Source organism: Vibrio alfacsensis (genome assembly GCF_019670485.1).
GTDB lineage: Bacteria > Pseudomonadota > Gammaproteobacteria > Enterobacterales > Vibrionaceae > Vibrio > Vibrio alfacsensis.
The window spans coordinates 173014-634386 of the sequence record NZ_AP024165.1 but is presented as its reverse complement, the minus strand read 5'-3'; the positions used below and the strand labels follow the sequence as shown (position 1 = coordinate 634386).

Below are 461373 nucleotides of genomic sequence, written 5' to 3'. Positions count from 1 at the left end.
CCGCACCAGGCATCCCTAGTAAAGCCATAAAATGGTTAACCGAAGAACACGCCCCACTCAAAATCCAACCCTCACTCAATCCAGATCTGATTCGTTGGGCCACGCAAATGCTCGCTAATTGTACGCTGCCTCGGTATCAGAAAAACAAAGCACGTATGCTGTCGATCGCGAATCATAGCCGAGCTTGTTTAGAGCAACTGAGGAATGAACACGCGATCAATTATCAAGGGCGACAATTGGGCACGCTGCAAGTGTTTCGTACTCAGCAACAACTCGATGCAATCGAAAAAGATCTCAAATTACTTGAACAGAGCGGTACTCGATTTCAGTTGATGGGCGTAAAAGAGTGCATTGAGCAAGAGCCTGGACTGGCGTTAGTACAAGAAAAACTGGTCGGTGGCTTACACCTACCAGACGACGAAACTGGGGATTGTTTTCAGTTCTGTCAACAGTTAACAGAGCTTGCGAAAGCCCAAGGTGTCAGGTTTGAGTTCAATACAGAGGTCAGTAATTGGATCACGGTAGGCAAAAAGATCATGGGTGTCCAAACCAATTGCGGACTGTTTAAAGCAGACCAATTTGTACTTGCTTCTGGCAGTTATTCAACGGCATTACTCAAACAGCTTAAAATCAATATTCCAGTCTATCCTGTCAAAGGATACTCACTGACGGTTCCGATTGAATGTGAGCAATTTTCCCCACGCTCAACGGTGATGGATGAAACCTATAAAGTCGCCATGACTCGCTTTGATAACCGAATCCGTGTTGCTGGAACGGCAGAACTGGCTGGCTTTGACTCGTCCCTACCACAAAAGCGTAAAAACACCATCGAGATGGTCATCCGTGATCTTTTCCCTAAAAGTGGTGACTTTAACCAAGCGGAGTTTTGGACAGGCTTTCGGCCAATGACACCCGATGGAACCCCGATTATTGGAGCAACCCCATATGAGAATCTGTTTACAAATACGGGCCACGGCACCTTAGGTTGGACCATGGCATGCGGCTCAGCACACATTCTGGCCACAATCATGCAAGGCTTGGAATGTAGCATAAGCGATGAATCAGAGTTGGACCTAAGTCGTTATGCCTGATGATTGGCATTTCATTTACCTTTACGAGTCAGGTTCTGCTCACCCGTGCCGCTGCACCAATATCAATATCAATATCAGCCCCAGAGCAACAGCGCAACAGCGCAACAGATAGCTTATTAATCCATCTAGCTTATATCAAACCGAAGATAACACTAAAAAATGCATTGATATTCTGCATTACAAAACACTGCATATTCAATCAATTTAATGCCATTTAAAGCAATGTTCATCCACCCAACAAAACAACCATCTATTATTAACAATTTTTAACCATTTCGTGTCCACCATCACGTTACAAACGAGCAACAGAGAAAAAGATTAACAATTGCATTACAAAAAAGGGTAATGTGTTGTACGAAAAACAACCACAACCATAACAAACAGGGAAAATACTCATGCAGTCATTAGTTGATTTTCTGAATGGAATTATCTGGAGTCCGGTACTTATTTATTTGTGCCTAGGTGCGGGTTTGTTCTATTCCATCATGACGCGCTTTGTGCAGATTAGACACTTCTTTGAAATGTGGCGCTTGCTACTCTCTGGAAAAAGTTCTGCCAAAGGGATTTCGTCTTTTCAAGCACTTGCTGTTTCGTTATCTGGCCGTGTTGGTACAGGTAATATTGCAGGTGTCGCCGCGGCTATCGGTTTTGGTGGTCCTGGTGCGGTCTTCTGGATGTGGGTGGTTGCTTTCTTTGGTGCCGCGACGGCATACGCAGAATCAACGCTAGCACAGATTTATAAGGAAGAAGACGAGGGTGAATTCCGCGGCGGTCCTGCTTACTATATAGAGAAAGCAATGGGCCAAAAGTGGTACGCATGGATTTTCGCTATTGCCACCATCTTTGCTTGTGGTGTTCTACTTCCTGGCGTTCAATCAAACAGCATTGGTAATGCCGTAGAGGCGGCATTTGGCTCTGGTGACATGATTGAAACCGCTATCGGTACTTTCAGTTTCGCTAAAATTCTCACTGGTACGGTTGTCTGTGTCATTCTTGCTTTCATCATTTTTGGTGGCGTAAAACGTATTGCCAACTTTACGCAGATTGTGGTGCCTTTCATGGCGCTTGCTTACATCATCTCTGCGTTCGTTATTATCTTACTTAATATCAGTGAAGTACCACGAATCTTTGCCATGATCTTAGGGGATGCCTTTACGCCAATGGCAGGTATCGGTGCTGCGATTGGTTGGGGTGTAAAACGTGGCGTTTACTCTAATGAAGCAGGTCAAGGTACAGGGCCTCATGCGGCAGCCGCGGCAAGTGTCGATCACCCGGCTCAACAAGGTCTGGTTCAATCGTTCTCAATCTATATTGATACTTTGCTCGTGTGTTCAGCGACGGCATTTATGATTCTTATTACCGGTGCCTACAACGTACATGATGCTGTAGAGGGCGTATTCTTAGTGCAGAACCTCCCTGCAGGCATCGGTGCAAACGGCCCAGTATTCACTCAAATGGCGATTGAAAGTGCCCTACCTGGGGTTGGTAAGCCATTCATTGCGGTTGCGCTGTTCTTCTTCGCGTTCACCACGATTCTGGCGTACTACTACATCGCAGAAACGAACATCGCGTACATCCGTCGTACTTTCAAAGTAAACGGTTTAATGTTCATTCTTAAAGTCATTCTGATTACGGCGGTATTCTACGGCACAGTGAAGACAGCAAACCTTGCGTGGGCAATGGGTGATGTGGGTGTTGGCTTAATGGCTTGGTTAAACATTGTCGGCATTTTGATCATCTTCTTCATGTCGAAACCAGCATTAAAAGCACTGGCTGATTACGAAGATCAGCAAAAGCGAGGCGTAACAGAATACACGTTCAACCCAGTTGCACTTGGTATTAAAGGTGCGCATTACTGGGAAGAAAAATACAAGCGTAAAACGGGTAAAGTCCCAACGGCAGACAGTGATTCAACAGAAACGGTTGAACAGCCCTCTACCTAACGTTTGATTTGGCCCCCTCCCCTTACGGGTTGGCAGGTCTATAAGAAAAAGCAGTGACCCAAATAACGGGTATTAAAAAAGGGTTAGCCATTGGCTAACCCTTTCTTTTTTCGTTTAATCAATGGGTGATTAAGCGGCGATTTCTTGTGTAGCGACTTGAGGCTTTTGCTTTTCGCCGATTGGAAGAATCGTACGACCGTACTCGTTATTTAGTACTTGAGCCATTGCAAAGTAAATTGCACTTGCGCCACAGAAGATACCTTCAAAACCAGCAATCGTACCGATCAGTTCGCTACCAGTGAAATCACGCGCTGCTAGTAGGAAGAACAAGATAGTCAGAGAGCCAAATACCACTTGCTTCGCTACTGGGTAGCATAGAGAACCAATGAACATGAATCCTGTGAAAATACCCCATAGTAGCAAGTACCAACCCATGAAGCTTGCTGGGCTTGCTGGTAGACCCATGTAAGGCATAACGATTAGACCAACTAGTGTTAGCCAAAACAGACCGTAAGAAGTAAATGCCGTTGTACCGAAAGTATCACCACGCTTGAAGCACATCATGCCAACAAGAACTTGGCTAAGACCACCGTAGAAGATACCCATCGCTAGGATCATAGAGTCAATTGGGAAAAATCCTGCATTGTGAATGTTAAGCAGAATCGTGGTCATACCGAAACCCATTAGACCTAGAGGTGCTGGGTTAGCCAGTTTAGTCGACATGTAAGCGTACCTATTTCAAAAATGTTGATAAAAATTGCGCGCGAATTTTAATTGACGACCAAACAAAAGAGAAAAGACGTTATTGGAAACTTAGATTGCGCAAATAGGCAATTAAGTGAATAAAAAAAGACCCACCTAAAAAAGAAATTCTTTATGGTTTTTTAGACCAAGTTTTAGCCAATCACATCCCGAATATCCCAATTCACTGCACATTATGCCAACCTCCATTTTTCGACTTATTGTGCCGAATTATTGTGAAAATTGCTGAAAGCAAGACATGAATAGCGGTTAACTCATGGGACTAACGACGACACTTATCACACGGCGTTCATACACCTTAATCAGCGAATATGCCCAAATCATGAGAACCCAAATCATGAGAACCTAAGCAATGGGCGGCCCAGTCATGAGTGCCCAAGCCATCAATACTCAGCTCAAATAATGATTGAACTTGGCATGAGCAACACGCATCTGATACAAAAAAACCAGCCCGAAGGCTGGTTCATGATTTCAGTTATCTAGTCAGGAATTATTCCCACTCGATAGTCGCTGGTGGCTTACCAGAGATATCGTAAACCACGCGAGAAATGCCATCTACTTCGTTGATGATACGGTTAGAAACCTTACCTAGGAAGTCGTATGGTAGGTGTGCCCAATGCGCAGTCATAAAGTCGATGGTTTCTACCGCACGCAGTGATACAACCCAATCGTACTTACGACCATCACCCATAACGCCTACTGAACGTACAGGTAGGAATACCGTGAACGCTTGCGATACTTTGTTGTATAGGTCTGCTGCATGTAGCTCTTCAATGAAGATAGCGTCAGCACGGCGTAGCAAGTCACAGTACTCTTTCTTGATTTCACCAAGAACGCGAACACCTAGACCAGGACCTGGGAATGGGTGGCGGTAAAGCATGTTGTATGGAAGACCAAGCTCTAGACCGATCTTACGTACTTCATCTTTAAATAGCTCACGTAGTGGCTCAACAAGGCCCATTGCCATTTCTTCAGGTAGACCGCCCACGTTGTGGTGTGATTTAATCACGTGCGCTTTACCCGTTTTAGACGCTGCAGATTCGATTACGTCTGGGTAAATCGTACCCTGTGCTAGCCATTTCGCATTCTTAAGTTTCTTAGACTCTTCATCAAATACGTCTACGAATACGTGACCAATAGTCTTACGTTTTTCTTCTGGATCAGACTTGCCTTCAAGTGCTTTTAGGAAACGATCTTCAGCATCAACTTTAATGATGTTTAGGCCGAACTTATCGCCAAACATATCCATCACTTGCTGACCTTCGTTCAGACGAAGCAGACCGTTATCAACAAACACACATGTTAGCTTGTCGCCAATTGCACGGTGAACCAGCATTGCAACCACAGATGAATCAACACCACCAGATAGACCTAGGATAACTTCATCGTCACCTACTTGCTCTTTAATGCGAGCAACCGCGTCTTCGATGATAGATTCTGACGTCCATAGACGCTCACAACCACATACGCCAAGAACAAAGTTCTCTAGCATCTGTAAGCCACCTTTAGTGTGCGTTACTTCTGGGTGGAATTGCACACCGTAGTATTTCTTCTCTTCGTTCGCCATAGCAGCGTAAGGACAAGTCTCTGTCTCACCTACTTTTACGAAGTCAGCAGGAATTTCCACTACCTTGTCGCCGTGGCTCATCCACACGTCTTGAGTCAGCTCAAGATCTTTAAATAGTGCAGATTCACCAGAAACTTTCACTTGTGCGTAACCGAATTCACGTTCAGTAGAACCCGCTACTCGGCCACCTAGTTGCTCTGCCATCGTCTGCATGCCGTAACATACACCTAAAACAGGTACACCTGAATCGAATACATATTGCGGTGCGCGAGGAGAGTTTGCTTCTGTTACGCTTTCTGGACCACCGGATAGGATGATGCCGTCTGGGTTGAACTCACGAATGTCCGATTCTTCAACGTCCCAGCTCCATAGCTCACAGTAAACACCGATTTCACGTACACGGCGTGCTACTAGCTGAGTGTACTGAGAACCGAAGTCCAAGATCAGAATACGTTGGTCATGAATGTTTTTAGTCATTTTGGCAGTCTTATCGTAAACCCCGAAAAAATTCGAAGTTATAGGTTATTAAAACGGAGGCGAGTTTACCCGCCTCTTATTAATGCTTCAAGGAAAAAAGCAAACGTTTACGTCAGATTAATTCTTACTAAATCTGAACACCGTTTGGCATTAGCCTAGGCGGTAGTTTGGTGCTTCTTTCGTGATCTGAACGTCATGAACATGAGACTCTTTCATGCCTGCGCCAGAGATACGTACAAATTCAGCTTTCGTACGCATGTCTTCGATCGTTGCGCTACCAGTAAGACCCATGCTTGAACGTAGACCACCCATTTGTTGGTGTACGATTTCTTTTAGACGACCTTTGTATGCGATACGACCTTCAATACCCTCTGGTACCAGCTTGTCTGCCGCATTGTCTGATTGGAAGTAACGGTCTGAAGAACCTTGAGACATAGCACCTAGAGAGCCCATGCCACGGTAAGCTTTGTATGAACGACCGTTAAACAGAATCACTTCACCCGGTGCTTCTTCTGTACCTGCGAACATAGAACCAACCATCACACATGATGCGCCAGCTACGATTGCTTTACAGATGTCACCAGAGAAACGGATACCGCCGTCAGCAATCACTGGAATGCCGTATTCGTTTGCAACTTCTGCTGCATCAGCGATTGCCGTTACTTGAGGAACACCAACACCCGTTACGATGCGAGTTGTACAGATTGAACCAGGGCCGATACCAACTTTAACCGCGCTTACACCTGCTTCGATGAGTGCACGAGCACCAGAACCAGTCGCAACGTTACCACCAATGATGTCTAGATCTGGGTAAGCCGCGCGAGTTTCACGAATGCGGTTAAGTACGCCTTCAGAATGACCATGTGAAGAGTCGATAAGTAGAACGTCAACGCCCGCTTCAACAAGAGCAGCAACGCGTTCTTCGTTACCAGCACCAGCACCAACTGCTGCGCCAACACGTAAACGGCCACGCTCATCTTTACATGCGTTTGGTTTACGTTCTGCTTTATGGAAGTCTTTCGCAGTGATCATACCTGTTAGTTGGAACTCATCATTAACAACCAGTACTTTTTCAACGCGTGCTTCGTGCATCTTCTCTTGCACTTCTTCACGAGTTGCACCTTCTTTAACTGCTGCAAGGTTTTCTTTTGCTGTCATTACTGATGATACTTTCTTAGAAAGATCAGTAACAAAGCGAACATCACGACCAGTGATAATGCCTACAAGCTCATTGTTTTCAGTAACAACAGGGAAACCCGCAAAGCCGTGTTTGTCTGTTAGTGCAACCACATCAGCGATTGTCGCATCTGGATTAACGGTTACAGGATCGGTAACCACACCAGCTTCAAACTTCTTAACTTTACGAACTTCAGCAGCTTGCTGCTCAATAGACATGTTTTTGTGGATAAAGCCAATGCCACCTTCCTGCGCAAGTGCGATCGCAAGACGAGCTTCCGTCACTGTGTCCATAGACGCAGAAATCATAGGGATGTTCAGACTAATATTTTTCGTTAACTGAGTGCGAAGATCAGCTGTGTTAGGGAGAACGGTGGAGTGAGCTGGCACGAGTAGTACATCATCGAATGTCAGCGCTTCTTTGGCAATTCTTAGCATTTGCAATATCTCACAATTAGAGGAGTAAAAAGAACAATCCAGTCTCATCGTTTCGCATAATGAGGGTAACCCGTTTTAGGTAGTGGGCTACATTTGGATTAGATATTGCGGAGGGATTATACGGTTAACGTAATCGCTTGACCACAAATTTTTTAATTTTTTTCTTGCATTTACCCCCTTGATATGTATTATATTGCCGCTAACTTCCATACTCACGTCTACGGAATTAGCTGTGCTCTCCCAGACCAATCAAAATATCTTCACGGTTTCTCGTCTCAATGCTGAAGTGCGTCTGTTACTCGAAAACGAAATGGGGATTGTTTGGCTCGTCGGAGAGATCTCCAACTTCTCTGCGCCTGTCTCTGGCCATTGGTATCTCACGCTTAAAGATTCCCGCGCTCAAGTTAAATGTGCCATGTTCCGTGGTAACAATCGTCGCGTCACTTTCAAACCGGCTAACGGTAATCAAGTTCTCGTTAAAGCTCGTCTCTCTTTGTATGAGCCGCGTGGTGACTATCAGCTGATCATCGAAAGTATGCAACCCGAAGGTGATGGACGTCTGCAACAAGAGTTTGAAGCCCTTAAGATGAAGCTAGCTGCGGAGGGTTTGTTTGCTCAAACTAATAAGCAACCTTTACCAGAGCATCCCAAGCGTGTTGGTGTGATCACCTCAAAAACTGGTGCCGCGCTGTACGACATCTTAGACGTATTGAAACGCCGTGATCCATCGCTACCCGTGGTGATTTACCCAACCATGGTGCAAGGCGAAGACGCAGCGATTCAAATTGCTCAAGCAATCGGTCGTGCAAATAGCCGTGATGAGTGTGACGTATTGATTGTTGGTCGTGGCGGTGGTTCGTTAGAAGACTTGTGGTGCTTCAACAATGAAATACTTGCTCGTACGATTGCCGCAAGCCAAATTCCGATCATCAGTGCGGTTGGTCATGAGGTGGATGTGACAATTGCTGATTTTGTCGCTGATATGCGCGCACCGACACCATCTGCCGCAGCTGAATTGGTCAGCCGTGATAACAGCCATAAAGATCAAGCTCTGGTCACTCGTCAACATAAACTCGCGAGTGCGATGCGTTACTACTTTACGCAGCAAAAACAGCAAGTCGCTCAACTGACGCATCGTTTAGAACGCCAACACCCGAGCTACCAACTGCAACGCCAGTCGCAACAATTAGATGAATTAGATATGCGCTTGCAACGCGCTATGCAACGATTCATCTCGACTCATCAGCAAGCCGTAGAACGAAAACACCATCGTTTGCAACTCAACTCCCCTAACAAACGACTTGCTGAGCAAAAATCGAAGCTTGATCGGGTCGAACAGAAATTGATGGATGCGATGGATCGTAAATTACTGACCATGCGTCACCAACTTGCGCTCGCAGCGGAAAAACTCGATACCGTCAGCCCATTAGCAACGCTAAAACGTGGCTACTCGATTACACAAACCGAGCAAGGCAAAGTCATTACTCAAGCATCAGACGCAAAAACGGGCGACGTTTTAGTCACCCGATTGGCCGATGGTGAGCTTCGCTCTACCGTAAACTAGTTTGTACCAACCTATTAGTTCTTAAAAATCTGGTACTTATCATTCTATTTAGTACTTAACACTCTATTCGCCTGTCACCACTTTTTGGAACTCAAATCGAACTCGAGATTTTGATTTAAGCTCATTACAGCTATTACAAAAGTAATTGGCTGCCCCACACGCCTGTAGCTTTTCTAACTCTGCGTCACAATCGGGGCAAAACCCTACCTTTTGAAAATCAGAATGGCATTGATTACAGTGGTATTGACCTGTCCACTCTAGTTCTACGTCACAGCTTGGGCAGATGTTTTGTTGCATGCTTCTCTCCATAATTTATACCAGTACCACTAAATGATACCAATCACAGTAAATAACTGATCATTTTAGCTTGTTACAACGCTCAACACCGAGTTATACGATTTCGTATGATTTGATCAATGTCAGTATTGATGGTTTTAATCTTTACAAGTTTGATCCAGATCACAAAAAGTAAACCACTGATCGCTGATGTAGAAAAAGATCTTCATCTGATCTTCTGATATTTACCCTTTGATCAGCGATCACCCCTTAAAAGAATATTTATATACACACACGCCGAAAGCATAAGTTACATATTCTGTATCTCGATTTTAGATGGGATAAAAATCTAATTACCGTTGTTATATTGGTTTAAATTAGAGTTTAATAAAAGAATAGCAACCTAGTATCCATTGTTTACATTGCTGTGCATTTCGATAGTTTGGGAATCAATTTCTATTAACGTGACGGTAATAGAATTGAAGTCACTAAGGTGGCTTGCATGCGTTCCACCACAAGGGATCACAGCCATTTGGCTTTCACCTAGATCACATTGCCAATAGCGTGAATCTGTCAGATGTTCACCATCACAGTTGATCTTGATCTCTACGCCTCGCTGGATCCAATCAATGAGCTGGTTATTCACTTTTTGCTCTATTAATTTTAGATCAGACAGCATATCTGCGCTATTTAAGCCCCTTTTGCGTAGAGTTTTACCTAGACGATAGGTATCAAGACATTTATCTGGGGTAACAAAGCTGGTTTCTTGTGCATAGCTGTTGAAGTCGTAGTTTCCATGCGGGTCTTTACGATCTGCATCTTTACGCCAATACTTCTCTGCCAATACCTTATTCAGTGCCAAATACGCTAAATGCCCAGCACTATGACCTCGACTAAGAGCGAGTTGATATTCTTTATCAACGTCGATCGAGATGACATCACCAACATTGATCGCATCGGTATAAGATAAAACATGCACGACGACAAACACCCAGCCCTGCGTATCACGTTTTACAGGAATTGCACGGCCAACATACAGTTCTCCACTGACAAGTTCCACGGCGCCTACTTGGCAATCTATCACTTCAAATGCCTGACCATTAAATACTACCGAGCCTTTATCTGCCGGATGATCTGGCCAAATATGGCTGACGGGATGAAATGGGGTGATATCCGTAATAACGTAAGTGACGCTTTCCGTTGATTGAACGAGTTGAATTTGTGCTTCCAATTGCCAAGTTTGGTGGCAGAAACGAATCTTTGTTGCGGTGATAGTCATATTCAATTTTCTATACATAAAAAAATACCCAAGCCTAAACTTGGGTATTGAAAACAGTGTCGATTACTTGTTGCGGTTTTTAACCATAGACATCATACGTTTACGTTGACGTTCTTGTGAAATCGTCAGCTTATTCGTACGGTTCTCATACGGGTTATCGCTATTCTGGAAGTTAATACGGATAGGTGTACCCATAATTTCCAGAGACTTACGGAAATAGTTCATCAAGTAGCGTTTGTATGAATCAGGCAGATCACGAACCATGTTACCGTGTACAACAATGATTGGCGGGTTGTAACCACCAGCGTGTGCGTACTTCAGTTTGATACGACGACCACGCACCATTGGTGGTTGGTGATCATCTGTTGCCATCTTCATGATACGAGTCAGTACAGAAGTACCAACACGAGTCGTTGCTGATTTGTAAGCTTCTTGAATCGATTCAAATAAGTGACCAACACCTGTGCCGTGCAGTGCAGAAATAAAGTGAATACGAGCAAAATCAACGAAACCTAAACGGCGGTCGAGCTCTTTCTTCACTCTTTCTTTCACGTCATTGTCTAGACCATCCCACTTGTTTACCGCTAGTACGATAGAACGACCAGCGTTCAAGGCAAAACCGAGTAGACTCAGATCTTGATCAGAAATATTTTCACGTGCGTCGATCACCAATAGAACCACGTTTGCGTCTTCTACTGCTTTAAGCGTTTTAACCACGGAGAATTTCTCTACCGTTTCGTTAATACGACCACGACGACGTACACCCGCTGTATCGATCAACACATACTCACGACCATCACGTTCCATTGGAATGTAGATAGAATCACGAGTGGTTCCTGGCATGTCGTATACGACAACGCGCTCTTCACCAAGAATTCGGTTTGTCAGTGTTGATTTACCAACGTTAGGGCGACCAATGATTGCCAATTTGATTGGCTGGTCTTGTAAACGTTTGAATTCTGCTTCTGCATCTTCTTCGGTGTAATCTTCGATCGCTAGTTCTTCGTCTTCGAATTCAGTCAGATCTTCAATCTCACCTTGCTCAGATTCACTGGCAAGTAAATCATCGAAGAATGGCGCTAATGCGCGTTCTAGCAATGCCGTTACACCACGACCATGCGCCGCAGCGATTTGGTACATGTCGTCAACACCAAGCTGCCAAAAATCGGCACAAGCAGCGTCAGCATCAATACCATCAATTTTGTTTACAACCAGCATTGCTGGCTTTTCAATTTTACGCAGATGAGCCGCAATTGCTTCATCCGCAGACGTCAGACCTGCACGACCATCCACTAGGAATAGCACTACGTCAGCTTCATCAATTGCTGCTAACGATTGCTGTGCCATCTTCGTTTCCACGCCTTCTTCTGTACCATCAATACCGCCGGTATCAACAACAATGAATTCGTGTTCTTCGCCAAGTCTTGCTTGACCATATTTACGGTCTCGAGTTAGGCCTGGAAAGTCCGCAACCAATGCATCACGGGTGCGAGTCAATCGGTTAAATAGTGTCGACTTACCTACGTTCGGACGCCCTACAAGAGCAACAACAGGTACCATAACAACCTCTACAATAATCTATCTTCTGTAGTTATAGGTAACGACTTGCCCAATGCCAAATCAAACCAGCTTTTTACCTATAACCACATCCGGTTTTTAATAATTTCAAACAACAAAACGGCTCCTAACTGTTACCAGCCAGGAGCCGAATGTGAATTATATCACGATATTATTCGTTGATGGTCAGTTTCTTTACATCGCCATTGCGTGTTGTAATGACATAACCATCGGATAACAACGTTGGACCAACAGCAAAACCGCTGTCATCCACATATTGTTGTGAAACGAAATCACCCGTAGAGCGATCGAGCCAGTGCAAGTAACCCAACGTATCACCAACAACAAGGTAGTTATCAATGATCACCGGTGCGGTAAGCTGACGATGTTCTAACTTGCTGTTTTCCCAAAGTTCAGTACCACTACGAGCATCAACAGCTACGATGTGATCTTTCTCTGTAATGACAAAAACGCGGCTACCATCTGTGGCGAGATCATTCGCTGATGAATAATTACGTTTCCAAATTGGGTTTGCCGAACGTAAGTCAATCGCAATTAACTGACCATTATAGCCCACAGTGAAAAGAGTACCGCCTAAAACGATTGGAGAAGCATCAACGTCAACCAAGCGATCAATCTCTGTCGCGCCTTTTGGCGTTCCTACTGGCTGTTGCCAAATCAATTGACCACGGTCAACGATAGCTGCCGCGAGACGTCCATTCGCCGTACCCCAAAACACACCGCCACCGATTGCAGTTGGTGTACTGTCACCACGTAAGGTTAGGTTTGGTACTTCAGTGCTCAGCGCCCAGCGTTGTTCACCCGTGCTTTCATCCAGGGCAATTAAGGTGCCTCGGCTTGTGTTCACAATGATCAATCCACTATCTGCTACTGGTTTAGCAAGTACTTCACCACCAACAGCAACGCGCCAAAGAACCTCACCCGTTTCTTGGTCAAGCGCAATCACTTCACCATTTTCAGAACCAATGTATAAGTTCTCATAGGCTGCTGTAATACCACCAGAGAGACGTGCAATAACATCCTGTTCTAAGTCAACTTGCCAAAGTGCTTTGCCATTTTCAGGGTCTAGCGCTTTTACTAGACCATCGCGGCTTGCCACAAACAGCATATCATTTGCGACAACAGGAGAAAGCTTAGAAAAGTATTGACCAACACCACCGCCAATCGATGCGCTCCATTCACTGCTTGGCGTGAACTGGCTGTCTACTTGAGGCAATGGAGCCATTACAATGGTATCTTCCTCGCTAGCACAACCAGCTAGAATACCCACTGTTAACGCCCCGAGTAAGGCTTTCTTAAAGACTCTTTTCATCCAATGCGGTCCTTATTTGGCCAAGTCATCCAATTTCATTTGTAACGTTGGGCTAGCATCTGCTGCTTGTTGAGCTTCTGTGTACGCTGTGTATGCTGCTTCTTTGTTACCTTGACGAAGTGCAATGTCACCACGAAGCTCAGCAATACGACCAGTCCAAGCTGAATCGGTTACTTTGCTAAGTTCAGAATTTGCCGCATCAAGGTTACCCATTTCTGCTTCAATGCGCGCAATACGGTAGCTGATAAGTGGAGATAGCGCGGCATCTTTGGTGTTGCTTTGCGCCCACTTTAACTGCTCAAGCGCAGCAGCAAGGTCTTTCGCATCCACTTGCACTTTTGCTAGCTGAAGAGCAGCAAGTACTGAGTATTCTTTCACTTCATTTGAGTCAATGAACGCCTGAATATCAGCCTGAGCATCTGCGCCTTTAACTTGTAAAGCATTCATTACTGTTGTGTAGCTTTGAGAAGCTGCTTCACTCGCCTGAACTACAGAATCCTGGTAGTAACGCCAGCCAAATAGACCACCTAAACCAACAACAGCACCGATAATGACGGCTTTGCCGTTTTCTTTCCACCAGTCTTTAATGGCTTCAACTTGTTGTTCTTCAGTATCGTAAAGTTCCACTTCCTGTCCTCTTAAAACATGTAAATGGCAGCAAGGGCTGCCATTGTTCCTATTTCGTCGAAAGGCTCCTATCTTGGGAGCCTTACTATTACGAATTAAGATATAATCTTTAGCTTATTAAAAGACTTAGATCAGTGCTGCGATCTTCTCTGCAACTTCTGCTTGGTTGTAAGTTTCTTGCTCACCACCGGCTAAATCTTTCAGTACTACGGTGTTATCTGCGACTTCGTTTTCGCCCAGAACCAATGCTACTACAGCACCCACTTTATCTGCGCGTTTAAACTGTTTCTTGAAGTTACCACCACCGAAGTGATTCATCACGCGAACGCCTGGGATTGCTTCACGAAGCTGCTCTGCTAGCTTCATACCCGCCATCATCGTGCCCTCACCAGCGGTTACGACATAAACATCAACACTACGACGAACATCATTTAGCTCCAGCGTTTCTAGCATGAGAACTAGACGCTCTAGGCCCATCGCAAAGCCAACTGCAGGTGTTGCTTTACCACCTAGTTGCTCTACTAGCCCGTCGTAACGACCACCACCACATACTGTACCTTGTGAACCTAGGCTTTCAGTGATCCACTCAAATACCGTGCGATTGTAGTAATCAAGACCACGAACAAGACGCTCATTAACGGTGTATTCGATACCAGCAGCATCAAGAAGTTCACACAGACCCGCGAAATGTTGCTTAGAATCATCATCTAAGTAGTTAGAAAGGCGAGGTGCGTCACCTAAAATCGCTTGAACATCTGGGTTCTTAGTATCAAGAACGCGCAGAGGGTTAGTGTGCATACGACGCTTACAATCTTCATCCAGAACCTCCATGTGTTGCTCTAGGAATTCGATCAGCGCTGTGCGGTAGTTTGCGCGCGCTTCTAGAGAACCAATAGAGTTAAGCTCTAGACGTACGTGCTTGTCGATGCCTAGCTCACGCCACAGGCGAGCCGTCATCATGATAAGTTCTGCGTCTACATCTGGACCGTTTAGGCCAAATACTTCCACACCACATTGGTGGAATTGACGGTAGCGACCTTTTTGAGGGCGCTCATGACGGAACATTGGGCCCATGTACCATAGACGTTGTTCTTGGTTGTATAGCAGGCCATTTTCAATACCTGCACGCACACAGCCTGCTGTACCTTCAGGACGAAGCGTCAGGCTATCGCCATTACGGTCTTCGAACGTGTACATTTCTTTCTCAACCACGTCGGTCACTTCACCGATCGCGCGGCTAAATAGATGCGTTACCTCAACGATTGGCATGCGCACTTCGTTATAACCGTATGCGCTAACTACATTTTTCACTGTGTTTTCAAGTTTTTGCCACAGTGGAGATTGAGTTGGGAGGCAGTCATTCATGCCTCGGATTGCTTGGATTGGTTTTGCCACAATACTTACCGTAATTCTCGTTGAGATTAATCTTGTACGTTAACTTGGATGCGATTTTCTTCGTCCAATACCGACGCTTTCGCACGGATCTTAGCTTCCAGCTGATCCACAAGGTTATCATTATCGAAACGCTCTTTCTGACGCTTACCGTCTTCGTAGAATGCGCTCTTCTTGTTACTGCCTGCTAGACCTAAATGTGAAACCTCAGCTTCACCTGGGCCGTTCACAACACAACCGATAATCGATACATCCATAGGGGTGATGATATCTTCTAGGCGTTGTTCTAGCGCGTTTACCGTGCCAATCACGTCGAACTCTTGACGAGAGCAACTTGGGCAAGCAATAAAGTTGATACCACGTGAACGAATACGCAAAGACTTAAGAATATCAAAGCCGACTTTGATTTCTTCAACAGGATCTGCTGCCAGAGAAATGCGGAGTGTATCACCGATACCCTCGGCCAACAGCATGCCTAAACCAACGGATGATTTAACCGCACCGGCACGCGCACCACCCGCTTCAGTGATACCTAGGTGTAAAGGTTGATCGATCTGTTTTGCCAATAGACGGTATGAATCCACCGCAAGGAACACATCTGATGCCTTTACACTCACTTTGAACTGTTCAAAGTTAAGACGATCAAGATGATCCACATGACGCATCGCCGATTCAACCAAAGCTTCTGGCGTTGGTTCACCGTATTTCATTTGCAGATCTTTTTCTAAAGAACCGCCATTGACACCAATACGGATTGGGATGTTTTTGTCACGGGCACAATCAACAACCGAACGAATACGCTCTTCGTTGCCGATATTGCCTGGGTTGATACGTAAACAGTCTACCCCGTATTCTGCGACTTTCAACGCAATACGGTAGTCAAAGTGAATGTCCGCCACCAGCGGTACAGATACTTGCTGTTTAATAAGCTTGAAAGCTTCCGCTGCATCCATCGTTGGTACTGAAACACGTACGATGTCTGCGCCTACCTTTTCCAAAGCTCGGATTTGTGCGACTGTTGCTTCTACATCAGTCGTTCGGGTGTTCGTCATTGACTGTACAGCAATTGGTGCACCATCACCAATTGGCACATCACCCACGTAAATACGCGTTGATTTACGACGAATAATAGGAGATTCGTGTTGCATAATTCTTTATAACGGTAATGTGAATCGAGCTACTTTGCCTGAAGTATACCCAGAAAGGTCGACAGGTTCACTTGCAAATGTCATTGTTACTCCCTCTGGTGCGCCTAATATCACTTTAAAAGGGGCTTTTCCGGCAAGTTCTACGTCTTGACCCGGCTTACGAGTACCACTTACGAGTGTTCTGCCGTTAACATCTTTTACTTGAATCCAGCAGTCAGCCGCAAACTTCATAGTAAGCAACGTCATCCCCTCAGGAACAACCACCGACGGCTCTGAAGACTCTTCTGCTACTTCCACCATCGCAGGCTCATTTTCAGAGGCATCAGTGGCAACAGCGTCAACCACTTCTGCTGTCACTGCTTGTGCAGAATCATCAGCAGCAGACACTGGTGCTGGCTCACTTTCAACAACAGATTCAACCATCGTTGGTGCAATTTCTGCAGGCGTGCTAGCAATTAACTCATCCGCGCTGATGCTATCGATTTTTTCAATGTCCACCGCCATTTGTTCTGCGTCTAAACTTGATTCAGAGACAACTTGAGTAAGACTGTCCTCTTGCTGGTTTTGCCACCACCAAGCCGCAGAAATGCCTACAATAACAATGGCAATGACCCAAGTGAGCAACATGATACGGCTATTATGTTTCTCATGCTTTGTTTTGCGAGAAAAGCTCTGCATTTCTGTTTCTTGTTCTTGGACATGTACCTCAGAATGTTGTTCTAAAGCTGCCAAAACATTCTTTTCATCAAGGCCAACCAATTTTGCATATGAGCGAAGGTATCCGCGAGTAAACGTCGCAACCTGTTGCGATTCAAATCGATTGTTTTCAATGTCTTCGATAACAGAAACGCGAAGTCTTAGGCGATCAGCAACATGCTTCTGAGTCATACCTAGAGATTCGCGTTTATTTTTTAATAGTGTCCCAGCTTCCATAGAAAGCGGCACTTCATTCGTCTTTTCTTGTTCAGTCATAATGGTGATATTTAATCTGTTGGGTGGCTAACACGGTTATTTATTTTCGTTTTTGTTCTTAAGCCTCATTTAAAGATAGCTAGCCTAAACGCGTTAACCAAAATAATCTGTTAGAAATTCACAGTACTTATTGTATGAATGCACGACTTGCAAAGATTCAGCAAAGCGTATTGGAGAAAATACTGTGTATTGTCAGTGCTATAGATCACCATAATAAGCGAATGTATAACAAAGACAAAAACTCTTTCCGTCCAAATTAACAGATAGCTCAAGCTTTTGTCCAAAAATTGACACAGTGAACAACATTTCACACCAACCACACTGTAAGCGGCAGGTTACATTCCATATACAACATACAAAATAGCCAGAGCGTGATGCTCTGGCTATTTCATGATTCATTGCAATTTATACTGCTTTTACATCGATGGTATCTGCACCACGAGCCGCTTTTAGTGCCGCTGTACGTTTCGTACGGTCGATAACATCGCCTACCAACTGACCACATGCTGCATCAATGTCATCACCACGAGTCTTACGAATCGTAACCGTATGTTCATATTGCATCAGTGTCTTTTGGAAACGGTCAATTCGCGAATTACTCGGTTTCTTGTACGGAGAACCTGGATATGGGTTAAACGGAATCAAGTTGATCTTACAAGGCGTGCCTTTCATCAACTCCGCTAATTCACGCGCATGATCCATATCATCATTGATATGATCAAGTAACACATACTCAACCGTCACTTTGCCTCGGTTTGCATTTGATGAAGCAATGTAACGACGAACTGATGCCAAAAATTCTTGGATATCCCAGCGATCGTTAATTGGCATGATTTCACTACGCAACTTGTCATTTGGTGCGTGAAGAGAAATCGCTAATGCTACGTCGATTTTGCCTGTCATCTGATCAAGACCAGATACCACACCAGAAGTCGAAACGGTAACACGGCGTTTTGATAGGCCAAAACCAAGATCATCAAGCATGATTTCTAATGCTGGGATCAGGTTTTTCATATTCAGAAGTGGTTCGCCCATGCCCATCATTACTACGTTAGTAATTGGGCGACGACCTGTTTCTTTCTCTAAACCTACTTCGCGAGCAGCGCGCCATACCTGACCAATGATTTCTGATACTTTCAGGTTGCGGTTAAAACCTTGCTGCGCGGTTGAACAGAATTTACATTCCAATGCACAACCCACTTGAGAAGATACACAAAGTGTCGCACGGTCATCCTCTGGAATGTAAACCGTTTCTACGTCTTGATCGCCTACTTTCATCGCCCATTTAATGGTGCCATCAGATGAATGTTGAGCCTCAGAGACGATAGGTGCTTTCACTTCACATTTTTGATGTAGCTTTTCACGCAGCTTCTTGTTGATGTTCGTCATGTTGTCGAAGTCATCAACACCGAAATGGTATATCCACTTCATAACCTGATCCGCACGGAACGCTTTTTCGCCTAGCTCTTCCGCGAAAAATTGACGCATGCCTTTGCGATCAAAGTCGAGTAGATTGATTTTTTCAGTAGTCATGTTGCCTCTCAATGACTGAAACAAGAATAAGGGCGCGAATTGTACAGCCTTTATGCAGTCACAACAAGGGTTGTAAGACCCTGAGTTCGCTAAGGCATTAAAATCATGACGGTTAAATTTTCACCAACAATTATTCATCTTTCACGTTGATTGGCAGATAATAAAAAGCCTCGGATAAAACCGAGGCTCAACAATAAAACGAGTACAAGGCAAGATTAGCGTGGGCAAATCTCGGACGCAGGGAAGAAGAACTCAATTTCTCGTGCTGCAGACTCTGGGCTATCAGAACCATGAACGGAGTTATGGCGCATACTCAAAGCGTAATCCGCACGAATGGTGCCACATGCCGCTTCTTCTGGGTTTGTTTTACCCATTAACTCACGGTAACGAGCAATCGCGTCTTCCCCCTCAAGAACCTGAACCATAATAGGGCCAGATGTCATGAACTCTTTCAGAGCAGGGAAAAACTCTTTACCTTCATGTTCTGCATAAAAACCGCTCGCCTGTTCTTCTGTCAGATGAACCATCTTTGCTGCTACGATTCGTAAACCTGCTTTTTCGATACGGTGGTAAATCTCACCAATCAAATTGCGTTCTACAGCGTCAGGCTTAACAATTGAAAACGTTCTTTCTAGAGCCATAAAGTTTCCTTTTTGTACTTGTAATAATAGTTTTAGACCTAAGTGACTTTTCGTCCCTTTTGGTTATACCAGTACAGACATCAATCTGCACTGGCAAAAGTTTTATTTAGCCGCTTGTTCGTTCAAGAAACAAGCAAGAGTGCGAACACCCATACCCGTTGCGCCCGCCGCCCATTTATCTGATGCTGATTTACGGTACGTACCTGCGCAATCAAAGTGCAACCAACCTTTTTTGTAATCTTCAACGAAGTAAGACAAGAATGCTGCTGCGGTGCTGGCGCCAGGTGAGTAATCACCAGAACTGATGTTAGAAAGATCAGCAAAGTTTGATGGAAGCATACCTCGGTGGAACTCCGCAAGAGGCAGTGGCCATAGGCCTTCTTTCTCTTGGTTTGCCGCCGTTAGCGCTTGGTGGGAGAGTTCATCGTCAAAGCTCATCAATGCATGGTAATCATTACCTAGCGCATTCTTAGCAGCGCCTGTAAGTGTTGCACAGTCAATGATTAGCTCTGGTTTTTGCTCACTGGCGTAGATAAGACCATCAGCAAGAACCAAACGACCCTCAGCGTCCGTATTCATGATCTCAACGGTCTTACCGTTTTTGTAAGTGATGATGTCGCCCAGCTTAAGTGCACGACCAGATACCATGTTCTCTGCACAGCAAAGGATCAATTTCACACGCTTGTTCAGGCCACGAAGAATCGCAAGTGCAAGACCACCAGTGATGGTACCTGCACCTCCCATGTCCGCTTTCATTGCTGTCATGAAATTTGATGATTTGAGGCTGTAGCCACCTGAATCAAACGTAATGCCTTTACCGACTAAGCACGCAAATACTGGCGCGTTTTCGTCACCTGTTGGGTTGTAGTCCAGTTGTAGCATTGCAGACGTACGCTCAGAACCACGGCCAACAGCGTAAATGCCTTCCCAGCCATCTGAAAGTAGATCTTTATCTTTAACGATACGAGCCGTTACGGTGCCTTGAGGTGCGATAGATTTGATGAATTCTGCAGCCATGGTTGCCAATTGACGAGGTGCCACTTCTTCTGCTGTTTTGTTGATGATATCGCGAGTAAAGTCCGTTGCCGTAATTCGAGCATGAAGTTCGAGTTGGTCTTCCTCAGACAATGCTGTCCACTCTAAAGCGCCGTGTTTTTTCGGATTGCGGTATCCTTGATGAAAAGCCCAAATGCTCTCTAGGTCCCAGTGTTCACCAGACAGTAAAATAGAATGGATACCTTGGCCATCAAGTTGACGTGATGCACGTTGAATAGAATCGAGTTCATCCCCTGCTGTTACGTGGATAGTTACGCCATTTTCTACAAACGAAAGCAACGCATTTTCACCCCAGTGTGGAGCGGCAGGTTCATGACTTAAAAATACAGACATCTGTGTAGACATGGTTTCTCCTTGTCTTATAACGGCGTTACCTACGCCGCTTCTTTTTAATAACTCACGGATGTTAGCATTATGTAGGGTAAAAATGTCAATTTGATAAAAAAACGGACCATAGGGTCCGCTTTTTTTAGTAAGAATTGTTAACTCGGCTGTGTTTCTCACCGAACTGAGCGCTAATCCGCTTCATCCATCCAGCACAAGATAACGGCTTCTAGAATCTTTTCGTTACAATGGTTTGGCTCATCGTCAAACTCTTCTAACTCCATGATCCATTGATGAAGATCGGTAAAACGTACCGTTTTAGGATCCACATCTGGAAACTTGTCACAAAGCTCAATCGCGATGTCGCGAGAATCTATCCATTTCATTGCTCACTTTCCTTTTGCTTCCCCCGATTAAGGGGCAGAATTAATGATCTTCTGACGCGTGGTTTAGCGTGTATTTTGGAATCTCAACAACCAAGTCCTCATCGGCCACTTTTGCTTGGCAACCAAGGCGAGATTCTGGTTCCAGACCCCATGCTTTATCAAGCATGTCGTCTTCTAGCTCTTCGCTTTCTTCTAGTGAATCAAAACCTTCACGAATGATCACATGGCAAGTGGTACATGCACATGATTTCTCACACGCATGCTCAATACCAATGCCATTTTTTAGTGCTACATCTAGAACGGTTTCACCCGTTTTTGCTTCCAACACCGCACCTTCTGGGCACAAATCTTCGTGTGGCAATACAATAATCTTAGGCATAACTACTTATCTCTTATATATCATTAACTGACTGACCTGACAGTGCAGCTCGAATTGATTTATCCATACGGCGTGACGCAAAGTCTTGGCTCGCTTTATCGGTATCTTTAATGCCTTGCTCAATCGCATCCGCATCTTCACCGTTACGCAGTTCAATCAGTGCTTCAATCACTTTCAATAGCGCTTGTTTCTCTTGCTCTGATAGTAGTTCATCACCATCAGCTTGCATCGCAGCAATCAGCCCCTCAATCACTCGGTCAGCTTCGACACGCTGCTCGGCCAATGCGCGCGCCTGCATGTCTTCTTTCGCATAAGTCATCGAGTCACGAAGCATATTCGCGACTTCATTGTCACTTAAACCGTAAGATGGCTTAACTTGAATCTCTGATTGAACGCCCGTACTCTTCTCCATCGCAGTAACTGACAATAGACCGTCTGCATCTACTTGGTAAGTCACGCGAATGTGCGCTGCACCAGCCGCCATTGGTGGGATGCCTTTCAGCGAAAAACGAGCCAATGAACGGCAGTCATCAACCATCTCACGTTCACCTTGTACGGTATGCACCGTCATTGCCGTTTGACCATCTTTAAACGTGGTAAATTCTTGTGCGCGAGCCACAGGAATGGTGGTGTTACGTGGAATGATTTTCTCAACCAAGCCACCCATGGTTTCAATACCAAGAGATAGAGGAATAACGTCCAGAAGCAGCATTTCAGAGTCAGGCTTATTACCCGCTAGGATGTCTGCTTGAATACCCGCACCGATTGCAACGACTTCGTCAGGGTTAATGCTTGTCAGTGGTGTACGACCAAAAAACTCGCCTACCATTTCACGAACGAGCAATGTGCGTGTTGAACCACCCACCATGATGGCTTCAAGTACATCTTCCGCATCCACATCAGCATCTTTCAGTGCACGGCGGCAAGACATCAGGGTTTTCCTCACTAACGGACGAATCAGATCTTCGAACTGCTCGCGAGTCACTGAGCCTTTCCAACCAAACACGTCAACATCAACGCTGTCTTTTTCAGAGAAAGCAATCTTCGTCGCCGTTGCTATGTTCAGTAGTGCACGGTTTTTCTCAGCAGAAAGTGGCGCTTCTAGGCCTGCTTGCTCCATTAGGTAATCCGCTAATAGATGGTCAAAATCATCACCACCGAGTGCAGAGTCACCGCCTGTTGCTAACACTTCAAAGACGCCTTTCGACAAACGTAAGATAGAGATATCGAATGTACCGCCACCTAAATCATAAACGGCAATCACGCCTTCTTGACCAGAGTCTAGACCGTAAGCAATCGCAGCCGCTGTTGGTTCGTTAAGCAGACGTAGTACGTGAAGACCCGCCAATTTCGCAGCATCTTTTGTACCTGCACGTTGAGCGTCATCAAAGTAAGCAGGAACGGTAATAACTACGCCAGCCAACTCGCCACCTAGTGTCTCTTCAGCACGTTTGCCTAGTGCTTTAAGAATGTCTGCAGACACTTCAATCGGGTTTTTATTACCCTGAGCGGTTTGCAAAATTGGTAAGCCGTTATCGCTCTCTTTAAATTGGTAAGGCAAAGATGGGTAACGAGCTTGGATGTCTTTCAGAGAACGTCCCATCAAACGTTTAACCGATATAATGGTGTTTTCTGGTTCTTGCTCCGCTTTTTCTCTCGCATCATAACCAACGAGGGCGGTTTCTTGTGTGTAATTAACAACAGATGGCAGAATACTGCGTCCTTGATCATCCGTAAGGGTGGTTGCGTTACCACTGCGCACAGATGCAACTAACGAGTTTGTTGTACCGAGATCGATACCTGCTGCTAACTTATGCTCATGAGGTGCCGAGCTTTGGCCCGGTTCTGCGATTTGAAGTAGTGCCATGATGGGTCCTTGTCACGCTAACTAGCCGAGAAGTTTATCTTCAACCAGTTCAATTTCGTTCTTTAGCTTGGCAATGAATTTAAGTTTGCGAACTCGGTCCGCGGCTTCCGCCCAACGACCATCTTGAAGTTCTTGTTCTACACTCGCCAAATGCTGCTTGTACATTTTGCTGACTTTCGCGTCGAAATCAAAAAGCGCTGATTCCAGATCAGAGCTGCCAGCAATGTCTTCCAGTTCTTCACGCAGTTCCATTTGTTCCATAAGAAACATCGGATCTTGCATGGTTTGTTGCTCACCACGAATCTCTGTGCCATTTTCAGCCAAGATGTATTCAGCGCGAGAGATTGGGTGCTTAAGCACTTGATACGCATCGTTAATTTGCGCCGCTTTTTGCACCGCCATGAGACGATCACGCTCTGAGGCAGTAGCAAAGTTATCTGGGTGGAAGCGTTTTTGTAGTTCTCGGAACTGGGAAGAAAGAAGGCTACCATCCAGTGTAAACTGACTTGGTAGCCCAAATAATTCAAAGTGATTCATTAAGATCGGGTCCTAGTAAAGCCTTCTGGACTCGTTTGCCCAGAAGGACAATCAATTAGACGTTGAAGCTTTCACCACAACCACATTCACTTTTCGCGTTCGGGTTGTTGAACTCAAAACCTTCGTTCAATCCCTCTTTTACGTAATCCAGTTCTGTACCATCTAGGTACACTAAACTTTTCTTATCGATGATGATCTTCACGCCCGAATGATCGAACACTTCATCTTCTTCATTAAGATCGTCTACAAACTCAAGCACGTAAGCCATACCGGAACAGCCTGTCGTCTTCACTCCAAGACGCAAACCGATACCTTTGCCTCGGTTATCTAGGAATGCTTTTACGCGACTCGCCGCTGTTTCTGTCATTGTGATGGCCATACTGCACCTTACGTCTGTCTAAATTACGATTTGAATGGGGGCTTTAATTCAAGACCCCATTATATACGGAATACTTATTCCTGGTGTTTTTTCTTATAGTCAGCAACTGCTGCTTTGATTGCGTCTTCCGCTAGGATTGAGCAGTGAACTTTCACAGGAGGAAGTTCTAGCTCTTCTGCAATCTCAGAGTTTTTGATAGATGCCGCTTCGTCGATAGACTTGCCTTTCACCCACTCAGTTACCAGTGAGCTTGAAGCGATTGCACTACCACAACCGTAAGTTTTGAATTTCGCGTCTTCAATGATGCCCTCAGGCGTCACTTTGATTTGAAGTTTCATTACGTCACCACAAGCTGGAGCGCCAACCATGCCGCTACCTACTGATGGATCTTCTTTGTCAAATGAACCAACGTTACGTGGGTTCTCGTAGTGATCAATTACTTTTTCGCTGTATGCCATGATAAATTACCTCGAATCCTCTATTTCAATCCCTGAGATTAATGGTGAGCCCATTCAACCGTGCTCAAATCAATCCCTTCTTTATACATATCCCATAGAGGAGACATGTCGCGTAGCTTAGTCACTGCAACGCGGATTTGTTCAATTGCGTAATCAATTTCTTCTTCAGTCGTGAAACGACCAAATGAGAAACGTACAGAGCTGTGAGCCAACTCGTCATCTAGACCAAGAGCACGAAGTACGTAAGATGGCTCTAGGCTCGCTGATGTACAAGCACTACCAGAAGATACTGCTAGGTCTTTTAACGACATCAGTAAAGATTCGCCTTCTACGAATGCAAAGCTCACGTTTAGGTTATGTGGAACACGCTGTTCTAGGTCACCATTCACGGTTACTGCTTCTAGATCTTTCACGCCATCTAGCAGACGGTTACGAAGTGCTAGTGCGTGATCGTAATCTTTTTGCATGTCTTCTTTTGCTACACGGAACGCTTCACCCATACCCACGATTTGGTGAGTTGGAAGCGTGCCCGAGCGGAAACCACGTTCATGACCGCCACCGTGCATTTGCGCTTCAAGACGGATACGAGGCTTGCGACGTACGTAAAGTGCACCGATACCTTTCGGGCCGTAAGCTTTATGCGCAGACAGTGAAATTAGATCAACTTTCAATTCTTGAACGTCGATTGGCAGTTTGCCCGCAGACTGTGCAGCATCCACATGGAACACAATCTTACGTTCACGGCATAGCTCACCAATAGCCGCGATGTCTTGAATGACACCAATTTCGTTGTTTACGTGCATGATTGATACTAGAACCGTATCTTCACGCATTGCTTCTTGAAGCTTGTTTAGATCAATAAGACCATTTGATTCAGGCTGCAAATAAGTCACTTCAAAGCCTTCACGCTCTAGTTGACGACATGGGTCAAGAACGGCTTTGTGCTCGGTTTTGCATGTAATTACATGTTTACCCTTTTTAGAGTAAAAATGAGCAGCACCTTTGATTGCAAGGTTGTCAGACTCAGTTGCACCTGATGTGAATACGATTTCGCGTGGATCTGCATTTAATAGGTCAGCAATTTGCTCACGAGCAGTATCGACAGCTTCTTCTGCCTGCCAGCCATAACGGTGCGAGCGTGAAGCTGGATTGCCAAATGTACCATCCATCGTCATGTACTGAACCATTTTTTCAGCAACACGTGGATCAACTGGACATGTAGCGGAATAATCAAGGTAAATCGGCAGTTTCATTCTCTACTCCAATGTAAAATGCTGACCGCTATGAGCGGACGTTTACACCGATGGGCGCGGCGGTTGTATTTTTGTTTGATAGCCCATGAGTCACCGCCAGATCAATGTCCTGACGATCAGAAATTTCTAATACTTCATTGTCTGTCATTAGCTCACCGAGCGTAATGTTGTTCAAGAAGTCGCTAATACGAGAGCTTAGGTCGCGCCACAGAGTGTGGGTTAGGCAACGAGTCCCACCTTGGCAATCTCCTTTGCCTTGGCATTTAGTTGCATCGACCGACTCATCAACAGCAGCAATCACGGTACCGATAGCGATACTGTGTGCGCTGGCACCAAGTCGATAACCACCACCAGGACCACGAACGCTTGCAACAAGCCCTGCTTTACGTAGTTTTGAAAAAAGCTGCTCTAAATAAGAGAGCGAGATCCCTTGACGCTCTGAGATGTCTGCAAGAGGTACCGGGTTTTGTTGCGAGTGCAGTGCTACATCCAGCATGGCTGTCACCGCATATCTTCCTTTAGATGTAAGTTTCATTCCACACCGTATCCACATGGTTTGTAATGATTAGGATTTTTCCATACCTGACTAAAACGGTCAAGTATTTATTTGACTAATTTAGTCAGGTATTCATCCCCACACCTAAAGTGGTTATTATTTGCTCAGAATTTCTTTTCAATCGAAGTCAAAATACCGCGCAATATATTGAGCTCTTGCGCTTCTGGTCGAGCTCGTGAAAACAAACGTCGTAGTTTGTTCATTACCTGACCTGGTTGCTCCTGATTAATAAATTGGGTCTCCACAATGACCTTTTCAAGGTGCTCAAAGAACATTTCTAGTTCTTTATGTCGAGGGTATTCTTCTGGCTCAGTTGGCGTGTACTTACTTTGCTCTAAATTTAGATGGGCAACTCGAACTTCATAGCTTAGTGTTTGTACTGCCATGGCTAAGTTGAGTGAGCTGTATTCTGGGTTTGCAGGGATACAGACATGATAATGGCACTTTTGCAGTTCTTCATTGGTTAGGCCAGTTCTTTCACGGCCAAATACCAATGCGACAGGGTGCTTTTGCCCCTCTACTGCAAACTTTTCACCACACTCACGCGGCTCAAGCATTGGCCATTCTAATGTGCGCGAGCGAGCGCTAGAACCAACAACAAGGCCACAATCTTCAATCGCTTCTTCGAGCGTACTTACGATTGTTGCGTTTTGAGCAATATCACCTGCACCTGCTGCAAGGGCAAGGGTTTGTTCATCGACTTCACACTGTGGATCAACTAATACTAATTGGCTTAACCCCATGACTTTCATTGCTCGTGCAGCCGAGCCAATATTGCCTGAATGTGAAGTTCCGACGAGTACGATTTTTACTTGATCCAACATCTGTGTATGCCACCTAAATTAAAACCGATGGATGTTATCATAATTTTTTTACACACCCTATAGTGAAGCGGTTTTCTAGCCGTATTCTCGTCGTTTGGTGCTCTGCATCACGATAGGTTCTCGAACACATTTGCGTTGATGAACAAAAAATAACCACTTCCTTTTTGATTTATCTCTGGTATACTCGCCGCCGCTTTCATTTTGTTCTTTAACATCCGTTGGGAAATTCGTATGCATCCTATGCTAAATATTGCTATTCGCGCTGCGCGAAAGGCAGGCAATCACATTGCTAAATCATTAGAAAACACAGATAAGATTGAATCTTCACTAAAAGGCACTAATGACTTTGTTACTAACGTTGACAAAGAAGCAGAAGCTATCATCATCGATACTATCAAGCACTCTTACCCAGAGCACTGCATCGTAGCTGAAGAAGCTGGTCTTATCGAAGGTAAAGATAAAGACGTACAATGGATCATCGACCCGCTGGATGGCACTAATAACTTTGTAAAAGGTTACCCACACTTCGCAGTATCTATCGCAGTTCGCTTCAAAGGTAAAACTGAAGTGGCTTGTGTATACGATCCAATGCAAAATGATCTGTTCACGGCTCAACGTGGTGCAGGCGCACAGCTAAACAACGCTCGTATCCGTGTAGCTCAACTTAAAGACCTACAAGGTACTGTTCTAGCGACTGGTTTCCCATTCAAACAGAAACAACACGCTGAATCTTACATCAAGATCGTTGGTTCTCTATTTACTGAATGTTCAGACTTCCGTCGTAGTGGTTCTGCTGCTCTTGACCTATGTTACGTTGCTGCAGGTCGCGTTGATGGTTACTTCGAGCTAGGTCTAAAACCTTGGGACATGGCTGCAGGTGAACTTATCGCTCGTGAAGCTGGCGCTATCGTAACTGACTTCGCTGGCGGTACTGATTACATGAGTTCTGGTAACGTTGTTGCTTCAAGTGCTCGTGGCGTTAAATCAATGCTTAAGCACATCCGTGAAAACGGTAATAGCGCAATCCTTAAGTAAGATTTTAAATCATGCTTAACTCATCATGCTGATGAATTTTTAACAAGGCCCCACTCATTGAGTGGGGCTTTTTTATGTCTGTTTTTCGGGGTTTTGAACCCATGTCTTTGAAAGAATACGTGGGAAAGAAGGCTCTGTGGCAAAAGAGTTCTGTAGTTAGAAAACCGAAACATAAAAAAACCGCTGAATAGTCAGCGGTTTTTATTATAAACGTCTCAAGTTGCCTTATGGCATCTCATCAAACTCTGCACCTTCCTTTTCTACTTGTGGTGGCATCAAGTGCTCTTTCTGGATACCCAGTTTTAGAGACAGTGCTGACGCAACGTAAATAGAAGAGTAAGTACCAACGGTGATACCAAGCAATAGCGCCGTAGCAAAACCGTGGATCATCGCACCGCCTTGCGTAAACAGAGCGATAACTACGAACAGGGTCGTACCTGAGGTAATCAATGTACGACTCAGCGTTTGCGTGATCGCACTGTTAATCACTTCAATAGAGTCACCTTTACGCATCTTACGGAAGTTCTCACGGATACGGTCGAATACGACGATGGTATCGTTAAGTGAGTAACCGACAACCGTCAATAGTGCAGCAACGATGGTTAGGTCAACTTCAATTTGAAAGAACGAGAAGATACCGAGTGTGATGATGATATCGTGAGCCAATGCCATTACCGCACCAGCTGCAAGACGCCATTCGAATCGCATCGATACGTAGATCAAGATACAGATCAGTGACACAAGAATTGCCAAGCCACCCGCTTCTGTTAGTTCATCACCTACGTTTGGACCAACAAACTCGATACGACGCATTTCTACGCTTTCACCTGTCCCCTCTTTGATTGCACCAATGATCTGGTTACCCAGAGTTTCACCAGAGATGTCATCACGAGGACGAAGACGTACCATTACATCACGAGCACTACCGAAGTTTTGTACGGTTGCATCACCATAACCTTTCGCATCTAGCGCAGCACGGATCTCTTCAAGGTTTGCTGGTTGTTCAAAACCAACCTCGATAAGCGTGCCGCCCGTGAAGTCTAGCCCCCAATTCAACCATTTGGTTGAAAGCGTAAAGATAGATGCAGCGATCATGACCATCGAAAATGCGAATGCAACTTTCGACCAACGCATAAAGTCGATCGTGTTCTCTGCTTTTAGAATTTGAAACATAATAATTCCCAGCCTTAGATCGACAATTTCTTAACGCGCTTGCCACCGTACACCAAGTTCACGATACAACGTGTACCAATGATTGCGGTGAACATAGAGGTCAAGATACCGATAGATAGTGTTACCGCGAAACCTTTCACCGCGCCTGTACCCACAGCGAATAGAATAATTGCCGTGATCAGTGTGGTGATGTTCGCGTCGGCGATAGTGCTGAACGCGTTCGCGTAGCCTTGATGAATCGCCTGTTGAGGGCTACGACCCTCGCGAAGTTCTTCTCGAATACGTTCAAATATCAGTACGTTCGCATCAACTGCCATACCAACCGTTAATACGATACCGGCAATACCTGGCAAGGTCATCGTCGCACCTGGAATCATCGACATAATACCGATGATAAGCACTAAGTTTGCCATCAGTGCCACGTTCGCGATCAAGCCGAAACCACGGTAGTAAAGCAGGGTAAAGATCATTACCGCAACCATACCCCAGATACATGCTTGAATACCCATATCGATGTTTTGTTGACCCATTGATGGACCAATGGTGCGCTCTTCAACGATAGAGATAGGTGCAATAAGCGCACCAGCACGCAGTAGAAGTGCTAGGTTGTGAGCTTCTGCTGCAGAGTCAATACCGGTAATACGGAAGTTACGACCAAGAGCCGATTGAATCGTTGCTTGGTTAATAACTTCTTCGTATTTATCAAGAATAACTTTGCCTTCTGGCGTACGACGGCCACTGTCTTTGTACTCTGCAAATACGGTTGCCATTAGCTTACCGATGTTCTTTTTAGAGAACGCAGACATCTTATTACCACCTTCGCTGTCTAGCGAGATGTTAACTTGTGGACGGCCGTATTCATCAACACTTGAGCTTGCATCTGTGATACTTTGACCACCAAGAATAATGCGTTTCTTAAGTACGACTGGACGACCATCACGGTCCATTTTGATTTCACTGCCCGCAGGAGCTCGGCCACTTGCCGCCGCTGCTAGGTCAGCTTTATCATCGACTTCACGGAACTCAAGTGTCGCTGTCGCGCCAAGAATTTCTTTTGCACGAGCGGTATCCTGAACACCTGGAAGTTCAACAACAATTCGGCTTGCACCTTGACGTTGAACCAACGGCTCAGCAACACCCAATTCATTCACGCGGTTACGCAGAATCGTGATGTTTTGTTCAACCGCGTAGTTACGGATCTCTTGCAAACGTTGCTCAGTAAAAGTGGCGACAAGAGCGTAACGACCGTCAGAATCAGACTCAACAAAGTTCATGTCTGGGTGATTCTTTTCTAACGTTGCTTTTGCTTCGGCAAGTTGCTCTTCATTGCGCAACAAAATTTCCACGCCATCTTGACCCGATGGGCGAATCGCACGGTAACGAACTTTCGCTTCACGAAGTTCACTACGGAATGCTTCTTCTTGTTGGCCGACCAACTTCTCCATTGCGGCATCCATGTCCACTTCCATCAAGAAGTGAACACCACCACGTAGGTCAAGACCTAACTTAAGTGGCGATGCACCGATCGCTTCTAACCAATGTGGTGTCGATGGTGCTAGGTTGAGGGCAACGATTTTATCTTTGCCAAGCGCTTCGCTGATAATATCGCGTGCACTGATCTGTGTATCAGTGTCATTGAAGCGAACAAGGATTGATCCATTTTCGAGAGCAATGGATTTATGAGAAAGGTGCTCTTTATCAAGAGCTTTAGTGACAGCATCCAGCGTTGACATATCTACAGAGGCGCCACGCGCCCCTGTAACTTGAACAGCCGGATCTTCACCGTAGATATTTGGAAGCGCGTATAACGCGGCGGTGATGATGGCAAAAAATACCATCAAATACTTCCATAGAGGGTAACGGTTTAGCACAGCGAGGATCCTTTGGCTGTTTTATAGAGACTTAAGCGTACCTTTTGGTAGCACTGCAGTAATGAAATCTTTTTTGATCACAACTTCATTGTTTGCATTTAGCTCAATTGAGATGTAGTCGTTATCTTCTGCAATCTTAGTGATTTTACCCACTAGACCACCACTGGTAAGAACTTCATCACCTTTGCCCATAGAAGCCATTAGGCTCTTGTGCTCTTTTACACGCTTAGCTTGTGGACGGTAGATCATGAAGTAGAAGATCACCGCGAACATGCCTAGCATGATTAGCATTTCAAAACCGCCACCTGCTGGTGCGCCTTCAGCTGCTGCGTGAGCTTGAGAAATAAACATTAAAACATCCTCATTATATTTTATTGATAATCCAACAAGTTGGGCATTCGCAATTGAGATTCAAGTCTGAGAACAGCTAATAGAGATCGCTCTCTCAAAAAAACTGTGCGTTTGCCTACTTTATTAGCAAAAGCCTCTGGCGACATGCCAAAGGCTTTAATTTTTTTATGCTTCGCCTAGTGGCGGAACTTCGCGGTCACGACGAGCGTAAAACTCTTGTACGAACTCATCGAAACGATCTTCATCAATCGCCTTACGAATGCTCTCCATTAAACGCTGGTAGTAGCGTAAGTTATGGATAGTATTCAGACGAGCACCTAGGATTTCATTACAACGCTCTAGGTGGTGAAGGTATGACTTACTGTAGTTTTGACAAGTGTAACAGTCACAGTGCGGATCTAATGGTGTTGTATCCGTTTTATGTTTCGCATTACGGATCTTGATCACACCACCAGTCACAAATAGGTGACCATTACGTGCATTACGCGTTGGCATTACACAGTCAAACATGTCGATACCACGGCGAACACCCTCAACCAAGTCTTCTGGTTTACCCACGCCCATTAGGTAACGAGGCTTGTCTTCAGGTAGTTGAGGACAAGTGTGCTCTAGAATACGGTGCATGTCTTCTTTAGGCTCGCCTACTGCTAGGCCACCGACGGCATAACCATCAAAACCGATTTCAGTTAGGCCTTTAACCGATACGTCACGTAGGTCTTCGTAAACTCCACCTTGAACGATACCAAACAGATTGTTCGGGTTTTCTAGTTTATCGAAGTGGTCACGTGAACGTTGAGCCCAACGTAGAGACATTTCCATCGATTTTTTCGCTTCGTCGTGCGTCGCAGGGTATGGCGTACACTCGTCGAAGATCATTACGATGTCTGAACCTAGGTCTTTTTGGATTTCCATCGACTTTTCTGCGTCCATGAAAATTTTGTCACCGTTTACAGGGTTGCGGAAGTGAACACCTTGCTCGGTAATCGTACGCATTTTACCTAGGCTGAATACTTGGAAACCGCCTGAATCGGTAAGAATTGGGCCATGCCAGTTCATGAAATCATGCAGATCGCCATGCATTTTCATTACTTCTTGGCCAGGACGCAACCATAGGTGGAAAGTGTTACCAAGCAGAATCTCTGCGCCAGTACCTTTCACTTCTTCTGGTGTCATGCCTTTAACCGTACCGTAAGTACCAACTGGCATAAAAGCAGGTGTTTGAACAGTGCCGCGTTCGAAAGTCAGTTGACCACGACGCGCATTGCCGTTTTTCTTCTTAAGATCGAATTTTAATTTCACGATGCCTCCGGGTGTCAGAGAAACAGTCTGACTGTGTATCCGGGGATAAATCCCCACTTTAAGGAGCGGTCGCTTTTCCATGCGAGAGACAAAACAGACACTCTGTTTTATTTCCTAGCTTACTGCTAGCACTCGTAAACATTTAAAAAACTAACTAACACAATATTACCGCTGAAGAGCAAGAGCTGCGCTTACCAACGTAAGTAGGCACATTTAACTCGCTATTAACGCATAAAATACCGTTAGTTCGTTTTTTTCTTGATAAACATTGAATCACCATATGAGAAGAAACGGTAATGATTTTCTACCGCATGCTTATAAGCGTTCATGGTGTTCTCGTAACCTGCAAATGCACTCACCAACATAATCAAGGTTGATTCTGGTAAATGGAAGTTAGTGATCAAGCAGTCCACCAGCTGGTACTCGTAACCAGGGAAGATAAAGATCTCAGTATCACCAAAGAATGGGACAAGCTCAGTGCCTTTCTTTAGTGCATCTTGTGCTGCACTTTCTAAAGAACGCACCGATGTCGTGCCAACAGCGATCACTCGACCACCGCGAGCTTTGGTTGCAGTGACTGCGTCTACCACTTCTTGCGGCACTTCAACGTACTCCGCATGCATATGGTGATCATTAATATTATCCACTTTTACCGGCTGGAATGTGCCTGCGCCAACGTGCAAAGTAACATAAGCAAACTCCGCACCTTTCGCTTTAATTTTGTCTAGCAGTACATCATCAAAATGTAGGCCTGCTGTTGGTGCCGCTACCGCACCTGGTTTTTGGTTATAAACCGTTTGGTAACGCTCTTTATCTGCGTCTTCATCTGGGCGGTCAATATATGGCGGGAGTGGCATATGGCCAATTTCTTCCAATATTTCAAGAACCGTCTTATCAGAGTTAAACTTCAGCTCAAACAGTGCATCATGACGAGCCACCATTTCAGCCGAGTATTCATCGTTTTCACCGACAATCACTGTCGAGCCAGGTTTTGGTGATTTAGAGCAGCGTACATGCGCTAAAATGCTTTTTTCATCGAGCATTCGCTCAACCAGCACTTCAAGTTTACCGCCTGATTCTTTGCGACCAAACATACGAGCTGGGATAACGCGGGTATTGTTGAAAACCACGAGGTCACCGGCTTGAATATGGTCCAACACATCCGTAAATGTGCCATCCACTAGCTCGCCAGTATTGCCGTCCATTTGCAGCAATCGGCTAGCGGTACGCTCTGGTTGAGGGTAACGAGCGATGAGTTCATCTGGAAGGTCGAAATGGAAATCTGATACTTGCATGTTACTTGTCTTATCTATTGGTCAAATCACGTCAAAGACGACGATAAAATTGCGACGAGTTTTTCGCAGCAGACTAGTATATGTTTACATGCTGCAATAGCAAGCAAATCCCCTTTGATTAACGGTAAAAGCGCTGACTAAGAGTGTAATAAAACATGAAGAGCGTATTGTTCCACGACATGTCGATATAAATCGGCAGACCTTATTATTATCAAATCACTCAGTAAGTTTACTTTTAGACTATATTGACTAAGAGCAATTTGCTCTATGTTTGAATTTTTGAGGTAAGTATGAAGATGTTAATTACGCTATTCAGCGCCGCCGTTATTTCTTTTTCTGCCAATACGTTAGCAAGTTCTGAGCAAGAGACGTTAAAAGCGTTGCAAGATGCGTGTAAGCTAAAACAAGTTCCGCGCTTGTGTGCTGTAAACCTCCCTAACAAGAACTTTATTGGTCGATGTGTTGACGCAAAAGCCTATGGTCTTATCTGTGTTCATTTTAGACAGAGTTAAGAGTAACCAAAGCTAAGGTTTCAGCGCCTTAGCTTTGGTTATTTATGATAGCGCTTACATCGCGTTTACCTCTACAGTCCTTTCGTTTTTGTCCGCTTGTACTCACCTGTTTTATGTAAACAAACCGCTCATTGACCGCTCAAATTGATCTCCGTCTATTAACTTTTATTTATTGGCGAAAAACGAGTTAGGTCCCAGTTATAGGTCAAAATTTTCTCTATATTTAGGTAAAGGACAACGCCTCTGGAGGTCTCTATGATCAAGGTTGAAGACATGATGACACGCAACCCTCATACGCTATTGAGTACCAATACGTTGCGTGATGCTCAAAGCATGATGGAAGCACTCGATATTCGACATATTCCTGTCGTCGATACAAACAAGCACTTACAGGGCTTGGTAACACATCGTGATATTCTCGCGGCCAAAGAATCGAGTTTACATACCGACAAAGACGAATTCTCATTTACACTCGATGCTCCGCTCAAAGATGTTATGCATACTAACATCATGACCGCTGAACCAAGAGCGGGACTGAAAGAAAGCGCCATTTATATGCAAAAACACAAGGTGGGTTGCCTACCGGTCGTCAGCAAAGGCAACTTAGTCGGCATCATTACCGACACGGACTTTGTCACTATTGCGATTAACTTACTAGAACTACAAGAAGAAGTGGAGCCAGAAGAAATAGAGCCCAACGAGTAATTCAACGACTATTATCGATACTGACTAGGGCAAACAAAAAGAGCGGCTAACTTTATAAGTAAACCGCTCTGAATATACTGGTTAATGGCTCTAAATATAATAGCCGTTAGCATATACTCGCTAACGGCTATGAGTGAGAGGGTTTATCGCTCTAAATCGGGTAGCTTATCTCACCATCAACCCATTTAGAATTGATCTTCTTCAGTCGACCCCGTCAGTGCGGTTACTGATGAGTTACCACCCTGAATGGTATTCGTCATTCTATCGAAGTATCCCGTACCTACCTCTTGCTGGTGCGCTACAAATGTGTAGCCTTTCTCTGCCGCTTCAAACTCAGGACGCTGAACTTTCTCAACGTAATGACGCATACCCTCACCTTGTGCGTAAGCGTGTGCCAGTTCGAACATGTTGAACCACATATTGTGGATGCCTGCTAGCGTGATGAACTGGTACTTGTAGCCCATATCTGCAAGCTCTTGTTGGAACTTAGCAATGGTTTCTGCGTCTAGGTTTTTCTCCCAGTTGAATGAAGGCGAGCAGTTGTATGCCAACAGTTGGTCTGGGTACTCTGCATGAATCGCTTCTGCAAACTTACGCGCTTCTTCTAGACAAGGCGTCGCTGTCTCACACCAAATGAGATCGGCGTATGGCGCGTAAGCCAAACCACGAGAGATAGCTTGGTCGATACCTGCACGAACACGGTAGAAACCCTCTGGTGTACGCTCTCCTTGAATAAAATCTTTATCGTACGGGTCGCAATCAGACGTTAGCAAGTCTGCTGCGTTTGCATCGGTACGCGCAATAACCAGCGTTGTCGTGCCAGCAACGTCCGCTGCTAGGCGAGCCGCGACCAGTTTTTGCACTGCTTCTTGAGTTGGAACCAGTACTTTACCGCCCATGTGACCACACTTCTTCACGGATGCCAGTTGGTCTTCAAAGTGAACACCCGCCGCACCTGCATCGATCATCGATTTCATTAGCTCGTAAGCGTTAAGTACACCACCAAAACCGGCTTCTGCATCCGCTACAATAGGTAGGAAGTAATCAATACCGCCTTCGTCTTCTGGCGACTTACCCGCTGACCACTGGATTTGGTCTGCGCGGCGGAATGAGTTATTGATGCGCTTTACTACCGATGGTACAGAATCTACTGGGTATAGAGATTGGTCTGGGTACATCGTCGAAGCGGTGTTGTTGTCCGCTGCTACCTGCCAACCTGACAGGTAAATCGCTTCAATACCCGCTTTCGCTTGCTGTACGGCTTGACCACCCGTCAGTGCACCAAGACAGTTTACGTAGCCTTTCTTTGAGCTACCGTTGACCAGTGACCAAAGTTTGTCAGCACCACGTTGTGCGATTGTGTTCGCTGGCACCATAGAACCACGCAGTTCTACCACTTCTTCTGCTGTGTAAGTACGCTTTACGTTTTTCCAGCGTGGGTTGGTTGCCCAATCTTTTTCCAAAGCTTCAATTTGTTGGCGGCGAGTTAAGTTAGTCATTGGTCTATCCCTCTTATAATGTGCACTTGTGCATGTGCGTTGAGTTTTCCGTTCTCAGGCAGTACATCCTTATCTGCCTCGAATCTTTCACGTATTGGTTAAATAAACATGTATTAGTTAAATAAATTAGTGTTCTAAATCTTTGGGTTAATCCAAGTAGTCGTAACCTGGAATAGTTAAAAAGTTGGTCAATTCATCACTGGTGGTGAGCCTTGCCATCAAGTCTGCCGCTTCTTCAAATCGACCGGCTTGGTAGCGCTGCTCGCCAATTTCTTGCTTCACGATTTCAATCTCTTCTTTCAGGTACAACTCGAACAGCTCTTTCGTGACTTTCAATCCGTTGTCGAGCGACTTGCCGTGTTGAATCCATTGCCAGATCGAAGCGCGGGAGATTTCTGCCGTTGCAGCGTCTTCCATCAGTCCGTAAATCGGCACACAACCGTTGCCAGAGATCCAAGCTTCGATGTATTGCAGCGCAACGCGGATGTTATGGCGCATGCCCTCTTCTGAACGTTCTCCTTCGCACGGTTCAAGTAACTCTGCGGCGGTGATTGGTGCGTCTTCTGAGCGGCTCACGTCCAATTGGTTGGTGCGCAGCCCCAATGTGGCACTGAACACTTCCATTGCGGTGTCTGCCAAACCTGGGTGTGCAACCCAAGTGCCGTCATGACCGTTGTTAGCTTCTAGCGATTTATCGTTGTGGATCTTATCCAGTACTTTTTGGTTTTCTTGTGGGTCTTTAGCCGGAATAAAGGCTGCCATGCCGCCCATCGCAAATGCACCACGTTTATGACAAGTACGCACCAACAATCTTGAGTAAGCGTTGAGGAATGGCTTGTCCATAGTCACCACTTGGCGATCCGGTAGTACGCGATCTGGGTGGTTTTTCAGTGTTTTGATGTAGCTAAAGATGTAATCCCAACGACCACAGTTCAAACCAACGATGTGCTCTTTCAGAGAGAACAGAATCTCGTCCATTTCAAATACGGCTGGTAAAGTTTCAATCAGTACAGTGGCTTTGATGGTGCCTGTATCCAAACCGAAATACTCTTCGGTGAAATGGAACACTTCGCTCCACCACTTCGCTTCATGATGCGATTGCAGTTTTGGAATGTAGAAGTAAGGACCGCTTCCCTTTTTCAGTAGCGCCTTATAGTTGTTGTAGAAGTACAGAGCAAAGTCGAACAGCGCACCTGGAATGATCTGACCGTGCCACGTTACGTGTTTTTCTTTTAGATGCAGTCCGCGAACACGGCAGATCAACACCGCTGGGTCTTCTTCCAGCTGATAGTGTTTGCCATTGCCAGGATTGGTGTAGCTGATGGTGCCATTAACAGCATCGCGCAAGTTAATTTGACCATCCAGAACTTTACTCCACGCAGGGGACATCGAATCCTCGAAGTCTGCCATGAATACCTTTACATTCGCATTCAGAGCGTTAATCACCATCTTGCGATCGGTTGGCCCGGTAATCTCCACTCGGCGATCTTGCAGATCTTGCGGAATTCCAAGGATCTTCCAACTACCCTCACGAATGTCTTGTGTCTCTGCTAGAAAGTCTGGCAGTTCACCAGCGTCGATGCATGCTTGCTTTTCTTCTCGTGCTTCCAGCAACTGTTCAACACGTCCGGCAAATTTTTCACACAGTAGAGATAAAAAGGTTTGGGCTTCAACAGGGAAAATTGCTTGATGTTCAGGAGCAACGACTCCATTCACCTCAAGCATGCCTTGGGTTTGCTTTAGTTGTTGTGTTTTTTGTTCTGTCTGAGCAAGCATAATCATTCATCCTTAACGTGCTTTATCCATCTTGGGCAGTCAGCCTAAAGCTACATTTGTAAGTTATGAACAACAAATTACATCCTTTGATTTGGTGTTCACTTCGCTTCGTTATGTCTATACCTTGCGCAACCTAAGTTACTTTTTCAATCTAGACATAAGTCTTACAAGCCTTTAATTAAGCTATACCAACAGCGGTTTAAGCGAAACCCCCAAAGTAAACAAAACGTTAAATTTGAAGTTTTATCCGGAATCAAACAAGTGTTTGATTTTTGATGGTTATTTGTAATTAATTACGTAATTTAATTACAATAATTTTTCAGGCTTTTTTTGAATTCAAACAGGCGTATGAATAGTAAGACGAGGAGAAATTCCTTGTATTCACAAGGGCTAGCATAAGGAAGTTAAACGCAACTCAAACGCTTTCAAAGCTAAAATGTGTAAAATTAACATTGTGAAATTTCACTATTTTATGAAATCTTCATGAAAGTTTGTCTGTGAAATTTTACAAGTCAAAGTTCACGGGCAGAATAAAATGCTAAAAAGCACACTTTTTACAGTGTGCTTTTTAAGTTACATTGAGGTTATACAGGCTAATACTAATCGCTATAGCAATTCGGAAACGAGATCTGCCAATTGATTAAAAGTGTTGGAGCGTGACGAACTTGGACGCCACACTAAACCAATATTGCGATACGCTTGCTGACCAGGAGGGTCAATGACAACCAGATTCTGGTTATGCAACAAGCCGTGATCAATGGCCATTTGCGGGATAAACGTGGTACCTAAGCCATTCGCGACCATCTGAACCAACGTATGCAAACTGGTTGCGGTAAATGGATTGATCTTCTCTTTATCGGTTAATTTGCATGCCGATACCGCATGCTCTGTTAGACAATGTTCTTTCTCTAATAAGAAAACCGATTCATTAGGAAGATCAGCATAGCGAATAGGCACTGGGACAGAATCCGCTTGATTTGCACTGATTACCATGCGGAATGGATCTTGCCCCACCACACGACTTTCCATCCCATCGATTTCTACGGGCAGTGCCAAAATCAGCACATCTAACTCACCATGACGCAACGCCTGCAACAAATTCGTCGTGGTATCTTCGCGCAACAATAAATTCAGTTGAGGAAAGCGGTAATTCACCTCTTGAACTAGATCGCAAAGTAAAAAAGGCGCAATAGTAGGAATACACCCCACCTTTAGCTGACCTTCCATGTCATCACCTTGGCACAAACGGCCAAGCTCAACCAAATCTTGTCCTTTCGCGAGTAATTCGCGACCTTGCTGCACCACCAATTCACCAGCTTGGGTAAAAACCAGTGGACTCTTTTTATCTTTCTTTTCGTAAAGCGGGCAACCAATCAACTCTTCAAGATTTTGGATCCCTTTGCTCAACGTAGATTGACTAACAAAACAACGCTCAGCCGCATCGCTAAAATGTCGCGTTTCGTGCAAAGTGACCAAATAGTGTAACTGCTTCAAGCTAGGCCATTTATTCATAATTCTATTTGTATCTATTGCTGTTCTAGTGATCGAGATAATAGTTTTGGCTTTATCGCTTTTTTCGATTAACTCAATCTATTTATTTCGCTTTTTTCAATACTACAATCTGTACTATAGTTTGTCTCGCACAAACACGGACCAAACTGAAATAACTGAATTCGGTTTGGAGCAAACCATAATTTTTAGGAGCAAAAAAATGGTACTAGTAGGTCGTCAAGCCCCTGATTTTACTGCTGCAGCTGTTCTAGGTAACGGTGAAATCATTGAAAACTTCAACTTTGCTGAGTTCACTAAAGGTAAGAAAGCGGTTGTTTTCTTCTACCCACTAGATTTCACGTTCGTTTGCCCATCTGAACTAATCGCATTCGACAACCGTTTCGAAGATTTCCAAGCGAAAGGCGTTGAAGTAATCGGTGTTTCAATCGATTCTCAATTCTCTCACAACGCATGGCGCAACACGCCAGTTGAGAATGGCGGTATTGGTCAAGTTAAATACCCTCTAATCGCTGACGTTAAGCACGAAATTTGTAAAGCTTACGACGTAGAGCACCCAGAAGCGGGCGTTGCTTTCCGTGGTTCTTTCCTAATCGACGAAGACGGTCTTGTACGTCACCAAGTAGTTAACGACCTACCACTAGGCCGTAACATCGATGAAATGCTACGCATGGTTGACGCTCTAAACTTCCACCAAAAGCACGGCGAAGTATGTCCTGCACAATGGGAAGAAGGCAAAGCTGGTATGGACGCATCGCCAAAAGGTGTTGCAGCGTTCCTATCTGAGCACGCAGACGACCTAAGCAAGTAATAGACACTGCCGCCCAAGCTCAACGGGCGAGTTGGTTGGATGTATATATAAAGCAAAAGCTATCGCGGAAAAACCGCAAACGCCAATCAGTCTAAGTAAAGTCATAAAAAAGCCCAGAGTTCGCTCTGGGCTTTCTTTTTATCTGCGCTTTCGAATAGCAAAAGAGGCAAGCATCACGCAAAAAGTTTACCTCTATTTCCCTCGGTATTAGTACAGATTCTCCCCTTTCGTCCTGCTAGTATTTGTTGTAATTACAATAATTCAGGACAACCTCGTGAACACTCAACTTGAAGTCTGTATTGATAACATCGAATCCCTGCACAATGCCATTGCTGGTGGTGCAACCCGCATCGAACTCTGCTCTTCACTTGCTTTGGGTGGCTTAACTCCAAGCTATGGATTTATGCAGCAAGCCGCTAAGCTTTCTTCCGTTCCGGTCTACGCGATGATTCGCCCACGCCAAGGCGACTTTTTCTACAGCGAAGAAGAAATAGAAATGATGCGTTGGGATATTGAAGCCGCACACCACGCTGGTTTGAACGGTATCGTTTTGGGGGTATTGACTCAAGACGGCGACATTCACATGCCTTATGCAACAGCGCTGTGTGAATTTGCCCAAGCGCTCGGATTAGGGGTGACATTCCACCGAGCGTTTGATCAATGCCGTGACGCAGAAACAGCACTCGAAGAAATCATCAGCCTTGGCTGCGAACGTATTTTGACATCGGGGTTAGCGGCATCAGCACCACAAGGTATCGATGTGCTTACAGTATTAGTAGCGAAGGCGAAAGGTCGTATTGCGATCATGGCGGGAGCCGGAATAAACGCCGATAACGTAAACCACTTAGTTGAACAAACCCAGGTTACGGAAGTGCATCTGTCTGGAAAAACCACTCGTCCTAGTCACATGACATTCACCTCTGGTCAAAGCAAAATGGGCGCGGCGGATATCGATGATTTTGTTATCCCAATCACTAGCCAAGAAGCCATTGCAAACATGGTAACAGCTCTCAAATAAACATAACGATCCTCCCTCTTTGACTATCGAGTGCTAACATATTGATAACTAAGGATGGAGGTTCAATAATGGCAAAATTAAGAAAAAAGGAATACGAAGACGCGCTAGAACAACTACAAATTGAGTTGGTGAAGCTACAAGAGTGGGTGAAGCACAAAGGCTTAAAGGTAGTGGTTCTATTCGAGGGCAGAGACGCAGCTGGGAAAGGTGGTGTAATCAAGCGCATTACGGAAAAGCTCAATCCTCGCGTGTGCCGCATCGCTGCACTCCCTGCCCCCACCGAGAAAGAAAAAACCCAGTGGTACTTTCAACGCTATGTGGCCCACCTACCCGCCGCTGGAGAAATTGTTCTGTTTGACCGCAGTTGGTATAACCGAGCAGGCGTAGAGAAAGTCATGGGCTTTTGCACTCCAGACCAATATGAAGAGTTTCTCCGCTCTTGTCCTGAATTCGAACGTATGCTGCAGCGCTCTGGCATCATTCTCATTAAGTACTGGTTTTCAGTCTCGGATGAAGAACAAGAGAAGCGTTTTCTCGAACGCATCAATACTCCAATCAAACGCTGGAAGTTCAGCCCAATGGATCTAGAATCACGCAATCGCTGGGCAGAATACTCCGAAGCCAAAGATAAGATGTTTGCATACACAGATACGAAAAACTGTCCTTGGTGGGTAGTTCCCTCTGATGATAAAAAGAAAGCTCGACTCAATTGCATTAGCCACCTACTCAGTCACATTGAATATCAAGAAATTGAGTATCCGCAAATCGCGTTACCAGAGCTGAACAAAGACGGTTACATTCGAGCGCCTATCGAAGACCAAACATTTGTTCCCGATAAGTATTAGAGATTATTCATGGCAAAAGACCTGTTTTACACTCTCGATCTCAATTTAATCAAAACATTTATGGTTTTGATGCAAGAGAGAAATATGCGCAAAGCCTCGCTGCGCTTATTTGTTTCTCAGCCTGCGATCAGTCAGGCGCTACAAAAACTACGAAATCACTTCGATGATGAGTTGTTTGTTAAAGTCAAAACTGGTCTTGAGCCCACCCCCTTTGCAGAATTACTCGCAAACGACATCACTCCTCATATTGATGGCTTAGCTGGAGCAATCAACCGGTCACACCAGTTTGATCCTGCAGAAGTCAACAATAAGATTCGTATTGCGCTTGCACCAATTACCATGACATGCCTCCCAGGCTTTCTCTTCAAGCAACTGCAAACTTTAGCACCAAATGCACAACTTGAATTAGTCAGTTGGTCGAATAGTACTATAGAAGAAATTTTAAAAGGCGAAACTTTATTCGGCGTGAACTATGAGTTAATTCTTTCCAATAAAGAAATTTACACTCCTAAACTGCTCGACTTAAAAGGTAGAATTATTGTTCGTAGCGGCCATCCAATTACCAAGCCCCATGTTGAACCAGAAGATCTCGCTGGTTACCCAATTGCCTCTCTGATTTCTCCAGGATGGAACGATAAGTTTAGCTATGCATCAGAATTACTCACCAAGATGGGTATCGAACATACAATTGGGTTTCGCTCAGAAATGGTCACCGCCATACTTGACGTAGTCAAGCAAACTGATATGTATTTTCCCCACTCAGACCTTTTTCCCATCGAACAATTTCCAGGTTTACGGGCCATAGATGTCACTATAAACGGCCAATATCAACTGAAATCTGTGCACTCTCATATGCATGTCCGCAACCGAAATAATCCTCTAATTAACTGGCTAACCGATCTGATTCAACAAGGATTGAAGCAGCAAGGTGATAAGTGAAGCTTATAATTAAAATAACAATAACCACTTAGTGATAATTATTTATTCTCAATAAGATAGCCCTGCTTTTACGGGATATTAGAAAAGCGATTGCTGCAGTATGGATGCTGTCCCTCGTTTATTGATTGAGAATTCATACATGACACACAACATTGCGAAGTTAACCGCTGCCTGTACCCTACTTGCTTCATTTAGCTCATTTGCAGCGGTTATACCTGACCGTCCAGATCCAGGAACCCCAACAAACCCAATTCAAGGTGTGCCAGAACAACCAGTTCTACCTGAGATCGACAATGGCGTTCCTGGAGTACCTGATCGTCCACACCCAGACCAATCACCAACACCGCCAATTGAAGCCGCACCAGAGCAGCCAACCTTGCCGGAAAAAGACAACGGCATTCCAAATATTCCAGATCGTCCGACGCCTCAGTTGCCATCAAATCCAATTGAGAACAACCCTACTGATGATCGCTTAAATCATCTAGAAAACCTTGCGAGAGAATACGATTACCGTTTGAATGAACAAGCTGAGCAAATGGATGGGATTCGTGCCAGTTTGCATGCGGTGACCAACGCTCGCCCATATGCGACAAATGGGGAACTGGCTATTGGTGCAGGTGTTGGCTTTGCTGGTAGTAAAGAGGCTGTCGCTGTAGGTGGCGCTTATGGGTTAACGGATCAGGTGAGTTTATCAGGTACATTCCACTACGAATCGTCAGGTAAATATTCATCATCTGAAGTAGCTGGCGGTGTAGGTGTACAGTTCACGTTTAAATAAACGTTCATATAAGAAGTCCATTGCCAAGGATGGCATCTCTCTTCAAATATGATAAACCCACATCTTTACGGACACTACCGTGCCGTTTTTGTGGGTTTTATCTGTAATACAAAAATGTCGAACGCTGTATTTAGTACTACTTTAATGCGTCATCAATGCTTTGATCACCAAGATGGCGCACATCTTTGCCTTTCACAAAATAAATAATGTACTCACAAATATTCTGGCATCGATCGCCAACACGTTCGATTGCACGTGCAGACCACATAACTTGCAATATGTGAGGAATATTTTTAGGGTCTTCCATCATATAAGTCATCAATTGACGAACTACCGCTTCATATTCAGCATCCAGCTTATCATCCAATTTATGCACTTCCGCAGCCGCTTCCACATCCATGCGTGCAAACGCATCGAGCACTTGGTGCAGCATCTGGATAGCTTGACGGCATAATGGCTCTAGTGATACTTGAAATTGGCGTTCTTTCGAGGATGGGCTCTCAATCGCCACTCTGGCAATACGAGTCGCTACATCACCAATGCGCTCAAGGTCAGTAATGGTCTTAATGATCGCCATAATCAAACGTAGATCTTTTGCCGTAGGTTGGCGTTTGGCAATGATACGAGTACAAGCATCGTCAATAGAGACTTCCATCGCATTCACTTTGTGATCATCACGCACCACTTTTCGTGCCAGTTCAACGTCTTCTTTATTCAAAGCCTGAATAGCATAAGACAACTGCTGCTCGACTAATCCTCCCATGGTCAAAACATGGGTACGAATGGATTCTAGCTCAACGTTAAATTGCCCAGAGATATGGCGTCCAAAATGCATGATGTTCCTTTAAATAAAATTAGGGCTAACCGTAACGCCCCGTGATGTAATCTTCGGTTTTCTTTTTCATTGGTGAGGTAAAAATTGAGTCTGCATCCGAATATTCGATCAATTTTCCCATATGAATAAAGGCAGTATGGTCACTCACTCGCGCTGCCTGTTGCATGTTATGAGTGACGATCACTACAGTATATTGAGTCTTGAGCTCGTTGATAAGCTCTTCAATGGTTAAAGTTGATATTGGATCCAAAGCTGAGGTCGGCTCATCAAGCAGCAGCACTTCAGGTTCAATAGCAACAGCTCGGGCAATAACTAAACGTTGTTGTTGCCCGCCAGATAAACCAAAGGCATTTTCATGTAGGCGATCTTTGACTTCATCCCACAGTGCCGCAGAGCGCAACGAGCGTTCTACCGCATCATCTAAGCTGCGTCGATTTTTGACACCCTGTAAGCGTAACCCATAGACGACATTTTCATAGATCGATTTCGGGAATGGATTCGGTCGTTGGAACACCATACCGACTCGACGTCTCAAGGTTGCCACGTCAACACTTGGGTCATAAACATTTTTACCATGCAGTCGAACTTTCCCGGTCACTTTACAGCCCTCAACCAAATCGTTCATACGATTGATACAGCGTAAAAGCGTTGATTTTCCACAACCAGATGGGCCGATAAACGCGGTCACTCGACCACGAGGGATACGCATCGAAATATCATGCAACGCTTGAGCCTGGCCATAAAACAAATTCAGGTTTTCAATTGAAATAGCGGTTTGTTCATCCGTTAGGTTATGCACATCTAATGGCGGTTCATAACCTAATGTGTTATCAAAGTTAAACATGCTTAATCTTGTCCCAACGTTCTGTACTTCTCGCGTAGATTATTTCGAATGCTAATTGCCGTTAAGTTTAGCCCGACAATCACGGTCACGAGTAGGAATGAAGTTGCGTAAACCAAAGGTCTCGCCGCTTCGATGTTCGAGGTCTGAAAGCCGACATCATAGATATGAAAACCTAAATGCATGAATTTTCTTTCTAGATGCACATAAGGGAATTGCCCATCAACGGGTAAACTAGAGGCCAGCTTCACTACTCCCACCAGCATCAATGGTGCCACCTCGCCTGCCGCACGCGCAATCGCCAAGATTAAACCGGTAATAATGGCAGGGGTCGCCATAGGCAAAACCACACGCCATAAGGTTTCAAACTGTGTAGCGCCTAACGCAAGTGAACCATGTCGCACTGAGTTAGGAATACGGGTCAGACCTTCTTCTGTCGTGACGATAACAACAGGCAATGTCAATACAGCAAGCGTCAATGCAGACCAAAGCAAACCTGGCGTACCAAAAGTTGGGGCAGGTAATCGTTCTGCGTAAAATACGTTATCGATTGAGGCTCCGATCGTATAAACAAAGAAGCCGAGACCAAACACGCCATAAACAATCGATGGAACACCTGCAAGGTTTATAACCGCAATTCGAATAATTCGGGTCAACGCGTTATTTTTAGCGTATTCATGCAAATAAATGGCAGCCACAACACCAAGGGGCATGACGATTATCGACATGATGATCACCAAAAAAACAGTGCCAAATATCGCGGGAAATACCCCACCTTCAGAGTTAGATTCGCGAGGATCTTCTGATAAGAACTTCCAAACTTGTTTTCCCCAATGTGCCACTTTCTCTGGCAATGACATGCTATTTGGATACCAATAGTCCAAAATGTCTTTCAAGGGTATGCCGACTTGTTTCCCCATCATATCTTCAACGATTAGAGCGTAATCAGACATCCCTAACCGCAGACCATCAAGTTGGACATCAAGCTCAGCCAACTCTTGTTCGAGTGCATTTTTCTGTTTGCTATTATCAGCTAAAAATTCGTCAGTGATCGTGTTGTTTAGCTCATGCTTACGTTTAGCGAGACGCAATTGCTCCAGCTGCCAGCCCAGATCTTTCACTTGATCATCCACCAGCATATCAATCTCACGGCGCAATCTTTCCGCATCTTCCAGTTTGTTGTTCAACAAATCCTGGATGTTATTTTCGTAGCGTGTTTGTCCATCTTGAAACGCGACAATTTTGCCAAAGAAGTAGCCGCCACTGCTGCGCTCAATCACCACCCACTCGCTTGGCGTAGTAGGTTCATCCAACTGCATTTTTAGTACGGAAATAAAATCGGCAGGATACAGCTCTCGATTGGCAATTTTAATGTTGAGTCGCGTGGCAAACTCTTCATCATCGGCCAGTTTATTTCGAGCATCTTCTGGTAAATAGCTCTTAGGTACAAAACTACGCTCATAGATTTGACCAACGAGTATTGAGTTTTTATCCAGCACTTCGCCTTGCACAGGGGTGAGCGCTGCAACATTCCATTGATACAAGGGTGCAGGCCAAAAATAAGTCAGACCTTTCCAACCAATTAACAACAACAAACCTAAAACTGAGAGCAAGCTGATACTTACCGCCCCCCCCGTCAGCCAAATCCAAGGTGCGCCAGAACGAATCCAATTTAACACGTGCCCACTCACTCTCTCTTTAAATCATTACAACGCACGATATTTATCCCTAAGTCGTTGACGTACCCACTCAGCCAACGCATTCACCGCGAAAGTGAAGACAAACAAAATCAATGCAGAGAGGAACAATAATCGATAATGTGAGCTTCCCACTTCAGATTCAGGTAGCTCTACCGCTATCGTTGCCGACAAACTTCGCAACCCCTCTAATATATTCCAATCCATTAATGGTGTGTTGCCTGTCGCCATTAGTACAATCATGGTCTCTCCCACCGCGCGCCCCAATCCCATCATTATGGCGGAGAAAATACCAGGGCTCGCCGTTAACAAAACCACATAAATCAAGGTTTGCCAAGGTGTCGCTCCCAGCGCAAGGGAGCCATCTGACAAATGCTTAGGCACGGAGAAAATCGCATCTTCTGCAATAGTAAAAATCGTCGGTATGACGGCAAACCCCATCGCAAGGCCAACCACAAGCGCGTTACGCTGATCAAAACCAATGCCATGATCGGTAAGAAAGAGTCGGATATCACCGCCAAAAAAGTGCTGTTCAAGCGTCGGAGAAACCCATATTCCCAGAACGATAAGTAGCAATAGAACAGGCATTAATACCAACGCATGCCAACCATTAGGAAGCTGATTTCGCAGCCTCTGAGGAAGTAGCGCCCACAACGCACCAATAACCATGGTACTTAAAGGCAATACGAACAATAACACCACCACCGTAATTAGGTGATCTTCAACAATCGGGGCAAACCAGAGCCCAGCAAGAAAACCTATGATAACGGTAGGTAGCGCTTCCATCAGCTCAATGGATGGTTTAACGACTCTGCGCATCCGCGGCGACATAAAATACGCGGTGTATATTGCCCCCAATACGGCAAGTGGCACTGAAAACAGCATCGCGAACATCGCCGCTTTAATGGTGCCAAATGCGATGGGAACAAGACTGAATTTTGCTTCGAAGTTATCACTTGCCGACGTCGATTGCCACACGAACTCCGGTTCGGGATAGCCCTCGTACCACACTTTTTGCCACAAGGAAGACAATGAGATTTCTGGGTAAGGATTATCGACCTCAGTAACACTTAACTCGTTATTTTGCCACGTAATCAAATAGCGTTCGTTATTCGACATTGCCGCAATAGCTGGAGCCTGATGAAACGCTCGTTCAAACAGAACTAACTTTTCACTTGTCGTGTAGTGACTTTGTAATGTGCCGTTGGTGTAAAAACTATAAAAGCCTTTGCGATGGGAGTCAGGAAGCAGATACTTCACCTCCGACGCTAATTTGAAATCGCGAATATGGGTTAACTTTCGCTGATCACCTTGCAACGTATCAAACCACTGCGACACTTTACCGTCATTGTGAGTCACCAAAAGTGAATACGCACCGGCTAAAAGATCCATGGTTCTCACAGAGTGCTTTTGGTCCCCCTCAGTTAAATCAACCACTTCTCGAACAGCAAACTTATCCGACTGCTTAACCAAAACAATAAGCTCTGAGCCCGCACGTAAATACAAGGTTTGTCCATCAGGTGTAAGCAACATTTGTTCAGGTTTATCAAACGCCGATGAAAAAGCAAACTCCACAACAGTTGGAGACATCCCCAATCCCTGCATCTCTTGCCATCGCGCTTTAAGCAAACCACTCTGCGTTTGCCATACTAACGTCAAAGCGTCCATATTCGCACTAAAGGCAAATAAGGTCACAGGATCGTGCTTGTCGGTTAGCTGCATATTCATACTTGATTGCAGATCGATAATCTCTGGAGGGCGAGTATTTTCTCGTAAGGTTGCGTTAAATTCCGGCTTGAAGATGTGGGCTTGTCCATTCCCGTCCACCAAACCATACCACCCAAGCCCTGGCGCGGAGTGGGAAAAAGCAACAGGATTTTTTGCCACTTGCTGTTCATACAACGCGGGCTTATTAGGGTCATCTAAAGATAAAAAGCGGAGTTGGCCATCTGAGGTCAATTCAAAAGCAATTTGAGAGTAATCATCAACAGAAATTGCGAGGGGCTTCCCAAAATAAGTCGCGCGAGAAGCATAGTTGGTTTCGATCTCTGCATCAGAAAACAGAGGAATGATCACCATAGCAAGGTAAACAAAGATCAACACAAGTGCGGCGAGAACACCGATGCCACCTGAGGTCACTGCAAATCGGACTAAACGATCTTTGAACAATCGTTTCTTATCTTTTTCCTGCAATGAAAACTCGGCCTGTGCCATTGATCTCTCTACCCTTTTTGACTTAGTACTAGAATATGTCGTTAAGATGACAATTATATTACAGATCACATTAAACAACTGAAAAGAATACAACTCTTATGCAATATGTAGAATGAAATAAATCTGTAACGAAAATCTCATAATGTTCACATTTGTCTTTTTTCCATCGTGAGCATGGAATGCTTCACTTTTAGATTAGGTAGGATTATGAGCTCAGAGAAACTCTATATAGAAAAAGAACTTAGTTGGCTATCTTTTAATGAACGAGTTCTGCAAGAGGCCGCAGACAAAACAGTCCCCTTAATTGAGCGCATTCGATTTCTCGGCATCTTTTCTAATAATCTAGATGAGTTCTACAAGGTAAGATTTGCCGACGTAAAGCGTCGAATTTTGATCAACCAAGAGCGCGGGGTCACTGATAACTCCAAACACCTACTAAGTAAGATGCAAACCAAGGCTCTGAAACTTAATGAGCAGTTTGATGAACTCTACGGCGATCTAATTCGTGAAATGGCACGGCGCCGGATCTTTTTAGTCAATGAAGCACAACTCGATGATGCTCAAAAACGTTGGATAACAAAATATTTTCGTAATGATGTCATGCCGCACATCACGCCTTTACTCATGAAAGATGACATTGATGTCTTACAGTTTCTCAAAGATGAATACGCTTATATCGCCGTAGATCTAAAAAAAGGCGAGCAATCGCAATACGCTCTAATAGAAATCCCTACTGACCACTTACCTCGCTTTGTCATGGTGCCTGAGCAAAAGGGCAAGCGCCGAAAAACGATCATCTTGCTCGATAATATTATTCGATACTGCTTAGATGAGCTTTTTAAAGGCTTTTTCGATTACGATGAACTCAACGGCTACGCGATGAAAATGACTCGAGACGCCGATTACGATCTGCGACAAGAAATAGAATACAGCTTACTTGAACAAATGTCAGAAGGCGTAAGTCAACGTCTCACTGCAATGCCAGTTCGGTTTGTCTATGAGCGTGATATGCCACAAGAGATGCTCGACTTTTTATGCAACAAGCTCAAAATATCTCATTACGACAGCTTAATTCCTGGTAGTCGCTATCATAACTTTAAAGATTTCATTGGCTTTCCTAATGTTGGCCGAGATTACTTAGAAAACAAGCCCCTCCCTCCGATGAAATGCGCCGACTTTGAGGGTTACCCCAACAGCTTTGATGCAATTCGAGCCAAGGACATTCTACTGTATTACCCGTATCACACGTTTGATCACATATCAGAACTCGTACGCCAAGCCTCTTTTGATCCCAAAGTGCTGAGTATAAAGATCAACATCTATCGGGTAGCAAAAGATTCACGTTTGATGCACTCATTGATTGATGCTGTTCACAACGGAAAGAACGTTACCGTTGTGGTCGAGCTCCAAGCCCGCTTCGATGAAGAAGCCAATATTGAATGGTCCAAAGTTCTTACCGATGCTGGAGTCCACGTCGTCTTCGGCGCGCCTGGCCTTAAAATACACTCCAAACTATTGCTTATTAGTCGACGTGAGGATGGGGATATCATTCGATATGCGCATATTGGTACAGGTAACTTCCATGAGAAGACCGCGCGTATCTATACCGACTTCGCTCTTTTAACCGCCGATCAAGACATAACCAATGAAGTTCGCAATGTCTTTGGCTACATTGAAAACCCCTATAGGCCAGTTCGATTCGAACACCTCATTGTTTCTCCAAGAAATTCTCGGAAACGAATCTACCGATTAATTGATACTGAGATAGCCAACGCGAGGATAGGAAAAAAGGCTTCACTCACCATCAAAGTCAATAATTTAGTCGACAAGGGTATCGTTAATAAACTTTATGGTGCAAGTAATGCAGGTGTAAAAATCAACATGATTATACGGGGTATGTGCTCTTTAGTGCCTGGCATTGACGGAGTAAGTGAAAACATTCGCATCATCAGTATTGTTGATCGCTTTTTAGAGCACCCTCGCGTCGTAATCACTCATAATGATGGCGATCCTCAAGTTTATATATCATCAGCAGATTGGATGACTCGCAATATCGATCATCGTATTGAGGTCACGGCACCAGTTCGAGACCCTCGCTTGAAACAAAGAATTATCGATATCATCAACATCCACTTTACTGACACGGTAAAAGCTCGATTGATAGATAAAGAGATGAGTAACACTTACATTCCTCGCGGTAACCGTAAAAAAGTTCGCTCACAAATCGCTATCTACGACTATCTTAAAAATATAGAAAAACAAGTAAGAAAACAAAAACACGATGCCTCAGAGACTTGAACAAGATGTACGTCATATCGCAGCCATTGATTTAGGCTCAAACAGCTTTCATATGGTAGTTGCTAAAGTGGTGGGGAGTGATTTACAACTCGTCAGTCGCCACAAACAGCGCGTCCGTTTGGCTGCGGGCCTCGATGATGAATTGAATCTTAGCCATGCGGCGATGGAGCGAGGATTAGAATGCCTAGCGATGTTTGCAGAGCGTTTACAAGGGTTTGAAGCCGAGAATGTTAGAGTGGCTGCAACTCACACACTTCGTCGAGCTAACAACGCACACGTATTCATTCAGCGAGCGAAAGATGCGTTACCTTTTCCCATTGAAATCATTGCTGGTGAAGAAGAAGCTCGCCTTATCTATCTTGGTGTAGCCCATACTCAAGTCGAATCCAACTCAAAGTTAGTGGTAGATATTGGCGGTGGCAGTACGGAGATGATCATTGGCCACGAGTTTGAACCTGAGTTGCTCAACAGTAAGCAAATGGGATGCGTCAGCTTCAACGAACAGTTTTTCAGCAACGGAAAACTATCGCGTAAGAACTTCAACAAAGCGATGCTAGCGGCCGAGCAAAAACTCGAATCCATTGCAAACAAATACAAGAAAAAAGGCTGGGATATTGCCCTAGGTTCATCCGGCACAATAAAAGCCATTCGAGAAGTCCTGATTGGCCTTGGCTATGAAGATGGCTTAATCACGAATAAGCGATTAACAAAGTTAATCGAGCACCTTTGTGAATTTGACTCAATAGATGATATTGATTTAGCAGGTCTTACCGATGATCGTAAACCTGTGTTTGCTGCCGGTGTTGCGATTTTGTCAGCCATATTCCAATCATTAAAAATCAATCAAATGTTCTTTTCTGATGGTGCATTGAGAGAAGGTTTACTCTATGAGATGGAAGAGCGTTTTGCGCGTTCAGACATTCGCATGCGCACAACAGAAAATCTCGCTAAAAAGCACCTTGTTGATATTGAACACGCAGCACGAGTGAAAGGCCATGCACGCGAAATGCTATGTAACGTCCGTTCAGAACTTGGCATTAAGAAAAAAGTGAACTGTTCGATTTGCTAGAATGGGCCGCACTTTTGCATGAAGTTGGTTTAAGTATTAGTTTGCGCGGCTTCCATCGCCACTCGTTTTATATTCTACTGCACTCCAATTTACCTGGCTTCAATCGGGAGCAACAATTACTCCTAGCCACACTCGCTCGTTTTCAACGAAAATCGTTAAAGCTCAATGAATTGCCGGAATTCAACCTCTACAAGCAAACTGACATCATCAATTTAATTAAAGTTTTACGCCTTTCTATTGTCGTCAATGGTCAACGCAGTGAAGAACCGCTGCCAGAGTTAACCCTGAGTGTATTAGACGATGAGTGGCGACTTACTTGCTCTGAGGATAATTGGTTGGAACAAAATAAGTTACTAGGAGCAGACCTAGAAGAGGAACAGCTTCGTTGGAATAACGTAGGATGGCAATTAACATTCTAATTGAAGAAAGTCGGCTTATAAGCCGACTTTCTTCAACTCATATGCCGCTAAATCTGCAGTAATAGGTACGTAACCATCTTTTGCAACCAAAGCTTGCCCTTGTGATGAGAATATAAAACGAATGAACTCAGATTCTATCGGGCTTAATGGATAGTCTGGATGTTTATTAATATATACATAAAGATAACGTGATAGTGGGTACTTACCTGTCACGATATTTTTTCGCGTAGGGCTAATATAGTGCTCCCCTGATTTCGCGATTGGCACTAAACGAACACCAGCAACACGATAACCCACACCTGAGTAACCGACTCCACTGATCGTCGATGCCACTGATTGAACAACTGAGGCCGAGCCGGGTTGTTCATTTACACGTGTTTTAAAATCACCACCACACAATGCATTACTTTTAAAGTAACCATAAGTACCAGAAACAGAATTGCGCCCAAAGAGCTGCAAGTTACGTTTCGCCCACTCTGTTTTAATGCCCAATTGGCGCCAGTTTGTGATGAACTCACTCTCGCCACAACGTAGCGTTGCAGAAAACATCGCGTCCAACTGATTGAAATTGAGTCCCTCAATCGGGTTGTCTTGATGCACAAAAATACCAATGGCATCAATAGCAACTCTTAAAGCCGTTGGTTTATAGCCGTGAACTCGTTCAAATGCTTCAATTTCACGCAAACGCATTGAACGACTCATAGGACCAAATTGAGCGGTTTGTTCTGTCAGAGCAGGTGGGGCAGTCGATGAGCCTGATGCTTGAACTTGGGCGTTAATATTAGGATAAATGGATTTGAACTCCTCCACCCAAAGCGTCGTCATCCCAGCCAAAGTATCTGACCCAACAGACAATAAGTTACCGGCTATACCCGTTGTTTTTTGGTAGTTCGGTAATGGCTTCGTATCCTGTGCTAACGCTGCACTCGAGCATAGCAAAGTAGCCAACATTACAGATTTAAATCGCATGCTGACAGCACTCATTTTTTTACCACCAAACGGCTTGGTAGAACGAACGAAAACTTACTACCAACGCCAACTTCACTGTGGATATCTAAATGAGAGTCATGATGGCTTAGCGCATGTTTTACAATAGCGAGGCCAAGGCCACTCCCCCCTGTATCGCGAGAACGTGCTTTATCTACACGATAAAAACGTTCCGTCAATCGATGCAAGTGTTGCGGTTCAATCCCATCTCCGCTGTCTTCTACCTCAAGACAAGCGCCTTGAGCCGTTTGGTACCAACGTACATTAATATGAGCACCTGGCGGCGTGTATTTTACTGCGTTGTATACCAAGTTAGAGATCGCACTGCGTAATTGATCGTCATCACCAAGAACATGTAAGGTAGAATCAACATCAAATGTCAATTGATGCTGATCATCGCCACTCAAGCTGTTCGCTTCTTTCTCAAGTATTTCCAGCATACTTGGTACGTTAACTTCATCTTCCAATTCATGCATTGGTGCTGCTTCGATCTTCGACAACGTCAAAAGCTGATTAACCAAACTGTTCATGCGATTAAGCTGCTCTGTCATCACACCATGCGCTTTCGTCCACATTGGGCCAACAATCATGTCCGGATCTTCCGTCATCTCGAGATAACCTTGCAAAACCGTCATTGGTGTTCGTAGCTCGTGAGAAACGTTAGCAAAGAAGTTTCGACGCATTCCTTCCAGCTGCTTAAGCTGACTGACATCACGCACGACCATCAAGTGCTCACCCTCTGTGTAAGGTACGATACGCAGCTCTAACATTCGTTCTACGTTGAGCGGCGAGCGCATCTCTAGCGGTTCAGAAAAATCTTGTTTACTGATGTACTTGATGAAGTCTGGAGTACGAATAAGATTGGAAATAGGTTGTCCAGAGTCTTCCGGCCAATGAAAACCCAAAAGGTGTTGTGCCAGTTTGTTACACCATACGATGTTGCCTTCAGCGCGAAATACCACCACTGCATCGGGTAGTGATTCTGCACCATTGCGGAAACGACGGATTAAGTTAGTGAGCTCTTTGCGTTTGCGACGCTGACGCTGCTGCAAACGATATAAACCGTTAAACAGAGATTCCCAATTGCCGCTACCCGATGGTGGAGTCAGACGCTTCTCATCCCATAACCAAGCAGATAAACGAACTTGATTATGCAAGTGCCACACAAGCTGCAAAGCCGTGGCAGCTAAAAGCAACCACGGCATATAACCAAATATCCAACCTATAATCACCCAAGGGGTGTAAAAAAAAGCCAGCTCCCAGGCCAGCTTTTTCCACGTTAATCTTTCAACCACTCATTACTCCGGAAATGGTATTGATAAGCTGCTTACGACCTTATGCTTTCGTTGAAAAACGGTAACCCGCACCGCGCACCGTTTGAATCAATTTGTCATGATCAGCGGCTTCAAGCGCTTTGCGTAAGCGACGAATATGCACATCGACCGTTCGATCTTCAACGTACACATTAGTACCCCATACGTTATTTAATAGCTGCTCACGGCTGTAAACACGTTCTTGATGTGTCATGAAGAAGTGCAGCATTTTGAATTCTGTTGGCCCCATATCGACTGGCTCATCATTCGCTGTAACACGGTGAGAAACCGGGTCCAATTTCAAGCCTTGTACATCAATCACATCTTCGAGTGCTGTCGGAGTCACACGGCGAATAACCGCTTTAAGACGTGCGACCAATTCTTTTGGCGAAAAAGGTTTCGTGATGTAATCATCTGCGCCCACTTCTAAGCCACGCACTTTATCTTCTTCTTCACCACGTGCGGTTAACATTACAACTGGAATATTACGAGTTAACTCTTCACGTTTCATGTGTTTGATAAAATTGATACCACTACCACCTGGTAGCATCCAATCCAGCAAGACTAAATCAGGGAAGGGTTCAGCCAGTTTGGTTACCGCAGTATCATAATCTTCTGCTTCGACTGCTTGATAACCTTTCTGTTCAAGCACGAAGCACAGCATTTCGCGAATCGGAGCTTCGTCTTCAACAACTAGAATCCTTCTAGACATAATTGAATAACCTTATGTTAGTTTAGCTAATGAATTTAAGGACAAAGCGCCCCTCTATGCATAAACATTATTACCACCAATTATGACACTTTTGTGACCTTTGAAAACAAATTTTCATATAACTTTCTTTTGGGGTTCATTCTGATATTTTGCATTTCTATTAGGACATCGACACCAAAATTCCCTATTATTAGCACCTCCTCATCAAGCCTAGAGAAGATTTATGTGGTTTAAAAACTTGTTGGTATACCGTGTTAACCGAGAGGTTAATTTCAACGCTGAGCAACTGGAGACTCAACTAGCAGAGTTTCGATTCACCCCTTGTGGCAGCCAAGATAAACAAAAATTTGGTTGGGTTAGCGCAATGGGAAGACATGGCGACATGATGACTCACGTTTCCGAAAACCGCATTCTGATTTGTGCTAAGAAAGAAGAGAAAATGCTGCCAGCATCTGTGATTAAAGAGTCACTGAATGCCAAAGTTGATGCGATGGAAGCGCAAGAAGGTCGTCCTCTTAAGAAGAAAGAAAAAGACAACCTAAAAGATGACATCGTAATGGATCTTCTTCCACGAGCATTTAGCCGCAGCAGCCATACTTACGTTTTGATCATGCCAAAAGAAGGCTTCATCCTAGTAGATGCGAGCAGCTACAAAAAAGCAGAAGACGTATTGGCACTACTACGCAAGACAATGGGCAGCTTGCCAGTTGTTCCTGCCATCCCTGAAGTTGCGATCGAGACAACTCTGACTGAATGGGTGAAAACGGGCAACACGCCACAAGGCATTTCTATGATGGACGAAGCTGAGCTTAAGTCTGTGCTGGAAGAAGGCGGTGTGATTCGTTGTAAGAAACAGGAACTGACAACGGATGAAATTCGCAATCATATCGCTGCAGACAAAGTGGTGACTAAGCTAGCCCTGAACTGGCAAGACCGTATTGAGTTCATTATGGCTGAAGACTCTGGCATCAAACGCCTTAAATTCTCAGATGAACTAAAAGATCAAAACGATGATATTCCACGTGAAGATCAAGCCGCTCGTTTTGATGCTGATTTCTCTCTAATGTGCGGTGAGTTCAGTGCATTCCTGCCAAATCTATACGATGCGTTAGGCGGATTACCGAACCCTAACGCTTAGTTTAGAGTAAAATTTGTACACAACGCCCTCCCTAGATGGAGGGCGTTTTTTATACAATTCATAATTCTCCTAGTCACTCATCACATTTTGACGTAAAATTTGCGCCCCATTTCCATAAGGTGGAATTGGCCTGACTTGTGATCAGATACTAAGAGAATTGAGCAATGACAACAGAGAAAGCATTCGTACCAGAGCTACTGTCCCCTGCTGGTAGCCTTAAAAACATGCGTTACGCATTCGCCTATGGCGCTGATGCAGTTTACGCGGGTCAACCACGTTACAGCCTGCGAGTACGTAACAACGAGTTCAACCACGAGAACCTACAAATCGGTATCAACGAAGCGCATGCCCTAGGCAAAAAGCTTTACGTGGTATGCAACATTCAACCGCACAACTCTAAGCTTAAAACTTTCATTCGCGACCTTAAGCCTGTAGTAGAAATGGGCCCAGACGCACTTATCATGTCTGATCCAGGTCTTATCATGATGGTTCGCGAAGCGTTCCCAGAAATGCCAATTCACCTGTCTGTGCAGGCGAACGCAGTAAACTGGGCAACTGTGAAGTTCTGGGCTGCGAATGGTGTTGAGCGTGTGATCGTTTCTCGTGAACTTTCTCTAGAAGAAATCGAAGAAATTCGCGAGCACTGTCCTGAAACTGAACTAGAAGTTTTCGTTCACGGTGCTCTATGCATGGCTTACTCAGGTCGCTGCCTACTGTCTGGTTACATCAACAAACGTGACCCTAACCAAGGTACTTGCACTAACGCATGCCGTTGGGAATACAAAGTAGAAGAAGGCAAAGAAAACGACGCTGGTCAAATTGTTGAAGCATTCGATCCAAACGAAGCTCAAGCAATCGAAGTTGCTGACGAACGCCCTGAAACCACTATCGGTCGCGGTAAACCAACTGACGAAGTGGTATTGCTTTCTGAAAGTCACCGTCCAGAAGAAAAAATGGCGGCATTTGAAGATGAGCACGGCACTTACATCATGAACTCGAAAGACCTGCGTGCAATCCAGCACGTAGAACGACTAACTAAAATGGGTGTTCACTCTCTTAAAATTGAAGGTCGTACTAAGTCTTTCTACTACTGTGCTCGTACAGCTCAGGTTTACCGTAAGGCGATTGATGATGCCGTTGCTGGCAAGCCTTTCGATGAAAGCCTAATGGGTACGCTAGAAAGCCTAGCTCACCGTGGCTACACAGAAGGTTTCCTACGTCGTCACACTCACGACAGTTACCAAAACTATGATTACGGTTACTCAGTATCTGATGCTCAGCAATTTGTTGGTGAGTTCACTGGTAAACGTCGCGGTGATTTAGCTGAAGTTGAAGTTAAGAACAAGTTTGTAGTGGGTGACAGCCTTGAGCTAATGACACCAAAAGGCAACGTGATCTTCACACTAGAAGCGATGGAAAACCGAAAGTCAGAATCAATTGAAGACGCAAAAGGTAACGGCCACTTTGTATTTATTCCAGTTCCTCAAGATATGGATCTAGAGTACGGCCTACTAATGCGTAACCTAAACGCTGGTCAGGACACACGTAACCCAACGGGTAAGTAATCATGGCGTTACTTATTACAGATAAATGCATTAACTGCGACATGTGCGACCCGGAATGCCCAAATGGTGCAATCAGCATGGGCGACAGTATTTTCGAAATTGATCCTGCATTGTGTACTGAATGTAAAGGACACTACGAAAAACCAACCTGTCAGTCAGTCTGTCCAATAACAAAATGCATTATCACTGACCCAAATCATGTAGAAACAGAAGATCAATTGCTTGAGAAGTTTGTGATTATTCAAGGGTTAGCATAATTTAAAAAGGTTCAACTTTGACTCAAAGTTGAACCTTTTTTTAACCCGATTTTTCAATAGGATAGATATTGCAAAATAGCTCTTTTTCAAAGTGATACTCTAACCTTTCCCGCCAATTCTCTGCCTGAGAAACAGGAACAAGATAAAAATTTTCACGGCTTGTATCTGTAACGAAAGCCATCCCGTATTGCATTAGTTCGTAATGCACATCATTAACAAAGCCGGGATCAAGGCGCTGACGGCCAGTAAGATGATTGACATCTTCTCGAGTCAGTAGAACCCCTTTCGTATCACTGCTAAATCTGTGTCTTAACCACTCCGCAAACTCTTTTGCACAAATCATAGTCATGGTTTTGTCCTTGATTAAGTCTTCAATGGGCGAATTCACAAGCCCGTCTGCGTACATCTATCCATGTTGTTACGTATCCCTTATCATCAGACATATAGTTGAAAAAGGAAATTGTAATGAAAGCTCCCAAAGCAGAGTTATCGCAATTTCAGCTAAATACAAATTTAAGCTGGTACTATTCAATGTAGCCAAAAGTATGATGTTTCTCCAGTTTCATAAAAGAAACACATATGCGAGCTATCTTTCAGCATTAAACATTAAACATTAAACATTAAACATTAAACAAAATCATCGCATTGATATCAAAGGCTGACATTGTGCAGGTATGACCTTTCTCTTTTTCTGTTTTACTTTATTTGTCTTCCTCTTATTTGTACTAGGCTCTAAAACTGCTTTGGGCTTCCAACTCGCTAACTCAGCCCCACAGCCATCCCCTTGAGGTGGAAGAGCTTGATTCACACAATTTAAACTAGATTCAGGACACACTAATCGCACATGAAAGTGATAATGGTGCCCCCACCACGGACGGACCTTACGTAGCCAAGAACGGTCATTATTCGGAGCTTCTTTACACAATTGTTCTTTGATCACAGGATGAACAAAGATACGTGCGACATCAGTGCTTTGTGCCGCATAACGAATAATATCAAAGTGCCGATCTTCCCAGCGATGTTCCAAAATTTGATAATTTTTTAGGTCAACAACGCTCATTGGTGTCGGAAGCTGAAGCTCATTATAAGAAAGAGGCTTATCGGCCAAACGTAACCAAATATCAATATCTAATCCCGTTTGATGGCTAGAGTGCCCAGAGGAAAATCGCCCACCACGCGCAAGAGACAAGTCACCAATAAGCAATGTAGTGTCGAGCTCTTGTTGTACTTTTTGGGATAATTTTTCGATAAACAGGATGGAATGCGGATGCCCATAGTATCGTTTCGTTTTACTACGTAATACTTGATAACCAACGCCATCTAGAGGGAGAGGCTGAGCCCCATCTAAACAGCCATTTGCATAGCTACCTATCGATGAGGAGATATTATTTGTGGGACCAGGAACCTGCTCCCACGGAGTTGCATTTATTGAAACTGAGAATATTGCACTTAAACAAAAAAAGAGTCCCAGCTTCATATCACCTATTCCTTAGTAATGCTCACCATTATCATAGTAGCCATTAGGAGAAAGTGCAGTGAAAATTACCGCGACATTAATATCTTCACCAACCACAGATCGAACTTGGTTTGTAATGATTTTTGCTACTTTATCTTGAGTTTCTTGGCCACGGTCAAACCATAGCACCTCAACAAACGGATAAGCACCACTCACTTCACCCTCGCTAAAAAACGTACTGTAAATGTATTCGAACGTAAAGTCTTCACGTGGGGAGTTCATTAGAGGTTCTAATTCGTCAATAAGAGGCTTTGATAGCGCTTGAACCATTTGAGGCTCTACCGCACGAAATCGTAAATGTGGCATAAGATCACTTCCTAATTATTGGTTTTCGCTACGGATCATAACAGGAAGCGGAGTTCTAATCATCTTAAGTAATGATTGAGGCCATCTGAAAGATTTTTAGATATATACTAAAAAATACAAATGTTGAAATGCAAAAAAGCCTCAGCATTTCTGCTGAGGCTCAGATTGATGACGAACCCCGCTTTTTAAGCGGGGTTCTTTTTTGGAAGCGACCGTAGGTCGCGATCGCGATATTTTTTGTTATATCGTGCGCAGAAGTTTCCATTCATTACATAGGCATACAGAAGCAAGTATTTGCCTTATTTCTGCCATGTTTAAGCCCATTTTTCGTAGATAACTCATCACCAACGCTATCTTCTTGATGTTTTGAGCTGCTGCTGCCAACCAACATTGCATTTGCACATTGGCTAGACCTCGAAAGCGAGCATAACGATGACCATGATGTTGCTTGGCGTCTGCGAAGCTCCGTTCTACGGTTTCACTTCGACGTCGATAAGTCTTTTTTCCGTAGGAAGAGAGCCGCATTTGATTTGCTCTCTCTACTGCATCGCTATAGATATGCCGAGCAATCACTTTCTTCATGTTTTTGCTTTGAGTGCAGTCATTCCTCATTGGACAGAACGCACACTCTTTGGGGTCTGAATGGTATTCTCGGTAGGCATCACGTGATGTGGTTTTATAAAGCAACTCCTGACCATTCGGGCATTGGTAGCTGTCTCTTTGTGCGTCGTAAGTAAAGTGTTTCTTTTTGAATGTATTTTTCGTTCTCGATGGGCGTCGATAACCGAACACGCCAAGAATACCTCGACGTTCAAGTGACTCCGCCACTGGGGCGGTAAAGTAGCCTGCATCCAGTCCAACAGCTATCGGGTTCAATTGGAATGTGGCAAGCGTGTAATCTAAGCGTTGAACGTAAGGTTGTGAGTCATTGATGTTACCTGCAGTGGTATAGGTATCGAGGATAATTCCGTGTTGACCATCAACGGTTCTATGGTCGAGATAGAAGAAGCCTTGTGGCTTATTATCACGAGTCATGAAGCCACTCTCTGGGTCAGTAGTACTGGTTTTAGTATTCTTTGTTTTTGACTCTGATCCGCGAGCCTTAAGCGGCTTCTTGCCCGCTATTTCTCGGTCTAACGTGACGTCTTCATCCAGCATATCAAGATAGGCACTCGCGCGAACCGCCGTGACTTTATTGGTGTGTTTATTCTTGTTGGCGTTCGCTTTGAGATGAGTACTGTCCGTAAAGAGCTCTTGACCCGCGACCAAACCTTTCGATATGGCTTGCTCTACGATATTAATAAAAATACGTTCGAATACATCCGTGCCATTAAAGCGACGAATGCGGTTTTGGCTGAGAGTAGATGCGTGAATGACTTTCTCTGTTAATGACATCCGTAAGAACCAACGGTAAGCGACATTCACTTCAATTTCTTTAACGAGCTGACGCTCACTTTTTATGCCAAAGATGTAGCCAAGTAAGATGATTTTGAAGAGACGAACAGGGTCAACAGGTGGACGCCCATTATCTTTACAATAAAGATGAGCGACTTCATCACGAATGAATTCAAAGTCGATAGCATTATCGATTTTACGCACTAAATGGTCTTTAGGAACCAACTGTTCCATCGTTACCATTTCCAGTTCGTATTGTTGCGGAGTCGGTTCTTGAAGCATGTCGGAGTATCCATATTTCGATACCCCTATTAGATCAAAGGTCTAGCTTGAAAGCTAGACCTTTGTCAGCAGTCTGAGCCTCAGCATTTCTGCTGAGGCTTTGAAGATGGCAGGGGTGGAGAGATTCGAACTCCCAACACGCGGATTTGGAATCCATGGGTTACGCTCTATAAAGATATAACCGAATACCACCCTTGGTTATGTTGGCTTGTACCGTATGGAGATTTCGCAAGCTAATGCACTGCAATGCGCTCACCACGGCATTTCATCGACAAGTCGTATCGAGAATCACTAGCCAACTTGCACCACGTCTAGGCTTAGAGTTAAATTTCCGACTATGAATGTAGCAATGGTACATTGCGGCAATTCCACCAGCGATTAGCGAAACCATCCCACCGACAATCTTCCAACACATTCAGCAGACAATGACACTCAGGTAATCACTCATAGTCGTCGCGCTGCACTCCTATCATTATCAGGGTTTGAAATTGAACAAAATCCATCTACCAAAATAAAAAATTTAAGCAAGACCATTGACCATAGTAAACATCTCATTTCTGCTTTCCTCTACTTTGAGAGAAAGTATTTCATCAATACGATTCAATCTTGCTTCTTTTTTCAGACCAAACAAATCCATTTTATCAAGCAGGTACATTGTAAGTGTGGTTAATACAGCGGTTAGTACGGATGAAATGATAATCGACCATGGTTCACCGATATTGATAGAATTGAGCCAAGTTTCGATTCCAATGCTGGCAAAAATGGTGAGTGAACTGGCAGCGAGTTTGAGCAGTGCATCGCCTTTTTCTGCCATGGTTTTGTTGCTATCCATCAGCACTGGGCCGATTTGCATGAGGATTTTAACCCCTTCTTTGATCATCCGAACAATATTTTTGAATACGCCCACAAAGCAATTGACTATGCCTTCCAATAGCATGGAAATAAATTTTTTGATGAATGAGAACATGCCATCTTTCAGCGAAGTTCCAGCCTGAGCAAGAATGTGTTTTTTCATTCTGTTCATACGAATGGACAGTGCAGATTTAAATGACTTGGCATTGACACCTTTTTCGATACCCTGCACAAAACAATCTTTTAGCTCATAATACAAGGGTTTAATCATGAAGATAATGATGTCACCGAGTGATTGATTTGCCGCAGCACCTCTGGCGTCTTTTGCCATTCTATAACGAACTTCTTTTCTTTCTTGGAGCTTTTTTTCTACGTACTTTTGTTTGTTCTTATCGTTTATTTTTTTACCTTGGTTTGACTGAAGGAGTTCATACTCATCTTCGGCATTTTTTTTGATTGTTGAGTCTGCTGAAAATAAATTTTTTAGTACGGCATTGTTCGTTTTTGAATCTATTTCTTTCTGTGCTTCACTCATTTTGTTCGCCATGTTTTGTCTAATTACCAATTCCTCATCGGTAAGATCGCGAACCTTATTACCCTTTTTATTTACAATGTATCCTTTGTCAATTTCTTCTCTGAGATGAGCCTCAGTCTTGTCTGATTTACCAATTTCTTTGCCGCGATTGTTTTCGAAGCTAGTGGCGACCAGATTTTCTTCGGAGTTAATTATCTCTTTTATATCTGCGTCGGTAAGCGCTTTGTTTTTTTTCAGGTTATTACAGATCACTGCACACGGTACAGCGTGATCGATTTCCGTCCTTTGGCTAGACTTATCAACCCCTTTAGCATGAGCACCGCTTTCATAAATTTCTTTGCTACCATCATAGCCATCGGTGGCAATTTGCCCCCATTAAAATGATCTTGATGAGCTTTACTCATTTTAGAACTATCACGCATGTTCATTGCGATCGAATCATCGTGATAAACTAATTTCCCCTTGTTATATTGAGCTCTACTAGCATGCTCCTTGATATATTCTTGTTCATTCAAATACTCGGTATAGCTATCGAGCATCGGAGCATGAACATTGGGGTTGTCGTAACTGAATGATTTACACTCACTATACAATCGAGTCGCAGTGATCCCCTGTTTTGTCCCTACCTTAAAAGCTCGCATCGTTCCATCTAACAAGCTTAAAAAGACGGGTTCCAAAATATGATCGAGCGAATCTATGTTGTCATCAAAAGATTTGAATAACGCTTGCACCTCTTCACGTGAAACAGAAACGTCCACGTTCTGTATGCGCTGAGAATACTCTTGAGACATATCGGCAAAAGCCAGAGTGCTTTGGTCAATATCACCATCTAAATGTCGATTGGTATCGACATTGTTGGGTACAGGACGTATATGCGAACTTTTTCCAAGTTGACGTAGTTTTGCTCTTCTTGCTTTTAGTTTGTGTAAATCATCCATAACAATCTCAACCTTAAGCCGCTAAACTGTTCCAAGCTTCAATGAACTCTTCTTCATGAGTGTTTTGCTCGTCATCAGCCCATATCACCATATGTACGATCTTATCAAAGATGACGATATGTTCAGGATTGTTGAAGTTATTCTTTTCAATCATTTGCCACACGGTGTTGAGATTCGGCGGATTGTTAAACCAAGCATCCAATCGCTGTAGTGTTGCCTTCGATAAAACGTTTTCTTTGCCTAGACCTGCAACGAGTTCGACAAGTTCTGCACGCTCGTCACCACAAATTTCGTGGTCAGCATTTGCAGCACAAATGCCTACTGCGAACGCCGTGAGCAAGAAGCTTTCCCTCACTTCAATATCACGTAAAATCACAGCTAGTTCATCACGCAGCTTCTCAAGTGCAATAGCATTTTCTGCATCAGATTCTTGCTTGCCTTGTTGTCGAGCTTGTTGAAGATTTTTCTGCTGCTTATCTTTACTTCTCGAATCCAAAGCGGCACCTGCGGCTGCTCCAGCAACACCAGCTCCGGCAGCTACAGCTCCTGCACCAGCTAGCGAGCTAGCAAGTGTTGCTGCGCCTAAAATTGAACCACCACCAGTAAAAGGCGCTGCTGCAATCGCACCTACACCAATCACCGCACCACCAATTACCTTTTTCCAGAATCCCATCTAAATGCCCTCAAATTTTAGCTATTTTGAACCATGAATGTTATTGTATCTTGGTCATAACCGCGTCGTTTAAGCTCTCCGCTAGCTGCACCTGCTTTCAAGGGTGTTCTGCTTCGTTCACGCTTTATAACGGAAACAAGCTGATCATCTGACATATCTTCACATTGCTCTCGGTATTGCTTACTACGCTCAAGAGCATCGCCACCTTGTTTAACGACTTCTTTTCCAATAGTGCTAGCAGCTTTTCCAACCGTATCCCAAAATCCCATTACTAACCTCCAAAACACAAATATTTGATAGTTGAAATACCAGTTCAACTTGAAAGTGCGAAGTTCAATATCTGTAAGTTATTCATGATTCCTATAAGAATTGATACTGGTATTTTGTCGAGAACATATAAGAAAACAATTGCACTGAATGTGATGTAACTTCAAAATCAGACTCACTCAAGCTCAACCGCTCACAATTTAACCGTACACCTCCTGTTTCTGACTTCCAAAAGTGAATTAAACGTATACCTATGAATCTTACCCATCAATTGCAAGATCGCTGACAAGATAATACATACCAAGCCGCTAGATGAATTTCAGAACCAGTTATAGCAAGCAATAGGAACATTGCTGCAATTGTTCACCAGCATGAGTAGAACCATCACGGGGGCAATATCTCCACTACAACAGCAAGGAATGACAGCAATCGTTCCACTACATTGCTACTACCTATTATGAAATAGAAAGCCAGATCCCTTACGAAATCAGGCTTTCATTCGTTTACTGCATACTAAGCAACAAGTTTTTCAGTACATTTAAGATTGTACTCTTCAAGCATCAATACCGCTTCATCAACCTCGTCAGGGTGAAGCACCAAGGTCAAATCCACCATCGGATACTTACGAGCAAACCAAGACAATAGTGGTAGCATACGAGTCGTAATTGGTAACGCTGATTCAAGCAACTTACGTCCCTTGCTATTAGCTAAGTCTTGCTTGGTGATACCCTCGATACCATCAGCATCAAACATCGCTACCATCTTGTCATAGTGGCCACGGGGAGCACGTTGCGGAGCTTCTGGCAGCCCCCATTTCCCCTGAGTGATAGCACGTAACATCTGCACTTTAAAGATGCCCTCTGAGCCATCTTCTAGGTACTTAACACCTGTACCCTTGAAGTAGCGACGAACCTTGTAGAAGTCCATCCAGTTATCCCAATCATCCATTCCCTTTAAGCAGTTATTTACACGCCATTCGTCGAAGTAAGTACGAGCGTCTAAACCCTCATCAACGGTATTCCATGGAACAGTATCGAACGATAGATGCTCTACCACTTCACCGCTAACAGGGTGACGAACTTTCACTATACGTGGGTTTATAGGGCGACGTTTAAAGTCCCATTCTAGGTTCAGCGTTTGCTCGGTGTGGATGCTAACCAAGTCCATTTCCTTTAACCACATATCACGAGCCGAAGCCAAATGACTACGTTCAATCTTCTGTTTCGGATAGCGGTCTAAAAACAACTCGACCATCCAAGCATTTTCGTTAACACCTTTCGGTGGTTTAACCCCTGCTTTAGCGCATACAGGCTTAGTGTTACCTAGTTCAGTGGTTAATTGCCCACGAGTCTTCATCGAGATAATCTGCTTTGCATGGTGCTTGAGTTGCATCATATCTTCACCGCTGACCTCTTTACAGATACGTTGAAAGCGTTTTGCCAATGGACCATCTAGACAATTTCCCAATTGCTCAGGCGTAGCATTAGTAAGAAACCCATCCGTAGTTGCACTGACGATTTGCACGTCATTATCCATCGTAAGCTTACGGATAATTTCCATCATTGTGGCCGAACAAACCCCGTCGCATGAGCAGCATAATGAGCATTGGTCACGGGTGAGTATGGAATCTTACTGCTTAATCCTGGTGAGACATCGAAACCAGACTTTTCCCGAAGTCCCTGCCCGACCTTTCCGTAAAGGGTATTCCCAATCAACTTCCAAAGTTGGTCATACAGTTCATTGCCCTCTTTTTTATACTTAGAACGTTGCTTACGGATGATCCTAGTGAATGCCTTGAACTGAGATACAGAGCCTTGTTTCCAAGGGATCACCTGACCATGAAGAATCTCAATTTCCACACCAGCATCATGAGCCAATTGCAACTCTGGAGCTGTCACGTATGTTGCCCCTTCTAATGGGTAGTAGATACCACGCAAATCAGTACGACATGGCAATAGCCCCCACTTAGTGCCCTCTGGATGCTTGAAACGAACATAAGCAAAGCCCATGGTATGACCGAGATAGTCTTCAATGTTCTTCGACTCAAATGAGTTCGGGTAATCAGCTTCGAGAATATCGACTAAAGCGGTCGTGTAGGCACCCGATAAGTCGTAATCGTTATAGTCACCTTGCTCTGTTACCCCAAAGTACGCTCCGAAGTTCGCTCCACCATAGAAGCAGTTCACGGCTAGTGCGTCGGTATACTCACGGCTCACTGTCTTGGCTATCGTGACAGATTTGCGTATTCCATTACTCTTAGCATGGTAATACTCACCCTTGCGTTTCTCGTACCCCAAGAACTCGTGCATTTCATTCACACCACCACATGTATGCTTGAACAATGACACAGCAAAGTTACCAAGTGTCGAGGGCAACTGCTTCAGTTCTAGCCCCGTATCTTCACACATATCGACTAATGCAAACCTCTGCATTTGTAAGCCATATTTCAAGGCAATTTCCGCATCACGAACGGCGTAGCGATCAAACAAGCTCTGATCTTCACAATACAGATCATCCATACGAGAGATCATACCGTCAGCCAGTGTCATCTTAGGAATGCTCACTAGCTCACCGATGTCATCAAGCGAGGCTTTACTGCTTAACAGCAATGTGTCGATAAAGCGCACCTTGGTTTCAAAGGTATTGCTCGAACCTGTATAGAACTTGGTGTTTTCAGTCTTATACTTACTGCGACCAATAGATGCTAGATCAATGCCATAAGAGCCACGGCCCGAAGTGATCGAGCCTTGAACCGCAGTAAAAGAGTTCTTATGGTTTTTACTCTTCGCACCGATACTCCAAAATTCTTCAAATGAGGCAATATCAGCCCGTAAGAAGTGAGCATAAATAAAGGTATGCTCAGGCCACTCGTCGATAAATCCACGAGCTTTTTCCTTGATTAGCAATTCCTGAATGAACTTGTCGAAATTGACCTTGTAGCCCTTGGTGCTGTTAGCTAGTTGTTTGCGCTTTAGCATTTCCTCATCTTTCATTAACCCCTGATCGCGACACTGCTTAATCAGTTTCGCCATCTCAGTATGCTTCACGCCGTTAAAGAACTTGTCACCGACCTGAACGCAGTACGAGTAACATAGAATGTCATTTTTCCCAGTATCGGGGTTATACCAATCTAAGTAAAAATATGATCTAATTGATGCGATTACTTTTTCGTAAAAACGGATGCTATGGACAGCCTCGATAACATTGACTTTAAAAAGCTTGCTAGCCAACAAAAATCTATCCAAATGAAGATGCGATTACTTGCGTTGGCCCACTTTAAAGATGGTCACTCTCGCACCCAAATTGCCAAGTTCCTTAAAGTCAGTAGAACTAGTGTCAACAAATGGGTACAAACGTTCCTTGAGGATGGCCTTGATGGGTTGCAAGAAAAACCAAGAACGGATCGGCCTGCTTTCCTTAATCCTCAACAACGTGAGCAATTAAGCCTATACATAAAGAATCGAGCAGAGGATTTATCTGGGGGCAGGTTAACTGGCGCTGACATCCATACCTATATCGCCGAAGAGTTTGGTAAGTACTACCATCCAGATTCCATTTATTATTTGCTCAATCATATGGGCTTTTCTTGGATAACTTCCCGCTCCAAGCACCCTAAACAATCCCAACAAATCCAAGACGATTTTAAAAAAATTCAAAATCGAAACGATCCTTAAGATCCCAGGCCATATGGGACTTGAGAGCGTTGATGTCTGGTTTCAAGATGAAGCGAGATTTGGCCAGAAAAATACGACAACTCGACTTTGGGCTGAACGTGGTTCAAGGCCGAGAGCGGTAAAACAACAGCAATTTGAGTATGCTTATTTGTTTGGCTCAGTATGCCCCACTAGAGGGATCGGAGAAGCAATGGTTGTTCCTTGGGTTAACAAAGAGATTATGGTTGAGCACCTTAAGCAGATCTCCGCAGTCACCGAAAAAGGACGTCATGCCGTCGTCATTATGGATGGCGCAGGATGGCACACCGAAGATATTGCCGATGAATTTCAGAACATCAGTGTCATCAAACTCCCACCCTATTCTCCAGAGCTAAACCCCATAGAACAAGTATGGAGTTGGTTGAGACAACACTATCTTGCCAATCAGTCTTTTTCGGATTACGAAGATATCGTCTCTAAAGTGTGTAGTGCTTGGAATAGTTTTTTGGAGTGCTCCACCAGGGTCTCCAAGATGTGTTCGAGAAGATGGATAGACCTGACCAGTTAATTTTCCAGATTGGTATTAGATATATACTAAAAAATACAAATGTTGAAATGCAAAAAAGCCTCAGCATTTCTGCTGAGGCTTTGAAGATGGCAGGGGTGGAGAGATTCGAACTCCCAACACGCGGATTTGGAATCCGCTGCTCTGCCAATTGGAGCTACACCCCTGTTGTTCGTTTTTAATGAGACGACTCTCGAATAAATGGCGGAGCGGACGGGACTCGAACCCGCGACCCCCGGCGTGACAGGCCGGTATTCTAACCAACTGAACTACCGCTCCACACGGTGACAGAGATTTCTCTCTATCCGGTAATCGCCGTTCAACGCGTTTACCTTAAATTTAAAGCCTGGCGATGTCCTACTCTCACATGGGGAAACCCCACACTACCATCGGCGCTATTTCGTTTCACTTCTGAGTTCGGAATGGAAATCAGGTGGGTCCAAAATGCTATGGTCGCCAAGCAAATTCTTTAATCTGGAAAGCTGTTTCTGTGTTCTCTACACAATCAAGTCTGTTCTTGCTTTGAGTCCATCAAAACCCTTTGGGTGTTGTATGGTTAAGCCTCACGGGCAATTAGTATCAGTTAGCTCAATGCCTCACAGCACTTACACACCTGACCTATCAACGTCGTAGTCTCCGACAACCCTTTAGGATACTTAAAGTATCAGGGAGAACTCATCTCAAGGCTCGCTTCCCGCTTAGATGCTTTCAGCGGTTATCGATTCCGAACTTAGCTACCGGGCAATGCGTCTGGCGACACAACCCGAACACCAGAGGTTCGTCCACTCCGGTCCTCTCGTACTAGGAGCAGCCCCTTTCAATTCTCCAACGCCCACGGCAGATAGGGACCGAACTGTCTCACGACGTTCTAAACCCAGCTCGCGTACCACTTTAAATGGCGAACAGCCATACCCTTGGGACCGACTTCAGCCCCAGGATGTGATGAGCCGACATCGAGGTGCCAAACACCGCCGTCGATATGAACTCTTGGGCGGTATCAGCCTGTTATCCCCGGAGTACCTTTTATCCGTTGAGCGATGGCCCTTCCATTCAGAACCACCGGATCACTATGACCTGCTTTCGCACCTGCTCGAATTGTCATTCTCGCAGTCAAGCGGGCTTATGCCATTGCACTAACCTCACGATGTCCAACCGTGATTAGCCCACCTTCGTGCTCCTCCGTTACTCTTTGGGAGGAGACCGCCCCAGTCAAACTACCCACCAGGCACTGTCCGCAACCCCGATAAGGGGTCGACGTTAGAACATCAACACTACAAGGGTGGTATTTCAAGGACGGCTCCACAGATACTAGCGTACCTGCTTCAAAGCCTCCCACCTATCCTACACATGTAGGGTCAATGTTCAGTGCCAAGCTGTAGTAAAGGTTCACGGGGTCTTTCCGTCTAGCCGCGGGTACACTGCATCTTCACAGCGATTTCAATTTCACTGAGTCTCGGGTGGAGACAGCGTGGCCATCATTACGCCATTCGTGCAGGTCGGAACTTACCCGACAAGGAATTTCGCTACCTTAGGACCGTTATAGTTACGGCCGCCGTTTACCGGGGCTTCGATCAAGAGCTTCGACCGAAGTCTAACCCCATCAATTAACCTTCCGGCACCGGGCAGGCGTCACACCGTATACGTCATCTTACGATTTTGCACAGTGCTGTGTTTTTAATAAACAGTTGCAGCCACCTGGTATCTGCGACTCTCGTCAGCTCCATCCGCAAGGGACTTCACCATCAAGAGCGTACCTTCTCCCGAAGTTACGGTACCATTTTGCCTAGTTCCTTCACCCGAGTTCTCTCAAGCGCCTTGGTATTCTCTACCCGACCACCTGTGTCGGTTTGGGGTACGATTCCTTACAATCTGAAGCTTAGAGGCTTTTCCTGGAAGCATGGCATCAATGACTTCACTACCGTAGTAGCTCGACGTCGTGTCTCAGCCTTAGAAAGAGCCGGATTTACCTAACTCTTAAGCCTACGCACTTGAACCTGGACAACCGTCGCCAGGCCCACCTAGCCTTCTCCGTCCCCCCATCGCAATTGTAAGAAGTACGGGAATATTAACCCGTTTCCCATCGACTACGCCTTTCGGCCTCGCCTTAGGGGTCGACTTACCCTGCCCCGATTAACGTTGGACAGGAACCCTTGGTCTTCCGGCGAGGAGGTTTTTCACCCCCTTTATCGTTACTCATGTCAGCATTCGCACTTCTGATACCTCCAGCATGCTTTACAACACACCTTCAACGGCTTACAGAACGCTCCCCTACCCAATGAAGTAAACTTCATTGCCGCAGCTTCGGTTTATTACTTAGCCCCGTTACATCTTCCGCGCAGGCCGACTCGACCAGTGAGCTATTACGCTTTCTTTAAATGATGGCTGCTTCTAAGCCAACATCCTGGCTGTCTGAGCCTTCCCACATCGTTTCCCACTTAGTAATAATTTGGGACCTTAGCTGGCGGTCTGGGTTGTTTCCCTCTCCACGACGGACGTTAGCACCCGCCGTGTGTCTCCCGGATAGTACTTACTGGTATTCGGAGTTTGCAAAGGGTTGGTAAGTCGGGATGACCCCCTAGCCTTAACAGTGCTCTACCCCCAGTAGTATTCGTCCGAGGCGCTACCTAAATAGCTTTCGGGGAGAACCAGCTATCTCCAGGTTTGATTGGCCTTTCACCCCTAGCCACAAGTCATCCGCTAATTTTTCAACATTAGTCGGTTCGGTCCTCCAATTGATGTTACTCAATCTTCAACCTGCCCATGGCTAGATCACCTGGTTTCGGGTCTATATCCAGAGACTGAACGCCCAGTTAAGACTCGGTTTCCCTACGGCTCCCCTAGATGGTTAACCTTGCCACTGAATATAAGTCGCTGACCCATTATACAAAAGGTACGCAGTCACAGGACGTAATGCCTGCTCCTACTGCTTGTACGTACACGGTTTCAGGTTCTATTTCACTCCCCTCACAGGGGTTCTTTTCGCCTTTCCCTCACGGTACTGGTTCACTATCGGTCAGTCAGTAGTATTTAGCCTTGGAGGATGGTCCCCCCATATTCAGACAGGATATCACGTGTCCCGCCCTACTCGATTTCACTGAATGTGCGTTGTCGACTACGGGGCTATCACCCTGTATCGCCGGACTTTCCAGACCGTTCGTCTAACGCATATAAAGCTTAAGGGCTAGTCCAATTTCGCTCGCCGCTACTTTCGGAATCTCGGTTGATTTCTTTTCCTCGGGGTACTTAGATGTTTCAGTTCCCCCGGTTCGCCTCATTAACCTATGAATTCAGTTAATGATACTAGCTTATGCTAGTGGGTTTCCCCATTCAGAAATCCCAGACTCAAATGGTTGTTACTACCTAATCTGGGCTTATCGCAAGTTACTACGTCTTTCATCGCCTCTGACTGCCAAGGCATCCACCGTGTACGCTTAGTCACTTAACCATACAACCCCAAAGAGTTTCAGAAGAAATCTTGAGTTTGTTGTTTAAACAACCAAAGTTGCTATCTCATTATTTGAATGAGCGAGATAGCTATCGATTTTGCCGGACTCAAATATGTTTTGCTTTCGCAAAACCCAAGAACACTTGAATGTGTTTTTGTGTATTCATCGAAATGAATACTTTGAGAACTTTACAAACAAATGCTTATCTATTTAAGACAAGATTTGTTTTGTCAGCTTTCCAAATTGTTAAAGAGCTAATCACTTCTCATGAAGTAACCATTTTTAAAAACACTCTGCTTTCTATTAAAAGAAAGTGTGCTTAAAGATGGTATCCCGTAGGGGAGTCGAACCCCTGTTACCGCCGTGAAAGGGCGGTGTCCTAGGCCTCTAGACGAACGGGACACTGTGTTGCATCATAAAATAGATGCAATAAAGCTAGTGGTGGAGCTAATCGGGATCGAACCGATGACCTCTTCGCTGCCAGCGAAGCGCTCTCCCAGCTGAGCTATAGCCCCACATAAAATCGTTTCAGCATTTTATGCAGAACCAATCTTTTGCTCTGAAATCTAAACCATATCAATCTGTGTGGACACTCATCGAGACTCATTTGTCTTCACTTTTAAAAAGTGAAAGCAAACTATCCATTTCGTATAAGGAGGTGATCCAGCGCCAGGTTCCCCTAGCGCTACCTTGTTACGACTTCACCCCAGTCATGAACCACAAAGTGGTAAGCGTCCTCCCCGAAAGGTTAAACTACCTACTTCTTTTGCAGCCCACTCCCATGGTGTGACGGGCGGTGTGTACAAGGCCCGGGAACGTATTCACCGTGGCATTCTGATCCACGATTACTAGCGATTCCGACTTCATGGAGTCGAGTTGCAGACTCCAATCCGGACTACGACGCACTTTTTGGGATTCGCTCACTTTCGCAAGTTGGCTGCCCTCTGTATGCGCCATTGTAGCACGTGTGTAGCCCTACTCGTAAGGGCCATGATGACTTGACGTCGTCCCCACCTTCCTCCGGTTTATCACCGGCAGTCTCCCTGGAGTTCCCGACATTACTCGCTGGCAAACAAGGATAAGGGTTGCGCTCGTTGCGGGACTTAACCCAACATTTCACAACACGAGCTGACGACAGCCATGCAGCACCTGTCTCAGAGTTCCCGAAGGCACACCTGCATCTCTGCTGGCTTCTCTGGATGTCAAGAGTAGGTAAGGTTCTTCGCGTTGCATCGAATTAAACCACATGCTCCACCGCTTGTGCGGGCCCCCGTCAATTCATTTGAGTTTTAATCTTGCGACCGTACTCCCCAGGCGGTCTACTTAACGCGTTAGCTCCGAAAGCCACGGCTCAAGGCCACAACCTCCAAGTAGACATCGTTTACGGCGTGGACTACCAGGGTATCTAATCCTGTTTGCTCCCCACGCTTTCGCATCTGAGTGTCAGTATCTGTCCAGGGGGCCGCCTTCGCCACCGGTATTCCTTCAGATCTCTACGCATTTCACCGCTACACCTGAAATTCTACCCCCCTCTACAGTACTCTAGTCTGCCAGTTTCAAATGCAATTCCGAGGTTGAGCCCCGGGCTTTCACATCTGACTTAACAAACCACCTGCATGCGCTTTACGCCCAGTAATTCCGATTAACGCTCGCACCCTCCGTATTACCGCGGCTGCTGGCACGGAGTTAGCCGGTGCTTCTTCTGTAGGTAACGTCAAATCCATACGCTATTAACGCATGAACCTTCCTCCCTACTGAAAGTGCTTTACAACCCGAAGGCCTTCTTCACACACGCGGCATGGCTGCATCAGGCTTGCGCCCATTGTGCAATATTCCCCACTGCTGCCTCCCGTAGGAGTCTGGACCGTGTCTCAGTTCCAGTGTGGCTGATCATCCTCTCAGACCAGCTAGGGATCGTCGCCTTGGTGAGCCCTTACCTCACCAACTAGCTAATCCCACCTAGGCATATCCTGACGCGAGAGGCCCGAAGGTCCCCCTCTTTGGCCCGTAGGCATCATGCGGTATTAGCCATCGTTTCCAATGGTTATCCCCCACATCAGGGCAATTTCCTAGGCATTACTCACCCGTCCGCCGCTCGCCGCCCAACAAATCCTCCGAAGATTCAATGTTGTCGCTGCCGCTCGACTTGCATGTGTTAGGCCTGCCGCCAGCGTTCAATCTGAGCCATGATCAAACTCTTCAATTTAAGATTTTGTTCGGCTCAATGAATACTGACTTCAAAACTGCTCTTACTCGAAAGTAAGAAGTAATTTTAAAGCTATTATCGTTCCAACAGAACGATAATGAATTGACTGTGCCAAGTCTTTCGACTCGTTTGGTCACTCAGTTCATTGAAACCTAATTTGAAACCGAAGTTTCTAATTGGATTATCATCAACGAGTGCCCACACAGATTGATAGGTCTATATTTTTAAAGAGCACACTCTGAAGTTCTCTTCAAAGTGGACGGCCATTTTAGCGAGATAACTTATCGTGTCAAACACTTTTTTAAGTTATTTCTCTGTGAGTTACTTTCGAACTCACTGACCTTGTTATCTCGACGTCGCTTTGTTTGCTTTCCCGTGACAACGGAGGCGCATTATAGGGAGTTCGTTTAGGAACACAACCCTATTTTTCAAAAAAACTTATCTTTTTGGTTTGTTCGTATAGAAAACAATCAAAACCCGATAAAAGTGCATCAAAAAGGGGGCTACCGCCCCCTAAACCTTGAACTTCGTCTCACTTTTCACTGCATTAGTGAAATTACTGGTGAGCGATAATTTGGTCATTGTTCACAATCAGCTGTACTTTCTTATCTGGCAATATTTGGCCAGCTAAGATTGATTTCGCTAATGGATTCTCAACATTCTGTTGAATTGCACGTTTTAGAGGTCGCGCACCATACACAGGATCGAAACCAACTTGAGCAATCAGATCGAGCGCTTTGTCAGATACCTCTAACTGATAACCTTTTTCTTCTAGGCGTTTCGCTAGACGCGCTAGCTGAATAGAAGCAATCGACTTAATGTGCTCTTGGCCAAGAGGATGGAAGACCACGCTTTCATCAACACGGTTTAAAAACTCTGGGCGAAAGTGTTTACTGACCACATCCATCACTTCATTCTTAATACCTTGGTAATCTAAAGTAGCAAAGTTCTCTTGGATGCGAGCTGAACCTAAGTTCGATGTCATGATCACTACAGTATTACGGAAATCAACCGTTCTACCCTGACCATCAGTTAGTCGACCATCATCCAATACTTGCAGCAGAATATTGAACACATCAGGATGTGCCTTCTCTACTTCATCTAATAGGATGACAGAATAAGGTTTACGGCGAACCGCTTCTGTTAGATAACCACCCTCTTCATAACCAACGTAACCCGGAGGCGCACCAACTAGTCTTGCCACAGAGTGTTTCTCCATGAACTCTGACATATCAATGCGTACCATTGCGTCTTCGCTATCGAACATAAAACTCGCGAGTGTCTTACACAATTCCGTTTTACCCACACCTGTTGGACCTAAGAATAAGAAGGAACCAATCGGTTTGTTTGGATCGGACAATCCTGCTCGGCTTCGACGGATCGCATTTGATACCACTTCAACCGCCTCCGCCTGACCAATCACGCGTTTGTGCAATACCTCTTCCATGCGGAGCAGTTTTTCTTTTTCTGCTTCGAGCATTTTAGAAACGGGGATACCCGTTTGCTTAGAGAGTACTTCTGCAATCTCATTGTCCGTCACTTTGTTACGCAGCAACGTCATCTCTTGCATTTCAGCTTGAGTAGCAAGATCGAGCTGTTTTTCAAGTTCAGGAATACGGCCATATTGCAGTTCCGACATGCGGTTTAGATCACCGGCTCGGCGTGCAAAGTCCATATCCATTCGGGCTTGCTCTAACTCACTTTTAATATGTTGTGTGCCAGATAGTGCTGCTTTTTCTGCATTCCATACTTCTTCTAGCTCTGCGTATTCACGTTCTTTCTCATTCAACTCGTCGTTAAGCACGTCCAAGCGTTTTTCACTTGCTTCATCGTGCTCGTTACTTAGTGCTTGCTGCTCAATTTTCAGCTGAATAATTTTGCGTTCGAGTTTATCTAGCGATTCTGGCTTAGAGTCGATCTGTAGACGAATACTAGAAGCGGCTTCATCAATAAGGTCGATTGCTTTATCAGGCAATTGACGATCCGAAACATAGCGATGCGACAAACTTGCCGCTGCCACAATCGCTGGGTCGGTAATCTCTACATGATGATGAAGCTCATAACGTTCTTTCAAGCCACGTAGAATCGCAATCGTATCTTCGACACTTGGCTCATCCACCAGCACTTTTTGGAAACGACGCTCAAGTGCCGCATCTTTCTCTATATATTGGCGGTATTCATCCAATGTAGTGGCGCCTACACAGTGGAGCTCACCACGAGCCAATGCTGGTTTTAGCATGTTACCGGCATCCATAGAGCCTTCGCCCTTACCCGCGCCAACCATGGTATGAAGCTCGTCGATAAACAGAATGACGTTACCTTCTTCTTTAGCGAGTTCATTCAATACCGATTTCAAACGCTCTTCAAACTCACCACGATACTTAGCTCCGGCAACAAGTGCGCCCATATCTAATGACAACACACGGCGACCACGCAGCCCCTCGGGAACTTCATTGTTGATAATGCGCTGAGCCAACCCCTCGACGATAGCGGTTTTACCCACACCTGGTTCACCAATGATCACAGGGTTGTTTTTCGTGCGGCGTTGCAACACTTGGATAGTACGACGGATTTCATCATCACGACCGATTACCGGATCCAACTTACCCTGCTCTGCGCGTTCGGTAAGGTCTATGGTAAACTTTTCCAACGCTTGGCGAAGTTCTTCCGCATTAGGATCATTGACTTTTTGTCCACCCCTGATCTTTTCGATCGCTTGGCTAACTTTTTGCTCGCTCAAACCCATCTCTTTTAACAACTGACCAAGTGGACCGCGATCTTCTAATGCAGCAAGCAAAAAGACTTCAGACGAGATGTAGGAGTCCTGACGCTTTTGAGCTACTTTGTCACACAAATTGAAAAGTGTACCCATAGAGCTAGACAGCTGAACATCACCGCCGATGCCACTGACTTTAGGCAGTCGGTCTAACATTTCGCTCAATTTAGAGCGTAGATGAGTTACGTCGACATCTAACATGGTTAGTAGTGGACGAATTGGGCTACCGTTCTGATCAAGCAATGCCACCATTAGGTGCACTGGTTCGATATATTGATGATCGCGCCCTAACGCTAGTGACTGAGCATCAGAGATAGCGATTTGAAACTTACTTGTGAATCTATCAAGACGCATATCTTCTTTCCTAACCTCAACTGAAGAAAATTCTTTTAACACTTAGAAAGATGGATACACAACGGAGGAATTTCAAGGGGAGAATAAATAAAGATAGTTTTGCAAAAATAACGCTTTGCATCTCTACTATTTTGCGGTGTAGTTAATCTTCAATCCAAATAAAAGTGGCTTGTCGACCAGTCACACCATCACGGCGATAGGAATAAAAGTCTTCTCTGTTTTGGAAAGTACACAATCCGGAATCAAACACTTGAGTAACACCAGCTTTATTAAGACGTTGAGTAGCAAGCTTGGACATATCCGCCAGCCACTTCCCTTCAATATTACGAGGAGTAAAGGCTTGATGAGCTTGTGAATCAAAATCTACAAAAGCTTGCAGAACCTCTTCACCGACTTCAAATTCTTGAGGGCCAATCGCAGGGCCAAGCCACGCCATAACGTTACCTGAAAATAAATCTAACGCATTTTCTACAATACCATTTGCTAAACCTCGCCAACCTGCGTGCACTGCCGCCACTTGAGTACCTTGAACATTCGTCAGTAGCACTGGCAAGCAATCTGCTGTCATTGCAGAACACACCACATAACTTGACGAAGTGAACACCCCATCAGCATCAAGTACTCGTTGAGTTGGAGCGTTCACTTGAGCAACAACAGTAGAATGGGTTTGGTTTAACCAAATTGGCGCAGTAGGCATATTAGCCTGTTGCACCAACCCGTCTCGGTTCTTTTCAACGATAGACAGATCATCCCCAACATGCGCACCAAGGTTTAACCCTTTATAAGGGCTACTCGAAAAACCTCCTACTCTTGTAGAGGAGAAGGCTTTTACGTGTTTCGGTGCAGGCCAGTTAGGAACAATCGCTTTCATATTAGAACTCGTCAGGCAGACCGTACTCTTCTGTATCTTTACGCAATGCTTCTGTCATGATGACCATATCATCTGGAACTGGAGCGTGGAACTCCAGCTGCTCACCAGTAATAGGATGTTCAAAACGCAGCATTACCGCGTGTAAAGCTTGACGATCAAAACCACGAATCATCGCCGTCAACTCTTCAGAAGCACCGGTAGGGATACGAGCGCGACCACCATATGCCGTATCACCTAGCAGCGGATGCTGTAGGTAAGACATGTGCACACGGATTTGGTGCGTACGACCCGTTTCAAGACGTAGACGAATACGCGTATGCTCACGGAAATGCTCCGCAACACGGTAATGCGTCACGGCTTCTTTCCCCATAGGGCTTACTGCCATCAAAGTACGTTTAGTAGAGTGACGACCAATAGGTTGCGCCACCTTACCACCCGCCGTCATACGACCGATCGCAATCGCTTCGTACTCACGCGTAATGTTACGCTTTTGCAACGCACGTACTAAACGAGTTTGAGCGGGTACTGTTTTCGCAACCACCATTAGACCGGTGGTGTCCTTATCCAGACGGTGTACGATACCTGCACGAGGCACTTCTGCAATGTCTGGGTAATGGTGCAATAATGCGTTAAGTACCGTGCCGTCTGGCGTGCCTGCACCAGGGTGTACGACAAAATCACGAGGTTTATTGATGACGATGATGTCTTCATCTTCGTACACGATATCAAGAGGAATATCTTGCGCTTCCCAGCGCTGCTCATCTTCTAACTCGGCTTGCAAGGTAATTTCCTCGCCACCCATTACTTTGGTGCGAGGTTTAGTGACAATTTCACCATTCACTTGTACTTTCCCATCGAGCAACCATTCTTTCAGGCGCGAGCGAGAGAAGTCAGCGAATAATTCGGCGATAGCTTGGTCTAAACGTTGACCTAACTGGCTATCTTTTACTGTGTTGGTTAAAACAATCTGCTGAGCCATATCGAACTTTTTTAAAAACTGTGAGACTAATGCTCACGACTGTGGAAAAATAGACTATTACATCATTGTATCTGTTACTGGAAAGAAAGTAACGGCAGCTTAAGAAATATTTAGATTCAAGGAACAGACTCCTGATATGAAACGTCAGACTTTAATAGGCCTTTTAGCGGTATCCTTTCTGTTTGGTTGTGCAAGCAAAGAAGAAATCGTTCCTGATGTGCCACCATCTGAACTCTATGCAGATACGCAAACTTCTCTGCAAAGCGGTAACTGGCTATCTGCCATTGAACAGTTGGAAGCACTAGACTCTCGCTACCCATTTGGTGCCTACTCTGAACAGGTACAACTTGATCTTATTTACGCGTACTACAAAAACGATGATCTTGCGTTAGGTTTAGCCACCATCTCTCGTTTTATGCGTTTAAACCCAACGCATTCTAAAATGGACTGGGTATTGTATATGCGCGGTTTAACCCACATGGCACAAGATCGCAATTTCATGCACGATCTATTTAGTGTCGATCGTAGTGACCGAGACCCTGAACCGGTAAAAAAAGCATTTGATGACTTCAAAAAGCTACTTGAGCGCTACCCGAATAGTCCATATGCAGAAGATTCGCAAAAACGTATGGTGGCTTTGAAAAACCGTTTAGCAGAATACGACCTTGCAACCGCAGACTTTTACCTGCGTCGCGAAGCATGGATTGCTGCAATAAACCGCACGCAAGAGCTTCAAAAGGCATACCCTAATACTGAAGCCGCTCGCAAATCTCTAAAAATCCAACTTGAAGCTTATAAACAGCTTAAACTCGATGACGCTATTGCTCACACAGAAGAACTCATCAAGTTAAACCCTATCAAATAAGCCTTACCGCCGCAGCTCAAACTGCGGCGGTTTCATTTTGTCTCCGCATTCAATTCCCCCCGATAACTTGATGGTTTTTAAAGCACTACTTATGCTTAAAGTTCTCATTCACCGCCAACATGGACGTGAGCGTGACACTATCAAAATTATGGGTAAGTCTGTTACTTCTCCTCTCCGCAACGGCTTTTTCATTAGAGCTGTCTCCTTTGAGACAACCGCCATACACCGGCGATCTCGATGTCATTAAAGAAAAAAATGTATTGCGGGTGTTAGTCTCTGCCGATTTAGGTTTTTATTATATTGAGGGTGGTGAACCAAAAGGTATTGGTGCCGAACTCTTAGCTCATTTTGAAAAAGAATTACGCAAGATAAAGCCAAAACTCAACGTTCAAATTATCCCTGTATCAAGAGATGAATTACTTCCCTCATTGGAGCAAGGTTTAGGGGATCTTGTCGTCGCAAATCTAACCATCACAAATACACGTAAAGATAAAGTCGATTTTAGTGACCCAATTATGACGGGTATTGAAGAATGGATCGTCACGAATAAAGCAACTCCTGTCATGACTAATATAGACCAACTCAGTGGGAAAGAAATTTGGTTACGTGCCAGTTCCAGTTACTTCGAGAGTATTCAGGCTTTAAATAAGAAGCTCAACAAAAAGGGGTTAGCGCCCGTTGTTGTTCATTTCATCGAAGAAACACTCCAAGACTATGAGCTTGTCGGAATGCTCAATAATGGCTATGTAAAAGCCATCGTTCTCGACAGTCACAAAGCAAAGCTATGGATGAACGTCATGAATGACATACGTGCCCAAACAAAAATCCCGATCCGTACCGGAGGCAAAATTGCATGGGCAATGCGTCACGATAGCCCAGAGTTAATGAAAATAGTGAACAAATTCATTCGAACGTCTAAATCTGGCACGCTACTTGGCAACGTCATTTACGGTAAGTACATCAGCAATACAAACTGGCTCAATAAAGCGCTCAACCCTAAAAAAATCGCCCAGCTTGAAAAACTCTCTTCACTATTCTCTCGCTACGCCGACAAATATGATTTTGATTATTTAATGGTTGCAGCTGTTGCTTATCAAGAATCAGGGTTTGATAACAGTCTCGTTTCAAGTCGAGGTGCCGTGGGAGTCATGCAGATTCTACCGAGCACTGCCAGTGATCCTAACGTCAATATAAAAAATGTTCGTAACTTAGAAAATAACGTCCATGCGGGTGTAAAATACATGGCTTTTCTACGTCGATATTATTTTAGCGATGACGCCATCACTAAGCAGAACAAAATGTACTTTACGCTTGCGGCATATAACGCGGGGCCGGGTAATGTCGAAAGGATGCGTAAGCGCGCCGCGCAACGAGGGTATGATCCCAACATATGGTTTCACAATGTAGAAGTAGTCATGCGAAGTGGCTTAGGTGAAACAGTGAGGTACGTAACTAACGTGAATCGATATTACGTGATCTACAAACAACTTGAGAGCCTAGATTTAGCTAAAAGCTTGGATAACGTACTACTCGTACCTGACGATCCTGTTTTTATGACACCGTTGCGCAGGATTAGTCAAACGCCAAATACAAAAACGCCGCTCTCTAATTGAGCGGCATCAAAAATGCTAAGTTTCACAGAGACTTTGTTTCAAAGAGAATCTGTTTCAAAGAGAATGTGTTTCAAAGGGACTGAGCTTCAAAAAACTATGCTTTGATATTAGCAGCTTTGGTATTAGCAACTCCCGAACAGGTTGAGATGTGCATCACACTTTTATACTGGTCATTTTTTAACTAACGAAAATAACAGGTCGTATAAAGTCCCTAAAAACGGGGGGGTTTTCAGCTAAGTACTCTATCCAATGTAATGATTCTGCACTCGATCACAAGTACTTTTCACATTAATCACAATAGTTCTTGAGTGAGATCACATTCATTTTTTAACTCAAAAAATCAAACCAAAATAGTGATATAGATCACATTATTTTCCTCTCAGAGCGGTAATCTGAATTCAACCCATGAGGGATGAAACAGAGGAAAATATTTATGACAATGAACATTACTGGTAAAAACATCGAAATCACCTCTGCAATCCGCGCTCATATTGAGAGCAAATTTAAAAAGCTGGAGAAATGGCAAGTTGACATCATTGGATGCCAAGCAACATTCAGTGAGGAACCAAATAAACAGAAGAAATTCGAAGCGGTTATTAAGGTACCTAAAGGACAACTAATCGCCTCAGCGACTCATGAAGACCTTTACGCAGCGATCAACGAAGTGGAGCAAAAATTAGAACGACAGCTGAACAAGCTAACCCACAAACCTGAAGCTCGCCGCGCAAGCAAACCTGAGCTAGTGGAAGAAGAAGAGTAAACTGACCAGATTGAGGAAATAGCGCCGAAAGGCGCTATTTTTTTGCTTGACGCTCTTCATCGGCTTGCTTATTGTGTTTAAACACTCACAAACTAAGCACTATTTATGCTATCAACCAACCTGTTTATTTTTGACTTCTTTTTCCTCCCATAGTTGGAGGGGCGAACTCGTTTGTGAAAGAAAAGTCAAAAACAAACAGAAAGCCTCCCAAAATGGGGGGCTTTTTTATAAGGAAAGAATTGATGACTGACCAACCTATTTCCCTAGAAGAAATTCGTTTACGTTTGAATGAACTTGATGACCAACTTCTTAGCTTATTATCAGAGCGCCGCAAGCTCAGCATTGAAGTCGCCAAAAGCAAAGTTCAAACATCAAAACCGGTTCGTGATGCTGTCCGTGAACAGCAGCTTCTAGTAAAACTGATCACCAATGGCCGTGATAAATACGAACTCGACGCTCAGTACATCACCAAACTTTTCCATACAATCATTGAAGATTCCGTTCTTCTTCAACAAAGCTACTTACAAAACCTTGTTAATCCTCAGCAAAGTCGAAAACCATTAGCTCGTGTCGCTTTCCTAGGGGCAAAAGGCTCATATTCTCATCTCGCAAGCCGTGAATATTTCAGTCGTAAAAACACCGAACTGATTGAACTCAACTGTGACCACTTCAAGGAGGTCACCCAAACGGTGGAGTCGGGTCATGCCGACTACGGCGTTCTGCCAATTGAAAATACCAGCTCTGGCTCTATCAATGAAGTCTACGACCTACTGCAGCACACTACGCTATACATCGTTGGTGAGTTAACTCAACCAATCGAACACTGCCTCGTGGCAACCAAAGACATTCGGCTTGAGAACATCAACACACTATACTCACACCCTCAACCACACCAGCAATGCAGCGAGTTTTTAAGCCGTATGAAAGGAGTGAAGCTCGAGTCTTGCGCAAGTACTGCAGATGCGATGCAAAAAGTCCAAGAATTGAATCGAGATGATGTTGCAGCCATTGGAAATGCGTCTAGTGGTAAGCTTTATGGACTACAAGCCATACAAGGTAACATTGCAAACCAGACCGAAAACCATACGCGTTTTATCGTGGTTGCCCGTAAACCGGTAGAAGTGTCAACGCAAATTCCAGCCAAGACAACACTTATCATGTCGACTTCGCAAGAGGCAGGCTCGTTGGTTCAAACACTATTAGTGCTTCAGCGCTACGGCATCAACATGACCAAGCTAGAATCACGTCCAATCATGGGTAACCCATGGGAGGAAATGTTCTATGTGGATCTCGAATCACACCTCGGTTCTACTGAAATGCAGCACGTTTTAGATGAGTTAACCAAGATCACTAAGCACTTGAAAGTACTGGGTTGTTACCCTAGTGAAAACATCAAACCAACCCAAGTAAAACTGAGTTAATTTACGGTGGTCGGTAAAAAGGACAAGCTAAGCAAAAAGAACATAGTAGGTAAAAAGATCATGGCAACCCAAAAAGTCGCAATTGCTTCCTTAAACCCTGCAAAAATCAAAGCGGTAGAAAGTGCTTTTCAAAGCGCTTTTCCAGAGCAAAGCTTTGAGTTTGTTGGTGTCAGTGTACCTAGTGAAGTCGCCGATCAGCCGATGTCGAATGAGGAGACTCACCTTGGCGCATTGAATCGAGTTCGCAATGCCAAAGCTAAAACGCCAAATGCTGATTTCTATGTGGGGTTGGAAGCTGGGATTGAGGAAAACGTTACTTTTGCTTGGATGGTGATTGAGTCTGATACTCATCGCGGAGAATCTCGCTCTGCAAGCCTGATGTTGCCACCAGAAGTACTCCAGAAGCTTAAGCATGCCAATGAACTTGGGGATGTGATGGATGAGGTATTTGGCACCGACAACATCAAACAAAAAGGTGGGGCGATTAGCCTACTGACTCAAAACCAACTGACGCGCAGTTCGGTGTACCATCAAGCTTTGATTTTAGCGTTGATTCCATTTACGAACCCAGAGCACTTCCCTGCCAACCTGTAACGAAACTAAAAAGAAAGTATTAAAAAGGGCGGAAAACTCCGCCCTTTCTGCTATCTGTAACTCAGAGAGTTCGACTCAAAAATTATTGAGCGCCCTGCTCTAATAATGTCTTGAGTTTGTCTTTGTCTGCATCGGACTTCGACTTTAACTCATTCGAACCACGAGTGATGGTAGCAATTCCCACTCCAAGCATTTGACTGATTTGACGCTGAGAAAGCTCACCCTTTAGCAATTCACTAAGAATATTCACGCGTGCAATTAATGATTCTCTTTCATCCGGCGTCATTAGCATGGTCAACAGCATCTCATGCTGCTGATCGTTGGCACTAGAACGGATTAATTCGACAATCTGTTGCCAGTCTTTGTACTCTGGTTCGTGTGACATCAAGTTACCTCTTTCAATACTTGGTATTGACCTCTTGTTGGGTCAGAAACGAACCATCGACGCCCAAAAGATCACGGTAGTAGGTTTCAAACATCAAAATGTTTTGTACATAACCCCGCGTCTCTTTAAATGGAATGGCCTCAATAAAGGAATAAGCATCCACTTTTCCTTGCGTTCGCTCTCGCCATGTTTTTACTCTGTTTGGTCCTGCATTATAAGCGGCAAGCGCAAAAATACGATTATTATCGTAATCTTCCATCAAACCTTGCAGATAGTGACTTCCGATTTCTATGTTCTTACCCACATTGTAGAGCTCTTCGGTACCTTGATATTTCAGCTTGTATTTACGCGCAGTATATTTCGCCGTTGCAGGCATGATTTGCATAAGACCTCTCGCCCCTACGGGTGAACGCGCTTCTGAATCCAACGCACTTTCTTGTCTTGCCAACGACATCATCGTGATTGGATCAATATCATGTTTCTCCGCATAGAAGTTAAACCACCAACGGTGCGCTATTGGGAATCGCAGTGGAATATTGTCCCACATTTTGGCTTGAATACTCGCCGTTACCGTCAAGTTGTGCCAACGTTTTGAAGAAGCATAAGCGGCCAACATGGCTTTTTCTTCTTTTGACACGCGTCTTAATAAATGTGCCCATTCACTTTTAGCTGCGGCAATTTTGTCCGTCTCTATCAACTCCTCAATACGTACTAACGACCGTTGATAGGGTTGGATAACGTTCTTATCTAACTTAAGAGTACTGGATGGGTATTTTATGGATTGACCAATTGCATTTGCCGCAGCCACGCTGTAAAAATTCCGCTCACCAACCAATTTAGCGAGGCGTTGTTTACCCGTAACCTCATCCCCCAAAGCTATCTCGCTTCGTCCTTGCCAATATTGCCATTTCAATGATGCTTGATGTTTATCATCGAGCACTTCGATCCACTTCTGTACACCACGCCAATCCCCATTTTGAATCGACAGACGAATACGGCTTTCAACTAATGGTAAATGTTGGCTCGTTTTGATTTTGTCATCACGCCATTTCGCCAATGAATCAGACTCGGTACGAATCAAACGAATTGCGATGTAATCGGCCAGTGCTTGTGCTTTCTCAGGGGAAAACTTCTGACCTTTCACAACATCAGCGTAAGCTTCTTGCGCCCTTTTGGTATCCTTACGCGCTAATTTTTCTAACGCGTATTCACTCTGAGCACGGTTGAATTCATTCGCTGGTTGCTTCTTGGCAAATGCAGCGACCGTTTCTGGCTTATCGAACAGCGCTTTCATTGCCTTGGCCTGCTGTTTCGCTTTAGCCGATTCGGGTAATTTCTGCAGATAACTCATCAAACCGCCGTTACGCGCATCAAACGCCAGCAACATTCGTTGAAGAATCAATTCGTCAGTGCGTTCACCCGCTTTGTCCCACGCGGAAAACAACGGGTCACATTCGTCAGCAATGCTCTTGCCACGTAACCACATGTGCTCAGCCCCTTTAAAGGCCGCAACTTGTTTCCCTTGTTCTAGCTGAGCCACATAAAAGATACATTGATAACGCTCACCACTTGGTTCCACTTTCTGGAACTCTGTAATGGTTTCCCAGTCTTTTTGACGATAGAGATTATTTAAGTAAGGAGCGCGGATCCGGCGAGAGAATGGAAACGCGTCATGCTCACTGATAAATTCATCAACTTGTTGTGGTGATTTACTCGAGAGTTGCCTCAGAAATACCCGATAGTCCACATAAGGCGTCAGTGGGTAATTGGCGATTTGAGATCGAATGGATAAATAACCATCGATATCATTCTTATCTAATAGGCTTTGTGCTTGCTCATACACTTGGCGTTGTTTTTCCAAACTTGGCGAAGCATTCGTTGTCACGCTAACCGCACACAAAGCGGCTGCATAACATACTTTCTTAGCCAATTCAGGGACGTTGAATTTCATGTGCGTCATTTTCCTCAGACGTTATTTTATATCTCTATTACAGGCTTTACTAAAAAGGCGGTGTAAGCCAGATAGATAATTCCTTATATGCATCTATTTACATCGTATCTGCCTCTGATTGTAAAGCGACTTGATGTAATAAATGTTGTACTCGTAAAACTTTAGAGCCCTTAAACTCAAATAGATTCCCATCAATTCAATCATCAAAATGAACGATTGGCTTTGATTTAAAGGCGAACAAGAAAAGTGTATACCCTAACGTTGTGAGTTTCCGGTCAGCAATGAATAAGAAATCACACTCGGTAGGAATTTCTTGCAATGCGGTAACAAAACTCAGGGAGTTGGTATAAAATGGTGGCTTTGATTGACAGTTAATTTAGGAACGATCGGCAATGGCTGAATACGTATATACCATGTCGCGGGTGAGCAAAATCGTGCCACCTAAGCGTCAAATTCTTAAAGACATCTCTCTAAGCTTTTTCCCTGGAGCAAAAATCGGTGTTCTAGGTCTGAACGGCGCAGGTAAATCAACGCTGCTACGAATCATGGCGGGTATCGACACTGATATCGATGGTGAAGCACGCCCACAACCAGGTCTTAACGTCGGTTACCTTCCACAAGAACCGGTTCTCGATGAGTCTAAAACGGTTCGTGAAGTGGTTGAAGAAGCCGTTGCGGATGTTGCTGGCGCACTTAAGCGTTTAGATGCGGTATATGCGGCATACGCTGAGCCTGACGCTGACTTCGATGCTCTTGCAAAAGAGCAAGGCGAGCTAGAAGCGCTGATCCAAGTAAAAGATGGTCACAATCTAGACAACGCGCTAGAGCGCGCGGCTGATGCTCTTCGTCTTCCTGAATGGGATCAAAAAATCGCGAACCTTTCAGGTGGTGAACGTCGCCGTGTAGCAATCTGTCGTCTTCTTCTAGAAAAGCCAGATATGCTACTACTCGACGAACCAACCAACCACTTGGATGCGGAATCTGTTGCATGGCTAGAGCGCTTCTTGGTGGACTACACTGGTACTGTCGTTGCGATTACCCACGACCGTTACTTCCTAGATAACGCAGCAGGTTGGATCCTAGAACTTGACCGTGGTGAGGGTATTCCATGGGAAGGTAACTACACCTCATGGCTAGAGCAAAAAGATGCGCGTCTACAACAAGAAGCGTCTCAAGAAAAAGCTCGTCAGAAAACTATCGAGAAAGAACTTGAGTGGGTTCGTCAAAACCCTAAAGGTCGCCAAGCAAAATCTAAAGCTCGTATGGCACGCTTTGAAGAGCTGCAAAATACTGAGCACCAGAAACGTAACGAAACCAACGAGCTGTTCATCCCGCCAGGTGAGCGTTTAGGTGATAAAGTTATCGAAGTGAAGAACCTAACTAAGTCATTCGACGGCCGCGTTCTTATTGATGACCTATCATTCAACATGCCTAAAGGTGCGATCGTGGGTATCATCGGTGCCAACGGTGCGGGTAAGTCTACGCTATTCAAGATGCTAAGTGGCACTGAGCAACCAGATTCAGGTACGATTGAACTGGGTGAAACAGTGAAACTGGCGTCTGTTGAGCAGTTCCGTGACTCAATGAACGACAAAAACACCGTATTCCAAGAGATTTCTGAAGGCGCTGACATCATCAAGATCAACAACTTCGAAATCCCAGCTCGTGCTTACTGTTCACGCTTCAACTTTAAGGGCTCAGATCAACAGAAGATCATCGGTGAGCTATCTGGTGGTGAGCGTAACCGTGTGCACCTTGCTAAACTGCTTAAAGCTGGCGGTAACGTACTGCTACTCGATGAGCCAACCAACGACCTTGACGTTGAAACACTGCGTGCACTAGAAGAAGCACTACTAGAGTTCCCTGGCTGTGCAATGGTTATCTCGCATGACCGCTGGTTCCTAGACCGCATCGCTACGCACATCATCGACTACCGCGATGAAGGTCAAGTTAACTTTTACGAAGGTAACTACAACGAGTACATGGAATGGCTGAAGAAGACCCTTGGTCCTGAAGCCGCTGAACCACACCGCATCAAATACAAGCGCGTATCGAAGTAATATACTAGGTAGGAATTATCCTACCAGAATTACTCTTTTACTTGCTTGTAATTCGTACAAAGGTCGCTATCATAGCGACCTTTGTTGTATATGTTGCATAAATGACTCAGATTGATATTTTTTCAATATTAAATTTGACCTTTCGCGAACGTTACCTTGTGCTTCCTCGACATTTTCAGAACAATAATTGAACAATTTTTATTCTATTTGATATAGTCTTCAGCTTCTTTGATGACTTACGAGAAAGCTCTATGACAGAGAAACGACGCTTTTCACGCATTATCTATCAAGTTCCTGCTCTCATAGAGCAAAATGACTTAGCTCTAGAGGCGACGATTCAAGACCTTTCATTGCACGGCTTACTGCTAAAAGTGACAAAGGTAACTGAACTTGATACGTCTCATCCGGTAGGTATTCGTTTCTCATTTATTCAATCTGAACAAGTAATTCAACTGATTGCTAGTATCGTTTCAATAAATAGTCATGAAGTTCGATTAAAGATTATCAACATAGACATCAATAGTATTAGCCAATTAAAACGATTTATAGAATTGAATATAGGCAATAACGAGCTCCTGAATCGAGAGTTAGAGCATCTTTCAGATTTAGGGGAAACAATAAAAAATTGAATGCCTAGTAACAATAATCATGTCTAAACAAAATACCACGCAAACCCCAACCACCGACGGGCGTAAGCAATTTAAATTGGGTCGCCTTTCGACCCTTACAATTTGTGTCTCTTTCATTGCATTACCTGCCGTTATTGGTGGGGCTTGGCATATGAACCAACAGCAAGTTCAAAATGCAGAAACACTCAATCAAGCAATAGCAAAACTTGAAAGCGAAAAAGCACAAATCACTGCGCTGTATGAGGAGCAATTGGATACCAACCACACGCTTTCTCAATCTCTCACTGACAAGAACAATCAAATTCAATTACTTGGGAAGCGAGTTTTTGATGTGGAATCCGTTCTAGGTTTAGCTGATGAAGAATTAGCCAGTGAAGAACATAGCCTCGCATTGGAAGAACGCATTGATGCCGCAGCGATAGATTCAGCAGTTCGTGCGACCATGTTCCGATTAATTCCAAACGATAGCCCGATGACTTACCAACGAATTTCATCTTCGTATGGCAGTCGTGTCAATCCAATATCAGGGAAGCGCCATGTCCATACTGGTATTGACCTCACCTGTAAACGTGGTGAACAGATCCTTGCTCCTGCGGATGGCGTAATCGAGACCGTTCGTCCTAGCAACAAAGGTTATGGTAACTATTTAACTCTGCGTCATTCATTCGGATTTTCAAGCTCTTATGCACATCTGAGCAAGTTCAAGGTTAAGAGTGGGCAGTTTGTTAGTAAAGGGGATGTGATCGCACAATGTGGTAACTCTGGAAATTCAACGGGTCCACACCTTCACTATGAAGTACGTTTTTTAGGACGAGCTCTAAACCCTCAATATTTGATGGATTGGACACCAGAAAACTTTAACTACGTGTTCGAAAAAGAAAAGAAAGTGAAATGGGGTCCATTGGTGCAGTTGATTGATAATGTCGTTCGTCTGCAAATCAACCTAACCAATTCACCTTACCGTGATACCAGCATCAGCACAGTATCCAGCGAAGAGAAGACCGAAACCGCGACCAACTGAGTCCGCTCTTTGGTTCTTTTTACTTAACCTCACACATAAAAAAGAGCAGCGAATAAGCTGCTCTTTTTACATTCAAAATCTGTTCTTATCCACGATGGATATTGTCATTTGCCTGTTTGAGCAAGTTCTGACTTTCGTTCATGAATTGCTGCGAGTAATCACCAAACCAGTCACTCACTTGTTCGAAGCTTTCGACAAACTCAGCCTTGTCTTTACTGTCTAAAACAGACAAAGCTTCACCAAAGCGTTGGTGGAAACGCTTAATCATGTCGATGTTCTCTTGCGATGAAAGAATGATATCACCGTAAAGATTTGGATCCTGACCGAACAGACGCCCTACCATCGCTAACTCCAAGCGGTAAATTGGCGAGCTCAGTTTCAACAGCTGTTCAATGTTCGGATTCTCTTTGCTTAGGTGCATGCCGTAAGCAAAGGACGTAAAGTGACGCAGCGCCTGAATCAAAGTCATACCATGATCGTGCTCTTGCGCATCGATTTGGCACAAACTTGCGCCCCAAATTCCAAACTGTTGCAGTAGCCATTGGTATTGCTCGCTACCACGACCGTCACAGTAGACAATCACCTGCTTAGCTAGGCTCGGCACATCTGGGCCAAACATTGGGTGCAAACCAACAACCGGGCCTTGGTGTACATTCAACATTGCTTGCAAAGGCTTGGACTTGATAGACGTCAGGTCACAGAGAATGCAGTCTTTTGGCAGGTTACCTAGCTTTTCAATCACACCTTCTGTTAGGTGAATCGGCACTGTAACCACCACTAGCCCCGCATCTTTTAGGATGTCATCGGCATGATCCCAGTCTTTGCTGCCCAGCACTTTAACTTGGTAACCAGATAGTTTGAACATTCGACCAAACAGGCCACCTAATTGACCATTACCACCAATAATGACCACTGAGCGCAGTTCTGGGTTCAAACACTTAAAACCGGAATCTTTCTCACTGGCATAAGACTCACGCATAGTTCGACGAAGAATGTCTTCAATCAGCTGTGGAGGAATCCCCATTTTTTCAGCTTCAGCTCGTCGTGATGCTAGCATTGCCGCTTCACGATCTGGGGCATAAATTGGCAAACCGTGTTCGCTTTTTACTTCACCCACTTTCTCTACTAGTGCTAAACGCTGAGCTAATAGCTCTAACATTTGCTTGTCGACTGCATCAATCTGATCGCGTAATGCGTTAAGTTCAACTGCCATTGATGTTCCTTAAATCCCGTATTATTAGCCTTTTAGACGATTCTCTAAGAAAGGCACCAGCTCTTCGTGTGCATGACGTAATAGTGCCTCAGTTGAATCCCAATTGATACAGGCGTCAGTGATCGATACGCCGTATTTCATCTCTTCAAGAGCTAGGTCAGAAGATTGATTACCTTCATTGATATGGCTCTCAATCATCAAGCCAATAATCGACTTATTGCCTTCACGGATTTGGTGAATCACGTCTTCTGCGACCAATGGCTGACGACGGTAATCTTTACGTGAGTTTGCATGGCTACAATCCACCATCAGTGAAGCATCAAGACCAGACTTCGCCATCTCTTGCTCACACTCGTTGACCGATACTGAATCGTAGTTAGTTTGCTTGCCGCCACGCAGAATCACGTGACCATTCGGGTTACCTTGCGTAGTCAGAAGCGCGACTTGGCCTTCACGGTTAATACCCATGAAACGGTGGCTAGAAGAAGCCGCTTGCATCGCATTGACAGCGGTTGCCAAACTGCCGTCCGTACCATTCTTAAAGCCGATAGGCATAGAAAGACCACTTGCCATCTCACGGTGTGTTTGTGACTCAGTCGTACGAGCACCGATCGCAGCCCAGCTAAAGGTATCCGCAAGGTATTGCGGGCTGATTGGATCAAGCGCTTCTGTTGCCAGCGGGATTTCCATCTCTGCCAATTCAACCAGCAGTTCACGACCAACATGCAGGCCGTGTTCAATGTCGAAGCTGCCATCTAGGTGTGGGTCATTGATCAGGCCTTTCCAACCAACCGTGGTTCGAGGTTTCTCAAAGTAAACACGCATTACAATATACAGTTGATCGCTTAGTTGTTCTGAAAGCGCTTTTAGACGCTTAGCGTAATCCTTCGCTGCCTCGACGTCATGGATAGAACATGGTCCACATACAATGAGTAGACGATGATCTTTTTTGTGAATGATGTCAGCGATGGTTTGACGAGACTCTTGAATAAAACGACGCGCTTTTTCACTAAGAGGAAGCTTCACTTTTAGCTCCTCTGGTGTGATCAGAACTTGTTCTTCGCTGATGTTGATGTTGCTCAATTCACTTCTTTGCATAACTTTGACCTGTATATTTATGTTTACGACCAACCAATCCCTTGGTGAGACAACTAAGCTTTATCAACAAGATAACAGGCCATAAAAGAATTACAACCGTACACAATAAAAAACATTTACTGTAAATTTAAATTTACACACAAAGAAAAGCCGAAATGCAGAGCACTTCGGCTTTAAATGGATGTTTTAGAAAGTTTACGTCTCACCCTAAACAAACCATTATTCAGGGGTGAGATGGCTAGCCAATCAATCGCTTCATAGCTTCAGAGGCATCTTTCCACTCTTGCGAAAGTTTTAGCTCGCTTAGAGAAAAGCTCTGTTTCTTCAACAAGGCATCAGCTAGGGGAACAGAAGTGATTGGTAGATTATCAAGCACCTCAACTTGCGCATCGCGCTTATTACAAACCAACAGCATATCGCAGCCAGCGTTTAATGCTTGTGCGCCACGTTCGGCAGGGCCACCCATAATTGCAGCTCCCTCCATGGTCAAATCATCAGAGAAGATCAAACCTTTAAAACCCAGTTTCTGGCGCAGGATTTGTTTAAGCCAATATTCAGATCCACTCGCTGGTTGGTCATCATAGTTTGGAAAAATGACATGAGCAGGCATCATCGCATCCAAGATGCCAGCTTCAATTTGCGCTTTGAAGATAGCCATGTCTTGCTCAAAGATATCGCTACGCTCGTCGTATGGTGTCTCTAAGTGTGAATCAGCAATTACACCACCATGACCCGGGAAATGTTTGCCCGTAGTCGCCATACCGACACTCTTCATGCCCTGCATATACGCGGTGCTGTGACGTAAAATGGTATCCAGATCCTCACCAAAAGCTCGACTGCCGATCGCTTTACACTGATGACCTTTATCCAGCACAGGCGCGAAACTTAGGTCAATGTCATGAGCAATCAGCTCTGCTGCCATCAACCAACCACCCATACGTGCCAGTTCCTCACTATTTTGGTGCTTGGCATATTCGTCTGCCGCTGGAATGAGAGAGAAGCCTTCACGGAAACGCTGAACGCGCCCGCCCTCTTGGTCAACACCAATCAAAATCGGACGTTTCGCCGCTTTACGGATAGACTGGGTAAGAGCTTGAAGCTGCTTGCTGTCGTGGTAGTTACGTGTAAATAAAATCAAACCACCAACCGTTGGATGTTCCAAAATTTCTCTGTCTTCTGCAGTCAGTTCGTAGCCTGCAACATCAACCCATAACGGTCCCATTGTTTCTCCTCAAAATCGGCTGAATATCTCGTATTCGAAGAGGTTATTCGCTTCAGAATTGCTTTACAATAAGTGAATCGAAGAATTGACGGAATCGGCTGTGAATCTTAACAATCTGTACATTGGCGTGATGTCTGGAACCAGCATGGATGGCGTAGATACCGCACTGGTTGAAATTGAAAATAACCATGTTCGCTTGATCGCACACGATGATTACCCAATGCCCGCTCATATTAAGCAGACGCTATTATCGGTTTGTACTGGGCAAGACACGAATCTCAAAACCATTGGTGAACTCGACCACCAACTTGGACACCTGTTTGCTAATGCGGTCTTACAACTATTAGATAAATCTGGCTATTCCGCTGAGCAAATCCGAGCCATTGGCAATCATGGTCAAACCGTGTTCCACCAGCCAACTGGTGATCTTCCCTTCACCACCCAACTGGGCGATGCCAACATCATTGCGGTTAAGACTGGCATTGATACCGTGGCAGATTTTCGTCGTAAAGACATGGCATTGGGCGGTCAAGGCGCACCACTCGTCCCGGCTTTCCATAAAAGCATTTTTGCGATGCAAGACTCCACCATCGTGGTACTTAACATCGGTGGTATTGCCAATATCTCGGTACTTCATCCTGAACAAGCAGTGATTGGCTACGATACTGGTCCAGGTAATATGTTGATGGACGCATGGTGTGAACGACACACTGGACAAAGCTTCGACAAAGACGCGCTATTTGCTCTGCAAGGCAATATTGATGCAGCTTTACTGGCTCAATTCTTAGCAGAACCTTACCTTACCATGTCAGCACCAAAGAGCACTGGACGAGAGCTGTTCAATACCGATTGGTTGAATAAACAGATAGCACTTCACAATGCCTCTGCGCAAGATGTACAACGCACACTTTGTGAGTACTCGGCGGTGACTATTGCAAACGAGGTTGAAAAGTTCACTCATGGTCAAACGCCTCAGCTATTAGTGTGTGGTGGTGGTGCGAGAAACCCACTACTCATGCAACGTTTGATAGAACTCCTACCTCAGTGGCAAGTCGCAACAACGAACGACAAAGGTGTGGATAGCGACTATATGGAAGCCATGGCGTTTGCTTGGCTTGCTCAGCGACACATCAACGGATTGCCGAGCAATTTACCGGAAGTGACTGGGGCAAGCCGTCTTGCTTCTCTCGGTGTGCTTTATCCTAAAAACTAAATACGTTGTTCCAGATACAGCGACAAAAATAATCGAAATCAGTATTCAAAAGGCTTAAACCACTATGACAAATGACGCACTTATTGCTGCTCTTGCTCACCTTGTTTCAGAGGGGCGTAACCCAGATACAATGGACATCGACTTGCTGCCATCTTTAGACATTGTTCAACGTCTTAACCAACAAGATAAACTCGTTCCGCTCGCGGTGGAAAAAGTGCTGCCAGAAATTGCCCTCGCGGTGGACAACATTACCGACGCATTTAAAGCTGGAGGTCGTTTGGTGTATATGGGGGCTGGTACCAGTGGCCGCTTAGGCGTGCTCGATGCATCGGAATGCCCGCCAACGTTTGGCGTGTCTGACAAAATGGTGATTGGTCTAATCGCTGGCGGACCAGAGGCCATCCTCAAAGCGAAAGAGGGCGCGGAAGACTCTCCGACGTTAGGCGAGCAAGATTTGAAAGACATCGATTTCACCAATCGCGACGTCGTGGTCGGCATTGCCGCCAGTGGTCGCACACCTTATGTAATTGGCGGTTTGGAGTACGCCAATGAGATTGGCGCGACAACGGTAGCGCTATCTTGTAATCCAGACTCTCCAATTGCAGACATTGCTAACATCGCAATTTGCCCAGTAGTCGGGCCTGAAGCATTGACGGGCTCAACACGTTTGAAATCAGGCACTGCGCAAAAACTGGTTCTGAACATGCTGACCACAGCAAGTATGATCCGTTTAGGTAAGAGCTATCAAAACCTCATGGTGGATGTAAAAGCAACCAACAACAAGCTCGTTGCACGAGCAGCGCGTATTGTGATGCAAGCGACCGATTGCAGCAAAGAGCAAGCAACTGAAGTACTTAAACAGACTGATTACGAAGTGAAGTTAGCGATCTTAATGATCCTGACCGATCTTGATATCGATTCCGCTCGGACACATCTACATCATCAAGACGGTTTTCTACGTAAAGCGGTAGAAAGCCACCAGCCCAAATAACTGAGTCGAATTTATCTAACCTCAACTTGGGATAACCTAAGCCATTCAAAACTAAAAGGAGACAACAAGGTCTCCTTTTTCATTTAATATCAATAATTAATCTTCATACAACCACTCATCAAACTCTTGATTGAGCTTGTCATTCGCTTTGCGTTTGATGTGTTCGGGATTGGTCATGTTCTTAACATTGTCGACTTTATTGGTGTACTTACGCGTAGTTTGGTTCACTTCACGCTTCACCTGATTTTCCACATAAGTGCCATCGGTGATCTCCTTGATATTGCGCTTCGTGTGATTAATTGAATTGGTAATACGATGCTTGTTGTGGTCGTAATTCCGCTTCATTTTTATCGACTCTTTCAGCACATTCGTCGCACCAACGGTTAAAGGGAGCAATGCCAATCCGACCAATAAGACTTTCTTCATGTTTTCATTTCACTTGTGATTCAATCTCATGCCATTAGTACATCAAATCAATAAAATTCAAATGTCAGAAGATTAACAAAGCCTAACGTTGTCTTGATTATGAAACAGCACTAATTATTGTACTCGTTCCAACCACGCTGCCATTCCATACGGAACTTTTGCGCTTGGGGCGTACCTTCACATACTCCCTCGTAATACTGACCGGAGAGGCCCATTTGATAAGCAAAATCGGGATTACAATATTCCGCGACACCCTCAAGGTAACCTTGATCATAATCGCCTTGTTTAACATCCCCCAATGCACGTAGTTCTTTCACTGAACGTGACGTGTGGCCGGCAACGCCATCTTGGTAACCGACTTGATACCAATCACCAGACTGCGCTAATTCTTCCGTTGTTGCCGCACACCCAGCAAGTAAAACTAACGCCAACCCTAACGCTGCTTTTTTCATTGTTATTCCTTAACTGATTGTTTTAAAAACAAGCTTACCACTATTCTATTATCTTTACCGCTTATCTCATTGAAACAACCGTTGAGCATCAGCCACAACCACTAAATATCGAATACCGCCACTCATACAGGGCACCTCTCCACTCAAGCAAACGTTAAAACCACTTAATCACCATAGCGACCACTCGTTTCTCTATTCGACCACTCACCCACTAAGCAAATGCACAGAACAACAGAGGCGAATACCATGCACCTTGAGATTTTAAAATTACTCTTTCAAACCATAACCCAAGGACTATTGTTATGATGTGGTTTTTAACCTGTGTCGCTGCCCTCATCGGCGGATACTTCATCTACGGCGCTTTCGTTGAGAAAGTTTTTGGCATCAACGAGAATCGTAAGACACCTGCGCATACTAAAGCGGATGGTGTTGACTACGTTCGCATGCCAACTAAAAAAGTTTATCTTGTTCAACTACTTAACATTGCTGGTGTCGGCCCAATCTTCGGCCCAATCATGGGTGCGCTATACGGTCCTGCGGCAATGCTTTGGATTGTAGTTGGCTGTATCTTTGCAGGTGCCGTCCACGATTATTTCTCGGGCATGCTTTCTATTCGTAATGGTGGTGCTTCTGTACCAACAATTACGGGTCGCTACTTAGGTAATGGCGCAAAACACTTTATGAACATCTTTGCCATTGTCCTACTGCTTCTAGTTGGTGTGGTTTTTGTTTCTGCTCCTGCAGGCATGATCACGAACCTAATCAACGAACAAACCAGCCTAACCGTTAGTATGACGACGATGGTTGTACTGATTTTTGGTTACTACATTCTGGCGACTATCGTTCCTGTCGATAAAATCATTGGCCGTTTCTACCCTCTATTTGGTGCGCTACTGATCTTTATGTCTGTCGGCCTAATGACGGCAGTTGCTTTCTCTGGTGAGCATACGGTAATGAGTGATTTCCAAGTGAGTGACATGTTCACTAACTTGAACCCGAACGATATGCCTCTATGGCCTGCACTGTTTATCACTATTGCATGTGGTGCGATCTCTGGCTTCCACGCGACTCAATCTCCTTTGATGGCGCGTTGTATGGAAAACGAGAAAAATGGCCGTTTCGTTTTCTATGGAGCAATGATTGGTGAGGGTGTTATTGCCCTAATCTGGTGTGCTATCGCTCTGTCTTTCTTCGGTTCACTAGACGCGTTATCTGAAGCGGTGAAAAATGGTGGTCCTGGTAACGTGGTATACAGCGCATCATTTGGACTTCTTGGTACGTTTGGCGGCGTGTTGGCTTTCCTTGGTGTGGTTATCTTACCAATCACATCGGGTGATACCGCGTTCCGCTCTAGCCGTTTGATCCTAGCTGAATACTTCAACATGGAACAAAAAACACTGCGTAACCGTCTACTTATGGCAGTACCTCTGTTCGTTATTGGTGGCATTCTCACACAAGTTGATTTCGGAATTATCTGGCGTTACTTCGGTTTTGCCAACCAAACTACAGCCGTCATGATGCTTTGGACTGCTTCAGCTTACCTACTACGTCATAACAAACTACACTGGATTACAACAGTACCTGCGGTATTTATGACAACAGTATGTGTGACGTTTATCCTCAACAACAGTACGCTAGGTTTTGGTCTGCCAATTCAAGTTTCAACTATCGCTGGTATCTTGTTCTCACTTGCAGTAACAGGCTATGTAATCAAGACTTCTAAAGGCAAAGGGGAAACTGATCTTGCCGATGAAGACAAACCACAGGCAGCCTCAGAAACTGCATAACGCATATCGTTGCTCGCTAACCCATTCATTATTATGACTGGAAGAAACCAAGAGCCTGCACATCGCAGGCTCTTTTTGTTTTTCTTCTACGTTACAATAACCGCATCATTTTTAGGTTAGGTTCATTATGGAACTGGTCATCTCCCTATTACAGCAAATGTGTGTTTACTTAGTGCTGGCTTATATGCTGAGTAAAACGCCGATCATCTTGCCACTACTGAGCATCTCTTCTCGTCTTAGTCATCGGCTTATTTGCTACGTACTCTTTTCTGGATTTTGTATCTTAGGCACCTACTTTGGCTTACAAATCAACGATGCAATCGCTAATACACGAGCCATTGGCGCGGTGATGGGCGGGTTGTTTGGAGGACCGGTTGTCGGCTTTGCCGTTGGTTTAACTGGCGGGATTCATCGCTATACCTTGGGTGGATTTACGGACCTAGCCTGCGCGATCTCTACAACCGCAGAGGGGTTAATTGGCGGCTTATTACATGTCTACTTAATCAAGCGCAACAAAGGAGCGATGCTGTTTAACCCTAGCGTGGTATTCAGCATTACCTTTATCGCCGAAATCGTACAAATGGCATTATTGCTCGCAGTAGCAAAACCATTCAGCCAAGCTTATGAACTCGTTTCAGCCATTGCAGCACCAATGATCATCGCCAACTCGGTAGGTGCTGCTTTGTTTATGAGTATCCTACAAGATCGTAAAACCATCTTTGAAAAGTACTCCGCCACATTTTCTCGACGAGCTCTGAGTATTGCTGATCGCTCAGTTGGTATTTTAAGTACCGGATTTAATAGTGAAAACGCCGATAAAATCGCTCGTATTATTTATGAAGAAACCAAGGTTGGTGCTGTTGCGATCACCGATCAAAAAAAGATACTCGCATTCGTTGGTATTGGGGATGACCATCATAGGCCAAATACGCCGATCTCCTCGCAAAGTACGTTAGATTCAATGGAAAAAAATGACATCATTTATCTCGATGGCAGCGAACATCCATATCAATGCTCTCTCGCAAAAGACTGTAAATTGGGTTCAGCGTTGATCATCCCATTACGCGCAGGCAAAGAGGTGGTGGGCACGATTAAGCTTTACGAGCCAAAACGAAAACTTTTCTCAACCGCAAATATGTCCATGGCAGAGGGGATCGCTCAGTTATTATCGAGCCAAATCCTATATGGGGATTACCAGCAACAGCAAGCATTGTTAGCTCAAGCAGAAATCAAACTGCTGCACGCTCAGGTGAATCCGCACTTTCTGTTCAATGCGCTCAACACAATCAGTGCGATTACACGCCGCGATCCCGATAAAGCGAGAGAGTTGATTCAGAGCTTATCGCACTTCTTTCGCAGTAACTTGAAACAAAATATCAATACCGTCACGCTCAAAGAGGAACTTGCGCATGTCAACGCTTATTTGAGCATAGAAAAAGCCCGCTTTACCGACCGCTTAGATGTAGATATTAATATTGATCCAGAATTACTTGATATCAAGTTACCCAGCTTTACGTTGCAACCTCTGGTAGAGAACGCGATAAAACATGGTATCTCCAACATGCTCGAGGGGGGGAAAGTGCAAATCTATAGCCGCCCTCACCCAAAAGGTTACCTCATTACCGTAGAAGACAACGCAGGCAGTTATAAAGCACCGCAAGAGAATCATTCTGGTTTGGGGATGGAAATTGTCGATAAACGGTTAGCAAATCAATTTGGGCGTGATTCAGCGCTAAAAATTACGCATCAGCAGGACCAATTTACCAGAATGAGCTTTATCATTCCGTCTTTAAGCCGCGTACAATAAATTGAACCCTAAGGTAGCCCTGGATGTTAACCGCCCTCATCATTGATGATGAACAATTTGCTCGTGAAGAGCTGGCAGAATTATTAAATGAAACTGGTCAAATTGAGGTCATTGGCGATGCCGCTAACGCCATTGTCGGACTGAAGAAAATCAATGAACTAAAGCCGGACGTAGTATTTCTCGACATCCAAATGCCACAGGTTACTGGTATTGAACTTTTAGGTATGCTTGATCCTGACACCATGCCGTACGTGGTATTCGTCACTGCCTATGATCAATACGCCATTCAGGCTTTTGAAGACAATGCCTTTGATTACCTGCTTAAGCCTGTCGATCCATGTCGCCTCAATAAGACGGTGGCACGCCTCCACAAAGCTTTCAACCAATCGTCACTGGCTCAACAACTCTCCAGTATTGCGCCTAATAGCTTAGATCAAATCCCTTGCATTGGACATAACCGCATTGTGATCATGGCTACCGAAACGGTCGAGTGTGCCTACAGTGACATTAGTGGAGTACATGTACGCTCTTTAAGCCAAACGGCCAGTACACAACTCACACTCAAAACCATAGAAGAGAAAACTCCGCTAGTACGCTGTCATCGCCAGTACTTAGTGAGTATCAAGGCCATCAGTGAGATTAAGCTACTAGAAAATGGACTGGCAGAAATCATTACCAAAACAGGCTTTGAGATCCCAGTAAGCCGTCGTTACCTCAAAGTGCTTAAAGAAATGCTTGGTATTAGCCATTAATGCCGCACGATAATCATTACTATTCGCTCATGAATGCTGTGCGATCATCAATACTGTCGCTCTCATCAACACCAAGAGCCAACCGAACAAAAAAGGCGACACCATGGTCGCCTCTCTTCTATTTAATTAAGCTGTATTAGTCAACTTGTTTGATTTGTAGCTCTTTTGGTACTTCGAAGAACATGTTCTCTTCGCGGCCAAGAACTTCATCCACTGAGCGAGCACCGACCAACTCTTTGATGCGCTCAAGGATCTGATTTACCAGCTCTTCAGGTGCCGATGCGCCAGCGGTCACTCCCACCTTAGATTTGCTTTCAAACCATTCTGGCTTAATGTCTTCAGGGCAATCCGTTAGGTAGCCTGGCGTACCTAGCTTTTCAGCCAACTCTTTTAAGCGTGTTGAGTTTGAGGAATTCTTAGAGCCCACAACAATCATGACATCCACATCACTAGAAAGCTCACGCACGGCATCTTGACGATTTTGCGTTGCATAGCAGATGTCGTCTTTACGCGGGCCTTGAATGTCTGGGAATACACGGCGTAGCTCTTCAATCACATCCGCCGTTTCATCAACAGACAAGGTCGTTTGGCTTACATAGTGCAGATCCGATGGATCTTTCACGATCGATTTGAGCTTCTCGACATCGGCTGGCGTTTCCACAAGGTACATGCCCCCCGTCTCGCTGGAGTACTGGCCCATAGTGCCTTCCACTTCTGGGTGACCAGCATGACCAATCAGCACCACTTCCATATTACGACGGCTCGCCCGCGCGACTTCCATATGAACTTTGGTTACCAACGGACAGGTCGCATCAAACACCGTTAGATCACGAGACTTCGCTTCTTGCCGAACGGCTTGTGACACACCATGAGCAGAGAAAATCACAATGTTGTTGTCTGGCACTTCGCTTAACTCTTCAACAAAGATTGCCCCACGCTGTTTTAAGCCCTCGACGACAAAACGATTGTGCACGACTTCATGACGAACATAGATTGGTGGCTGATACATCTCTAGCGCACGTTCTACGATGCTAATCGCACGGTCAACACCAGCACAAAAACCACGTGGGTTAGCTAACAGGATTTTCATTTCATTGCTCATGGAAGTTATCTTTTATTTGGTTCGCTATTCTACTGACAAAATTTCGACTTCGAAAGTCACGTCTTGCCCCGCGAGTGGATGGTTAAAGTCCACCGTTACTGAATCTCCGGCAATTTCAGTAATGATCCCTGGAATTTCCATACCATCTGGGCCACTAAACGCCATGATCGTACCGACTTCCACTTCTGCATCACCAACAAATTTGGTGCGTTCCATATGATGAATATGATCAGGGTTAGGCATGCCAAATGCGTCTTCCGCTTTTAGCTCAATTGCCTTTTGCTCACCAGATTTCAAACCTAACAAACACTGCTCAAAGTTTTCACTTAGGCTGCCATCCCCCATCGCGAACTTCGCTGGTTTCCCCATATTATGCGTGCTGTCTGCAACCGACCCATCTTTCATCTTGATGGTGAAATGCAAAGTTACTGCCGAATCACTCTTTATTATTGTCACGTTACTGCTTCCTTGTTCTCGGGTTATCCAACGTTCTATTTAAAGTACACGCTGATTGGCTCCAACATAATAAAAAGCGCCGCCCGAATCAACGGACGGCGCCTAGGGTTATTCGCTATATCGCAAAAAGATTATGACTCAGCATCCTTTTTACGGAAACCATCAAGGATGATCATTGCCGCGCCGATAACAATTGCCATATCCGCTAAATTAAACGCAGGCCAGTGATAACTGCCCCAGAAAAAGTCTAGATAATCAACGACAAAACCATGTACAACACGGTCAAATACGTTACCGACAGCGCCACCAATGATCATGGCATACGCAATGTTATTCCACTTTTCTTTCGCAGGCAGTTTGCTCATCCAGTAAGTCAATAGCCCGGTCACGACGAAAGCAATACCTGTGAACAGCCAACGCTGCCAGCCCGCTTGATCGCTCAGAAAGCTAAATGCTGCACCATAATTATGAACATACAATAAGTTAAAGAATGGCAGAACCTCAATACGGTTTGCCCACCCATAACCCATGTTATCCATCACTACCAACTTGATACTAATATCAGCAATAAAGATCAGAATCGCAAGCCATAACCAGCGAACTCCAGATTGCTTTAACGTCAGTGCTTTTTCACTCATTACTTTACCTACAAACAGCCCCAGTAAATACTGGGGCTGTCAATTTTAATAAAAGTTCAATCGCTCTAGGCAATTATGCGAATTTACGTTGCTCGCCTTCACCATCAACGTTAGACACACAACGACCACAAACTTTCTCGTGACCTTCGATTGTGCCTACATCAGCGGTATGGTGCCAACAACGGTCACACTTCTCACCTTCTGCTGCTGCCACTTCAACGAACAAACCTTCGATATCCGTTGCTTGAGCCGCATCAGACTTCTCGCTTAGTGATTTCACTTTCGCACCAGAAGTTAGCAATACAAAGCGTAGTTCGTCTTCTAGTTTGTTGATTTTCGCAGCAAGTGCGTCATCAGCAAATAGCGTCACTTCCGCTTGAAGTGCACCACCAATGATTTTCTCTTTACGAGCATCTTCTAGAAGTTTGTTCACTGCACCACGAACTGCTTGGATTTCAGTCCAGAATTCGTTGTTTAGCTCTTCACCTTCAGCAAGACCAAATAGACCATCGAACCATTCACCCGTAAATACGAACTTGTCGCGGTTCTCTCCAGATGGAAGCAACGCTGGCATTTCGTTCCAAATTTCGTCTGCAGTAAACGACATAATTGGCGCCATCCAACGCACTAGTGCTTCTACAATGTAGTAAAGCGCAGTTTGACAGCTACGTTGAGCGTGGCCACCACGTTTTGCTGTGTACTGACGGTCTTTAATTACGTCTAGGTAGAAAGAACCCATTTCGATTGAACAGAATTGCATCAAACGTTGAGTTACCGCGTGAATGTTGTATTCACCGTATGCTTTTACAATTTCTTCTTGTGCAGCTAGCGCACGGCCTACCGCCCAGCGATCTAGTGCCACCATTTCCTCTGCAGGAACGATGTCTGTTGCAGGATTGAAGCCGCTTAGGTTCGCAAGGAAGAAACGTGCAGTGTTACGAATACGACGGTACGCATCTGCGCTGCGTTTTAGGATTTCATCAGAAACCGCAACTTCACCAGTGTAGTCTGTAGAAGCAACCCATAGACGAAGAATGTCAGCACCTAGCTTGTTAGTTACGTCTTTTGGCGCAACCACGTTACCGATAGATTTCGACATCTTACGACCGTGACCGTCTACAACGAAGCCGTGTGTCAGTACTTGCTTGTAAGGTGCTTCGTCTTTCATTGCAATAGATGAAATGAGAGAAGACTGGAACCAACCACGGTGTTGGTCAGAACCTTCTAAGTATAGATCCGCACTGTTACCGTTGTACTCTTCACGAGCATCTACAACAGAGAAGTGAGTCACACCTGAATCGAACCATACGTCCAGCGTATCTAGTACTTTTTCGTACTGTTCTGCTTCGTCACCTAGCAATTCGACAGAATCAATATCCCACCATGCTTGGATGCCTTTTTCTTCTACTACTTGAGCCACTTTCTCGATGAGCTCTAGTGTATTTGGATGAAGTTCTGCTGTTTCTTTATGAACAAACAGAGCAATTGGCACACCCCAAGTACGTTGACGAGAGATACACCACTCAGGGCGACCTTCGATCATACCCTCGATACGGCTTTGACCCCACTCAGGCATCCACTCTACGCTCTTGATTGACTCTAGTGCTTTAGCACGTAGGCCAGCTTGGTCCATAGATACGAACCATTGAGGTGTTGCACGGAAGATGATTGGAGTCTTATGACGCCAACAGTGTGGGTAACTGTGCTCGTATGCGTGATGGTGTAGCAGTGCACCTTTTTCTTTCAGTACTTCTACTACTGCATCGTTCGCTTTAAATACGTGCTGACCAGCAAATAGCTCTGTATCAGGTAGGTAAACGCCGTTTGAACCCACTGGGTTTGCTACTTCTAGGTTGTATTTGTTACCAACCGCGAAGTCTTCTTGACCGTGGCCAGGTGCAGTGTGAACAACACCAGTACCTGAATCAGTCGTAACGTGATCACCAAGGATCGCCGGTACAGTGAAATCGTAGAATGGGTGTTGGAACTGGCAAAGCTCTAGATCCGCACCTTTAGCAAAACCAAGGTTGTGGAAGTGCTCGATACCCGCACGGTCCATTACGTCTTTCGCTAGCTCAGCAGCAACGATGATACGCTCAGCGTTGTCGCCTTCTGTTTGGATAAGCACGTACTCTAGATCATCACGTAGACATACTGCGCGGTTTGCAGGCAGTGTCCAAGGTGTTGTTGTCCAGATAACGATAGATACGTCACCTTGACCTTCATGACCTTCAGTTAGCTCAAACTTAGATAGTAGTGCCGCTTCGTCAGCCGCTTTGAAGCGAACGTCGATAGATGGCGATACTTTATCTTTGTACTCAACTTCCGCTTCAGCAAGTGCTGAGCCACAGTCTGTACACCAGTGAACTGGTTTAAAACCTTTCAGTAGGTGACCTTTGCTTGCGATCTTACCAAGCGCACGAATGATGTTCGCTTCTGTTGCGAAGTCCATCGTGCGGTATGGTTTATCCCACTCACCCATGATACCAAGACGCTTAAAGCTCTCTTTTTGACCTTCAACCTGACCTGCCGCGTATTCACGACATTTTTCACGGAATTCAGCTGCCGTCACTTTTTGACCCGGCTTACCTACTTTCTTTTCTACCATCAATTCGATTGGTAGACCGTGACAGTCCCAGCCTGGAATGTATGGTGCGTCAAAACCTGAAAGTGTTTTGGATTTAATAATAATGTCTTTAAGAATCTTGTTTAGTGCGTGACCAATGTGAATGTCACCGTTCGCATAAGGAGGGCCATCGTGCAGTACGAATGACTTTTTGCCTTTCTTAGCTTTACGGATTTCACCGTAAAGATCTTCTTTGTACCAACGCTCAAGCATTTCTGGCTCACGATTGGCCAGGTTGCCGCGCATTGGAAACCCTGTTTCAGGTAAATTCAGGGTATCTTTATACTCACTCATCGATTCTTAATTCCGTTATATTGGGCGAAAATTAGACATTATGTTGCACGGTGGAATAAACCGCTCAACGCTTAAGCTGACGCAGCCACACCCTTGCTGCTTCAGCATCCAATTCAATCTGTTGTTTAAGTGCTTCAAACGACTCAAACTTTTGCTCATCTCTAAGTTTATGCAAAAGTTTTACTTCTAGCTGCTTGCCATACAAATTAGCATGAAAGTCGAATAAGTGTACTTCTAACTGCTGACGAACGCCATTTACTGTTGGCCTTTGACCAATGTTAGCGACGCCACCAATCGGCTTATCTCCTAAGCCAAGCGCTTGAACAACATAAACTCCGGAAACCGGAGATACACAGCGCTTCAACGGAATATTTGCTGTCGGGAACCCTATGGTTCGACCTAACTTTCTTCCGTGTGAAACGCGCCCGCTGATGCTGTAATCTCTTCCCAGCATCTCTTGGGCAGAATGCAAATCATCACAAGCCAAGGCTTTTCGAATAGCCGTGCTACTGACTCGTAATTGTTGCAAACAAAAACTTTGGGTACTGACGACTTTAAAACCGTACTTTTCCCCCGCTTCTTGCAGCATAGCGAAGTTTCCTGTGCGGCCCTTACCGAAACAGAAATCATCACCTACGACAAGAAACTTAACACCCAATCGAACCACCAACAAGTCGCGGATAAATTCCTCCGCGGTCAGATCGGCAAAATGACGATTAAAGTTAACGCAAAGCAAGCGATCTATGCCGAGCTTACTCAGCTGAACAAACTTGTCTCGCAAGCGTGTCAACCTTGCTGGTGCTTTTTCTCGAGCAAACAGCTCCATTGGCTGAGGTTCAAAGGTCATCACAACCGATGGTAACGCAAGTTTCTTCGCTTGGTCAGACACTTGCTGCAATACTTGTTGATGGCCTCTATGTACGCCATCGAAATTGCCAATAGTCAACACACAACCATGATGCTGTGTCTTGATATTGTGAATGCCTCTGATCAGTTCCATTGGATACTGCTTTATGCCTCTGTTTAACTTTGCACTGTGTGAAACTGACGGATTATATACCAATCAACCTTATTCTGTCCCAGCTTTTAGGTCTTTAAAACGTACACCGAGTAAAAACACGACCGCGAGATAGACCGCAGCGCCCAACGCAACCAGCATTCCTAATACGCCACTACGATGAGCAAAACTCCAGTTTAACCATACGGACATGTCTTCAAGCTGCCACAAGATCGCAGCAACCATTGCGCCGCCAGCAATCACAAGGCGAGCAATAAATAAGACCGTACGTTTAGAGACTTGATACACACCAGCAATATGCAGCCCACGATACAACAGGGCCATATTAACAAATGCCGATAACGCCGTTGCGATAGCCAATCCAACATAACCATAGAAATAGGCAAAAATAGCGTTGAAAACCATATTTGTTATCATCGCAACAATGCCGTACTTCACTGGTGTTTTGGTGTCTTGTCGTGAGTAGTAACCCGGCGCAAGCACTTTAATCAACATAAAGTTAAGCAAACCTGATGCATAGGCTAGTAACGAGAGAGACGCTTGATGAACATCTTGTGGTGAAAACTCACCACGCATAAACAGCACCATCAACATTGGTTTTGCGAGCACCATCAAACCAAGCATCGCTGGGATGCCTAGCAAAGTGACCATTCGTACCCCCCAATCCATCGTATCGGAGAAGCCCTCGCTGTGCGCATCCACATGTTTACGTGACAATGCTGGCAAAATAACCGTCGCAATAGCAATACCAAAAAGACCTAATGGGAATTCCAACAAGCGATCTGAATAATACAACCAACTGATCGAACCGGTTTGTAAAAAGCTGGCAATAAAGGTATCGAACAACAAGTTGATTTGGCTGACTGAAACACCAAATAAAGCAGGAATCATTAGGGTACGGATCTTAACTACGCCAGGATCGCGCCAACCCCATTTCGGTTTCACCATCACTCCCGCTTTAATAAGGAAAGGGATTTGGAATAGAAACTGAACCAAGCCCCCAAGGAATACCCCTATCGCAAGGCCGATCTCAGGTTGTGACATTTGCGGTGAAATAAACCAAGCCGCAAAGATGATCATCACGTTGAGGAAAACTGGCGTAAAAGAAGAGACTGCAAATTTACCTAAAGTATTAAGAATGGCTCCGGATAACGCGACAAACGTAATGAACCATAAATAAGGAAAGGTAATTTTTAGCATAACGCTGGCAAGCTCGAACTTCTCAGCCGATGGACCACCATTCATCCAATCAAGAAACCAGCCAAAACCAAATAACGCCGTTACCACTCCTGAGCCAAGAACACCAAACAAAGTAACAATAGAGACAATGACCCCAAGTGTACCTGCGGCGCGAGCAATCAGTTCACGGGTTTTATCCATGTCACCTTGAGCATGGCTTTCCGTTAATACGGGAACAAACGCTTGAGAAAATGCACCTTCTGCAAACAGTCGGCGTAGAAAGTTAGGGATCTTATTTGCAAAAAAGAAGACATCAGCACTCGCGCCTGCGCCCATTAAATTTGCAACCACTACATCACGAACTAAGCCTAGAACGCGAGATATTAATGTCATAGCACTGACGATCATGCCAGACTTGAGCAGTCGTTTACTCACTTTAACCTCGGTATATCACCATTAGATAACCAACCCTATTCCTCTAAGCCTTTGAAAGCTCCAAATCTGAGTTAAAAATATATCCGCTTATTGTTAGATCTAGCGGATAATTATTAGCATTGGTCTAAAAATACTGTTAGAATCCCCGCCATCTTAACCGCGATAACCTTTCTTACCAAAACTTGTTTTGGTTTCGATGGGTTTTTGCACAAATCATTTGACATTTAAGCGCAAATAGGGGATATTCCTCGCCCTTAAATTGTCATAGAAATAAGTTTTTGGGAGTTAGACCCTTGGCAAATAGTAAATCTGCTAAGAAGCGCGCTATCCAAGCTGAGAAACGTCGTCAGCACAATGCTAGCCGTCGCTCAATGATGCGTACTTACATGAAGAAAACTGTTGCTGCTATCGAAGCAGGCGACAAAGAAGCTGCAACTGCTGCATTCGCTGTAGTTACACCTATCCTAGACCGCATGGCGACTAAAGGCCTTGTTCACAAGAACAAAGCTGCACGTCATAAGTCTCGTTTCGCTGCACAAATCAAAGCTCTATAATAGAAATTTGATTTTACAGTGAAGAAAAAACCGGCTTTTGCCGGTTTTTTTATATCTAAATTTCACTCAACCTCAAACGTTAGGCACTAAAAAAGCCGGCAGTGCCAGCTTTTCACATTTTTCGAAGTCAAACATCTGTGTTGTGCTTCAGTTTTTTTCTATTAGCTTTCTGTGCAGTACAGGGCATGAAGCGTCTTAATGAGCGCTTTTACTTCATCACTTTTCAATGTGTAGTAGACCGTTTGTGCTTCTTTTCTTGTTGCAACTAACTCATCACGACGAAGCCATGCTAGATGCTGAGATAATGCAGACTGACTCAACGCTAACTTTGTACATAACTCCCCAACGGACAACTCTTGGTTATGCAACATACAAAGGATTTGTAAACGTCTTTCGTTCGCCATCGCTTTAAGTAATACGACAGCTTTCTCGGAGTTCTGCTCCATATCTTGTAAATTCATAGTTAGGCCTCTAGCGACAACGTACTTATCTTATTACTGGCTAGCTTGTTGTGTTGCAAGAATTTTATAATTTTTCGATAGTAATCTATTTAAACAAGCAACGGAACTTACTCATTCAAACATTTGACCAAAATCTGCATCACACACGTTCTTCACCGCAGGATGTTGGATCATTCGTTCGGCAAAGATAACGTAATACTCTTCTTTTAAATCTTCGACATGCCCAAGTAACTGCAAACTGCGATCATCTTCTATCTCTGACATGTAAACCGTTGGCGCTAAAAAGATAACGTCATCACGATAACGTGCGAACGCTTTCATTAACGCAACATCATCAAACTCTCCCAATACATCCGGTTGTAACCCCTGTCGATCAAACCATTGCAGAACCTTACGTCCCATAGCCGTTCGACTTCCCGGGATCAGAAGTTTCTTCTTCTCTAAAACTTCTGGGAACTTAACATCAGGAACATCTGAAGAGGCGAAAAAGCTCATACTACATTCACCTAACTTTTTGCTGTACAAGCCTGGGCTTTGTGTTGAATCGACAGGGCAATCAGAAAGGATCATATCCAACTTATGCTGAGAAAGTCGTTCTAAAAGTAATTCATGCGTCGACTCATAACAGCGCAAGTGAATGCTATTGTCTTCTGGCACCGTTGTCATGAGAACTTTACTGACCAAACGCTTTGAGAGTGCATCCGCGACACCTACTTCAAATAGGATATTAGAATGCTGACTATAATTGACGATATCGAGCATTTCATAGCTCAAACCAAACATACGATCTGCGTATTTAAAAACCAACTGCCCTAATTCTGTTGGCTCTACACTACGACCATTTCGCTTAGTCAACTTGCCTTTCATACGTTCTTCGAACGCTTTAATTTGTCCTGTCACCGTTTGCGGTGTCAAAAACAATGCTTCTGCAGCTTTAGTTACCGACCCTTGCTTGCAGACCATCCAGAAGTAATAGAGGTGATTATAATTTAAATGCGACATCGCCAATCCCTAAAAAGAAGATGACACTTTTTATATCAAATGTGACACCGACAAACAATAATTTCGGAAAAACCTCACACTCTTCAGCATAATGACAACTTTTACCGAAAAAACAATTTTCAAACTGTCATAAAACTTGAAGCAAAGCGCAGTTTTTTACTCTCAAACAAAAAAACAATAACATTCAAATCAATAATTAAACCCATTAAAAATCAACACCTTATGCTTAAGTTATTTTTCAACAACGAATAACTATTAAAAAGAATAATAAAAATCCTCTATAGAAACTGAACTGTAATATTACTGAAATATTTGTTCTCTAACATCGCCCGCAGTTTCAACAACAGACCAAATAAACGAACTGAAAGGTCCACGGAGAAAATTATGATGAACCAAGCTACTTCAACAGCAGCGCCGATTTCGAGCACGACTCGCTGGTTACGCTGGGCTAACTTGGCATTCATGTTATATCTGCTTCTTCTAGCAGTATCTATGGTTGGTAGCGGCTTTAAATGGGCGACTGGCGATCAAGCTAAAGTACTATTTGAATTTGCCTCTCACCCAATCGCAGGTCTAATGATCGGCTTGGTGGCGACGGCACTGATCCAATCGTCAAGTACCGTTACTTCTATTATTGTAGGTTTGGTTGCAGGTGGCTTACCTGTAGAAACCGCTATCCCAATGGTAATGGGCGCGAACATCGGTACAACAGTAACGAATACTCTTGTTTCGCTTGGCCACGTACGTTGTAAAGATGAATTCAAACGTGCATTTGCCAGCGCAACAATTCACGACTTCTTTAACCTACTTGCTGTTGCGATCTTCCTTCCTTTGGAAATGATGTTCGGCATTCTAGAAAAAGTATCTCATTGGCTGGTATCACCACTACTAAAAACAGGTGATATGAGCATGGGCGGTTTTGACTTCATCAAGCCAATCACTAAACCAGTAGTAAGCGCAATTAAAGAGCCACTATCTACGTTTGGTGACACTATGGGTGGTGTAGCACTAATCGCTCTAGGTATCGGTACTATCTTCGTAGCTATTACTGTTATGGGTAAGCTGATGAAGAGCCTAATGGTTGGTCGTGCACGTGACATCCTTAAGAACGCTATCGGTCGTGGTCCTATCCACGGTATCGTATCAGGCTCGGTGGTAACGGTACTTGTTCAGTCTTCTTCTACGACAACAAGTCTAATGGTTCCACTAGTTGGTTCAGGTGTTCTAAAAGTACGTGACATCTACCCGTTCACTCTAGGTGCAAACATCGGTACATGTATTACGGCTCTACTAGCAGCAACGGCGGTATCTGGCGAGTTCGCAGTATTCGCACTACAGATTGCTCTGGTACACCTAACGTTCAATATCCTAGCGACATTACTCATTTTTGGTATCCCGTTCCTACGTGAGATTCCAGTAAAATGCGCAGAGCTTATCTCTGAGATGGCAGTGAAGAACAAGGCCGTTGTAGCAGCATACCTGCTAACGATTTTCCTAGTGCTTCCTGGTGCTATCCTCGCGCTAACTGTATAACAGAAAGATTACCATCGCTTTACTCAAAAGCTCGCAACTCCGGTTGCGGGCTTTTTCTTTTTTGCTCCTTCCACACCGTACCTCGAATCAACCAATCACAGTAAGTGAGCACTGTGCTCATCATTCATTAAAAACAACCACACCAATTTGGATATAAAAAATGGGCTGCCCATTGAGGTCAGCCCATTTTTATTTTTGTGTTGGTTATATTAAAAACACTCTTTACACTGAAAACGGATACTGAATAGGATCATGATGTTCGTAACCCTCAACCCAAAAATCATCCAGTGTGACCCATGTTTCCAAATCTTCTAGCGATTTGATTTCTGGGTTGATGTGGAAAGTTGCCGCTTTCAAAGGTTCGCGCTTCAACTGGATGTCTCGCATCGGCGCTAGCTGGTCTTCGTAAATATGTGCATTAACAATCTTATGGTACGCCTGACCAGGTTTCTTACCTGTAATCTGTGCCATGATCGCCAAGAATACATACACTTGAACCATATTGAAGTTCAGGCCTAAAGGAACGTCACAAGAGCGCTGCGTGCTGTTTAAGTACAGCGTGTCACCTAACAATGAGAAGTGATGGCTGTACATACATGGACGCAAACAGCCCATGTGGAATTCACCCGGGTTATAGAAGTTTAGGATTTCACCACGGTCATCCACACCACGCGTTAAATCATCGACAATCTTGCGCAGTTGGTCGATGTGACCGCCATCTGGCTTCGCCCATGAACGACCTTGAACGCCGTATACACGCCCCATATCGTCTTCACCTTTACGGTATGGGTTGTTCAGCCATGCGTCATTTAAGTTTGCGTTCGCATCCCACGTTTTTGTGCCCAATTTACGGAAATCTTCCGCGTTATCGTAGCCTCGGATGTAACCGAGTAATTCAGCCACTGCCGCTTTCCAAAAACTCTTACGAGTGGTAACCAATGGGAATTGATTGTTGGCAACATCATAAGTCAAGTCCGCATTAACAACTGTAAGACAACGCTTACCTGTACGGTCGTTCTCAACCCAAATACCTTGGTCAACGATACGCTGACACAAATCTAAATACTGTTTCACACCAATTCCTTACTTCGTTTCTACTTTCGCTTTGTCTTGGTAAAGACCACGTTTGTATGCCCAAACCATCATCAAAATACCCAAAATGATCATTGGTGAAGATAGGATTTGTCCCATCGAAATATAACCACCAAATAAACCAAGTTGCGCATCAGGTTCACGGACAAACTCAATTAGGAAACGGAATGTACCATACCCAGCGAGGAATAACCCTGACACCGCCCCTAATGGGCGAGGCTTTTTGATAAACCAGTTCAAGATAAAGAATAGAACAATGCCCTCAAGGAACATCTCGTAAAGTTGTGATGGGTGACGAGGCAGTGGACCACCGTTCGGGAAGATGATCGCCCATGGCACATCCGTCACGCGTCCCCATAGTTCACTGTTCATAAAGTTACCCAAACGGCCCATACCCAGCCCGAATGGCACGAGCGGAGCAACAAAATCGGCCACACCAAAGAACGTACGAGCGTTTTTATGTGCATACCAGAACATAGCAGTAATAACACCAAGTAACCCACCATGGAAAGACATGCCACCGGTCCATACTTTAAACAGGTACAGCGGATCAGCTAAAAACAAATCAAAGTTATAGAAAATGACATAGCCAACGCGGCCACCAATCACAACCCCAAGAAACCCTGCAAACAACAAATCAGAGACTTGCTCACGAGTCCAACCACTACCAGGCTTATCAGCACGTCGGTTTGCTAACCATAATGCAAACATAAAACCAATAAGGTACATCAAACCATACCAACGGACAGAAACAGGACCAATAGAGACTAAAACCGGGTCAATATTGGGAAATTCAAAGTATCCCTGAGACATAAATCATTCTCTTCTAATTACTAGTAAAACCAATATATCTAAGTAAGCTCAAGGTGCTTAATTCAGCAACAAAACCCTGAACCCTGCATCTTGAAGTCACTTAGCTACAAACTTAAAGCAGCATACTCGCTGCAACAAACATCAAGAATAGTGCGAATATCTTTTTCAATACCGCAGTTGGAAGGGTCGTCGCCAACTTTGCCCCCACTTTCGTCGTGAGCATTGAGGTCATTGCGATCGCGACAAGAGCAGGAAGATAGACATACCCGATACTGTACTCAGGCAAATTTTCTACGTTATAGCCGTGTAAAATGAAACCAATCATACCGGATATCGCAATCACACACCCACAAACAGAAGAAGACCCCACGGCTTTACGCATTTCAATACCATGCTTGTTCAAAAAAGGGACCGATAATGATCCACCCCCAATTCCTGCAAGACTCGATACAATACCAATTCCCGTGCCATACATCATCGTAACAGGGCTGCTTGGCATTGGCTTCGTACTTTTGGAGCGAATAGAACGAAACATTTGTAGCGCCAAAAACAACACGATCACGCCAAACACTTTCGGTAAATAATGGGTAGGAATAAACTCAGCAACGTTTGCGCCAACAAACCCGCCAATAATAACGCCTGGCATGAGCCATTTCACAACAAACATATCAACATTGCCGAGTTTAAGGTGATTCATTGCTGAAGAGCCTGAAGTCACAATAATGCTCGCAAGTGACGTTGCAAGAGCGATATGCATGCTCATTTCGGTAGGGATACCAGCAAAAGGCAGAAGATAAAGCAATGCAGGTACAACAATGAGACCACCGCCAATACCTAATAGGCCAGCCATGACACCAACAAAAGCGCCTAGCGCCAGCAACAACAAAAATAAAGAGATGGTCACGATTATTTACTTCTTACCAGCACGGATAAAGCCAGCAAAGCCTTGTTGAACAAAGAAATCATGCATCATCTGATGAATTTCTTCCCCATAAGAACATGACAGTGCTTGCTCGACGAGTTTTTCTAATTCTTTTTGTTGGCTATGACGAATCAAGTATTTCACCTTAGCCACGTTAGAGGTATTCATACTCAAGCTGCGATAGCCCAAGCCTAATAGCAAGAGAGCGCCAAATGGATCGCCAGCTAACTCCCCACAAATACACACGGGTACTTGATATTGTTCGCACACATCATGAATTTGCTTTAACGCTAACAGCACGGCAGGATGCATAGATTCATAGACATCAGCAACGCGAGAGTTGTTCCGATCGACCGCTAATAAATATTGCGTTAAATCGTTGGTACCGACCGACACAAAGTCAACTCGATGTGCGATGGACGGCAGCAAATATACCATGGATGGGACTTCTATCATTACCCCAACCTTTGGCGCCTGAATACGGGCATCCAATAGCACGACTTCACTGTAAGCCTGATTGATTAGCGTGACGGCATCATCGAGCTCTTTGATCCCTGAAATCATAGGAAGCAAAATGCTCAAATTACCGCTGTCTGCGCTCGCTCTTAGCATAGCTCGCAATTGGATAAGAAAAATATCCGGATGATCCAAAGTAAAACGGATACCACGCCAGCCAAGAAATGGATTGTCTTCCTCTATTGGTAAGTAGGGTAATGGCTTATCACCACCAATATCCAGAGTGCGCATCACCACACGTTGATCTGGGTAGCTATTCAATATGGCTTGGTACTGATGATACTGCTCATCTTCGGATGGAAAGTGATGCTGAAGTAAAAAAGCAATTTCAGTTCGATATAGCCCTACCCCATCAACGCCCTGGTTGATGGCAATATTGCTATCGGCACTTAAACCTGCATTCAGTAATATTTCAATATGACGCCGATCTTGGGTTACTGCTGGTAACGCAAGGTCTTTATTGACCATCGCAAACAGCTCTGATTCTTCATTGACTAAGCTGCGGTATTCTCGCAAAAGTTGACGATTCGGTTCGAGAAACACCTCACCTGTATAGCCATCAACAATCCCTAGTTTACCCACGACGGCTTCAGTATTGAGAGGGGCTCCCATAATGGCAGGAACGCCTAACGCACGCGACAAAATAGCGGCGTGAGAATTTGCGGCCCCCTCTAACGAAACAACAGCAAGTAAATATTGCTTTGGAATAGAAGCCAATAGCGTTGCGGTGAGTTCATTCGCAACTAAAATCACAGGACGATCAATTGCGGAATGTTCTTGTTCACTATTGTGCAAAAAATACAACAGTCGCTGACCAAGTTCTTTGATGTCTTGTGCCCGTTCACGAAGATACACATCCGACATACGCGCAAAACGATTGGAGTACGTTTCAACGACTTGACGCAGCGCCCAGTCGGCTCGGTCACCTTTCTCTATCTGCTTTTTAAGATCGCCACGAAGCATTGGGTCATTGAGCAAGTGAGTAAACAGGTCAAAGATTGCCAACGCATCTTTATTAATTTCACTATCCAGCTTTTTTCTCATGCGTCGAAAATCATTCAACGCTCGTTCCACGGCAACAGCTAGGAGCTCATGTTCGCGTTCTTTATCCAACGTAGATGCAGGAAATACATCATGCAAACAAGGCTGAGTATTATCAAACCAAAACTCACCAATGGCGACACCTGTTGATGCAGGCAAACCTTTTATAACGCGAGGCTTAGATGCTAATTGCCAATGACCTAGGTTTTGAGCATGTGCAATCAAAACGGCAAGCTGAGCAGATAAAGTCACAAGGAAAGACTCTTCCATCTCACTAAACAAGCGCGGTGTTTTCTGTTGGATAACAAGAACACCTAACACTTTTTTACGGTAAATAATGGGCGTGCCAAGGAATGAGTGATAGGCCTGCTCACCAAGTTGAGGGAAGAACTTAAAATCAGGGTGGGTGAAAGCTTCTGCAAGATTTAGTGGTTCTGCACTGCGCTTAACCAACCCCACTAAACCTTCATTAAAATCAATATGAATGCTCTTGCCTTCAAAAATAAGGCCTTGAGTTGCCATTAACTCAAGGCGCTGCATTTCTTCATTCGCAAGATAAATAGTACAACACTCAGTACAAAGGGCCGAGCAGGTCTCCTTTACTAAGATATCAAGAGCCAAGTGTACATCATCGACTCGGGAAACTTTTTCAACTATATCCCTTAGCTGACTAAGCATGTTAATCCTCTATCTACGCAGCTTTTTTCTTTTACCTTTCGTTTTGCGTTCGCGAAAAGGCATAGCTAAAGATGCAAATTCTTTCATTGCACGGCGATAGACATCTCTTTTAAAAGAAACAACTTGCCTAACTGGATACCAATAACTCACCCAGCGCCAACCATCAAATTCAGGGGATTTCCCTCGCTGCATATTGATTTGAGATTCATCGCTCTCTAATCGCAGCAGAAACCATTTCTGTTTTTGGCCGATACAAACAGGCTTAGAGTCCCAACGAACGAGTCGCTTTGGTAGCTTATATCTTAACCAATGACGACTTGTTGCAATGATCTTGACGTCTTTTTTCGTCAAACCGACTTCTTCATATAACTCTCTGAACATGGCTTGTTCAGGAGTTTCACCTTCGTCAATCCCACCTTGTGGAAATTGCCATGAGTGTTGCCCGTATCGTTTAGCCCAGAAGACCTGACCATGGTTATTACAGATTACAATACCAACGTTCAGTCGGTAACCATCGCCATCTATCACCGGCTAACCTCTATGAATAATTTTATATTACCGTGATTTTTCCACATATCCCCATTACTAGCAAACTTACTGATGTGATATGAGCAAGATTTATTACCATTTCACCGATTCTGGATATCTTTTGACCAAACTGGACTTTATCAACACCAGTTTGAGACCTAGCCCACATTTATTCACCTTTTCTGTGAATAACTTTGTGAAGAAAAGCCTATCCATAAATATTTTTGGTCATAACAATTACTTCAACCATTACTATTAAATTTTAATTTCCAACTTAAACTATTGATATAAAATCAAAAAAACAAGAATTACGTAAATAATAAGAACAAATTATACTGATGATCTTTTCGCCAAATTCAGATCGGTCAAAGATCGCTCAATAGACTATTTATCCACATTTAACTGGTATGAGTTCATTAAAACAACGGAAAATCAAGTCTCAATCGGAGCAGTAACCCCTGTTAATTCATCCAGCTCAAGAAAGGATCTTTTATGACTTACACCAAACTGTGGATAAGTTATGGATGGATCGATATTTGTCCCGTTCGTTGAAATCTTAGGCAGTGCCAATACGCGTAATTTGTTAGAATCCAATTTTGTCTTACCACTACAAGAGTTATGAAACCAGAACCACAATCTGAAGCGGAACTAATGGAACGCGCGCATGACATCGCAGGCCTAAGCTTTGCAGAACTTGCAGAGGAAGCTGGTATGAAAGTACCTGATAACCTTAAACGCGATAAAGGCTGGGTGGGACAATTACTGGAATGGCACCTAGGGGCTGTGGCTGGCAGTAAACCACAGCAAGATTTTACCAAGCTAGGTATTGAGCTTAAAAGCATTCCGATCAGTTACACTGGAAAACCATTAGAGACCACCTTTGTTTGCGTCGCACCACTCACTGGTGTGCACGGCCTAACATGGGAAACCAGTCACGTACGTAACAAATTGTCTCGCGTACTTTGGGTTCCTGTTGAAGGTGAGCGTGAGATTCCCCTATCAGAGCGACGTGTCGGCAGCCCCTTAATCTGGTCTCCTAATCAAGAAGAAGAGCACATTTTAAGAAGTGATTGGGAGGAGCTCATGGAATTGATCGTGCTAGGAAAGTTTGATCAAATTTCTGCAAGACACGGAGAGGCGCTACACCTCCGTCCAAAAGCGGCAAACGCTAAAGCATTAACGGAAGCATACAGCGCCAATGGTAAACCGATCAAAACATTACCTCGTGGATTCTATCTCAGAACACAATTTACTGAGCAGATCCTGCTTAGACACTATATTAGTGTTCAGCAAACTTGAGTTGAATAACTTTCGTTAAACAGTCTTAAGCTAAACAAGCTTAAGTTAAACAAACTTATTTAATGAGTAACGAGAGATAACTCAATATCGCAATATGAAGCCGCCCCTTCATTGCCAAACTCTTCATAAGCGTTACGTAATCTCAGATAGGCTTTATCAATCCCTAACCTAAGCAGCTGTTCTTTCACCAACTCTAGCGATCCAAAATGCATCGGATCTTCGCCGTCCTTGATCGGCTCTAGTTGATGCTTATATTCCACTGCTAGTAGATAGTCAGAGACATCAGAACAACCGATCACAAAAACCTTAGGTGTCTTGTAGGAGTCTTTGTGGTGGCCATGCACCCACATGTCCAGTTGATGTATCTGCATAATGCACCTCCTTTAAGATTTAAGTGTAGCTCTACAATTCTGAGCTTTCGAGCCATCTCAATTCAGAACGGAAAGCATTTGCGGTGGCGTGTAGAAATCCCCTATATTGAAATGACTTATACCAATCACAGTAAGTGAGTGGCAGAGGTAGCGCAGGTAAAACGACGTTATCGAGCGTTATCACAAGCTAGAGTGACTCGTGATTTACGACGATTGGTTATTATTCAGTCAATGATTCTTCAAGGACGTGAAATGCAATACACAAAACTTCCGCACTCCTCACTCGAAATAAGCAAGATCTGCCTTGGTACAATGACGTTTGGTGAACAAAATACCGAGCATGAAGCATTTCAACAAATAGACTTCGCTCTCGATCATGGGGTGAACTTCATTGATACTGCCGAGATGTATCCCGTACCACCGAAAGCTGAGACACAAGGACTCACCGAGCAGTACATTGGCAATTGGTTAGCGAAAAGCGGTAAACGCGAGAAAGTCATCCTCGCCACTAAGATCGCAGGTCCGCGCAATGTGCCTTATATTCGAGAGAATATGAGCCTCAATCGTCGCCATATTCACACCGCAATCAATGACAGTTTAAAACGCTTACAAACTGACTATGTGGATCTATACCAATTGCATTGGCCTCAGCGTCAAACCAACTGCTTTGGTCAACTCAACTACCCTTATCCTGAATCTCAAGAAGACGTTACCTTAATCGAGACCTTAGAGGCTCTAACTGAATTAGTGAAAGCAGGAAAAGTAAGGTATATCGGCGTTTCTAATGACACGCCTTGGGGAGTGATGTCGTTGTTACGCCTTGCAGAAAAACACAATTTACCACGCATTATTTCCATTCAAAATCCATACAACTTGCTCAACCGGAGCTTTGAAATTGGTTTATCGGAAATAAGCCATTACGAAGGTGTTCAGTTATTAGCGTACTCTCCTCTCGCTTTCGGTTGTTTAAGTGGAAAGTACCTCCATGGAGCAAAACCTGTAGGCGCTCGCTGTACAAAATGGGAACGTTTCGCTCGCTACTTTACACCTCAAGGTATAAAAGCAACGGAAGCCTATGTGAACCTAGCAAAAGAATACGACTTAGACCCCGCCCAAATGGCTCTCGCGTTTGTCAATCAACGTCCGTTTGTCGCTTCCAACATCATTGGTGCGACCAACCTAAAACAGCTAAAAGCCAACATTGACAGCATCAACATCAATTTAAGCGATGAATTGCTGATAAAAATCCAATCAATCAGCACAATTTACTCCAATCCTTGCCCATAAAACAAAAAACGGCTGACCATCAAGGTCAGCCAGTTAACGGAGCCCATCATTGAGTCCAGCGAATGACGCCGGGTTTCAACTTGGGCTTTTGCTTACGTCAGTATTCGCGAAGTTAACACACGACGAAGATGGCGAACTCTGCGATCGACTTGAACTTCATCCGGTGTGCGAGTCAAAATAGCTCGCCCCTCAGAATCCAATCCCATATCTCTTAGCAAGTGAGCATTCAGCCAAGGAATATTTTTGCTACTACGACGAACGGCGCGCTGCCACTGCTTCTCTTCACGGATCAAATCCGCTTTTACTAATAAAGTGGCGAGCTTTAAATATATAGAATGACGCATAACTTTTCTCCAAATTGCGATAAACAAGCGACTGGGAAAAGTAGCGCGGATACAAGCAGATCGATTCTTTCGATACTAAGCTGCTACTTTCCCGCAGCCTAGTCAAAATAGGTAGGTTACGGACTAATTTTTGTCTTGAGTGCTAATAACGTCCAGATTGTTCGCCTTAAAGGTGGTTCGAACAATCGGCATACGATCAGCGCAAGCAATGTGGTTAACAACGTAATGTTTCATCTTGCGCCTCCTAGCTAAAAATTAATCCGTGATTGATAGGGTATAGCTCTTTGAGCTACGGTTAAATTGTAAGCAATAGAGATTAATAATCAATCATTTCACTCATAATTATTCAAAAACAAAGCAATGCGCTAAAACTTAGTTGCATATTGTTTTTGATATAACATATTCACCAAATGAATATATTAAATACGAAATTTTATAAATAGATTCGATAACGTTAAAACTAACACCTCAAAAGATATCCTGCTATTGATTAGCATTGGTATAGCTCTCTACGGTGTAACTATCTATTGGTATAGCTCTCTATTGGTGAAGCTATCTATTGGTGTAACTACCTATTGGAGTAACGGTGTACCACGATATGACAAATATCAGATACCACACCTTAGATTTATAGATGGTGAATTTATAGAGAGTAGATATAAACGGTAGATGTATAAACGTTAGACATACAAAAGGAGCGTAATGACGCTCCTTTTTAAACTTTAGATACCTCAATGCCAAAGCTTTATACGGTATGCTCTGAAATCAAATTGTGTTTATTTAACAATCGATACATAGTTGCACGAGACACACCCAATTCTTTCGCCGCATTTGATACTTGACCGGAGTGCGATTCCAACACCACCATCAGCGCATCACGCTCACTCTTTTCTCGTATTGATTTCAAACTGCGTTTTACTTCATTGCGCTGCGGTAAATCCAGATGATGCTCTTCAATCAAGACGCTATCCGACATTAATACTGCGCGCTTCACTTGATTCATTAACTCACGAACATTACCAGGCCAAAAATAACGCGTTAAAGACTTAATTGCATCCTCTGAAAAACTTTTTGCTTGGGAGTTATACTCTTTTGAAAACTCTTGCAGGTAATAGCAAGCCAACAACGCAATATCACTTGCTCTCTCTTTCAAACTAGGAACATTGATGCGTAAAACATTGATGTAATGATAAAGCTCTTCGTTAAAATCACCGTCTATGAGTGCTTTCTCCACATCCGATGAATTTGCCGCAAGAATGCGTACATCCACACTCTTAATACCATCAATTGTCTCTATCGTTCCCTCTTGAAGAAACCTTAAGAGGTTCATTTGCTGATCTTTTGAAATGGTGAGAATGTCATTGAGTAACACGGTCCCACCATCTGCTTGCTCTAGTAAGCAAGGACCAATACTTTCGTCCGCACCAATACCAAAGACCTCTGCCTGAAAGCGCTGCTCATTGAGAGCACGACAGTTAATCGATAAGAATGTCTTATGAGAACGGGAAGAGACTTTATGAATCGCTCGAGCAACGGCCTCTTTACCAGTACCGCTTTCGCCATAAATGAGAATGCTGACATCCGTTGGCCCAATTCGCTTTACTTGATCACGCAAGCGCTTCATTGGGATTGAATCACCAATCAAGCCCATATCTAAGCTATTACCAAAACTTGGCCATACTTTCTTTTCAAGTTTAAGCATACCCAGTTGGTGACCAATGGTACTTAGTAGTTGTGCATCGGGAATTGGGGCGGTAAAAAAATCAATGCAGAAGTTAACGATGAATTGGCAAATCGTATCCACACCAAGCTGGGATTCGCGAATAAACGCCAACCAACGCACATGTTTATGAGAACTCACTAAGTTTGCTAAACCATTAAGGCTGAACTCATCATGGCTGAGGTCAACTATACCGATACATGGTCCAATATCTTCCAACAGCGTGTTAGCTTTACGTAGATCACCGACTTGGTGACACTTCCATCCCACTTGTTCTAGAACCGATAACCAAGGTTCATAGTTACCACCCACTACAACCAGTGAGCCCGGAATGGAATCCATCTTAAACTGCCCAGCCATTCACTAACCCTTATTCTTTATTGAAAATTCGTATCCCCACAAAGCACCCTTGTGAGCGGGTTACATTATCGAGACAAAGGTCACGCTCGTCTGTCTCAATATTAAGACTATGCAATAGATTGAGAATTTGCGAAAAAGGAATCACATAAACTCTCACTATGTTAGATTAATTATTTGAAATTGCTCGAATTTTAAAAATAAAAAAACCACCCGAAGGTGGTTTTAAAATTCTATGCTGAAACAGAAATTACGCTTGTGGGCGCATTGCTGGGAACAGAATCACGTCACGGATAGTGTGCGTGTTAGTCAATAGCATAACTAAACGGTCGATACCGATACCTTGACCTGCTGTTGGCGGTAGGCCGTGCTCTAGTGCAGTGATGTAGTCTGCATCGTAGAACATTGCTTCGTCATCACCAGACTCTTTCGCTTCAACCTGTGCTTTAAAGCGCGCGTCTTGGTCTTCTGCATCGTTAAGCTCAGAGAAACCGTTCGCTACTTCACGGCCACCGATGAAGAACTCAAAGCGGTCTGTGAAGAATGGATTATCATCGCTACGACGAGCCAGTGGAGAGATATCCGCTGGGTAGCCAGTGATGAACGTTGGCTGCATTAGCTTAGGTTCAGCAGTTTCACCGAAGATTTCTTCAAGAAGCTGACCACATGTCCAGAAAGGTTCTACTTCAACGTGAACAGATTTCGCGATAGAAACCATTAGGTCACGGTTTTGAATGTCTTCTTCTGTTAGCGCTTGGATTTGCGCGTGGTCTGGGTTGTAGTGCTTGATGGCTTCGAACATGCTCATACGAGTGTAAGTGCCACCAAACTCAACCGTGTCTTCACCGTAAGGCATTGATGTAGAACCAAGCACTTCTAGAGCGACTGAACTTAGTAGTTCTTCAGTCAGATCCATCAGATCTTTGTAATCCGCGTACGCCATGTAGAATTCCATCATAGTGAATTCAGGGTTGTGACGTGGAGAAAGACCTTCGTTACGGAAGTTACGGTTAATTTCGAATACGCGGTCGAAACCACCAACAACTAGACGTTTTAGGTATAGCTCTGGCGCGATACGTAAGTACATTGGCATGTCTAGCGCATTGTGGTGCGTGATAAATGGACGCGCACTCGCACCGCCAGGGATAACGTGCATCATTGGCGTTTCAACTTCCATGAACTGTTTAGAGATCATAAAGTTACGGATTGCAGACATCACTTTAGAACGAACTACAAATGCATTACGAGAATCTTCGTTAACGATCAGATCTACGTAACGTTGACGGTAACGCATCTCTTGGTCTGTTAGGCCGTGGAACTTCTCTGGCAGTGGACGAAGAGCTTTGGTTAGCAACTCGTACTCTTCCATGTTTACGTATAAGTCACCCTTACCAGATTTGTGTAGCGCACCTTTAACACCGATGATGTCACCGATATCTAGACCTTGATATTGATCTTTCAGTACTTTCTGCACTTCTTTGTCAGCGTAAGCTTGGATGCGGCCAGACGTTTCTTGAATCACTAGGAATGGACCACGCTTAGCCATAATACGGCCAGCAATTGCTACTACGTGGTTAAGCTCTTCTAGCTCTTCCTTAGTCTTTTCACCGAACTCTTTTTGAAGGTCGCCCGCTAGTGCGTCACGACGGAAGTCGTTTGGGTGGCCGTTTGCTTTGCAGCTCTTTCGGATTGCATCCAGTTTAGCGCGGCGCTCAGCAATCAGCTTATTCTCTTCTTGTGTAGAGGCTTCTTGTACAGTTTCGTTTTGAACAGCATCAGTCATTTTCGATGTATCCTGTTTTTGTCGGTGAAAAGCTTTATAGGCCTGATTTCAGGCTAGCTTCAATAAATTTGTCCAGATCGCCGTCAAGAACCGCTTGAGTATTGCGGTTTTCAACGCCCGTACGGAGGTCTTTAATGCGAGAGTCATCCAGTACATAAGAACGGATCTGGCTACCCCAGCCAATGTCAGACTTAGCGTCTTCATTAGCTTGTTTTTCCGCGTTTTGCTTTTGCAATTCAAGCTCAAATAGCTTCGCTCGAAGCTGTTTCATTGCCTGATCTTTGTTCTTGTGTTGAGAACGGTCATTCTGACACTGCACCACCGTATTGGTAGGAACGTGTGTAATACGAACCGCAGATTCCGTGGTGTTAACGTGCTGACCACCTGCACCTGATGCACGATATACATCGATACGTAGGTCTGCAGGGTTAATGTCGATAGCAATGTTTTCATCAACCTCAGGGTAGATAAACGCAGATGCAAATGACGTATGACGACGGCCGCCTGAATCGAATGGCGATTTACGAACTAGGCGGTGAACGCCCGTTTCTGTGCGTAGCCAGCCATAAGCGTACTCACCAGAGATCTTCACTGTCGCACCTTTCAGACCAGCAACTTCACCTTCAGAGACTTCGATCACCTCAGACTTAAAGCCTTTTGCTTCAGCCCAACGAAGGTACATACGTAGCATCATGTTGGTCCAGTCTTGTGCCTCTGTACCACCAGAGCCTGCTTGCAAGTCAATGTAGCAATCAGAGCTGTCGTGATCACCAGAGAACATACGACGGAATTCAAGCTGACCTAGCTTTTCTTCAAGCTCAGCAAGTTCTGGTTCGATTTCGTCAAACGTTTCTTGATCTTCTTCTTCAACAGCCAGCTCAAGAAGACCTTCAACGTCCTCTACACCTTGCTCTAGTTGATCGATGGTTTCCACGACCGCTTCTAGAGATGCACGTTCTTTACCTAATGCTTGTGCACGCTCAGGTTCATTCCATACATCTGGTTGTTCAAGTTCTGCGTTTACTTCTTCTAGACGCTCTTTCTTCGCGTCATAGTCAAAGATACCCCCTCAGGACATTCGTGCGCTCAGACACGTCCTGTAGACGGTTTTTAATAGGATTGATTTCAAACATGTTGGCTCAACATTTTAGAATAGAATTTAACCGAGAAATTCTACTGAAAAATGTGACGGAGATACAGGAAAATTTAGAGTGGGAAATCAGATTGCAATTAGAGTGAGCGCGGTTAGGGTATTTTTACCCCACTTTACGATAACCGCGCCCATAATCTGTCACAAACCGGCGTTACTTAGCTTCAATGTAATCAATCATCAGCTGCAAAGATTGATTGCCACGAAACTCATTCACATCCAGCTTATAAGCTAAACGTACCGTTTTCACTGACGCATCCGGCCAACGGCGTAAATCGATATTAAACGCAATGCCATCAATCATCACATTGGTTGGATGACCTTTGTAAAGAGGCTCTAGCATCAGTTTAAGGTGTTTCTCCCCCACTAGCTTTTGGTGTAATACCTTAAATTCACCATCGAACACAGGCTCTGGAAACGCTTGCCCAAATGGCCCCCCGAACGCAACTGCTCCGCAATGTGCATCGAGAATTCTTCTGGCTTTAGTTCACCATCTGAGAGGATCACACCTTTCAGTGCGGCGTCATCGAGCTCTTTTTTCACCACATCATCAAACAAACGGCTAAAACGCTCAAAGTCTTGCTCTTTAATGGTTAAACCTGCCGCCATTGCATGACCACCAAACTTGATGATCAAACCTGGATTCTGAGTATCAATAAAATCTAACGCATCACGCATGTGCAAGCCGGGAATCGAACGGCAAGAACCTTTAATTGTCCCCTCGCCTCCATCTGCAAAAGCGATGACTGGGCGATGGAATTTCTCTTTAATACGTGATGCCAGAATCCCAATCACGCCTTGGTGCCAATCACGTTGAAACAAAGCCAAGCCATGCGGAAGCTGGGTATTTTCACCAAACTGAAGACGTTCACAAAAAGCCATTGCTTCTTGCTTCATGCCCTCTTCGATCTCTTTACGCGTCTGATTAAGACCGTCTAATTCACTGGCCATACGGCGTGCTGCGTGGATGTTGTTGCACATCAACAGCTCAACACCGAAAGACATATCATCCAAACGGCCCGCTGCATTGATTCGAGGTCCAAGAGCAAAACCAAAATCAGAAGCCACCAACCGACGAGCATCGCGTTTCGCGACTTCAATCAAAGCTTGAATTCCAGGACGAGCTTTACCTGCACGAATACGCTGCAAGCCTTGGTGCACGAGAATACGGTTGTTTTCATCAAGCGGCACAACATCGGCTACTGTGCCAAGTGCAACGAGATCAATCAGCTCCATCAGTTTTGGTTCTTGCATTCCTTGTTGCGCGAACCAGTTTTGTTTGCGCATGTACACACATAGCGCCATCATGAGATAGAACGCGACACCAACCCCCGCCAATGCTTTCGATGGAAAAGCACAACTGTCTAAGTTCGGGTTTACCATTGCATCCACTTCAGGAAGCACTTGGCCCGGCAAGTGATGATCGGTCACCAATACTGTAATACCATTCTCTTTGGCGTAGCGCACGCCATCAATCGACGACACGCCGTTATCGACAGTCATGATCATCTCAGCGCCCAATTCGAGCGCTTGGTCGACCACTTCTGGGCTCAAACCATAGCCATCTTCAAAACGGTTCGGAACAAGATAATCGACGTTATTGCTGCCTAGCATACGCAGTGCAAGGACCGATAGCGCAGAGCTCGTTGCACCATCGGCATCGAAATCTCCCACAACGATAATGCGCTTTTGCTTATTGATGGCTTGAAAGAGCAGTTCCACCGCTTGATCAATGCCACCTAACTGCTGGTATGAATGCAAGCCACGGGCTGAGGTCTCTAATTGTGCGACATCCGTAATACCACGATTGATGTAGATGCGCTTAAGAATTTGAGGAATAGAATCAGGAAGAAGAGAAAGATCTGGTTCGGGACGTCGTTGAATTTCTATCATATTTGAAAAGAGCCAGCGAACACTGCTGGCTCTACTCCTTAGAGGATTATTGTTGCTCTAAACGTTTTAGCAATTCTGCTGGCGGAACATATCCACCGACTAACTCACCGTTTGGCAAGAAGATAGCTGGCGTACCAGAAATACCAAGCTCACGACCTAGGTTATAGTGAGATTTGATCGTTTCTTTACACTGCTTAAGATCTTTTGCTGGATTATCAAAAGTACGGTCAACTTTTGCATTGTGCATTGCTGATTTAGGATCTTCTGCACACCAAATGGTCGCCATTTGATCGGCAACAGAACCCGTTGCGCCTTGGCGAGGGTATGCCATGTAACGAACTGTGATGCCTAGATCGTTGTAACCTTGCATTTGGCTGTGTAGACGCACACAGTAGCCACATGTGATATCGGTAAATACCGTTACGACATATTTCTCGTTATCGGCTTTGTATTCAATTGCGCTATCAGAAAGCTTAGCAATCTTTTCAGCATTGATTGGAGCTTGGCGCTCAGCAATCACATCTTTGTAACCACCATTATCATCGATCGCGTAAAGTGTACCAGCAATAAAGTAGTCACCATCATTCGATGCGAACAGCACACCACCATTGGTTTGGATTTCTAACAACCCAGGGATATCAGCCGGCTGAATGTTAAGAATCGACACACCCAATTTCGAGAACTTCGCGATTAGCGCCGCTTCATCAAAGTTGTGTTTTGCCGCTGGCGCGACTTGCTGTGCTGGAGTTTCCGTTTTTGCCTGACTTTCTTCAGCACCACAAGCGGTTACGAAAAACGGTAAAGTCAGCAGAGTTAGTTGGCGTAATACACGCATTAAGTTCACCTTAAAATAAAATCGTTTCATCCAATAAGATCATGAATAAATGAAACAAACCATCATTATGCTCTTGGGTGGTGTTGACTGTGAATTTGCTTCAATCGCTCAGTCGCCACGTGAGTATAAATTTGCGTAGTCGATAAGTCACTATGCCCTAAGAGCATCTGTACGACCCTGAGATCTGCACCATAGTTCAATAAATGCGTTGCGAACGCATGGCGCAATACGTGCGGCGACAACAGGTCTGTGTCAATCTCGGCAATCACCGCATAATATTTAATACGATGCCAAAAGGTTTGGCGAGTCATTTGTCTCGCTCGCTTACTTGGAAAAACAACATCCGACGTGGTATCACCCAATAGTGCAGACCGGCCTTGCTTAATAAATGTTTCAATCCAATCGACCGCGTTCTCCCCCATAGGCACAAGACGCTCTTTCCCACCTTTACCTGTTACACGCACTACGCCTTGACGTAAGCTAACATTTTCCATTGTCAGACTGACAAGCTCTGTAACACGGAGCCCCGTGGCGTAAAGCAGCTCTAACATAGCTTTATCGCGAAGCTCTATGGGATCATTCGGATCCGGCGCATCCAATAATGCGTCCACTTGCTCTTCACTGATGTCTTTTGGCAAGCGTTGTGGCAATTTCGGACTCACTAACAAGGCACTTGGATCGTCCGATCGCACTTTCTCTCTGTGAATATATTGAAACAAACGACGAATTGCCGATAGCATACGTGCGCGAGACGTCTGTTTATACTCCAAATCTACAAGATATGCCTGATATTCTTGAAGCCCTGAAAAGCTGATAAAATCGAGGCGGTAGTTATTTTTCGCCATCCATGTAAGCAATTTCATCAAATCATTTCGATAAGAAGCCAACGTATTTTCTGATAGACCACGCTCCATCCACATCGCATCTAAAAATTGCTCAACAAGCCCAAAATCTTGTTGATTGACAGTCTGTTGTGCTGTCATGAACGCACCTTTATCTGTTTATATTTACAGTACTGAGAGTAAGACACCTGCCCAACCAATACCATAAAAAAATCATCCCTTTAAGGATATTCGCTGCAATCTTCCCCAGTTTATGGTTAGAATCGACGATAACAGCAACATAAAAACGATGAATATCATGAAAATCGGACTGTTTTACGGCTCAACCACCTGCTACACCGAAATGGCAGCAGAAAAAATTCGCAACATCATTGGTGCTGACCTTGTCGACATTCATAACGTGAAAGAGACACCGCTATCACTGATGGCAGACTACGACTTGCTACTGATTGGCATCTCAACTTGGGACTTTGGTGAAATCCAAGAAGACTGGAGTGCGATTTGGCAAGACATTGCAAGCACGCCACTGAAAGGAAAAGTCATTGCTCTATTTGGTTTAGGTGACCAAGAGGGCTATGGCGAATGGTACCTTGACGCAATGGGTTTACTTCATGATGAGCTCAAAGCAACGGGCGCACATTTCATCGGTTACTGGCCAAATGAAGGTTACGAGTTCGAAGCATCAAAAGCGCTGACAGAAGATGGCAGTCAATTTGTTGGCCTCGCACTGGATGAAGACTCCCAATACGAACTCAGCGATGAGCGCATCGAGAAATGGTGTGAACAAGTGTTAGTGGAGTTTCACGACACACTATAGCCATCGCGACACACTATAATCATCACGACACACTACAGTCAGCACCAACGTTGACGAAACAGAAGACAAACAAAAAGCCCGGTGAATTTCTTCACCGGGCTTTTTTATTCAACGTGTTTTAGGACGAGATCACGTGTTAGCAATTATGCTGCTTCTTCCGTTAGTTCTTGTTGAGCAGATTTTGCCAAGAAAAAAGAACATACAATTGCAGCAGTAGTTGGTAACAACCAGCCCATACCGATACTAAATAGTGGCAGCATGTTAAATGCAGAAACATCCACACCCGCAACTTTCGCTGCATCAATCAATGCAAATAGAAGCGATACAAGTAGAACCATACGATAAGCCGTGCGTGGATTTGGTAGACGGTTACGAACAAACGTCAATGCAATTAGCGCTACAGCCACTGGGTACAATGCAAATAGAACAGGAACAGAAAGCGCGATCAACTGAGCAAGGCCAACGTTAGCAACAATCGCACAAGCCACACCGTTGATTACAACCCATTGCTTGTAAGACACAGAAGTCTTTGAGCTAAAGAAATCTGCACACGCAGAGATCAAGCCAATCGCCGTTGTTAGACACGCAAGAAGCACGATAATCGAAAGAACGATCTGACCGTAAGGACCAAACAATGCTTGAACGTACTGGCTTAAAACAATACCACCGTTATCAGCGCCCGCCGCTACAGTTGCACTCGTCGCGCCAAGGTAGAACAGTGAGATGTAAACAAATGCCAATCCAGCCGCCGCAATACAGCCAGCAAAGATTAGGTACTTCGTCGTTGCTGCATGTTCTGTAATACCTTTACTGCGCAATGCGTCAACAATCAGCATACCAAACATAAGTGCACCAAACGTATCCATCGTATTGTAGCCTTCAAGGAAACCTTTCGTTAAAGGCTGCGTTAGGTACTCACCTTGTGCTGCAATCATCTCGCCTTGCGGGTCAGCGAATACCGCAACCGCTAGAATGATAAGGCCAATAAACAATGCAGGCGTAAGCACTTTGCCGATCACATCGATAAGCTTACCTTGAGACCAAGCAAAGAACATTGCTACTGCAAAGAACAAGATAGAAAAAATGGTTAGATGCGCTTGAGCGGCATCAACAAAGAAAGGCTTAACAGCCATTTCGTAAGCAACAAGACCTGTACGAGGTGCAGCAAAAGCAGGGCCGATGATGATAAAGATCAACGCCGCCATTAGCACTGCCGCTTTCTTAGGAAGATCTTGAGTTAAATGATCCCAAGAGCCGCCTGCAACAGCAATAGCAACGATAGTAATAAGAGGTAGACCTACCGCTGTTAGCAAGAAACCGAACATTGCTGGCATCAAGTGATCGCCTGCTAGCTGACCCGCTAGAGGAGGAAAAATGATGTTACCAGCACCCAAAAAGAACGCAAAAAGCATAAATCCTAATGCGATAATATCTGTTAGTTTTAACGTCTGCTTCACAGATAACCCTTACTTTTTAATTAATCGAATGTTGTGTATGCATGGCCACTTTTGATTAATCCATGGCTAATAGATAATCGTGGCTTTGTCTCTATGTTTTGCCGCATAATGACGAAATGCTCAACATTTGGCAACCATAAAGAAAAAAACACCACATTAATTTAGTTTGATGAGTCAAAAGCAGTCATATTCACTACCTTGAATAATTAAAGCGGAACTTTAAACCAAACAAAACAACATACCAAAAAGCAACAAACGATACACAAGGCCATACAAACACGAAACAACAGTATTATTAACTTAAATGACGACGTCGTTCTTTCTAAATGTATAATATTTAACCTAAACACTGGTTCTAAAATAAAAGTGAATGACAAAAAAGTCCTTGGAAAACAAAAGCCATAGATGATGAACAACGGTAAACAGAATGAACACGGAACCATTTAAAACAAAAGGTTTTAACTTTAAGCAATTCTCGATTCGTGACGGCGAAAGCGGGATGCCTGTAAGCACCGATGGCGTCTTGCTTGGAGCATGGGCGAAATGCCCGCCTAGAAGCAACATTTTGGATATTGGAACAGGGACTGGTTTATTAGCGTTAATGTGTGCTCAGCGCTTTCCTGACGTAGTTATCACCGCTCTAGACATTGAATCCACGGCTGTCGAGGCAGCTCGAAATAACTTCGAGCTATCGCCTTGGTCAAACCGACTGAGAGTGATACACAGCGATATTAATCAATTTGAGCCCACGCATCTTTTCCATCGTATTATTTGTAACCCTCCCTACTTCAATAGTGGCGAACAATCTAAACAAAGCCAACGAGCTACAGCACGACACACCAACACCCTAAAGCACGATGAGCTGCTCAAACGCTGCTATACGCTGCTCGACAAAACCGGCAAAGCCAGTTTCGTTTTACCGATCACGGAGGGGGAGCAATTTATCGCCATGGCAAAAGCCGATGGCTGGTGCCTATCGCGGGTTTGTCGAGTGCAACCATCACAGAAAAAGCCTGTGCATCGATTACTATTTGAACTAAGTAAACAAGCTTGTGATACTCAAGAATCGGAGCTCGTTATTCATTCAAATGAGGGGTACAGCGATGACTTTACGCTGCTAACTCGTGAGTTTTATCTTAAGATGTGAAATAACATGTGATCCTTATCACCATTCACTTTATAATGTGCGACCTTTTTAAATTCTATGCTGCTTTGGCGAACCATTAACCAAGCTTTGCTTGCGGAGAACTCATTGTGATCAGAACCTTTGCTGAACTTGATCTAGACCCTAACCTACTTGATGCCATTGAAGAGATGGGTTACGAACGCCCAACCAAAATTCAGGCTGAAGCGATTCCACAAGCGTTAGATGGTCGTGACATTCTAGCGTCAGCACCAACAGGTACAGGTAAAACTGCGGCATTTGTTCTGCCAGCACTACAATACCTGCAAGACTTCCCGCGTCGCAAGCCTGGACCAGCGCGTATCTTGATCCTAACGCCAACTCGCGAACTTGCTATGCAGATAGCCGATCAAGCACGAGCACTCGCAAAAAATACCAAGCTAAACATCTTCACCATCACTGGTGGCGTACAATACCAAGAGCATGCTGACATCCTAGCAACCACACAAGATATCGTTGTGGCTACACCAGGTCGTCTTCGCGAGTACATTGATGCAGAACGTTTCGACTGCCGTGCGATCGAGTGGCTTGTTCTAGACGAAGCAGACCGCATGCTCGACATGGGTTTCGCCCCAGCCGTCGACCGTTTATCTGCTGAGTGTCGCTGGCGCAAGCAAACACTTTTGTTCTCTGCAACATTAGAGGGTAAAGGTGTTGAGGGTTTCACTGCCGATCTACTGAATGAACCTGCTGAAATTGACGCGAAGTCTTCACTGCGTGAACGCAAGAAGATCGCTCAGTGGTATCACCGCGCAGATAATGCCGAGCACAAACTTGAGCTACTCAAACACATCATCACGCAGCAAGCTGAACGCACGATTGTATTTTTGAAAACTCGTGAACGTTTGGGTGAGCTTCGCGCTCAACTGGAAAGTGCACAAATCCCATGCTCTTGGATCCAAGGTGAGATGCCGCAAGATCGCCGTAACAACGCGATTGCACGATTCCGTGACGGCACTGTGAATGTACTGCTAGCGACGGACGTTGCGGCACGTGGTATTGATTTACCCGATGTATCTCACGTAATTAACTACGACATGCCACGTACGGCAGATGTGTACCTTCACCGTATTGGTCGTACTGCACGCGCGGGTAAAAAAGGGAATGCAATCTCTATCGTGGAAGCGCACGATCAGCCTATGCTTGATCGCGTTGCTCGCTACGTAAAAGAAGACATCAAAGAGCGTTTCGTGAAAGAGATGCGCCCTAAACACAAAAAGCCTGTGTTTAAGAAGAAAAAGAAAAAAGACGACAAGAAGAAAGTAGCGAAAAAGAAAGTCGCTAAGAAGAAGTAGTCTTGTTAGATTTTATCTACGAGAAAAACAAAAGGGTTGGCACTGCCAACCCTTTTTCATTTCTACTAACTGGCGACTGTCTATTCGCTAAAAGCCGTACTCTTCGGCTCTGATTTAATTCTGCTCTTCACGCTTAAATACCAACTCAGTTGGTGTCGATTCTTCTTCAACGAAGTAGTAACCCGCAACATCAAACTTAGTGAGGTCAGCAACGCTTTCGATACGGTTTTCGATGATGTAGCGAGCCATCATGCCACGCGCTTTCTTCGCGTAAAAGCTGATTACCTTGTACTGTCCATTCTTACAATCTTTAAAGATTGGCGTAATCACTTGTGCATCCAGGTTCTTTGGTTTCACCGCTTTGAAGTATTCATTCGACGCAAGGTTGATCAATACATTATCGCCTTGAGCATCAATCGCTTCATTCAGCTTATCGGTGATGACATTACCCCAGAATTGGTACAAGTTACTGCCTTTCTCATTGGCAAGCTTTGTCCCCATCTCTAGGCGGTATGGCTGCATTAAATCTAACGGCTTCAACAAACCATATAAACCAGACAACATACGCAGATGATCTTGTGCGTAATCAAAATCCGCTTCTGACAAGGTTTCTGCATCTAAACCAGTGTATACATCACCCTTAAAAGCCAGAATAGCTTGGCGCGCATTATCTGTCGTAAAGGTCTCACTCCATTCTTGGAAACGACCCACGTTTAAATCAGCGATCTTATCACTGACTTTCATCAGAGACGCAACATCAGCAGGAGTTAGTTGGCGACAAACTTCAATCAACTCTTTTGAATAGCGAACCAACTCCGGTTGAGTGAACTTTTCGACCGCAAGCGGTGATTCATAATCAAGTGTCTTTGCTGGAGAAACGACGATAAGCATGGCTGTAAACTTCCCTAATTCTATTTTTCATTAGAGTACAAGAAAATACCCTTAACATAAAGTTAGATAAAAAAGTTAGGAATCCCTTTACGCACAAGGGCTACACACAAAATATCTAACTTTTCCCTCCTAAATCTAACTTCTTGCATTTTTCTTACTCACAAACGGAAAAAATTAGATCGGTTTATTTTGTAATTCTGTTTAATAGCTTATCTAAATTTTTTCCATTGGGAAGTCATTCCGTGGGTATCAAGTTCTGTTGCTAGATACGACAGAATCGCTTGGTGATCACAAGTCTAAGTAGGCCACCTGTCTAAGTAGGCCACCCGTAACACGCTTTTGGACAGAAATGAGTTATTCACAACTTATAGTTGACTTATGCGTATGAGATTCAGATAGCGCTTCCTTCATCCTAAGTCGAGCAGAAAATAACGCTCCATAAACACACTCATCTTTTCATACAAACTTAATATGACCCGCTGTTGATTTATATCTTTCGGGCTGTATTATTACGCTCCGTAAATTCAGTCTTATTACATAAATAGTCGAGTTATCATGAAAAAATCAATCTTACTTTCGAGCTGTTTGTTCATTTCTTTTTTATCGACCGCTTCAACATTGAACGACTCGCTCTATTCTATAGAACAACGCACCTTGGGACGCATAGGCGTATCAGTTTTAGATTCAACGGATCAACAATGGCACTATAAAGGGAATGAAAGGTTCCCTATGATGAGTACATTCAAGACATTAGCATGTGCAAAAATGCTACAGGACTCTGATAGAGACATTTTAGATATAAGTACAATGGCGCCAGTAAAATCCGATGAACTAATCGCTTGGTCACCAATAACAAAAAACATGGTTGGCAGTTCAATTACCATTGAAAATGCTTGTGAAGCTACGATGAAGACTAGTGATAATACTGCTGCAAACATAGTCTTAAAGCACATCGGAGGCCCACAGGGTGTCACTGCTTTTCTACGTTTGATCGGAGATAAAGTAACTCAATTAGATCGTTTTGAACCTGAACTAAACCAAGCCAAAGCTGATGACCTACGTGATACAACGACGCCAAATGCGATGAATAAGACCCTATATCATATTTTATTCGAAGATGTATTAGCTCAAAATTCAAAAAAACAACTTAAGGAATGGATGCAAGGGAACACTGTTTCCGATTCTTTACTCCGTTCTGTTTTACCAAAAGGGTGGTCTATTGCAGATCGTTCTGGTGCAGGAGCTAACGGTTCGCGCGGTATTACAGCAGCAATTTGGACTGACGAGCGCGAGCCATTAATCATTAGCATCTACCTGACACAAACCAACCTTTCTATGCCAGAACGTAATCAAGTTATTAATGAAATTGGTAAGGCTATTTTCGAAGAGTATGCTGTAAAATAACTAGATGAGATTGTCATACTGTTGACAATAGATATGCCGTAGAGAACAAAATGGGGTTGTACGGCATATTGACCACCTTCGTTGCTTGGCTATAACTCATTTTGGGGCAATTCCGTGTTACATGCCCCGCAAACACACCTACTAGTCGCTCTTCAATTTATGCTTTCAAGTTATGTACGTTTGTTGAGTCTTTGCGTGTTTTGGTTTTGTAGCGGTGCAACTCCCAAGTCATCTGAGCGACTTTATCTGCCATTACCTTCAGTTCACCTTTGAACTGCTCGTTCTCAGCTCGAAGTTTTTCGTTTTTATCCAAAACCTCTTGGTACTTATCCTTTGAAACCTTTGCCTTAGCTTTATTAGCTCTAGCCTTTACAACCCCTACATTGGTTGGGTCAGTGGCATACTTCTCTTTCTCTGCTAACACCTTCTCAAGCAGAACAATATGATTCTTCAACGACCCATTAGAAACTCCTGCTCGCCTTTCAACAGCATAAGGACTGATTTTCTTGCCCTCTTTCAAAAGAGCCTTAAACGCATTCTCTAGCTTTGTTGCCACCGTCGCCATTACAGAGCCTCTACTCGATATTTTTCAAATTGAATGTTATGGTCAGCCATCACTTTTTCCGCAGTCCTTATATCACTTAGTTGCGTAGCGAGTGAACTGCGGTTGAACATTCCCATTTCTTTCATTTTTTCAATTTTTTCAATACATCTCTCTCGCCTTATCACCCAGTTTTCAGCTTCAACCTTGTTTACATTTAAGTTCTCACAGTCTCTGCCTACGCATTTAGAAGGCTCAAACAAATGCCCCATGCTACATAGCTCACCAGAAAAACAAGTTCCAAACCCTGTCGATTTGTTTGCACCTTTCGTGTCTTCAACCAACTGATTAAACCTAGCGTCACCAACCACCATAGGCTCTCCACTCATGAACTTCATGAAGCCACCTGACTGCTCTTCTGGATGCTCAATCATGTCCTTAAGGTACTCAGCGTGAGACTCTATTTCTTGCTCTTGGATTTTCTCTTTAATTTTGGCTGGGTTTTGAATGCCTAGTAACGTCAGAACCTCAGAATGACTCGCATAAATGGCTGTCATCGCAAGGTGTATATGCTTAAATTGATGCTTCAACGAGGCTAATGACACTAGCCCATGACCGACCACAAAATGAGCAAACGTCCGTCTTAAAGAGTGAGTATTAAAGCGCCAATACAGCTCTCCACGCTCATTTTCCTTTATTGGGCTAAGCTTCTCGTGGACGATGGGGTTTAGCAGGTTAAAAATCTCATCCATTTCTTCTGGAAGGTAGCGAATATCGATATGAAGACTGTAATCGTAGAAAATTTGGCGTAAATTCTTAGTATGGAGTTGGGCATCTTTTAACTGACGATGAATAGTGTCGCCTGTCCATCCCTTTCCTTCACCTTTGAGCGAAAACCGTGGCGAGAGGTGAATATCACCTGAAACAGAACGATATTTATCATTGAGTACCGTTAGTATTAATAACGCTTTCTCACAAATTGGCGCACACGCCCATGCATCCTCACGACTTAGCTTATCCAACTTATCCGTCCACGAACGCATTGTGCAAAGCTTTACGCCATCAATATCAACCTCTTTGTATGAGTCACCCTCAATCTGGGTTAATTCACTTATCCTCATTCCCGTGAATGCCGAACAAGCGCCAAAACACGCTCCTTCAATCATTCTAAAAGCATCAATGGCTTGCTTTTCAGTCACCCCTTTTAATTGGGCATACGCTTTCACATCCAATAAAACATTATCTTTCTTATAGGCATCAATAACGCCTCTATGAGCTTTACTGCGATAGATAGACTCAACTTCGTCCTTAGCTTTATCTCGATAGTCATCAAGTACCTCTTGAGGGAAAATGCCGCTGTTTTTTGCTTTTTCCTCAACCTCAATATCGACAATGAGTTCCTGATACAGAGTTTCGATTTCTTGTTCGATATCATGCTCAGTCTGCAATGAGCGATACTCCGCCTCGACTTCCGATTCGAGGTCTCGACCGCCCAAAAAGTCTCGGTAAGCAGACTCTACATCTTGAATTAAACGAGAAAGGTATTGCTCATAAATAACGGGGATGACTGTCGGAAAATGCCCTTTACCATGAGCGGCATATTTCTTGGAAACTTTTCTTGCAGTCTCACCCTCTTGGTAGGGAATGTGAAATCTAGCCCTCTCTGGAAAATGTAAATTAACTTGAACGAGTACACTGAGAGCATTCAGTCTCGTAGCACAGGACTTTTCACTCCATCCACGTAACGACTCTTTGATTTGCGAAAATACGATGTCATTTGAAATATAAGAAAAAGCGTTATTGGCAGTATTCGCAAACACTCTCAGTAGTAAATCGACATGAACCTGTATATCTTTAACCTGCTCAATCTTCCTGAAGGTTTTCCCCTCCATACTCAGCAAAGTGTCTTTGCCGCCCCATATCAACCAATACATTCGCTGCTTAAACTCTAAAAGCAGTTTGGGGTTATGCTTTTGGGCTTGGAACGTTAAGGTGTAGTTCGATTTTTTCTCATTCTTGGTGTTGAACAGGTCGTTAAAATCCCAAGCATCATCTTCAAAGTAAGAAGCTGGACTGCCATCTCGCTTTACGCTGACTACAGTTCTTGCAGTCGGCATAGGGTAAGCTTCGTCAATAGGCAAAGCGTATTTTTTAAACAGTGCGTGGTCATGGCTAATACTGTACATGCTTACCCCTTAAAAATATCTTGAATAGAATCTTCGTCCCAAAGAGGATGGCAACCTTGCCGCTCTAGGTATTTTTCCGCTGCCTTGAGGTTTCTTTTCTTGAAGCGTTTCTTTATGTCTCGAATCGCTGATTTCACCTCACTGAAATTCTTAATGAAGTGGTCAAGGCTTTTATGGGCGGCTACCGCCTCATTGAGACGAAACTCAAACGACAGCAAACGCCAAATGTCATGAACCTCATCAACAACAGCAAAATTTCGGCACATAAAGCATTTGATGACATAGCCACAAGCAGTATTTTTCACATCGTCATCATCTAACAATCCCGTTTCTAGATTGCTTTTTTGAAACTCACGTTTTTGCGGCACATCTTCACCTTTACATACCCCTCCGTTAGCGATGGCGTCCACAGGCTCGCTAGAAGACGCTCTAAGGGCATCGACTTCTTCACTAGACAAAACCTCACAATGTTGTGCCTTCGTGGTTGCTATCGCGGCAGTAACCCCTCCAGTTGGGTTACTGCCCAACGCAAAGAGTGTGGCTGTTCCAAAAGCCAATTCACGATGTGCTAAGGCTTTTGAGTTCTTACTGTAGTCTGAATTATTCCATGTGCTTTCAGATGTATTACGATTGCTCTCCATCGCGCCTTGTCGCCCCAGCTTTTCTTCGGCGTACTGCTTAATGGATGACTTCAAGCGTTCGCAGGTTAAAGAAAAATCTGGATTTGCCGCTTTCATTGTTTGCAGTAAAACCGAGCGTGTCATTAGACTTGCAATATAGGTATTGAGATTCATAGGCGTTGGCTGATTACCATTTCGCCGTGTAAAAAGATAATGCTTATCTAACCCCAAATCGACAGCATTAAGCTTCGACAATTCGAAGTGTTCTTCAAAAAAAGTTTTAGATACCGCTCTTGGAGCAAAGGTACGAGATTCTTCTTTATAGCCACGAGTTTTCAAGCCTTTTACCGATATTCGGTTCCCTCCTGCCTTATCAATACTCCAACTGTCTTCCACCACAAAGGTGTTCAGCGCCTCTGCTTGTCCCACTGCGGTGTAATACACATAGAGGAACACCGCATTGCATATCAGACGATTAAATGCAATTTCACGCTTATATTCGCTGATGGTCTTATCTAAATACTCTTTGTAAAGTAATTTTCTATCCGATAACAGCGCACGAGCGATACGCTTTAACTCTTTCTTTGTGTAGTTATTGGAATCTAACGATGCACTCGCGGTATCTAGATTGCGAGTTGCTTTAGGTATATCTCCAAAACCAAACTTCTTTAAGATTGAATTGTAGTTTGAAGCCAACCATCCCAACGTTTTGGCTTTTATCGGCTTACCATGCAATCCGACACCTGTTGTTCGCTGAGATAGCCATACAGCCTGAATATAGTTCACACACGATTCTGGTGAGAACTCGACCTTAGACTTACGCTTTTGAGATTGACTAGTGAAGTTATGCTTTAAAATGTTATCAATATGCTGAAAGTTTCTGACTTTACTCGCCTCTGCCCAACCTGATTGTTCAAACTTGGAAATAAGCAAAGACACATGCTCTTTGGTGCTGTATTTAAGCCACCCTTTGAAGTCGCATGTGCGGTTTCCCCCATTCCCTGATACCCAAATATATTTCCATTGATGAATCTTGGACAGTGGGTTATCTGATTGCATTTCATCGGTCGGAATGGAGCGATAGGTACGAACGTTATCAGGCTTATCTGAGTCGAAGTTCTCCGTCATATGATGTGTTCCTCTTCCAATAACGCCATCATTAACTCAGGCACTTGGTTCTTGGTTGGGTTACCTTCCCAATGCGTTAAATAACGCATGGTCACAGATAAGTCCTTGTGTCCAAGTTCATCTTTCAGTAGTTTCAGCGCCTGTGTCGTGCTCAAGTCGGGTATATTGAGCAACAGGTCGAGCTTATTAGCCGCATAAGTCGCTCTCGTATCATGGAAATCGTGGTCGAAGTGAGGGTTGCTGTTTTCCTTAATCGCATTTCTTAACCGCCCCCATAGCGTATCAATGGAATTTGACCGTTGCCCCTCTTCTTTAAATCGATTCCCCTCCTTTGTAATAAATACAGGCGCATCTTCATCACCCGTATTGAAAAAGTAGAGCCGTTTACGCTCCTTGTACCGCTCACTTTCGCAGTATTGAGTGACTTGCTCCATTAACCAAACAGGCATCGAAATTGTGCGGTTCTTGCTGTATTTGGTGTAGCAGCCATGAGAAGGGCCAATCTTGATATCGGTGTAGGTTTTGCCCTTAAAACCTTTGGGTACTTTAAAATGGCGAGGCTTTATATCAGCGACCTCAATCGCTCTTAGACCTGAATTAATTACAGTCGCTACCAACAGTCGAAACTCACCAGAGATCCCCGCTCGATGCCAATTGTCTCGAATGTGCCTTATGTCCAAGTCATTCATTGGGGTGAGTTCGGTTTCTTGCTTCGGACTTTTGATGGTAATGTCCGTCAGCATTTGGCCGTACTTATTGTGACCATGCACCTCAAACGGCAACTTCTCCACATAACCATGACGGTAGCAAAACACATAGAATCTTCGGATCACAGATAAGGTCGATGCCCCGACACTTCGGCGCATGTTTCCTTTAGCAATCTGTTTGTCTAAATAATTTCTGAAGAGATAAATGGGGTAACGCTCAAGTTCTTCATTCTCATCATTCCAATTGAGATTGTTCTTTCCTAAATATCGAAAAAAGCGAAGCAGAGCATACGAAGTTGGCTCCGTATCTTTAACCCCTTCTACAATGCGACGGCTCATAATAAACGCATTGGCATAGAACTCTGGCTCACCGTTAGAGGTAAACAACAGATTAACGCCATCAAAGTGCATGGGTTTACTCACGGTGAAGTCTGATGAACCTGGTGGATCACCTAACTCAATGTCACCAATTTCTATTGATCGACTAGTTGCTACAAGATGGTAAAAGTGTTCCATACAATACCCAATTAACTTATCTAAATTAAAGTTAGACTATCAATCTAAACAAATCAAATAAAAACACAGATACTGTTATCTATGTCAAACAACTATTTAGATATGTTGGCTGTAAAAAAAGCCATGCATTGTCTGCATGGCTTTTTGAATCGTGTTGATAGTTTTCAACGATGGGTTGGCATCAACTTAATCTTCTTTTTTCGTGTTATGCCAAATGCCGTCTTCTAGTTGTGATTTTAACTCTGGAAAATCATTCACATCAAATGTTGGCACTTTACCCTCGCGCAGTTGGCGATTGTAATCTTTAGCAAGCTTAATCACGATACCTGACAACAATAGAATTGCCACCAAGTTCACTATCGCCATTAGACCCATTGATACATCAGCCAATGACCAAACCACTGGTAGAGATGCCAATGCACCAAACATCACCATACCAAGAACAACCACGCGGAAAAGACCTAAACCGGCTTTATGGTTATGCTCTAAGAAGATAAGGTTTGTTTCGGCGTACGAGTAGTTCGCGATAATCGAAGTAAATGCAAAGAAGAAAATCGCGACAGCAACGAAAATACTGCCCCACTCACCAACTTGAGAGCTTAATGCTCGCTGAGTCAGTTCAATACCCGTCACTTCTGTTGCTTGGCCTACGTACTCACCAGACATTAGGATGATAGCTACGGTAGCAGAACAGATAACGATGGTATCCATAAAGACACCAAGCATTTGAACATAACCTTGAGACGCAGGATGTGGCGGGTAAGGTGTCGCTGATGCTGCGGCGTTTGGCGCAGAACCCATACCAGCTTCGTTCGAGAATAGACCACGCTTAATGCCGTTAATCATCGCCTGTGCGATTGCGTATCCTAAACCACCAGCGGCTGCTTCTTGTAAGCCAAAAGCACTCTTAAAGATAAGCATCAGAACGGCAGGTAACTTATCTAGGTTTGCGAACATAACGAACAGTGCAAGCGCAAGGTACGCTAATGCCATAACAGGCACAACTAGCTCTGCAACTTTCGCGATACGCTTGATACCACCAAAAATAACCACCGCTGATAGTGCAACAACCGCAATACCTACGTATAAATCATCCCAACCAAATGCGTTGCTCATCGCATTTGCAATAGAGTTTGCTTGAACGGCGTTGAATACCAAACCAAAAGCGATGATAAGGAAAACAGAGAAAAGCACGCCCATCCAGCGCATGCCCAAACCTTTTTCCATGTAGTAAGCAGGACCACCACGGTAGTTGCCATCATCATCTTTGGTTTTGTATAGCTGCGCTAGCGTACTTTCCGCAAACGACGTCGCCATACCAAGCATCGCAATTAACCACATCCAGAAAATTGCACCTGGGCCACCAGCAGTCAAAGCAACAGCGACACCAGCCATGTTACCTGTACCTACACGAGCAGCAAGACTAGTACAAAGCGCTTGGAAAGAAGAAATACCAGCTTTGTCTGCTTTACGGCTGTTCTTAAGAACTGAGAACATATGGCCGAAGTGGCGGAATTGGATGAATCCCAATCGAACGGTGAAGTAGATTCCTACACCAACAAGAAGATAAACCAGAATCGAACCCCAAAGGAGATCGTTCATCAAATTGATTAAGTCTGTCATGTGTACCTCAAAGTGAGTTGCGCTAGCTTTTGCTTCCAAGCTCTCCACTAGATTGCCCGCTAAGTGTCAAAGTGTGCTTAGCTTTTTGAGTAATGTTTATTGCGCAATCTAGAATCGTAAACGTCGCTTCATGCATCCATGTTACGTACCAGCGTATTTTTTGACGGGCGGATAATGCAGGCTCGGCCAGCAAAAATCAATATGCAACAACTTACACTTAGGTGCAATTTTTCACTAGAAACTCACTAAAAATTAACAACAAAACAAATGGTCAATCAACAAAAAACCAACATAACAACGATGATTTAAAAATATAAACGGGCGAAAGACGAAAGTATATTTGCAACTTAACTGGTCAAAAAAGTCTGGTATCTTAAGGCTTTCAACTATTTCTTGTTCTAAGGACCATTTGCGTTTTTCCCCGCTTCTAACAAAGTAACACGGCTCCTACATGATCCTGTTATTCATGGGGACTACTACACTTTGCGTTAACATAAATAATTCGTCGATTTAAACGATTTCGTATATTCATATGTTTGTTTTTTATGCACTCTCTAGTCATAAAAATGTGATTCTAGAAGTACTTTTACACGAAACTGTCATGTTAGAGACACAAATGCGAAACCTATCGCAGTTATGCTCCTCCCTATTGTGGTACTAAAAAAGCTCCACACGAACTGACTACAAAGTTTGGATAAAGAAAAGGGAAAGGTGGCTTATGGAAGGCTTTCAACTCGATGATGTATTTGACCTAGATACTACCTCAGCAACTCGCTCTCGCAATAAACGAATGAAGCGCAAATGGCGCGAAATTGAAGAAATGAATGACCGACGTAACTTACTCAGAGAGCTTCGAGAGTTAGACGTTTGTAATGACATAACCTTAGAAGATATCAAACTATAATGAACACAAAAGGCACCTAAGGGTGCCTTTTGTACTTTTTCGATACATCAAACCATTGCTCTGTTTGTATCGAAAAAACATCAAATTACTATTTTCTTAACTGATGAGAATTAAACCTACTTTTGACTCTTTATTCTTCAAAATAAAATTCATATAAATTCTCACTAAATGAGAATTTGACGCATAAAAACACAAAAAAGCAAACGATTACCTTGCGTATTGCTACTACACAAACTCAACATTACTTTGGCGTACACGTTCTGCAAGCTGTTTATAGCGATCAGCAATCGTGTCACCAAACACTGGGTCATCCTCGCTTTCTTGCCACTGACTTTCAACATTCAGCCAGTCCTCGCTAGTAAACAATTCCTCAATCAATGGCAGAATTTGTCTTTCCTCCAAATCAAGATGTTGTTTTTGAGTCGTAATAAAATCTTCTAGTTGCTGAGTAAACATTTCTTGAGGAACAACCGCATCTTGTAAAATCATCTCTACGACCAATGCAAACTGCTTCGTTTTCTCCGCCAGCTCTTTATGTTCTAACTCAAGATTTTCAATGGTTTTTTGCTGCCCATAATGCTCTAGAAAATAGTGGTACAAGATATCTTCTTTAGGGTGATGGACTTTCTCCGAATGATTAGACAAATAATCTACAATCTCACTCACCAAAGAGTAGTTGATGGCATGTTCTTGTTTTATTTCATTCAGTTTATGACGAAGTATCGCCAAAAGACGAACCATATAACCGTGTTCACGTCTAATTCGTTCAATCATCATAGAGCTTCTCCATTACACCTACTTTTAATAAGTGTATATGAGAAAACATCCCCTCGTCTCGACATCGCTCAAAAAAACAGCGATCGTAATGTCACGTTCGCTGTACTCTTTCAAACAAGCGATTGAAAATTGCTCAGAAAACTATACCGCTACCGGTAAGTGCCAGTTAATCGGCTCTAGGCCTTGTTGCTCAAGAATTTGATTGGTTTGGGAAAAATGTTGGCAGCCAAAGAAGCCTCTATGTGCAGAAAGTGGCGATGGATGTGGAGCTTCAAGCACATGATGTTTTGAACGATCAATAAAACGTCCTTTCTTCTGTGCGTGCGCTCCCCAAAGTAAGAATACGACGCCATGCTGATGTTGATTGATCGCCTCAATGACTCGATCGGTAAACGTCTCCCAACCGGTTTTTGAGTGCGAATGTGCCTTGCCTTGTTCTACGGTCAATACCGTATTGAGCAGCAACACTCCTTGCTCTGCCCAACGTTGCAAAAAGCCATGCTGCGGAATTTGGAACCCATCAATATCCTGCGCGAGTTCTTTATACATATTCACCAAAGATGGGGGTGTTTTAATGCCAGGCAACACAGAGAAACACAATCCATGAGCTTGATTCGGACCGTGATAAGGATCTTGCCCTAATATTACAACTTTCACATCACCAAATTCAGTAAAACGAAAAGCATTAAACACGTCTTCCTCTGGAGGAAAAATTGCTTTGCCTGACGCGCGCTCTGCTTCAACAAATTTTAGCGTATCAATAAGGTAGCTCTGTTGCTTTTCTTCGCCGATCACATCGTGCCAAGTGGGTAACTGATTCATGGAAAGTTCCTGTCCTATCATTTCTCTCTATTCTAACGAGCGAAACTCAAACAGACAAAGCTTGCCTCTGACTAACAATGACTAAAAACGGCAAAAATAGGCTAATGACGCTGAGGCGTTCGAAAATGTCCCGGTCCTGTAATATGTCGGTTAGGCATGGGTAAACGAACGACACGTCGAGATTGTGTTGCAGAAACAAAAGATACAGGTCGAGACATAACGACATCCTCCTAGTTAGCACGACCAAAATGGTCATGCTACGTATTCAATTAAAACTCTACTCTTTACTTGAAAGAAAGATATTGAAAGAAAGATGCCAACTTTTTCAATCTATGACTCACCCACCATTTCATCTAGATGGTATTGACGCAGTGCGCTAATTTCTTGCTGCCAGATATCTGGGTCAATGGTTTCTAAAATCAATGGGATACCATCAAATCGCGGATCTTTCGCTATATATTCAAAACAACTCCAGCCGATTTCACCTTTACCGAGTGAATGATGGCGATCCACCTTGCTGGCAAACTCTACTTTTGAATCATTAAGATGCATTGCTCTTAAATAGTGCATACCAACGATACGATCAAACTCAGCAAATGTATGTTCACAATCTTCTTTCGTGCGTAAATCATAACCCGCAGTAAAAGTATGGCATGTATCTAAACAAACACCGACACGTTCTTTGTCTTCGACTTGATCAATGATTTCTGCAAGGTGTTCAAACTTCCAACCTAAGTTTGTGCCTTGCCCAGCCGTATTTTCTATTACCGCGATGACATTCGGTACAGCTCGATGGGCAAGATTGATCGACTCAGCAATGGTCGCTAGACACTCTTGTTCAGATATTTTCTTTAAATGGCTGCCTGGATGGAAGTTCAGTAATGTCAAACCAAGTTGGTTGCAGCGCTCCATCTCATCAATAAACGCGGCTCGTGATTTGTTAAGCTTTTCTTCTTCGGGCGCGCCCAAGTTAATCAGGTAAGAGTCGTGCGGAAGAATATGTTCGGCGCTAAACCCTAGCATCTTGCAATTGGCTTTAAATGCGCGAATGGTTTTCTCTTCCAGTGGTTTTGCTACCCACTGACGCTGATTTTTCGTAAATAGAGCAAACGCATTTGCACCAATTTCTCTTGCACGTAAAGGGGCTTGATCTACACCGCCAGCGGCAGACACATGAGCACCAATAAATTTATTTCCAAGTCTATTTTTAATGTTTGTCATTTAATCACTTTTGACTTTCAGTATGATTACCAAAATACAGAGGGTTGCATTCCACTGGTTGAAATTTGAACTAAATATGTAGTAAATTTACAACAAATTTAACTTTTAAATATTTTTTATATTATCAAATAAATTGTAAATAGTATGTTTTCAAACGTTTTATTGATTTAACTCAAGAAAATTACCTCCAAAAAATTAAGGTTTTTAGTTGTTTTTTGACCTAAATCAATATTAATATAATGGATATTGGCTATATAATACCTAGCTCAACAAAAATTCGAAAATTAACACCAATAATCACCACAGAAGTGGTCTAGGAGACAGTAATGATCCAAGGTATCCAAATTACTAAAGCAGCTAACGACGAACTACTAAACTCAATCTGGCTACTAGATAGCGAGAAAAACGAAGCACGTTGTGTTGCAGCAGCATCAACTTACGAAGCTGACCAAGTTATCGCAATCAGCGATCTAGGTGAATACGAAAGCCGCGAAGTAGCAATCGAAACAGCTCCACGCATCGAAGGTGGCCAACACCTTAACGTTAACGTTCTTAAGCGTGAAACTCTAGAAGATGCAGTTGCTCACCCAGAGAACTACCCACAGCTAACTATCCGTGTTTCTGGCTACGCAGTACGCTTCAACTCGCTAACTGCAGAACAACAACGTGACGTAATCGCTCGTACATTTACTGAGTCTCTATAATAAAGACATCTTTCAGTAAGATTTTAAAAACGGCGCTCTGAGAGCGCCGTTTTTCTTTGCATTCAAAAATAAAAAGGTGGAGACACTGCTCCACCGTTTTAAGTATTTCTCTCTTGTAATACTTACTGCACGCGACGTAGCACTTGTTTTAATGCATCAAAATCTGCGTTTAGATCTTCTGATAACAACTCCATCACAGCATGTTTCGCGAGTGGCGCAGGAAGATCGATGTCTGATTGTAGAATGTCATCTACGACTTCTTTGAACTTCGCAGGGTGTGCAGTACATAGAAACAGGCCTGTTTCTCCGTCTTGCAATTGCTCTTCAAGAACGCGATACGCAATCGCACCGTGAGGTTCACACAGGTAACCCAGTGCGTATAGGTCTTTCACCGACTGAGCGCTTTGCTCATCAGACACAGCACCTTTACCTAGCGTCTCCAAGCCCCACTCTTTCACGCGGCATAGCTCTTCGATACGAGGCCAGTTGTTTGGTTGGCTCACGTCCATTGCGTTCGATGTTGTTGCAACCGTTGGTTTCGGCGCCCACTGACCCGTTTCTAGGTAACGTGGCACGGTGTCATTAGCGTTAGTTGCCGCGATGAAACGTTTGATAGGCAGACCCAGTGCTTTTGCCAGTAAACCAGCAGTTAGGTTACCAAAGTTACCACTTGGTACAGACACTACTAGGTTTTCACGCTCTTGTTTGCTCATTTGCGCAGCGGCTTCAAAGTAGTAACAGATTTGCGCCATCAAACGGCTGATGTTGATTGAGTTTGCAGAGTTCAGACCAATCTCTTCACGCAGTGCAGAATCATCGAAAGCTTGCTTAACCAGAGCCTGACAGGCATCGAAGTCGCCATCAATCGCAACAGTGTGAATGTTCTTACCAAGCGTACAGAATAGCTTCTCTTGCAGCGGGCTGATCTTGCCTTTCGGGTAAAGGATCACAACGTTGATGTCTTCCATTCCGTAGAAAGCGTGCGCAACGGCTGCGCCAGTATCGCCAGAAGTTGCAGTCAGAATGGTGATCTTGCCACCGTCTGAAACGGCTGCCAGCGATTGCGCCATAAAGCGGCCACCAAAGTCTTTAAACGCGAGCGTTGGGCCGTGGAAAAGTTCCAGTGCGTAAACACCATCTTTTACTTGGTTAATTGGTGCTGGGAATTGGAATGCAGCATCAACCAATGCGTTAACCTGCTCTTCCGCTAGTTCATCACCGATCAACGCCGATAAAATCTTAGTACTACGGGACACAAAATCTTCTGCCAGTAGCACATCAATGTCTTCAAATTTTGGTAATTCCGATGGGAAAAATAGACCTTGGTTACGGCCTAATCCTTGGCGAACGGCTTGGCCAAAGGAAACTTGTTCATCATTTTCTTTTATATTGTAAAGCTTCATAGCTCACTTCCTGTTACTTTCGACCCCTGCTTATCTAGACGACAAACGTGGACGAATCCTTCTTCGTTTTGTACGTAGTTCTGTTCTAACCAGCGAGCAACTCGCTCAGCGACATCTTTCTCTTTGCAAATACTGAACAGTGTCGGCCCACTGCCAGAAATACCGGTAGCCAATGCTCCCGCAGACGCTGCGTATTGACGTGCATTCGCAAAACCTGGAAGCAGTTTCTCACGATACGGTTCTGCGATCACGTCTTTGATCATTTTTGCAGCAAGTTCTGGCTGACCAGAATGACACGCATGAATAAAGCCTGCAAGGTGGCGACCATGAGCAATGATATCTTGTCGTCGGTATTGAGATGGTAGGATCTCACGCGCTTCTGCTGTGGATACTTTGATACCCGGATACGCCATCACCCAGTACCAATCGTCAAAGCAAGGCACTTCTTGGCTGATGATGCCTAACTCTTCAAGCATCAATTGCACACCGCCAAGATAACATGGCGCGACGTTATCGTAGTGAATACCACCAGAGATCTTACCTTCCATCTCCCCCATCAGTGCTAGCAACTCTGTCTCATTAAGCGGCTGACCATGGAATCGGTTCAATGCATCTAATGCAGCAACGATAGAACATGCACTTGAGCCTAATCCTGAGCCAATTGGCATGTTCTTTTCTAACGTCATCTCAAGTGGTTTTAGCTCGACGCCTTTTTTGTCTAGCTCACGAGCAAACACCACCCAACAATCGTAAACGATGTTCTCTTTCGGCTCGGTTGGCAGCTTCTCAACAAAATCACCAGCAGTCTTCAGAGTGAACGACTCAACTCCGGACTTAACCAATACTCGGTCACCCAAAAGTGTGCCATCAACTGGGGACACTGCCGCCCCCAAAACATCGAAGCCAACGCTTACATTACCAATTGATGCTGGGGCATAAACCACTACATCCATATCACTTGAACTCATTGTTGTTATACCCCTAGCTTCCAACCCAAAGTGCGCATCACATCCGAGAATACGCCAGCAGCCGTGACCTCAGTACCCGCACCGTAACCACGTAGTACTAGTGGAATTGGTTGGTAGTAGCGGCTGTAGAAAGCCAGTGCGTTTTCACCATCTTTGATCTTAAACATCGGATCGTTTTCATCGACTGCAGCGATGCTTACTGTGCATTTACCCTCGACAATTTCACCGACGTAGCGCAGTACTTTGCCATCTTCTGCCGCTTTCGCCGACAGCTCTTTAAAGTACGCGTCCGCTTCTGGTAAACGTTCCATAAACTCTTCAACGCTGCCTGAGTCGTCAAAGCCTGGAGGAAGAGCCTGATCAACCACAACGTCTTCTAACTCTAGGGACATGCCAGCTTCACGAGCGAGGATCAGGAGCTTACGCGCAACGTCCATACCTGATAGATCGTCACGAGGATCCGGTTCCGTAAAACCGTTTCGCTTAGCGATGTTAGTGGCTTCACTTAGGCTCATGCCTTCATCTAGCTTGCCAAAGATGTATGACAGAGAGCCAGAAAGGATGCCACTGAAGCGCTCTAATTCATCACCCGCTGAAATTAAGTTTTGTAAGTTTTCGATTACCGGTAGACCCGCGCCTACGGTTGTTTCGTACATCAGCTTACGACGAGAGCTGCGCGCTACATCGCGAAGCTGATGGTAGTAGGCCATGCTTGCTGTGTTTGCTTTCTTGTTTGGTGTAACTACGTGGAAGCCTGCCGCTAGGAAGTCTGCGTATTGATTCGCGATATCTTCACTTGACGTACAGTCAACCAATACTGGGTTAATGATGTGGTTACGTTGAACCAAAGAAATCAAACGCGCTAGGCTGAATTCTTCTGTCGCTGCCGATATACGATCACGCCAATGCTCTAGTGGTAGACCTTCACTATCAAGTAGAAGACCTTTGCTGTTTGCCAAGCCACATACGCGAATTACGATACCTTTTTCCGCAAGCTTCGCTTGTTGACGCTCGATCTGATCCACCAGCTCACCACCAACGCCGCCAATACCAACCACGAATACGTCTAGGAAGTGCTTAGAGTTGAATAGGTTCTCGTGACACGCTTTGATTGCTTCAGAGATCTTATCTTCTGGAATCACGGCTGAGATAGCACGCTCAGATGAGCCCTGTGCAATTGCTACAATGTTTACGTTCACTTCTGCAAGAGATGAGAAGAAGCGAGATGCCACGCCACGAGAAGTTCGCATGCCATCACCAACTAGCGTCACGATAGAAACATTATCGATGAACTCAACTGGCTCCAATAATCCATCTTTAAGTTCTAATTCAAACGCATCTGCTAATACTTGCTGTGCTTTTGCTTTGTCGTCCGCTTCAATACAGAAGCTGATGCTGTATTCAGAAGAAGATTGAGTAATCAGAACAATAGACACACCTGCAGATGACATTGCGCCGAATACACGACTAGCCATGCCTACCATGCCTTTCATACCCGGGCCAGACACGTTAACCATAGTTAGGTCGTTTAGTGTCGTGATACCTTTGATGGCTAGGTTATCTTCGCCTGTGTCTTGACCAATTAACGTGCCGGCACCTTGAGGGTTAAAGCTGTTTTTGATCAGACAAGGAATATGGAATTGTGCGATTGGTGCGATGGTTTTTGGATGCAGAACGGATGCACCAAAGTAAGAAAGCTCCATCGCTTCTTGGTAGCTAAGAGATTTAAGTAAGCGAGCATCTTCAACCAAACGCGGGTCACAGTTGTAAACACCATCAACGTCAGTCCATATTTCACAACAATCTGCACGTAGACACGCCGCAAGAACCGCCGCAGAATAGTCAGAACCATTACGACCAAGTGTAACAAGTTCACCTTTTGCATTGCCGGCAGTGAAACCTGGCATGATATTCACATGACCTTGAGGAAGAGGGTTTTGGCGGAAATTCTGAGTAGATACCTCAACGTCGACCATCGCTTCAAGATGATCGCCTTTTGCATATAGGTATTCAACGGGATCGATTAGATGCGCTGGTTGGCCTTTCGCTTCCAATACCGCTTTCATCAGCTGAATCGAAACGCGTTCGCCTTTACTGATGATGCGTGCATTGACGTTATTTGGGCACATACCAAGAAGATTGATGCCATGAACGAACTGGCGAAGTTGAGAAAGTGACGTTTTAACTTGGTTGTCGAAAGCTGCACCATCGATATTTGGTAATACAGCTTGGATATCTGCAAACAGTGCCTTGAACGATGCTTCTAGCTCGTTGATTTGCAGCTCTGCTTCGCCATTGCGTAACGCTCCCTCAATCACAGCCACCAATTTATTTGTCGTTTTACCTGGCGCTGAAAGCACCACCGCGACTTCTTCTTGCTGTGCATTATTGGCGATGATATCCGCCGCTCTTAAAAAGCGATCTGCATCTGCTAATGATGAGCCGCCAAACTTCAATACTCGCATCCCTTCCTCCGATGTATTTTCTTAAATCTGTCTAAATTCTGTTTAAAAATGTATAAAAAAAGGCCTGTATCTTGTTGGATACAGGCCTTTTTTGTGAATTTCTTTCGCTCAGCAGCCTGCCCCAACATATGTCGTGTCGGTAATAATAATGGTTGTGGTCATTACTAGTTGGCTGAGAGATGTCATAAATAAATATTCAACGATAATTATGTGTTTGCTTAACTCTACGTTTACCGAGTTTCCTAAACAGAGTCAACTAAAAATTGTTTATTTTACCGTCACGCTGCAATACCCACCTCACCAATACAGATAAATTAACCAATGTTAACAATAACTTAAACGCAAAATTTTGATATTTCCTTTTTTCTCGTGTTCACTAAGCGTTCAAAAGAGTCCATTTTCAAATCACACGCGTTGACGATATTCAAAAGGGATTGCCGCTATTAAACTGATAGAATTTAACAGCACATTAACTGTGATCAAGATTCATAGGATCAAATTAAATCATAATTTAATGAGCCGGCTTTCATATTCTATGCTTTAATAGTGAGAAGCTTTTAGCACATACTAATAACAAAGTTAGACACAAGGAGTGGTTAACATGAAAAGATGGATTTTTCTGTTACTATTTGTTGTGCCTGCCATTTCTGTTGCGACCGAATTACCGCCGTTGCCAGGTAAAACGGCACCATCCCCTCATAAGCTCTTCATTTCTAGTGAAAACTACCAAACCGACAGTTTCGATGTGTGGAATATTGATGGTGGCTACGCGTATGAACTGTTTGATTCCGTTGATCTGTATGTTGGTGCTCGAGTTAACAACTCTCCAACTCAGAATCAGAGCGGCTTTTTAAGTGGGATCAGTTATCATTTTAATGATCGCGTTACTGTAAAAAGTACTGTGCGCTCTTATAAAGGAGAGGCACTTGAAGGCCTCCGTGAAGAAGATCGTAGCCTTGCAGCCGAAGTATCAAGCCGCGTAAAGATCACTGACAACTTAGATCTTCACGCCACTTTGGACTATCAAGATTGGCAACAAGGTTTTGAAGTTGGCTTAGGCTTTCGCTTTTAAAACGATAGCTCGTCTTTCGAAATCAACACCCCATTCCAATCCGCGTATACGTAATGCTTTGGTTGCACAATTTGATTGTGCATGGTCAATGTAACGTTGACTTCGCCCATACCGCGCTTCTCTGTTTTGAACGGACAAGTTCCTAATGCTTGAATACCAATGTCCATCTGCGACATCTGAGCCACATCTCGAACCGCACCATAGACAATGATCCCCTCCCAACCATTTTCGATAGCAAGAATGGCCAACTGATCACCTAATAGGGCTCGTTGGCAGGAACCATGCCCATCCACAATCAATACTTTGCCAGTGCCATCTTCACTCAATATTTCTCGCACCATAGAGTTGTCGTGATAACAACGCACGGTAACGATTTCTCCAAAAAATGCAGCGCGTTGACCGTAGTTTTGCAATGGTAAACTCAACTGCGTCACTTGCTCTTCATATTGGTCACAAATATCTGGTGTTATGTCTCTCATGGTTCCTCCGTGAATTGTCTCATCAAAGCGACACTTTGCTGAGTGGTATTCGTCTATAAAAGCCGTGGCCTAATATCTCCTAATTCATGCATAACCTTAGGGTCAGCACAGACAATCAAATAGAGTTCGTTATTCATGACATAGTAAATCGCATTTTGCTGAAAATGATTAGCCAATTGAACGGCCATCTCAACAGACACCGCTGTTGCGTAACTTTCTTCAGACCACTCAAAAAACTTATCACCAACTAAAACCGGCACATAATCAACGTGATACAGTTGTTCCTCTAGCTTATGATTATTTATGCAATTCTCTTCTTTGGACCGCAAATTGCTATAAGGGTTCCAAGCAGTTATCACCGCATAGTTAACCTCATTCCATTTCCGGTAAAAATGAAAGAATGGGTCTGAATAAGCATGCCATAACGATGCGTCTATCTTCATGTTACTTTTTTCTATCATAACTCTTAAACGATTAATAACTGTTACAATTCATCAATTGATGTAAATCAACAAAGTGAATGGAATTAACATTTGAGCATTGTTAGCATGCTGTTAACAATATAAAATCCGCTCCATATCTTAGGGGGTTTATGTTTCAGCTTATGTCAAAGCATGAAAATGAAAGATAAGCCAACCCTATAGAATAAACGTCGCCATTGGATACTGGTGAGTTGGCAAAATTCCAAGGAAGGCGGATAACTTAAAGAAGTGTTTTTTTGAACAAGTTGTTTTATTATCAAAATCACATTACCTGTATGTTATATTTTTGCCTAGAATTTATTCTATTAGCACAATTTTGTCACAAATTTAGGTACCGCCAATGCAAACCCCGCAGATTCTTATCGTTGAAGATGAGCAAGTAACTCGTAACACTCTTAAGAGTATTTTTGAAGCAGAGGGATACGCTGTTTTTGAAGCCAGTGACGGCGAAGAAATGCACCGAGTATTGTCTGAAAATACAATCAACTTGGTGATCATGGACATTAATCTTCCAGGCAAAAACGGTCTGCTGTTAGCTCGTGAACTTCGTGAGCAAGCGAACATCGCTCTAATGTTCCTAACGGGTCGTGACAACGAAGTGGACAAGATCCTAGGTCTTGAAATTGGTGCTGATGATTACATCACCAAACCATTTAACCCACGTGAACTGACTATCCGTGCGCGCAACTTGCTAAGCCGCTCAATGAGCACGAATGCAGTACAAGAAGAAAAACGCTCTGTAGAGAAATACGTATTCAACGGTTGGGTTCTAGACATCAACAGCCGCTCTCTTGTTAGCCCTGCTGGTGAAAGCTACAAACTGCCTCGCTCAGAGTTCCGTGCACTACTGCACTTCTGTGAGAACCCAGGTAAGATTCAAACTCGTGCAGATCTTCTTAAGAAGATGACTGGCCGTGAACTTAAACCTCACGACCGCACAGTAGACGTAACTATTCGTCGTATTCGTAAGCACTTCGAATCTGTATCAGGTACACCAGAAATCATCGCGACAATTCACGGTGAAGGTTACCGCTTCTGTGGCGATCTAGAAGACTAATCTGCCCAGTACAAACAACAAGGGCTTGCTCAATGAGCAAGCCCTTTTTCTATCTGCTGTTTGACGGTTCTAGTAAACCTTGTCGATCTTAATGCCTTTCTCGACTAACCAACCTTTGTTACCTGCATCATCGAGTAGCAGCGCTAGATCAACGCGCTTTTCCATATCGGCTTCAATCTGCCATACGAATGCAACTTCCCATTGATTTTCTGTGTGAGTGCGCAACTCGAGTAAGTCACCGTCGATCTCCCACTCGGAATCCCCTTGCTTAATGATCAAGGTATCAACAGTTAGGTTAGCTGGAAGTTCACTATTCGCTTGCAAGTACAATGCACCATGGACATTCTGCTCTTGTACTTCTCCGATAGTCGGCATCAAGTTTACCCAAAGGTTACTTTTTAGCTCTACATTCACTTTGTTTATCGTGGTTTGACTATCTTCATGCCACGCCACTTGAGGCGTGGTACTACAACCACCCAGCAATGCTATGGCTAATGCTACCGATGCAAATTTTTTCATGTTACTTCCTCTGTTCCAACCAACTTTTTAAGACTTGAATATCGTTTTGATACTCGTTTTTTATTTCCTCTACCCAATCAGAAATGTTTTCCCACCAAGCAGGCATATCGGGTGATTGCGCTTTCTGTGCAACGCTTTGAATGTGTTTAAGGCCGATCGATCCTGCCGCACCTTTTATTTTATGCGCTTCGGAAACAATACCCTCTTGATCTTTGGCCATCATATTGGAGTCCAAAACATCAATATAGTCAGGCATCATTTTTTCAAACATATTGATGCTATCGTAAACAGGTTTTACGCCGACGATGTCTACATAAGACTCTAACATATCCAGATCGAGCAAATGTGTATTAATCATAGGTGATGAGACAACAACACTCTCTTCAACCTCATCGGAGATCGAAGTAACCATCGGTTTGCTCTCATCATTTTGTAAAAGAAACTTATCAATGACGGTTTGAATTGCTTGAACGGCCAATGGTTTACTGATCACATCATCCATACCATTATCCAAGTACTCACGACGCTCTTTCACCACATTGGCCGTAAGTGCAACCAACGGCGGTAAAGTGTCGTAATGCTCTCGATAGTAGTTTGCAACATCAAAGCCAGTCATATCGGGCAGCTGAATATCCAGCAAAACTAAGTCATATTCTTCTGGAACAAAGTTCACCAGTGCCTCTTTACCTGTCATTGCGACAGTCACGGAATGACCTAAACTTTCAAGTAACGATTTAGCAACCGTAACATTCAGCTCAATATCTTCCACCATGAAGATATTCAGGTGCACGCTCTCGCGTTTAACATCAATGGCAGGTGCTTGTTGTTCAACAACAGGGATGTGGATAGACACCGTAAAGGTACTGCCAAACCCCTCTTCACTCGCGACGGTAATTTCACCATCCATCATATTGATCAACTGCTGAGACACCGCTAAGCCGATGCCTGTACCTACCGCATGTAAATTGTCTTTGCCTGACTTCACTTGATAGTACATGGCAAAAATCTTATCGAGTTCTTCTTCCGGGATGCCGATACCGGTATCTTCAACTTCCATAATGATGGTCGCGTAATCTTCATCGACTTCTGCGCTGACGGTCATGACCACACCGCCCTCTTTGGTAAATTTCATCGCGTTACTAACAAGATTCCAAATGACTTGACGCAAACGCGTCGCATCCACTTCGATAACCTGTGGTAGAGCGCTCAAGCGTTCTAAATCAAAGCGTAGCCCTTTTTGCTCCGCCATCAGTGCGGAAATACTTTCTATCTCCGCGACAAAATCTTCAAAGTTAAGTGGGGCTGGCAACAGTTCCAGCTTTCGACGATCAAACTTATCCATATCGATAATGTCATTGAAGATATTACCGAGCGTGATTGCGCTGACATTGATGGTTTGCATGTGTTTGCGTTGCTCTTCCGTAAGTTGACTATCGAGCAACATTCGACTCAAACCCACAATACCATTTAAAGGGGTACGCAGTTCATGACTAATGGTTGAGATAAAAGTGGTTTTGTCACGACTGGCTTTCTCTAATGACTCTTCATGGCGCTTGCGTTCCGTAATGTCGCGTCCAAAGCCGACCAAACCAAGGTGGCGGCCATCTTTGCTGTAAAAAGGCACTTTACGCAGCTCAAAGTAATGTTTACGGCCATCAGGGTAATCAAGCCACTGCTCATAAGTGATCGCTTGATTATCATCGAACACTTTCTGGTCTGTATCGACGATATGCTCTGCGACTTCTTTGCTATAGACATCCCATGGGCTTAACCCGACGAGTTGATGTTCTTTCTTACCGGTTAACTCTTCCATTGCTCGGTTACAGCCAGAAAAAACGCCATCCGCATTTCGGTAATAAATCAGATCGGGCGACGCATCAATAAAAGAGCGAAGCAGCGCAGTACGCTCAGCTAATTCAACCTGTGTACGCTCACGTTGAAAGACCTCATTCTCAAGATCTTGCATCGCTTCTTCACGGCCTTCTTCTGCCTTAATTCGTTCTTCGATCTCTTGGTTCAATTTTTCAATGTTTTGTTGCAACTGAAAGTTCAACTCTTGATCGCGTGAGCGCATGTCTTTCAGCTTCGATACCAATTTGGTCAAACGTTGACGGGATTCTTCCAGTTGATCAACCACAACGGAAAGAAAATACACCGCCCAAGGCGTGATCAATAGGCCAAAAAAGACCGAACGAACCAAGTCGATATCACCCACACTACCTTGCAGTGCTAGAGTAATACCCACCTGAACAACAACGGCCAAAGCCACCAGCGCTAATGCAAGTAAAATTGAGAAACGGACAATCCCCAGCTTAACAAGTAGATCAACATAATACTGGGCGAGATTTTTCATGGGCTTCATTCACTACTCCATGGAATAAGCATGACAAAGAGCCCTGAACCTTTGATTGAGATAGGCATCCATCTGTGTCTGAATTTGACACATTCTGTTTGATTCTCTGGATGATACGATGAAGAACTAACACGCTTCAGGGCCAGCGCAAGAGTTCACTCAAGTCCACGCAGTGTAACGTGTTTAATACTTGAGTTTAAACAGTCTGTGATCAACTTATAGCAAATGGTCACAAAGCAAGCGTCTAAATAACGGAAAGTATGAATTCGCTTTGTATATAAAAAGAGCGAGGCATACATCGACGCTCGCTCTCGTTGGATTATTCAGATTTTAGTTCAGGCTTGGTATAGAGAAACGCATCACCATTCAAACTGCCTTGGGCACCCTCTCGATCAAGCGCTCGTCCTATCTCCGTCATCGCCAACCAGCGGTTTTCACACCATAGAGGAGAGAGCAAAGTTGGACGACGGGCAGCAGAAGATACTCGATGGTAAACCACCTCTTTGGGTGTCATACGAATCAACTCACTGGCGATCGCAACGTATTCTTCAAGCTCTGGCGCTTCCAGTTTTCCTGCTCGCCACGCTTTCGCCATCGTACTACCCTCAACGATATGCAGCCCATGAAGCTTAATACCATCTGTACCCACTTCTAACACTTTACGCAGCGTGTCGACGTTGTCATCTCGAGTCTCTTTTGGTAGGCCGACAATCAGGTGAGTACACACTTTAATGCCTAGTGCCCGAGCACGTTTGGTAATTTCTGCGTAACACTCGAAGTCATGACCACGGTTGATGCGCTTGAGCGTATTGTTGTTCGCCGTTTGCAGCCCCAGTTCTAACCAAATTTCATAGCCTTGGTTTACATAGCCAGAGAGCAAATCTAATACTGCATCAGGAACACAATCGGGACGCGTCCCCACGCATAAACCCACAATATCAGCGGCTTTCAGTGCCTCTTCATACATGTTCTTAAGCACTTGAACTTCTGCATAGGTACTGGTGTAAGCCTGAAAATATGCAAGGTACTTTTTCGCACGGTGAATCTCACCAGCTCGATCCTTTAATTGATCATGAATACTTTGGATCTGCACCTCTTCGTCCGCAAACGAAGCAACATTACAAAATGTACAACCGCCTCGACCAATCGTGCCGTCGCGGTTTGGGCAGCTAAAGCCACCGTGTAAAGTCAACTTATGAACTTTCTCGCCATAACGACGCTGAAGATCTTGGCCAAGCGTATTGACCAATTCATGTAACTGCATAGATTCTCACCAATAGTAAACCGTAATAAATCTCACTACGATTAGTGTAACTAAATTACATCCCTGCAAGAAAAAACAGGCAATTCTAATCAATTCAAACAAACACGGAACGGTACGAAATCAATAAAACTGCATAAAACCAATTCAAAACCGGCATTGTTGCGCAAATGTTAAACAAAAAATGCATAATTAAACGAAAAATTTGGGTCACAAAAGCGACTTTTCATTGCAATCGGAAGTCACAAAATTGTAGGATACTTACACAAAGCAGTCGTTTTTTTAGATTTTATTACACTATCAACGACAAGATTTGTCGGCGTTATCCCGCCCCCACCTATATAAGTCACTAAATTGTGACAATAAACTAAGGGATATCACCAAGGATTGTTTTTCTCGCAATACTTTTCCTGCGAGATACGGAAAGGAATCAAAACCGGCCAACCTAGGTCGGTTTCGAATCATAAATATAAAGGACAAGACGTACAGAACGTACAAGACAGCCAAGATCTGTCTGGAATTCTTGCGTCGACATTGAACTGGAAGGATGTATCTATGGTAGATAGAGAGCAAAATTCACAGGGTCTGTACACTCCGGAGCTGGAGCATGACGCTTGTGGTATCGGTTTTGTTGCTCACCTTAAAAACCGTAAATCTCATGAAGTAGTGACTCAAGCACTAGATATGCTGGCTCGCATGGAACACCGTGGTGGTCAAGGCTGCGACCCATGCAGCGGTGATGGTGCGGGTATCTTGCTACAAAAACCTCATGAATTCCTATTAGAAGAAGCCGTTAAGCTAGGCATTAAACTGCCTTCATTTGAAAAGTATGGTGTTGGTGTCGTTCTTTTCCCGAAAGACGAATACAAACGCGAACAATGCCGAGATATTCTAGAACGCAACGCACAGCGTCTAGACCTTGAAGTTATCGGCTACCGCGTTTTGCCAACCGACAACTCAATGATCGGTGCTGACCCGCTAAGCACTGAGCCTCAGTTTGAGCATGTGTTTATCTCTGGTGGCCCTGGCATCACACCTGAAGAGCTAGAACGCAAACTGTACGTACTTCGTAACTACACAGTGCGAGTTTGCCTAGAAAGCGTTTCGAACATTGGTGACGACTTCTACATTAACTCCATGTCTTACAAGACATTGGTGTACAAAGGTCAGTTAACAACCGAGCAAGTACCTCAGTATTTCCTTGATCTGCAAAACCCAACCATGGTGACTGCACTGGCACTGGTACACTCTCGTTTCTCTACCAATACCTTCCCGAAATGGCGTCTTGCACAGCCTTTCCGTTACATTGCCCACAACGGTGAGATCAATACAGTTCGCGGTAACTTGAACTGGATGAAAGCCCGTGAAGCAATCTTAGAATCAGACCTATTTACTCAGGCTGAAATCGACATGCTTCTTCCAATCTGTCAGGAAGGCAGCTCGGATTCATCTAACTTTGACATGGCACTTGAGCTCCTCGTTCTTTCTGGTCGTAGCCTGCCACACGCATTGATGATGATGATCCCGGAAGCATGGCAAGAAAACAAAAACATGGACCCTAAACGTCGCGCGTTCTATCAGTACCACGCGAACATCATGGAACCATGGGATGGTCCTGCTTCAGTATGTTTTACTGATGGTGTTCAAGTTGGTGCGACACTAGACCGTAACGGTTTGCGCCCTTCTCGCTACACAGTGACCAAAGACAACTTCCTCGTAATGGCATCAGAATCTGGTGTTGTGGATATTGAGCCAGAGAACGTTGAGTTCCGTGGTCGTCTACAACCAGGTCGTATCTTCGTTGCAGACCTAGAGCAAGGTCGCATCATCTCTGATGAAGAAGTGAAAGACACCATCGCAACAGCGCAGCCTTATGAGAAGTGGGTAGAAGAAAACCTACTGAGCTTGAAGAAACTGCCAGATGCGAGCAACCAGTTCAGCCAACCTTCTCCAGAGCGTTTGCTACACCGTCAACAAGCTTTCGGTGTGAGCACTGAAGAAGTAAACGAAATCATCGTTCCAATGGCGAATGATGCGAAAGAGCCATTATCAGCAATGGGTGCCGACTGGCCTCTTGCGGTTCTATCTCATCAGTCACAGCATCTTTCAAACTACTTCAAGCAGCTGTTTGCACAGGTAACTAACCCACCGATCGACCCGATCCGTGAGCGTATGGTTATGTCGCTGAACACCTACTTGGGTAAAGACCAAAACCTTCTGACTGAAACACCACTTCACTGTCAGAAAGTCGAATTAGAATCGCCTGTTTTGGCGAACTCTGAGCTTGAAAAACTGCGTGCGATCGATAACGAGCACCTACAAGCGAAGACGTTGGATATCGTGTTCCAAGCCAATGAAGATGAAGGCAAGCTTGAGCGTGCACTAAAACGTATCTGCCAATACGCAGAAGACGCGGTTATCGATGGTTACTCAATCATCCTTCTAACTGACCGTGCAGTGAACTCAAACCACGCGGCGATCCCTGCAATGCTGGCAGTTGGTGCCGTGCACCACCACTTGATCCGCAAAGGTCTACGTGCGAAGTGTGACATCGTGGTTGAAACCGGTGACGCGCGTGAAACACACCACTTTGCAACGCTACTTGGTTACGGTGCGAATGCGGTTAACCCTTACCTAGTGATTGAAACCATCATTGAACTTCAACGTACGAAGAAGTTGGATCCAGAAGCGAACCCTCGCGATCTGTTCAACAACTACCGTAAAGCGATCAATGGCGGTCTTCTGAAGATCTTCTCGAAAATGGGTATTTCAACGCTTCAGTCGTACCACGGCGCGCAAATCTTCGAAGCTTTGGGTATCCACAAATCAGTGGTAGACAAGTACTTCACCGGTACCGTTTCGCGCATTCAAGGTCTAACACTAGACGACATTGCGAAAGAAGTGCTGATCCGTCACCGTATCGGTTACCCACAACGCGAAATCCCAATCCAAATGCTGGATGTTGGCGGTGTTTACCAATGGAAACAGCGTGGTGAAAAGCATCTGTTCAACCCAGAAACCATTTCTCTACTGCAGGAGTCTACGCGTAACAAGAACTACGAACAGTTCAAGCAATACGCAACAGCGGTCGATAAGCAAGGTGACAACGCGGTAACCCTGCGTAGCCAACTTGAGTTTATTAAGAACCCAGCAGGTTCCATCTCTATCGACGAAGTCGAGCCAATTGAAAGCATCGTGAAACGTTTCGCGACGGGTGCGATGTCATTCGGCTCTATCTCTTACGAAGCCCACTCAACACTGGCTGTTGCGATGAACCGCCTTGGCGCGAAATCGAACTCTGGTGAGGGCGGTGAAGACCCAATGCGTTTCGAGCGCAAAGAGAACGGCGATTGGGAACGCTCTGCAATCAAGCAGGTAGCTTCAGGTCGTTTCGGCGTAACCTCTTACTACCTAACTAATGCGGAAGAGCTGCAAATCAAAATGGCTCAAGGTGCGAAGCCAGGTGAAGGTGGTCAGCTACCAGGTGATAAAGTAGATGATTGGATCGGGGCAACACGTCACTCGACTCCAGGCGTTGGCCTTATCTCGCCACCGCCACACCACGATATCTATTCAATCGAAGATTTGGCTCAGCTGATCTACGACTTGAAGAACGCCAACCGCGCTGGTCGTGTGAACGTGAAGCTAGTATCAGAAGCTGGCGTAGGTACGATCGCTTCTGGTGTCGCGAAAGCGAAAGCGGACGTTGTGCTTATCGCAGGTTTCGACGGCGGTACGGGTGCATCTCCAATGTCTTCAATCCGCCATACTGGTCTGCCTTGGGAGCTTGGCTTGGCAGAAACGCACCAAACGCTACTGAAGAACGGTCTGCGTAACCGTATCGTGGTTCAAGCGGACGGCCAGATGAAGACACCTCGCGACCTTGCAGTGGCAACACTACTAGGTGCAGAAGAATGGGGCGTGGCAACCGCAGCCCTAGTGGTTGAGGGTTGTATCATGATGCGTAAGTGCCATAAGAACACTTGCCCAGTTGGTATCGCAACTCAGAACAAGACACTTCGCGAACGCTTTGATGGTCGCGTAGAAGATGTCGTAACTTTCTTCCAGTACATGGCACAAGGTCTCCGTGAAATCATGGCTGAACTTGGTTTCCGTACGATCGACGAAATGGTTGGTCAAGGACAGAAACTAAAAGTTCGCCAAGATGTATCTCATTGGAAATACAAGAATCTTGACCTATCACCAGTTCTTCACGTTGAACAAGCGCGCGAAGCGGATGGCGTGTTCAATCAAACACAGCAAAACCACAACTTAGAAGATGTCTTGGATCGCAAACTGATTCAAGCCGCCATTCCTGCACTAGAGAAAGGTGAAGCGGTAAATGCCGAGTTCCCAATCGTTAATACGGACCGCTCTGCGGGTACTATGCTGTCGAACGAAATCTCGAAAGTCTACAAAGACGCAGGCCTGCCTCAACCAATGAACGTTAAGTTCAAAGGCTCTGCGGGTCAGTCATTTGGCGCATTCCTAGCAAAAGGGGTGAAGTTCGAAGTGGAAGGTGATGCCAACGACTACTGGGGTAAAGGCTTGTCCGGCGGCACGCTAGTGCTATACCCAGATGCGAAGTCGAGCATTGTCGCGGAAGACAACATCGTGGTTGGTAACGTATGTTTCTACGGCGCAACTTCAGGTGAGTCTTTCATTCGCGGTATGGCTGGTGAACGTTTCTGTGTTCGTAACTCAGGTGCGAAAGTCGTCGTCGAAGGTGTTGGTGACCACGGTTGTGAATACATGACTGGCGGTGCTGCGATAATCCTTGGCTCAACAGGTCGTAACTTTGCAGCCGGCATGAGTGGCGGTGTCGCATACGTATGGGATAAATCAGGTGACTTTGAGTCAAAACTAAACTCAGAGTTGGTTGACCTAGACCCTATCGAGCAAGAAGACAGAGATCTATTACTCGACATGCTAACCAAGCATGTTCAATTCACAGGAAGTGAAGTCGCTCAGTCTTTCCTAGACAACTTTGAAGCAAGCTTAGCCTCTATGGTTAAGGTGATGCCGCGTGATTACAAAGCAGTACTTCAAAAGCGTAAAGCTGAAGCGCAGTCTCAAGGAAACGAAACTCAAGCGGAGGCAGTATAATGGGTAAGCCTACTGGATTTTTAGAACATGGTCGTGAACTGCCACAGAAGATCGACCCAGCTGAACGCATTAAGAACAACAAAGAATTTGTTCTGAACAAGGAGTTTGGTGACAAGATCAATACTCAGGCTTCTCGTTGTATGGATTGTGGTGTGCCGTTTTGTCATAACGGCTGCCCTATCGGTAACATCATCCCAGAGTTTAATGACGCGGTTTATCGTGATAGCTGGGAAGAGGCATGGAACATTCTAAGCTCGACTAATAACTTCCCTGAGTTTACTGGTCGTGTGTGTCCAGCTCCATGTGAGAGTGCTTGTGTACTAGGCATCAACCAAGATCCAATCACGATTTGTAACATCGAGAAGACCATCGTAGAAACGGCGTACCGTGAAGGGTACGCCAAACCAAAAACACCACGCTCTCGCACAGGCAAAACTGTTGCGATCATCGGTTCAGGTCCTGCAGGTCTTGCGGCTGCCGAGCAACTAAATAGCGCTGGTCATACTGTGACTGTATTCGAGCGAGACGAGAAAGTGGGTGGTCTACTGCGTTTTGGTATCCCAGACTTCAAACTGGGTATGGATGTGATTGACCGCAAAATCAACTTGATGGCAGAAGCGGGTATCGAATTCAAAGTTAACCAACATGTTGGTGTTGATGTGAATGCTCAGCAGCTGCGTCAAGAGTTCGATGTAGTTCTACTAACGGGTGGCTCAACCGTACCTCGTGATTTACCCGTTCCAGGTCGTGAACTAAAAGGGGTTCACTTCGCAATGGAATTCCTAGGTCAAAACAACCGCCGTGCCAACGACATGGATCTTAAAGGTGAAGAACTTCACGCCGCGGGTAAACACGTTGTCGTTATCGGTGGTGGTGATACGGGTTCTGACTGTGTAGGTACATCAAACCGCCATGGCGCAGCAAGCATCACTCAGGTTGAAATCATGCCGATTCCACCAGAGAAACGCCCTGCAAATATGCCATGGCCACAGTACCCGATGATCCTACGTACTTCGACGTCTCATGAAGAAGGTGTTGATCGTCACTGGAACATCCTAACCAAAGAGTTCATCGGCAATGACAAAGGTGAAGTCACTGGTCTTCGTTTAGCTGATATCGTTTGGCAAGATGCGAAACCTGGCGAGCGCCCAAGCTTCAAAGAAGTTGAAGGCAGCGAGCGTGTGATCCCATGTGATATGGCATTCCTAGCGATGGGCTTCCTGCACCCAGAACCAACAGGTGTGCTTGCTCAACTGGATGTCGCTTTAGATGATCGCGGCAACGTAGCAACTCAAGGCTTTGCGACGAATCAAGAAGGCGTATTTGCTGCTGGTGATATGCGAACAGGCCAATCTCTGGTTGTTCGTTGTATCAACGAAGGGCGTGAATGTGCTCGTGCTATCGATGACTATCTCATGGGTAGTACAAACCTAGAAGCAAAAGCAGATTCACTGATGCTTTCTGCGTAAAGGGAGTGTTCTCACTTCCTCTTTCTGAGTATTAAATCCAACCATCAACAGTATCGATGGTTGGTAGCGAAGAAAGAAAACAGTTCTTTCCAGTCTTTTTATTTTGACCAGCATTTGATGCTGGTCTTTTTTTATTCACGCAAAATCAAATGTTGCATTTTTGTAACGGTTAATTTTTTATCTTACTGATATAAAACAATAAATTTAGCCAAATAAACGGTAAATCGCATATTGGCGCGATGATTCACTAATAACTTGACCTTCTTTACCATAAGCTATAGCTTGTGAAGTTAGTGCAAATAAAACGCGCAGATTTTGTTAAAATAACTTACAGCTTTTATTGCATGTATACTCATTAAATCATAAAAATGACGCATAGTTAGTCATCGTTATCAACTCGCGTAGTGTTGATATATCTGTCGGGATGGCAGATAAGCAAAGGGAGAATTGCAATGGCTCTTTATGATCCAAGTCTTGAGAAAGACAACTGTGGATTTGGCTTAATCGCACACATGGAAGGTGAGCAAAGTCACAAGCTGGTTCGTACAGCAATTTCTGCACTTGACCGCATGACCCACCGCGGAGGTATCGCCGCCGATGGGAAAACAGGTGATGGCTGCGGACTTCTTCTACAAAAGCCCGATTCTTATTTGCGTCTTATTGCCGAAGAAAACGGCTACAATCTTGGTAAACAATACGCCATAGGGATGATCTTCTTTAGCCAAGACCCTGTAAAAGCACAGATTTCTAAAGACATTATTAATAAAGAGCTCGCCCAAGAGACCTTAACCGTCGCAGGCTGGCGCGAGGTCCCAACCAATTCTGAAGTCCTCGGTCCTATCGCCGCCGATTCACTTCCCAATATTCAGCAAGTCTTTATTTCTGCACCAGCAGGTTGGCGCGAGCGTGACATTGAACGTCGACTTTACATTGCTCGCCGTCGCATCGAGAAACAAATCACAGAAGATCCTGATTTCTACATTTGTAGCCTATCGACACAAGTACTGGTCTACAAAGGTCTGTGCATGCCTGCGGACTTACCGCGCTTCTATCTTGATCTTGCTGATCTACGCATGGAGTCTGCTATCTGCCTGTTCCATCAGCGCTTTTCAACCAACACTCAACCTCGTTGGCCTCTGGCTCAACCGTTCCGCTACCTCGCTCATAATGGTGAGATCAACACCATTGAAGGTAACCGCCAATGGGCGCGAGCTCGTGCTTACAAGTTTTCATCGCCACTGTTGCCAGATCTTCAAACTGCAGCACCATTTGTTAACGAGACGGGTTCAGACTCTTCGAGCCTAGATAACATGTTGGATCTGTTCCTCTCTGGCGGGATGGATATTTTCCGAGCCATGCGCATGCTTGTGCCACCAGCATGGCAAAATCATCCAGACATGGATCCGGATCTACGTGCGTTCTATGACTTCAACTCCAAGCACATGGAGCCATGGGATGGCCCGGCTGGCATCGTACTGTCCGATGGCCGTTACGCTGCCTGTAACTTAGATCGTAACGGGCTGCGCCCTGCACGCTATGTGATCACCAAAGATAAATTCATTACCTTAGCTTCTGAGGTTGGCATTTGGGATTATGCGCCCGATGAAGTAGCCGAAAAAGGCCGAGTGGGCCCAGGCGAACTGTTGGTTGTCGATACACGCAAAGGCAAACTTTGGCAATCAAGTGAGATCGATAACGATCTGAAGTCTCGCCACCCTTATCGCGAATGGATGGAAAACAACGTTCGTAAACTCACGCCTTTTTCTCAGCTACCTGAAGATCAAGTGGGCGAACGCAGCTTTGACGAAGACTTGCTTAAGACTTACCAAAAGCAATTTGCCATGAGCAATGAAGAAGTCGATCAAGTACTGCGTGTCCTTGGCGATATGGGACAGGAAGCGGTCGGTTCTATGGGTGATGACACACCAATGGCCGTTCTATCTTCTAAAGAGCGTTTAATTACCGACTATTTTCGTCAGAAGTTCGCTCAGGTAACCAACCCGCCAATCGATCCTCTGCGTGAAAAACACGTGATGTCATTGGCGACCAGCATCGGTCAGGAGATGAATGTCTTCTGCGAAACCGATGGTCACGCCTACCGAGTGACTTTCGATTCACCGGTATTGCTTTACTCAGACATGCAGCAGTTACTCGAACTTGGAGACGATCACTACCGTAATACCATTCTCGATATCAACTACGATCCACAGCAGAAAGATCTCAAACAAGCCATTGATGATTTGTGCGACCAAGCCGAACAAGTGGTGCGTGAGGGGACGGTTCTCGTGGTGTTATCGGATCGTGCTTTAGTCAAAGGCAAGCTACCAATCCCTGCTGCCATGGCAGTTGGCGCGGTTCAAACTCGTCTGATCGATGCAAACTTACGCTGTGATGCCAACATTGTTGTTGAGACCGCCACAGCACGTGACCCGCACCAATTTGCCGTCTTGCTTGGCTTTGGTGCCACTGCAGTTTATCCATACCTTGCTTATGAAGCATTAGGTAAGCTGATTGATGATAAAGCGCTAGAAAAAGACTATCGCGATGTGATGCAAAACTACCAACACGGCATCAACAAAGGTCTTTACAAGATCATGTCGAAAATGGGGATCTCGACCATCGCCTCTTACCGCTGTTCACAACTGTTTGAAGCGGTTGGCTTGAGCCAAAAACTGGTCGACTTGTGCTTTAAAGGCGTAACGACTCGAATTGAAGGGGCAAGCTTCGAAGACTTCCAACAAGATTTATACAACCTTTCTCGTAAAGCATGGGCAAAACGCAAAGCCATTGAGCATGGTGGCTTATTGAAATACGTCCACAATGGTGAATACCACGCCTACAACCCTGACGTAGTAAGCACACTGCAAACCGCGGTGAAATCAGGTAAAAGTAGCGATTACCACAGTTTTGCTAAGCAGGTAAATCAGCGACCTATTTCCATGCTGCGTGACCTAATGGCACTGAAAAAATCAGGCTCCCCGCTACCTTTAGAGCAAATTGAGCCTAACACTGAACTCTTTAAACGCTTTGATTCTGCGGCGATGTCCATTGGCGCACTCAGCCCAGAAGCGCACGAAGCATTAGCGATGGCGATGAACCGTCTTGGCGGTCACTCAAACTCAGGCGAGGGTGGTGAAGATCCACGCCGCTTCGGTACAGAACGTAACTCGCGCATCAAGCAAATTGCATCGGGACGATTTGGCGTAACGCCTCATTACCTAACTAATGCGGATGTACTGCAAATCAAGGTGGCCCAGGGGGCGAAACCAGGCGAAGGTGGTCAGTTACCAGGACACAAAGTTACGGCAGAAATCGCTAAACTGCGTTATTCGGTACAAGGGGTCACTCTGATCTCCCCTCCTCCGCACCACGATATTTATTCGATTGAGGATTTAGCTCAGTTGATCTTCGACCTTAAACAAGTCAATCCAAATGCCCTGGTTTCGGTGAAGCTAGTCTCTGAGCCAGGCGTCGGCACCATTGCAACGGGTGTAGCCAAAGCTTACGCTGATCTCATTACTATCTCTGGGTACGACGGCGGCACCGCAGCAAGTCCACTAACTTCAGTGAAATACGCCGGTAGCCCTTGGGAACTAGGACTGGCAGAGACACAACAAGCGCTGGTAGCGAATGGTTTGCGCCATAAGATCCGCCTGCAAGTAGATGGTGGTCTAAAAACCGGTCTAGACGTGGTGAAAGCGGCGATTCTCGGTGCGGAAAGCTTCGGGTTTGGTACGGCGCCAATGGTGGCAATGGGTTGTAAGTTCTTACGTATTTGTCACCTCAACAACTGTGCTACTGGGGTTGCGACTCAAGACGAGACGCTGCGTAAAGAGTACTTCAAAGGTCTGCCAGAAATGGTGATGAACTACTTCATTGGTCTGGCGGACGAAGTGCGCGGATTGCTTGCTGAACTTGGCGTTGAGAAACTGACGGACTTAATTGGTCGTACAGATTTGTTGGAAACCGTTGATGGTCTAACAGCGAAACAAACCAAGTTGGACCTGTCTAATATCCTTGAGGCTCCAGTCTCTCCAGAGGGGCTTCCTCTTTACTGGACGCAGCCAAACAAACCATTTGATAAAGCAGAACTAAACAACAAAATCATAGAAGATGCGTTGCAAGCGGTTGAGAAACGCCAATCTGCTAGCTTTTTCTACAACGTGATCAACACTGACCGTTCCGTAGGTGCCCGCCTATCGGGAGAAATTGCTCAGCGTTACGGTAACCAAGGCTTGGCGGCAACGCCAATCAAGTTGTACCTAGATGGAACCGCAGGGCAATCCTTTGGCGTTTGGAACGCGGGTGGCGTAGAACTTTACCTCACAGGTGATGCGAACGACTACGTCGGTAAAGGCATGGCTGGTGGTAAAGTGGTTATCAAGCCACACCAAGGCACGACATTTAAGTGTAATGAAGCGACCATCATTGGTAACACCTGTCTGTACGGGGCAACTGGCGGTAAGCTATTTGCGGCAGGTAAAGCAGGTGAGCGTTTCGGCGTGCGAAACTCGGGCACAATTGCCGTCATTGAAGGTGCAGGCGATAACGCTTGTGAGTATATGACGGGCGGTATTGTTGCCATTCTTGGCGCGACAGGCGTGAACTTCGGCGCGGGTATGACCGGCGGCTTTGCTTACGTATTGGATGAGAACCAAGACTTCCAAGGTCGCGTGAACCACGAATCAGTTGAAGCGATTTCTCTGTCGGATCTCTACATCCATCAAGAACATTTACGCGGTCTGATTGCCGAACATCTTGAAGAAACCGGCTCTAGCCACGCAGAAGATATCTTAGCGAACTTTGATGAATGGATTCCAAAGTTCTACTTAGTGAAACCACAAGCAGCGGACTTACGCACGCTACTTGGTCACCAGAGTCGCAGTGCCGCAGAACTGCGCGTTCAAGCCCAGTAATCATGGAGGATGTTTGAATCATGAGCCAGAACGTTTATCAATTTATCGATGTTCAACGCGTAGATCCTGCGAAGAAACCCATCAAAATTCGTAAGATCGAGTTCGTTGAAATCTATGAACCGTTTACCAGGCAGCAAGCAACCGCACAAGCCGATCGCTGCTTGGATTGTGGTAACCCATATTGTGAATGGAAGTGCCCAGTCCACAACTATATCCCTCAATGGCTGAAACTGGCTAATGAGGGCCGTATTCTTGAAGCCGCAGAACTTTCACACCAAACCAACAGCTTGCCTGAGGTTTGCGGCCGAGTCTGTCCACAAGATCGCTTGTGTGAGGGTTCCTGCACTTTAAATGACGACTTTGGTGCAGTCACCATAGGCAACATTGAAAAGTACATTACCGACAAAGCTTTCGAGATGGGTTGGAAGCCAGATATGTCCAAAGTGGAGTGGACCGACAAAAAGGTGGCCATTATTGGCGCTGGCCCAGCAGGACTTGCTGCGGCTGATGTATTAATACGTAATGGCGTAAAACCCGTAGTATTTGATCGCTATCCAGAAATTGGCGGCCTACTTACTTTCGGTATTCCATCATTCAAGTTGGAGAAAGGTGTGATGGAAAACCGTCGCCGTATTTTCTCTGAAATGGGCATTGAATTTCGCATGAACGTGGAAGTGGGCAAAGATGTACAAATGCAAGAATTACTTGATGAGTACGATGCGATCTTCTTAGGTGTTGGCACCTATAAATATATGCGGGCTGGATTAGAAAACGAAACCGCACCCGGTGTTTACGATGCTCTGCCATTCTTGATTTCAAATACCTACAAAGTAATGAATTTAGAGCACAACCAACCTTTTATCGACATGGCGAAACAACGCGTTGTGGTATTGGGTGGTGGTGATACCGCCATGGACTGTGTTCGTACCTCTATCCGCCAAGGGGCGTCAAACGTTGTATGTGCTTACCGCCGTGATGAAGCCAACATGCCTGGTTCTCGTCGTGAAGTAAAAAATGCCAAAGAAGAAGGCGTGAAGTTCATGTTCAACTTGCAACCGCTCGGGATTGAAGTGGATGCTCTAGGTCACGTATCAGGAGTGAAAGTCGTAAAGACCGCGCTCGGTGAACCTGATGACGCGGGTCGTCGCCGTCCGGAACCCGTCGAAGGCAGCGAGCACGTTCTACCGGCAGACGTCGTGATCATGGCGTTTGGTTTCCAACCACACAAAATGGAATGGTTAACACCGTTTGATGTCGATTTAGATCAATGGGGTCGTATCAAAGCCCCTGCGAAGCAAGAATTCCAATTCCAGACCAGCAACGAAAAGATCTTCGCTGGCGGTGATGCGGTACGAGGCTCTGATCTGGTCGTCACTGCCATTGATGAGGGCCGAAAAGCGGCAGATGGCATTCTCGATTATCTCGAAGTTTAATCACAGCTAACATCTCAAAAAGGATCTTATTGTTGGATCCTTTTTTCTTTTATTACATATAATTAAATTCCTAATATAAGGAATAGAATCATGAAAAAAGCCGCTCTCCTTTCTATCACTTTGCTCGGCTTAACTGCTTGCAGCCAAGGAATAACAACCATGACCGATCGCTCTCTATCACCTTGTGGTGACAAACCAAACTGCGTTTCAACCCAAGACTCCCGTGAAGAACACAACCTTACGCCGTTCACTCTAAATGATTCTGTTACCATCGAAGCGATTGAACAAGTCGCTCTAAAACTCCCTGGAGCCAAAACCGCTGTGAAAGATGATAACTATCTACGTATTGAATGCACATCCAAGATCATGCGTTTTGTGGACGACTTAGAGTTGAAAATTGAGGGCGATAAGTTGATTGTTCGTTCTGAATCACGAGTGGGTTACTCTGATTTTGGTGTGAACCGCAAGCGTGCCGATCAATTACGTTCACTGTTAACGAATGCTGAGTTAATCAAATAACGATCACATGTTGGTACAGAGTGGTATACTCTCGCCAACGTAAATTTTTATCGAAAGAGAGTGTTATGAAAGTTGGTATCATCGGTGCAATGGAACAAGAAGTCACCATCCTGAAAGAAGCTATGACAAACTGCCAAACCGTAAACAAAGCAGGTTGTACGTTTTTCTCTGGTCAAATCAACAACGTTGATGTGGTACTGCTTCAGTCTGGGATCGGTAAAGTAGCGGCAGCAGTCGGCACAACCATTCTGCTAGACGAATACCAACCAGATGTAGTGATCAACACCGGCTCAGCGGGTGGTTTTGACTCAAGCCTAAACCTAGGCGATGTCGTTATCTCGACTGAAGTTCGTCATCACGATGCAGACGTCACCGCATTTGGCTACGAAATCGGTCAAATGGCAGGTCAACCGGCTGCATTCAAAGCAGATGAAAAACTCATGGACCTTGCTGAAAAAGCACTGGCTCAAATGGAAAATACTCACGCAGTTCGCGGCCTTATTTGTACTGGTGATGCGTTTGTTTGCACTGCAGAGCGTCAAGAGTTCATTTGTAAACACTTCCCATCTGTTATCGCAGTAGAGATGGAAGCTTCAGCTATTGCGCAAACTTGTCACCAGTTCAACACGCCATTCGTGGTTGTTCGTGCTATTTCTGACGTAGCAGACAAAGAATCGCCAATGAGCTTCGAAGAATTCCTACCGCTAGCAGCGAAAAGCTCTTCAGAAATGGTGTTCAAAATGTTGGAACTGACTAAGTAAGTCTCTCAGATTTCATGGAAGAAACCTTTCAGCAATTTTATGCCAATGGTGCGCTCCTCGTCATGTGGGGCGCCTTGTTATTTCACCTGCTTATCCCCATTCCTCACTCTGCTCACCCAGTGACGCTTTGGCATAAATTCGCCGAACAACTGGCGAGCAAAGTTAATAACAACCACAGCTACTCACAAAGCATTCTCTCTGGCGGACTCGCACTTCTTCTCATGCTTGTGCCTTGCTTGATATTACTGCTCGCGATGAAGCCCTTAGTTTGGCAAGCGCCTTTATTTGAGCTGGCATTACTGCTTATTGCTCTTGACTGGCGAAACAACGAATCACTGGCGAAACAACTCGTCACCGCAATGTCGAAAGAGAACAAAGCACAGTGCCGAGCGCTACTCAAACCTTACCTTAACCGCGATACAGAGAGCTTGTCGCTATTAGGGATTGGCAAAGCAGGCGCTGAGACCATCATCATGGGCTACGGACGTAACGTTGTGTGCGTATTGTTCTGGTACGGATTGACTGGTGGAATTGGCGCTCTGATGTATCGCCTTACAGCTGAACTTGCTCGAGCGTGGTCGCCGAGTCGTCGTCAATATTCCCCATTTGGTAAGCCGGTAATTAAATTAACAGCTGCGCTAGAAATCATTCCATTACGATTATTCGCAATGTTCATTGGTGTGGGTAAAAACGTATCAAGTATTTTCACGTCCATGATTCAACAAGCGAAATCTTGGCCACTTCCAGGGCCAGCTTGGTTGTTGTGCTCAATTGGTAGCAAGCTTCAATTATCACTTGGCGGCCCTGCGTTATATCAAGGACTGCGAGCCGAACGTGCAAAACTTGGTGGTCGTATTGCACCATCAGCCATTCATCTCGCGCAAATCCAAACACTGATAGTTTGGCGTATCTTTGCTTGGATAATTATCCAAAGCCTAATTCTCGGATTCATTTATCAAGGACTATAATGAAAAATCTTTGCTTTGCCCTTCCTCTTATCTTCTCAGCTGTTTCTTTCGCCAATGAACCTGTTCAACGAGTCATCAGCCTAGCGCCACATGCAACAGAAATCGCCTATGCAGCTGGTCTTGGAGACAAGCTGATTGCGGTCAGTGAGATGAGTGACTACCCCGAGCAAGCCAAAGACCTAGAAAAAGTATCAAACTATCAAGGCATTAAACTCGAACGCATCATCGCCCTTCAACCCGATTTAGTTATCGCTTGGCCTGCAGGTAATCCAGCCAAAGAACTCGATAAACTCAAGCAGTTTGGCATTCCGATTTACTACTCAACCACGGGTTCGCTTGAAGACATCGCTAAAAATATCGAACAGTTAAGCCTGTACAGTGAGAAACCCGAAGTTGGTCAAAAAGCGGCAGCATCGTTTCGAGCACAATTAGAAGCACTAAAAGAAAAATACAATACCGAAGATAAAGTCAGTTATTTCTATCAACTCAGTGAAAAACCAATCATCACTGTGGCAGGAAAAAACTGGCCAAGTGAAGTTTTTACATTTTGTGGTGGCAACAACATCTTTGCCAAGGGCAATGCCCCCTACCCACAAGTGAGCATAGAGCAAGTCATCACTCGTCAACCTGAAGTCCTGTTTACATCACGGCATGCAATGAGCCATGATGGAATGTGGGTAACATGGAAAGATGAGATTCCTGCACTCAAAAATAGCCATACTTGGACGCTCAACTCCGACTGGATTAACCGTCCAACCCCCAGAACTTTAAACGCGATCACAGAGGTGTGTGAACACTTTGAAAGCGTAAGGCAAAAACGCTAACGTTTTCGTCGGAAATCCCGTAAAATTTCCGTCCAATTTTTGTTCCCCACAATTTGTTTATAAGGTACCAAGTAACATGGACTCCATGCTGCTTTATATGATCGATTTATTCGGTACTGCTGTCTTTGCGGTTTCTGGCGTTTTGCTCGCAGGCCGACTAAAGATGGATCCTTTCGGCGTTATCGTTCTCGGTTGTGTCACAGCCATCGGAGGTGGCACGATTCGCGATATGGCTCTCGGCGCAACCCCTGTATTCTGGATTACTGATACCACGTATCTTTGGGTCATTTTCATCACCTGTTTACTCACCATGATATTGGTACGCCGTCCCAAGCGCCTTTCTTGGTGGGTGTTGCCCGTTTGTGATGCGATAGGCCTAGCAGTATTCGTTGGGATTGGTGTTGAGAAAGCCCTCGCTTACAACGCGTCAGGTATGGTTGCAGTTATCATGGGCGTCATTACTGGCTGTGGTGGCGGTATCATTCGTGATGTTCTGGCTCGCGAAGTCCCGATGGTACTGAGAAGCGAGGTCTATGCGACGGCGTGTATCATTGGTGGTATTTTCCATACTACAGCGTTGACTATGGGATATGACCATTCTGCTGCACTCTTGGCCGGTGTCATTTCAACATTAGTGATCCGCCTCGGCGCTATTCGCTGGCACTTATCTTTACCGACCTTTGCCATTAATCGCTAATAACTCGCAAACCCATTCACTAAAAAGAGCCAATATGAAATGGCTCTTTTTTGTTTCTATAAACACCATTCGCTTCTGACTTAAAGCTTGTTTATATTGGGCTATCATTCCCAACATTCATGGATAAGCATGTTATTGGAAAGCATTGAAACACTCTTGGTTTTGAGTAAAGAAAAAACCATGAGTCATACAGGCAGCCAACTCTACATTAGTCAATCGGCCGTAAGTAAACGAATTGCTAATTTAGAAAAGAAACTGGGTAAAAAACTGATTGAACCACATGGCCGTCACATCAAACTGACTTCCGACGCCATTGCTCTTATCCGTACGATCGAACCCACATTCAATGAGTTAAGAGGACAAATCTACGACCAGCAAGAACTGGAAGACACCTCGTTGATAAAACTCGATTGCTCTGAAACATTAGTTGCAGGCTATCTTAGTTTGATCATGGAAACCCGTTTAGTACAAGATCCTTACATTCGCATCTCAACCAATCACACGCCACGCATCGTAGAAAATGTAAAATCAGGCAGAGCAACTCTGGGCTTTTGTGCTGGCTACTTACCACCACATCATGGGCTCATGAGTTTCCATTTGGCCGATGAACCCTTTTCTATCATCAGCAAACACGCCTTAGACTCTCTGCCAACCGCTATTTTAACCAATGATTTAAGTAACCCAGCCAATACCTATCAACAAGCCGTATTGTCCAAACACAATATTCAGCCCTTAATGGAAATGGATTCATATACAGCCGCAGCCCAGTTAGCATTAGGGGGCATGGCACCCGCCCTCATACCGAAATCCATTATAAAGACGCTAAAGATTGCCCCTCAATATTGCTACGAATTTGAAGAGCTATCCTCTCTCATTCGGCCAATAAGTATTTGTTTACGACATAACGCCTACCGTAATAATCGTATTAAAACCATGATAGAAGCCATTGCTGATGTTGTTGCCAAAGAAGTTTTGCCGCCATCAACATAGACATGGTAATCACAAGTGGTCGAATCCATTTTTGCCCCTTAGTCACGACCACTTTGGCACCAAGCTGAGCACCGATAAAACCACCTACCGCCATGGTCAAACCAATTTCCCATACCGGCAAGCCAGCCAAAATGAAGAAAAGTAGCGCCGCGATGTTTGAGGTAAAGTTCAGTATTTTAGTTCGAGCAGTTGCATCAACTAACGAGAATTGACCAAGCACAACAAAACAAAGTGCAAAAATAGACCCCGTTCCCGGGCCAAAAAAACCATCGTAAAAACCAACGCCACCACCAACACATAAAGCGAACATGGCTTCAGATATCTTTGGCTCATCGTTCGTCGCTTTCGAGCTTGGAGCAAGTAAAAAGTAAAGGGAAATCGCAATCAACAGCACAGGAATAAGGCTTGTTAATATACCGGCATCAATGAATTGCACCGCTTCTGCACCAATAGCTGAGCCAATAAATGTACAAGCAATGGCTAGTCGCATCTCTTTCAAGCTGACAATTCCGTTACGCACAAAGTACAAGCTAGCGGAAAAGCTTCCAAAAGAACTTTGCAGTTTATTCGTTGCTAAAGCCTGAGTTGGGCTGAGACCTGCTGCTAATAGTGCTGGAAGCGTCAGCAAACCACCTCCTCCAGCCATGGCATCAATAAAACCAGCCGCTGATGCGACAAAAAACAGAGCAATTAAAATCTCAAAAGTGATTTCCACTTATGCATCCTTGTCAAAATTTGTATCGGAAGAACCGCAACGGTAGCACTGATATCAATAAGGCCAAAAGGAAACTCGAGATATCAACCTATTCCAAATTTTCATCAATAAAATAGTGAGACAAAAAAGCCCGCTCGAATGAGCGGGCAATGAGGTTGTCATATAGGCTCTAATTAGTGAGCCTACTGATTTTTATTTGATTAAGCTTCTAAGCTCGCTTTCACTTTCGCGTGCAACTCTTGAACAGAGGTTACAGAGCTTTTCGCATCTGCGGTATGTGCCATACATGTTGCAAATGCAGCATTTAGTGTCGTGGTGTAGTTCACTTTCTCTGCTAGCGCACCGCGACGTAGAACTTTAGAATCTTCAATCGCTTGACGACCAGAAGCCGTATTTACGATGTAGGTATATTCGTTGTTCTTGATGCGGTCTAGAATGTGTGGACGGCCCTCATGTACCTTGTTTACTAAACGAGGGTTAATACCTGCTTCACCTAGAATAACCGCAGTACCGTGCGTTGCATCTAACTGGTAACCAAGTTTCGTTAGCTTAGACGCAAGGTCTACCACACGTTGCTTATCACCTTCGCGAACAGACAATAGTGCACGACCACCTTCAGGGTATACATTGCCACAGCCAAGTTCAGCTTTCGCATAAGCTTCTGCGAATGTGGTACCAACACCCATCACTTCGCCCGTTGAGCGCATTTCAGGGCCCAATAGTGGGTCAACGCCAGGGAACTTATTGAATGGCAGTACGACTTCTTTCACTGAGTAGTAAGGAGGGATAATTTCTTTCGTAAAGCCTTGAGCTTCAAGAGATTGACCCGCCATTACACGTGCAGCGATTTTCGCTAACGGTGCGCCTGTTGCTTTCGAGACAAACGGTACAGTACGAGCAGCACGAGGGTTTACTTCGATGAGGTACACTTCGTTATCTTTTACCGCAAACTGCGTGTTCATTAGACCACGTACACCCAATTCGAATGCAAGCTTCTCAACTTGCTCACGCATCTTGTCTTGGATTTCTTGGCTTAACGTGTATGCAGGAAGCGAACATGCTGAGTCACCTGAGTGAACACCCGCTTGTTCGATATGCTCCATGATACCACCGATGACTACGCGCTCACCGTCACAGATAGCATCGATATCCACTTCTGTTGCGTCATCTAAGAAGCGATCCAACAGTACTGGAGATTCGTTTGATACGCTTACCGCTTCGTTGAAGTAACGACGTAGGTCTTGCTCATCGTATACGATTTCCATTGCACGGCCACCAAGAACATATGATGGGCGAACAACAAGAGGGAAGCCGATTTCACGTGACTTCTCAACCGCTTGTTCCATCGTCGTTACTGTCGCATTTTGTGGTTGTAGAAGACCTAAACGGTCAACAGCAACTTGGAAACGCTCACGGTCTTCTGCACGGTCAATTGCATCTGGGCTAGTACCAATGATAGGTACACCAGCCGCTTCAAGTGCACGCGCTAATTTAAGTGGAGTCTGACCACCGTACTGAACGATAACGCCTTTTGGCTTCTCTACTCGAGCAATCGCTAGTACGTCTTCCAGAGTTACTGGTTCAAAGTACAGACGATCAGATGTGTCGTAGTCGGTTGAAACGGTCTCGGGGTTACAGTTAACCATGATCGTCTCGTAACCATCTTCACGTAGCGCTAGTGATGCGTGTACACAACAGTAGTCAAATTCAATACCTTGGCCGATACGGTTTGGACCGCCACCGAGGATCATAATCTTGTCTTTGTCTGAAGGATTAGCTTCACACTCCTCATCGTAAGATGAGTACATGTAAGCCGTATCAGATGAGAACTCAGCGGCACAAGTATCTACGCGCTTGTAGACTGGGTGGATGTCATATTGGTCACGTAAACGACGGATTTCACTTTCCGCAACACCGAGAATCTTAGATAGGCGCGCATCCGCAAAACCTTTGCGTTTAAGCTTGATTAACTCGTCTTTGTTTAGACCTGCAAAACCTTTCGCTTTCAGCTCTTGCTCAAGTTTAACGATGTCTTCGATTTGAACGAGGAACCAACGGTCGATTTGCGTTAGGTTGAATACGCCATCTACTGACATACCCGCACGGAATGCATCCGCGATGTACCAAATACGCTCTGCGCCTGCTTCTTTCAGCTCATGACGGATTTTCGTCAGTGCGTCTGGCGCATCTAGGTCAACCATCTCGTCAAAACCAGTAGCGCCTACTTCTAGACCGCGAAGTGCTTTTTGTAGTGACTCTTGTTGGTTACGACCAATTGCCATTACCTCACCAACTGACTTCATTTGCGTCGTTAGACGGTCGTTAGCACCAGCAAATTTCTCGAAATTAAAGCGAGGAATCTTTGTTACTACGTAGTCGATGGTTGGTTCGAATGATGCTGGCGTAGCGCCGCCAGTGATGTCGTTCATTAGCTCGTCTAGCGTAAAGCCAACTGCTAGTTTCGCTGCAATCTTAGCGATTGGGAAACCCGTTGCTTTTGAAGCTAGAGCAGAAGAGCGAGATACACGTGGGTTCATCTCGATGATAACCATACGGCCATCTTTCGGGTTGATACCAAACTGTACGTTAGAACCACCAGTTTCAACGCCAATCTCACGCAGTACTGCTAGAGATGCGTTACGCATTAGCTGGTATTCTTTGTCTGTTAGTGTTTGCGCTGGTGCAACCGTGATTGAGTCACCCGTGTGGATGCCCATTGGGTCAAAGTTTTCAATCGCACATACGATGATACAGTTGTCCGCTTTGTCACGAACCACTTCCATCTCGTACTCTTTCCAACCGATAAGAGATTCATCGATAAGAAGTTCGTTGGTTGGAGATAGGTCCAAACCACGACGACAGATTTCTTCGAACTCTTCTTTGTTGTAAGCGATACCACCGCCTGTACCACCCATCGTGAATGATGGACGGATGATACATGGGAAGCCAACCATATCTAGAACGCCGTAAGCTTCTTCCATGGTTTTAGCCGTATCCGCACGTGGACACTCAAGGCCGATAGACTTCATCGCTTTATCGAAACGAGAACGGTCTTCTGCTTTATCAATAGCGTCAGCCGTTGCACCAATCATCTCAACGCCGAATTCTTCAAGAACGCCATGCTTCTCTAGGTCTAGAGCACAGTTCAATGCTGTTTGACCGCCCATTGTAGGTAGAACTGCATCTGGCTTTTCTTTCGCGATGATGTTGCGAACCACTTCCCACTGGATTGGCTCGATATAAGTTGCATCCGCCATGTCTGGATCAGTCATGATGGTTGCAGGGTTAGAGTTCACAAGGATAACTCGGTAACCCTCTTCACGCAGTGCTTTACACGCTTGTGCGCCAGAGTAGTCAAACTCACATGCCTGACCGATAACAATCGGACCAGCACCAAGAATAAGAATACTTTGAATGTCAGTACGTTTTGGCATTATCTACTACTCCGAATTAAGCGCTGTGTTTTTTGATTAGTTCGATAAAGTGGTCAAATAGCGGTGCCGCGTCGTGTGGACCTGGGCTCGCTTCAGGGTGACCTTGGAAGCTAAATGCTGGCTTGTCTGTGCGGTGAATACCTTGTAGAGAGCCATCAAATAGCGATACGTGAGTAGCACGTAGATTTTCAGGTAGTGTTGCTTCGTCTGCTGCAAAACCGTGGTTCTGCGACGTAATCATCACAACATTACGCTCCAAATCTTTTACTGGGTGGTTTGCGCCGTGGTGACCAAACTTCATTTTCACTGTTTGTGCACCCGATGCTAGCGCAAGGATTTGGTGGCCTAGACAGATACCAAAGATTGGCAGGTCTTTTTCTAAGAATACTTTTGTCGCTTCAATCGCGTAAGTACATGGTTCTGGGTCACCAGGGCCGTTTGATAAGAAAACGCCATCTGGATTTAGAGCCAGAACTTCTTCTGCTGAAGTTTCAGCAGGAACAACCGTTAGGCGGCAGCCTCGGTCAACCAACATGCGCAGGATGTTGCGTTTTGCGCCGAAGTCGTAGGCAACAACGTGATATGGCAATTCGCTGTCGTCTTTCGCTTCTGGAAGTCCACCCTCAAGCGTCCACGAACCTTGTTTCCATTGATACGCTTCTTTTGTTGTAACCTCTTTCGCAAGATCCATTCCTTTCAAGCCTGGGAATTCTTTTGCTTTCGCTAGTGCCAAAGCTTCATCTAGGTTGTTACCTGCAACGATACAACCGTTTTGCGCACCTTTCTCACGTAGGATACGAGTTAGCTTACGAGTATCGATGTCTGCAATGCCGACGATATTTTGCGACTTAAGGTAATCAGAAAGGGATTGTTCATTACGGAAGTTAGAAGCGATAAGAGGGAGATCGCGAATCACAAGGCCTTGAGCGTGGATTGAAGAGGATTCTTCGTCTTCGGAATTGGTTCCGGTATTGCCAATGTGAGGATAAGTAAGAGTAACGATTTGTTGAGAATAGGAAGGATCAGTGAGAATTTCTTGGTACCCCGTCATCGAGGTATTAAAAACAACTTCACCAACGGAAATACCATCTGCTCCAATGGACACACCGCGGAACACTGTCCCATCTTCTAGGACTAACAGTGCTAATTTACCCAAGACAACCTCCAGAATAAAAATGCATAAAAAATAAATTAAGTTGCAAATATGCCTTCCTATACCTTGAATATCTACATAAACAGGTATTTTTGACAAATTGGCGGTATTCTAAGGATGGACTTAGAAACTGTCAATACCGCTCGAAAAATAAATTATGTTTTTCTGGAAAGTAAGGTCATTTCAACACAAAAAGACCCAAAAAAGTAAGTTTTACATAACCACTTCCCTATCAAGATGCCACTTTTATTAATTTTACAAAATTGAACATATCAGAGATCACATATTTCTATGATATTTTCACGCAAACGTTCGCCACAAGAAAACAACTGCAATTTTTAATCACTACAAAGTAAAAACACCAAAAAGCCAGCATAAATCAAACTAAAGTCAGTGGTAAAACGAAGAAAATCACACTCATTTTATTTACATGTATAGATGCAAACATAAAAAAACCGGCTTGCGCCGGCGAATAATTATGTATTTACAGCTCATTTAACCCTAGAACATCGGTCATGGTATAAAAGCCTGATGGTTTAGAATTCAACCAAACTGCAGCTTTCACCGCACCATTCGCGAACGTCATGCGATCTGTCGCTTTATGAGTAATTTCGACTCGTTCACCGATATCAGCAAACATCGCAGTATGCTCACCAACGATGTCACCAGCGCGAATTGTTGCAAAGCCAATTTCATCTTTAGTGCGCTCACCCGTAATGCCCTCACGTGCGTATACCGCAACATCATTGAGTTTATTGCCCATTGCGCCAGCAATCGCTTCACCCATACCAATAGCGGTTCCAGATGGCGCATCGACTTTGTGGCGGTGATGCGCTTCAATAATCTCGATATCGCAATACTCCCCCATCACCTTTGCAGCTTTCTCAAGTAACTTGAAGACAAGGTTGACACCTACTGAGTAATTTGGAGCCATTACGATAGGCACTTGCTTAGCGGCGTCATCAATCTGTTCGCGTTCTTCTTCACTAAAGCCTGTTGTACCAATGACGATACTCTTACCATGTTGCTTGCACAGCTCTAGATTCGCTAGCGTGCTCACTGGAGCAGTAAAGTCGATCACGACATCAAAGTTGTCGATTACTTTGGCCAAGTCATCTGTCAAAAAAACATCAAACTTGCCATCACCACACAATTCTCCAATATCCACACCAACTAACGATGATTCTGGACGTTCAGAGCCAGCGGTAACCGAGGCTTCTGAATGTAGATGTGAGGCTTTAACTAGATTGCGGCCCATTCGGCCTGCAGCTCCTGCGATTGCAATACGAACCATTGCGCTTTCTCTCCTTCTCTGGATAACGAGGCTTTCACTCGTTCTCTTCGTTTCGCTGAATGTTTTTAAACTAACAATATCCGATGTTAACCACAAGGCAGTTAGCCGTGAGCTAAGAAAACTCTTTAACTACGCGCTCCAGAATCGGTACGTTTGCCTCCGGAAAGACATAATCAAGTAATGCGCCAACATCGACCCAGCGTCCTTCTTGCCCCTCTCGGCCATAGGGCTGGCGATCAAATTGAGAGACAAGCATAAAATCAAACTTTAGAGACTTCTCTGGGTAGTCATACTCAAGATGCTCAAATAAAGTTTGCTCTGTGACTTGAATGCCAATCTCTTCTTCAAGCTCACGAATCATTGCTTGCTCAGCACTTTCACCATTTTCTACTTTTCCACCAGGAAACTCCCAGAAGCCGCCTTTATGTTTATCATCAGGTCGCTTGGTAATAAATATTTGCGACTTATCTTGATTAAAAATGATCGCCGCAACAATGTGAATTCGTTTCATCGTTTTTGTTCCTAGATCTGTTGATACAAAAAGAGCCGCCTAAGCGACTCTTTGTTTCTGTCTATTGACTGTATTAGTCAATTTTACCGTGACACTGTTTGTACTTTTTGCCGCTGCCACATGGACAAGGCTCATTACGACCCACTTTACGCTCATCACGAACCATTGGTTGGTGGTTTGCCTCTTCCGGTTCTTCGCCTTCCGTTAATGGGTTTTGTGCCGCAGCGTGCTGAGCTTGAGCACGACGTGCTGCTTCTTCAGCTTGAGCACGGCGCTGCTCTTCCATACGTTCAACTTCTTCTTGCTGCTGAACTCGTACACGTGATAGCACGGTAATCACATCAGTCTTAAGCGCTTCTAGAAGACCTTCAAACAGTTCAAACGATTCACGCTTGTACTCTTGTTTCGGGTTTTTCTGCGCGTAACCACGTAGATGGATACCTTGACGGAGGTGATCCATCGCCGCAAGGTGCTCTTTCCATAGCGTATCGAGAGTTTGAAGCATCACCGATTTCTCGAAATTACGCAGAACTTGAGCGCCGACAACTTCTTCTTTCGCTTTGTATACTTCAACCGCTAGGTTAATGATCTTTTCACGTAACGCTTCTTCATACAGCTTGTCATCTTCTTCAAGCCATTGCTTAACTGGCGCATCAAGATCAAAGTCAGCTTTCAAACGTTCTTGAAGCCCTTCAACATCCCACATGTCTTCTAAAGATTGTGGTGGAATGTACTCGTCAATGATCGCGGTAATAACGTCTTCACGGTTCTGCTCGATCATTTCGCTGATATCATCAACGTTCATTAATTCGTCGCGCAGTTCGTAAACGACTTTACGTTGATCGTTCGCCACATCATCGTATTCAAGAAGCTGTTTACGGATATCGAAGTTACGGCCTTCAACTTTACGCTGAGCTTTTTCGATTGAACGAGATAGCATCTTAGATTCAATCGCTTCACCCTCTTCCATACCGCTTTGGATAAGGCTAGCCATGCGATCAGAAGTAAAGATACGAAGTAGAGAATCTTCCATTGATAAGTAGAAACGTGATGAACCGGCATCACCCTGACGACCAGAACGACCACGTAGCTGGTTATCAATACGGCGAGATTCATGGCGCTCAGTACCGATGATGTGTAGACCACCAGCTTCTAGTACTTGATCGTGAACTTGTTTCCACTCAGCTTTGATTTCTTGAATCTGTTCTTTAGTTGGGTTTTCTAGTGTTTCCACTTTTGCTTGCCAGCTACCACCCAACACGATATCAGTACCACGACCCGCCATGTTTGTTGCGATAGTAACTGCACCAGGCTTACCGGCTTCTGCTACGATTTCTGCTTCTTTTTCATGGAACTTAGCGTTTAGTACATTGTGCTTAACTTTTGCTTTTTTCAGTGCGTTAGATAAAAGCTCTGATTTTTCGATCGAAACCGTACCAACAAGAGATGGTTGGCCTTTTTCAACACGCTCTTTAATATCTTCGATAATTGCAGCAAATTTCTCTGCTTCTGTGCGGTAAACCACATCTGGCATATCGTTACGGATCATAGGTTTGTTGGTTGGAATAACCACCGTCTCTAGACCATAAATAGATTGGAATTCGAATGCTTCTGTATCTGCGGTACCTGTCATGCCTGACAGCTTTTCGTATAGGCGGAAGTAGTTCTGGAAAGTAATCGATGCCAGCGTTTGGTTTTCGTTTTGAATCTTAACGCCTTCTTTTGCTTCAACCGCTTGGTGAAGACCTTCAGACCAACGACGACCAGGCATTGTACGACCAGTATGTTCGTCAACAATGACCACTTCACCGTCATCATTGACGATGTAGTCTACGTTACGTTCAAACAGGACATGCGCACGAAGAGCTGCGTTAACGTGATGCAGTAAGCTAATGTTTGTTGGAGAGTAAAGCGTGTCGCCCTCTTCCATCAAACCATTCTTCACCATCAATTCTTCTACAAACTCTTGACCCGTTTCAGTCAAGTACACTTGCTTAGACTTCTCATCGACAGTGTAGTGACCATCCCCACGGTATTCTTCTGAATCTTCTTTATCTTGCTTTTGAAGGTGCGGAATAAGTAAGTTGATACGAGTGTACAGTTCAGAACTATCTTCAGCAGGGCCTGAAATAATAAGAGGGGTACGAGCTTCATCGATAAGGATCGAGTCCACCTCATCGACTACTGCGAAGAAACGCTCACGTTGAACACGGTCTTCATTGCGGAAAGCCATGTTGTCACGTAGATAGTCAAATCCAAACTCATTGTTTGTGCCGTAAAGGATGTCAGCTTGGTACGCTTCTTTCTTCGCTTGAGGGGGCATGTTCGGTACGTTAATACCAACCGTCATACCAAGGAATTCAAATAGTGGGCGGTTTGTCTCCGCGTCACGAGTTGCTAGGTAATCGTTCACCGTAACAACATGGACACCTTTACCTGGCAATGCGTTTAGGTAAGCAGGAAGAGTTGCAGTTAAAGTTTTACCTTCACCAGTACGCATTTCCGCGATTTGGCCTGCGTTCAGAACCATACCGCCGATAAGCTGTACGTCAAAGTGGCGCATACCGTAAACACGCTTCGATGCTTCACGAACCGTAGCAAAAGCTTCTGGAAGTAGCTTATCAAGAGTTTCGCCTTGCTCTAGACGCTCACGGAACTCAACAGTTTTCGCTTTTAGCTCTTCATCCGAAAGCGCTTCGAATGTTGGTTCGTAGTTATTGATCTCTTTTACAATTTTTCTAAGGCGGCGCAGTGTTCGGTCGTTGCGACTGCCAATAACTTTTGTCAGTAGCTTAGTTATCATTTTTCGTGAATCTCTCTTTAATCAGACCGTTCCCGATCTACTCGTAATGCTTTCAGTCTCTACCAATTTGGAACTAAGAATACTGAGATAAATCATTTATCAAAGATATTGAGTTCAAACATCCATATTTCAAGGCTTAACTTTGAATCAATGTGGCTTAGTGTAAGGATTTTTCATCAATACAACCATAAATAGACGTATTTGTTTGAAGCACTCGGAAGTTTTTTAACAAAGTGATGACGGATTCGCCAGTATTTACCTGATACAGGGACGTAAACTTTGTCATTAAAAGCAATCCGATTCGGCTAACTGAATTCAAGATACCTAGTTGAGCTGAAAATAAAGGCCATAATGTAAACTATACCTAGGAAGAAAGCTGCTCTAGAATAACGGCAAGCCCACAAAATTAGATTTTACCTATGCGTGATCATCGCCCCACTTCAACAGACGATCTTATTGCCGAATCTCAGTTTAAGCAGATCCAAGAACACGCTGGAGATATCTTGCAACTCAATCAAGCACTGCAAGATATCCTACCTAAAGGCACGGCAGATCACTGCCGGGTAGCCAATATCCGTAACGGACATTTGCTCATTGACGTGGCTAGCGCTTCATTAAAGATGAAGATCGACTACGATCGCCTTATGATCCTGAATAAACTGAGAACACAAGGCTACGCGAAGCTGATGAGTGTTGAGGTAAGAATCAACCCATCTTTGTATCGGAATCGCTTTGAGCATGATGACCGACCAAAACGCCCTCCACTAACAGAAGCCGCAGCTAACTCATTAATGATCATTGCGGATATGGCGCCACCTAAAATTCAAGAGCGTTTAAAACGATTGGCGGACATGGCCGAGAAGAAAAGCGAACTCTAATCTCTCACAATCTAAATCCAGTCAAATCGTGATGAGTACCAACCGTAGTAAATAACTACCAGATACAAAAAAACCAGGCCGTAGCCTGGTTTTTTTAATTCATTTGCGTCTGTAAATTACGCAAGCACCATGTTAGGTTCTGCAAAAGCCACTGGTGAGCCAACTTCTTCTTCGAATGTTGTCCATTCCCATGCTTCTTGATCAGCAAGAACAGCACGTAAAAGTTGGTTGTTTAAACCGTGACCTGATTTGTAAGCACGGAATTCGCCAATAATCGCATGACCACACATGTAAAGGTCACCAATTGCATCAAGTACTTTATGAGTAACAAACTCATTCTCAAAGCGGAGACCTTCTTCGTTAAGAATGCGGTAATCATCCAAAACGATCGCGTTATCAAAACTACCACCTAGAACAAGGTTCTGGGATTGTAAGTATTCAATATCTCGCATGAAACCGAACGTACGAGCACGAGAAATCTCGCGAACGAAACCTTGAGATGAAAAATCAAACATAAGACGTTGCTCGTCTGATTCAATCGCAGGGTGGTTAAAATCAATTTCGAAGTCCATACGGAAGCCGTTAAATGGAACAAACTCTGCCCACTTATCGCCATCTTCAAAACGAACTGGTTTCTTAATACGAATAAAACGCTTAGGTGCATTTTGCGTTTCGATACCTGCTTGTTGAAGCAAGTACACGAATGGGCTTGCACTGCCATCCATAATAGGAATTTCAGGTGCATCAACTTCAACAACAATGTTGTCGATACCCATACCAGCAAGTGCCGCATTCAAATGCTCGACAGTAGAGATACGAATGCCTTGATCGTTAACTAATGCTGTACATAGCATTGTGTCACGAACAGATGCCGGATCAGCTGGAAAATCTACAGGTGGATTTACATCTGTACGACGGTAAATAATACCTGTATTTGCAGCAGCTGGGCGCAGAGTAAGTGTGACTTTACGACCAGAGTGGAGACCCACACCAGTTGTTTTCACTATTTCTTTCAGAGTACGTTGTCTGATCATCTGCTTGCCTCTCTAAAAAATGCTACAAAACACGGCCGTCTGTAACGTCGACCGTGAATGCTACCATAATTTTGAGCCATGTCAAATTTACGGGTTAAAGATTAATCAGCCTGACGACGCAAAAATGCCGGTATATCTAAATAGCCGCTTTCTTTCTCTTGCTTAGGTGCTGCTGACGTTTGACTAGCAGGAACCGAAGAAGAAACGGTATTTGTAGACTGAGGAGTTACCTGTGCTTTCTCTTGCATTGGAGTAGACTGCAAAGTCTGTGCCGGTTTCTCTTCAGCTTGCGGTGCGATTGTTTGCTGTTGCACTTGTGGTGCTGCAGTTGGCGCAACTTTCGCCTTACCACCAGCCACTAGTGTAATATCAGGCTTTTTCTCGTTACCGATACCAGTCGCGACTACTGTTACACGGATTTCGTCTGTCATATCTGGATCTAGAGAAGTACCGATAACCACTGTCGCATTGTCAGAAGCAAATGCTTTCACTGTGTTACCCACTGTCTCAAATTCATCAAGACGCATATCCAAACCAGCAGTGATGTTAACTAGAACACCACGCGCGCCCGCTAGATCAATATCTTCTAGAAGTGGGCTAGAAATTGCCATTTCAGCCGCTTCTTCTGCACGGTCTTCGCCTTTCGCGATGCCGCTACCCATCATTGCATGCCCCATTTCAGACATCACTGTACGTACGTCTGCGAAGTCGACGTTGATCATGCCTGGGCGAGTGATTAGCTCTGCAATACCTTGAACCGCGTTCTTAAGAACGTCGTTCGCGCTTGCAAAAGCTTCTAGTAGCGTTACACCGCGGCCAAGAACTTTCAGTAGCTTCTCGTTTGGAATTGTGATCAATGAATCGACGTGCTTAGACAGCTCATCGATACCTTGCTCTGCAAATGCCAAACGCTTTTTGCCTTCAAAGCTGAACGGTTTTGTTACAACCGCAACAGTCAGAATGCCAAGCTCTTTTGCCACTTCAGCAATAACAGGTGCTGCACCAGTACCTGTACCACCACCCATACCTGCTGCGATAAACACCATATCGGCACCAGTTAGGGAATCTTTAATTCTGTCTCTGTCTTCGAGAGCTGCCTCACGGCCGACCTGAGGGTTTGCACCGGCACCCAGACCTTTAGTGATATCACCACCAATCTGGATGACATTGCCAACGCTTGTCTTACGAAGTGCTTGCGCATCAGTGTTGACGCTGATGAATTCCACTCCTTCGATGGATTCACGCACCATGTGTTCAACAGCGTTACCACCGCCGCCACCAACCCCAACGACCTTGATTACTGCATCGTCAGACATTTCCATCATCGGTTCAAACATGTGTTGTCTCCGTTTATCCTGCAACTCAGGTTAAAACTCATTTTTTATCCAATTACGCAGTTTACCGATAAAGCCAGTAACTGACGACGATGAACGCTTAGGTTCATTATAATCGCTATCGTCACTAGACTGCATATCTCTTGCGTAATGAAGTAATCCAACTGCCGTAGAATGATACGGCTCTTTTACATAGTCAGTAAGCCCACTAACTTCCAGCGGCTTGCCAACCCTAACTTGATTACGGAATACGCGTTCCGCACATTCTACCACTCCTTCGATTTGCGCTGCGCCGCCGGTGAGTACAACACCCGCAGCGAGATGGTGCTTAATACCTTCTTCGCGCAATTTCGCTTGTACAGAGTCGATAGTTTGGTTAACCAGTCCCATTAGCTCTGAATATCGTGGTTCAATCACTTCCGACAAGGTCTGACGTTGCAGACTACGAGAAGGTCGACCACCAACGCTTGGAACATTAACCGTGTCATCCTTACTGACTAGTTCACTTAGGGCACAACCATATTTGACTTTGATTTCTTCGGCATCACTCACTGGTGTACCGAAAGCAAAAGCAATATCACTAGTAACCGCATTTCCTGCGTAAGAAAATACTTCCGTATGGCGAAGTGCGCCGCCGGTCCAGATAGAAACATCCATCGTGCCTGCGCCAATATCAACCACACAAACCCCAAGCTCTCTTTCATCCTCGGTGATTACTGCATTACTTGCAGCAAGCCCAGAAAATACGAGTTGCTCAACTTTCAGGCCGCAGCGTTCTACTGCCTTAATAATGTTGCGTGCCATATCATTATGGCAGGAGATCAAATGGACACTCACTTCCATTCTTACTCCAGATAAGCCAAGCGGGTTTTTAATGCCCTCTTGGTAATCGATGGTGAACTCTTGAGGAATTACGTGAAGAATTCTCTGCTCATCACCGATTTTAATCGATTTTGCGGTATGGATAGCGCGATCCATATCTTCTTGAGAGACTTCCTCATCCGATATGGTGCCCATGCCTTTCTCAATTCGGCTTGCGATATGTTTACCAGACAACGAAATGAATACTCGACTAATTTGGCATTCTGCCATTAGCTCAGCTTGATCAATTGCGCGTTGTACTGATTTTACAACCGATTCCAAATCGTTCACGCCGCCTTTATCCATGCCGCGTGATGGGCTGCTACCCGAACCAATAATGTTGATTTGGCCATCCGGTAGAATTTCGCCCACTAGAGCTGAAACGGTTGCAGTGCCTATATCAAGGCCAACAATAATATTGTCATCAGCGACCTTAGTCATCTGTACTCTCTTGTTCTAACTCATGTTCAGGAAACCAGCCAACCGCGGCTCCTGTATCGTACCTGAGGTCGATATAACTGATTCTTTGCGTATCACTGCCAAGCTTGTTATAGAGTAAAATAAAGCGCTCTATACGCTCATCCAGTGACTCTTTACCAAGCTCTAGTCGAATACCGTTATCAAGGATGATTTGCCAAGCTCGTCGCTCATTCAAAACGAGAGACGATATAGCTAAACCTAATTTTTGAAATTTCGGTCGAAGTTCGCGGTAGGTTTGCAAGACTTCCGGCCCAGTTTCTTTAGGTCCATATAACTTAACTTTCTCTTCCTTTAGCAGGCCGACATCCCCCTCAAATACAAAACCGTTGCCATCCAACAGTTCAATACCATTCCAAATGGCTTCTGGGTGATGCTCTGTCAAAAATACTTTTACCGTATCTGGCCACTGTTTTCGTATGGCTGCATGAGCAACCCACGGAAGCGCTTCGACGCTTTGTTGCAGTACATCGATATCTTGCGACATAAATGTACCGATATGGTCGATATTGCCAAATGCCGATTGGACATCGTCCGCAGTGACATACTCCAGTTTTCCCTGAAGTACTATTTTGGAGAGAGGTAACCTTTGGTCATCCCACATCCAACTGATCGCTGAGTACAAAACGGAACTAATTAAGGTCACAACGATGACGAAAAATACCGCACCCAAGAGTTTCTCTTGGCGACCTCGGTTATGATCCGATTTAGGCCGCTCTTCATTCAGTGCTACATTCAACAACGTTTTCGTTTCCTGACTTTGCCCCATCCTTTTACTGTCATACGTTGCAGCAGTAAAAGTATTGACTATAACCTTGGGATTATACTGAGCTCTTGTAAACTATCAAACACTGATAGCGATAATTCACAACGTTCTTGACGCAAAATCGAGATCTAGGTCTTTCTCTGAGCTTTGCGTCAGATTTCACTACTGCTCAAGCATCTTATTAACATTCAACTCAAGAGCGGCAAGCTGTTTGGCCACTTTACCAACATCCCCTGCTCCTTGAGTCAAGATCAAGTCGCCATCTTGTATAACGTTAGCTAAAACAGACGGTAATTGCTCAATTTCTGGAACAAAAATTGGATCTATTTTGCCTCGGCTGCGAATTGTGCGACATAGCGCGCGTCCATCAGCCCCTGCGATTGGTTTTTCTCCCGCCGCGTACACATCCAACATAATCAGCACATCAACTTGTTCAAGTACGTTCGCAAAGTCATCATATAGATCACGAGTTCGGCTGTAACGGTGCGGTTGGAAAATCATAACCAATCGCTTGTCCTGCCAACCACTGCGAGCTGCACTAATTGTGACACCAACTTCTGTGGGGTGATGACCGTAATCATCCACCAGCATTGCCTGGCCATTTCCGGTATCAAACTCACCAAGATGATCAAAGCGACGACCAGTACCTTGCGTACCTGCCATGGCTTTTAAAATCGCATCATCATTAATGTCATCTTCTGTCGCGACTGCAATCGCGGCTGAGGCATTTAACGCATTGTGGCGGCCCGGGATATTCAATGTAATATCTAAGTTTGCGCGGCCCTCGCGCACAACCGTAAATTTACCTTGCTGACCTTGTTGGTGATAATTTTCAATACGCACATCAGCATCTTCGGAGAAACCGTACGTGATCACTTGACGACTGATGCGTGGGATCAACTCACGAATGACAGGATCATCGATACACACAATCGCTTGGCCGTAAAACGGTAGATTGTGTAAGAAATCAATAAAGGTTTGCTTCAGTGTTTCAAAGTCGCCACCGTAGGTATCCATATGGTCAGCTTCAATGTTCGTCACGATGCTTACCATAGGTTGCAAATGCAAGAATGAAGCATCACTCTCATCCGCTTCTGCAATCAGAATACGGCTAGAGCCTAAACGAGCATTCGTGCCCGCACTCTTCACAAGGCCACCGTTTACAAACGTTGGATCAAGGCCCGCTTCAGAATAGATTTGTGTCACTAGTGCGGTTGTGGTCGTTTTTCCGTGCGTACCTGCAACCGCAATACCATGACGGAAGCGCATCAGCTCAGCAAGCATTTCTGCACGGCGAACGATTGGGATACGCAACTCTCGTGCCGCCATGACTTCTGGGTTTTCTTCGTTGATCGCCGTTGAAACCACAACAACACTGGCTTTTTCAACATTGCTTGCCTGGTGACCAATGAAGACGGTCGCACCTTTAGAGACTAAACGCTCTGTCACTGGGTTCTCTGATAGGTCAGAGCCTGTGATCTGGTAGCCTTCGTTCAACAGCACTTCTGCAATGCCGCTCATGCCCGCACCACCAATACCGATGAAGTGGATGGATTTCACGCGGCGCATCTCTGGCACCATTGCGCGAATCTGAGCTAAGTCTTGTGTATGTTGGATTGTCATTAATTCTATTCTCAGTTATTCGTTAGCGCTTTTCGGTCAAAGCGACAATAGCTTGTGCGACAACTCGGTCAGCATTCAATTTTGCAGCGCCACGCGCTTGCTCAGCCATTGTAAGTAAAGCTCGTCGATCCAATCGTTGGATCTGTTGGGTCAACGACTCAACGGTTAAATCTGGTTGTTCAATCATTTTCGCTGCGCCGCAGTCTACAAGATGATCAGCATTCAACGCTTGTTGACGGTCTTTATGCATAAACGGAACAAAGATAGCACCGACACCTGCCGCTGAAACTTCAGAAACGGTCAAGGCACCTGAACGACAAACCAGCAAATCAGCCCATGAATAAGCCTCAGCAACGTCATCAATAAACTCGGTGACTTCAGCATTCACTACGCTATTTGCTTGATATGCCGCACTCACTTCTTCCGCCGCACCTTTGCCTGCTTGGTGACGAATACAGTAATCCTCACCCAATTTTGCCATCACTTCTGGCAGCGTTTGGTTTAGAATGCGAGCACCTTGACTCCCCCCCATAACCAAAATACGAATCGGGCCTTGTCGCTCCTGCATGCGCTCAGTTGGCGATACTAATTGAGTCACATCTTCTCGAACTGGGTTACCTACCACTTCTGCATGAGGGAAAGCACCTGGAAACGCTTGAAATACCTTTTTAGCAATTTTCGACAACCATTGGTTCGTTAGACCTGCGACAGCATTTTGTTCATGCAGAACAACAGGAATGCCGCTCATCCAAGCCGCAATGCCACCAGGACCACTCACGTAGCCACCCATGCCAAGTACCGCATCTGGTTGCCAGCGCTTCATATGAGCACGAGCCTGCTTGATGGCATTGATAATTTGAAATGGTGCCGCAAGAAGGCGCTTAACGCCTTGACCTCGTAGACCTTTTACTTTGATAAAGTCGATTTCAATACCATGTTTCGGAACTAAATCCGCTTCCATTCTATCCGCCGTTCCTAACCAGCGAATTTCCCAACCTTGCTCTTGCAACTGTTTAGCAACCGCCAACCCTGGGAATACGTGACCGCCAGTTCCACCAGCCATCACCATCAAACGTTTATTTTTCTTCATTGACTTGTTGTTCTGATTCTTTCTCGCCGCGCTTTACACGACACTCGTGATCAATACGCAGTAATATAGATACTGCGACGGACATAATAATGAGACTTGAGCCACCATAACTGATCAGCGGTAAAGTAAGACCTTTGGTTGGTACAATACCTGCCGCAGCACCTACGTTGACCAGCGTTTGAAACGCAAACCAAATACCAATACCGAACGACAGGTAACCGCCAAACAGTTCGCCCTCTTCAAAGGCGCGTTTACCAATATAAATGGCTTTCAATACCAAGCTGAAAATTAGCATCAGCACTAGAACTACACCAACAAAGCCAAGTTCTTCTGCCAGTACGGCAAACACAAAGTCAGTGTGCGCTTCTGGCAAGTATTCTAATTTTTGGATCGAGTTACCAAGGCCTTGGCCAAACCACTCACCACGACCAAAAGCCATCAATGATTGGGTAAGTTGGTAACCACTACCAAATGGGTCTTCCCATGGATCCATAAATGACGTAACACGACGAATACGATAAGGCTCAATAAAAATAAGCCCCACCACCGCTGCAATACCGGCGATCATTAATGCTAAAAACTGCGTTAACTTAGCCCCAGCAATGAATAGCATGCCAAACAGCGTCACTAACATTACGACTACGGTTCCCAGGTCTGGTTGTCCTAAAAGTAATACAGCCAACGCAGCAAACACCATGATGGGTTTCATAAAACCACCAAAGAATGTCTGGCGAACTTCATCCTGTTTACGCACTAAATAACCGGACATAAAAACAAACAATGAAAGTTTGGCTACCTCGGCAGGTTGTAGGTTAAACAAGCCAAGAGGAATCCAACGTGAGGCACCATTAACGGATTTGCCCGCGACTAAAACGATGATAAGCAAACCAAATGAGAGCCACAATAAGTAGTGACTCTTTTTAAACCAATGCTGTAACGGTACTTGAAGAATAACGGCAGAAGCGCCAAGCGCCAAAACAAGAAACGTCGCGTGACGGAACATAAAGTGAAATGGCTGATCCGTCAGGCGTGAGCTAATAGGAAAGGAGGCAGAGGTCACCATCACCAAGCCAGTTAACATCAAACCCAGCGCAATCCAGACGAGTTGACGATCAAAGAGCGCCTCTGGTGCAGGATGCTTAAGCCAAGTACCAATGCTGCGTTTAACGTTACCTAAACCCACGAAGTGTGTGACCTTTAATTATGCATATTTCTCAGCAAGAGCTGCAAATGCATCGCCTCTTGCCATAAAGTTATCGAATTGATCAAAGCTAGCACATGCCGGAGACAGCATCACCATATCGCCTGTTTTTAACTGCGAAGATATTTGCTGAATCACATCTTCCATCGTATCGAAGCGAATGGCGGATTCATGCAAAGGCATAAATTGATCGCCATCTGCACCAAAACAACAAAGCTGTAAATTGAGTGTCGCTAAGATTGGTCGTAACGGTGTAAAGTCCGCACCTTTCCCAACGCCACCAACAAGCAAATACAGTTTACCTTTGGATTCGAGCCCAGAAAGCGCAGCCATAGTGCTTGCAATATTGGTTGCTTTGGAATCATTCACCCATTTTACACCGCGATTATCCGCAACTGCTTGGCATCGGTGTGTCAAACCCGTGTAAGTTTTCAGTGCATTCAAAGCCTTGTGGTAATCAACATCCGCCGCTTTGAGTAGAGCCAGTACAACTAATGCATTTGCTAAGTTGTGTTTACCCACCAGCTTTAACTCATCGCTTGCAATCACACGCTGACCATCGTCAACTAACCAAGTACGATGACCATCTGATTCGAGACCGAACGCGAGTTCATCACTGCCAAACGTCACCAATGGCATTTCAACATCTGGGAATGTTTCTTGATCATCACGGTTAACGACGGCTAACTCAGCATTATCAAAGATACGCAGCTTCGATGCTCGGTAATCGTTCATTCCTTCGTAGCGATCCATGTGATCTTCAGAAAGATTTAAAAACGCCGCCGCTTTTAGCTTTAAGCTCGACGTGGTTTCTAATTGAAAACTGGATAATTCAAGCACATACAAGTCTGCGTCTTTTTCTAGCAAGTCCAACGCGGGCACACCAATATTGCCACCCACACCAACGGTTAATCCTGCCGCTTTCGCCATCACACCTGTCAGATCCGTCACTGTACTCTTACCGTTCGATCCGGTAATCGCGACAACAGGTTTCTGTACCGCCCAAGCAAACAGTTCTATATCACCAACAACAGGCGTACCTTTAGCAAGTACCGTTTGAATTTCTGGCGTTGCTAAGGCAATTCCGGGGTTAGTCACCACTAACTCAGCATCTGCTAGCCACTCAATATTCCAACCACCACTGTACAACTCGACCTGAGCAGGCAGGTGCTCTGCACCCGGAGGATTAGCACGAGTATCAATGACTTTTACCGTCAGCTGAGGCTGGTTTTTTGTTAGGTGTTTAACGACAGAGAGCCCGGTAATACCGAGCCCTACAACGACGACTTTACGTATGTTTTGCCAACGTTCCATATTTGTTCACACAGTTTATCTTGTTCTGGAAAGTGCGATTAACGCACTTTCAATGTCGCTAGACCAACCAAAACAAGAACCATAGAAATAATCCAGAAGCGCACGATAACACGAGGCTCTGGCCAACCTTTAAGTTCATAGTGGTGGTGAATTGGAGCCATACGGAAAATACGCTGACCACGAAGTTTGTAAGAACCAACCTGTAGGATGACCGACAGCGTTTCCATTACAAATACACCACCCATGATCACCAAAACCAACTCTTGGCGAACCAGTACCGCGATCGTACCAAGCGCACCACCAAGTGCTAGTGAGCCGACATCGCCCATGAACACTTGTGCTGGGTAAGTGTTAAACCACAAGAAACCTAGACCTGCACCAACAATGGCAGTACATACGACAACCAACTCAGAAGCATGGGGTAAGTATGGAATATGTAGGTATTCTGAGAAATTCACGTTACCCGTTGCCCAAGCAATCACAGCAAAACCCGCAGCAACGAGAACCGTCGGCATGATGGCCAAACCATCTAGGCCGTCAGTTAAGTTTACCGCGTTACTGGTGCCGACAATGACAAAGTAAGTCAGGATAATGTACATCAAACCAAGTTGCGGCATGATGTCTTTAAAGAATGGCACCACAAGCTGAGTGGCGGCGGTGTCTTTACCATATGCATACAACGCAAAAGCCACAACAAAGGCGATAAGCGATTGCCAGAAGTACTTCCAGCGAGCAATCAGACCATCGGTATTCTTGCGCACGACTTTACGATAGTCATCCACAAAACCGACCGCACCATAACCAAGTAAAACAGTTAGCACCGCCCATACATACGGGTTCGATAAATCTGACCACAAAAGAATGGTAATGGTGATTGCTGCTAAGATCATGATACCGCCCATTGTAGGCGTGCCACGTTTACTAAAATGGGATTCCGGACCTTCGTTACGAACAACCTGACCAATTTGTAGCATCTGAAGACGCTTGATCATGATTGGTCCCATCCATAAAGACAGACCTAACGCAGTCAATACACTTAGGATTGCTCGAAAAGAGAGGTATTCAAACAATCGGAAAAAAGAGAGGTATGGCTGTAGCAAGTCAGCAAGCCAAATAATCATTAATAATACTCCTTCAGAGCAGCAGCGACTTCAAACATACGTGCGCCGTTCGCACCTTTAACCAGTAGTGTGTGGTTTTCTGGTGCAGATAGGTCTAGATGCTGCTTGATGTAGTCAATCATCTCTGGATGCGTCTCAAAATGAATACCGTCGCAAAGCTCACTGATCACCTTTGCGTCTGTACCATACGTGAGAACATGTTCAAATTTTTGTGGGGCAGCATGTTCCCCGACTTGACGATGAAGTGCAAGACTTTCCTGCCCTAACTCCGCCATATTACCCAAAATTAGCCAACGCTCACCTTGGAATGCACCTAGCAAGTCAACTGCCGCTTTCATCGCGGGCACGCTCGCATTATAGCTATCATCGATGAGTTTAATCTTATCGTTCAATTCATCGACCTCAACGCGGCCTTTGACTTTGTTTAAGTGCTTAAGACCTAAGCGCACGTCTTCAAGCGTCGCACCAAATTGCAGTGCAATAATGGAAGCCGCAATAGCATTGGCAACGTTATGTTGACCGATAATACCCAGAGACAGTTCAATTTCTTGTGAACTTGCTGCGATATGTAGGTTAAAGCTCGCTTCGCCTGCAGAGTTCATCACAATATTAGAGGCATAAAAATCCGCCTCTGTGTTGTGAGATGAAAACGTGATGACTTCCTTATCCGCTAACACGCTTTCCCATAGCGTTCCGCCATTGCTATCTAAGTTTACAATTGCCTTACCACCCACAGGCAGTCCTTGATAGATTTCGCCTTTGGCCTGTTTAACGCCATCAATAGAACCAAAGCCTTCAAGGTGCGCTGCCGCGACATTGTTCACCATTGCAATATCAGGTTTAACCAATTGGGTCGTGTAAGCAATTTCACCGATATGGTTGGCCCCGAGTTCGATCACCGCATAGTCGTCATCTTGTTGCGAACGCAGTAGCGTCAGTGGGACACCAATATCATTATTGAAGTTACCTGCGGTAAATAACACTCGGCCTTTGCGTTGCAAAATACTCGCAACCATTTCTTTTACCGTGGTTTTGCCACAACTTCCTGTGATCGCCACTGTTGACGTTTGACACGACTGATGAATCCAAGCGGCTAACTTACCCAATGCGACCTTAGTATCTGCGACAAGCACTTGTGGCACATTCACATCTAGCGTTTTTTGCACCAGCAAGGCTCCCGCCCCCGACTCAATCGCCTGTTGGCAAAAGTCATGTGCATCAAATCGTTCGCCAACCAAGGCGACAAACAATGCCCCTTGTTCGATGGCGCGCGTATCCGTTGAGACCGATTCGATAGACATATCATTGCCAATTAACTCACCAGTCGTAATGTTGGCAATTTCAGAAAGCGTAATAGAGATCATGACGAAAGCCCCAAGAGTTGCATCGCGGATTCGCGGTCAGAGTAATGAATGGTTCCGCTATTCAATATTTGATAGTCCTCATGGCCTTTGCCAGCGAGTAAGATAATATCTTGTGATGCGGCATTTTCTAGCGCGTAAGACAACGCTTTAAAACGGTCATGCTGAACAATCGCTTGTGCAGGGTTAGACAAGCCAGCAAGCATGTCTTTCATTATCTGAGCGGGGTCTTCGCTGCGAGGATTGTCATCCGTTAGAACAACCTTATCCCCTAGACGTTCGGCGATGTTTGCCATCATTGGACGTTTGCCTGCATCACGATCACCACCGCAGCCCAAAATAGCCCAAAGCTCACCTTGGCAATGCACTCGCAGAGCCTGTAAGGCTTTTTCTAAGGCATCCGGCGTGTGTGCGTAATCCACAACCACTTTTGCTTTCCCTACCGTTTGGAACAACTCCATACGGCCAAGTACCGGCTGCAGTTTAGCGGCCGTTGCCAATAACGTTTGTTTATCAAAACCCAAACTAAGCAAAGTGGTCAATGCCAACATTAGGTTAGCCGCATTGAATTCCCCGATAAGTGGTGCGCACAACGTACCGTCACCGAACTTGCCATCAAACTCAATCGAAATACCTGATTCAGCGTAAGCAATATGATTAGCAAAGACGGCCTGCTCAAATTCTGAATTTGGCTTGAGTGACACCGCTAGCGCATTAGGAAGTTGTTTCGCCCAAGCTGCACCAACCGCATCATCGACGTTAATGATCGCCTGCTCACATTGATGCGCAGTAAACAACATCCGTTTCGCGTTGGCGTACTCTTCCATGGTGCCGTGGTAATCTAGATGATCGCGACTCAAATTGGTAAAGACCCCCGCCGCAAAAGACAAGGCTTTTACACGACCTTGAATCAAGCCATGAGAGGAAACTTCAAGTGCTGTGTATTTCGCATTCTGCTCAGCAAGTGACGCGAGTGTTTTTTGAATTTCAACAGCGTTACCTGTCGTATTTGCCGCCTCTTTCAAGTTAGCGAGAAAGCCATTACCTGTCGTGCCCATTACCGCAGCGCTTGAGCCAACCAAATCCATCCACTGGGCAATTAACTGAGTAATGGTGGTTTTGCCATTAGTTCCAGTAACACCAATCAGCGCCATCTCTGGATAAGAATAAAGCTTACTAGCCATTGCAGATAAACACTTATCGAGCGCCTCAATGTAAACCACTGGCACATCTTCAATGATGTCAATGGCGCCATGTGAATGCTCTCCACACGCTTGCGCGATAACCGCGTTCGCGCCCTGTTGAATAGCGGCAGGGATAAACTTACGCCCATCGACGACATGGCCGATAAGAGCAACAAACGTTGTGCCTGATTGAACTCTTCGGCTATCGAGTTCCAATTCAGAGACACGAATGGATGACAAGCTTGGACAATCAACCCACGTTGAAAGCAGCGTATCCATACTAATGGCTTTGGTCATATTTGTTCTCCGAGCGTTCGCTCAGCTTTTCTTAATTTTGTGTCTAATAAGCAGTACACATCAGTAAACGGCTTATTGTTGGAATTTATTTTCGTCAGGAGCAATGTTCAAAATTTGCAGCGCGCCTTTCATGATTTCAGAAAAGACGGGAGATGCAACCGAACCACCGTAGTAGTCATCACCTTGTGGTTCATTGACGATAACGACAAGTGCAATTCGAGGATCGCTGACAGGCGCAAGACCGGCGGTATACGTAATGTATTCATCGCTATATCCACCCGCTGTCGCTTTACGCGAGGTACCGGTTTTAGCGCCGACACGATAACCCGGCACCGCCGCTTTACGTGCAGAACCGCCTTTTTGTGTTACCGTTTCCAGCATATCCAATACTTGACGTGCATGTTCTTTGCTCACCACCTGACGAGACATGTCCATATCGTTGCTCTCGATCATATGGACAGGCTCATATTTACCTAAGTTACCTAACGTCGCATAAGCATGAACCAATTGAATGGGTGTAATCGACAGACCATAACCAAATGAGATCGTTGCTCGCTCAATAGGAGACCAACGTGTGCGAGTTGGGAAAATACCCGTCACTTCCCCAATCAAGTTAAGCCCAGAAAGCTCTCCGAGGCCAACAGAGTTATACAACCCTAAAAGCGCTTCGACAGGCATTTGCATCGCTAACTTAGTCACACCGATGTTACTCGATTTTTTCAAGATCTGAGTGAGACTCGCCTTACCCACTTTCGACACATCTCGAACTCGACTACCGCCTAACTGCAAAATACCATTGCCGGTGTCCACCACAGTATCTTTATCCGCCACCCCATTTTCTAAAGCCGCTAAGATAACAAATGGCTTAATGGTGGAACCTGGTTCCATCGAATCCGTTATGATTCGGTTGCGCATCTTGTAACTTTGCCAGTCGCTGCGATTATTTGGGTTATATGATGGCGCATTCACCATTGCCAATACGGCTCCGGTTTTAACGTCGAGCATTACCGCTGACCCTGATGTCGCTCGATGGTCAGCAACAGCTTGCTTGATTGCGCGATAAGCGATGGCTTGTAAACGTTGATCAATGGTCAGTTGTAGCGGCTTACCTTCTTGTTTTTCTTCCAAGGCAATGTTTTCTACAACTCGACCATATCGATCTTTACGGATGGTCTTCTTACCCGCTTCTCCAGTTAACCATTTATCGTAACTGCGCTCGACCCCCTCAAGACCATGACCATCGATCCCTGTCACACCGACCAGGTGAGCACTAACTTCACCCGCAGGGTAATAACGACGAGATTCAGACTTTAGACCGACACCCGGCAATTTGAGCTCACGGATATAGTTCGCCATCGCTGGGCTAACTTGACGCTGAAGGTAGATAAAGCGACGATTTTCGTTACGCTTGATTTTGTCGATCAACTCTTGTCGATTCAAACCAAGAACATCGGCAAGCGCATACCAACTTTGGGTTCGAGCTAGCGCTTCCTCTTTAAAAATCGTTTTTGGATCGGCCCATACCGCCTCTACCGGTACACTAACCGCAAGAGGCTCACCATTACGATCGGAAATAATGCCACGAGCGGATGGAATAGCTTTAACGCGAACAGAACGCAGATCGCCCTGCTTTATCAAGTTATCTGGTTCAATAATTTGAATATATGCAACACGACCTACCAAAAGAGCGAAAGCGCAAAAGACAAAAAATAGCAGCAATTGAAAACGCCAGCGAATCAAAAATGACTCAGGCTCAACAGGATCAGTTTCTGGAGGGGGAGTTTGCGACTTCGCTGCGGCAACTTTCTCTTTTGTCGCTAACTTAGTGCGCGGTTTTCCTTGTTTAGATTTGGCTCTTTTTCCAATCATTTTAGCGTGATAACCACTTCTTTATCGCCATCTGGACGCTTCATTTCAAGATCCTTTTTGGCTAAGTCTTGAACACGGCTATGTTCTGCAAGCGCAGTTTCTTCCAACATCAGATTGCGCCATTCACTATCCAGACGTTCTCGTTCAACCAATGTTAGATCTTTTTCAGTGATAGCTTGACGCGCATGATGGGTAGCAAAAACCACTCCCATCGCAGATGCAAATATCAATAGCATCAACGCCAAAGACCAACGACCAACAGTAAGCAAGTCTATTGCAATCAATTTAGCAAGATTAGGAGTGGGTTTCGTCATAGCAATTAAAGCTTTTCGGCAATTCTTAACACAGAGCTGCGAGAACGCGGATTGAGTTCAATTTCTTGTTTCGTTGGCTTAATTGCTTTGCCAACTGGCTTCATATTCGCGCTGCCTAAAGCCTGAATTTGTGCTTCCGTCATAGGGATACCATGCGGCACTTCCGGACCTTTGCTTTCTTTGCGAATAAAACGCTTCACCATGCGATCTTCTAGTGAATGGAAACTAATTACGGATAAGCGTCCTTCTGGAGCGAGGATACTCGCTGCACCTTTTAATGCTGTATCAATTTCTTCTAATTCACTATTGATGTAAATACGAAATGCTTGGAAAGCACGAGTCGCAGGGTGCTTTTTCTCTTTGAAACTCTTTGGTGCCGCTTCCGAGATCAGTCTTGCTAACTGACCAGTACGAACCATTGGCTCGTTTTCTTCATTTTCTCGGTACGCAACAATGGCTTTAGCGATACGACGTGCGTGTTTATCTTCACCAAATTCGCGAATAACCCAAGTAATGTCGTCAAGATCAGCTTCCATCAGCCATTGAGACACTGGAATACCTGACGTTGGATCCATACGCATATCTAACGGGCCATCTTTCATAAAACTAAAGCCACGTTCCGCATCATCAAGTTGAGGAGACGATACACCAAGATCAAGCAGTACGCCGTCAACTTTACCCACTAGATCATAATCATGTGCGTATTGCGCCATGCCTGAGAACGGGCCATGAATAATAGTAAAACGAGGGTCGTTAATTTTGTTTGCTTCAGCAATCGCTTGTGGGTCACGGTCGATGCTGTATAGGCGACCATTTTCGCCTAATTTTGACAAGATCGTCCGGCTGTGACCGCCGCGGCCAAATGTTCCGTCGATATAAATACCGTCAGGTTTGATAGCCAAGCCATCGATAGATTCATTTAATAACACGGAGATATGTTGGAAGGTTTCGGTCATAGCTTTCTCGTTGAATGATCTTGAAGCGATTCTTTAGTGTACTGATTTCCCACATCATCGCCACTAGAAGTCTAAAGTTAGACGTGATTTAGTGCCAAGTTTATTGGCAATGACATAGTTTACGTCAATAAAATGCAAAAAACCCATCATTACATAAAGTAATGATGGGTCTCGAATAGGTGGAGCCGACACATAAGCCGGGTTCTGTTCCGCTTGCGCGGCGGTAGCCATTCGTCTAGGCCAGCAATCACTCACTGGCTCGAGCAACCTACCCGCCTCCTTACGCGAGCAACGCAATGTGGAGGCCTATTTGGTCTTGCTTCAGGTGGAGTTTACCCTGCTACGAACTATTACTAGTCGTCCGGTGCGCTCTTACCGCACCCTTTCACCCTTACCTGTTCTCCCTTTCTCTAACGAAAAAGAGAGCCATCGGCGGTCTTCTCTCTGCTGCACTTGTCGTAGGCTTGCGCCCCCCAGGCGTTACCTGGCACCTTGCTCTATGAAGCCCGGACTTTCCTCCCCTTTGTCAGTCTCCCGAAGGACGTCAACGTCAGTCTCCCAAAGGGACCTCAACGTCAGTCTCCCGAAGGACATCAACAAAGCAGCGACTACCCAGTCAGCTCCGAGGGCGGATTGTATAGAGTTATCCTCTCAGAGTCTAGTCAGATCACAGATATGATGAAATGCGCGAATCAAATGATGTTTTTTTAGACGATACTTTGGCGTTACATTAGGTGCAGGGGAACAGCAAAGCGTTTATTTATCTTCTCCTCTCTTCTCTTTACTTTGCTTTGCTTTGCTTTGCTTGATGACGATATTTCGAAGACAAAGTTTGTTTCAAATAAAAAAGGGCCGATGCATTCACATCGGCCCATGACATTATGGTGGTAAATCTATCGCTTAAATCAGCCTAGATTCTCTAAACCCCACTTGTACAATGCATTTTTCTTTACGTTGTAAATCTCTGCCGCCAGTGCTGCCGCTTTCTTAAGAGGTAACTCTTTGGTCAAAATACCAAGCGTGCGCGTTGCTTCATCAGGTAGGCTCTCGTCACTAGACTCACGATGGCCATGAATCAAGAGTACCATTTCTCCACGCTGTTGGTTGTCGTCACTTTTCACCCATTCAATAAGCTCACCAAGAGGCATTCCTTGAATAGTTTCAAAGGTTTTAGTGAGCTCACGTGCTAATACGACTTCTCGTTCTGAGCCAAGAACGTCTAACATATCTTGTAGAGAGTCTAAAATTCGATGTGGCGATTCGTAAAAGATACAAGTACGTTCAACAGACGCAATTTCTAAGAACTTATCTTTACGGCCTTTGCTTTTCGGTGGTAGAAAACCTTCAAAGCTAAATCGATCCGACGGGAGGCCAGAAGCACTTAGCGCTGTAATGACCGCACACGCACCAGGAAGCGGCACAACTCTAACGCCCGCTTGACGACATTTTGTCACCAAATGGTATCCTGGATCGCTGATTAGCGGTGTACCAGCATCAGAGACGAGTGCGATAGACTGACCTGATAATAACTTCTCAACCAGAACTTGCGCTTTTTGCTGTTCATTATGATCGTGCAGTGCAAAAGTTTTGGTTTGAATATTGAAGTGAGACAGTAATTTGCCTGTATGTCGAGTATCCTCAGCAGCAATCATGTCCACTGTAGACAGAACTTCGATAGCACGTTGAGTGATATCCGCTAAATTTCCGATTGGAGTCGGTACGATGTAGAGAGTTGGCCCCTCATTCGGCAACTTATTTTTATCTGTCATTTGTTTACCATCACTTCAACGATTAATATAGAGACAATTTTGTACAAAATTATAGAGAACTCACGGCAATGATGAACCATAAGAGACTCAGTGTACCACGCTTACTTACTCCAGTTGCACTGGCAATTACACTCGCAGCCTGTTCTTCAGGACCGCGCCAACCAAATAGCGTAGACATTACTCTTGAGCCTACACAATCAGCTCAGAGCTACATGATTCAAGCGGACAGCACCGAAGGTAGCTTACAAAACGACTGGTTGATCATGGCAACAAAAGCAGCGATCCAAGCCAATGAATGGGATCAAGCTGAACTGCTCATCAAACGTCTTGCTCGTCAACAATTGACCGAAGTTCAGCAAGCCGAGTGGCAACTGGCCCGCGCGACCATACAGCAAAAACAAGGCAATTACTCACAATTGCTGAAACTGCTCAATTTCCAACCTTGGTGGAAACTACCAAGTGAGCAATGGAAAGATTACTACTCCCTGCGCGCGGAGGCCTACCAGAGCTTAAACCAGCCTTTTGAAGCCAACCGTCAGTTGGTTTCAGAAAGCCAATATGCGTCATCTGCCGAGCAACGTGAAATCTCTAGCCGCATTTGGATGAATTTTGCCCGCTATTCAGAATACGAACTTACCGCTCTGCAAACCGATCCAAGTGAAGAAGTACTAGACGGTTGGTTGCAATTAGCGATTTACTCCAAAACTCTGGCGAATAACATTCCTCAGTTAAAAACAACGTTAGAGCGTTGGCTTAGCGAAAATCCATCGCATCCAGCAGCCATCTATACGCCAAGTGAAATTCAAAGCATTCTGTCACTAGACATTGTAAAACCGAACGCAACCGCACTGTTATTGCCACTTTCTGGTAAGTTTGCACCGCAAGCTCAGCTCATTCGTGATGGTTTTATCTTTGCCATGATGAATGATGCAACTCGAGATCCAAGCGCGACATTAACCGTCATTGATACACATGCGTACAGCGCTGATGAAATCAAACAACGCCTGATCAATGAAAACATCGATTTTGTAGTGGGCCCACTACAAAAAGAAAACGTCGAGTTATTGCAATCCACGCTCGATGGTTCTGAAACAGGCGTTGCAATACCTGCGCTTGCTCTCAACATTCCAGAGGATGTCCAACCTGGCACAAACATGTGCTATCTAGCGCTATCACCAGAACAGGAAGTGGCACAGGCGGCGAAATACCTATTCAGTCAAGGCTACCGTTATCCACTCATTTTGGCTCCAACTGGCAGTTATGGGCAGCGTGTTGTAAAAGCATTTGATGAAGAATGGGATAAATACAGCTCAAACAAGGTTGCAACCAGTTACTTTGGCGATAAGCGCCAATTACAAAAGAACATCAACGACGTCTTTGGTTTACAAGAAAGCCAACAGCGTATTGCTCAAATGCAATCCTTGATGCGCATCCCGTTAGAAACCCAACCTCGTAGCCGAAGAGATGTTGATGCGGTATATATCGTAGCAAGAAGTTCTGAGCTTACGCTTATTAAGCCATTTATTGAGGTCGCCATTAACCCTGACGCTAAGCCGCCTAAACTGTTTTCGAACTCCCGCAGTAATACTGGTGGTACAACGTATGAAGATCTTTCAGGCGTAACGTACAGTGACATTCCGTTGCTGATCAATGCCGACCCAACCATTGCATCTGAAATGAATGAACTATGGTCTGAGCAATCGAATATGGAAAAACGCTTAGAAGCACTTGGTATGGATGCGTATAAACTGATTGGTGAATTGCCACAGATGAAAGCCGTTCCTGGCTACTCAACCAGCGGGCAAACTGGGGTACTGAGTATTGATAACAACTGTGTCGTTCAACGCGAACTCAGTTGGGCGGAGCGCGGTGCTCTTTAGTAAACGCCATATCGGAAACCAATATGAAGCCCTGGCTAAGCAATACTTGCAACGCCAGGGCTTACGTTTTCTCCAACAAAATTACCTGACAAAAGTCGGCGAGATTGATTTAATCTTCCAACAAGGTGAAACTATTGTTTTTGTGGAGGTCAAATACCGTAAAAACGACCATTATGGGTCAGCGGCTGAAATGGTCACTTACGCTAAAATGCGTAAGCTGGTAAAAACAGCGCATATTTGGCTTCGACAAAAGCAATACAACGCTCAAAATTTAGATTATCGGTTTGATGTGATTGCCATTCACAATGAGGGGCGAGACATTAACTGGATACAAAATGCAATCTCTGAAGGATAACCAATGCTAGACAGCATTAAAGACAGCTTTACTGAAAGTATTCAAATTCAAATTGCGGCAGCGGAAGCACTTCCAGATGCCATTACTCATGCTGCCCAAGCGATGGTCTCAAGCCTACTTAATGGCAACAAAATTCTATGCTGTGGTAACGGTGGTAGTGCATCGAACTCGCAACAGTTTGTATCTTGTCTTTTAAATCGATTCGAAACAGAGCGCCCAAGCCTACCAGCAATGGCATTAACGGCTGACAACACAACACTGACCGCTGTAGCAAATGACTATCACTATCAAGAGATTTTTTCTAAACAAGTACGCGCATTTGGCCAACCTGGCGATATCTTATTAGCGATCTCAACCAGTGGTAACAGCAAAAACGTTCTTAAAGCAATGGAAGCCGCAGTAACACGCGATATGACCATTATTGCCTTGACGGGTAAAGACGGTGGTGAGATGGCAGGATTACTAGGTGAACACGATGTTGAGATTCGTATCCCATCGCATCGTACCGCACGAATTCATGAAGTTCATATGGTGACCCTTCACTGCCTGTGCGATCTTATCGACCAAGTACTTTTCCCCGCTCACGAAGAATAATCAATATTGAGAGTTTAGAATTATGATACGTAGTCTTGTCATTTTATGCGCTGCGCTTAGCATGAGCGGCTGTGCTGGTTTGTTTATCGCAGGGGCTGCAACCACTGCCAATATCGTCACTGATACACGTACAACCAAAGAAATTTGGCAAGATAACAATATCGAATTCGAAATTGCCGCCATTGGTAACAAAGCACCTTTCAAAGGCAAAACTCGTATTGTCGCAAGCTCGTATAACGGAACGGTCGTGCTGATGGGGCAGGCGCCTACCGACGAGCTGATCAATGAATTTGAACGCAGAGCTCGTGATATTGAGGGCGTGAAAAATATTCACAACCAAATTAAGCAAAAAGAGCCGCTAAGCGTGACTCAAATCAGCAACGACAGTTGGATTACAACGAAAGTGAAATCCGCACTTCTCACCGATAGCGAGCTTAATGGCGTAAAAGTCAAAGTCATCACTGAAGATAGCGATGTCTTCTTATTCGGTTACGTGACACCAAAACAGAGTGAACGAGCGACAGAGATTGCACGTAATATCTCAGGTGTAAAACAAGTAATCAAAGGCTTTCAATATGGTGAAGCGACAGAAGTGAATGCAGCTGAAAAAGAAGCGCTTGAGTAGGTAAGCACTGTCTTGAAAGGTAAATAAATCGCAATAAAAAAGCAGCACGAGTGCTGCTTTTTTTATTTGATAACTCTTAAGCTTGGTCGACCTTTTGGACGAGGCGCTTCTTCCTCCTCAGACTCTGACTCATCAGTGTCTGAACCGCCACTCACTGTTGTAAATGATGGTGATTGCTCTTCTTCAACAATCCCCTCTTCCTCAATATGAGTGTACGCTTCCTCAGGTTCAAACATGGTACCTGCGCCATTCTCGCGAGCGTAAATCGCTTGAACCGCATACATCGGCACAATAACCGAATGCGGACGACCGCTAAAACGAGCATGGAAAGTAATCGCATCATTACCCAACTCAAGCTGTCCGACTGCACGAGGAGCAATATTCAGAATAATTTGACCATCTTGAATAAACTCAACTGGCACACGTACACCCGGTAATGTTGCGTCAACAACCAAGTGAGGAGTTAAGTCGTTGTCTACTAACCATTCGTAAAATGCGCGAAGCATATACGGACGGCGAGCAGTCATTTTTGCAATATCCATAACGTGTTATCTAAATCGCTTAGCGAACTAGGCGCATTTCACGCTCTGCTTCAGTTAGAGAAGCAAGGAATGAATCACGTTCAAATACACGGTTCATGTAAACTTTGATCTCTTTTGAGCCAGGGCCAACAAGATCAATACCTAGTTGAGGCAAACGCCACAGTAGTGGAGCTAGGTAACAGTCAATTAGGCTGAATTCTTCACTCATGAAGTATTCGTATTCAGCGAAGATTGGCGCTAGAGTCAGAAGATCGTTACGTAGTTTAGTACGTGCTTTTTCTGATTCTTCAGCATTACCCTTAACAACTTTTTCAGCGAGTGAGTACCAGTTACGTTCAATACGGTACATCATCAAACGGCTGTTACCACGTGCAACTGGGTATACAGGCATTAGAGGTGGATGAGGGAAACGCTCGTCCAAGTACTCCATGATGATTTTTGAATCGTAAAGAGCTAGCTCACGGTCAACAAGAGTTGGCACTGATTTGTATGGGTTTAGCTCTACAAGTTCAGCAGGAAGGTTTGCTTCATCAACAAGCTCAACTTCTACACTTACGCCTTTTTCAGCTAGTACGATGCGAACCTGATGGCTATACAAATCTGATGCACTTGAGAAAAGAGTCATCACAGAACGTTTATTGGCAGCTACAGCCATGGAGCCCTCCAGTACACTTACAAATAAAAATAATGGAGGCTAAGCCTCCATTATCCATCAATTAAAATTGGGAATTAGCACGGTATGATAGCACAATTAATGCACATCACGCCAATACTCTTTCTTGAGCAACACGACAACAATAGTTAATAGAACTAAGAAGCCCATTACCCACCAGCCCAGCGCATGACGCTCTAGTTGAACCGGGTCACCTGAATAAACAAGGAAGTTCACTAGGTCACCGACCGCTTTGTCGTATTCTCCAGCGCTCAGCTCGCCAGTACCGTTAGTTTCTGTACCAATAACCACTTGGACTTCTTCACCATCGACAACTTTTGTGCCATAAACTGGCATTGGAATGCCTTGGAGCTCTTCAAGAACATGTGGCATACCCACGCTTGGGAAAACTAAGTTGTTCACGCCAAATGGACGAGATGGATCAACATAGAAAGCACGTAAATAAGTATACAACCAATCTGCACCACGAACTCGCGCCACCAACGTAAGATCTGGTGGTGGAGCACCAAACCAATCACCGGCTTGTTTTGCTGGCATGGCATTGACCATAAGATCACCTACTTTCGCTTCAGGATCGAAAATAAGGTTTTCTTTCATTAGATCAATTGGGATCTCCAAATCTGTCGCCACTCGCTCGTAACGCTGATACTGCGTAGAGTGACAAGCAAAACAGTAGTTCATGAATAGCTTCGCACCATTTTGCAGCGACGCTTTGTCTGTTAGGTCCACGTTTGCCTTATCTAGCGGTACGTTGGCCCCCGCTGCCATCGCAAGAGATGGCAACATAGCAAATAGAATTACAATCCACTTCTTCATTTGAATGTCACCCTCTCTGGTAATGGTTTGGTCGCTTCATTTTTGCTGTAGAAGAACAGCAATACAAAGAACATGAAGTAACACAAGCTAAAGATCTGAGACAATATTGTGTACAGCGGCGTTGCCGGTAATGCACCCAAAATACCTAGAGCGATAAAGGCGATAGTGAACTGAACGATATTCAATAGGTGGATCTTACTGCGGTAACGGTAAGAACGTACTTTACAGCGATCCAACCACGGTAGAACAAACAGTACTGCAATCGACGCACCCATTAAGATAACACCCAATAGTTTGTCTGGAACCGCACGCAAGATTGCGTAGAACGGAGTGAAGTACCATACCGGAGCGATGTGCTCAGGTGTTTTCAGTGGGTTTGCAGCTTCAAAGTTAGGCGGCTCAAGGAAGTACCCACCCATCTCAGGGTTGAAGAACAGCACGTAACAGAAGAAAAACAAGAAACCAGCCACACCAACCAAGTCCTTAACCGTACCGTAAGGGTGGAAAGGAATAGAATCGATGATGTCGTATTTCTTCGTATAGTAATCGTGGAACTTGAATTGCGTTTCGTAATCGTCGCCCATTGAACCTTTTGGTAGCTTAGTCTCGATACCATCTGGGTTGTTAGAACCAACTTCGTGCAGCGCCAATACGTGTAGCACAACAAGAAGAAGTAGCACGATAGGCAGTGCAATAACGTGTAGTGCGAAGAAACGGTTCAACGTTGCACCAGAGATGATGTAATCACCACGGATCCAAAGCGTTAAATCATCACCGATAACAGGAATCGCCCCAAACAGAGAAATAATTACCTGCGCACCCCAGTAGGACATCTGACCCCATGGTAATAGGTAGCCCATGAACGCTTCAGCCATGAGAACTAAGAAGATCAACATACCGAAGATCCACAATAACTCACGAGGCTTTTGGTATGAACCGTAAATCAAACCACGGAACATGTGCAGGTATACCACCACGAAAAACGCAGACGCACCTGTTGAGTGCATATAACGCAGCAACCAACCGTACTCAACGTCGCGCATAATGTATTCGATAGAAGCAAACGCGCCATCACCAGACGGTACGTAGTTCATTGTCAGCCAAATACCCGTTAGGATTTGGTTAACCAACACCAACATCGCCAAAGAACCAAAAAGGTACCAAAAGTTGAAATTCTTTGGCATTGGGTATTCAGACAAATGCTTTTTATAGGCATTCATCGCTGGAAGTCGTTTTTCTACCCAGTCTAATAGTGCTTGCATTATGCGTCTCCCTCATCAACACCGATCATGAGCTTCGTGTCACTCAAATACATGTGCTTAGGAACCACAAGGTTCAGTGGAGCAGGCACTCCCTGAAACACTCGACCAGCCATATCAAACTTAGAACCATGACATGGGCAGAAGAAACCAGACTTAACACCCTGAACTTGTTCAGCAAAGGTATCAGGTAGGTAAGTCGGTGAACAACCTAAGTGAGTACAGAAGCCAACCGCCACAAAAAACTCAGGTTTTATCGAGCGATACTCGTTCTGAGCGTAAACTGGCTGTTGTTCCATTTCTGATTTTGGATCGCGAAGCTGTCCATCAATGTTCTTTAGGTTATCCACCACTTCTTGAGTTCGGCGTACGACCCATACAGGTTTACCCTGCCACTCAACTCGGACCATCTGGCCAGCTTCAATTTTACTGATATCCACTTCAACCGGCGCGCCAGCCGCTTTTGCTTTGGCACTCGGATTCCATGATTTTATAAAAGGAACGGCGACGGCAGCTGCTCCTAAACCACCAACAACTGCCGTTGTAGCGGTTAGAAAACGCCTGCGACCGTTATTTAAAGGCGCGTTGCTCATCCAAACATTCTCCCATTTGCTCCCTTTGGATCATTATTATTCCGCTTAATAAGAGCATGGCTAACAAATAATGAATTTAGTTCTATTTATTGGGGAGAAATGATAAAGAAAACCCTACTTTTTGACAAGATAAAGCTACCTTTTTGTAACATTTGTGAGGCGAATCGCCCACGCCGTCACAAAAGCAGTAAAATTCTAAAAAATAGATGTGATTTGCAACAAGAAAGCGAAATCAATAACAGTAAAAAGAGAGCTTAATTTCCCCTTAAATCGGTTATTTTCAGGTGATTAGGCAATGTATTGAGCAGCAATTGCTATGTACTACGCCTTTCTATAGGAACAAGGTTGTAGCACATGAAGTAACAAAAACTCGGCTTATAAAACGAAGAAATGTTGCGATGATATTAATTAAAGCGTGTGACACGAGGTGACTTGAAGAGGCGTGTTTTAAAACACTAGAAAAACAAAAAGCCCGGCATATAGCCGAGCTTTGATGCACAGTTTCCAGAATAACTCTGGACCAGCATAATTCCCGATAAGTGGAAATTAACGCTTAGAGAACTGTGGACGACGACGTGCTTTACGTAGACCAACTTTCTTACGTTCAACGCAACGAGCGTCACGAGTAACGTAACCAGCTGCACGTAGAGTAGGACGTAGAGACTCATCGTACTCCATAAGAGCGCGAGTGATACCGTGACGGATAGCACCAGCTTGACCAGAAATACCGCCACCTTTAACAGTAACGTATAGGTCTAGCTTCTCAGTTAGTTCAACTAGCTCAAGAGGTTGTTTAACAACCATGCGAGAAGTTGGACGACCGAAGTACTCATCAAGGCTACGCTTGTTGATTACGATGTTGCCGCTGCCTGGTTTGATGAAAACACGCGCAGCTGAGCTTTTGCGACGGCCAGTGCCGTAGTATTGATTCTCTGCCATTTTCGAAATCCCCAATTAGATGTCTAGTACTTGTGGTTGTTGAGCAACATGGTTGTGCTCAGCGCCCGCGTAAACTTTAAGCTTACGGTACATAGCACGGCCTAGAGGACCACGTGGAAGCATGCCTTTAACTGCAAGCTCAAGAGCCATCTCAGGTTTACGATCGATCAACTTTTCAAAAGTGATAGATTTTAGACCACCTGGGAATTCAGAGTGACGGTAGTACACTTTGTTCTTAGCTTTGTTACCAGTTACAGCAACTTTCTCAGCGTTGATAACGATGATGTAATCACCAGTGTCAACGTGAGGAGTGTATTCAGCTTTGTGTTTGCCACGTAGGCGAGATGCAATTTCACTTGCTAGACGGCCTAGAGTTTTACCCTCTGCGTCTACAACGTACCAGTCGCGTTTTACAGTTTCTGGTTTAGCAACGAAAGTTTTCATGCTAATAATAACCCGTTAATTAAAATTTAAACTTTAAGGAACACCCAATAGTGCTCCCACACTGTCTAAGAGCCCAGTCATCACCCCTTCGAGTCGTTGGTTCTCTCGACCTTCTATGTCGAAATAACTTCGATAATCAGGTCTGCAGTAACGGTGGGTCGCAGGATTATAGAGAAGACCGAAGAAAAAATCACCTTTTTTTGCGCCAAATCACTAATTTTTTCTTCTCTTTTTTTAGAACTGCTGATTATTTTAAGCCAGATGCTCTTTCGTGAGGTAATCGTGGCTCTGCATCTCCGTCAAGCGAGATAAACAACGCTTAAACTCAAACTCCAGCAGGCCATCCGAGTAAAGTAATGGCATTGCGACCTCTGCAGAAATAATCAATTTAACGTTACGTTCATAGAACTCATCGACCAACGCAATAAAACGCCTTGCTGCATCATCCATTTTGCCATCCATCTGTTTGACACCACCTAACAATACGGTGTGGTAGATGCGCGAGATTTCAATATAGTCATTCTGACTACGTGGGGTTTGACAGAGTTGCTCAAACGTCGCATGCAGCACGCCATCACTGGCTTCCATGACAGCAATATCACGATGATTAATCTCTATCACATTACTCGCGACCTTTCGTTCGCCAATTAACTGTTGGTAATAGCGGTTTAGATTGATTGCAGCTTGCTCATCAAGTGGGTAATGATAAATCTCTGCTTGTTCTAAGGTTCTTAAGCGATAGTCCACACCACTATCAACATTAAGAATGTCACAGCGCTGCTGAATTAATGCGATAGCAGGAAGAAAACGAGCGCGTTGCAGGCCATTGCGATACAAGTTTTCCGGTTCAATATTGGATGTCGCAACAAGAATCATCTGGCGCTTAAACATCTCTTGTAATAACGTCGCCAAAATCATGGCATCAGTAATGTCGGACACGAAGAACTCGTCAAAACAGACAATATCCGCTTCCTTTTTAAATTGGTCAGCCACTTTCGACAGTGGATTCTCTACCTCTCCCAACCGCTTGAGTTCATCGTGCACGCGATACATAAATCGGTGAAAATGCACTCTCATTTTCTTTTCTGTTGGCAAAGCGTCATAAAAGGCATCCATCAGATAGGTCTTTCCGCGCCCCACCCCCCCCCAAAAATACAGGCCTTTGGGTGGTTCGGGTAATTCCGCTTTCTTGCCAAGCAACTTTTGCCAGGTGCTAAGCTGAGGGATGGGAGCAGTTTGAAATTCCGCAATGGCGTAATAGAGTTTATCTAAAGCGGTAACAGCAGCATGTTGAGCTTCATCAGGCTGGAATCCATGTTCTGCAATGTCTCTTTGGTATCGTTTTAATGGTGTCATAGCATTACGTCGTATCAGAGGTACAGAGAAAATGTGTCACGCAACAGTCAGTTTGTTTCATTCTGTAGAGGGTACTTGCACTCCGGAAACATCGCTTCTATTTTTCTTTATCGACTGTGCAAGCCATAGTAACATGGTCAAGCACTGCGTGTAACTAAGTAGTAAAAGACTTGTTAAATACAACTATAAGGAGCAGTTATGCCTTGGATTTATGCCGTTGCGGGTTTGCTGGTCGGAACCATCGTAGGCGTGGTCGTAAGTAGACTAACCACCCCAGGATACAAAAAACAAAAGTCTGTGCAAAAAGAGCTGGAATCAGCAAAATTTGAGCTAGAACAACAACGTCAAGATCTCGTTGATCATTTTGCACAAACCGCAGAAATGCTGGATACCTTGGGTAAAGATTACACTAAGCTCTATCAGCACATGGCGAAGACCTCTTCTGAGCTTCTGCCAAATCTGCCAGAACAAGACAACCCATTCGATAAGAAAACGGCAATGTCATCGGAGCAGATTGAAGAAGATCAAGCCGATGCTAACGAGCAACCAAAAGACTACGCTAACGGTGCGACCGGTCTTTTGAAAGATCAGGAAAAAGAAATCATTAATGCTCCTGATGTTGTGACAGCAAAAGCCTCTTAACTCCCCATCCCCTTTAATAGGGCTAATTCATACGCATTTTTTATTAATTTGTGTTAGCCCTATTTGAACTTTCTTCCATAACTCATCTCTAAATTGCAGTGAACTGCCATCCCCTTTGACTTTCCCGACCCATTCCTATGTTAATAGTGGTTAGGATTTTTCTTTTTGGCAGACTTGTATCAAGAGGAGTTACTCGATGAAAAAACCTTTGCTTGCGTTAACCGTTCTGTCTTTAAGCTTGAGTTCAATCATCACCCCAATAACTGTATCAGCAGCACTTCCATTAAGTGTTGATGGGCAACAATTGCCTAGCCTTGCTCCAATGCTCGAAAAAGTGACCCCAGCCGTGGTCAGCATTGCAGTAGAGGGGAAGCAAGTTCAAACCAGTCGCATCCCTGAGCAGTTTCAGTTTTTCTTTGGGCCAGAGTTCCCAACAGAACAAACCCGTGAGCGTCCTTTCCGAGGGCTAGGTTCCGGCGTAATCATTGACGCTCAAAAAGGCCAAATCGTCACAAATTACCACGTAATCAAAGGCGCTGATGAGATTCGTGTTCGTTTATATGACGGCCGTGAGTACGATGCAGAACTCGTGGGTGGGGACGAAATGTCTGACATTGCGCTACTGAAGTTAGAAAAAGCCAAAGATCTGACTCAAATTAAAGTAGCGGACTCGGATAAGCTTCGCGTGGGTGATTTTACTGTGGCGATCGGTAACCCATTCGGCCTAGGACAAACGGTTACGTCAGGCATTGTTTCAGCACTTGGGCGAAGCGGCTTAAATGTCGAGAATTTTGAAAACTTTATCCAAACCGATGCCGCGATTAACAGTGGTAACTCAGGTGGTGCCCTTGTGAATCTAAATGGTGAACTGATTGGTATCAACACTGCGATATTAGGACCGAACGGGGGTAACGTGGGCATTGGCTTTGCCATTCCATCAAACATGATGAAAAACCTCACAGATCAGATTTTGGAATTTGGTGAAGTTAAACGCGGCATGTTAGGCGTTCAAGGTGGCGAGGTGACCTCAGAGCTTGCGGAAGCACTCGGTTATGAATCGAGCAAAGGGGCATTCGTAAGCCAAGTTGTGCCAGGTGGTGCGGCGGATAAAGCCGGGTTAAAAGCGGGGGATGTGATTATCTCCGTCAATGGTAAAACCATTGAAACGTTCTCTGAACTTCGAGCAAAAGTCGCAACACTAGGTGCAGGAAAAGAGATATCTCTTGGCGTGATTCGTGATGGCAAAAATAAATCATTCAAGGTGACACTGGGTGAAGCCAGCACCGTAAAAGCCAAAGCTGAAACACTGCATGAGGGTCTAAAAGGGGCAGAGTTAAGCAATACCGCTCCTGGTGATGCAATCCAAGGGGTGAAAGTCACCAGCGTGACAGAAAATTCACCTGCCGCTCAATATCAGCTAGAACAAGGTGATATCATCATCGGTGTAAACCGAAAACGCGTGAAAAACCTAGCAGAATTGCGCTCGATTGCAGAAAATCACAAAGGTGTTTTAGCGCTGAATATTCAACGCGGAGACCAAACGATCTATCTCATCGTGCGTTAATCATTTGAACCACCTCTCTAAAGGGCAGTATGATGGCATACTGCCCTTTTGTTATTTATCAATGTAATGCTATCTTTCAATTTTCTATGCCATTTTGGCATTCAAGCATGGAGAGGATATGCTTAGCTTTTTGTTACGTTCTGTCTTTTTAGGCTTAGCGACCGCTATCATTGTGTTGCTTGCCGTCCCATCACTACGTAGCAACGTAATCCCTGCCGCGCTCGTTGATCCACAGCCAAGTGATATCGCCTCCCTTGAGGTCTCTTTTAACCAAGCCGTTAGGAAAGCGGCACCTGCAGTGGTGAATATATACAGCCGTAAATACGTTGAACATGATCGAAGCAAGTTATCCACTCAGGGGCTTGGCTCTGGTGTCATCGTCAGTGAAAAAGGCTACATCATTACCAACTACCACGTGGTCGCTCAAGCCGATCAAATTGTGGTCGCCCTACAAGATGGTCGTGCAGCCGCTGCGCAACTTGTCGGTACCGACAAACGAACAGACATCGCTATCTTGCGCGTTGATGGTACGAATCTTCCTGTTATCCCACTGAATACAACATACACACCTCAAGTCGGTGATGTGGTTCTTGCGATTGGTAATCCATATAACCTAGGCCAAACAACCACGTTCGGCATCATTTCCGCGACAGGACGCTCATCCATTAGTGATGGTCGACAAGCATTTATTCAAACCGATGCGGCAATTAATGAGGGCAACTCCGGTGGTGCATTAGTCAATACACAAGGTGAACTTGTCGGGATTAATACCGCTTCATTCCAACAAGCGACAGATTTAGAAACCTATGGAATATCGTTTGCCATCCCATACCCGTTAGCGAATAAAATCATGCAAAAGATCATTGCCGATGGTCGAGTTATCCGTGGTTATATTGGTATCGATGGTCAGGACATCAATGCTGTCACCGCGCGCCTACTTGGTAATCAACATATCGGCGGCATCGTCGTTCTCGGCATAGATCCAAATGGTCCTGCGAGTTTAGCTGGCTTCCAGAAGCAAGACATTATCATTAGCATCAATGGCACAAAAGTTCAGGGTCGCCAAAGTGTTATGGATATTGTTACCGACCTGAGACCAGGAACCACGGTTGATGTAGGGATCATTCGTCAAGGAAAAGAAATGACATTAAAAGTCACTATCGCTGAAGACAAACAAGAAGCATAAAAAAATCCCAGCCACTGGCTGGGATTTTTTTTAACTAGGATATGGATGCTTATTCACTATCACTTGGCTGTTCTGATGCGTCGGTGCTTACGCCCATCTCAACATCAATACGCGTCACGCGTTGCAAGCCTCTCGGTAGTAGACTGCCTCGGCGACCGCGTTCACCACGGAAATTATCCAAATCACTTGGCTTAAGGCCTAGTTTACGCTTACCTGCGTATAATGTTAGCGATGCCCCTTGTGGCAGAGACATCAAGTGAGACAGAACCTCTTCTCGCTCTTTCGCTTTTGCCGCTGGAATATTGATGATCTTATTGCCCTTACCTTTCGCTAACTGCGGCAGGTCTTTAATTGGGAACAACAACATGCGACCTTGATTCGTGATCGCAAGGATTTCATCTGAGTCCAAATCGGCAATGGTTTTTGGCGTCATCACTTCAGAGTTCGCCGGTAACGTCACAAGTGCTTTACCACTGCGGTTCTTCGATAGTAATTCAGAACCTTTACACACAAAGCCGTAACCTGCATCAGAGCCCACTAACCATAACTGATCTTCTTCACCCATGATCACTTGGCGAATGCTGCTGCCTGCCGTGATGTTCAAGCGGCCAGTAATCGGCTCACCTTGACTTCGAGCGGACGGCAATGAATGCGATTCCAATGAGTAACTTCGACCATCACTACCAAAGAACACCGCTTGCTGGTTACTCTTACCACGCGCGTGCGCTAGGTAGTTATCACCCGACTTGTAGTTCAAACCTTCTGCATCAACATCGTGACCTTTCGCGTGACGAATCCAGCCTTTCTCAGAAAGAACAACCGTAATTGGCTCACTTGGTACGAGATCACGCTCGGTTAATGCTTTTGCTTCTGCTCGTTCAACCATTGGTGAACGACGGTCATCACCGTATTTCTCTGCGTCTGCTTTGATTTCTTTCTTAAGTAGTGTATTTAGACGGCGCTCAGAACCGAGTAGTTGTTCTAACTTCTCACGTTCTTTCTCTAGCTCATCTTGCTCACCACGGATCTTCATCTCTTCGAGTTTTGCTAAGTGACGAAGTTTGGTATCTAAAATCGCATCCGCCTGAATATCAGTAATACCAAAACGAGCCATCAGTACGGCTTTTGGATCGTCCTCTGTACGAATGATCTCAATCACTTCATCTAGGTTTAGGTAAGCAATCAACAAACCTTCCAAGATGTGTAGACGAGCCATTACTTTATCTAGGCGGTACTGTAAACGGCGACGCACGGTTGTACGACGGAATTCGATCCACTCAGACAGAATTTGCACTAGGCCTTTAACTTGAGGACGGTTATCTAAACCAATCATGTTCAAGTTAACTCGGTAGCTACGCTCAAGATCCGTGGATGCGAACAAATGGTTCATCAGCAAGTCGCAATCGACACGGTTTGACTTAGGCACGACAACAATACGCGTTGGGTTCTCGTGATCCGATTCGTCACGAAGATCGTCAACCATTGGCAGTTTCTTAGCGCGCATCTGGTTCGCAATTTGCTCAAGCAATTTTGCGCCCGATACTTGGTGAGGCAAAGAAGTGATAACAATATCGGAACCTTCTTTATGCCATACTGCGCGCATCTTGATGCTGCCGCGACCGTTACGGTAAATCTTCTCGATTTCCGCTTTTGGTGATGTAATTTCGGCTTCCGTTGGATAATCGGGACCTTTCACAAACTGCATTACATCGGACAAATCCGCTTTAGGATTATCGATCAAATGAATGGTTGCTTCCGCTACTTCACGAACGTTGTGAGGCGGGATATCGGTCGCCATACCAACAGCAATACCAGTGACGCCATTTAGCAAGATGTGAGGCAGGCGTGCTGGCAACATTTGAGGCTCTTTCATCGTGCCATCAAAGTTAGGTTGCCATTCAACTGTACCTTGACCTAATTCGCCTAGCAGAACTTCCGCAAACTTAGACAATTTTGCTTCGGTATAACGCATTGCCGCGAATGATTTCGGATCATCCGGCGCACCCCAGTTGCCCTGACCATCCACCAGAGGGTAACGGTAAGAGAACGGCTGCGCCATTAATACCATCGCTTCGTAACATGCTGAGTCACCATGCGGGTGGTATTTACCTAACACGTCACCAACGGTACGTGCCGATTTTTTGTATTTTGCTGATGCCGAAAGACCAAGCTCCGACATTGCATAAATGATGCGTCGTTGAACCGGTTTCAAGCCATCGCCAATGTAAGGCAATGCACGGTCCATGATTACGTACATCGAGTAGTTCAGATAAGCGTCTTCGGTGAACTTGCGCATTGGCAATTGTTCAACGCCATCATAAGTAATTTCTGTAGACATCCGTTAAACCTCTGCCATATCGCCGTTGCTTTGTAGCCAAGAGCGACGATCATCTGCTCGTTTTTTACCAAGCAGCATGTCCATCATTTCCATAGTCGCTTCTGAATCATCAATGGTTAACTGAACCAGACGACGCGTATTTGGATCCATGGTGGTTTCACGCAGCTGAAGAGGGTTCATTTCACCCAGACCTTTGAATCGCTGCACGTTGATCTTGGCTTTCTTCTTAGACAAACGTTCTAGAATACCCTCTTTCTCGTCATCATCTAGGGCATAGAACACTTCTTTGCCACAGTCGATACGGTATAGAGGCGGCATGGCGACATAGATATGACCAGCTTCAACAAGAGCACGAAAATGACGCGTGAACAGCGCACATAGCAGCGTTGCAATGTGTAGACCGTCCGAGTCCGCATCGGCAAGGATACAAACTTTACCGTAGCGTAAGCCATCCAGATTATCGTTATCAGGATCAATACCCAAAGCGACTGAAATATCGTGCACCTCTTGAGATGCAAGAACTTGGTCTGCTGACACTTCCCACGTATTTAGGATCTTACCGCGCAGTGGCATCACCGCTTGGAACTCACGATCACGTGCTTGTTTGGCGCTGCCGCCCGCCGAGTCACCCTCCACGAAGAAGATTTCTGTGCGGTTAAGGTCTTGCACAGAACAGTCCGTCAACTTACCTGGCAGTGCCGGACCTGATGCGACTTTCTTACGTACAACCTTTTTGCTCGCACGCATACGACGGTGTGCATTCGCGATACACACTTCCGCTAACTGTTCAGCCAATTGTGGCTTTTCGTTCAACCACAGGCTGAATGCGTCTTTTACTACGCCTGATACAAACGCTGCGGTTTGACGAGAAGACAGACGCTCTTTGGTCTGGCCTGCAAACTGAGGATCTTGAATCTTAACCGACAGCACGTACGAACAACGGTCGAATACGTCATCACCGGTTAGCTTAACACCGCGAGGCAGTAGGTTACGGAATTCACAGAACTCACGCATCGCATCCAATAGGCCTTGGCGAAGACCGTTTACGTGCGTACCACCTTGAGCCGTCGGGATAAGGTTCACGTAACTCTCGGTGATCATCTCACCGCCCTCAGGCTGCCAGATCACTGCCCAATTTGCCGCTTCCGTTTCTGCAGAGAATTCCCCCGTAAATGGTTCCTCTGGCATTACTGGATAGCCTTTTACGCCCTCAGCCAGATAGTCTTTTAGGCCATCTTCGTAGAGCCATTGGTAATCTTTTCCATTCACTTTATCTGTGAATGTAATTTCTAAACCTGGGCAAAGTACCGCTTTTGCACGTAAATTATTAACGAGACGAGTTACTGAGAAGTTTGCTGAATCAAAGTACTTAGCATCAGGCCAAAAGTGCACGCTAGTACCACGGTTACGGCGACCACATGTGCCTGTTACCGTTAGATCTTCAACCTTTTCACCATGTTCAAAAGCAATATCGTACACTTGACCATCACGGCGCACGGTCACTTCAACGCGCTTAGACAGTGCGTTTACTACCGAGATACCTACACCGTGCAAACCACCAGAGAATTGGTAATTCTTGTTGGAAAATTTACCACCAGCATGAAGCTTACATAGTATCAGTTCAACGCCTGATACTTTCTCTTCTGGGTGGATATCAACTGGCATGCCTCGACCATCATCGATCACTTCTAGTGATTGGTCTGCATGTAAGATGACTTGTACTTTTGAGGCATGTCCGGCGAGCGCTTCATCGACACTGTTATCGATAACTTCTTGGCCCAAATGGTTCGGGCGCGCTGTATCCGTATACATCCCTGGTCGGCGACGTACTGGCTCCAAGCCATTCAGTACTTCAATGGCCCCAGCATTATATTGTTCAGTCATAATACGGAATTGTTCTCAATGATTACTTGTATCTCGAGCACGACACCGTTCGTGCTCCGCGCTCGAGAAACGAAAAAGCCACTTCATCTGCCTCTCGTTTCTTACGAGAAAAAGCAAACAAAATGGGTCGGGCTTATACGCCCTTAAGATCTTTTGGCAAAACATAGTCGGAAAGCAGGCCAACTATGTCAAGAAACGGTTGGATATCGCACTAAAAACTATGAGCCTATTCCAATCGCCTCACTATTGTTACAGTTTCAGGAATTCAATGATTTGCGCAGGATAACGCTCAAAGCCAATAAAACTGTGATCACCGCCGTTTTCTACTGTTTGTTTCGCTTGCGCAAATTTGTCGACCGCTTGACGATAATCTAATACCTCGTCTTCTGTTTGTTGCAAAAGCCAGAAAGACTGAGGCGATGCGATGCTTTGTACATCAAGAGCTTTTAGCTCGTCAATATGACAGGCTTCAAGTGTATAGGTTTCGTGCGTGTATGGGTTAGTTTGCTCGCCTAAGTAATCCACGAGCAACTCATAAGGCTTCACCGCAGGGTTAACCACCACCGCTCTAAATCCAAATTGAGCATTCAACCATGTTGACATATAGCCACCCAACGAGCTTCCGACTAAGCCAATGTTAAAGTCATTCTTGTATTGTTCAATGATATCTAACAAGCATTGCGCTGCAAGTTGAGGAAAACACGGTAATTGAGGAACGATAACTTTGATATCTGGACGATGTTGCTCGCAGTACGCTTTCATCACGTTTGCTTTCATCGAAAGAGGAGAGCTGTTAAAACCATGAATATACAGCAGTAATGAGGGTTTACTCATAGGAGCCTCACGTAAAAAAGTAGCCCGAACAACAGGTTCGGGCAATAAGTTAGATTAGTATCCGTTTGAGGTGAAATCTGGCTGGAATTGCCCCTCACTTAGGCGATTAACTTGGGTCGTGATGTCACCACTTTGGTGAAGTTCTATTTCTCGCCAGCCTGGCGATAAGGTATCAAGCCCAAAATCGTCTGAGTTTGGTTTAAACTGAACACAAGTCGATGGGGTAGCCATCACACGAATACCATGATGAACCACATTCATATCTTGATGAACATGACCGCACACAATGCCTTTTACGTTATCAAAACGATCAACGACTTGCCAAAAAGCATCGGCATCTTTTAGCGTATGTTGATCAAGCCAAGCACTGCCCACTAAAAGTGGATGGTGATGCAACAAGACAAGTGTGTGTCGATTAGCGTTTTCAGCCAACTTTTCTTCAAGCAAAGAAAGTTGCTGGTCACTGAGTCGACCATGTGGAACACCGACAACTTGTGAATCCAATAAAATCACTTGCCAGTGATCACCCAGATATAAATGCTCTACCGTTTGAATTTGAGAAGATGGCAGCACACTGCTCATGTTTGGCTTGTAATCATGATTACCCGGAAGCCAAAAACAATCTTTTCCTAACGGCGCAATCCCATCCGCAAAGCGCTGATAAGACTCTGCGCTATGATCTTGTGAAATATCGCCAGTTGCAAAGATATATTCAAACTGCACCTGACGCTTAAGAATCTCTTGTACCACCGCGTAAAAACTATCTGCGGTTCTTACGCTAAGCAAGCTCCCCTCATCGGCGGCAAACAAATGAGTATCTGTAATTTGTAAAAGCTTGATGCTGTCACTTGATGATTGCAAAATGAAAACCTGACTCGTCTACTATTTCGTTTTTTTAGTTATTATCCTGTAATGACATGACAATCAATTGAAGGCAAGCGGGGTTCTACTTATCCCACTTCGTAGACAAAATGTCAGCCATTCCCCAAGGAACGTATTAAGTTGATGCTTTTCATCTTTTTGCATCAACTGATCGTTGGGATAATCATATTTCGCCTTGATACGAGAGAACGCTCCGCTTGAGCATACTTCCGCAACTCTCGCATCGTGATAAAGCCTGACAGACATTGTCGGTAAAGGAAATACCGGCGTGTCATCACTCTGACATATCTCAACAACCGTAGTGTATTTTGTGATTTCATTCACGGTCAGTTGGTAAATCATGTTCGCAGCTTGATAACAACGAACATCACCAACTTCAGCGGAAACAGGCAGCAAAGCATTCAGCTTAGCGTAATTGGTCTCGTAAGTTCTCATTAGACCCGCTAAGTCAACGTGGTAACGCTGTTTTACTGCTGCTTGCACCATTATTTACTCTCCGCTTGTTCAGGGTGCCCCCACTGTGATGTCAATGCCTGATGGTTAAGCTGCAACCACTGCAGTGCAATAATTGAAGCACCATTTTCGAATTTTCCATCTTTCACCCATTGATACGCCGTTTCACGACTGATCACATGTACTCGAATATCTTCATCTTCATAGTCTAAACCATGAATGCCATACGCTTTAGATGCATCCACTTCACCGACGAAGACATCGAGCTTTTCTGAGCAACCACCAGAAGATGGGTAATAGGAGGTCACAGAAGCCATTCGCTGTACTTCGATACCTGCTTCTTCTACCGCTTCACGACGAATAACCTCTTCCGCAGTTTCGTCTCGGTCAATCATACCCGCGACAATTTCGAGTTGCCACGGATGCTGATGCTCTAAGGCGCCAACGCGGATCTGTTCAATGATCACCACCTGATCCGTAATAGGATCATACGGAAGCATTGCGGCAGCGTGACCACGTTCGAACATCTCTCGTTCGACAATCCCACTCCAACCACCAGCAAATAATCTATGCTTAAAACGGTATTTCACCATTTTAAAAAAACCTTTGAATACGGTTTCCTTTGAGATTATTTCCACATCTTGGGAAGTAAACTGATTCTGTTGCTTGTCACACTGTTGCATCGAGCACCTCTCTGAGTGAATCTTGTAGTTTACTCATTGTTATTGACTTGCTCAAAGGACTTGGCTCAACTTTTTGTACAATCGTTACAAATAATTTTAAGCCTTTGCAAATAATTTTATTGCACAGATGGGCAATTACATGTAAAAAAGTGCAAAGTTTAGAGTAAATATCGTTCAAATTGAGTTAAACTACTGAGAATTAACCAATCTATTGACCGCGGGAATGGAAAATGAAAAAACTGCTTCCACTATTTATCAGTGCAGCGCTAGGCAGTATGAGTACGTCTGCATGGGCAGACTCTCTTGCTGAAATTTATGACTTAGCAAAACAAAACGATCCTCAGCTACTCAGCGTTGCTGCACAACGTGACAAAGCTTTTGAAGCGATCACTTCTAGCCGCAGTGCCCTATTGCCACAAATCAACTTGACTGCGGGTTACAACCTGACTCGTGGTGATACTGACCCTGATGCAGGCGGCAGTATCTCAAATGATAAAAATGTTCTATCTGCAGGCGTTGGCTTCTCCCAAGAACTGTACAACCGTGCATCTTGGATCACGCTAGATACGGCAGAAAAATCTGCTCGTCAGGCAGATGCGTCATACGCGGCGACTCAACAAGGTCTGATTCTTCGTGTTGCACAGGCTTACTTCGAAGTTCTACGTGCGCAAGATAACTTAGTTTTTGTCCGCGCAGAAAAAGCAGCGGTTGGCCGTCAGCTAGAGCAAACCAAACAACGTTTTGAAGTCGGTCTATCGGCAATCACCGACGTACACGATGCTCAAGCACAGTACGATGGCGTACTTGCGGATGAAATATTGGCACAGAACTCTCTGATCAATAGCTACGAGTCTCTACGTGAAATCACAGGCCAAGAGCACAAAAACCTAAACGTACTGGATACGGCACGTTTCTCTGCAAGTCGCTCAAGTAGCTCTGCCGATGTTCTTGTTGATGAAGCAAAAACAACCAACCTAAGCCTATTATCAGCACGTATCTCTCAAGATATCGCTCGTGACAATATCTCTCTAGCAAGCTCTGGTCACCTGCCAACGCTATCGCTAGATGGTGGTTACAACTATTCTGATCAGGCTGAAAGTATTAACGACAACACCACTGATGGCTTTAACATCGGCGTGAATCTAGCGGTGCCGCTATACACGGGTGGCAACATTACCTCGCAAACCAAACAAGCTGAGTTCGCGTATGTTGCTGCAAGTGAAGATCTAGAGAAAGAATACCGTAGCGTCGTTAAAGATGTTCGCGCGCAAAACAACAACATCAACGCGTCCATCGGTGCGCTAAAAGCGTATGAGCAGTCTGTAGTTTCCGCACGCTCGGCACTAGAAGCAACTGAAGCGGGTTTTGATGTTGGTACTCGTACTATCGTCGACGTACTAGATTCAACACGCCGTCTATACGATGCAAACAAAAATCTATCTAACGCTCGTTACGACTACATTCTAAGTGTACTTCAGCTTCGCCAAGCAGTAGGTACGTTAAGTGAGCAAGATATCCTAGATGTGAATGCCGGCCTAAAACCAGCAAGCTAACAGTCTGTTTATCTAAGCATTTATTTATATGAACATTCGTTTATCTAACTAAACAAATGCAAAACGCCAGTTGGTTTTCCCACTGGCGTTTTTATTACACTTTAGCAATGCCAAATAAAAAGGCCGCTCGAAAGCGACCTTTAGCAATCAGTGTTAACAATCAGTTTGGCGAATAAGGATTACCCCTTACCACCTTTGATTGCATTGATGATTTCACTGGTTGAGCAACCATCTTCAAAGTTCAGGACACGAACTTCACCACCAGCCGCAATCACTTCTTTACCACCCGCGATGTCTTCTGGTTTGTAGTCACCACCTTTAACAAGCATGCTTGGTAACACTTCTGAGATCAAACGTTGTGGTGTGTCTTCACTAAACGGCACCACCCAATCGACAGCGCCAAGACCCGCTAGTACCGCCATGCGACGATCGGTTGGATTAACAGGACGACCTGGACCTTTTAGACGTTTTACCGACTCATCGGTGTTGACGGCAACGATGAGGCGATCGCCTAACTCTGCAGCGTGGTTTAGGTAAGAAACATGACCGGCGTGCAAAATGTCAAAACACCCGTTGGTCATCACCACTTTCTCACCTTTCGCGCGTGCTTTCTTCACCGCTTCAATCAAGGCTTGCTCTGTGATCACACCATAGTCCGTATCTTGACTGCCGTGCACCGCTTCCGCCAATTCAATTTCAGATAACGTTGATGTACCCAGTTTACCAACCACAACACCCGCTGCCGCGTTCGCTAATGCACACGCTTCTTCGAATGATTTGCCCGCGGCAACTGACGACGCCAATACAGAAATCACCGTATCTCCGGCACCTGTCACGTCATACACTTCTTTTGCTTGGGTTGGTAGATGGAACGGCTCTTGACCACGACGAATCAACGTCATGCCATTTTCACTGCGTGTCACCAACAAGGCTTCGAAATCAAATTCTTCAACCAATGCCAGTGCTTTTTCCACTAGCTCTTGCTCTGACTTCACTTTGCCGACAACATCTTCAAACTCTTTCATGTTTGGAGTCAGTAGTGTCGCACCGCGGTAGCGTTCAAAGTCTGCACCTTTTGGATCGATAAAGACAGGGACATTCGCCGCTCGCGCTTTTTGAATATATGCCTGAACATGCTCCAACGTACCTTTTGCATAATCTGACAAAATCACAGCTTTTACACTTGAAAGCGCCGTTTCCATGCGAGCAATGACAGGTTCAGGATCCGTATTTTCGAATTTGTCTTCAAAATCAAGACGGATAAGCTGCTGACCACGGCTCATGACACGCAACTTCGTGATGGTTGGGTATTCAGGTAAAGCAACAAAATCGCACTTCACTTTCAAAGACGTGAGCGTCTCTGTAAGCACTTTTGCTGGCTCATCCATACCTGTTAGACCAACAATGTGAGCATGACCACCTAATGACGCAATGTTCATCGCAACGTTCGCTGCACCACCAGGACGCTCTTCATTGTTTTCTACTTTTACAACAGGTACTGGCGCTTCAGGAGAGATACGTCCAGTCGGGCCATACCAGTAACGATCTAGCATGACATCGCCGATGATAAGCACACCCGCGCTGCTGTAATCAGGTAGAATTGGTTTCATTATTGGTCTCCAAAAATTTAATCGCAGTGAGTTTAACACAGCCTTTTTCTAGGCAGAACCTCAGGGTTAAGAGAACCACTGATTCCATGCATGTTTCACCCACTCTCGTTCAGCCACAAACTTGTCCTCTGCTACATCAGCATCCAGATTCAACAAATTTCGACGATGAATTTCGTCACGCATAGACGTGTAGGCTCGCGTCAATTGCATCGCTTGATCTTCTTCCATCACGCCTTGAGCAATTAAGGTTTCGAAAATACGCACGTTATCGCACCAACGGATCAGTTTTGGTTTACTGTGACTGTAGTTGAGCACCAGATATTGAGCGAGAAATTCAATGTCGGTAATGCCGCCTTGATCTTGTTTAAGCATAAAGCGACCGGACTTTTTACCACCTAGGTGGCCACGCATTTTCTCGCGCATATCGACCACTTCTTTCTTCAGTGCACCTTGATCGCGCGCTTTACACAGCACATCATGACGCGTGTTGTGGAAAGCAATCGCAAGCGGCTCATCGCCATAGATCATACGCGCACGCACTAACGCCTGATGCTCCCACGTCCAAGCATCTTGATGTTGATAATCATCAAACGCGTCAGTTGGACTCACTAATAGGCCTGATGCGCCCGATGGACGTAGTCGAGTGTCGACTTCATACAAAATGCCTGATGCCGTTCGGGTAGAAAAAATATGAATAATTCGCTGCGCCAAACGAAGATAAAACTGACGACCATCGATCTCTTTTTTGCCATCAGTGTAGACGCTCACTGGGCAATCGTGCATAAACACGATATCAAGATCCGAGTTATAACCTAACTCCCAACCGCCCACTTTCCCGTAGCCGATCACGGCAAAACCTTTCCCCTCACGGTCTTTTACGTGAGTGGGTTCACCATACTTTTCGGACACTTGGAGCCAAGCTTGATTGATCACTGCTTCAACCACCGCTTCTGCTAAGTAGGTTAAGTGATCGCTCACTTTCATCACAGGTAATACGCCTGCAATATCGGCGGCAGCAATGCGCAAGATGCAAATCTGTTTAAACTGGCGCAACGCTTCCATTTGCTGTTCCATGTCATCTTCTGGAATACGCGCAAGAAAATCTCGTAGCTCTGTTCGGTAGCTTTCTAACGGGATTGGATTGTACAGGTGCTGCGGATCAATCAACTCATCAAGCAAAATTGGATAGCGTGAAAGCTGCTCGGAAATCATCGGACTTGCGGTACATAAACGAACCAATTGAACTAACGCTGCAGGGTGTTCGTCCAACAGTTCAAGATAAGTAGTACGCGTACAAATATTGTGCAGCAAATGCAAAACACGTGGTAAACCAAACTGGGCATCTGGATGAGCAAAAACCGCATTAAAGACTTTCGGCATCAACTTGGTCAATACGTCTCGTCCACGAGGGCCAAGCGTCTTCTTCGCGAGATCCGTTTTAAACTGCATGATGGTTTTTGCCAACTGTGCCGGATTATCTGCATCAATGTCATTTTGCAGAACATGCTCCAACACATCTGATTTGGCTGCCATGTCCCATAGTTCATGAAAGTGTCGCGGCACCGCTTCCGCTTCGTCATCGTCGTCATCACCAATGAGCGTCTCAAACACATTGTGTACATTGCTCATATGCTGCTGGGTTTGAATAACCAATGCCTCCCACGATTCAAAACGCATAGCCGTCGCAAGCTTAAGACGGTCCTCATCACAATCAGGCAAGGTTTGAGTTTGTTTATCCGCCATGGCTTGCAATAAGTTTTCAAGTTGACGTAAATACTTGTACGCCTGCTCAAGGTTCGTCACTTCGTGCTTCGCAAGTAAGCCCAATTCGCCAATGGCATTTAAGGTTTCCAGTAGCCCACGGCCTCTCAATGAGGGTTCTCGCCCCCCTCGAATCAGTTGAAAAACTTGCGCAATAAACTCGATCTCTCGAATGCCACCGGCACCCAATTTAATATTATTGCTTAGGCCTCGACGGCGCACCTCACTGCTGATCATCGACTTCATACGACGCAAAGATTGGATCGCACTGAAATCGATATAACGGCGAAATACAAACGGACGCAGCATTTGGCGCAACTCTTGATATTGTGGGTACATTTCGCACCCCATGACTCGCGCTTTAATCATGGCGTAACGTTCCCAATCGCGACCTTGCTCTTGGTAGTAATCTTCCAAGGCTGCATAACTCATCACTAATGGCCCACTTTCCCCAAATGGACGTAAGCGCATATCGACTCGGTAGCAGAAACCATCAAAAGTCTGTTGATCTAATGCCTTGATAATGCGCTGACCCAAACGAGTAAAGAACTGAGCATTGGCTATGCTGCGACGCGCCCCTTGAGTTTCACCGTTCTCTGGATAAGTGAAGATCAAATCAATATCAGAAGAAAAATTCAGTTCACCACCGCCTAGCTTTCCCATACCAATAATCAGCATAGGTTGCGCTTCACCAGCAGCATTGGTTGGGGTGCCCCACTCATTGCAACAAATCTTGTACTGCCACTGGTAAGTCTCGAAGATCATCGCTTCGGCCAGTTGAGACAGATGACGAAGAGACGCTTCCAACGTCCAAGCATGAGTAAAGTCTTTCCACGCGATATAAACCATCTCACGGTTGCGGAACTGACGTAATACACGATGACCCGACATTTCATCTTGGCACTCTGCTAATAGCGCAGCAAGACGTTCTCGATAAGTAGACGATCGACTGTTTTCTATCAGCATTGTTGGCAAATCTTGCGCGAGCTTTTCATCGCGATGAATCGCTTCGGTAATGAACTTGCTAAGACCAGACACAAAATGAAATTGTTCGGCAACTTCTGTTGGCCAATGTTGAAAGTATCCTGCATTTTCCGCATGTTGAACGGCAGAATCCGCGACAGAAATCAGTGACGATGGCAGTTGCATTTTTCTTCCTTGTTTGAAAAGCACACTCTATTTATACCAGAGTTAAGGCAAATAAAAACGCCCACAAAATGTTTGCGGGCGTTTTATCAAAGCGAAGCGAGATTAAACTTGGAATGAGTTTATCTTCTTATCAAGTTCGCCAGCATTGTTTTGCATCATTTCTGCAGTTTCTAGCAGTTCAGTCATGACAACCACTGAGCCCTCAACCAGCTCTCGAACATTCGTCAGGTTTTGGCTCATCTCTTCTGCGACACTACTTTGCTGACCAGATGCCGTCGCAATCTGGAAGTTCATGTCGTTAATTTGGGTAACCTGACCGACAATACCATCTAGCTCAGTACCCGCATTGGACACAAGCTCTACGCCCTCTGCAGCTTCCACCACGCTTTTTTCCATGAGCTCAACGGCAGACTCTGCGCTATTTTGCAGCTGTGTAATCATCTCTTGAATTTCAATCGTTGCTTGTTGAGTGCGCTGAGCAAGATTACGAACTTCATCCGCAACAACCGCAAAACCACGCCCCGCTTCACCAGCACGCGCCGCTTCAATTGCCGCATTCAAAGCGAGCAAGTTGGTTTGTTCAGAGATGCCTTGAATAGTACCAACAACACTGCCGATGGCTTCAACGCGCTCTTCTACTTGATTGACGGCATTAGCAGAAGAACTAATGTCGGTAGAAAGCTCACTCATTTTAGACATGGTTTTTTGCAAGAACAGCTGCCCAGTCACCGCCTGCTTTGAGGCTTTTTCCGTGAGCGATGACGCCGTTTGAGCATGCTCTGCCACAGTTTGAACCGTAGAGGACATTTCACTCATGGCCGTCGCTAACTGATCGATTTCGTTGAACTCATCTTGCGCCGAGTCTTTGGTTTCTGACATGCTCATCGTCATGACTTCAGTGAGTGTTGCTAACTCATCAGATGCAGTGATCTGCAGCTGAATCACATCGTGCAGTTGGCGGCGTGTTATCTCTAGCTCACGAGCTACATCGCCATATTCATCTTTACAGTCCATATCAAAGGGCACTGAAAGGTTTTTACTAGCCATCAGCTTGATGGCCTCACTTAAATACTGCGTCTGACGTAGCATCACTCGTGCAGCAGCAAGCAATAATACAACAAAGACAATAATCAAGATCGCGGTCTGCCATGCGACTTGAGTCAAGTAAGCTTCATAGTGTTGTTGGGCAATTTGCTCATTGTGTGTGGCTGCTAATAATGAATCATGAAATGTATTTGCATCCCACAATTGCTTTGCCACGATTAAGACGGTACTGAACACCATCAGCATGACCATTTTAGGGATAAGTTTAATGTCGGATATCACTCTTTCCCACGGCTTAAATGTCAGCTTTTCCATTGTCAGTTCTCCACCGATTCTTTATATTTCTATAACTTATCGTTAAAAAGTTATTGTGTTATTTCGAGCTCCATATGGAAAGCAATCATATCAAAGACAGCACAAAACCTATGGGGTTACTATCGCTAATACTGTCATTTATGGCGCTATTTGTGATCTCTGGCCTATTGTTTTTTCCACTTAAACACGAAACCCGTCAAGTTCTTATCGGTCTAGACTTCATAATCTGTAGCATTTTTATTCTACAGCTCACGATAGATTTGATCCGAGCCACAGATCGAACTGCATATATTAAGCAACACTGGATCGATTTTGTGGCAAGCATCCCAATGATTGAACCTCTTCGCTATGCACGTCTCTTTCATATATTGCGTGTCATTCTTGTGCTGCGTTCGTCTAGGTTTCTTCTTTTTCAACTACGTCAAAACCGCAGAGAGACAACGCTCGCTTCGATATTATTATTGATGGTAGTGCTGATTACGCTGGGCTCAAGTGCCATGTTGTTCATTGAAGGTAATAACCCAGAATCGAACATTCAAACGGGCAGTGATGCGCTTTGGTGGGCCTTTGTCACGATATCAACCGTAGGGTACGGAGACCACTACCCAGTCACTGCGGCAGGAAAAGTACTCGCTGTACTCATTATCATTTGTGGTGTGGGGATATTCGGTATGATCTCTGGTTTGATCACCTCCTTACTGACAGCGCCAACACGTCAACAAGATCATCGTTCAAAAAACAAAGAGAAATTATTAGAACAAGTACTGGCACGACAAGGGCAGATCTTAGAGCGCCTGCAAAACATCGAAAATGAATTAAACCATCAGAAAAAAGACACAAAAAAATAGGGCTCAAGGCCCTATTCTATTTTTTATTTCATCTTTACTCTTGCCAATATGGCTCAACTTCAACGCCGATAGCGCGAGTCTGATCCATGGCATGTAAAATAGAACGCTCTTGACGCGTCAACCAACGCTCTAATTGCTCTTGCTCTTCGTCCTCAAGCATACCCACCATTGGCAATAGATGATTTAGCATTAAGAGATCATCGATACCATGCACCAAATCAGCCCATGGCAAACGGAAACTGTTGCGCTCTTCCGCATCGTACAAGCTCGCAAAACCGATGCCCGTATACAAGTTACGTAATAAACGATAACGCTGATCGATGTATTCTTGCGCAGACAACTGACGCTCTGCAGGAAATGCTTCCATTAGCTCTGCCCATGTTCGATCCAACTGCATAACGGAAAATGGTTGAATGTTACTGGTTATCTTCTCGCGGGCTTTATCGTCCAAAAACGGCTGCCAACCGCGGGTCAAAATCCAACGACTCAAGTCTAAGAGAAGTCCGGTGTAACGCGCAGAGCTCAACAATTCCAATACCTGTTCACGGCTTGGCAGTTCTTCAAGTTGCTGAGTAAGCTCTGATACAAGGAACTTACGCGCATCAAGCTTACGCAGTACGTTACCTTTATCATCCAACAACTCTTCTAAATGCGCGTGCTCATCGAGCCACTCTAGCTCTTCTTCAAGCCACTTCATTTCTTGGCGCAGAATCGCACTCGCTCGGCGTGGTACTATGCTGCCAAAGATAGTAAATGTCTGACGAATAAAACGAATGGCATTAACAATTTCACGCAACGCTTCAACACAATCACGTTCGGTGTAAATTTGCTCGTGGTAATGCCAATGTGCAAGAGCGTGCTCTAAAGAATTAATAAGGCAATATTCCACGGTGTCGTGCTTGGTACTGTCGACTAACGCCAGTGGCTTGACTTCATCACCCGCATAACCTGTTGCTAAACGATAACCTTTCGCCGCTTTACTCATATTGCCAAGGCGCATACCACCTGATTCACACAAACTGCGAGCAAGGGTAAATAGCGCATCCGTTTGGCCCGATTTTAGCTCTAACTCCACTTCGCAGATTGGCGTTTGTCTTTCTTCACCATCTTCACCTTGGGCAATAACCGCCCCTTGGTCAAAGGCTACTTCAATTTGACTGCCATCAGCCATACCAATTAACCACTGTTCACGTGTGAAGTTGGTCGAAAAAAGAGGCGTAAGTTCAGATTGCAGCGTGGCGATATCTTTACCTGCTGGCCAGATATCAGATGGGTGAAGTGTGAGCTCAGGATCATTATTAATGTGCTCAGCATTATATTCTGGTCTTTGATGAAGACCCGCAACAACACGCCCGGCTGTTTTTACTGTTTGAACAAATACATCATCAAAACGACGAATTCTTAAGCCAATATCGTGCTTGCGTAGCCAGTTATCAGCGGTATCAAAGTAAGTGTTACCCAAGTCTCGACAACTGTGCTGAAGTACTTTGGTTTCAGAAATTTTGTTTTTCAAAGTTTCTGAAAATTCTGGAGAAACAAAAAACTTCAGTTCTATCTCGGTTTCCATAGCCATACCTTTCAAAGCAGATAGAAACAGGATATTGCCTATTTTCCCCCTCGGCAAGAAAGAAATATCACCAGAATGATGATCTAAAACAGTTTTAAAGAGCCATTGAATGCGTTAACATGCGCGCCTTTATAGCCATCCGTTCAACATTTCGCCAAGAAATGGTGTATGTTTTTTTAAGGTTATAGCTATTAGGTTGAATGACCATGCCAGTAAATACAATTATGGGGTTATTTGCAAAGTCCCCTATTAAGCCTTTGCAACGCCACGTTGTGTGTGTCAACGAATGTTGTTCACACCTCGTTAAGTTCTTTGAAGTTTCTTCTAAGGGTGACTGGGAAAAAGCATCTGAAATCCGTGCTCAAATTTCTCACCTAGAGAAAGAAGCGGACGTGCTAAAACGTGAAATTCGTCTAAAACTGCCTCGCGGTTTGTTTATGCCTGTCGATCGTACAGACATGCTTGAGCTACTCACTCAACAGGACAAACTAGCGAACTTGGCAAAAGATATTGCTGGCCGTGTATATGGTCGCCAACTTGTCATTCCTGAGGCACTCCAACCAAACTTCCTCGCTTACGTTCAACGTTGTCTTGATGCGGCTAACCAAGCGCAAAAAGTAATCAACGAACTTGATGAATTACTAGAGACCGGCTTCAAAGGCCGTGAAGTAACGCTCGTTGCTGAAATGATTCATCAGTTGGACGCAATTGAAGATGACACCGATGCAATGCAGATTGAATTACGCCAACAATTAATGGCAATTGAATCTGACATGAACCCTATCGATGTCATGTTCTTGTACAAGATTCTTGAATGGGTAGGTGGTATTGCCGACCAAGCGCAGCGCGTAGGTGCTCGTTTGGAAGTCATGCTATCTCGATCTTAAAACATAAGTTAACGACATAACGAAGAGCACGATTAGCGCCTGTCACATGGACGATGACTATTTTCATCGTCTAATGGGTTAATGCGCGTCAAATTTTGCTCCGCTTGTTATAAAACAACTAGGTATTACGATGGATATCCTTGCGAACTACGGCACTGTCCTGATTATTGTTGCAGCGATTTTTGGTTTCATGATGGCAATTGGTATTGGCGCGAACGACGTAGCCAATGCGATGGGTACATCTGTAGGTTCAAAAGCGCTAACCGTAAAACAAGCGATCATCATTGCGATGATCTTCGAATTTGCGGGTGCATATCTTGCTGGTGGTGAAGTAACCGACACTATCCGTAAAGGTGTTATCGAAACATCTCTATTTGCTAGCCAACCTGACGTTCTTGTCTACGGTATGATGTCAGCGCTTCTTGCAGCTGGTACGTGGCTACTTCTTGCTTCTTACATGGGTTGGCCAGTATCGACTACTCACTCAATCATCGGTGCGATCATCGGTTTTGCGTGTGTGTCTGTAGGTACTGAAGCTGTCGACTGGAGCAGTGTTCAAGGGATTGTTGGTAGCTGGATCATTACTCCGGTTATCTCTGGCTTCTTCGCTTACGTCATCTTTGTCAGCGCGCAGCGTCTGATCTTTGATACAGAGAACCCACTATTCAACGCAAAACGTTTTGTACCGGTTTACATGTTCATCACGACTATGGTGATTGCACTAGTAACGATCAAAAAAGGCCTAAAACACGTTGGTCTTCACCTAACGAACGGTGAAGCATGGGTATGGGCAAGTGTCGTTTCAGCAGCAGTTATGATTGGTGGTTACTTCTACATTCAGAAGAAATTCGCAAACCGTGAAGAAGACCGTGGCTTTGCTGGCGTAGAAGGTATCTTCAGCGTACTTATGGTTATCACTGCGTGTGCGATGGCATTTGCTCACGGTTCAAACGACGTAGCTAACGCGATCGGTCCACTGTCTGCTGTTGTTTCAACGGTTGAACACATGGGTGAAGTGACCGCGAAGAGCACAATCGCATGGTGGATCCTTCCTCTAGGCGGCTTTGGTATCGTCGTTGGTCTTGCAACGCTTGGTCATAAAGTAATGGCAACCGTTGGTACAGGTATCACTGAACTAACACCAAGCCGTGGTTTTGCCGCTCAGTTAGCAACAGCATGTACTGTAGTTCTAGCGTCTGGTACTGGTCTACCTATCTCTACAACTCAAACTCTTGTTGGTGCGGTTCTAGGTGTAGGTTTTGCTCGCGGTATCGCAGCACTTAACCTAGGCGTGGTTCGTAACATCGTGGCATCATGGATCGTTACGTTACCAGCAGGCGCACTATTGGCGGTTGTATTCTTCTACGGCATCCAAGCAGCGTTCTCGTAAGAGCATGTTGGCACTGACGCTCTGAGTCAATACAATGTAAGCGCTTTGTCATTATTGACTCAAACGCACAGAAAGGGAGGCTTCGCCTCCCTTCTTTGTTGCACCAACGTTTGAAACTGCATACTATTCGTCTATTTCCGGCTCCAATCATACGGTGCCTAAGCTGTATCCAAGAAAATCGTTAAGGGATTTATTGTGAAAAAACTATTCATCACGGTTTTGTTTACGTTGCTAGCAGCGCCAGCGGCACTAGCGGCAGACCGTTATATTTCTGATGACCTATTCACTTTTATGCACTCTGGTCCAAACAACACTTACCGTATCATTGGTAGTGTTAACGCAGGCTCTAAAGTACAACTTCTGCAAACCAACAAAGACACAGGTTACACGCAAGTTCGTGACGCTCGTGGCCGTACTGGTTGGGTTCAAAACAAGTTCGTGACCAAGCAAGAGAGCATGGCAATCCGTTTGCCGCGTATCGAAAAAGAGCTAACCGAAGTCAAAGCTCAACTGGCGAATGCTCGTCAAAACTCAGACACGGAAAAAGCAGGTTTAGTGACGTCTTTAGAGACTCGTAATCAGCAGATTTCAGATCTCGAGAAGAAGTATTCAGAAATCAGTGAACAACTGACTTCAGTAGAGACAGAAAACCGCGAACTTCGCGCGAAGCTAGACACGCAAAAAGACGACATGTTGCTTAAGTACTTCACTTACGGTGGCGGTGTTGCCGGTCTTGGTCTGCTATTCGGTTTGCTTCTTCCTCACGTGGTTCCTCGTAGAAAGAAATCGCCAGCAGGTTGGGCATAATCGTCTCAAGCTCGATTCTAATAAAAAGCTAAATTACATGAAAAAGCCAGTCGACTATCGACTGGCTTTTTGTTTTCAGAAGAGAATACGACTCGCAACTACCCTTTCCACTCGTACAACGCTGGAATACGAATTTGCTGGCCTTGGAATTCGACAATGACGGCTTGCGGCTGAATTTCTTTTAGCGTGATTTGCCCATCCACGACGTCACCTTGGTAATACTCGGTATTATTGATTTTCACCCAACGTCGTTTTACATCACTTGAGTACATGTGAGTTTGTAAGTTAAGTGCCGGCAATCGACCATGCCATTCCTGCGCGTCTCGCTCTAAATCATCCATTTTTGTCAATTGACGTTCAGGTGTTTGAGCTGAGTTCGTCAATGCATTTTCAACTTTTAACGCTAAGTCTGGAGACAAAGAAGACAAGTCGAGCTCATCGAGAGATAACCCTAAATCATCTTGGCTTTGCATCGTTGGACTCGCTTTCTTCACTTGTCCATCCGATGCAAACTGCTCGATTTCATCTTGCACTGACTCATTACTCGTGTACGTTTCACCGGCAAAGCTATCCATATCTAATGGAGAGTCAACCGTTGGCCATTCACGCGATAATTGGACAAGCTGTGTCGCCTCTGGGTAACTTAATACTTCGAATATAGGTTTAATCGCAGAGAGGGCATTGTTTACATTGTTTGCTTTGTTAAGTTCGATTTTTTGAGTCGCGTTGTTTTCCACAACTGCGGTCGGAGTTTCTAAAGCAAACAACTCCAGATACCAAGCGGCACCAACTGCGGTTATCGTCACAGGCAATAAGAAGAGCCCAACATGTTTGATGACTGACATTACGCCTGCTCCTCTGTAATTTCTTTTAACTCTGGTGCGTCAGGTTGGACGCCTTGCTGTAATAGCTCCAAAGTTCGTTGACCAGCAATGCCATCCACACGAATACCCTGCCAACGCTGAAACAGTTCGACACGCTCACGAAGCGCTGCATCGAATTTTTCAGTTCCAATCGCAGGCTCATTAACAGCCTGCGCTAAGAGTTGATCAAGGACCGCCACGGCAGGGCCCTCCATATCTAAACGAAGCGTCTCTTTGAGTGGAGCTTGCCACAGCTCAAGAATATTGCCTTGCCACAGAGGTTTTAACCAGGAAATCGGTAAACGTAAGCGCTCGCTGCCATTAAGGACCTCGACTTTGCCGTCACCAATCGCGAACAAAATCACATAGCCAACTCGACCTTGGTAATTGAGCTCCAACACCACAGGGCGATTTTGCTGCACCAATTGCGGCCAGGTTGCCATTTTACGCTGACAGCGCATCGTCGATTGGGGCTCCGACAAGCATAAGTTGTCGCGCACTGATGCACGATAACCCCAAAGCTGATAAAGCTCATTAATCGCGAGACTCGATTGGTTTTGTTCCAACAATAAATCACGCTGTTCGTTCGTTAGCTGCTCATTAGCTAGCTGGTCGTAAAAGAGCGGCTCACTCATGGAATGCTCATTCACGCTTGGCAAACTCGCCTGAAGCTCTGTTTGCGCGGAATTGAGCGACTGGGCACTCAATGTTGGCTTAAACGTCAGTTGCTGCGTCACTCCCCATCCAATGCCAAGAGCGGCTAAGACACCAATAGCGGCTGAGCCCCAGACAGGCCATTCAAACGTCTGATTCGGCTTATCCTGTTGATAGATCTCCGCTTGGAACTGCATCACTTCTTCACAAGCCTGAGTGACCGTCTGCTTATCCACCGTTAGATTACCTTTGTAGTAACTCAGGTTAAGCGACTTATCGCAGATCAGGTTAATCAAACGAGGGATGCCATGGCTGTATTTGGCAATGAGCTTGGTCGAACTCCGATCAAACAGTTGCTGATCGCCACCAGCGGTATGCAAACGAAAGGCGATGTAATCCGCAGTTTCTTTCTCATCAAGAGGTAGAAGGTGATAGCGCCCCGTAATACGCTGTGCGAGCTGACGAAGCTGAGTCGTTTGCAGCAATCTTTGCAGTTCTGGCTGACCAACCAATAACACCTTAAGTAGCTTTCTAGTGTCCGTCTCTAAATTGGTTAACAGTCGTAATTGCTCAAGCACATCAGCGGCTAAATGCTGGGCTTCATCGATCACCAATAGGGTTTGCCAACCCAACTTGTGATTATCGAGTAAGTACCCATGGATCGCCTGATTAAGTTGCTTCAAGGTCGCATCTTGTGGGTAAGCCACACGGAACTCATCACAAATCGCTTCGAGTAAATCGCGGCTAGAAAATGTCGGATTAAGGATTAACCCAGCCTTAGTATTTTCATTTAGATTCGCCAACATCGCTTTTGCGACCGTGGTTTTACCTGTACCCACTTCGCCCGTTAGCATGGCAAAACCACCGCCATCACCTAACCCCGCCTGAAGATGCGTAATTGCTTCTTTATGGCGCTGACTTAAATACAAATAACGCGAGTTTGGAACAATCGAAAATGGCAGTTCAACAAACCCGAAAAAGTCCTTATACATTAGGATCTCCAGTAAAAAAACAACGCATAACATCAAAACTGGGCAAAGTAGGCTAGCATCTGATCTTAGGAGTAAAGAAAAGTATCATTGCTTGCTACAATGTCCAACGTCATATCGATAAATTCAGAGGTAATTCGTGCAAGTTTATTTAGTTGGTGGCGCCGTTCGAGATCATTTGCTCGGAATCCGTAGTTATGACCAAGACTGGGTCGTGGTGGGTTCAACCCCGGAGATCATGCTCAGCCAAGGTTATACCGCCGTTGGCAAAGACTTCCCCGTATTCCTTCATCCAAAAACAAAAGAAGAACACGCCCTAGCACGCACTGAAAGAAAATCGGGGGCCGGTTACACGGGATTCGAATGTTTCTTTGATCAAAGTGTCACACTTGAAGACGACTTGATTCGACGCGATCTGACCATCAATGCCATGGCAATGGATAACGAGGGTAAACTCTATGATCCTTATGGCGGCCAAAAAGATCTGCAAGCAAAAGTACTTCGTCATGTTTCAGCGGCATTTATCGAAGATCCATTGCGCGTACTCCGGGTGGCTCGTTTTGCTGCAAAACTGGCACACCTCGATTTTCGCGTCGCAGAAGAAACCATGCAACTGATGCGCGATATGGTTCAAAACGGAGAATTAAGCACACTAACACCAGAACGAGTGTGGCAAGAGTGGCACAAATCACTTTCAACCTCTCGTCCAGACGTATTCTTATCCGTTTTAAAAGAGTGTGGCGCGTTAGCCATTGTTCTTCCAGAAATTGATGCGCTATTTGGTGTTCCTCAACCAGAGAAGTGGCACCCAGAAATCGATACCGGAATACACTCCTTAATGGTCGCTGAGCAAGCGGCCAAACTGAGTGATTCCTTACCCGTTAGGTTTGCGGCACAAGTGCATGATTTAGGGAAAGGCGTGACACCAGAAAGTGAATGGCCAAGCCACAAAATGCACTGCCATACTGGATTAAAACTGATCAAAAGATTGTGCGATCGCGTTCGAGTTCCCAATGAGTTCCGAGATTTAGCCTTAATGGTATGTGAACAGCATTCTAATATTCATCGTGCTGAGGAGCTAAAGCCACAAACTGTCATCAAGATCCTCAATAAATTTGACGTGTGGCGCAAGCCCGAACGTTTGCAAGATATTCTAATTTGCTGCCAAGCCGACCATGCTGGGCGCAAAGGATTAGAAGACCAACCTTATCCGCAAGCCGACTTGTTTATGCGAGCTTACCAAGCAGCAGCATCCGTTGATGTTCAAGCGATCATCAAAGATGGCTTCAAAGGGCCTGCTATTCGTGATGAACAAGAAAAACGTCGCATTGAGGCGGTTTGCATCGCGAGAAATAAACCCGACGCCAATACGAACAAGTAACCAAAAAAATGCCCACTCAACTGAGTGGGCATTTTGAATTTATCTGACGTTCTTGGTAGAGCGGTGTTCTTCATCGAGCGGCTAGTTACGCACTCAATAAAATGGCAAATAAACCAAAACCTAGAATTAGACGGTAAATAACGAATGGCGTCATGCCCATGCGTGAAATCATCTTCAAGAAGAAGTGGATACAGATGTACGCACTGATGAATGACGTGACAATGCCTGTCAATAAGAAACCAACGTGCACAGGTTCACCACTCGTCACAAGTTTCATCCCTAAATAACCACCCGCTAGCGTGATGATCGGAATAGACATTAAAAATGAGAATCGAGCGGCAGCTTCACGAGTAAAGCCAAGGTAAAGCGCAGCGGTAATGGTTGCGCCAGAGCGAGATGTACCAGGGATCATCGCTAGAGCCTGCGCAATACCAATGAACAGGGCTTTTTTCCAACCAGTTTGATACTCATCAGCAATGAGTTTCGCGTTCTTATCTACCCACCAAAGTAGCAAGCCAAAAATGATAGTGGTGGTTGCAATGACGTAAGCACTACGCAGGTAAACCTCGATGATGTCTTTCATCAATAGGCCAAACACACACGCAGGGATTGTCGCGATCACAATCATCCATGCAAGCTTAGATTCTTTACTGCGCTCGCCTTTAAAGATCGAACCAAATAGTGCGCGAAACAGGGTGATCACTTCTTGACGGAAGTAAATCACCACCGCCATTAACGTCCCCACGTGAACTGCAACGTCAAATGCCAAGCCTTGATCTTCCCAACCAAAAATCGCCGAAGGCAAGATCAAATGTGCTGAACTAGAGATCGGTAAAAACTCTGTAAGCCCCTGAATAAGAGCCAAAATAAAGGCTTCAAAATAACTCATGTAAATAGCTCAAAATTAAAAAGAAAAAGAAACGGGTTTGAGTGAGTCGACAGGCTGCATCGCTAGCCAAACCTCTGCAATTGTTCGTCCATCACCCGGAATAACCAAATGAGGTTCAAGATCATACAGAGGCTTTGTGACAAAAGGATATTTATAAATATCACTGCGAGGTAGCTCAGGTTTTTGTTGCGAAATACACTCACCAAACAAAACGATATCGAGATCTAACGTACGATCTTGATACTTTTGTGCATCTTCTTCTCGTCCCCATTTGTATTCAATTTCACGTAGACGTTCGCTGAGATCGTCAAGTGATAAATGCGTAGAGAAGCCGATAACAAAATTATAAAAACAAGAACTGCTGAACCCGATAGGCTCACATTCATATATCGGCGATACGCAAAGATCAGAGCCTAATTGCTGTAACTCTTGGTAAGCTATCTTCGCATGTCGCTCTCTATCAATGTTCGTACCTACTCCGATATAGGCTTTTATCATGCTTGGCCTCGTTCAATCACGACACCAACGGCGCGAGCTTGAGGAACCGCCCCCGGTTTCGCTAAGCGAATTTTCACCCAAGGCACAGAAAAGCGTTGCATGATCAGCTCTGCAACTTCTTCTGCCACGCGTTCTACCAACAAAAAGCGACCATTCTCGATGTGATTCAATACCGCGTCACTCACTTGTGAGTAATCCAAAGCATCTTGAACATCATCACTCTTGCCCGCAGGCTTATTGTCATGCGCCATTTCGATATCTAAAACTAACTTTTGTTTGATCTGCTGTTCCCAATCGTAAACACCGATTGTCGTGATCACTTCAAGTTGTTCAATAAAGACTTTATCCAGAGCCATCTTGTGTCCTTCTGTTTCAGAGGTCGGATACCCATTTAGGGCAATTTGATCGTAAAATTCTATACCCGAGCCACCTCTGTGACCGACAGCCAATTAGCAAGAACGAAAAAGTCGCTTGGGTATAGAAGCGGTGAAGCCCCTTTATATACAAGAAAATTCATAATGCAAGTTCAATCACAGAGAGTGATTTTGATCACCGCGAAATCGCGCTATGATAGCAACTACTCTGGAACTGAGCATTAATTTCCAATCCATCAAGGACCTCTATGGACGCACTGGCTCTCATAATGACAATGGCCGCATACTTGCTGGGCTCGATCTCCAGCGCGGTATTGATTTGTCGTTTGTTAAAACTGCCAGACCCTCGTGACGTCGGCTCTCATAATCCTGGAGCCACCAATGTTCTACGAATCGGAGGCAAAGGTGCTGCTGCATCTGTGCTGCTGTGCGATATGCTCAAAGGCACCATCCCTGTTTGGGGAGGCTATTTCTTAGGTATCGACCCAATTATTCTTGGGGTCATCGCCATAGCGGCTTGTTTAGGTCACATGTACCCTATCTTCTTCCACTTTAAAGGTGGGAAAGGTGTCGCGACCGCATTGGGCGCAATTGCACCTATCGGATTAGACCTGACTGGTCTGGTGATGATCACATGGCTCTTAGTGGCCGTATTGTTCCGCTACTCTTCACTTGCCGCTTTAGTGACAGTGCTGGTCACGCCTTTCTATGCTTGGATGTTTAAGCCGCAATACACCTTACCTGTTGCCATGCTGTGCTGTTTAATTGTCTTTAAACACCACCAAAACATTCGACGACTACTTTCTGGTGAAGAACCCAAGATCGGTGAGAAAAAACTGGCAGAAAAAAACTCGGCATAATACCGAGTTTTAGTTTAGGGTTGATTCATTCCCTACTGTGCGTGCACGCTATTTAAGAAATCCATCAGCATCTGATTCACAAATTCTGATTGTTCAAGTGAGCTAATGTGTCCTGCTTGTGGGATCTCCACCAGCTTGCTGCCCGTAATACAATCACTCATCAAGTAAGACTCAAACACTGGACGCGGTTTGTCTTCTCGACCAACGGCAATCAAGGTTGGTAAAGTAAACATTTCAGAATCTTCAATCACATCACGACGACCAAATACCATGCGACCCATTCGAGCTACTTCAACCGCTCGCTCGCCATGTAATGATTCAAGGCTCTGTTTAAATGATGCAACAAGTTCGGGATTAATTTGTTCAGCATTGTTAGCAAAGAACAATGGCGTTACCGCTTCCACAATCGATGTAGGCACAGACTGAAGTTCAGCGATGGTATCAAGCATTGTGAAGTATTTCTTGTGTGCCACTTCCGGCTCTAAACCGATAAAAGTATCCATCAATACCAAGGACTTCACTCGCTGTGGCGCTTGAGAAGTTAACTCAGCTCCCCACATACCACCAACCGATAAACCAACAATAGAGAATTGCTCGATTTCTAGGTGGTCCATCAATGCCAACATGTGCTGAGCATAATCCACCAACGAACGCATAGACCTCGGTGCGTTATCGGACTCACCATGCGCCCAAAGGTCTGGCACAATACAGCGATATGATTGACTCAATACTTCGATTTGTGGCGCCCACATTTGGCTATCCCAAAGATAACTGTGGCCAAACAGTAATACTGGCCCCTTACCCTTATCTAAGTATGCGAGTGACTGACCTTCAATTTCAAATTTGTTCATGCTTATTTCCATGTGTCGGTTTGAATGCATCCATCATTTAAACGATGTCCAAAGAGACCATAAACAAAAGGTCTCTGCATTGAGAGACCTTTCAAATTAACGAATCATTTTAATCAAGACTACGCAATCGGCTTGAGTTGATCAATTGGCCAACGCGGACGTGCTTCTACAGCCATGTCTGACACTTCGCCATTCTTCAGGCGTTGCATACCAGCGTACGCAATCATTGCACCATTATCTGTACAGAACTCAGTACGTGGGTAGTAAACTTCGCCGCCAACTTTCTTCGCTAACTTCTCAAGTTCCGCTCGCAAGCGACGGTTTGCACTCACACCACCCGCAATAACGATGCGTTTCATGCCGGTTTGCTCAAGTGCTCGCTTACATTTAATCGCAAGTGTTGCACATACCGCATCTTCGAATGCGTAAGCGATATCTGCACGGGTCTGTTCATCATCACCGTTGGCTGCAATCGTGTTCGCTGTAAAGGTTTTTAGACCAGAAAAGCTCATGTCCAAACCCGGCACATTCGTCATCGGACGCGGGAACTTAAAGCGACCTGGCGTACCTTTTTCTGCCAATTTAGACAGTAATGGACCACCTGGGTAATCCAAGCCCATCAGCTTAGCGGTTTTATCAAATGCTTCACCCGCGGCGTCATCAATTGACTCACCAAGGATCTTATACTCACCAATGCCTTTTACTTCAACCATCATAGAGTGGCCGCCTGACACCAATACCGCCACAAATGGGAACGGTGGAGGGTTATCTTCGAGCATAGGTGCTAACAAATGACCTTCCATATGGTGAACAGGTACGGCTGGCACTCCCCACGCGTAAGCAATACTGCGACCAATCGTTGCTCCAACCAATAACGCACCAACTAAACCTGGACCTGCCGTGTACGCCACTCCGTCAATATCTTTCGGCGTTAAGTTTGCTTCTTTCAACGCTTCTTTAATAAGAGGTATGGTCTTCTTAACATGGTCACGTGAAGCCAACTCAGGCACAACACCACCGTAGTCTGCGTGAAGCTTAATTTGGCTGTATAATTGGTGTGACAACAAGCCTTTTTCATCATCATAGATTGCGATGCCTGTCTCGTCACAAGAGGTTTCAATACCGATAATGCGCATGGTTTTCTCAGTATGCTTTCTGTCTAGAGGAAATTTGGGCGTCATATTACCCTGCCTTTCCCTTTCAAACAAATTTTGTACAGACAATAAACGATAAAAGGCTTTACAAAGCTGTTGTGATCGGATTAAAATTCCGCACCATTTTTGATCAAGCTGGTAAGTGATCAAACAATTGTGATTTGGTCCATTGAACGCCAGCGTTAACGAATAACCCCTGAGGTGAAAGGCATATGCCAGTAGTTAAAGTACGTGAAAACGAACCGTTCGACGTTGCACTACGTCGTTTCAAGCGCTCTTGCGAAAAAGCAGGTATCCTTTCTGAAGTGCGTCGTCGTGAGCACTACGAAAAACCAACTACAGTTCGCAAACGCGCTAAAGCAGCAGCTCAAAAGCGTCACGCTAAGAAGCTAGCTCGCGAAAACGCTCGTCGCGTTCGCCTGTACTAATAACTGAGCTCCCGAAAGGAATTTAGTTATGGCTCTGATTGATCAACTCAAAGAAGAGCAAAAATTAGCGATGAAAGCCAAGGACAAATTGCGCCTTGGCACTATTCGTTTAGCCCTGTCAGCAATTAAACAACGTGAAGTTGACGAACAGATCACTCTGTCCGATGACGACATTATTGCTGTGTTGACTAAAATGGTTAAACAACGTCGCGATTCTGTTACGCAATATGAAGCGGCTGGTCGTCAAGATCTTGCTGATGTGGAACAAGCAGAAATTACCGTTCTTGAGGACTTTATGCCTCAACCACTGACAGATGAAGAAGTGGCTTCTCTTATCGAGAAAGCAATTGTTGAATCTGGTGCAGCTGGCATGCAAGACATGGGCAAAGTAATGGGCGTTCTGAAACCACAAATTCAAGGGCGTACAGATATGGGTAAAGTGAGCGGTTTAGTTCGCGCTAAATTGGCTTAACATCCCACCCAATTGCAGCAAGCCGTGCTATCCTTTGGAACGCACGGCTTGTTTGTATCTGGATAACTGATTTGATACGCACCCCTTGTGCGATTGCTTTATTCACTTATCTACCTATCTCATTCGTTTCTTTTTTTGTTAGGTTTTATGGCTGGACACATCCCTCGCAGTTTTATTGATGATCTCCTAGCTCGGCTTGATATTGTCGACATCATCGACGCACGCGTGAAACTTAAGAAAAAAGGCAAAAACTACGGTGCTTGCTGCCCTTTCCACAATGAAAAGACTCCTTCTTTCAGCGTCAGCCAAGAGAAGCAGTTCTATCACTGTTTTGGATGTGGTGTGCACGGCAATGCCATCGACTTCGTTATGGAGTTCGAACGACTCGATTTTGTCGAAGCCATAGAAGAGTTAGCTTCCTACCTCGGGCTAGATGTGCCGCGAGAACAGCGAAGCGGTGGTGGACAATCCCAATCAGGCCCACAAGCAAGCAGCAGCGAAAAGCGCAGCCTTTACGATCTCATGGGCAGTATTGGGCAGTTTTATCGTAACCAACTCAAACAGCCGGCAAGTAAAGTCGCGATTGAATACCTTAAAAACCGCGGCCTATCCGGTGAGATAGTTCAAAAGTTTGGTATTGGCTATGTTGCTGATGAGTGGGATTTAGTTCGTAAGAACTTCGGCCAACAAAAAGACAATCAAGACATGCTGGTAACCGGTGGCATGTTGATTGAAAACGAAAAAGGTAACCGCTACGACCGCTTCCGTGGTCGTATTATGTTCCCTATTCGAGATCGCCGTGGGCGTGTAATTGGCTTTGGTGGTCGGGTACTTGGCGATGGCACACCTAAATACCTCAACTCACCAGAAACGCCTATATTTCATAAAGGTAAAGAGCTTTACGGCCTGTATGAAGTATTGCAAGCATACCGTGAACCGCCACGAATTTTAGTGGTTGAAGGTTATATGGATGTTGTGGCGCTGGCCCAGTATGGCGTAGATTACTCTGTTGCTTCACTCGGAACATCCACCACGGGCGATCACATTCAGATGTTGTTCCGTCAGACCAATACTGTAGTGTGTTGTTACGATGGTGACCGTGCTGGTAAAGAAGCGGCATGGCGTGCATTGGAAAATGCGCTTCAGTACCTAAAAACGGGTAATACGTTGAAGTTCTTATTCCTACCAGATGGTGAGGACCCTGACAGCTACGTACGTAAATATGGTAAAGCGGCACTTGAGCAGCAAATAGAGCACGCGACGCCACTATCAAGTTACTTGTTTGACAACCTCATTGAACTTCACCAAATTAATTTAGGGAATCATGAGGGTAAATCAGCACTCAGGGCCTACGCCAGTGCCTTGATCGACAAAATTCCTGACCCATACTTTCAAGAGTTACTTGAAAAACTTTTGGATGAGCGTACGGGGTTTGACAACAACTTACGTCAGGCTCGTAGAAAAAATACGGATACTCGACCTCAGCCGCATAAAGAGATCAAACGAACGCCAATGCGTGAGGTTATCGCTCTACTTATCCAAAATCCGAGCTATGCTCAAATGGTACCGGATCTCTCAAGCGTAAAAGAGTTATCCATACCAGGTTTAAGTTTATTTGTTGATGTACTTGATAAATGTCAATCGCATCCCCATATCAACACAGGCCAATTATTAGAGCATTGGCGCAACAGCCAAAATGAGACACTTCTGTCTCGTCTTGCGAGCTGGGATATCCCCCTCGATGAAGACAATCAAGAAGAAGTATTTTTTGACTCACTGGACAAAATCATTGCCCAGTGCGTAGAAAGACAAATTGAAAACCTGCAGGCCAAAGCAAGAAGTGTCGGTTTATCAACCGAAGAAAAAAGGGAGCTTCAAGATTTAATCATGAGAGACTTGAAAGCGTAACCCTGATTAATTAGTCAGCAACAATTTAATTTGTTATAGTAAGTGGTTTGCATTTCGCATACTGATTCCTTCACCAGATTACGAAGTTGGATACCGTCTATGGATCAAAATCCGCAGTCACAGCTAAAGTCACTTGTTATTAAAGGCAAGGAACAAGGCTATCTGACCTACGCCGAAGTAAATGACCACCTACCTGCTGAAATCGTAGATTCAGAACAGGTAGAAGACATCATTCAAATGATCAACGACATGGGTATCAAGGTAGTAGAAACTGCCCCAGATGCTGATGATCTTGCTCTGAACGATGACACAAACATTACCGATGAAGATGCAGCTGAAGCTGCAGCAGCAGCACTTTCTAGCGTAGAAAGTGAAATTGGTCGTACAACAGACCCAGTACGTATGTACATGCGTGAAATGGGCACTGTTGAGCTGCTGACTCGCGAAGGCGAAATCGACATCGCAAAACGCATTGAAGAAGGTATTAACCAAGTTCAATCGTCTGTTGCTGAATACCCAGGCACTATCCCTTACATTCTTGAGCAGTTCGACAAAGTTCAAGCTGAAGAGCTACGCCTTACAGACCTGATCTCTGGATTCGTTGATCCTGATGCAGAAGATACTGCTGCACCTACGGCAACGCACATCGGTTCTGAATTGTCTGAAACTGATCTTGAAGATGAAGACGAAGAAGACGTTGAAGATGATGATGAAGACAGCGATGACGATTCAGAATCGGAAACAGAAGAAGACGTAGGTATTGATCCTGAGCTAGCGCTTGAGAAATTCAACCAGCTACGTAGCACTTACCAAAACCTTCAGCTTGCGATCAACGAGCACGGCTACGAAAGCCCGAAAGCAACCGTTGCTAACGAGCTAATGCTAGACGTATTTAAAGAGTTCCGTCTAACGCCAAAACAGTTCGATCACCTAGTGAATGAATTGCGTACAGCAATGGATCGTGTTCGCACACAAGAACGTTTAATCATGAAAGCTGCGGTTGAATACGGCAAAATGCCGAAGAAATCATTCATCGCACTGTTCACTGGTAATGAATCAAATGATGCTTGGTTAGATGAAGTGCTTGCTTCAGACAAACCATACGCAGAAAAGATCAAACGCAGTGAAGAAGAGATTCGTCGTTCAATCATGAAACTAAAAATGATTGAAGAAGAGACATCTCTGACTGTACAAAGCATTAAAGATATCAGCCGTCGCATGTCTATCGGTGAAGCGAAAGCTCGTCGTGCGAAGAAAGAGATGGTTGAAGCGAACTTACGTCTAGTAATTTCTATCGCGAAGAAATACACCAACCGTGGTCTACAATTCTTGGATCTTATCCAGGAAGGTAACATCGGTCTGATGAAAGCGGTAGATAAGTTCGAATACCGTCGTGGTTACAAGTTCTCGACTTACGCAACGTGGTGGATCCGTCAGGCTATCACTCGTTCTATCGCAGACCAAGCACGTACGATTCGTATTCCGGTACACATGATCGAAACGATCAACAAGCTAAACCGTATCTCTCGTCAAATGCTACAAGAGATGGGTCGTGAACCGTTACCGGAAGAACTGGCAGAGCGTATGCAAATGCCAGAAGACAAGATTCGTAAAGTTCTGAAAATCGCTAAAGAGCCTATCTCTATGGAGACACCTATCGGTGACGACGAAGATTCGCATCTAGGTGATTTCATCGAAGATACAACGCTAGAACTGCCGTTAGATTCTGCAACAGCGACAAGCCTGAAAATGGCGACAAAAGATGTCCTTGCAGGCCTAACGCCACGTGAAGCGAAAGTACTTCGTATGCGCTTTGGTATCGACATGAACACTGACCACACTCTAGAAGAGGTGGGTAAGCAGTTCGACGTTACTCGTGAACGTATCCGTCAGATCGAAGCAAAAGCTCTACGTAAGCTTCGTCACCCAAGCCGTTCAGAAACACTGCGCAGCTTCTTAGACGAATAATCCAAGCGATTAGAATCAAAAAAGGTGACCCTAGGTCACCTTTTTTATTATTGACGATACTAAGTGAATAAAAACTAAGCGCAATTGCCCTATCTAGTGTCTAGACACCTTGCAACGCTTCCCCTATAATCGTTCACCTATTAAGGCCCCTTAGCTCAGTGGTTAGAGCAGTCGACTCATAATCGATTGGTCCCCAGTTCAAGTCTGGGAGGGGCCACCAAATTCCATAAGGCCTGAGAGCGTTTTCGCTGTCAGGCTTTTTTCGTTTTTAGCCCTCTGGACTACCTATGGACTACCGTGGAACTACTTTAGCGCTTTAAATCATTGTTCTAGCATGTGCTTTTAAAGTGTAGCAGACGGGCCCAAGATCAAAAAAACACCTAACGACAAATGCCATTAGGTGTTTCACATGTTCGACTTCAATTACATTAAGCCATTCTGGTTGAGGTAGACTTTAAGTTCATCAACGGGATAACACACTTTTCCCTCAAGCCTGACAAATTGAGGACCTTTACCATCCGTTGCCCAATTGGCCAATGTCCCGGGCGACACTTTCAGCAATTTTGCCACTTCTTTTCGTGTCAAATATAACTGGCTATCTAAAATACTGAGTGCTGGACACATACATTGTTCTCACTTTTTGGCTTATATCATTTATGCAATACCCTAGCGAAACGCCATTTTTGAATGATAATCTACGTACAACTTTGCGATCGCGCTCGAACGAATAGCAAATCAGAACGGTATTTGCCCCTTTACTTTCCTATTTTATTTTTGGCTGATTTCACGATTCGCTTATTCCCATAATTTGGGTCTTGGCACGCCCCCTTTTAGGTTTGCCATTTCAAAAAACAATTTCAAGATGGCAAACTTTTCTTTGCGAACCTGTGCACTCTCATGCTTCGTACGCTCCCAATAGCCACTAATTTGTCGTCGCCCTACTCGTTCTAACTGCTCGGCCACATAAGGCTCATGTTTGAAAATATCATCCAATATCATCAGCAAGCGCTTGACTTGTTTTTTACGGTAAGGGATACCGCGCTTGTGGTAAGGAGCCATGATCGTTAGGACTTGTTTTTTGGTGTGTGCGTTCACTACTTTCTCCTAACCAAGATATGCATTGGTAATGGTCACTCGGTGATGCCCAAGTAGCTTCGAAATCCTCAAACGAGTTGCATGGTCGCGCTTTTTGGCCTCCGCTTCGCTGATATCAAGCACGTTGGCAATGTACTTATAATGCGCTTTACCGTGCGCGACACCCGCTTGCACTGGGCATCGCACTCCCATTTCTTGGAAATAGGTCTCGCAAGCCCAATACTTCCGCTCCCCATGGCTGAGGTAGTTTTCGTCGGCTTGCTTGGTTTGGCGCCATGCCTCGGTTTGAAACGCTTTAAATGACTGCTTTGGGGGAATGAGCGAGATGTGCCCTACCGACTTTTGAAACTGTTCCACACGGAGCAATAGCTGATACTTTTCGTCCGTAATTTCAGGGAGTGCTCGTGGTTGGCCGCCTTTTGTTCCGAGGTTTAACATTGGCACTAAGCCTTTGCGGATCTCTTTCAGTACTCTAGAGGCATCAAAGAGCGCCCCCTCCCGAAACCTGATACCCAATGCACGCTGCAATTGCATCACAAAGCCTACCTCAGGTGACACCTGTGCCAATACCTTTTCATGCAGCGCATCAGAGACGGATTTATCGACCGTGGCAATGCCTGGCTTGGGATTGAAATCTAAATCTTTCGTCGCATTCACCACACAGGCTTCATCGCCTCTTGCCTGCGCAAGTGCACGATTAACGTGAGATAAGTAATCACGCGCCGTCACTGGTGACATCAATTCTTCATCAGCGCAGTTTTTTAGAAACTCACCAAAGCGGTAAACATGCTGCTTTTCAATGTCATTCAGTCGCTTTATCGACGTCGTGTCTTTGATAAAAGTAATGAACTGCTTAATAGCTGGACGACGTGCTCGATGGGTATTACTGTTTTTCCCGCTTTGCTGTTCATAGCTGGCATTAATGAGCGCTTTCACCATGTCTTTCGAAGCCAAATTGAAATTCGGCTTGGTAAAATTTCTCGGCCCTTTTGGTAAATGACCAATGTATTGTCTTCTTCTCATCGCTAACTCCTTTGTATATCTGAGATAGGGATGAGAATTTCACGCAAAAGAATGTTCGGCCTCTATTTTGGAGAGACACCATTCCATCAAGGCGAACGGTTGACGCGCTTATCGCATTAGAGGGGTAGGAGCAAGACAAACAACACATTGTATATGCGCAGCACGAAGATTTTAATCAATCACGGCTGTTTCGATAAATGATGACGTCTGTTAGTGAAAGTGTTCTCTCTTATCTGAGAGCAAATGGGCTTTTTGCATCCTCACTTTCTATGTTGAACGTTTTCCACGTTGGACTCGTTCGTACTAATGGCGTAGTAGACTGCTACGAGCGGCTTATTGCATCCTCCATCAGTGATACTGTGTTGTCTTATGTCTTTTAAACGCTATGTATTGAGTTGGCATTGGAACAGCAGCACCGCGCATTTGCAGTCTACTGTCACTCTCAATCACCAAATAGCGCTCGAACTTCTCGATACTTTTAAAGAGTAAGTTCTTTGAGCCCTTGCCACTACAGGCTTAACGCGAGCTCGAATACTTCGTCTAATTTCTAAAAAAATTAGACGAAGTGATGATGCACTTGAGTACATCTTTAAATCGCTTTCTTTTCCCTCGATTCGAAAACGTTGCCTAGTCGCTCTACGGCGCTTCAGCAAAGTTAGGAACTTCGAATCGTGAGATTGGCGATACATTTTTTCTTTTCATGATTTTTCTCCTTTTGCGCTGTGGAGCGCGTTTTTAAACGCCTTTGCGTTAATGCTCGATGTAAAGCAAAAAGAGAAGAAATGGGAATGTGTTGCTCCAATGAAATTAAGCAACTTCAATGGCAAGTGAAAACCGCATTTGCAGCGATGAGTCGATTATCAATGCAAACGAGCTAGGGAACAGATTAGAGGAGGCACCGTACAGTGTGGTAATAAACAATGTCCATTTCGTCAGTCAACACGCTATCAGTCTCGACTTCGCCGTTTTACCATGTATAGCGTCAAAAAGCCCGTCATTACAGGTATAAGAGCAATGAAGCACCACGCTAGCATCATATCCATACGATTTCTCCCGCTAGAACCCAATAAATTAAATTGTAGCTAAAGCATTTCTTGATAAGCAAAGCAGAATTTCATGGATAAGAAAAGACCCGCCTAACACTAGTAATTAGACGGGTCATTGGTAAGGCTGAGTCTGCTCTTTTCTGATTTCGTTCCTAGAAATCCAAGAGGCGCTATTTCTCGACCTTGATTCGTATTCTCCTTATCGGCTTTTGCCTGCCTGCCTCAACGGAGGCATCTGTTGTACACCCATAAAAACCTCTCACAAATAATGTTGTGATTTTTTCTTGTAAAATCCTTTTTGGCCAAGTCGAGTTTGTTAGATTGATTTTGTAGCGCGCTATTTCACTTCACTCTCACTGCAAGGAGAATTGCTATGTCTATAGAACCACTTCGCCTTTTGGCGAAACGTAACGGATACACTATTTTAATCATCGACGAAGAAACAGGCGCAGTACAACGGTGGTTTCCCGCAAAAGACTACACGGAAGAAGATGCATTAGAGGAATACCGAGCTAAATACCTCTAAGTACCGAATAGCGGGACAATCAAATCATGCTTAAGGGGTTAGCTGTCCCTTTAAGCATGCTTCACTTTGCCATAAGTGCTAACCAGTTGCGCTTTGCGTCATCATCAAGCTCGTCGAATATTCGACGTAAGTCTTTGTTCAAACTTTCTGAATCCTTTTCACATAACAGACCACCTTTTTTAAGGATATACCGCTCTATTTCCGTTGATTTCTTTAAGAGATCTTGATGAGAAAAGTGCATATAGTCACCCGTGACATCACCACCACCGCCAGAGCGATGATTCATCAACCGCTTGATCATATATTTGCCCACATTGCAGGCCTCCGCCAAGGAAGCAAAAGTTCGTCGCATATCGTGAAAATCTAAGTTCAAAGGCTCCTGCCCATTAATAGCAGATAGACATTTCAGATTCGCAATGGTTTTTCGAGGGTTGCAAATGTGTTTGTCATGCTTTGCTGAGGGAAACAAAAAATCGCAGTCATCAGGAACAGCATCAAAACGCAAACGCAAAATCAATGCAACATGAGGCGTTAATGGTAACGCCAACGGATGACTATTTTTTGTATTAGGCAGATAAAGTTTACCCTCATCAAAATCCACCTGACCTTTGGTTAGGGTGAAAATCTCCATCAATCGCAACCCAGTAAACAAGGCCAATTCCAAGGCGTAAGTAATCGCAATTTCAACCGCCGAACGCTCGCTTTGAGAGCGAAAGACATTTAACGTATCAAAAAAACGTTCTAATTGATTATCATGAACTCGACTCTCTTTGCCAGAGACTTTATTCCATAGCCGGTTGACACTTAACACCCTCACTGGATTTTCCAGAATCAACTGACGCCTATCTGCTCCCCTCCAATTGTTCATTGCATAATTAATAACTGCGCGCATTGCCCGCCCCCATGCATCAGCTTGACTGGGACTAGGCTTTCTCATCGAATAGCATTTGCCATCTGGTTGAATCCACGAACACTGCCCGTTTGTGATCTTCTTATGTATTTCAATGATGTCCTCAAAAGTAATGTCTTTGATTGTTTTCTTGAGAATTAAAGGCGAGTAATTGTGAATATCACGCTGATACTGTTTAAATGTTGAAGAGTCTACGCCATCTTTTTTCTTCAATTCACCATATTCTGCGAGTGCTTTTTCTAGGGTCAATCCACTTTGATTGCGCTCACGAGCAAGACGATTGGGATTCTCTCCTTTCAGCATTGCCACAATGTGCTCTTGTGCTTGCTCTCGTACTTGGCTAAGTAAAATGGCGCCTACTTTCCCGATAAGAACTGTGACTGGTCGATTCGCGCCTTTCGGTTTTTTATATACGGCGTAAGTTAAAGAGCCAGATGGCTGTTGAATAACCACCAACCCACTAACTTCAGTATCGTAAATACGCACTTTAGTTTTACTCAAATAGTCAGAAAGTTCAGAAAGCCTCTTCTCGGTAAATTTAAAACAGCGTTTACAACCCACAGGGACTCCTTTATCACTGGGCTACCTCAGAGAATGAACTTTCGGTAGTAGTCATGAGGAACAATGAGCTGTAAATTACACTGAAGCGTTTTTATATCAATGCATCGATGAGGGGGAGTGAGAGCAGATGAGAAAGTATTATAAAGCGTGATTTGCGTTTCCTGTGCAGTACAAAATCTAGCATGGTGGCGTTGCCAAAATCATTCTGGGTAGATACTCATTCCTAGGCTGTTAATGTGGGTTTGTTCGACATCTAGTTAACCAAATTCAATTCATTTAGTAGTTACGCAGCTTCAAGCGGCTAACACTTCAGAACCAAAACTAAACTATTAATTATTAGGTAAACAAAGCACTTTCATAACCTAGTCAATGCATATCTATTAAAGTTCTCTCTAAAAATTGCCTTAGGAGCGATTCTCAATATGTGGTATTTGTGTTGTATTTAGTATTTAAATTAATATAAATGGATATGTTGCAGGGTTACTCACCATCCAACCAGTAGGTATGTGCTTGGTTTTATATTTATCATATCGACAAATATTTCGATTTGTTTAACTTCCATAGCTTTGATAAAAATTAGCTCCTATTCTAATTACATCAAAATTATTTTTAAATCTATTTGTAACAAGTATTATATAGCTCAACCTGGAAAAATAATGCTATCACCGATATTTTTAGGATGACTATACTATTTATGATTCAGATAAAAATTTATTTATGTTAGTATAACTGGTGCTGCATTAACTGAAAAAATAATAGCAGACAAATAACATGACCGAATCTTCAAAGAACACCGACCTAAACAAAGTCCGTAATAAAGAGACAAGCAATGTATAAGAGAGCATTATTAGCGGCAGCATTTCTTCCATTTATTGCTCAAGCATCATTACCAAATATGATTTGTAAACATGATCAAAGCGGAACCGTTAACTGGGGGGCAATAGCGCGATTTACAGGTAGCAGCGAGGTCAAACTAGAAGTCAGCGTTAACCGTGGTACTGCAGTTATCATGGATCAAGATAAATTCCTTTTCTCACAACCATATGTCTGCCACTTTGAGAAAATTGGTGAATCAATTCATCAATGCAATGACATCATCCTGACATTCGGAGGTCGAACCTTAACAGTCTACACGTTTTTTAATGGTAACTCTGCGATAAACACAACTACTTGTGAGAAAGTTTAATAATAAATACATCATCCACTATGTTCGTTAGCCTTAGGTATACCGATGAAAAAATTAACTCTTTTATTTACCACTTTGGCTTTTTCTACCGCCATCCAAGCTAGTGAGCTCTGGTACACAGTGATGGGGGGTTGTCCTGTTCCACACTATGACGATGCGGAAAGTCCGTCCTATGAATCTTGGCTGTGTGATCGACCTAATGGTATTTTTTCAAAACTCAGCCTCGATTATAACAGCCAAGGCCGCCTAGAGATCCAATATCATTCTGGCTCCAAGATGTGTCAAGACTTCGAAAAACACAAAACCTATTTGGTTAATGGAACTCCAGTGCGCCATACCTTGTATTGTAGACCGCCGTTTGATGGTGGTGGTCTTGGCATGATCTACATGGATTATGCTGTGCCGACGACAAAAAAGGGCCGAGAGTTTGTTGCTAACGAAATGCGCAAAGGCGGAAGCATAAAATATGGAGATTATTACTTCCGAGTAGATTTCTTTAAACGCTATTACGACAAAGCATCAATGCAGGCATTGTGAAGATAGCTAAATAAGATCCTACCTACTCCTACCCATTTTTCATTTATTAATAAAAAACTAAAGCGGAAATCATGTCGCCGCTATTAATATAAAAGCGGAGAAAAACATGCTAGCTATATAAACATCAAATATGAACAATGTGGATCAAAATTAGACTCTTACTTAAAATTAACATGTATTTTATAAATAGCATTGACATGTCTGCGGCCATTGTTAAGCTAATAAAAATGAAGTCATTATTCTTATCTAGATCATCGAGAACATAGTTTTTCTATTCCAAATGATTTTTGGTTTGAATTTTGACTCTACTAAAAACTGACCTGTAAAAACTGATTGACTTATATTAAAAAGAGTTCAATTAAATGAAAATAAAGATTGTTAGTTTAATACTGGCTACTTTTACTGCGCTTGCAAGCGATGGAGAATTCCAAAATAGAGGCGATTCAACATACTCCTGAATCTGCCACGTCCTAGAATTCCCAAAAACATTGGGCTCTCACCCATCAATTGAAACTGGATGGATTTATTTTCTAAACGACAAAGTTGATATTTTAAGTACAGACATTGGTGGATACGCAATCCAAAATGGAGATACTGTGTTAGAGGATGAATTTGAACACATCTCTACTTTATCAGGAATAACAACACACATTGACAAGGTTAATGGGGTTGTTACAAGCGAGTTTCGACAAGGGGAATCTATATATAGATTCAAACTTAAGTGCAGAATTATTGAGAGTAAATAAGCCTGCACTTAATTCTCCCTATATAACCATGATTAGCTCAATGTCGCTTCTGTAATAAAATAAAAATGCACCGACCCACATGCGTGAGAAGAGGTTTAAAGCAACGCTCGCAGTGCAAACTGGTTGTTAAGCACACCCCACATCGTTAACGAAACCAGTTTAAATAGCTGACATCGTTCTATGAGATATACCTACCGAATTCAAGCCCGAAGAGCCACACTTCGGCGTGATTTCATCTTCCTTAGTCTTTTACAGCACTTTAAAGATGTAATAGACGTGATAGGCAAGATTACCTCCACACTTTCCATTCTGGAAAAGTGACGCTAATCAGAGAAATAGATTCACTGTCTTTCCTCTGAGCTAGCCCCGTCACAAAAATCGTTCATCACTTATTCATAAGCGCTAACCAACTGCGCTTTGCCTCATCATCAAGCTCGTCGAGCACTCGCCGTAACTCGTCATTTAAATTGTCTGATTCATTGTCACTTAACTGGCGACCTTGTTTGAGAATGTACCGCTCTATTTCAATGGATTTTTTTAAGATATCTTTATGAGAAAAGTGCATATAGTCACCAGTGACATCGCAACCTCCTCCGCCTGAGCGATGATTCATCAACCGCTTGATCATGTATTTGCCCACATTACAGGTCTCCGCCAAGGAAGCAAAAGTCCGTCGCATATCATGAAAATTGAGGCTCAACGCCTCCTGCCCATCACTAGCAGACAAACGTTTAAGATTAATAATGGTTTTTCTAGACTCGCGAATATGCTGCCTGTAATTCGCGGAGGGAAACAAGAAATCACAGTTCTCAGGCACTGATTGATAACGGGCAAACAAGATAGATTCCACATGCGGAGTTAATGGTAATACCAACGGATCGCCATTTTTGGTTTTCGGTAGATAAAATACTCCCTCTTTAAAGTCTACCTGCCTTTTCGTTAACGAAATGACTTCCGTAGCTCGCAAGCCCGTAAACAGTGCCACTTCAAGCGCATAAGAAATGGCAATTTCTGTTTGCGAACGAACGCTTCGAGTGCGAAATTCTTCTAACGTGTCAAAAAAACGCTCTAATTGACTTTCATGAATTCGCGTCGATTTGGGATACTCTTTATTCCATAGGCGGTTCACACTTAAAGCTCGCATTGGATTTTCTGTGATCAACTGCCGTCTATCTGCCCCTCTCCAGTTATCCATCGCATAATTGATAATGGCGCGCATGGCCCGCCCCATAAGTTCGCTTGACTGGGGCTAGGCTTTTTCATCCGATAGCGTTTTCCATTTGATTGTATCCATGAGCACTGACCATTACTGATCTTCTTGTGCACATCTGATACTTCCTCAAACGTGATATCTTTTATTTTTTTCTTTAGGAGCATGGGGGAATAGTTTTGTATTGCATTTTGATATTGCAGCAAAGTATTAGCGTTCACTCTGTCTTTTCTCAGTTCACAATACTCATCAAGCGCCTTTTGTAGAGTTAACCCATTTTGATTGCGCTCACGCATCATCAAATTTGGATTGTCACCTTTCAATATCGTGCTAATGTGTTCTTGAGCTTGCTCTCGTGCGTGGCTTAACGAAACCGTACCAACTTTACCCATCAGAACGGTAACGGGACTCTTCGCCCCTTTCGGCTTCTTATAGACGGCGTAACTTAATACCCCTGAAGGGCGTTGTATGGCAATCAATCCATCCATTTCAGTATCGTAAAAACGTACTACTTGTTCGACTTTGTTGTTGGACAAACTTGAGAGTTTCTTCTCCGTAAACTTAAAACGACGTACACAACTCATTGTCACTCCTGCTCTCGCTGGAGTACCTATGGACTACCTCAGACGATGAATCTTTGGTAACGACCATGAAGAACAATGAATTGCAATCTTCAATTAAGTAATTGTTTATTAGCGCTTAAGTGAGTAAAAATGAAATCAATCGATAAGGCATTATAACCCGTGAATTACGTGTTATTTGCACTCATAATCGATTGGTCCCCAGTTCAAGTCTGGGAGGGGCCACCAAATTTAGAAAGGCTCGTAGAGAAATCTACGAGCCTTTTGCTTTTCTAGTCCGGTCCATATCCGGTCCCCTCACCTAAACAACAGCGACTTCCGGTAAGCTCTGGTCCATTTACCTAACCGAATCTCTCCACGTAGTCACCACAGAACCACATTTCCAATCTCAATCCGATATCCGCCAACAGAACCCACATTCGTCTGTCTAAGGGATATCTGAGCCAATTGATGCCAGCTTAACACCCATTCCTGCTACAGAAAGCCGGAGCATAGAAAAACTCGTCGCCTGAACCAACAAAAATATAACTAACATCCGTTCCCTTAGGTACAAGTGATTATATAGATATAAATTAGATACCTAGTTCAGAGAGGGAATGACTACCCATGATCCAAAAGCTAATGAAGCTGATAGTTCTGGGGAAAACAGCATTCTAATGACCAATTACCATCTCAGGGTAATTGGTCTGTTTTATCGTAAAGCCATTCACCTAGAGCCACCTCAGACTCACTCTCAGGGCTAGAACCAACCAGAACACACTAGACTGATATTCATACTCGAATCAGGGATAACTCTGCCCTAACTGGCTGTAGTGCGATTCTGCTATGTACGTGGGCGCTGAGTTGGCTAACTGGTATCAGATGAAATTGTACTGAGAAATGCAGATAGAGTTCGCTAGCGGATACCGTCGTCGACGACGGCAATTGGAGCCTGTTTTCAATTCAGCGGTATTTTTCTCAATGATTTTCTCGAAGTTTTTCATTTTTATTGCTCCATCTAGTTTTTACAAGTTAAGTTCGTCTGCCAACCATGCAGGGTTATTAATTTGTTAGAAAACAGAGTGGAAAAATTCGAAGCGGAAAATAGCTTGTTATTACTGTACTAGCAACCATATGACATATATTTATTAATTTCTATCAAAATTCCTTTTGATCGTTTTTTATCTATCACGAAAAAATACGCCTGACAAATTAATATCAATGAAAACCATCACTAATAATTATGTATTTATAAAACAAGTAACAAATTACTACCTTACTTCTTTTTAAAAAGCAGACAATTATCATCGATAAAAATTACTTATCGACACAAATAAAACAACCTATCAACATTGAGCTTTGTTATTACTAAAGTTAACAAAAACCTTATCAATACCAGTCATTTTTTTGACCCTATATAATAAGCGTTTAACTTTTGATGCGATATACATGCAAAATAGACATATCATTAGAAGCTCCGGTAAAAGTTGATATAGAATAAATCGTTGGTTATTTATAAAATCATCATAATAAGGAATCATTATATGTATAACTTTGTAAACAGGAGAGATGGCGTCATAGTAACAAAAGGTCAGCAATCTGCTGTTATTGAATTTTTGTTCCAGCCTATTTGTAATTTATCTGAAAGTACTACTCAATTTTATGAGATTTTATCACGCGTAACTTCTCAAACTGGTGAGACATATAATAGCCAGGACTTTTTTGAGAACATTGGCGATGACTTTATAAAAGAGCTATGCCTAAATCAAATTATTTCATCCAAGCTTTTGAAAATAGAAAGCACTGTATCTATAAATATCACTCTATCTTGTCTTTCTGATAGAAGATTTGTCGAAGAAATATTATCATTCAACTCAAGAAATATCGCTCTTGAAATAAATGAGTTAAACTGTTATTCATCTTCAAATGATATAAATTCAAATATTAGTTTATTACAAGAAAATGGAATCATGATATGGCTTGATGATTATCATGAAAACAATGAGTGCGCTAATCTCTCCCTTGGTAAAATACAATGGGATATGATAAAAATAGATAAAAGATTTTTACATTATAATGGTGATGATTTAATGGCAATACAAGCGCTATCCTATGTATTAATGCCATTTACAAAACAAGGACTTATCTTTGAAGGTATAGAAACTGCTACACACTCATCACTAGTTAAATCAACGGGTGCATTCGGCCAAGGTTTTTTTTATTCAATACCTCAAAAATGGCATGGAGAAATATTAAGAGGGAAGTATGAACATAATATCAAGAAAAATATTATCAATTCAATATGAATATTTTAAATATAACTCCACATTTAATCGGGAGCACATTATATCCGTAAATTGTGATGGAAGATTATCTTATGATGGTAACCTTATCATTATAAAACCAAACTCGGTGATATACTTACCAAAGAACAAACGAATATTTATTTTTTTATATCAAAAAAGCACTAGGAAAATTGAGGTGATATTACATAAACACAAACTTGTATCAAGTAACAGCTCCTCTAGATTAATTGCGAATTATATAGAAGCTACAAACAAAATAAAAAGAATAAAGTTAGACAATGATGAGCTAATTTTAAAATCTCTAAGTTTCTATATAACAGACGCCATCAATAAAAACAAAGATCTAGCACTCAGCGATGGAATCCAAAGAAAAAACAAACAAACAAGCATAAAAAATAAAGTTGAGTCATTAGTAAACTCAGACATAAAAAACAAATGGAATGTTGGAAATATAAGCTCTTCTCTATTTATGTCAAAATCAAAGCTCTATAGATTATTAAAGCTAGATAATACATGCTTAAGTTCTTTCGTTTTAGACATTAGATTAAAAAATGCAAAAAACTTGTTGTTATCAACAGATCTAACAATTAGTGAGATTGCTATTTCATCAGGTTTCAATAGTTCATCTTACTTTTGTAAACGATTCAAAGAAAATTTCTATTGTTCTCCATCAGATTTCAGAACAATCTCTAAAAAAATTAGAACAAAACAAACTTTATAATCATACTTTACCTTGCTCGATTAAATTAAAGTCAGTTCGATGTACTACTGTACATCGAACATTTAAATTAGATACCCCCCCAAAAAAAATACAGCACCCAAAACACCGTCAACGACTGCACTGACTGGCGTACCAAGAGGATGGACTTTAGAGCCAATAATGGCACCAATTACACAGCCCCGTTTAGCCCTCTCGACACTAAACTCAACCTCATACTTATTCGGCTTTTTACCAGTGGGCCATAAACTGAAAGTGCGTTATTTTTCATGAAGTATTTTCCTATATTGCAGATATGAAAAAAGGCGATACCACTACTGATATCACCCTGATTAAATGTGATTGCTACATAAGCCATCAAAGACCAAATTTCTACTGAGTCCTTTTATGTCAGCTTTGCAGGTCTTTCACTAAGAGCAGTAATGCATCTCTGTTCTCTTGGTACTTTCCGATACCACATGCTGATACATAGAAGCTCCGGCTTTCGTAGCTAAATCAAGACCACGTACTATGGCAGCAGAAATCTTGCAGGGTATAGGGTTATGCAATTTGGCAAGGTGATTCGGGGCATCGATGCTATGTTGATTCCACGGCGTATGGGTTCGGGACTTCGCTCATAATCGATTGGTCCCCAGTTCAAGTCTGGGAGGGGCCACCAAATTCCATAAGGCCTGAGAGCGTTTTCGCTGTCAGGCTTTTTTCGTTTTTAGCCCTCTGGACTACCTATGGACTACATCCTGTCAGTTAGAACTCAATGCGTGCTGACCGCCCTCTCTAACTCTAAAGCTCGGGCTTTATATTCTTGAGTTGCCGATACTAAGGTAGGTCGATTAATGATTCGCCACAAAAAGAATGGCGGAATCAAGAACGCGACAAAGTAGAACGATTCATGAAAGAACGTATTCGCGATGCTATTCTGGTGCTCATACCACGCCGTCAGAGCAAAGATATCCAATAGGATACCCAGCACACCAAACACAACAGAAATGATTACAGCGAGTCCTAGCAACTCTCGAATGTAGTGTTTATAAGCCATTTTATGTCATTCCATCTAGACAATAACGTCACATAAAATTACGCCTCTCTCAGCCTGCCAGAGTTGATTTGTATCAACGTTGAGACCGCACTGATAAGAACTTAGTTTTATAAAAAAATGCTTGTAGTCTCTTTCGTCATACCCATCAGAAATGTCTTTGTCTGCACACTGATAACGCGTACTGCCGTGCGATTAATGCCACCTCATTAAAGCTACCATTATTAACACATACAAAAAAACCGAGGCAAAACCTCGGTTCTTTGTTTCAAACTAACCCTTACTCAACCGTTACCGCTTTTGCTAAATTACGAGGTTGGTCTACGTCGGTACCTTTGATCAGCGCTACGTAGTAAGACAAAAGCTGCATTGGGATTGTGTAGTAGATTGCCGCTGTGATTTCACTAACGTGTGGCATCTTGATGATCTTCATCGTTTCATCCGCTTCGAAGCCTGCGTCTTCATCTGCAAATACGTACAACAAGCCACCACGAGCACGTACTTCTTCTACGTTCGATTTCAGTTTTTCCAACAGATCGTTGCTTGGCGCAACAACAACAACTGGCATGTCAGCATCAATCAGTGCGAGAGGACCATGTTTTAGCTCACCAGCTGCGTATGCCTCGGCATGGATATAAGAAATCTCTTTCAGTTTAAGAGACGCTTCCATCGCGATTGGGTAGAACTCGCCACGGCCTAAGAACAATGTGTGGTGCTTATCCGCAAAGTCCGTCGCCAGTTCCTCAATCTCTTTCTCAAAAGATAGGGCGGCATTGATTTGCTTCGGTAACGCGTGTAGTGCTTCTACGATCTCTTTTTCTTTTTCTTTGCTAATGCGGTTTTGCTGTTTACCAAGCGCCGTCACTAACATGAGTAATGCAGAAAGCTGAGTGGTGAACGCTTTGGTTGAAGCCACACCAATTTCCACTCCTGCACGAGTCATGAATGCAAAGTCAGATTCACGCACTAAAGAAGAACCAGCTACGTTACAGATGGTCATTGCCGCCATGTAGCCTTTCTCTTTTGCAAGGCGAAGTGCAGCTAGTGTATCCGCCGTTTCACCTGATTGAGAAAGCGTGATCAGCAGACTATTAGGACGCGTTACAAACTTGCGGTAACGGAATTCAGACGCAATTTCTACGTCACAGCTCACGCCCGCAATATCTTCAAACCAGTAACGTGCGGTCATACCAGCATTGTAAGAGGTACCACATGCGACGATCTGTACGTGTTCTACTTTGCTCAGGATTTCTGCCGCGTTGACACCGATGGCTTCAGTAACAACAGAATCTGCCGTGATACGACCTTCCATTGTGTTGATCAACGCCGTTGGTTGCTCATAGATTTCTTTTTGCATGAAGTGACGGTACTGACCTTTATCGCCTGCGTCATGTTCTGCGTTTGATTCTGCAATTTCACGCTCGACACGCTCACCCGTTGCATCAAACACAGCCACCTCGCGGCGAGTGATTTCTGCAACATCCCCCTCTTCTAAGTACATGAAACGACGTGTCACGTTAAGAAGAGCAAGTTGGTCTGATGCAAGGAAATTCTCACCCACACCAAAACCAATGACGATTGGGCTACCAGAGCGAGCAACGACGATTCGAGATGGGTCTTTGCGATCCATGACAACCGTGCCGTAAGCCCCCTCTAATTGCTTCGCCGTTTTCTGTAGCGCTTCAAGTAGTGTTTCTGATGTACGCAGCTCCCACTCAACTAAGTGAGCGATCACTTCGGTATCGGTTTGAGATTCAAAAACGTAGCCACGAGATTGAAGTAACGTTCGTAACGATTCATGGTTTTCAATGATGCCGTTGTGTACCACCGCGATGTCACCAGACATGTGTGGATGCGCGTTGACTTCTGATGGTTCACCATGGGTTGCCCAGCGTGTGTGCGCAATACCAGTACCACCAATCACCTTTGCTTGTTCAACGGCATCAGCAAGCTCTTGCACTTTACCCAAACGACGAATACGCGTTAGGTTAGCGTCACCATCGACAATCGCCACTCCCGCAGAGTCATATCCGCGATATTCTAAGCGGCGTAGGCCTTCTACCAAAATTTCCGCAACGTCTCGTTGTGCTACTGCACCTACGATTCCACACATGTTTTTCTCTCCATTTATAGTTTTGTTCTTCCCTGGCTCAATAACAATCGTAGTAAGTAACGGGTCATTTTAGCTTGTGATAACGCACGCTAACTCTGATCACTTACTTTGCTTGGTATCATTCCAATAGAGGCAGCAAGCAAAGGCCACTTTGGTTTGGGAAGGTAAAGATAATTCGGTTTTTAAGCGCAAATAACCCTTACGCCATATTCTTCAATCTGTTCTTTGTGTTCAGGCTGTAAGTCTGCATCGGTAATCAGCACATCAATTTGTTGCCAAGCCAACTCTAAATTAGGGATCTTACGTCCCACTTTCTCAGACTCGATCATCACGATGACTTCTCGTGACACCTCAGCCATGACCTTGCTTAAGCCAACCAACTCGTTAAATGTTGTGGTCCCACGCTCGAGATCGACCCCATCTGCGCCGATAAATAACTGGTCAAAGTCGTATGCTCGCAATACGGATTCGGCGACTTTGCCTTGAAAGGATTCTGAATGGGTATCCCACGTGCCACCGGTCATAAGTAACGTCGGTTCACTTTCTAATTCATTCAAAGCATTGGCGACATGCAACGAATTTGTCATCACAACCAAGCCACGTTTATCGTTCAATTGCTGAATGAGTGCCGCCGTTGTACTGCCACTGTCGATAACAATCCGATTGTGATCTCGGATCAAAGCTGCAGCTGATTTTGCGAGCTTTAACTTTCGAGTCGAAACTACCGGACTCATTTCTTCATGAATAACTTCGGTAGGAATGGCAATCGCACCACCGTAACGACGTAAGAGCTGACCATTTTTCTCCAAAGAAGCTAAGTCCTTTCTGATTGTGACTTCAGAGGTTTCAAACTTCTGAGCCAGTTCATCAACACTGACTTCACCCAGTTCATTTACTAGGTTAGAAATGGCATGTCTTCTTAGTTGAGTGTTTCGTTTCGACATTTTAATTTTATTTTTAAGTTTCGATGTGAAACTTATTATAGTCAAACCGAAACTTTTTAGTCTATTTATTTCGATCTAAAAAATTAATAATTCTCGATAAAACCTTGTCCTAAGACAATTCTTAAACAGTGATATTGGATTCATTCAGTGGTAGAATTCGCGACCGAAAAGAAAAAAAATTACAGAATTGACGGTTATTTTTTTGCAACTTACTGCATATAAAGCGGCATTAGTCACAAAATAGTAACCAAAATCGCCGAACTTTTAGTCATAAAATGACTAAACTTGGTGAAAGACTTTCAGAACCTGAAGTTCCAATAATGTGGCGAAAAATCGGTAGGTGTCAGGCACTAAATGTCACCAAAAACGCCCCTACTTCAGAGTAAATACCGACTTTCAAATTGTAACTATACTTACCGGAGAGTATCTTCCATGAAAAAGACCAAAATCGTATGTACGATTGGCCCTAAAACTGAATCTGTAGAGAAGCTAACTGAACTAGTAAACGCAGGCATGAACGTTATGCGTCTTAACTTCTCTCACGGTGACTACGCAGAGCACGGCACTCGTATCGCGAACTTCCGTGAAGTAATGAAGAACACTGGCAAACAGCTAGCTATCCTTCTAGATACTAAAGGTCCAGAAATCCGTACTATCAAACTAGAAGGCGGCAACGACGTAGATCTAGTAGCTGGTCAAGAATTCACTTTCACAACTGACATCTCAGTTGTTGGTAACAAAGACAAAGTTGCAGTAACTTACGCAGGTTTTGCTAACGACCTAAACGCTGGTAACACTATCCTTGTAGACGACGGTCTAATCGAGATGGAAGTTATCTCTACAACTGAAACTGAAGTTAAGTGTAAAGTTCTTAACAACGGTGCTCTAGGTGAAAACAAAGGTGTTAACCTACCTGGCGTTTCTGTAAACCTACCTGCTCTATCTGAAAAAGATAAGAACGACCTTAAGTTCGGTTGTGAGCAAGGCGTTGACTTCGTAGCTGCTTCTTTCATCCGTAAAGCTTCTGACGTTCAAGAAATCCGTGAAGTACTTGCTGCAAACGGCGGCGAGAACATCCACATCATCTCTAAGATCGAAAACCAAGAAGGCGTTGATAACTTCGACGAGATCCTAGAGCTTTCTGACGGCATCATGGTTGCTCGTGGTGACCTAGGTGTTGAAATCCCAGCAGAAGAAGTAATCTTCGCTCAGAAAATGATGATCGAGAAGTGTAACCGTGCTCGTAAGATGGTTATCACTGCAACTCAAATGCTTGATTCTATGATCAACAACCCACGTCCTACTCGTGCAGAAGCAGGCGACGTTGCTAACGCAGTAATGGATGGTACTGATGCAGTAATGCTTTCTGGTGAAACTGCTAAAGGTAAGTACCCTGTAGAAGCAGTAACAATCATGGCTCAAATCGCTAAACGTACAGACTCTGTACTAAAAGCTGAGCTAGGTTCACGTCTAGATAGCCCACGTCTACGTATCACTGAAGCAGTATGTAAAGGTGCGGTAGACACAGCTGAGAAATTGGCTGCCCCACTAATCGTTGTTGCAACGGAAGGTGGTAAGTCTGCACGTTCAGTACGTAAGTACTTCCCAACTGCAAACATCCTAGCACTGACAACTAACACTAAGACTGCTGCACAGCTAGTTCTTACTAAAGGTGTTACTCCAGTCGTTGTTGATTCTATCGAGAACACTGATGCGTTCTACGTAGCGGGTAAAGAACTTGCTCTAGAATCTGGTCTAGGTAACAAAGGCGACATCGTAGTAATGGTTTCTGGTGCTCTAGTTGCTTCAGGCACAACAAACACTGCGTCTGTACACGTTCTATAAGACTGAAGAATTCAATCAGCAGTTAAATAAAAAAGAGGGCTTATGCCCTCTTTTTTTATATATTTTTATCTTGCCCTCATAATCAGTACGCTATATTATCACTCACAACAGAACTACGTACCGTTTAATTTATCAATACGATAAAATTTCAATGAGGCAGCTTGTGTCTAGTCCCACTCTTACCGACAAAGTATCAAAGATGATCTGTCAAGATATCCTGACAGGTGAACTCCAACCAGGTCAAAAGCTTGTCGTGGCGGATCTGAAAGAAAAGTACAACGTGGGCGCATCACCAATCCGTGAAGCATTAGCACTATTGTCTTGGAGTAAGTACGTAATACTTGAACCTCAGAAAGGTTGCTGGGTTGCTCCAGTATGCAAAAAAGAGTTAAACGACCTCTATGAAAGCCTGCGTGTGATTTCTTCAGTGCTGCTGAAAAAGGCGATCTTAGCTGGCGATGAAAATTGGGAATTGGAAGTACTCACCTCATATCACAAACTGTCTCGTCTGCACTTTAATGAGACCTTTTGCTGGAAAGAATGGGAAGATAAGCACCATCAATTTCACGCTTCACTGCTTGAGGGCGCAGACTCGAAAAACATGTTTGAGTTCTTCACGGATTTGATTAACCAAATCAAGCGTTACCGCTTCTATGCAATGCAAACATTAAACTCAACGCAAGATGATCTGTTTAATATCCAAGAGCATGAGATGATCATGAAACTTGTACTTGCCAAAAATAGTGAAGAGGCAAGCGAACTATTAGACAAGCACCTCCTCAATACAATGCAGCGCATCGAAAACATTCTCGAAATCGCTTAATACGTTCGACCTAGTAAGTTCAAAAGATCCAAAAAAATCGGGCTTTCCCGATTTTTTATTTTGATGATACGGCTTGAGATTTAAGCGGTATCATCAAAACTATGGCAAACAGAGATACGGTTTCTCCCCGCATTTTTCGAGTCGTACAATGCAATATCGGCACATTTATAACTGTGTGTTCGGTCTGCGGTTAAATCGCTGTAGCCAACACTGATTGTTACTGGTAGTTCATTACTCAATTCCACCGCGATTCTAAGCCGATTCAATACAATTTTGGCCTCATTCATCGTCGTGTGAGGCATAATTACTGCAAACTCTTCTCCTCCCACACGAGCCACAATATCGGTATTACGAACGCCATTTAGTAACGTTTCACCGACTTGTCGAATGACCTTATCGCCCTCATCATGACCCAGTTGATCATTGACCTTTTTAAAATGATCAATATCAATCAACGCGAGGCAGGTGCTTTGCATGTCAGGATAACGCTCGATAACATTGGCATGAAAGAGTAACTGCTCTTCAAACTTTCGGCGATTCCACAATCCGGTCAGACTGTCTTTCTCACTTAAATTACGCAGTTTCTCTTCTAATTGCTTGCGTTCGGATATATCAACAAGGGATGTGATGTAGTAGCTCACTTTACCAGGCTTCGCCATAATGGCTTGAATACGCATAATCGCCGTAAATACATGGTTGAGTTTCGTACGACAACGCACTTCCCCCTCCCACACTTGCTCTACGCTTAGTTTGTTCCAAATGGCCAGAATGTTTTCTATATCCACCGGAAGAAAAATCAGTTGATGCGCATTCCAGCCGCGCACTCGCCCGGACGCATAGCCCATCATGTTCTCAAACTCTTGATTGACCATAATGATGCGATGCGATGGGTCAGAGATCATGACCGCGGTCATACCATCAAGCGCAGCACGGGCTAATTTTGATTCCACACTAAAACGTCGATAGTGCCAAACTAACGCAGTGATGGGTAAAGCGAATACCAAGACAAAGCTCAGCATCAAGCTCGCTTCTTGAACCAGATTTTCGATCTCATCATGCGCTCTTTCACTCAGTTGAGTATCAGCAAGATCAACAACCAAGTATAAGGACTCGCCCGGCACAAAATTAATCGTATTGAACACGACTAATCTTTTGCCATCGTATTCATAGCCCATTTTGTTTGAGCCTAATTTTTGCCATACCTTGGGGTGTATTAGACCCAAGTTAAAACGCGAGCGATCCGGGATGATATTGCCATACAGTTTGTCTTGATGGACGCTTGCCACATAAAAGCCTTGTTGATTAATCAGTTCAATATTGAAATCTCGTACTGGGGAGTAATTAAGCCGAGCAGAAAGGTACTCGATATCAACATTTAAAACGAGATACCCGACTCTTCGTTCATCTATAGCAACGGGCGTAACTAAACGAACGGATGGACGGTATGGGTAGACAATCTCACCGCTCTCTCGCTCAAGCTCAATCCCTGATGAGCCTATTTTCCCGTTGGCGAGAGCTGTCGCATCTTGAAAATATGCACGAGGTGATTTGTCTTCTAACTTAGAAATCGGGGTAGCAAGCGCAATTCCAGAGGAAAAATCATACTTAATTTTTATCTTCTCTTTACCTGCGCTATCAAGAAAACGGATTTGGGTGTACCACTTTTGGTTCACCGCAACTGACCGCCAAACTTTCTGCAAGATCAAGCGATGTGTGTCACTGGGTTCACGAACGTAATCGTAAAGACTCTGACTATGAGCAAGAAGATCGCTAATGGACACCATTTGATCTTTAATGTTGCTGTATTCTCGTTCCGAATAGGAAAGCTGATGAAGGGCTTCTTTTGCTGTGCTCTCGATATTATTAACGAGCAAAGCTTGATACTTCTGATAGTAATAAACAGAAATAAGCGCACTAAGCACAAGTGTCGTTGCTAGCAATGATCCGATTAGTTTTCTAATTTTCACATGTACGCCTATCGTATGAATTCACTAAGCGATCATCATATCATTGTTTATTATCAAAAAAGTTGAATAAGACAATTTCAGAAAAAATGACTTAGTCGGACAATAGCACGGCAATTTGGATCCTAAATCTGAGCGTAATTAAAGAAGATTACTCTATAAAAAAGCCACCCTAATAGGATGGCCTCAATAAAATAATGATAAATACCGCACATCAGAAAAATCTACCGTGAGGTCTCCGTTACGGTTTTAGAGCACGCTCACCACGAGCTATCCCCACAACACCACTTCTCGCCACTTCAACCACATCGGTCACTTCAGAAATGGCTTGGATAAAAGCATCGAGCTTTTCACTGGTGCCTGCCAACTGCACAGTATACTGGGCAGAAGTAACATCAACGATTTGACCACGGAAGATATCAGCGGTTCGTTTAACCTCGGCTCGAGCGAACCCACTCGCCTTGACTTTTACCATCATAAGCTCACGTTCGATGTGATCAAACTCGGTAACTTCTTGGACTTTCAACACATCAATTAACTTATTAAGTTGCTTCTGAATTTGTTCAAGTTGCATTTCATCCGATGTCGTTGTGATGTTGAGGCGCGATAAGGTTTCATCATCCGTAGGGGAAACCGTTAGAGATTCAATGTTGTAACCACGCTGAGAGAATAGCCCCACAACTCGAGATAATGCGCCCGGTTGGTTTTCCAATAACAAAGAAATAATGTGTCTCATATTAAGTTCTCTCCGTTTTGCTTAGCCACATCTTATCCATACCCTCGCCTTTAATTTGCATTGGGTATACGTGTTCAGTTTCGTCAACATTGATATCAACGAAAACCAGACGATCTTTCATATCTAACGCTTTTTGCAAACCAGCCTCTAGCTGATCTGGCGTTTCAATACGAATGCCGACGTGACCATAAGCTTCTGCAATTGCGGCAAAATCCGGAACGGAGCTCATGTATGAGTTAGAGTGACGGCCTTGATAAATAATGTCTTGCCATTGCTTTACCATGCCCAAAAATCGGTTATTCAAGTTAATGATCTTCACCGGAATATCGTATTGCATTGCCGTCGATAGCTCTTGAATATTCATCTGGATGCTACCATCACCAGTAACCACCACGACTTCTTCTTCTGGCATGGCAAACTTCACGCCCATACCCGCAGGTAAACCAAAGCCCATGGTGCCTAGGCCACCAGAGTTGATCCAGCGACGCGGTTTATTAAATGGGTAATACAAGGCTGCAAACATTTGATGCTGACCAACATCAGAGGCAACGTACGCATCACCATTTGTCAGCTTATGCAGTGTTTCAATAACTTGCTGAGGTTTGATCCGTTCTTCTGACTTTTCATAACTTAAACACTGACGATCGCGCCAAACTTGGATGGCATCCCACCAAGAATCTAGAGCCGCTCTATCATTCGCTAGTCCTTGATCATTAAGCAACCCAACCATGTGTTCCAATACTTTTTCAGCGGAACCTACGATAGGCAGATCCACTTTAACGTTTTTGGAAATCGAAGATGGATCGATGTCGATATGCATGATTTTGGCGTTTGGACAGTACTTCTCAAGATTGTTAGTCGTACGGTCATCAAATCGAACACCAATACCAAAAATCAAATCTGCCTCGTGCATCGCCATATTGGCTTCATATGTGCCATGCATGCCAAGCATACCGAGTGAGTGTTTATGAGTCCCAGGGAAAGCCCCTAATCCCATCAAAGTACTGACAACCGGAAGATTTAATTGATCCGAAAGAACTTGAATATATTCATGAGCTCCTGAAATGACAGCGCCACCACCGATGTATAGCACAGGTTTTTTGGCTTCAACCAAAGCTTTCAGCGCTTTCTTGATTTGACCTTTATGACCCGAGGTCGTCGGTTTGTAGGAGCGCATCAAAATGCTTTCAGGGTATTCATAAGGAAGCTTGATTTGCGGGTTTAAAATGTCTTTTGGTAAATCAATCACAACCGGACCAGGTCGACCAGTCGTCGAGATATAAAACGCTTTTTTGATCGTTTCAGGGATATCTTCTGCTTTTTTCACCAAAAAACTGTGTTTCACCACAGGACGAGAGACACCAACGATGTCGCACTCTTGAAAAGCATCATTGCCTATCAGGTTATTTGGCACGTTACCTGAAATCACGATCATGGGGATCGAGTCCATATAGGCTGTCGCAATACCGGTAATCGTATTTGTCGCTCCAGGGCCTGAACACACTAGCACCACACCTGGTTTACCTGTTGCGCGGGCATAACCATCCGCCATGTGTGTTGCCGCTTGCTCATGTCGCACTAATACATGTTTGATTTGATCGGTTTTAGCATGCAGTGCGTCATAAATATCCAAAACGGAGCCGCCTGGATAACCAAAAATTTGCTCTACATTCTCTTCTATCAGAGACTGAACTACCATCTCTGCACCTGACAACATCGCTGTCATAATTGCTCTCCTTACCAGTACCTCACCATAAGGCCAACGGATTGGTCTGGTTTTACATAGTCTAGGTCTTATTCGTAGCCTAATCGAAATACTTCCGCGTTTTCAGCTATGTCTTGCGCCTGTCATAACAACACGCAAGTTACCACAACAAATGTAACGTTTTATTATCAATGGGTCTAACGCGACATTGGTCTAATTTTGAACAAGATACTGCAAATAAGAATAAAGGCAGGGTTAGCCGCTATTTAGAGAGGTAAATTCAGAACTAGAAAAGAAGAACGATGGGAAATAGAGTAGATAATTTCATCAAATAGAGACCATCGTCCTATTCTCGCTTGAATAAGGTGATAAGCATCCGTTATATCCGAGCATAAAAAATCCCCATGAGCAGCACAATGTACACATGGGGATTTTTTCATCAATCTACAATTTAAAATCGTCTAAATTACTTTTTATCCGACTTTTCATTGTACATTTCTTCAATTTCATCTTGGTATTTGTCATTAATGACTTTGCGACGAAGTTTTTGTGTTGGGGTCAATTCGCCATCATCCATCGAGAACGCTTTTGGTAACAGTTTGAATTTCTTAACTTGCTCAAACTTAGCCAGTTCTTTTTGTAAGTCATTCACGCGCTTTTCAAGCATCTCAACGATTTGATGGTGTTTGATCAATTCCACACGATCGTGATACGCAATGTTCAGTTCTTTTGCATACTCTTCCAGAGAATCAAAACAAGGAACAATCAGTGCCGACACGAACTTACGTGTGTCTGCAATCACGGCAATCTGCTCGATAAAGTGATCTTTACCGATAGCCCCTTCCACAACTTGTGGTGCAATGTACTTACCGTTTGATGTCTTCATCAACTCTTTAATACGATCGGTAATAAACAAGTTACCATTTTCATCAATGTAACCAGCATCACCCGTTTTTAAGAAGCCATGTTCATCAAATGTCTTCTCGGTTTCTTCTGGCATCTTATAGTAACCGCGCATTACCATTGGGCCGCGCACTAAGATCTCATTGTTTTCACCGATCTTAACTTGTGCTCCCGGCATCGCCATACCGATAGAACTTGGATCAAAACATTGATCATCCCAGCAAGAAACCGTCGCAGTGGTTTCTGTCATGCCATAACCGAGCTTGACGTTAATGCCGATCGCATGGAAAAAGCGACCGATAGTCTCATCGAGTTTTGCTCCGCCACATGGCATAAAGTTAATTCGTCCACCTAGCAACGCTCGTAATTTGCTCAGTACGATCTTATCGGCCAATGCGTAAGATTTACGTAACGCCAATGATGGTTCACGTTTTTCTTGATGGCATGCCGCCATCTTCGCGCCCATATTCACAGCCCAAGTGAACATGATCTTACGGTGGAACGGTGCACGAGATACTTTTTCATGAATCGCAGAGAAAATTTTCTCATAGAAACGAGGAACAGCACTCATTACCGTTGGGCGAACTTCACTTAATGCGTCACGAACCTGCATCGTGTCTTGCAGGTAACAGTTAGTGCCGCCTTTATAGAGTACGTAGAATGTCCACGCACGCTCAAATACATGTGATAGTGGTAGGAAACATAGCGATACGTCGTCTTCTGTCAGGCTTAAGCGTTGATCGTGACCTTCAAGTTGTGCAGAGATATTTGCATAATCCAACATCACACCTTTCGGCTGGCCTGTTGTGCCCGACGTGTAAATCAGAGTCAGCAGATCATCTTCTTGCGCTTGCTCTAAACGAGTCTCTAGCTCAACGTGACGGCTTTCATCACCCTTTGCCATAAAGTCGTTCCAAGATATCGCAAAGCTGTACTCACCAAGCTCGATCTCATCAGACATCGCAACAATAAGCTCAAGTTGACGGCATTGATCAAAGATACTGACTGCTGCATCAAACTGTGGTTGCTCACCAACAAACAGCACTTTTACGTCTGCGTTATCGATGATGTAAGCAGACTGCGCTGCTGTATTAGTTGGGTAGATAGGAACCGTCACACCACGCAATTGTAGTGCTGCGAAATCAGCAATGGTCCACTGCGGCATGTTGTTTGAGAAAATACCGATCTTATCTTGAACGCCCAATCCCTGAGCCAAAAGTGCAAGCGACAAAGCATCCACTTGCTGACCAAATTGCTCCCATGTAATACCTTGCCATGTGTCACCAACTTTATGTTTTAGCGCAACACGAGTACTACCTTTCGCAATTTGTTCACGAATACGTTTAACGATATGAAAATCTAACTTGGCCATTCTTTACATTACCTTTTGGCTTACAGTCGTAAGCTCTTTGAGCGCACAAGTGTAACCTCGGCACCTAAAAACGCAACTGACCATTGTCAAACTTATCATTATTAAGAGAGCACTATCACTAATGAGAGCTTAGTACATATTTAACTGTCGAAGGTTTAATCAAGTTAAGTTGCTGTTTCAACTATTAATTAGCAGACATAAAAAGACCCCGAGAAACAAGATGCTCTCGGGGCCAAGGAATTGTAAAAATTGATGATTACAAGTCCAGTCTGACCAGTTGATCAGGCTGAAAATAAACCTATTTCAGCGCAACAACTTCACCACAGGTGATCATTAACTGATCACGTAGCCAAATGTGGCCTTTATCTTTTTCACTAGACTCATGCCAACTTAGGTAACCACTGATTTCTTTGTTTTCAAATGGTAAGTCTAAGATTTGAAGTTGGCTGCTGTTTACTGCATTTTCAGCCATCCATCGTGGTGCAATAGTGACAAGTTCAGATTGGCTCACCACGTAAAGTAAATTGCTTAGGCTTGAACCCTCATACGCCGCTTGGCAATCAAACTCACGGTATGCTTGCTCAGAGAAGCTACGTTGACCATGTACACGAGATAGTTTCGCGTGTTTCTCATTGATCAGTTGCTCTGCAGAAACACCGCCTTGAATACGTGGATGTGTTTTTGAGGCAATCACAACAAGCTCATCTTTAAAAATTTCTGTGCTTGAAAAACCTTGATCATCGAATCGTGCATAGTCGATAACGAAGTCAATTTCTTGATAACGCATACGCTCCGAAAGAAGGCGATCAAACTCGGCATCGAGATGAAGCTGTACGCTTGGTGCTTGTTCATTGATGTTGGCCATAATGCGTGGTGCAAAGCGCATGTCGCATGGGCTACAAATCGCAAGTTTGAACAGACGAGTTGAAGATTCAGGTTGGAAAACAGAGCTTGGTAGTTCATTGCGGATAAGTTGCAAAGCTTGACGGACTGGTCCAAACAATTGACGAGCACGTTGAGTCGGTTGAATACCACGGCCTTGGCGCATGAAAAGCTCATCATTAAACATGACTTTTAAGCGAGCAACCGCGTTACTTACTGCAGGCTGTGACATGCCAAGATTGTGTGCAGCACGAGTAATGTTCTGCTCTTGCATGACAGCATCAAATACCGTCAGTAGGTTTAAATCAACACCACGAAGTGTGCTTTCCATACGGTAGCTAGCAATTGCGCTCATCGCATCTTTTTTTTCTAACATTGAGTGCGCCTCTTAAATCATCAATTTGGTTCAATGAGTTCTAGACGAACAGGGCTTACTTTTACCAATACATGGCAACGTTTTTCTGCTCGTGTCTTGTGGAATAGAAAACCGAACTTACTGTTATATTTATATTTCGGATACTTCCGAACTGAACCGTACTATCAACGAATCAATTAGGGTTTCGCAACTAGATTGACATTTAATCACTAAATTTTAGTCTATTAGGTATTTAGTTAAACCAAATCAAATATTTAACTAAAACATAAAAAACTATAAAAATGCGTTTTTAGCCATTTCATATCAAGTATTTATCGTATCTATACAAAATATAGCGACACAAACAATACATTTAGCCACATTATTATTACCCTGCACATTTAAGAATTATTGCGAATGATTCACTGACCAACGAGATAATGAACGCTAAATTATGCAGACAAAGATCAGGGAAGAAGCCTATCGAACAATACAGTCATAAGCTTCATAAATGGGACACATAACTAGGAAAATCCACTTGCTGCCAAAGCTTGTCGGCAAGTTTAGCTTGCGTGTTCCAATCCCCCTCAACAACCCAATGTGCTATCGCTTTCGCGACATCAGGATAAGTCACACTTTCTACATGTGAGTCTCTGAGCCACTGGCGAACCGAAGAAATATCGAGACTGTCCATGGATGTCGCTAGCCCCAATTGCTCTAATGTTGCAACGTTGCTTTGTTGTTCAAACTGTCCTGCTAAAGGTTTTAGCAGCAGTTTCTTACCTAGAGAGAGCGCTTCTGAGGGCAACTCAAATCCTCCATTCGCGATCACGCCACGGCAGCGATGTAAGTGATGTTGAAAACGACCGTGGGACAAGGGTTGCAACTCGATGTTTTCGACTTGTGAAGATTCCATCACATCAGGGTGATAGCAAATAAATGGCTGCTGATTGAAGTGAAAAAGAAGATCCGTGATGTCCTCAATCGCCTCGAAAGGCAGATACACCAAGACAAAGTCCCCCTTATCACTCACCTCTGATGAGGTATGGATGATGGGTGGTAATATGGGCTGATCATAGTGATACCAATGCAGCCCAATATGGTGTTGTGCAGGCGCAAAATATTCGATAACGGACTTATCAATCCAATTCGCTCCCTTAAGTGGCACTGAGTAGCGAAAAGCGTTCTGATGGCTAATGCCAATGCAGGGCTTTTTTTGCTTACGAGCGGCCCATGCCGATACGGGTTCAAAATCATTGATCACTAAATCGTAAGAAGAGAGATCAAGTTGTGTTACCTCTTTGAAAAACTGCATCAAATTATTGCTAAGCGCTGTCTTGGTATAACTGACCGAGCCCTTTTTAGTCTCAAACGTAAAACCACGACGCGTTTGATAATCACCAAATGCCTCCATTGAGAAATACTTCTCGGGTGCACGACCAGAAAACAAAAAATCCACCTGCACATTGTGCATTTTAAAGGCTTCACCCATCGCTCGCGCTCGAGCTATATGACCATTTCCAGTGCCTTGAACTCCATATAGGATTTTCATCCACTTACTCCTACTATGTCGATTGCGAAAGAAGCACACAGACTACCTAGCACCGCGCCAACAATAATGTCAGTAAAGAAATGGACCCCAAGTAATATGCGCGACAAGCCAATGAGGCTCGCCCATAGAAAGGCAAACGCCCCTAGTTCTGGATAGAAATGGTGAATCACGCTCGCCATGACAAACCCTGCAGCCGTATGGCCTGAGGGCAAACTGTAGCGATCTGATGGTGTAATGAATGCAGGAAGGTGTTCGCTTAACTCTTTCGGTCGACGGCGTTTAACGCTGTTTTTTAGAACCCAGTAAATGGGCAGTTCCATTGCAAAAGCAACCAAGCCTACCCATAAAAACCATTGCCCATGTTGCTTATCTAGCAACCAAGCTAATAGTCCAATAACAAGATAAAGGTGCCCGTCTCCACTGTGTGAAATCCCCTTACTTACGTTGGCAACGGGTAAGCTAAAACGATGGCGTAAACAAATGTGGGAAAACGCCACGTCAAATTTCGCAATCGTGGCGATAGGCAGTGCAATGGTCTCAATAGTTCGCATGTCGCTTTCCTGTACTTTGACACTCTCTGCAAAGTAGGCGTTTGAAATGACAGCAACATGACGAGATGTTGGAGAATTAGTGACACGTCAACATTATGGGCATCATGCTTTTATACATTGATACAAATAAGACACCACTTAAAGGGGCTTGGTATTCGTCTCAGGAACATCGATATACCAAATTTTTCTCTGCTTACGACACGCTCTTAGGGACGCAGTGGTAACACGTTCATCCTTAGTGAGCTCATACACCAAGTCACGGCAAGTATAACGACCAAATAGCTCACTCTTCGAGGTTATCTGGCGTGCATTTTCACTGCGAGCAAGCAATTCGTTTGGCTTGGTAGACAAAATATCATGGTCTAAAACATTACTGCGCGCGTACTCTTGGTGAATATAACCCTTAACCATTCCATCTTGCTCAACGAGCAACCAAGGTTCCCCTTCTACTTTGGCAATAGCATTGAAATCTTCGTCTTTGCTCAACTCCCCTACCCTAAGGCTATTTGTGTCAGGGTGAGCAAGTAAATGAAGCGTAGTTTTAGCGCGGTAAGGCACATCCATAAACTCAAAATGGTAAGAGGTATCAACCCCCTTTACCGTAGCTTGCTTTATTTCTGCTTCTTTCCATTGGTTTGGCTGAACGAGAATGTTCCACCAAGAGTACGTCTCTGGATCTTTACCTTTAAAACGATCTCTATTATCTGACTCCAACGCCACCAGCATCTGATTCAAAAATGATTCACGTCCGTCTTCACTCAGGTATTGAGCCATCTGTTCGTTGATCACTCGAATACTTTGCTCATGATCGCTCATCATTACTGAAGATGGCGTTTCATCCTTATTCACGAGTTGAAGTAGCTGACACCCAGGTAAGCTAACCAGAGAGAGACTCAACACGAAACGTCCAAATTGTTTTGCGAGAACCATTCTTTCCAACCTATTCACTCTAATCAAAAAGCCCGTATATCTTGCGATGCGCAGCTTCACTATAAATCGTCTTAGAAAATTGTCGTAACCCAATTGAGCCCTTTGTGTGCTAGGTCGCAAAGCGTGTGACTTTGCTCCGTGTCACTAGAAAAACAAGGCAAAAGTTATCATTATCGATCTCTGTTCCCCACTCACTTTGGCGGCCCTCTTTTTCACTCTACTGATCCGATATGAACAAAAAATCGTCTTTGGGGTTGACGTGTTCCATAGAGTGCGGTACTAATTTGTTAACTTAATTTTGTGGAATGCTTAACAACTATGTCAGCACATTTTTCTATCCTACTTAACCTCCTCCTGATCGTGACCAGTTCGCGCGGGTAGGCTGTGGAAGAAAAATAACCACACATCTTCTAAGAAGCCCGCATGAAAATGCGGGCTTTTTTATATCTAAATACTGGAAGTAAACGATTAACTTACGCGAAAGTGTAAAAATCATGAAGGATGCAAACATGAACGATCAGGTCATTATTTTCGACACCACATTGCGTGATGGCGAACAAGCGTTGTCAGCAAGCTTGACGGTTAAAGAAAAACTGCAAATTGCCTATGCGCTTGAAAGGCTGGGCGTTGATGTTATCGAAGCGGGATTCCCTGTCTCTTCTCCAGGTGATTTTGAATCTGTACAAACCATCGCAAAGCACATCAAAAATAGCCGAGTTTGTGCCCTTTCCCGTGCCGTCGCAAAAGACATCGATGCGGCAGCGCAAGCGCTAAAAGTTGCGGATGCGTTTCGAATCCACACTTTCATCTCAACTTCTACGGTTCACGTCCAAGACAAATTACGACGCAGCTATGATGATGTCGTAGAAATGGCGGTTAAAGCCGTTAGACACGCTCGCAACTATACCGATGACGTTGAATTTTCTTGTGAAGATGCAGGCCGTACTCCCATCGACAATCTATGTCGCATGGTTGAAGCCGCTATCGATGCGGGCGCGAGCACCATCAACATTCCTGACACGGTTGGCTACACAGTACCAAGCGAGTTTGGCGGTATCATTCAAACACTCTTTAACCGTGTGCCTAACATCGATAAAGCAATCATATCCGTGCACTGTCATGACGATTTAGGCATGTCTGTCGCCAACTCAATTGCAGCGGTACAAGCCGGTGCGCGTCAAGTTGAGGGGACCATCAACGGTATCGGCGAACGGGCAGGCAACTGCTCTCTAGAAGAGATCGCAATGATCCTTAAAACGCGTCAAGAGTTTATGGGCGTACACACGGGGCTAAAACATGATGAAATTCATCGCACCAGTAAACTCGTTAGCCAGCTATGCAACATGCCGATCCAAAGCAACAAAGCGATCGTTGGCGCGAACGCATTCAGCCACTCTTCAGGTATCCACCAAGATGGCATGCTAAAAAACAAAAATACTTACGAGATCATGACGCCAGAATCGATTGGTCTTAAGAACCAGGCGCTAAACCTAACCAGTCGCAGTGGTCGTGCCGCCGTGAAGAGCCACATGGACGCAATGGGTTACAAAGACGAAGAGTACAACCTAGACGCATTATACGAGGACTTCTTGAAGCTGGCAGACCGTAAAGGTCAAGTGTTCGATTATGATCTAGAAGCCCTAATGCACTTCTCGAACTTGCGTGAAGAAGACGACTTTTACAAGTTGAACTACCTAAGCGTGCAATCTGGCAGTGTCATGGCCACCACCAGTGTAAAAATGCAATGTGGTGATGTGGAAAAATCTGAAGCGGCCGTCGGTAATGGTCCGGTTGATGCGCTATACCAATGTATCTACCGAGTGACAGGTTACGAGATCGTGCTAGACAAGTTCGACCTAACCGCGAAAGGCGAAGGGGAAGATGGGCTTGGTCAGGCTGACATCATCGCTAATTACAAAGGCCGCAAGTACCACGGAACTGGCGTTTCAACCGACATCGTAGAAGCCTCTGGTCAGGCGCTATTGCACGTCATTAATAGCATCCATCGTGCCGATACCATCGAAGAAATGAAACAAAAGAAAATTGCGACCGTTTAATGGGATTCATTGGAGTCTGAACCACACCTCAGACTTCAACCAAATTCATTTAGATATGCTCCAAAATAAAAAATTTAAAGGATTAACATGACAGACAAATCATACAAAATTGCCGTTTTACCTGGTGACGGTATTGGCCCAGAGGTAATGGCGCAAGCCCACAAAGTCTTGGATGCCATCGAAAAGAAACACGGCATTGCGTTTGAACGAGATGAACATGACGTTGGCGGTATCGCGATCGATAATCACGGTTGCCCACTTCCAGAGAGTACCGTCAAAGCGTGTGAAGAGTCTGATGCCGTGTTATTTGGTTCTGTCGGTGGGCCTAAATGGGAGCACTTACCTGCCAACGACCAACCAGAGCGTGGCGCATTGCTGCCGCTACGTAAACATTTCCAACTGTTCTGTAATCTTCGCCCAGCACAAATCCATGCGGGTCTAGAAGCGTTCTCACCATTACGAGCAGACATCTCTGGCCGTGGTTTCGACATCGTGGTAGTACGCGAATTGACTGGTGGTATCTACTTTGGCCAACCAAAGGGGCGTGAAGGTGAGGGGTCAACAGAAAAAGCGTTTGATACCGAGGTTTACCATCGTTTTGAGATCGAACGTATAGCAAAAATCGCTTTTGAATCCGCTCGTCTACGCCGTAAGAAAGTCTGTTCAATCGATAAAGCGAATGTTCTACAAAGCTCCATCCTATGGCGTGAAGTCGTTGAGCAGATTGCCAAAGACTACCCTGATGTTGAGCTATCCCACATGTATATCGATAACGCAACCATGCAGCTAATCAAAGATCCTGCTCAGTTTGACGTTATGTTGTGTTCGAACATCTTCGGCGACATCATTTCTGATGAGTGCGCGATGATCACGGGTTCTATGGGTATGCTGCCATCAGCAAGCCTAAACGAAAGCAAATTCGGTCTGTACGAACCAGCAGGCGGCAGTGCACCAGACATCGCAGGTAAGAATATCGCAAACCCTGTCGCTCAAATCTTGTCAGCAGCCTTGATGCTGCGTTACAGCCTTGGCGAAGAAGCGGCGGCACTCGATATTGAAAACGCCGTCTCTAAAGCGCTTTCTGCTGGAGAGTTAACCGGTGATCTTGCGGGTGATAACCTAGCACTTTCAACGTCAGAGATGGGCGATAAAATCGCTGAGTACATTCTAAATTCATAATAATTACATGGAAGTAAATGAGCATGGCTAAAACGCTTTACGAAAAGGTTTACGATGCGCACGTCGCCGTCGCCGCTGAGGGTGAAAACCCAATTCTTTATATTGATCGACACTTGGTTCATGAAGTGACCTCTCCTCAAGCATTTGATGGTCTGCGTGAGAAAGGTCGTCAAGTGCGTCAGGTGAGCAAGACGTTTGCCACCATGGACCACAATGTTTCCACCACCACCAAAGACATTAATGCCTCTGGTGAGATGGCGCGCATCCAAATGGAAACGCTATCGAAAAACTGTGAAGAGTTCGGTGTCACCCTTTACGACATTAACCACAAGTACCAAGGTATTGTGCACGTTATGGGCCCAGAGCTAGGGATTACTCTACCGGGCATGACCATTGTTTGTGGTGACTCACACACCGCCACCCACGGTGCGTTTGGTTCACTCGCTTTTGGTATCGGTACGTCGGAAGTTGAGCACGTATTGGCAACACAAACGCTAAAACAAGCGCGCGCAAAAACGATGAAAATCGAAGTAAAAGGCAAAGTTGCACCGGGTATTACTGCAAAAGATATCGTGTTAGCCATTATCGGTGAAACCACGGCTGCCGGCGGCACCGGTTATGTTGTTGAGTTTTGTGGCGAAGCCATCACTGATCTTTCTATGGAAGGTCGTATGACCGTATGTAACATGGCGATTGAACTAGGCGCAAAAGCCGGTTTGATTGCACCTGATGAAACCACATTCGAATACATCAAAGGCCGTAAGTTTTCTCCTCAAGGGGCGGATTTTGATGCTGCCGTTGAGTATTGGAAAACGCTAAAAACTGATGATGCTGCCCAGTTCGATGCCGTCGTAACGCTAAACGCAGCAGATATCAAACCACAGGTGACTTGGGGCACTAACCCAGGACAAGTGATTGCGGTAGACCAACCTATTCCAGCACCAGAAAGCTTTTCAGACCCAGTAGAAAAAGCATCAGCAGAGAAAGCGCTCGCTTACATGGGGCTAGAATCAGGCAAATCATTATCGGATTACAACGTTGATAAAGTCTTCGTTGGCTCTTGCACTAACTCACGTATTGAAGATATGCGTGCAGCAGCAGACGTAGCAAAAGGCCGTAAAGTGGCTGCTCACGTTCAAGCACTTATCGTTCCTGGTTCTGAGCAAGTCAAAGCGCAAGCGGAAGCTGAGGGTTTGGACGTTATCTTTAAAGAAGCAGGCTTTGAGTGGCGTTTACCAGGCTGCTCCATGTGTTTAGCGATGAATAACGACCGTCTTGGACCTCATGAGCGTTGTGCGTCAACATCAAACCGTAATTTTGAAGGTCGCCAAGGTCGTGATGGACGTACCCACTTAGTGAGCCCTGCGATGGCAGCGGCTGCAGCGATTGCGGGTCACTTCGTTGATATTCGTGAATTGGCTTTTTTTGATAAACAGGACTAGAGGAAAGAACAGATGTCAGGTTTTAAACAACACACTGGTTTGGTTGTGCCTCTAGATGCCGCCAACGTCGATACCGATGCGATCATTCCTAAACAGTTTCTACAAAAGGTTTCGCGCCTTGGTTTTGGGAAGCACTTGTTCCATGACTGGCGTTTCCTAGATGATGCTGGCGAGCAGCCAAACCCAGAATTCGTAATGAACGCTCCACGCTATAAAGGCGCGTCTATTTTGCTCGCACGTGAAAACTTCGGTTGTGGCTCATCTCGTGAGCACGCGCCGTGGGCACTCGCCGATTACGGCATCAAAGCGATGATCGCCCCAAGCTTTGCCGATATTTTTTACGGCAACTCAATCAACAACCAAATGGTGCCCGTTCGTCTTACAGAGCAAGAAGTGGATGAAATTTTCCAGTTCGTTGAAGCCCATGAGGGCGCTGAAGTGGAAGTGGATCTCGAAGCCAATGTGGTTCGTGCAAACGGCAAGGAGTATGGTTTTGAAATCGACTCATTCCGTCGTCATTGTTTGCTAAACGGTTTAGACAATATCGGCCTAACCTTGCAACACGAAGATAAGATTGCGGAGTACGAAGCGAATATTCCAAGTTTCTTAAGCTAATTCGATTCTCAATCAAGCAAAAAAAGGTTGGTATGTGCCAGCCTTTTTCGCTTTATTCCCAGAATTTCAGGAAAGAAATTCCATCGTGTAGAGGTCTACACTATCAATAAGGTTAAGCCCTAAGGATTCCCTATGAAGCGTCTACTCTTGCTATTGTGTGCCCTCGTGTCGTTTTCGACATTTTCTGCTCCTAAATCGGATTTATGGCCGTATTGGAAGCAATCAAATGAAGCGAACCAAAACCAAATATCTCATCAAGAGTGGCAGCAACTGCTCGATACTTACCTCGTTGAACAAGGCGAAAATGCGTTATTTCGCTATAACAAGGTGTCTTCTACCGACAAAGCAACATTGAAGCAGTACATCCAACGACTGGCGAAACTCGACCCTTTGCAATACAAGCAAGCAGAACAATACGCGTATTGGGTGAACCTTTACAACGCCATCACGGTAAAGCTAATCCTAGACAACTACCCTGTCGAATCAATTACTAAACTTGGTGGCTTATTTAGCTTTGGGCCTTGGGGAGAAGACGTGGTGGTGATTAACGGTAAAAGTCTGACTTTAAACGACATCGAACACCGAATTTTGCGCCCGATTTGGAATGATCCACGAACCCATTATGCCGTGAACTGTGCGAGTTTAGGCTGCCCAAATCTTCAAACTCAGGCATTTACCGCAGACAACACACAAGCGCTACTCGATAACGCCGCAAAAACATTCATCAACAGCAAAAAAGGCGTCTCTGTTCAAGGTAACACCGCGCAACTGTCGTCAATTTATGAATGGTTTGCCAATGACTTTGGTGGTGAAAAACAACTGTTCAACCATATCTCCGAGTACGCACCGCAGTACAAAAACTTCTCTGGAAAGGTGACATACGAGTACGACTGGAGCTTAAATCAAGTACAGTAGTCTTTCTTTAATTCTCTGACTCTCTGATTCCTTAAAAAAAGCATTTGGACACCTGTAACCTAAAAGCAAAAAGACAGCTGTGGGCCAAATACTCGTTCTAAGATCCCAAAGACACCAAGAATCAAAAAAGGGCACTGAGTGCCCTTTTCTTCATTGATTGATAAAAATCCGAGGTCTATTTAAAACCTTTTACCTTTTTAATCAGGTCATAAGCGTTTTGAATTTCTTGAGATTTTTCTTTCGCGACGTTCATCATCTCTGGCGGTAAACCTTTCGCCATCAATTTATCTGGATGATGTTCATTCATCAATTTACGATAAGCTCGCTTAACGGTTTTGCTATCTGCGTCTGATGACACATCCAGAATTTCATACGCATCTGCCAACTTATCCGCCTGAGAAGCTTGCTGCCAATCTGATGACTGATATTGGCCTTGTTGACCATGGAAACCACCTTGGCTTTGAAAACGAAAAGCCGCTTCTTGCATATGCAAGCGTCGTTCTAATTGTTCAGATGAAAAGCCTAAGCCACGTGCGATCTTATGCAGTACATTGCGTTCACTTGGATGAACCGCACCATCGGCAAATGCCGCAGAGATCTGTAACTCAAGGAAGAACTGCAACAAGTCAAAACGACCAGAAGATGAAATTTTTACCCGCATCAATACATCGTCAAGCGGGAAGTCACTTTCTTTGCCCTCTCGAAACGCATCTTGCGCCGCACGACGTTGCTCGCCATGCAAATTCATGCGTTCCATCATGGCAGAAGCCAATTGAATTTCTTCTTTTGTCACTTGGCCTTTTGCTTTTGCCACGTGTCCCATTACCGCGAATGCCGCCTTGAAAAACTCTTCTTGTCGCTGCGCTTGGCTTGGCCCCTTACCAAAACCGCCAGTAGAAAAGCCCGCTTGGCTCAATCGACGAGCTTTATCAAACTGATGTCCAATAAATAGACCAAGCAACAAACCAAATGGGCCACCGAGCAACAAGCCAAAAAAGGCACCCAATATTTTGCCAAAAATCTGCATTATGTGTTCTCTATCAATGAATTTTTATCGACGACAGCGGTCTTATAGTGCCGGACGCAACGATTTCCTTTATGATAATGGAATTAGTTTAAATTTGGTCAGGTCTTTTTACCTGCCCATCTTTTCAGCGATCGTCAGTAATATTATGCCACAGCGTACCCATGCTCTGGGATAAATACTAATGATTGTTGATTCATTTTGGCTATCTCTGCGCGGGAACAACTAGCCCTATAGCCATCGAGTATTAGTGACACAGGAAAGTTCAATTCAATGCAACATTTCTCCCGCACATTTTTAGCGGCCTCTATCAGCACCGCCTTGCTTGTACCCACAACACAAGCTGAAGTGAATATACAAGATAGTGTGCAGGAAATGCCCACCACAGATCAATGTCTGGTCACAGCAAGTGGTGAGGAGGACGCACTCAATGCCCCTGTGGTTGTTCAAGCTGACAGCCTACAAGCAATCAACGGTGACAAAGCACAGTACTCGGGCAATGTTGAAGTAACACAAGGTCCGAAAAAAATTACCGCTGATAGCGTGACGCTTCATCAGCAAGATAATGTCGTTGTCGCCGAAGGTAACGTGACGTTCAATGATGGACAAGTTAAAGCACGCTCTGATCGTGTAACGAATGACATCAATCAAGACACGTTCTCACTAGAAAACACCGATTACCAGTTCCTATGTCAGCAAGGACGAGGAACCGCGGCGTATATTGCACGCACGGGCCAATCTGTCTATGAGCTAGAAGATGGCTCTATCACATCTTGCCCTCAAGGCGATAACTCTTGGCGCTTAGTGGCATCAGGTATCGATGTTGATCAAGATGAAGAAACAGCAACACTGCATCACCCTCGCTTTGAAATACTTGATGTCCCTGTTTTCTATGTGCCTTATCTAACTATGCCGATTGGCGACACCCGTAAGACCGGTTTCCTTTTCCCATCATTGTCCTATGGCTCAAGTGATGGTCTCGAGGTTGAAGTGCCGTTTTACTGGAATATTGCCCCAGAATACGACATGACACTGACCACGTTATATATGCAGCAACGTGGTACAAAACTCGATGCTGATTTTCGCTACCTCACCGATGGTTGGGGTCAAGGTGAAATCAAAACTGAGTACATGAACAGCGATAAAAAGTATCAAGATGAATCACGTTGGGGCTATCAATTTAAGCACGATGGCATCATCAACAAGCATTGGGTGGTAAAAGCCGATTACTCGAGAGTCAGCGACATCGATTACTTCCGTGACCTCAGCTCTGATCTTGGTAATCGCGAAGATGGCCAATTGATCCAAGAAGGTCAGGTGAAATATCGCTCTGATTTTTGGGACGCCTCTTTGACTGTCCGTGATTTCCAAATCTTATTACCGGACGAAAACAAGCCATATCGCTTACTTCCTCAATTTGATTTGAATTACTACACACCACTTTGGGGTGACTACGTTAACTTTGACGTAAAAAGCCAAATTAGCCGATTTGAGGTTGAAGACACCGATAGACCAAATGCGACGCGTGTACATATCGAGCCTGGATTAACCATTCCATTATCGAATACGTGGGCAACATGGACCACCGAAGCGCGCGTTCTTTCAACATACTACTCGCAAGACATATCAGACTTAACTGACGCAAAACTCAAGAGTCAGTTAGATGAAAACGTATCACGCGTAATTCCAGAGTTCCGCTCTCATGCTCAGCTATATCTTGAGCGTGATACCACTTTTATCGAGGGCTATACACAAACGCTGGAACCTCAAATTCAGTATTTGTATATACCTGAAGAAGATCAGTCGAATATCTACGACTATGACACAACACAACTGCAAACCGATTATTACGGTTTGTTCCGTAGCCGTCGATACAGTGGTCTAGACTTCATCGCCGCCGCCAACCAATTGAGCTACGGTGCAAGTACTCGCTTCTTCGATGAAGATTATAAAGAACGTCTAAACATCTCATTTGGACAAATTTATTACATCAACAAAGACACGAAATTTAACAAGAAGTCTCAAGATAATGCGTCTGATTCAAGCGCAACCAATTACTCCTCTTGGGCCATAGAGACTGACTTCAACTACAACGACTACTTGTTCTATCACGGTGGTATTCAATACGATGTCGACCTTGGCGAAATGCAACTCGCCAACAGCACGCTGGAATATCAGTATGAGGGCGGCTTTATCCAAGGTAACTATCGTTATGTCACTTTGGATTACATTACTAACACCGTACAAAATAACGATGACGCGAGAACAGACTGGTCAAGAGTGACACGCAAAGGCATCTCTCAGGCTGGTATTGTCACAGCGTACGAGTTTAACCCAAGATGGTCGGCAAGCGGTCAGTACTATTACGATCTAAATGAAAGTAACACATTGGAATGGCTTGCGAGCCTGCGTTATCAATCAGATTGCTGGTACATTGGCTTTACTTACTCAAATCAACTACTTGGTTGGGAAGGCGATGTTATTGGCAGCGAAGATGCGTCACCAGAGTACGAAAATAACATCAGTGTAAACTTTGGTATTCAAGGCTTTGCAACCTCAGAAAGAGCGGCAACAGCAGCGAAAGAACTAGATGGGTCAGACAACGCGATCAAATACGGTCGTCCATTCTATCTGAACAATTAATCGATTTAAGCGTCTTAACCAATAGCAAGACGCTTAATTGACATGACTAACGGAATTTTAAATGAAAATCTGGAAATCGATCATTTTCACAACCCTACTTTCATGCGGTGCTGTAGCGGCGCCGGTCGAACTCGATAAGGTTGCTGTCATCGTAAACGATGGTGTAATTCTACAAAGTGACATCAATACGGCGATGAAAACGCTGCAAGCCAACGCTCGTCAAAGTGGTCAGAACATTCCCTCTGCAAGCGTGCTAAAAGATCAAGTTGTAGAAAAACTCATTATTGACACCCTTCAAGGCCAAGAAGCCGAGCGCATTGGTGTACGTATCGATGACAACCGACTAAACCAAGCGATTGCAGAGATTGCGCGCAATAACAATCAAACGGTGGAGCAACTGTCCGCTTCTGTTCAGACTGAGGGATTAAGCTACTCAGAGTTTCGTGAGCAAATCCGCAAAGAACTTGCTGCATCCGAAGCTCGCAATGCATTAGTTCGTCGCCGTATCAACATTCTACCGGCAGAGGTGGATTCATTAGCCGAGCAGCTTTCTCAACAAACTAACGCGACTGTCCAATACAAAATTGGTCATATCCAATTGCGTTTCAATGATGATAAAGACAAATCAGAGGTTGAAACAGAAGCCAATGAATTGGTTAAAAAACTAAAAGACGGCGCTAATTTCTCTGAAATGGCTTACACCTATTCAAAAGGTCCAAAAGCACTGCAAGGTGGTGATTGGGGTTGGATGCGTAAAGAAGAAATGCCAACCATCTTTGCTGACCAAATCAAGATGCAAAACAAAGGCAGCATCATTGGCCCATTCCGCAGTGGCGTAGGCTTCCATATTCTAAAGATTGAAGATGTAAAAGGTCTTGAAACTGTCGCGGTAACCGAAGTCAACGCTCGTCACATTCTGATCAAACCGACCGTTATCCTAAGTGATGATGGTGCGAAAAAAGAGCTAAATGAATTTGTTCGTCGCATTAAAGCAGGTGAAGCGACCTTTGCTGAACTTGCAACACAGTACAGCCAAGACCCAGGTTCAGCGGCACAAGACGGTGAGTTAGGTTACCAAACACCTGATTTATACGTACCAGAATTTAAACACCAAGTAGAAACGTTGCCTGTTGGCTCGATCAGCGAACCTTTCAAGACGGTTCACGGCTGGCACATTGTTGAAGTACTCGATCGCCGTCAAGTTGACCGCACCGACTCAGCAATGAAAAACAAAGCATACCGTATTCTATTTAACCGTAAATTTAATGAAGAAGCTGGCGCATGGATGCAAGAGCTACGCGCGAGTGCGTTCGTTGAAATCGTGGATGACAATGATGACAACTAATCCGATTCGCCGAATCGTGGTAACCGCAGGGGAACCTGCGGGGATCGGCCCAGACTTAGTGCTTGCCCTGTCGAAAGAAGACTGGGCACACCAAATTGTGGTTTGTGCCGACAAAAATATGCTGATGACACGAGCTAACTTACTTGGCATTGATGTCCAACTGACTGATTACAATCCTAAAGAAGCGCCAAAAGCGCAAAAAGCTGGCACGTTGATTGTTGACCATATAGAGATGGCAGAAAATGTCGTTGCAGGTCAACTCAATGAAGCCAATGGCCACTACGTACTAAAAACGTTAGAAAGAGCCGCTTTGGGCTGTATGAATGATGAATTTGATGCTATTGTCACCGGCCCTGTACATAAGGGGGTGATTAATCGCTCTGGTGTCGCTTTTAGCGGCCACACCGAATTCTTCGCCGAGAAATCCAACACACCACTGGTTGTAATGATGTTGGCCACCGAAGGTCTGCGCGTTGCATTAGTCACAACGCATATTCCTTTAGCGTATGTGTCCAAAGCAGTCACGCAAGAACGATTAGAAAAAATCATCGATATTCTGAATAACGACCTTGTAGAAAAATTTGCCATCTCGAAGCCAAACATCTATGTTTGCGGGCTAAATCCACATGCGGGAGAAGATGGCTGTTTAGGTCGAGAAGAGATCGAAACCATCACTCCAACATTGGAAAAGATTCGACAAGAAAAAGGAATCAATCTGATCGGCCCATTGCCGGCAGATACTATTTTCAATGAAAAGTATTTAAACGATGCTGATGCTGTTTTAGGTATGTACCACGACCAAGTGTTGCCAGTATTAAAATACAAAGGCTTTGGTCGTTCAGTAAACATTACTCTTGGTCTACCTTTTATAAGAACCTCGGTAGATCACGGTACTGCATTAGAACTGGCAGGGACAGGTCAAGCGGATACAGGGAGCTTCCGAACAGCGCTCACGCATGCGATAGAATTGGTAGAGAAGAAACAATGAGAAATGATGTCCATTTAGGACACAAAGCGCGTAAACGTTTTGGTCAAAACTTCCTGAACGACCCATACATTATTGATGGCATCGTATCAGCAATTAACCCAAGACCAGGTCAAAACCTGGTTGAGATCGGCCCTGGCCTTGGTGCAATCACCGAGCCTGTTGGTCGTGAAGTCGACAAATTCACGGTTATTGAATTAGACCGCGACTTGGCAGAACGTTTACGTAATCACCCAGAATTGGCAGACAAACTGACGATTCATGAAGGCGATGCGATGCGTTTCGACTTCAACCAACTCGTGAAGCCAAACAACAAGCTACGTATCTTTGGTAACTTGCCTTACAACATCTCTACGCCGCTGATGTTCCACCTGTTTGAATTCCATAAAGATGTTCAAGACATGCACTTTATGCTTCAAAAAGAAGTGGTTAACCGTTTAGCAGCTGGTCCTGGTAGTAAAGCATATGGCCGTTTAACGGTAATGGCGCAGTACTACTGTAAAGTTGTTCCTGTACTAGAAGTGCCACCAACAGCGTTTGTTCCACCACCAAAAGTGGACTCTGCGGTTGTTCGCTTGGTGCCTTACGAAGTACTGCCACATCCAGCAAAAGATCTTCGTTTGTTGGACCGTGTTTGTCGCGAAGGGTTTAACCAACGCCGCAAAACCGTTCGTAACTGCTACAAATCACTATTAAGTGTTGAGGTTCTGGAAGAGCTAGGTATTAATCCAAGCATGCGTCCAGAAAACCTAACGCTGCAACAGTTTGTCGCGATGGCGAACTGGCTAGCGGACAATCCGCAGCACTAATAACGATAACAATAAGCCAAACCTTTACCGGTTTGGCTTATTACTATACTAATCACAATAAATAAGTGTTATTTACTACGATTGGTATTACGTATATCAAGGAGTGTACATGGACGTCATTCAACCTTGCATTAAAATACAAGTTCACACCAAATACATCGAAGAACAGTCCAACCCAGAACTTCAGCGTTTCATTTTTGCTTACGTCATTACCATTAAAAACCTCAGCCAACAAACCGTACAATTGATCAGCCGACGTTGGTTGATTACCGATGCCAATGGCAAACAAATGACCGTAGAGGGAGATGGTGTTGTCGGTCAGCAGCCATTCATCTCGAGTAACGATGAATACACCTACAATAGTGGTACTGCAATAGAAACGCCCGTTGGGGTCATGCAAGGCCATTACGTGATGCTGGATGAAAAGGGACAGGAATTTATTACCGAGATCGAACCATTCCGTCTCGCTGTTCCAAACGTCTTAAATTAATCAGGAGACTCAGTGGCTACCTACATTGTTGGTGATATCCAAGGCTGTTTTGATGAATTACAGCAGCTACTAGAACATGTTAAATTCTCAAAACAAGAAGACCAGCTTTGGCTTGCTGGCGACCTAGTAGCAAGGGGACCTAAGTCACTAGAAACATTGCGTTTTATAAAGTCTCTTGGTGACAGCGCTAAAGTCGTACTGGGAAATCATGACTTACACCTTATGGCGGTTTCACAAGGATTGAAGAAAGTCAAAGATAAGGACAAAACCGCACCTATCTTCTCAGCGCCAGACAAAGAAGAACTACTGGCTTGGCTTGCCCAACAACCGCTTTTAGAAGAGCATGAAGAGTTTGTTATGTGCCACGCAGGTATCTCACCTCAGTGGGACTTACCGACAGCCAGAGCCTGCGCTCGTGAAGTAGAAAGCATCATTCAAAGTGAGCAATTGTCTTGGCTGCTCGAAAACATGTACAGCAACCAACCAGACCTATGGGATGACTCCCTCTCAGGGCTCGACCGCTATCGCTACACCATCAATGCGTTTACTCGTATGCGTTTTTGCTTACCTGATGGTCGCTTGGATATGGACTGTAAATTACCACCGCAAGAAGTGTCAGAAGACGAACTTGTGCCATGGTTTAAACTGCCACAACGAGTACCTCTAGAAAAAACCGTTCTATTTGGTCACTGGGCAGCGCTGCAAGGGCATATTGGTGAGAGCATTATTGGCCTTGATACTGGCTGCGTTTGGGGGGTTCACTAACTATGATTCGTTGGGAAGATAAGCAAGTCTTTACTCAAGAAGCGCTAAGTTAATCGTACTCCTTTACTACTTATTCATACAAAAAAGCACCGAGAACTCGGTGCTTTTCTTATTCAATTCGATTACTTTTCTAAAATCGTAAAACGCATGTTATAAGCGTTTTTCTCATCCGCTTGGTACGCTTCAGAATAGGTTTCTTTGAAGTCATTGCTCCATCGTGGGAACTGAGTATCTCCCTCAACTTCAGCTTCTATATGAGTCACATACAGTTTGTTTGCCATTGGCAGGCAAGCCGCGTAAATAGCACCACCGCCAATGATCATCACTTCTTCTACCGAACCTGCAGCCTCAAGCGCTTGTTCAATCGAAGTTACGGTTGTTACTCCCTCAATTGAAAGTGAAGCATCGCGACTAATTACGATATTCAATCGACCAGGTAAAGGACGCCCGATAGAGTCATAAGTCTTACGCCCCATCACAACAGGTTTGCCCATGGTGCTGCGCTTAAACCATGCAAAATCGGCCGGAAGGTGCCAAGGCATCTGGTTGTCTTTGCCGATGATTCGGTTGTCTGCCATCGCAGCAATCATACTGATGATCATGTTGGATCCTTAAACTATGGGTCTTCGACGATAGAATAACAGTCCCGGAACGGCTAAGCCAACCGCCAAACCTGCAATAATAAACATCGCTTTAAGAAAGTTTTCCATGCACGTCGCAATAAGCTCCGGCGAATAACCTAAGTGGTTTATCTCCACCATGGCAATCATCGCTTTATAAGCAAATACGCCCGGAACCATCGGAATTAACGCTGCAACAGTAAAGACTTTAGGGTGAGCGAGGAAACGACGTGACCAGAGCACGCCAATCATGCCGACTAACGTTGCAGCGAAAAACGTTGCCCATTCAATTGATAACCCGAAATGCATCATCAAATACCGGCTACCGTGACCAATCGCACCGCCCATCGCGCAATACTTAAGTGCATTTTGTGGCACGTTAAATACCATTGCAAAGCCAACCGCAGGAATAGCTGCGAAGAACATATCGTTTAAGAGCCCTAAGGCTAAATCAAAGGCACTCATTAGCTCATCCACCCCCAAATACCCGTTACTTCCATCGCAGCGACAATTCCGAGGCAAGTTGCTAGCGTTAGCAAGCTGGCCATTGTGAAGCGAGCAATCCCCATATTAATGTGCCCTTTCAGCATATCGGCAACTGAGTTAATGAGTGGAAAACCGGGAACCAACATCAATACCGATGATGCCATGGCGACGGTCGGTAAATTACCAATTTCGAAGATCACGGCTTGAGCAGAAATAAGCGTCGTAACGAAAGCGGTAACCGCGAAATTAAGTAGAGGATTAAAGTGGCGATGACCAATTTCTTGTCGAACGATCATCCCACCAGCGGAAGCAAGGAATGTCATGGCAAACACGCCTAAATCCCCTCCCGCAAGGTGACTGAATGCCGCACAAGAAAGGCCTATCATGGATACCACTAACCAACGGTTATAACGTTCTGGGCTAATGGTGTTAAGCTTTTTCTGCGCCATTTTTACATCAAGAAGACCGCGTTCCATCATAATACAGATCCGCTGGATCTGTGTTATCACCCGCATATTGATCCCGCGATCTGCGCAGCTTCGCGTCGTGGTAATACAATGATCACCCATCACGGTTGTGACGACTAATGCGTTTGCCGATAACGCGACTTCCACTTCGTTGACCTCACAAGCGAGACCAATACGACGCATAATATCACTCACCAAGGTACTTTCGGCACCATGCGCGAGCAGCATTTGACCAGCTTGTGCGACAAGCCGTGAAATGGTTCTTTGATTTATTCTTGCCAGTTCTTCTGACGACATAACTTCCATTGTCATAAAGACATCTCAATCCTTTTGGCCCTAAACGGAGTGTTATTGTGCCGCAAATCACACTCTGTAAACATGATTTAGATACAAAAAAAGCCGCAATAAATATTGCGGCTTCAGACTGCTGACAAAGGTCTAGCTTTCAAGCTAGACCTTTGATCTAATAGGGGTATCGAAATATGGATACTCCGACATGCTTCAAGAACCGACTCCGCAACAATACGAACTGGAAATGGTAACGATGGAACAGTTGGTTCCTAAAGACCATTTAGTGCGTAAAATCGATAATGCTATCGACTTTGAATTCATTCGTGATGAAGTCGCTCATCTTTATTGTAAAGATAATGGGCGTCCACCTGTTGACCCTGTTCGTCTCTTCAAAATCATCTTACTTGGCTACATCTTTGGCATAAAAAGTGAGCGTCAGCTCGTTAAAGAAATTGAAGTGAATGTCGCTTACCGTTGGTTCTTACGGATGTCATTAACAGAGAAAGTCATTCACGCATCTACTCTCAGCCAAAACCGCATTCGTCGCTTTAATGGCACGGATGTATTCGAACGTATTTTTATTAATATCGTAGAGCAAGCCATATCGAAAGGTTTGGTCGCGGGTCAAGAGCTCTTTACGGACAGTACTCATCTCAAAGCGAACGCCAACAAGAATAAACACACCAATAAAGTCACGGCGGTTCGCGCGAGTGCCTATCTTGATATGCTGGATGAAGACGTCACGTTAGACCGAGAAATAGCGGGCAAGAAGCCGCTTAAGGCTCGCGGATCAGAGTCAAAAACAAAGAATACTAAAACCAGTACTACTGACCCAGAGAGTGGCTTCATGACTCGTGATAATAAGCCACAAGGCTTCTTCTATCTCGACCATAGAACCGTTGATGGTCAACACGGAATTATCCTCGATACCTATACCACTGCAGGTAACATCAATGACTCACAACCTTACGTTCAACGCTTAGATTACACGCTTGCCACATTCCAATTGAACCCGATAGCTGTTGGACTGGATGCAGGCTACTTTACCGCCCCAGTGGCGGAGTCACTTGAACGTCGAGGTATTCTTGGCGTGTTCGGTTATCGACGCCCATCGAGAACGAAAAATACATTCAAAAAGAAACACTTTACTTACGACGCACAAAGAGACAGCTACCAATGCCCGAATGGTCAGGAGTTGCTTTATAAAACCACATCACGTGATGCCTACCGAGAATACCATTCAGACCCCAAAGAGTGTGCGTTCTGTCCAATGAGGAATGACTGCACTCAAAGCAAAAACATGAAGAAAGTGATTGCTCGGCATATCTATAGCGATGCAGTAGAGAGAGCAAATCAAATGCGGCTCTCTTCCTACGGAAAAAAGACTTATCGACGTCGAAGTGAAACCGTAGAACGGAGCTTCGCAGACGCCAAGCAACATCATGGTCATCGTTATGCTCGCTTTCGAGGTCTAGCCAATGTGCAAATGCAATGTTGGTTGGCAGCAGCAGCTCAAAACATCAAGAAGATAGCGTTGGTGATGAGTTATCTACGAAAAATGGGCTTAAACATGGCAGAAATAAGGCAAATACTTGCTTCTGTATGCCTATGTAATGAATGGAAACTTCTGCGCACGATATAACAAAAAATATCGCGATCGCGACCTACGGTCGCTTCCAAAAAAGAACCCCGCTTAAAAAGCGGGGTTCGTCATCAATCTGAAGCCGCAATAAATATTGCGGCTTTAATGAATGTGCTAGCGATTAGTCGCGGACGTAAACAACGTGACCGTCGTCTTCCTCATCGTCCCAATCATCCCAATCGTCTTCATCATCTTCAGTGATAACGTCTTTACCTGCCATTGCGTCTTTATGGTAATCATCCCACATGAAGTTAACTTTATCTTCTTCAGCAACTTCTTCCTCTTCACGAGGTAGGTTTTCCATAAATTCAGCTAACTTGTAGCAAAGCTCTTTCGTACCTGCGCGGTTGATCGCAGAGATCTTGAAGTACTCATCTTCCCAACCTAACGCATCCAAGATCGCTTGAATTTGCTCATTCGCCTCTTCTTCTGGCATTAGATCCGTTTTATTGAATACTAACCAACGAGGTTTATTCGCAAGCTTCTCACTGTATTGCTCAAGTTCATCAATGATCGTTAACGCATTTTGAACTGGATCTGACTGATCAATCGGCATGATGTCAATCATGTGCAGCAATACACGACAACGCTCAAGGTGCTTCAAGAAACGAATACCTAGACCTGCACCGTCAGCAGCGCCTTCGATAAGACCTGGGATGTCTGCAACCACAAAGCTCTTCTCAGGAACCACACTCACAACACCCAAACTTGGGATTAGAGTTGTAAATGGGTAATCGGCTACTTTTGGCTTTGCTGCTGATACTGCGCGGATAAAAGTAGATTTACCCGCATTTGGTAGGCCAAGCATACCCACATCCGCAAGCAACAATAGCTCTAGACGGATTTCACGAATTTCACCTTTTGTACCCAGCGTTCTCTGACGAGGTGCACGGTTTACTGAAGATTTAAAACGTGTGTTACCAAGACCGTGCCAGCCGCCTTTCGCGACCATTACTTTTTTGCCGTGTTCAGCAACTTCTGCAACGATTTCGTTAGTGTGGATATCAACTGCGCGCGTACCTACAGGAACACGCATCGTGATGTCTTTACCACGTTTACCCGTACAGTTACCACCGCGACCATTTTCACCGCGTTCTGCTTCGTAAAAGCGTTGGAAACGGTAATCGATCAGGGTATTTAGGTTTTCATCAGCTTGGATGTATACATCACCGCCGTCACCACCGTCGCCGCCGTCAGGGCCGCCCTTGGTGATGAATTTTTCACGCCAGAAACTAACAACGCCGCTACCGCCGTCACCAGCCTGAACTTTTACTACCGCTTCATCTACGAACTTCATCTTTTACTCCGACTACTTCGTGCGTGGATTAAATCTCATTTGCCATCAATCAATTCTAGCAGATGACAGATCTAAGCTCCCAGAGACCTAAAACCAAAACGTTGAGGCAAGAAACTTAGATATGTCGACTGCTACAAATAAAAAACCCCGCCGAATAGGCAGGGCTTTTAAATTCAGCTATCAAGCTCAAATAATTAACCAAAAGGTTAAATTACTCAGCTTCGATGCTTACAAACTTACGGTTCTTAGGACCTTTAACCTCGAACTTCACCTTACCTTCAGTAAGAGCGAATAGAGTGTGGTCTTTACCGATACCTACGTTGTTACCAGCGTGGAACTTAGTACCACGTTGACGAACAATGATGTTACCTGCAAGAACAGATTCACCACCGAAACGCTTAACACCTAGGCGTTTGCTTTCTGAATCGCGGCCGTTACGAGTAGAACCACCAGCTTTTTTGTGTGCCATTGTTGAACTCTCCTAATAGATTAAGCGTTGATACCAGTGATCTTCACTTCAGTGAACCACTGACGGTGACCCTGTTGCTTACGAGAGTGCTTACGACGACGGAACTTAACGATTTTAACTTTATCGCCACGACCGTGTTGTACAACTTCAGCAACAACTTTGCCGCCCTCAACAAGAGGAGCACCAACTTTGATGTCTTCGCCGTTAGCAACAAGAAGAACTTTATCAAATTCTACAGTTGCACCAGTTTCAACGTCTAATTTCTCTAAACGAAGAGTTTGACCTTCGCTTACACGGTGTTGTTTACCACCAGATTGGAAAACAGCGTACATATTTTACTCCGCTTTTTCCGCACAGCCTGCAATCATTACTTGAGCTAGGGTGTGCGCTAAACTAATCATCAATAGGGCGCAGATTCTACAGAAGAGATGCCCCTATGACAAGCCATATTTTGAAATAATTGGCGAAAAGCTAATCGCCAAAGAAAAGTGCGGCAATCATGCCCTTTAGTAATGTATTAATCAACGTTTTTTAGTGTATTATTCGACAATTATACAATTCGAATAAGCCTTGCAGGGTCTAACTTCAGCCGGATATACGATGGATTTTAAAACTATCCAAGCGCTTACTGCCGATGACATGGCAAAAGTGAATGAAACAATTCAAGCCCAACTAAATTCTGATGTCTCTTTAATCAACCAACTCGGTTTTTATATCGTGAGTGGTGGAGGCAAACGCCTAAGACCGCTTCTGGCAATATTGTCAGCGCGTGCACTTGGCTACCAAGGTAGTGGACATACCATGGCGGCGGCGTTTATCGAGTTCATCCATACAGCAACTTTGCTGCATGATGACGTCGTCGATGAATCAGATATGCGACGTGGTAAAGCGACCGCCAATGCTGCATTTGGCAACGCCGCTAGCGTACTTGTTGGGGATTTTATCTATACTCGCTCATTTCAAATGATGACAGAGCTAGGATCAATGAAGATCCTTAAGCTAATGAGTGAAGCAGTTAATGTGATCGCAGAGGGTGAGGTTCAGCAGTTAATGAACTGCAATGATCCTGACACCACAGAAGAAAGCTACATGCAGGTCATTTACTCTAAGACCGCACGCTTGTTTGAATCTGCGACCCAAATTGGTGCCATCTTGAACGAAGCACCAGAAGAAGTCGAAGTCGCACTACAAAATTATGGTAAATATCTAGGCACCGCTTTCCAACTGATCGACGACGTGATGGATTACACGTCTGACGGTGAGGATATGGGTAAAAACGTTGGTGATGATTTGGCTGAAGGCAAACCAACGCTTCCCCTACTTCATGCAATGCGAAATACTACTCCAGAGAATGCACTGATGATTCGTGAGGCCATAGAAAAAGCCAACGGAATGGATCGACTTGAAGAAATCCTTGCGGTAATGAAAGACGCAGGTTCTTTAGAGTACACCACGCAAAGAGCACTCGATGAAGCAGATAAAGCGATTGCTGAACTCACGATTCTTCCTGAATCGGATTATAAGCAAGCGCTAGTTACCTTGGCTCACATGGCAGTGAAGCGTACAAGTTAGCCGTAAACGTCAGACCCTAAAAAAGGAAGAGCACTGAAACTCTTCCTTTTTTGTTGCTTACTTTTAATCGCTGTAATCTTACAACCGATCTACCACGTAAGCCTGTACTAGCATAGTGCCTAGTAATAGCGATCACAATTGCCATGCAGTTGCGGATTATCTTCTATCTCATCAAAGCTTACCGCTAACTGCTCTTCTGAACCCTGTTTACTCAAAAGCACAGTCTCCGCTTCACGATCAACCACGATAATTGTCCCCACCCCTTGCTGACACTCAACCACCATGCCTTTGCGAATTTGATTTGCTTCCATCATCGCCTCCTAAAGAACGTATTCATCCCCGACTCGGGATATACAGAACCGTTCATAAATGAAGCAATGTAGGCTCTCTTGTTCCAAGCTGAGGTTAGTAAGATCAGAAAGTACTACGTTAAACAAAGTGAAAAGATCAAAAAAGCCGATTCAAAGATCGGCTTTCTACTTCAATATGGCTCCCTCTGTATAAAGAGGCGCTTATTTTGCGAATTCAACACCAATATTGATATCGCCATTTAGCGTTTCTAACATGCCATCAAGCGCTGATTTCTCATAGTCACTCAGTGCACCGTAGCTTAGCACTTCTTCTACGCCGTCTTTACCTAGCTTCACTGGCTGTGCGAAGTATGTGGCATGCTCGCCATCACCTTCGACGTAAGCACATTCAACAACCCCTTCTTCACCTTGAAGCGCACGTACAAGTGCTAGACCAAAGCGACACGCCGCTTGACCCATAGATAGAGTCGCGCTGCCGCCACCAGCTTTGGCTTCTACAACCTCTGTACCCGCATTCTGGATACGTTTTGTCAGAGCTTCCACTTCTTCTGCTGTGAACTCAACTCCTTCCACCTGAGACAGTAGTGGAAGGATCGTGACGCCAGAGTGACCACCAATAACAGGAACACGAACATCACCTGGATCTTTATCTTTTAGCTCAGCAACAAACGTTTCTGAACGAATAACGTCTAGAGTGGTAACCCCAAATAGTTTACGTTTGTCATAGACACCCGCTTTCTTAAGAACTTCAGCAGCAATTGGTACTGTTGTGTTAACCGGGTTAGTAATAATACCAACACATGCAGTTGGGCACACAACGGCAATTTTTTCTGCTAATGATTTAACGATACCCGCATTCACATTGAACAGATCCGCACGATCCATACCAGGTTTACGAGCTACACCAGCTGAAATCAAAACCACATCCGCTCCTTCAAGTGCAGGAGTTGGATCTTCACCAGCATAACCTTGAATCGAAACAGGCGTAGGGATATGGCTAAGATCTGCTGCCACACCTGGCGTAACAGGGGCAATATCATACAAAGCCAGATCCGAACCAGCAGGAAGGCGGTTCTTGAGCAAAAGGGCAAGGGCTTGACCAATGCCGCCAGCGGCACCAATAACGGCTACTTTCATGTAGTTCTCCTTGAGAGTATTTCTCTTATATAAACGTATTCGTAGGGTGTTTTGTAACCAGTAAAAACAAAACTATCGGAATCACAACTTGATTACAATCAATTAACGCTAGCTTTGCGACCTCGCGCAACTCACCACTGACGTGCTACAAATAAGGGGCTGATTATTCTCTCATTATATTGAAAACACAAGAAATCTCATCCACCAAAATGGCATACTATTTATGATTTACAGTGACTGGATTAACACTATCTTGTGTAGACTTGGTACTAGTTGAATATCTATGCGAGAATATGCAAAATTGCTATTCCAAATGAGAGAATAATGACAACTATGCGCAATTCAGAGAAACAAGATAACTTAGTCCGCGCTTTTAAAGCCTTATTAAAAGAAGAGAGCTTTGGTTCACAGGGTGAAATCGTCGATGCACTGAAACAACAAGGTTTCGAGAGCATCAACCAATCTAAAGTATCTCGTATGCTGACCAAATTTGGTGCTGTTCGTACCCGCAATGCAAAAATGGAAATGGTTTACTGTTTACCTGCTGAACTCGGCGTTCCAACCGTAAGTAGCTCACTGCGTGAACTGGTTTTGGACATTGATCATAATGCCGCATTAGTTGTTATCCACACAGGTCCTGGCGCAGCCCAACTTATCGCACGCCTATTAGACTCCTTAGGGAAATCGGAAGGGATCTTAGGTGTCGTTGCTGGCGATGACACTATCTTCATCACACCAACAAAAACAGTAACAACTGAACAATTATTCCAATCTGTTTGCGAGCTTTTTGAATACGCAGGCTAACTGAATACCTCAGGGCTACAAAACTCATTCGAATTTGTAGCCCATAAATAATGTTAATTTTTTGCCTTATTACACACTGCGATTACCTAAAAAAGCGTGATAATCCTCTCAGTGTGCATTTTTTTGATCATCATGAAGAAATTAACATAACCTACTGTAAATAAAGAACAACCCTCTATTTTTCTCACCATTAAAACTGTAAAAAGTTTAGATTATTTCGCTAATTCTTTTAACAAAAAGATAATTTTCTGCCAATTTTTTGTTATGATTCTTTCGCTTTTTCAAACGATCGGATTGAAAAAGATGCCGTTTCCAAAGAGGAAACTCCTGAAATAATTTATATTTCCAAGCAAGTTCATGCGGCTTGGATATGGCGATTTCCGGGTTAATAATGAATATAAGGAAGGGAAATTCATGGCATTTAACAAACTTCTTAAAGTAGGCGCCATCGCAGCAGCAGTTATGGGTGCAGGCGCAGTTAACGCTCAAGAGTTTATTACTATCGGTACTGGCTCTGTTACGGGTGTTTACTACCCTACTGGTGGTGCTATTTGTAAATTAGTAAACAAAGGTCGTAAAGACCACAATGTTCGCTGTTCTGTTGAATCAACTGGCGGCTCAATTTACAACGTCAACACAATCCGTGCTGGCGAGCTAGACTTTGGTATCGTGCAATCGGATTGGCAATACCACGGCTACAACGGTACAAGTAAGTTTGCTGAACAAGGCCCGTACAACAAACTACGTGCAATGTTCTCTCTTCATACAGAACCTTTTAACATCATCGCACGTGCCGACTCAGGCATTGAAAACGTTCAAGATCTAAAAGGGAAACGCGTAAACATTGGTAACCCAGGTTCTGGTGACCGCGCGACAATGGGCGTTGTTATGGATGCAATGGGCTGGACGAACGACAGCTTCAAGCTGGCTTCAGAACTAAAAGGCTCAGAGCGCTCTCAAGCCCTATGTGACAACAAGATCGACGCATTCATCTACATGGTTGGGCACCCGAACGGTTCAATCAAAGAAGCAACCACGTCATGTGATGCTAAGCTTGTGTCTGCAACCGGCCCTGAAATCGATAAAATTGTTGCTGACAACCCATACTATGCATTTAGTACGGTTCCTGCTGGCATGTACCGTGGTACTGATGGCGACATTAACAGCTTTGGCGTAGCGGCAACAATGGTAACAACGTCAGATGTATCAGATGAAGTCGCATACAACGTTGCGAAAGCCGTATTTGAAAACTTCAGTACATTCAAGCGTCTGCACCCTGCATTTGCCAACCTGAAAAAAGAAGACATGGTGAAAGCAGGTCTTTCTATCCCTCTTCACCCAGGTGCAGAGAAATACTACAAAGAAGTAGGTCTACTTAAGTAAGTACTTACTACACCCAAGTTAAATTGAAAACTTGGGTGTACCTCCACACTCAGTGAGAAAAGATGGTTTCTTTCTGAGTGTGGTAACTGAGTGTTCATCATTCAGTATCAATCGAGCGGCTTTTCCAAAGTCGAGCTCACTCACCTAAAAAATAACGGCTTATTCACCAATCATTTTTACTAATGAGCTGGATCATATAGCGAAACACTCGACAGCAAACTTCTCTCTATTCACTACACTCATAGAGACGAAGCCGGGTTCTCGAAACAAAAAACAGACAGGACCATCAATAATAAGGAAAAAGTACATGTCGACGAATAATACTCCGTCACAAGATGTGCAAGAGATGGTAGCTCAGTCAGACACAGGAGCACGCCGCCCAGTAGGCTTACAAGGCCGAATTTTATGGTTTGTTCCCCTCTGCTGGTCACTATTTCAATTGTGGTATGCCTCTCCGCTACCATTTATTTTCAATTTTGGCGTATTGAACGACACGGAAGCACGAGCGATTCATCTCACTTTTGCCACTTTTCTTGCTTTCACGGCTTATCCAGCAATGAAGAACTCTCCGCGTGACCATATTCCTCTTATCGATTGGATATTGGCGCTTGCCGGAAGTTTTGCTGCTGCCTACATTTATATTTTTTACACTGAACTCGCTGGCCGCTCAGGCGCACCAACCACCGTTGATATCGTCGTCTCGGTTACGGGGATGGCTTTATTGCTTGAAGCGACCCGACGCGCTCTTGGGCCACCATTAATGGTCGTTGCTGCTGTTTTCCTGCTTTACACTTTTGCAGGACCACATATGCCCGACGTCATTGCACATAAAGGGGCAAGCTTGAATAAAGCGATGTCGCATTTATGGTTGACTACCGAGGGGGTATTCGGCGTCGCACTGGGTGTATCGACTTCTTTCGTCTTCTTATTCGTCTTGTTTGGTGCCATGTTAGAGCGAGCAGGCGCTGGCGCTTATTTCATAAAAGTTGCGTTTTCGCTACTTGGTCATATGAAAGGTGGGCCAGCAAAAGCGGCGGTTGTGGCTTCTGGCTTGTCAGGGCTGGTATCAGGATCTTCTATCGCCAACGTTGTGACCACAGGGACCTTTACCATTCCTTTGATGAAGCGAGTAGGATTCCCTGGAACCAAAGCGGGCGCGGTAGAAGTCGCAGCGTCAACCAATGGCCAATTAACGCCACCGATCATGGGGGCGGCAGCATTCCTAATGGTGGAATACGTAGGCATTTCATATGTTGAAGTCATCAAAGCCGCCCTACTTCCTGCGCTTATTTCTTACATCGCACTCATTTACATTGTTCACCTTGAAGCCTGTAAAGCAGGTATGACTGGGCTACCGCGTCGTCATAATCCTACCTTGGTACAAAGCTTATTGTCTTTTACTGGTACGATTCTCGGTCTGTGCGTCATTAGTGCTCTTGTCTATTACGGGGTGGGTTGGACCAAAGATGTATTTGGTGCTGCCGCAACGCCAATAGTGACCATCGCGTTACTGATTGCTTATGTTGGCCTTGTGAAAATATCCGCTAACCACGTGAAAGATGGCGCGATTGAAATTGATGCAGAGCTGACAGAAGTGCCAGATCCAGGCCCAACGATTAAATCCGGCCTCCATTACCTACTGCCGATCGTCGTGCTGGTTTGGTGTTTGACTGTCGAGCGTTTCTCTCCGGGGTTATCTGCATTCTGGGCAACGGTATTTATGATCTTTATTTTGCTGACTCAGCGCCCATTGATTGCATTGCTATCAAAACAAGGTGACTTGGTTGAGCAAACTAAAGACGGCTTCGTCGACTTAGCCGAGAGCTTGGTCTCTGGTGCTCGCAACATGATCGGTATCGGTGTAGCAACTGCGGCGGCAGGTACTGTGGTTGGTGTGGTTACCCTTACTGGCATCGGCCTAGTAATGACGGACTTCGTGGAGTTCATTTCCGGTGGTAGCCTAATTTTGATGTTGGTGTTTACCGCCGTGATCAGTTTGATTTTGGGCATGGGTCTGCCAACCACAGCAAACTATATTGTGGTATCCACACTAATGGCACCTGTGATTGTGACCTTAGGGGCGGCACATGGCTTAATCATTCCATTGATTGCTGTACATCTATTCGTGTTTTATTTCGGTATCCTTGCCGATGATACACCGCCAGTTGGCTTAGCTGCTTTTGCCGCCGCCGCCATTGCAAAATCAGACCCAATTCGTACCGGTATTCAAGGTTTTACCTACGATATTCGTACCGCTATTTTGCCATTTATGTTCGTGTTCAATACTCAGCTATTAATGATGGGGATTGATTCATGGTGGCATCTCGCCTTAACCGTCATTTCGTCCATCATTGCCATGTTGATCTTCTCTGCAGCAACACAAGGTTGGTGGTTTACGAAAAACAAATGGTGGGAAACCATTCTATTATTAGTATTGACGTTCTCATTCCTACGTCCGGGATATTGGTGGGACATGCTCTATCCAGCGAAAGTTCTTTCGCCTGGGGTTGAGATAGCTCAAATCACCGAGGGGTTAAATGTAGGAGAATCCATTGAGCTACGTGTTGCCGGTGAGAATTTGGAGGGTAATTACGTTGAAAAAACCGTACGCCTTCCATTTGAAGACAGCGCAACCTCAGCAGAGGATCGTATCGCCTCAATGGGCTTAATGCTGATCGAAAATGACGGCAAGATGATCGTTGATATGGTCGAGTTTGGTAGCCCTGCGGAGTCTTCTGGGATCGATTTTGATTGGGAGATAAAGTCCGTCATTCAAAATGCCGAGAGACCAATGAAAGAGTGGGTATTTGTCCCAAGCTTGTTGATATTGCTTGTGCTTGCCATGAACCAAAAACGTCGTGCTCGTAACGAACAACTGAGCGCATAACTGATTTGGCCCTGATGTATTGGGGCCTCAATGAGAGACATTGAATGTACAAACAAATTCTTGTTCCGGTCGATCTTAACGATCAAGGCTTTTGTGATCGCGCGGTCAAACTTGCGGTCTGGCAAGCAAAGCAAGCCAATGCAGAAGTACACCTTCTCACGGTTGTGCCAGGTATTCATATGTCGATGGTCGCCACTTATTTCCCAAAAGATGCGGCTATGAAGATGAAGCAAGATGTGAAGCAACAGCTCAAAGCATTTGCGAATGACAACATTGATGATGAGGTGATCTATAAAGTGCATGTTGCTGAAGGAAAGCCTTACACCACCATTCTTGATTACGCGGAACGTTTAGGAGCAGATCTGATCATTATGCCAAGCCATAAGCGCTCGAAAATCAACAAAGTGATGTTAGGTTCGGTCGCAAGCAAAGTGGTCGAACACTCTCCGATCAATGTCATGGTTGTGAAACCACAAAGTTAATCATTCGGCGAGTCATCCGAACTCATACTCTGAACTAAAAAAGGTTGATGCATGGCATCAACCTTTTGTTTTTCTGTCCTAAGTGGCTTATATCAGTCACTATAAGTCCGAGCTGAGAGTTCGTCTTATCACAAGCTAGGATGGCCCATTGATGATTACGATTAAGTGATGACGACGATAAGCGATTCACTACAATGTACATTATCCTGCAGCTCGCACAAAGGCGCTTAACCTCTCACTGCCATGTTGTTCCGTTAACTCTGCAATGTCCCCAACTGCTTCAACTTGACCGTCTGCGACAAAGGCGAAATGGCTCGCTATCGCTCTTGCATCACTCAGATGATGAGTCACCATCAGCACAGTAATACTGCGCTCCGCAGCAAGTTGTTTGACTAATGCCAGCATCTCTTCTCGAAGAACAGGATCCAACGCAGAAAAAGGCTCGTCCAACAACCACATTGGATGAGGCTGAACGAAACAACGAGCAAGCGCCACGCGTTGACGTTGTCCACCAGAAAGGTGTTCTGGTAAACGGTCAAGGTATTCTGCAACGCCTACCTGCTCTGCGGCTTGCTCAACAAGAAGCTTTTGGTCTATCGTGAGCTTTAGCCCTGGGTGCAGTCCCAACCCAATGTTTTCTCTCACCGATAGATGCGCAAACAAATTGTGTTCTTGAAATAGCATGGAAAAAGGGCGTAGGAACGGCGCCTTACCTAAAACGGATTCACCATTAACCAAAATGTTACCCTGATCGGGTTTGATAAACCCAGCCACCAGCGCTAACAAGGTCGACTTACCCGCACCGCTTGGTCCCATCAGCGACACAATTTGTCCACGCTTGATCTCTAGCTCAAAACGAAATCGCTCACGTTGATAGGTGTACAGCACGTCATCTAACACTAACATCACGCTTTCCCCTTAGCTTTCAATACTTTTTCAATCACAGTAAAACAACCCACGCTGAGTAATAACAAGGTGACAGAAACAACGGCCGCGGCATCCATTTGGTAACTGCCGAGCAATTGGAATAGGTACAAAGGTAATGTTCTAAACTCTTGTCCACCAAACAAAGCAATCGCACTCAAGTCACCAATTGCAAACATAAAGCTCACCGCAAATGCATGTGCAAAAGGCTTGCGTAGCGCTTGCCATTCCACCACTTTAAAACGTTGCCAACCACGCATCCCTAAACTGGCACAAACATATTGATATTGCTGCTCTATATGCAACATAGGTTGGGATAACGTTTTAATGACATACGGCAAAGCCATCAGTGCATTCACCAGAATCACAATCAAAAAGGCTAAGCTGAATACATCGGTAAAGGAACGTAACAATAAAAACAAACCGGTGCTAATCACCAAGCCTGGTGTCACCAAAATGATGGTGCCAATCAGTTCAATTTGATCGGCGCGGATATTTTTGTTTTGCAAGCGCCAACGTCGGCTGGTGAGTAAAATCGAAACGCCTGCGGCAACCGCTAGCAAGCTCGCAAACACGGCGACTTTGAGCGAATTAAACAGCGCAGACCAAAAACGTTCATCCCTTAATACGTGCCATACTTGTTCATTAACCCCGCTAATGAACACCATCAAAAGTGGCGGTATCACAAGTAAAAAGGCACCTATGATCCAAAAGCTATCCCAAGCTTTTGACCACCCATGATCCCTCGTTAAATATTGCTGTACCGATGTACTACCAACGCTGATGGAAACTGGCTTCGTCAACTTTTGTACGCCAATTGCTAATAAGCCACAAAGTAACATCTGCCACAGAGCCAATAGCGCCCCAGTCTGCAAATCAAAGTCAAATTTAATTGCTTGATAAATAGCGAGTTCAATCGTGGTCGATTTCGGTCCACCACCCAACGCCATCACCGTTGCAAAGCTCGTAAAGCAAAGCATAAACACCAAACCGCAAACATGTGGTATTTGCTGGCGTAAACGAGGCCATTCAACCCAGCGAAACTTATCCCAATGACTCATGCCAAGATGCGCGCACAACTTATGCTGTTCGGAAGGTATCGACTCTAGGGTCTGCAAAAGTAAACGAGCGGCATAAGGCATATTAAAAAACACATGAGCGAGCAAAATACCGTTCAGGCCATAGATAGAAAAAGGTAATTCAGAATCCACACTGTGCAGCCAATTCGCGATCGCTCCGCTATTGCCGTATATCGCCAGTAGGCCAAATACACCGACCAAAACCGGCAAAACCAAAGTGGACGCAAACAATTTTAAGAGCATTGACTTGCCATAAAACTCACGGCGAGAAAGTGAATGCGCGACGGGAATCGCAAAGCCGACGCTCAGTACGGTAGAAAGGAATGCTTGATAGAAACTGAACTTAGTCACGTGTTGATAATATGGGTCCTCCCAAATCATCGACACATTAAGAGATGGCGCTTGGACAATAAGCGCACCAAGCGCAGAAATAACAAAGGCCGCGATAAGCATCGCGACCCCAAGACCGATTTTCGGAACAGAATTCATATTAGAACGTCAGTGCGCTTTGCCATTCACGAATCCAAGAACGACGATGGTTTGCCACTTCGTCAGCACTAAAACTCAATGGCTTACTCGGAACGCTCAAGGTCTCAAAGCCTGTTGGTAACTCAACATCCGTAACAGGGTACATCCAGTTTCCTGTTGGCATTGCCGATTGGAATTCATCACTCAGAATGAAACTCATGAATTCATCCGCTAACTCTGGATTCATCGTTCCCTTTACCTTAGCCGCCACTTCCACCTGCATATAGTGTCCCTCAGAAAAATTCGCGCTCGCATATTTAGCGTCATTTTCCGCAATCAAGTGATAGGCTGGCGACGTAGTGTAGGACAGCACTAAATCCGACTCGCCATTTAGGAACATTGAATACGCTTCCGACCAACCTTTCGTCACCGTCACCGTTTTACTAGCTAACTGTTTCCACGCTTGAGTGGCCTCATCGCCGTAAATCGATTTCATCCACAACATCAAACCTTGCCCTGGTGTTGAAGTGCGAGGGTCTTGGTATATCACTTTGATATCATCACGCTCTTCTACCAGTTCTTTCATACTTTTAGGCGGATTCGTCAATTTCTCTTTGTTGTATACAAACGCAAAATAACCGTAGTCATATGGTACAAAGGTTTTGTCATTCCAACCATTAGGCAGCGTAGTATTTGAGGTATCAACATTGTGCTCAACAAGCAAACCTGTCTTTTTCGCTTCTGCTACGAGGTTGTTATCTAAACCCAATACAATGTCTGCTTTCGTTCTGCTTCCCTCAAGACGAAGACGGTTGAGAATTGAAACACCGTCATCCAATGCAACGAAGTTTACGTCACAACCGCATTTCGCTTCGAACGCTTGTTCGACTTTAGGACCCGGGCCCCAGTCAGCGGCAAAAGAGTCGTAGGTATAGATAGTTAAGGTGTTTTCAGCGGCCAGCGCTGACGTAGAAGTGAGCGCGGTAAGGGTAATCAGGCTAAGAGTGGCTTTCACTGCTCGCTCTCCATTTACAAGGATAAACATGAGTGGAGCGGCACAGGTTTGAGGTGATATTTAGGACTTCCAATATCCAGACTCAATTCCTACGCCAGCATTATCTGGTTCAGGTGATACGGGTCCCTAGCTGTTCAACAATATGGAACAATTTGGTCTCAGCGCCCAATCGTATTGATCTTTTCAATACTAATGGGTTTGCTCCCCGATGAGTTGGATGGATTGTAAAGGTATTTGAGTGGTTACACAATCAGCTCACGAGCGCTGATCATACCCCCAACGAGGCACTAAACCTTGCTCTATGCCGAGGTGATCAAGAATCCTCGCCACCATAAAATCAACTAAGTCTTCAATGCTCTTAGGCTGATGATAGAAGCCCGGAGCTGCAGGCATAATCGTCACGCCCATCTGTGATAACTTGTGCATATTCTCAAGGTGTAGTGTTGAAAATGGCGTCTCTCGAACAACCAGCAATAATTGCCCGCGTTCTTTCATTACGACGTCTGCCGCTCGCTCAATCAGGTTATCAGACATGCCATGTGCTATTGCGGCAACGCTGCCAGCAGAACAGGGGCACACCACCATTTGCTTAGGTGCCGCAGAACCAGAAGCCACAGGAGAAAACCAATCATCTTTACCACACACGGTGACGTTATCAGAGTTGCAGTTTAGGTGCTCGACTAACGCTTTTTGAGCCGCTTCTGGACCACTCGGTAATTTCAAACCATGCTCTGTGGCCATGACCACTCGAGCCGCTGATGAAATCAATACATACACGTGATAATCCGCGGCAACTAAACACTCAAGCAGGCGGAGTCCATAAGGGGCACCAGAAGCGCCCGTCAATGCAAGTGTAATGGCTTTATTTCGTTGTTGATTTTGCTGCATGAATACACACTACGCTTGTTGTTTTAACTGTTCTAACAGCTTGCCATGGATACCGCCAAAGCCGCCGTTACTCATGACAAGGATCTGATCGCCCGGTTGCGCTCGCTCGACAATTTTCTTAACGAAACTGTCCATGTCGGCATCAACAAAAGCAGGTTGCTGGCATTGCTCAGCAATATCATTGACAGACCATTCAATACTGTCAGGTTGGAACAAAAACACTTCATCGGCATCATGCAGAGAAGCGGCAAGCGTATCTTTATGGACACCGCGCTTCATCGTAGCAGAACGAGGCTCCAACACGGCAAGGATACGCTTTTTGCCAACTTTGTTACGTAAACCACCTAGTGTCAGTTCAATCGCGGTTGGATGATGGGCAAAATCATCGTAAACCGTTACCCCTTTCTCCTCGCCTTTCAACTCCAAACGACGTTTAGTATTGATAAAGCGCCCCAGAGCCTGACATGCCAGTTCCGGTGCAACACCAACATGGCGAGCAGCGGCAATCGCCATTAAGGCATTATCCACATTGTGATCGCCCACAAGGTCCCAATCAACAACGCCGACTTTCTCACCGAGCAAAGACACTTCAAATTTTGAGCCATCTAAGACTAACTTGTGCGCTTGCCAATCACCATTTTCACCAGAGTATTGCTTTTCCGTCCAGCAACCACGTTCGATCACATCTTGCAGCGCCTGATCTTGCTTTGGTGCGAGGATCAAACCATTGCCAGGAACCGTTCGTACGAGATGGTGGAATTGTCGCTTGATCGCTTCAAGATCGTCGAAGATATCTGCATGATCAAACTCAAGGTTATTCATGATCAGTGTGCGTGGATGATAGTGAACAAACTTAGACCGTTTATCAAAAAAAGCACTGTCATATTCGTCAGCTTCGACAACAAAAAACATGCTTTCGCCTAGTCGAGCCGACAAACCAAAGTTCCCAAGTACGCCGCCGACTAAAAAGCCAGGTTGGTAGCCACAATCTTCTAAAATCCAAGCAAGCATGCTTGATGTGGTGGTTTTACCATGCGTACCTGATACCGCCAGAACCCAACGATCATGCAGTAAAAACTCTTGTAGCCATTGCGGACCCGAGGTGTAACGCATGTTGGTATTCAATACATGTTCAACACATGGGTTACCACGACTCATCGCATTACCTATCACCACAAGGTCGGGCTGTGGATCAAGCTGTGATGGATCAAAGCCTTCAATAATTTCAATACCTTGAGACTCTAGCAAAGTGCTCATTGGTGGATAAACATTGGCATCCGAACCCGTCACTTTATGGCCTAACTGACGCGCTAAAATTGCCGCCCCGCCCATAAACGTGCCGCAGATACCCAAGATATGAATGTGCATAAACTTAACCTTGTAATGCGTTATCTAATTCTTTCATTATCGTGATAACCAACAGAAAAGCGAGCCTCTTTGCTCTCGTTGTTACCGTCTCTTTCACAAATCTGACAAGGCTGAGCACAGACTGGTCAACCTTCACCGTTAGAATGAATTCTGTCATTATCCAGACAAATAAATTGAGATGTCAGACAGTTAGTTCATTACCATTAAAAAGATCTGCGAATTAAACTTACATAACGCGCAAACGATTAACATCCAAAAAGAGATGCCCATTGCGCTTATACCCCCACTAAAAATACATGTAAGGATTAACCATGTCAGGAATGCGCACCTTAGGCGAATTCATTGTTGAGAAGCAAGCGGACTTCCCCCACGCGAGCGGTGATCTCTCATCTCTCTTAGCTTCCATTCGTTTAGCTGCAAAAATCGTTAACCGCGAAATCAATGCCGCAGGCCTTGGTGATATCACCGGTGCTGTTGGTACAGAGAACATTCAAGGTGAAGCGCAGCAAAAGCTCGATGTCTACGCGAACGAAAAGTTTAAAGCCGCATTGGAAGCTCGAGACCAAGTATGTGGTGTTGCGAGTGAAGAAGAAGACGAAGCCGTTGCCTTTAATCGCGAGTTAAACCAAAACGCTAAGTACGTTGTGTTGATGGATCCTCTTGATGGCTCTTCAAATATCGATGTTAACGTGTCTGTCGGAACCATTTTTTCAATCTATCGCCGAGTATCTCCTATCGGCTCCCCTGCAACAGAAGAGGATTTCCTCCAACCGGGCAATAAGCAGGTTGCAGCTGGATATGTGATTTACGGCTCATCAACTATGTTGGTTTACACCACAGGTAATGGTGTGAATGGTTTTACTTATGATCCATCCATAGGCAGTTTCTGCTTGTCCCATGAAAACATGATGATTCCAGAAGACGGGAAAATATACTCCATTAACGAGGGTAACTACGTTCGCTTCCCTGTCGGCGTGAAGAAATACATCAAATACTGCCAGGAAAATGTTCCAGAAGATGGCCGTCCATATACGTCTCGCTATATCGGTTCATTAGTCGCGGACTTCCACCGAAATCTACTAAAAGGTGGCATTTACTTATACCCAAGTACGCTCAGTCACCCTCAAGGTAAACTGCGCCTGTTGTATGAATGTAACCCAATGGCATTCCTTATTGAGCAAGCTGGCGGCTTAGCGTCTGATGGCGTCAATCGCATCATGGACTTAGAACCAACAGAACTGCACCAACGTGTCCCATTCTTCGTTGGTTCTAAGAACATGGTCAATAAGGTTGAATCATTTCTTGAACTGCATCGCGACGAATAGACATTAGTGACCTTTGTCCAACGCAGTAGGTGTTTACCTGCTGCGTTTTTGTGGCTAAAGTAAAATGCTGAAATGTTAGCCAGATTGAGTCCACACTCAATCGTCAATGAAAAGGAATATTCAAATGAGCTTAAACAACGTGCCAGCAGGTAAGTCGCTACCTGAAGATATCTATGTCGTTATCGAGATCCCTGCCAACGCAGACCCAATCAAATACGAAGTAGATAAAGACACTGGTGCTGTATTTGTCGACCGTTTCATGTCTGCACCTATGTTCTACCCATGTAACTATGGCTACGTGAACGATACACTTTCTCTTGATGGCGATCCGGTGGATGTTCTCGTCCCAACCCCTTACCCTCTGATGCCAGGCTCTGTCATTCGTTGCCGCCCTGTTGGCGTATTAAAGATGACGGATGAATCAGGAGAAGATGCGAAAGTCTTCGCTGTGCCGCATTCAAAAATCTCAAAAGAGTATGAGCACATCCAAGATGTGGGCGACATCCCTGAGTTACTCAAAGCCCAAATTACACAGTTTTTTGAACGTTACAAAGAGCTTGAAGCAGGTAAATGGGTGAAAGTGGATGGCTGGGCTGATGTCGAAGCGGCAAAAGCTGAAATCGTTGAATCTTACGAGCGCGCACAGAGCAAATAGGCACATCTTGACGCATTGAATCAGTCAGATAAATGCACGAGAAAGACAATCAAAAAGAGCTGCGATTATGCAGCTCTTTTTAATGAATACTTAACGATTTAAACTCGTTGACACCAGTCACCAGAAGCGATCTCATCACTCAACTGTTCCGCGTCCTGGTATAGATAAATCCAAGCTTGTCCAAATGGCGTCACAATGGTTTCACGATGGTATTCAACAGGCACATCCTCAAGCTTATCAAGCTCAATCAATGTTTCCTCGTCAATCAAATACACTTCCCCTTGAATTGACTTTTGTCCGACAGAAAGTGCCGGATAAGGCCCCAGATCATACAAAGCAAACTGAGGCTCGGTTTGGTGATGGCCAAGAAATTGAGCGGTACTCAAATAGTGATGGTTGCTTTCCCCACTACGCAACGTTCCATATACAAACACTAAATGCTGCATCACGACTCCTTATTTTTTGACCCAATGCTCAATCAAACTCAAATTGATATAGTAAGTCCACGGCGCTATCAACGCCAGACACCGCTTCAACATACAAGTCTTTCATCAGACGATAACGCACGGTAAATTCACCCAGAGAGCTAAAGATCCCCACGCCGTACTTCACTTGTAAGCCTGGAAGAATATAGCCACTAACCGTCACTTGTGAGTCATCACCAGAGCCAGCCGTATCTAACTGCAAGTCTTGTACTCCAAAGGCTTCACCAATCTCACCGACCACTTTACCGCTCTTCGCAAGGCTCAAACCAATCAAGGTGGTGGTCATCGCATTGCCACCCGACTCCGCATCGATATCTTGACCTCGTAATAGATAAGATAGTGCATTTGCTTGCGGCATGGCAGGATCTGAGAAAATTTCTACCGTTGGGTCGCTTGCTGGGCCTGTTACACGTACACCTGCCGTCACATCATCTTGCGTATTGTCAGGGTTACGGATCGCTTTGATCGACACGTACGGCTGATCGGCAGGGCCATTCATCATGATCTTACCCTCTTCAATCACCAAGTCTTGGCCAAAAGAGCGATAGGAACCATCAACGATATTCACCTCACCAACAATAAATGGTCCCTTGTCTTTTTGCGTCACATTGAGGTTACCTTGCAGCTCACCTTTTAAACCAAACGCTGACAGCTGGAACTCATCACCAATTTTTATGTTGATGTCCGTTTCAACGTTAAATGGCAATGCAGGTTCGCCATCGACCGGTTGCATGTCTTGATTTAAGATCACCGTATCTCGCGACACACCCACCGCACTCGGTGGCAACTCATCAATGAAAATGCGTCCCCAAGGTAAGTTGATATTGCCTGTGACTTTCGCCAATTTTGGCGTCACATCAATGGTCATGTCAGGTTCCACCTTGATACGAACCATTGGAGGCATATCCACTTTAAGCTCTTTCGCAAACACGCGTGCTTTTGTATTCCAATTTTCAAGGTCACGCCAATCGGCATCACCATTAATTTCAAGCTTACCGTCCGGCGTCATAATGCCCGCATCTAAATTCGCTTGATGACCAGTAAAGTTAATCGCCACCTTGCCAGAGTTGATATCAATCGGCGTGACTTCCCCTTGCAGTTTCATCTGATCAATCAAGAACTGACCGTTTACTTTCGGGTGCATCACATCACCAGACAGTGTCAAATCCGTATTCATACTCGCTTTAAATAGGCTGTACTCACCAATCAACGGTGCGAGGAAGTCTAAATTGAACGTCGATAGCAACACTTTACCGTCAATCGTTGGGCTGTCCGATGACACATCATTCAATTCAACTTGGCCAGAGAGATCGCCGTTGTCGGTCACATCAAGAAGCCATTTCGCATCCAATTTATCTTCGGCAAGTTTAGCTTGTAGATTCACGCTATCCCAACCAACCTTAATAGGCTGCTCTAATGCTTGCTCTACATGACCTTTTGGCAATTCAACATCTAACGTGACTTCCGGTTTGATGTTTGGCGCCCATTTTGCAAAAGCATTAGCATTCAACGAGCCTTGTAGTTTTGTTTCTTGAGGTAAGAATTGCTGTATTTGGTCAAAGTCAAAGTTCGTAATGGCGAGTTTCGCTTCGCCACTCTTACCCACACTGATGTTTTCGGTTAAACACACTTTAGAGTTTGCTTGCAACCAACAATGCGCTTGTACATCCGCGATTTGCTTATCGATGTTCACTTTAACGGATGTCGATTTTTGCAATGTCCAAGGGCCTTGAGGGGTACTTAAGGTGAGACGACGCAAAGCACCATCCCATATCATTTCTGGCTTTTGTTTAAACGTCCCCTCTATTTCAAGGCTGCTCGAAACAATGTCTGATACCACATCTAATGTGAGTTGATGTAGCTTCTCATCTCCGGAAAGTTCGAGATCGGCACGATCAATCACAACGTCATCATAAGCAATATTCGTTGCGATCAAACTGACATCCGCTTTTGGCGCAGGCAAAGGCATCACATCTCCTTTTAAGGTAATGCTTTCCACTTTCGCTTGTTGTTGCCAATCGAGTTGATTCAGCGCAAGATCGACATTGATATCGGGCTGCTTTAAGCTTCCTCGTAATGCCACTGCACCATTCATTTTACCGCTAAGGTCTGGCACACTTTTCGAAAAATCAGGGAAGTTAACCTCAACATCCATCATGATCTGTTTGTCGATTTTTCCTTTCGCACGCAATTTATTAGGGCCATGAGATAACGCTAACCCTTGGGTGTTAAGCTGGAGATCCTCGCCTTTACCATTTTTATCCGACGCCTCTAACTGTCCCTCTATGTTCAGAGGGTAGCCACGCAAAATACCGTCAATATCCAGTTTAGGCAGGTTGACTTGCCACCCACCTTGCTCAGTGAGGGATCCCGATGTCGACAAGCTACCACTGATATCACCCTCGGCTTCTTGCCATTGCAACCCTGGCTGAATGTTCTTCAGGTTCAAATCCGCTTGCCAGTTGATTGGAGCAGCCCAATTTGCCATCACCTTACCTGAAAGCTCACCACCCAATGTTTTTACAACCAAACGGTCTAAATCAATCTGCTCAAGCGTGCCTTTACCATTTAGCGTGACGTCAACATCAGGCATATCTTTACCCGAGGCCTTAGTTTCTAAGTTCACCGCATAGCCATTGAGCGAGCCTTTGGCTGTAAGGTTCGGAACCACGACTTGATAATCACTTTTACCACTTAATGGCCACTGAGCTGCTACCTCTTTTAGATGGATATCAAATGGCAGCTCACTTTTAAGCGGCTGAACTTGGCCATCGATCTTCGCTTTAACCAGATCCGACAACGTTGCTTCAATAGACAAATCCCCAACCGATCCCGAAGCAGACAACGATAGTTTTTGACCTTTTACGTCCGCTTGCTTAATCAAAGCATCGATCTGAGCCTGTATTGGGTAGTCCGCAGAGAGCGTCACTTGAGTGCTTAACTGCCCTTCCACTTCTGGCATATCAAGTTCAAGTGTTTTTACCTCAACCTGGTCACCACCCGCTTTCGCTTCAAGACCTAGGTGATGAACAACGATTGGTGTATCACCCGCAAGTTTAAAATCATGGATGTCTAAGCGTTTGGCCTCGACGGTTAATGGAATCCAAACTTCAGGCAATACAATGTCTTTTGGCTCCGGCTCTGCTTTGGGTTTCGAAGCGGTATCGGCTTTAGGCGTGTCTTCACTCGGTGCTAACGCAACATTTATCGTTTTTAATGCCGTAGGCGCAATCACCAAGCGATCGCCTTGCATCGACAACGCTGTGGAAAACGCTTGCCAATCAATATGATTGCCCAAAATGTTCAGTTTAATGTCGTTGAAACTGACGTTATTGATGAAAATAGGTACTGGCGTGCTCACCGAACGTAATGGCGGCGTCTCTTCAACGGGCGCATCCGATGGTGGCAATTCAGGCATTTGGAAATTCACGCCCTCCAATGCAAGCTCATCCACACACACTTTAGGGTCGGTCAAACAACGAAAGTTAATCGCTAACTCTAAACGTTCAACGTTGGCATCAATGTTTAAAGACTCATCGACAAAGCTAACCCCTTTCAGCTCAAAACGAGGAAATAATGAACCTTGAATGGATTCGACTTTTAGTTGAGGTAGCGCTTTTTCTGCTCCCCACAATGCCAATTTTAGGCCTGGGTGAGTAAACAATACCGTTGCAATAAAGATCGTTACTAGCAGCAATAGACTCAGTAAACCTAGCGAGAACCATTTGCTCCACTTAAGCATCATTTTGATCATCATAGTTCAGGCCCCAATGAGAAGTGGATACGAAATTCTGGCTCAGGCTCCGCATCCAAGCCCCAAGCGAAGTCAAAACTGACAGGACCTACCGGGGAAGCCCAGCGAATGCCGACACCAGCACCCGACTTCCATTCTGGTGTTTTATTAAATGCATCACCGATATCGTAAAATGCTGCTCCCCACCAGTTTCCGTAAACTCGATATTGGTATTCTAAGGTGCTGGTTAGAATGTATTTCGCACCGGTCAATGCACCACTGGCATCTTTCGGGGAAATAGATTCGTAACCGTAACCTCGAATGTTGTTGTCGCCACCCGCGAAGAAACGCAAAGATGGTGATAGTTTTTCAAGCTCATCAGTGATGTTCGCGCCCCCTTCAAGACGGAACAGTCCTCGGTGATTTTCACCAATACCGCGAATCCACGAGGTGCGACCCAGCAAACGTAAGACGCGGGTTTCTGACAACAAGGCAGGATCCCCGTACTCAACCGTGACGCTTTGTTTATCTCCCCACATCGGCATATTCCCACCACGCGTTCGAGTGCGAGAAAAGGATGCGCCAGGCAATACAAATTGCACGCCGTCATCTTGCAAACCTTGTGAGAAGTTTTCATACAGGTGTCGAACATAAAGTGTCTTGTGCCAACCACCATCGGTGAGCCAATGGCGCTCTACCGCAAGATTCGATTCCAAACTTTCTGTATCTCGGTTATCCAAATGCTTTAAACCAAACTGCAATTGATAGTACTCATGCAAGACGTCGTCGAGAGGGATTTTGTAGCCCGCGGTAATGGTTTGCTCTGGTTTAGACAGTGAAAGCGCGGTATCAAAGCTGTGACCACGAGCACTTACCCATGGTTTCTTCCACTTCAATGTGCCACGGACACCGGTATCCGTAGAATAACCAATACCGGTTTCAATTTGGTTCTTTGCAGCAGGGGCAAGTGAGACTTTGATAGGTAAATCTCGACCATCATCAAGTTTGGTCAAGTCCGGCTCAACAAATACCGATGAAAACCAATCCGTATTAGACAGGTTCTGGTTGTATTCACCCACTTCTGAAACAAGATAAGGTTGGCCAATTTTAAACGGTCGCAAAGAGGCGACGCGGTCTTCCCAGATCTGACTCCCGGTAATTTCTACCGAGCCAAAGTGATAGCGAATACCACTCTCATAATGCAGACGCACATTGGCTTGATTGAGTTCAGGAATAACCTCCAAACGACTTAACGTATAGTCTCCGTTAAAATAACCTCGTTGCAATGCCAGATTTCGAATGCTCGATTTAAGGGTGTCGTATTCACCTTGGTTCAACACCTTGCCGACTTTGAGAGGTGACTTCTCAAGCAGGCGAATAAACTCTTCATCTTCTTTTGCCTCCCCAGAAATCACCACATCCATGACCTTTATACGAACAGGCTCACCCGGATTGACGTTGACGATCAACTCATCATTATCTTTGGGAATAGAGTATGAAATTTTCGCATGATAATAGCCGAGCGCATTGAGCGCTTCGGTGATACTTTGATCCAATCGAGCCTGAAAACGTAAAGACGTGGAATAGTCTTCTTCAGGAATGGAGGAAAGGTAAGCACTGACATTATCTTCCAATGCACCATCAATGCCTTTCACCTTTAAGGATACATTGGCATAGGCGCTTTGAGAAAAGACAATTAGGCTAGCAATTATCGGAATAGCTTTTCTTATCATGCTTTCTTGGCTGGATGAGGTTAAATAAACGTAAACAATAATAACGCTAATTAAAGGCTAAGTCTGTAATATTACTCACTTTGGCACGGTCAATGTCATCACAACATCAGATTCAAACTAAGTATATTTATTCGCAAAATTAAGACATGCAGTAAGGGACAAATATCATGCTCAACAAACAGACAATGATCAGTATAGAAGATGCTCTGCCAGGACGAGAAACCGCTATGCACATTGATGATGTGCACTTTGTAAATCAAGCCAGTTTGAGCGCTCAACCTCAAGCACATCAAAGCCAAATATTATTTGGTATGGGCTGCTTTTGGGGAGCAGAACGCCTGTTTTGGCAATTGGATGGCGTTGTATCAACTTCAGTTGGCTACGCTGGCGGGTATACGCCAAACCCAACGTATGAGGAAGTATGCAGCGGAAAAACTGGACATACCGAAGTCGTCCGAGTCGCGTTTGATGAGCGTGTCATATCATTAACTCAGCTATTAACCGTTTTTTGGGAAAAGCACGACCCCACCCAAGGAATGCGTCAAGGTAACGACTTAGGCACACAATATCGTTCTGCGATTTATACCTATTCACAAGAGCAACAAGATATTGCCGCACTGTCAAAAGCACGCTATCAAAAAGCATTGCAAGAAGATCTGCAAACGGCCATAACGACCGAGATTAAACCTGCAGGGCCTTATTACTTTGCTGAAACCTACCACCAGCAATATCTCGCGAAAAACCCAAATGGTTACTGTGGAATTGGTGGCACGGGTGTTTGCTTTCCCCCAAATCTGCAAGACTGAGCAAGTCCAATAGAGCCACAAAAATAACACGATCAAAAAGAGCGACCAAAGGTCGCTCTTTAAATAATTCTGTACGTTATACTGGAAGCGACAAAATCGCTTGGTTTACTTCTCTAAAAACAGACAGTTGTTTAGGGTTTTTGACATCAGGTAATAGTACCTTTCCGTTATCAAAACGAAACTCGCCTACACCTGCGATTGTGAACTGACCTTTGAATAAAGTCTTAACGAAACGAGCCACTTGACGTGGACGGTAAACTGCAAACTCACGAAGCATAACCACCTCAATATCCTTTTGAGAAAATACTGGCTGCTCTTTCCATGGCAGCCTTTATGCGCTTTAAGCGACATATATAGTTTAACAAATTTTATCTGTATGGCAACATTACTAAACCGAGTACGTTAAAAAAATGTTAATCGGAGTTCTACATTTTTATTCACTCTAAGTATATACTTGCTAGCTCTCACTACTTATAGGGAACATAACAATATGAAAACTAAGACTCTCCTCTCTATTTTCCTTGCTGTTGCTCCAGGTTTCGCTTTTGCTAATAACCTTACACTTGGTAAAACAGTGCCTACTGCGAAAGTTGATGCCTATGGTGAAATCGTACTTCAAGGTGAAGGCGTTGCTTATCAACCTTGGGCGACAGATCAAATGTTAGGTAAAGTTCGCGTCATTCATGCCATTGCTGGGCGTAGCAGCTCAAAAGCAATGAATGCACCACTCATGACAGCACTAACAGAAGCAAAATTTCCAGAAGATGCTTATCAAACGACCACGATCATTAACCAAGACGACTCAATCTGGGGTACAGGTTCATTCGTTAAATCTTCTGCTCAAGAAAGTAAGCAGGAATTCCCTTGGTCATCCATGGTATTGGATGAAAGCGGCATAATTGCAAGCTCATGGGCATTACAAGAAGAGAGTTCTGCAATCGTCGTGCAGGATAAAACAGGCAAGATCCTATTTGTTAAAGAGGGTGCGCTTTCTCAAAATGAGATCAATCAAGTTCTCGGGCTGATCAAACAAAATATCTAATCCTAGCACGCTCCTTACATCCTCAACGTGAGGAGCGTTGTTTTGATCAAACTGAACCAAACAATCAAATCGCGCCTCATCGAGAAGTGAACACAAACTCCGTCATATACAACAAACCACGCATCTCAACGTCATGTTGAACTAAGCACTTATTTTTACATACATATTTACTTCTAAACTGACAAAACACTGAACTTTTAGTGATAATAGCTGTTATATTATAACACTCGTTATGTTTTCTGGATTTAGAATGCCCCACAGCTGGCAAGCAACCATTCATCATTGGCGCCGCACGTTTATTGTGTTCAGTGTTGCCTTGCTGATCGCTTGGAACTTTGCCACGCTTACTCACCAACTTGATCTCGTTCCAGAACATCACAGCCAGCATCATTGCCAATTATTTTTTTCGGCACACCACGGTGTCATCCATGCATTTCCGGATGTCATGGCTATCACGTTTATTCCCGTCGCAATTATTGCAACCGTTGAGAAATACACTCATCACATGAGTGTTAGATATTTAGCACGAGCCCCTCCTATTTTGACTTAATCATTCTCCGTAATTTAAGTGTGCCCTCGCGACACCAAATTACACATATCACGTTTAACCATCTATGATTTAAGAAAAAATTAGGAAATCAGTCATGCCAACTAAACATGCTCTAGCTCTTGTTATCGGTCTATCACTCGCAGCAACCGCTAACGCAGAAGAATACCGTCAACACGAAGCTCACGTGCACGGTCACGTTGAATTTAACATCGCTCAAGACGGTAAAGACCTACTGATCGAAATCACTTCTCCAGGTGCAGACATCGTTGGGTTTGAACACGCACCAGAAAATGCGCAACAAGAGCAAGCGCTTAAACAAGCGATCTCTACATTAAAAGATGCTGACCAACTATTCGCTATCAACCGACAAGCAAAGTGTGTGATTGAAGACGTGCATGTATCTCATACGCTAGGTCAAGATTCGCACGCAGGTCATGATCATAACGAACATGATCACGATGACCACAAAGGCCATGACCATGACAAACATGATCACGATGACCACAAAGGCCATGACCATGACGAACATGATCACGGCGACCAAAAGGCCCACGACCATAACAAGCATGATCACGATGACCACAAAGGCCATGATCATGACGAACATAATCACGATGATCATGAGCACCACGAACACGGTGGTCATGGTGAATTCACGGTAGAATATCGCTACCACTGCGACTCTGTTTCGGATCTCAATCGCATTGATACCACATGGTTCAAACAATTCCCGGCAACAGAGGCTATCAGTGCAAATCTATTCACTGACACGACTCAGTCGGCGACTCGCCTAAACAAAAACAATACGAAGATCGACATTAAATAACTTATATATCCAAGTAACCACAAGATTCTTGGGTATGCTGGGTGTGAGTCATTACTCACACCCTCATGCTTTGGTGATTTATCATGACTGAAAACACGTCAAACGTTGTTGAGCTAAAAAATGCCCAATTTGTCTGGCCAGGCTCAGAAAGCGCGACCATCAATATCCCGCAGCTACACATCGCTCAAGGTGAACATGTTTTTATCAAAGGCCCTAGTGGCTGTGGCAAGTCGACGCTACTCGCTCTACTGACTGGTATTAATACTTTAACGTCAGGATCGATATCCGTTCTAAACACCGATATGGCAAGCCTAAAAGCAAGCCAAAGAGACAAATTTCGTGCCGACCACATCGGTTATATCTTTCAACAATTCAATCTACTGCCATACCTCAATGTGATTGAAAACGTTCTAATTCCATGCCAATTCAGTAGAGTTCGCCGTAATCGTGTTGCAAGCAATGCCGCATCACTTGAAAAACAAGCCACCACGCTACTGGAACGCTTACATCTGCCAAAAGCACTGCACAATAAGCCAGTATCGGAGCTGAGTATTGGCCAGCAACAACGCGTTGCAGCTGCGCGTGCGCTTATCGGTCAACCTGAATTAGTCATTGCCGATGAACCTACGTCTGCATTGGATCACGACAATCGCAAAGCATTTATTGAGCTATTAATGGAACAAGCCAAGCTTGCCAACGCCACGTTGGTTTTTGTCAGTCACGATCCAACATTAGAATCTTTGTTCGACAGAACGCTCAACCTGCCTGAGATCAATCAAGCGCAAACCCTAGGAGCCGCATCATGAGTGCTGTAGTTAAGCTCGCTTGGAAAAGCCTGATGAACCGCAAAGCAACCGCGATCCTCACCATCATGACGGTCGCGATTTCTGTTGTCCTGCTTTTGGGTGTAGAACGCATTCGAACTCAGGCCAAAGATAGCTTTGCTAACACCATTTCTGGTACAGACTTAATTGTTGGTGGACGCTCAGGACAAGTGAACCTGTTGCTGTACTCGGTATTTAGAATCGGCAATGCGACCAACAACATCGATTGGAAGAGCTACCAAGAATTTGCCAATCACCGAGCTGTCGATTGGGCAATCCCAATATCTTTGGGTGATTCACACAAAGGCTTTCGAGTGATGGGCACCAACCACAGCTATTTCGAACATTATAAGTACGGAAGTAAGCAGTCACTAACCTTATCACAAGGCAAAGAATTCAATGGCTTATTTGAAACAGTACTTGGTTCTGATGTCGCGAAACAGCTTGGCTACGAAATCGGTAGCGAGATCATCATCGCTCACGGCATCAGCGATGTGGGCTTCAGTCGCCATGATAACTTGCCATTTAAAGTGGTGGGGATCCTTGCGCCTACAGGTACGCCAGTCGACAAAACGGTACACGTATCGTTAGAAGCCATAGAAGCTATTCATGTAGGATGGGAAAGTGGTGCTCGATTAGGCCCAACACTCAATGCAAAAACCTTAGCAGCACGAGACTTCCAACCCAAACAAATCACCGCAATGCTGGTTGGATTGAAATCACGCATTCAGACATTTGCCCTGCAAAGACAAATCAACACCTACCCAAAAGAGCCGCTCAGCGCCATCATGCCAGGTGTCGCTCTGCATGAATTATGGGGCATGATGTCAGTCGCAGAACAAGCATTAATGGCAGTATCTGGATTTGTCGTCGTGGCAGGCCTGTTAGGTATGTTAAGTAGCCTACTAACCAGCCTGCAAGAGCGCCGTCGTGAAATGGCAATTTTGAGAGCGATGGGAGCAAGGCCAAGGCACGTGTTCTCATTATTGATCAGCGAAGCGAGTTTACTCACTCTGGCTGGCATTCTGGTGGGGGTTGCGGGTTTGTACGCTATCCTTGCGCTATTGCAACCTCTCATTCAACAGCACTATGGCATACACCTTTCATTAACGTCGCTGTCATCGTATGAATGGATGTTACTGAGTTTCGTACAATGTGCAGGTATTATCATCGGTTTCATTCCTGCGTTTCGCGCATACCGACAATCACTAAGCGATGGAATGACGATAAGGATTTAAAGATGTTCAAAAAGATATTATGTCGTGTTTTGTTGCTTCTATCGTTCGCAACACCTGTATTGGCAAATGAAGAGCCTTTAACATTGGATTGGATAGACCTTGTCCCTGAAGCCGAACGCAACATGTTCGACAGCATGGGGATGCCTGAAACCGATCACAGTGGCAACGCTGCGCAGCAATCAAAAGTAGGAAGTGTCCGACCAGAACTGAACGGAAGTACGGTAAAAATTCCGGGATTTGTCATTCCACTAGAGGGCGATGCGAATACCATCACAGAGTTTTTATTGGTGCCATATTTCGGTGCGTGTATTCATGTACCACCACCACCACCAAACCAAATTATTTACGTGAAATTTCCGAAAGGAGCCCCTATCCAAGAGCTATGGGATGTGGTTTACGTCATCGGTAGATTAAAAACCGATACCATGAACCATGAACTAGCAGAAACGGGTTACCTTATCGATGGAACCGCCATTGAAGCTTATGACGACATGTAATGTCATCATCCCTTGAGGCGTCTTCTAGGCGCCTTGATTTCTTTCTCATCTTGTTAAGTTGTCAAACAAGCGCTCAGCAGGGTGTACTAATAATGCTATCTTTCATTTTAGGCATTATGCACCTCATGTAATATAGCGTGAAAGGTAAACCAGCACACCTACGTATACAATCAAAAGAAGCACGATTGACAGGTGCTTTTTTAGTTTACTTGTGTCTGTATATTTCATCACTCCTCCTCTATATCCAACTAACCTCCACACTCAGCAGGAATGTACCCTGAAGCCAATTTGCATAAAACGATAACAACTTTAACAAGTTGTTATCATTTTGTGTAGTTATTTTTTGTGTCAAAATCTGAGCACATGCCTCTAGTCGGTTATCCCGTTAGCGTGTAAATTTAAGCAAGCACGACCTCATCTCTTGGTAGGAATATAAATGGCAGAAGCGACAAAGCCCCCTGTTATCATTGAACATGAAGCGAACACTCAGAAAAAATCGCATCATGAAAAAAAGGCAAGCTATATAAAAGATAGCGCCAGTCGAGTTCAAAGTATCGCGCAGATCCATGGCCTCGATGCGCTACTGCAATCAGATCCTCCTGCCAAATCAGCATTAGAACGGGCACAACTGCGCGAAGAAAGACGCCAAGAGCAAAGACAAAAAAACTTAGAGCACATCCTCAAACTCGCACACAGTTCATGTCGTGATGAAACCGCCGGTGAACCGGATCAAGATTGGCTCTATCGCTTTTTTGACATGGCACAGGACATCCACAACAGTTCAATGCAAAAGCTCTGGGCACAAGTCATGAAGCGTGAAGTCACCAACCCGGGTTCCACGTCCATGAAAGCACTAAAAGCCTTAAAAGACATGTCACCTAAAGAAGCTCAAACACTGCAACGTGCGGCTTCTCTCGCGTGCAGTTTTGGTGGTGATAACAGTCGGAAATTATTGATTGGATACAAGGCACACGGCGGTATTTTTAGCTTTGGAAAGCGAGATATGACAAGCAATCTAAATATGGGTAGCTTCCAGCTTCCTTATTCTAGTTTACTGGTCTTGATTGAATTGGGGCTCTTGCATAGCACAGAGCTGGAGTCTGGGGAGATTGGAATAGAGACGCCATTAATGCTGACCTACCAAGGCAAGAATCTCTCTCTACAGGTAAACACCAAAGGCGTAAGGTTGTTGTATTATCGCTTCACCCCGACAGGAAATGAACTGTGTAAACTGCTTGGTAACAAACCTAATAGCCAATACTACGATCAAATATTAGCGCTTTTAAATCAAAAGTTTATGGTCCACAGCGAAGCCAAAACCACAGTCAATCATACCGTTTAGTACAGAAAAAAGAGCGTTTGGCCACCTATGATCCAAACGCTCTTTAAACTGCTTATTGCCTTTTTGGTCACCCATGATCCAAATGCTTTTTTATCGGATCACACCACGTTGCTTAAGTTCGATTAAGCACAACGCCACCAGCTCTTCGACGTTCTTCTCGCCAGCTGGCAAATCGATTTCTGGGTTTACTGGCGCTTGATATTCAGAATCAATACCAGTGAAATTCGCAATTTCACCGGCGCGGGCTTTTTTGTACAAACCTTTAGGATCGCGCTTTTCACACACCTCTAGCGATGCATTGACATAGACTTCAATAAACTCATCTTGTGGCAGTAGATCGCGCACCAATTGACGCTCTTCACGGTGAGGAGAGATAAACGCCGACAAAACGATCAAACCCGCGTCGGCCATCAATTTAGCCAACTCGCCAATACGGCGGATGTTCTCACGGCGGTCTTGTTCAGAAAAACCTAAATCACTACACAAACCATGACGCACGTTGTCGCCATCCAATAAATAAGTGTGATAACCCAGATCGGCCAAGCGGTTTTCTAATGCCCCTGCCACTGTAGATTTACCCGCACCAGATAACCCAGTAAACCACAACACGGCTGGCTTTTGTTGCTTAAGCCCAGCACGAAACTGTTTGTCCACCGAGTGCTGATGCCATACGATGTTTTCATCTTTTACCGGTGTTTCGGCAGTCATAACGTATCCTTGTAAATTAACCTATTAAAACGGAAAGAAGACCGGGATCAGTGTCAACACTAATACTGAATAGACGATAGAGATAGGGACTCCTATTCGTACATAGTCGGTCAGTTTGTAGTTTCCAACACTGTATACCAGCAAGTTAGTCTGATAACCGTAAGGAGAAATAAAGCTCGCACTCGCCCCAAACAGTACAGCCATAATAAAAGGCATTGGGTCAACACCGTAGCCCACCGCCATGCTATAGCCAATTGGAAAAGCGAGAGCGGCGGCGGCATTATTGGTCACTAATTCCGTGAGCACCAACGTCATAATGTAAGTCGCAATCAGTGCACCAAAGACCCCCCAGCCGTTAAAAGCCTCAATAAACATATCACCCATTTTTAACGATAGCCCAGAAGAAAGCATCAACTGTGCAATAGACAGCGCAGAGCCAACAATCACCACAATATCAATAGGAAAACGCCTACGAAGTTCTGAGATCTGTACAATACCAAATGCCAACAAAGCGATGATGTACGCGAGTAACCCTTTAATAAGGGGAAAGATATCCAATAATGCACAACCAATCACAGACGCAAAGCCAACCAAAACCAGTGCTGATTTATTGGCATCTAAACGAGCACTTGAGTCCAAGTCATGAACCACGACAAACTCTTTCCGATGCATTCGCCTTTCCGCTTCGAACCGCTTTCCAGGAACGAGAATAAGCGTATCTCCCGCCGCTAAGGTGATGTTTCCAAGCCCTCCCTCCAAGCGTTCATGCCCACGACGAATAGCAACAACAACGGCATCAAATCGATCTCGAAATCGACTTTCTTTCAGCGTTCTATGACAAAAGCTCGCAGAAGAACTGACGACGACCTCAAGGAAGTTTTGCCCATTGAGATGCTGATGACCAAATAAGGTCAGTCCGGAGATCTCTTGCAATGTCGCCACACTTTCCACATCCCCACAGAAGAGCAGACGATCTTTCGCTTTCAATATAAAATCGGGTCCAACCGATGGCTCTGTCACACCATCGCGAATCACCTCCGCTAAGAATAACTTGCGCAGCGCACGGAGGTTATTCTCACTCACCGTGCGCCCAACTAACGGTGATCCTGGCTCTACCCTCGCTTCTAAGAAGTATGGCAGCTCTTCTTGACTCTGGTCATCATAATTTGGCAGCAAGTAACTCAACGGCACTAAAATCAGTATGCCCCCTACCAATACAGCAAGTCCGATCATGGTAGGTGTAAAAAAAGTCAGACTTGGCAAGCCTGCATCTTCAACAAAGCTATTAATGATTAAGTTCGTCGATGTGCCTATCAGAGTCAGAGTGCCACCAAAAATCGCGGCGTATGAAAGAGGAATTAGAAGCTTAGAGGGTGCGTGCTGCTGATTACGTTTAATTGCCCCAATCAAAGACACGACAACTGCAGTATTATTCGTAAATGAAGACAGCAGCGCGGTAGAAAAGCCTAACTTGGCAATCACGCTACCAAGATTACCCTCTGAAATACTGCGACTTACCCAACTGATCAATAAGGTTTTTTCTAGTGCGCTGGACGCTAAGATGAGTAAGACCAAGGTCAATAGAGAGGCGTTAGTAAAATTTGTTGCGATCGTATTGAGCTCAATTAATCCCGCCATAAACGCGATAAACGCAGCCCCTGCAAACACATAACTGGGCTTGAGCTTAGTAACAAGCAAACAAGTAATAATGCCAAGCAAAATCGCTAATACAAATCCTTGTTCCCACATAGCCTATCCTTAGCAATCAAATCCAATCGTATTGGTGAAAAGCCTACTTGTGTAAAGAAACCTATGAGTGAGAATGAACACCAGAATACTTGGTATCTTGGGCTTCCTAAGTATTCTGGGTTCAGAAACTATCCCACAGCCATTCACAATTAGTGAGGCGTTATCTCATGCTTATTTCTTCAATAATTGGTTAAGATCTTTTGCTTCCCAATGAGGAAAATGCTTACGTACAAGGGCATTAAGTTCTAATTCGAAAGCAGAAACATCGGTAAGACCACGCTCAACAGCGGCCAAACTTTCTTTCACCATGCCCGCACCAACGGTAACGTTAGTTAGACGATCAATGATGATAAAACCACCGGTATCCGCACACGCTTGATAGTTATCTAACGCAACAGACTCCGTTAATGACCACTCGCACAAACCTATCCCGTTTAGAGGCAGTTCAGCGGCACCGTGAGTAGAAAGGTTATTAATGTCGTATTGGTGGCGAATCGCTTCTACGTGACCAACCGTCTTCTTACCTGCAATCTTGATGTCATAATCACGACCAGGTTGCAAAGGTTGCTCTGTCATCCAAACGACATCAGCTAATAAGTGGTTCGTGGATTCCACTTGCGCATTTTCCAATACAAGTAAATCACCACGGCTGATATCAATCTCATCATTCAAAGTCAGCGTCACCGCTAAACCTGCTTGCGCTTCCTGCACATCACCATCAAATGTCACGATACGTGCGACAGTTGATGTTTTTCCGGATGGCAATGCTTTGATCGCATCACCGACTTTCACTGAGCCTGATGAAACCGTCCCAGAGAAACCACGGAAATCGAGATTCGGACGATTCACGTACTGAACTGGGAAGCGGAAATCGCCTTGACCTTTCTCTTGGTCCACATCAACCGTCTCAAGTAACTCAAGCAAGGATGGACCTTCAAACCAACTTAGGTTTTGGCCTTTTTCCACTACGTTATCGCCCTCTAATGCGGACAATGGAATGATTTGAATATCTGTCTCGCCCGCTAGGTTTTCTGAAAACTGTAAGTACTCATCGCGAATGTCCTCAAAACGTTGTTGTGAGTAATCCACTAAATCCATTTTGTTGATCGCAACAATAAAGTGCTTTAAGCCCAGCAAATTAGAAATAAATGAATGACGACGAGTCTGATCCAATACCCCTTTACGCGCATCAACAAGTATCACAGCCAAATCACACGTCGACGCGCCTGTCGCCATATTACGAGTGTACTGCTCATGCCCTGGCGTATCGGCAATAATGAACTTACGTTTCTGCGTCGAGAAGTAACGATAAGCCACATCAATGGTAATTCCTTGCTCTCGTTCGGCTTGCAAGCCATCAACGAGTAGAGCCAAATCTGGTTTTTCTCCCGTGGTGCCAACCCGTTGGCTGTCCGAATGCACGGCCGCTAACTGATCTTCATAAATTTGTTTGGAGTCATGGAGTAAACGTCCAATCAGCGTACTTTTGCCGTCATCAACCGAGCCACAAGTCAAAAATCGAAGCAAAGACTTGTACTGGTGTTGTGTTAAATAGCCTTCAATACCAAGCTCGGCTAATTGAGCTTCAACTGCACTGTTCATTCTCTTTCCTTAGATCCTTTAGAAATAGCCTTGACGTTTTTTCAACTCCATCGATCCTGACTGATCGTGGTCGATCGCACGACCTTGCCGCTCACTAGACGTCGCTACCAGCATTTCTTCAATGATGCCCGTTAATGTATTCGCTTCCGATTCAATCGCACCCGTTAATGGATAACAGCCAAGCGTTCTAAAGCGCACGCTTTTTTGTTCAATCACTTCGCCAGGCTCCAACTTCATGCGGTCATCATCGACCATAATCAGCATGCCATCGCGCTCAACGACCGGACGCTTATCCGCCAGGTAAAGCGGGACAATTTCGATATTCTCTAAGTAGATGTACTGCCAGATATCCAGCTCCGTCCAATTTGAAAGTGGGAAGACTCGTATGCTTTCTCCTTTGTTCACCTGACCGTTGTAGGTTTTCCAAAGTTCTGGACGTTGATTTTTAGGATCCCATGTATGATTTTTATCGCGGAATGAATACACGCGTTCTTTTGCGCGAGATTTTTCTTCATCTCGACGAGCACCACCAAATGCCGCATCAAAACCATACTTATTTAATGCTTGCTTCAACCCTTGGGTTTTCATGATATCCGTATGCTTGGAAGACCCATGAACGAAAGGGCTACAACCCATTGCTAGACCTTCTGGGTTCTTATGAACCAAAAGCTCAAAACCGTATTTTTCTGCGGTACGATCCCGAAACTCGATCATCTCGCGAAACTTCCAATCCGTATCAACATGCAACAGAGGGAATGGAATTTTGCCCGGATAAAACGCTTTACGAGCAAGATGCAACATGACGGAGGAGTCTTTACCGATTGAATACATCATAACTGGGTTATCAAACTCAGCTGCCACTTCGCGAATAATATGGATACTTTCCGCCTCGAGCTGCTGAAGATGAGTTAAACGTTGTTGGTCCATGTCTTTCTTTCCTTGTGGGCTTACCTGCCCATGAAGTTATGAATGTTGTGGCTATTTGGTCATTGGCGACTAGCTATTGGCTCTTAGCTCTTAGCTCTTAGCTCTTAGCTCTTAGCTAGTCACGATTAACTATTAACTATTAACTATTAACTAGGGCACTTTGCTTACTTTCAGTATCGGGCAAAAACCAGTCTAGTTTTTGAGATAGACGCACCACCTCTCCGACCACAATTAAAGAGGGCGCTTGAGCTTGTTTTGACAGTTCAGACAATTGAGACAAGGTTCCACTAAACACTTTTTGCTGAATTTGCGTGCCACGTTCGATGATCGCAATTGGCGTAGTAGATGCGCGTCCATATTGGATAAGCTGCTGCTGAATGTATTGGGATTTCATCAGCCCCATATAAATCACCAGAGTTTGGTTGCCTCGAGCCAGCGTAGACCAATCCATGTCATCACAGTCTTCTTTCAAGTGACCGGTAACAAATAGTGCCGATTGCGCGTAGTCACGATGAGTAAGGGGAATCCCTGCGTAAGCCGTCGCACCGGCTGCAGCGGTGATGCCTGGCACCACTTGAAAACGAATGCCAGAATCCGCTAAGACTTCGAGTTCTTCTCCTCCTCGCCCAAACACAAATGGGTCTCCACCTTTAATGCGAACAACTCGATATCCTTGCTTTGCAAAGTCGACCAATAACTGATTGGTTTTCTCTTGCGGCACGCTGTGATGACCCGCTCGCTTTCCTACACACACCAAAATGGTATCGCTTGGGATCAAGGCCATGATCTCGTCTGAAACAAGGTAGTCATAAAGCACAACGTCTGCCTGTTGTAGACAATTTAGCGCTTTAATCGTAAGCAACTCTGGATCGCCAGGACCTGCTCCAACAAGGGCAACCTCTCCAGGCTTAAGTGATTGACGACGAAAACGGGGAGCATCACTTGCTTGATTACTCGCAACAAGCCGAGGCTTTTGACGAGGTAAAGTTGTCACTGAATTATCTACTGCCATGTTCGCGTCCATCATCCATTGATATCGTTTAGCTAGCATTATGGCGGCGCGCTTATATTACCGGAAATTCTAAAATTTCATTTTTTATTCAAAAAACTGCTAAGGAAGCGGTGTTCGCCCTCTTTTTCCTCTACTCATACACCTGTGTTTAGAGGTTCAAGCAGCATAAACCTTGTTAAATCCTGCACTAATTGGATGGTTATCACAGATTAATGAATGGTAAGAATAGAGTTACAGCAACATTTGCTAAATTAATCTATGCAAATTCCTTTCTTAGCAAACTTGGAGCATCTAATGAAAATAGCAGTTAATCCCGTATCCGTTGCAGTTTTGACTGGTATGTTGACTCTGGCTGGTCCTGCCATGGCAGACACCATCAAACTTCGCATTATCGAAACGACTGATATTCACACCAATGTGATGGACTACGACTACTACAAAGATCAACCATCAAAGCAAATTGGCTTAAGCCGTGCTGCAACCTTAGTTAAGCAAGCGCGAGAAGAAGTAGAAAACAGCGTACTTGTCGATAATGGTGACTTGATCCAAGGTAGCCCTATGGGTGATTACATGGCTGCGAAAGGAATTAAAGCCGGTGAAACCCACCCAGTTTATAAAGCCATGAATCAACTTGGTTATGATGTCGGTAACATTGGTAACCACGAATTTAACTACGGGCTAGATTTCTTGAAAAAAAGCATTGATGGGGCCAACTTCCCTTACATCAGTGCGAACGTATTCGACAAAGAAACAGGCGAACACTATTTCAAACCTTACCTCATCAAAACACATACATTTAAAGACACCGATGGCCAAGACCACGAAATCAACGTCGGTTACATTGGTTTTGTTCCACCACAAATCATGGTGTGGGATAAGAACAACCTAGAGGGTAAAGTCTTTGCCAAAGACATTACGGAAACGGCAAAAGCGCTGATCCCTCAAATGAAAAAAGAAGGCGCTGACGTTATCGTTGCTATCCCTCACTCTGGCGTATCGACTGACCCATACAAACTGGGGGCAGAGAATTCGGTTTACTACCTCACAAAAGTCGAGGGGATTGATGCGATTGCATTTGGTCACTCGCATGCCGTGTTCCCAGGAAAAGGCTTTGACAACCTACAAGGCGTTGACAATGAGAAAGGGACTATCAATGGCGTGACGGCCGTGATGCCAGGTCGTTGGGGAAGTCATGTCGGCGTGATGGACTTATTACTTGAAGAGAAAGACGGCAAGTGGCAAGTGACCGATGGCCAAGCCGACGCTCGCCCTATCTTTGATAATGTAAACAAGAAGTCACTTGCAGAAGCGGACAAAGGTATTGTAAAAGCGTTAGAAGATGACCATAAAGGCACACGTGAATTCGTGAACCAACCTATAGGTCAAGCGAATGACGTGATGTACAGCTTCCTCGCGCTAGTACAAGATGATCCAACCATTCAAATCGTTAACCTAGCTCAGAAAGATTATGTGGAACGCTTTATTCAAGGCGACCCAGATCTAGCCGATATTCCGGTATTAAGTGCAGCAGCCCCATTTAAAGTCGGCGGTCGTAAAGATGATCCATCGGGCTTCACTGAAGTCGAGTCTGGTCAACTTACTTTCCGTAATGCCGCGGACCTTTACCTCTACCCAAATACATTAGTTGCGATGAAAGTAAAAGGTAAAGAAGTACACGAATGGCTAGAATGCAGTGCCGGTCAATTCAACCATATCGACGTCAATAGTACGAAACCTCAATCTTTGATTAATTGGGACAGTTTCCGTACTTACAACTTTGATGTGATTGATGGTGTTCACTACCAAATCGACGTCACTCAGCCACCAAAATACGATGCAGACTGTAAAGTAATCAACCCTGAATCACAGCGTATTGTGAATTTAACATTCAATGGTAAGCCGATCGATCCGAAGCAAGATTTCATTATTGCGACCAACAACTATCGCGCATACAGCAACACGTTCCCAGGCACTGGCCCAGACTTCATCGCATTTGATTCTCCAGATGAAAACCGCTCTGTCGTGGCCGCGTACATTTCTCGTATTAGCGAAGAGAAAGGGGAAGTGACACCAAGCGCCGATAACAACTGGTCATTTGCTCCAATCAAGTCAGACAACAAGCTAGATGTTCGTTTTGAGACATCACCAAGTGACAAAGCCGCGCAGTTCATCAAAGAAAAAGGTCAATACCCGATGAAACGCGTCGCTACCGATGATATCGGTTTTGCGATTTACCAAATCGAACTGAACAAGTAATGTTCATTTTGTAACGGTACTAAGCGGCTCTGATGAGCCGTTTTTTTGTTGCCGATACACGTTACAATAGCGAAAACCGTTACCTGAGTTGACCACATGCACGCCGATCTTTATTCCGATTTAATCAATCACGGCTTCCTTGAAAGCGAAGCGAACCAACTTATTGAACATGGACAACAACTCGAGTTGCCAACGCGCCATATTCTCAACCATCAAGGTGAGTTCAGTTCACACATTTACTTTGTCTTAGAGGGCTTGTGCCATGCCAGTTACCTGACAGACAAAGGCAAAGAGTTCAGTAAAGAGTTCTACTGGGAAAAAGACTGGGTAATAGGTTTTGAAAGTCTCATAAAAAATGGGCCAGCTCCGTATTTATTGGAGACCCTAACGCCTTGTAATCTTTACTGCTTACCGATTCATGTACTACATCGATGGCGTCAAGAAAAACACCCAATTTACATCAAGCTACTGGAAGCGCAGTTGATGCATAAGGAAAACAAAGAACGCTTTATGCTGCTCTACTCGCCAGAAGAACGCTACCAATTATTTTGCCAACACTATCCAGATTTAGAGCAACGTATTACAGATAATCAAATTGCCGCTTACTTGGGTATTACTCCCATCAGCTTATGCCGCATTAAATCGCGCTTAAAAAATGGATTGAATAGCGTTAGTTGAGTTCAATAAGCAGTGTTAGATGAAATAAACGTTAGATGAAATAAAAAACAAAGGCGCTCAATATCGAGCGCCTTTGTTTTTAGAGAGTTTTTGACTATTTCAAAATTCGAGCTCTGAATTGACGGCCTTTCATTTTACCGTTACTGATAGTCTGCAGAGCTTTCTTTGCTGCTGCCTTATCCACTGCAACATAAGCTCGCATTGGGAACAAATGGATCTTGCCAACTTGAGAGCCCGGAATACCATCTTTGCCCGTTAGACAGCCAAGAATATCGCCAGGACGCACTTTTTGCTTTTTCCCGCCATCGATCTGAATCGTCACCATCTTTGATTGGTAAGGTTGTTGGTTCGACTTTGCAGGTAAGGTTGCTGGCATGACATCCATATCTAAGTATTCTTCGATGCGAGCGACACGTAAACCGTCTTTCTCACCAAAGAAACTGAACGCTAAACCTTTGCTGCCTGCACGACCAGTACGACCAATACGATGCACATGCACTTCAGGATCGCGAGAAAGCTCGAAGTTAAATACCGCATCAAGGTTATCCACGTCCAAACCACGCGCAGCGACATCCGTTGCCACTAGGATCGAAACGCTCTTGTTGGCAAACTGCACTAAAGCTTGATCGCGTTCACGCTGCTCAAGATCACCGTGAATATCAATCACGCTGAACCCTTTATGGTGTAATTCATCCGCGACGTTTTGAACTTCTTTCTTCGTATTACAGAACACCACAGCGGATTCAGGTTGATGCGTTAACAACAGATTTGCTAATGCTTCGTCACGCGCTTCTGAGCCATCAACTTTGTAAAAGTATTGAGCAATACTGGATGTGTCGTGGGTAGATTCCACTTTGATCATCTCAGGTGATTGCATGATACGTTGAGCAATTTGTTCGATCTTTTCTGGGAAAGTGGCACTAAATAGCAGCGTTTGACGCTGCTTCGGCGCGGCATCAATAACCGCATCTAACGCATCTTGAAAACCCATTTCTAGCATACGGTCTGCTTCATCCAACACGAGCGTATTAAGCTCTTCTAGGTTAATTCGACCTTTTTCTAGGTGATCAAGAATACGACCCGGTGTACCGACCAGAATGTGAGCGCCATGCTCTAATGAACCAATTTGTGGCCCCATTGGCATACCGCCACACAGTGTCAGTACTTTAATATTGTGAATGCCACGACCTAGCGTGCGGATCTCTTTCGCCACCTGATCTGCCAACTCGCGGGTTGGGCAAAGCACTAAAGATTGCACGCGGAAGCGTTTTACGTTCAAGTTAGACAATACGCCTAAGCCAAACGCAGCTGTTTTACCTGAGCCAGTTTTACCCTGACCAATCACGTCACGCTGATTCAAAATCGCAGGTAAGCTCAACGCTTGAATTGGCGTCATATGGGTGTAGTTCAATGATTCAAGCGTCTCTAGTAGCGCTGGATTAAGCCCTACTTGGTCAAAAGTTTGTTTGCTCACGGGGAAATATCCTCAGGTGGGATGAAAGAGAGGGCACATTATCGCCAGATTTATCACGAAGACCAGTGAAAATTAACCATTGTTAATGAGTAATAGCAGAAAACGAAGTAAAGTCAGCAGCATTGGCTCATTAATGGATATTGAAAATGATCAACTGGACTGCCCTACCTTTCTCTCAACTGACGACAACGCAACTGTATGAGATGCTGCGACTGCGTGTTGATGTCTTTGTGGTGGAGCAAACCTGCCCCTATCCGGAGTTAGACGGCAAGGATGTGTTAGAGGGCGTGTACCACCTACTCGGTTACCAAGACGATGAACTGGTTGCCAGTGCTCGCTTGCTTCCTGCAGGTACGACTTATGACAACGTAAGTATTGGCCGTGTGGTAACCAAACAAAGTGCACGCGGTAGTGGTCTTGGGCATGAATTGCTTGAGCAAGCCCTGCACCATTGCCAACGTCTATGGGCTGACCAAACGATTGATATCGGCGCACAAGAGCATCTGATGGCGTTCTATGCCAGTCATGGTTTTGAAGCCATTTCTGAAAGTTACCTTGAGGACGGGATCCCTCATGTAGATATGCGAAGAGGCATTGATATGAGCCGCTCGCAATAAAGGAGCGGCAATAGGAATGATGCTTTTAGCTAGCAAAACTAAACGTTTTGGTAACGCTCTGTTTTAGTCGCGATTCGCCTAGTGCTACTTATTGCGACCGAACGAGCCATCTGACAAACGGAAAAACATGACAGAATTACCATTTTTCTCGAGTTGCAGCATATCTAACTTGCCATCATCAGAGAGCTTAAAGCGAATTAACTGTCCTTGCTTAATATGACTGAGAGGTTTGTCACCGCCTTCAATCGCAACCAACGCATTAAGGTCAGCCATTGAAAGTTGGTTGTTACGGAACACTTGTGCTAGCGTGTCCCCATTTTTAATTTGATATTCTTTCCAGCTTTCTGATTGTGGTTGAGAAACCTGCGCGGAGCTTTGATCACTCAAACTCTGGGTATTCAACTGAATCGTCACGCGCTGAGTTTCAACTGGAGTCACGCTCGTCGACGACATCTCTTTAGGTGCTGGTACCACAAGAAGTAAAAGTACCACAGGAACCAATACCATCAGTGCACGCTGATGAAGCTTCGGCAAACCTTGCCAGAACTGAGCGATTGGTGAGAGGTTTTTCTGCCACTTTTCTTTGTCAAACGGCTGCTTCCAATCGATGGCAGCGAGCTTTTGCTTCATCAATCCGACATGGTCGACTTGCTGCTTTTTCTTTCTGCGACGATTCATTCTAATGAGTCCCTTAAAACTTCTGACACCAGTATAAAAATACCAGCGCGGAGAGTATATGTTTTTCGCCAAAGTAAAATGGGATTTCAAAGAAATTGGCAGAAATTTCACTTGGAGTAAGAGATAAGTCACACCATTAAAGCTTGATGACACCAATGAGCCACAATCATTTAAACCTTAGCGTGAAACTGATATCCTGTGGACTTTCTCACTCCTAATAAGAGCGACATTCATGTCTGAAATTAAATTTGAAACTGCAGAGCAGAAAGCAAGCTACGGTATTGGTCTGCAAATGGGTCAGCAACTAGCTGGTTCTGGTCTAGAAGGTCTAAGCGTTGACGCTATCGCTGCGGGTATCGCTACAGCACTAACAGGTGATATGCCATCAATCGAAATTGATGAAATCAACAAAGCACTTCAAGAACTTCACACGCGCGCAGAAGCTGCTCGTCAAGAAGCCGCTAAAGCAGCAGCTGCTGACGGTGAAGTATTCCTAAAAGACAACGCTCTACGTCCAGAAGTGAATGTTCTTGAATCTGGTCTTCAGTACGAAATCATTACTGAAGGTACAGGTGAAATCCCAACTTCAGACAAATCAGTTCGTGTTCACTACCACGGTGAGCTAACAGACGGCACTGTATTTGACAGCTCTGTTTCTCGCGGTCAGCCAGCTGAGTTCCCAGTAACAGGCGTAATCAAAGGTTGGGTTGAAGCACTTCAACTAATGCCTGTAGGTTCTAAGTGGAAACTGTACATCCCACAAGATCTTGCATACGGCGAGCGTGGTGCGGGTGCTGCAATCCCTCCATTCGCAGCACTAGTATTCGAAGTAGAACTACTAGACATCCTATAATTGAGGCTTTCCTCATATTTGATTCAAAGCGACGCTCATGCGTCGCTTTTTTTTGTCTCAATTTAGAATAATTGCTGTAAAGTGAGACAGAACACGCAATAACATGGAGGTATGATGCGTAACACTCTTATTTCACTTACTTTACTATCAATCGGCATTGGTAATGCACACGCTTTCTTAGACAAAGTCACAGAAAATGAAAGTGCCAACGGTTTAATGGATATGGTTAGCCAAGGCCTAAATTCAGAATCCTCACCAATCACTGAGCTATTGACGAGCCAACTACCTGTCTCCACCGAACAAGCGGCTGGCGGCGCAAGTGCTTTATTGGCACTCGCTCAAAGCCACTTATCCGAAACGAATAGCAGTGAGCTCAACTCTTTAATCCCGGGTTTATCGAGCCTAGGTGGGGCTCAGGATATGTTAGGGGGCATTGAAAACTTCAGCGCCGTCCAAAGTACGTTTGACAAACTCGGTTTAAACCCATCAATGATCAGCCAGTTTGCTCCGGTGATATTGAGCTATTTAGAAGGGCAAGGTGCAAGTGATGGCCTTATGAGCTCACTTACAGGGTTGTGGGATACAAGCAAGTAAACTTGAGCGAATCGAGATCCGTTCCTGTATTTATACCAATCGTAGTAAATGACTTACCACTCGCAGCAAATAACTGATTACTCACTATGTTTGTGGTTACCATGTTTGTGGTTACCATGTTTGTGGTTACTATGTTCGTGATTACTATGTTCGTGGTTACGATGATTGGGATGACTTTAATCAATACACATTTTAGATTGACATAAATTTCAGGCACAAAAAAGCCGAGCTATCGCTCGGCTTTTTCGTTCTTACGAACTGATTACTCAGCAGCTTCTTCAGCAGCTGGGCGATCAACAAGCTCAATGTAAGCCATTGGAGCTTTATCACCAGCACGGAAGCCAGCTTTTAGGATACGAGTGTAACCGCCCTGACGAGCAGCAAAACGTGGACCTAGTTCGTTAAATAGTTTTGCAACTACTTCGTTGTCACGAGTACGTGCAAATGCTAGACGACGGTTAGCAACACTGTCAGTCTTAGCTAGTGTAATCAAAGGCTCAACTACGCGACGTAGCTCTTTTGCTTTTGGCAAAGTAGTCTTGATAACTTCATGACGTACTAGAGAGCTAGCCATGTTGCTGAACATCGCTTTGCGATGTGAGCTGTTGCGGTTGAGTTGACGACCACTCTTACGATGGCGCATGACCTAATCCTTCTAACTAGTATCGATTAATCTTCAGCGATTGATGCAGGTGGCCAGTTTTCTAGGCGCATGCCCAGAGACAAACCACGTGACGCAAGTACATCTTTAATCTCAGTAAGAGATTTTTTACCAAGGTTAGGCGTTTTAAGTAGCTCAACCTCAGTGCGTTGTACTAGATCACCGATGTAGTGAATCGCTTCTGCTTTCAAACAGTTAGCAGAGCGAACTGTTAGTTCAAGATCGTCTACAGGACGCAGTAGGATCGGATCGAATTCTGGCTTCTCTTCCTTCTCCTCAGGTACACGTACATCACGAAGATCTACGAACGCATCCAATTGTTCAGCTAGGATAGTAGCTGCACGACGGATTGCTTCCTCAGGTTCTAGAGTACCGTTTGTTTCCATATCGATAACAAGCTTGTCTAGATCAGTACGCTGTTCTACACGAGCTGCTTCTACAGCGTAGGCAATTTTGTCTACTGGGCTGTAAGTAGCATCTACTAGTAGGCGACCGATTGGACGCTCGTCTTCTTCAGTATGGATACGCGCAGAAGCTGGAACATAACCACGACCACGTTCAACTTTAATTCGCATTGCGATTTCAGCGTTGTCATCCGTTAGGTGACAAATAACGTGTTCTGGGTTAGCGATCTCTACATCACCATCATGGGTGATGTCACCTGCAACCACAGGGCCCGAGCCTGATTTGTTCAGTGTAATGAACACTTCATCTTTGCCTTCGGCAACGCGGACAGCCAAACCTTTAAGGTTTAGAAGAATTTCAAGAATATCTTCTTGAACGCCTTCTTTAGTGCTGTACTCATGAAGTACGCCTTCAATCTCTACTTCTGTGACTGCACAACCAGGCATAGAAGATAGAAGAATGCGGCGAAGTGCATTACCTAGAGTATGACCAAAGCCACGCTCTAATGGCTCAAGAGTTACTTTTGCGTGAGTCGAGCTGATCTGTTCGATGTCAACTAGACGTGGCTTAAGAAATTCTGTTACAGAACCCTGCATTGTGTCCTCTCTTTAGTTTAACCTTACTTAGAGTAAAGCTCGACGATCAATTGTTCGTTGATGTCAGCTGATAGATCTGAACGTTCAGGCATACGCTTGAATGTACCTTCCATCTTGCCACCATCTACTTCAATCCAAGTTGGTTTTTCACGTTGTTCAGCAACTTCTAGAGCCGCTTTAATACGAGATTGCTGTTTAGCTTTCTCGCGGATAGATACAACGTCATTAGCCGCTACTTTGAAAGAAGGAACGTTTACAACTTTACCGTTAACTAGGATAGCTTTGTGGCTAACTAGCTGACGTGCTTCTGCGCGAGTTGCACCAAAGCCCATGCGGTAAACTACGTTATCAAGACGACCTTCAAGAAGCTGAAGTAGGTTTTCACCAGTGTTGCCTTTTAGGCGAGCAGCTTCTTTGTAGTAGTTACGGAATTGTTTTTCTAGAACGCCGTACATACGACGAACTTTTTGCTTCTCACGAAGCTGAACGCCATACTCAGATAGACGACCGCGACGAGCGCCGTGTACACCTGGTGCGTTATCAATTTTACACTTGGTATCGATCGCGCGAACACCAGACTTAAGGAACAAGTCAGTGCCTTCACGACGGCTAAGCTTCAGCTTAGGACCCAAATATCTTGCCATGATCTTTCTCCAGTAATCTAAAAAACGTTATACGCGACGTTTTTTAGGTGGACGACAACCGTTATGAGGGATTGGTGTAGCATCAACGATGTTTGTGATGCGGAAACCAGCTGCGTTCAGTGCGCGAACCGTAGATTCACGACCTGGACCAGGACCCTTAACCATAACTTCCAAGTTCTTTAGACCGTATTCTTTAGCCATTTCAGCACAACGCTCAGCAGCAACCTGTGCAGCGAACGGAGTAGACTTACGAGAACCGCGGAAACCAGAACCACCTGCAGTAGCCCATGCTAGAGCGTTACCTTGACGGTCAGTAATAGTTACGATTGTGTTATTGAAAGATGCATGGATGTGCGCAACACCGTCTGCAACTTGTTTGCGAACGCGTTTACGCGTGCGAGTTGGTTGTTTAGCCATTGTACTCTACCTTCCCGATTATTTCTTGATCGGCTTACGCGGACCCTTACGGGTGCGAGCATTGGTTTTAGTACGCTGTCCACGTAGTGGTAGACTGCGACGATGACGAAGACCACGGTAACAACCAAGGTCCATAAGACGCTTGATGTTCATTGATACTTCACGACGTAGATCACCTTCTACAGTGTATTTAGCTACACCATCACGCAGTTGATCGATCTGCTCTTCAGTTAGTTCACTGATCTTAACATCTTCAGCAATACCCACTTCAGCTAGAATAGCTTGAGAGCGAGTTTTACCGATGCCGTAGATCGCAGTTAGTGCGATTACAGCGTGTTTTTGATCAGGAATGTTAATGCCTGCTATACGGGCCATTATTCACTCCTAAGTGTTTCTATAAAAGAATTAGCCGCAGCAAAGCCCGTGATGGATACGCTGCGGAGTACTACTTCTTTTGCACGCAAAAGGTAGGCCGAGGAATATACTCGACCTAACCTTAGTTTTCAAGTAAAAACTTCTGCTAATTAGCCTTGGCGTTGTTTATGCTTTGGCTCACTGCTACAAATCACGCGAACGACACCGTTACGCTTGATTACTTTACAGTTACGGCAGATTTTTTTAACGGAAGCACGAACTTTCATTGCTAAACTCCGTAATTGAAACTGAGTCTACCGCCGTATTAACGACCGTAGCCTTTCAGATTCGCTTTCTTCAACACAGAATCATACTGTTGAGACATCAGATGAGTCTGTACCTGTGCCATAAAGTCCATGATAACAACAACTACGATAAGTAGTGATGTACCGCCGAAGTAGAAACGTACGTTCCACGCGACCATCATGAACTCGGGAATCAGACAGATAAAGGTAATGTACAGTGCGCCCGCTAGGGTTAAACGTGTCATTACTTTATCGATGTACTTCGCTGTCTGCTCACCTGGGCGGATGCCGGGTACGAATGCACCAGACTTCTTCAAGTTATCTGCTGTTTCACGCGGGTTGAAAACCAACGCCGTGTAGAAGAAACAGAAGAAAATAATTGCTGCTGCATAAAGCATTACATACAGCGGTTGACCTGGGCTAAGAGCCAAAGACACGTCAGTTAACCAACCGAACGCGCTGCTCTCACCGTTCTGACCAAACCACTGAGCCAGTGTTCCAGGGAACAGGATAATACTTGATGCAAAAATCGCAGGAATAACACCAGCCATATTAATTTTAAGTGGCAAGTGCGAGCTTTGCGCAGCAAATACTTTACGACCTTGTTGACGCTTAGCGTAGTTAACGACGATTCGACGCTGACCACGTTCCATGAAAACAACGAAGTAAATTACTGCAAAAGCCAATACTGCGATTAACAGTAGAAGAAGTACATGCAATTCACCTTGACGCGCTTGCTCGATTGTTTGACCGATTGCAGATGGCAATCCAGCAACAATACCTGCAAAAATCAGAATGGAAATACCATTACCGATTCCTCGCTCTGTAATTTGTTCACCTAACCACATTAGGAACATGGTGCCGGTTACTAAACTTACGGTAGCAATTAGCGTAAACATGGTTTGGTTGATAACAACCAGATTATCGACCATGCTTGGTAAGCCAGTTGCGATACCAATAGCTTGGAATGTTGCAAGTACAAGCGTGCCGTAGCGTGTATATTGGCTGATCTTACGACGGCCTGCTTCACCCTCTTTTTTGAGTTCCGCTAACGCTGGATGAACTACAGTTAGCAATTGGACAACAATAGATGCCGAAATATACGGCATGATGCCCAATGCTAATATAGATGCACGCTCAAGAGCACCACCGGAGAACATGTTAAACATTTCTACGATGGTACCTTTTTGCTGTTCGAACAAATCGGCAAGTACAGCAGCGTCAATACCAGGGATCGGCACAAAAGAGCCGGCTCGGAATACTAAAAGTGCACAAATTACGAATAATAAGCGCGACTTTAGTTCACTTAAGCCGCTCTGAGCACTACGAAAATCTTGTCCTGGTTTCTTAGCCATCTGTACCTCGTTCCTCGAGATTATGCCTCGATTTTACCGCCTGCAGCTTCGATTGCAGCTTTAGCGCCTTTAGTCACACGTAGACCTTTAACAGTCACTGCTTTATCAATCTCACCAGAAAGAACAACTTTTACGAATTCGATGTTCTTAGTGATGATGTTAGCAGCTTTAAGGCTGTTTAGATCAACCACGTCACCAGATACTTTCGCTAGTTCACCTAGACGAACTTCAGCAGACACTAGGCTCTTACGAGAAGTGAAACCGAATTTTGGTAGACGTTGTTTCAGAGGCATTTGACCGCCTTCAAAACCTGGACGAACTTTACCGCCAGAACGTGATTTTTGACCTTTGTGACCACGGCCACCAGTTTTACCTAGGCCCGAACCGATACCGCGACCTAGACGCTTAGGAGCGTGCTTAGAACCAGCAGCCGGTGCAAGAGTATTCAAACGCATTCTGATTACTCCTCAACTTTAACCATGTAGTAAACCTTGTTGATCATACCGCGCACGCACGGAGTATCTTCAAGTTCTACTGTGTGGTTGATTTTACGAAGACCTAGACCGCGCAAAGTAGCTTTGTGCTTAGGTAGGCGACCAATTGAGCTTTTAGTTTGAGTTACTTTAATAGTTGCCATGGTGTTCTTACTCCGAAATAGCTTCAACAGTTAGACCACGTTTAGCAGCAACCATTTCTGGTGACTTCACACTACCTAGCGCATCGATCGTTGCACGAACGATGTTGATTGGGTTCGTAGAACCGTACGCTTTAGATAGTACGTTGTGTACACCAGCAACTTCTAGTACTGCACGCATCGCACCACCTGCGATAACACCAGTACCTTCAGCAGCAGGCTGCATGTAAACTTTAGAGCCCGAATGGCGACCTTTCACTGGGTGGTGAAGTGTGCCTTCGTTTAGCGCGATAGTAGTCATGTTACGACGCGCTTTTTCCATTGCTTTTTGAATCGCTGCAGGTACTTCACGAGCTTTGCCGTAACCGAAACCTACACGACCGTTACCGTCACCAACTACAGTTAGTGCAGTGAAGCTCATGATTCGACCACCTTTAACCGTTTTAGAAACGCGGTTAACTGCGATTAGCTTTTCTTGCAAATCATTCGCTTGAACTTGTTGTTCTTTAGCCATCTTCCAACCCTACCTTAGAATTTCAGACCAGCTTCGCGAGCAGATTCTGCTAGCGCCGCTACTCGACCGTGGTATTGGAAACCAGAACGATCAAATGCAACTGCAGTTACGCCTTTTTCAAGAGCGCGTTCTGCAACAGCTTTACCTACTGCTTTAGCTGCATCGATGTTACCAGTGTATTTCACTTGCTCACGGATCGCTTTTTCTACAGTAGAAGCTGCTGCGATAACCTCAGAGCCGTTAGCCGCGATAACCTGTGCGTACACGTGACGAGGAGTACGGTGTACAACTAGGCGAGTCGCACCCAGTTCTGCAATCTTACGACGTGCGCGTGTAGCACGACGGATGCGAGATGCTTTCTTATCCATAGTGTTACCTTACTTCTTCTTAGCTTCTTTAGTACGCACATTTTCATCTGCGTAACGAACACCTTTACCTTTGTAAGGCTCAGGTTGACGGTAAGAACGAATGTCAGCCGCAACTTGACCAACTAGTTGCTTGTCACAACCAGTGATAACGATTTCAGTTTGGCTTGGACATTCAGCTTTAATACCCGCTGGCAACTCGTGCTCAACTGGGTGAGAGAAGCCTAGTGTTAGACCTACAGCGTTGCCTTTGATAGCAGCACGGTAACCTACACCTTTAAGAGTTAGCTTCTTAGTAAAGCCTTCAGTAACACCAACAACCATGTTGTTAACTAGAGCGCGAGCTGTACCAGCTTGTGCCCATGCGTTTACAACACCTTCTTTAGGACCGAAAGTCAGGTTGTTATCTTCCTGAGCGATAACTACAGCGTCGTTTAGTACGCGAGTCAGTTCGCCTTTAGCACCTTTTACAGTGATTTCTTGGCCGTTTAGTTTCACCTCTACGCCAGCTGGAATAGCGACAGGTGCTTTAGCAACACGAGACATAGTCTACTCCTTATTAAGCTACGTAAGCGATGATTTCACCACCAAGACCTGCTTTACGTGCAGCGCGGTCTGACATAAGACCCTTGGAAGTAGAAACGATAGCAATACCCAGACCACCCATTACAGAAGGAAGTTGATCTTTCTTCTTGTAAACACGTAGACCTGGACGAGAAACACGTTTAAGTTGCTCGATTACTGGTTTTGCTTGGAAGTACTTAAGTGTAACTTCTAGCTCAGGTTTTGCTTCGCCTTCAACAGCGAAGTCAACGATGTAACCTTCAGCTTTTAGTAGTGCAGCAATTGCAACTTTAAGCTTTGAAGAAGGCATTTTTACAGCAACTTTGTTTGCTGCCTGACCGTTACGAACGCGGGTCAGCATATCCGAAATCGGATCTTGCATGCTCATATGATTTACTCCAAATGATTAAGTGGCAATTACCAGCTAGCCTTACGAAGACCCGGAATCTCGCCTTTCATGCAAGCTTCACGAACCTTAATACGGCTTAGACCGAACTTACGTAGGTAACCGTGTGGACGACCAGTTTGGTTACAACGGTTGCGCTGACGTGATGCACTTGAATCACGTGGAAGAGACTGCAGTGATAGAACTGCGTTCCAACGATCTTCTTCAGATGCGTTTACATCGCTGATGATAGCTTTTAGCGCTGCACGCTTTTCAGCGAACTTAGCTACTAGCTTTGCACGTTTAGCTTCACGTGCTTTCATTGATTGTTTAGCCATAACAGTAACCCTTCACCTTACTTACGGAATGGGAAGTTAAAGGCAGCCAGCAGAGCTCGGCCTTCCTCATCAGTACCAGCAGACGTCGTAATAGTGATGTCTAAACCGCGTACACGATCAACTTTATCAAAGTCGATTTCCGGGAAGATGATTTGCTCGCGAACGCCCATGCTGTAGTTACCGCGTCCGTCAAAAGACTTAGCGCTAACACCACGGAAGTCACGTACACGTGGAAGAGCGATGTTAATCAAACGCTCAAGAAAATCCCACATACGTTCGCCACGCAAGGTTACTTTACAACCGATAGGGTAGCCTTCACGGATTTTGAAACCTGCAACAGATTTGCGAGCTTTAGTGATAAGTGGCTTTTGACCAGAGATCGTTGCCATATCAGCAGCTGCGTTTTCTAGCAGTTTCTTATCGTTGATTGCTTCACCAACACCCATGTTTAGGGTGATTTTCTCGATTCTAGGGACTTGCATGACGCTTGTGTAGCTAAACTGTTTGGTCAGTTCAGCGACTACAGACGACTTGTAGTAATCATGCAGTTTCGCCATAGTAGAACTCCAAATTACTTCTATTAGTTAGAAACGGTTTCGCCGTTAGACTTGAAGAAACGAACTTTCTTGCCGTCTTCAATACGGAAACCGATACGGTCAGCTTTACCAGTAGCTGCGTTAAAGATTGCAACGTTAGAAGCATCAATAGCTGCTTCTTGTTCAACGATGCCACCTTGTTGACCTAGAGCCGGAACCGGCTTTTGGTGCTTCTTAACAAGGTTGATACCTTCAACGATAACTTTACCAGTTGCTAGGACCTTAGTTACTTTACCTTTCTTGCCTTTGTCTTTACCAGCAAGAACGATTACTTCGTCGTTACGACGGATTTTAGCTGCCATTTCTACGTGCTCCTTACAGAACTTCTGGAGCCAGTGAAACAATCTTCATGAACTTATTGCCACGAAGTTCGCGTGTCACAGGACCAAAGATACGTGTACCGATTGGTTGCTCAGTAGTGTTGTTCAACAGTACGCAAGCATTTCGGTCGAAGCGAATGACAGAACCGTCAGGACGACGTACGCCTTTACGGGTGCGCACTACAACCGCCTTCAGAACGTCACCTTTTTTAACTTTACCGCGAGGAATTGCTTCCTTAACAGTAACTTTGATGACGTCACCGATATGTGCATAACGGCGGTGTGAGCCACCCAGAACCTTAATACACATTACGCTGCGTGCGCCTGAGTTATCAGCTGCGTCCAGCATACTTTGCATTTGGATCATGTTAGTGCTCCGCTAAATATTAATAACTAGACCCATCACGGGTCGGGCTGCCTCTTAAAAGAGACGCGGATTGTACCACCCTTTTTTGTGATTGGGTAGTCAAAAAATAAACGGCCCCAAAAAATTTTTTGGAGCCGCTTTCCTACCTATAGAATAGTGAAGATTACATCTTCGCCTTTTCTACAACTTTTACCAAAGTCCAAGACTTAGTCTTAGACAGTGGACGGCACTCAGCGATTTCAACTTTGTCGCCTAGGCCACATTCGTTGTTCTCGTCGTGTGCGTGTACTTTAGTTGTGCGTTTTACGAACTTACCGTAAATTGGGTGTTTTACGAAACGTTCGATAGCAACTACGATAGACTTGTCCATCTTGTCGCTAACTACACGACCTTGTTGAGTACGTTTTACTTCGCTCATTATGCGCCTGCCTTCTCAGTCAAAACAGTTTTCACACGTGCGATATCACGGCGTACAGCTTTCAGAGTATGAGTTTGCTGTAGTTGACCAGTTGCAGCTTGCATGCGCAAGTTGAACTGTTCACGTAGCAAATTCAATAGCTCAGCGTTAAGCTCTTCAACGCTCTTTTCGCGTAGATCTTGTGCTTTCATCACATCACCTGCTTAATTACAAATGTAGTCTTGAATGGCAGTTTACGAGCCGCTAGACGGAACGCTTCACGTGCCAATTCTTCAGGTACACCACCCATTTCGTACATAACCTTACCAGGTTGGATTTGGGCTACCCAGTACTCAACGTTACCTTTACCCTTACCTTGACGAACTTCAAGTGGTTTTTCTGTGATTGGTTTGTCTGGGAACACACGGATCCAGATTTTACCTTGACGCTTAACGTGACGTGTCATTGCACGACGTGCCGCTTCAATTTGACGAGCAGTTAGACGACCACGGCCAACAGCTTTAAGACCGAATTCGCCGAAGCTTACATCAGTACCTTTAGCTAGACCACGGTTACGACCTGTCTGAACCTTACGGAACTTAGTACGTTTAGGTTGTAGCATCTGTCGACTCCTTACTTACGGCCTTTACGCTGCTTCTTAGGCTTGTCAGCCTTAGGCTCTACAGCGTTAGCTGCTGGCATACCACCTAGGATCTCACCTTTGAAGATCCAAGTTTTAATGCCGATCACACCGTATTGAGTGTGAGCCGAAGAAGTTGCGTAATCAATGTCTGCACGTAGAGTGTGTAGAGGCACACGGCCTTCACGGTACCACTCAGAACGTGCGATTTCAGCGCCGCCTAGACGACCGCTTACTTCTACTTTGATGCCTTTAGCACCTAGACGCATTGCGTTTTGTACCGCGCGCTTCATAGCACGACGGAACATAACACGACGCTCTAGTTGAGACGCGATGCTGTCACCAACAAGCTGTGCATCAAGCTCAGGCTTGCGTACTTCAGCGATGTTAATTTGAGCTGGTACACCTGCAATTTTAGCTACAGCTGCACGTAGTTTCTCAACGTCTTCACCTTTCTTACCGATTACAACGCCTGGGCGAGCAGTGTGAATAGTCACACGGATGCTCTTAGCAGGACGCTCGATAACGATGCGTGAAAGAGATGCTTTTTGTAGTTCCTTAGTTAGGAACTGACGTACCTTGAAGTCGCCGTCTAGGTTGTCAGCGAAATCTTTGGTGTTAGCAAACCATGTAGCATTCCAAGGCTTAACGATGCCTAGACGAATACCATTAGGATGTACTTTTTGACCCATTGCTTACTCTCCTAGTCTCTAGCGATCTGCTACAACAACAGTGATGTGGCTTGAACGCTTCAAGATACGATCCGCACGACCTTTAGCACGAGGCATAATACGCTTCATGGTTGGGCCTTCATCTACAAAGATTTTTGCGACATTCAGATCGTCAATATCTGCACCTTCGTTGTGCTCCGCGTTAGCGATAGCAGACTCAAGAACTTTCTTAACTAGTACAGCAGCTTTTTTGTTGCTGAACGTTAGGATTTCTAGAGCTTGGTCAACAGATTTACCACGGATTAGATCCGCAACTAAGCGAGCTTTCTGAGGCGAAATGCGAGCAAAGTTATGTTTAGCAATAGCTTCCATTATTTACTCCTTAACGCTTCTTAGCTTTCTTATCCGCAGCGTGGCCGCGGTAAGTGCGAGTTGGTGCGAATTCACCCAGTTTGTGACCGATCATTTCTTCGGTAACGAAAACTGGAACGTGCTGACGACCATTATGGACAGCGATGGTCAAACCGATCATCGTAGGGATGATCATTGAACGACGGGACCAAGTCTTAAGTGGCTTTTTGTCTCCGCTTTCCACCGCTTTCTCTACCTTCTTCAGCAAGTGTAGGTCAATAAAAGGACCTTTCTTGAGAGAACGTGGCATGGCGATTCCTCTTTATATAGATTACTTGTTACGACGACGTACGATGTACTTGTCAGTGCGCTTGTTCTTACGGGTCTTAAAGCCTTTAGTTGGCATACCCCAAGGAGATACTGGGTGACGACCACCAGAAGTACGACCTTCACCACCACCGTGTGGGTGGTCAACCGGGTTCATTACTACACCACGTACGGTTGGACGTACGCCGCGCCAGCGTGAAGCACCAGCTTTACCTAGTTCACGTAGCATGTGCTCAGAGTTACCAACTTCACCGATTGTTGCACGGCCTTCAGAAAGTACTTTGCGCATCTCGCCAGAACGTAGACGGATAGTTACGTACGCACCGTCGCGAGCAACGATTTGAGCGTATGCACCAGCCGAACGAGCTAGCTGACCACCTTTACCAGGTTTAAGTTCAACGTTATGTACTGTTGAACCTACAGGGATGTTACGCATTGGTAGAGTGTTACCAGTTTTGATAGCAGCATCTGGACCAGATTGTACAACATCACCCGCTACTAGACCTTTCGGTGCTAGGATGTAGCGACGCTCACCGTCTTTGTAAAGAACTAGAGCAATGTTTGCGCTACGGTTTGGATCGTATTCAAGACGCTCAACTTTCGCTGGGATACCATCTTTAGTACGTTTGAAGTCAATTACACGGTAGTGGTGCTTGTGACCACCGCCGATGTGACGTACTGTAATACGACCGTTGTTGTTACGACCACCGTTCTTAGAGTTTTTCTCTAGAAGAGGTGCGTATGGCTTGCCCTTGTGTAGGTCAGCGTTAACAACTTTAACAACGTGACGACGACCAGGGGAAGTCGGCTTACATTTAACAATAGCCATTCTTAACTACTCCTGTTATTCCGCGCCGCCAACGAAGTCAAGATCTTGACCTTCTTTCAAAGTAACGTACGCTTTCTTAACGTCGCTGCGGCGACCTTGGCGTAGACCTTGACGTTTGGTCTTACCCTTAGTGATAAGAGTATTTACAGACTTAACTTCAACTTCAAATAGCTTTTCTACAGCTGCTTTGATCTCTTTTTTAGTTGCATCTTTAGCTACTTTAAAAACGATAGTGTTCGCTTTCTCAGCTGCCATAGTTGCTTTTTCAGAGATGTGCGGTGCACGTAGAACTTTTAGGATACGCTCTTCAGTGATCATGCTAGCATCTCCTCAACTTGCTTAACTGCAGCTGCAGTCATTACAACTTTGTCGAACGCGATTAGAGAAACTGGATCAATACCAGCTACGTCACGTGCATCAACTTTGTATAGGTTACGAGCAGCTAGGAATAGATTCTCATCTACTTCGCTAGTCACGATAAGCGCGTCAGTTAGCTCAAGCTCTTTTAGCTTAGCAACTAGCTCTTTCGTTTTTGGTGCTTCTACTGAGAAGTTATCAACAACGATTAGACGCTCTTGACGAACAAGCTCAGAAAGAATGCTCTTCATAGCACCACGGTACATTTTTTTGTTTACTTTTTGGCTGTGATCTTGTGGTTTCGCAGCAAAAGTAACACCACCTGTACGCCAGATTGGGCTACGAATTGTACCAGCGCGCGCGCGGCCAGTACCTTTTTGACGCCATGGCTTAGCGCCACCGCCAGATACTTCTGAACGTGTTTTCTGAGCGCGTGTACCTTGACGAGCACCTGCTGCGTATGCAACAACTACTTGGTGTACAAGAGCTTCGTTAAACTCACGTCCGAAAGTAGTTTCGGAAACAGTTAGTGCATCAGCACCTTTAACCATTAATTCCATTACTTACTCCTGAGACGTTATGCTTTAATAGCTGGTTTAACGATCACGTTGCCGCCAGTTGCGCCTGGGACTGCACCTTTGATAAGAAGCAGGTTGCGCTCAGCGTCAACACGTACGATCTCTAGGTTTTGAGTCGTTACACGCTCAGCACCCATGTGACCTGCCATTTTCTTGCCTTTAAACACGCGACCTGGAGTTTGACATTGGCCAATTGAACCCGGTGCACGGTGAGACAATGAGTTACCGTGAGTCATATCTTGAGTACGGAAGTTCCAACGCTTAACAGCGCCTTGGAAACCCTTACCTTTAGATGTACCAGTAACGTCTACTTTCTTAGTTTCGTTGAATAGTTCAACAGTTAGTTCAGCACCAACTTCGAACTCTTCACCGTTTTCCAAACGGAATTCCCAAAGACCGCGACCAGCTTCAACACCTGCTTTAGCAAAGTGACCAGCTTCTGGTTTAGTAACGCGGTTAGCTTTCTTAGCACCAGTTGTAACCTGGATTGCTGCGTAGCCATCTGTCTCAAGAGTTTTAACTTGAGAAACACGGTTAGCTTCAACCTCAACAACAGTTACTGGGATAGAAACGCCTTCTTCAGTAAATACGCGGGTCATGCCCACTTTACGACCGATTAGACCAATCATTCTTCTAATCTCCCTTAACCTAGGCTAATTTGAACGTCAACGCCCGCAGCAAGGTCTAGACGCATTAGAGCATCAACAGTTTTGTCTGTTGGCTCAACGATGTCGATTAGACGCTTGTGAGTACGGATTTCGTACTGGTCACGTGCTTTCTTGTTAACGTGTGGAGAGATAAGAACTGTGAAACGCTCTTTACGAGTAGGTAGTGGGATTGGACCACGAACCTGTGCGCCAGTGCGCTTAGCTGTTTCAACGATTTCCGCTGTAGAAGCGTCGATTAGTTTGTAATCGAATGCTTTTAGGCGGATACGGATACGTTGGTTCTGCATGAGACAGAGCTCCAATATTAAAAATTACACAAACAATATCGCCACTCAAACTCGTTAAGACGAGAGAATGCCGATTGATTTATGTGAAACCGTAGCATCCAAGATTAGGACGCATTGTCAGTTAATTTTCGATTAACTACCCCTACATACCAAAGTCACCTTTGGGGATAGTTTTTCCGAAGAAAAGATAGCTAATTGTATTAACCGCGAACATAAGCTGAGTATACATTACCTCGTAAATCATTAAGATTTACTCGCTCCTCACTGCTCATTGGTTCACAACTGGCTTAACCAGTGCGGTGCATTATACAGATCACACTTTAGGATGCAATACCTGCACGGAAAATAATCGAAGAAAATTTAACCGCTCAGAACAGTATTATCATTTCCGAATAATACAAAGGTTCCTGCTAAGCCAAATACAAAAAGGACGCCGAAGCGTCCTTTTTTAAACTGTAATCGTAATAGCAGTTGCTATTATTTCTTACCGCTTGATAGTGCACCGAAACGCTTGTTGAAGCGATCAACACGGCCGCCTGTATCAACGATACGTTGCTTACCTGTGTAGAATGGGTGACACTTGTCACATACGTCTAGGTGGATTGACTCTTTACCTAGAGTAGAGTTGAACTCAAAAGAGTTGCCGCAAGAACAAGTAGCAGATACTGCTTTGTATTCTGGGTGGATACCAGCTTTCATGGGATAACCTCAATAGTAGGCCGTGTCGCTATACGAGTCTAAGCCGCACACCACACGTAATTAATGATAAACAGGGATACCGCATCGAGTTGTCATCGAAGCCATATCTCAAGGCGCAGTATAGTAATGAATCACTCTACAGGGATCAACACATTTGGCAATTTTTTCGCCACTTTTTTCACCAGTACGAATGTACTGCCTCTGTTCTTGCTCTATAAAACGTACAGTGCTCGAATTTCGAGTTGGGTTTTAATAGACTATACGCTCCTCTTCCCTCTTTTATATAGTTAATATTCTATGCGTCCATCCATCGCCCGAGTGGCACTGCCAGTTCCTCTCGACAAACAATTTGACTATATCATTCCGGGTCACCTATTCCCGATTATCGGTGGACGTGTATCTGTGCCTTTTGGTCGGCAAACCCTAGTGGGCATCGTCACGGCAATGGTGAATCACTCTGATTTTCCAAAAGCGCAGCTTAAGCCAATCAAAGCGGTGTTAGACACTCAGCCGATATGGTCAGAAAAGCTCTATTCTTTGCTGACTTGGTGCAGCCACTTTTATCAATATCCCCTTGGTGACACACTGCACAATGCAATGCCAGCCGCGTTGCGTAAAGGTAAGCCAGCAGATTTTGCTACGCTGCAAGAGTGGCAAATCACCGCCTCTGGTAAAGATAAGCTCATGCAAGGTTTGGGGCGCGCAGTCAAACAGCAACGCGCTTTACAAATGCTGATCAATGGCGCTATCCCACATCAAGAGTTTGTTGACCAAGAGATTGCGTCAACGGTGCTTAAGTCTTTAGAAGAAAAAGGCTGGATCGAAAGTATTGAAAAAAAGCCAACGATCACCAAATGGGGCCAGCAAGTAGAGTGCAACGTTGAAAAACCTAAGCTAAATCATGAACAAGCACTCGCTATTGCGAGCGTGAATAGCCAAACGGGTTTTGCCTGCTATTTATTAGAGGGGGTAACGGGCTCAGGGAAAACTGAAGTCTACTTGAACCTCATTAAGCCAATACTAGAAAAAGGCAAACAAGCACTCGTATTAGTGCCAGAAATTGGCCTAACGCCGCAAACCATCAACCGCTTTAAACGTCGCTTTAATGTGCCAGTTGATGTTATTCACTCTGGCTTGAATGATACCGAACGACTGAATGCATGGCTCTCTGCTCGAGACAAAGCGGCCGGAATTATCATCGGTACTCGCTCTGCCCTGCTTACCCCTTTTGCCGATCTCGGCATCATTATTGTTGATGAAGAACACGACGCCTCTTACAAACAACAAGACAGTTTGCGTTACCACGCACGCGATGTTGCCGTTATGCGTGCCCATAAAGAGCAAGTCCCGATCGTATTAGGCTCCGCTACCCCTGCTCTCGAAACCCTGCATAATGCGCTTTCGGGTAAGTATCACCATTTAACTCTGACAAAACGAGCAGGCTCAGCCGTACCCACAACCAATAAAGTGCTCGACGTTAAAGGTCAGTTTTTAGAAAGTGGCTTATCCGCAACCTTAATTGCCGAGATGCGCAAGCACCTTAAAGCGGGCAATCAGGTCATGTTGTTCCTTAATCGTCGTGGTTTTTCTCCGGCATTAATGTGCCATGAGTGTGGCTGGATTGCGGAATGTAAACGCTGTGATGCCTATTATACGTTTCATCAGTACAGCAATGAGATACGTTGCCATCATTGTGGGTCACAACAACCTATCATCCATCAGTGTCAGGGGTGCGGTTCAACTCACTTAGTCACCGTGGGTGTTGGGACAGAACAGCTCGAACAGCAACTGACGCAACTATTCCCAGAATACAAAGCTATCCGTATAGATAGAGACAGCACTCGTCGTAAAGGCAGCTTGGAAGATGCGCTTGAATCTATTCGTAAAGGGGAGTATCAAATCCTCATTGGTACGCAGATGTTAGCGAAAGGCCATCACTTCCCTAATGTGACGCTGGTTGCCTTACTCGATGTCGACGGTTCTCTGTATAGCAGCGATTTTCGTGCATCTGAACGTTTAGCGCAGTTATTCATTCAAGTGGCAGGGCGTGCAGGACGAGCAAGCAAACCTGGTGAAGTTATCTTACAGACCCACCATCCCGAACACAGTTTGCTTCAAGCTCTTTTGCAAAAAGACTATCGTCACTTTGCGATGACGGCGCTAGAAGAGCGTAAATTGGCCCAACTTCCGCCTTATAGCTTTTTAACCTTATTCAAAGCGGAAGCCAATCAAAGTGAGCTTGTCGAAGATTTCCTGCGCCAAGTAAGATTTACGTTAGAGTCGCATCCATTATTCGACGAATCTTGCATGGTGTTGGGCCCAACGCCCTCACCACTGGCTAAACGTGCGGGTAAGTACCGTTGGCAATTGTTATTACAAACTCAACATCGTTCATTGATGCAAAAGTTATTGAGCAGTGCGAAACCTGCTATTGAGTTGTTGCCAAATGCCAAAAAGGTTCGCTGGAATTTAGACATTGAACCACAAGACCTCAGCTAGCAAACGTTTAACCATGAAATGAATTACCGTTTAATGTGATGAGAATCACAATAGGATTGTGTTTTTTGTTAATCAGCCCGTAACTTTCGCTTTAGAAATGAATAGACTATTCAAATTAGCAAAGTCTTACGCTGGAAAATAGCTTGGACTGACATTAAAACAACGACTAACGTCAATTTGGCAAAACTTTGAGAGGGTATAACTATGGCGACAATGAAGGATGTTGCCCAGCTTGCGGGGGTTTCGACAGCGACAGTTTCACGAGCGCTCATGAACCCAGAAAAAGTCTCATCTTCCACCAGACAACGTGTTGAAGATGCCGTACTTGAGGCTGGCTATTCTCCAAATTCATTAGCACGCAATTTACGTAGAAATGAATCAAAAACCATTGTCACTATAGTGCCGGACATCTGTGATCCTTATTTTTCGGAGATCATTCGCGGTATCGAAGATGCGGCGATGGAGCATGGCTACTTAGTTCTACTTGGCGATAGCGGGCAGCAGAAAAAGCGTGAGAGCTCATTCGTCAACTTAGTCTTTACCAAACAAGCCGATGGCATGTTATTGCTAGGTACCGACCTGCCATTTGATGTCAGCAAACCTGAACAGAAGAATTTGCCTCCTATGGTCATGGCATGTGAGTTCGCCCCTGAGCTTGAACTGCCAACCGTGCACATTGATAACCTCACCGCAGCTTTTGAAGCCGTCAACTATCTCACTCACCTCGGACATAAGCGAATCGCACAAGTGTCTGGCCCAGAGACGGCTGTGCTTTGTCAATTCCGCCAACAAGGTTATCAGCAAGCACTGCGCCGCGCTGGCATTACTCAGAATGCACAATACAGCGTAGTTACCGACTTCTCTTTCGAGGGTGGTGCCCAAGCGGTGCGTAAGCTACTCGAGCTTTCCGAGCCACCAACCGCCATATTTTGTCATTGTGACACGATGGCGATTGGCGCGCTCCAAGAAGCAAAACGGCTTGGTTGGCGAGTACCTCAAGATCTATCTGTCGTCGGGTTTGATGATATTCAGTTTGCTCAATACTGCGATCCACCGTTAACGACCGTTTCTCAGCCTCGTTATGAAATTGGCCGACAAGCCATGTTAATGATGTTAGAGCTCCTTAAAGGCCACGACGTACATTCTGGCTCTCGTCTACTTGATACCAAACTTGTCGTACGTGGCAGTGCTGCGCCACCGTTACGATAGGGATGAGAAAGGGTCTAGGTTATTAGGGCCTAGATCCTAGGACCTTTCCCTCAAACTCACAAGATTATGTGAATAGGGTGTTTTCTCATTGCGTTCTGGATTAACATATTTCGCAGAATCATCGATGACCTGAAGTAACCGTGGCAAATAAAGATTATGTAAGAAGAGGACGCGGCGCTCCGAAGAAAAGCGCGAAGAAACAACCCTCTCGAAAGAAACCTTGGCGTAGTGGTCTACTTGCTCTTTTGCTCGTGGGCGGCTTTGGCTATGGCCTTTACCTGCTGAACTCAGATCCTGAGCCAGAGCAACCTGTCGTTCAACAGCAAACCTCCACCAGCAAACCTAAACCTAAAAAAGAACTGCCTCCCCCTCCGGAAGAAAAGTGGGAATACGTCGAGTCTCTGCCGAATCGTGAAGTAGAAGTCATCGCGAAAGAAGTCGAAGTCTCTAAAATCCCATACGTAATGCAGTGCGGCGCTTACAAAAAGCAAAGCCAAGCAGAAGAGCGCAAACTGGCTATCGCTTTCCAAGGTATTAGCAGTAACGTCATCAAGAAAGATGGCAGCTCTTGGTATCGTGTGGTACTTGGTCCATACAAATTCAAACGAGATGCTGAAAAAGATCGCCATAAATTGCAACGCGCGAAAATAGAGCCGTGCGCAATTTGGAAAGAGAATTTTTAAGACAAGATCCTTGGATAATAGGTCCTAAGTTTTTAGGGCCTAGAACCTAGGATCCTAGGACCTATCTCGTTTTCCCTAGAACCTTTGTTTTCGCCCCCTTGAATCCCTAAATCCTTTCCCCCATATACTTAATTAAATCCAAAAGAAATAATTAAGAGGTCGACTGTGACTACCATTGTATCTGTACGTCGAAACAACAAAGTTGTCATTGCGGGTGATGGCCAAGTATCGCTAGGCAATACCGTCATGAAAGGTAATGCTCGTAAAGTACGTCGCCTATACAACAATCAAGTATTAGCAGGCTTCGCTGGCGGTACTGCGGATGCATTTACCCTATTCGAGCGCTTTGAAAGCAAGCTGCAAATGCACCAAGGCCACTTAACGAAAGCGGCTGTGGAACTGGCAAAAGACTGGCGCAGTGATCGCGCACTTCGCAAGCTAGAAGCATTATTAGCGGTAGCCGATGAAACCGCATCTCTTATCATCACAGGTAACGGTGACGTAGTTCAGCCAGAAAACGATCTAATCGCTATCGGCTCTGGCGGCGCATACGCACAAGCCGCTGCAACCGCACTATTAGAAAACACAGACCTAGACGCGCGCGAAATCGCAGAAAAAGCGCTAAACATCGCTGGCGACATCTGTGTATTCACCAACCACAATCACACTGTAGAGGAACTAGAATCTACAGTAGAACTTCCTAAGCCAACGGCTTAAACGTAATCGTAACGAAGTAAGGAAAAAATATGTCTGAAATGACTCCTCGCGAAATCGTTCATGAACTGAACCGCCACATTATTGGTCAAGATAAAGCAAAACGTTCGGTTGCGATTGCATTGCGTAACCGCTGGCGTCGTATGCAGCTTGAAGAAAGCCTACGTGTCGAAGTAACACCAAAAAACATTCTAATGATTGGTCCAACTGGTGTAGGTAAAACCGAGATTGCTCGTCGTCTTGCTAAGCTGGCAAACGCACCATTTATCAAAGTAGAAGCAACCAAGTTCACTGAAGTCGGTTATGTCGGTAAAGAAGTGGAAACCATCATCCGCGATCTCACCGACGTTGCTGTGAAGATGACCCACCAGCAAGCGATGGAAAAAGTAAAATTCCGCGCAGAAGAGCAAGCGGAAGAACGTGTTCTTGATGCCCTATTGCCACCAGCGCGTGATGCTTGGGGTCAAACAGAGCAAAAAGAAGACACATCGAACACGCGTCAAGTCTTCCGTAAGAAACTGCGTGAAGGTCAGCTAGACGATAAAGAAATCGAAATCGATGTGGCTGCACCGCAAATGGGCGTGGAGATCATGGCGCCTCCTGGTATGGAAGAGATGACCAACCAGCTACAAGGCATGTTCCAAAACCTTGCGGGTGACACCAAGAAAAAACGCAAACTGAAAATCAAAGACGCCATGAAAGCGTTGGCAGAAGAAGAAGCAGCAAAACTGGTTAACCATGAAGAGCTAAAAGAATCTGCGATTTTCAACGTAGAAAACAATGGTATCGTCTTCATCGATGAAATCGACAAGATTTGTAAGCGTGGCGAAAGTTCAGGCCCTGACGTTTCTCGTGAAGGTGTTCAGCGTGACCTACTGCCACTTATCGAGGGCAGCACGGTCTCTACTAAGCACGGCATGGTGAAAACCGACCACATCCTGTTTGTAGCATCGGGCGCATTCCAAGTCGCGAGGCCATCTGATCTGATCCCTGAACTGCAAGGTCGTCTGCCTATTCGTGTCGAACTTGAGGCGCTCACCAGCAATGACTTCAAACGAATTCTGACTGAGCCTAAGGCGTCTTTAACCGAGCAGTACATCGCGCTGATGAAAACCGAAAGCGTGGATGTCGAATTCACAGAAGACGGCATCACTCAAATTGCAGAAGCGGCGTGGACAGTAAACGAAACCACAGAAAACATTGGTGCGCGTCGTCTACATACGGTGATGGAACGTCTGATGGATGAAATCTCTTACGACGCAACAGAGAAAGCTGGCGAAAAGTTCGTGATTAATGCCGCTTACGTGAAAGAGCGTCTTGGTGACACCATCGAGAACGAAGACCTAAGCCGCTTTATTCTTTAATCGCCAATACGCGAACACTATGGAAAGCCCAGAATGTTATATTCTGGGCTTTTTTGTCTAAATCAAAGATCCAAGATTCCTAAGTCCTAGGTCCTAGGTCCTAGGGGAAGTTTTTGCAATCTTAGTTTGCAATGCTAAACCTCTAAGTTCTCAACCCCTTTGCTTGCGTTATGCTTTTGTTTTACTTGGTCGATTTACTCATCGACTCAAGAGTGAGTTGCTTTAAGTCAATAGCGCATTGGTGACTTTGTGCTTATACTGGGCACATTGGTTACTAGCACGAAATATCCATGAAACAATCATTGCAAATTTGGCTCGATGCCGCACGCCCGAAAACATTACCCCTCGCTCTGGTCTCTATTCTCACCGGTAGCGTGCTCGCCTATTCAACCGGGCAATTTTCAATGACCATTGCGATCATGGCATTTGTCACCGCCACCTTATTGCAAATCCTATCCAATCTTGCCAATGATTATGGCGATGCGGTCAAAGGCACTGACAACGAAAATCGTTTAGGCCCTCAGCGTGCGATGCAATCTGGCGCGGTAACCGCTGAGCAAATGAAAAAAGCGATCATCTTTAATGTTGTGCTGACGATCATTGCTGGCCTTATCTTAGTTTTTTACTCACTCAGCTCGTTTGAAAGTATCATCACTTTTATCGGTTTGGGTGTGCTTGCCATCTTAGCGGCCATCGCTTACACCATGGGCAGCAAACCATATGGCTATGTCGGCTTGGGCGATCTCTCCGTGTTCCTATTCTTTGGTCTGCTTGGCGTTTCTGGCACTTATTTTCTGCATACCGGTCACGTCGATGCGGCGCTGTTTCTGCCTGCACTGGGTTGTGGTTTACTGGCGGTTGCCGTTCTTAATATCAACAACATGCGTGATATCGAAAACGACACGGAATGTGGAAAACGCACGGTTGCCGTTCGCCTCGGGCAACGAAAAGCAAAACAATACCACTTCATTTTGCTTGCTGGCGCACTGCTTGCGTTCGCCGTTTACTTATTAATCCAAGATAAACCCGTTTGGATCAGTCTGCCCTTTTTGCTCAGTATTTATGTTGTCGCGCATCATGGTAAAGCCGTTTGGGAAACCAAAGCTCCTGCACAAATCGCACCAATGATGCCCGTCATCGTGAAATGCTCACTGGTAACGAATGTTCTGTTTGCAACAATTGTGGTAGCTCAAACTCTGATAAGTTAAAAAAGGAATCTCGTTGCATTGACTTAATGCCTAGATATACTCAAAGACAACGTTTTCTGTTTAAGAAAGGTACGCCATGGAATACAACACTTCAGCACTTTGCGATATTTACCTCGACCAGGTAGATGTTGTCGAACCGATGTTCAGTAACTTTGGTGGTCGCGCATCGTTTGCAGGCCAGATCACGACCATAAAATGCTTTGAAGACAATGCATTGATCCGTGAAACTCTCGAACAAGACGGCATCGGACGTGTACTGCTGATTGACGGTGGCGGTTCCTTACGTAAAGCGCTAATTGATGCAGAAATTGCAGCGCTAGCCGAAGAAAATGAATGGGAAGGCATTATTGTTTATGGCTGCGTTCGCGAAGTTGACGTACTCGAAGACATGAACTTAGGCATTCAAGCCCTTGCCTCTATTCCTGTAGGCGCAGCAAGCCAAGGTATTGGTGAGCATGATGTACCAGTAAACTTTGGCAGCGTCAGCTTCTTGCCGGAAGATTACGTCTACGCTGACAGCACAGGCATTATTCTATCCCCAGAACCACTCAATGTGGATCTCGAGTTAGGTGAAGAAGAATAGATCTTAGGTGTTAGAGCCTAAGTTTTAGGCCCTAGGTGGAGCGCTCTGTGAGTTTGTGCATTTCATTGGCCTTTTTAGAAGGTGGATGGAATACGGAACGCTTCGCTTACGGAATACGTGGAAAAGCACACATCAAGCTATCTTGTCATTTCAACTAGCCTCAGCGAGACTAGGAATCGATTATTAGCGGACTATTTAGTTTCAGTACATTACCTTAGTGTATCAAACTCGGTCTGTAGATTCTGAATCACGTTCGTCCCTCACTGTTCAGAATGACGGTATTTTTACACTGCATAAAAACGTTTGTGCGGAATTCAGAAAAGCACTTCAAGCAACCTTGTCATTCCAGCGAGCCTCAGCGAGACTAGGAATCTATTATTAGCGGACTATTTAGTTTCAGTACATTACCTTAGTGATATCAAACTCGGCCGGTAGATTCTGAATCACGTTCGTTCCTCACTGTTCAGAATGACAGTATTTTTACACTGCATAAAAACGTTTGTGCGTAATCCGTAATACAAAAGCTTAGGCCCTAGAACCTAGGATCCTAGGAACTGTCTTTCCCTAGGATCTTTCTTTTGCCCAAATACACAAACACCCGCCGAGGCGGGTGTTTTAAATTCTGGATATGGAGTGAATTATTCCACTTCGTCCATTTTGCCAAGTAGTGCACGAATGCGCTCTTGCCATTGAGCATGCTCTTGTTGAGCTTGTTGAGATTTCTGCTCTAGATCTTCACGCTGAGAGCGAAGCTCATTTGCTTCTGCTTCTAGCTTTACTTTGTCTTCTTTCAGCTCTTCAACTTCCATCTGAAGAAGAGTGATTGTATCAACTGCAGTTTGAATTTTTGCTTCTAGTTTTTCTAGTACTTCAAAAGACATCTTGGCCTACCTTTATTGTTCCGTGGGGACGATACACGACAAATCGTCGGCACCTAACCTATAAGATTCATTCTACTCAGCGTAGCGACGAGAAACACTTACTATATTCGATATTTTGCATCATTCGGTCAAAAAATCAGCGCAATCTCACTAAACTCTGACTTTTCTGAACAGTGAAGTTTTTTTGCACTCTATTTTTGGCTTCTTCACATTAAAAACTCACCCGATAATTGATCGAATTCAAGTTAGTTAGAGTTAAAGCTCAGCAAAAAGGCAAACGTTTAACTTGCGATGTGGTAGAATCGCCGCGCAAATTTTTCTTCCCTCTTGTTACTTGGAGACATCATGAAACGCGATTTAGCAATGGCATTTTCCCGTGTTACTGAAGGTGCCGCTCTGGCTGGCTACAAATGGCTTGGCCGCGGTGACAAAAACGCAGCTGACGGTGCTGCCGTTGAAGTGATGCGAACCCTACTAAACAAAACCGACATTAGCGGTGAAATCGTTATCGGTGAGGGTGAGATCGATGATGCTCCTATGCTTTTCATTGGTGAGCAAGTGGGTACGGGTGGTGATGCTGTCGATATCGCAGTAGATCCTATCGAGGGTACTCGCATGACGGCAATGGGCCAATCGAACGCATTAGCGGTATTGGCGGCCGGTGAAAAAGGCAGCTTCTTAAAAGCACCAGACATGTACATGGAAAAGTTAGTGGTAGGCCCTGGCGCGAAAGGCGCGATTGACCTCAATAAACCGCTAAAAGAAAACCTAGAAAACGTTGCGAAAGCATTAAACAAATCACTTGATACGTTGGTTGTTATCACACTAGCAAAACCTCGTCATGATGACGTGATTGCAGAAATGCAAGCGATGGGTGTGCGCGTATTCGCTGTGCCTGATGGTGATGTAGCGGCTTCTATTCTAACTTGTATGCCTGACAGCGAAGTAGATTTAATGTACTGCATCGGTGGTGCGCCTGAGGGTGTGGTTTCTGCAGCAGTCATTCGCGCACTAGATGGTGATATGCATGGCCGACTTCTTCCTCGTCACGAAGTCAAAGGCGATACCGAAGAAAACCGCATTTACGGCACTGCTGAGCTTAAGCGTTGTGAAGAAATGGGCGTACAAGCAAATGTTGTTCTTAAGATGGAAGACATGGCTCGCAGCGACAATGTTATCTTCTCGGCGACAGGTATTACTAAGGGCGATCTACTTGAGGGGATCACTCGCCAAGGCAACATCGCAACAACAGAAACTCTGCTTATCCGCGGCCGCTGTCGTACTATCCGCCGTATCAAGTCTACGCACTACCTAGAGCGTAAAGACCCTGAAGTACGCGATATTATTCTTTAAACAGATACAAAGTTCCTAGGGCCTAGGATCCTAGGAACTTGCCTTTCTCCTAGGACCTCTCTGTTTTCCCTAGGATCTATCTTTTAAACCTTGTTTCCCCCAAAACTAAGTCAACTCTTCTCTTTACTAATCCTATCGCGCATAATATGTACTGATGTATAGATGGTGGGCATATGAAAACCGTAGATAGGATTTTGCAAATCGTTAAGCGTGATGGCTCTGTCACTGCGAAGCAACTCTCTTCCGAACTGAACATGACAACCATGGGGGCTCGTCAGCACCTACAAGGTTTAGAAGATGACGGCATCCTATCGATTCATGATGTGAAAGTGAAAGTGGGTCGCCCTACTCGTCATTGGTCATTAACTCAAAAAGGGCATGAGCAGTTTGCTGATCGCCATGGCGAACTAACCATCCAATTTATTGAAGCCGTTGAGCACATTTTTGGTAAAGACGGGCTCGATAAAGTCACATCAGAGCGAGAAAAGCTCACGCTTAAACACTACCAATGGCATCTTGCACAATGTGATTCATTGGAAGACAAACTCAATAAGTTAGTTTCACTGCGCGAGAAAGAGGGTTACATGGCGGAGTTGGATCAAGACGAACAAGGCCTCATCCTCATCGAGAACCACTGCCCTATTTGCAAGGCCGCAACTCGTTGCCCTAGTTTGTGTCAATCTGAGCTCAATGTGTTTCAATCACTGTTAGGTAACGATACGCTCATAGAGCGCACAGAACACATTATCAACGGTCAGCGCCGCTGCGTTTATCGCATTCAAGAACCCATCTCTGACTGATTTCTCTACGGCTATCTGTACCGAATGGCCATCGTTAGCAAATGACTAGCGATGCCGAGAACTCTGCGCCAAAGACTCCGCCCTAAGTTTCTTATAAATGAGACCATAGCCAAATCCCCCTATCCTCCTTTCCCCAGTGGATTACGCTTTTACTAATAAAAGCAGCGTCCTATGGATTGGGAGACAACATGACTGCCCCTCACAAGCCACAAGTTTTACCCTCATTCGATGATATGGTCAAAATGGCCAAACACGATCCTGAAGCCTTTGAGCAGTTCCGCCATGAAATGGCAAAAGAGATGATTGAAAGTGCCTCAGAAGAAATGCAACCACGCTTATGGGCGCAACAAAGCCATATAGACCGAGTCATTAATAATTGTAAGAACCCCAACCATACTAACGTGGTGTTAATGAACGAACTGCAAAAACAAGTCGTGAAGTTTAGAGAAGCGCTGCAAGGGGAAACGGCACCGGCGCAAAAAGCGGATGTGGTGAGTTTAAAGACGTTTAAAGATAGGGATGATTTTTATTGAACGTTCTTAGGCCCTAGGTTTTTAGGTCCTATATCCTAGTTGGAGCGCGCTAGACGTTTATACGTTTCAATGAGTTATTGAGAAGGCTGTTGGAATACCGGGCGCTTCGCTTACAGAATACAGAATACAGAAAAGACCACGATTGCGCGTAATCAGTAACCCAAGATTTTAAGCCCTAGGATCCTAGGACCTGCTTTTTACCTAGGGCCTTTCTTTTCCTTTTACTCCGGCTCTGGTCCGTAGTGGTTCTGGCCTGCAGTTCCTTTCAAGAAACCACACTCTACCAAAATCCATACACCACAAATCAATGAGACAGAAGCAATCAACATTTGCGGTGTCGATGCTGCCTGAGCATCTGGGTTTGTCATTGGCGTAGCAATTCGACCAATAATCAAAGGAATGTTTAATGCTAGCCAGTAGATGGACTTATTACGGTCATGCCAGCGTTTGGTCGTTATCGCCAGATCAGGAATGAGTAAAATAAGCAGAAACACCGGTAAAATGATGTAAGAAAATGCCGAGAACAGCTTGTTGATACCTACGCCAAAGCCGAGTATCGAGATATAGTAAACAATATTCCATGCCCAATATGTTTTTCGGCCTATACGCCCTTGAAACGAAAATAGTAACTCTTTAATCGACATCGACTTTTATCCAAAAACTAGAATGGGTATAGAGTAACGAAGAGCACAATAAAGGGCAAAGAAAAGGAATGAAAAAAGGTCCTAGGGTCCTAGGGTCCTAGGGTCCTAGGAAGAGCTTATTGGGCGTTCGGAGCGCTTCAATGAGTTTTTGAAAAATTGATTAGAATACCGAATACGGAGCGCTACGCTTATGGAATACGGGAAAGCACACATCAAGCTATTTTGTCATTCCAGCGAGCCTAAGCGAGACTAGGAATCTTTCATCAACAAACACTTGGCCCAAACTCGCGCCTTCAACCAACGATCTCTCAGTTAGTAGATTCTGAATCACGTTCGTTCCTCACTGTTCAGAATGACAGCATTTCTCTTCCAACCGGAAACAACGTTTGCGCGTAATCCAGAAAAGCACTTCAAGCAACCTTGTCATTCCAGCGAGCCTCAGCGAGACTAGGAATCTACTATTAGCGGACTATTTAGTTTCAGTACATTGCCTTAGTGATATCAAACTCGGTCGGTAGATTCTGAATCACGTTCGTTCCTCACTGTTCAGAATGACAGTATTTGTCTTCCAACCAGAAACAACGTTTGCGCGTAATCCGTAATCAAAAACATTAGGCCCTAGGATCTGTCTTTTAAACCTAGGACCTCTCTGTTTCCCTAATTCACCACTTTCTGGAAACAATCAATATCCATATCGCGAACGTTCACCGTTAGGCTACGTACATGGCTAGCTTGCTCTTGTAGCACCGTCATTAATGCTCTCGACAGGTCTCGCTTTTGCTCTGGTGTTCGGCCTGAGAGTAAATCAAAGTTAAGATGAATGAAGTCCACACTATCGCCCTCATCGCCGACTAACCAATGATGACAGCGCAATGCTCTGGACTTAACCGATGCAACGTCGAACAATCCGGTTCCAATAGCCACTTTGTGTAAGTCTTCTAATAAACCTTGAACATTGACACGCTCATCCACCGAGTTGGAATATTCTAAAACTAAGTTTGGCATTATGATTCCTTTCTGATTATGGCGAACTTTTCACCCTTAGTAATACCAACCTACGCAGCAATTTCCGAGGATTGAGCTATCATTCTGTCTACGTGATCACCAATCGTTTGCTTTTAACAAAAATAACAGAACACATTCCGCATTGAGCAGATAAAGAAAGCCGAATAAGACATGACACCAATCATGATCTGTTCGCATTATTCTGTTATATTCCTACGTAGATTTTTTTACATTAATTGATTATTTGACATTAAAGATAAGGGAGATATTCCTATGCGTCGTCCTGTAGTGATGGGTAACTGGAAACTAAACGGTAGCAAAGCAATGGTAACTGAGCTACTAGCGGGTATTAACGCTGAACTTGAAGGCGTTGAAGGCGTTGACGTAGCAGTAGCTCCACCAGCTCTTTACATCGGTCTAGCTGAGTGTGTCATCGCAGAAGGCGATAACAAAATTATCCTAGGTGCTCAAAACACTGACCTAAACAACAGCGGTGCGTTCACTGGCGACATGTCTCCAGAAATGCTGAAAGACTTTGGAGCAACTCACATCATCATCGGTCACTCAGAGCGTCGTGAATACCACAACGAATCTGACGAGTTCATCGCGAAGAAATTCAACTTCCTAAAAGAAAACGGCCTAACGCCTGTTTTCTGTATCGGTGAATCTGAAGCGCAAAACGAAGCTGGCGAAACTGAAGCTGTATGTGCACGTCAAATCAACGCGGTTATCGACACTTACGGTGTTGAAGCGCTAAACGGTGCGATCATCGCTTACGAACCAATCTGGGCTATCGGTACTGGTAAAGCAGCAACAGCTGAAGATGCACAACGCATCCACGCTTCTATCCGCGCACTAATCGCAGCGAAAGACGAAGCAGTTGCAGAGCAAGTAATCATCCAATACGGCGGTTCTGTTAAGCCAGAAAACGCTGAAGCTTACTTCTCACAACCAGACATCGATGGTGCTCTAGTTGGCGGCGCTTCTCTAGACGCTAAGAGCTTCGTCGCTATCGCTAAAGCAGCGGCTGCAGCTAAAGCTTAATTTATCTCGTAATAGACGATAGATAATCGAAAGGCCGATGTGAAAGCATCGGCCTTTTTGGTTTTTGAAGCAGGGCCTAGGCTATAGGTCCTAGTTCCTAGGGTCCTAGAAAGAGATTGTTGGATGCTCTGTGTACGTCAATGGTTTTTGTGGACGTTGGGGAATACCGAATACGGACCGCTTCGCTTACAGAAAAGCACATCATCTCCAATTGTGTCATTCCAGCGAGCCTTCGCGAGACTAGGAATCTATTAGCCATTCGGAGTTAAAGCTTGTGAATAGCCTTAACATTTTCAAATTCGGCCCGTAGATTCTGAATCACGTTCGAGCCTCACTGTTCAGAATGACAAGTGCTTTCCTTATTACTCAAAGCTAACGATTGCGTGTAATCCGTAATCCGTAATCCGTAATCCGTAATCCGTAATCCGTAATCCGTAATCCGTAATCCGTAATCCGTAATCCGTAATCCGTAATCCGTAATCCGTAATCCGTAATCCGTAATCCGTAATCCGTAATCCAAAACATTTGGCCCTAGGATCCTAGGACCTATCTTTTAAACCTAGGACCTTGCTTTTCCCCTAAATCCTATCTATTTCCCATAAAAATCCTTATACCAAGCGACAAACTCTGCTACGCCCTCTTTCACGCTGACTTGCGGTTTGTAACCTGTTGCGGTAAACAAATCCTCGGTATCGGCATAGGTTTGGTACACATCACCTGGCTGCATTTCTCGGAAATTTTTCTTGGCCTCAATGCCGAGCTCATCTTCAATCGCCTTTACAAAATCCATCAAATTGATTGGTGAGCCGTGGCCGATGTTGTACACCGCATACGGGGCAGAACTGCTTGCTGGCGTGCCCGTTTCAACCGTCCAAGCCTCATTTTTTTGTGGGATGACATCTGCGATACGTACCACGCCCTCAACGATGTCATCGACGTGCGTGAAATCTCGCCACATGTCACCATTGTTATTAATATCGATGATGTCGCCATCCAGAATCTTCTTGGTAAAGATGAACGGTGCCATATCTGGGCGGCCCCAAGCGCCATAAACGGTGAAAAAGCGCAGACCCGTAGTCGGAATATCATAAAGGTGAGAATAACTGTGAGCCATCAACTCATTGGATTTCTTTGTTGCGGCGTACAAGGAAACTGGGTGGTCAACTGTGTCTGACGTGGCAAATGGCACTTTAGCATTTAATCCGTACACAGAGCTCGATGATGCATAAACCAAATGCTGCACTTGATTGTGGCGACATCCCTCAAGAATATTAAGGTGACCAACGAGGTTTGAATCAGCGTATGCGTGTGGGTTTTCTAATGAGTAACGTACACCACCTTGTGCGGCCAAATGAATCACCCGTTCAAACTTTTCTGCCGCAAATAATCGTGTCACCGCATCGCGATCTGCGATATCCACATTTACGAACTTAAACAATGGGTTTTCAATGCGGGCTAACCGTGCGTGTTTTAGATTCACATCGTAGTAATCGTTAAGGTTATCAATACCAACAACCTCATGACCTGCTGCATTAAGCTTTTCTGCGGTCGCGCTACCAATAAAGCCTGCCGCACCTGTTACAAGATACTTCATAGCATTCCTTTCCTTGGAATAAAAAAGCCAGTGAATATTCACTGGCTTTATGAAGTATAGGTGGGGATTTAGTCACTACCAAATAAGTCACGGGTATAGATTTTTTCTGCAACGTCCGCTAACTCTTCAACCATACGGTTAGATACGATCACGTCCGCCGTTTGTTTAAACTCGTTCAAATCTTGAATAACGCGTGAATTAAAAAACTCTTGCTCTTTCAGTACTGGCTCATACACCACCACTTCAATGCCTTTAGCCTTAATACGCTTCATGATGCCTTGGATAGAAGATGCACGGAAGTTGTCTGACCCCGCTTTCATGATCAAGCGGTAAATACCGACCACTTTTGGCTGACGCTTAATAATCGATTCTGCGACAAAATCTTTGCGAGTACGGTTTGCTTCTACAATCGCACCAATGATGTTATTTGGTACTTCTTGGTAGTTAGCTAAGAGCTGCTTCGTATCTTTCGGCAAACAGTAACCACCGTAACCAAATGATGGGTTATTGTAGTGATTACCAATACGTGGATCTAAGCCTACCCCCTCAATGATTTGGCGCGCATCTAAGCCGTGTGCTTCGGCGTAAGAATCCAACTCATTAAAGTAAGCCACGCGCATTGCAAGGTACGTATTAGAGAACAGTTTGACCGCTTCGGCCTCTGTCGAATCGGTAAACAGAACTTGAATGTCCTCTTTGATCGCCCCTTCAACCAACAGGCCTGCAAACATTTCTGCACGCTCACTGCGCTCACCAACGATAACACGTGATGGGTAAAGGTTATCGTAAAGCGCTTTACCCTCTCGCAAGAATTCTGGAGAGAAGATAATATTCTCGCAATTCATCTCTTGTTTGATGCGCGCCGTATAGCCAACTGGCACGGTTGATTTGATCACCATTACCGCATCTGGGTTAATCGTCATGACATCTTTGATGACGGCTTCTACTGATGAGGTATTAAAGTAATTGGTGGTTGGGTCGTAATCGGTTGGGGTCGCAATAACCACATACTCTGCATCACGATAAGCTGACGCTTTGTCTGTTGTTGCCACAAAGTTTAATGTTTTATTGGCAAGAAAGTACTCAATCTCTGCATCCACAATTGGTGATTGCTTGTTGTTCAGCAATTCGACTTTTTCTGGGATGATATCAACTGCGACCACTTCATGATTTTGGGCTAACAACATAGCGTTAGAAAGCCCTACATAGCCGGTCCCCGCAACTGCGATTTTCATGGGTTAATCCTTCATTTTATTTTTGCTAAAGAATATCAGAATTTGTAGTAAAGATCCCAGGGTCCTAGGGTCCTAGGGTCCTAGAAAGCGTTTGTTGGAGGTTCTGGGTATTTAAATGGGTTTTGAGGAAGTTATTTGAATACAGGACGCTTCGAATACAGAATACAGAAAAGGCAACATACCCAACCACTTCATTTCAGCGAGTCATAGCGAGACTAGGAATCTGTTACCCACACGCGATGTAATCTGAGGTTATCACCTTAACTCTTTCAAAACAGGTCAGTAGATTCTGAATCACTTTCGTGCCTCACTGTTCAGAATGACAATATTGTATAGACATGATTTCCCTGACTGAACCACGTCATTCCAACGAGCCTTAGCGAGACTAGGAATCTACTAACCACTCGCAATTAAAGCTTGTTCATTGCCTTAACGCTTTCAAATTCGACCCGTAGATTCTGAATCACGTTCGTGCCTCACTGTTCAGAATGACGATATTATATAGACATGATTTCCGAGGCTGAACCACGTCATTCCAGCGAGCCTTAGCGAGACTAGGAATCTACTACCCACACGCAATTTAATCTCAAATTATCGTCTTAACTCTTTAAAAACCGGTCAGTAGATTCTGAATCACGTTCGTGCCTCACTGTTCAGAATGGCAAGTATTCTTCTTATAATTCAAGAGCAAAGTTTGCGCATAATCCAAAATCCAAAACATTAGGCCCTAAAACCTAGGACCTGCTTTTTTCCTAGGCCCTATCTTTAAACCTAAGACCTTTCTCTAACCCATCTCGCATTCTGCTTAAATGTTCACCACCCCAACGCGCTAAATCAGTACCATATAACTGACATCATTTCTTAAGGACGGACCATGACAACAACCATCTGCGACCTTGCCAGTGTTATCCATCACGGTGGTAAACATACAGTGACGGGATCTTGCCATGAGCTAAAACTCTCTCTTGGAAGTATTTTGATTGATTGTGGGCTTTTCCAAGGAAAGGATATTCAGTTTGGTGGGCGTGATGCTTCACTGAATATTGAGTTCTCAATAAAACAGGTAAAAGCCCTAGTATTGACCCATGCGCATATTGACCATATTGGACGCTTGCCCTGGCTGCTTGCTGCTGGTTTTAAAGGCCCTATCTATTGCACCAAGGCAACCGCAGAGTTGGTGCCATTGATGCTGGAAGATGGATTAAAGCTCCAGCTTGGGCTTAAGTACCATCAGCGCCAACAGGTACTCAATGTTATCAAAAAGCAGCTTAAGCCCTGTCACTACCAACAGTGGCTACCATTAGGTGAGCAGCACTATTTACGTTTTCAACCTGCTGGCCATATTCTTGGTTCTGCCTATGTGGAGTTCAAGCTGCCCAACAGTGAAGTGATCGTCTTCTCGGGTGATCTTGGCCCTAGCAATACTCCTCTGCTGCCCGATCCTAAATCACCAAAACAGGCGGACTATTTATTTATTGAATCCACCTATGGAAATAAACAACATGACAATGTTTCTACACGTACTGCGCGCTTAAACCAGATCATTGACCATGCACTTAAAGATGGTGGCGTGATCCTTATTCCTGCGTTCAGTGTGGGGAGAACTCAAGAACTGCTTTTTGATATCGAGCAGTTGATCCACCAACGAGATTTGCATTCCTCTCTGCCCATCATTTTAGACTCTCCGCTTGCTAAACAAGTGACCAAAACCTATCGCCGCTTTAAAAAGCTCTGGAGCACAGAGGCAAAGAACAAGCTAAACCATCAACGCCACCCACTCTCTTTTGAGCAATGCATCACAGTAGATAACCACCGAGAACATCAAGCGTTAGTGAACCGCCTTGCCTCCACGGATGAGCCAGCCATTGTCGTTGCCGCATCTGGTATGTGTGAGGGCGGCCGTATCGTTAACTATTTAGAAGCGCTGCTACCCGATGAGAAAAACGACGTGTTATTTGCAGGCTACCAAGCACAAGGCACGTTAGGGCAAGCCATTCAACAGGGAGACTCGGAGATATCTATTGGTGAACAACGTGTTGAGGTTAATGCTCAAATACACACTATGTCTGGTTATTCCGCCCATGCAGACCAAGCAGATTTACTGCGCTTTATTACAGGCATACCAGCCAAACCGAAAGCTGTGCACTTGATTCATGGAGAAACGAACGCGAAGCGCGAGTTAGGGGAATTAACTGAAAGGTACGGGATCAAGGTTGTTGATTGATGGGGTTTTAGGTTTCTAGAGTCCTAGGTCCTAGGTCCTAGAGGGAGTTTGTTGATCGTTCATAGGTTTTTAAGAGTTTTTGTGGTAGTTGTGATATACGGAATACGGAACGCTTCGCTTCGCTTCTCGATGATAGAAAAAGTGCCAAACGTAACCTCGTCATTCCAACGAGCCTTAGCGAGATTAGGAATCTATTACCCACACGCCTTTAGTCTCAGTTCGTAGCCTTAACGCTTTCAAACTCAGTTCGTAGATTCTGAATCACGTTCGTACCTCACTGTTCAGAATGACCACGCTACCTAGCCATGATTTACATTGCCGAATACCGTCATTCCAGCGAGCCTTGGCGAGACTAGGAATCTTATAGCTACACGCTGACCAGCAACGATTTAGAACTAATGTTCCGCATTCTCTGTGCTTTTACGAGGCTTACTGCACATACAAAAATGGGCACCATACTAGGTGCCCATCGTTTACTCATTGACTGCTTGATGAATATTTATTACCTCTTCATCAATATGGTTATGCTTCCAAACCAAATCGCCAATGCCATCAGTTGGATTGAAACCTGTTGGTGCGCTTAGTAGCAATGAACGAATTTTTTCATGGTCCATTCCGTGGCAGGCTAAATCAAGTTCATTGATGAGCGATTCATAATCTGACAACGATAAGTGGACTTCATGCGCCGTCATAATACGCTCATGAGCGGTTTGCTTAACGTTATCGCCAATCAGTAACTCTTCATACAGTTTTTCACCTGGACGAAGCCCTGCAAACTGAATTTCAATGTCACCATAAGGGTTCGTCTCGGCTTTCACTTCTAAACCAGAAAGCTGGATAAGGTTACGTGCCAAATCAGTAATTTTTACGGATTCGCCCATATCCAAAACAAACACATCCCCGCCCTTGCCCATCGCACCCGCTTGAATCACAAGTTGAGCTGCCTCTGGAATGGTCATAAAGTAACGCGTGATATCTGGATGCGTTACCGTTACTGGGCCACCTGCTGCGATTTGCTTTTTAAATAATGGGATTACAGAACCAGACGAGCCAAGCACGTTACCAAAGCGCACCATGCAAAAACGAGTGCCATTCGCTTTCTCGTTCTCTTGCTCAGCCAAAGCTTGTAAGCCAAGCTCCGCCATTCGCTTGGTTGTACCCATTACATTGGTTGGGCGCACCGCTTTGTCGGTAGAAATTAGAACAAATGATTCGACGCCTGCTTTAATGGCCGCAGTCGCCGTATAGTACGTGCCGTAAACATTGTTACGCACGCCTTCAATGACATTGTATTCCACCAACGGGACGTGCTTATAAGCAGCTGCGTGATATACGGTTTGTACTTTAAACGACGCCATGATAGTTTCTAAACGGTGCTGTCTTTGTACCGAGCCTAACAGCGGAATGATATCGCAGCTCAAGCCTTTTTGTTGTTTAAGCAGATTAAGTTCACGGTCAATTTGGTACAAACCGAATTCTGACAGCTCAAACAAAATGATCGCGGTTGGGCTTTGCTCCACAATCTGACGACAAAGCTCAGATCCGATAGAGCCGCCCGCGCCTGTGACCATAACTACTTTATCTTTGATGTTTGCCTCAAGCAGCACTTGTTGTGGCGCTACAGGATCTCGCCCTAACAAGTCTTCAATCGCGACATCTTTGAGCTCATCAATTTTTGCCTTACCAGATACAATATCCGTCATGTCTGGCACAGTTAGGACTTCTACTGGCAATTTAGCCAGATCATCTAAAATCAACTTTCTGCGAGAACGCTTCGCGCTGGGTACTGCTAGCAATATCTGTGAGATGTCGTATTTATTGATGACTGGCATGACATCTTCTATTGCAAACACGGGCAACCCCAAAATCATGGTATTGCACAGTGTCGGATCACCATCAACGAAAGCACGAACGCGATATTCGCCGGAACTTCTTAATGCCATTGCTAGCTGACGGCCACCAGAACCAGCGCCGTAGATGAGCACCTCTTTGTTCTGGTTATTTGCATAACTTTGTGCGACAAGAGAACGCACGATTACGCGAGGGCCTCCGCAAAACAGTGCTAAGAATGCACCATAAATAATCGGGACCGTTCTGGGGAACGGATCACTCATGTAAAAGCTCAATGCTGCCACAACAGTAGCAGAGACTACTGCACCAGCGGTGACAACAAACAGCGCTTGAAAGGTGAGATAACGCAGTACAGCACGATAGAGGCCTAGACGTGCGAATACCACCACGGTGATCAGCGTGACAACCACCTGAATTCCCCATACTGCGGGGTAGGTAAAGTAATTGGTTTCACCTGAGCGCACCAAGATTGCAAGATGAAAAGCAAGAAAAATCAGCACCGTATCAATCAAGACACTGACTATTCGTTTATTTGTTCGAGAAAGCTGCCATAAAAATTGTAGACGTTGCATAGTATTATTAGTTTTAGTAAGTATCAGCGATAAACCTAGTAAGTTTAGCTCTACCATTCATATTGTTTTGAATTGTAGAGCTAAACTTACTAGGAAAGTATTCAGTGAAGCGTAATGCACGAACGCAGTAGATTGCAAATTGATGTCGTGAATTATTAGAAAGATATAAAAAAAGAGTGGCAGTGATACCACTCAATGTAAAATAGCATTAGAGGTTATTTTACCGCGTCCCCTGAACCACTTCCTGTTACCGTCATCATGATGTATTTGAAGTAGTCTTTGACTGTGAGCGTATCAATCATTTGTTTGTCTGTTTTTGCAAGCAACGCTGGCGTCGACATATCAATATTTTGTACTTGTGCTAAGCCCGTAATGCCTGGCAAAACGTCGTAGACTCCCATGCAATCACGCTCTGCGATGAGCTCTTTTTGATTGAATAAATTCGGACGCGGACCGACCAAGCTCATTTCACCTTTTACCACATTGATCAATTGTGGGAGCTCATCAATTTTGGTTTTACGCAAAAACCCGCCAAGCTTGGTAATAGAAGCATTACTCGCTAAGTGACTCGCCACTGATTTAGTTTCTACCGACATAGTACGGAACTTAATCAACTTAAAAGGCTTTTTATTCCGCCCAACACGCTCTTGCACAAAAATTGGGGAACCCGTATCAAACAGGCCAATAATGGTGACGATGAGTAATACGGGCCATAAAAAAAGCAAACCGAAAAAGGCAGCTAAAAAATCAATTAAACGGATCATTTACTATTTTACTCCTGAATCACGCAAAGTCGCCATTGCTTGCTTCATGGTTAAAGGAGGCGTCCAATCCAACACCTCTTTGATGTTAGAAGAGTCCACTTCTAAATTACCATAGAGCTGCTCAATCATGGCCGATTTACCGGTAAGTTTACCAGCTAAGCGCATTACACTCACTGGCACCGGAAGCTGAATCACTTTTTTACCTAGCCCTTCAGCAATGGCATTAGTAAACTCTTTAATCGAAACTGTTTCCCCATCACTCGCTAAAAACGTATGACCTGCAGCGTCTGGATGATTGGCACAGGTAACAAGCAAGTCAGCCAAATTTTGAACTGCTATGAAATCTCTACGGTTGCTCGCCATGCCAAAAGGTAGAAATGTAACCTTGTGAACCAATTTGGTTAACGTACCAAAATTCCCTGGAGCACTAGGCCCATAAACTAATGTAGGCCTCACTATAACGACTTCAAGCCCAGTTTCTTCCGATATCTTACGTAAACCGATCTCAGCATTGAGTTTTGATCGAGCATATGAATTGTGGGGTTGCGGAATGGTTTTATAACAAAAAGGCTTACTAATGCTTAGTAAACCATTTACTCCGATAGAACTTACAAAAACAAATCGTTTTACGCCATTTAACGCAGATTCTTTCGCCAAATGCAAAGTACCTTGAGTATTGACCATATCAAAATCATCAGCACCAACGCTTTTACAATGAGCGAGCCCTGCCAAGTGTATAACTGTCCGGATCCCCTTAAATGCTCCGTACCAATCAGTTTTAGTATTCAACCCTTCGATACTAAAAGTATCTTTGTAATAGCCCACTTTAGAATTTCTAACAACATAGCGGGCATCTCCTATCAGATTGGAGAGATTTCTACCGACAAAACCTGTACAGCCTGTTACCAATATTTCGCTCATTGTTGCCTCTTCCGAATGGCGTTAAACACGTACGCTAGATAACAATAAAACCTTTTATGGAAAGGCATAGCCTTTATATTAAGGTATACTTTAAATGTAACGAATAACATTTTAATCTTATTACTACTTACGCTCCCACTTCTAACTCGATACTTTACGAGTTCTTTAGAAAGACCGTGTGATATATAACCTAGACTAAGTAAATCAATCCATAATTTTAAGTCTTGCCTAGCCCTTATAGCGCTAAACCTAAACGAGTGGGTAACTAACTCTCGATCGATAACTGCTGTTGAAGTCCCTATTTCAGTTTTTTTTAAATTCGACTCTAAATTTACTAACGATGAAACACTTACTATTCCTTTTCTATCATCACCATTTTCATCAATAAATGTGAATGAAGTATGTGATATCGGTGCATTACTTTCATTCATAAATTCTAACTGAAGCTTTAATTTATCCTTTACCCAGAGATCGTCAGAGTCTAAAAACGCAATATATCTACCTTTCGAATTATCCAAGCCTAAATTTCTACTTACGCCCGCACCGGAATTAACTTCGTTAGAAAACAACCTTATTCTAGGTTCATTATCAATATAGCTTAATACGACCTCTACGGTATTATCTGTTGATTTATCATCGACAATAAGTAACTCCCAATCGGCATAACTCTGTGATATCACTGACTCTATCGTATGAGATATAAACTCGCCAGCATTATATGTTGGCATAATGATTGAAACCTTCTTTTTATCGAGCATCTTTTTTCCCTAACATTTGCAACTGCAAATTTCCCAAATACTCAAAGTAACCTTCTCTTTTTTCATGATTGCGTTCTAAAAGGAAGTAAAATGGATATATCATAAAGAATGACAGCGGTATAAAAATTAGCATCCCAATAGTCACACTAATCTCAAACCCTCCAGAATTAGTAATCGCATTTGAAAACAACTTCATAAACATATGAAAAATAGCATAATGAAACAAGTAGTAGGTATAAGAAACTTTTGACACATATGATATTATTCTACTTGCGAAAAGCTCATTCAACCATTTAATCTTAAAGCTCAACAAAATTAAAGCAAACAAAGTTAAAGACTGTAATAACTTCACGTCAACATAAAAGAAAAAAACTAAAGCTATAACAAAGGCAATATCAAAAGCAATACTAGAACTGACAAACCAACCTTCTAGATCTTTATAAAAAACATTAGCCAACACACCAGAAAAAAAGTATAGAATGTAATCACTAAAAAATCTTGAACCGTAGTTTTCTCTAACTGAAAGTTCTAACAGAGCCCAACCTGCAATTACAACAATAAAGAAAGAAATGAGAAATTTTTTATTAGAAATAAATAGGGGAACAAATATAGATGCAAATATATAAAACTGTACTTCAACTTCCAATGACCATGTCACAGGGTTTATATATGAATAGCTCTTAAAAAATAAGTCATGCATAAACACAGTTGAAACTGCAGCACTTTTCATTAAGTCAGACATTGAATAATCTGAAAAGTACAGCTGTACAAACATTAAAATAAAAATAGAACCAATAAATGGAGGGTAAATCCTAGAAACTCTTTTCTTTATAAACTCCCAAGAAAACTTTAAACTAAAATGACTTTTAGTTAAGTAATGGGTAATCAAAAAGCCACTAATTCCAAAAAAAAGATATACCCCATCCATACCTGCACGATGAATTTGCCTAAGAAGACTATCACTATCAATAAAACTTCGATCAAAAGTCAAATTGTAATCTAAAAAAGCTGTACTAAAGTGCAATATAGCTACTGATAATATTGCAATAGCTCGCAGTCCATTTATACCTATAAAAAAACTATTATTTCTCATAAAGTGTTATTTTCATTATTATTTCTAAGTTGTTTGTAGCGTACACCAACTTGAACTGGTGTACGATTTTCTACATATCAAAACCTATAAGTTCAGGTTCGATTGGAAGGGATACGCCAGTTTTCGACAAAACTTTGCCTCGAACAATGTCTATAATTTTTACTAAATCTTCGGAATTAGGTGAATGCTCTAACTCACTTACAACTACCGCGGGATTCGTTGGTAATAAAAACAAAGCCCCGACTTTTGTATTAGAAAGTTCGCAAGCTTGTATAAGCCTTTTAGACGGAATTCTAAAGCCTTCAGATGACCTATATTTGATGCAAAATAAAATCATCATAATTGCTGATCGTATTCCTAAATTTCGACCTGTACATAAAATAACTTTAAAAAAGTCCTTATAACTATCTAAAACAGCGGTTCTAAAAAATGTACCAGAGCAGCCATGATTCTGATTATTAGGTAAATTGACGCCACTGGTTCTATACGCTCGAACAGTATTTCTAATTTCTTTTTGCAGTTCTTGAGGCGTTCCGGAGAAAGTTTTAAGCTTAGCTAATTCTGATCTAGAAAGCTTAGCATTAGGCTCAAGTGCTAATTTAAATCGTACCGAAGTAATAATATATCTGCCTTTCTGCTCAGAATTAAAAATACTTTTTCTAAAAGAAAAGCCACACTCACTATTTTGAATTATCGTTAACTCTTTAGTTTGAGTATCATAACATTCGACATGCTCAATAATGTGTTTTACTTCCTGCCCAAATGCTCCAACGTTTTGAACAGGACAAGCTCCGACTGTTCCAGGTATTAATGTTAAATTTTCCACACCCCAAAAACAATTTTCCAAAGTGAAATCAACAAAATCCTCCCACTCCTCACCAGCACCTACATCGATAATGGCATAACCATTCTTTCTACAAACTTCCTTTATACCTTTAATCTTTATAAAAAGTACAACACCATCATAAAAGTTATCAGATAATACCAAATTACTGCCACCGCCTAATACTAAGTACTTTGATTCAAGCTTTAATATATTGTTATGAGCAATTTCTAACTCTTCTACGGAATTTATCTGTATAAATGACTTTACTTTACCACCGATTCCCATAGTGAGATTACTTGAAATATCAAAGTTTTCAGAACGTTCTAACTTATTAACTGCTCCACTCACGACACATCACCTTTTAAAGCATTTTCTAGGAAACTCAAACAATCAGACCGATTGCTACTCCATCTTTCATTAAAATTAGTAAAATCTGGTTTACATTCCAACGAATGAAGGTCACAGTCACTGTCCAATAGCGCATGAGACAATAAATCAAACTCTCCAAGCACCTGTTTGATTCTAGAGTCTCGCCCTTCGTTGCCAGAAAGAAAAACAAAAAATGGTTTATTGAAGATAAGGCTAAAAACAACTGCATGGAACGAGGTTGTATAGATGTACCTAGCGTTTTCAATATAATAAAGAAACTCTAATGGCCCCTCGTTATTTCTCAATTTGAAATTATTATCAAAAACATCGCCCAGCTTAAATGAGCCAATACAAATTTTATCGACACCTTCGACAAAATCGTTCGTAAATATCTTATGACTACGATACCTATTACTATTTAAATAATATAAATCAAATTTATTTCCTAGCAGTCTTTTTGGTTTTCTTGCCATTTGAGACCAGAAATTTCTATCGTGAAGTAATACTGGGTCTAAAGCTAAAAAAGCGTCTTTACCGGTTAACTCCTTTATCAGTTTAACACCTGTTTCCTCTCTTGTTGATAGAAAGTTAATTCTATTAAGACTTTCCCTATATTTGTTTTCTAAGTTAAGAGGAATATCCGCTATACCAAAACTAGATGCGTATGAAACTTTATTAACATCGTCACCTACAAAATCAAGTAAATAAGAAAAATCAGAACCGTTATTATGATGACTCCAAATTTGGTCACTTCCAGCGATTACCGTTGTATAATCAAAATCAAAGGATTTCAACTCATCTGGTGTTGAGAACCTCCGTTGAGAAATAACTATATTTTCTTTATAAAAATTAGAAAATGATAAATTCCTAGAAATGACCCCAGGACTAGCAACAAGCATTTTTAACGCACTAAAAAACTTAAACTTTTTTGCAGGCTGAATAATTCTTTGGAGGGCGCTGTATTTATTTGCACGATAATCAGTCACATAATCGATAACTTCTACATCGGCCCCCAACTCGATACAAGCTTTATATGTAGCGAACGCCTGTAACGCCGCTCCATAATTAGAAGCATTATGAAAAGTGATGATTCCTACTGATAACCTTGTACTCATATTAACTTATCTCACCAATTATAGTTTTCATTCTTGCAGACCACGAGTACTTATTCTTGAAATCAGAATAAGCAGCGTCTGATATTATTGACCTTTGTTCAACATTTGACGAGATATCAATAACTTTCTTTGAAAAATCAAGGGTTGACGAACTAGAATAGAGAACAGAATTGACTTTGTGACTCAAAACATTTTCAATTTCTCCATCTGATGGAGCTACTATTGGCATTCTCATAGAAAGATAGTCAAATAACTTAGTAGATAAGCCACCGCTCAAAAGCATATCCTCTTTAGTTTTCGGAGGTAATAATAGAATATCATGCTCTTTATTTAATAAACTTCCCAATTCGTTTCTCCCAAACCTGCCATGAAAGACGCATAATTCTTTTCTATGAATATTCTGTTTTAAATATTCAATTTTAGGACCGTCACCAAGAAAAACAATTTTCATATCTATAGATGAATGCAGTTCGTTAACTGCATTAACTAAAAACTCAAAGTCCCAATATGGCATCAATGTCCCAAAATACACTAATCTTGCAGATGCTGTATTGTTTATGGTTGTAGGTACAAAGTTAACTTTTTTTGTCGTTGCACCGTTGGGGACACAAACAATCTTGGATTTGCAGGAAGCATTTCTTGGATCAGTAACCATAGTGTCCGAAACAACATACACCAAGTTATAATGATTCATTAAAATCATTTCAAATCTAGCTACTAGCTTATTAACGAGGCTAGGTAATTTTGAAAGCATATGATAAGCAAAGCTATTAACCTCTACTATTTTAAAAGTTTCCTTTTTTGAAAATAAAGAAAATAAAAGTATCGGTATAAATGAAGATACAACATACCTTGACATCATACACTTATATTCGTTTGTTTTAATTAAACTTAAGTAGACCCTAATAAATCTTAACCACCATATTGGGTATTTAAAAATGCCTGTAGGTTCTTCAACTTCTATAAAATTTACACTAGCAGGCAGTTCAGACTTGAAGCTTTTAATTCCTTTCCCACCAACGAATGTAACATCCCACTTATCGCTCGCAAAGCCTTCACATATGCCCAATGCGTGCATAACTCGGCCTCTGTAACCTTCGGCAAAGAAATTTAAACTAGGAACCAAGTATAGTAATTTAGCCTTCACTACGTAATTCCTCTAATCTATTTAATATATCTTCAACAATCATTGTTGAAGCTTGTCCACCGCCATATAACTCTTCTTGCACACCAAAATTCTTAGCTCTGAGGTTAATGAAATTATTATATATTTCATTACAAGTAGCTTTCGTTAGCGAGTTAACTCCAATGTCTACTAACTCAGTCCATTCGGTTTGATCACGAACCGTTAAACACATTTTATTGAAAAAATATGCTTCTTTTTGAACCCCTCCACTATCCGTAACCACCATGTCACAGTGTTCAAGCAACCATAACATCCCAAAATACGAAGAGGGTTCTATTAATGTAATATTGGTTTCAATTTTAAACCTAGATAATAGTGATTTTGTTCTAGGATGTAGAGGCATTACCACTTCTAAATGCTCAGAATGAATTTTATCAAGCGCTGCAAATATTTGCGTTAGCTTATCTGGGTCATCTGTATTTTCTGCTCTATGGATAGTACACAGACAAAAGTTAGCCTTCGCATCATAATCATTTGGCTTTAGTGAGTACTCTTTGAAAATTATTGATGCATCCTGCATTACGTCTCCTACTAGGCGCACTCTACAATTTCGAGTTTGAATTATATTTTCCAAATTCAAATTTCGAACTGCCGTATCGGTTGGGCAGTATAAAGTATCACTCACCTGATCAGTCAAGATCCTATTGATCTCCTCAGGCATCTTCATGTTTCCACTTCTCAAGCCAGATTCAATATGAAAAACTGGAATATGAAGTTTCGATGCTGATATCGCCCCTGCCAATGTAGAATTAGTATCTCCATATAATAACACTGCATCTGGTTTATATTTAAATATTGCTTCTTCAATACCCTCAACCATCCTACCAGTCATTGCACCGTGAGAAGTTCCATTAATATCTAACATAATCTCAGGTTTTGGTATATTCAATTGATTGAAAAAAACATCACTCATATTCTGATCAAAATGTTGCCCTGTGTGTAACATAATCTCGGTTAGATTAGAATGTTTCCGTATTGCTTTTGAAACTGCAGCAGCCTTAATAAATTGCGGCCTTGCACCGACAACGGTCATTATTTTGAACATAGATAATTTTCCATTTTTTCTTTTCTGATTAAATACAACATAAAAATAGCGACGCCGAAACCATGCGTTGATAATGTAGTCAGCAAGTCTGAGTTTAAGACTGCGCTAGATATAGGCACGATGAATGCTGCGAGTAAAAACCAAACGGGAAACACTTTCCCACCTAAAAAATCAATTAACTTAATTAAGAATGCAAACACTATTGTATAAATCAAAACTCCAAATATACCGGCATGTGCAAACCCACTAGCTATCAAACCATTATTGGCCCCGGAGCCTGACTTACCCATGTACGTGCCGATGGTATGAGAAATACTCTCGGGATAAGGATAAGATATTATTGATTTTAATATACTATTCGACCAATACACATACTCATTATTGGAGAAGAAATCATAATAAAAATACCCTAACTGAGCAGGAATATAAAACAGCCTTCTTATAAATATTGATGATAGCGTAATGTCTGAAAAAAAATAAAAAGTTGATAAAGATAGGAGCATTAATGACATTAGAGATACTGGCACTAATAACAATGAGTCTCTTCGTTGAAACAAATACCAAATACTAATTACAAGTATTGCCATAAACAACACAGACTTATGTGCTGACGCGGCGAAGAAATATACTTGAAACAGGACTATAATAGCAGCAAAAGTGTATCTTTTATAAAAAAGAGCTAAACAGAGCAATGTAATATTAAAAACCTTATAAGTCCAAATATTTATATATGTTAGCAAACCACCAGAACTAAGCTCTGAATTACTTTCTCTAAACTCATATACTTTTAGGAAATTTAAATTTAGCGACACGCCAGATTTAGTATAATTAATTATAAGCAGAATTACGAAAAGCAAACAAAGGCAAACCCCGACTTCCAAGCCATATTTAAACTCTGGGAGCTTTGAAACTTTAATAAATCTGACCCTGATAATCATAAAGAATATAAAGAATGAAAAGCAGTATATTAATGGCAGTCCTATTGGATTGTCTGAGTTTAGTCCGTACATTGATAAAACAGGAAAAATTACCAACAAGGCCCAAAATATTTCCGTATAATCTCTTACTCTATTTAGAACAGGACTTAGACAAAATAAAAAAGGAACGCTAAACAACCAAGAAAGAGCATAATTGAACGCGTCGAAATTCAAGCTAAAACCATCATAACCAAAAACATCGCTTACAAAGTAAACGTATGAAAAGTCCAAAGCACATCTAAAAAGTATTAACCAAAATATAAACTTAATTCGCCTTCCTATTATAAACATCTATAAGCCCATCTCAATCTAAAAAAAGTAGCTGCATTTCCGCTACTTTCCCATTGAACTTGCTTGACTTAAAACATAGCTTTTCATTTTTTGACAAATTAAGTATTATTAAATCCAAATTATTAACACCGTCGATATTTGTAAACTTAGTAACAATCCTTCTAACAACTCTCGTGACAAGGCTATCTGTAGGCCTTACAAAATTATCGACACCGTACTCATGAAATAACTTATGACATATAGAGTCATACAAGTTTGATTCAATTGAGTATGTATTGAGATTTCTCCTGTTTTTATACTTAAGTGGAACGTTCCTAAAAAAGTTAGCCAAATCTAAATCCCACAATGGTATTCTAGCTTCATACCCAAAATATTCATATGTTCTTATAGAGTTTACGATGAACTTTGACTGCCTTTCTTTCCAGCTCCAAGCCTCCATATTTGAATATGCTAAATTATCACTATCGTAATAAGGAAAATCTAACGCGCCTGTATATTCAACTAACCTAAAGTGCTTATGCTTCAATCCCAACTCAACTTTAGCTCTTTCGGTATTTTCTTTCACATTACCAATTATATGTGTTCCCGAAAAAATATCCCCTGAATGCCCAGGTATAAAGACTCCATCGCTATCAATAAGATTTTTTGATTGTAAATAACTAACAGCAAGGTAGTCCTGCAAATGTGGCACAGATGTCCCATTAAAAGCGAACTTCATGTACTCTTTTAAAGAATTAACGTTCAAATTATCATTTACGAAACTTTTAGTGTATTTTATAACATGACACGTAAAACCTAATTTCTCTGCAACTGATGTTGCAACACTTAATTCTTTGCTCTTAGGGGAGCCATAAGTAAAGCAAATGACATTGGTATAGTTAAAATGTTTTAATAAAGTTAGTATTAACCTCGAATCATACCCGCCACTCAATGGGATAACAGCCTGCCTTCCATTTAGCGATTTTATAACTCTTTTCACCGCTTGCTCAACAAGCTCTATCCCGCGCGCCTGAAGGTTATAAAAATCGTCATTCAAAATATCAACCGAACGATAATTCCAATACTCTGCCGATTCAGCTATTCCAGAACAGTTTAACTCTACAACTTCAGCTGCTTGAACTTGATATATCTCGTCAAAAATGGTTTGGCAACCTAGCGTGTAGCCTGTGGATAAAAAAGCCTGCTTTGATGATTCTGAGATGTTTGCATTGGACAAACTAACAAGGTTGGAAACCTTATCAGAAACGTGCCATTCATTACCTACCTTAGTGTAGAATAGTGGGAATGTTCGAATATTATCAGAGATAAGATAAAGCTTATTATCATGATTTATAATTAAAGAGAACATTCCCCTTATCGTTTCTATATAATGCATAATTCTAATTAAAGAATCACAATTTTCGACGTCTTTTTTTATATCTTCGATAGTTAGTTCTTGGCCCTGTCTATCATATACAGTACCTTTTAAAGCTACAGTACTGTTTTTAAACCACTCGAAGCCAAAGTTTAAGTCTAATTTTACATTTATCATAATTAACTCTTAGATATAAATTCCCATGATAGAACATAAAAATAGAAGCGATGCAAATGGGAATAACTGCGCACTAACTTCTTTAGGTTTTATCTCAGCCAAACTCATCACATAGTAGACGAAAGATAACCATGCAACAAAACCAATACAAGCATGGACGAATATTGTCTGCCCTGGCTCAAACCCTAACAAATATGCAGTTAACAGCCATCCAATTCTAGTTACAAATAGAAAAGCATTAAATAGTAACAGTTCCTTTTGTTTTCCGAGTACGGTCAAAAGATGCGACAATGGGGAAGAAATAAAAACAAGATATATCCAGGGAGCTAGGTATTGTGCGTATACTCCAGCAATAATCCAGTCTTTTCCAAATACAATACTAAACAAGTAATCGCCGAAAACCAGCGTGATGAGAATAGGAAACAAACCTATCAACAATAACTTTTTATTTACATCTAAAGTAAGTTTTTTTATTTGTTCTTTATTGTCAATTATTTCATTCGCTTTTTGAAAGTAAACCAAAGCTATGGATGAACCTAGCAAAGACATTGGCATTTGAAGAATACGTTGAGATAATGAATAAAAACCTGTTGTAATTGATGAAAAAAAACTTGTTAATAATAGAGGGATTAACTGGACTGATGACGTATTTAACAAAGATGAGATCGCATTTACTTTAGGAAAAACTCGATATTCATAAGCCAGTTTAAACATTATTCTAAAGTCCGGCAGCCATAGCTTAATTTTTGTTTTCAGCCCCTCATTTTTTTTATTTTTCAAAGTGAAGACTAAATAACATAGTGAAACAAACTGCCCTGCTATATAACCAATCAACAAACCACCACTATAGTTAAACAGTGATATTTGAGTTATGCCGCCTCCCAAATTATTTAGAATTTTAGTAAAAGACATTTCCCTATATTTTTTATTCCTATTAAGCAGGCCATTAATTGATTGGCAGACACCAATAATAAATATAGATACAGGTAAAAAGTAAATTATGAAATCATAACCTAAAGGTAAACCTAAATATCTTGAAAAATCTTGAAACCCAAATATAAGTAAAACGTAAACAACCAAAGAAAATATAAAATTAATAAAAATAGCAAGCCAAAGCAACTGAATAGATTCAGTATTCTTTTTGGGGAGCATAATAGCAAGCTCGTATCGACCCGTAGAAACAATAACGAGCATAGACATCAAAGCTACATAAATCGCTAGAACTCCAAAATCTTCTGGAGTATAAATCCGTGTTAATATTGGTGATATAAGAATTGGAAGAGCTTGAGCTATTGTAGTCCCACGTGCAAGTACCATCACATTTTTATAAAATGAACCACTAGGGAGTTTAAATTTTACTCTATTTAACATTTATTGGTAACCGATACTTACCCTAATGGAAGTCTAAACTTTACCATTAGGGTTACATTTTCTTAAAGTTTATAATTCATATAACCATGCATTGGTAAACTAAATACCGCAGTAGCAAGCTTTTCTGCTACAGGGAAGTCACCATTTTTATAATTCAGCCCTGAAAATGCCGTTTGCTGATGCATACAAGTACGATAGTAGACCATGGTTGGAATGCCTTGTGCTTGATATTTCTGCATCTCTAACTCTCTGTTTTCACAACAAACTGTATATTGCGCCCATGAGCTAGTGTAACCCTCGGGTACTTGAGGGATCACAAACCGATCTTTTAATTCCGCTTCGTATTGATCAGCAACTTTTTGGCGAGAAATCAATTCTTGTGGAAACGCAGCTAACTTTTCTAATAAAATGGCAGCTTGAATTGTATCAAGACGACTGTTCACACCAATACGTACGTTATCATATTTATCTAAACCTTTACCGTGAATTCTTAGTGAGCGAAGTAACTCAGCATAATCATCATTGTTGGTAAAAATTGCACCGCCATCTCCGTAGCAACCTAATGGTTTGGCAGGAAAAAAACTCGTCGTCGCGATGTCACCAAACGCTCCCGCCATTTTGCCATTGAGCGAACCACCAAAACCTTGAGCGGCATCTTCAATCAGCTTTAAGTTATACTTCTCAGCTATCGCTTCAATCTCAACGTAGTTTGCTGGTAGACCAAACAAATCCACAGACACAATCGCCTTCGGTACTAATTTACCTTCAGCAATAACTTGTTGAATGCGCTTTTCTAAGTCTACTGGACAAATATTGAATGTGCTTTCTTCTGAATCCACGAATACTGGAGTCGCATTCGCGAACGCTATCGTTTCGGCTGTGGCAAAAAAAGTAAACGTTGGGCAGAAAACCGCATCACCCTCTTTAATATCCAATACCATCATCGCCAGTGTTAAAGCATCGGTACCATTGGCGCAAGTAATGGCATGTTTTACACCAACATACTCGGCTAGTTGTTCCTCAAGCTCGAAAACTTCAGGTCCCATAATATAATGACCATGGTCGAGTACTTTATGGATGCGAGCATCAATCTTAGTTTTTAGATGTTGGTACTGTGCAGCTAAATCAATAAATTGCATTGTTATTTTTACTCTTCAACAACAGTTAATATCGAACCATCAAGCTGATAAACAGTTTGAGTGCGAGGGCAGGTAATGGTTAAGTGACCTTCTAATGGCAAATCAAGTTGCTCACCATATTGGCTCATCCAGCCAATTTGCTTGGCGGGAACACCCACCATTAGAGCAAAGGGCTTTACATCTTTGTTCACGACAGTACCAGCACCAATGAACGCGTACTCACCAATCGTAATACCGCACACAACCGTACAGTTTGCACCCAAAGTGGCGCCCTTTTTCACGATAGTGTCACGGTATTGGTCTTTGCGTTCAATAAGGGAGCGAGGGTTATAAACATTTGTAAAAACCATGCTAGGTCCACAAAAAACGCCCTCTTCTAAATGAACATTGTCATAAACAGAGACGTTGTTTTGAATTTTACACTGGTCACCAATGGTCACCTTATTACCAACAAAGGCATTCTGCCCCAGAGATACGCCACGACCAATTTGAGCACCGGAACACACATGCGCCCAGTGCCACACTCGTGAACCTTCACCGATGTTAGCACCATCATCTACAATGGCCGTTTCATGCTGAAAGAAGCTCATAGCTACTCCAAATGATTAAAGGGAGCATTCGCCCCCTTATTATGGATTAAAGACGGATGTCTGCTTCGCCGACACTTAAGACATGTTTCACATCGTATAAAACGTGGCTATCTTTTCCTAAGCGGCGCAAAGCCTCTACGCCCATCGCTTTCGTCTCACTATGGTCAACCGCCAATACGATACCGTCATAATGACCTTCTTTCAGTTCATCAATGAGCTCAATACCATATTCATGGCGAACTTCTTCTTTTGACGCCCAACTATCGTATACATCAACCGACATATTAAAGTCTTGTAACTCTTTTACGATGTTGATGATTTTTGTGTTTCGAACATCAGGACAATCCCCTTTAAAGGTAAAACCTAATATCAGTACTTTTGCTTCATCAATATGGATTTTTTTACTCGCCAGCTTTTTCACTAATTGTGTCGCAACATATTCGCCCATACCATCATTGATACGACGCCCTGCCAAAATAACTTCTGGACGGTACCCTACCTCTTGAGCTTTATGAGTTAGATAATACGGGTCAACACTAATACAGTGCCCGCCTACCAGGCCTGGCTTAAACGGTAGGAAGTTCCACTTTGTACCTGCCGCTTTCAACACTTCTTCAGTATCAATGTCTAAACGGTTAAAAATCTTCGCGAATTCATTAATGATGGCAATGTTCAGATCACGCTGGGTATTTTCAATGACTTTAGCCGCTTCAGCAACTTTGATTGAAGAAGCTTTATGTGTGCCAGCAGTAACAATTGACGCGTATACTGCATCCACAAAGTCAGCAACAGCGTCTGTCGAACCTGACGTAATTTTCGTGATAGTCGTGAGTCGATTCACTTTATCACCCGGATTAATACGCTCAGGACTATAGCCAGCATAAAAGTCTTTATTAAATGTAAGTCCAGAAAGTTTTTCGATAATTGGAATACAGACTTCTTCCGTAGCACCTGGGTATACTGTTGATTCAAATACAACAATATCACCTTTTGAAATGACTTGAGAAAGTGCCTCTGACGCTTTAATCAAGGGTGTTAAATCCGGTGTATTTTCTTCTGTTATCGGAGTAGGAACTGTAACAATATAAAAATTACAATGCTTTAGATCTTCCAACTGGTGTGTATATCGTAAGTACTTTGCACTAGCCAGTTCTTCACCTGAACACTCTAGTGTTGAGTCTTTACCCGTTTCGAGCTCTTGAACACGAGCGGCATTGATATCCAAACCAAGAGTTGGATACTTTTTGCCAAACTCGACAGCAAGCGGCAAACCGACATAACCTAAGCCAACAATACCAATATTCAAACTATCTAATTTCATTTTTTGTTCCAATATATTATAAATTCAGTGGTAAACCGATTTCTTTACCATCGCGTGCAGAACGATAGGTACTAATCAACAGTTCTAACGACTTTAAGCCTTCACGGCCATCGGTTTCAGGCTCAGCTTTCCCTCGTAAAACGTCAGCCACATTTTGGAAATAAGGAGGATGACCAAAGCCATATACTGATGTGGTCTGGTAGTTCGCGCTATGAATATCTTTGTCGTAGTCACGCTCATCTTCAAACGTCCACTCTTGAATATCATTCACCGCAACACCACCAATTCTCACCGTACCTTTTTCGCCAAGAATAGTTATCGAACCTTCAAGGTTTTTAGGGTAAGTACACATGGTCACTGCCATAGAGCCTAGCGCTCCATTACGCCATTTAATGTTCACTACACCGGTATCCTCAACATCAATATCTCTGTGAGTTGATGTCATTGCATGGACTTTCTCTACCGGACCAATTAACCAGTGCATTAAATCCACATAATGCGTGGCTTGATTCATGAAAGCACCACCATCCATATCCCATGTGCCGGACCATGACGCGCGATCATAATACTCTTGCGGGCGAGTCCAGAATACGTTTAGGTGCACCATGTGAATTTGACCAAAACGTTTATCATTTACAGCACGCTTTAATAACTGTAACGTTGAATTGCGGCGATTCTGTTTTACAACGAATAAACGAACGCCTTCTTCATCACACGTACGAACCATATCCAAGCCATCTTGCCATTTGGTTGCCATTGGCTTTTCAGTAATGACATGGACTTTTGCTTTTGCGGCTTTAATCGCTTGTGAAGCGTGCATACCGCTAGGTGTACAAAGTGTTACTAAATCCAGCGATTCAGAAGCAAGCAGTTCATCAATAGAAAGATAGCCAGACACCCCGTAGTGTGACACGTGCTCATCAAGCACTTTAGGATCATTATCGCATACTGCGACCAGTTCATATTCCGATTTAAGTTGCTCAATTGAACCAAAATGGTTTTTGGATATACGCCCACAACCTACAACCGCAATGCGGAGCTTTCTATCTTTTATCATCAATCTGTCCACTTAATTTATAATTTTTCATCTCAGACTTTTTCACCATCTGAGACACTTTTCATTCAAAATGAGACAACCTTGTCTAGCCATCTCATTGTAATATATTGATTCCACCTATTTAATCAAACCGGCCCCAATAGGTAACCTAAAAGTCTAGGTTCTAGATTCTAGGTCCTCTGTATCTTCTTTTCGAAACGCAAAACGCACCAGTACAATGGCCACACCTAACATGCCACCAAGTAATGTCCCTAACACACAGATCAGCGCGCGTTTCGGCCCATCTTTAAGCTCTGGTATCACTGCAGGATCAACGACTTTGAAGATAAACTCTTCTTGCACCTCTGCAAGCATCAAGCTTTTGGTTTGTTCTTCAATCAGCTTATAGAACGTACTTTGCATGTCAGCAACAGCGGTTTTTTGTAGCTGGGTATTTAGGTAAGCTAGGTTTTGCGACGTTTCTGCTATTGTGCGTTCACGCATCACTTTGTTGATGTCTTCAATTAACCAGTTCACCCATTGCTGAGCAATGTAAGGAGAGTAGTTTTTGACTGATACCGTGTATAAGCCGCTTTCTTTGTCTTGGCTAACGCTCAAAACCTCTTTACTGAACACTTCAAACGCTTCTTGCGCCGTTGGTGTTGACCCACGTAGGCCTTTTGCCTCACGCAGCCATTCACCTGTATCAGGGTTATAAAGCTCTTCATCTAAGATGAGCTTGTTATTCGCTAAATCCCAATCTTTGGCAGCCATTAGTGGTACAAGCAAATCATGCTTTTTGATGAATGCTTCAACAAACTGGCGAGACTTCATCACTTGTACAGCTAAATCAGTTTGAGAAGATTCACCTGCCCCCAAGTTAACGCCCGCTAGAGCCGCTAGTCCGCCAAGTTGACCTGCCATTTTTGAAAGGCCACCGCCACCGGAGCTTTCTGCAGGAGCAAGCAACGCATCCGATTTGTAGATATTTGGCAGGCTTAGTGCGTAAAGTACCGCGCCGACTGCAAAAACAAACGTGGTCGCAATGATGATCCACTTACCTTTCCACAGTGCGCCGAACAGTTCACGTAAGTCGATTTCGTCATCCGCTGGTTGTTGGCTGTGTGGTGGGTACGGTAGGTAATGTTGTGGGTGTTCTTTTTGTGGTTCCATTGGTGTATTAGGTCCTAGGATCCTAGGTTCTAGATCCTAGATTCAAAATTTGAATCCGGAGCTAGGGGTAGGATCGATAAAATAAATGATAGGTCCTAGGATCCTAGGACCTAAATTACTTATTCGTGAATTTTTGTTCTTAGGATCTAGGGTTAGGACCTAGGATCCTTATAACTTTGGTATTTTGGTTTAGGTTCTCTTACTGAGCCTTTTCTTCGCTTAATTAGTGCTGCGAGCATAGCTGAAATTTCTTTGGCTTCGCTGATTAAGGCAAGCGCTTTTTGCTTTTCGACAAAGCCCGCTTCTATACCAATATAAAGTTGGGTAATCGCTTCCCCGGCAGAGCCTTTTGCAATGTAAAGAAACCTTGCAGACTCATTGACCGTTTCACGCTCTTCGCCTTCAGCAATATTAGAAGCTATCGAAAGTGCACTTCTCGTTAGTTGATCTTTAAAACCAAAGTTCTTACAACTCTCTAGCTCTTTGTACACATCACAAGATAAACGACAACTTCGCTTCCAAACCTCTAGTTTTTCAAAATCCAGTTGTCGCATAGCTCTCCAGCCTAGGTAGGTTTAAAGTTCCTAAGGGTAGAACAAGATCCTAGATCCTAGGAACTTTGACCCCTAGGACCTTTCTTTCCCGTTATTTCAACGCGTTAATCGCTACACCAGTTTGGTATAGGATCTGTGTTGCGGCGGTCCAAGTACTTAGCGCATCACGGTAATCGGTGTCGATTGGCACTACAATCGTGTCGCCTGCTTGGAGCTCTTGGTTATTGTTGCCGAACCAGTAACCTGATGTTGGTTTGTAAACCGAGCCATCTGCGCGCACGACAAAGATGCGATCTTCATCCGCTTGCTTCTTCGCGCCGCCCGCTTTGTTTAGGTAATCGTCCACCTCTAACTTGTTATCAAGCAAGTAAGTGATCGGTACTTGTACCTCACCCATGACGGATACCGTATTACGAAACGTTGGTACAAACAGGAAGTCACCGTCTTCCAGCATAAAGTCCGCGGAGCGATCATGCTTCAAGATGCGGTTAAGCTGCACCACCATACGGCCAAGGGCTTTGCTGCGGCTTGCCTCTTCAACAAAGGCTAACGTTTTATCCGGATCAGAGATGACAGAACCAAGATTGCTGTCTGCGCGGAATGTCTTCTTCGCCGTTTCTGCTCGCATGTCTGCGGCGTATTGGTTTAGCAGCTTTTGCTCTTGTAAACGCAGCGCTTCTCGAGTAAAGATTGCGCCCATTGGGTGAGCAAATTCGGTTAAGCCACCAGCACGCTCTAATAGCTCACTCATGGTCTCGCCTTGGCGAACCGTGTATGAGCCAGGGAAGCGAACTTCACCTTGCAGCATTACGGTGCTTTGTAGCTTCACGTTCGGCTTTTGCAGTACGTTCAGTCTGTCACGGCCAACGATGATCACATCGTTATTCACATCACCTTGAATCGCTTTGCGAAGATCAATACGCTCGATATCAATAGACGCACGCTCATCGATGTTATTAATCACCGAGCGCGCAAGTTCTGCGTTAATCGTAAATGCACCGTAAGTTAAACCACCCGCAGCCTCTAACAAATCCGACACTTTCATGCGTGGCGTAATTGGGTAACGGCCAGGGTATTTCACCTCACCTGTGACTTCAGCAATTTGCGGCGCTAAACCTAAACGAGATTGCTGTTGAAGCTTAAGTAAAACAGGTGCAAGCAATGAAGAACGTGTGTTCTGCTTAAGGTCTTGAATCTGCTCAGGAGTGACCTCTTCACCTTGCCACATCATACGGGCTTCTTTGCCTGTCACCGTACTGGTTGCTGCACTAAGATCTTGCTCTTCTTGCTGAATTTGCTCTTGTGCTTGTTGCTGTGCTTGCTCAAAGCTTTTGGCTTTTTCATCCACTTCTAATAATGAGTCGATGCCTTTATTACTTAAGCGATTAAATACCAACACTCGGTCACGAGAGTGCAGTTGCAAGTTGTCTTCACTGTTTGGCGCTAAAATCGCTTTCGCCAAGTTAAGTTGGAAAACTTCAATATCACGCTGGGCGTTGATCTCACGCACCACAACCGCGTAATTCACATCTGCAGTCGATTTAAACGCGGTATCTACGGATTGGAATAAATCCGCAATGCGTAAACCCGGTTTCCACTCTAAAAAGCCTGAATGACGTACATCACCCTCAACTTGAACAAAGCGCGTTAACTCTTCACTCTTCGTTGGTACGCTCACCGTATCACCATCTTTGACTTTAATTTGTTGGTCATGAGATTGAGTGAAGTTAAGCGTCACTAAATCACGTCCGCCTTTTGCTGCGTAACGTTTTACTTCAATTTGATCGCGATAAGCGTTGGCAGTAAAGCCACCGGCAAGTTGAAATGCTTGCTTGTAGGTCTCGCCTGATTTGATTTCATAAATCGCAGGGCGGTTCACTTCACCATCAATCGAAATGGTATTACCGACCGCACCAATGAACACCACATCCCCGGGTAATAGGCGAACATCATTACGAGCATCACCACGCAGCAGTAAGTCATACATGTCTAACTTGCGGATCACTTGGCCATTTCGTTTTAGCTGTACGTTACGCAATGCACCACTCTCGCTAAAACCGCCGCTGTAGTAGATCGCTTGAGATATAGTGGTTAACGCACTCACCGTGTAAGCACCTGGCTTGTAAGCATCACCCATAACGAAGATTTGCATGGTGCGCATTTCACCCAGAGAGATATCACTGCGCACGCCAATCATTTGTTCTCTTACGCGTTGGCTTAAAGAATCACGCACTTCTGAGAACGTCATGCCAGCCACTTGAACCGGGCCAAGTGATGGAAAGTTAATCACGCCCTCGCGACTTACTCGTAAGCGGTTGGTGGTATTTTCTTTACCAAACAACTGAATAACAATCTCATCCCCTGGGCCTACCGTGTAATCCGCAGGAACAGGTACATCACTGATTGGAGCAAATGTACTTGGCGAGCCCGCAAACAAATCCAAACCAAAGCGTTTCAAGCCCGTTTGTGCTTGTGCATCGTCCTCTGGGCCTCTGGTGCTTTCTTCTGTTTCACTCGTTGCAGGGCGAGCATCCACTACTTGTGGGTTTTCAAAACTGCTTGGTTGAGAAGCACCTGACGGCAAAGACACGCCATACTGACTTGCCAACGCTTGTTGTTGATCAGCCGGTAAGCTCTTAAACATTTGGATCTGAGCGGGAGTTGGAGTTTGCGCATACGAGAATGGCGCAAACATACTTGCCAGTGCAAAAGCGGCAATGGAAAAAGTTCCTTTAAGCATGGTCATTCGCTATAAAAAGAGTGGAGAGAAAAATCGTCGCTACTGCGCTCGATCTCGATGTTAGAAGCGGTGTTGGAAACCGATGGTAAGCGCGTTTAAACGAACTTGGTCTTCAGAGGCACTGTCAATAAACTCAAACACAACGGCATTGTGCTTATCAAGCGCATAGTGCATACCCAAGCCAAAGCTAAAGCCTTGCTCTTTGAGTGAACCAACGCCTTGTTTATCGATCTGAACGCTAGAGTAACCCGCCAATCCATATAACGCGATACGCTCAGCCACTGGCATGTTTAGCTTAATAAAGCCGCTTGCTAGGCTGTCTACTGCCAGTCCGCTATCACGTTGGACAGAGGTGCCGTAGCGCGCTTCTAAAGCGAGGTAATCATTGAAGAAGTAACCAGCTTGTGCTTGCAATAAAAATGGATTGCCTTCACTTACTGTAGACTGGGTGTTTTGAGATGAGGTGTGGTGATATTCGGCGTTAGAGTAACTAACCAATGCGCCGGAATAGAAGTTTGCTGAAGCAGAAAATGAGCACAAGCCTACGCTTATCGCACTCAACGCCCCTAGCCATGGTCGTTTATTGATCACGAAATTATCCCTTGGGTATCGACTGAACTTTAATGAAGAAGACGCGCTCAGTGATTATTTGTTAACTTTCTTGTGCGTTCCCACGCTACCGCCCGGCGGCATTACGCGTTAGCCACTGTTCGCTGGTTACCGATAAGTCGGTTTATTATGAATATGTTTTATTAAGCCTAAATTTGATGACTCGGTTCAAAAAACGGAACGAATAAAGTCAAAAAATTTGGCAAATTATGCATGGATTGGCGCAAAACGGCAAGAGGCGGCTGATTTGAATTGTGTGAATGTGCGGTAAAACGCGCAGTTTTTAGGCGGAAAAAAAGAAAGGGATTAGGGTGCTAGGTGCTAGAGGGAGCTTGTTGGGGCTTTAGTGAACCTCAATGACTATTTACGTACGTTGTTGAATACCGAATACGGAGCGCTTCGCTTACGAAAAAGCACATCATCACCAATTATGTCATTCCAGCGAGCTTTAGCGAGACTAGGGATCTATTACCAGCGTACTGAGTCATTTCGATGTATCACCTTAGTGGAGTCACTCTCTTTTAGTAGATTCTGAATCACGTTCGTTCCTCACTGTTCAGAATGACAAGTATTTTCCTTGTCACTCAAAGACAAAGATTGCGCGTAATCCGTAATCCGTAATCCGTAATCCAAAACATTAGGCCCTAGAACCTGCTTTTTACCTAGGACCTATCTCTTCTCCCCTAGGACCAGCTGTTTCTTCCCCTCTTTTTCATACGAAACTATTTACATGCTGGTTGTTTTTTAACTAAAATGTTACGTGATGCACCTAAAATGCATCAAACATCGATGTTTTAAAATTAGAAATACAAGGATTAATAATGAAGAATACAGCTCTAGCTATTCTTATGGCACTAAGCGCATCTACTGCATTTGCAGCAACTGAAGCTGGCACTACAAGTACAGCAGCAGCATCTGCAACAGGTACAACTGCAGTAGCAGTAGGCGCAGCAGCAGCAGTAACAGTAGTTGCAGTCGCAGCATCTGATAGCGATTCTACTTCTACTTCTACTTCTACTTCTACTTCTACTTCTGTAACTAAATAATCCATTTAGTTTAGTCGTAAGAGCTCATCGCCCTGATTAATTCAGGGCGATTTTATTTGTATGAGGGAATAATGAATCATTTTCTACCACGCTCATGGATGCGTCTGCTCGTCGCCTTGCCTGTATTAAGCCTTGCTGTTGGTTGTACTCAAAAATTCAACGATGTTTCCGCGACAGTACAAGAAGCTTACAACAACTATGTGGATGTTGAATTAACAGCCGAAGAAATCGATGCGGTACCTTACGCGAGCGCTTATTTAAAAATCGGCAACCAAAAACAAGTGTTTGTTGTATTAGCCTTTGCTGAACACAACCCTATTACGGGTAATACCCAACTAAAATGGGTGAGTGCAGATAAAGCAATGGTCGTAACAGAAAACGGCCACATCGTAAAAACAATTGGCTTGCAACACAATAACTTAGCGGGCGCGTATGGTGATGTGCCTAGTTTTGCCTTAGAAAACACAGAGTACTCTCGTTCTTACGATTGGGCTAAGCAGTACCGTTATGGTTTTCCTGCTCATGTGACACGTACATATCAAGGCAAAGAGCCCGTCATTACCCCGCTCTCTAGCACCCCAGCAGACCTCTATCGTGAAACGGTTCACTTTTCCACCCTGTCGCAAAGTGTGGATAACTTTTACTGGGTTGACGTTAATGGCAAAGTAATTAAAACCGTTCAGCATTTAGGACCGAATATGATGCCGATTGAGCTCACTATTTTGAAAGGGTACAGCAAATCATGAATTACCGACGTTCTGCCCTCATAAGCAGCCTATTATTTGCTGTTACTAGCTTATTTGCCGTTACTGGCTTATTAAGTATTACGAGCTTAGCTCCTGTGTCTGCTCAACCATCAGTAAATACTGGACCATCACTTCAAATAAAGTTGATAGGTGTCGATAAACAGTTGCAGTCCGACCAAGGGTTGCGCCTAGCTGATGCACTCAAGCTTGCACAACAGCAGCGAATGGTTTTGCAATACCCATTGGGTACTACCCTGTTTGACGAATCTGAAGATGCACTGCAAAAGTCAGTGGCACTGAAAAACTCAGTCCTCAACCAGATGATGCAACAAAACCTAGTTTCTCACCCTTTGTATAAGTTCATCCAAAAGCAGCAATTTGCACCGCGCGTACTTTCTGGCATTGATGTAGACCAAGTGCGCTTAGATAAATTCGATAACCCGCTGCTTAAGGGTAAATTTTCGTTAGCCTCTTCAGCTCGAGACTCTCATGTAGTGTATCTAGGTAACGTCGATAAAGTATGGAACATCCGCTCACAAGCAGGAATTCCTCTGCACACGCAAATTGACCACCTAAACACAACCATCGGTGACTTGAGCCAATCTCCTGTTGTTATTTATCCTGACGGGAATGTGGCACATCCTCACCATGGCTCTTGGCTCAATACACAATACTATCTGCCACCACTCACTATGGTTTACATTCCGTTTGCACCTTTTTCAGAGTCTCAAATGGATCAAGAGATTGTGACACTACTCACTCAACTTAAGCCAATGCATTCGAAGACGCCACTATGAAGCTAATTAAAACCAGTTTAACCCTTTCCTTAATGGGTCCGGCATTCGTTTGGGCTCAAGAGATGCCTTTTGAAGCGCCACCTCTGCAACCATCACAAATGGATTTTGGTGGGGTTGGCTTAATGCAAATGCCGACCGGACGTATGGCTCCAGAAGGTGAGTTCAACTTCGCTTTAACGGGAAGCGATGAATACCTCTTTTATAACGTAACGTTGCAAGTCATGCCTTGGCTTGAGACCACGTTGCGTTACACCATGGTCAATGATCTTTTCTATAGCAGTGATCCAGATTTTTCAGGTGATACCAAATACACCGATAAAGGTATCGACTTTAAAGTTCGTCTTTTAGAGGAATCTGAATACTTACCTGAGTTATCTGTCGGTATCCGTGACTTTGCAGGCACAGGGTTATTTGATGGCGAATTTATTGCAGCCACCAAACGTTACTCAAACCCAAAATTAGGTACATTTGATTTTACGCTTGGTATGGGCTGGGGTTACTTAGGTACACGAGACAACATTTCCAACCCGGCTTGTAAAGTATCCGACAAATACTGCGAACGCCCATCAGACTTTAAAGGCAATGGTGGCAGCGTAGATTTTGAACGTTGGTTTAAAGGCCCGGCGGCTCTATTTGGTGGCGTTGAATACCAAACGTTACATGCCCCTCTTCGCTTTAAACTGGAATACGACAGCAATGATTACAGCGAAGATTTCCCCGTAAAACGTGGGGGTGTTGACATGACACCGCACACACCTTGGAACGTTGGTGTGCTGTACCGCTTAGGCCACATGGCAGATTTACGCGTGAGTTATGAGCGCGGCGATACTTTAGTTGCCGGTGTGAACCTTTATACCAACTTTAATGATATGCCATCATTCTGGCGAGATACTCCGACACCAGAGCTCGAAGAAAAACAACCAGAACAACTGTCGGATGTGGATTGGCAGCGTGTCACTGAAGATCTCGACAAAATTGCTGGCTATGAGAACACGCAAGTATTTGCAAACGAGAACACCGTATCCATTGTTGGTGAGCAAAAGAAATATCGTAACCGCAATGAAGCACACGAGAAAGCGGCGGCCGTACTCTACAACCAAGTACCGGAAAGCGTCGACACGTTTACGATCAACGAACGTACTCGTGGTTTAATCGGTGATCAAACGGTTATTTCTAAAGATAAATATCAAGCTGTTGCTCAAGTAAACTATATTGAGCCAAAAATTGAGGATGCCGTTTCTACATCAAGCAATAAACCTGTTGGCAAAGCAACTTACGATGGGTTTGAACGTTTTGATTGGGGCTTTGCACCAAAACTGGCTCAAACACTTGGCAACCCAGAAGAATTCTATTTGTTCAGTGTTGGTTTAAGTGGCAGTGCTTCTTACTGGTTGACCGACAACCTAGAGATTGGCGGGTCACTCTACTGGGATTGGTACAATAACTACGATAAGTTTAATTACGTCACCCCACCCGATGGCACAACGATCCCTCGCGTTCGTACCATGTTCCGTGCATACCAAAATGAACATGCGGTTACGATGTCTAACTTGCAGTTAACTTGGTTCCAAGAATATTCAGACACGATGGACCAACAATTTTATGCTGGCTACTTAGAAAGTATGTTTGCTGGTATCGGTACTGAGTTTTTGTATCGTCCACAAGGAGCAAACTGGGCCATAGGTGCAGATGTTAACCTCATTTCTCAGCGTGACCCACAAAGCTACTTCGGCGTTTATGATGATAAATGGCAGTATGTCCCTGAGTACGGTCGTCCATTCCAAGTAGTCGACAAAGGCTTTACTGGTTTTGTTTCTGGTTATTACTACCCTCAATGGACGTTTTTGTCTGATCTGATGGTTCAAGTTGACGTAGGTCAGTTCCTAGGCGGAGATGTCGGTACTCAAGTCAATGTTTCTAAGCAATTTAAGAGCGGTGTTATTGCAGGTGCGTTTGCCTCAATTTCCGACTTGTCTGCAGATGAATTTGGCGAGGGTAGCTTTACTAAAGGGTTCTATATTTCGATTCCATTCGACATCATGACCGTTAAGCCAAGTAATAACCGTGCTAACTTCTCTTGGCAGCCACTAACTCGCGATGGTGGCCAAAAACTAGGGCGAAAATACAGCTTAATTGAGCTAACCGATGAGCGTAATCCTTGGTTCCAGAGACCAAATCACTCGGAAGTAAAATAAGATCAATTAGGGGGCTTCGGCTCCCTTTTGTTTTTTAAAGGGCCTAGGCTTTAGAGCCTAGGTCCTAGATCCTAGGTGGCGCGTGTTGGAAGTTTGTGGATTTCATTAGTTCTTGAGAAAGTGGTTGGAATTCTGAATACGGAGCGCTTCGCTTACGGAATACAGAAAAGCACATCATCACCAATTGTGTCATTCCACAGAGCCATAGCAAGACTAGGGATCTATTACCAGCATACTGATTCATTTCGATTAATCACCTTAGTGGAATCACTCTCTTTCAGTAGATTCTGAATCACGTTCGTGCCTCACTGTTCAGAATGACAAGTATTTTTACACTGCATAAAACGTTGGGGCGGAATTCAGAAAAGCACAGCATCACCATTTGTGTCATTCCAGCGAGCCATAGCGAGACTAGGGATCTATTACTAGCGTACTGATTCATTTCGATGTATCACCTTAGGGGAGTCACTTTCTTTTAGTAGATTCTGAATCACGTTCGTTCCTCACTGTTCAGAATGACAAGTATTTTTACACTGCATAAAACGTTTGGTCTGAATTCAGAAAAGCACAACATCACCATTTGTGTCATTCCAGTGAGCCTTAGCGAGACTAAGAATCTACTATTAGCGGACTATTTAGTTTCAGTACATTGCCTTCGTGATATCAAACTCGGTCTGTAGATTCTGAATCACGTTCGTCCCTCACTGTTCAGAATGACAAGTATTTTCCTTACCACTCAAAAACAACGATTGCATGTAATCCGTAATCCAAAACGTTAGGCCCTAGAACCTGGGAACCTAGGACCTTGTTTTTCTCTAGGACCTATCTTTAAACCTAGAAACTTGTTTTATTCCCATCCATAGCGCTATTTTCTGTTTCTTGCTAAAATTCCTGAGAAAATTTTAATCTATGGTGGAAGTCTTATGATCATCGTAACTGGTGGTGCTGGCATGATCGGCAGCAACATTGTTAAAGCGCTGAATGAAGCAGGTATTAACGATATTCTGGTTGTCGACAACCTAAAAAATGGCAAGAAGTTTAAAAACTTAGTTGATCTTGATATCACTGATTACATGGATCGTGACGACTTCCTTACCCAAATCATGGCTGGTGATGATTTTGGACCTATCGAAGCGGTTTTCCACGAAGGTGCTTGCTCTGCAACAACCGAGTGGGATGGCAAATACATGATGCTAAACAACTATGAGTACTCTAAAGAGCTACTTCACTACTGTTTAGATCGTGAAATTCCGTTCCTATACGCGTCATCTGCTGCGACTTACGGTGAGACAGATACCTTTATCGAAGAGCGAGAGTACGAGGGTGCACTAAATGTGTACGGTTACTCAAAACAGCAATTTGATAACTATGTACGTCGCCTATGGCAAGATGCCGAAGATCACGGCGAGAAAGTGTCGCAAATTACTGGATTCCGTTACTTTAACGTCTACGGCCCTCGTGAAGATCACAAAGGCAGCATGGCATCGGTTGCGTTCCACTTAAACAACCAAATCAATGCGGGCGAAAACCCAAAATTGTTCGCAGGCAGTGAATCATTCAAGCGTGACTTTGTATACGTGGGTGACGTAAGTAAAGTTAACCTATGGTTCCTAGAAAATGGCGTATCTGGCATCTTTAACTGTGGTACTGGTAATGCAGAATCATTTGAAGAAGTGGCGAAAGCGGTGATCACTCACCACGGTAAAGGTGAAATCCAAACCATTCCTTTCCCTGATCACCTAAAAGGCGCATATCAAGAGTTTACTCAAGCAGACCTGACTAAGCTTCGTGCTGCAGGCTGTGATGTGGTGTTTAAAACCGTTGCCGAGGGTGTGGCAGAATACCTAGCGATTCAAAACTGTTAATGCCTTTCAAAGGCGGTAGAGAAACCTACCGCCTTTACTCTGATACAATTACTAGTATCATTCCTAACATCTTCTTTTGCCTCTATCCAAACCATAGGTGCTTAAATTTCATGACTGAACAACGTGATGATTTCGATCCTAAAGCTTATAACCCTGAGTTTGAGCGCCACTTTCTTGCGCCAAAATATTGGGGAACATGGTTAGGTGTAGTGCTTTCTTTACCGCTTGCGATATTGCCTTTAAGGGCTCAACAATGGCTTGCAAAAACCATCGCGAAAAAGCTGGCGAAATCACGCAAAGGGCCTGCTCACCGCGCTCGTGTGAACTTTGAATTATGCTTTCCAGAAAAGACATTCGCAGAACGTGAAACCCTTATTGAGAAAACCCTTTATACCGCAGCCCTATTCTTTTTCCGCTTTAGCTTACTCAGCTTACGCTCCCCAAAGTGGTTACAGCAACGTTGTCAGATCCGTGGCCTTGATATTTTGCAACAACACATCGACAACAATGAAAACGTCATCCTAATGGTGCCCCACTCTTGGGCAATCGACATTCCTGCAATTTTGCTGGCTTCGATGGGTATGCCCGTCTCTGCAATGGCAAAAAAACAGAAAAATGAAGTAGCGGACTGGTTGATGCACAGACAACGCGTGCAATATGGTGGCCGAGTCTATGAGCGCTCCGGTGGTATCAAACCGTTTTTGAAATCCATTCGAGATGGCTACATCGGTTACTACCTACCGGACCAAGATCACGGCCCAGAGCACAGTGTGTTTGTCGATTTTTTTGCGACAAGAAAAGCAACGCTGCCGGGTTTAGGTAAAATAGCTAAGTTATCACGCGCGAAAGTGTTACCTATGTTCGCTTCAATGAATACCGAAGATGGGTCATTTGATATTGAGATCCTACCTGCATTTGAGCTAGACCAAGGTGAAGAGCAAGATGCGCGCACGTGCAATCAAGCCATTGAGTATTTTGCCGGCAATAAGCCTGAACAATACATGTGGGTACTGCAACTGCTGCATTCTCAAGAAGATGGTAGTAACTATTACAACCTGTATAAGTCAAAATATGACTCCGATTGGCAAATAAGCAAATGAAAAAAATATTGATCATTGGTCCTTCTTGGGTCGGCGATATGGTGATGTCACAATCACTCTATATCGTGCTAAAGCAGCTTCATCCAGAAAGCCAAATTGATGTAATTGCACCAGGTTGGTGTAAACCAATTCTTGAGCGCATGCCAGAGATCCACCAAGCCATTGAAATGCCTATTGGTCATGGTGAGTTCAACTTATGGGGTCGTCGAGAAATTGGTAAATCATTACGAGAAAAACAGTACGACCACGCCTACATCCTGCCGAAGTCTGCAAAGTCAGCGCTGATTCCTTGGTTTGCTAATATCCCACTTCGCACCGGTTGGAAAGGTGAAATGCGTTACGGTCTGCTCAATGACTTGCGTCCAAATATGAAATCTTTCCAGTTCATGGTTGAGCGCTATGTTGCATTAGCCTATTCACAAGCGAAGATGATCGATTCCTCTTCTCTGGGCGGCCTAGAGACCTTACCTCGCCCTAGCCTGTTTATTGATAAACAAGAACAAAGCGCTACGATTTCTAAGTTTAATCTCAACCAAGAATCTCCTGTTGTTGGTCTATGCCCCGGAGCGGAATTCGGCCCCGCGAAAAAGTGGCCCGAAGCGCACTATGCAGAAGTGGCAATTCAAATGGCGAAATCCGGGCATCAAGTCTGGCTGTTTGGCTCGCAGAAAGATCTTGATACTTGTAATAACATTAAGCAACTCGTGCCGGCTGAGCTTCAACAGAGAATTCATGTTCTAGCAGGGCAAACAAGCCTGATTGAAGCGGTTGATCTTCTTGCGGCATGCCAAACTGTAGTGGCTAATGACTCAGGCCTAATGCATGTAGCCGCGGCTGTTGGATGTAACGTTGTGGCTGTATATGGATCAACATCACCGAAATACACCCCGCCACTTGCAGTAAAAGTCGAAATTGTTCATACCGACATTGACTGCCGTCCATGCTTTAAACGTGAGTGTCAGTTTAAACACTTAAAGTGTTTGACGGAGTTATCGCCAAAGCAAGTTCTTAACAGTATCCAAAAACTTGAAGCGATTACCGTAAGCCCATGTTAATTCGTATTATCTATACATTACTGTTAGCACTTGCCTCACCAATTTTGTTGTTTGGCTTGTACAAAAGCAAACCAAACAAGCCTAAATTTGGCAAACGCTGGAAAGAGCACTTTGGCTTTACGCCGAAGTTAAAAGCGACTGAACGACCAATTTGGATACACGCGGTATCAGTCGGTGAAAGTATTGCGGCAATACCTCTGATCAAAGCTTTGAAAGAGAAAAGACCAGATCAACCGATCCTCGTCACGACGACGACAAGTACTGGCGCAGAGCAAATTGCCAAATTAGGCGACTTGGTTGAACATCGCTATATGCCTATTGACTTCGCTTTTGCAGTTAAAGGCTTTTTAAAGGCTATCCAACCAAAGCAAATGTTAATCATTGAAACCGAGCTTTGGCCAAATACACTCAACGTCGTTCATAATGCAGAGGTTCCAATTACCGTCGTTAATGCTCGCCTTTCTGAAAAATCATGTAAGAACTACGCCAAAGTTCAGCCCCTGTTTAATCTATTCATCCCTTGTCTAGATAAAGTACTTTGTCAAACCGAATCAGATGCCGAACGTTTTGAGCGTTTAGGCGTTGGTAAAGAAAAGTTAGAAGTTACGGGTTCGATTAAATTTGATATTCAGATCTCACAGGACGTAAAAGACAAAGGTAAAGCGCTTCGTGCTGAGCTTGGACACGACCGCCCAGTTTGGATTGCTGCTAGCACTCACAAGGGCGAAGATGAGCAAGTTCTTGAAGCTCATAGACAAGTTCTAGAGTCACACCCTGACGCACTATTAGTGCTTGTTCCTCGCCATCCTGAACGTTTCGACAACGTATTTGAACTTTGCCAAAAGCAAGGATTCAACACCGTTCGGAGAACAAACCAAACCGAAGTAACGGAATCGACTCAAGTTTACCTTGGGGACACAATGGGAGAAATGCTCAATCTTATTGGTGCCGCGGATGTTTGTTTTATGGGTGGAAGTCTAGCTGGAGACAAAGTTGGTGGGCATAATGTATTGGAACCTGCTGCGCTTGGTGTGCCGGTAATCACTGGGCCAAGTTATTACAATTTCAAAGAGATTGTAGAGATGATGCAAGTTAAATCTTTGATATCGATTGTAAATAATACTGATCAATTAGCCCAATCAATAACGGTGTTATTCGAGGATAGATCTCTACGAAACACTCTACAGAATGATATGACTCAGTTTTATGATATAAACTCTGGCACTATTGCTAAAACACTCAACGCAGTAAAAGAGATATACTGAGATGCCAATTAAAATCTTTGTGATTAACCTAAAAGAATCGACTGAACGACGTGAACAAATGTCCAGTATATTATCGTCAGTTAATTTTGAGTTCTTTGATGCTGAGAATGTAAAAAGCGACCCACAACACAGCATTTATCGCTTATATGATGCAGATAAATGTCAAAAATATAAAGGTTATCAATTAACTGCACCAGAATTAGGCTGTTGGGCTAGCCATATAGCACTATGGCGTCATTGCGTAAAAATTCAAGAATCTATTCTGATTCTTGAAGACAATATTGAGTTGTTTGGCGATCTAAACGCGCAGTTAGACAATATACAATCTTTTGTAAACAAATATGGCTTACTGAAACTTGGCAATATTTTTGAGCGTCAACACCTTAAGATTCAATCGATAGATGAAAACTATGAGATCATATCTAATCTTAAAGGTGCCTGTGGTACATCTGCGTATGCAATTACACCGGAAGTTGCAGTCCAATATCTAAGTCAAATAGATGGTTTCTTCGAGCCTGTAGATGACTTTATGGATAACGAATGGCGCACGAAACAAACTATTTACAGCTATCATCCACAATTAGTATCACGTAGTAATGCAACATCCACTATCGGAAAACGCAAAGAAAAGAACAATCTCACATTAGTCAATAAATTGTCTGTGGAATGGTATCGCCTACTCAAACAATGGAAACAAAAAAATTATAACCACAACTATAAGAAAGCATGTAATTAGAACCATCTCCATCACTACTTTGAATTGAACTTTATGAAAAAAACTATTATTTCTATCATGCCGCACCTCAGAGGTGGAGGTGTGGAAAAGGTTGTGTCACTTTTGAGCCAAGGGCTCAGCCAATTTTCCGATTGCGATGTCCACATCATCACAATTAAACCTTTTGATGAGCTTATTCCACTCCCTGAAGAAGTAACGGTTCACCGGCTAGATACAGATTTAAGAAATTTTCTAAACGTCAAAATTAGTAATAAATCTAAAGCAAAGATAATATATAAGTACATTACGGATAATATAACAAGTTCTGAGCCAGATCTCATACTTTGCCATCAAGAAACGGTTTCAAAAATAATGGTACATTGTAAATACAAAAATATGTATCATGTTATTCATAGTAATCTAAGTAATGACCGATTAAGTCACTCGAAAGGCATTACTCGCCAACTCAGAAAGAGAAAATTACAGAAACTATACCAAAACATACCCGTCATATGTGTTTCTAAAGGTGTTGAAGAAGATCTTAAAAGCACATTTAAATTAAAAAACACACGTGTTATATATAATGCGATACAACCCGAAAAGATTAAAACTCTAGCAAGTGAAAATACCCAACTTCCCCAAAAACCATATTTTATCCATGTAGGTAACTTCACTAGAGCGAAACGCCAAGATCGACTAGTAAGAGCCTATTTAGAGTCTGGAATTGAAGATGTCGATTTAGTCTTATTAGGGGAGCATACTGATATTACTAATGAAGTAAAAAGTATGTTATCAGAATATGGTAATCATGCAGAGCGTGTTCACATGCCCGGTTTTAAGAGCAATCCGTATCCTTGGATTGCTGCCTCTAGGGGCTTTATTCTGTCTTCTGATTACGAGGGATTACCGACCGTTTTACTCGAGTCCATTACGTTGGGTACCCCTACGATTTCGACAAATTGTAAAAGTGGCCCTAATGAAATATTTGGCGAAAACAATAAACATTGTTTATGTGAACTCAATGTCGACAATCTTAAGGATAAAATTATTGAGACATATACCCACCCTCAAAAATTCATCATCCCATTAAGAACCGAGTTCTCTCTTGAGTCGATGTGCCGAACATACTATAACTTAATAAAAGCATAGAGATTAAATACATAACTAATCATATTTTTAATTCCACAGTTGTCAGTTCTGGCGGTCTGGCAACCATATTTTCACCAATACTCTTAGTAACCACACACCCTGCCCCTATCACACTGTTATCACCAATAGTTACGCCTTGTAAAACGGTTACATTTGCTCCAATAAAAACATTCTTACCTATAGATATAGGTTTACAACTATAATCAGACCCATTTCTTTTCTTTGGGTCAATAGAGTGGAAGTTACTACCTAGACAGGTAAAATTCGGGCCTATAATAGTATTGTCCCCAATACTTATCGTTGATTTATCTGCAATTACCGAACAACCATTATTGAAAAAGACATTTTCACCAATAATTATCTCACTACTAGAATTACGGGCTTCAATGTAACACTCTGAGCATCTAAATTGAGGTGAAGTTTCATAACCAAAAGAGACGTTGTTACCGATTGAGATCGTCCCCCCCCCTTTAATACCACTTTCTGATTCGTATTAACTTTCCCTTTTAAATATATACTTCCATCCATTAAAACTTTATATATGAAAAGTTTTATCTTGTTTCTTTTCCTAAATAATTTACTTTTCTTTCTATTGAAAAATGTCAGGAATTTCTTCATCATCATTGATAACCAAAAAGTTATATAGTAAAAATTAAATCACCTTGTATTCTTAAAGTATTTATTAACTCGTCTATTTACCTTAAAGACTCTTTTAAAGTTCACTTTTTTTAATAAAAATGCTTTCCAAACGTTAAACTTAGAGTTATAAAAACCAAAAAACACATCGTTTAAGAGTTTAATAAACGCCTTTCTCTCATCGAGAATATCTAAAACATCATAACGATTAATGTGCTTAGCATCATTTATATTCATAGAAAGATCTACCAACTCTCTAGAATACATTTTTTGCCATTTGTTTATAAACTCATCTCGAGTATTTTGGCTTAAGGCACTAATCCCCACATCATATCGATAATCTATAAGTGGTTGCATCACTTTTACTGCTTTTCCCTTTAGATATGCTCGAAATATAAAAACTCGGTCTTCATTGATAACTTTTTTATCAAGTGGTGGAAAGTCATTAAAAAGGCTACTATCAATTGCTGCTGTGCAACCTGCAGGTAAAATGTTTCTTTCAATTATCGAGTTCAAATTGAAATCAAATATTTCTGATTCATCTCTTCCTGATACAATATCACCGCAATAATTTATCTTATTGAACTGTGACAGAACAAGTTTTACATCTGAATCATTCTTCCAGATTGAATACTGCTTTTCTAATCGCTCTGATTTTGATATATCATCACCAGCTTGAATTATTATTAATGTATTATTGAATTCATCCTTTAGCTTATTAAACTGAGAAGACAAACCGATATTACTATCGTTTAATACAACCTCTACATTTAATCCATCTGGTTTTTTTTCAACAACTTCATTAATAAAATTAACGGTTTTATCTTTAGAACAATCATCAAATATAATTAGCTTACTTGGCCATACGGTCTGATTGTATATCGATATTATCGCGTCTTTTATATATTCTTCTTGTTGATATGTAAATATTGCTACTACCAAATCATCAATAACGTCTCTCATACCTACACCTAATAACAGTTAATAATTTCCACGATTTTTTTAGCATCTTCTAGTGATAATGTTGGTCCCATAGGTAAACTGATCACTTCTCTATGGATTGTCTCTGTTATTGGAAGATTAAGATCTGTATAAGATTCGTAAGCCTCTTGCTTATGCGGTGGTGTTGGATAATGGACTAGGGTCTGAACTCCTTGCTTTACTAAGTATTCTGAAAAATCCAATCGATTTTTACAACGAACTACAAACAAGTGCCATACGTGAGCATCAGAATTAAAACACTTAGGTAAAGTAATCTTAGGATTAGAAATCCCCTCCAAATAAACACTTGAAAGTTTTCTTCGGTGTTCTGTTTCAGAGTCCAAATAGTTTAGTTTTACACTGAGCATTGCAGCTTGAATTTCATCTAGCCTAGAGTTCACTCCTTGATATTTATTTTCATATTTTTTGTGGGAGCCATAATTTCTTAATGCAACAAGTGCTTGATATAATGTATCGTCATTGGTTGTAATAGCACCCGCATCACCTAACGCACCAAGGTTTTTGCCAGGATAGAAACTAAAACCAGCAGCATCCCCCCAATTACCCGCTTTCTTACCACCAGTCATTGCACCATGTGCTTGAGCACAATCTTCCAATACTAGTAAATTGTACTCTTTTGCGATTTGCATAATTTCTGACATTGGTGAAATCAGTCCATATAGATGAACGGGCAAAACGGCTTTTGTTCTTGGGGTGATTGCAGCCTCAATACCCTCTTTCGTTAGGTTGTAAGTCTCAATATCTGGCTCAACTAACACTGGCACTAACTTGTTTTCTGTGATGGCTAGAATGCTTGCGATGTAAGTATTTGCAGGAACGATAACTTCATCGCCTTCTGAAAGCTTGCCTAACTCTTTCCAAGCACGAAGAACTAAGATGAGTGCATCCAAACCATTTGCAACACCAACTGCATATTTAGTTCCACAATAATCAGCAAACTTAGACTCAAACTGTTCTAGTTCGTTGCCCATAATGTACCAGCCAGAATCGATTACTCGTGCACAGGCTTCTTTCAGTTCATTTTCATACGCAGCATTGATAGCTTTCAAATCTAAAAACTTGATCACTTGATATTCACTCTAATTTTTTTAAAACGTTCACCGACACCCGCATCATCCGTAAAGTTAATTTTCGTCGGTACTTTATAGATATCTAACTGAGCTCTACAGCACTTACGGATTTGTTTTTTCAACTCTTTTAGATCTGTACCTGCACTAGGTGTAACATTAGCTACAACGGTTTGCCCTGTAATTGCATTCGCTGCCGCATAAACCACACAATCCTCGATACCATCAATACCAAGTAGTACTGACTCTACCTCACTCGGCAACACTTTTTCACCGCCGACATTAATGACTTCTTTTGCTCGACCGATAATTTTTAAGTAACCATCTTCCGACTGCTCGACCAAATCACCTGTTTGGAACCAGCCATCTTCAGAAAAGCTACTCATATCATGGTTCAAATAACCCATTATTTGCGTTTTACTGCGCAACCAAAGTTCATTGTTGACGATCTTGTACTCTTGATTTGGGTCATCAAACTTAATTTCTAGACTGCTTGAAGAGCGGCTAGACGTTTGAGCAATTCCTGTTTCGCTCGTACCAAATGTTTGGAGCAATTTAACTCGTGGTAAGGTTGCTTTCAAACGCAGCAACAAACTTTCAGGCATCGCTTCAGTGCCATATGTCACCATTCTTAGAGACTTAAGGTCGTAATGCTGATGTACATTGGCAATGAGCATCATATTTAAAAATGTTGGTGAGGCTGGAAGCAAATTAACTTTCTCACGCTCGATCAACATCGCGACATGTTCTGGCTCTCTCTTTTCTGGGATAACAATTTTAGCGCCCATCGAAAGAGAGTTGAGTAACGTATTTAACCCTCCAATGTGGTCAAACATCAGAAATACCATAATAGACAATGATTTCGGTCGTTTATCTACATAAGTAGCCAGCAATACATCTAAATTATGGATCATTGCTTTAGGCTCACCAGTACTGCCGCTGCTAAAGAGAACTAAGCCCGACTGCTCGCGAAGTATCAAATCCAGTATCAATTGATGACGATTAGCTGTATCTTGCTCAAACTGCTCAAAAGCAATGCCTGTTGACTTACGTAAGTTAATTACTACGTCAGGCTTTATCACAGCAATTCGTTTATCAACTTCTTCTTGGTTTTCACTCACAATCGGGACAATGATGCACTTCTTCTTCACTAGAGCAAAAAATAAAGAAATAGCATCAAATGAATAATCACTAACAATGCAAACGACTTGGCTTTGAGTAATTTGTTTTAGGTCATCCCCAAAGCGCTTAATATTCTGATTAAGATCACTGTAACTGTGTTGTTCAGAGTTGAAGCTTAAGGCGACTTCATCAGAATAACCTGACAGCTTATCTAAATATTCCATTATTTGAACACCCCTCCCAAGTAGATCACCTGACCAGTAATAAATTCACTTCTTGGTGAGATGAAAAAATCAACGACATTAATGACATCGTCTTCTTTCCCAAGTCGTTTGATTGCTTGGCTTTCAATAAGCTCTTCAATCTTCTTTTTTGGCACGGCTTTGATCAAGTCTGTTGGTACTGGGGTTGGACCAACAGCATTAACTCGAATACCGTAAGGAGACAGCTCCTTAGCTGATATTTTTGTCAATGATTCTACTGCCGCTTTACTTGCTGCGTAGATCGCCTCACCCTCAAGATCTAATGGTACAGCGACCGTTGAATAATTAACGATAGACCCCGATTTTTGTTTCATCATTAATTTTGCTATTTCTCTAGAAAACAAAAAGGTACCAAACACATTGGTTGCCATCACCTTCTCAGCACTACTCAAAGGCGTTGTCAGAAAATGGTTCATCGCTGCCATGCCTGCGTTGTTCACCAATACATCAACAGTACGAAATTGCTTTCTCACACTTCTCACCATGGAAACAACCGCCTTTTCATCGGTTACATCCAATTCAAAATGATGGTAACGCTCATGTTCAACGCTGCTTTCCTGACGGCTACAACCAATGACGGTATGCCCCTGTGCCAGATAATGCTCTGCTAATGCTTTACCCAGACCTTTTCTAGAACCTGTAATAACAATATTCAACGGCATAATTTAGTTTCTACTCTTCTACCAACTGTGCAATATACTTCGCCAGCGTTTCAACATTTCGGAAAGGAGAGGTCACTTGACTCATAGCCTTTTCATCTGCCAACGTGACATCAACGTCAAAATCATCACTAATCTTCTCTTCAAGTTCAGTGATCAAGAATACGATACCCACACTGTCTAGAACGCCGCTTGCACCAAACAGTTTTGTTTTTTCATGAGCTTCAACTAAAGCCTCATTATCTTCATCCTCACCCATTTCATGCAGAGTGGACAAAACTAGCTCAATATACTTTTCCATATCACTATCTACCTTAATATACGATAAAACTTTTCTTTACATTTATTATAATCTGTAACTGACAACTCTAATACGGTATCGAATTCACTGACTTCTATTACTTTACATCCCATTTTTTTATGTATGGAAAGCACTTTTTTATTGTCATTTCTAACATCTATATGAGTAATTTCGAAATTCAACACATCAAAGGCCAAATAATAGAGGTTTAACATCGACTCCAATGCAGTTTTAATGGGTGCGTTAGGCAGTATCATCCAACTTCCCCACCTAAAAATATTTTCATCAAAATCATAGAGTCGGACCGTTCCCAACGCATCATTATTATTTCTTATGATAAAATAATATTCTTGACCTTTCTGTTCTCTTTCAAGGTATTTTAAAAGCCATTCTTTCTGAGCATCAACATCATTTTCTACGTGGGATACGTATGCATTCAAAGTAACGTTAGCTCTTAACGCATTTATAAATGCAGCATCATTTGGTCTGGCCAGCTCTAGTCTTGTGTTAGGGAAAGGTAATGTGGTTAAACTTTCATGACTCAAATACATGATAAAAATTCCCCATAATCTCGAATATAGTCACTTTCGTCATAAGCATCACTAGCAAGAACCATCAACACACAGTCCTCGGAAAAATTACTCATTTCATGCCATTGCATAATATTTATGACCAATCCTTTTGTTGGAGAGTCTAGTGTGACGGTTTGTTTTAACTGACCATCATCCATCAAAATATCACACTGCCCATTAATACAAACCGCGACTTGAACCAAGTCTCGATGAGCATGAAAGCCTCTTGGTAAGTCTGGTTGTAATCCATATAGGTAATAAACTCGCTTGATATCAAAAGGAATATTACGATTACCTTCTAACGCAACAAGATTGCCACGATGATCACCAATTTCTTTAAAATCAATCCACTGAATTAAGCTCATTTACTCTTCCACCAATTCTAGTAAGTAACGGCCATACTCATTTTTTGCGAGAGCCAAACCTGCATTTTTTAACTGCTCATTGGTCAACCAACCATTACGCCATGCGATCTCTTCCAGACATGCAACTTTCAAGCCTTGAACATTCTCAATGGTCTGAACAAATGAAGATGCTTCATGCAGACTCTCGTGTGTACCTGTATCTAACCAAGCAAAACCTCGACCTAGTAGCTGAACATTGAGGTTGCCTTTTTCGAGGTACATCTGATTCAAAGAGGAGATTTCTAATTCTCCTCGCTCTGATGGCTGCACTTGTTTTGCCAATTTAACGACTTGATTATCATAAAAATACAAGCCTGTAACCGCGTAGTTAGACTTAGGCACCGTTGGTTTTTCTTCAATCGAGATTGCATGCATATCAGCATCAAATTCTACTACGCCAAAACGCTCTGGGTCTTTAACTTGATAACCAAACACGGTGGCGCCTTGGTTCATATTCGCGGCTTGCTGTAATATTGGTGTGAATCCCTGCCCATAAAAGATATTGTCTCCAAGTACTAAACAAACCGAATCGTCACCAATGAATTCTTCACCAATAATAAAAGCTTGTGCTAAGCCATCTGGGCTAGGTTGAATGGCATACTCCAACTCAATACCAAAATCAGAGCCATCACCTAACAAACGTTGGAAGCTATCTTGGTCTTCAGGCGTCGTAATGATAAGGATCTCTCGAATACCCGCCAGCATAAGTACCGACAGCGGGTAGTAGATCATTGGCTTATCGTAAACGGGCAATAACTGCTTCGATACGCCTCGTGTGATCGGGTAGAGACGAGTGCCTGAACCACCAGCAAGAATAATACCTTTCATTATTCATCTGCTCCGAGTCTTTCTAAACTGTATGAACCATCCAAAACACGTTGCCACCATTGTTGGTTGTTTAAGTACCATTCAACCGTTTTTCTAATGCCACTTTCAAACGTTTCTTCTGGCGTCCAGTTAAGCTCTTGAGCAATCTTTGTTGCATCAATGGCATAGCGAACATCATGACCTGGCCTGTCTTTCACATAGGTAATCAAAGATTCGTATGAGTTGACACCTGCAGGTTTGTTCGGTCGAAACTCTTCAAGTAACGAACAGATCGTTTTCACTACCTCAATGTTCGCTTTTTCGTTGTGGCCACCAATGTTGTAAGTTTCACCGATTTCACCCTCAGTCGCGACTTTATATAGCGCGCGGGCATGATCTTCAACGAACAACCAATCTCGGATTTGCATACCATCGCCATAAACAGGCAACGGTTTGCCATCTAACGCATTAAGGATCATCAGAGGGATTAACTTCTCTGGGAAATGGTAAGGCCCATAGTTATTCGAACAATTGGTAACAACGGTTGGTAATCCGTAAGTTCGCAGCCAAGCTCGAACTAAATGATCGCTAGATGCTTTTGAAGCGGAATAAGGGCTGCTTGGTGCATAGGATGTCGTTTCAGTAAAGAGATCATCCGTACCCTCTAAATCTCCGTAGACCTCGTCTGTCGAGATATGATGGAAACGAAAAGCAGATTTACCGACCTCATCCAGTGTTAACCAGTATTGGCGAGCCGCTTCTAACAAATGATAGGTACCCATCACATTGGTTTCAATAAAAGCGGCTGGGCCATCAATCGAGCGATCAACGTGCGATTCAGCAGCCAAATGCATGACAGCATCAGGTTTATGCTCAGCAAAAACGCGATCTAGCTCGTTGCGATCACAGATGTCAACGTGTTCGAAGCGGTAGCGACTGTTGCTCGATACCTCAATTAATGACTCTAAGTTACCAGCGTAAGTCAACTTATCTAAGTTAATAACGGTATCTTGTGTATCACGAATGATGTGCCTAATGACTGCAGAGCCAATAAAGCCAGCACCGCCTGTTACTAGTATTTTCATTTAGGACGCTACCTGAAGAAGTTAAAGTCATGCTTTTAAAAATAGGCACAACATTTTAATTAATTATAGTTAAGAGTACGTTGATTCTGAGCCTTTCAAACGGTGACGCATGTAACGACTGTTCCAAAAGTACGAGTCCACATTACCTTACAGCACCTTACTGCTGATGGTATTACTCGTAAGCACCTTTTAGACTCACAAAATCTTTTTCACACCAATGAATTTTTCTCTTTTGAAGTTCTTTCAAAAACGAACGCTCAAGCCTATCGAGGTTATGTTTTTTCCAATCACCAGAAGTCTCTTGGCGGCACTTATCAAAATCGATGATCCAAACTTTACCTTGGGCATCAATTAGAATGTTATGGATGTTTAAATCCGTATGATTAACGTTCGCCTGATGCATCTTGGCAATCTCTTGCCCTATTTTCTGATACATAGCACTTGGCAATGGTTTTTCTTGCAAGATACTGACCAAGTCTCTGGCATTGGGGATCCGTTCGCTCAACAAATCCGCTTGGTATGTTAACCCTGACTTAACGGCTCTTGCTGCAATTGGTCGCGGTACATTAACACCAGCATCAATTAGACGTTGAAGTAAACGGAACTCTTGCGCACTGCGTGTTTGTTCCCATCCAGCAAACCAATAGTGATCGTTCACGAGTTTGCCAAACAAGCCACCTCGACGATAATGACGCAGCGCCGCCTGCATGCCATCAATTTGCATACTCTCGACTTGCATACTCTCGAGTTGCACAAACCACGTGGTTCCTCGCCCCTTAGCGCTCCCCACGACTCGGTTTTGAGATTGCCAATAATTGGCATCAAAAATCGCCAGTGTTGGGTCACTAATCAATTCATCGTCAAACCAAATGACGCTATTATCAGCTTGATAAATTTTAATCACATTGATCCTCAACGTCTTGACTTAACGCAGGTAAACACCACCAAGAATATACAACCAGGTAAACGCAGCGAAACCTAAGGCCACCATAACGGCTGCAGAACCGATATCTTTAGCTCGCCCGCTGAGTTCGTGATGCTCAGTGCTAATTCTATCAACAACCGCTTCTATCGCCGAGTTGATAAGTTCCACAATCAATACCAAAACCACAGCCCCAAGCATCAAAATTCGCTCAACGATAGTCACATCGAAAAAACACACTAAGCCAATCGCAATTGCTAGCAACACCAGTTCTTGCCTAATTGCCGCTTCATGTTTAAATGCCGCTTTTAACCCTTTCCAAGAATAACCTGTGGCCTTAATGATTCGTGTTAAACCGGTATTACCTGGCTTACCTGAAGTTTGAGAATGATGTGATTGCGTCTTTGACATTGCGAATATGCCCGTTACTGCTAAGTATAGAAGCGATGTATTTTACATTTATTGGGGATGTCTGCATAATTTAGCTGCATCTATTTACTCGATCAGACTATAACTATGCTCACTTCTTCCCCATCTTCGCTCTGTATATTGCGCTTATCTGCCATTGGTGATGTTTGTAACACCATCGCTACTGTGCAGGCGATCCAAAAACAATGGCCTGAGGCTCACATTACGTGGATCACAGGAAAGCTAGAGGCTCAGTTACTCAAAGCTATTGACGGCGTCGAAGTCATTGTCTTTGATAAAAAAGCTGGCTTAAACGGCTACAAGGCATTATGGAAGCAATTGAAAGGTCGTGAGTTTGACGCCTTGTTACACATGCAATATGCCATTCGAGCAAGCTTGGCCACATTAGGCATCAAAGCTAAATACAAACTTGGTTTTTCCTCTGATCGCAGCCAAGATTTTCAAACGTTGTTTACCAATGTCAAAGTGCCCTCACCAACATCATTGCACGTTGCTGATGGCTTAATGGCATTTGCACATCAAATTGGGGTCCCTAAGTCTGAGCTGACTTGGTCACTTTCCTATTCAGAGCAAGACAAAACGTGGGCAACGCAAGAGATCGATACCAACAAACCTAACTTACTGATTGTTCCAGGCGCAAGCAAAGCATACAAAAACTGGAATGCAGATGGCTACGTTGACGCCATCAATCACGCGCGTGAAAAAGGGTGGAATGTCATCCTTGCAGGCAGTCCAGCGAAAGTAGAAGTCGACTTAGCCGATGACATTCAGAGCAAGCTCAGCAAGCCCTGCTTAAACTTGGTTGGAAAGAGCTCAATCTTGCAGATGTTAGCCCTCATCGATGAGGTGGAAATGGTGATTGCACCAGATACTGGCCCAGCACACATGGCCAGTGCGATGAATACACCGATTATTGGTTTATATGCGCACCATAACCCTGTCCGCGTGGGCCCATATCACTATTTAAAGTATGCGGTATCGGTATACGAAGAAGCGATTTTTGCTGAAACAGGCAAAACAAGCCAAGAGTTAAATTGGCGCACGCGAGCCAAAGATGAGAAAGCAATGGATCGCATTTCGAGTGAAAGCGTCATCAGCATGTTTGATCGCGTCGTAGAAGACTTGTATCCACAATACCAATAAACCTTATCCGTACAGATTGCCTAAAAAGGAAAACACCTTGTCTAAACCCACTTTAGCCGTTGCCTTAATCGTAAAAAATGAAGAGAAGCACCTCAAAGCTTGCTTAGATACCGTAAAAGATTGGGTCGATGAAATTGTTATTTTGGACTCAGGTAGTACTGACCGCACCGAAGAGATTGCACGTCAGTACACAGACAAGTTTTATACCAACCTAAACTGGCCGGGGTTTGGTAAGCAGCGCCAACTGGCTCAAAACTATGTGGCATCGGATTTTGTACTTTGGTTAGATGCGGATGAGCAGGTCACTCCCGAATTAAAAGAGAGCATCTTAAAAGCGATATCAGAAGATGCGCCAAATACCTTGTATAAGGTAAATCGTCTTAGCGCAGCCTTTGGTAAGTTTATTTACCATTCGGGTTGGTCTCCAGATTGGATTGTCCGTTTATATCGTACTCGTTACACGCAATACAATGATGCTCTCGTGCATGAAAAAGTAGAAGATAAAGGCTTTGAAACCAAAAAGCTTGATGGGCGTTTACATCACCATACCTATGAAAACTTGCATCACTGTGTAGAAAAAAACACAAAATATGCAAAAGCATGGGCTGATCAACGTGAAGGAAAGAAAAGTGTCAACATGGCAGATGTCATCATTCACTCGTTAGGTGCTTTTTTAAGAGTCTATATCTTTAAGAAAGGTTTTCTAGATGGAAAGTACGGATTGATTTTAGCTGGCTTAAGTTCATATTACACTTTCATAAAATACGCCGACTTATACATTAGGAATAGCACTAAGATTAAATAAAAAGGTGGTATTCATATACCCAAGTTCAAAAAGAACTTGGGTATAGCTCATTGTTTTACAAGAATCAATTCATCTGATTACTTTTCGCACTGATTAGATAAAGTAAAGTACTTATCCGCCACCATGAGAGAGATTAAGCGTTCACGCTTATCATTTTTAAATTGCTCAACCCATTGGTGTGCATTTCTAATAATGGCTAATGCCTCTGCTTCGTTCTCTAGATAATAGTTCATCTTTTCAGGCAAATCTGAATAGTCATCATTCACTTCCACATAATGAACGCCCGCTTGAAGTTTCCCCTCCATAAACCATGTTTCATATTTTGGTTTGGACATGATAACCAGCGAGTTTGAAGACATTGCCCACTTCAAGTTAGTTGCAACATCATTACCTTCAATACACAGTAAAAATTTGTACTGAAGTTGCTCCTCAATACTCATAAAGCCTTTTTCCCAAGGCTGTCCCTCAACAGGACGAGTCTGACCAATGTTGCATTGCGGATGATCGTAAAAAGCATGAATCACTTTAGTGCGGTGCGGTTGAAAACCAACGCCACGCCATACCACCATGTCTTTCTTGTCTTGATAACGAACGGGATCATCAATAAATTTAAAATGACGGATCTGATTAAGCTTTAAAACAACGGAGTTTTGGTTTTGTCCCGCTATTGGTCGACTCTTAATAAAACTTGGCACATTGGGTATGTGGGTAACATCACCATTAATATAGTTAAAAGCGAAGCGAGAGGGAAAGTAACGCATCACTTGGCGTATATCAAAAAAGTAAGTCCACCCTTTTGTCTTTTTAAACCCGCTGATTGTCGCGTAGCTTTGTTCGTTACTGTCCACCTGAAACGGAGCGGTACATTTATTGTAGTAATTCACTCGATCTAGACAGTTCGCTCTTTCAGATTCCGTCAGTGTCGACAGCAACCGCTTAGCTTGTGCTCTATAGATAAAACGAGGAATTAGAAGAGATGAAGCATTAGAGAAATAATACGGGAATTTACTGTCTTTCATTCACTTTTATCTCAATAGCGTTGGCCACTGCATCCGGGACAAATTGCTTAATATCCCCCCCATGAATTGCCACTTCACGAACAATCGTTGAAGAAAGAAATGCAAACTCTTCTTCCGGTGTTAAAAATACGCTTTCAAGGCCTGGCAGTAACTTCCGATACATATTGGTTAGACCAAACTCATATTCAAAATCAACGGTCGTTCTCAACCCTCGAATCAAGACATTGGCTTTTTCCGCTCTCGCAAAATCAACTAATAATCCAGAAAAACCTTTTACGGTTACGCCGGGAAGATGAGCAACCACCTCTTCCATCAGTGCCACTCGCTCTTCCAATGTGAACATCGTATTTTTTGATGGACTCGCTGCGACGCCGATAACCACTTCATCAAACATTTCATGAGTGCGTTCAATCAAATTTAGGTGCCCGTTAGTCACTGGGTCAAAGGTTCCTGGATATATCACTTTCATTCGTTTTACTCAGTGTTTTTTTACATTTTCAAAGCTGGCTAAGCGCTTTTTGCTCAGATTAGTCACGACATAGCGTTGGTAAGAGTCTCTAAAAAAAGAGGTGATCGAGGTAAAAGCACTTTGCTTTCTAGAGCTTAGGTCGCTATCAAAAGTGCCATTCTTACTTCCTTGATAAACGACAGGAGGATCCATCCAAAATGTATTATATTCTAATACATCTCGCATCTGGGTTTGGAATACATCGCTAGGCATACCCGTTCTATTTTCCTCAAAGAATTGAACAAACTTTCTAGCAACATCAAGGTGTATGATATAGCCACCCGTTCGTTTAGTATGGGATGCTAAATAGCATAATTTTCCTTTTTCTTTGATTTTCAAAGGAACAGAACGGTTACTATGCTCGATATTGACAATAAAGTTCACTTCATCACGCATTTCACATTCGACGAGTTTTAACTTATCTACAGCATCACTTGCCAGAAAAGCATCGTCCTCTAGGACAAGAGCTACCTCTATATTCCTTTTAACGATTTCCTCATAAACCAATATATGTTTATACGCGCAAGAAAGCTCAGGTAAGTTGTCATTTCCTTTGAAATACTTCGTTTTCACTTCTGGCGTGAGATCTTTGATATCGCCACGCAGCATATATTCGAAGTGAACAATCCCTCTCTCAGGAAGGTGCTTATCAATATGTTGTCTACGTTCTTCGTAGCCTTCACTAACATGAATAACAAATACGTGATCTAGAAAACTGGTCATTAGAGCTATATCTCAAAGAAGGTTAATGCTGACACAAAGGACAAAGAAAAGTATTTCTTTGCCCAATTTTTAGGGTTTCAATAATCGTACCACACTCTGGACAAGGTTCGCCTGCTTTACCATAAACTTGAAGTTCTTGAGCAAAGTACCCCGGCTTTCCATCCGCTTGAGAAAAATCTTTAAGTGTGGTTCCACCTTGCTGAATCGCGATCTCTAGCGTTGCTTTAATATTCTCTACAAGCAACTGCCACTCTTTTATTGATAACTTACCTGCTGGCCGCGTCGGGTGAATGCGTGATTTGAACAGAGACTCATTGGCGTAAATGTTCCCGACTCCGACGACAACTTTATTGTCCATAATGAACTGCTTAATCGCGACACGCTTACCTTTGGCTTTCTCCACTACATAGTCCGCGTTGAACTCTTCGGTCAAAGGCTCTGGTCCCATATGTTCCAGAACCTCATGTGACTCGTTTGGCGCGCACCAAAGCCATGCCCCAAAGCGGCGCGGATCGTTGTAACGTAGCACTTTGCCATTGGTCAGTTTGAGATCCACATGATCGTGCTTAGCCGCCGGAAACTCTGCGTCTAAAATTCGCAATGACCCTGACATACCCAAATGAACAATCGCCGTTCCTTTGTCCGTTTCAATCAATAAATACTTTGCCCGACGAGAAATATTCCGGACGACCTGCCCCTCAAGTTGTTTCAGCTCTTGAGGAATATCCCAGCGCAGCTTCGGAGTTCGAAACACGAAAGCCTTGATCGTTTGACCAATTAAATGTGGGCTGATCCCCATTCTACTGACTTCTACTTCTGGTAATTCTGGCATGAGCATCTCCTTAACTGCATTGAGGTAAGCATTTCACTTAATGAAAAAATGGGGAAACCAAAATAGTTTAAGCCATAAGCCATAAGCCATAAGCCATAAGCCATAAGCCATAAGCCACTCTAGCTTATTTAGGCATGAGGTAGTTATCATCAACGGAAATGGCAATCCACTTCCCTTGCCAGTTGCTGAATACCCAAAAATCATCAAGGCGATAGAATGTAATTCGCTGAGGCTCTTCCAAATCTTGGTACCAGATTTCTATACTTTCTGGAGCGGAAAGACGAGGTTTTAGCTGTTCATATTGATCTTGCGAAAGCTCGGTCCCTTTCAACGCTTGCCAGCGCTCGATGATCGCTTGTGCTGGAATGGTTGCTTTAAGGTTTGATTGCCAATCTCCATTTTGCTTTTCTAAATCCCACCCAGAAAAATAAATCGCTTTAACAACATGATCCGTTCTAAGCAAACTTGGATAAGGATCCATTGGTTCATCAATAAGATAGGTTTTGATCCATGTTGGCGCATTTAGGATCACCATAAAGGCAATAATGCTTAATATGAGAATATTATTCCAACGACGACGGCGAGCCGGACTTACGCGCATAGCCACTCCTAATCTCTTGTAGTTAGAGACAAACTACCAAAGAGTGTCAATTTTGACTAGGACATCTGCAACGTCGATATGCAAAGTGAATGTATGCAAACCAGAAATGCACCCAAAGTGCTGCACAAATAAGTCATTTGCAAAAAGCAAAGAGGGATACGAGAGATACGAGAGATACGAGAGAATAAGTTAAGGAATTTCAGATAATAAAAAACCCAGCTCGAAAGCTGGGTTTTTCAATTTGTCAAAGAGACAAAATCAATTACTTGATTTTAGCTTCTTTGTACATAACGTGCTGGCGTACAACTGGATCAAATTTCTTGATCTCAAATTTGCCTGGCATGTTACGCTTGTTCTTATCAGTTGTGTAGAAGTGGCCTGTACCTGCTGAAGATACTAGACGGATTTTCTCACGAACGCCTTTCTTTGCCATTGCCTATTTCCTCTTAAACGTTTTCGCCACGTGCACGGATATCAGCAAGAACAGTATCAATACCTTTCTTGTCGATGATGCGCATACCTTTTGCAGTAAGGCGTAGTTTAACAAAACGTTTTTCGCTCTCTACCCAGAAACGATGAGTTTGTAGGTTCGGCAGAAAACGACGCTTAGTAGCATTTCGTGCGTGTGAACGGTTGTTACCCGTTACTGGACGCTTACCAGTTACTTGGCATACTCGTGACATGAATGTCTTCTCCAAAATCGTTTCAGCTCGATATCAACCTTGGTGGCCGAACCTCTCTATTTCATGAAAGAAGTTTGAGGTTAAGAACCGCTATGGAAAATCCATACAAGGCTATCAAAGGTCGCGCATTATACTAACTTGATATGCATTGCTCAAGACCCGAACAGATCCTTTTTACAGGTTTTCGTGATCTTTTTTTAAACAGCAGATTTTTTCTAGCAGTTCAAGCTGAATTCAGTTAAAAATTTAGTGGCGAGGATGATAGCAGATTTTTAGCAACTAACAACCTAAAAAATGCACAACTATATCCATCCTCTCTCAGCAAAAGAGACGCTCTCCCCATCTCCGATGACGAAATGGTCCAAAATGCGAATATCCACCAGCGCCAATGCATCAATTAACCGACGTGTGATTCGCCTATCGGCTTGACTAGGCTCTGCGACTCCAGAGGGATGATTGTGGGCGAGGATGAGCGCCGCAGCATTATGGTGCAAAGCCCGCTTGACCACTTCTCTTGGATACACAGAGGCTGCATCCAACGTCCCCTCGAATAAAATTTCATCGTTTATGACTCGATGCTGGTTATCCAAAAATAGAACATAAAATGCTTCTCTATGGCGGTCACGCAATATAGAAGACAGATATAACTTCGTTTGAACGGGGTTGGTTAACGCATCACCTCGCTTTAATGTCTCTGCTAAATAACGTTGAGTCATTTCCAATACGGCTTGTAATTGAACATATTTAGCTTGCCCTAATCCTTTATGTTGGCAAAATTCTTTTTCTGTCGCCGAAAATAATTGCCTTAACGTGCCAAAATCTTGAATCAAAAAGTCAGCAAGTTCGATGACATTCATTCCATGCGTTCCTGTACGCAAAAAAATCGCTAATAACTCCGCGTCAGATAACGCTTGGGGGCCACGAGCAAGTAATTTTTCTCTCGGCATGGAATCTACTGGAAAAGATTTCAGAGTCATTAGAACCTCAGGCAAATAAACAAAGCTCCATTCCACCTGAGATCATTAAAAAGTCGAGTGTGCCATCCTCTTTCTTCGTTCAAGTTTTTATTTTTATGTAATCAAGCGGTTCATCAACTACCACCATTTTCGAGTAAGCAATCCCCTCATATAACGTCTTTCTTTTTTCGATGGGTACTCATGCTTACTCAATGTAGAGGTAATCATTTATCTCTATTAGTTTGATTTAGGTAAACCTCTTGACTGATTTGCCTGAGCGATGGGCACGCAACTTATGCTAAAATTCTCGCCAGAAAAATTGGAGATCTCACATGCAAACACTAGCAGGAAAGAAAATTCTACTCGGCATCAGTGGCGGTATTGCTGCCTATAAATGTGCAGAGCTAACCCGTCGCCTAATAGAAAGAGGCGCCCAAGTTCAAGTCGTCATGACCAAAGCGGCAAAAGAGTTCATTACACCTTTGACCATGCAGGCAGTGTCAGGCCGTCCAGTGTCGGATAGCTTACTAGACCCAGCCGCAGAAGCTTCGATGGGTCATATTGAGCTGGCAAAATGGGCTGACCTTGTACTACTTGCGCCAGCCACCGCGGATCTCATTGCGCGCATGTCGGCGGGAATGGGTAATGATTTATTGACTACGCTTGTGCTTGCTACCGATTCACCAGTGGCGGTTTCTCCAGCAATGAATCAACAGATGTACCGCAATGTTGCCACGCAAGAAAACATTGCGACACTCGCGCGCCGTGGTATGCACATTTGGGGACCAGCTGCTGGCGAACAAGCCTGCGGCGATATCGGTCCTGGTCGAATGCTGGAGCCGATGCAATTGGTCAACTTGTGTGAGCAGTTCTTCCAACCAAAGGTATTGAGCGGTCAATCAATTTTGATCACCGCAGGCCCAACGCGTGAAGCTATCGACCCCGTTCGCTACATCACCAATCATAGCTCAGGCAAAATGGGTTACGCATTAGCTAATGCAGCGGCACAAATGGGCGCAAACGTGACCTTAATTAGTGGTCCCGTGAACCTGAACGCACCAGCAGGCGTGAAGCGCATCAACGTTGATAGCGCTCAAGAAATGCACGATGCCGTTATTGCTCACGCCGCTAGTCACGATGCATTCATTAGTTGTGCCGCGGTTGCAGATTATCGTCCGGAAGAAATTGCGTCTCAAAAATTGAAAAAGACCGCAAGCAACGATCACATGACCATCAAAATGGTCAAAAACCCTGATATTGTGGCGACCGTTGCCGCGATGACCAAGCAACGTCTATTTACGGTTGGCTTTGCCGCTGAAACAAACGACGTTGAAACCTATGCTCGCGGTAAATTAGTGAGAAAGAATCTGGATATGATTTGTGCTAACGATGTTTCCGTTGAAGGGCAAGGCTTTAACTGCAGTGATAACGCCATTACTCTATTCTGGCCACAGGGCGAGTTAGCATTGCCGTTAGCATCTAAAGAAGCATTAAGCATCTCCATTTTGGAAAAAATGCACGAACTAATGTCATTACCGCCAGAGGCATAAGGTCGCACTCGGTCTAACTAAAAACTGGCACAATTTTGGTATAAACATGACAAGTGAGGGTGTTAAACCTCCCATTACCCCCTCACGAGTCTAGTTTGATGCCAAAGAGCGTCTTATAATCCCCTGCGCTCAACTTTTTATTTTCAAAGGAAACAACTAATGGCCGGCAGTAAAAAATCCAATCGTCGTGAAGAGATCTTGCAAGCACTCGCACAGATGCTTGAATCTACAGAGGGCGCTTCACGCATTACTACGGCAAAACTGGCAAAACAAGTCGGCGTCTCAGAAGCCGCGTTATATCGCCACTTTCCAAGTAAAGCTCGCATGTTTGAAGGCTTGATTGAGTTTATTGAAGAAGCTTTGATGACTCGAATCAACCGCATTTTAGACGATGAGAAAGACACATTAGAGCGAATTCGTATGGTAATGCACTTGATCCTTGCATTCTCAGAACGTAACCCAGGCCTGACACGCATTCTTTCTGGCCATGCTTTAATGTTTGAAAATGAACGCCTACGTGAACGAATTAACCAATTGTTCGAACGTATTGAAACTCAACTGCGTCAGATCCTACGTGAACGTAAGATCCGTGAGGGCAAATCTTTTCCGGTTGAGGAGCGTATTCTAGCCGCTCAGATCCTTGGACAAGTTGAAGGTAGTTTAAACCGCTTCGTTCGCAGCGACTTTAAATACCAACCTACCGCTAACTTTGATGAGTACTGGGCTCTCCTTAGCGCACAAATCAAGTAGAGACTATGAGTAAAGAAAAATACACGCAACCCGAGTTTTCTCTTTCCCTTCTCCACCCACGCAATTGGGGTGTTTGGCTCGGGTTTGGCTTACTAGCCATTGTGGTCAACATTCTTCCATACCGCTTATTGCTGCCCTTAGGCCGAACCATCGGTCACTTTGGTATGCGTTACGGCAAAAAGCGGGTTCATATTGCCACACGCAACCTTGAATTAGCTTTCCCTGAGAAAACTCAGGAAGAGATCCAACACATCGTTGAAGAAAATTTCAAAAATACCGGAATGGCATTGATTGAAACCGGCATTACTTGGTTTTGGCCAACCTGGCGCTTTAAAAACCTGATCGTCGAAAAAGATCTTGCCGCACTGCGAGAGAAAGCGGCTGAGGGTAAAGGCGTGCTGCTGTGTTGTGTGCATGCTCTGAACTTAGAAATCACGGCACGTGCGTTTGCGGTACTTGGCGTCGCAGGTTACGGAGCGTTTCGACCACACAATAATCCTGCGTACAACTTCATTCAGTATTGGGGGCGCACGCATAACGGCAATAAACTCATCGATCGAAAAGACGTCAAACAGATGATCCGCGTTCTTCGTAGTGGCGAGCGTTTGTTCTACTTACCAGATCACGACTACGGACGTAACAAATCCGTATTTGTGCCTTTCTTCGCAATCGAGGATGCATGTACGACCACTGGTACTAGCATTCTGGCTTACACGTCTAAGTGCGCTATCATTCCGGGCTCTGGCTTCCGCAATAAAGATGGCAAATACGAAATCATCGCTGATAAATGCATCGAAGCTGACTATCCGAAAAAAGACGAAGTCGCGGCAGCGGCCTACATGAACACCTTTGTGGAAGAAGTGATTTTGCGTGCTCCAGAACAATGGATGTGGCTACACAAACGCTACAAGACCATGGCAGATAAGAATGCACCAAAAGGGATTCGGTATAAGTGAGTAGCGTAGATCCTAGGTTTTAAATTTTAGGTCCTAGGATCCTAGAGTCCTAGATGGCGTACGCTAGAAGTTTATGTATCTCATTGGTTCTTGAGAAAGTGGCAGGCATACTGAATACGGGACGCTTCGCTTACAGAACCACATTAACGAAACCTAATCGCGTCATTCCGGACGAGCTCAAGCGAGCATCCGGAATCTACTGTTAGTGGACTATTTAGTTACGGTATATTGCCTTAGAGAAGTCAAACTCGGGCAGTAGATTCTGAATCACGTTCGTTACTCACTGTTCAGAATGACAAGTATTTTCCTTATCACTCAAAAACAGCGTAATCCGTAATCCGTAATCCGTAATCCGTAATCCGTAATCCAAAACATTAGGCCCTAAAACCTAGGATCCTAGGACCTGCTTTTTACCTAGGAACTTTCTTTGCCCCCTAGAACCTTTCTTTCCAAAGGCCTACCTTTTCCCTTAAATGCCGTATTCTGCGCGGTACGCTTTTACTGCTTCTAGGTGCTCTTTGTCTGTACCTTTCTCTTCAAGGAAAGTCACAAGGTCTGTCAGGCTAACGATTGAGATGATTGCACAACCAAAGTCACGCTCTACTTCTTGAATCGCAGACAGCTCACCTTTGCCTTTTTCTTGGCGATCAATGGCCACTAAAACGCCCGCTAAGTCTGCACCGTTCGCTTGAATGATCTCCATTGATTCACGAATAGCCGTACCCGCAGTGATGACGTCGTCCACTAGCATGATTCGACCTTCAAGCGCTGACCCCACAAGGTTGCCACCTTCGCCGTGGTCTTTAGCTTCTTTACGGTTGAAGCAGTAAGGCGTGTCGATGTCGTGGTGATCCGCTAGCGCTACTGCTGTAGTAGTCGCGATTGGAATGCCTTTGTAAGCCGGGCCAAACAGTACATCAAATTCGATGCCTGAGTCAGCAAGCGCTGCCGCGTAAAAACGGCCTAAACGCGCCAGATCACGACCCGTATTGAAAAGACCAGCGTTAAAGAAGTATGGGCTCTTACGGCCTGATTTCAAAGTAAACTCACCAAACTTAAGAACTTGTTTCTCAAGTGCAAACTCAATAAATTCACGCTGGTATGCTTTCATTATTCTCTCTCAATTTTCACTGTGTAAATATAATTCTTACCCTAGGTTCTAGGTTCTAGGTTCTAGGTTCTAGGTTCTAGGTTCTAGGTTCTAGGTTCTAGGTTCTAGCAATAGGCAAAAAAATAGCTTCCTTTCTGGGGAAGCTACTTAAAATAATTAATTTTCTAACGCCGCTTTCTGAGCTGCGACAATTTCCGTAATGCCGATTTTCGCCGACGCTAACAATGCCATCAGCTGCTCATGACTGAACGGTTCACCCTCTGCAGTGCCCTGAATTTCAATCATCTTGCCTTCTTCCGTCATCACCACGTTCATGTCGGTATCGGCTGCTGAATCTTCCACGTACTCAAGGTCACACAGAACATCCTCACCAAGCAGACCGACAGAAACGGCCGCTACGTGACCTTTCATTGGGTTTGCTTTTAGTTTGCCACTATCAATCAGGTGTTGGAACGCGTCGGCCATCGCCACGCTTGCACCACTAATAGAAGCAGTACGAGTACCGCCATCAGCTTGGATAACATCACAGTCAACCGTGATCATAAACTCACCCATCGCTTTCAAATCGACAACAGCTCGTAAGCTACGTGCGATAAGACGTTGGATTTCCATCGTACGGCCACCTTGTTTACCGTTCGCGGCTTCACGGCGAGTACGTGAGTGGGTCGCACGAGGTAGCATGCCATATTCCGCCGTGATCCAGCCTTTACCTTGGCCTTTTAACCAACGAGGCACAGATTCTTCTACGGTCGCATTACACAACACTTTGGTGTTACCGAACTCAACTAACACTGAACCCTCAGCGTAAGCCGTGTAGTTACGAGTAATTTTGATTGGGCGAACTTGGTCCGCCTTGCGATCGTTTGGACGCATGGGCATCTACCTTAATTAATGAGGAGAAGACGATTTGGTTGGGCGCAGATTATAACGGAATCGTTTAAATAAAGCTATCTGGTCGAGCAGGCCGCAGATTCTCAAAGCGACTCACCTCTTGCTGTGCTACTATTGCGGAGTAATTTTCAGCAAAATTTAAGACAGGAAAATTCAATGATTTACAGTATGACCGCGTATGCACGCAAAGAAGTAAAAAGCGATTGGGGCTCTGCAGTATGGGAAATCCGCAGTGTAAACCAGCGTTATCTAGAAACTTACTTCCGCATGCCAGAACAGTTTCGTGCACTTGAGCCAGTATTGCGTGAGCGTTTCCGTAAGCGTCTTGCTCGCGGTAAAGTAGAATGCAGCTTGCGTTTTGAAGCAAACCCTGCAGCAAAAGCGGAACTCAGCATCAATGAAGCATTAGCTCAACAGGTGATTAAAGCTGCAGAGCAAGTGATGCACATGACAGGTGAACTTAGCCGCATCAACCCATTCCAAGTGATGCAATGGCCTGGAGTGATGGAAACACCTGAACAAAACATGGATGAAATTAACAAACAACTGCTTAGTGCATTTGACGAAGCGATTGACGAATTCATCGAAGCTCGTGGACGCGAAGGCGATAATATGAAAGCGCTGATCGAACAACGCTTGGAAGCGATTACGTCAGAGGTTGTGAAAGTTCGTGCTCGTATGCCTGAAATCCTAGAGTGGCAACGTGAGCGTCTATTCTCTAAGTTTGAAGATGCAAAAGTAGAACTCGACCCTTCACGTGTAGAGCAAGAGCTGATTCTGTTGGCACAAAAATCAGACGTAGCAGAAGAGCTCGATCGTCTTGATTCTCATGTGAAAGAAACCACGAATATCCTGAAAAAAGGTGGCTCTGTGGGTCGTCGTTTGGATTTCATGATGCAAGAATTCAACCGTGAATCGAACACGCTAGCATCAAAATCGATCAGCACCGATATCACCGCGTCTGGTGTTGAGCTGAAAGTTCTGATCGAGCAAATGAGAGAGCAAATTCAGAATATAGAATAAGGTTTGTGAGAGCTCTTACAATCATCAATTTTTTATAGATGGTAACTTTATTTAATCTCAACCGTGGTCAAATTAGATTGAGCACGGTTTAGACTAAATGTTCGCCTTTTAATGCAAGATTACTAACCAATGGGGTTTGAATCTGTATCAGGGGTAGTATTCACAAAACTACCACGAAGTTCAGACTCTTTAATAGAATCAATAACGTATTGAGGTCTTGCTTTCACTTCAGTATATATACGTCCTACATATTCTCCAAGAATGCCTATAGTTATTAATTGAACACCTCCAAGAAAAACCATCACTGTCATAAGAGATGCGTACCCTGGAACATCAATACTAAATAGCAATTTTTGCAAAATAATAGATATTCCATAAATAATTGATAAGAAAGAAATTCCGAAACCGACATAACTAGCCAATTTTAGTGGTGACGTACTAAAATTAGTAATTCCCTCTACTGCTAAGTTTAACAGCTTCAATGTATTGAATTTTGTTGTCCCTGCACATCGTTCAGGCCTCTTATATTCTACAATCACCGGTTCAAACCCGGGCCACGAAAGAAGACCTTTCATAAATAGGTTTCTTTCTTGCAAGCTGATAATGATATCGACAATTCGTCTATCCATTAGACGAAAGTCACCAACATTTTCTTCTATCTTTGAATGAGATAAAGCATTGTGCACTTTATAGAAGTAGTTTGCTGTTACTCGTTTCATCCAATGGTCTCGACTTCTATCAGCCCTCTTTGCCAAAACAATCTTCGCGCCACTTTCCCATTCATGAAACATAGTTTCAATTAGCTCAATAGGGTCTTGGAGATCGACATCCATTGGAATCACAATATCACCACGACTGTGCTCTAAACCACAAAATAATGCTGGCTCTTTGCCAAAATTACGAGAAAAATTAATTAGACGAACATTAGAATCTTGCTCAACTAGTTTTCCTATCAATGGCGCAGTTTTATCTGAACTACCGTCATTAACAAAGACAATTTCAACATTTTTAGTTTTTAGGAAACAATCATTTCTAGCTGCATGATAAAATGTTTCAACAGTTTCTTGTTCATTAAAAACGGGAACAACAAGAGAAATAAGCATCATTTTTCCTTTTTAAAAAGAAATTTAGAGAATCTATAACCAATAACCAAACTCATTGAAGAGAAAGTAATTAATGAAAGCACTGATGGTAACATCAAGTAGTCACCAAGATAACCAATCAAATAACTTAGTAAGCCCATAAATATTACATAAATAGCGTAATCCATTAGCTTATATTTTGCTTTAAACGTAATTTTTGTATTTATAATATAGGAACACGATACAGCCAAGCTAAATGCAATAAGATTACTAGCGCCCTGGGAATAACCAAAACTAATAAGAAAAAAAAAGGTAATAAAGTGTACAGCAGTATTAAAAATACCGACTAAAGTATAACGTGTGAACATTATTTATATTTCTATTTTTTTAGTGTCATAAGGTATTCGATATATTCTATAATCGAAACATACTGTGTGGGACTATACTGAATAGTGCTATTTATTCCATAATATTGGGAGAAACAATTGTTCGCAAAGTTACTCTCTTCTGATGACAGCATTCCCCAATCATAAAAATTCTTTGATTTTAGCATCTTGTAATCATTGTCTATTATTAGATCATCTTCATTCGACAAGGCCGATAATGGCTCCATCACTAAGGCATTATTAGTCACTCGCAAACCAATTGTTTGAATAGAAGTTAAAAATAAAACCCACACGAACAAAGGTATAAATACGATTTTCTTAACTTTAGAACTCCATAATAGATTAACAAAAGTAGATAAGATAAGTGCGCATAATACACAAGCAGTAAAATATGCTCGCCGTGTTGGAATAACCCCTACGCTGTAAGCCGATACATCAACAATAAGAATACAGTGAAGGAATATAAGCATACTAACGATAGATTTATTTTCAACATTACTATTTGACTTTATAATAAATGCTAGTGCAATAACAGAAACAATAAAGTTAGAAAATAGAATGGTCGCCCCCAAAGCTTCACCAGATGGTGGCAATTCATTCGAGAACAATAATACTGTTAATAAACTTAAAGTCCCCAAATACCCCAATACCCATTGGAGAAAACTAATCGGCATAAAGCGATGTTCAGATTGATATTTAAAAACAATGTATGTACAAGCGATAGATGCAAGTGCGATAAAATAGTTAGTTCTATTCATCGATTTACCGAGAGCATCTAAATAATGTGATGCTAATGTATTAAGCTCTAATGTGTACAACCATGTAATTAATTGCCCAAGAGAAACATATTCATCAAACCCTTGCGATCTAACAGATGTACCAGGTGCAGTATAAAGCACAAAGAAACCCAGCATATAAAAGAAAACCGGAATAATAAAGCGCAACTTGCTAGGTTGATGAGTTATTTTTCGATAAGTAAGTATTGATAGATGAATAAGGCAACCTAGTGCACCTAAATCAAAGCTACTCATACCAGCCATAAAACTCAAGATACAAAATATAACTACAACTAATAGGTTAGAGCGTTCATACCAACCAGTAATACCTGCATAATAGTATCTATAAACGACAAAATGAAGCAAACAAAAGGCCAATGACCAAGCATAGTTCATAGCACCTGCACGCCATAAAAAAACAGCACCAAAAGTCGTGAACAATGACAACAACGTAAAAAATGAAAGAATAAACAAACTATCATCTTTCGTTGTACCTTGACGAGCAAACAAAAGAGGGAAAATAGTACTCAAGATTACAGCAAAAATAAGCGTGTTAACTATAGCAAAAGAGGTTCCATTTAAGCCCGTAAAAAAGATAGATAATAGTTCTCCAACTCGAGCATTCCATGTCATATAAGAATGAATTACAGCATCGAAATTTCCTGGAGACAATAAATGGCAAAAGTCATCTGAAATTAAAGGAAACACAAGATTAAGGAACAACATAAAGATGGTAATAAATGCCGTTGTGACAAAGTACTGGTTTCGAATTAAGTTAGTCATATTCACGTAAAGTTCATTTCTGAGGTCTGGAAGATAGTACGTGAAATCAATCCTGTTTACTAGAAGGTAACGTTTGCTTTCACTTTAAACATTGGCATAACTCCAAAACAATAGTGTTGGCCGCCCCCCTTATTTTTCTTTACCTATCCCTTAATATTCAAAGTGTTAAAATAAGATTGCTTAGTTAGGTATCGCTTTTTCATTGATAAGTATTAGAGTTAAAGAGAAAGAGGCAACTCGAAGAACTTCCTATTTCCCGAAAAACCAAAGGACATCCAATGAAAAAAATAATCACCATACTCATCAGCAGTTTAGTGCTGTCTGCTTCTGTCCTAGCTTCAGAGAACACCATTGATCAACAAGGCATGTTAGCCACTAGCGGTGGATTTGACGGCCCAACTCAAAACGATACGCTGAATACTGTCGAAGATGTCATGAACGCAGATTGGTTAGTTGATGGTAACAAAGTCACTCTTATCGGCCATATCACCATGTCGTTAGGCCACGAGCAGTACACCTTTGCAGATAAAACAGGGAACATGACCATTAAGATTGATGATGACGAGTGGGACGGACAAAATGTCACGCCAAACGACAAAGTGAAAATTGTCGGTGAAATTGAAAAAAATGACAGTGCAAATGCCGTCGATGTGGATTGGGTTCGAATTCTTAACAAGCGTTAAGTATTTTCCTAGCTGATTCAAATAACCTAATGAAGCCCTAAATCCAGTGCGGTTTAGGGCTTCATTTTATGAGTCTGCATCTGTTGGCCAATTCAGATGCCCATTTACTTATCCCTCAAATAGGAGTGAACCGAAAATCGTCACCGGTGGGTTCTCTTATTGGCAAGTCTCTAAACTATTTAATATTACCACCAATGTGCTGAATACATACTCGGCTATAAGCATTGAGTTTCTTCATACAATGTTCACATACCATTATTTCCCTCTCTTGAGATTTCACTCGAAAGCGTTGCCAGAAATGAGGTTCCGCTTTGGTCACAAAAATACCGCCCAGTAATGGCAGTAAAAGGGCACCAGATACCAACGACAGGCTGTTGCCTGCAATCCATGTTGATAGGCTTAGCGCAATCAATGGGAAAAAGAGAAAGCAGATCGATGCTGTAAACGGCGTCGAAACTTGCCCCAACTTAAAATAGGCCACAATGCCGCCGACACTGGCAAACATACCGAGATAAATCACAGCGGTAATCGAATCCATCGAGAACTGAGAAATGTCTGGCTGCTCGACAATCAATGAGGTAATAAACAGCAGCGCTGAGGCAACAAAACTTGGAAAGGCGTTGTATGTAAGCACCGGAATGCCTTTACAGAACTTCTCAACAAATACATACATCACCGCATGCATAATGACTGCGCCACCTAAAGCGAGAAAACCGAATATATAATCCTCTCCACCTAAACTCATTTCTTTCACTAAAATCAGAATTAAACTGAGCACTGCAACCAAAAGTCCAGCAATCTGAGATTTACGTAACCGGAGTCCAAGAAACAAGCTCGAGGTCACCATGACCGCAATGGGCATATTGGCAAAGATGATCGAAGCAAGACCCGATGAAATGTATTGCTCTCCAAAAATCATCAAGGTAAACGGTATCGCGAAATAGAAGACCGCGACAACGAACATCCAAAACATTTTTCCTTTAGGGAAAAAGAGCGGCTGTTTAAGATGATGAGCAAGCATGATTAATAATGGGGCAGCGATCAGAAAGCGCAGTCCGGTCGCAAAGATGGGCGGAATAGTTTGCACAGCCACCTCCATCGCAAACCAAGTAGTACCCCAAATCAAGCACACAGATACAAACAATATGATTGGTAGGTGTTTATACGTCATGATGGCCTCCCGCTTGTCGAGTGTTAACAAGGTTTAGCAGGCGCGCGGCAAGGTGCTCAGTACGAGCAATTAGTTTGGTTTTCATTTTTCATTCCCATCACAGGATGGTGCAAATAGAGAGCTATTTACACGCGTAACAAATTCGCACGACATTACGTGCAGTAACATTGTTGGCAGCGAGATGCTGCGAGATAGGAATTAAGCTATCGGAGGACGATAGTGAGAGTGCATGTCTGCACTGTTGTAGAGCACAGTTTTGCTTACCGCCAGTTCATCTCTGTACGGAGCTTCATAAGATCGCAGGTGAGTTTCTACTACTGCGCTACCCGATGCATGACCATGAGAACAACACTGCTTTTCAAAGCATGTTCCGCCCGGTTCGCAACAACCCGGCTCATCCTGTGTTGCGGCGCTAAAGGTCAAATCGCAATAGCTGATATGCAAAGACTCAGTCGTCGTGGTGTGATTCACCGTTGATGGTATTTCTGCGCGAGCAATACCGCTTGAAAGCACAAATGCAATCAAGACACTCAGCAGAAAATAAATTGTCGATGTGCTTTTCGCTCGCATCACAATATCTCATCAAACGGGTGAAAAAGGTTAGTGTGAAGATACTCATCAATCAGGCAAGAAACAAGATGGCTTGAGATGACTTTACACTTTTTTACCCCCAAGCCATTTAATTGTGATTTCACGCCACATAAAAACGAAGCCTCACTCAGGGCGAGGTTTAACATTATTCATCTTTTTCAGCGGTTTGATTATCGATATACGGCCAATAATGATGACCGACTCGGATAACCAAGGTTGCAGCAGCCAGAATAAACGCCGCTAACGAGAGCCACACTATCATGACAGAGTCGAGCTCTTTCATACCAAGCGTAATGTAGCGAGCAATGGCCATCATGGCGATGTAGATCGGGTATCGAACCGGTATCTTACCGTTCATCACAAACTGTCCGACCATAGCGAACACTTCCAAATAAATGAACATCAATAGGATGTCATCGAGTGCAACACGCTTTTGCACATAAATGTGGATAAACTCTTCCACCATCGCCCACACCGTGGCCAGCGTAATGGCAACCAAAAGTACGGCTTCAAGCAGATGAAATATTTTCAGAAATGGACGACTGAATGATTTAGGTAAATGGGACGGCATTGCAAACTATCCAAACAAATCAGGGAGTAAACTTCGATTGTAGCACGTGAAGTTGAGTTCGATGAATACTGACGCGGAAGCTAAGATCAAAAACGCTCCGAATGATGCGGAGCGTTTCTATTTAGATAAAACGTTATTTACTTGGTGGCGTTACGCCACTTGCTGCTTTTTTTCTGCCACGCGTTTTTTCTTACGATACTTAGGGTGCGTGATCGGAATCGCAGACAGAAGCTTCTTGGTGTAATCGTTTTGAGGGTTTGCGTAAATTTCTCTCGCATTACCCGCCTCTACCACTTTGCCAAAATACATCACTGCCACTTTATCAGACACATGCTTCACCACTGATAAGTCATGGGAGATAAAGATGATTGCTAGATTCATCTCTTGCTGCAGTTGCAATAACAAGTTTAGGATTTGCGCCTGAACTGATACGTCCAACGCTGACACCGACTCATCACAAATCAGCAGTTTAGGCTTAAGGGCAATCGCTCGAGCAATACCAATACGCTGGCGCTGACCACCAGAAAATTCATGCGGATAACGGTTAACGGCCGTTTCTGGCAAACCGACTTTGACCAGCAGTTCTTTTACCCACTGCTTGCGCTCTGCCGGTGTACCAATCTTGTGAATCACAAATGGTTCTTCGAGAATCATGCCGATCGTATGGCGCTGATTGAGCGACTCCATTGGATCTTGAAAGACAATCTGCATATCTTTACGCAGTGGACGCATGCCCTTGACGGATAACTTGGTGATGTCTTTTCCCTCAAAGAAAATTTGCCCCTCTGTCGGCTCATACAACTTTAAAATTGTGCGACCTAAGGTACTTTTCCCGCAACCAGACTCACCCACGAGACCAAGCGTTTCTCCCTCACTGACCGACAGCGATACACCATCTACCGCCTTAATCGTATAACCTTTCTTAAACAGCCCCTTTCCAGATACAAAGTGCTGCTTAAGATTTTCAATTCTTAATACTTCTTTTGCCATAACATCCTCTTTTATGACTTGTTCACTTTGCACCAGTTAGCTAGCAAACATACTGGCATCGATCGGTTTAATGTCGATCATCTGCTTAGGTTCATTGTCTAAACTTGGCATCAAGCCCATCAAACGCTCGGTGTACGGGTGCTGTGGATTATCGAATAGCTCGAAAATCTCGGCCTTTTCAACAATGCGACCGCCGTACATCACGGCCACGTCATCACACACTTCGGCAACAACACCAAGATCGTGAGTAATGAAGATCATCGCCATGCCAGTTTCTTCTTGAAGCTCATTCATTAACTCAAGAATAGACGCCTGTACCGTAACATCCAACGCCGTCGTAGGCTCATCACAGATAAGAATGTCGGGTTTACATGCCAATGCCATCGCAATCATCACACGCTGACGCATACCGCCAGACAAGTTGTGCGGATATTCATTCAAGCGTTTCTCTGGCATTGGAATTTTCACTTTCGCCAGCATTTCGATGGCGTAAGCTTCACGGTCTTTTTTACCCAATTCTGGGCGATGCAGCTCTAACACTTCACAGAGCTGACGACCAATAGAGTGTACAGGGTTCAGTGCCGTCATCGGGTCTTGGAAGATAATAGAGATGCGGTCGCCGCGCATGGCATACATTTCTGCCGCTGGAAGCGTAACAAGGTTGGTACCTCGATAATTAACTTCACCGTTGACGATATTGCCGTACGGCTTAGGCAACAGCCCCATGATCGACATCGATGTCACGCTCTTACCACTGCCTGATTCACCAACTAGACCAAGCGTACGACCAGCGCGAACGTCAAAGTTCACACCATGCAACACTTTTACCGGGCCATCGTCAGTGATGAATTCTACTTCTAAATCTTTAACGCTTAGGATTACATCGTTTTCCATAACACATCCTTACAGCTTGTATCTGTCATCAACAGCAATAACTGGGTCAAACGCTTTGCCTGATTTCATCGCTTTTTGAGTTGCTTTTTTCATGTCTTCGTCAAGCCAGAACACACCTAGACCAGGCGAAAAAGAGTTTGGGAATAAAGACGCTGAACGCTTTGTCATTGGACTCTCAGGATATTGCATCCAGCGCCAATGTCCTTCTCGAGTATATGGCACCATATAACCCGGAACGATGACAGAGGCGTCGATAACTTTAGATTGGATTTGGCGCGAAAGTGCCCGTTTTTTATCAAGGTCGAATTCCCCTTTAAACGCCATAATCAACTCGTCAAGCTCAGGTGAGCTATAATTCGTGTGATTATTTGGCTGCGGTTTATTCGCATTAAATGAGTGGAAATACTCCCAATAAGCAGGGACTTCTGCCGTACCCATGGTCAAAAATGCCACTTCATGCTTTTTATTCAAGATGTATTTAAAGGCAGAAGACCCATCCACGAGGTTCAGTGTGTACTCTAAGCCCGCTAGCTTAGCTTGCTCTTTCAAGTAAGACATTCGAGGGGTGTGCGTCGGGAAACTGTAAGTAATAGCAAAGCTCAAACGCTGACCTTTTTCATTCATACGAATGCCGTCTTCGCCGACCTTATCAAAACCAGCTTTAACGAAATACTCCACGGCTTTTTCAGGTTCAAACGTAGGTGCTTCAACATCGGTCAAATCATATTCCCCACGACCAACGCCAAGCGGGTTTGGTTTGCGAACGTAATCACCTCGAGTGAGTTTCTCGATCATACCGTCAAAGTCACTGGCCAACGTAATGCCTTTACGAACATTGATATCGCCCAACATTGGCTTAGCGGTATTGAGCCAAAGGCCACCGGCCCCCTCTGGATATTGGTTATAGCCCCAGAATTTATTGATATAGCCTTTTTGATACGGCGCAGACTGACTCTTGTCGTGCCACAATGTCGGCATGATCAATCCAAATGAGTCCAGTTTACCTTTCTCAAAGTGCTTCATCGCAATATCTGCATCACGAATGACAGTAAAACGAACTTTCTCTACGTTATAACGATTTTTGTAGTAGGAATTTGAATAGCCCCACCAATCTTCACCCACGTGTTTAAACGTAACGCTCTTACCTTTTTTCACTTTATCTAGGTAATAAGCAAACGTGGTCGGTTCACTCTTAAAGTTATACTTGCGAACAAAATTATCGTCGATACCATCGCCATTCTCATCTTTCGATGGGTTGGCATAGAAATGAGCAGGACGAGGGGTAAGAGATCCAAGGGTATACAAAAGATCTTCTTGGTTTTTTTCTGTCGCAGAAATAAAGGCCAGTGTATGGTCGTCATATTTTACGACATCCCCAATCACCTTGGTGTAGTAGTCATTGTACCAAGGTGCCACGATATCTTTAGAACGATAGAACTTAAGCATGAACACAAAGTCGTCAGCGGTCACAGGCTTGCCGTCAGACCATTGAGCTTTAGGATTCAATTTGAAATAAACGGTTTTGTTATCAGAACCAAACGCCCATTCGTTGGCAAGATCCGGAATCCACTCCAATGTATCTGGGTGTAAACTGACAAGGTTTGGCACATCATCAGCAAACCACCCACGAAACCCTGAGTTTGAATCTGGACCTACGCTGCGTAATGTTTGTGGAAAGCTATTTACGTAGGTTCGATAAGTGCCACCAAACTTGGCGTCTTCTGAGGCAAATAGGGGCTCATCCCAATTCGTTTGCCAATTTAAGTCTGTCGGTAGCGTTGCTGACATCACGCCAAAACTCAAAGCACTCAGCATCGGTGCTAAAAATAATTTGTTCATAAAACTTCCCTTTTTTATGTTCTTCTCACTGTGCTAGTCAAACCATTGCCGTTAAGCCTTTACAGTAAAGCATCATTGCTCAACCAACGGAATCAAACATAACGTGTGAATTTTTTCGGGTCGAATGCCGCTCGGATAGCTTCGCCAATGAAAGTCACCATGACCAAAACCAAAACAATCGAGCTAACAACGGATGCAACAATCCATGGAGAGTCCAAATTCGACTTACCCTGTTGCAACAGCTCACCCCAACTTGGTGTTGGCGGCATCAAGCCAAGGCCAAGGTAGTCTAGAGCCGTTAGCGCAGTGATGTTTGCCGCAATAGTAAATGGCGCCAACGTCACGATCATAACCATGGTATTAGGTAAAATGTGATTAAACAAAATACGTCCGGTCGATGCTCCTAACGCACGAGCAGCCATAACGTATTCACGAGCAGATTCTTTATAGGTCATGGTCCGCATATACCAAGTCATCCCCATCCAACCAAACAATACGTTAATCGCAACAAACAAAGTAAAGGTGGGGTGTACGATAGAGACTAAGATCATGATGACGTACAAAAATGGCACCATAGACCAAATTTCAATCAAGCGTTGAACAAACAGATCGAACTTGCCGCCCCAAAAGCCCATCGCACAACCTACTGCAGTACCGATTGCATACGACACGGCCATCGTTATCAATGCAAAACCCATTGCCGTTCGGAAACCGTAAACAAGACGAGCTAAAATATCTCGACCGATCACATCCGTTCCCAAATAGTGCTTATTCTCGGCATTTGGCGCGGTCGGTGGAAAATCACCACTGAAGTCTTGTTCATAAGGGTTCCAAGGAACGATTGGCAAGATAACGAAGTTATCCCCCCCTTCCGCTTCGAACACTTTTTGCAATTCTCGATAATTCGCTTCACTTGAAGACGCTTGGCCAAATTCACTGCCTAAACGGACATCACTCACCACCGGAAAGTAATAGCTGTCGTCGTATTTAACGACTAATGCTTTGCTATTAATCAGTAGTTCTGCAAAAAGAGATAAAACTAACATGGTGGTCAAAATCAAAAATGACCAATAACCGCGTTTGATTTCTTTAAAGTGACGGATCTTCTTTTGAGTTAACGGGCTAACTTTAATCATATTACGCTCCAAACTTCACACGTGGGTCGACTAAAGCAACACAAACATCGGAGATGATGTTGCCGATAAGCAGCAATACGGCATTGATCGCTACGATGCCCATGACGACTGGATAATCACGCTCCATGATAGATTCGTAGCCAAGCAGGCCAATACCATCAATATTAAAGATAACTTCAATAAGAAATGCGCCCGTCATAAAGAACAGTAAGGAGTTACCGAAGTGCGAGGCAATTGGGATTAAGCTATTACGAAGTGCGTGTTTGCGTACTGCTTTCTTAAATGGAAGACCTTTCGCAATTGCGGTACGAATATAATCTGACGATAAGTTTTCCATCAGGTTATTCTTCATCGTCATCGTTAACGTTGCAAAATCACCAATGAGGTAACAAATCAACGGCAGCACCGCGTGCCACATCACATCTTGTGCTCGCTCAAAGAATGTCTCGTAATCATCAAAATCATCACCAACAAAGCCCCCCATAGGGAACCATTCTAAGTGATAACTAAATAAAGTAATTAACAGGACACCGACCACATAACCTGGTAGCGCATAGCCGACAAAGATAAGAATAGAAGAGGTAGAATCAAACACAGAGCCATGCTTAAGCGCTTTATAGTAACCGAGAGGGATTGAGATGAAATAACTGATGAAGAACGTCATCCCCCCATAGAAAAGAGAGACTGGCAGGCGCTCTGCAATCATATCGGAGACGGGTTCGTAGTAACGAGTAGACTCACCGAGGTCTAATTGAACAAGTCGAGTCAACCAATCCACGTAAGCCTCAACCACAGGCTTGTCTAAACCATAAAATGCATTGAGCTCTGCGATTTGCTCGTCAGAAAGTGCGGTATTCCCACCAGCAGACGTCATTGAAGCTGCGCCATCTCCTTGCGCTTGCATTTGAGATAGCATGCGCTCAACTGGGCCGCCAGGTACAAAACGAGTAATGGCAAAAATAAGAATGGTGATCCCGAGAAACGTTGGTATGACCAACGCCAATCGGCGTAAAAAGTACGACAGCATATACAACTTGCTCCTTGTCTACTGTCCATTCAAGGTGGCTTCAATAAGGAAGTGCCAGCCTAAAAATGGGGCTTTTCTATACCGTAGTAACTAAGACTGTTGAAACACACTCCCTGAGTTTCAATAACTAGTTTTTTACACTACTGCAATAATGTCAGGCTCATATTTATCTTGAATCTTATGCCGCTTCAAGTGTTTGGCTTCAAAACATGACAAACTTCTGCTGACCTCGAAAAACTGAAATGTTTTTGTAAAAAATTATAAAAAACCACAAAAACAATTCATACAGAATATCAACCTAAGCAGATTAACACCCTCAACCTACATAAAAACGCAATTTCATAGAATAATTACACAAGTTTGTTCGGAATTATTTGACTCAATAATACAAATGAGCCCTGTCCCGACAACGGGTCTCATATTTTGATACCAACAATGCCTCAACAGACATCGCACTATTATTTAACAATTCACACACCGCAGAATTATCATCTAGTAAAGATAGGTAAATCAGTTTCATTACCCCACTTAGAAACCATAACCAAAATAAGTCGTTAATCTTTATAAGAAACACAAAATACGGTGTTTTTTTAAAATTTAATCTCGCTTTATAAGTGTATTACAAGGAAATATTCTGCGATTTATGTCACCTTTAGATTTTTACATCTTTTTTACATTTGCTTATCTCCTTTTACCACTGGTTTGACTTCCTTTTTTCATCTCAGGTATACATGGGACAAGCGTTAACGAAAATTTAACGTTACAAAGGTCGGAGATTGACCGACGCAGGGAATAATAAGAAACGGAGCAACAAGGATGTATAAAAACACAACCGCTTTGTCTGTTGCGATTAGTCTAGCTTTGGGAACAGTAGCAGTGGCCCCAATGGCAGCACAGGCAGAAGAGCAACAAGTCGAAAAACTGCAAAAAATGAAAGTTACTGGTTCGCGTCTAACGCGTGCATCTATGGAAGGAAGCACTCCAGTTGCAGTTATTGGTCGTGCAGAAATCGAACGCGCGGGCGATATTTCTATTGCTGATGTACTACGTAAATCTTCATTTAACTCTTTTGGTTCATACAGTGAGAGTTCTGGTAACTCGTGGCAGAGCCAAGCAACCATGTCTCTACGTGGTCTAGGTGCATCTCGTACACTGGTTCTGATTAACGGTAAGCGTCTGCCAGGTTCTGCAACCATGGGTGGCGGCGCAGCAAACTTGAACGTAATTCCAGCGGCAATCGTTGAACGAGTTGAAGTCATGGCTGACGGCGGCTCTGCGGTATACGGTTCTGACGCGGTTGCTGGTGTAGTCAACGTTATCCTTAAAGACGAATTTGATGGCATCAACGTAACGGTTGGTGCAGGTGTTCCATCACAAGATGGCGGCGACGAGCAGAACTTCTCTATCGTAACGGGTACATCAGGCGAAAAAGGCAATATCTATTTCTCTTTTGAACACGACTCTAAAGATGAAATCTACCTGCGTGATCGTGACTACCTAAGCTCAAAGAATACCGGTTCTGACAACTACTTTGATATGTCTGGTGTCAGTATCTACGGCCGAAACATTTATCATAATGGCGCACTAAAACCGATTGCTGGCTATGAAACCGATGCAAAGTGTGACCCATCAAAAGGCTTTGTCGGCATCACTGAATACCCAGGCTTAGGCCCAATGTGTGGTTACGACTACACCGCAGAAGCTGCGCAAACCGCCTCTCTTGAGCGTAATACAGTTTTCGTTAACGGTAACATTTTCCTAACCGATACCACGACATTCAACGCACAAATGCTATTGAGCCGTAACGAAAGTTTTGGTCGCTTTGCTCCTGCTGCGGGTTACTTTGAAATCGACCCTACGACGACCGGTGGCGAAGCATTTTTCGATGAGAATGGCTTAGATAAAACAAAAGGCCCTGCAAGTATTTACTACCGATTCACAGGTGTTGGCACTCGTGATACGACAGTAACTGACTTCCAAGCAGACATGAAAGCAGGCCTAGATGGTTCTTTCTACACTGACGGTTTCGGTGAAGTGATTTGGGAAGCAGGTTACCACTTGAACTACTCAAACAGTAATGAGCGTGGTACAGGCTACGTTCTACGTAACCCTGCGGAATCATTAGCGAACTCGGGTGAGTTTGTAAATGGTGAGTTCAGTGCGGATGCAACGGCCGATCTTGCGGCAACGACAGCACGTGAATCACAAATGGAAATGCACCAGTTTAACGGCGGACTGCAGTTCGACGTTGCTGAAGTCGGTGATATCACCATTCCTTTGTATGTGGGTGCTGAGATGACCACCTACGATTACTTTGACCAATACGATTCACAAAGTGAAGCAGGCAACATCATTGGTAGTGCTGGTAACTCAGCAGCAGGTGATCGTGAGACATACGCATTCTTCGCTGAATCTTTGGTTGCCTTTACCGATGAGCTAGAAATGAACGTCGCCGTCCGTTATGACCACTACAGTGATTTCGGTGGCGCAGTTTCGCCAAAAGCGTCTTTCCGTTACCAACCACTTGATAACCTAATGTTCCGCGCAGGTGCGGGCATGGGCTTCCGCGCACCATCTCTATCAAACCTTTATGGCGCGGACAGTGAATCAAATGACTACGCAAAAGACTACGTCTACTGTGAAGCAAATGGCATTTCTGATGCAGAGTGTCCAGAGAAACAGTACACAACGACACGTACGTCAAATGAAGATCTTGATGCAGAAACGTCAACATCATTTAACTTTGGTGTGAGCTACTCTCCAATCGAAGATCTGGGTCTAACTGTGGATTACTACAACATTCGCATTGAAGACACCATCGTAATGAACACCCTACAGAGTATGATCGACCAAGAGCGTAGCAGCGGTCAATCAAACCCGAACATCACTCGTGAAGGTGGCAGCACAGGTAACATCACTAGCGCTATCGTTCCACTATCAAACATTGGTGACCTTGAAACATCAGGTCTCGATCTGAAAGTGAACTACCTATACGACTTTGATGTAACTACTGTACGTTACGACTTCATGGGTTCTTATGTTCTTGATTACAGCAGCCCTGAATACGTAGGTGGCCCAACAAACAACAAAGTTGGCCGCAATGGTCTACCTGAGTACCGCTTCCAGACTGGTGTTGGCTTCAATATCCTGAGCGACCATGACATCTATGTATCTGCAGACTACATTGCGTCACAAGCGCAAGACGTCGATAAGAACTACAACAAGACCGGTAAGATTCCAAGCTACACCACATTCAACGTAGCCTACAACTACATGGCTCCTTGGGATGCAAAACTAACAGCAGGTGTGCGTAACCTAACTGACGAAGATCCAGCATTTGAAGCAGATGGCGTTACTTACAACGATGAGCTGTACAGCATTCAAGGCCGAGTATTCTTCGTGAACTACTCTCAAAACTTTTAATTAAAAACTTTGGCGCAGGAGCTTTTCCTGCGCCCTATTCGACTGACTTTTATACACTGACAAGGATGCAACTATGACGTTAAAGGAATTTGGCGTAAGTGCAGTTACTGCCGCGATTTTATCAGTAAGTAGCGCAGCAATGGCTGCCGACTCTGGTACGGTCGTCGCTAACCAAGCAAAAACCACGAAGTCCTCACAGGCTTCACAACAAAAAATCGACAACTATGCTGAAAGTGCAGAGACCATGTTGGCTGAATACAAAGGCCTACTGCGTCAAATCGACAGCATGAAAGTTTACAATGAGCAAATCAACCGTATGGTTCAATCTCAGCAAGGTGAACTGGATTCACTGAACAACCAGATTGCTCAAATCGATCAAACCGCGACAGAGGTGGTGCCTCTAACGTTGAAAATGATCGATGCCCTCGATGAATTCGTTACTTTAGACCTTCCATTCCAAAAAGAAGAACGTAACAAACGTGTGGTAGAACTTCGTGATCTCATGGATCGTGCAGACGTTACGACTTCAGAAAAATTCCGTAAAGTAATGGAAGCCTACCAAATCGAAGAAGGCTTCTCTCGCTCAATTGAATCTTACAAAGCTAGCCTAGAGCGTAACGGTGAGACCGTGACTTACGACTTCCTACGTATTGGTCGTACTGCGCTTCTATTCCAATCTCCGGATGGTGGTGAAACAGGCATGTGGAATCAACAAACCCGTCAGTGGGAATCGCTACCTGAAAACTACCGTATCGCTGTACAGCAAGGCCTTCGTATCGCTAAGAAACAAGCGCCACCAGCGCTGATCAAACTGCCTGTATTTGCTGGGGAGGAATAAGAAATGAAAGGATTCAAAACTCTAGCCGCTGGTTTGCTAGCGAGTTTATTCATGGTTTCTGGTGTGCAAGCAGAAACCCCTAAGAACTTATCTGAACTACTGAAAAACGTAAAATCAGAAAGTATTGTTGAATCAAAAGAAAACAAAGCTCGTGAAGCTGAGTTCAAAAACAACCGCGATCAACAAGCTGCGCTACTTGAAAAAGCTCGTGCAGAACTTGCCGCTCAACAAGCACTTGGTGATGAGCTAAAAGCCACGTTTGATGAAAACGACAAACAGCTAACCGACCTGACTGAAACACTTCGCGTTCGTTCAGGTACGTTAGGTGAAATGTTTGGCGTGGTTCGCCAATATGCAGGTGAATTCAAAGGTCTTTTTGCTGCATCACAAAATGCCGTGCAATTCCCTGAGCGTGACGCTTTGCTATCAAAGTTAGCCGAAAGTAAAGAGCTGCCATCAACACAAGAGCTTGAAGCGTTCTGGCACACTATCCTGCAGCAAGTTGTTGCTTCAGGTGAGACAACCACAACTCAAGCAACCGTTGTATACGGTGAGGGTAAAGAAGCTGTTCAAGACGTAACACTTGTTGGCGAGTTTAACGCAATCGCAGATGGCAAATACGTCACTTACGTCCCTCAGACGGGTAAGTTCGAAGAGCTGTCACGTCAACCAGCCAAAAACATCACTCGCCTAGTCGGCGGTTTTGAAGCAGCAGATGGCACATACGAACCACTATTTATTGACCCATCTCGTGGTGTGATTCTATCTCTACTAGTACAAAGCCCTACCGTTCAGGAGCGTATTGACCAAGGTGGTATCGTTGGTTACGTTATCCTCGCGATGGGTGCCGTTGGTGCATTGATTGCTCTCGTTTGTTACCTACGCCTATTGGTTATCGGTGGCAAAATGCGTAAGCAGGCTAAATCAGACACGGTTATTCCTGGCAACCCTCTGGGTGAAGTTATCCAAGCTTACCAAGAACACAAAGGTGATAACCTTGAAGATCTTGAAGCTAAACTGGACGAAATCATCCTACGTAACGCACCGAGCATCGAACGCTTTATCAGCTCAATCAAACTGTTTGCTTCTGTAGCGCCACTTCTAGGTCTACTAGGTACAGTTATGGGTATGATCGGTACGTTCCAAGCAATCACACTATTTGGTACAGGTGATCCGAAGCTAATGGCTGGCGGTATCTCAGAAGCACTTGTTACTACGATGCTTGGTCTGGTTGTCGCAATTCCTCTGCTGTTCCTGTACACAATCGTACACAGTAAAGGTCGTCGTTTGGTTCAAACTCTTGAAGAACAGAGTGCAGGCTTCATCGCTCGCTATCAGGAAAAACTGCATAAAGCCGAAAGCTAAGGAGGCATTATGTGGTGGTTAGTTGGAGAACTTGAATCAATTAGGCGCTTCTTGGGAATGGGTGGTGATGTACTCGTCGCCATCTTTATCCTCAGCTTCATGTTGTGGGCAGTATTGCTAGAACGCTGGTTTTACTTCGCTGCCGTCGCCCCAAGAGCAATGAAAAAAGCCGTTAGCTTTTGGGAAGATCGTTCAGAACATAAAAGCTGGAATGCAAAGATGATCCGACAAGAAATCGTTTCTCGTCAGGATATTGAGAATAAAAAGGGACTGCCAATCGTCAAAGTATTGATTGCACTTTGTCCCCTACTGGGTCTACTCGGCACCGTTGTTGGCATGATCCAAGTATTCGACATCTTAGCAGTGACAGGAACAGGAAGCCCTCGAGCAATGGCCTCGGGGATCTCAAAGGCAACAATCCCAACATTAGCCGGGATGGTGGCTTCTCTATCAGGACTTTTCTTTAGTACTCGTCTTGATCATTTAGCCAAAGTCACCACGCAGAAGCTTGAAGATAAGCTAAAGCACATTAGCTAAGTAAATGGGAATTGCCTGAGTAAACGGAATTAGAGGTATAGGTCATGAAGAGACGCTATAGCAGTGATAGCAGTGAAGAAGCCGCTATCGATATGACACCGATGCTGGACATCGTATTCATCATGTTGATCTTCTTTATCGTAACAACATCGTTCGTTAAAGAAGCCGGTCTAGAAGTAAATCGTCCTACGGCAAGCTCCGCGCAAACCGTGAAAAAAGGGAACATTATGGTTGCCATTGGTGCAGCTGGTGATGTTTGGGTGGATAAACGTCGTATTGAAGTCGACGCGGTTCGAGCCAACATCGAACGCCTACGTGCAGAGAGCCCTGATGGTGCCGTTGTTATTCAAGCGGATACCGAATCAAACGCGGGCGTAGTCGTGAAAGTAATGGACCAGATCAAGATGGCGGGTGTAGAAAGCATCTCCATTGCCGCAACGAATAAG

At 44.1% G+C, this 461373-nt stretch carries 412 protein-coding genes, 6 tRNA genes, 3 rRNA genes, 1 other RNA gene, 5 pseudogenes and 2 other annotated features (2 of these 429 cut by a window edge); of the genes and pseudogenes, 145 read left to right on the top strand and 282 right to left on the bottom strand.

Translation table 11 applies throughout. The annotated features are described in order from the left end of the window. Both VA249_RS02920 and VA249_RS02915 read left to right on the top strand, forming a co-directional pair. On the top strand, positions 1–1091 hold the 3' portion of the coding sequence (locus VA249_RS02920; protein WP_221068826.1) for a D-amino acid dehydrogenase. 166 nt of this gene lie to the left of the window's left edge; 1091 of the gene's 1257 nt are visible here — the last part of the coding sequence; its start codon lies beyond the left edge, outside the window; its stop codon occupies positions 1089–1091. 395 nt (positions 1092–1486) lie between these two features. Next, positions 1487–3034, top strand: a complete 1548-nt coding sequence (locus VA249_RS02915; RefSeq protein WP_221068824.1) for an alanine/glycine:cation symporter family protein — start codon at positions 1487–1489, stop codon at positions 3032–3034. 129 nt (positions 3035–3163) lie between these two features. Here the strand turns inward: VA249_RS02915 and VA249_RS02910 are convergent, their stop codons facing one another. The 3 genes from VA249_RS02910 to guaB form a co-directional block, all read right to left on the bottom strand. Then, a complete protein-coding gene (locus VA249_RS02910) occupies positions 3164–3757 on the bottom strand; it encodes an acetate uptake transporter (protein ID WP_128811530.1) in 594 nt (197 codons plus the stop codon). Between the two features lie 529 nt (positions 3758–4286). Continuing rightward, positions 4287–5840, bottom strand: coding sequence for a glutamine-hydrolyzing GMP synthase (gene guaA / locus VA249_RS02905; protein ID WP_221068822.1), 1554 nt, complete (start codon positions 5838–5840; stop codon positions 4287–4289). Positions 5841–5990: 150 nt separating this feature from the next. Continuing rightward, entirely contained in the window at positions 5991–7454 is a 1464-nt protein-coding gene (guaB, locus tag VA249_RS02900) for an IMP dehydrogenase (protein WP_128811532.1), read from the bottom strand. A gap of 232 nt (positions 7455–7686) precedes the next feature. Here guaB and xseA point away from each other — a divergent pair, with 232 nt between their 5' ends. Continuing rightward, positions 7687–9018 carry an exodeoxyribonuclease VII large subunit gene (gene xseA, locus VA249_RS02895; RefSeq protein ID WP_128811533.1) on the top strand — a complete coding sequence of 444 codons (1332 nt, stop codon included), beginning with the start codon at positions 7687–7689 and terminating at the stop codon, positions 9016–9018. Positions 9019–9081: 63 nt separating this feature from the next. Here xseA and VA249_RS02890 read toward each other — a convergent pair whose 3' ends face one another. The 20 genes from VA249_RS02890 to trmJ form a co-directional block, all read right to left on the bottom strand. After that, a complete protein-coding gene (locus tag VA249_RS02890; protein ID WP_211919914.1) occupies positions 9082–9315 on the bottom strand; it encodes a zinc ribbon domain-containing protein in 234 nt (77 codons plus the stop codon). 382 nt (positions 9316–9697) lie between these two features. Beyond that, entirely contained in the window at positions 9698–10573 is an 876-nt protein-coding gene (locus tag VA249_RS02885) for an alanyl-tRNA editing protein (RefSeq protein WP_221068820.1), read from the bottom strand. Between the two features lie 63 nt (positions 10574–10636). Then, complete coding sequence (gene der / locus VA249_RS02880) at positions 10637–12133, bottom strand: ribosome biogenesis GTPase Der (protein WP_128811536.1); 1497 nt, start codon at positions 12131–12133, stop codon at positions 10637–10639. A 169-nt stretch (positions 12134–12302) separates the two neighbouring features. Continuing rightward, positions 12303–13463 (bottom strand): outer membrane protein assembly factor BamB, encoded by a 1161-nt coding sequence (gene bamB, locus VA249_RS02875; RefSeq protein WP_221068817.1) that lies wholly within the window; start codon positions 13461–13463, stop codon positions 12303–12305. 12 nt (positions 13464–13475) lie between these two features. Further along, on the bottom strand, positions 13476–14090 hold the full coding sequence (locus VA249_RS02870) for a YfgM family protein (RefSeq protein ID WP_128811538.1): 615 nt from the start codon (positions 14088–14090) through the stop codon (positions 13476–13478). 126 nt (positions 14091–14216) lie between these two features. Further along, complete coding sequence (hisS, locus tag VA249_RS02865; protein ID WP_221068815.1) at positions 14217–15485, bottom strand: histidine--tRNA ligase; 1269 nt, start codon at positions 15483–15485, stop codon at positions 14217–14219. A gap of 26 nt (positions 15486–15511) precedes the next feature. Continuing rightward, positions 15512–16630, bottom strand: a complete 1119-nt coding sequence (gene ispG, locus VA249_RS02860; protein WP_221068812.1) for a flavodoxin-dependent (E)-4-hydroxy-3-methylbut-2-enyl-diphosphate synthase — start codon at positions 16628–16630, stop codon at positions 15512–15514. A gap of 6 nt (positions 16631–16636) precedes the next feature. Beyond that, positions 16637–17602: a cytoskeleton protein RodZ gene (gene rodZ, locus VA249_RS02855; protein WP_221068803.1), complete on the bottom strand. Its 966-nt coding sequence runs from the start codon at positions 17600–17602 to the stop codon at positions 16637–16639. Positions 17603–18007: 405 nt separating this feature from the next. Next, entirely contained in the window at positions 18008–19135 is a 1128-nt protein-coding gene (gene rlmN, locus VA249_RS02850) for a dual-specificity RNA methyltransferase RlmN (RefSeq protein WP_128811542.1), read from the bottom strand. A 215-nt stretch (positions 19136–19350) separates the two neighbouring features. Next, a complete protein-coding gene (gene ndk / locus VA249_RS02845; RefSeq protein ID WP_128811543.1) occupies positions 19351–19776 on the bottom strand; it encodes a nucleoside-diphosphate kinase in 426 nt (141 codons plus the stop codon). Positions 19777–19878: 102 nt separating this feature from the next. Further along, positions 19879–21177 (bottom strand): aminopeptidase PepB, encoded by a 1299-nt coding sequence (gene pepB / locus VA249_RS02840; protein WP_221068802.1) that lies wholly within the window; start codon positions 21175–21177, stop codon positions 19879–19881. 170 nt (positions 21178–21347) lie between these two features. Next, positions 21348–21542: a Fe-S cluster assembly protein IscX gene (gene iscX / locus VA249_RS02835; RefSeq protein ID WP_221068801.1), complete on the bottom strand. Its 195-nt coding sequence runs from the start codon at positions 21540–21542 to the stop codon at positions 21348–21350. A gap of 40 nt (positions 21543–21582) precedes the next feature. Beyond that, positions 21583–21921 (bottom strand): ISC system 2Fe-2S type ferredoxin, encoded by a 339-nt coding sequence (fdx, locus tag VA249_RS02830; RefSeq protein WP_005460237.1) that lies wholly within the window; start codon positions 21919–21921, stop codon positions 21583–21585. Between the two features lie 13 nt (positions 21922–21934). Further along, on the bottom strand, positions 21935–23788 hold the full coding sequence (gene hscA / locus VA249_RS02825; protein ID WP_221068799.1) for a Fe-S protein assembly chaperone HscA: 1854 nt from the start codon (positions 23786–23788) through the stop codon (positions 21935–21937). 21 nt (positions 23789–23809) lie between these two features. Next, a complete protein-coding gene (gene hscB, locus VA249_RS02820) occupies positions 23810–24325 on the bottom strand; it encodes a co-chaperone HscB (protein WP_221068797.1) in 516 nt (171 codons plus the stop codon). Between the two features lie 55 nt (positions 24326–24380). Beyond that, positions 24381–24704, bottom strand: a complete 324-nt coding sequence (gene iscA / locus VA249_RS02815; protein ID WP_211919920.1) for an iron-sulfur cluster assembly protein IscA — start codon at positions 24702–24704, stop codon at positions 24381–24383. A 74-nt stretch (positions 24705–24778) separates the two neighbouring features. After that, positions 24779–25162, bottom strand: a complete 384-nt coding sequence (iscU, locus tag VA249_RS02810; protein WP_005424883.1) for a Fe-S cluster assembly scaffold IscU — start codon at positions 25160–25162, stop codon at positions 24779–24781. A gap of 38 nt (positions 25163–25200) precedes the next feature. Beyond that, the gene (locus VA249_RS02805) at positions 25201–26415 is read right to left on the bottom strand and encodes an IscS subfamily cysteine desulfurase (RefSeq protein ID WP_128811549.1); all 1215 of its coding nucleotides are present in this window, start codon (positions 26413–26415) and stop codon (positions 25201–25203) included. 28 nt (positions 26416–26443) lie between these two features. After that, on the bottom strand, positions 26444–26950 hold the full coding sequence (gene iscR / locus VA249_RS02800; protein ID WP_128811550.1) for a Fe-S cluster assembly transcriptional regulator IscR: 507 nt from the start codon (positions 26948–26950) through the stop codon (positions 26444–26446). 125 nt (positions 26951–27075) lie between these two features. After that, the gene (gene trmJ / locus VA249_RS02795; RefSeq protein ID WP_221068795.1) at positions 27076–27795 is read right to left on the bottom strand and encodes a tRNA (cytosine(32)/uridine(32)-2'-O)-methyltransferase TrmJ; all 720 of its coding nucleotides are present in this window, start codon (positions 27793–27795) and stop codon (positions 27076–27078) included. Between the two features lie 231 nt (positions 27796–28026). On the opposite strand from trmJ, the gene suhB reads away from it, so the two are divergent. Further along, on the top strand, positions 28027–28830 hold the full coding sequence (gene suhB / locus VA249_RS02790) for an inositol-1-monophosphatase (protein ID WP_211919923.1): 804 nt from the start codon (positions 28027–28029) through the stop codon (positions 28828–28830). Positions 28831–29055: 225 nt separating this feature from the next. On the opposite strand, the gene secF is transcribed toward suhB, so the two are convergent. The 5 genes from secF to queA form a co-directional block, all read right to left on the bottom strand. Further along, entirely contained in the window at positions 29056–30003 is a 948-nt protein-coding gene (gene secF, locus VA249_RS02785; RefSeq protein WP_221068794.1) for a protein translocase subunit SecF, read from the bottom strand. Positions 30004–30017: 14 nt separating this feature from the next. Then, positions 30018–31874 (bottom strand): protein translocase subunit SecD, encoded by a 1857-nt coding sequence (gene secD / locus VA249_RS02780; protein WP_128811554.1) that lies wholly within the window; start codon positions 31872–31874, stop codon positions 30018–30020. 21 nt (positions 31875–31895) lie between these two features. Continuing rightward, the gene (gene yajC / locus VA249_RS02775; protein ID WP_098416397.1) at positions 31896–32225 is read right to left on the bottom strand and encodes a preprotein translocase subunit YajC; all 330 of its coding nucleotides are present in this window, start codon (positions 32223–32225) and stop codon (positions 31896–31898) included. A gap of 165 nt (positions 32226–32390) precedes the next feature. After that, the gene (tgt, locus tag VA249_RS02770) at positions 32391–33524 is read right to left on the bottom strand and encodes a tRNA guanosine(34) transglycosylase Tgt (protein WP_128811556.1); all 1134 of its coding nucleotides are present in this window, start codon (positions 33522–33524) and stop codon (positions 32391–32393) included. Positions 33525–33766: 242 nt separating this feature from the next. Beyond that, positions 33767–34819 carry a tRNA preQ1(34) S-adenosylmethionine ribosyltransferase-isomerase QueA gene (queA, locus tag VA249_RS02765; protein ID WP_211919926.1) on the bottom strand — a complete coding sequence of 351 codons (1053 nt, stop codon included), beginning with the start codon at positions 34817–34819 and terminating at the stop codon, positions 33767–33769. Positions 34820–35109: 290 nt separating this feature from the next. On the opposite strand from queA, the gene VA249_RS02760 reads away from it, so the two are divergent. Together VA249_RS02760 and VA249_RS02755 are read left to right on the top strand one after the other, a co-directional pair. After that, positions 35110–35331 carry a hypothetical protein gene (locus tag VA249_RS02760; protein WP_221068792.1) on the top strand — a complete coding sequence of 74 codons (222 nt, stop codon included), beginning with the start codon at positions 35110–35112 and terminating at the stop codon, positions 35329–35331. Positions 35332–35586: 255 nt separating this feature from the next. Continuing rightward, positions 35587–36036 carry a CBS domain-containing protein gene (locus VA249_RS02755; RefSeq protein ID WP_221068790.1) on the top strand — a complete coding sequence of 150 codons (450 nt, stop codon included), beginning with the start codon at positions 35587–35589 and terminating at the stop codon, positions 36034–36036. 185 nt (positions 36037–36221) lie between these two features. On the opposite strand, the gene aceA is transcribed toward VA249_RS02755, so the two are convergent. The 3 genes from aceA to VA249_RS02740 form a co-directional block, all read right to left on the bottom strand. Further along, positions 36222–37535: an isocitrate lyase gene (aceA, locus tag VA249_RS02750; RefSeq protein WP_211919929.1), complete on the bottom strand. Its 1314-nt coding sequence runs from the start codon at positions 37533–37535 to the stop codon at positions 36222–36224. A 147-nt stretch (positions 37536–37682) separates the two neighbouring features. Continuing rightward, entirely contained in the window at positions 37683–39311 is a 1629-nt protein-coding gene (gene aceB / locus VA249_RS02745; protein ID WP_221068788.1) for a malate synthase A, read from the bottom strand. Positions 39312–39917: 606 nt separating this feature from the next. Continuing rightward, positions 39918–40823: a hydrogen peroxide-inducible genes activator gene (locus VA249_RS02740; RefSeq protein WP_221068785.1), complete on the bottom strand. Its 906-nt coding sequence runs from the start codon at positions 40821–40823 to the stop codon at positions 39918–39920. Between the two features lie 199 nt (positions 40824–41022). Between VA249_RS02740 and VA249_RS02735 the strand changes: the two genes are divergently transcribed. From VA249_RS02735 to VA249_RS02715, 5 genes are all read left to right on the top strand, one after another. Beyond that, complete coding sequence (locus VA249_RS02735) at positions 41023–41631, top strand: peroxiredoxin C (protein WP_128811563.1); 609 nt, start codon at positions 41023–41025, stop codon at positions 41629–41631. A gap of 274 nt (positions 41632–41905) precedes the next feature. Continuing rightward, on the top strand, positions 41906–42649 hold the full coding sequence (locus VA249_RS02730; RefSeq protein WP_221068784.1) for a copper homeostasis protein CutC: 744 nt from the start codon (positions 41906–41908) through the stop codon (positions 42647–42649). A gap of 68 nt (positions 42650–42717) precedes the next feature. Further along, the gene (ppk2, locus tag VA249_RS02725; RefSeq protein ID WP_221068782.1) at positions 42718–43494 is read left to right on the top strand and encodes a polyphosphate kinase 2; all 777 of its coding nucleotides are present in this window, start codon (positions 42718–42720) and stop codon (positions 43492–43494) included. A 9-nt stretch (positions 43495–43503) separates the two neighbouring features. Next, on the top strand, positions 43504–44433 hold the full coding sequence (locus VA249_RS02720) for a LysR family transcriptional regulator (RefSeq protein WP_221068780.1): 930 nt from the start codon (positions 43504–43506) through the stop codon (positions 44431–44433). Positions 44434–44572: 139 nt separating this feature from the next. Next, positions 44573–45211: a YadA C-terminal domain-containing protein gene (locus tag VA249_RS02715; RefSeq protein ID WP_221068779.1), complete on the top strand. Its 639-nt coding sequence runs from the start codon at positions 44573–44575 to the stop codon at positions 45209–45211. A 136-nt stretch (positions 45212–45347) separates the two neighbouring features. Here VA249_RS02715 and phoU read toward each other — a convergent pair whose 3' ends face one another. From phoU to VA249_RS02695, 4 genes and pseudogenes are all read right to left on the bottom strand, one after another. Beyond that, complete coding sequence (gene phoU, locus VA249_RS02710; RefSeq protein WP_128811569.1) at positions 45348–46046, bottom strand: phosphate signaling complex protein PhoU; 699 nt, start codon at positions 46044–46046, stop codon at positions 45348–45350. A gap of 25 nt (positions 46047–46071) precedes the next feature. Continuing rightward, a complete protein-coding gene (gene pstB / locus VA249_RS02705; protein ID WP_211919937.1) occupies positions 46072–46890 on the bottom strand; it encodes a phosphate ABC transporter ATP-binding protein PstB in 819 nt (272 codons plus the stop codon). Positions 46891–46892: 2 nt separating this feature from the next. Beyond that, a pseudogene (gene pstA / locus VA249_RS02700) lies at positions 46893–48269 on the bottom strand (phosphate ABC transporter permease PstA); the annotation flags it as partial. Between the two features lie 324 nt (positions 48270–48593). Continuing rightward, entirely contained in the window at positions 48594–50798 is a 2205-nt protein-coding gene (locus VA249_RS02695) for an ABC transporter permease subunit (RefSeq protein ID WP_221068775.1), read from the bottom strand. 207 nt (positions 50799–51005) lie between these two features. On the opposite strand from VA249_RS02695, the gene ppk1 reads away from it, so the two are divergent. Together ppk1 and ppx are read left to right on the top strand one after the other, a co-directional pair. Next, on the top strand, positions 51006–53096 hold the full coding sequence (gene ppk1 / locus VA249_RS02690) for a polyphosphate kinase 1 (RefSeq protein WP_221068773.1): 2091 nt from the start codon (positions 51006–51008) through the stop codon (positions 53094–53096). After that, positions 53080–54584, top strand: a pseudogene (gene ppx / locus VA249_RS02685) (exopolyphosphatase). The gene ppk1 and the pseudogene ppx overlap by 17 nt, the downstream one beginning before the upstream one ends. A 15-nt stretch (positions 54585–54599) precedes the next feature. Here the strand turns inward: ppx and VA249_RS02680 are convergent. From VA249_RS02680 to phoB, 3 genes are read right to left on the bottom strand one after another with little or no spacing between them, the layout of a single operon-like run. Continuing rightward, positions 54600–55568 (bottom strand): PstS family phosphate ABC transporter substrate-binding protein, encoded by a 969-nt coding sequence (locus VA249_RS02680; RefSeq protein WP_221068771.1) that lies wholly within the window; start codon positions 55566–55568, stop codon positions 54600–54602. Beyond that, positions 55565–56866 carry a phosphate regulon sensor histidine kinase PhoR gene (gene phoR / locus VA249_RS02675; protein WP_221068769.1) on the bottom strand — a complete coding sequence of 434 codons (1302 nt, stop codon included), beginning with the start codon at positions 56864–56866 and terminating at the stop codon, positions 55565–55567. The genes VA249_RS02680 and phoR overlap by 4 nt, the downstream gene beginning before the upstream one ends. Positions 56867–56906: 40 nt before the next feature. Further along, positions 56907–57596: a phosphate regulon transcriptional regulator PhoB gene (phoB, locus tag VA249_RS02670; RefSeq protein ID WP_128811575.1), complete on the bottom strand. Its 690-nt coding sequence runs from the start codon at positions 57594–57596 to the stop codon at positions 56907–56909. 223 nt (positions 57597–57819) lie between these two features. Between phoB and rdgC the strand changes: the two genes are divergently transcribed. The 3 genes from rdgC to VA249_RS02655 all read left to right on the top strand — a co-directional run bounded on the left by rdgC (position 57820) and on the right by VA249_RS02655 (position 60556). Continuing rightward, on the top strand, positions 57820–58734 hold the full coding sequence (rdgC, locus tag VA249_RS02665) for a recombination-associated protein RdgC (protein WP_221068767.1): 915 nt from the start codon (positions 57820–57822) through the stop codon (positions 58732–58734). Positions 58735–58898: 164 nt separating this feature from the next. Then, positions 58899–60299, top strand: a complete 1401-nt coding sequence (trhP, locus tag VA249_RS02660) for a prephenate-dependent tRNA uridine(34) hydroxylase TrhP (protein WP_221068765.1) — start codon at positions 58899–58901, stop codon at positions 60297–60299. Positions 60300–60301: 2 nt separating this feature from the next. Then, the gene (locus VA249_RS02655) at positions 60302–60556 is read left to right on the top strand and encodes a YfhL family 4Fe-4S dicluster ferredoxin (RefSeq protein ID WP_221068763.1); all 255 of its coding nucleotides are present in this window, start codon (positions 60302–60304) and stop codon (positions 60554–60556) included. A 40-nt stretch (positions 60557–60596) separates the two neighbouring features. Here VA249_RS02655 and VA249_RS02650 read toward each other — a convergent pair whose 3' ends face one another. From VA249_RS02650 to VA249_RS24010, 11 genes are all read right to left on the bottom strand, one after another. Further along, positions 60597–60905 carry a hypothetical protein gene (locus VA249_RS02650; protein WP_128811580.1) on the bottom strand — a complete coding sequence of 103 codons (309 nt, stop codon included), beginning with the start codon at positions 60903–60905 and terminating at the stop codon, positions 60597–60599. 288 nt (positions 60906–61193) lie between these two features. After that, the gene (gene mepA / locus VA249_RS02645) at positions 61194–62033 is read right to left on the bottom strand and encodes a penicillin-insensitive murein endopeptidase (protein ID WP_221068761.1); all 840 of its coding nucleotides are present in this window, start codon (positions 62031–62033) and stop codon (positions 61194–61196) included. Between the two features lie 12 nt (positions 62034–62045). After that, the gene (locus tag VA249_RS02640; protein WP_221068760.1) at positions 62046–62378 is read right to left on the bottom strand and encodes a DUF1904 domain-containing protein; all 333 of its coding nucleotides are present in this window, start codon (positions 62376–62378) and stop codon (positions 62046–62048) included. Between the two features lie 240 nt (positions 62379–62618). Continuing rightward, positions 62619–64055 carry an IS1182 family transposase gene (locus VA249_RS02635; RefSeq protein WP_221067583.1) on the bottom strand — a complete coding sequence of 479 codons (1437 nt, stop codon included), beginning with the start codon at positions 64053–64055 and terminating at the stop codon, positions 62619–62621. Positions 64056–64162: 107 nt separating this feature from the next. Beyond that, a tRNA-Ser gene (locus VA249_RS02630) sits at positions 64163–64251 on the bottom strand. 324 nt (positions 64252–64575) lie between these two features. Further along, positions 64576–65694, bottom strand: coding sequence for a hypothetical protein (locus tag VA249_RS02625; RefSeq protein ID WP_221068751.1), 1119 nt, complete (start codon positions 65692–65694; stop codon positions 64576–64578). Then, positions 65691–66380 (bottom strand): hypothetical protein, encoded by a 690-nt coding sequence (locus VA249_RS02620; protein ID WP_221068749.1) that lies wholly within the window; start codon positions 66378–66380, stop codon positions 65691–65693. The genes VA249_RS02625 and VA249_RS02620 overlap by 4 nt, the downstream gene beginning before the upstream one ends. A 13-nt stretch (positions 66381–66393) precedes the next feature. Beyond that, positions 66394–67053, bottom strand: coding sequence for a hypothetical protein (locus VA249_RS02615; protein ID WP_221068747.1), 660 nt, complete (start codon positions 67051–67053; stop codon positions 66394–66396). Positions 67054–67070: 17 nt separating this feature from the next. Further along, positions 67071–67322 (bottom strand): hypothetical protein, encoded by a 252-nt coding sequence (locus VA249_RS02610; protein WP_221068745.1) that lies wholly within the window; start codon positions 67320–67322, stop codon positions 67071–67073. Positions 67323–67833: 511 nt separating this feature from the next. Beyond that, complete coding sequence (locus VA249_RS24015) at positions 67834–68883, bottom strand: hypothetical protein (RefSeq protein ID WP_225927096.1); 1050 nt, start codon at positions 68881–68883, stop codon at positions 67834–67836. Continuing rightward, positions 68880–70352 (bottom strand): DNA polymerase, encoded by a 1473-nt coding sequence (locus VA249_RS24010; protein ID WP_225927095.1) that lies wholly within the window; start codon positions 70350–70352, stop codon positions 68880–68882. Before VA249_RS24010 ends, VA249_RS24015 begins: the two co-directional genes overlap by 4 nt. 153 nt (positions 70353–70505) lie before the next feature. On the opposite strand from VA249_RS24010, the gene VA249_RS02600 reads away from it, so the two are divergent. Further along, a protein-coding gene (locus tag VA249_RS02600; protein ID WP_221068743.1) for an IS630 family transposase occupies positions 70506–71541 on the top strand; the annotation gives its coding sequence in 2 pieces (ribosomal slippage) (positions 70506–70964 and positions 70966–71541; 1035 coding nt in all). 87 nt (positions 71542–71628) lie between these two features. Here the strand turns inward: VA249_RS02600 and VA249_RS02595 are convergent. The 10 genes from VA249_RS02595 to rluD form a co-directional block, all read right to left on the bottom strand. After that, positions 71629–71705 (bottom strand) — tRNA-Trp (locus VA249_RS02595). 35 nt (positions 71706–71740) lie between these two features. Further along, a tRNA-Asp gene (locus tag VA249_RS02590) sits at positions 71741–71817 on the bottom strand. 65 nt (positions 71818–71882) lie between these two features. Further along, positions 71883–71999: ribosomal RNA gene (rrf, locus tag VA249_RS02585) — 5S ribosomal RNA — on the bottom strand. Positions 72000–72090: 91 nt separating this feature from the next. Beyond that, a 23S ribosomal RNA gene (locus VA249_RS02580) occupies positions 72091–74983 on the bottom strand. 327 nt (positions 74984–75310) lie between these two features. After that, positions 75311–75386 (bottom strand) — tRNA-Glu (locus VA249_RS02575). Positions 75387–75423: 37 nt separating this feature from the next. Further along, positions 75424–75499, bottom strand: a tRNA-Ala gene (locus tag VA249_RS02570). A gap of 136 nt (positions 75500–75635) precedes the next feature. Then, positions 75636–77190 (bottom strand): 16S ribosomal RNA (locus VA249_RS02565). Together the 16S, 23S and 5S rRNA genes with 4 tRNA genes alongside form the textbook arrangement of a ribosomal RNA operon. Before the next feature lie 556 nt (positions 77191–77746). Beyond that, the gene (gene clpB / locus VA249_RS02560) at positions 77747–80320 is read right to left on the bottom strand and encodes an ATP-dependent chaperone ClpB (protein ID WP_221068741.1); all 2574 of its coding nucleotides are present in this window, start codon (positions 80318–80320) and stop codon (positions 77747–77749) included. Positions 80321–80462: 142 nt separating this feature from the next. Then, positions 80463–81191 (bottom strand): peptidoglycan editing factor PgeF, encoded by a 729-nt coding sequence (gene pgeF / locus VA249_RS02555; protein WP_221068739.1) that lies wholly within the window; start codon positions 81189–81191, stop codon positions 80463–80465. Between the two features lies 1 nt (position 81192). Beyond that, the gene (gene rluD, locus VA249_RS02550; protein WP_128811585.1) at positions 81193–82170 is read right to left on the bottom strand and encodes a 23S rRNA pseudouridine(1911/1915/1917) synthase RluD; all 978 of its coding nucleotides are present in this window, start codon (positions 82168–82170) and stop codon (positions 81193–81195) included. A 136-nt stretch (positions 82171–82306) separates the two neighbouring features. On the opposite strand from rluD, the gene bamD reads away from it, so the two are divergent. From bamD to yjjX, 5 genes are all read left to right on the top strand, one after another. Then, complete coding sequence (gene bamD, locus VA249_RS02545) at positions 82307–83035, top strand: outer membrane protein assembly factor BamD (RefSeq protein WP_221068737.1); 729 nt, start codon at positions 82307–82309, stop codon at positions 83033–83035. A gap of 119 nt (positions 83036–83154) precedes the next feature. Next, positions 83155–84648 (top strand): MltF family protein, encoded by a 1494-nt coding sequence (locus tag VA249_RS02540; protein ID WP_221068735.1) that lies wholly within the window; start codon positions 83155–83157, stop codon positions 84646–84648. Positions 84649–85081: 433 nt separating this feature from the next. Next, entirely contained in the window at positions 85082–85408 is a 327-nt protein-coding gene (gene hpf / locus VA249_RS02535) for a ribosome hibernation-promoting factor, HPF/YfiA family (RefSeq protein WP_128811587.1), read from the top strand. 107 nt (positions 85409–85515) lie between these two features. Beyond that, positions 85516–85638 (top strand) — a sequence feature (Phe leader region). Between the two features lie 12 nt (positions 85639–85650). Then, the gene (gene pheA / locus VA249_RS02530) at positions 85651–86829 is read left to right on the top strand and encodes a prephenate dehydratase (RefSeq protein ID WP_221068733.1); all 1179 of its coding nucleotides are present in this window, start codon (positions 85651–85653) and stop codon (positions 86827–86829) included. Between the two features lie 60 nt (positions 86830–86889). Beyond that, complete coding sequence (gene yjjX / locus VA249_RS02525) at positions 86890–87423, top strand: inosine/xanthosine triphosphatase (protein WP_221068731.1); 534 nt, start codon at positions 86890–86892, stop codon at positions 87421–87423. Between the two features lie 82 nt (positions 87424–87505). Here yjjX and trpR read toward each other — a convergent pair whose 3' ends face one another. Both trpR and sltY read right to left on the bottom strand, forming a co-directional pair. Continuing rightward, a complete protein-coding gene (trpR, locus tag VA249_RS02520; protein ID WP_221068729.1) occupies positions 87506–87808 on the bottom strand; it encodes a trp operon repressor in 303 nt (100 codons plus the stop codon). A 13-nt stretch (positions 87809–87821) separates the two neighbouring features. Further along, entirely contained in the window at positions 87822–89768 is a 1947-nt protein-coding gene (gene sltY / locus VA249_RS02515) for a murein transglycosylase (RefSeq protein ID WP_221068728.1), read from the bottom strand. 383 nt (positions 89769–90151) lie between these two features. Here sltY and ettA point away from each other — a divergent pair, with 383 nt between their 5' ends. The 3 genes from ettA to VA249_RS02500 all read left to right on the top strand — a co-directional run bounded on the left by ettA (position 90152) and on the right by VA249_RS02500 (position 93469). Next, positions 90152–91819, top strand: coding sequence for an energy-dependent translational throttle protein EttA (ettA, locus tag VA249_RS02510; RefSeq protein WP_211920053.1), 1668 nt, complete (start codon positions 90152–90154; stop codon positions 91817–91819). A 251-nt stretch (positions 91820–92070) separates the two neighbouring features. After that, the gene (locus tag VA249_RS02505) at positions 92071–92448 is read left to right on the top strand and encodes a PilZ domain-containing protein (RefSeq protein WP_211920054.1); all 378 of its coding nucleotides are present in this window, start codon (positions 92071–92073) and stop codon (positions 92446–92448) included. A gap of 19 nt (positions 92449–92467) precedes the next feature. Then, on the top strand, positions 92468–93469 hold the full coding sequence (locus tag VA249_RS02500) for a M23 family metallopeptidase (protein WP_221068726.1): 1002 nt from the start codon (positions 92468–92470) through the stop codon (positions 93467–93469). Positions 93470–93554: 85 nt separating this feature from the next. On the opposite strand, the gene tyrA is transcribed toward VA249_RS02500, so the two are convergent. From tyrA to nagZ, 3 genes are all read right to left on the bottom strand, one after another. Further along, positions 93555–94682 (bottom strand): bifunctional chorismate mutase/prephenate dehydrogenase, encoded by a 1128-nt coding sequence (gene tyrA, locus VA249_RS02495; protein ID WP_051118154.1) that lies wholly within the window; start codon positions 94680–94682, stop codon positions 93555–93557. A gap of 24 nt (positions 94683–94706) precedes the next feature. After that, positions 94707–95780 carry a 3-deoxy-7-phosphoheptulonate synthase gene (locus tag VA249_RS02490; RefSeq protein ID WP_211920056.1) on the bottom strand — a complete coding sequence of 358 codons (1074 nt, stop codon included), beginning with the start codon at positions 95778–95780 and terminating at the stop codon, positions 94707–94709. 238 nt (positions 95781–96018) lie between these two features. Continuing rightward, complete coding sequence (gene nagZ, locus VA249_RS02485) at positions 96019–97002, bottom strand: beta-N-acetylhexosaminidase (RefSeq protein ID WP_221068724.1); 984 nt, start codon at positions 97000–97002, stop codon at positions 96019–96021. A 100-nt stretch (positions 97003–97102) separates the two neighbouring features. Between nagZ and VA249_RS02480 the strand changes: the two genes are divergently transcribed. Both VA249_RS02480 and murQ read left to right on the top strand, forming a co-directional pair. Further along, complete coding sequence (locus VA249_RS02480) at positions 97103–98215, top strand: anhydro-N-acetylmuramic acid kinase (protein WP_221068722.1); 1113 nt, start codon at positions 97103–97105, stop codon at positions 98213–98215. Between the two features lie 64 nt (positions 98216–98279). Next, positions 98280–99206, top strand: coding sequence for an N-acetylmuramic acid 6-phosphate etherase (gene murQ / locus VA249_RS02475; protein ID WP_221068719.1), 927 nt, complete (start codon positions 98280–98282; stop codon positions 99204–99206). Between the two features lie 96 nt (positions 99207–99302). Here the strand turns inward: murQ and VA249_RS02470 are convergent, their stop codons facing one another. Both VA249_RS02470 and VA249_RS02465 read right to left on the bottom strand, forming a co-directional pair. Next, entirely contained in the window at positions 99303–99632 is a 330-nt protein-coding gene (locus VA249_RS02470) for a hypothetical protein (protein WP_221068717.1), read from the bottom strand. Between the two features lie 110 nt (positions 99633–99742). Beyond that, on the bottom strand, positions 99743–100084 hold the full coding sequence (locus VA249_RS02465; protein WP_128811600.1) for a DUF2799 domain-containing protein: 342 nt from the start codon (positions 100082–100084) through the stop codon (positions 99743–99745). A gap of 302 nt (positions 100085–100386) precedes the next feature. On the opposite strand from VA249_RS02465, the gene VA249_RS02460 reads away from it, so the two are divergent. The 3 genes from VA249_RS02460 (at position 100387) to btsR (ending at position 104430) form a co-directional block, all read left to right on the top strand. After that, positions 100387–101871 carry a carbon starvation CstA family protein gene (locus tag VA249_RS02460; protein WP_128811601.1) on the top strand — a complete coding sequence of 495 codons (1485 nt, stop codon included), beginning with the start codon at positions 100387–100389 and terminating at the stop codon, positions 101869–101871. Between the two features lie 127 nt (positions 101872–101998). Beyond that, the gene (locus VA249_RS02455; protein ID WP_221068716.1) at positions 101999–103678 is read left to right on the top strand and encodes a sensor histidine kinase; all 1680 of its coding nucleotides are present in this window, start codon (positions 101999–102001) and stop codon (positions 103676–103678) included. A 23-nt stretch (positions 103679–103701) separates the two neighbouring features. Next, a complete protein-coding gene (gene btsR, locus VA249_RS02450) occupies positions 103702–104430 on the top strand; it encodes a two-component system response regulator BtsR (RefSeq protein WP_221068715.1) in 729 nt (242 codons plus the stop codon). Positions 104431–104566: 136 nt separating this feature from the next. On the opposite strand, the gene ispH is transcribed toward btsR, so the two are convergent. The 6 genes from ispH to murJ all read right to left on the bottom strand — a co-directional run bounded on the left by ispH (position 104567) and on the right by murJ (position 112178). Continuing rightward, positions 104567–105532 carry a 4-hydroxy-3-methylbut-2-enyl diphosphate reductase gene (ispH, locus tag VA249_RS02445; protein WP_221068714.1) on the bottom strand — a complete coding sequence of 322 codons (966 nt, stop codon included), beginning with the start codon at positions 105530–105532 and terminating at the stop codon, positions 104567–104569. A gap of 24 nt (positions 105533–105556) precedes the next feature. After that, a complete protein-coding gene (gene fkpB, locus VA249_RS02440; protein ID WP_128811605.1) occupies positions 105557–105988 on the bottom strand; it encodes an FKBP-type peptidyl-prolyl cis-trans isomerase in 432 nt (143 codons plus the stop codon). Positions 105989–106119: 131 nt separating this feature from the next. Beyond that, positions 106120–106626, bottom strand: a complete 507-nt coding sequence (gene lspA, locus VA249_RS02435; protein ID WP_128811606.1) for a signal peptidase II — start codon at positions 106624–106626, stop codon at positions 106120–106122. A 73-nt stretch (positions 106627–106699) separates the two neighbouring features. Beyond that, the gene (ileS, locus tag VA249_RS02430; RefSeq protein WP_221068704.1) at positions 106700–109546 is read right to left on the bottom strand and encodes an isoleucine--tRNA ligase; all 2847 of its coding nucleotides are present in this window, start codon (positions 109544–109546) and stop codon (positions 106700–106702) included. A 64-nt stretch (positions 109547–109610) separates the two neighbouring features. Beyond that, entirely contained in the window at positions 109611–110546 is a 936-nt protein-coding gene (ribF, locus tag VA249_RS02425) for a bifunctional riboflavin kinase/FAD synthetase (RefSeq protein ID WP_221068702.1), read from the bottom strand. A 69-nt stretch (positions 110547–110615) separates the two neighbouring features. Continuing rightward, the gene (gene murJ, locus VA249_RS02420) at positions 110616–112178 is read right to left on the bottom strand and encodes a murein biosynthesis integral membrane protein MurJ (RefSeq protein WP_221068690.1); all 1563 of its coding nucleotides are present in this window, start codon (positions 112176–112178) and stop codon (positions 110616–110618) included. Positions 112179–112471: 293 nt separating this feature from the next. Between murJ and rpsT the strand changes: the two genes are divergently transcribed. Then, the gene (gene rpsT, locus VA249_RS02415) at positions 112472–112732 is read left to right on the top strand and encodes a 30S ribosomal protein S20 (RefSeq protein WP_128811610.1); all 261 of its coding nucleotides are present in this window, start codon (positions 112472–112474) and stop codon (positions 112730–112732) included. 161 nt (positions 112733–112893) lie between these two features. On the opposite strand, the gene VA249_RS02410 is transcribed toward rpsT, so the two are convergent. Beyond that, positions 112894–113193: an ArsR/SmtB family transcription factor gene (locus VA249_RS02410; RefSeq protein ID WP_221068688.1), complete on the bottom strand. Its 300-nt coding sequence runs from the start codon at positions 113191–113193 to the stop codon at positions 112894–112896. Positions 113194–113304: 111 nt separating this feature from the next. Then, positions 113305–114195, bottom strand: coding sequence for a transcriptional activator NhaR (gene nhaR / locus VA249_RS02405; protein WP_128811612.1), 891 nt, complete (start codon positions 114193–114195; stop codon positions 113305–113307). Positions 114196–114582: 387 nt separating this feature from the next. Between nhaR and VA249_RS02400 the strand changes: the two genes are divergently transcribed. Further along, the gene (locus tag VA249_RS02400) at positions 114583–115728 is read left to right on the top strand and encodes a Na/Pi symporter (RefSeq protein ID WP_221069784.1); all 1146 of its coding nucleotides are present in this window, start codon (positions 114583–114585) and stop codon (positions 115726–115728) included. A 222-nt stretch (positions 115729–115950) separates the two neighbouring features. On the opposite strand, the gene VA249_RS02395 is transcribed toward VA249_RS02400, so the two are convergent. The 5 genes from VA249_RS02395 to rppH all read right to left on the bottom strand — a co-directional run bounded on the left by VA249_RS02395 (position 115951) and on the right by rppH (position 121318). Further along, positions 115951–116802 (bottom strand): thymidylate synthase, encoded by an 852-nt coding sequence (locus tag VA249_RS02395; protein ID WP_221068687.1) that lies wholly within the window; start codon positions 116800–116802, stop codon positions 115951–115953. Between the two features lie 9 nt (positions 116803–116811). After that, positions 116812–117633, bottom strand: a complete 822-nt coding sequence (gene lgt / locus VA249_RS02390) for a prolipoprotein diacylglyceryl transferase (protein WP_221068685.1) — start codon at positions 117631–117633, stop codon at positions 116812–116814. 112 nt (positions 117634–117745) lie between these two features. Further along, positions 117746–118537, bottom strand: a complete 792-nt coding sequence (locus tag VA249_RS02385; protein WP_221068683.1) for a sulfite exporter TauE/SafE family protein — start codon at positions 118535–118537, stop codon at positions 117746–117748. A 6-nt stretch (positions 118538–118543) separates the two neighbouring features. After that, positions 118544–120790 (bottom strand): phosphoenolpyruvate--protein phosphotransferase, encoded by a 2247-nt coding sequence (gene ptsP, locus VA249_RS02380; RefSeq protein WP_221068681.1) that lies wholly within the window; start codon positions 120788–120790, stop codon positions 118544–118546. 9 nt (positions 120791–120799) lie between these two features. Further along, positions 120800–121318: an RNA pyrophosphohydrolase gene (gene rppH, locus VA249_RS02375; RefSeq protein WP_128811618.1), complete on the bottom strand. Its 519-nt coding sequence runs from the start codon at positions 121316–121318 to the stop codon at positions 120800–120802. Positions 121319–121936: 618 nt separating this feature from the next. Between rppH and mutH the strand changes: the two genes are divergently transcribed. After that, positions 121937–122617 carry a DNA mismatch repair endonuclease MutH gene (gene mutH, locus VA249_RS02370; RefSeq protein ID WP_211920070.1) on the top strand — a complete coding sequence of 227 codons (681 nt, stop codon included), beginning with the start codon at positions 121937–121939 and terminating at the stop codon, positions 122615–122617. A 59-nt stretch (positions 122618–122676) separates the two neighbouring features. On the opposite strand, the gene VA249_RS02365 is transcribed toward mutH, so the two are convergent. Next, on the bottom strand, positions 122677–122988 hold the full coding sequence (locus VA249_RS02365; RefSeq protein ID WP_128811621.1) for a DUF6482 family protein: 312 nt from the start codon (positions 122986–122988) through the stop codon (positions 122677–122679). 252 nt (positions 122989–123240) lie between these two features. Here VA249_RS02365 and VA249_RS02360 point away from each other — a divergent pair, with 252 nt between their 5' ends. Next, positions 123241–124275: an NADP(H)-dependent aldo-keto reductase gene (locus tag VA249_RS02360; RefSeq protein WP_221068679.1), complete on the top strand. Its 1035-nt coding sequence runs from the start codon at positions 123241–123243 to the stop codon at positions 124273–124275. 92 nt (positions 124276–124367) lie between these two features. On the opposite strand, the gene VA249_RS02355 is transcribed toward VA249_RS02360, so the two are convergent. The 7 genes and pseudogenes from VA249_RS02355 to xerD all read right to left on the bottom strand — a co-directional run bounded on the left by VA249_RS02355 (position 124368) and on the right by xerD (position 133340). After that, positions 124368–124619, bottom strand: coding sequence for a DUF1127 domain-containing protein (locus VA249_RS02355; RefSeq protein ID WP_128811623.1), 252 nt, complete (start codon positions 124617–124619; stop codon positions 124368–124370). Positions 124620–125364: 745 nt separating this feature from the next. Beyond that, positions 125365–126699, bottom strand: coding sequence for a sigma-54-dependent transcriptional regulator (gene vpsR, locus VA249_RS02350; RefSeq protein WP_211920073.1), 1335 nt, complete (start codon positions 126697–126699; stop codon positions 125365–125367). A gap of 247 nt (positions 126700–126946) precedes the next feature. Further along, positions 126947–128479: a lysine--tRNA ligase gene (lysS, locus tag VA249_RS02345; RefSeq protein WP_221068678.1), complete on the bottom strand. Its 1533-nt coding sequence runs from the start codon at positions 128477–128479 to the stop codon at positions 126947–126949. A gap of 34 nt (positions 128480–128513) precedes the next feature. Further along, a protein-coding gene (gene prfB, locus VA249_RS02340; protein ID WP_211920074.1) for a peptide chain release factor 2 occupies positions 128514–129612 on the bottom strand; the annotation gives its coding sequence in 2 pieces (ribosomal slippage) (positions 128514–129536 and positions 129538–129612; 1098 coding nt in all). Positions 129613–129783: 171 nt separating this feature from the next. Next, a pseudogene (recJ, locus tag VA249_RS02335) lies at positions 129784–131522 on the bottom strand (single-stranded-DNA-specific exonuclease RecJ). A 46-nt stretch (positions 131523–131568) separates the two neighbouring features. Next, positions 131569–132357: a bifunctional protein-disulfide isomerase/oxidoreductase DsbC gene (dsbC, locus tag VA249_RS02330; protein WP_128811628.1), complete on the bottom strand. Its 789-nt coding sequence runs from the start codon at positions 132355–132357 to the stop codon at positions 131569–131571. Between the two features lie 65 nt (positions 132358–132422). After that, entirely contained in the window at positions 132423–133340 is a 918-nt protein-coding gene (gene xerD, locus VA249_RS02325) for a site-specific tyrosine recombinase XerD (protein ID WP_128811629.1), read from the bottom strand. Between the two features lie 157 nt (positions 133341–133497). On the opposite strand from xerD, the gene fldB reads away from it, so the two are divergent. Next, a complete protein-coding gene (gene fldB, locus VA249_RS02320) occupies positions 133498–134016 on the top strand; it encodes a flavodoxin FldB (protein WP_221068676.1) in 519 nt (172 codons plus the stop codon). Between the two features lie 143 nt (positions 134017–134159). Here fldB and brnQ read toward each other — a convergent pair whose 3' ends face one another. Then, positions 134160–135473 carry a branched-chain amino acid transport system II carrier protein gene (gene brnQ, locus VA249_RS02315; protein WP_128811631.1) on the bottom strand — a complete coding sequence of 438 codons (1314 nt, stop codon included), beginning with the start codon at positions 135471–135473 and terminating at the stop codon, positions 134160–134162. A gap of 427 nt (positions 135474–135900) precedes the next feature. On the opposite strand from brnQ, the gene VA249_RS02310 reads away from it, so the two are divergent. Together VA249_RS02310 and srmB are read left to right on the top strand one after the other, a co-directional pair. Beyond that, entirely contained in the window at positions 135901–136620 is a 720-nt protein-coding gene (locus tag VA249_RS02310) for a tRNA1(Val) (adenine(37)-N6)-methyltransferase (protein ID WP_221068675.1), read from the top strand. 107 nt (positions 136621–136727) lie between these two features. Further along, positions 136728–137951, top strand: coding sequence for an ATP-dependent RNA helicase SrmB (gene srmB / locus VA249_RS02305; RefSeq protein ID WP_128811633.1), 1224 nt, complete (start codon positions 136728–136730; stop codon positions 137949–137951). A gap of 114 nt (positions 137952–138065) precedes the next feature. Here the strand turns inward: srmB and yaaA are convergent, their stop codons facing one another. Continuing rightward, a complete protein-coding gene (gene yaaA, locus VA249_RS02300) occupies positions 138066–138842 on the bottom strand; it encodes a peroxide stress protein YaaA (RefSeq protein ID WP_221068673.1) in 777 nt (258 codons plus the stop codon). Between the two features lie 555 nt (positions 138843–139397). Between yaaA and VA249_RS02295 the strand changes: the two genes are divergently transcribed. Beyond that, the gene (locus VA249_RS02295; RefSeq protein ID WP_012774820.1) at positions 139398–140246 is read left to right on the top strand and encodes a GMA family class A beta-lactamase GMA-1; all 849 of its coding nucleotides are present in this window, start codon (positions 139398–139400) and stop codon (positions 140244–140246) included. Positions 140247–140403: 157 nt separating this feature from the next. On the opposite strand, the gene VA249_RS02290 is transcribed toward VA249_RS02295, so the two are convergent. The 5 genes from VA249_RS02290 to VA249_RS02270 all read right to left on the bottom strand — a co-directional run bounded on the left by VA249_RS02290 (position 140404) and on the right by VA249_RS02270 (position 147567). After that, positions 140404–140811: a hypothetical protein gene (locus tag VA249_RS02290; protein ID WP_176703886.1), complete on the bottom strand. Its 408-nt coding sequence runs from the start codon at positions 140809–140811 to the stop codon at positions 140404–140406. Then, on the bottom strand, positions 140811–142973 hold the full coding sequence (locus tag VA249_RS02285; protein WP_176703887.1) for a site-specific integrase: 2163 nt from the start codon (positions 142971–142973) through the stop codon (positions 140811–140813). Before VA249_RS02285 ends, VA249_RS02290 begins: the two co-directional genes overlap by 1 nt. Before the next feature lie 2 nt (positions 142974–142975). Then, entirely contained in the window at positions 142976–144721 is a 1746-nt protein-coding gene (locus tag VA249_RS02280) for a hypothetical protein (RefSeq protein ID WP_176703888.1), read from the bottom strand. Then, positions 144718–145944 (bottom strand): site-specific integrase, encoded by a 1227-nt coding sequence (locus tag VA249_RS02275; RefSeq protein WP_176703889.1) that lies wholly within the window; start codon positions 145942–145944, stop codon positions 144718–144720. The genes VA249_RS02280 and VA249_RS02275 overlap by 4 nt, the downstream gene beginning before the upstream one ends. 186 nt (positions 145945–146130) lie before the next feature. Beyond that, positions 146131–147567, bottom strand: coding sequence for an alanine/glycine:cation symporter family protein (locus tag VA249_RS02270; protein ID WP_128811635.1), 1437 nt, complete (start codon positions 147565–147567; stop codon positions 146131–146133). Between the two features lie 718 nt (positions 147568–148285). Here VA249_RS02270 and VA249_RS02265 point away from each other — a divergent pair. Then, positions 148286–148471, top strand: coding sequence for a DUF3545 family protein (locus VA249_RS02265; protein WP_211915388.1), 186 nt, complete (start codon positions 148286–148288; stop codon positions 148469–148471). A 225-nt stretch (positions 148472–148696) separates the two neighbouring features. Here VA249_RS02265 and VA249_RS02260 read toward each other — a convergent pair whose 3' ends face one another. The 3 genes from VA249_RS02260 to nfo all read right to left on the bottom strand — a co-directional run bounded on the left by VA249_RS02260 (position 148697) and on the right by nfo (position 151291). Next, positions 148697–149248, bottom strand: coding sequence for a hemerythrin domain-containing protein (locus VA249_RS02260; RefSeq protein WP_221068670.1), 552 nt, complete (start codon positions 149246–149248; stop codon positions 148697–148699). A 141-nt stretch (positions 149249–149389) separates the two neighbouring features. Then, entirely contained in the window at positions 149390–150070 is a 681-nt protein-coding gene (ung, locus tag VA249_RS02255) for a uracil-DNA glycosylase (RefSeq protein WP_221068668.1), read from the bottom strand. 330 nt (positions 150071–150400) lie between these two features. Next, a complete protein-coding gene (gene nfo / locus VA249_RS02250) occupies positions 150401–151291 on the bottom strand; it encodes a deoxyribonuclease IV (protein WP_221068666.1) in 891 nt (296 codons plus the stop codon). A gap of 326 nt (positions 151292–151617) precedes the next feature. On the opposite strand from nfo, the gene grcA reads away from it, so the two are divergent. Beyond that, complete coding sequence (grcA, locus tag VA249_RS02245; protein ID WP_128811641.1) at positions 151618–151995, top strand: autonomous glycyl radical cofactor GrcA; 378 nt, start codon at positions 151618–151620, stop codon at positions 151993–151995. Between the two features lie 122 nt (positions 151996–152117). Here grcA and thrC read toward each other — a convergent pair whose 3' ends face one another. Genes thrC through thrA form a run of 3 tightly spaced genes read right to left on the bottom strand, consistent with a single transcriptional unit; the run spans position 152118 to position 156831 of the window. Then, complete coding sequence (thrC, locus tag VA249_RS02240) at positions 152118–153398, bottom strand: threonine synthase (RefSeq protein WP_221068664.1); 1281 nt, start codon at positions 153396–153398, stop codon at positions 152118–152120. Continuing rightward, positions 153395–154351, bottom strand: a complete 957-nt coding sequence (thrB, locus tag VA249_RS02235; RefSeq protein WP_221069782.1) for a homoserine kinase — start codon at positions 154349–154351, stop codon at positions 153395–153397. Before thrB ends, thrC begins: the two co-directional genes overlap by 4 nt. A gap of 20 nt (positions 154352–154371) precedes the next feature. Next, positions 154372–156831: a bifunctional aspartate kinase/homoserine dehydrogenase I gene (thrA, locus tag VA249_RS02230; RefSeq protein WP_221068663.1), complete on the bottom strand. Its 2460-nt coding sequence runs from the start codon at positions 156829–156831 to the stop codon at positions 154372–154374. A gap of 53 nt (positions 156832–156884) precedes the next feature. Next, positions 156885–157004 (bottom strand) — a sequence feature (Thr leader region). Between the two features lie 428 nt (positions 157005–157432). Between thrA and VA249_RS02225 the strand changes: the two genes are divergently transcribed. Continuing rightward, complete coding sequence (locus tag VA249_RS02225) at positions 157433–157903, top strand: ribonuclease regulator (protein ID WP_221068662.1); 471 nt, start codon at positions 157433–157435, stop codon at positions 157901–157903. Here VA249_RS02225 and VA249_RS02220 read toward each other — a convergent pair. After that, positions 157900–158382: a putative 4-hydroxy-4-methyl-2-oxoglutarate aldolase gene (locus tag VA249_RS02220; protein WP_128811645.1), complete on the bottom strand. Its 483-nt coding sequence runs from the start codon at positions 158380–158382 to the stop codon at positions 157900–157902. The genes VA249_RS02225 and VA249_RS02220 overlap by 4 nt on opposite strands. 53 nt (positions 158383–158435) lie before the next feature. Beyond that, complete coding sequence (locus tag VA249_RS02215; protein WP_221068661.1) at positions 158436–158843, bottom strand: DUF3293 domain-containing protein; 408 nt, start codon at positions 158841–158843, stop codon at positions 158436–158438. A gap of 361 nt (positions 158844–159204) precedes the next feature. Here VA249_RS02215 and arcA point away from each other — a divergent pair, with 361 nt between their 5' ends. Continuing rightward, positions 159205–159921: a two-component system response regulator ArcA gene (arcA, locus tag VA249_RS02210; RefSeq protein ID WP_211915394.1), complete on the top strand. Its 717-nt coding sequence runs from the start codon at positions 159205–159207 to the stop codon at positions 159919–159921. A gap of 69 nt (positions 159922–159990) precedes the next feature. Here arcA and VA249_RS02205 read toward each other — a convergent pair whose 3' ends face one another. From VA249_RS02205 to mnmL, 3 genes are all read right to left on the bottom strand, one after another. Continuing rightward, a complete protein-coding gene (locus VA249_RS02205; protein WP_221068660.1) occupies positions 159991–160440 on the bottom strand; it encodes a putative periplasmic lipoprotein in 450 nt (149 codons plus the stop codon). A 1-nt stretch (position 160441) separates the two neighbouring features. After that, the gene (arcB, locus tag VA249_RS02200; protein WP_420864273.1) at positions 160442–162793 is read right to left on the bottom strand and encodes an aerobic respiration two-component sensor histidine kinase ArcB; all 2352 of its coding nucleotides are present in this window, start codon (positions 162791–162793) and stop codon (positions 160442–160444) included. 319 nt (positions 162794–163112) lie between these two features. After that, positions 163113–164057 carry a tRNA modification radical SAM protein MnmL/YtqA gene (gene mnmL / locus VA249_RS02195; protein ID WP_211915397.1) on the bottom strand — a complete coding sequence of 315 codons (945 nt, stop codon included), beginning with the start codon at positions 164055–164057 and terminating at the stop codon, positions 163113–163115. 552 nt (positions 164058–164609) lie between these two features. On the opposite strand from mnmL, the gene gltB (VA249_RS02190) reads away from it, so the two are divergent. The 10 genes from gltB (VA249_RS02190) to VA249_RS02145 all read left to right on the top strand — a co-directional run bounded on the left by gltB (VA249_RS02190) (position 164610) and on the right by VA249_RS02145 (position 181737). Beyond that, a complete protein-coding gene (gene gltB, locus VA249_RS02190) occupies positions 164610–169160 on the top strand; it encodes a glutamate synthase large subunit (protein ID WP_221068658.1) in 4551 nt (1516 codons plus the stop codon). Continuing rightward, complete coding sequence (locus VA249_RS02185; RefSeq protein ID WP_221068657.1) at positions 169160–170629, top strand: glutamate synthase subunit beta; 1470 nt, start codon at positions 169160–169162, stop codon at positions 170627–170629. The genes gltB (VA249_RS02190) and VA249_RS02185 overlap by 1 nt, the downstream gene beginning before the upstream one ends. Positions 170630–171081: 452 nt before the next feature. After that, complete coding sequence (gene gltB, locus VA249_RS02180; RefSeq protein ID WP_221068656.1) at positions 171082–175545, top strand: glutamate synthase large subunit; 4464 nt, start codon at positions 171082–171084, stop codon at positions 175543–175545. A 20-nt stretch (positions 175546–175565) separates the two neighbouring features. Beyond that, positions 175566–176978, top strand: coding sequence for an FAD-dependent oxidoreductase (locus VA249_RS02175; protein WP_221068654.1), 1413 nt, complete (start codon positions 175566–175568; stop codon positions 176976–176978). Between the two features lie 90 nt (positions 176979–177068). After that, a complete protein-coding gene (locus VA249_RS02170; RefSeq protein ID WP_221068652.1) occupies positions 177069–177497 on the top strand; it encodes a DUF1499 domain-containing protein in 429 nt (142 codons plus the stop codon). 65 nt (positions 177498–177562) lie between these two features. Further along, a complete protein-coding gene (mtnN, locus tag VA249_RS02165) occupies positions 177563–178258 on the top strand; it encodes a 5'-methylthioadenosine/S-adenosylhomocysteine nucleosidase (RefSeq protein WP_221068651.1) in 696 nt (231 codons plus the stop codon). 14 nt (positions 178259–178272) lie between these two features. Next, positions 178273–179226, top strand: coding sequence for a cobalamin biosynthesis family protein (locus VA249_RS02160; RefSeq protein WP_221068648.1), 954 nt, complete (start codon positions 178273–178275; stop codon positions 179224–179226). Then, entirely contained in the window at positions 179226–180050 is an 825-nt protein-coding gene (btuF, locus tag VA249_RS02155) for a vitamin B12 ABC transporter substrate-binding protein BtuF (RefSeq protein ID WP_221068647.1), read from the top strand. Before VA249_RS02160 ends, btuF begins: the two co-directional genes overlap by 1 nt. 76 nt (positions 180051–180126) lie before the next feature. Further along, the gene (locus VA249_RS02150; protein WP_128811657.1) at positions 180127–180747 is read left to right on the top strand and encodes a TRIC cation channel family protein; all 621 of its coding nucleotides are present in this window, start codon (positions 180127–180129) and stop codon (positions 180745–180747) included. Between the two features lie 129 nt (positions 180748–180876). Next, a complete protein-coding gene (locus VA249_RS02145; protein WP_221068646.1) occupies positions 180877–181737 on the top strand; it encodes a LysR family transcriptional regulator in 861 nt (286 codons plus the stop codon). Here the strand turns inward: VA249_RS02145 and VA249_RS02140 are convergent. From VA249_RS02140 to secA, 6 genes are all read right to left on the bottom strand, one after another. Continuing rightward, positions 181673–182452 carry a TSUP family transporter gene (locus VA249_RS02140; protein ID WP_221068645.1) on the bottom strand — a complete coding sequence of 260 codons (780 nt, stop codon included), beginning with the start codon at positions 182450–182452 and terminating at the stop codon, positions 181673–181675. The two genes, VA249_RS02145 and VA249_RS02140, sit on opposite strands and share 65 nt — an antisense overlap. Before the next feature lie 200 nt (positions 182453–182652). Further along, a complete protein-coding gene (gene carB, locus VA249_RS02135) occupies positions 182653–185886 on the bottom strand; it encodes a carbamoyl-phosphate synthase large subunit (RefSeq protein WP_221068644.1) in 3234 nt (1077 codons plus the stop codon). 16 nt (positions 185887–185902) lie between these two features. Continuing rightward, on the bottom strand, positions 185903–187042 hold the full coding sequence (gene carA / locus VA249_RS02130) for a glutamine-hydrolyzing carbamoyl-phosphate synthase small subunit (RefSeq protein WP_077261904.1): 1140 nt from the start codon (positions 187040–187042) through the stop codon (positions 185903–185905). Between the two features lie 481 nt (positions 187043–187523). Then, positions 187524–188333, bottom strand: coding sequence for a 4-hydroxy-tetrahydrodipicolinate reductase (gene dapB, locus VA249_RS02125; RefSeq protein ID WP_221068643.1), 810 nt, complete (start codon positions 188331–188333; stop codon positions 187524–187526). Positions 188334–188445: 112 nt separating this feature from the next. Continuing rightward, positions 188446–188844 carry an 8-oxo-dGTP diphosphatase MutT gene (gene mutT / locus VA249_RS02120; RefSeq protein WP_221068642.1) on the bottom strand — a complete coding sequence of 133 codons (399 nt, stop codon included), beginning with the start codon at positions 188842–188844 and terminating at the stop codon, positions 188446–188448. 73 nt (positions 188845–188917) lie between these two features. Beyond that, positions 188918–191647, bottom strand: a complete 2730-nt coding sequence (gene secA / locus VA249_RS02115; RefSeq protein ID WP_211915408.1) for a preprotein translocase subunit SecA — start codon at positions 191645–191647, stop codon at positions 188918–188920. Between the two features lie 419 nt (positions 191648–192066). Between secA and VA249_RS02110 the strand changes: the two genes are divergently transcribed. Next, positions 192067–192525 (top strand): DUF721 domain-containing protein, encoded by a 459-nt coding sequence (locus VA249_RS02110; RefSeq protein ID WP_221068641.1) that lies wholly within the window; start codon positions 192067–192069, stop codon positions 192523–192525. Positions 192526–192641: 116 nt separating this feature from the next. Here the strand turns inward: VA249_RS02110 and lpxC are convergent, their stop codons facing one another. From lpxC to rsmI, 16 genes are all read right to left on the bottom strand, one after another. Beyond that, the gene (lpxC, locus tag VA249_RS02105) at positions 192642–193559 is read right to left on the bottom strand and encodes a UDP-3-O-acyl-N-acetylglucosamine deacetylase (protein ID WP_128811666.1); all 918 of its coding nucleotides are present in this window, start codon (positions 193557–193559) and stop codon (positions 192642–192644) included. Positions 193560–193660: 101 nt separating this feature from the next. Beyond that, positions 193661–194896: a cell division protein FtsZ gene (gene ftsZ, locus VA249_RS02100; RefSeq protein WP_221068640.1), complete on the bottom strand. Its 1236-nt coding sequence runs from the start codon at positions 194894–194896 to the stop codon at positions 193661–193663. 30 nt (positions 194897–194926) lie between these two features. Then, entirely contained in the window at positions 194927–196195 is a 1269-nt protein-coding gene (gene ftsA / locus VA249_RS02095; protein ID WP_128811668.1) for a cell division protein FtsA, read from the bottom strand. After that, positions 196188–196973, bottom strand: coding sequence for a cell division protein FtsQ/DivIB (locus VA249_RS02090; protein WP_128812334.1), 786 nt, complete (start codon positions 196971–196973; stop codon positions 196188–196190). The genes ftsA and VA249_RS02090 overlap by 8 nt, the downstream gene beginning before the upstream one ends. A 186-nt stretch (positions 196974–197159) precedes the next feature. Continuing rightward, positions 197160–198620: a UDP-N-acetylmuramate--L-alanine ligase gene (murC, locus tag VA249_RS02085; protein ID WP_164837220.1), complete on the bottom strand. Its 1461-nt coding sequence runs from the start codon at positions 198618–198620 to the stop codon at positions 197160–197162. Positions 198621–198642: 22 nt separating this feature from the next. Further along, the gene (gene murG / locus VA249_RS02080; RefSeq protein ID WP_221068639.1) at positions 198643–199710 is read right to left on the bottom strand and encodes an undecaprenyldiphospho-muramoylpentapeptide beta-N-acetylglucosaminyltransferase; all 1068 of its coding nucleotides are present in this window, start codon (positions 199708–199710) and stop codon (positions 198643–198645) included. Beyond that, the gene (gene ftsW / locus VA249_RS02075; protein ID WP_221068638.1) at positions 199697–200893 is read right to left on the bottom strand and encodes a cell division protein FtsW; all 1197 of its coding nucleotides are present in this window, start codon (positions 200891–200893) and stop codon (positions 199697–199699) included. The genes murG and ftsW overlap by 14 nt, the downstream gene beginning before the upstream one ends. Before the next feature lie 18 nt (positions 200894–200911). Beyond that, entirely contained in the window at positions 200912–202225 is a 1314-nt protein-coding gene (murD, locus tag VA249_RS02070; protein WP_221068637.1) for a UDP-N-acetylmuramoyl-L-alanine--D-glutamate ligase, read from the bottom strand. A gap of 38 nt (positions 202226–202263) precedes the next feature. After that, complete coding sequence (gene mraY, locus VA249_RS02065) at positions 202264–203346, bottom strand: phospho-N-acetylmuramoyl-pentapeptide-transferase (protein WP_128811673.1); 1083 nt, start codon at positions 203344–203346, stop codon at positions 202264–202266. Then, a complete protein-coding gene (locus VA249_RS02060; protein WP_221068636.1) occupies positions 203346–204710 on the bottom strand; it encodes a UDP-N-acetylmuramoyl-tripeptide--D-alanyl-D-alanine ligase in 1365 nt (454 codons plus the stop codon). Before VA249_RS02060 ends, mraY begins: the two co-directional genes overlap by 1 nt. Then, positions 204707–206188: a UDP-N-acetylmuramoyl-L-alanyl-D-glutamate--2,6-diaminopimelate ligase gene (gene murE / locus VA249_RS02055; RefSeq protein WP_221068635.1), complete on the bottom strand. Its 1482-nt coding sequence runs from the start codon at positions 206186–206188 to the stop codon at positions 204707–204709. Before murE ends, VA249_RS02060 begins: the two co-directional genes overlap by 4 nt. 72 nt (positions 206189–206260) lie before the next feature. After that, positions 206261–208057: a penicillin-binding transpeptidase domain-containing protein gene (locus VA249_RS02050; protein WP_221068634.1), complete on the bottom strand. Its 1797-nt coding sequence runs from the start codon at positions 208055–208057 to the stop codon at positions 206261–206263. Then, complete coding sequence (gene ftsL / locus VA249_RS02045; protein WP_128811677.1) at positions 208054–208371, bottom strand: cell division protein FtsL; 318 nt, start codon at positions 208369–208371, stop codon at positions 208054–208056. The genes VA249_RS02050 and ftsL overlap by 4 nt, the downstream gene beginning before the upstream one ends. A 5-nt stretch (positions 208372–208376) precedes the next feature. After that, complete coding sequence (gene rsmH, locus VA249_RS02040; RefSeq protein WP_221068633.1) at positions 208377–209327, bottom strand: 16S rRNA (cytosine(1402)-N(4))-methyltransferase RsmH; 951 nt, start codon at positions 209325–209327, stop codon at positions 208377–208379. A gap of 177 nt (positions 209328–209504) precedes the next feature. Beyond that, positions 209505–209951: RNase P RNA component class A (rnpB, locus tag VA249_RS02035), an RNA gene on the bottom strand. A 281-nt stretch (positions 209952–210232) separates the two neighbouring features. Further along, positions 210233–211096, bottom strand: coding sequence for a 16S rRNA (cytidine(1402)-2'-O)-methyltransferase (gene rsmI, locus VA249_RS02030; protein ID WP_211915418.1), 864 nt, complete (start codon positions 211094–211096; stop codon positions 210233–210235). Positions 211097–211164: 68 nt separating this feature from the next. Between rsmI and VA249_RS02025 the strand changes: the two genes are divergently transcribed. From VA249_RS02025 to VA249_RS02010, 4 genes are read left to right on the top strand one after another with little or no spacing between them, the layout of a single operon-like run. Then, on the top strand, positions 211165–212976 hold the full coding sequence (locus VA249_RS02025; RefSeq protein ID WP_221068632.1) for a penicillin-binding protein activator: 1812 nt from the start codon (positions 211165–211167) through the stop codon (positions 212974–212976). Continuing rightward, positions 212966–213331, top strand: a complete 366-nt coding sequence (locus VA249_RS02020; protein ID WP_221068631.1) for a YraN family protein — start codon at positions 212966–212968, stop codon at positions 213329–213331. Before VA249_RS02025 ends, VA249_RS02020 begins: the two co-directional genes overlap by 11 nt. Before the next feature lie 3 nt (positions 213332–213334). Then, the gene (locus VA249_RS02015; RefSeq protein ID WP_128811682.1) at positions 213335–213925 is read left to right on the top strand and encodes a phosphoheptose isomerase; all 591 of its coding nucleotides are present in this window, start codon (positions 213335–213337) and stop codon (positions 213923–213925) included. A 22-nt stretch (positions 213926–213947) separates the two neighbouring features. Next, the gene (locus VA249_RS02010) at positions 213948–214550 is read left to right on the top strand and encodes a BON domain-containing protein (protein WP_221068630.1); all 603 of its coding nucleotides are present in this window, start codon (positions 213948–213950) and stop codon (positions 214548–214550) included. Positions 214551–214612: 62 nt separating this feature from the next. Here the strand turns inward: VA249_RS02010 and sspB are convergent, their stop codons facing one another. The 8 genes from sspB to zapE form a co-directional block, all read right to left on the bottom strand. Next, entirely contained in the window at positions 214613–215092 is a 480-nt protein-coding gene (sspB, locus tag VA249_RS02005; RefSeq protein ID WP_211915421.1) for a ClpXP protease specificity-enhancing factor, read from the bottom strand. A 19-nt stretch (positions 215093–215111) separates the two neighbouring features. Continuing rightward, positions 215112–215747 (bottom strand): stringent starvation protein SspA, encoded by a 636-nt coding sequence (gene sspA / locus VA249_RS02000; protein WP_005436105.1) that lies wholly within the window; start codon positions 215745–215747, stop codon positions 215112–215114. A 96-nt stretch (positions 215748–215843) separates the two neighbouring features. Further along, positions 215844–216581: a cytochrome c1 gene (locus tag VA249_RS01995; protein ID WP_211915422.1), complete on the bottom strand. Its 738-nt coding sequence runs from the start codon at positions 216579–216581 to the stop codon at positions 215844–215846. Continuing rightward, positions 216578–217843: a cytochrome b gene (locus VA249_RS01990; RefSeq protein ID WP_128811686.1), complete on the bottom strand. Its 1266-nt coding sequence runs from the start codon at positions 217841–217843 to the stop codon at positions 216578–216580. Before VA249_RS01990 ends, VA249_RS01995 begins: the two co-directional genes overlap by 4 nt. Beyond that, a complete protein-coding gene (gene petA / locus VA249_RS01985) occupies positions 217843–218433 on the bottom strand; it encodes a ubiquinol-cytochrome c reductase iron-sulfur subunit (protein ID WP_211915424.1) in 591 nt (196 codons plus the stop codon). The genes VA249_RS01990 and petA overlap by 1 nt, the downstream gene beginning before the upstream one ends. A gap of 546 nt (positions 218434–218979) precedes the next feature. Beyond that, positions 218980–219372 (bottom strand): 30S ribosomal protein S9, encoded by a 393-nt coding sequence (gene rpsI / locus VA249_RS01980; protein WP_005436094.1) that lies wholly within the window; start codon positions 219370–219372, stop codon positions 218980–218982. A 15-nt stretch (positions 219373–219387) separates the two neighbouring features. After that, entirely contained in the window at positions 219388–219816 is a 429-nt protein-coding gene (gene rplM / locus VA249_RS01975) for a 50S ribosomal protein L13 (RefSeq protein ID WP_005372872.1), read from the bottom strand. A gap of 252 nt (positions 219817–220068) precedes the next feature. Then, the gene (zapE, locus tag VA249_RS01970; RefSeq protein ID WP_211915425.1) at positions 220069–221172 is read right to left on the bottom strand and encodes a cell division protein ZapE; all 1104 of its coding nucleotides are present in this window, start codon (positions 221170–221172) and stop codon (positions 220069–220071) included. 198 nt (positions 221173–221370) lie between these two features. On the opposite strand from zapE, the gene zapG reads away from it, so the two are divergent. The 3 genes from zapG to degS all read left to right on the top strand — a co-directional run bounded on the left by zapG (position 221371) and on the right by degS (position 224564). After that, positions 221371–221814, top strand: a complete 444-nt coding sequence (gene zapG / locus VA249_RS01965) for a Z-ring associated protein ZapG (protein ID WP_128811690.1) — start codon at positions 221371–221373, stop codon at positions 221812–221814. 196 nt (positions 221815–222010) lie between these two features. After that, entirely contained in the window at positions 222011–223378 is a 1368-nt protein-coding gene (locus VA249_RS01960) for a DegQ family serine endoprotease (protein ID WP_221068629.1), read from the top strand. 118 nt (positions 223379–223496) lie between these two features. Next, complete coding sequence (gene degS, locus VA249_RS01955; RefSeq protein WP_128811692.1) at positions 223497–224564, top strand: outer membrane-stress sensor serine endopeptidase DegS; 1068 nt, start codon at positions 223497–223499, stop codon at positions 224562–224564. A 49-nt stretch (positions 224565–224613) separates the two neighbouring features. On the opposite strand, the gene parC is transcribed toward degS, so the two are convergent. From parC to nudF, 6 genes are all read right to left on the bottom strand, one after another. Beyond that, the gene (gene parC, locus VA249_RS01950; protein ID WP_221068628.1) at positions 224614–226902 is read right to left on the bottom strand and encodes a DNA topoisomerase IV subunit A; all 2289 of its coding nucleotides are present in this window, start codon (positions 226900–226902) and stop codon (positions 224614–224616) included. 3 nt (positions 226903–226905) lie between these two features. Next, positions 226906–228786 (bottom strand): DNA topoisomerase IV subunit B, encoded by a 1881-nt coding sequence (parE, locus tag VA249_RS01945; protein ID WP_128811694.1) that lies wholly within the window; start codon positions 228784–228786, stop codon positions 226906–226908. A 249-nt stretch (positions 228787–229035) separates the two neighbouring features. After that, positions 229036–229620, bottom strand: coding sequence for an esterase YqiA (gene yqiA, locus VA249_RS01940; protein WP_128811695.1), 585 nt, complete (start codon positions 229618–229620; stop codon positions 229036–229038). Between the two features lie 54 nt (positions 229621–229674). Continuing rightward, entirely contained in the window at positions 229675–230481 is an 807-nt protein-coding gene (gene cpdA, locus VA249_RS01935; protein ID WP_221068627.1) for a 3',5'-cyclic-AMP phosphodiesterase, read from the bottom strand. A gap of 63 nt (positions 230482–230544) precedes the next feature. Next, on the bottom strand, positions 230545–230988 hold the full coding sequence (locus tag VA249_RS01930; RefSeq protein ID WP_128811697.1) for a DUF1249 family protein: 444 nt from the start codon (positions 230986–230988) through the stop codon (positions 230545–230547). Beyond that, positions 230988–231638: an ADP-ribose diphosphatase gene (gene nudF, locus VA249_RS01925; protein WP_221068626.1), complete on the bottom strand. Its 651-nt coding sequence runs from the start codon at positions 231636–231638 to the stop codon at positions 230988–230990. The genes VA249_RS01930 and nudF overlap by 1 nt, the downstream gene beginning before the upstream one ends. Before the next feature lie 230 nt (positions 231639–231868). Here nudF and tolC point away from each other — a divergent pair, with 230 nt between their 5' ends. Beyond that, positions 231869–233191: an outer membrane channel protein TolC gene (gene tolC / locus VA249_RS01920; RefSeq protein ID WP_221068625.1), complete on the top strand. Its 1323-nt coding sequence runs from the start codon at positions 231869–231871 to the stop codon at positions 233189–233191. A gap of 179 nt (positions 233192–233370) precedes the next feature. On the opposite strand, the gene hldE is transcribed toward tolC, so the two are convergent. The 3 genes from hldE to VA249_RS01905 all read right to left on the bottom strand — a co-directional run bounded on the left by hldE (position 233371) and on the right by VA249_RS01905 (position 239070). Further along, positions 233371–234801, bottom strand: coding sequence for a bifunctional D-glycero-beta-D-manno-heptose-7-phosphate kinase/D-glycero-beta-D-manno-heptose 1-phosphate adenylyltransferase HldE (gene hldE, locus VA249_RS01915; RefSeq protein WP_221068624.1), 1431 nt, complete (start codon positions 234799–234801; stop codon positions 233371–233373). Between the two features lie 66 nt (positions 234802–234867). After that, positions 234868–237711, bottom strand: coding sequence for a bifunctional [glutamate--ammonia ligase]-adenylyl-L-tyrosine phosphorylase/[glutamate--ammonia-ligase] adenylyltransferase (gene glnE, locus VA249_RS01910; protein ID WP_221068623.1), 2844 nt, complete (start codon positions 237709–237711; stop codon positions 234868–234870). A 102-nt stretch (positions 237712–237813) separates the two neighbouring features. Then, on the bottom strand, positions 237814–239070 hold the full coding sequence (locus VA249_RS01905; RefSeq protein ID WP_221068622.1) for a methyl-accepting chemotaxis protein: 1257 nt from the start codon (positions 239068–239070) through the stop codon (positions 237814–237816). 74 nt (positions 239071–239144) lie between these two features. Here VA249_RS01905 and VA249_RS01900 point away from each other — a divergent pair, with 74 nt between their 5' ends. Continuing rightward, complete coding sequence (locus tag VA249_RS01900) at positions 239145–239918, top strand: potassium channel family protein (protein WP_221068621.1); 774 nt, start codon at positions 239145–239147, stop codon at positions 239916–239918. A 34-nt stretch (positions 239919–239952) separates the two neighbouring features. Here VA249_RS01900 and VA249_RS01895 read toward each other — a convergent pair whose 3' ends face one another. Beyond that, the gene (locus tag VA249_RS01895; RefSeq protein ID WP_128811703.1) at positions 239953–241485 is read right to left on the bottom strand and encodes a CYTH and CHAD domain-containing protein; all 1533 of its coding nucleotides are present in this window, start codon (positions 241483–241485) and stop codon (positions 239953–239955) included. A gap of 206 nt (positions 241486–241691) precedes the next feature. Between VA249_RS01895 and VA249_RS01890 the strand changes: the two genes are divergently transcribed. The 3 genes from VA249_RS01890 (at position 241692) to VA249_RS01880 (ending at position 244569) form a co-directional block, all read left to right on the top strand. Next, the gene (locus VA249_RS01890; protein WP_164837221.1) at positions 241692–242372 is read left to right on the top strand and encodes a TIGR00153 family protein; all 681 of its coding nucleotides are present in this window, start codon (positions 241692–241694) and stop codon (positions 242370–242372) included. A 130-nt stretch (positions 242373–242502) separates the two neighbouring features. Then, a complete protein-coding gene (locus VA249_RS01885) occupies positions 242503–243762 on the top strand; it encodes an inorganic phosphate transporter (protein ID WP_128811705.1) in 1260 nt (419 codons plus the stop codon). Between the two features lie 195 nt (positions 243763–243957). Continuing rightward, positions 243958–244569, top strand: a complete 612-nt coding sequence (locus VA249_RS01880) for a TIGR04211 family SH3 domain-containing protein (RefSeq protein ID WP_128811706.1) — start codon at positions 243958–243960, stop codon at positions 244567–244569. 98 nt (positions 244570–244667) lie between these two features. On the opposite strand, the gene VA249_RS01875 is transcribed toward VA249_RS01880, so the two are convergent. Next, positions 244668–245414 carry a general secretion pathway protein GspB gene (locus VA249_RS01875; protein WP_221068620.1) on the bottom strand — a complete coding sequence of 249 codons (747 nt, stop codon included), beginning with the start codon at positions 245412–245414 and terminating at the stop codon, positions 244668–244670. Beyond that, complete coding sequence (locus VA249_RS01870) at positions 245414–247078, bottom strand: ExeA family protein (RefSeq protein ID WP_221068619.1); 1665 nt, start codon at positions 247076–247078, stop codon at positions 245414–245416. Before VA249_RS01870 ends, VA249_RS01875 begins: the two co-directional genes overlap by 1 nt. Positions 247079–247214: 136 nt before the next feature. Between VA249_RS01870 and VA249_RS01865 the strand changes: the two genes are divergently transcribed. After that, positions 247215–248456, top strand: coding sequence for a multifunctional CCA addition/repair protein (locus tag VA249_RS01865; RefSeq protein ID WP_221068618.1), 1242 nt, complete (start codon positions 247215–247217; stop codon positions 248454–248456). A gap of 85 nt (positions 248457–248541) precedes the next feature. Here VA249_RS01865 and VA249_RS01860 read toward each other — a convergent pair whose 3' ends face one another. The 3 genes from VA249_RS01860 to folB are packed head-to-tail and all read right to left on the bottom strand — an operon-like array spanning position 248542 to position 250199. Next, positions 248542–249345 (bottom strand): undecaprenyl-diphosphate phosphatase, encoded by an 804-nt coding sequence (locus VA249_RS01860; RefSeq protein ID WP_211915440.1) that lies wholly within the window; start codon positions 249343–249345, stop codon positions 248542–248544. Between the two features lie 15 nt (positions 249346–249360). Beyond that, positions 249361–249843 (bottom strand): 2-amino-4-hydroxy-6-hydroxymethyldihydropteridine diphosphokinase, encoded by a 483-nt coding sequence (gene folK / locus VA249_RS01855; RefSeq protein ID WP_221068617.1) that lies wholly within the window; start codon positions 249841–249843, stop codon positions 249361–249363. Next, on the bottom strand, positions 249840–250199 hold the full coding sequence (gene folB, locus VA249_RS01850; protein ID WP_221068616.1) for a bifunctional dihydroneopterin aldolase/7,8-dihydroneopterin epimerase: 360 nt from the start codon (positions 250197–250199) through the stop codon (positions 249840–249842). The genes folK and folB overlap by 4 nt, the downstream gene beginning before the upstream one ends. A gap of 266 nt (positions 250200–250465) precedes the next feature. On the opposite strand from folB, the gene plsY reads away from it, so the two are divergent. Further along, a complete protein-coding gene (plsY, locus tag VA249_RS01845) occupies positions 250466–251077 on the top strand; it encodes a glycerol-3-phosphate 1-O-acyltransferase PlsY (RefSeq protein WP_128811710.1) in 612 nt (203 codons plus the stop codon). Between the two features lie 32 nt (positions 251078–251109). Here plsY and VA249_RS01840 read toward each other — a convergent pair whose 3' ends face one another. Together VA249_RS01840 and tsaD are read right to left on the bottom strand one after the other, a co-directional pair. After that, entirely contained in the window at positions 251110–251928 is an 819-nt protein-coding gene (locus VA249_RS01840) for an alpha/beta fold hydrolase (RefSeq protein WP_221068615.1), read from the bottom strand. Between the two features lie 119 nt (positions 251929–252047). Next, the gene (gene tsaD, locus VA249_RS01835; RefSeq protein ID WP_221069780.1) at positions 252048–253064 is read right to left on the bottom strand and encodes a tRNA (adenosine(37)-N6)-threonylcarbamoyltransferase complex transferase subunit TsaD; all 1017 of its coding nucleotides are present in this window, start codon (positions 253062–253064) and stop codon (positions 252048–252050) included. A gap of 230 nt (positions 253065–253294) precedes the next feature. Between tsaD and rpsU the strand changes: the two genes are divergently transcribed. The 5 genes from rpsU to VA249_RS01810 all read left to right on the top strand — a co-directional run bounded on the left by rpsU (position 253295) and on the right by VA249_RS01810 (position 258078). Continuing rightward, positions 253295–253510, top strand: a complete 216-nt coding sequence (rpsU, locus tag VA249_RS01830; RefSeq protein ID WP_001145625.1) for a 30S ribosomal protein S21 — start codon at positions 253295–253297, stop codon at positions 253508–253510. 28 nt (positions 253511–253538) lie between these two features. After that, positions 253539–253982, top strand: coding sequence for a GatB/YqeY domain-containing protein (locus VA249_RS01825; protein WP_211915443.1), 444 nt, complete (start codon positions 253539–253541; stop codon positions 253980–253982). A gap of 147 nt (positions 253983–254129) precedes the next feature. Beyond that, positions 254130–255890 carry a DNA primase gene (dnaG, locus tag VA249_RS01820; RefSeq protein ID WP_221068614.1) on the top strand — a complete coding sequence of 587 codons (1761 nt, stop codon included), beginning with the start codon at positions 254130–254132 and terminating at the stop codon, positions 255888–255890. Positions 255891–255989: 99 nt separating this feature from the next. Continuing rightward, positions 255990–257858 (top strand): RNA polymerase sigma factor RpoD, encoded by a 1869-nt coding sequence (gene rpoD / locus VA249_RS01815; RefSeq protein ID WP_211915445.1) that lies wholly within the window; start codon positions 255990–255992, stop codon positions 257856–257858. Positions 257859–258002: 144 nt separating this feature from the next. After that, positions 258003–258078, top strand: a tRNA-Ile gene (locus VA249_RS01810). 203 nt (positions 258079–258281) lie between these two features. Here VA249_RS01810 and VA249_RS01805 read toward each other — a convergent pair. The 3 genes from VA249_RS01805 to VA249_RS01795 form a co-directional block, all read right to left on the bottom strand. Continuing rightward, positions 258282–258482, bottom strand: a complete 201-nt coding sequence (locus VA249_RS01805; protein WP_221068613.1) for a helix-turn-helix transcriptional regulator — start codon at positions 258480–258482, stop codon at positions 258282–258284. Positions 258483–258653: 171 nt separating this feature from the next. Continuing rightward, a complete protein-coding gene (locus VA249_RS01800) occupies positions 258654–258953 on the bottom strand; it encodes a hypothetical protein (RefSeq protein ID WP_221068612.1) in 300 nt (99 codons plus the stop codon). A gap of 9 nt (positions 258954–258962) precedes the next feature. Continuing rightward, positions 258963–259976 (bottom strand): phage integrase SAM-like domain-containing protein, encoded by a 1014-nt coding sequence (locus tag VA249_RS01795; RefSeq protein ID WP_221068611.1) that lies wholly within the window; start codon positions 259974–259976, stop codon positions 258963–258965. 1419 nt (positions 259977–261395) lie between these two features. Here VA249_RS01795 and VA249_RS01790 point away from each other — a divergent pair. Continuing rightward, positions 261396–261548, top strand: a complete 153-nt coding sequence (locus VA249_RS01790) for a hypothetical protein (protein WP_221068610.1) — start codon at positions 261396–261398, stop codon at positions 261546–261548. 61 nt (positions 261549–261609) lie between these two features. On the opposite strand, the gene VA249_RS01785 is transcribed toward VA249_RS01790, so the two are convergent. Beyond that, the gene (locus tag VA249_RS01785) at positions 261610–263019 is read right to left on the bottom strand and encodes a tyrosine-type recombinase/integrase (protein WP_221068609.1); all 1410 of its coding nucleotides are present in this window, start codon (positions 263017–263019) and stop codon (positions 261610–261612) included. A gap of 829 nt (positions 263020–263848) precedes the next feature. Between VA249_RS01785 and VA249_RS01780 the strand changes: the two genes are divergently transcribed. After that, entirely contained in the window at positions 263849–264205 is a 357-nt protein-coding gene (locus VA249_RS01780; RefSeq protein ID WP_221068608.1) for a hypothetical protein, read from the top strand. 45 nt (positions 264206–264250) lie between these two features. Then, complete coding sequence (locus VA249_RS01775; protein ID WP_221068607.1) at positions 264251–264742, top strand: hypothetical protein; 492 nt, start codon at positions 264251–264253, stop codon at positions 264740–264742. Between the two features lie 1131 nt (positions 264743–265873). Here VA249_RS01775 and VA249_RS01770 read toward each other — a convergent pair. After that, positions 265874–266707: a tyrosine-type recombinase/integrase gene (locus VA249_RS01770; protein ID WP_221068606.1), complete on the bottom strand. Its 834-nt coding sequence runs from the start codon at positions 266705–266707 to the stop codon at positions 265874–265876. Next, complete coding sequence (locus VA249_RS01765; RefSeq protein ID WP_221068605.1) at positions 266647–267282, bottom strand: tyrosine-type recombinase/integrase; 636 nt, start codon at positions 267280–267282, stop codon at positions 266647–266649. The genes VA249_RS01770 and VA249_RS01765 overlap by 61 nt, the downstream gene beginning before the upstream one ends. 1520 nt (positions 267283–268802) lie before the next feature. Here VA249_RS01765 and VA249_RS01760 point away from each other — a divergent pair. Both VA249_RS01760 and VA249_RS01755 read left to right on the top strand, forming a co-directional pair. Continuing rightward, positions 268803–269564 carry an EAL domain-containing protein gene (locus VA249_RS01760; protein ID WP_221068604.1) on the top strand — a complete coding sequence of 254 codons (762 nt, stop codon included), beginning with the start codon at positions 268803–268805 and terminating at the stop codon, positions 269562–269564. A gap of 175 nt (positions 269565–269739) precedes the next feature. After that, positions 269740–270285 (top strand): helix-turn-helix domain-containing protein, encoded by a 546-nt coding sequence (locus VA249_RS01755; RefSeq protein WP_221068603.1) that lies wholly within the window; start codon positions 269740–269742, stop codon positions 270283–270285. Positions 270286–271033: 748 nt separating this feature from the next. Here the strand turns inward: VA249_RS01755 and VA249_RS01750 are convergent. The 3 genes from VA249_RS01750 to VA249_RS01740 all read right to left on the bottom strand — a co-directional run bounded on the left by VA249_RS01750 (position 271034) and on the right by VA249_RS01740 (position 274372). Then, positions 271034–271318, bottom strand: a complete 285-nt coding sequence (locus tag VA249_RS01750; protein ID WP_221068602.1) for a D-fructose-6-phosphate amidotransferase — start codon at positions 271316–271318, stop codon at positions 271034–271036. A gap of 277 nt (positions 271319–271595) precedes the next feature. Then, positions 271596–273428, bottom strand: coding sequence for a glutamine--fructose-6-phosphate transaminase (isomerizing) (gene glmS, locus VA249_RS01745; protein ID WP_221068601.1), 1833 nt, complete (start codon positions 273426–273428; stop codon positions 271596–271598). Between the two features lie 182 nt (positions 273429–273610). Then, entirely contained in the window at positions 273611–274372 is a 762-nt protein-coding gene (locus VA249_RS01740) for a DeoR/GlpR family DNA-binding transcription regulator (RefSeq protein ID WP_221068600.1), read from the bottom strand. Between the two features lie 432 nt (positions 274373–274804). Between VA249_RS01740 and pykF the strand changes: the two genes are divergently transcribed. Then, the gene (gene pykF / locus VA249_RS01735) at positions 274805–276217 is read left to right on the top strand and encodes a pyruvate kinase PykF (protein ID WP_221068599.1); all 1413 of its coding nucleotides are present in this window, start codon (positions 274805–274807) and stop codon (positions 276215–276217) included. Positions 276218–276368: 151 nt separating this feature from the next. Further along, positions 276369–277040, top strand: a complete 672-nt coding sequence (locus VA249_RS01730) for a GntR family transcriptional regulator (RefSeq protein ID WP_128811732.1) — start codon at positions 276369–276371, stop codon at positions 277038–277040. 80 nt (positions 277041–277120) lie between these two features. On the opposite strand, the gene VA249_RS01725 is transcribed toward VA249_RS01730, so the two are convergent. From VA249_RS01725 to VA249_RS01690, 8 genes are all read right to left on the bottom strand, one after another. Beyond that, positions 277121–279007 carry a sensor domain-containing diguanylate cyclase gene (locus VA249_RS01725; protein ID WP_221068598.1) on the bottom strand — a complete coding sequence of 629 codons (1887 nt, stop codon included), beginning with the start codon at positions 279005–279007 and terminating at the stop codon, positions 277121–277123. Positions 279008–279245: 238 nt separating this feature from the next. Next, on the bottom strand, positions 279246–279740 hold the full coding sequence (gene ilvN / locus VA249_RS01720; RefSeq protein WP_128811733.1) for an acetolactate synthase small subunit: 495 nt from the start codon (positions 279738–279740) through the stop codon (positions 279246–279248). A gap of 1 nt (position 279741) precedes the next feature. Beyond that, entirely contained in the window at positions 279742–281466 is a 1725-nt protein-coding gene (locus VA249_RS01715; protein WP_221068597.1) for an acetolactate synthase 3 large subunit, read from the bottom strand. A 445-nt stretch (positions 281467–281911) separates the two neighbouring features. After that, positions 281912–283720, bottom strand: a complete 1809-nt coding sequence (locus VA249_RS01710) for an AMP-dependent synthetase/ligase (RefSeq protein ID WP_221068596.1) — start codon at positions 283718–283720, stop codon at positions 281912–281914. A 298-nt stretch (positions 283721–284018) separates the two neighbouring features. Then, on the bottom strand, positions 284019–284978 hold the full coding sequence (calR, locus tag VA249_RS01705; RefSeq protein WP_221068595.1) for a LysR family transcriptional regulator CalR: 960 nt from the start codon (positions 284976–284978) through the stop codon (positions 284019–284021). Positions 284979–285462: 484 nt separating this feature from the next. Next, the gene (locus tag VA249_RS01700; RefSeq protein ID WP_221068594.1) at positions 285463–286509 is read right to left on the bottom strand and encodes an MJ1255/VC2487 family glycosyltransferase; all 1047 of its coding nucleotides are present in this window, start codon (positions 286507–286509) and stop codon (positions 285463–285465) included. Beyond that, a complete protein-coding gene (locus VA249_RS01695; protein WP_128811737.1) occupies positions 286506–287060 on the bottom strand; it encodes a phosphatase PAP2 family protein in 555 nt (184 codons plus the stop codon). The genes VA249_RS01700 and VA249_RS01695 overlap by 4 nt, the downstream gene beginning before the upstream one ends. A gap of 138 nt (positions 287061–287198) precedes the next feature. Beyond that, the gene (locus VA249_RS01690) at positions 287199–287990 is read right to left on the bottom strand and encodes an SH3 domain-containing protein (protein WP_221068593.1); all 792 of its coding nucleotides are present in this window, start codon (positions 287988–287990) and stop codon (positions 287199–287201) included. 509 nt (positions 287991–288499) lie between these two features. Between VA249_RS01690 and leuA the strand changes: the two genes are divergently transcribed. From leuA to VA249_RS01665, 5 genes are all read left to right on the top strand, one after another. Beyond that, entirely contained in the window at positions 288500–290047 is a 1548-nt protein-coding gene (gene leuA, locus VA249_RS01685; protein WP_221068592.1) for a 2-isopropylmalate synthase, read from the top strand. Between the two features lie 87 nt (positions 290048–290134). Further along, positions 290135–291226 (top strand): 3-isopropylmalate dehydrogenase, encoded by a 1092-nt coding sequence (gene leuB / locus VA249_RS01680; protein ID WP_221068591.1) that lies wholly within the window; start codon positions 290135–290137, stop codon positions 291224–291226. A gap of 23 nt (positions 291227–291249) precedes the next feature. Further along, the gene (leuC, locus tag VA249_RS01675; RefSeq protein ID WP_221068590.1) at positions 291250–292668 is read left to right on the top strand and encodes a 3-isopropylmalate dehydratase large subunit; all 1419 of its coding nucleotides are present in this window, start codon (positions 291250–291252) and stop codon (positions 292666–292668) included. Between the two features lie 12 nt (positions 292669–292680). After that, positions 292681–293283: a 3-isopropylmalate dehydratase small subunit gene (leuD, locus tag VA249_RS01670; RefSeq protein ID WP_221068589.1), complete on the top strand. Its 603-nt coding sequence runs from the start codon at positions 292681–292683 to the stop codon at positions 293281–293283. 132 nt (positions 293284–293415) lie between these two features. After that, positions 293416–294198 (top strand): DUF547 domain-containing protein, encoded by a 783-nt coding sequence (locus tag VA249_RS01665; RefSeq protein ID WP_221068588.1) that lies wholly within the window; start codon positions 293416–293418, stop codon positions 294196–294198. Between the two features lie 175 nt (positions 294199–294373). Here VA249_RS01665 and djlA read toward each other — a convergent pair whose 3' ends face one another. Continuing rightward, positions 294374–295225, bottom strand: a complete 852-nt coding sequence (gene djlA, locus VA249_RS01660; RefSeq protein WP_128811744.1) for a co-chaperone DjlA — start codon at positions 295223–295225, stop codon at positions 294374–294376. Between the two features lie 270 nt (positions 295226–295495). Here djlA and lptD point away from each other — a divergent pair, with 270 nt between their 5' ends. The 6 genes and pseudogenes from lptD to apaH all read left to right on the top strand — a co-directional run bounded on the left by lptD (position 295496) and on the right by apaH (position 302312). Further along, entirely contained in the window at positions 295496–297865 is a 2370-nt protein-coding gene (gene lptD / locus VA249_RS01655) for an LPS assembly protein LptD (RefSeq protein WP_221068587.1), read from the top strand. Positions 297866–297926: 61 nt separating this feature from the next. Continuing rightward, positions 297927–299210 carry a peptidylprolyl isomerase SurA gene (surA, locus tag VA249_RS01650; RefSeq protein ID WP_221068586.1) on the top strand — a complete coding sequence of 428 codons (1284 nt, stop codon included), beginning with the start codon at positions 297927–297929 and terminating at the stop codon, positions 299208–299210. Continuing rightward, positions 299200–300198 (top strand): 4-hydroxythreonine-4-phosphate dehydrogenase PdxA, encoded by a 999-nt coding sequence (gene pdxA / locus VA249_RS01645; protein WP_211916518.1) that lies wholly within the window; start codon positions 299200–299202, stop codon positions 300196–300198. The genes surA and pdxA overlap by 11 nt, the downstream gene beginning before the upstream one ends. Further along, positions 300195–301004, top strand: coding sequence for a 16S rRNA (adenine(1518)-N(6)/adenine(1519)-N(6))-dimethyltransferase RsmA (gene rsmA / locus VA249_RS01640; protein WP_211915466.1), 810 nt, complete (start codon positions 300195–300197; stop codon positions 301002–301004). The genes pdxA and rsmA overlap by 4 nt, the downstream gene beginning before the upstream one ends. 109 nt (positions 301005–301113) lie before the next feature. Continuing rightward, on the top strand, positions 301114–301494 hold the full coding sequence (gene apaG / locus VA249_RS01635) for a Co2+/Mg2+ efflux protein ApaG (RefSeq protein WP_128811748.1): 381 nt from the start codon (positions 301114–301116) through the stop codon (positions 301492–301494). A 12-nt stretch (positions 301495–301506) separates the two neighbouring features. After that, positions 301507–302312 (top strand): annotated as a pseudogene (apaH, locus tag VA249_RS01630) (bis(5'-nucleosyl)-tetraphosphatase (symmetrical) ApaH). A 69-nt stretch (positions 302313–302381) separates the two neighbouring features. Here apaH and folA read toward each other — a convergent pair. From folA to VA249_RS01615, 3 genes are read right to left on the bottom strand one after another with little or no spacing between them, the layout of a single operon-like run. After that, positions 302382–302861, bottom strand: a complete 480-nt coding sequence (gene folA, locus VA249_RS01625; RefSeq protein ID WP_221068585.1) for a type 3 dihydrofolate reductase — start codon at positions 302859–302861, stop codon at positions 302382–302384. Between the two features lie 9 nt (positions 302862–302870). Further along, a complete protein-coding gene (locus VA249_RS01620) occupies positions 302871–303344 on the bottom strand; it encodes a threonine/serine exporter family protein (RefSeq protein WP_164837222.1) in 474 nt (157 codons plus the stop codon). Further along, positions 303344–304144, bottom strand: coding sequence for a threonine/serine exporter family protein (locus tag VA249_RS01615; protein WP_221068584.1), 801 nt, complete (start codon positions 304142–304144; stop codon positions 303344–303346). Before VA249_RS01615 ends, VA249_RS01620 begins: the two co-directional genes overlap by 1 nt. Before the next feature lie 184 nt (positions 304145–304328). On the opposite strand from VA249_RS01615, the gene VA249_RS01610 reads away from it, so the two are divergent. Continuing rightward, positions 304329–305765: an IS1182 family transposase gene (locus VA249_RS01610; RefSeq protein WP_221067583.1), complete on the top strand. Its 1437-nt coding sequence runs from the start codon at positions 304329–304331 to the stop codon at positions 305763–305765. 121 nt (positions 305766–305886) lie between these two features. Here VA249_RS01610 and cgtA read toward each other — a convergent pair whose 3' ends face one another. From cgtA to rplU, 3 genes are all read right to left on the bottom strand, one after another. Continuing rightward, positions 305887–307062, bottom strand: coding sequence for an Obg family GTPase CgtA (gene cgtA / locus VA249_RS01605; RefSeq protein WP_128811753.1), 1176 nt, complete (start codon positions 307060–307062; stop codon positions 305887–305889). 211 nt (positions 307063–307273) lie between these two features. Beyond that, on the bottom strand, positions 307274–307531 hold the full coding sequence (gene rpmA / locus VA249_RS01600; RefSeq protein ID WP_005383095.1) for a 50S ribosomal protein L27: 258 nt from the start codon (positions 307529–307531) through the stop codon (positions 307274–307276). Between the two features lie 20 nt (positions 307532–307551). Then, the gene (rplU, locus tag VA249_RS01595) at positions 307552–307863 is read right to left on the bottom strand and encodes a 50S ribosomal protein L21 (protein ID WP_000271393.1); all 312 of its coding nucleotides are present in this window, start codon (positions 307861–307863) and stop codon (positions 307552–307554) included. A gap of 268 nt (positions 307864–308131) precedes the next feature. Between rplU and ispB the strand changes: the two genes are divergently transcribed. Continuing rightward, on the top strand, positions 308132–309103 hold the full coding sequence (gene ispB, locus VA249_RS01590) for an octaprenyl diphosphate synthase (protein WP_221068583.1): 972 nt from the start codon (positions 308132–308134) through the stop codon (positions 309101–309103). Between the two features lie 119 nt (positions 309104–309222). Here the strand turns inward: ispB and VA249_RS01585 are convergent, their stop codons facing one another. Further along, complete coding sequence (locus VA249_RS01585) at positions 309223–309414, bottom strand: hypothetical protein (protein WP_221069778.1); 192 nt, start codon at positions 309412–309414, stop codon at positions 309223–309225. A 201-nt stretch (positions 309415–309615) separates the two neighbouring features. Next, positions 309616–310551 (bottom strand): malate dehydrogenase, encoded by a 936-nt coding sequence (gene mdh, locus VA249_RS01580; RefSeq protein WP_221068582.1) that lies wholly within the window; start codon positions 310549–310551, stop codon positions 309616–309618. 333 nt (positions 310552–310884) lie between these two features. Here mdh and argR point away from each other — a divergent pair, with 333 nt between their 5' ends. From argR to VA249_RS01560, 4 genes are all read left to right on the top strand, one after another. After that, positions 310885–311355, top strand: a complete 471-nt coding sequence (gene argR, locus VA249_RS01575) for a transcriptional regulator ArgR (protein WP_128812339.1) — start codon at positions 310885–310887, stop codon at positions 311353–311355. 414 nt (positions 311356–311769) lie between these two features. Further along, positions 311770–312738 carry a TAXI family TRAP transporter solute-binding subunit gene (locus tag VA249_RS01570; protein WP_221068581.1) on the top strand — a complete coding sequence of 323 codons (969 nt, stop codon included), beginning with the start codon at positions 311770–311772 and terminating at the stop codon, positions 312736–312738. A 307-nt stretch (positions 312739–313045) separates the two neighbouring features. Next, positions 313046–315625 carry a TRAP transporter permease gene (locus VA249_RS01565; protein ID WP_221068580.1) on the top strand — a complete coding sequence of 860 codons (2580 nt, stop codon included), beginning with the start codon at positions 313046–313048 and terminating at the stop codon, positions 315623–315625. A 44-nt stretch (positions 315626–315669) separates the two neighbouring features. Beyond that, positions 315670–316107, top strand: coding sequence for a universal stress protein (locus VA249_RS01560; protein WP_128811760.1), 438 nt, complete (start codon positions 315670–315672; stop codon positions 316105–316107). A gap of 201 nt (positions 316108–316308) precedes the next feature. On the opposite strand, the gene thiQ is transcribed toward VA249_RS01560, so the two are convergent. From thiQ to mpl, 5 genes are all read right to left on the bottom strand, one after another. Further along, positions 316309–317013 carry a thiamine ABC transporter ATP-binding protein gene (gene thiQ / locus VA249_RS01555; protein ID WP_128812340.1) on the bottom strand — a complete coding sequence of 235 codons (705 nt, stop codon included), beginning with the start codon at positions 317011–317013 and terminating at the stop codon, positions 316309–316311. Next, positions 317013–318599: a thiamine/thiamine pyrophosphate ABC transporter permease ThiP gene (gene thiP, locus VA249_RS01550; RefSeq protein WP_221068579.1), complete on the bottom strand. Its 1587-nt coding sequence runs from the start codon at positions 318597–318599 to the stop codon at positions 317013–317015. The genes thiQ and thiP overlap by 1 nt, the downstream gene beginning before the upstream one ends. Position 318600: 1 nt before the next feature. After that, positions 318601–319593 carry a thiamine ABC transporter substrate binding subunit gene (thiB, locus tag VA249_RS01545; protein WP_221068578.1) on the bottom strand — a complete coding sequence of 331 codons (993 nt, stop codon included), beginning with the start codon at positions 319591–319593 and terminating at the stop codon, positions 318601–318603. A gap of 255 nt (positions 319594–319848) precedes the next feature. Continuing rightward, positions 319849–320481, bottom strand: coding sequence for a flavin prenyltransferase UbiX (locus VA249_RS01540; protein WP_221068577.1), 633 nt, complete (start codon positions 320479–320481; stop codon positions 319849–319851). 9 nt (positions 320482–320490) lie between these two features. Continuing rightward, the gene (mpl, locus tag VA249_RS01535; protein WP_221068576.1) at positions 320491–321849 is read right to left on the bottom strand and encodes a UDP-N-acetylmuramate:L-alanyl-gamma-D-glutamyl-meso-diaminopimelate ligase; all 1359 of its coding nucleotides are present in this window, start codon (positions 321847–321849) and stop codon (positions 320491–320493) included. 311 nt (positions 321850–322160) lie between these two features. Here mpl and fbp point away from each other — a divergent pair, with 311 nt between their 5' ends. After that, positions 322161–323174 (top strand): class 1 fructose-bisphosphatase, encoded by a 1014-nt coding sequence (gene fbp / locus VA249_RS01530; protein ID WP_221068575.1) that lies wholly within the window; start codon positions 322161–322163, stop codon positions 323172–323174. A 124-nt stretch (positions 323175–323298) separates the two neighbouring features. After that, complete coding sequence (ppa, locus tag VA249_RS01525) at positions 323299–323829, top strand: inorganic diphosphatase (RefSeq protein ID WP_221068574.1); 531 nt, start codon at positions 323299–323301, stop codon at positions 323827–323829. Between the two features lie 98 nt (positions 323830–323927). Here the strand turns inward: ppa and VA249_RS01520 are convergent, their stop codons facing one another. From VA249_RS01520 to tamA, 3 genes are read right to left on the bottom strand one after another with little or no spacing between them, the layout of a single operon-like run. After that, positions 323928–324275 (bottom strand): gamma-glutamylcyclotransferase family protein, encoded by a 348-nt coding sequence (locus VA249_RS01520; RefSeq protein ID WP_211915479.1) that lies wholly within the window; start codon positions 324273–324275, stop codon positions 323928–323930. A 28-nt stretch (positions 324276–324303) separates the two neighbouring features. Continuing rightward, positions 324304–328068 (bottom strand): autotransporter assembly complex protein TamB, encoded by a 3765-nt coding sequence (gene tamB / locus VA249_RS01515; RefSeq protein WP_221069777.1) that lies wholly within the window; start codon positions 328066–328068, stop codon positions 324304–324306. Continuing rightward, positions 328068–329780: an autotransporter assembly complex protein TamA gene (gene tamA / locus VA249_RS01510; protein ID WP_221068573.1), complete on the bottom strand. Its 1713-nt coding sequence runs from the start codon at positions 329778–329780 to the stop codon at positions 328068–328070. Before tamA ends, tamB begins: the two co-directional genes overlap by 1 nt. A gap of 167 nt (positions 329781–329947) precedes the next feature. Here tamA and msrA point away from each other — a divergent pair, with 167 nt between their 5' ends. After that, entirely contained in the window at positions 329948–330586 is a 639-nt protein-coding gene (msrA, locus tag VA249_RS01505) for a peptide-methionine (S)-S-oxide reductase MsrA (RefSeq protein ID WP_221068572.1), read from the top strand. Positions 330587–330662: 76 nt separating this feature from the next. Here msrA and VA249_RS01500 read toward each other — a convergent pair whose 3' ends face one another. After that, the gene (locus VA249_RS01500) at positions 330663–330863 is read right to left on the bottom strand and encodes a DUF1107 domain-containing protein (RefSeq protein ID WP_211915482.1); all 201 of its coding nucleotides are present in this window, start codon (positions 330861–330863) and stop codon (positions 330663–330665) included. Positions 330864–331076: 213 nt separating this feature from the next. Between VA249_RS01500 and VA249_RS01495 the strand changes: the two genes are divergently transcribed. The 7 genes from VA249_RS01495 to VA249_RS01465 all read left to right on the top strand — a co-directional run bounded on the left by VA249_RS01495 (position 331077) and on the right by VA249_RS01465 (position 336905). After that, positions 331077–331628, top strand: coding sequence for a YtfJ family protein (locus VA249_RS01495; RefSeq protein WP_221068571.1), 552 nt, complete (start codon positions 331077–331079; stop codon positions 331626–331628). A 250-nt stretch (positions 331629–331878) separates the two neighbouring features. After that, positions 331879–332178 carry a DUF2607 family protein gene (locus tag VA249_RS01490; RefSeq protein WP_221068570.1) on the top strand — a complete coding sequence of 100 codons (300 nt, stop codon included), beginning with the start codon at positions 331879–331881 and terminating at the stop codon, positions 332176–332178. 94 nt (positions 332179–332272) lie between these two features. Further along, positions 332273–333004, top strand: a complete 732-nt coding sequence (zrgA, locus tag VA249_RS01485) for a zinc uptake protein ZrgA (protein ID WP_221068569.1) — start codon at positions 332273–332275, stop codon at positions 333002–333004. A gap of 83 nt (positions 333005–333087) precedes the next feature. After that, complete coding sequence (locus tag VA249_RS01480; protein WP_221068568.1) at positions 333088–333810, top strand: ABC transporter ATP-binding protein; 723 nt, start codon at positions 333088–333090, stop codon at positions 333808–333810. Next, positions 333807–335066 carry an ABC transporter permease gene (locus VA249_RS01475; protein ID WP_221068567.1) on the top strand — a complete coding sequence of 420 codons (1260 nt, stop codon included), beginning with the start codon at positions 333807–333809 and terminating at the stop codon, positions 335064–335066. Before VA249_RS01480 ends, VA249_RS01475 begins: the two co-directional genes overlap by 4 nt. A gap of 2 nt (positions 335067–335068) precedes the next feature. Further along, on the top strand, positions 335069–335563 hold the full coding sequence (locus VA249_RS01470; protein ID WP_128811789.1) for a DUF3299 domain-containing protein: 495 nt from the start codon (positions 335069–335071) through the stop codon (positions 335561–335563). Between the two features lie 436 nt (positions 335564–335999). After that, entirely contained in the window at positions 336000–336905 is a 906-nt protein-coding gene (locus VA249_RS01465; protein WP_128811791.1) for a TIGR03899 family protein, read from the top strand. Between the two features lie 90 nt (positions 336906–336995). Here the strand turns inward: VA249_RS01465 and cysC are convergent, their stop codons facing one another. The 5 genes from cysC to cobA form a co-directional block, all read right to left on the bottom strand. Continuing rightward, a complete protein-coding gene (cysC, locus tag VA249_RS01460; protein WP_128811793.1) occupies positions 336996–337613 on the bottom strand; it encodes an adenylyl-sulfate kinase in 618 nt (205 codons plus the stop codon). Positions 337614–337637: 24 nt separating this feature from the next. Beyond that, positions 337638–339362: an SLC13 family permease gene (locus VA249_RS01455; protein WP_128811795.1), complete on the bottom strand. Its 1725-nt coding sequence runs from the start codon at positions 339360–339362 to the stop codon at positions 337638–337640. Between the two features lie 171 nt (positions 339363–339533). After that, positions 339534–340964 carry a sulfate adenylyltransferase subunit CysN gene (cysN, locus tag VA249_RS01450; protein ID WP_221068566.1) on the bottom strand — a complete coding sequence of 477 codons (1431 nt, stop codon included), beginning with the start codon at positions 340962–340964 and terminating at the stop codon, positions 339534–339536. A gap of 18 nt (positions 340965–340982) precedes the next feature. Next, a complete protein-coding gene (gene cysD, locus VA249_RS01445) occupies positions 340983–341891 on the bottom strand; it encodes a sulfate adenylyltransferase subunit CysD (RefSeq protein WP_128811799.1) in 909 nt (302 codons plus the stop codon). A gap of 139 nt (positions 341892–342030) precedes the next feature. Beyond that, the gene (cobA, locus tag VA249_RS01440) at positions 342031–342903 is read right to left on the bottom strand and encodes a uroporphyrinogen-III C-methyltransferase (protein ID WP_221068565.1); all 873 of its coding nucleotides are present in this window, start codon (positions 342901–342903) and stop codon (positions 342031–342033) included. A gap of 294 nt (positions 342904–343197) precedes the next feature. Between cobA and cpdB the strand changes: the two genes are divergently transcribed. Beyond that, complete coding sequence (gene cpdB / locus VA249_RS01435) at positions 343198–345159, top strand: 2',3'-cyclic-nucleotide 2'-phosphodiesterase (protein ID WP_221068564.1); 1962 nt, start codon at positions 343198–343200, stop codon at positions 345157–345159. A gap of 96 nt (positions 345160–345255) precedes the next feature. Continuing rightward, a complete protein-coding gene (locus tag VA249_RS01430) occupies positions 345256–345837 on the top strand; it encodes a Crp/Fnr family transcriptional regulator (RefSeq protein WP_221068563.1) in 582 nt (193 codons plus the stop codon). 94 nt (positions 345838–345931) lie between these two features. Here VA249_RS01430 and dbpA read toward each other — a convergent pair whose 3' ends face one another. Continuing rightward, on the bottom strand, positions 345932–347311 hold the full coding sequence (gene dbpA, locus VA249_RS01425) for an ATP-dependent RNA helicase DbpA (protein ID WP_128811805.1): 1380 nt from the start codon (positions 347309–347311) through the stop codon (positions 345932–345934). A 146-nt stretch (positions 347312–347457) separates the two neighbouring features. Here dbpA and VA249_RS01420 point away from each other — a divergent pair, with 146 nt between their 5' ends. Continuing rightward, positions 347458–347928, top strand: a complete 471-nt coding sequence (locus VA249_RS01420; RefSeq protein ID WP_128811807.1) for a GNAT family N-acetyltransferase — start codon at positions 347458–347460, stop codon at positions 347926–347928. 84 nt (positions 347929–348012) lie between these two features. Here VA249_RS01420 and VA249_RS01415 read toward each other — a convergent pair whose 3' ends face one another. Continuing rightward, positions 348013–348606, bottom strand: coding sequence for a LysM-like peptidoglycan-binding domain-containing protein (locus VA249_RS01415; RefSeq protein ID WP_221068562.1), 594 nt, complete (start codon positions 348604–348606; stop codon positions 348013–348015). A 232-nt stretch (positions 348607–348838) separates the two neighbouring features. Here VA249_RS01415 and VA249_RS01410 point away from each other — a divergent pair, with 232 nt between their 5' ends. Together VA249_RS01410 and VA249_RS01405 are read left to right on the top strand one after the other, a co-directional pair. Continuing rightward, the gene (locus VA249_RS01410) at positions 348839–349459 is read left to right on the top strand and encodes a BamJ family beta-barrel-assembly machinery protein (RefSeq protein ID WP_211915499.1); all 621 of its coding nucleotides are present in this window, start codon (positions 348839–348841) and stop codon (positions 349457–349459) included. A gap of 114 nt (positions 349460–349573) precedes the next feature. Next, positions 349574–350053, top strand: coding sequence for a DUF2780 domain-containing protein (locus VA249_RS01405; RefSeq protein ID WP_221069774.1), 480 nt, complete (start codon positions 349574–349576; stop codon positions 350051–350053). Between the two features lie 262 nt (positions 350054–350315). Here VA249_RS01405 and rplQ read toward each other — a convergent pair whose 3' ends face one another. The 29 genes from rplQ to rpmE all read right to left on the bottom strand — a co-directional run bounded on the left by rplQ (position 350316) and on the right by rpmE (position 364677). Next, positions 350316–350696, bottom strand: a complete 381-nt coding sequence (gene rplQ / locus VA249_RS01400) for a 50S ribosomal protein L17 (protein ID WP_005383141.1) — start codon at positions 350694–350696, stop codon at positions 350316–350318. A gap of 26 nt (positions 350697–350722) precedes the next feature. Next, positions 350723–351715: a DNA-directed RNA polymerase subunit alpha gene (locus tag VA249_RS01395; protein ID WP_010445384.1), complete on the bottom strand. Its 993-nt coding sequence runs from the start codon at positions 351713–351715 to the stop codon at positions 350723–350725. Positions 351716–351738: 23 nt separating this feature from the next. Then, positions 351739–352359, bottom strand: a complete 621-nt coding sequence (rpsD, locus tag VA249_RS01390; RefSeq protein WP_014230671.1) for a 30S ribosomal protein S4 — start codon at positions 352357–352359, stop codon at positions 351739–351741. A 27-nt stretch (positions 352360–352386) separates the two neighbouring features. After that, positions 352387–352776: a 30S ribosomal protein S11 gene (rpsK, locus tag VA249_RS01385; RefSeq protein ID WP_128811815.1), complete on the bottom strand. Its 390-nt coding sequence runs from the start codon at positions 352774–352776 to the stop codon at positions 352387–352389. Between the two features lie 18 nt (positions 352777–352794). After that, complete coding sequence (gene rpsM / locus VA249_RS01380) at positions 352795–353151, bottom strand: 30S ribosomal protein S13 (protein ID WP_005450559.1); 357 nt, start codon at positions 353149–353151, stop codon at positions 352795–352797. 149 nt (positions 353152–353300) lie between these two features. Next, positions 353301–353417 carry a 50S ribosomal protein L36 gene (gene rpmJ, locus VA249_RS01375; protein WP_042478686.1) on the bottom strand — a complete coding sequence of 39 codons (117 nt, stop codon included), beginning with the start codon at positions 353415–353417 and terminating at the stop codon, positions 353301–353303. A 38-nt stretch (positions 353418–353455) separates the two neighbouring features. Beyond that, positions 353456–354790, bottom strand: a complete 1335-nt coding sequence (gene secY / locus VA249_RS01370; RefSeq protein ID WP_211915502.1) for a preprotein translocase subunit SecY — start codon at positions 354788–354790, stop codon at positions 353456–353458. Positions 354791–354810: 20 nt separating this feature from the next. Further along, entirely contained in the window at positions 354811–355245 is a 435-nt protein-coding gene (gene rplO, locus VA249_RS01365; RefSeq protein WP_128811818.1) for a 50S ribosomal protein L15, read from the bottom strand. Between the two features lie 5 nt (positions 355246–355250). Beyond that, a complete protein-coding gene (gene rpmD, locus VA249_RS01360; protein WP_000201159.1) occupies positions 355251–355427 on the bottom strand; it encodes a 50S ribosomal protein L30 in 177 nt (58 codons plus the stop codon). 7 nt (positions 355428–355434) lie between these two features. Further along, a complete protein-coding gene (gene rpsE, locus VA249_RS01355) occupies positions 355435–355938 on the bottom strand; it encodes a 30S ribosomal protein S5 (protein ID WP_021708925.1) in 504 nt (167 codons plus the stop codon). 14 nt (positions 355939–355952) lie between these two features. Further along, positions 355953–356306, bottom strand: a complete 354-nt coding sequence (gene rplR, locus VA249_RS01350; RefSeq protein WP_021451677.1) for a 50S ribosomal protein L18 — start codon at positions 356304–356306, stop codon at positions 355953–355955. Between the two features lie 9 nt (positions 356307–356315). After that, complete coding sequence (gene rplF, locus VA249_RS01345; protein WP_211915503.1) at positions 356316–356849, bottom strand: 50S ribosomal protein L6; 534 nt, start codon at positions 356847–356849, stop codon at positions 356316–356318. A 13-nt stretch (positions 356850–356862) separates the two neighbouring features. Continuing rightward, positions 356863–357255, bottom strand: coding sequence for a 30S ribosomal protein S8 (gene rpsH, locus VA249_RS01340; protein ID WP_128811822.1), 393 nt, complete (start codon positions 357253–357255; stop codon positions 356863–356865). A gap of 29 nt (positions 357256–357284) precedes the next feature. Beyond that, entirely contained in the window at positions 357285–357590 is a 306-nt protein-coding gene (rpsN, locus tag VA249_RS01335; protein ID WP_211915504.1) for a 30S ribosomal protein S14, read from the bottom strand. Positions 357591–357607: 17 nt separating this feature from the next. Continuing rightward, positions 357608–358147, bottom strand: coding sequence for a 50S ribosomal protein L5 (gene rplE / locus VA249_RS01330; RefSeq protein ID WP_004745887.1), 540 nt, complete (start codon positions 358145–358147; stop codon positions 357608–357610). 23 nt (positions 358148–358170) lie between these two features. Beyond that, positions 358171–358488, bottom strand: coding sequence for a 50S ribosomal protein L24 (gene rplX / locus VA249_RS01325; RefSeq protein WP_096994896.1), 318 nt, complete (start codon positions 358486–358488; stop codon positions 358171–358173). A gap of 13 nt (positions 358489–358501) precedes the next feature. Then, positions 358502–358873, bottom strand: coding sequence for a 50S ribosomal protein L14 (gene rplN, locus VA249_RS01320; protein WP_128811826.1), 372 nt, complete (start codon positions 358871–358873; stop codon positions 358502–358504). Between the two features lie 163 nt (positions 358874–359036). Then, the gene (gene rpsQ / locus VA249_RS01315; RefSeq protein WP_211915505.1) at positions 359037–359291 is read right to left on the bottom strand and encodes a 30S ribosomal protein S17; all 255 of its coding nucleotides are present in this window, start codon (positions 359289–359291) and stop codon (positions 359037–359039) included. Continuing rightward, on the bottom strand, positions 359291–359482 hold the full coding sequence (rpmC, locus tag VA249_RS01310) for a 50S ribosomal protein L29 (protein WP_004410456.1): 192 nt from the start codon (positions 359480–359482) through the stop codon (positions 359291–359293). The genes rpsQ and rpmC overlap by 1 nt, the downstream gene beginning before the upstream one ends. Further along, positions 359482–359892: a 50S ribosomal protein L16 gene (gene rplP / locus VA249_RS01305; RefSeq protein WP_099079984.1), complete on the bottom strand. Its 411-nt coding sequence runs from the start codon at positions 359890–359892 to the stop codon at positions 359482–359484. Before rplP ends, rpmC begins: the two co-directional genes overlap by 1 nt. 11 nt (positions 359893–359903) lie before the next feature. Continuing rightward, positions 359904–360602, bottom strand: coding sequence for a 30S ribosomal protein S3 (gene rpsC / locus VA249_RS01300; RefSeq protein ID WP_099079985.1), 699 nt, complete (start codon positions 360600–360602; stop codon positions 359904–359906). An 18-nt stretch (positions 360603–360620) separates the two neighbouring features. Continuing rightward, on the bottom strand, positions 360621–360953 hold the full coding sequence (gene rplV, locus VA249_RS01295; protein ID WP_005528535.1) for a 50S ribosomal protein L22: 333 nt from the start codon (positions 360951–360953) through the stop codon (positions 360621–360623). Positions 360954–360963: 10 nt separating this feature from the next. Beyond that, on the bottom strand, positions 360964–361242 hold the full coding sequence (gene rpsS / locus VA249_RS01290) for a 30S ribosomal protein S19 (protein ID WP_011078827.1): 279 nt from the start codon (positions 361240–361242) through the stop codon (positions 360964–360966). Positions 361243–361263: 21 nt separating this feature from the next. Then, complete coding sequence (gene rplB, locus VA249_RS01285) at positions 361264–362088, bottom strand: 50S ribosomal protein L2 (RefSeq protein ID WP_128811830.1); 825 nt, start codon at positions 362086–362088, stop codon at positions 361264–361266. A gap of 15 nt (positions 362089–362103) precedes the next feature. Further along, the gene (rplW, locus tag VA249_RS01280; protein WP_004398471.1) at positions 362104–362406 is read right to left on the bottom strand and encodes a 50S ribosomal protein L23; all 303 of its coding nucleotides are present in this window, start codon (positions 362404–362406) and stop codon (positions 362104–362106) included. Continuing rightward, complete coding sequence (rplD, locus tag VA249_RS01275) at positions 362403–363005, bottom strand: 50S ribosomal protein L4 (RefSeq protein WP_211915506.1); 603 nt, start codon at positions 363003–363005, stop codon at positions 362403–362405. The genes rplW and rplD overlap by 4 nt, the downstream gene beginning before the upstream one ends. 17 nt (positions 363006–363022) lie before the next feature. Further along, positions 363023–363652, bottom strand: coding sequence for a 50S ribosomal protein L3 (gene rplC, locus VA249_RS01270; protein WP_211915507.1), 630 nt, complete (start codon positions 363650–363652; stop codon positions 363023–363025). A 14-nt stretch (positions 363653–363666) separates the two neighbouring features. Further along, the gene (gene rpsJ / locus VA249_RS01265; RefSeq protein WP_004410492.1) at positions 363667–363978 is read right to left on the bottom strand and encodes a 30S ribosomal protein S10; all 312 of its coding nucleotides are present in this window, start codon (positions 363976–363978) and stop codon (positions 363667–363669) included. A gap of 477 nt (positions 363979–364455) precedes the next feature. Continuing rightward, positions 364456–364677, bottom strand: coding sequence for a 50S ribosomal protein L31 (gene rpmE / locus VA249_RS01260; protein WP_128811835.1), 222 nt, complete (start codon positions 364675–364677; stop codon positions 364456–364458). A 297-nt stretch (positions 364678–364974) separates the two neighbouring features. Between rpmE and priA the strand changes: the two genes are divergently transcribed. From priA to rraA, 7 genes are all read left to right on the top strand, one after another. Beyond that, the gene (gene priA / locus VA249_RS01255; protein WP_221068561.1) at positions 364975–367176 is read left to right on the top strand and encodes a primosomal protein N'; all 2202 of its coding nucleotides are present in this window, start codon (positions 364975–364977) and stop codon (positions 367174–367176) included. 204 nt (positions 367177–367380) lie between these two features. After that, on the top strand, positions 367381–368385 hold the full coding sequence (gene cytR / locus VA249_RS01250; RefSeq protein ID WP_221068560.1) for a DNA-binding transcriptional regulator CytR: 1005 nt from the start codon (positions 367381–367383) through the stop codon (positions 368383–368385). Positions 368386–368525: 140 nt separating this feature from the next. Further along, positions 368526–369068, top strand: a complete 543-nt coding sequence (locus VA249_RS01245; protein WP_221068559.1) for an SPOR domain-containing protein — start codon at positions 368526–368528, stop codon at positions 369066–369068. 165 nt (positions 369069–369233) lie between these two features. Then, positions 369234–369785: an ATP-dependent protease subunit HslV gene (gene hslV / locus VA249_RS01240; RefSeq protein ID WP_038864894.1), complete on the top strand. Its 552-nt coding sequence runs from the start codon at positions 369234–369236 to the stop codon at positions 369783–369785. A gap of 29 nt (positions 369786–369814) precedes the next feature. Then, positions 369815–371146, top strand: coding sequence for an HslU--HslV peptidase ATPase subunit (gene hslU / locus VA249_RS01235; protein WP_221068558.1), 1332 nt, complete (start codon positions 369815–369817; stop codon positions 371144–371146). Positions 371147–371436: 290 nt separating this feature from the next. Further along, complete coding sequence (locus VA249_RS01230; protein ID WP_221068557.1) at positions 371437–372354, top strand: 1,4-dihydroxy-2-naphthoate polyprenyltransferase; 918 nt, start codon at positions 371437–371439, stop codon at positions 372352–372354. A gap of 76 nt (positions 372355–372430) precedes the next feature. Beyond that, entirely contained in the window at positions 372431–372937 is a 507-nt protein-coding gene (rraA, locus tag VA249_RS01225; protein ID WP_128811845.1) for a ribonuclease E activity regulator RraA, read from the top strand. Between the two features lie 638 nt (positions 372938–373575). Here rraA and zapB read toward each other — a convergent pair. Beyond that, complete coding sequence (gene zapB, locus VA249_RS01220; RefSeq protein WP_211915513.1) at positions 373576–373818, bottom strand: cell division protein ZapB; 243 nt, start codon at positions 373816–373818, stop codon at positions 373576–373578. A 345-nt stretch (positions 373819–374163) separates the two neighbouring features. On the opposite strand from zapB, the gene glpX reads away from it, so the two are divergent. The 3 genes from glpX to VA249_RS01205 all read left to right on the top strand — a co-directional run bounded on the left by glpX (position 374164) and on the right by VA249_RS01205 (position 376504). Next, entirely contained in the window at positions 374164–375171 is a 1008-nt protein-coding gene (glpX, locus tag VA249_RS01215) for a class II fructose-bisphosphatase (RefSeq protein ID WP_221068556.1), read from the top strand. Positions 375172–375344: 173 nt separating this feature from the next. After that, the gene (locus VA249_RS01210; protein WP_221068555.1) at positions 375345–375971 is read left to right on the top strand and encodes a helix-turn-helix transcriptional regulator; all 627 of its coding nucleotides are present in this window, start codon (positions 375345–375347) and stop codon (positions 375969–375971) included. A gap of 188 nt (positions 375972–376159) precedes the next feature. Next, positions 376160–376504: a DUF3135 domain-containing protein gene (locus VA249_RS01205; RefSeq protein ID WP_221068554.1), complete on the top strand. Its 345-nt coding sequence runs from the start codon at positions 376160–376162 to the stop codon at positions 376502–376504. A 221-nt stretch (positions 376505–376725) separates the two neighbouring features. Here the strand turns inward: VA249_RS01205 and VA249_RS01200 are convergent, their stop codons facing one another. Together VA249_RS01200 and VA249_RS01195 are read right to left on the bottom strand one after the other, a co-directional pair. After that, positions 376726–377148, bottom strand: coding sequence for a DUF805 domain-containing protein (locus tag VA249_RS01200; protein WP_221068553.1), 423 nt, complete (start codon positions 377146–377148; stop codon positions 376726–376728). 657 nt (positions 377149–377805) lie between these two features. Continuing rightward, on the bottom strand, positions 377806–378153 hold the full coding sequence (locus VA249_RS01195) for a 5-carboxymethyl-2-hydroxymuconate Delta-isomerase (RefSeq protein ID WP_221068552.1): 348 nt from the start codon (positions 378151–378153) through the stop codon (positions 377806–377808). A gap of 273 nt (positions 378154–378426) precedes the next feature. Here VA249_RS01195 and tpiA point away from each other — a divergent pair, with 273 nt between their 5' ends. After that, positions 378427–379197, top strand: coding sequence for a triose-phosphate isomerase (tpiA, locus tag VA249_RS01190; RefSeq protein WP_128811859.1), 771 nt, complete (start codon positions 378427–378429; stop codon positions 379195–379197). Positions 379198–379569: 372 nt separating this feature from the next. Here the strand turns inward: tpiA and VA249_RS01185 are convergent, their stop codons facing one another. The 3 genes from VA249_RS01185 to VA249_RS01175 form a co-directional block, all read right to left on the bottom strand. Then, entirely contained in the window at positions 379570–379722 is a 153-nt protein-coding gene (locus VA249_RS01185; RefSeq protein WP_221068551.1) for a hypothetical protein, read from the bottom strand. 64 nt (positions 379723–379786) lie between these two features. Next, positions 379787–380791, bottom strand: coding sequence for an NAD-dependent epimerase (locus VA249_RS01180; protein WP_221068550.1), 1005 nt, complete (start codon positions 380789–380791; stop codon positions 379787–379789). A gap of 68 nt (positions 380792–380859) precedes the next feature. Beyond that, entirely contained in the window at positions 380860–382026 is a 1167-nt protein-coding gene (locus VA249_RS01175; RefSeq protein WP_221068549.1) for a nucleotide sugar dehydrogenase, read from the bottom strand. Between the two features lie 874 nt (positions 382027–382900). Between VA249_RS01175 and VA249_RS01170 the strand changes: the two genes are divergently transcribed. Further along, complete coding sequence (locus VA249_RS01170) at positions 382901–384250, top strand: MBL fold metallo-hydrolase RNA specificity domain-containing protein (RefSeq protein WP_221068548.1); 1350 nt, start codon at positions 382901–382903, stop codon at positions 384248–384250. Positions 384251–384723: 473 nt separating this feature from the next. Here the strand turns inward: VA249_RS01170 and VA249_RS01165 are convergent, their stop codons facing one another. From VA249_RS01165 to VA249_RS01070, 20 genes and pseudogenes are all read right to left on the bottom strand, one after another. Then, a complete protein-coding gene (locus VA249_RS01165; protein ID WP_221068547.1) occupies positions 384724–386673 on the bottom strand; it encodes a polysaccharide biosynthesis protein in 1950 nt (649 codons plus the stop codon). Positions 386674–386888: 215 nt separating this feature from the next. Continuing rightward, entirely contained in the window at positions 386889–387437 is a 549-nt protein-coding gene (locus tag VA249_RS01160; RefSeq protein WP_221068546.1) for a sugar transferase, read from the bottom strand. A gap of 3 nt (positions 387438–387440) precedes the next feature. Then, positions 387441–388358 (bottom strand): NAD-dependent epimerase/dehydratase family protein, encoded by a 918-nt coding sequence (locus tag VA249_RS01155; RefSeq protein ID WP_221068545.1) that lies wholly within the window; start codon positions 388356–388358, stop codon positions 387441–387443. Continuing rightward, a complete protein-coding gene (locus VA249_RS01150; RefSeq protein ID WP_221068544.1) occupies positions 388355–389116 on the bottom strand; it encodes a glycosyltransferase family 2 protein in 762 nt (253 codons plus the stop codon). The genes VA249_RS01155 and VA249_RS01150 overlap by 4 nt, the downstream gene beginning before the upstream one ends. Continuing rightward, positions 389106–390209 carry an acyltransferase family protein gene (locus VA249_RS01145; RefSeq protein ID WP_221068543.1) on the bottom strand — a complete coding sequence of 368 codons (1104 nt, stop codon included), beginning with the start codon at positions 390207–390209 and terminating at the stop codon, positions 389106–389108. Before VA249_RS01145 ends, VA249_RS01150 begins: the two co-directional genes overlap by 11 nt. A gap of 70 nt (positions 390210–390279) precedes the next feature. Beyond that, a complete protein-coding gene (murB, locus tag VA249_RS01140) occupies positions 390280–391383 on the bottom strand; it encodes a UDP-N-acetylmuramate dehydrogenase (RefSeq protein ID WP_221068542.1) in 1104 nt (367 codons plus the stop codon). Beyond that, positions 391380–392519, bottom strand: a complete 1140-nt coding sequence (locus VA249_RS01135) for a polysaccharide pyruvyl transferase family protein (protein WP_221068541.1) — start codon at positions 392517–392519, stop codon at positions 391380–391382. The genes murB and VA249_RS01135 overlap by 4 nt, the downstream gene beginning before the upstream one ends. Before the next feature lies 1 nt (position 392520). Further along, positions 392521–393666: a glycosyltransferase gene (locus VA249_RS01130; RefSeq protein ID WP_221068540.1), complete on the bottom strand. Its 1146-nt coding sequence runs from the start codon at positions 393664–393666 to the stop codon at positions 392521–392523. Then, positions 393656–394750 carry a non-hydrolyzing UDP-N-acetylglucosamine 2-epimerase gene (gene wecB, locus VA249_RS01125; RefSeq protein ID WP_221068539.1) on the bottom strand — a complete coding sequence of 365 codons (1095 nt, stop codon included), beginning with the start codon at positions 394748–394750 and terminating at the stop codon, positions 393656–393658. Before wecB ends, VA249_RS01130 begins: the two co-directional genes overlap by 11 nt. Further along, on the bottom strand, positions 394738–395040 hold the full coding sequence (locus VA249_RS01120; RefSeq protein ID WP_221068538.1) for a hypothetical protein: 303 nt from the start codon (positions 395038–395040) through the stop codon (positions 394738–394740). The genes wecB and VA249_RS01120 overlap by 13 nt, the downstream gene beginning before the upstream one ends. Before the next feature lie 991 nt (positions 395041–396031). After that, positions 396032–397549, bottom strand: a complete 1518-nt coding sequence (locus VA249_RS01115; protein WP_221068537.1) for an asparagine synthase C-terminal domain-containing protein — start codon at positions 397547–397549, stop codon at positions 396032–396034. A gap of 9 nt (positions 397550–397558) precedes the next feature. Further along, positions 397559–398920 (bottom strand): oligosaccharide flippase family protein, encoded by a 1362-nt coding sequence (locus VA249_RS01110; RefSeq protein ID WP_221068536.1) that lies wholly within the window; start codon positions 398918–398920, stop codon positions 397559–397561. Between the two features lie 62 nt (positions 398921–398982). Beyond that, the gene (locus VA249_RS01105) at positions 398983–400059 is read right to left on the bottom strand and encodes a DegT/DnrJ/EryC1/StrS family aminotransferase (protein ID WP_221068535.1); all 1077 of its coding nucleotides are present in this window, start codon (positions 400057–400059) and stop codon (positions 398983–398985) included. An 8-nt stretch (positions 400060–400067) separates the two neighbouring features. Further along, entirely contained in the window at positions 400068–400649 is a 582-nt protein-coding gene (locus tag VA249_RS01100; RefSeq protein WP_221068534.1) for an acyltransferase, read from the bottom strand. A 46-nt stretch (positions 400650–400695) separates the two neighbouring features. Beyond that, on the bottom strand, positions 400696–401970 hold the full coding sequence (gene tviB, locus VA249_RS01095) for a Vi polysaccharide biosynthesis UDP-N-acetylglucosamine C-6 dehydrogenase TviB (RefSeq protein ID WP_221068533.1): 1275 nt from the start codon (positions 401968–401970) through the stop codon (positions 400696–400698). Positions 401971–401986: 16 nt separating this feature from the next. Beyond that, on the bottom strand, positions 401987–403027 hold the full coding sequence (locus tag VA249_RS01090; protein WP_275946575.1) for a Gfo/Idh/MocA family protein: 1041 nt from the start codon (positions 403025–403027) through the stop codon (positions 401987–401989). 156 nt (positions 403028–403183) lie between these two features. Next, entirely contained in the window at positions 403184–404179 is a 996-nt protein-coding gene (locus VA249_RS01085; RefSeq protein ID WP_221068531.1) for a Wzz/FepE/Etk N-terminal domain-containing protein, read from the bottom strand. A 152-nt stretch (positions 404180–404331) separates the two neighbouring features. Then, positions 404332–404733 carry a four helix bundle protein gene (locus VA249_RS01080; RefSeq protein ID WP_221068530.1) on the bottom strand — a complete coding sequence of 134 codons (402 nt, stop codon included), beginning with the start codon at positions 404731–404733 and terminating at the stop codon, positions 404332–404334. 91 nt (positions 404734–404824) lie between these two features. Next, a pseudogene (locus VA249_RS01075) lies at positions 404825–407191 on the bottom strand (SLBB domain-containing protein); the annotation flags it as partial. A 342-nt stretch (positions 407192–407533) separates the two neighbouring features. Then, positions 407534–408064, bottom strand: a complete 531-nt coding sequence (locus VA249_RS01070; protein ID WP_221068528.1) for an outer membrane beta-barrel protein — start codon at positions 408062–408064, stop codon at positions 407534–407536. Positions 408065–408903: 839 nt separating this feature from the next. Between VA249_RS01070 and VA249_RS01065 the strand changes: the two genes are divergently transcribed. From VA249_RS01065 to VA249_RS01020, 10 genes are all read left to right on the top strand, one after another. Next, positions 408904–409128 (top strand): hypothetical protein, encoded by a 225-nt coding sequence (locus tag VA249_RS01065; RefSeq protein WP_221068527.1) that lies wholly within the window; start codon positions 408904–408906, stop codon positions 409126–409128. Positions 409129–409199: 71 nt separating this feature from the next. Next, positions 409200–409874 carry a YjbF family lipoprotein gene (locus tag VA249_RS01060; RefSeq protein WP_221068526.1) on the top strand — a complete coding sequence of 225 codons (675 nt, stop codon included), beginning with the start codon at positions 409200–409202 and terminating at the stop codon, positions 409872–409874. Next, entirely contained in the window at positions 409871–410671 is an 801-nt protein-coding gene (locus VA249_RS01055) for a capsule biosynthesis GfcC family protein (RefSeq protein WP_221068525.1), read from the top strand. Before VA249_RS01060 ends, VA249_RS01055 begins: the two co-directional genes overlap by 4 nt. Then, a complete protein-coding gene (locus tag VA249_RS01050; protein ID WP_221068524.1) occupies positions 410668–412866 on the top strand; it encodes a YjbH domain-containing protein in 2199 nt (732 codons plus the stop codon). The genes VA249_RS01055 and VA249_RS01050 overlap by 4 nt, the downstream gene beginning before the upstream one ends. 923 nt (positions 412867–413789) lie before the next feature. After that, complete coding sequence (rfaD, locus tag VA249_RS01045; RefSeq protein ID WP_221068523.1) at positions 413790–414731, top strand: ADP-glyceromanno-heptose 6-epimerase; 942 nt, start codon at positions 413790–413792, stop codon at positions 414729–414731. 110 nt (positions 414732–414841) lie between these two features. Further along, entirely contained in the window at positions 414842–415831 is a 990-nt protein-coding gene (gene lpxM / locus VA249_RS01040) for a lauroyl-Kdo(2)-lipid IV(A) myristoyltransferase (protein ID WP_221068522.1), read from the top strand. Beyond that, positions 415828–416886 (top strand): lipopolysaccharide heptosyltransferase II, encoded by a 1059-nt coding sequence (gene waaF, locus VA249_RS01035; protein WP_221068521.1) that lies wholly within the window; start codon positions 415828–415830, stop codon positions 416884–416886. The genes lpxM and waaF overlap by 4 nt, the downstream gene beginning before the upstream one ends. After that, the gene (waaA, locus tag VA249_RS01030; RefSeq protein ID WP_221068520.1) at positions 416880–418151 is read left to right on the top strand and encodes a lipid IV(A) 3-deoxy-D-manno-octulosonic acid transferase; all 1272 of its coding nucleotides are present in this window, start codon (positions 416880–416882) and stop codon (positions 418149–418151) included. Before waaF ends, waaA begins: the two co-directional genes overlap by 7 nt. 1 nt (position 418152) lies before the next feature. Further along, positions 418153–418887, top strand: a complete 735-nt coding sequence (locus VA249_RS01025) for a glycosyltransferase family 25 protein (RefSeq protein WP_225927094.1) — start codon at positions 418153–418155, stop codon at positions 418885–418887. Positions 418888–418920: 33 nt separating this feature from the next. Further along, positions 418921–420015 (top strand): glycosyltransferase, encoded by a 1095-nt coding sequence (locus VA249_RS01020; RefSeq protein WP_221068519.1) that lies wholly within the window; start codon positions 418921–418923, stop codon positions 420013–420015. A gap of 19 nt (positions 420016–420034) precedes the next feature. Here VA249_RS01020 and VA249_RS24295 read toward each other — a convergent pair whose 3' ends face one another. From VA249_RS24295 to VA249_RS00960, 12 genes are all read right to left on the bottom strand, one after another. Further along, positions 420035–420178: a DapH/DapD/GlmU-related protein gene (locus tag VA249_RS24295; protein ID WP_420864272.1), complete on the bottom strand. Its 144-nt coding sequence runs from the start codon at positions 420176–420178 to the stop codon at positions 420035–420037. A 494-nt stretch (positions 420179–420672) separates the two neighbouring features. Then, positions 420673–421614, bottom strand: a complete 942-nt coding sequence (locus VA249_RS01010) for a glycosyltransferase (RefSeq protein ID WP_221068518.1) — start codon at positions 421612–421614, stop codon at positions 420673–420675. A gap of 8 nt (positions 421615–421622) precedes the next feature. Then, the gene (locus VA249_RS01005) at positions 421623–422720 is read right to left on the bottom strand and encodes a DegT/DnrJ/EryC1/StrS family aminotransferase (RefSeq protein ID WP_221068517.1); all 1098 of its coding nucleotides are present in this window, start codon (positions 422718–422720) and stop codon (positions 421623–421625) included. Further along, the gene (locus tag VA249_RS01000) at positions 422717–424066 is read right to left on the bottom strand and encodes an ANL family adenylate-forming protein (RefSeq protein WP_225927093.1); all 1350 of its coding nucleotides are present in this window, start codon (positions 424064–424066) and stop codon (positions 422717–422719) included. The genes VA249_RS01005 and VA249_RS01000 overlap by 4 nt, the downstream gene beginning before the upstream one ends. After that, entirely contained in the window at positions 424066–424767 is a 702-nt protein-coding gene (locus VA249_RS00995; RefSeq protein WP_211915554.1) for an SDR family NAD(P)-dependent oxidoreductase, read from the bottom strand. Before VA249_RS00995 ends, VA249_RS01000 begins: the two co-directional genes overlap by 1 nt. 10 nt (positions 424768–424777) lie before the next feature. After that, the gene (locus VA249_RS00990; protein WP_128811926.1) at positions 424778–425065 is read right to left on the bottom strand and encodes a hypothetical protein; all 288 of its coding nucleotides are present in this window, start codon (positions 425063–425065) and stop codon (positions 424778–424780) included. 8 nt (positions 425066–425073) lie between these two features. Beyond that, the gene (locus tag VA249_RS00985; RefSeq protein WP_221068516.1) at positions 425074–425616 is read right to left on the bottom strand and encodes a GNAT family N-acetyltransferase; all 543 of its coding nucleotides are present in this window, start codon (positions 425614–425616) and stop codon (positions 425074–425076) included. Beyond that, positions 425607–426002 carry a sugar 3,4-ketoisomerase gene (locus VA249_RS00980; protein WP_221068515.1) on the bottom strand — a complete coding sequence of 132 codons (396 nt, stop codon included), beginning with the start codon at positions 426000–426002 and terminating at the stop codon, positions 425607–425609. Before VA249_RS00980 ends, VA249_RS00985 begins: the two co-directional genes overlap by 10 nt. Continuing rightward, positions 426003–426869 carry a glucose-1-phosphate thymidylyltransferase RfbA gene (rfbA, locus tag VA249_RS00975; protein WP_221068514.1) on the bottom strand — a complete coding sequence of 289 codons (867 nt, stop codon included), beginning with the start codon at positions 426867–426869 and terminating at the stop codon, positions 426003–426005. Continuing rightward, positions 426869–427933 (bottom strand): dTDP-glucose 4,6-dehydratase, encoded by a 1065-nt coding sequence (gene rfbB, locus VA249_RS00970; protein WP_221068513.1) that lies wholly within the window; start codon positions 427931–427933, stop codon positions 426869–426871. Before rfbB ends, rfbA begins: the two co-directional genes overlap by 1 nt. 172 nt (positions 427934–428105) lie before the next feature. Then, a complete protein-coding gene (locus VA249_RS00965) occupies positions 428106–428837 on the bottom strand; it encodes a 3-deoxy-D-manno-octulosonic acid kinase (RefSeq protein WP_221068512.1) in 732 nt (243 codons plus the stop codon). A 21-nt stretch (positions 428838–428858) separates the two neighbouring features. After that, the gene (locus tag VA249_RS00960; RefSeq protein WP_221068511.1) at positions 428859–429266 is read right to left on the bottom strand and encodes a diacylglycerol kinase; all 408 of its coding nucleotides are present in this window, start codon (positions 429264–429266) and stop codon (positions 428859–428861) included. A 105-nt stretch (positions 429267–429371) separates the two neighbouring features. Here VA249_RS00960 and VA249_RS00955 point away from each other — a divergent pair, with 105 nt between their 5' ends. Both VA249_RS00955 and VA249_RS00950 read left to right on the top strand, forming a co-directional pair. Then, a complete protein-coding gene (locus VA249_RS00955; RefSeq protein WP_221068510.1) occupies positions 429372–430427 on the top strand; it encodes a glycosyltransferase family 9 protein in 1056 nt (351 codons plus the stop codon). 37 nt (positions 430428–430464) lie between these two features. Continuing rightward, positions 430465–431232 carry a glycosyltransferase family 2 protein gene (locus VA249_RS00950; RefSeq protein ID WP_221068509.1) on the top strand — a complete coding sequence of 256 codons (768 nt, stop codon included), beginning with the start codon at positions 430465–430467 and terminating at the stop codon, positions 431230–431232. 77 nt (positions 431233–431309) lie between these two features. Here the strand turns inward: VA249_RS00950 and VA249_RS00945 are convergent, their stop codons facing one another. The 8 genes from VA249_RS00945 to radC form a co-directional block, all read right to left on the bottom strand. Further along, positions 431310–432251, bottom strand: coding sequence for a glycosyl transferase family 90 (locus tag VA249_RS00945; RefSeq protein ID WP_221068508.1), 942 nt, complete (start codon positions 432249–432251; stop codon positions 431310–431312). After that, positions 432238–432720: a pantetheine-phosphate adenylyltransferase gene (coaD, locus tag VA249_RS00940; protein ID WP_221068507.1), complete on the bottom strand. Its 483-nt coding sequence runs from the start codon at positions 432718–432720 to the stop codon at positions 432238–432240. Before coaD ends, VA249_RS00945 begins: the two co-directional genes overlap by 14 nt. A gap of 9 nt (positions 432721–432729) precedes the next feature. Then, positions 432730–433482 carry a glycosyltransferase family 25 protein gene (locus VA249_RS00935; RefSeq protein WP_099079210.1) on the bottom strand — a complete coding sequence of 251 codons (753 nt, stop codon included), beginning with the start codon at positions 433480–433482 and terminating at the stop codon, positions 432730–432732. A 22-nt stretch (positions 433483–433504) separates the two neighbouring features. Further along, positions 433505–434314 (bottom strand): bifunctional DNA-formamidopyrimidine glycosylase/DNA-(apurinic or apyrimidinic site) lyase, encoded by an 810-nt coding sequence (mutM, locus tag VA249_RS00930; RefSeq protein ID WP_221068506.1) that lies wholly within the window; start codon positions 434312–434314, stop codon positions 433505–433507. Between the two features lie 124 nt (positions 434315–434438). Next, entirely contained in the window at positions 434439–434915 is a 477-nt protein-coding gene (locus tag VA249_RS00925; RefSeq protein ID WP_221068505.1) for a hypothetical protein, read from the bottom strand. A gap of 262 nt (positions 434916–435177) precedes the next feature. Beyond that, positions 435178–435348 (bottom strand): 50S ribosomal protein L33, encoded by a 171-nt coding sequence (rpmG, locus tag VA249_RS00920; protein WP_004410866.1) that lies wholly within the window; start codon positions 435346–435348, stop codon positions 435178–435180. A 13-nt stretch (positions 435349–435361) separates the two neighbouring features. Further along, positions 435362–435598, bottom strand: coding sequence for a 50S ribosomal protein L28 (gene rpmB, locus VA249_RS00915; protein WP_005467944.1), 237 nt, complete (start codon positions 435596–435598; stop codon positions 435362–435364). Positions 435599–435900: 302 nt separating this feature from the next. Next, on the bottom strand, positions 435901–436575 hold the full coding sequence (radC, locus tag VA249_RS00910) for a RadC family protein (RefSeq protein WP_211916520.1): 675 nt from the start codon (positions 436573–436575) through the stop codon (positions 435901–435903). Positions 436576–436886: 311 nt separating this feature from the next. On the opposite strand from radC, the gene coaBC reads away from it, so the two are divergent. From coaBC to VA249_RS00895, 3 genes are all read left to right on the top strand, one after another. Beyond that, complete coding sequence (coaBC, locus tag VA249_RS00905) at positions 436887–438104, top strand: bifunctional phosphopantothenoylcysteine decarboxylase/phosphopantothenate--cysteine ligase CoaBC (protein ID WP_221068504.1); 1218 nt, start codon at positions 436887–436889, stop codon at positions 438102–438104. A 159-nt stretch (positions 438105–438263) separates the two neighbouring features. After that, positions 438264–438854 (top strand): nucleoid occlusion factor SlmA, encoded by a 591-nt coding sequence (slmA, locus tag VA249_RS00900; RefSeq protein ID WP_043046348.1) that lies wholly within the window; start codon positions 438264–438266, stop codon positions 438852–438854. 5 nt (positions 438855–438859) lie between these two features. Next, on the top strand, positions 438860–439810 hold the full coding sequence (locus VA249_RS00895; protein ID WP_221068503.1) for a Kdo(2)-lipid IV(A) acyltransferase: 951 nt from the start codon (positions 438860–438862) through the stop codon (positions 439808–439810). Positions 439811–440279: 469 nt separating this feature from the next. Here the strand turns inward: VA249_RS00895 and pyrE are convergent, their stop codons facing one another. Further along, positions 440280–440921, bottom strand: a complete 642-nt coding sequence (gene pyrE / locus VA249_RS00890; protein ID WP_128811962.1) for an orotate phosphoribosyltransferase — start codon at positions 440919–440921, stop codon at positions 440280–440282. Between the two features lie 156 nt (positions 440922–441077). Continuing rightward, positions 441078–441794, bottom strand: a complete 717-nt coding sequence (gene rph / locus VA249_RS00885; protein ID WP_128811964.1) for a ribonuclease PH — start codon at positions 441792–441794, stop codon at positions 441078–441080. A 174-nt stretch (positions 441795–441968) separates the two neighbouring features. Between rph and VA249_RS00880 the strand changes: the two genes are divergently transcribed. Next, on the top strand, positions 441969–442835 hold the full coding sequence (locus VA249_RS00880) for a YicC/YloC family endoribonuclease (RefSeq protein ID WP_128811966.1): 867 nt from the start codon (positions 441969–441971) through the stop codon (positions 442833–442835). A gap of 122 nt (positions 442836–442957) precedes the next feature. Here VA249_RS00880 and VA249_RS00875 read toward each other — a convergent pair whose 3' ends face one another. The 3 genes from VA249_RS00875 to VA249_RS00865 are packed head-to-tail and all read right to left on the bottom strand — an operon-like array spanning position 442958 to position 445862. Beyond that, complete coding sequence (locus VA249_RS00875; RefSeq protein WP_420864269.1) at positions 442958–443941, bottom strand: glycosyltransferase family 2 protein; 984 nt, start codon at positions 443939–443941, stop codon at positions 442958–442960. Next, positions 443938–444285: a GtrA family protein gene (locus tag VA249_RS00870; RefSeq protein ID WP_221068502.1), complete on the bottom strand. Its 348-nt coding sequence runs from the start codon at positions 444283–444285 to the stop codon at positions 443938–443940. The genes VA249_RS00875 and VA249_RS00870 overlap by 4 nt, the downstream gene beginning before the upstream one ends. Positions 444286–444296: 11 nt before the next feature. Further along, positions 444297–445862 (bottom strand): DUF6056 family protein, encoded by a 1566-nt coding sequence (locus tag VA249_RS00865; protein WP_221069764.1) that lies wholly within the window; start codon positions 445860–445862, stop codon positions 444297–444299. A 278-nt stretch (positions 445863–446140) separates the two neighbouring features. On the opposite strand from VA249_RS00865, the gene VA249_RS00860 reads away from it, so the two are divergent. Then, positions 446141–446545: a YgiW/YdeI family stress tolerance OB fold protein gene (locus tag VA249_RS00860; RefSeq protein ID WP_221068501.1), complete on the top strand. Its 405-nt coding sequence runs from the start codon at positions 446141–446143 to the stop codon at positions 446543–446545. 175 nt (positions 446546–446720) lie between these two features. Here the strand turns inward: VA249_RS00860 and VA249_RS00855 are convergent, their stop codons facing one another. From VA249_RS00855 to VA249_RS00820, 8 genes are all read right to left on the bottom strand, one after another. Next, positions 446721–447716, bottom strand: a complete 996-nt coding sequence (locus VA249_RS00855) for a DMT family transporter (RefSeq protein ID WP_221068500.1) — start codon at positions 447714–447716, stop codon at positions 446721–446723. 198 nt (positions 447717–447914) lie between these two features. Continuing rightward, the gene (locus VA249_RS00850) at positions 447915–448286 is read right to left on the bottom strand and encodes a hypothetical protein (protein WP_221068499.1); all 372 of its coding nucleotides are present in this window, start codon (positions 448284–448286) and stop codon (positions 447915–447917) included. Positions 448287–448452: 166 nt separating this feature from the next. Then, the gene (locus VA249_RS00845) at positions 448453–448878 is read right to left on the bottom strand and encodes a phosphate-starvation-inducible protein PsiE (RefSeq protein WP_221068498.1); all 426 of its coding nucleotides are present in this window, start codon (positions 448876–448878) and stop codon (positions 448453–448455) included. A 150-nt stretch (positions 448879–449028) separates the two neighbouring features. Continuing rightward, positions 449029–449868, bottom strand: a complete 840-nt coding sequence (locus VA249_RS00840; protein WP_128811974.1) for an ABC transporter ATP-binding protein — start codon at positions 449866–449868, stop codon at positions 449029–449031. A gap of 36 nt (positions 449869–449904) precedes the next feature. Then, positions 449905–450762, bottom strand: a complete 858-nt coding sequence (locus VA249_RS00835; protein WP_221068497.1) for an ABC transporter ATP-binding protein — start codon at positions 450760–450762, stop codon at positions 449905–449907. 9 nt (positions 450763–450771) lie between these two features. Then, entirely contained in the window at positions 450772–452601 is a 1830-nt protein-coding gene (locus tag VA249_RS00830) for an extracellular solute-binding protein (RefSeq protein ID WP_221068496.1), read from the bottom strand. Positions 452602–452693: 92 nt separating this feature from the next. Continuing rightward, positions 452694–453737, bottom strand: coding sequence for an ABC transporter permease (locus tag VA249_RS00825; protein WP_221068495.1), 1044 nt, complete (start codon positions 453735–453737; stop codon positions 452694–452696). A 1-nt stretch (position 453738) separates the two neighbouring features. Further along, positions 453739–454764, bottom strand: a complete 1026-nt coding sequence (locus VA249_RS00820; RefSeq protein ID WP_221068494.1) for an ABC transporter permease subunit — start codon at positions 454762–454764, stop codon at positions 453739–453741. Positions 454765–455580: 816 nt separating this feature from the next. Here VA249_RS00820 and VA249_RS00815 point away from each other — a divergent pair. The 5 genes from VA249_RS00815 to VA249_RS00795 form a co-directional block, all read left to right on the top strand. Continuing rightward, positions 455581–458187 (top strand): TonB-dependent receptor plug domain-containing protein, encoded by a 2607-nt coding sequence (locus VA249_RS00815; RefSeq protein WP_221068493.1) that lies wholly within the window; start codon positions 455581–455583, stop codon positions 458185–458187. Positions 458188–458260: 73 nt separating this feature from the next. Further along, on the top strand, positions 458261–459025 hold the full coding sequence (locus VA249_RS00810) for a DUF3450 domain-containing protein (RefSeq protein ID WP_128811986.1): 765 nt from the start codon (positions 458261–458263) through the stop codon (positions 459023–459025). 3 nt (positions 459026–459028) lie between these two features. Continuing rightward, positions 459029–460390, top strand: coding sequence for a MotA/TolQ/ExbB proton channel family protein (locus VA249_RS00805; RefSeq protein WP_221068492.1), 1362 nt, complete (start codon positions 459029–459031; stop codon positions 460388–460390). A gap of 9 nt (positions 460391–460399) precedes the next feature. Further along, complete coding sequence (locus tag VA249_RS00800; RefSeq protein WP_128811990.1) at positions 460400–460927, top strand: MotA/TolQ/ExbB proton channel family protein; 528 nt, start codon at positions 460400–460402, stop codon at positions 460925–460927. A 44-nt stretch (positions 460928–460971) separates the two neighbouring features. Next, on the top strand, positions 460972–461373 hold the 5' portion of the coding sequence (locus VA249_RS00795) for an ExbD/TolR family protein (protein WP_128811991.1). 6 nt of this gene lie beyond the right edge of the window; the window shows 402 of its 408 coding nt (coding positions 1–402); the start codon lies at positions 460972–460974; its stop codon lies beyond the right edge, outside the window.

What these genes read in the sequence shown, in the direction of transcription:
- VA249_RS01990 (WP_128811686.1), bottom strand. Translation starts at nt 217,843, where the DNA reads ATGCAAGCACTATTAGACTGGGTAGAAAAACGACTTCCAGCGATGAAT.
- mepA (WP_221068761.1), bottom strand. Translation starts at nt 62,033, where the DNA reads ATGAAGCTGGGACTCTTTTTTTGTTTAAGTGCAATATTCTCAGTTTCA.
- VA249_RS00955 (WP_221068510.1), top strand. Translation starts at nt 429,372, where the DNA reads ATGCTCACTTCTTCCCCATCTTCGCTCTGTATATTGCGCTTATCTGCC.
- leuD (WP_221068589.1), top strand. Translation starts at nt 292,681, where the DNA reads ATGTCAGGTTTTAAACAACACACTGGTTTGGTTGTGCCTCTAGATGCC.
- VA249_RS02355 (WP_128811623.1), bottom strand. Translation starts at nt 124,619, where the DNA reads ATGCGTCATTCTATATATTTAAAGCTCGCCACTTTATTAGTAAAAGCG.
- VA249_RS02490 (WP_211920056.1), bottom strand. Translation starts at nt 95,780, where the DNA reads ATGCAAAGAAGTGAATTGAGCAACATCAACATCAGCGAAGAACAAGTT.
- VA249_RS02465 (WP_128811600.1), bottom strand. Translation starts at nt 100,084, where the DNA reads ATGAAAAAAGCAGCGTTAGGGTTGGCGTTAGTTTTACTTGCTGGGTGT.
- murC (WP_164837220.1), bottom strand. Translation starts at nt 198,620, where the DNA reads ATGACAATCCAACATACACAAGACTTAGCTCAGATTCGCGCAATGGTG.
- pepB (WP_221068802.1), bottom strand. Translation starts at nt 21,177, where the DNA reads ATGTCTACACAGATGTCTGTATTTTTAAGTCATGAACCTGCCGCTCCA.
- VA249_RS24010 (WP_225927095.1), bottom strand. Translation starts at nt 70,352, where the DNA reads ATGGCGAAACTGATTAAGCAGTGTCGCGATCAGGGGTTAATGAAAGAT.
- ftsZ (WP_221068640.1), bottom strand. Translation starts at nt 194,896, where the DNA reads ATGTTTGAACCGATGATGGAAATGTCTGACGATGCAGTAATCAAGGTC.
- VA249_RS00935 (WP_099079210.1), bottom strand. Translation starts at nt 433,482, where the DNA reads ATGACCAGTTTTCTAGATCACGTATTTGTTATTCATGTTAGTGAAGGC.
- VA249_RS02160 (WP_221068648.1), top strand. Translation starts at nt 178,273, where the DNA reads ATGGAAGAAACCTTTCAGCAATTTTATGCCAATGGTGCGCTCCTCGTC.
- sltY (WP_221068728.1), bottom strand. Translation starts at nt 89,768, where the DNA reads ATGACGCACATGAAATTCAACGTCCCTGAATTGGCTAAGAAAGTATGT.
- VA249_RS01480 (WP_221068568.1), top strand. Translation starts at nt 333,088, where the DNA reads ATGACTGAAAACACGTCAAACGTTGTTGAGCTAAAAAATGCCCAATTT.
- VA249_RS00880 (WP_128811966.1), top strand. Translation starts at nt 441,969, where the DNA reads ATGATTTACAGTATGACCGCGTATGCACGCAAAGAAGTAAAAAGCGAT.
- lpxC (WP_128811666.1), bottom strand. Translation starts at nt 193,559, where the DNA reads ATGATCAGACAACGTACTCTGAAAGAAATAGTGAAAACAACTGGTGTG.
- guaA (WP_221068822.1), bottom strand. Translation starts at nt 5,840, where the DNA reads ATGACTAAAAACATTCATGACCAACGTATTCTGATCTTGGACTTCGGT.
- VA249_RS00805 (WP_221068492.1), top strand. Translation starts at nt 459,029, where the DNA reads ATGAAAGGATTCAAAACTCTAGCCGCTGGTTTGCTAGCGAGTTTATTC.
- sspA (WP_005436105.1), bottom strand. Translation starts at nt 215,747, where the DNA reads ATGGCTGTAGCTGCCAATAAACGTTCTGTGATGACTCTTTTCTCAAGT.
- fbp (WP_221068575.1), top strand. Translation starts at nt 322,161, where the DNA reads ATGTCAGGAATGCGCACCTTAGGCGAATTCATTGTTGAGAAGCAAGCG.
- rpmJ (WP_042478686.1), bottom strand. Translation starts at nt 353,417, where the DNA reads ATGAAAGTTCGTGCTTCCGTTAAAAAAATCTGCCGTAACTGTAAAGTA.
- VA249_RS02715 (WP_221068779.1), top strand. Translation starts at nt 44,573, where the DNA reads ATGACACACAACATTGCGAAGTTAACCGCTGCCTGTACCCTACTTGCT.
- rluD (WP_128811585.1), bottom strand. Translation starts at nt 82,170, where the DNA reads ATGGCTCAGCAGATTGTTTTAACCAACACAGTAAAAGATAGCCAGTTA.
- VA249_RS01715 (WP_221068597.1), bottom strand. Translation starts at nt 281,466, where the DNA reads ATGACAGCGATGTTGTCAGGTGCAGAGATGGTAGTTCAGTCTCTGATA.
- rpsI (WP_005436094.1), bottom strand. Translation starts at nt 219,372, where the DNA reads ATGGCAGAGAATCAATACTACGGCACTGGCCGTCGCAAAAGCTCAGCT.
- surA (WP_221068586.1), top strand. Translation starts at nt 297,927, where the DNA reads ATGAAAATCTGGAAATCGATCATTTTCACAACCCTACTTTCATGCGGT.
- tviB (WP_221068533.1), bottom strand. Translation starts at nt 401,970, where the DNA reads ATGAAATTAGATAGTTTGAATATTGGTATTGTTGGCTTAGGTTATGTC.
- folB (WP_221068616.1), bottom strand. Translation starts at nt 250,199, where the DNA reads ATGGCTCTGGATAAAGTCTTTATTGAACAACTTGAAGTGATCACGACA.
- rpsM (WP_005450559.1), bottom strand. Translation starts at nt 353,151, where the DNA reads ATGGCCCGTATAGCAGGCATTAACATTCCTGATCAAAAACACGCTGTA.
- rplW (WP_004398471.1), bottom strand. Translation starts at nt 362,406, where the DNA reads ATGATCACTGAAGAGCGTATCCTAAAAGTTCTACGTGCACCGCACATC.
- VA249_RS02470 (WP_221068717.1), bottom strand. Translation starts at nt 99,632, where the DNA reads ATGAAGAAAGTCTTATTGGTCGGATTGGCATTGCTCCCTTTAACCGTT.
- rpsN (WP_211915504.1), bottom strand. Translation starts at nt 357,590, where the DNA reads ATGGCTAAACAATCAATGAAAGCACGTGAAGCTAAACGTGCAAAGCTA.
- VA249_RS01135 (WP_221068541.1), bottom strand. Translation starts at nt 392,519, where the DNA reads ATGAGTACAAGGTTATCAGTAGGAATCATCACTTTTCATAATGCTTCT.
- mutM (WP_221068506.1), bottom strand. Translation starts at nt 434,314, where the DNA reads ATGCCAGAATTACCAGAAGTAGAAGTCAGTAGAATGGGGATCAGCCCA.
- VA249_RS02505 (WP_211920054.1), top strand. Translation starts at nt 92,071, where the DNA reads ATGACAGAGAAACGACGCTTTTCACGCATTATCTATCAAGTTCCTGCT.
- VA249_RS01150 (WP_221068544.1), bottom strand. Translation starts at nt 389,116, where the DNA reads ATGCTCGATAAAAAGAAGGTTTCAATCATTATGCCAACATATAATGCT.
- coaBC (WP_221068504.1), top strand. Translation starts at nt 436,887, where the DNA reads ATGCAAACACTAGCAGGAAAGAAAATTCTACTCGGCATCAGTGGCGGT.
- parE (WP_128811694.1), bottom strand. Translation starts at nt 228,786, where the DNA reads ATGACTGAACAATATAATGCTGGGGCCATTGAAGTACTGAATGGCTTG.
- VA249_RS02455 (WP_221068716.1), top strand. Translation starts at nt 101,999, where the DNA reads ATGGAACTGGTCATCTCCCTATTACAGCAAATGTGTGTTTACTTAGTG.
- VA249_RS00810 (WP_128811986.1), top strand. Translation starts at nt 458,261, where the DNA reads ATGACGTTAAAGGAATTTGGCGTAAGTGCAGTTACTGCCGCGATTTTA.
- VA249_RS02290 (WP_176703886.1), bottom strand. Translation starts at nt 140,811, where the DNA reads ATGGCGACGGTGGCAACAAAGCTAGAGAATGCGTTTAAGGCTCTTTTG.
- aceB (WP_221068788.1), bottom strand. Translation starts at nt 39,311, where the DNA reads ATGCTTGCTCAGACAGAACAAAAAACACAACAACTAAAGCAAACCCAA.
- thrC (WP_221068664.1), bottom strand. Translation starts at nt 153,398, where the DNA reads ATGAAGCTTTACAATATAAAAGAAAATGATGAACAAGTTTCCTTTGGC.
- dapB (WP_221068643.1), bottom strand. Translation starts at nt 188,333, where the DNA reads ATGGTTCGTATTGCAATCGCAGGAGCTGCAGGCCGAATGGGCCGCAAT.
- VA249_RS02740 (WP_221068785.1), bottom strand. Translation starts at nt 40,823, where the DNA reads ATGAATAAATGGCCTAGCTTGAAGCAGTTACACTATTTGGTCACTTTG.
- iscU (WP_005424883.1), bottom strand. Translation starts at nt 25,162, where the DNA reads ATGGCATACAGCGAAAAAGTAATTGATCACTACGAGAACCCACGTAAC.
- VA249_RS00820 (WP_221068494.1), bottom strand. Translation starts at nt 454,764, where the DNA reads ATGCTGTCGTACTTTTTACGCCGATTGGCGTTGGTCATACCAACGTTT.
- VA249_RS01890 (WP_164837221.1), top strand. Translation starts at nt 241,692, where the DNA reads ATGCCAGTAAATACAATTATGGGGTTATTTGCAAAGTCCCCTATTAAG.
- rplU (WP_000271393.1), bottom strand. Translation starts at nt 307,863, where the DNA reads ATGTACGCTGTTTTCCAATCTGGTGGTAAACAACACCGTGTAAGCGAA.
- lgt (WP_221068685.1), bottom strand. Translation starts at nt 117,633, where the DNA reads ATGTCTCAGGGATACTTTGAATTTCCCAATATTGACCCGGTTTTAGTC.
- hscB (WP_221068797.1), bottom strand. Translation starts at nt 24,325, where the DNA reads ATGAATCACTTTGAATTATTTGGGCTACCAAGTCAGTTTACACTGGAT.
- nudF (WP_221068626.1), bottom strand. Translation starts at nt 231,638, where the DNA reads ATGCAACAGTGTGACAAGCAACAGAATCAGTTTACTTCCCAAGATGTG.
- leuA (WP_221068592.1), top strand. Translation starts at nt 288,500, where the DNA reads ATGAACGATCAGGTCATTATTTTCGACACCACATTGCGTGATGGCGAA.
- VA249_RS02400 (WP_221069784.1), top strand. Translation starts at nt 114,583, where the DNA reads ATGAACCAAGCTACTTCAACAGCAGCGCCGATTTCGAGCACGACTCGC.
- hscA (WP_221068799.1), bottom strand. Translation starts at nt 23,788, where the DNA reads ATGGCACTACTTCAAATCGCAGAACCGGGCCAAAGCTCGGCACCTCAT.
- VA249_RS01105 (WP_221068535.1), bottom strand. Translation starts at nt 400,059, where the DNA reads ATGCAATTTATTGATTTAGCTGCACAGTACCAACATCTAAAAACTAAG.
- hslU (WP_221068558.1), top strand. Translation starts at nt 369,815, where the DNA reads ATGTCTGAAATGACTCCTCGCGAAATCGTTCATGAACTGAACCGCCAC.
- VA249_RS01520 (WP_211915479.1), bottom strand. Translation starts at nt 324,275, where the DNA reads ATGCAGCATTTAGTGTTTGTATATGGAACGTTGCGTAGTGGGGAAAGC.
- murE (WP_221068635.1), bottom strand. Translation starts at nt 206,188, where the DNA reads ATGACCAAAGCCATTAGTATGGATACGCTGCTTTCAACGTGGGTTGAT.
- secA (WP_211915408.1), bottom strand. Translation starts at nt 191,647, where the DNA reads ATGATAACTAAGCTACTGACAAAAGTTATTGGCAGTCGCAACGACCGA.
- murQ (WP_221068719.1), top strand. Translation starts at nt 98,280, where the DNA reads ATGACAAATGACGCACTTATTGCTGCTCTTGCTCACCTTGTTTCAGAG.
- iscX (WP_221068801.1), bottom strand. Translation starts at nt 21,542, where the DNA reads ATGAAATGGATAGATTCTCGCGACATCGCGATTGAGCTTTGTGACAAG.
- rplD (WP_211915506.1), bottom strand. Translation starts at nt 363,005, where the DNA reads ATGGAATTAATGGTTAAAGGTGCTGATGCACTAACTGTTTCCGAAACT.
- plsY (WP_128811710.1), top strand. Translation starts at nt 250,466, where the DNA reads ATGGACGCACTGGCTCTCATAATGACAATGGCCGCATACTTGCTGGGC.
- VA249_RS01455 (WP_128811795.1), bottom strand. Translation starts at nt 339,362, where the DNA reads ATGTGGGAACAAGGATTTGTATTAGCGATTTTGCTTGGCATTATTACT.
- ileS (WP_221068704.1), bottom strand. Translation starts at nt 109,546, where the DNA reads ATGAGTGAGTATAAAGATACCCTGAATTTACCTGAAACAGGGTTTCCA.
- VA249_RS00990 (WP_128811926.1), bottom strand. Translation starts at nt 425,065, where the DNA reads ATGGAAAAGTATATTGAGCTAGTTTTGTCCACTCTGCATGAAATGGGT.
- lptD (WP_221068587.1), top strand. Translation starts at nt 295,496, where the DNA reads ATGCAACATTTCTCCCGCACATTTTTAGCGGCCTCTATCAGCACCGCC.
- arcB (WP_420864273.1), bottom strand. Translation starts at nt 162,793, where the DNA reads ATGAAAAATCTCGCCCAGTATTATGTTGATCTACTTGTTAAGCTGGGG.
- rlmN (WP_128811542.1), bottom strand. Translation starts at nt 19,135, where the DNA reads ATGACTACTGAAAAAATCAATCTACTCGACTTTGATCGCAAAGGCATG.
- lpxM (WP_221068522.1), top strand. Translation starts at nt 414,842, where the DNA reads ATGACTGAACAACGTGATGATTTCGATCCTAAAGCTTATAACCCTGAG.
- VA249_RS01765 (WP_221068605.1), bottom strand. Translation starts at nt 267,282, where the DNA reads ATGAGTTGTGTACGTCGTTTTAAGTTTACGGAGAAGAAACTCTCAAGT.
- cpdB (WP_221068564.1), top strand. Translation starts at nt 343,198, where the DNA reads ATGAAAATAGCAGTTAATCCCGTATCCGTTGCAGTTTTGACTGGTATG.
- grcA (WP_128811641.1), top strand. Translation starts at nt 151,618, where the DNA reads ATGATCCAAGGTATCCAAATTACTAAAGCAGCTAACGACGAACTACTA.
- xerD (WP_128811629.1), bottom strand. Translation starts at nt 133,340, where the DNA reads ATGACAGCACAACAGACTGTCAATCAACAAGATTTTGGGCTTGTTGAG.
- tpiA (WP_128811859.1), top strand. Translation starts at nt 378,427, where the DNA reads ATGCGTCGTCCTGTAGTGATGGGTAACTGGAAACTAAACGGTAGCAAA.
- VA249_RS00960 (WP_221068511.1), bottom strand. Translation starts at nt 429,266, where the DNA reads ATGTCAAAGACGCAATCACATCATTCTCAAACTTCAGGTAAGCCAGGT.
- mutH (WP_211920070.1), top strand. Translation starts at nt 121,937, where the DNA reads ATGAAACCAGAACCACAATCTGAAGCGGAACTAATGGAACGCGCGCAT.
- gltB (WP_221068658.1), top strand. Translation starts at nt 164,610, where the DNA reads ATGGTAGATAGAGAGCAAAATTCACAGGGTCTGTACACTCCGGAGCTG.
- VA249_RS01155 (WP_221068545.1), bottom strand. Translation starts at nt 388,358, where the DNA reads ATGAGCGAAATATTGGTAACAGGCTGTACAGGTTTTGTCGGTAGAAAT.
- vpsR (WP_211920073.1), bottom strand. Translation starts at nt 126,699, where the DNA reads ATGGCTGGGCAGTTTAAGATGGATTCCATTCCGGGCTCACTGGTTGTA.
- trhP (WP_221068765.1), top strand. Translation starts at nt 58,899, where the DNA reads ATGACAACAGAGAAAGCATTCGTACCAGAGCTACTGTCCCCTGCTGGT.
- VA249_RS02360 (WP_221068679.1), top strand. Translation starts at nt 123,241, where the DNA reads ATGCAATACACAAAACTTCCGCACTCCTCACTCGAAATAAGCAAGATC.
- VA249_RS01430 (WP_221068563.1), top strand. Translation starts at nt 345,256, where the DNA reads ATGCACGCCGATCTTTATTCCGATTTAATCAATCACGGCTTCCTTGAA.
- tamA (WP_221068573.1), bottom strand. Translation starts at nt 329,780, where the DNA reads ATGATAAGAAAAGCTATTCCGATAATTGCTAGCCTAATTGTCTTTTCT.
- waaF (WP_221068521.1), top strand. Translation starts at nt 415,828, where the DNA reads ATGAAAAAAATATTGATCATTGGTCCTTCTTGGGTCGGCGATATGGTG.
- rodZ (WP_221068803.1), bottom strand. Translation starts at nt 17,602, where the DNA reads ATGACTGAACAAGAAAAGACGAATGAAGTGCCGCTTTCTATGGAAGCT.
- VA249_RS02170 (WP_221068652.1), top strand. Translation starts at nt 177,069, where the DNA reads ATGAAAAAAGCCGCTCTCCTTTCTATCACTTTGCTCGGCTTAACTGCT.
- VA249_RS02540 (WP_221068735.1), top strand. Translation starts at nt 83,155, where the DNA reads ATGGACGTGAGCGTGACACTATCAAAATTATGGGTAAGTCTGTTACTT.
- VA249_RS01500 (WP_211915482.1), bottom strand. Translation starts at nt 330,863, where the DNA reads ATGCTTCGTGAGTTTGCAGTTTACCGTCCACGTCAAGTGGCTCGTTTC.
- VA249_RS01700 (WP_221068594.1), bottom strand. Translation starts at nt 286,509, where the DNA reads ATGAAAATCCTATATGGAGTTCAAGGCACTGGAAATGGTCATATAGCT.
- rsmA (WP_211915466.1), top strand. Translation starts at nt 300,195, where the DNA reads ATGAGAAATGATGTCCATTTAGGACACAAAGCGCGTAAACGTTTTGGT.
- hldE (WP_221068624.1), bottom strand. Translation starts at nt 234,801, where the DNA reads ATGAAACCAATTCTACCTGATTACAGCAGCGCGGGTGTGCTTATCATC.
- rdgC (WP_221068767.1), top strand. Translation starts at nt 57,820, where the DNA reads ATGTGGTTTAAAAACTTGTTGGTATACCGTGTTAACCGAGAGGTTAAT.
- msrA (WP_221068572.1), top strand. Translation starts at nt 329,948, where the DNA reads ATGCTCAACAAACAGACAATGATCAGTATAGAAGATGCTCTGCCAGGA.
- VA249_RS02275 (WP_176703889.1), bottom strand. Translation starts at nt 145,944, where the DNA reads ATGGAACACTTTTACCATCTTGTAGCAACTAGTCGATCAATAGAAATT.
- VA249_RS01730 (WP_128811732.1), top strand. Translation starts at nt 276,369, where the DNA reads ATGAGGCAGCTTGTGTCTAGTCCCACTCTTACCGACAAAGTATCAAAG.
- hpf (WP_128811587.1), top strand. Translation starts at nt 85,082, where the DNA reads ATGACAATGAACATTACTGGTAAAAACATCGAAATCACCTCTGCAATC.
- ettA (WP_211920053.1), top strand. Translation starts at nt 90,152, where the DNA reads ATGGCTGAATACGTATATACCATGTCGCGGGTGAGCAAAATCGTGCCA.
- VA249_RS00945 (WP_221068508.1), bottom strand. Translation starts at nt 432,251, where the DNA reads ATGAAAGACAGTAAATTCCCGTATTATTTCTCTAATGCTTCATCTCTT.
- rplN (WP_128811826.1), bottom strand. Translation starts at nt 358,873, where the DNA reads ATGATCCAAATGCAAAGTATGCTGGACGCAGCTGATAACTCAGGCGCA.
- VA249_RS01930 (WP_128811697.1), bottom strand. Translation starts at nt 230,988, where the DNA reads ATGGTGCAAGCAGCAGTAAAACAGCGTTACCACGTTGACTTAGCGGGT.
- VA249_RS02755 (WP_221068790.1), top strand. Translation starts at nt 35,587, where the DNA reads ATGATCAAGGTTGAAGACATGATGACACGCAACCCTCATACGCTATTG.
- VA249_RS01565 (WP_221068580.1), top strand. Translation starts at nt 313,046, where the DNA reads ATGTCGACGAATAATACTCCGTCACAAGATGTGCAAGAGATGGTAGCT.
- VA249_RS02270 (WP_128811635.1), bottom strand. Translation starts at nt 147,567, where the DNA reads ATGACAGACTTAATCAATTTGATGAACGATCTCCTTTGGGGTTCGATT.
- cysC (WP_128811793.1), bottom strand. Translation starts at nt 337,613, where the DNA reads ATGACTGCCGAAACACCGGTAAAAGATGAAAACATCGTATGGCATCAG.
- VA249_RS01060 (WP_221068526.1), top strand. Translation starts at nt 409,200, where the DNA reads ATGAATCATTTTCTACCACGCTCATGGATGCGTCTGCTCGTCGCCTTG.
- VA249_RS00800 (WP_128811990.1), top strand. Translation starts at nt 460,400, where the DNA reads ATGTGGTGGTTAGTTGGAGAACTTGAATCAATTAGGCGCTTCTTGGGA.
- ispB (WP_221068583.1), top strand. Translation starts at nt 308,132, where the DNA reads ATGGATTTTAAAACTATCCAAGCGCTTACTGCCGATGACATGGCAAAA.
- VA249_RS02410 (WP_221068688.1), bottom strand. Translation starts at nt 113,193, where the DNA reads ATGAATTTACAAGATATGGAGCAGAACTCCGAGAAAGCTGTCGTATTA.
- slmA (WP_043046348.1), top strand. Translation starts at nt 438,264, where the DNA reads ATGGCCGGCAGTAAAAAATCCAATCGTCGTGAAGAGATCTTGCAAGCA.
- VA249_RS00830 (WP_221068496.1), bottom strand. Translation starts at nt 452,601, where the DNA reads ATGAACAAATTATTTTTAGCACCGATGCTGAGTGCTTTGAGTTTTGGC.
- thiQ (WP_128812340.1), bottom strand. Translation starts at nt 317,013, where the DNA reads ATGTTAGTGTTAGATGACGTGCTGTACACCTATCAACGTGAGCGATTT.
- VA249_RS00855 (WP_221068500.1), bottom strand. Translation starts at nt 447,716, where the DNA reads ATGACGTATAAACACCTACCAATCATATTGTTTGTATCTGTGTGCTTG.
- VA249_RS02150 (WP_128811657.1), top strand. Translation starts at nt 180,127, where the DNA reads ATGGACTCCATGCTGCTTTATATGATCGATTTATTCGGTACTGCTGTC.
- thiP (WP_221068579.1), bottom strand. Translation starts at nt 318,599, where the DNA reads ATGAATTCTGTTCCGAAAATCGGTCTTGGGGTCGCGATGCTTATCGCG.
- murD (WP_221068637.1), bottom strand. Translation starts at nt 202,225, where the DNA reads ATGGAACGTTGGCAAAACATACGTAAAGTCGTCGTTGTAGGGCTCGGT.
- ppk1 (WP_221068773.1), top strand. Translation starts at nt 51,006, where the DNA reads ATGAGCTCAGAGAAACTCTATATAGAAAAAGAACTTAGTTGGCTATCT.
- VA249_RS01795 (WP_221068611.1), bottom strand. Translation starts at nt 259,976, where the DNA reads ATGAGAAGAAGACAATACATTGGTCATTTACCAAAAGGGCCGAGAAAT.
- VA249_RS01805 (WP_221068613.1), bottom strand. Translation starts at nt 258,482, where the DNA reads ATGTGTCCAGCACTCAGTATTTTAGATAGCCAGTTATATTTGACACGA.
- wecB (WP_221068539.1), bottom strand. Translation starts at nt 394,750, where the DNA reads ATGTTCAAAATAATGACCGTTGTCGGTGCAAGGCCGCAATTTATTAAG.
- VA249_RS01115 (WP_221068537.1), bottom strand. Translation starts at nt 397,549, where the DNA reads ATGATAAATGTAAAATTAGACTTAAACTTTGGCTTCGAGTGGTTTAAA.
- VA249_RS02175 (WP_221068654.1), top strand. Translation starts at nt 175,566, where the DNA reads ATGAGCCAGAACGTTTATCAATTTATCGATGTTCAACGCGTAGATCCT.
- rplO (WP_128811818.1), bottom strand. Translation starts at nt 355,245, where the DNA reads ATGCGTTTGAATACTCTTGCACCGGCTGCTGGTTCTAAGCACGCTCCT.
- VA249_RS02265 (WP_211915388.1), top strand. Translation starts at nt 148,286, where the DNA reads ATGGAAGGCTTTCAACTCGATGATGTATTTGACCTAGATACTACCTCA.
- VA249_RS02060 (WP_221068636.1), bottom strand. Translation starts at nt 204,710, where the DNA reads ATGATCTCTATTACGCTTTCTGAAATTGCCAACATTACGACTGGTGAG.
- iscR (WP_128811550.1), bottom strand. Translation starts at nt 26,950, where the DNA reads ATGAAACTTACATCTAAAGGAAGATATGCGGTGACAGCCATGCTGGAT.
- rsmI (WP_211915418.1), bottom strand. Translation starts at nt 211,096, where the DNA reads ATGACAGATAAAAATAAGTTGCCGAATGAGGGGCCAACTCTCTACATC.
- VA249_RS01050 (WP_221068524.1), top strand. Translation starts at nt 410,668, where the DNA reads ATGAAGCTAATTAAAACCAGTTTAACCCTTTCCTTAATGGGTCCGGCA.
- rpmA (WP_005383095.1), bottom strand. Translation starts at nt 307,531, where the DNA reads ATGGCACACAAAAAAGCTGGTGGTTCTACTCGTAACGGCCGCGATTCA.
- cysD (WP_128811799.1), bottom strand. Translation starts at nt 341,891, where the DNA reads ATGGACCAACAACGTTTAACTCATCTTCAGCAGCTCGAGGCGGAAAGT.
- VA249_RS01490 (WP_221068570.1), top strand. Translation starts at nt 331,879, where the DNA reads ATGCCCCACAGCTGGCAAGCAACCATTCATCATTGGCGCCGCACGTTT.
- VA249_RS00995 (WP_211915554.1), bottom strand. Translation starts at nt 424,767, where the DNA reads ATGCCGTTGAATATTGTTATTACAGGTTCTAGAAAAGGTCTGGGTAAA.
- fdx (WP_005460237.1), bottom strand. Translation starts at nt 21,921, where the DNA reads ATGCCTAAGATTATTGTATTGCCACACGAAGATTTGTGCCCAGAAGGT.
- VA249_RS01170 (WP_221068548.1), top strand. Translation starts at nt 382,901, where the DNA reads ATGACAACAACCATCTGCGACCTTGCCAGTGTTATCCATCACGGTGGT.
- VA249_RS24015 (WP_225927096.1), bottom strand. Translation starts at nt 68,883, where the DNA reads ATGATGGAAATTATCCGTAAGCTTACGATGGATAATGACGTGCAAATC.
- VA249_RS01585 (WP_221069778.1), bottom strand. Translation starts at nt 309,414, where the DNA reads ATGGAAGCAAATCAAATTCGCAAAGGCATGGTGGTTGAGTGTCAGCAA.
- VA249_RS02695 (WP_221068775.1), bottom strand. Translation starts at nt 50,798, where the DNA reads ATGGCACAGGCCGAGTTTTCATTGCAGGAAAAAGATAAGAAACGATTG.
- VA249_RS02650 (WP_128811580.1), bottom strand. Translation starts at nt 60,905, where the DNA reads ATGACTATGATTTGTGCAAAAGAGTTTGCGGAGTGGTTAAGACACAGA.
- mraY (WP_128811673.1), bottom strand. Translation starts at nt 203,346, where the DNA reads ATGATTATTTGGCTTGCTGACTTGCTACAGCCATACCTCTCTTTTTTC.
- VA249_RS01420 (WP_128811807.1), top strand. Translation starts at nt 347,458, where the DNA reads ATGATCAACTGGACTGCCCTACCTTTCTCTCAACTGACGACAACGCAA.
- VA249_RS02285 (WP_176703887.1), bottom strand. Translation starts at nt 142,973, where the DNA reads ATGTACAGTATTAGCCATGACCACGCACTGTTTAAAAAATACGCTTTG.
- murG (WP_221068639.1), bottom strand. Translation starts at nt 199,710, where the DNA reads ATGAAGAAAAATAAACGTTTGATGGTGATGGCTGGTGGAACTGGCGGT.
- waaA (WP_221068520.1), top strand. Translation starts at nt 416,880, where the DNA reads ATGTTAATTCGTATTATCTATACATTACTGTTAGCACTTGCCTCACCA.
- VA249_RS01570 (WP_221068581.1), top strand. Translation starts at nt 311,770, where the DNA reads ATGGCATTTAACAAACTTCTTAAAGTAGGCGCCATCGCAGCAGCAGTT.
- priA (WP_221068561.1), top strand. Translation starts at nt 364,975, where the DNA reads ATGCGTCCATCCATCGCCCGAGTGGCACTGCCAGTTCCTCTCGACAAA.
- VA249_RS00865 (WP_221069764.1), bottom strand. Translation starts at nt 445,862, where the DNA reads ATGACTAACTTAATTCGAAACCAGTACTTTGTCACAACGGCATTTATT.
- VA249_RS00875 (WP_420864269.1), bottom strand. Translation starts at nt 443,941, where the DNA reads ATGATGCTTATTTCTCTTGTTGTTCCCGTTTTTAATGAACAAGAAACT.
- phoB (WP_128811575.1), bottom strand. Translation starts at nt 57,596, where the DNA reads ATGTCTAGAAGGATTCTAGTTGTTGAAGACGAAGCTCCGATTCGCGAA.
- ispH (WP_221068714.1), bottom strand. Translation starts at nt 105,532, where the DNA reads ATGAGCAATGAAATGAAAATCCTGTTAGCTAACCCACGTGGTTTTTGT.
- ptsP (WP_221068681.1), bottom strand. Translation starts at nt 120,790, where the DNA reads ATGCTTAGTCAGCTAAGGGATATAGTTGAAAAAGTTTCCCGAGTCGAT.
- VA249_RS00835 (WP_221068497.1), bottom strand. Translation starts at nt 450,762, where the DNA reads ATGGAAAACGATGTAATCCTAAGCGTTAAAGATTTAGAAGTAGAATTC.
- radC (WP_211916520.1), bottom strand. Translation starts at nt 436,575, where the DNA reads ATGACTCTGAAATCTTTTCCAGTAGATTCCATGCCGAGAGAAAAATTA.
- VA249_RS01025 (WP_225927094.1), top strand. Translation starts at nt 418,153, where the DNA reads ATGCCAATTAAAATCTTTGTGATTAACCTAAAAGAATCGACTGAACGA.
- thrA (WP_221068663.1), bottom strand. Translation starts at nt 156,831, where the DNA reads ATGCGAGTATTGAAGTTTGGCGGCTCATCATTAGCAGATGCAGATCGC.
- ispG (WP_221068812.1), bottom strand. Translation starts at nt 16,630, where the DNA reads ATGCAACACGAATCTCCTATTATTCGTCGTAAATCAACGCGTATTTAC.
- yajC (WP_098416397.1), bottom strand. Translation starts at nt 32,225, where the DNA reads ATGTTTATTTCTCAAGCTCACGCAGCAGCTGAAGGCGCACCAGCAGGT.
- rplR (WP_021451677.1), bottom strand. Translation starts at nt 356,306, where the DNA reads ATGGATAAGAAAGCATCTCGCATCCGTCGTGCTACACGCGCACGTCGT.
- VA249_RS00815 (WP_221068493.1), top strand. Translation starts at nt 455,581, where the DNA reads ATGTATAAAAACACAACCGCTTTGTCTGTTGCGATTAGTCTAGCTTTG.
- VA249_RS01230 (WP_221068557.1), top strand. Translation starts at nt 371,437, where the DNA reads ATGAAACAATCATTGCAAATTTGGCTCGATGCCGCACGCCCGAAAACA.
- VA249_RS01470 (WP_128811789.1), top strand. Translation starts at nt 335,069, where the DNA reads ATGTTCAAAAAGATATTATGTCGTGTTTTGTTGCTTCTATCGTTCGCA.
- folK (WP_221068617.1), bottom strand. Translation starts at nt 249,843, where the DNA reads ATGATAAAAGCCTATATCGGAGTAGGTACGAACATTGATAGAGAGCGA.
- VA249_RS02735 (WP_128811563.1), top strand. Translation starts at nt 41,023, where the DNA reads ATGGTACTAGTAGGTCGTCAAGCCCCTGATTTTACTGCTGCAGCTGTT.
- VA249_RS01780 (WP_221068608.1), top strand. Translation starts at nt 263,849, where the DNA reads ATGTATAAGAGAGCATTATTAGCGGCAGCATTTCTTCCATTTATTGCT.
- rplF (WP_211915503.1), bottom strand. Translation starts at nt 356,849, where the DNA reads ATGTCTCGTGTTGCTAAAGCACCTGTCGCTATTCCAGCTGGCGTAGAG.
- VA249_RS01085 (WP_221068531.1), bottom strand. Translation starts at nt 404,179, where the DNA reads ATGGAACCACAAAAAGAACACCCACAACATTACCTACCGTACCCACCA.
- VA249_RS01740 (WP_221068600.1), bottom strand. Translation starts at nt 274,372, where the DNA reads ATGTCGAAACGAAACACTCAACTAAGAAGACATGCCATTTCTAACCTA.
- glnE (WP_221068623.1), bottom strand. Translation starts at nt 237,711, where the DNA reads ATGCAACTGCCATCGTCACTGATTTCTGTCGCGGATTCTGCCGTTCAA.
- VA249_RS01840 (WP_221068615.1), bottom strand. Translation starts at nt 251,928, where the DNA reads ATGAACAAATTTGAAATTGAAGGTCAGTCACTCGCATACTTAGATAAG.
- VA249_RS01090 (WP_275946575.1), bottom strand. Translation starts at nt 403,027, where the DNA reads ATGATAAAAGATAGAAAGCTCCGCATTGCGGTTGTAGGTTGTGGGCGT.
- VA249_RS02010 (WP_221068630.1), top strand. Translation starts at nt 213,948, where the DNA reads ATGATACGTAGTCTTGTCATTTTATGCGCTGCGCTTAGCATGAGCGGC.
- rpsK (WP_128811815.1), bottom strand. Translation starts at nt 352,776, where the DNA reads ATGGCTAAACAACCAACTCGCACGCGTAAACGCGTTCGCAAACAAGTT.
- ung (WP_221068668.1), bottom strand. Translation starts at nt 150,070, where the DNA reads ATGAATCAGTTACCCACTTGGCACGATGTGATCGGCGAAGAAAAGCAA.
- VA249_RS01760 (WP_221068604.1), top strand. Translation starts at nt 268,803, where the DNA reads ATGTATAACTTTGTAAACAGGAGAGATGGCGTCATAGTAACAAAAGGT.
- VA249_RS02310 (WP_221068675.1), top strand. Translation starts at nt 135,901, where the DNA reads ATGAACACGGAACCATTTAAAACAAAAGGTTTTAACTTTAAGCAATTC.
- VA249_RS01790 (WP_221068610.1), top strand. Translation starts at nt 261,396, where the DNA reads ATGTCTATAGAACCACTTCGCCTTTTGGCGAAACGTAACGGATACACT.
- VA249_RS02640 (WP_221068760.1), bottom strand. Translation starts at nt 62,378, where the DNA reads ATGCCACATTTACGATTTCGTGCGGTAGAGCCTCAAATGGTTCAAGCG.
- rpmG (WP_004410866.1), bottom strand. Translation starts at nt 435,348, where the DNA reads ATGGCAAAGAAAGGCGTTCGTGAGAAAATCCGTCTAGTATCTTCAGCA.
- VA249_RS01995 (WP_211915422.1), bottom strand. Translation starts at nt 216,581, where the DNA reads ATGAAGAAGTGGATTGTAATTCTATTTGCTATGTTGCCATCTCTTGCG.
- rplC (WP_211915507.1), bottom strand. Translation starts at nt 363,652, where the DNA reads ATGATTGGTCTAATCGGTCGTAAAGTGGGCATGACCCGCGTATTTACT.
- VA249_RS00985 (WP_221068516.1), bottom strand. Translation starts at nt 425,616, where the DNA reads ATGTATTTGAGTCATGAAAGTTTAACCACATTACCTTTCCCTAACACA.
- VA249_RS01100 (WP_221068534.1), bottom strand. Translation starts at nt 400,649, where the DNA reads ATGAGCTTCTTTCAGCATGAAACGGCCATTGTAGATGATGGTGCTAAC.
- rpoD (WP_211915445.1), top strand. Translation starts at nt 255,990, where the DNA reads ATGGATCAAAATCCGCAGTCACAGCTAAAGTCACTTGTTATTAAAGGC.
- queA (WP_211919926.1), bottom strand. Translation starts at nt 34,819, where the DNA reads ATGCAAGTATCAGATTTCCATTTCGACCTTCCAGATGAACTCATCGCT.
- zapB (WP_211915513.1), bottom strand. Translation starts at nt 373,818, where the DNA reads ATGTCTTTTGAAGTACTAGAAAAACTAGAAGCAAAAATTCAAACTGCA.
- VA249_RS01165 (WP_221068547.1), bottom strand. Translation starts at nt 386,673, where the DNA reads ATGCAACGTCTACAATTTTTATGGCAGCTTTCTCGAACAAATAAACGA.
- VA249_RS01210 (WP_221068555.1), top strand. Translation starts at nt 375,345, where the DNA reads ATGAAAACCGTAGATAGGATTTTGCAAATCGTTAAGCGTGATGGCTCT.
- VA249_RS02805 (WP_128811549.1), bottom strand. Translation starts at nt 26,415, where the DNA reads ATGAAACTGCCGATTTACCTTGATTATTCCGCTACATGTCCAGTTGAT.
- nagZ (WP_221068724.1), bottom strand. Translation starts at nt 97,002, where the DNA reads ATGGGACCGTTATGGGTTGATGTTGCAGGCTACGAACTGACTGCAGAA.
- VA249_RS01615 (WP_221068584.1), bottom strand. Translation starts at nt 304,144, where the DNA reads ATGACAATGGAAGTTATGTCGTCAGAAGAACTGGCAAGAATAAATCAA.
- VA249_RS02295 (WP_012774820.1), top strand. Translation starts at nt 139,398, where the DNA reads ATGAAAAAATCAATCTTACTTTCGAGCTGTTTGTTCATTTCTTTTTTA.
- VA249_RS02110 (WP_221068641.1), top strand. Translation starts at nt 192,067, where the DNA reads ATGCGTGATCATCGCCCCACTTCAACAGACGATCTTATTGCCGAATCT.
- VA249_RS01395 (WP_010445384.1), bottom strand. Translation starts at nt 351,715, where the DNA reads ATGCAGGGTTCTGTAACAGAATTTCTTAAGCCACGTCTAGTTGACATC.
- glpX (WP_221068556.1), top strand. Translation starts at nt 374,164, where the DNA reads ATGAAACGCGATTTAGCAATGGCATTTTCCCGTGTTACTGAAGGTGCC.
- cobA (WP_221068565.1), bottom strand. Translation starts at nt 342,903, where the DNA reads ATGGCAGTAGATAATTCAGTGACAACTTTACCTCGTCAAAAGCCTCGG.
- VA249_RS02145 (WP_221068646.1), top strand. Translation starts at nt 180,877, where the DNA reads ATGTTATTGGAAAGCATTGAAACACTCTTGGTTTTGAGTAAAGAAAAA.
- pdxA (WP_211916518.1), top strand. Translation starts at nt 299,200, where the DNA reads ATGACAACTAATCCGATTCGCCGAATCGTGGTAACCGCAGGGGAACCT.
- VA249_RS01000 (WP_225927093.1), bottom strand. Translation starts at nt 424,066, where the DNA reads ATGGAATATTTAGATAAGCTGTCAGGTTATTCTGATGAAGTCGCCTTA.
- pyrE (WP_128811962.1), bottom strand. Translation starts at nt 440,921, where the DNA reads ATGAAAGCATACCAGCGTGAATTTATTGAGTTTGCACTTGAGAAACAA.
- rplV (WP_005528535.1), bottom strand. Translation starts at nt 360,953, where the DNA reads ATGGAAGCTATTGCTAAACATAACTTTGCTCGCATTTCGCCTCAGAAA.
- zrgA (WP_221068569.1), top strand. Translation starts at nt 332,273, where the DNA reads ATGCCAACTAAACATGCTCTAGCTCTTGTTATCGGTCTATCACTCGCA.
- rplE (WP_004745887.1), bottom strand. Translation starts at nt 358,147, where the DNA reads ATGGCGAAACTGCATGATTACTACAAGTCGTCTGTAGTCGCTGAACTG.
- VA249_RS00860 (WP_221068501.1), top strand. Translation starts at nt 446,141, where the DNA reads ATGAAAAAAATAATCACCATACTCATCAGCAGTTTAGTGCTGTCTGCT.
- VA249_RS02635 (WP_221067583.1), bottom strand. Translation starts at nt 64,055, where the DNA reads ATGCTTCAAGAACCGACTCCGCAACAATACGAACTGGAAATGGTAACG.
- bamB (WP_221068817.1), bottom strand. Translation starts at nt 13,463, where the DNA reads ATGAAAAGAGTCTTTAAGAAAGCCTTACTCGGGGCGTTAACAGTGGGT.
- ndk (WP_128811543.1), bottom strand. Translation starts at nt 19,776, where the DNA reads ATGGCTCTAGAAAGAACGTTTTCAATTGTTAAGCCTGACGCTGTAGAA.
- zapE (WP_211915425.1), bottom strand. Translation starts at nt 221,172, where the DNA reads ATGACACCATTAAAACGATACCAAAGAGACATTGCAGAACATGGATTC.
- VA249_RS01875 (WP_221068620.1), bottom strand. Translation starts at nt 245,414, where the DNA reads ATGTCAGTCATCAAACATGTTGGGCTCTTCTTATTGCCTGTGACGATA.
- VA249_RS02025 (WP_221068632.1), top strand. Translation starts at nt 211,165, where the DNA reads ATGATGAACCATAAGAGACTCAGTGTACCACGCTTACTTACTCCAGTT.
- rplB (WP_128811830.1), bottom strand. Translation starts at nt 362,088, where the DNA reads ATGGCTATTGTTAAATGTAAGCCGACTTCCCCTGGTCGTCGTCACGTT.
- guaB (WP_128811532.1), bottom strand. Translation starts at nt 7,454, where the DNA reads ATGCTAAGAATTGCCAAAGAAGCGCTGACATTCGATGATGTACTACTC.
- VA249_RS01145 (WP_221068543.1), bottom strand. Translation starts at nt 390,209, where the DNA reads ATGAGAAATAATAGTTTTTTTATAGGTATAAATGGACTGCGAGCTATT.
- nhaR (WP_128811612.1), bottom strand. Translation starts at nt 114,195, where the DNA reads ATGTCGCATTTAAATTATAATCACCTCTATTACTTCTGGATGGTCTGC.
- VA249_RS01710 (WP_221068596.1), bottom strand. Translation starts at nt 283,720, where the DNA reads ATGGCCAAGTTAGATTTTCATATCGTTAAACGTATTCGTGAACAAATT.
- sspB (WP_211915421.1), bottom strand. Translation starts at nt 215,092, where the DNA reads ATGGATATTGCAAAAATGACTGCTCGCCGTCCGTATATGCTTCGCGCA.
- rpmE (WP_128811835.1), bottom strand. Translation starts at nt 364,677, where the DNA reads ATGAAAGCTGGTATCCACCCAGAATACAAAGCAGTATCTGCTACTTGT.
- VA249_RS01825 (WP_211915443.1), top strand. Translation starts at nt 253,539, where the DNA reads ATGGCTCTGATTGATCAACTCAAAGAAGAGCAAAAATTAGCGATGAAA.
- VA249_RS01055 (WP_221068525.1), top strand. Translation starts at nt 409,871, where the DNA reads ATGAATTACCGACGTTCTGCCCTCATAAGCAGCCTATTATTTGCTGTT.
- VA249_RS01895 (WP_128811703.1), bottom strand. Translation starts at nt 241,485, where the DNA reads ATGGAAACCGAGATAGAACTGAAGTTTTTTGTTTCTCCAGAATTTTCA.
- VA249_RS00980 (WP_221068515.1), bottom strand. Translation starts at nt 426,002, where the DNA reads ATGAGCTTAATTCAGTGGATTGATTTTAAAGAAATTGGTGATCATCGT.
- VA249_RS01610 (WP_221067583.1), top strand. Translation starts at nt 304,329, where the DNA reads ATGCTTCAAGAACCGACTCCGCAACAATACGAACTGGAAATGGTAACG.
- fldB (WP_221068676.1), top strand. Translation starts at nt 133,498, where the DNA reads ATGAAAATCGGACTGTTTTACGGCTCAACCACCTGCTACACCGAAATG.
- VA249_RS00840 (WP_128811974.1), bottom strand. Translation starts at nt 449,868, where the DNA reads ATGGCAAAAGAAGTATTAAGAATTGAAAATCTTAAGCAGCACTTTGTA.
- tyrA (WP_051118154.1), bottom strand. Translation starts at nt 94,682, where the DNA reads ATGGCAGTTGAACTTAACGCATTACGCGATCAGATTGATGCAGTCGAC.
- tolC (WP_221068625.1), top strand. Translation starts at nt 231,869, where the DNA reads ATGAAAAAACTGCTTCCACTATTTATCAGTGCAGCGCTAGGCAGTATG.
- bamD (WP_221068737.1), top strand. Translation starts at nt 82,307, where the DNA reads ATGAAACGTCAGACTTTAATAGGCCTTTTAGCGGTATCCTTTCTGTTT.
- rplQ (WP_005383141.1), bottom strand. Translation starts at nt 350,696, where the DNA reads ATGCGCCATCGTAAGAGTGGTCGTCAACTCAACCGCAACAGCTCACAT.
- VA249_RS02890 (WP_211919914.1), bottom strand. Translation starts at nt 9,315, where the DNA reads ATGCAACAAAACATCTGCCCAAGCTGTGACGTAGAACTAGAGTGGACA.
- rpsC (WP_099079985.1), bottom strand. Translation starts at nt 360,602, where the DNA reads ATGGGTCAAAAAGTACATCCTAATGGTATTCGTCTAGGCATCGTTAAG.
- ftsL (WP_128811677.1), bottom strand. Translation starts at nt 208,371, where the DNA reads ATGACGAAACCCACTCCTAATCTTGCTAAATTGATTGCAATAGACTTG.
- rph (WP_128811964.1), bottom strand. Translation starts at nt 441,794, where the DNA reads ATGCGTCCAAACGATCGCAAGGCGGACCAAGTTCGCCCAATCAAAATT.
- VA249_RS00845 (WP_221068498.1), bottom strand. Translation starts at nt 448,878, where the DNA reads ATGCCGTCCCATTTACCTAAATCATTCAGTCGTCCATTTCTGAAAATA.
- arcA (WP_211915394.1), top strand. Translation starts at nt 159,205, where the DNA reads ATGCAAACCCCGCAGATTCTTATCGTTGAAGATGAGCAAGTAACTCGT.
- VA249_RS01770 (WP_221068606.1), bottom strand. Translation starts at nt 266,707, where the DNA reads ATGCGCGCCATTATCAATTATGCGATGGATAACTGGAGAGGGGCAGAT.
- clpB (WP_221068741.1), bottom strand. Translation starts at nt 80,320, where the DNA reads ATGCGTCTTGATAGATTCACAAGTAAGTTTCAAATCGCTATCTCTGAT.
- yjjX (WP_221068731.1), top strand. Translation starts at nt 86,890, where the DNA reads ATGGCAACCCAAAAAGTCGCAATTGCTTCCTTAAACCCTGCAAAAATC.
- VA249_RS01695 (WP_128811737.1), bottom strand. Translation starts at nt 287,060, where the DNA reads ATGCGAACTATTGAGACCATTGCACTGCCTATCGCCACGATTGCGAAA.
- VA249_RS01465 (WP_128811791.1), top strand. Translation starts at nt 336,000, where the DNA reads ATGGCAGAAGCGACAAAGCCCCCTGTTATCATTGAACATGAAGCGAAC.
- rpsQ (WP_211915505.1), bottom strand. Translation starts at nt 359,291, where the DNA reads ATGAGCGAAGTAAAACGTACTCAACAAGGTCGTGTAGTTAGCGACAAG.
- VA249_RS02680 (WP_221068771.1), bottom strand. Translation starts at nt 55,568, where the DNA reads ATGAGTGCTGTCAGCATGCGATTTAAATCTGTAATGTTGGCTACTTTG.
- VA249_RS01475 (WP_221068567.1), top strand. Translation starts at nt 333,807, where the DNA reads ATGAGTGCTGTAGTTAAGCTCGCTTGGAAAAGCCTGATGAACCGCAAA.
- dnaG (WP_221068614.1), top strand. Translation starts at nt 254,130, where the DNA reads ATGGCTGGACACATCCCTCGCAGTTTTATTGATGATCTCCTAGCTCGG.
- VA249_RS00850 (WP_221068499.1), bottom strand. Translation starts at nt 448,286, where the DNA reads ATGCGAGCGAAAAGCACATCGACAATTTATTTTCTGCTGAGTGTCTTG.
- mdh (WP_221068582.1), bottom strand. Translation starts at nt 310,551, where the DNA reads ATGAAAGTAGCCGTTATTGGTGCCGCTGGCGGCATTGGTCAAGCCCTT.
- dsbC (WP_128811628.1), bottom strand. Translation starts at nt 132,357, where the DNA reads ATGCGTGTATTACGCCAACTAACTCTGCTGACTTTACCGTTTTTCGTA.
- ilvN (WP_128811733.1), bottom strand. Translation starts at nt 279,740, where the DNA reads ATGAGACACATTATTTCTTTGTTATTGGAAAACCAACCGGGCGCATTA.
- pheA (WP_221068733.1), top strand. Translation starts at nt 85,651, where the DNA reads ATGACTGACCAACCTATTTCCCTAGAAGAAATTCGTTTACGTTTGAAT.
- leuB (WP_221068591.1), top strand. Translation starts at nt 290,135, where the DNA reads ATGACAGACAAATCATACAAAATTGCCGTTTTACCTGGTGACGGTATT.
- btuF (WP_221068647.1), top strand. Translation starts at nt 179,226, where the DNA reads ATGAAAAATCTTTGCTTTGCCCTTCCTCTTATCTTCTCAGCTGTTTCT.
- phoU (WP_128811569.1), bottom strand. Translation starts at nt 46,046, where the DNA reads ATGCATTTTGGACGCCATATCTCTGGGCAATTTAACGTTGAGCTAGAA.
- VA249_RS00870 (WP_221068502.1), bottom strand. Translation starts at nt 444,285, where the DNA reads ATGTTCACACGTTATACTTTAGTCGGTATTTTTAATACTGCTGTACAC.
- rpsJ (WP_004410492.1), bottom strand. Translation starts at nt 363,978, where the DNA reads ATGCAGAACCAACGTATCCGTATCCGCCTAAAAGCATTCGATTACAAA.
- VA249_RS01860 (WP_211915440.1), bottom strand. Translation starts at nt 249,345, where the DNA reads ATGAGTTATTTTGAAGCCTTTATTTTGGCTCTTATTCAGGGGCTTACA.
- pgeF (WP_221068739.1), bottom strand. Translation starts at nt 81,191, where the DNA reads ATGAAAGCGATTGTTCCTAACTGGCCTGCACCGAAACACGTAAAAGCC.
- VA249_RS01175 (WP_221068549.1), bottom strand. Translation starts at nt 382,026, where the DNA reads ATGAAAATCGCAGTTGCGGGGACCGGCTATGTAGGGCTTTCTAACGCT.
- parC (WP_221068628.1), bottom strand. Translation starts at nt 226,902, where the DNA reads ATGTCTACAGAAATTACTTATGATGGCGTTGAACAATTGCCAATGCGC.
- rfbB (WP_221068513.1), bottom strand. Translation starts at nt 427,933, where the DNA reads ATGAAAATACTAGTAACAGGCGGTGCTGGCTTTATTGGCTCTGCAGTC.
- trmJ (WP_221068795.1), bottom strand. Translation starts at nt 27,795, where the DNA reads ATGTTGGATCAAGTAAAAATCGTACTCGTCGGAACTTCACATTCAGGC.
- VA249_RS01065 (WP_221068527.1), top strand. Translation starts at nt 408,904, where the DNA reads ATGAAGAATACAGCTCTAGCTATTCTTATGGCACTAAGCGCATCTACT.
- rfaD (WP_221068523.1), top strand. Translation starts at nt 413,790, where the DNA reads ATGATCATCGTAACTGGTGGTGCTGGCATGATCGGCAGCAACATTGTT.
- pykF (WP_221068599.1), top strand. Translation starts at nt 274,805, where the DNA reads ATGAAAAAGACCAAAATCGTATGTACGATTGGCCCTAAAACTGAATCT.
- VA249_RS02910 (WP_128811530.1), bottom strand. Translation starts at nt 3,757, where the DNA reads ATGTCGACTAAACTGGCTAACCCAGCACCTCTAGGTCTAATGGGTTTC.
- VA249_RS01200 (WP_221068553.1), bottom strand. Translation starts at nt 377,148, where the DNA reads ATGTCGATTAAAGAGTTACTATTTTCGTTTCAAGGGCGTATAGGCCGA.
- thrB (WP_221069782.1), bottom strand. Translation starts at nt 154,351, where the DNA reads ATGGATGTAGTGGTTTATGCCCCAGCATCAATTGGTAATGTAAGCGTT.
- tsaD (WP_221069780.1), bottom strand. Translation starts at nt 253,064, where the DNA reads ATGCGCATTATCGGTATTGAAACCTCTTGTGACGAGACAGGCATCGCA.
- rpsU (WP_001145625.1), top strand. Translation starts at nt 253,295, where the DNA reads ATGCCAGTAGTTAAAGTACGTGAAAACGAACCGTTCGACGTTGCACTA.
- ftsA (WP_128811668.1), bottom strand. Translation starts at nt 196,195, where the DNA reads ATGACTAAGGTCGCTGATGACAATATTATTGTTGGCCTTGATATAGGC.
- VA249_RS02185 (WP_221068657.1), top strand. Translation starts at nt 169,160, where the DNA reads ATGGGTAAGCCTACTGGATTTTTAGAACATGGTCGTGAACTGCCACAG.
- VA249_RS02610 (WP_221068745.1), bottom strand. Translation starts at nt 67,322, where the DNA reads ATGGGATTTTGGGATACGGTTGGAAAAGCTGCTAGCACTATTGGAAAA.
- rraA (WP_128811845.1), top strand. Translation starts at nt 372,431, where the DNA reads ATGGAATACAACACTTCAGCACTTTGCGATATTTACCTCGACCAGGTA.
- VA249_RS02225 (WP_221068662.1), top strand. Translation starts at nt 157,433, where the DNA reads ATGAAAAGATGGATTTTTCTGTTACTATTTGTTGTGCCTGCCATTTCT.
- VA249_RS02885 (WP_221068820.1), bottom strand. Translation starts at nt 10,573, where the DNA reads ATGACTATCACCGCAACAAAGATTCGTTTCTGCCACCAAACTTGGCAA.
- djlA (WP_128811744.1), bottom strand. Translation starts at nt 295,225, where the DNA reads ATGCAGATTTTTGGCAAAATATTGGGTGCCTTTTTTGGCTTGTTGCTC.
- glmS (WP_221068601.1), bottom strand. Translation starts at nt 273,428, where the DNA reads ATGTGTGGAATCGTAGGTGCAGTAGCACAACGAGACGTTGCGGAAATT.
- pstB (WP_211919937.1), bottom strand. Translation starts at nt 46,890, where the DNA reads ATGTTTAACTTTGATAACACATTAGGTTATGAACCGCCATTAGATGTG.
- VA249_RS01195 (WP_221068552.1), bottom strand. Translation starts at nt 378,153, where the DNA reads ATGCCAAACTTAGTTTTAGAATATTCCAACTCGGTGGATGAGCGTGTC.
- lspA (WP_128811606.1), bottom strand. Translation starts at nt 106,626, where the DNA reads ATGAGTGAAAAAGCACTGACGTTAAAGCAATCTGGAGTTCGCTGGTTA.
- VA249_RS02615 (WP_221068747.1), bottom strand. Translation starts at nt 67,053, where the DNA reads ATGGGATTCTGGAAAAAGGTAATTGGTGGTGCGGTGATTGGTGTAGGT.
- VA249_RS01900 (WP_221068621.1), top strand. Translation starts at nt 239,145, where the DNA reads ATGGAAAGCAATCATATCAAAGACAGCACAAAACCTATGGGGTTACTA.
- rplM (WP_005372872.1), bottom strand. Translation starts at nt 219,816, where the DNA reads ATGAAAACTTTCGTTGCTAAACCAGAAACTGTAAAACGCGACTGGTAC.
- VA249_RS02500 (WP_221068726.1), top strand. Translation starts at nt 92,468, where the DNA reads ATGTCTAAACAAAATACCACGCAAACCCCAACCACCGACGGGCGTAAG.
- tamB (WP_221069777.1), bottom strand. Translation starts at nt 328,068, where the DNA reads ATGATCAAAATGATGCTTAAGTGGAGCAAATGGTTCTCGCTAGGTTTA.
- VA249_RS00925 (WP_221068505.1), bottom strand. Translation starts at nt 434,915, where the DNA reads ATGCGCGTAAGTCCGGCTCGCCGTCGTCGTTGGAATAATATTCTCATA.
- suhB (WP_211919923.1), top strand. Translation starts at nt 28,027, where the DNA reads ATGCATCCTATGCTAAATATTGCTATTCGCGCTGCGCGAAAGGCAGGC.
- der (WP_128811536.1), bottom strand. Translation starts at nt 12,133, where the DNA reads ATGGTACCTGTTGTTGCTCTTGTAGGGCGTCCGAACGTAGGTAAGTCG.
- VA249_RS01010 (WP_221068518.1), bottom strand. Translation starts at nt 421,614, where the DNA reads ATGAGAGACGTTATTGATGATTTGGTAGTAGCAATATTTACATATCAA.
- cysN (WP_221068566.1), bottom strand. Translation starts at nt 340,964, where the DNA reads ATGAACAGTGCAGTTGAAGCTCAATTAGCCGAGCTTGGTATTGAAGGC.
- VA249_RS01960 (WP_221068629.1), top strand. Translation starts at nt 222,011, where the DNA reads ATGAAAAAACCTTTGCTTGCGTTAACCGTTCTGTCTTTAAGCTTGAGT.
- VA249_RS02620 (WP_221068749.1), bottom strand. Translation starts at nt 66,380, where the DNA reads ATGGATGATTTACACAAACTAAAAGCAAGAAGAGCAAAACTACGTCAA.
- lysS (WP_221068678.1), bottom strand. Translation starts at nt 128,479, where the DNA reads ATGACTGATGCTGTTCAAAACGAAACTGTACAAGAAGCCTCTACACAA.
- mnmL (WP_211915397.1), bottom strand. Translation starts at nt 164,057, where the DNA reads ATGCAGTTACATGAATTGGTCAATACGCTTGGCCAAGATCTTCAGCGT.
- petA (WP_211915424.1), bottom strand. Translation starts at nt 218,433, where the DNA reads ATGAGCAACGCGCCTTTAAATAACGGTCGCAGGCGTTTTCTAACCGCT.
- coaD (WP_221068507.1), bottom strand. Translation starts at nt 432,720, where the DNA reads ATGAAAGTGATATATCCAGGAACCTTTGACCCAGTGACTAACGGGCAC.
- VA249_RS01415 (WP_221068562.1), bottom strand. Translation starts at nt 348,606, where the DNA reads ATGAATCGTCGCAGAAAGAAAAAGCAGCAAGTCGACCATGTCGGATTG.
- rpsS (WP_011078827.1), bottom strand. Translation starts at nt 361,242, where the DNA reads ATGCCACGTTCTCTCAAGAAAGGTCCTTTTATTGACCTACACTTGCTG.
- VA249_RS02050 (WP_221068634.1), bottom strand. Translation starts at nt 208,057, where the DNA reads ATGATTGGAAAAAGAGCCAAATCTAAACAAGGAAAACCGCGCACTAAG.
- argR (WP_128812339.1), top strand. Translation starts at nt 310,885, where the DNA reads ATGCGCAATTCAGAGAAACAAGATAACTTAGTCCGCGCTTTTAAAGCC.
- VA249_RS01495 (WP_221068571.1), top strand. Translation starts at nt 331,077, where the DNA reads ATGAAAACTAAGACTCTCCTCTCTATTTTCCTTGCTGTTGCTCCAGGT.
- VA249_RS01885 (WP_128811705.1), top strand. Translation starts at nt 242,503, where the DNA reads ATGGATATCCTTGCGAACTACGGCACTGTCCTGATTATTGTTGCAGCG.
- VA249_RS01750 (WP_221068602.1), bottom strand. Translation starts at nt 271,318, where the DNA reads ATGGCTTATAAACACTACATTCGAGAGTTGCTAGGACTCGCTGTAATC.
- VA249_RS01405 (WP_221069774.1), top strand. Translation starts at nt 349,574, where the DNA reads ATGCGTAACACTCTTATTTCACTTACTTTACTATCAATCGGCATTGGT.
- rpsD (WP_014230671.1), bottom strand. Translation starts at nt 352,359, where the DNA reads ATGGCAAGATATTTGGGTCCTAAGCTGAAGCTTAGCCGTCGTGAAGGC.
- rsmH (WP_221068633.1), bottom strand. Translation starts at nt 209,327, where the DNA reads ATGACCGAAACCTTCCAACATATCTCCGTGTTATTAAATGAATCTATC.
- VA249_RS01665 (WP_221068588.1), top strand. Translation starts at nt 293,416, where the DNA reads ATGAAGCGTCTACTCTTGCTATTGTGTGCCCTCGTGTCGTTTTCGACA.
- mpl (WP_221068576.1), bottom strand. Translation starts at nt 321,849, where the DNA reads ATGCACATTCATATCTTGGGTATCTGCGGCACGTTTATGGGCGGGGCG.
- yaaA (WP_221068673.1), bottom strand. Translation starts at nt 138,842, where the DNA reads ATGCTTATCGTCGTTTCTCCAGCAAAGACACTTGATTATGAATCACCG.
- VA249_RS01870 (WP_221068619.1), bottom strand. Translation starts at nt 247,078, where the DNA reads ATGTATAAGGACTTTTTCGGGTTTGTTGAACTGCCATTTTCGATTGTT.
- VA249_RS01205 (WP_221068554.1), top strand. Translation starts at nt 376,160, where the DNA reads ATGACTGCCCCTCACAAGCCACAAGTTTTACCCTCATTCGATGATATG.
- VA249_RS00825 (WP_221068495.1), bottom strand. Translation starts at nt 453,737, where the DNA reads ATGATTAAAGTTAGCCCGTTAACTCAAAAGAAGATCCGTCACTTTAAA.
- VA249_RS02215 (WP_221068661.1), bottom strand. Translation starts at nt 158,843, where the DNA reads ATGATAGAAAAAAGTAACATGAAGATAGACGCATCGTTATGGCATGCT.
- rpsH (WP_128811822.1), bottom strand. Translation starts at nt 357,255, where the DNA reads ATGAGCATGCAAGATCCGATTTCGGATATGCTGACCCGCGTTCGTAAC.
- VA249_RS01410 (WP_211915499.1), top strand. Translation starts at nt 348,839, where the DNA reads ATGTCTGAAATTAAATTTGAAACTGCAGAGCAGAAAGCAAGCTACGGT.
- rplX (WP_096994896.1), bottom strand. Translation starts at nt 358,488, where the DNA reads ATGGCAGCTAAAATCCGTCGTAACGACGAAGTAATCGTTCTTGCTGGT.
- VA249_RS02460 (WP_128811601.1), top strand. Translation starts at nt 100,387, where the DNA reads ATGATGTGGTTTTTAACCTGTGTCGCTGCCCTCATCGGCGGATACTTC.
- VA249_RS02205 (WP_221068660.1), bottom strand. Translation starts at nt 160,440, where the DNA reads ATGAAAAAATTTGCATCGGTAGCATTAGCCATAGCATTGCTGGGTGGT.
- carB (WP_221068644.1), bottom strand. Translation starts at nt 185,886, where the DNA reads ATGCCAAAACGTACTGACATTCAAAGTATTCTTATTCTTGGTGCTGGT.
- aceA (WP_211919929.1), bottom strand. Translation starts at nt 37,535, where the DNA reads ATGACTAACTTAACTCGCCGCCAACAAATTGAAGCTTTGGAAAAAGAT.
- rfbA (WP_221068514.1), bottom strand. Translation starts at nt 426,869, where the DNA reads ATGAAAGGTATTATTCTTGCTGGTGGTTCAGGCACTCGTCTCTACCCG.
- VA249_RS02220 (WP_128811645.1), bottom strand. Translation starts at nt 158,382, where the DNA reads ATGAGAGACATAACACCAGATATTTGTGACCAATATGAAGAGCAAGTG.
- btsR (WP_221068715.1), top strand. Translation starts at nt 103,702, where the DNA reads ATGTTAACCGCCCTCATCATTGATGATGAACAATTTGCTCGTGAAGAG.
- VA249_RS02760 (WP_221068792.1), top strand. Translation starts at nt 35,110, where the DNA reads ATGAAGATGTTAATTACGCTATTCAGCGCCGCCGTTATTTCTTTTTCT.
- mtnN (WP_221068651.1), top strand. Translation starts at nt 177,563, where the DNA reads ATGAAAGTTGGTATCATCGGTGCAATGGAACAAGAAGTCACCATCCTG.
- VA249_RS01110 (WP_221068536.1), bottom strand. Translation starts at nt 398,920, where the DNA reads ATGTTAAATAGAGTAAAATTTAAACTCCCTAGTGGTTCATTTTATAAA.
- VA249_RS01540 (WP_221068577.1), bottom strand. Translation starts at nt 320,481, where the DNA reads ATGCAGCAAAATCAACAACGAAATAAAGCCATTACACTTGCATTGACG.
- rpsE (WP_021708925.1), bottom strand. Translation starts at nt 355,938, where the DNA reads ATGGCTAAAGAACAACAAGTTCAAGCGAATGATTTGCAAGAAAAGCTA.
- VA249_RS02915 (WP_221068824.1), top strand. Translation starts at nt 1,487, where the DNA reads ATGCAGTCATTAGTTGATTTTCTGAATGGAATTATCTGGAGTCCGGTA.
- ppk2 (WP_221068782.1), top strand. Translation starts at nt 42,718, where the DNA reads ATGGCAAAATTAAGAAAAAAGGAATACGAAGACGCGCTAGAACAACTA.
- VA249_RS01560 (WP_128811760.1), top strand. Translation starts at nt 315,670, where the DNA reads ATGTACAAACAAATTCTTGTTCCGGTCGATCTTAACGATCAAGGCTTT.
- ppa (WP_221068574.1), top strand. Translation starts at nt 323,299, where the DNA reads ATGAGCTTAAACAACGTGCCAGCAGGTAAGTCGCTACCTGAAGATATC.
- ribF (WP_221068702.1), bottom strand. Translation starts at nt 110,546, where the DNA reads ATGGAACTGATCAGAGGCATTCACAATATCAAGACACAGCATCATGGT.
- VA249_RS02015 (WP_128811682.1), top strand. Translation starts at nt 213,335, where the DNA reads ATGCTAGACAGCATTAAAGACAGCTTTACTGAAAGTATTCAAATTCAA.
- VA249_RS02260 (WP_221068670.1), bottom strand. Translation starts at nt 149,248, where the DNA reads ATGATGATTGAACGAATTAGACGTGAACACGGTTATATGGTTCGTCTT.
- cytR (WP_221068560.1), top strand. Translation starts at nt 367,381, where the DNA reads ATGGCGACAATGAAGGATGTTGCCCAGCTTGCGGGGGTTTCGACAGCG.
- VA249_RS01080 (WP_221068530.1), bottom strand. Translation starts at nt 404,733, where the DNA reads ATGCGACAACTGGATTTTGAAAAACTAGAGGTTTGGAAGCGAAGTTGT.
- VA249_RS01775 (WP_221068607.1), top strand. Translation starts at nt 264,251, where the DNA reads ATGAAAAAATTAACTCTTTTATTTACCACTTTGGCTTTTTCTACCGCC.
- trpR (WP_221068729.1), bottom strand. Translation starts at nt 87,808, where the DNA reads ATGTCACACGAACCAGAGTACAAAGACTGGCAACAGATTGTCGAATTA.
- calR (WP_221068595.1), bottom strand. Translation starts at nt 284,978, where the DNA reads ATGTTAGAAAAAAAAGATGCGATGAGCGCAATTGCTAGCTACCGTATG.
- rplP (WP_099079984.1), bottom strand. Translation starts at nt 359,892, where the DNA reads ATGCTACAACCTAAACGTACTAAGTTCCGTAAGGTTCAGACAGGTCGT.
- apaG (WP_128811748.1), top strand. Translation starts at nt 301,114, where the DNA reads ATGGACGTCATTCAACCTTGCATTAAAATACAAGTTCACACCAAATAC.
- VA249_RS01690 (WP_221068593.1), bottom strand. Translation starts at nt 287,990, where the DNA reads ATGGTTCTCGCAAAACAATTTGGACGTTTCGTGTTGAGTCTCTCTCTG.
- rpmD (WP_000201159.1), bottom strand. Translation starts at nt 355,427, where the DNA reads ATGGCAACTATTAAAGTAACTCAAACTAAAAGCTCAATTGGTCGCCTA.
- rpmB (WP_005467944.1), bottom strand. Translation starts at nt 435,598, where the DNA reads ATGTCACGAGTATGCCAAGTAACTGGTAAGCGTCCAGTAACGGGTAAC.
- VA249_RS02720 (WP_221068780.1), top strand. Translation starts at nt 43,504, where the DNA reads ATGGCAAAAGACCTGTTTTACACTCTCGATCTCAATTTAATCAAAACA.
- VA249_RS01120 (WP_221068538.1), bottom strand. Translation starts at nt 395,040, where the DNA reads ATGGGTAAGTCAGGCTCCGGGGCCAATAATGGTTTGATAGCTAGTGGG.
- VA249_RS01620 (WP_164837222.1), bottom strand. Translation starts at nt 303,344, where the DNA reads ATGAGTGCCTTTGATTTAGCCTTAGGGCTCTTAAACGATATGTTCTTC.
- nfo (WP_221068666.1), bottom strand. Translation starts at nt 151,291, where the DNA reads ATGACAAACATTAAAAATAGACTTGGAAATAAATTTATTGGTGCTCAT.
- VA249_RS01185 (WP_221068551.1), bottom strand. Translation starts at nt 379,722, where the DNA reads ATGTTTTGGATTACGGATTACGGATTACGGATTACGGATTACGGATTA.
- VA249_RS01020 (WP_221068519.1), top strand. Translation starts at nt 418,921, where the DNA reads ATGAAAAAAACTATTATTTCTATCATGCCGCACCTCAGAGGTGGAGGT.
- gltB (WP_221068656.1), top strand. Translation starts at nt 171,082, where the DNA reads ATGGCTCTTTATGATCCAAGTCTTGAGAAAGACAACTGTGGATTTGGC.
- folA (WP_221068585.1), bottom strand. Translation starts at nt 302,861, where the DNA reads ATGATCATCAGTATGATTGCTGCGATGGCAGACAACCGAATCATCGGC.
- VA249_RS01180 (WP_221068550.1), bottom strand. Translation starts at nt 380,791, where the DNA reads ATGAAGTATCTTGTAACAGGTGCGGCAGGCTTTATTGGTAGCGCGACC.
- leuC (WP_221068590.1), top strand. Translation starts at nt 291,250, where the DNA reads ATGGCTAAAACGCTTTACGAAAAGGTTTACGATGCGCACGTCGCCGTC.
- secF (WP_221068794.1), bottom strand. Translation starts at nt 30,003, where the DNA reads ATGTTTCAAATTCTAAAAGCAGAGAACACGATCGACTTTATGCGTTGG.
- secY (WP_211915502.1), bottom strand. Translation starts at nt 354,790, where the DNA reads ATGGCTAAGAAACCAGGACAAGATTTTCGTAGTGCTCAGAGCGGCTTA.
- VA249_RS01905 (WP_221068622.1), bottom strand. Translation starts at nt 239,070, where the DNA reads ATGGAAAAGCTGACATTTAAGCCGTGGGAAAGAGTGATATCCGACATT.
- cgtA (WP_128811753.1), bottom strand. Translation starts at nt 307,062, where the DNA reads ATGAAGTTCGTAGATGAAGCGGTAGTAAAAGTTCAGGCTGGTGACGGC.
- zapG (WP_128811690.1), top strand. Translation starts at nt 221,371, where the DNA reads ATGCCTTGGATTTATGCCGTTGCGGGTTTGCTGGTCGGAACCATCGTA.
- VA249_RS02655 (WP_221068763.1), top strand. Translation starts at nt 60,302, where the DNA reads ATGGCGTTACTTATTACAGATAAATGCATTAACTGCGACATGTGCGAC.
- yqiA (WP_128811695.1), bottom strand. Translation starts at nt 229,620, where the DNA reads ATGAGTAAACCCTCATTACTGCTGTATATTCATGGTTTTAACAGCTCT.
- rpmC (WP_004410456.1), bottom strand. Translation starts at nt 359,482, where the DNA reads ATGAAAGCACAAGATCTACGCGAAAAGAGCGTTGAAGAGCTTAACGCT.
- VA249_RS01160 (WP_221068546.1), bottom strand. Translation starts at nt 387,437, where the DNA reads ATGATCCGTTTAATTGATTTTTTAGCTGCCTTTTTCGGTTTGCTTTTT.
- VA249_RS00895 (WP_221068503.1), top strand. Translation starts at nt 438,860, where the DNA reads ATGAGTAAAGAAAAATACACGCAACCCGAGTTTTCTCTTTCCCTTCTC.
- VA249_RS02280 (WP_176703888.1), bottom strand. Translation starts at nt 144,721, where the DNA reads ATGACGGAGAACTTCGACTCAGATAAGCCTGATAACGTTCGTACCTAT.
- degS (WP_128811692.1), top strand. Translation starts at nt 223,497, where the DNA reads ATGCTTAGCTTTTTGTTACGTTCTGTCTTTTTAGGCTTAGCGACCGCT.
- VA249_RS02365 (WP_128811621.1), bottom strand. Translation starts at nt 122,988, where the DNA reads ATGCAGATACATCAACTGGACATGTGGGTGCATGGCCACCACAAAGAC.
- iscA (WP_211919920.1), bottom strand. Translation starts at nt 24,704, where the DNA reads ATGGCCATCACAATGACAGAAACAGCGGCGAGTCGCGTAAAAGCATTC.
- mutT (WP_221068642.1), bottom strand. Translation starts at nt 188,844, where the DNA reads ATGAAACGAATTCACATTGTTGCGGCGATCATTTTTAATCAAGATAAG.